At 63.8% G+C, this 443,911-nt stretch carries 435 protein-coding genes, 6 tRNA genes and 1 riboswitch (2 of these 442 running past the window's edge); of the genes, 203 read left to right on the plus strand and 238 right to left on the minus strand.

The genetic code is table 11. From position 1 onward, the window contains the following. Together FIU91_RS08760 and FIU91_RS08765 are read left to right on the plus strand one after the other, a co-directional pair. A protein-coding gene (locus tag FIU91_RS08760) for a disulfide bond formation protein B (RefSeq protein ID WP_092813080.1) crosses the window boundary here: on the plus strand, positions 1-451 show its 3' portion. 35 nt of this gene lie to the left of the window's left edge; 451 of the gene's 486 nt are visible here — the last part of the coding sequence; its start codon lies beyond the left edge, outside the window; the stop codon is at positions 449-451. 38 nt (positions 452-489) lie between these two features. Further along, positions 490-1,155, plus strand: coding sequence for a L,D-transpeptidase (locus FIU91_RS08765; RefSeq protein WP_092813083.1), 666 nt, complete (start codon positions 490-492; stop codon positions 1,153-1,155). Positions 1,156-1,231: 76 nt separating this feature from the next. Here the strand turns inward: FIU91_RS08765 and FIU91_RS08770 are convergent, their stop codons facing one another. After that, positions 1,232-1,843 carry a hypothetical protein gene (locus tag FIU91_RS08770; protein WP_152463696.1) on the minus strand — a complete coding sequence of 204 codons (612 nt, stop codon included), beginning with the start codon at positions 1,841-1,843 and terminating at the stop codon, positions 1,232-1,234. 343 nt (positions 1,844-2,186) lie between these two features. On the opposite strand from FIU91_RS08770, the gene FIU91_RS08775 reads away from it, so the two are divergent. From FIU91_RS08775 to FIU91_RS08795, 5 genes are all read left to right on the plus strand, one after another. Beyond that, positions 2,187-2,795 (plus strand): EF-hand domain-containing protein, encoded by a 609-nt coding sequence (locus FIU91_RS08775; protein WP_244889225.1) that lies wholly within the window; start codon positions 2,187-2,189, stop codon positions 2,793-2,795. A gap of 140 nt (positions 2,796-2,935) precedes the next feature. Then, entirely contained in the window at positions 2,936-3,322 is a 387-nt protein-coding gene (locus FIU91_RS08780) for a DUF302 domain-containing protein (RefSeq protein ID WP_007803435.1), read from the plus strand. Between the two features lie 105 nt (positions 3,323-3,427). Beyond that, entirely contained in the window at positions 3,428-4,348 is a 921-nt protein-coding gene (gene lgt, locus FIU91_RS08785) for a prolipoprotein diacylglyceryl transferase (protein WP_027238585.1), read from the plus strand. A gap of 135 nt (positions 4,349-4,483) precedes the next feature. Continuing rightward, entirely contained in the window at positions 4,484-6,772 is a 2,289-nt protein-coding gene (locus tag FIU91_RS08790) for a copper-translocating P-type ATPase (protein WP_371418285.1), read from the plus strand. Positions 6,773-6,820: 48 nt separating this feature from the next. After that, a complete protein-coding gene (locus tag FIU91_RS08795; RefSeq protein WP_092813092.1) occupies positions 6,821-8,152 on the plus strand; it encodes an APC family permease in 1,332 nt (443 codons plus the stop codon). 7 nt (positions 8,153-8,159) lie between these two features. Here FIU91_RS08795 and FIU91_RS08800 read toward each other — a convergent pair whose 3' ends face one another. The 4 genes from FIU91_RS08800 to FIU91_RS08815 all read right to left on the minus strand — a co-directional run bounded on the left by FIU91_RS08800 (position 8,160) and on the right by FIU91_RS08815 (position 10,880). Beyond that, the gene (locus FIU91_RS08800; RefSeq protein ID WP_092813095.1) at positions 8,160-8,804 is read right to left on the minus strand and encodes a hypothetical protein; all 645 of its coding nucleotides are present in this window, start codon (positions 8,802-8,804) and stop codon (positions 8,160-8,162) included. A gap of 104 nt (positions 8,805-8,908) precedes the next feature. Then, complete coding sequence (locus tag FIU91_RS19670) at positions 8,909-9,178, minus strand: hypothetical protein (RefSeq protein WP_058123685.1); 270 nt, start codon at positions 9,176-9,178, stop codon at positions 8,909-8,911. Between the two features lie 113 nt (positions 9,179-9,291). Further along, a complete protein-coding gene (locus FIU91_RS08810; protein WP_152462196.1) occupies positions 9,292-10,611 on the minus strand; it encodes an MFS transporter in 1,320 nt (439 codons plus the stop codon). Positions 10,612-10,619: 8 nt separating this feature from the next. Continuing rightward, positions 10,620-10,880 (minus strand): metal-sensing transcriptional repressor, encoded by a 261-nt coding sequence (locus FIU91_RS08815; protein ID WP_152462197.1) that lies wholly within the window; start codon positions 10,878-10,880, stop codon positions 10,620-10,622. Positions 10,881-10,916: 36 nt separating this feature from the next. On the opposite strand from FIU91_RS08815, the gene FIU91_RS08820 reads away from it, so the two are divergent. The 3 genes from FIU91_RS08820 to FIU91_RS08830 are packed head-to-tail and all read left to right on the plus strand — an operon-like array spanning position 10,917 to position 12,751. Beyond that, positions 10,917-11,321: a hypothetical protein gene (locus FIU91_RS08820; protein ID WP_233501480.1), complete on the plus strand. Its 405-nt coding sequence runs from the start codon at positions 10,917-10,919 to the stop codon at positions 11,319-11,321. 60 nt (positions 11,322-11,381) lie between these two features. Then, entirely contained in the window at positions 11,382-12,110 is a 729-nt protein-coding gene (locus FIU91_RS08825) for a HupE/UreJ family protein (protein ID WP_106165405.1), read from the plus strand. A gap of 17 nt (positions 12,111-12,127) precedes the next feature. Next, positions 12,128-12,751: a transmembrane anchor protein gene (locus tag FIU91_RS08830; protein ID WP_106165406.1), complete on the plus strand. Its 624-nt coding sequence runs from the start codon at positions 12,128-12,130 to the stop codon at positions 12,749-12,751. 426 nt (positions 12,752-13,177) lie between these two features. Here FIU91_RS08830 and FIU91_RS08835 read toward each other — a convergent pair whose 3' ends face one another. The 12 genes from FIU91_RS08835 to FIU91_RS08890 form a co-directional block, all read right to left on the minus strand. After that, entirely contained in the window at positions 13,178-13,450 is a 273-nt protein-coding gene (locus FIU91_RS08835) for a DUF2274 domain-containing protein (RefSeq protein ID WP_092813113.1), read from the minus strand. Next, entirely contained in the window at positions 13,447-14,646 is a 1,200-nt protein-coding gene (locus FIU91_RS08840) for a TrbI/VirB10 family protein (protein WP_254702079.1), read from the minus strand. Before FIU91_RS08840 ends, FIU91_RS08835 begins: the two co-directional genes overlap by 4 nt. Continuing rightward, entirely contained in the window at positions 14,643-15,623 is a 981-nt protein-coding gene (gene trbG, locus FIU91_RS08845; protein ID WP_152462198.1) for a P-type conjugative transfer protein TrbG, read from the minus strand. The genes FIU91_RS08840 and trbG overlap by 4 nt, the downstream gene beginning before the upstream one ends. After that, positions 15,620-16,303 (minus strand): conjugal transfer protein TrbF, encoded by a 684-nt coding sequence (gene trbF, locus FIU91_RS08850; RefSeq protein ID WP_152449583.1) that lies wholly within the window; start codon positions 16,301-16,303, stop codon positions 15,620-15,622. Before trbF ends, trbG begins: the two co-directional genes overlap by 4 nt. Beyond that, complete coding sequence (gene trbL / locus FIU91_RS08855) at positions 16,303-17,589, minus strand: P-type conjugative transfer protein TrbL (RefSeq protein ID WP_092813128.1); 1,287 nt, start codon at positions 17,587-17,589, stop codon at positions 16,303-16,305. The genes trbF and trbL overlap by 1 nt, the downstream gene beginning before the upstream one ends. A 4-nt stretch (positions 17,590-17,593) precedes the next feature. Further along, positions 17,594-17,863, minus strand: coding sequence for a putative entry exclusion protein TrbK-alt (trbK-alt, locus tag FIU91_RS08860; RefSeq protein WP_092813131.1), 270 nt, complete (start codon positions 17,861-17,863; stop codon positions 17,594-17,596). A gap of 4 nt (positions 17,864-17,867) precedes the next feature. Next, positions 17,868-18,650: a P-type conjugative transfer protein TrbJ gene (trbJ, locus tag FIU91_RS08865; RefSeq protein ID WP_092813134.1), complete on the minus strand. Its 783-nt coding sequence runs from the start codon at positions 18,648-18,650 to the stop codon at positions 17,868-17,870. Continuing rightward, the gene (gene trbE, locus FIU91_RS08870; protein WP_152455343.1) at positions 18,634-21,114 is read right to left on the minus strand and encodes a conjugal transfer protein TrbE; all 2,481 of its coding nucleotides are present in this window, start codon (positions 21,112-21,114) and stop codon (positions 18,634-18,636) included. The genes trbJ and trbE overlap by 17 nt, the downstream gene beginning before the upstream one ends. A gap of 4 nt (positions 21,115-21,118) precedes the next feature. Beyond that, a complete protein-coding gene (locus FIU91_RS08875) occupies positions 21,119-21,388 on the minus strand; it encodes a VirB3 family type IV secretion system protein (RefSeq protein WP_092813140.1) in 270 nt (89 codons plus the stop codon). After that, a complete protein-coding gene (locus FIU91_RS08880) occupies positions 21,388-21,714 on the minus strand; it encodes a TrbC/VirB2 family protein (protein ID WP_092813143.1) in 327 nt (108 codons plus the stop codon). Before FIU91_RS08880 ends, FIU91_RS08875 begins: the two co-directional genes overlap by 1 nt. Beyond that, the gene (gene trbB / locus FIU91_RS08885) at positions 21,711-22,646 is read right to left on the minus strand and encodes a P-type conjugative transfer ATPase TrbB (protein WP_254702080.1); all 936 of its coding nucleotides are present in this window, start codon (positions 22,644-22,646) and stop codon (positions 21,711-21,713) included. Before trbB ends, FIU91_RS08880 begins: the two co-directional genes overlap by 4 nt. Before the next feature lie 449 nt (positions 22,647-23,095). Continuing rightward, entirely contained in the window at positions 23,096-24,031 is a 936-nt protein-coding gene (locus tag FIU91_RS08890; RefSeq protein ID WP_152449586.1) for a cation diffusion facilitator family transporter, read from the minus strand. 74 nt (positions 24,032-24,105) lie between these two features. Here FIU91_RS08890 and FIU91_RS08895 point away from each other — a divergent pair, with 74 nt between their 5' ends. After that, complete coding sequence (locus tag FIU91_RS08895; RefSeq protein WP_152462199.1) at positions 24,106-24,561, plus strand: helix-turn-helix domain-containing protein; 456 nt, start codon at positions 24,106-24,108, stop codon at positions 24,559-24,561. Between the two features lie 246 nt (positions 24,562-24,807). Beyond that, a complete protein-coding gene (locus tag FIU91_RS08900) occupies positions 24,808-25,278 on the plus strand; it encodes a DUF411 domain-containing protein (RefSeq protein ID WP_152452473.1) in 471 nt (156 codons plus the stop codon). Between the two features lie 336 nt (positions 25,279-25,614). Here FIU91_RS08900 and FIU91_RS08905 read toward each other — a convergent pair whose 3' ends face one another. Continuing rightward, the gene (locus tag FIU91_RS08905; RefSeq protein ID WP_152449588.1) at positions 25,615-25,959 is read right to left on the minus strand and encodes a helix-turn-helix transcriptional regulator; all 345 of its coding nucleotides are present in this window, start codon (positions 25,957-25,959) and stop codon (positions 25,615-25,617) included. A 56-nt stretch (positions 25,960-26,015) separates the two neighbouring features. Between FIU91_RS08905 and FIU91_RS08910 the strand changes: the two genes are divergently transcribed. Genes FIU91_RS08910 through FIU91_RS08925 form a run of 4 tightly spaced genes read left to right on the plus strand, consistent with a single transcriptional unit; the run spans position 26,016 to position 29,292 of the window. Continuing rightward, on the plus strand, positions 26,016-26,864 hold the full coding sequence (locus tag FIU91_RS08910) for a cation transporter (RefSeq protein WP_152449589.1): 849 nt from the start codon (positions 26,016-26,018) through the stop codon (positions 26,862-26,864). Further along, positions 26,861-27,370, plus strand: coding sequence for a signal peptidase II (gene lspA / locus FIU91_RS08915; protein ID WP_005613347.1), 510 nt, complete (start codon positions 26,861-26,863; stop codon positions 27,368-27,370). Before FIU91_RS08910 ends, lspA begins: the two co-directional genes overlap by 4 nt. 37 nt (positions 27,371-27,407) lie before the next feature. Beyond that, positions 27,408-27,929: a TRAP transporter small permease subunit gene (locus FIU91_RS08920; RefSeq protein ID WP_254702081.1), complete on the plus strand. Its 522-nt coding sequence runs from the start codon at positions 27,408-27,410 to the stop codon at positions 27,927-27,929. Next, on the plus strand, positions 27,919-29,292 hold the full coding sequence (locus tag FIU91_RS08925) for a TRAP transporter large permease subunit (RefSeq protein WP_254702082.1): 1,374 nt from the start codon (positions 27,919-27,921) through the stop codon (positions 29,290-29,292). Before FIU91_RS08920 ends, FIU91_RS08925 begins: the two co-directional genes overlap by 11 nt. 328 nt (positions 29,293-29,620) lie before the next feature. Here FIU91_RS08925 and FIU91_RS08930 read toward each other — a convergent pair whose 3' ends face one another. The 10 genes from FIU91_RS08930 to FIU91_RS08970 form a co-directional block, all read right to left on the minus strand. Beyond that, a complete protein-coding gene (locus tag FIU91_RS08930; RefSeq protein WP_092811254.1) occupies positions 29,621-30,037 on the minus strand; it encodes a ribbon-helix-helix protein, CopG family in 417 nt (138 codons plus the stop codon). A 9-nt stretch (positions 30,038-30,046) separates the two neighbouring features. Next, positions 30,047-32,041 carry a conjugal transfer protein TraG gene (locus tag FIU91_RS08935; protein WP_152462200.1) on the minus strand — a complete coding sequence of 665 codons (1,995 nt, stop codon included), beginning with the start codon at positions 32,039-32,041 and terminating at the stop codon, positions 30,047-30,049. A gap of 17 nt (positions 32,042-32,058) precedes the next feature. Continuing rightward, on the minus strand, positions 32,059-33,816 hold the full coding sequence (locus tag FIU91_RS08940) for a DUF3363 domain-containing protein (protein WP_092811250.1): 1,758 nt from the start codon (positions 33,814-33,816) through the stop codon (positions 32,059-32,061). 247 nt (positions 33,817-34,063) lie between these two features. Continuing rightward, a complete protein-coding gene (locus FIU91_RS08945; RefSeq protein WP_172974974.1) occupies positions 34,064-34,768 on the minus strand; it encodes a lytic transglycosylase domain-containing protein in 705 nt (234 codons plus the stop codon). Then, a complete protein-coding gene (locus tag FIU91_RS08950; protein WP_092811246.1) occupies positions 34,755-35,282 on the minus strand; it encodes a S26 family signal peptidase in 528 nt (175 codons plus the stop codon). Before FIU91_RS08950 ends, FIU91_RS08945 begins: the two co-directional genes overlap by 14 nt. Further along, a complete protein-coding gene (locus tag FIU91_RS08955; protein WP_152455350.1) occupies positions 35,279-35,737 on the minus strand; it encodes a DUF2840 domain-containing protein in 459 nt (152 codons plus the stop codon). The genes FIU91_RS08950 and FIU91_RS08955 overlap by 4 nt, the downstream gene beginning before the upstream one ends. Before the next feature lie 4 nt (positions 35,738-35,741). Continuing rightward, positions 35,742-36,023 (minus strand): AlpA family transcriptional regulator, encoded by a 282-nt coding sequence (locus FIU91_RS08960; RefSeq protein WP_021100692.1) that lies wholly within the window; start codon positions 36,021-36,023, stop codon positions 35,742-35,744. 176 nt (positions 36,024-36,199) lie between these two features. Next, the gene (locus tag FIU91_RS08965; RefSeq protein ID WP_152455351.1) at positions 36,200-36,745 is read right to left on the minus strand and encodes a DUF2285 domain-containing protein; all 546 of its coding nucleotides are present in this window, start codon (positions 36,743-36,745) and stop codon (positions 36,200-36,202) included. A 28-nt stretch (positions 36,746-36,773) separates the two neighbouring features. Further along, positions 36,774-36,944, minus strand: coding sequence for a transcriptional regulator domain-containing protein (locus FIU91_RS19400; RefSeq protein WP_172974975.1), 171 nt, complete (start codon positions 36,942-36,944; stop codon positions 36,774-36,776). Between the two features lie 131 nt (positions 36,945-37,075). Continuing rightward, a complete protein-coding gene (locus tag FIU91_RS08970; protein WP_092811240.1) occupies positions 37,076-37,348 on the minus strand; it encodes a DNA -binding domain-containing protein in 273 nt (90 codons plus the stop codon). Between the two features lie 140 nt (positions 37,349-37,488). Here FIU91_RS08970 and FIU91_RS08975 point away from each other — a divergent pair, with 140 nt between their 5' ends. Continuing rightward, positions 37,489-37,710 carry a helix-turn-helix domain-containing protein gene (locus FIU91_RS08975; protein WP_092811238.1) on the plus strand — a complete coding sequence of 74 codons (222 nt, stop codon included), beginning with the start codon at positions 37,489-37,491 and terminating at the stop codon, positions 37,708-37,710. A gap of 416 nt (positions 37,711-38,126) precedes the next feature. On the opposite strand, the gene FIU91_RS08985 is transcribed toward FIU91_RS08975, so the two are convergent. Both FIU91_RS08985 and FIU91_RS08990 read right to left on the minus strand, forming a co-directional pair. Then, positions 38,127-38,396, minus strand: a complete 270-nt coding sequence (locus tag FIU91_RS08985) for a hypothetical protein (protein WP_092811236.1) — start codon at positions 38,394-38,396, stop codon at positions 38,127-38,129. A gap of 309 nt (positions 38,397-38,705) precedes the next feature. Then, positions 38,706-39,859, minus strand: a protein-coding gene (locus tag FIU91_RS08990) for an IS3 family transposase (protein WP_371418279.1) whose coding sequence is annotated in 2 segments (ribosomal slippage) — positions 38,706-39,607 and positions 39,607-39,859 — 1,155 coding nt in all. Because the reading frame shifts where the segments join, the coding sequence is not laid out codon by codon here. 158 nt (positions 39,860-40,017) lie between these two features. On the opposite strand from FIU91_RS08990, the gene FIU91_RS19795 reads away from it, so the two are divergent. The 3 genes from FIU91_RS19795 to FIU91_RS09005 all read left to right on the plus strand — a co-directional run bounded on the left by FIU91_RS19795 (position 40,018) and on the right by FIU91_RS09005 (position 41,555). Next, a complete protein-coding gene (locus FIU91_RS19795; protein WP_371418286.1) occupies positions 40,018-40,338 on the plus strand; it encodes a DEAD/DEAH box helicase in 321 nt (106 codons plus the stop codon). A 47-nt stretch (positions 40,339-40,385) separates the two neighbouring features. Beyond that, a protein-coding gene (locus tag FIU91_RS09000; RefSeq protein WP_152463698.1) for an IS5 family transposase occupies positions 40,386-41,143 on the plus strand; the annotation gives its coding sequence in 2 pieces (ribosomal slippage) (positions 40,386-40,710 and positions 40,710-41,143; 759 coding nt in all). A gap of 121 nt (positions 41,144-41,264) precedes the next feature. Next, a complete protein-coding gene (locus FIU91_RS09005) occupies positions 41,265-41,555 on the plus strand; it encodes a DCL family protein (protein WP_092811230.1) in 291 nt (96 codons plus the stop codon). Between the two features lie 155 nt (positions 41,556-41,710). Here the strand turns inward: FIU91_RS09005 and FIU91_RS09010 are convergent, their stop codons facing one another. From FIU91_RS09010 to FIU91_RS09030, 5 genes are all read right to left on the minus strand, one after another. Beyond that, complete coding sequence (locus tag FIU91_RS09010) at positions 41,711-42,049, minus strand: DUF736 domain-containing protein (protein ID WP_092811228.1); 339 nt, start codon at positions 42,047-42,049, stop codon at positions 41,711-41,713. Between the two features lie 656 nt (positions 42,050-42,705). Then, entirely contained in the window at positions 42,706-43,158 is a 453-nt protein-coding gene (locus FIU91_RS09015) for a hypothetical protein (protein ID WP_175471140.1), read from the minus strand. A 118-nt stretch (positions 43,159-43,276) separates the two neighbouring features. Then, positions 43,277-44,203 carry a DUF2493 domain-containing protein gene (locus FIU91_RS09020; RefSeq protein WP_092811226.1) on the minus strand — a complete coding sequence of 309 codons (927 nt, stop codon included), beginning with the start codon at positions 44,201-44,203 and terminating at the stop codon, positions 43,277-43,279. 227 nt (positions 44,204-44,430) lie between these two features. Then, positions 44,431-45,474 carry a toprim domain-containing protein gene (locus FIU91_RS09025; RefSeq protein ID WP_152462203.1) on the minus strand — a complete coding sequence of 348 codons (1,044 nt, stop codon included), beginning with the start codon at positions 45,472-45,474 and terminating at the stop codon, positions 44,431-44,433. A 100-nt stretch (positions 45,475-45,574) separates the two neighbouring features. Next, entirely contained in the window at positions 45,575-47,704 is a 2,130-nt protein-coding gene (locus FIU91_RS09030) for a ParB N-terminal domain-containing protein (protein ID WP_092811222.1), read from the minus strand. A gap of 170 nt (positions 47,705-47,874) precedes the next feature. Here FIU91_RS09030 and FIU91_RS09035 point away from each other — a divergent pair, with 170 nt between their 5' ends. Next, positions 47,875-48,264 carry an antitoxin Xre-like helix-turn-helix domain-containing protein gene (locus FIU91_RS09035; RefSeq protein ID WP_092811220.1) on the plus strand — a complete coding sequence of 130 codons (390 nt, stop codon included), beginning with the start codon at positions 47,875-47,877 and terminating at the stop codon, positions 48,262-48,264. Further along, entirely contained in the window at positions 48,261-48,950 is a 690-nt protein-coding gene (locus FIU91_RS09040) for an RES family NAD+ phosphorylase (RefSeq protein WP_092811218.1), read from the plus strand. The genes FIU91_RS09035 and FIU91_RS09040 overlap by 4 nt, the downstream gene beginning before the upstream one ends. A 67-nt stretch (positions 48,951-49,017) precedes the next feature. Here FIU91_RS09040 and FIU91_RS09045 read toward each other — a convergent pair whose 3' ends face one another. Together FIU91_RS09045 and FIU91_RS09050 are read right to left on the minus strand one after the other, a co-directional pair. Next, positions 49,018-50,208: a DUF932 domain-containing protein gene (locus tag FIU91_RS09045; RefSeq protein WP_092811216.1), complete on the minus strand. Its 1,191-nt coding sequence runs from the start codon at positions 50,206-50,208 to the stop codon at positions 49,018-49,020. Between the two features lie 89 nt (positions 50,209-50,297). Then, on the minus strand, positions 50,298-51,386 hold the full coding sequence (locus FIU91_RS09050) for a site-specific integrase (protein WP_092811214.1): 1,089 nt from the start codon (positions 51,384-51,386) through the stop codon (positions 50,298-50,300). Between the two features lie 113 nt (positions 51,387-51,499). On the opposite strand from FIU91_RS09050, the gene dusA reads away from it, so the two are divergent. Genes dusA through FIU91_RS09060 form a run of 3 tightly spaced genes read left to right on the plus strand, consistent with a single transcriptional unit; the run spans position 51,500 to position 53,639 of the window. Further along, positions 51,500-52,495, plus strand: coding sequence for a tRNA dihydrouridine(20/20a) synthase DusA (gene dusA / locus FIU91_RS09055; RefSeq protein WP_152462204.1), 996 nt, complete (start codon positions 51,500-51,502; stop codon positions 52,493-52,495). 23 nt (positions 52,496-52,518) lie between these two features. Next, a complete protein-coding gene (locus tag FIU91_RS19730) occupies positions 52,519-52,650 on the plus strand; it encodes a hypothetical protein (protein ID WP_256371898.1) in 132 nt (43 codons plus the stop codon). Further along, the gene (locus tag FIU91_RS09060) at positions 52,650-53,639 is read left to right on the plus strand and encodes a calcium-binding protein (RefSeq protein WP_152462205.1); all 990 of its coding nucleotides are present in this window, start codon (positions 52,650-52,652) and stop codon (positions 53,637-53,639) included. Before FIU91_RS19730 ends, FIU91_RS09060 begins: the two co-directional genes overlap by 1 nt. A 6-nt stretch (positions 53,640-53,645) precedes the next feature. Here the strand turns inward: FIU91_RS09060 and FIU91_RS09065 are convergent, their stop codons facing one another. The 3 genes from FIU91_RS09065 to ccmI are packed head-to-tail and all read right to left on the minus strand — an operon-like array spanning position 53,646 to position 55,658. Beyond that, on the minus strand, positions 53,646-53,894 hold the full coding sequence (locus FIU91_RS09065) for a DUF1289 domain-containing protein (protein ID WP_093014410.1): 249 nt from the start codon (positions 53,892-53,894) through the stop codon (positions 53,646-53,648). A 22-nt stretch (positions 53,895-53,916) separates the two neighbouring features. Further along, complete coding sequence (ruvX, locus tag FIU91_RS09070) at positions 53,917-54,390, minus strand: Holliday junction resolvase RuvX (RefSeq protein WP_152462206.1); 474 nt, start codon at positions 54,388-54,390, stop codon at positions 53,917-53,919. Then, the gene (ccmI, locus tag FIU91_RS09075; RefSeq protein WP_254702084.1) at positions 54,387-55,658 is read right to left on the minus strand and encodes a c-type cytochrome biogenesis protein CcmI; all 1,272 of its coding nucleotides are present in this window, start codon (positions 55,656-55,658) and stop codon (positions 54,387-54,389) included. Before ccmI ends, ruvX begins: the two co-directional genes overlap by 4 nt. 146 nt (positions 55,659-55,804) lie before the next feature. Between ccmI and FIU91_RS09080 the strand changes: the two genes are divergently transcribed. The 8 genes from FIU91_RS09080 to rarD all read left to right on the plus strand — a co-directional run bounded on the left by FIU91_RS09080 (position 55,805) and on the right by rarD (position 63,552). Further along, entirely contained in the window at positions 55,805-57,049 is a 1,245-nt protein-coding gene (locus tag FIU91_RS09080) for a sarcosine oxidase subunit beta family protein (RefSeq protein WP_152462207.1), read from the plus strand. Between the two features lie 13 nt (positions 57,050-57,062). Then, positions 57,063-57,392 (plus strand): sarcosine oxidase subunit delta, encoded by a 330-nt coding sequence (locus tag FIU91_RS09085; RefSeq protein WP_152462208.1) that lies wholly within the window; start codon positions 57,063-57,065, stop codon positions 57,390-57,392. Beyond that, a complete protein-coding gene (locus FIU91_RS09090) occupies positions 57,389-60,403 on the plus strand; it encodes a sarcosine oxidase subunit alpha family protein (protein WP_152462209.1) in 3,015 nt (1,004 codons plus the stop codon). The genes FIU91_RS09085 and FIU91_RS09090 overlap by 4 nt, the downstream gene beginning before the upstream one ends. Continuing rightward, a complete protein-coding gene (locus FIU91_RS09095; protein WP_172974976.1) occupies positions 60,396-60,959 on the plus strand; it encodes a sarcosine oxidase subunit gamma in 564 nt (187 codons plus the stop codon). Before FIU91_RS09090 ends, FIU91_RS09095 begins: the two co-directional genes overlap by 8 nt. A 161-nt stretch (positions 60,960-61,120) precedes the next feature. Next, positions 61,121-61,729 carry a superoxide dismutase gene (locus FIU91_RS09100; RefSeq protein WP_152462211.1) on the plus strand — a complete coding sequence of 203 codons (609 nt, stop codon included), beginning with the start codon at positions 61,121-61,123 and terminating at the stop codon, positions 61,727-61,729. A gap of 128 nt (positions 61,730-61,857) precedes the next feature. Continuing rightward, positions 61,858-62,088, plus strand: coding sequence for a hypothetical protein (locus FIU91_RS09105; protein WP_093014431.1), 231 nt, complete (start codon positions 61,858-61,860; stop codon positions 62,086-62,088). Continuing rightward, complete coding sequence (locus tag FIU91_RS09110; protein ID WP_152462212.1) at positions 62,088-62,543, plus strand: host attachment family protein; 456 nt, start codon at positions 62,088-62,090, stop codon at positions 62,541-62,543. Before FIU91_RS09105 ends, FIU91_RS09110 begins: the two co-directional genes overlap by 1 nt. 91 nt (positions 62,544-62,634) lie before the next feature. After that, complete coding sequence (gene rarD, locus FIU91_RS09115) at positions 62,635-63,552, plus strand: EamA family transporter RarD (RefSeq protein WP_152462213.1); 918 nt, start codon at positions 62,635-62,637, stop codon at positions 63,550-63,552. Here rarD and FIU91_RS09120 read toward each other — a convergent pair. Then, positions 63,474-64,046 (minus strand): TIGR00730 family Rossman fold protein, encoded by a 573-nt coding sequence (locus FIU91_RS09120; protein WP_152462214.1) that lies wholly within the window; start codon positions 64,044-64,046, stop codon positions 63,474-63,476. The two genes, rarD and FIU91_RS09120, sit on opposite strands and share 79 nt — an antisense overlap. Before the next feature lie 122 nt (positions 64,047-64,168). Between FIU91_RS09120 and FIU91_RS09125 the strand changes: the two genes are divergently transcribed. After that, positions 64,169-65,698: a LysM peptidoglycan-binding domain-containing protein gene (locus tag FIU91_RS09125; protein WP_152462215.1), complete on the plus strand. Its 1,530-nt coding sequence runs from the start codon at positions 64,169-64,171 to the stop codon at positions 65,696-65,698. Between the two features lie 3 nt (positions 65,699-65,701). Here the strand turns inward: FIU91_RS09125 and FIU91_RS09130 are convergent, their stop codons facing one another. Continuing rightward, positions 65,702-66,619, minus strand: coding sequence for a LysR substrate-binding domain-containing protein (locus FIU91_RS09130; RefSeq protein WP_152462216.1), 918 nt, complete (start codon positions 66,617-66,619; stop codon positions 65,702-65,704). 87 nt (positions 66,620-66,706) lie between these two features. Here FIU91_RS09130 and FIU91_RS09135 point away from each other — a divergent pair, with 87 nt between their 5' ends. From FIU91_RS09135 to FIU91_RS09145, 3 genes are all read left to right on the plus strand, one after another. Then, positions 66,707-67,936: an acyl-CoA dehydrogenase gene (locus FIU91_RS09135; RefSeq protein WP_152462217.1), complete on the plus strand. Its 1,230-nt coding sequence runs from the start codon at positions 66,707-66,709 to the stop codon at positions 67,934-67,936. Positions 67,937-68,041: 105 nt separating this feature from the next. Further along, on the plus strand, positions 68,042-70,198 hold the full coding sequence (locus FIU91_RS09140) for a thiamine pyrophosphate-dependent enzyme (protein ID WP_152462218.1): 2,157 nt from the start codon (positions 68,042-68,044) through the stop codon (positions 70,196-70,198). Positions 70,199-70,342: 144 nt separating this feature from the next. Continuing rightward, positions 70,343-71,137: a LuxR family transcriptional regulator gene (locus FIU91_RS09145; RefSeq protein ID WP_152462219.1), complete on the plus strand. Its 795-nt coding sequence runs from the start codon at positions 70,343-70,345 to the stop codon at positions 71,135-71,137. Positions 71,138-71,478: 341 nt separating this feature from the next. Here the strand turns inward: FIU91_RS09145 and tsf are convergent, their stop codons facing one another. The 3 genes from tsf to FIU91_RS09160 all read right to left on the minus strand — a co-directional run bounded on the left by tsf (position 71,479) and on the right by FIU91_RS09160 (position 74,276). Continuing rightward, positions 71,479-72,357 carry a translation elongation factor Ts gene (tsf, locus tag FIU91_RS09150; protein ID WP_152462220.1) on the minus strand — a complete coding sequence of 293 codons (879 nt, stop codon included), beginning with the start codon at positions 72,355-72,357 and terminating at the stop codon, positions 71,479-71,481. Positions 72,358-72,470: 113 nt separating this feature from the next. Continuing rightward, complete coding sequence (rpsB, locus tag FIU91_RS09155) at positions 72,471-73,268, minus strand: 30S ribosomal protein S2 (protein WP_152462221.1); 798 nt, start codon at positions 73,266-73,268, stop codon at positions 72,471-72,473. A gap of 225 nt (positions 73,269-73,493) precedes the next feature. Beyond that, positions 73,494-74,276, minus strand: a complete 783-nt coding sequence (locus FIU91_RS09160) for a HupE/UreJ family protein (protein WP_254702085.1) — start codon at positions 74,274-74,276, stop codon at positions 73,494-73,496. 205 nt (positions 74,277-74,481) lie between these two features. On the opposite strand from FIU91_RS09160, the gene FIU91_RS09165 reads away from it, so the two are divergent. From FIU91_RS09165 to FIU91_RS09180, 4 genes are all read left to right on the plus strand, one after another. Continuing rightward, positions 74,482-75,375, plus strand: coding sequence for a PfkB family carbohydrate kinase (locus FIU91_RS09165; protein ID WP_152462223.1), 894 nt, complete (start codon positions 74,482-74,484; stop codon positions 75,373-75,375). Further along, positions 75,372-76,286, plus strand: a complete 915-nt coding sequence (locus FIU91_RS09170; RefSeq protein WP_152462224.1) for a pseudouridine-5'-phosphate glycosidase — start codon at positions 75,372-75,374, stop codon at positions 76,284-76,286. Before FIU91_RS09165 ends, FIU91_RS09170 begins: the two co-directional genes overlap by 4 nt. Before the next feature lie 80 nt (positions 76,287-76,366). Then, complete coding sequence (locus FIU91_RS09175; protein ID WP_093014475.1) at positions 76,367-77,062, plus strand: DUF502 domain-containing protein; 696 nt, start codon at positions 76,367-76,369, stop codon at positions 77,060-77,062. A gap of 94 nt (positions 77,063-77,156) precedes the next feature. Beyond that, a complete protein-coding gene (locus FIU91_RS09180; protein WP_152462225.1) occupies positions 77,157-78,065 on the plus strand; it encodes a calcium/sodium antiporter in 909 nt (302 codons plus the stop codon). On the opposite strand, the gene FIU91_RS09185 is transcribed toward FIU91_RS09180, so the two are convergent. The 7 genes from FIU91_RS09185 to FIU91_RS09215 all read right to left on the minus strand — a co-directional run bounded on the left by FIU91_RS09185 (position 78,058) and on the right by FIU91_RS09215 (position 85,343). Next, entirely contained in the window at positions 78,058-79,092 is a 1,035-nt protein-coding gene (locus tag FIU91_RS09185) for a patatin-like phospholipase family protein (RefSeq protein WP_152462226.1), read from the minus strand. The two genes, FIU91_RS09180 and FIU91_RS09185, sit on opposite strands and share 8 nt — an antisense overlap. Positions 79,093-79,164: 72 nt before the next feature. Beyond that, positions 79,165-79,854: a phosphate regulon transcriptional regulator PhoB gene (gene phoB / locus FIU91_RS09190; RefSeq protein ID WP_093014484.1), complete on the minus strand. Its 690-nt coding sequence runs from the start codon at positions 79,852-79,854 to the stop codon at positions 79,165-79,167. Positions 79,855-79,860: 6 nt separating this feature from the next. After that, entirely contained in the window at positions 79,861-80,595 is a 735-nt protein-coding gene (gene phoU / locus FIU91_RS09195) for a phosphate signaling complex protein PhoU (RefSeq protein ID WP_152462227.1), read from the minus strand. Between the two features lie 4 nt (positions 80,596-80,599). Beyond that, positions 80,600-81,400 carry a phosphate ABC transporter ATP-binding protein PstB gene (pstB, locus tag FIU91_RS09200; protein ID WP_093014490.1) on the minus strand — a complete coding sequence of 267 codons (801 nt, stop codon included), beginning with the start codon at positions 81,398-81,400 and terminating at the stop codon, positions 80,600-80,602. A gap of 15 nt (positions 81,401-81,415) precedes the next feature. Then, positions 81,416-82,759 carry a phosphate ABC transporter permease PstA gene (gene pstA / locus FIU91_RS09205; RefSeq protein WP_152462228.1) on the minus strand — a complete coding sequence of 448 codons (1,344 nt, stop codon included), beginning with the start codon at positions 82,757-82,759 and terminating at the stop codon, positions 81,416-81,418. Next, positions 82,756-84,219 (minus strand): phosphate ABC transporter permease subunit PstC, encoded by a 1,464-nt coding sequence (gene pstC / locus FIU91_RS09210; protein WP_093014496.1) that lies wholly within the window; start codon positions 84,217-84,219, stop codon positions 82,756-82,758. The genes pstA and pstC overlap by 4 nt, the downstream gene beginning before the upstream one ends. Before the next feature lie 86 nt (positions 84,220-84,305). Further along, positions 84,306-85,343, minus strand: coding sequence for a PstS family phosphate ABC transporter substrate-binding protein (locus tag FIU91_RS09215; RefSeq protein WP_093014499.1), 1,038 nt, complete (start codon positions 85,341-85,343; stop codon positions 84,306-84,308). Between the two features lie 276 nt (positions 85,344-85,619). Here FIU91_RS09215 and FIU91_RS09220 point away from each other — a divergent pair, with 276 nt between their 5' ends. Further along, the gene (locus FIU91_RS09220; RefSeq protein WP_152462229.1) at positions 85,620-86,303 is read left to right on the plus strand and encodes a hemolysin III family protein; all 684 of its coding nucleotides are present in this window, start codon (positions 85,620-85,622) and stop codon (positions 86,301-86,303) included. A 4-nt stretch (positions 86,304-86,307) separates the two neighbouring features. Here FIU91_RS09220 and FIU91_RS09225 read toward each other — a convergent pair whose 3' ends face one another. From FIU91_RS09225 to FIU91_RS09250, 6 genes are all read right to left on the minus strand, one after another. Beyond that, on the minus strand, positions 86,308-86,796 hold the full coding sequence (locus FIU91_RS09225; RefSeq protein WP_152462230.1) for a histidine phosphatase family protein: 489 nt from the start codon (positions 86,794-86,796) through the stop codon (positions 86,308-86,310). Positions 86,797-86,868: 72 nt separating this feature from the next. After that, entirely contained in the window at positions 86,869-87,885 is a 1,017-nt protein-coding gene (locus FIU91_RS09230) for a cell wall metabolism sensor histidine kinase WalK (protein WP_152462231.1), read from the minus strand. After that, positions 87,882-89,060, minus strand: a complete 1,179-nt coding sequence (locus tag FIU91_RS09235) for a PLP-dependent aspartate aminotransferase family protein (protein ID WP_152462232.1) — start codon at positions 89,058-89,060, stop codon at positions 87,882-87,884. Before FIU91_RS09235 ends, FIU91_RS09230 begins: the two co-directional genes overlap by 4 nt. Before the next feature lie 67 nt (positions 89,061-89,127). Further along, on the minus strand, positions 89,128-89,649 hold the full coding sequence (locus tag FIU91_RS09240; protein WP_152462233.1) for a gamma carbonic anhydrase family protein: 522 nt from the start codon (positions 89,647-89,649) through the stop codon (positions 89,128-89,130). Continuing rightward, entirely contained in the window at positions 89,646-90,293 is a 648-nt protein-coding gene (gmk, locus tag FIU91_RS09245; protein ID WP_152462234.1) for a guanylate kinase, read from the minus strand. The genes FIU91_RS09240 and gmk overlap by 4 nt, the downstream gene beginning before the upstream one ends. Before the next feature lie 5 nt (positions 90,294-90,298). Further along, a complete protein-coding gene (locus tag FIU91_RS09250; RefSeq protein ID WP_152462235.1) occupies positions 90,299-91,189 on the minus strand; it encodes a YicC/YloC family endoribonuclease in 891 nt (296 codons plus the stop codon). 195 nt (positions 91,190-91,384) lie between these two features. Here FIU91_RS09250 and FIU91_RS09255 point away from each other — a divergent pair, with 195 nt between their 5' ends. Continuing rightward, on the plus strand, positions 91,385-92,035 hold the full coding sequence (locus FIU91_RS09255) for a PAS domain-containing protein (protein ID WP_152462236.1): 651 nt from the start codon (positions 91,385-91,387) through the stop codon (positions 92,033-92,035). Positions 92,036-92,065: 30 nt separating this feature from the next. Here FIU91_RS09255 and FIU91_RS09260 read toward each other — a convergent pair whose 3' ends face one another. Beyond that, the gene (locus tag FIU91_RS09260) at positions 92,066-92,977 is read right to left on the minus strand and encodes a UTP--glucose-1-phosphate uridylyltransferase (RefSeq protein WP_152462237.1); all 912 of its coding nucleotides are present in this window, start codon (positions 92,975-92,977) and stop codon (positions 92,066-92,068) included. 423 nt (positions 92,978-93,400) lie between these two features. On the opposite strand from FIU91_RS09260, the gene FIU91_RS09265 reads away from it, so the two are divergent. Genes FIU91_RS09265 through ggpS form a run of 3 tightly spaced genes read left to right on the plus strand, consistent with a single transcriptional unit; the run spans position 93,401 to position 96,813 of the window. Continuing rightward, entirely contained in the window at positions 93,401-94,540 is a 1,140-nt protein-coding gene (locus tag FIU91_RS09265) for an NAD(P)H-dependent glycerol-3-phosphate dehydrogenase (RefSeq protein ID WP_152462238.1), read from the plus strand. Next, a complete protein-coding gene (locus tag FIU91_RS09270; RefSeq protein ID WP_093014528.1) occupies positions 94,537-95,313 on the plus strand; it encodes an HAD-IIB family hydrolase in 777 nt (258 codons plus the stop codon). Before FIU91_RS09265 ends, FIU91_RS09270 begins: the two co-directional genes overlap by 4 nt. Next, positions 95,314-96,813, plus strand: a complete 1,500-nt coding sequence (gene ggpS / locus FIU91_RS09275; protein WP_093014531.1) for a glucosylglycerol-phosphate synthase — start codon at positions 95,314-95,316, stop codon at positions 96,811-96,813. Positions 96,814-96,858: 45 nt separating this feature from the next. Here the strand turns inward: ggpS and FIU91_RS09280 are convergent, their stop codons facing one another. Beyond that, a complete protein-coding gene (locus tag FIU91_RS09280) occupies positions 96,859-98,226 on the minus strand; it encodes a class II 3-deoxy-7-phosphoheptulonate synthase (RefSeq protein WP_093014534.1) in 1,368 nt (455 codons plus the stop codon). 168 nt (positions 98,227-98,394) lie between these two features. Between FIU91_RS09280 and FIU91_RS09285 the strand changes: the two genes are divergently transcribed. From FIU91_RS09285 to FIU91_RS09330, 10 genes are all read left to right on the plus strand, one after another. Beyond that, entirely contained in the window at positions 98,395-99,396 is a 1,002-nt protein-coding gene (locus FIU91_RS09285; protein WP_152462239.1) for a GlxA family transcriptional regulator, read from the plus strand. Beyond that, positions 99,393-99,896, plus strand: coding sequence for a GNAT family N-acetyltransferase (locus FIU91_RS09290; protein ID WP_254702086.1), 504 nt, complete (start codon positions 99,393-99,395; stop codon positions 99,894-99,896). The genes FIU91_RS09285 and FIU91_RS09290 overlap by 4 nt, the downstream gene beginning before the upstream one ends. 90 nt (positions 99,897-99,986) lie before the next feature. Continuing rightward, positions 99,987-101,180 carry an ABC transporter substrate-binding protein gene (locus tag FIU91_RS09295; RefSeq protein WP_093014542.1) on the plus strand — a complete coding sequence of 398 codons (1,194 nt, stop codon included), beginning with the start codon at positions 99,987-99,989 and terminating at the stop codon, positions 101,178-101,180. 109 nt (positions 101,181-101,289) lie between these two features. Continuing rightward, positions 101,290-102,069 (plus strand): ABC transporter ATP-binding protein, encoded by a 780-nt coding sequence (locus tag FIU91_RS09300; protein WP_152462241.1) that lies wholly within the window; start codon positions 101,290-101,292, stop codon positions 102,067-102,069. Continuing rightward, positions 102,066-102,887: an ABC transporter ATP-binding protein gene (locus FIU91_RS09305; RefSeq protein ID WP_152462242.1), complete on the plus strand. Its 822-nt coding sequence runs from the start codon at positions 102,066-102,068 to the stop codon at positions 102,885-102,887. The genes FIU91_RS09300 and FIU91_RS09305 overlap by 4 nt, the downstream gene beginning before the upstream one ends. A 5-nt stretch (positions 102,888-102,892) precedes the next feature. After that, the gene (locus FIU91_RS09310; RefSeq protein ID WP_152462243.1) at positions 102,893-103,903 is read left to right on the plus strand and encodes a branched-chain amino acid ABC transporter permease; all 1,011 of its coding nucleotides are present in this window, start codon (positions 102,893-102,895) and stop codon (positions 103,901-103,903) included. Beyond that, positions 103,900-105,198 (plus strand): branched-chain amino acid ABC transporter permease, encoded by a 1,299-nt coding sequence (locus FIU91_RS09315; RefSeq protein WP_152462244.1) that lies wholly within the window; start codon positions 103,900-103,902, stop codon positions 105,196-105,198. The genes FIU91_RS09310 and FIU91_RS09315 overlap by 4 nt, the downstream gene beginning before the upstream one ends. Before the next feature lie 80 nt (positions 105,199-105,278). Continuing rightward, positions 105,279-105,980 carry a response regulator transcription factor gene (locus tag FIU91_RS09320; RefSeq protein WP_093014557.1) on the plus strand — a complete coding sequence of 234 codons (702 nt, stop codon included), beginning with the start codon at positions 105,279-105,281 and terminating at the stop codon, positions 105,978-105,980. A gap of 26 nt (positions 105,981-106,006) precedes the next feature. Then, complete coding sequence (locus FIU91_RS09325) at positions 106,007-107,185, plus strand: FIST N-terminal domain-containing protein (RefSeq protein ID WP_254702087.1); 1,179 nt, start codon at positions 106,007-106,009, stop codon at positions 107,183-107,185. Next, positions 107,182-109,395, plus strand: coding sequence for a PAS-domain containing protein (locus FIU91_RS09330; RefSeq protein WP_254702088.1), 2,214 nt, complete (start codon positions 107,182-107,184; stop codon positions 109,393-109,395). The genes FIU91_RS09325 and FIU91_RS09330 overlap by 4 nt, the downstream gene beginning before the upstream one ends. A 3-nt stretch (positions 109,396-109,398) precedes the next feature. Here the strand turns inward: FIU91_RS09330 and FIU91_RS09335 are convergent, their stop codons facing one another. Together FIU91_RS09335 and FIU91_RS09340 are read right to left on the minus strand one after the other, a co-directional pair. After that, on the minus strand, positions 109,399-109,665 hold the full coding sequence (locus tag FIU91_RS09335; RefSeq protein ID WP_152462245.1) for a hypothetical protein: 267 nt from the start codon (positions 109,663-109,665) through the stop codon (positions 109,399-109,401). Between the two features lie 105 nt (positions 109,666-109,770). Next, positions 109,771-111,057, minus strand: coding sequence for an ATP-binding protein (locus tag FIU91_RS09340; RefSeq protein ID WP_152462246.1), 1,287 nt, complete (start codon positions 111,055-111,057; stop codon positions 109,771-109,773). Between the two features lie 162 nt (positions 111,058-111,219). Here FIU91_RS09340 and FIU91_RS09345 point away from each other — a divergent pair, with 162 nt between their 5' ends. From FIU91_RS09345 to FIU91_RS09355, 3 genes are all read left to right on the plus strand, one after another. Then, on the plus strand, positions 111,220-111,885 hold the full coding sequence (locus FIU91_RS09345) for a DUF1007 family protein (RefSeq protein ID WP_152462247.1): 666 nt from the start codon (positions 111,220-111,222) through the stop codon (positions 111,883-111,885). Further along, entirely contained in the window at positions 111,867-112,763 is an 897-nt protein-coding gene (locus FIU91_RS09350; protein ID WP_152462248.1) for a nickel/cobalt transporter, read from the plus strand. Before FIU91_RS09345 ends, FIU91_RS09350 begins: the two co-directional genes overlap by 19 nt. Positions 112,764-112,835: 72 nt before the next feature. Further along, positions 112,836-113,069, plus strand: coding sequence for a hypothetical protein (locus FIU91_RS09355; protein WP_152462249.1), 234 nt, complete (start codon positions 112,836-112,838; stop codon positions 113,067-113,069). 305 nt (positions 113,070-113,374) lie between these two features. Here FIU91_RS09355 and FIU91_RS09360 read toward each other — a convergent pair whose 3' ends face one another. The 5 genes from FIU91_RS09360 to FIU91_RS19405 are packed head-to-tail and all read right to left on the minus strand — an operon-like array spanning position 113,375 to position 117,591. Continuing rightward, on the minus strand, positions 113,375-114,124 hold the full coding sequence (locus FIU91_RS09360) for a gamma-glutamyl-gamma-aminobutyrate hydrolase family protein (RefSeq protein WP_152462250.1): 750 nt from the start codon (positions 114,122-114,124) through the stop codon (positions 113,375-113,377). Continuing rightward, a complete protein-coding gene (locus FIU91_RS09365) occupies positions 114,121-115,062 on the minus strand; it encodes an amidoligase family protein (RefSeq protein ID WP_152462251.1) in 942 nt (313 codons plus the stop codon). Before FIU91_RS09365 ends, FIU91_RS09360 begins: the two co-directional genes overlap by 4 nt. After that, complete coding sequence (locus tag FIU91_RS09370; protein WP_152462252.1) at positions 115,062-116,798, minus strand: sensor histidine kinase; 1,737 nt, start codon at positions 116,796-116,798, stop codon at positions 115,062-115,064. The genes FIU91_RS09365 and FIU91_RS09370 overlap by 1 nt, the downstream gene beginning before the upstream one ends. A gap of 2 nt (positions 116,799-116,800) precedes the next feature. After that, entirely contained in the window at positions 116,801-117,358 is a 558-nt protein-coding gene (locus FIU91_RS09375) for an RNA polymerase sigma factor (protein WP_093014583.1), read from the minus strand. After that, positions 117,355-117,591: a NepR family anti-sigma factor gene (locus FIU91_RS19405; protein ID WP_139218720.1), complete on the minus strand. Its 237-nt coding sequence runs from the start codon at positions 117,589-117,591 to the stop codon at positions 117,355-117,357. Before FIU91_RS19405 ends, FIU91_RS09375 begins: the two co-directional genes overlap by 4 nt. A 48-nt stretch (positions 117,592-117,639) precedes the next feature. Between FIU91_RS19405 and FIU91_RS09380 the strand changes: the two genes are divergently transcribed. Then, a complete protein-coding gene (locus tag FIU91_RS09380; protein ID WP_152462253.1) occupies positions 117,640-118,440 on the plus strand; it encodes a response regulator in 801 nt (266 codons plus the stop codon). Positions 118,441-118,502: 62 nt separating this feature from the next. Here the strand turns inward: FIU91_RS09380 and FIU91_RS09385 are convergent, their stop codons facing one another. After that, positions 118,503-118,667, minus strand: coding sequence for a DUF1328 domain-containing protein (locus tag FIU91_RS09385; RefSeq protein ID WP_093014589.1), 165 nt, complete (start codon positions 118,665-118,667; stop codon positions 118,503-118,505). Positions 118,668-119,131: 464 nt separating this feature from the next. Between FIU91_RS09385 and acs the strand changes: the two genes are divergently transcribed. The 7 genes from acs to FIU91_RS09420 all read left to right on the plus strand — a co-directional run bounded on the left by acs (position 119,132) and on the right by FIU91_RS09420 (position 127,754). Next, on the plus strand, positions 119,132-121,090 hold the full coding sequence (acs, locus tag FIU91_RS09390) for an acetate--CoA ligase (RefSeq protein WP_152462254.1): 1,959 nt from the start codon (positions 119,132-119,134) through the stop codon (positions 121,088-121,090). Further along, complete coding sequence (locus FIU91_RS09395) at positions 121,090-121,776, plus strand: adenylate kinase (protein WP_152463702.1); 687 nt, start codon at positions 121,090-121,092, stop codon at positions 121,774-121,776. Before acs ends, FIU91_RS09395 begins: the two co-directional genes overlap by 1 nt. A 40-nt stretch (positions 121,777-121,816) precedes the next feature. Beyond that, positions 121,817-122,098, plus strand: a complete 282-nt coding sequence (locus FIU91_RS09400) for a DUF4212 domain-containing protein (RefSeq protein ID WP_152462255.1) — start codon at positions 121,817-121,819, stop codon at positions 122,096-122,098. Between the two features lie 5 nt (positions 122,099-122,103). Continuing rightward, the gene (locus FIU91_RS09405) at positions 122,104-123,888 is read left to right on the plus strand and encodes a sodium:solute symporter family protein (RefSeq protein WP_093012954.1); all 1,785 of its coding nucleotides are present in this window, start codon (positions 122,104-122,106) and stop codon (positions 123,886-123,888) included. Positions 123,889-124,013: 125 nt separating this feature from the next. Continuing rightward, positions 124,014-125,837, plus strand: a complete 1,824-nt coding sequence (locus FIU91_RS09410) for a DUF294 nucleotidyltransferase-like domain-containing protein (RefSeq protein WP_152462256.1) — start codon at positions 124,014-124,016, stop codon at positions 125,835-125,837. Between the two features lie 32 nt (positions 125,838-125,869). After that, on the plus strand, positions 125,870-126,367 hold the full coding sequence (locus FIU91_RS09415) for a hypothetical protein (RefSeq protein WP_093012960.1): 498 nt from the start codon (positions 125,870-125,872) through the stop codon (positions 126,365-126,367). Positions 126,368-126,371: 4 nt separating this feature from the next. Continuing rightward, positions 126,372-127,754, plus strand: a complete 1,383-nt coding sequence (locus FIU91_RS09420; RefSeq protein WP_152462257.1) for an exonuclease domain-containing protein — start codon at positions 126,372-126,374, stop codon at positions 127,752-127,754. A 7-nt stretch (positions 127,755-127,761) separates the two neighbouring features. Here the strand turns inward: FIU91_RS09420 and uvrA are convergent, their stop codons facing one another. The 6 genes from uvrA to FIU91_RS09450 all read right to left on the minus strand — a co-directional run bounded on the left by uvrA (position 127,762) and on the right by FIU91_RS09450 (position 137,297). Next, on the minus strand, positions 127,762-130,626 hold the full coding sequence (uvrA, locus tag FIU91_RS09425; RefSeq protein WP_152462258.1) for an excinuclease ABC subunit UvrA: 2,865 nt from the start codon (positions 130,624-130,626) through the stop codon (positions 127,762-127,764). Between the two features lie 173 nt (positions 130,627-130,799). Beyond that, a complete protein-coding gene (locus FIU91_RS09430; RefSeq protein WP_152462259.1) occupies positions 130,800-131,885 on the minus strand; it encodes an ABC transporter ATP-binding protein in 1,086 nt (361 codons plus the stop codon). Positions 131,886-131,896: 11 nt separating this feature from the next. Beyond that, entirely contained in the window at positions 131,897-133,558 is a 1,662-nt protein-coding gene (locus FIU91_RS09435; protein WP_093012972.1) for an alpha-amylase family glycosyl hydrolase, read from the minus strand. Between the two features lie 11 nt (positions 133,559-133,569). Next, positions 133,570-134,844: a carbohydrate ABC transporter permease gene (locus FIU91_RS09440; protein ID WP_093012975.1), complete on the minus strand. Its 1,275-nt coding sequence runs from the start codon at positions 134,842-134,844 to the stop codon at positions 133,570-133,572. Positions 134,845-134,858: 14 nt separating this feature from the next. Beyond that, a complete protein-coding gene (locus tag FIU91_RS09445) occupies positions 134,859-135,836 on the minus strand; it encodes a carbohydrate ABC transporter permease (RefSeq protein ID WP_093012978.1) in 978 nt (325 codons plus the stop codon). A gap of 108 nt (positions 135,837-135,944) precedes the next feature. Further along, complete coding sequence (locus tag FIU91_RS09450) at positions 135,945-137,297, minus strand: ABC transporter substrate-binding protein (protein ID WP_152462260.1); 1,353 nt, start codon at positions 137,295-137,297, stop codon at positions 135,945-135,947. Positions 137,298-137,554: 257 nt separating this feature from the next. Between FIU91_RS09450 and FIU91_RS09455 the strand changes: the two genes are divergently transcribed. From FIU91_RS09455 to glgB, 5 genes are all read left to right on the plus strand, one after another. After that, positions 137,555-138,589, plus strand: a complete 1,035-nt coding sequence (locus FIU91_RS09455) for a LacI family DNA-binding transcriptional regulator (protein ID WP_152462261.1) — start codon at positions 137,555-137,557, stop codon at positions 138,587-138,589. Next, positions 138,589-139,905: a GH1 family beta-glucosidase gene (locus FIU91_RS09460; RefSeq protein ID WP_152462262.1), complete on the plus strand. Its 1,317-nt coding sequence runs from the start codon at positions 138,589-138,591 to the stop codon at positions 139,903-139,905. Before FIU91_RS09455 ends, FIU91_RS09460 begins: the two co-directional genes overlap by 1 nt. Positions 139,906-139,911: 6 nt before the next feature. Beyond that, entirely contained in the window at positions 139,912-140,886 is a 975-nt protein-coding gene (locus FIU91_RS09465; RefSeq protein WP_152462263.1) for an ROK family protein, read from the plus strand. A gap of 119 nt (positions 140,887-141,005) precedes the next feature. After that, a complete protein-coding gene (locus tag FIU91_RS19560) occupies positions 141,006-143,408 on the plus strand; it encodes a glycogen/starch/alpha-glucan phosphorylase (protein ID WP_152462264.1) in 2,403 nt (800 codons plus the stop codon). A gap of 49 nt (positions 143,409-143,457) precedes the next feature. Next, complete coding sequence (gene glgB / locus FIU91_RS09475) at positions 143,458-145,641, plus strand: 1,4-alpha-glucan branching protein GlgB (RefSeq protein ID WP_152462265.1); 2,184 nt, start codon at positions 143,458-143,460, stop codon at positions 145,639-145,641. Positions 145,642-145,745: 104 nt separating this feature from the next. Here glgB and FIU91_RS09480 read toward each other — a convergent pair whose 3' ends face one another. Then, complete coding sequence (locus FIU91_RS09480) at positions 145,746-147,848, minus strand: methyl-accepting chemotaxis protein (protein ID WP_172974978.1); 2,103 nt, start codon at positions 147,846-147,848, stop codon at positions 145,746-145,748. 241 nt (positions 147,849-148,089) lie between these two features. Between FIU91_RS09480 and glgC the strand changes: the two genes are divergently transcribed. From glgC to gghA, 5 genes are all read left to right on the plus strand, one after another. After that, the gene (gene glgC, locus FIU91_RS09485) at positions 148,090-149,319 is read left to right on the plus strand and encodes a glucose-1-phosphate adenylyltransferase (RefSeq protein ID WP_254702108.1); all 1,230 of its coding nucleotides are present in this window, start codon (positions 148,090-148,092) and stop codon (positions 149,317-149,319) included. After that, positions 149,316-150,722 carry a glycogen synthase GlgA gene (gene glgA, locus FIU91_RS09490; protein ID WP_152462268.1) on the plus strand — a complete coding sequence of 469 codons (1,407 nt, stop codon included), beginning with the start codon at positions 149,316-149,318 and terminating at the stop codon, positions 150,720-150,722. Before glgC ends, glgA begins: the two co-directional genes overlap by 4 nt. Next, a complete protein-coding gene (glgX, locus tag FIU91_RS09495; protein ID WP_152462269.1) occupies positions 150,719-152,803 on the plus strand; it encodes a glycogen debranching protein GlgX in 2,085 nt (694 codons plus the stop codon). Before glgA ends, glgX begins: the two co-directional genes overlap by 4 nt. A gap of 91 nt (positions 152,804-152,894) precedes the next feature. Beyond that, on the plus strand, positions 152,895-154,526 hold the full coding sequence (locus FIU91_RS09500) for an alpha-D-glucose phosphate-specific phosphoglucomutase (RefSeq protein ID WP_152462270.1): 1,632 nt from the start codon (positions 152,895-152,897) through the stop codon (positions 154,524-154,526). Positions 154,527-154,545: 19 nt separating this feature from the next. Then, entirely contained in the window at positions 154,546-156,915 is a 2,370-nt protein-coding gene (gene gghA / locus FIU91_RS09505) for a glucosylglycerol hydrolase (protein ID WP_152462271.1), read from the plus strand. An 81-nt stretch (positions 156,916-156,996) separates the two neighbouring features. On the opposite strand, the gene FIU91_RS09510 is transcribed toward gghA, so the two are convergent. Together FIU91_RS09510 and FIU91_RS19410 are read right to left on the minus strand one after the other, a co-directional pair. Further along, on the minus strand, positions 156,997-157,836 hold the full coding sequence (locus FIU91_RS09510; RefSeq protein WP_152462272.1) for an SMP-30/gluconolactonase/LRE family protein: 840 nt from the start codon (positions 157,834-157,836) through the stop codon (positions 156,997-156,999). A 114-nt stretch (positions 157,837-157,950) separates the two neighbouring features. Further along, complete coding sequence (locus FIU91_RS19410; RefSeq protein WP_172974979.1) at positions 157,951-158,115, minus strand: hypothetical protein; 165 nt, start codon at positions 158,113-158,115, stop codon at positions 157,951-157,953. 173 nt (positions 158,116-158,288) lie between these two features. Between FIU91_RS19410 and FIU91_RS09515 the strand changes: the two genes are divergently transcribed. Beyond that, a tRNA-Gly gene (locus FIU91_RS09515) sits at positions 158,289-158,362 on the plus strand. 10 nt (positions 158,363-158,372) lie between these two features. Here FIU91_RS09515 and FIU91_RS09520 read toward each other — a convergent pair. Further along, positions 158,373-159,473, minus strand: coding sequence for an acetoin utilization protein AcuC (locus tag FIU91_RS09520; RefSeq protein ID WP_152462273.1), 1,101 nt, complete (start codon positions 159,471-159,473; stop codon positions 158,373-158,375). 84 nt (positions 159,474-159,557) lie between these two features. Between FIU91_RS09520 and FIU91_RS09525 the strand changes: the two genes are divergently transcribed. Beyond that, positions 159,558-160,640 carry an AbrB family transcriptional regulator gene (locus tag FIU91_RS09525; RefSeq protein ID WP_152462274.1) on the plus strand — a complete coding sequence of 361 codons (1,083 nt, stop codon included), beginning with the start codon at positions 159,558-159,560 and terminating at the stop codon, positions 160,638-160,640. On the opposite strand, the gene FIU91_RS09530 is transcribed toward FIU91_RS09525, so the two are convergent. The 3 genes from FIU91_RS09530 to FIU91_RS09540 are packed head-to-tail and all read right to left on the minus strand — an operon-like array spanning position 160,637 to position 163,767. Continuing rightward, complete coding sequence (locus tag FIU91_RS09530; protein WP_152462275.1) at positions 160,637-162,445, minus strand: ABC-F family ATP-binding cassette domain-containing protein; 1,809 nt, start codon at positions 162,443-162,445, stop codon at positions 160,637-160,639. The two genes, FIU91_RS09525 and FIU91_RS09530, sit on opposite strands and share 4 nt — an antisense overlap. A 49-nt stretch (positions 162,446-162,494) precedes the next feature. Continuing rightward, the gene (locus FIU91_RS09535) at positions 162,495-163,295 is read right to left on the minus strand and encodes a GNAT family N-acetyltransferase (RefSeq protein ID WP_152462276.1); all 801 of its coding nucleotides are present in this window, start codon (positions 163,293-163,295) and stop codon (positions 162,495-162,497) included. A gap of 4 nt (positions 163,296-163,299) precedes the next feature. Next, positions 163,300-163,767, minus strand: coding sequence for an outer membrane protein assembly factor BamE (locus FIU91_RS09540; RefSeq protein WP_093013036.1), 468 nt, complete (start codon positions 163,765-163,767; stop codon positions 163,300-163,302). Positions 163,768-163,878: 111 nt separating this feature from the next. On the opposite strand from FIU91_RS09540, the gene FIU91_RS09545 reads away from it, so the two are divergent. The 9 genes from FIU91_RS09545 to FIU91_RS09585 all read left to right on the plus strand — a co-directional run bounded on the left by FIU91_RS09545 (position 163,879) and on the right by FIU91_RS09585 (position 170,321). After that, a complete protein-coding gene (locus FIU91_RS09545; protein ID WP_152462277.1) occupies positions 163,879-164,442 on the plus strand; it encodes a DUF177 domain-containing protein in 564 nt (187 codons plus the stop codon). 159 nt (positions 164,443-164,601) lie between these two features. Beyond that, on the plus strand, positions 164,602-164,808 hold the full coding sequence (gene rpmF, locus FIU91_RS09550; RefSeq protein ID WP_093013042.1) for a 50S ribosomal protein L32: 207 nt from the start codon (positions 164,602-164,604) through the stop codon (positions 164,806-164,808). Positions 164,809-164,839: 31 nt separating this feature from the next. Further along, positions 164,840-165,946: a phosphate acyltransferase PlsX gene (gene plsX, locus FIU91_RS09555; RefSeq protein WP_152462278.1), complete on the plus strand. Its 1,107-nt coding sequence runs from the start codon at positions 164,840-164,842 to the stop codon at positions 165,944-165,946. Next, on the plus strand, positions 165,943-166,914 hold the full coding sequence (locus FIU91_RS09560; protein WP_152462279.1) for a beta-ketoacyl-ACP synthase III: 972 nt from the start codon (positions 165,943-165,945) through the stop codon (positions 166,912-166,914). Before plsX ends, FIU91_RS09560 begins: the two co-directional genes overlap by 4 nt. A 91-nt stretch (positions 166,915-167,005) precedes the next feature. Next, positions 167,006-167,308 carry an integration host factor subunit alpha gene (gene ihfA, locus FIU91_RS09565; protein ID WP_093013051.1) on the plus strand — a complete coding sequence of 101 codons (303 nt, stop codon included), beginning with the start codon at positions 167,006-167,008 and terminating at the stop codon, positions 167,306-167,308. 8 nt (positions 167,309-167,316) lie between these two features. Continuing rightward, on the plus strand, positions 167,317-168,321 hold the full coding sequence (locus FIU91_RS19675; RefSeq protein ID WP_254701938.1) for a MerR family transcriptional regulator: 1,005 nt from the start codon (positions 167,317-167,319) through the stop codon (positions 168,319-168,321). Positions 168,322-168,383: 62 nt separating this feature from the next. Beyond that, positions 168,384-168,460: transfer RNA gene (locus FIU91_RS09575), tRNA-Pro, on the plus strand. Positions 168,461-168,555: 95 nt separating this feature from the next. Continuing rightward, positions 168,556-169,635: a 2'-deoxycytidine 5'-triphosphate deaminase gene (locus FIU91_RS09580; RefSeq protein ID WP_152462280.1), complete on the plus strand. Its 1,080-nt coding sequence runs from the start codon at positions 168,556-168,558 to the stop codon at positions 169,633-169,635. A 140-nt stretch (positions 169,636-169,775) separates the two neighbouring features. Next, positions 169,776-170,321, plus strand: coding sequence for a DUF1236 domain-containing protein (locus tag FIU91_RS09585; protein WP_152462281.1), 546 nt, complete (start codon positions 169,776-169,778; stop codon positions 170,319-170,321). 63 nt (positions 170,322-170,384) lie between these two features. Here the strand turns inward: FIU91_RS09585 and FIU91_RS09590 are convergent, their stop codons facing one another. From FIU91_RS09590 to FIU91_RS09625, 8 genes are all read right to left on the minus strand, one after another. Next, complete coding sequence (locus tag FIU91_RS09590; protein ID WP_093013060.1) at positions 170,385-170,600, minus strand: hypothetical protein; 216 nt, start codon at positions 170,598-170,600, stop codon at positions 170,385-170,387. A 102-nt stretch (positions 170,601-170,702) separates the two neighbouring features. After that, positions 170,703-171,377, minus strand: a complete 675-nt coding sequence (gene scpB, locus FIU91_RS09595) for an SMC-Scp complex subunit ScpB (protein ID WP_152462282.1) — start codon at positions 171,375-171,377, stop codon at positions 170,703-170,705. Beyond that, on the minus strand, positions 171,374-172,168 hold the full coding sequence (locus tag FIU91_RS09600; protein WP_152462283.1) for a ScpA family protein: 795 nt from the start codon (positions 172,166-172,168) through the stop codon (positions 171,374-171,376). The genes scpB and FIU91_RS09600 overlap by 4 nt, the downstream gene beginning before the upstream one ends. Then, complete coding sequence (locus tag FIU91_RS09605) at positions 172,165-173,169, minus strand: glycoside hydrolase family 3 N-terminal domain-containing protein (RefSeq protein ID WP_152462284.1); 1,005 nt, start codon at positions 173,167-173,169, stop codon at positions 172,165-172,167. Before FIU91_RS09605 ends, FIU91_RS09600 begins: the two co-directional genes overlap by 4 nt. Continuing rightward, positions 173,166-174,176 (minus strand): SPOR domain-containing protein, encoded by a 1,011-nt coding sequence (locus FIU91_RS09610; protein ID WP_152462285.1) that lies wholly within the window; start codon positions 174,174-174,176, stop codon positions 173,166-173,168. The genes FIU91_RS09605 and FIU91_RS09610 overlap by 4 nt, the downstream gene beginning before the upstream one ends. A 72-nt stretch (positions 174,177-174,248) precedes the next feature. Continuing rightward, positions 174,249-175,994 (minus strand): arginine--tRNA ligase, encoded by a 1,746-nt coding sequence (gene argS, locus FIU91_RS09615; RefSeq protein ID WP_152462286.1) that lies wholly within the window; start codon positions 175,992-175,994, stop codon positions 174,249-174,251. Positions 175,995-176,088: 94 nt separating this feature from the next. Beyond that, on the minus strand, positions 176,089-177,906 hold the full coding sequence (locus FIU91_RS09620; protein WP_152462287.1) for a sodium:proton antiporter: 1,818 nt from the start codon (positions 177,904-177,906) through the stop codon (positions 176,089-176,091). Between the two features lie 70 nt (positions 177,907-177,976). Continuing rightward, positions 177,977-179,137 carry a deoxyguanosinetriphosphate triphosphohydrolase gene (locus FIU91_RS09625; protein WP_152462288.1) on the minus strand — a complete coding sequence of 387 codons (1,161 nt, stop codon included), beginning with the start codon at positions 179,135-179,137 and terminating at the stop codon, positions 177,977-177,979. A 104-nt stretch (positions 179,138-179,241) separates the two neighbouring features. Here FIU91_RS09625 and FIU91_RS09630 point away from each other — a divergent pair, with 104 nt between their 5' ends. Beyond that, positions 179,242-179,565 (plus strand): iron-sulfur cluster assembly accessory protein, encoded by a 324-nt coding sequence (locus FIU91_RS09630; protein WP_093013085.1) that lies wholly within the window; start codon positions 179,242-179,244, stop codon positions 179,563-179,565. On the opposite strand, the gene FIU91_RS09635 is transcribed toward FIU91_RS09630, so the two are convergent. Genes FIU91_RS09635 through FIU91_RS09645 form a run of 3 tightly spaced genes read right to left on the minus strand, consistent with a single transcriptional unit; the run spans position 179,558 to position 181,862 of the window. Further along, complete coding sequence (locus FIU91_RS09635; protein ID WP_152462289.1) at positions 179,558-180,442, minus strand: DMT family transporter; 885 nt, start codon at positions 180,440-180,442, stop codon at positions 179,558-179,560. The two genes, FIU91_RS09630 and FIU91_RS09635, sit on opposite strands and share 8 nt — an antisense overlap. Then, positions 180,439-181,530, minus strand: a complete 1,092-nt coding sequence (locus tag FIU91_RS09640) for a hypothetical protein (protein ID WP_152462290.1) — start codon at positions 181,528-181,530, stop codon at positions 180,439-180,441. Before FIU91_RS09640 ends, FIU91_RS09635 begins: the two co-directional genes overlap by 4 nt. Positions 181,531-181,577: 47 nt before the next feature. Further along, a complete protein-coding gene (locus FIU91_RS09645; protein ID WP_152462291.1) occupies positions 181,578-181,862 on the minus strand; it encodes a DUF6749 family protein in 285 nt (94 codons plus the stop codon). Between the two features lie 342 nt (positions 181,863-182,204). On the opposite strand from FIU91_RS09645, the gene xth reads away from it, so the two are divergent. From xth to grxD, 4 genes are all read left to right on the plus strand, one after another. Continuing rightward, a complete protein-coding gene (gene xth, locus FIU91_RS09650; RefSeq protein ID WP_093013097.1) occupies positions 182,205-182,987 on the plus strand; it encodes an exodeoxyribonuclease III in 783 nt (260 codons plus the stop codon). A 66-nt stretch (positions 182,988-183,053) separates the two neighbouring features. Continuing rightward, positions 183,054-183,296 (plus strand): BolA/IbaG family iron-sulfur metabolism protein, encoded by a 243-nt coding sequence (locus FIU91_RS09655; protein ID WP_093013100.1) that lies wholly within the window; start codon positions 183,054-183,056, stop codon positions 183,294-183,296. Between the two features lie 5 nt (positions 183,297-183,301). Next, positions 183,302-183,448 (plus strand): hypothetical protein, encoded by a 147-nt coding sequence (locus FIU91_RS19415; protein WP_172974980.1) that lies wholly within the window; start codon positions 183,302-183,304, stop codon positions 183,446-183,448. After that, positions 183,441-183,803 (plus strand): Grx4 family monothiol glutaredoxin, encoded by a 363-nt coding sequence (gene grxD / locus FIU91_RS09660; protein WP_152462292.1) that lies wholly within the window; start codon positions 183,441-183,443, stop codon positions 183,801-183,803. Before FIU91_RS19415 ends, grxD begins: the two co-directional genes overlap by 8 nt. Positions 183,804-183,824: 21 nt before the next feature. On the opposite strand, the gene FIU91_RS09665 is transcribed toward grxD, so the two are convergent. Next, complete coding sequence (locus FIU91_RS09665; protein WP_093013105.1) at positions 183,825-184,220, minus strand: cell division protein ZapA; 396 nt, start codon at positions 184,218-184,220, stop codon at positions 183,825-183,827. Then, positions 184,220-184,750, minus strand: a complete 531-nt coding sequence (locus tag FIU91_RS09670) for a hypothetical protein (RefSeq protein ID WP_152462293.1) — start codon at positions 184,748-184,750, stop codon at positions 184,220-184,222. Before FIU91_RS09670 ends, FIU91_RS09665 begins: the two co-directional genes overlap by 1 nt. A gap of 198 nt (positions 184,751-184,948) precedes the next feature. Between FIU91_RS09670 and tkt the strand changes: the two genes are divergently transcribed. Then, positions 184,949-186,964, plus strand: coding sequence for a transketolase (gene tkt / locus FIU91_RS09675; RefSeq protein ID WP_152462294.1), 2,016 nt, complete (start codon positions 184,949-184,951; stop codon positions 186,962-186,964). A gap of 155 nt (positions 186,965-187,119) precedes the next feature. Continuing rightward, entirely contained in the window at positions 187,120-188,328 is a 1,209-nt protein-coding gene (locus FIU91_RS09680; protein ID WP_152462295.1) for a PQQ-dependent sugar dehydrogenase, read from the plus strand. 53 nt (positions 188,329-188,381) lie between these two features. On the opposite strand, the gene FIU91_RS09685 is transcribed toward FIU91_RS09680, so the two are convergent. Both FIU91_RS09685 and FIU91_RS09690 read right to left on the minus strand, forming a co-directional pair. After that, the gene (locus FIU91_RS09685) at positions 188,382-189,362 is read right to left on the minus strand and encodes a DUF808 domain-containing protein (protein ID WP_152462296.1); all 981 of its coding nucleotides are present in this window, start codon (positions 189,360-189,362) and stop codon (positions 188,382-188,384) included. Positions 189,363-189,406: 44 nt separating this feature from the next. Beyond that, the gene (locus FIU91_RS09690) at positions 189,407-189,775 is read right to left on the minus strand and encodes a DoxX family protein (protein WP_152462297.1); all 369 of its coding nucleotides are present in this window, start codon (positions 189,773-189,775) and stop codon (positions 189,407-189,409) included. A 179-nt stretch (positions 189,776-189,954) separates the two neighbouring features. Between FIU91_RS09690 and gap (FIU91_RS09695) the strand changes: the two genes are divergently transcribed. From gap (FIU91_RS09695) to FIU91_RS19425, 4 genes are all read left to right on the plus strand, one after another. Then, positions 189,955-190,959 carry a type I glyceraldehyde-3-phosphate dehydrogenase gene (gap, locus tag FIU91_RS09695; protein ID WP_152462298.1) on the plus strand — a complete coding sequence of 335 codons (1,005 nt, stop codon included), beginning with the start codon at positions 189,955-189,957 and terminating at the stop codon, positions 190,957-190,959. Positions 190,960-191,083: 124 nt separating this feature from the next. Next, positions 191,084-191,227, plus strand: coding sequence for a hypothetical protein (locus FIU91_RS19420; protein WP_172974981.1), 144 nt, complete (start codon positions 191,084-191,086; stop codon positions 191,225-191,227). 133 nt (positions 191,228-191,360) lie between these two features. Further along, complete coding sequence (gap, locus tag FIU91_RS09700) at positions 191,361-192,365, plus strand: type I glyceraldehyde-3-phosphate dehydrogenase (RefSeq protein WP_093013126.1); 1,005 nt, start codon at positions 191,361-191,363, stop codon at positions 192,363-192,365. 433 nt (positions 192,366-192,798) lie between these two features. Continuing rightward, entirely contained in the window at positions 192,799-192,954 is a 156-nt protein-coding gene (locus FIU91_RS19425; RefSeq protein ID WP_172974982.1) for a hypothetical protein, read from the plus strand. Here FIU91_RS19425 and coaD read toward each other — a convergent pair. The 3 genes from coaD to FIU91_RS09715 all read right to left on the minus strand — a co-directional run bounded on the left by coaD (position 192,945) and on the right by FIU91_RS09715 (position 194,929). After that, positions 192,945-193,448 carry a pantetheine-phosphate adenylyltransferase gene (gene coaD / locus FIU91_RS09705; protein WP_152463703.1) on the minus strand — a complete coding sequence of 168 codons (504 nt, stop codon included), beginning with the start codon at positions 193,446-193,448 and terminating at the stop codon, positions 192,945-192,947. The two genes, FIU91_RS19425 and coaD, sit on opposite strands and share 10 nt — an antisense overlap. An 88-nt stretch (positions 193,449-193,536) precedes the next feature. After that, positions 193,537-193,971: a CBS domain-containing protein gene (locus FIU91_RS09710; protein WP_093013132.1), complete on the minus strand. Its 435-nt coding sequence runs from the start codon at positions 193,969-193,971 to the stop codon at positions 193,537-193,539. Between the two features lie 61 nt (positions 193,972-194,032). After that, a complete protein-coding gene (locus FIU91_RS09715) occupies positions 194,033-194,929 on the minus strand; it encodes a LysR family transcriptional regulator (RefSeq protein ID WP_152462299.1) in 897 nt (298 codons plus the stop codon). A gap of 105 nt (positions 194,930-195,034) precedes the next feature. On the opposite strand from FIU91_RS09715, the gene FIU91_RS09720 reads away from it, so the two are divergent. The 6 genes from FIU91_RS09720 (at position 195,035) to FIU91_RS09745 (ending at position 201,234) form a co-directional block, all read left to right on the plus strand. Continuing rightward, positions 195,035-196,537: a CoA-acylating methylmalonate-semialdehyde dehydrogenase gene (locus tag FIU91_RS09720; RefSeq protein WP_093013138.1), complete on the plus strand. Its 1,503-nt coding sequence runs from the start codon at positions 195,035-195,037 to the stop codon at positions 196,535-196,537. A gap of 181 nt (positions 196,538-196,718) precedes the next feature. Beyond that, positions 196,719-197,864, plus strand: coding sequence for an acyl-CoA dehydrogenase family protein (locus FIU91_RS09725; RefSeq protein ID WP_152462300.1), 1,146 nt, complete (start codon positions 196,719-196,721; stop codon positions 197,862-197,864). Beyond that, entirely contained in the window at positions 197,861-198,925 is a 1,065-nt protein-coding gene (locus tag FIU91_RS09730) for an enoyl-CoA hydratase/isomerase family protein (protein ID WP_152462301.1), read from the plus strand. Before FIU91_RS09725 ends, FIU91_RS09730 begins: the two co-directional genes overlap by 4 nt. Then, positions 198,922-199,797 carry a 3-hydroxyisobutyrate dehydrogenase gene (gene mmsB, locus FIU91_RS09735; RefSeq protein ID WP_152462302.1) on the plus strand — a complete coding sequence of 292 codons (876 nt, stop codon included), beginning with the start codon at positions 198,922-198,924 and terminating at the stop codon, positions 199,795-199,797. Before FIU91_RS09730 ends, mmsB begins: the two co-directional genes overlap by 4 nt. Before the next feature lie 88 nt (positions 199,798-199,885). Then, the gene (locus FIU91_RS09740; protein ID WP_152462303.1) at positions 199,886-200,338 is read left to right on the plus strand and encodes a cytochrome c; all 453 of its coding nucleotides are present in this window, start codon (positions 199,886-199,888) and stop codon (positions 200,336-200,338) included. A gap of 8 nt (positions 200,339-200,346) precedes the next feature. After that, on the plus strand, positions 200,347-201,234 hold the full coding sequence (locus tag FIU91_RS09745; protein ID WP_152462304.1) for a cytochrome c: 888 nt from the start codon (positions 200,347-200,349) through the stop codon (positions 201,232-201,234). A gap of 71 nt (positions 201,235-201,305) precedes the next feature. On the opposite strand, the gene lipA is transcribed toward FIU91_RS09745, so the two are convergent. From lipA to FIU91_RS09760, 3 genes are all read right to left on the minus strand, one after another. After that, entirely contained in the window at positions 201,306-202,256 is a 951-nt protein-coding gene (gene lipA, locus FIU91_RS09750; RefSeq protein WP_152462305.1) for a lipoyl synthase, read from the minus strand. A gap of 130 nt (positions 202,257-202,386) precedes the next feature. Further along, positions 202,387-203,403, minus strand: coding sequence for a DUF6456 domain-containing protein (locus FIU91_RS09755; protein ID WP_152462306.1), 1,017 nt, complete (start codon positions 203,401-203,403; stop codon positions 202,387-202,389). A gap of 325 nt (positions 203,404-203,728) precedes the next feature. Beyond that, positions 203,729-205,276, minus strand: a complete 1,548-nt coding sequence (locus tag FIU91_RS09760) for a trimethylamine methyltransferase family protein (RefSeq protein ID WP_152462307.1) — start codon at positions 205,274-205,276, stop codon at positions 203,729-203,731. A gap of 201 nt (positions 205,277-205,477) precedes the next feature. On the opposite strand from FIU91_RS09760, the gene guaA reads away from it, so the two are divergent. From guaA to FIU91_RS09810, 10 genes are all read left to right on the plus strand, one after another. Beyond that, the gene (gene guaA / locus FIU91_RS09765; RefSeq protein WP_152462308.1) at positions 205,478-207,052 is read left to right on the plus strand and encodes a glutamine-hydrolyzing GMP synthase; all 1,575 of its coding nucleotides are present in this window, start codon (positions 205,478-205,480) and stop codon (positions 207,050-207,052) included. A gap of 7 nt (positions 207,053-207,059) precedes the next feature. Beyond that, complete coding sequence (locus FIU91_RS09770) at positions 207,060-207,719, plus strand: YrbL family protein (RefSeq protein WP_152462309.1); 660 nt, start codon at positions 207,060-207,062, stop codon at positions 207,717-207,719. Between the two features lie 22 nt (positions 207,720-207,741). After that, positions 207,742-208,617: a DMT family transporter gene (locus FIU91_RS09775; RefSeq protein ID WP_152463704.1), complete on the plus strand. Its 876-nt coding sequence runs from the start codon at positions 207,742-207,744 to the stop codon at positions 208,615-208,617. A 117-nt stretch (positions 208,618-208,734) separates the two neighbouring features. Further along, a complete protein-coding gene (locus FIU91_RS09780) occupies positions 208,735-209,988 on the plus strand; it encodes an outer membrane protein transport protein (protein ID WP_172974983.1) in 1,254 nt (417 codons plus the stop codon). A 106-nt stretch (positions 209,989-210,094) separates the two neighbouring features. Further along, the gene (locus FIU91_RS09785) at positions 210,095-211,018 is read left to right on the plus strand and encodes a DMT family transporter (RefSeq protein WP_152462311.1); all 924 of its coding nucleotides are present in this window, start codon (positions 210,095-210,097) and stop codon (positions 211,016-211,018) included. A 61-nt stretch (positions 211,019-211,079) separates the two neighbouring features. Continuing rightward, the gene (locus FIU91_RS09790; protein ID WP_152462312.1) at positions 211,080-211,958 is read left to right on the plus strand and encodes an ATPase; all 879 of its coding nucleotides are present in this window, start codon (positions 211,080-211,082) and stop codon (positions 211,956-211,958) included. A gap of 31 nt (positions 211,959-211,989) precedes the next feature. After that, positions 211,990-212,931 carry a homoserine O-succinyltransferase gene (gene metA, locus FIU91_RS09795; RefSeq protein WP_152462313.1) on the plus strand — a complete coding sequence of 314 codons (942 nt, stop codon included), beginning with the start codon at positions 211,990-211,992 and terminating at the stop codon, positions 212,929-212,931. 49 nt (positions 212,932-212,980) lie between these two features. Then, on the plus strand, positions 212,981-213,922 hold the full coding sequence (locus FIU91_RS09800; protein ID WP_152463705.1) for an alpha/beta fold hydrolase: 942 nt from the start codon (positions 212,981-212,983) through the stop codon (positions 213,920-213,922). A 65-nt stretch (positions 213,923-213,987) separates the two neighbouring features. Beyond that, complete coding sequence (ppk2, locus tag FIU91_RS09805; protein ID WP_152462314.1) at positions 213,988-214,857, plus strand: polyphosphate kinase 2; 870 nt, start codon at positions 213,988-213,990, stop codon at positions 214,855-214,857. Next, a complete protein-coding gene (locus tag FIU91_RS09810) occupies positions 214,850-215,467 on the plus strand; it encodes a TetR/AcrR family transcriptional regulator (RefSeq protein ID WP_093013186.1) in 618 nt (205 codons plus the stop codon). Before ppk2 ends, FIU91_RS09810 begins: the two co-directional genes overlap by 8 nt. 53 nt (positions 215,468-215,520) lie before the next feature. Here the strand turns inward: FIU91_RS09810 and der are convergent, their stop codons facing one another. From der to FIU91_RS09825, 3 genes are all read right to left on the minus strand, one after another. After that, the gene (gene der, locus FIU91_RS09815) at positions 215,521-216,981 is read right to left on the minus strand and encodes a ribosome biogenesis GTPase Der (protein ID WP_152462315.1); all 1,461 of its coding nucleotides are present in this window, start codon (positions 216,979-216,981) and stop codon (positions 215,521-215,523) included. Positions 216,982-217,053: 72 nt separating this feature from the next. Beyond that, positions 217,054-218,391 carry a PQQ-like beta-propeller repeat protein gene (locus FIU91_RS09820; protein ID WP_152462316.1) on the minus strand — a complete coding sequence of 446 codons (1,338 nt, stop codon included), beginning with the start codon at positions 218,389-218,391 and terminating at the stop codon, positions 217,054-217,056. A 47-nt stretch (positions 218,392-218,438) separates the two neighbouring features. After that, positions 218,439-219,095 carry a tetratricopeptide repeat protein gene (locus FIU91_RS09825; protein ID WP_093013195.1) on the minus strand — a complete coding sequence of 219 codons (657 nt, stop codon included), beginning with the start codon at positions 219,093-219,095 and terminating at the stop codon, positions 218,439-218,441. A gap of 276 nt (positions 219,096-219,371) precedes the next feature. Here FIU91_RS09825 and FIU91_RS09830 point away from each other — a divergent pair, with 276 nt between their 5' ends. The 4 genes from FIU91_RS09830 (at position 219,372) to FIU91_RS09845 (ending at position 226,650) form a co-directional block, all read left to right on the plus strand. Then, positions 219,372-220,691, plus strand: coding sequence for an efflux RND transporter periplasmic adaptor subunit (locus tag FIU91_RS09830; RefSeq protein ID WP_152462317.1), 1,320 nt, complete (start codon positions 219,372-219,374; stop codon positions 220,689-220,691). Continuing rightward, positions 220,688-224,407: an efflux RND transporter permease subunit gene (locus FIU91_RS09835; protein WP_152462318.1), complete on the plus strand. Its 3,720-nt coding sequence runs from the start codon at positions 220,688-220,690 to the stop codon at positions 224,405-224,407. The genes FIU91_RS09830 and FIU91_RS09835 overlap by 4 nt, the downstream gene beginning before the upstream one ends. Positions 224,408-224,470: 63 nt before the next feature. Further along, positions 224,471-226,312, plus strand: coding sequence for an ABC transporter ATP-binding protein/permease (locus FIU91_RS09840; RefSeq protein ID WP_152462319.1), 1,842 nt, complete (start codon positions 224,471-224,473; stop codon positions 226,310-226,312). Further along, on the plus strand, positions 226,312-226,650 hold the full coding sequence (locus FIU91_RS09845; protein ID WP_152462320.1) for a hypothetical protein: 339 nt from the start codon (positions 226,312-226,314) through the stop codon (positions 226,648-226,650). The genes FIU91_RS09840 and FIU91_RS09845 overlap by 1 nt, the downstream gene beginning before the upstream one ends. A gap of 54 nt (positions 226,651-226,704) precedes the next feature. Here FIU91_RS09845 and FIU91_RS09850 read toward each other — a convergent pair whose 3' ends face one another. Then, the gene (locus tag FIU91_RS09850) at positions 226,705-227,478 is read right to left on the minus strand and encodes a 3-hydroxybutyrate dehydrogenase (RefSeq protein WP_152462321.1); all 774 of its coding nucleotides are present in this window, start codon (positions 227,476-227,478) and stop codon (positions 226,705-226,707) included. 302 nt (positions 227,479-227,780) lie between these two features. Here FIU91_RS09850 and FIU91_RS09855 point away from each other — a divergent pair, with 302 nt between their 5' ends. Beyond that, positions 227,781-229,601, plus strand: coding sequence for an extracellular solute-binding protein (locus tag FIU91_RS09855; RefSeq protein ID WP_152462322.1), 1,821 nt, complete (start codon positions 227,781-227,783; stop codon positions 229,599-229,601). 96 nt (positions 229,602-229,697) lie between these two features. Here FIU91_RS09855 and FIU91_RS09860 read toward each other — a convergent pair whose 3' ends face one another. Continuing rightward, positions 229,698-230,321: a helix-turn-helix domain-containing protein gene (locus FIU91_RS09860; RefSeq protein ID WP_152462323.1), complete on the minus strand. Its 624-nt coding sequence runs from the start codon at positions 230,319-230,321 to the stop codon at positions 229,698-229,700. Positions 230,322-230,387: 66 nt separating this feature from the next. Between FIU91_RS09860 and FIU91_RS09865 the strand changes: the two genes are divergently transcribed. The 4 genes from FIU91_RS09865 (at position 230,388) to FIU91_RS09880 (ending at position 234,632) form a co-directional block, all read left to right on the plus strand. Further along, a complete protein-coding gene (locus tag FIU91_RS09865) occupies positions 230,388-231,899 on the plus strand; it encodes a class I adenylate-forming enzyme family protein (protein WP_152462324.1) in 1,512 nt (503 codons plus the stop codon). A gap of 31 nt (positions 231,900-231,930) precedes the next feature. Next, positions 231,931-232,578, plus strand: a complete 648-nt coding sequence (locus tag FIU91_RS09870) for a DsbA family protein (protein WP_152462325.1) — start codon at positions 231,931-231,933, stop codon at positions 232,576-232,578. A gap of 108 nt (positions 232,579-232,686) precedes the next feature. Beyond that, complete coding sequence (locus tag FIU91_RS09875) at positions 232,687-233,901, plus strand: NADP-dependent isocitrate dehydrogenase (protein ID WP_152462326.1); 1,215 nt, start codon at positions 232,687-232,689, stop codon at positions 233,899-233,901. 110 nt (positions 233,902-234,011) lie between these two features. Continuing rightward, a complete protein-coding gene (locus tag FIU91_RS09880) occupies positions 234,012-234,632 on the plus strand; it encodes a YitT family protein (RefSeq protein ID WP_093013227.1) in 621 nt (206 codons plus the stop codon). Here the strand turns inward: FIU91_RS09880 and ccoS are convergent. The 9 genes from ccoS to fnrL all read right to left on the minus strand — a co-directional run bounded on the left by ccoS (position 234,629) and on the right by fnrL (position 243,651). After that, a complete protein-coding gene (gene ccoS / locus FIU91_RS09885; protein WP_093013229.1) occupies positions 234,629-234,787 on the minus strand; it encodes a cbb3-type cytochrome oxidase assembly protein CcoS in 159 nt (52 codons plus the stop codon). The two genes, FIU91_RS09880 and ccoS, sit on opposite strands and share 4 nt — an antisense overlap. Further along, positions 234,784-236,919: a cation-translocating P-type ATPase gene (locus FIU91_RS09890; RefSeq protein WP_254701941.1), complete on the minus strand. Its 2,136-nt coding sequence runs from the start codon at positions 236,917-236,919 to the stop codon at positions 234,784-234,786. The genes ccoS and FIU91_RS09890 overlap by 4 nt, the downstream gene beginning before the upstream one ends. After that, a complete protein-coding gene (locus tag FIU91_RS09895) occupies positions 236,916-237,374 on the minus strand; it encodes a FixH family protein (protein WP_152462328.1) in 459 nt (152 codons plus the stop codon). Before FIU91_RS09895 ends, FIU91_RS09890 begins: the two co-directional genes overlap by 4 nt. Continuing rightward, positions 237,371-238,924: a cytochrome c oxidase accessory protein CcoG gene (gene ccoG, locus FIU91_RS09900; RefSeq protein ID WP_254701942.1), complete on the minus strand. Its 1,554-nt coding sequence runs from the start codon at positions 238,922-238,924 to the stop codon at positions 237,371-237,373. Before ccoG ends, FIU91_RS09895 begins: the two co-directional genes overlap by 4 nt. Before the next feature lie 254 nt (positions 238,925-239,178). Further along, a complete protein-coding gene (gene ccoP / locus FIU91_RS09905) occupies positions 239,179-240,057 on the minus strand; it encodes a cytochrome-c oxidase, cbb3-type subunit III (protein ID WP_152462329.1) in 879 nt (292 codons plus the stop codon). Further along, positions 240,054-240,284, minus strand: coding sequence for a cbb3-type cytochrome c oxidase subunit 3 (locus tag FIU91_RS09910; RefSeq protein ID WP_152462330.1), 231 nt, complete (start codon positions 240,282-240,284; stop codon positions 240,054-240,056). Before FIU91_RS09910 ends, ccoP begins: the two co-directional genes overlap by 4 nt. 9 nt (positions 240,285-240,293) lie before the next feature. Then, positions 240,294-241,115, minus strand: coding sequence for a cytochrome-c oxidase, cbb3-type subunit II (gene ccoO, locus FIU91_RS09915; protein WP_152462331.1), 822 nt, complete (start codon positions 241,113-241,115; stop codon positions 240,294-240,296). A 6-nt stretch (positions 241,116-241,121) separates the two neighbouring features. Next, on the minus strand, positions 241,122-242,720 hold the full coding sequence (gene ccoN, locus FIU91_RS09920) for a cytochrome-c oxidase, cbb3-type subunit I (RefSeq protein WP_093013244.1): 1,599 nt from the start codon (positions 242,718-242,720) through the stop codon (positions 241,122-241,124). Between the two features lie 193 nt (positions 242,721-242,913). Then, positions 242,914-243,651 (minus strand): transcriptional regulator FnrL, encoded by a 738-nt coding sequence (fnrL, locus tag FIU91_RS09925; RefSeq protein WP_093013247.1) that lies wholly within the window; start codon positions 243,649-243,651, stop codon positions 242,914-242,916. A gap of 70 nt (positions 243,652-243,721) precedes the next feature. Here fnrL and hemN point away from each other — a divergent pair, with 70 nt between their 5' ends. Continuing rightward, on the plus strand, positions 243,722-245,068 hold the full coding sequence (hemN, locus tag FIU91_RS09930; protein ID WP_172974984.1) for an oxygen-independent coproporphyrinogen III oxidase: 1,347 nt from the start codon (positions 243,722-243,724) through the stop codon (positions 245,066-245,068). A 31-nt stretch (positions 245,069-245,099) separates the two neighbouring features. Here the strand turns inward: hemN and FIU91_RS09935 are convergent, their stop codons facing one another. The 15 genes from FIU91_RS09935 to pdxH all read right to left on the minus strand — a co-directional run bounded on the left by FIU91_RS09935 (position 245,100) and on the right by pdxH (position 260,014). Continuing rightward, the gene (locus tag FIU91_RS09935) at positions 245,100-245,435 is read right to left on the minus strand and encodes a hypothetical protein (protein WP_216651605.1); all 336 of its coding nucleotides are present in this window, start codon (positions 245,433-245,435) and stop codon (positions 245,100-245,102) included. A 47-nt stretch (positions 245,436-245,482) separates the two neighbouring features. Continuing rightward, the gene (locus FIU91_RS09940; protein ID WP_093013256.1) at positions 245,483-245,869 is read right to left on the minus strand and encodes a response regulator; all 387 of its coding nucleotides are present in this window, start codon (positions 245,867-245,869) and stop codon (positions 245,483-245,485) included. Between the two features lie 2 nt (positions 245,870-245,871). Continuing rightward, the gene (locus FIU91_RS09945; RefSeq protein ID WP_254702110.1) at positions 245,872-246,744 is read right to left on the minus strand and encodes a protein-glutamate O-methyltransferase CheR; all 873 of its coding nucleotides are present in this window, start codon (positions 246,742-246,744) and stop codon (positions 245,872-245,874) included. Then, the gene (locus FIU91_RS09950) at positions 246,741-247,232 is read right to left on the minus strand and encodes a chemotaxis protein CheW (RefSeq protein WP_152462335.1); all 492 of its coding nucleotides are present in this window, start codon (positions 247,230-247,232) and stop codon (positions 246,741-246,743) included. Before FIU91_RS09950 ends, FIU91_RS09945 begins: the two co-directional genes overlap by 4 nt. Positions 247,233-247,235: 3 nt before the next feature. After that, positions 247,236-249,398 carry a chemotaxis protein CheA gene (locus FIU91_RS09955; protein ID WP_152462336.1) on the minus strand — a complete coding sequence of 721 codons (2,163 nt, stop codon included), beginning with the start codon at positions 249,396-249,398 and terminating at the stop codon, positions 247,236-247,238. Further along, the gene (locus FIU91_RS09960; protein WP_093013268.1) at positions 249,395-249,772 is read right to left on the minus strand and encodes a response regulator; all 378 of its coding nucleotides are present in this window, start codon (positions 249,770-249,772) and stop codon (positions 249,395-249,397) included. Before FIU91_RS09960 ends, FIU91_RS09955 begins: the two co-directional genes overlap by 4 nt. Next, complete coding sequence (locus FIU91_RS09965; protein ID WP_152462337.1) at positions 249,769-250,059, minus strand: STAS domain-containing protein; 291 nt, start codon at positions 250,057-250,059, stop codon at positions 249,769-249,771. The genes FIU91_RS09960 and FIU91_RS09965 overlap by 4 nt, the downstream gene beginning before the upstream one ends. A 7-nt stretch (positions 250,060-250,066) precedes the next feature. Beyond that, complete coding sequence (locus tag FIU91_RS09970; RefSeq protein WP_254701943.1) at positions 250,067-250,450, minus strand: chemotaxis protein CheD; 384 nt, start codon at positions 250,448-250,450, stop codon at positions 250,067-250,069. 205 nt (positions 250,451-250,655) lie between these two features. Beyond that, positions 250,656-253,175, minus strand: a complete 2,520-nt coding sequence (locus tag FIU91_RS09975; protein ID WP_172974985.1) for a methyl-accepting chemotaxis protein — start codon at positions 253,173-253,175, stop codon at positions 250,656-250,658. Between the two features lie 23 nt (positions 253,176-253,198). Continuing rightward, complete coding sequence (locus FIU91_RS09980) at positions 253,199-253,789, minus strand: hypothetical protein (RefSeq protein ID WP_152462339.1); 591 nt, start codon at positions 253,787-253,789, stop codon at positions 253,199-253,201. 277 nt (positions 253,790-254,066) lie between these two features. Further along, positions 254,067-257,723: a vitamin B12-dependent ribonucleotide reductase gene (locus tag FIU91_RS09985; RefSeq protein WP_093013283.1), complete on the minus strand. Its 3,657-nt coding sequence runs from the start codon at positions 257,721-257,723 to the stop codon at positions 254,067-254,069. Positions 257,724-258,195: 472 nt separating this feature from the next. Beyond that, positions 258,196-258,272, minus strand: a tRNA-Pro gene (locus FIU91_RS09990). Positions 258,273-258,316: 44 nt separating this feature from the next. Further along, on the minus strand, positions 258,317-258,793 hold the full coding sequence (locus tag FIU91_RS09995) for a DUF192 domain-containing protein (protein WP_371418150.1): 477 nt from the start codon (positions 258,791-258,793) through the stop codon (positions 258,317-258,319). Beyond that, entirely contained in the window at positions 258,769-259,293 is a 525-nt protein-coding gene (locus tag FIU91_RS10000) for a cold-shock protein (RefSeq protein WP_093013286.1), read from the minus strand. The genes FIU91_RS09995 and FIU91_RS10000 overlap by 25 nt, the downstream gene beginning before the upstream one ends. A 115-nt stretch (positions 259,294-259,408) precedes the next feature. Then, positions 259,409-260,014: a pyridoxamine 5'-phosphate oxidase gene (pdxH, locus tag FIU91_RS10005; protein ID WP_093013339.1), complete on the minus strand. Its 606-nt coding sequence runs from the start codon at positions 260,012-260,014 to the stop codon at positions 259,409-259,411. 125 nt (positions 260,015-260,139) lie between these two features. Here pdxH and fabI point away from each other — a divergent pair, with 125 nt between their 5' ends. From fabI to trpE, 4 genes are all read left to right on the plus strand, one after another. Beyond that, positions 260,140-260,946, plus strand: a complete 807-nt coding sequence (fabI, locus tag FIU91_RS10010) for an enoyl-ACP reductase FabI (protein ID WP_093013289.1) — start codon at positions 260,140-260,142, stop codon at positions 260,944-260,946. 37 nt (positions 260,947-260,983) lie between these two features. Beyond that, complete coding sequence (gene gpt / locus FIU91_RS10015) at positions 260,984-261,487, plus strand: xanthine phosphoribosyltransferase (protein ID WP_093013292.1); 504 nt, start codon at positions 260,984-260,986, stop codon at positions 261,485-261,487. Between the two features lie 80 nt (positions 261,488-261,567). Further along, positions 261,568-263,415 carry a peptidylprolyl isomerase gene (locus FIU91_RS10020; protein WP_152462340.1) on the plus strand — a complete coding sequence of 616 codons (1,848 nt, stop codon included), beginning with the start codon at positions 261,568-261,570 and terminating at the stop codon, positions 263,413-263,415. A 7-nt stretch (positions 263,416-263,422) separates the two neighbouring features. Further along, positions 263,423-264,937, plus strand: coding sequence for an anthranilate synthase component I (trpE, locus tag FIU91_RS10025; RefSeq protein WP_152462341.1), 1,515 nt, complete (start codon positions 263,423-263,425; stop codon positions 264,935-264,937). A gap of 3 nt (positions 264,938-264,940) precedes the next feature. Here the strand turns inward: trpE and FIU91_RS10030 are convergent, their stop codons facing one another. Continuing rightward, positions 264,941-265,351: a SufE family protein gene (locus tag FIU91_RS10030; protein WP_152462342.1), complete on the minus strand. Its 411-nt coding sequence runs from the start codon at positions 265,349-265,351 to the stop codon at positions 264,941-264,943. A 140-nt stretch (positions 265,352-265,491) separates the two neighbouring features. Between FIU91_RS10030 and FIU91_RS10035 the strand changes: the two genes are divergently transcribed. Beyond that, positions 265,492-265,992: a hypothetical protein gene (locus FIU91_RS10035; protein WP_093013305.1), complete on the plus strand. Its 501-nt coding sequence runs from the start codon at positions 265,492-265,494 to the stop codon at positions 265,990-265,992. Here FIU91_RS10035 and rnd read toward each other — a convergent pair. From rnd to purM, 3 genes are all read right to left on the minus strand, one after another. Continuing rightward, positions 265,979-267,145: a ribonuclease D gene (gene rnd, locus FIU91_RS10040; RefSeq protein WP_152462343.1), complete on the minus strand. Its 1,167-nt coding sequence runs from the start codon at positions 267,143-267,145 to the stop codon at positions 265,979-265,981. The two genes, FIU91_RS10035 and rnd, sit on opposite strands and share 14 nt — an antisense overlap. Before the next feature lie 67 nt (positions 267,146-267,212). After that, positions 267,213-267,800 carry a phosphoribosylglycinamide formyltransferase gene (purN, locus tag FIU91_RS10045; RefSeq protein ID WP_152462344.1) on the minus strand — a complete coding sequence of 196 codons (588 nt, stop codon included), beginning with the start codon at positions 267,798-267,800 and terminating at the stop codon, positions 267,213-267,215. Then, entirely contained in the window at positions 267,797-268,843 is a 1,047-nt protein-coding gene (gene purM, locus FIU91_RS10050; protein WP_152462345.1) for a phosphoribosylformylglycinamidine cyclo-ligase, read from the minus strand. The genes purN and purM overlap by 4 nt, the downstream gene beginning before the upstream one ends. Before the next feature lie 114 nt (positions 268,844-268,957). On the opposite strand from purM, the gene FIU91_RS10055 reads away from it, so the two are divergent. Then, positions 268,958-269,034, plus strand: a tRNA-Ile gene (locus tag FIU91_RS10055). Positions 269,035-269,484: 450 nt separating this feature from the next. On the opposite strand, the gene FIU91_RS10060 is transcribed toward FIU91_RS10055, so the two are convergent. The 5 genes from FIU91_RS10060 to FIU91_RS10080 are packed head-to-tail and all read right to left on the minus strand — an operon-like array spanning position 269,485 to position 276,953. After that, positions 269,485-272,304, minus strand: a complete 2,820-nt coding sequence (locus FIU91_RS10060; RefSeq protein WP_152462346.1) for an Ig-like domain-containing protein — start codon at positions 272,302-272,304, stop codon at positions 269,485-269,487. Further along, the gene (locus tag FIU91_RS10065) at positions 272,301-272,981 is read right to left on the minus strand and encodes a hypothetical protein (RefSeq protein WP_152462347.1); all 681 of its coding nucleotides are present in this window, start codon (positions 272,979-272,981) and stop codon (positions 272,301-272,303) included. Before FIU91_RS10065 ends, FIU91_RS10060 begins: the two co-directional genes overlap by 4 nt. Continuing rightward, positions 272,978-273,595: a hypothetical protein gene (locus tag FIU91_RS10070; protein WP_152462348.1), complete on the minus strand. Its 618-nt coding sequence runs from the start codon at positions 273,593-273,595 to the stop codon at positions 272,978-272,980. The genes FIU91_RS10065 and FIU91_RS10070 overlap by 4 nt, the downstream gene beginning before the upstream one ends. Beyond that, a complete protein-coding gene (locus FIU91_RS10075) occupies positions 273,592-275,649 on the minus strand; it encodes a WG repeat-containing protein (protein WP_152462349.1) in 2,058 nt (685 codons plus the stop codon). Before FIU91_RS10075 ends, FIU91_RS10070 begins: the two co-directional genes overlap by 4 nt. Next, on the minus strand, positions 275,649-276,953 hold the full coding sequence (locus tag FIU91_RS10080; protein ID WP_172974986.1) for a VWA domain-containing protein: 1,305 nt from the start codon (positions 276,951-276,953) through the stop codon (positions 275,649-275,651). The genes FIU91_RS10075 and FIU91_RS10080 overlap by 1 nt, the downstream gene beginning before the upstream one ends. A 100-nt stretch (positions 276,954-277,053) precedes the next feature. Between FIU91_RS10080 and FIU91_RS10085 the strand changes: the two genes are divergently transcribed. Beyond that, positions 277,054-278,001, plus strand: a complete 948-nt coding sequence (locus FIU91_RS10085) for a helix-turn-helix transcriptional regulator (protein WP_152462351.1) — start codon at positions 277,054-277,056, stop codon at positions 277,999-278,001. A gap of 380 nt (positions 278,002-278,381) precedes the next feature. Here the strand turns inward: FIU91_RS10085 and FIU91_RS10090 are convergent, their stop codons facing one another. Together FIU91_RS10090 and FIU91_RS10095 are read right to left on the minus strand one after the other, a co-directional pair. After that, positions 278,382-279,677, minus strand: coding sequence for a sorbosone dehydrogenase family protein (locus tag FIU91_RS10090; protein WP_152462352.1), 1,296 nt, complete (start codon positions 279,675-279,677; stop codon positions 278,382-278,384). A gap of 131 nt (positions 279,678-279,808) precedes the next feature. Then, positions 279,809-280,156 carry a c-type cytochrome gene (locus tag FIU91_RS10095; RefSeq protein WP_152462353.1) on the minus strand — a complete coding sequence of 116 codons (348 nt, stop codon included), beginning with the start codon at positions 280,154-280,156 and terminating at the stop codon, positions 279,809-279,811. Positions 280,157-280,411: 255 nt separating this feature from the next. Between FIU91_RS10095 and FIU91_RS10100 the strand changes: the two genes are divergently transcribed. Both FIU91_RS10100 and FIU91_RS10105 read left to right on the plus strand, forming a co-directional pair. Continuing rightward, positions 280,412-281,170 carry a PRC-barrel domain-containing protein gene (locus FIU91_RS10100; RefSeq protein WP_152462354.1) on the plus strand — a complete coding sequence of 253 codons (759 nt, stop codon included), beginning with the start codon at positions 280,412-280,414 and terminating at the stop codon, positions 281,168-281,170. Positions 281,171-281,380: 210 nt separating this feature from the next. Further along, complete coding sequence (locus FIU91_RS10105) at positions 281,381-282,148, plus strand: PRC-barrel domain-containing protein (protein WP_152462355.1); 768 nt, start codon at positions 281,381-281,383, stop codon at positions 282,146-282,148. 118 nt (positions 282,149-282,266) lie between these two features. Here the strand turns inward: FIU91_RS10105 and FIU91_RS10110 are convergent, their stop codons facing one another. The 5 genes from FIU91_RS10110 to FIU91_RS10130 form a co-directional block, all read right to left on the minus strand. Beyond that, on the minus strand, positions 282,267-284,123 hold the full coding sequence (locus FIU91_RS10110) for an acetyl-CoA hydrolase/transferase C-terminal domain-containing protein (RefSeq protein WP_216651606.1): 1,857 nt from the start codon (positions 284,121-284,123) through the stop codon (positions 282,267-282,269). Beyond that, complete coding sequence (locus FIU91_RS10115; RefSeq protein WP_152462356.1) at positions 284,116-286,191, minus strand: 3-hydroxyacyl-CoA dehydrogenase NAD-binding domain-containing protein; 2,076 nt, start codon at positions 286,189-286,191, stop codon at positions 284,116-284,118. Before FIU91_RS10115 ends, FIU91_RS10110 begins: the two co-directional genes overlap by 8 nt. Next, complete coding sequence (locus tag FIU91_RS10120; protein WP_152462357.1) at positions 286,188-287,474, minus strand: acetyl-CoA C-acetyltransferase; 1,287 nt, start codon at positions 287,472-287,474, stop codon at positions 286,188-286,190. The genes FIU91_RS10115 and FIU91_RS10120 overlap by 4 nt, the downstream gene beginning before the upstream one ends. Then, the gene (locus tag FIU91_RS10125) at positions 287,471-289,720 is read right to left on the minus strand and encodes an acyl-CoA dehydrogenase (RefSeq protein ID WP_152462358.1); all 2,250 of its coding nucleotides are present in this window, start codon (positions 289,718-289,720) and stop codon (positions 287,471-287,473) included. Before FIU91_RS10125 ends, FIU91_RS10120 begins: the two co-directional genes overlap by 4 nt. Before the next feature lie 182 nt (positions 289,721-289,902). Next, positions 289,903-290,184 carry a hypothetical protein gene (locus FIU91_RS10130; protein WP_152462359.1) on the minus strand — a complete coding sequence of 94 codons (282 nt, stop codon included), beginning with the start codon at positions 290,182-290,184 and terminating at the stop codon, positions 289,903-289,905. A gap of 202 nt (positions 290,185-290,386) precedes the next feature. Here FIU91_RS10130 and FIU91_RS10135 point away from each other — a divergent pair, with 202 nt between their 5' ends. Further along, positions 290,387-290,590, plus strand: coding sequence for a dodecin family protein (locus tag FIU91_RS10135; RefSeq protein WP_152462360.1), 204 nt, complete (start codon positions 290,387-290,389; stop codon positions 290,588-290,590). Between the two features lie 1,157 nt (positions 290,591-291,747). Here the strand turns inward: FIU91_RS10135 and FIU91_RS10145 are convergent. From FIU91_RS10145 to FIU91_RS10170, 6 genes are all read right to left on the minus strand, one after another. After that, positions 291,748-293,229: an inorganic phosphate transporter gene (locus FIU91_RS10145; RefSeq protein WP_093009738.1), complete on the minus strand. Its 1,482-nt coding sequence runs from the start codon at positions 293,227-293,229 to the stop codon at positions 291,748-291,750. A gap of 26 nt (positions 293,230-293,255) precedes the next feature. After that, on the minus strand, positions 293,256-293,732 hold the full coding sequence (locus tag FIU91_RS10150) for an NUDIX hydrolase (RefSeq protein WP_152462362.1): 477 nt from the start codon (positions 293,730-293,732) through the stop codon (positions 293,256-293,258). A gap of 333 nt (positions 293,733-294,065) precedes the next feature. Then, entirely contained in the window at positions 294,066-295,385 is a 1,320-nt protein-coding gene (locus FIU91_RS10155; RefSeq protein WP_152462363.1) for a TRAP transporter large permease subunit, read from the minus strand. A 2-nt stretch (positions 295,386-295,387) separates the two neighbouring features. Beyond that, complete coding sequence (locus tag FIU91_RS10160) at positions 295,388-295,960, minus strand: TRAP transporter small permease subunit (protein ID WP_152462364.1); 573 nt, start codon at positions 295,958-295,960, stop codon at positions 295,388-295,390. A 68-nt stretch (positions 295,961-296,028) separates the two neighbouring features. Beyond that, a complete protein-coding gene (locus FIU91_RS10165) occupies positions 296,029-297,033 on the minus strand; it encodes a TRAP transporter substrate-binding protein (protein ID WP_152462365.1) in 1,005 nt (334 codons plus the stop codon). 38 nt (positions 297,034-297,071) lie between these two features. Then, the gene (locus FIU91_RS10170; protein ID WP_254701944.1) at positions 297,072-297,572 is read right to left on the minus strand and encodes a gluconokinase; all 501 of its coding nucleotides are present in this window, start codon (positions 297,570-297,572) and stop codon (positions 297,072-297,074) included. Positions 297,573-297,672: 100 nt separating this feature from the next. Between FIU91_RS10170 and FIU91_RS10175 the strand changes: the two genes are divergently transcribed. After that, positions 297,673-298,701, plus strand: coding sequence for a LacI family DNA-binding transcriptional regulator (locus tag FIU91_RS10175; RefSeq protein WP_093009744.1), 1,029 nt, complete (start codon positions 297,673-297,675; stop codon positions 298,699-298,701). 152 nt (positions 298,702-298,853) lie between these two features. On the opposite strand, the gene FIU91_RS10180 is transcribed toward FIU91_RS10175, so the two are convergent. From FIU91_RS10180 to FIU91_RS10200, 5 genes are all read right to left on the minus strand, one after another. Next, on the minus strand, positions 298,854-299,435 hold the full coding sequence (locus FIU91_RS10180) for a hypothetical protein (RefSeq protein WP_152462366.1): 582 nt from the start codon (positions 299,433-299,435) through the stop codon (positions 298,854-298,856). A 57-nt stretch (positions 299,436-299,492) separates the two neighbouring features. Next, the gene (locus FIU91_RS10185) at positions 299,493-300,575 is read right to left on the minus strand and encodes a cache domain-containing protein (protein WP_172974987.1); all 1,083 of its coding nucleotides are present in this window, start codon (positions 300,573-300,575) and stop codon (positions 299,493-299,495) included. 307 nt (positions 300,576-300,882) lie between these two features. Beyond that, on the minus strand, positions 300,883-302,052 hold the full coding sequence (locus FIU91_RS10190) for an HlyD family secretion protein (RefSeq protein ID WP_152462368.1): 1,170 nt from the start codon (positions 302,050-302,052) through the stop codon (positions 300,883-300,885). Between the two features lie 90 nt (positions 302,053-302,142). After that, positions 302,143-303,174, minus strand: a complete 1,032-nt coding sequence (locus FIU91_RS10195; protein WP_172974988.1) for a glycosyl hydrolase family 8 — start codon at positions 303,172-303,174, stop codon at positions 302,143-302,145. A 13-nt stretch (positions 303,175-303,187) separates the two neighbouring features. Beyond that, positions 303,188-305,158, minus strand: coding sequence for a glycosyltransferase (locus tag FIU91_RS10200; protein WP_152462370.1), 1,971 nt, complete (start codon positions 305,156-305,158; stop codon positions 303,188-303,190). Positions 305,159-305,490: 332 nt separating this feature from the next. Here FIU91_RS10200 and FIU91_RS10205 point away from each other — a divergent pair, with 332 nt between their 5' ends. The 6 genes from FIU91_RS10205 to thiD all read left to right on the plus strand — a co-directional run bounded on the left by FIU91_RS10205 (position 305,491) and on the right by thiD (position 310,782). After that, positions 305,491-306,705, plus strand: a complete 1,215-nt coding sequence (locus tag FIU91_RS10205; protein WP_152462371.1) for a CaiB/BaiF CoA-transferase family protein — start codon at positions 305,491-305,493, stop codon at positions 306,703-306,705. Further along, complete coding sequence (locus FIU91_RS10210; protein WP_152462372.1) at positions 306,702-307,436, plus strand: glutathione S-transferase N-terminal domain-containing protein; 735 nt, start codon at positions 306,702-306,704, stop codon at positions 307,434-307,436. Before FIU91_RS10205 ends, FIU91_RS10210 begins: the two co-directional genes overlap by 4 nt. Positions 307,437-307,575: 139 nt before the next feature. Beyond that, entirely contained in the window at positions 307,576-308,325 is a 750-nt protein-coding gene (map, locus tag FIU91_RS10215) for a type I methionyl aminopeptidase (RefSeq protein WP_152462373.1), read from the plus strand. A 114-nt stretch (positions 308,326-308,439) separates the two neighbouring features. Beyond that, a riboswitch (TPP riboswitch) is annotated at positions 308,440-308,535 on the plus strand. Positions 308,536-308,582: 47 nt separating this feature from the next. Further along, the gene (gene thiM / locus FIU91_RS10220; RefSeq protein WP_152462374.1) at positions 308,583-309,374 is read left to right on the plus strand and encodes a hydroxyethylthiazole kinase; all 792 of its coding nucleotides are present in this window, start codon (positions 308,583-308,585) and stop codon (positions 309,372-309,374) included. Next, the gene (gene thiE / locus FIU91_RS10225; protein WP_152462375.1) at positions 309,371-309,979 is read left to right on the plus strand and encodes a thiamine phosphate synthase; all 609 of its coding nucleotides are present in this window, start codon (positions 309,371-309,373) and stop codon (positions 309,977-309,979) included. Before thiM ends, thiE begins: the two co-directional genes overlap by 4 nt. After that, complete coding sequence (gene thiD, locus FIU91_RS10230) at positions 309,976-310,782, plus strand: bifunctional hydroxymethylpyrimidine kinase/phosphomethylpyrimidine kinase (RefSeq protein WP_152462376.1); 807 nt, start codon at positions 309,976-309,978, stop codon at positions 310,780-310,782. Before thiE ends, thiD begins: the two co-directional genes overlap by 4 nt. 126 nt (positions 310,783-310,908) lie before the next feature. Here thiD and FIU91_RS10235 read toward each other — a convergent pair whose 3' ends face one another. The 5 genes from FIU91_RS10235 to FIU91_RS10255 form a co-directional block, all read right to left on the minus strand. After that, positions 310,909-311,583 carry a fumarylacetoacetate hydrolase family protein gene (locus tag FIU91_RS10235; RefSeq protein WP_152462377.1) on the minus strand — a complete coding sequence of 225 codons (675 nt, stop codon included), beginning with the start codon at positions 311,581-311,583 and terminating at the stop codon, positions 310,909-310,911. A 102-nt stretch (positions 311,584-311,685) separates the two neighbouring features. Then, a complete protein-coding gene (locus tag FIU91_RS10240; protein WP_152462378.1) occupies positions 311,686-312,480 on the minus strand; it encodes a xanthine dehydrogenase family protein subunit M in 795 nt (264 codons plus the stop codon). A gap of 95 nt (positions 312,481-312,575) precedes the next feature. Then, positions 312,576-314,942 (minus strand): xanthine dehydrogenase family protein molybdopterin-binding subunit, encoded by a 2,367-nt coding sequence (locus FIU91_RS10245; RefSeq protein ID WP_152462379.1) that lies wholly within the window; start codon positions 314,940-314,942, stop codon positions 312,576-312,578. Positions 314,943-315,027: 85 nt separating this feature from the next. Next, a complete protein-coding gene (locus FIU91_RS10250; protein ID WP_093009758.1) occupies positions 315,028-315,513 on the minus strand; it encodes a (2Fe-2S)-binding protein in 486 nt (161 codons plus the stop codon). A gap of 76 nt (positions 315,514-315,589) precedes the next feature. Beyond that, on the minus strand, positions 315,590-316,111 hold the full coding sequence (locus FIU91_RS10255) for a CoxG family protein (protein ID WP_152462380.1): 522 nt from the start codon (positions 316,109-316,111) through the stop codon (positions 315,590-315,592). A gap of 146 nt (positions 316,112-316,257) precedes the next feature. Here FIU91_RS10255 and FIU91_RS10260 point away from each other — a divergent pair, with 146 nt between their 5' ends. After that, a complete protein-coding gene (locus FIU91_RS10260) occupies positions 316,258-316,989 on the plus strand; it encodes an ABC transporter ATP-binding protein (protein WP_093009760.1) in 732 nt (243 codons plus the stop codon). Next, positions 316,986-317,777: an ABC transporter permease gene (locus FIU91_RS10265; RefSeq protein WP_152462381.1), complete on the plus strand. Its 792-nt coding sequence runs from the start codon at positions 316,986-316,988 to the stop codon at positions 317,775-317,777. Before FIU91_RS10260 ends, FIU91_RS10265 begins: the two co-directional genes overlap by 4 nt. A gap of 9 nt (positions 317,778-317,786) precedes the next feature. Here FIU91_RS10265 and FIU91_RS10270 read toward each other — a convergent pair whose 3' ends face one another. The 3 genes from FIU91_RS10270 to FIU91_RS10280 all read right to left on the minus strand — a co-directional run bounded on the left by FIU91_RS10270 (position 317,787) and on the right by FIU91_RS10280 (position 319,904). Beyond that, on the minus strand, positions 317,787-318,911 hold the full coding sequence (locus tag FIU91_RS10270; RefSeq protein ID WP_152462382.1) for an aminotransferase class V-fold PLP-dependent enzyme: 1,125 nt from the start codon (positions 318,909-318,911) through the stop codon (positions 317,787-317,789). Positions 318,912-318,993: 82 nt separating this feature from the next. Beyond that, positions 318,994-319,452, minus strand: a complete 459-nt coding sequence (locus FIU91_RS10275) for an Lrp/AsnC family transcriptional regulator (RefSeq protein WP_093009763.1) — start codon at positions 319,450-319,452, stop codon at positions 318,994-318,996. Continuing rightward, positions 319,449-319,904: an Lrp/AsnC family transcriptional regulator gene (locus FIU91_RS10280; protein ID WP_093009764.1), complete on the minus strand. Its 456-nt coding sequence runs from the start codon at positions 319,902-319,904 to the stop codon at positions 319,449-319,451. Before FIU91_RS10280 ends, FIU91_RS10275 begins: the two co-directional genes overlap by 4 nt. Positions 319,905-320,039: 135 nt before the next feature. Between FIU91_RS10280 and ilvC the strand changes: the two genes are divergently transcribed. Continuing rightward, positions 320,040-321,062, plus strand: coding sequence for a ketol-acid reductoisomerase (gene ilvC, locus FIU91_RS10285; protein ID WP_093009765.1), 1,023 nt, complete (start codon positions 320,040-320,042; stop codon positions 321,060-321,062). 59 nt (positions 321,063-321,121) lie between these two features. Here the strand turns inward: ilvC and FIU91_RS10290 are convergent. From FIU91_RS10290 to FIU91_RS10360, 15 genes are all read right to left on the minus strand, one after another. Then, a tRNA-Arg gene (locus tag FIU91_RS10290) sits at positions 321,122-321,198 on the minus strand. A 66-nt stretch (positions 321,199-321,264) separates the two neighbouring features. Further along, positions 321,265-322,290 (minus strand): methyltransferase, encoded by a 1,026-nt coding sequence (locus FIU91_RS10295; protein ID WP_152462383.1) that lies wholly within the window; start codon positions 322,288-322,290, stop codon positions 321,265-321,267. 65 nt (positions 322,291-322,355) lie between these two features. Beyond that, entirely contained in the window at positions 322,356-323,576 is a 1,221-nt protein-coding gene (locus tag FIU91_RS10300) for a cysteine desulfurase (protein WP_093009767.1), read from the minus strand. Continuing rightward, positions 323,569-324,159: a YIP1 family protein gene (locus tag FIU91_RS10305; RefSeq protein ID WP_093009768.1), complete on the minus strand. Its 591-nt coding sequence runs from the start codon at positions 324,157-324,159 to the stop codon at positions 323,569-323,571. Before FIU91_RS10305 ends, FIU91_RS10300 begins: the two co-directional genes overlap by 8 nt. After that, the gene (locus tag FIU91_RS10310; RefSeq protein ID WP_152462384.1) at positions 324,156-324,644 is read right to left on the minus strand and encodes a YIP1 family protein; all 489 of its coding nucleotides are present in this window, start codon (positions 324,642-324,644) and stop codon (positions 324,156-324,158) included. Before FIU91_RS10310 ends, FIU91_RS10305 begins: the two co-directional genes overlap by 4 nt. Positions 324,645-324,648: 4 nt before the next feature. Beyond that, positions 324,649-325,932, minus strand: coding sequence for a Fe-S cluster assembly protein SufD (sufD, locus tag FIU91_RS10315; protein WP_152462385.1), 1,284 nt, complete (start codon positions 325,930-325,932; stop codon positions 324,649-324,651). After that, positions 325,932-326,687, minus strand: coding sequence for a Fe-S cluster assembly ATPase SufC (gene sufC / locus FIU91_RS10320; RefSeq protein WP_152462386.1), 756 nt, complete (start codon positions 326,685-326,687; stop codon positions 325,932-325,934). Before sufC ends, sufD begins: the two co-directional genes overlap by 1 nt. A gap of 33 nt (positions 326,688-326,720) precedes the next feature. After that, positions 326,721-327,323 carry a hypothetical protein gene (locus FIU91_RS10325; RefSeq protein WP_152462387.1) on the minus strand — a complete coding sequence of 201 codons (603 nt, stop codon included), beginning with the start codon at positions 327,321-327,323 and terminating at the stop codon, positions 326,721-326,723. Continuing rightward, the gene (locus tag FIU91_RS10330; protein WP_152462388.1) at positions 327,320-328,213 is read right to left on the minus strand and encodes an FkbM family methyltransferase; all 894 of its coding nucleotides are present in this window, start codon (positions 328,211-328,213) and stop codon (positions 327,320-327,322) included. The genes FIU91_RS10325 and FIU91_RS10330 overlap by 4 nt, the downstream gene beginning before the upstream one ends. Continuing rightward, positions 328,213-328,527 (minus strand): heavy metal-binding domain-containing protein, encoded by a 315-nt coding sequence (locus FIU91_RS10335; RefSeq protein ID WP_093009774.1) that lies wholly within the window; start codon positions 328,525-328,527, stop codon positions 328,213-328,215. The genes FIU91_RS10330 and FIU91_RS10335 overlap by 1 nt, the downstream gene beginning before the upstream one ends. Next, positions 328,524-328,736 carry a hypothetical protein gene (locus FIU91_RS10340; protein ID WP_093009775.1) on the minus strand — a complete coding sequence of 71 codons (213 nt, stop codon included), beginning with the start codon at positions 328,734-328,736 and terminating at the stop codon, positions 328,524-328,526. The genes FIU91_RS10335 and FIU91_RS10340 overlap by 4 nt, the downstream gene beginning before the upstream one ends. Further along, positions 328,733-328,912 (minus strand): hypothetical protein, encoded by a 180-nt coding sequence (locus tag FIU91_RS10345; RefSeq protein ID WP_093009776.1) that lies wholly within the window; start codon positions 328,910-328,912, stop codon positions 328,733-328,735. Before FIU91_RS10345 ends, FIU91_RS10340 begins: the two co-directional genes overlap by 4 nt. A gap of 28 nt (positions 328,913-328,940) precedes the next feature. Further along, complete coding sequence (gene sufB / locus FIU91_RS10350) at positions 328,941-330,485, minus strand: Fe-S cluster assembly protein SufB (RefSeq protein WP_152462389.1); 1,545 nt, start codon at positions 330,483-330,485, stop codon at positions 328,941-328,943. Positions 330,486-330,532: 47 nt separating this feature from the next. Continuing rightward, on the minus strand, positions 330,533-331,576 hold the full coding sequence (locus tag FIU91_RS10355; RefSeq protein WP_152462390.1) for a cysteine desulfurase family protein: 1,044 nt from the start codon (positions 331,574-331,576) through the stop codon (positions 330,533-330,535). A gap of 106 nt (positions 331,577-331,682) precedes the next feature. Continuing rightward, a complete protein-coding gene (locus FIU91_RS10360) occupies positions 331,683-332,147 on the minus strand; it encodes an Rrf2 family transcriptional regulator (protein ID WP_093009779.1) in 465 nt (154 codons plus the stop codon). Between the two features lie 167 nt (positions 332,148-332,314). Between FIU91_RS10360 and FIU91_RS10365 the strand changes: the two genes are divergently transcribed. Beyond that, positions 332,315-332,968 carry an alpha/beta hydrolase gene (locus FIU91_RS10365; RefSeq protein WP_093009780.1) on the plus strand — a complete coding sequence of 218 codons (654 nt, stop codon included), beginning with the start codon at positions 332,315-332,317 and terminating at the stop codon, positions 332,966-332,968. A 2-nt stretch (positions 332,969-332,970) separates the two neighbouring features. Further along, positions 332,971-333,228 carry a hypothetical protein gene (locus FIU91_RS10370; protein ID WP_245760189.1) on the plus strand — a complete coding sequence of 86 codons (258 nt, stop codon included), beginning with the start codon at positions 332,971-332,973 and terminating at the stop codon, positions 333,226-333,228. 16 nt (positions 333,229-333,244) lie between these two features. On the opposite strand, the gene FIU91_RS10375 is transcribed toward FIU91_RS10370, so the two are convergent. The 4 genes from FIU91_RS10375 to FIU91_RS10390 form a co-directional block, all read right to left on the minus strand. Then, positions 333,245-333,829, minus strand: a complete 585-nt coding sequence (locus FIU91_RS10375; RefSeq protein ID WP_152463711.1) for a DUF924 family protein — start codon at positions 333,827-333,829, stop codon at positions 333,245-333,247. 85 nt (positions 333,830-333,914) lie between these two features. Continuing rightward, positions 333,915-335,204: an MFS transporter gene (locus tag FIU91_RS10380; RefSeq protein ID WP_093010099.1), complete on the minus strand. Its 1,290-nt coding sequence runs from the start codon at positions 335,202-335,204 to the stop codon at positions 333,915-333,917. Positions 335,205-335,261: 57 nt separating this feature from the next. After that, a complete protein-coding gene (gene queA / locus FIU91_RS10385; RefSeq protein ID WP_152462391.1) occupies positions 335,262-336,353 on the minus strand; it encodes a tRNA preQ1(34) S-adenosylmethionine ribosyltransferase-isomerase QueA in 1,092 nt (363 codons plus the stop codon). 25 nt (positions 336,354-336,378) lie between these two features. Further along, positions 336,379-339,660 (minus strand): DUF3971 domain-containing protein, encoded by a 3,282-nt coding sequence (locus tag FIU91_RS10390; RefSeq protein ID WP_152462392.1) that lies wholly within the window; start codon positions 339,658-339,660, stop codon positions 336,379-336,381. A gap of 107 nt (positions 339,661-339,767) precedes the next feature. On the opposite strand from FIU91_RS10390, the gene FIU91_RS10395 reads away from it, so the two are divergent. From FIU91_RS10395 to FIU91_RS10415, 5 genes are all read left to right on the plus strand, one after another. After that, entirely contained in the window at positions 339,768-340,229 is a 462-nt protein-coding gene (locus FIU91_RS10395; protein ID WP_093009783.1) for a peroxiredoxin, read from the plus strand. 36 nt (positions 340,230-340,265) lie between these two features. Continuing rightward, on the plus strand, positions 340,266-341,072 hold the full coding sequence (locus FIU91_RS10400; RefSeq protein ID WP_152462393.1) for a ferritin-like domain-containing protein: 807 nt from the start codon (positions 340,266-340,268) through the stop codon (positions 341,070-341,072). A 207-nt stretch (positions 341,073-341,279) separates the two neighbouring features. Then, positions 341,280-342,590: a M23 family metallopeptidase gene (locus FIU91_RS10405; RefSeq protein WP_093009785.1), complete on the plus strand. Its 1,311-nt coding sequence runs from the start codon at positions 341,280-341,282 to the stop codon at positions 342,588-342,590. After that, positions 342,580-343,131 carry a polymer-forming cytoskeletal protein gene (locus FIU91_RS10410; RefSeq protein ID WP_093009786.1) on the plus strand — a complete coding sequence of 184 codons (552 nt, stop codon included), beginning with the start codon at positions 342,580-342,582 and terminating at the stop codon, positions 343,129-343,131. The genes FIU91_RS10405 and FIU91_RS10410 overlap by 11 nt, the downstream gene beginning before the upstream one ends. A 10-nt stretch (positions 343,132-343,141) precedes the next feature. Further along, positions 343,142-344,638 carry an MFS transporter gene (locus FIU91_RS10415; protein WP_152462394.1) on the plus strand — a complete coding sequence of 499 codons (1,497 nt, stop codon included), beginning with the start codon at positions 343,142-343,144 and terminating at the stop codon, positions 344,636-344,638. Here the strand turns inward: FIU91_RS10415 and FIU91_RS10420 are convergent. The 4 genes from FIU91_RS10420 to FIU91_RS10435 all read right to left on the minus strand — a co-directional run bounded on the left by FIU91_RS10420 (position 344,611) and on the right by FIU91_RS10435 (position 347,306). Next, positions 344,611-345,198 carry an HNH endonuclease gene (locus FIU91_RS10420; RefSeq protein WP_152462395.1) on the minus strand — a complete coding sequence of 196 codons (588 nt, stop codon included), beginning with the start codon at positions 345,196-345,198 and terminating at the stop codon, positions 344,611-344,613. The two genes, FIU91_RS10415 and FIU91_RS10420, sit on opposite strands and share 28 nt — an antisense overlap. A gap of 184 nt (positions 345,199-345,382) precedes the next feature. Next, a complete protein-coding gene (locus tag FIU91_RS10425) occupies positions 345,383-346,048 on the minus strand; it encodes an alpha/beta hydrolase (protein WP_152462396.1) in 666 nt (221 codons plus the stop codon). Then, the gene (locus FIU91_RS10430; protein ID WP_152462397.1) at positions 346,045-346,680 is read right to left on the minus strand and encodes a DNA-3-methyladenine glycosylase; all 636 of its coding nucleotides are present in this window, start codon (positions 346,678-346,680) and stop codon (positions 346,045-346,047) included. Before FIU91_RS10430 ends, FIU91_RS10425 begins: the two co-directional genes overlap by 4 nt. Then, a complete protein-coding gene (locus tag FIU91_RS10435) occupies positions 346,656-347,306 on the minus strand; it encodes a precorrin-6A/cobalt-precorrin-6A reductase (protein WP_152462398.1) in 651 nt (216 codons plus the stop codon). Before FIU91_RS10435 ends, FIU91_RS10430 begins: the two co-directional genes overlap by 25 nt. 75 nt (positions 347,307-347,381) lie before the next feature. Between FIU91_RS10435 and FIU91_RS10440 the strand changes: the two genes are divergently transcribed. After that, positions 347,382-348,587, plus strand: coding sequence for an MFS transporter (locus FIU91_RS10440; protein WP_093009792.1), 1,206 nt, complete (start codon positions 347,382-347,384; stop codon positions 348,585-348,587). A 1-nt stretch (position 348,588) separates the two neighbouring features. Here FIU91_RS10440 and FIU91_RS10445 read toward each other — a convergent pair whose 3' ends face one another. The 3 genes from FIU91_RS10445 to cysS are packed head-to-tail and all read right to left on the minus strand — an operon-like array spanning position 348,589 to position 352,368. Further along, positions 348,589-349,359 carry a squalene/phytoene synthase family protein gene (locus FIU91_RS10445; RefSeq protein WP_152462399.1) on the minus strand — a complete coding sequence of 257 codons (771 nt, stop codon included), beginning with the start codon at positions 349,357-349,359 and terminating at the stop codon, positions 348,589-348,591. A gap of 10 nt (positions 349,360-349,369) precedes the next feature. Beyond that, positions 349,370-351,010, minus strand: a complete 1,641-nt coding sequence (gene cimA / locus FIU91_RS10450; RefSeq protein WP_152462400.1) for a citramalate synthase — start codon at positions 351,008-351,010, stop codon at positions 349,370-349,372. Continuing rightward, positions 351,007-352,368: a cysteine--tRNA ligase gene (gene cysS / locus FIU91_RS10455; RefSeq protein ID WP_152462401.1), complete on the minus strand. Its 1,362-nt coding sequence runs from the start codon at positions 352,366-352,368 to the stop codon at positions 351,007-351,009. Before cysS ends, cimA begins: the two co-directional genes overlap by 4 nt. Before the next feature lie 231 nt (positions 352,369-352,599). On the opposite strand from cysS, the gene FIU91_RS10460 reads away from it, so the two are divergent. The 3 genes from FIU91_RS10460 (at position 352,600) to FIU91_RS10470 (ending at position 353,555) form a co-directional block, all read left to right on the plus strand. Next, complete coding sequence (locus FIU91_RS10460; protein ID WP_152462402.1) at positions 352,600-352,944, plus strand: TfoX/Sxy family protein; 345 nt, start codon at positions 352,600-352,602, stop codon at positions 352,942-352,944. A 63-nt stretch (positions 352,945-353,007) separates the two neighbouring features. Further along, on the plus strand, positions 353,008-353,181 hold the full coding sequence (locus tag FIU91_RS10465; protein ID WP_152462403.1) for a YqaE/Pmp3 family membrane protein: 174 nt from the start codon (positions 353,008-353,010) through the stop codon (positions 353,179-353,181). Then, positions 353,178-353,555, plus strand: a complete 378-nt coding sequence (locus FIU91_RS10470; protein ID WP_152462404.1) for a DUF4112 domain-containing protein — start codon at positions 353,178-353,180, stop codon at positions 353,553-353,555. Before FIU91_RS10465 ends, FIU91_RS10470 begins: the two co-directional genes overlap by 4 nt. A gap of 77 nt (positions 353,556-353,632) precedes the next feature. Here FIU91_RS10470 and ndk read toward each other — a convergent pair whose 3' ends face one another. Then, positions 353,633-354,055 carry a nucleoside-diphosphate kinase gene (ndk, locus tag FIU91_RS10475; protein ID WP_093009799.1) on the minus strand — a complete coding sequence of 141 codons (423 nt, stop codon included), beginning with the start codon at positions 354,053-354,055 and terminating at the stop codon, positions 353,633-353,635. Positions 354,056-354,203: 148 nt separating this feature from the next. Between ndk and FIU91_RS10480 the strand changes: the two genes are divergently transcribed. From FIU91_RS10480 to FIU91_RS10490, 3 genes are read left to right on the plus strand one after another with little or no spacing between them, the layout of a single operon-like run. Next, entirely contained in the window at positions 354,204-356,060 is a 1,857-nt protein-coding gene (locus FIU91_RS10480) for an ABC-F family ATP-binding cassette domain-containing protein (RefSeq protein ID WP_152462405.1), read from the plus strand. 45 nt (positions 356,061-356,105) lie between these two features. Next, positions 356,106-356,738, plus strand: coding sequence for a MarC family protein (locus FIU91_RS10485; RefSeq protein WP_093009801.1), 633 nt, complete (start codon positions 356,106-356,108; stop codon positions 356,736-356,738). 37 nt (positions 356,739-356,775) lie between these two features. Then, positions 356,776-357,357, plus strand: coding sequence for a TIGR02281 family clan AA aspartic protease (locus tag FIU91_RS10490; RefSeq protein WP_152462406.1), 582 nt, complete (start codon positions 356,776-356,778; stop codon positions 357,355-357,357). A 68-nt stretch (positions 357,358-357,425) separates the two neighbouring features. Here FIU91_RS10490 and FIU91_RS10495 read toward each other — a convergent pair whose 3' ends face one another. After that, a complete protein-coding gene (locus FIU91_RS10495) occupies positions 357,426-357,884 on the minus strand; it encodes a DNA polymerase III subunit chi (RefSeq protein ID WP_152462407.1) in 459 nt (152 codons plus the stop codon). 5 nt (positions 357,885-357,889) lie between these two features. Further along, on the minus strand, positions 357,890-359,356 hold the full coding sequence (locus FIU91_RS10500) for a leucyl aminopeptidase (RefSeq protein ID WP_152462408.1): 1,467 nt from the start codon (positions 359,354-359,356) through the stop codon (positions 357,890-357,892). Between the two features lie 129 nt (positions 359,357-359,485). On the opposite strand from FIU91_RS10500, the gene lptF reads away from it, so the two are divergent. Genes lptF through rsmA form a run of 6 tightly spaced genes read left to right on the plus strand, consistent with a single transcriptional unit; the run spans position 359,486 to position 366,881 of the window. Beyond that, complete coding sequence (gene lptF, locus FIU91_RS10505; protein ID WP_152462409.1) at positions 359,486-360,616, plus strand: LPS export ABC transporter permease LptF; 1,131 nt, start codon at positions 359,486-359,488, stop codon at positions 360,614-360,616. Beyond that, positions 360,613-361,710, plus strand: a complete 1,098-nt coding sequence (gene lptG / locus FIU91_RS10510; RefSeq protein ID WP_152462410.1) for an LPS export ABC transporter permease LptG — start codon at positions 360,613-360,615, stop codon at positions 361,708-361,710. Before lptF ends, lptG begins: the two co-directional genes overlap by 4 nt. Next, positions 361,710-363,851, plus strand: a complete 2,142-nt coding sequence (locus FIU91_RS10515) for an LPS-assembly protein LptD (protein ID WP_172974989.1) — start codon at positions 361,710-361,712, stop codon at positions 363,849-363,851. The genes lptG and FIU91_RS10515 overlap by 1 nt, the downstream gene beginning before the upstream one ends. After that, on the plus strand, positions 363,836-365,068 hold the full coding sequence (locus tag FIU91_RS10520) for a peptidylprolyl isomerase (protein ID WP_152462412.1): 1,233 nt from the start codon (positions 363,836-363,838) through the stop codon (positions 365,066-365,068). Before FIU91_RS10515 ends, FIU91_RS10520 begins: the two co-directional genes overlap by 16 nt. Then, complete coding sequence (pdxA, locus tag FIU91_RS10525) at positions 365,065-366,036, plus strand: 4-hydroxythreonine-4-phosphate dehydrogenase PdxA (RefSeq protein ID WP_152462413.1); 972 nt, start codon at positions 365,065-365,067, stop codon at positions 366,034-366,036. Before FIU91_RS10520 ends, pdxA begins: the two co-directional genes overlap by 4 nt. After that, positions 366,033-366,881 (plus strand): 16S rRNA (adenine(1518)-N(6)/adenine(1519)-N(6))-dimethyltransferase RsmA, encoded by an 849-nt coding sequence (gene rsmA / locus FIU91_RS10530; RefSeq protein WP_152462414.1) that lies wholly within the window; start codon positions 366,033-366,035, stop codon positions 366,879-366,881. Before pdxA ends, rsmA begins: the two co-directional genes overlap by 4 nt. A gap of 51 nt (positions 366,882-366,932) precedes the next feature. Here rsmA and FIU91_RS10535 read toward each other — a convergent pair whose 3' ends face one another. From FIU91_RS10535 to prfA, 3 genes are all read right to left on the minus strand, one after another. After that, positions 366,933-367,649, minus strand: coding sequence for a DUF4167 domain-containing protein (locus FIU91_RS10535; protein ID WP_152462415.1), 717 nt, complete (start codon positions 367,647-367,649; stop codon positions 366,933-366,935). A gap of 255 nt (positions 367,650-367,904) precedes the next feature. Continuing rightward, entirely contained in the window at positions 367,905-368,738 is an 834-nt protein-coding gene (gene prmC, locus FIU91_RS10540) for a peptide chain release factor N(5)-glutamine methyltransferase (RefSeq protein WP_152462416.1), read from the minus strand. Then, a complete protein-coding gene (prfA, locus tag FIU91_RS10545) occupies positions 368,735-369,784 on the minus strand; it encodes a peptide chain release factor 1 (RefSeq protein WP_152462417.1) in 1,050 nt (349 codons plus the stop codon). The genes prmC and prfA overlap by 4 nt, the downstream gene beginning before the upstream one ends. A gap of 96 nt (positions 369,785-369,880) precedes the next feature. Between prfA and FIU91_RS10550 the strand changes: the two genes are divergently transcribed. Next, positions 369,881-370,207 (plus strand): hypothetical protein, encoded by a 327-nt coding sequence (locus FIU91_RS10550; RefSeq protein ID WP_371418155.1) that lies wholly within the window; start codon positions 369,881-369,883, stop codon positions 370,205-370,207. Here FIU91_RS10550 and FIU91_RS10555 read toward each other — a convergent pair. Genes FIU91_RS10555 through FIU91_RS10565 form a run of 3 tightly spaced genes read right to left on the minus strand, consistent with a single transcriptional unit; the run spans position 370,142 to position 372,760 of the window. Further along, the gene (locus FIU91_RS10555) at positions 370,142-370,552 is read right to left on the minus strand and encodes a DUF1499 domain-containing protein (protein WP_172975059.1); all 411 of its coding nucleotides are present in this window, start codon (positions 370,550-370,552) and stop codon (positions 370,142-370,144) included. The two genes, FIU91_RS10550 and FIU91_RS10555, sit on opposite strands and share 66 nt — an antisense overlap. Positions 370,553-370,592: 40 nt before the next feature. Beyond that, positions 370,593-371,561 carry an agmatinase gene (gene speB, locus FIU91_RS10560; RefSeq protein WP_152462418.1) on the minus strand — a complete coding sequence of 323 codons (969 nt, stop codon included), beginning with the start codon at positions 371,559-371,561 and terminating at the stop codon, positions 370,593-370,595. Positions 371,562-371,593: 32 nt separating this feature from the next. Then, entirely contained in the window at positions 371,594-372,760 is a 1,167-nt protein-coding gene (locus tag FIU91_RS10565) for an amidohydrolase (protein ID WP_152462419.1), read from the minus strand. Positions 372,761-372,824: 64 nt separating this feature from the next. Between FIU91_RS10565 and mazG the strand changes: the two genes are divergently transcribed. The 3 genes from mazG to FIU91_RS10580 all read left to right on the plus strand — a co-directional run bounded on the left by mazG (position 372,825) and on the right by FIU91_RS10580 (position 375,270). Further along, the gene (gene mazG / locus FIU91_RS10570; protein ID WP_152462420.1) at positions 372,825-373,649 is read left to right on the plus strand and encodes a nucleoside triphosphate pyrophosphohydrolase; all 825 of its coding nucleotides are present in this window, start codon (positions 372,825-372,827) and stop codon (positions 373,647-373,649) included. 201 nt (positions 373,650-373,850) lie between these two features. Further along, complete coding sequence (locus FIU91_RS10575; RefSeq protein ID WP_152462421.1) at positions 373,851-374,822, plus strand: YihY/virulence factor BrkB family protein; 972 nt, start codon at positions 373,851-373,853, stop codon at positions 374,820-374,822. Between the two features lie 4 nt (positions 374,823-374,826). Then, a complete protein-coding gene (locus tag FIU91_RS10580) occupies positions 374,827-375,270 on the plus strand; it encodes a GNAT family N-acetyltransferase (protein ID WP_172974990.1) in 444 nt (147 codons plus the stop codon). Positions 375,271-375,336: 66 nt separating this feature from the next. Here the strand turns inward: FIU91_RS10580 and FIU91_RS10585 are convergent, their stop codons facing one another. The 3 genes from FIU91_RS10585 to fabD all read right to left on the minus strand — a co-directional run bounded on the left by FIU91_RS10585 (position 375,337) and on the right by fabD (position 377,462). Beyond that, positions 375,337-375,570, minus strand: coding sequence for an acyl carrier protein (locus tag FIU91_RS10585; RefSeq protein WP_093009818.1), 234 nt, complete (start codon positions 375,568-375,570; stop codon positions 375,337-375,339). A 195-nt stretch (positions 375,571-375,765) separates the two neighbouring features. Then, complete coding sequence (gene fabG / locus FIU91_RS10590; RefSeq protein WP_152462423.1) at positions 375,766-376,503, minus strand: 3-oxoacyl-ACP reductase FabG; 738 nt, start codon at positions 376,501-376,503, stop codon at positions 375,766-375,768. 29 nt (positions 376,504-376,532) lie between these two features. After that, positions 376,533-377,462, minus strand: a complete 930-nt coding sequence (gene fabD, locus FIU91_RS10595) for an ACP S-malonyltransferase (RefSeq protein WP_152462424.1) — start codon at positions 377,460-377,462, stop codon at positions 376,533-376,535. A gap of 182 nt (positions 377,463-377,644) precedes the next feature. Between fabD and FIU91_RS10600 the strand changes: the two genes are divergently transcribed. Beyond that, positions 377,645-378,850, plus strand: a complete 1,206-nt coding sequence (locus tag FIU91_RS10600) for a cytochrome b/b6 domain-containing protein (protein ID WP_152462425.1) — start codon at positions 377,645-377,647, stop codon at positions 378,848-378,850. Positions 378,851-378,854: 4 nt separating this feature from the next. Here FIU91_RS10600 and FIU91_RS10605 read toward each other — a convergent pair whose 3' ends face one another. The 3 genes from FIU91_RS10605 to FIU91_RS10615 all read right to left on the minus strand — a co-directional run bounded on the left by FIU91_RS10605 (position 378,855) and on the right by FIU91_RS10615 (position 380,278). After that, a complete protein-coding gene (locus tag FIU91_RS10605) occupies positions 378,855-379,217 on the minus strand; it encodes a VOC family protein (protein ID WP_152462426.1) in 363 nt (120 codons plus the stop codon). A gap of 114 nt (positions 379,218-379,331) precedes the next feature. After that, positions 379,332-379,925, minus strand: a complete 594-nt coding sequence (locus FIU91_RS10610; RefSeq protein WP_093009823.1) for a YceI family protein — start codon at positions 379,923-379,925, stop codon at positions 379,332-379,334. 98 nt (positions 379,926-380,023) lie between these two features. Beyond that, positions 380,024-380,278 (minus strand): hypothetical protein, encoded by a 255-nt coding sequence (locus FIU91_RS10615; protein WP_152462427.1) that lies wholly within the window; start codon positions 380,276-380,278, stop codon positions 380,024-380,026. 245 nt (positions 380,279-380,523) lie between these two features. Between FIU91_RS10615 and rpsF the strand changes: the two genes are divergently transcribed. From rpsF to rplI, 3 genes are read left to right on the plus strand one after another with little or no spacing between them, the layout of a single operon-like run. Continuing rightward, a complete protein-coding gene (gene rpsF, locus FIU91_RS10620) occupies positions 380,524-380,883 on the plus strand; it encodes a 30S ribosomal protein S6 (RefSeq protein ID WP_093009825.1) in 360 nt (119 codons plus the stop codon). Between the two features lie 25 nt (positions 380,884-380,908). After that, on the plus strand, positions 380,909-381,136 hold the full coding sequence (gene rpsR / locus FIU91_RS10625) for a 30S ribosomal protein S18 (RefSeq protein ID WP_093009826.1): 228 nt from the start codon (positions 380,909-380,911) through the stop codon (positions 381,134-381,136). Positions 381,137-381,148: 12 nt separating this feature from the next. Further along, the gene (gene rplI / locus FIU91_RS10630; protein ID WP_093009827.1) at positions 381,149-381,805 is read left to right on the plus strand and encodes a 50S ribosomal protein L9; all 657 of its coding nucleotides are present in this window, start codon (positions 381,149-381,151) and stop codon (positions 381,803-381,805) included. Positions 381,806-381,872: 67 nt separating this feature from the next. Here the strand turns inward: rplI and FIU91_RS10635 are convergent, their stop codons facing one another. From FIU91_RS10635 to FIU91_RS10645, 3 genes are all read right to left on the minus strand, one after another. Next, the gene (locus FIU91_RS10635) at positions 381,873-383,846 is read right to left on the minus strand and encodes a bifunctional 2',3'-cyclic-nucleotide 2'-phosphodiesterase/3'-nucleotidase (protein ID WP_152462428.1); all 1,974 of its coding nucleotides are present in this window, start codon (positions 383,844-383,846) and stop codon (positions 381,873-381,875) included. 173 nt (positions 383,847-384,019) lie between these two features. Continuing rightward, positions 384,020-385,351 carry a trigger factor gene (tig, locus tag FIU91_RS10640; RefSeq protein WP_093009829.1) on the minus strand — a complete coding sequence of 444 codons (1,332 nt, stop codon included), beginning with the start codon at positions 385,349-385,351 and terminating at the stop codon, positions 384,020-384,022. A gap of 24 nt (positions 385,352-385,375) precedes the next feature. Then, positions 385,376-385,460, minus strand: a tRNA-Leu gene (locus FIU91_RS10645). Between the two features lie 169 nt (positions 385,461-385,629). Between FIU91_RS10645 and FIU91_RS10650 the strand changes: the two genes are divergently transcribed. Further along, positions 385,630-386,136, plus strand: a complete 507-nt coding sequence (locus tag FIU91_RS10650; RefSeq protein ID WP_093009830.1) for a Hint domain-containing protein — start codon at positions 385,630-385,632, stop codon at positions 386,134-386,136. Here FIU91_RS10650 and FIU91_RS10655 read toward each other — a convergent pair. Further along, positions 386,133-387,737 carry an NAD(P)H-hydrate dehydratase gene (locus FIU91_RS10655; RefSeq protein WP_371418157.1) on the minus strand — a complete coding sequence of 535 codons (1,605 nt, stop codon included), beginning with the start codon at positions 387,735-387,737 and terminating at the stop codon, positions 386,133-386,135. The genes FIU91_RS10650 and FIU91_RS10655 overlap by 4 nt on opposite strands. 120 nt (positions 387,738-387,857) lie before the next feature. Between FIU91_RS10655 and FIU91_RS10660 the strand changes: the two genes are divergently transcribed. The 5 genes from FIU91_RS10660 (at position 387,858) to FIU91_RS10680 (ending at position 392,618) form a co-directional block, all read left to right on the plus strand. Further along, positions 387,858-388,196 (plus strand): P-II family nitrogen regulator, encoded by a 339-nt coding sequence (locus FIU91_RS10660; RefSeq protein WP_093009831.1) that lies wholly within the window; start codon positions 387,858-387,860, stop codon positions 388,194-388,196. Positions 388,197-388,243: 47 nt separating this feature from the next. Continuing rightward, complete coding sequence (gene glnA, locus FIU91_RS10665; RefSeq protein WP_093009832.1) at positions 388,244-389,650, plus strand: type I glutamate--ammonia ligase; 1,407 nt, start codon at positions 388,244-388,246, stop codon at positions 389,648-389,650. Positions 389,651-389,960: 310 nt separating this feature from the next. Further along, positions 389,961-390,740: a hypothetical protein gene (locus tag FIU91_RS10670; protein WP_152462429.1), complete on the plus strand. Its 780-nt coding sequence runs from the start codon at positions 389,961-389,963 to the stop codon at positions 390,738-390,740. Positions 390,741-390,825: 85 nt separating this feature from the next. Then, positions 390,826-391,647: a lytic transglycosylase domain-containing protein gene (locus FIU91_RS10675; protein WP_152462430.1), complete on the plus strand. Its 822-nt coding sequence runs from the start codon at positions 390,826-390,828 to the stop codon at positions 391,645-391,647. A 137-nt stretch (positions 391,648-391,784) separates the two neighbouring features. Then, positions 391,785-392,618, plus strand: a complete 834-nt coding sequence (locus FIU91_RS10680; RefSeq protein ID WP_152462431.1) for a hypothetical protein — start codon at positions 391,785-391,787, stop codon at positions 392,616-392,618. Here the strand turns inward: FIU91_RS10680 and FIU91_RS10685 are convergent. From FIU91_RS10685 to FIU91_RS10695, 3 genes are all read right to left on the minus strand, one after another. Next, positions 392,615-393,409: a DUF3445 domain-containing protein gene (locus FIU91_RS10685; RefSeq protein WP_152462432.1), complete on the minus strand. Its 795-nt coding sequence runs from the start codon at positions 393,407-393,409 to the stop codon at positions 392,615-392,617. The genes FIU91_RS10680 and FIU91_RS10685 overlap by 4 nt on opposite strands. Before the next feature lie 11 nt (positions 393,410-393,420). Further along, on the minus strand, positions 393,421-394,026 hold the full coding sequence (locus tag FIU91_RS10690; protein ID WP_093009836.1) for a biotin transporter BioY: 606 nt from the start codon (positions 394,024-394,026) through the stop codon (positions 393,421-393,423). 74 nt (positions 394,027-394,100) lie between these two features. Continuing rightward, positions 394,101-394,565 carry a DUF6314 family protein gene (locus FIU91_RS10695; RefSeq protein WP_254701945.1) on the minus strand — a complete coding sequence of 155 codons (465 nt, stop codon included), beginning with the start codon at positions 394,563-394,565 and terminating at the stop codon, positions 394,101-394,103. Positions 394,566-394,650: 85 nt separating this feature from the next. Here FIU91_RS10695 and purB point away from each other — a divergent pair, with 85 nt between their 5' ends. From purB to FIU91_RS10715, 4 genes are all read left to right on the plus strand, one after another. Beyond that, complete coding sequence (purB, locus tag FIU91_RS10700) at positions 394,651-395,958, plus strand: adenylosuccinate lyase (protein WP_152462433.1); 1,308 nt, start codon at positions 394,651-394,653, stop codon at positions 395,956-395,958. Between the two features lie 72 nt (positions 395,959-396,030). Further along, on the plus strand, positions 396,031-396,183 hold the full coding sequence (locus FIU91_RS10705) for an adenylosuccinate lyase (RefSeq protein WP_152462434.1): 153 nt from the start codon (positions 396,031-396,033) through the stop codon (positions 396,181-396,183). 143 nt (positions 396,184-396,326) lie between these two features. After that, positions 396,327-397,397, plus strand: coding sequence for a flagellar motor switch protein FliG (locus tag FIU91_RS10710; RefSeq protein WP_254701946.1), 1,071 nt, complete (start codon positions 396,327-396,329; stop codon positions 397,395-397,397). 58 nt (positions 397,398-397,455) lie between these two features. Then, positions 397,456-398,421, plus strand: a complete 966-nt coding sequence (locus FIU91_RS10715; RefSeq protein ID WP_152462435.1) for a lysophospholipid acyltransferase family protein — start codon at positions 397,456-397,458, stop codon at positions 398,419-398,421. A 19-nt stretch (positions 398,422-398,440) separates the two neighbouring features. Here FIU91_RS10715 and FIU91_RS10720 read toward each other — a convergent pair whose 3' ends face one another. After that, positions 398,441-399,061 carry a thioredoxin family protein gene (locus FIU91_RS10720; protein WP_254701947.1) on the minus strand — a complete coding sequence of 207 codons (621 nt, stop codon included), beginning with the start codon at positions 399,059-399,061 and terminating at the stop codon, positions 398,441-398,443. Positions 399,062-399,365: 304 nt separating this feature from the next. Between FIU91_RS10720 and acnA the strand changes: the two genes are divergently transcribed. Both acnA and FIU91_RS19430 read left to right on the plus strand, forming a co-directional pair. After that, entirely contained in the window at positions 399,366-402,155 is a 2,790-nt protein-coding gene (gene acnA, locus FIU91_RS10725) for an aconitate hydratase AcnA (protein ID WP_152462437.1), read from the plus strand. A 192-nt stretch (positions 402,156-402,347) separates the two neighbouring features. Beyond that, a complete protein-coding gene (locus FIU91_RS19430) occupies positions 402,348-402,518 on the plus strand; it encodes a hypothetical protein (RefSeq protein WP_172974991.1) in 171 nt (56 codons plus the stop codon). 30 nt (positions 402,519-402,548) lie between these two features. Here FIU91_RS19430 and FIU91_RS10730 read toward each other — a convergent pair whose 3' ends face one another. The 9 genes from FIU91_RS10730 to yajC form a co-directional block, all read right to left on the minus strand. Continuing rightward, entirely contained in the window at positions 402,549-403,070 is a 522-nt protein-coding gene (locus FIU91_RS10730; RefSeq protein WP_152462438.1) for a DsbE family thiol:disulfide interchange protein, read from the minus strand. A 13-nt stretch (positions 403,071-403,083) separates the two neighbouring features. After that, positions 403,084-403,230, minus strand: coding sequence for a heme exporter protein CcmD (gene ccmD, locus FIU91_RS10735; RefSeq protein WP_093009843.1), 147 nt, complete (start codon positions 403,228-403,230; stop codon positions 403,084-403,086). Beyond that, positions 403,230-403,958: a heme ABC transporter permease gene (locus FIU91_RS10740; RefSeq protein ID WP_093009844.1), complete on the minus strand. Its 729-nt coding sequence runs from the start codon at positions 403,956-403,958 to the stop codon at positions 403,230-403,232. The genes ccmD and FIU91_RS10740 overlap by 1 nt, the downstream gene beginning before the upstream one ends. A 65-nt stretch (positions 403,959-404,023) precedes the next feature. Continuing rightward, complete coding sequence (gene ccmB / locus FIU91_RS10745) at positions 404,024-404,680, minus strand: heme exporter protein CcmB (RefSeq protein WP_093009845.1); 657 nt, start codon at positions 404,678-404,680, stop codon at positions 404,024-404,026. Next, positions 404,677-405,285 (minus strand): heme ABC exporter ATP-binding protein CcmA, encoded by a 609-nt coding sequence (ccmA, locus tag FIU91_RS10750; RefSeq protein WP_152462439.1) that lies wholly within the window; start codon positions 405,283-405,285, stop codon positions 404,677-404,679. The genes ccmB and ccmA overlap by 4 nt, the downstream gene beginning before the upstream one ends. A 136-nt stretch (positions 405,286-405,421) precedes the next feature. After that, the gene (locus FIU91_RS10755) at positions 405,422-405,775 is read right to left on the minus strand and encodes an Mth938-like domain-containing protein (protein WP_152462440.1); all 354 of its coding nucleotides are present in this window, start codon (positions 405,773-405,775) and stop codon (positions 405,422-405,424) included. Between the two features lie 86 nt (positions 405,776-405,861). Then, the gene (gene secF / locus FIU91_RS10760) at positions 405,862-406,833 is read right to left on the minus strand and encodes a protein translocase subunit SecF (protein WP_152462441.1); all 972 of its coding nucleotides are present in this window, start codon (positions 406,831-406,833) and stop codon (positions 405,862-405,864) included. 13 nt (positions 406,834-406,846) lie between these two features. Next, positions 406,847-408,508 (minus strand): protein translocase subunit SecD, encoded by a 1,662-nt coding sequence (gene secD, locus FIU91_RS10765; RefSeq protein ID WP_152462442.1) that lies wholly within the window; start codon positions 408,506-408,508, stop codon positions 406,847-406,849. 43 nt (positions 408,509-408,551) lie between these two features. After that, the gene (gene yajC, locus FIU91_RS10770) at positions 408,552-408,839 is read right to left on the minus strand and encodes a preprotein translocase subunit YajC (protein ID WP_093009850.1); all 288 of its coding nucleotides are present in this window, start codon (positions 408,837-408,839) and stop codon (positions 408,552-408,554) included. Between the two features lie 225 nt (positions 408,840-409,064). Between yajC and FIU91_RS10775 the strand changes: the two genes are divergently transcribed. The 4 genes from FIU91_RS10775 to FIU91_RS10790 all read left to right on the plus strand — a co-directional run bounded on the left by FIU91_RS10775 (position 409,065) and on the right by FIU91_RS10790 (position 412,650). After that, positions 409,065-409,709, plus strand: a complete 645-nt coding sequence (locus FIU91_RS10775; RefSeq protein WP_172974992.1) for a serine protease — start codon at positions 409,065-409,067, stop codon at positions 409,707-409,709. Positions 409,710-409,781: 72 nt separating this feature from the next. Next, positions 409,782-411,074: a serine--tRNA ligase gene (gene serS, locus FIU91_RS10780; protein ID WP_152462444.1), complete on the plus strand. Its 1,293-nt coding sequence runs from the start codon at positions 409,782-409,784 to the stop codon at positions 411,072-411,074. Then, positions 411,071-411,787 carry a hypothetical protein gene (locus FIU91_RS10785; protein ID WP_254701948.1) on the plus strand — a complete coding sequence of 239 codons (717 nt, stop codon included), beginning with the start codon at positions 411,071-411,073 and terminating at the stop codon, positions 411,785-411,787. The genes serS and FIU91_RS10785 overlap by 4 nt, the downstream gene beginning before the upstream one ends. A 2-nt stretch (positions 411,788-411,789) precedes the next feature. Then, a complete protein-coding gene (locus FIU91_RS10790; protein ID WP_152462445.1) occupies positions 411,790-412,650 on the plus strand; it encodes a hypothetical protein in 861 nt (286 codons plus the stop codon). Here FIU91_RS10790 and FIU91_RS10795 read toward each other — a convergent pair. The 4 genes from FIU91_RS10795 to FIU91_RS10810 form a co-directional block, all read right to left on the minus strand. Then, a complete protein-coding gene (locus tag FIU91_RS10795; protein ID WP_152462446.1) occupies positions 412,637-413,659 on the minus strand; it encodes a glycosyltransferase family 2 protein in 1,023 nt (340 codons plus the stop codon). The two genes, FIU91_RS10790 and FIU91_RS10795, sit on opposite strands and share 14 nt — an antisense overlap. Before the next feature lie 82 nt (positions 413,660-413,741). Continuing rightward, positions 413,742-414,239, minus strand: coding sequence for a 30S ribosomal protein S9 (gene rpsI, locus FIU91_RS10800; RefSeq protein ID WP_152462447.1), 498 nt, complete (start codon positions 414,237-414,239; stop codon positions 413,742-413,744). After that, a complete protein-coding gene (rplM, locus tag FIU91_RS10805) occupies positions 414,239-414,703 on the minus strand; it encodes a 50S ribosomal protein L13 (protein ID WP_093009857.1) in 465 nt (154 codons plus the stop codon). Before rplM ends, rpsI begins: the two co-directional genes overlap by 1 nt. Positions 414,704-414,879: 176 nt before the next feature. Then, positions 414,880-416,292 (minus strand): PLP-dependent aminotransferase family protein, encoded by a 1,413-nt coding sequence (locus tag FIU91_RS10810; RefSeq protein ID WP_152462448.1) that lies wholly within the window; start codon positions 416,290-416,292, stop codon positions 414,880-414,882. A 111-nt stretch (positions 416,293-416,403) separates the two neighbouring features. Between FIU91_RS10810 and FIU91_RS10815 the strand changes: the two genes are divergently transcribed. The 3 genes from FIU91_RS10815 (at position 416,404) to purL (ending at position 419,584) form a co-directional block, all read left to right on the plus strand. Continuing rightward, entirely contained in the window at positions 416,404-416,634 is a 231-nt protein-coding gene (locus FIU91_RS10815) for a DUF1127 domain-containing protein (protein WP_093009859.1), read from the plus strand. Positions 416,635-416,780: 146 nt separating this feature from the next. Further along, a complete protein-coding gene (locus FIU91_RS10820) occupies positions 416,781-417,344 on the plus strand; it encodes a DUF6151 family protein (RefSeq protein WP_152462449.1) in 564 nt (187 codons plus the stop codon). 80 nt (positions 417,345-417,424) lie between these two features. Then, positions 417,425-419,584, plus strand: coding sequence for a phosphoribosylformylglycinamidine synthase subunit PurL (purL, locus tag FIU91_RS10825; protein ID WP_152462450.1), 2,160 nt, complete (start codon positions 417,425-417,427; stop codon positions 419,582-419,584). Here purL and FIU91_RS10830 read toward each other — a convergent pair. After that, a complete protein-coding gene (locus FIU91_RS10830) occupies positions 419,581-420,006 on the minus strand; it encodes a DUF4174 domain-containing protein (protein WP_152462451.1) in 426 nt (141 codons plus the stop codon). The two genes, purL and FIU91_RS10830, sit on opposite strands and share 4 nt — an antisense overlap. Positions 420,007-420,126: 120 nt before the next feature. Between FIU91_RS10830 and speB (FIU91_RS10835) the strand changes: the two genes are divergently transcribed. The 3 genes from speB (FIU91_RS10835) to FIU91_RS10845 all read left to right on the plus strand — a co-directional run bounded on the left by speB (FIU91_RS10835) (position 420,127) and on the right by FIU91_RS10845 (position 424,453). Beyond that, the gene (speB, locus tag FIU91_RS10835) at positions 420,127-421,086 is read left to right on the plus strand and encodes an agmatinase (RefSeq protein ID WP_152462452.1); all 960 of its coding nucleotides are present in this window, start codon (positions 420,127-420,129) and stop codon (positions 421,084-421,086) included. Positions 421,087-421,185: 99 nt separating this feature from the next. Beyond that, a complete protein-coding gene (locus tag FIU91_RS10840; protein WP_152462453.1) occupies positions 421,186-422,334 on the plus strand; it encodes a CaiB/BaiF CoA-transferase family protein in 1,149 nt (382 codons plus the stop codon). An 82-nt stretch (positions 422,335-422,416) separates the two neighbouring features. After that, on the plus strand, positions 422,417-424,453 hold the full coding sequence (locus FIU91_RS10845; RefSeq protein ID WP_152462454.1) for an ASKHA domain-containing protein: 2,037 nt from the start codon (positions 422,417-422,419) through the stop codon (positions 424,451-424,453). Between the two features lie 86 nt (positions 424,454-424,539). Here the strand turns inward: FIU91_RS10845 and FIU91_RS10850 are convergent, their stop codons facing one another. Further along, entirely contained in the window at positions 424,540-425,508 is a 969-nt protein-coding gene (locus FIU91_RS10850) for a serine hydrolase (protein ID WP_254701949.1), read from the minus strand. Between the two features lie 387 nt (positions 425,509-425,895). On the opposite strand from FIU91_RS10850, the gene FIU91_RS10855 reads away from it, so the two are divergent. Both FIU91_RS10855 and ilvN read left to right on the plus strand, forming a co-directional pair. Then, the gene (locus FIU91_RS10855) at positions 425,896-427,650 is read left to right on the plus strand and encodes an acetolactate synthase 3 large subunit (protein ID WP_152462455.1); all 1,755 of its coding nucleotides are present in this window, start codon (positions 425,896-425,898) and stop codon (positions 427,648-427,650) included. A 70-nt stretch (positions 427,651-427,720) separates the two neighbouring features. Beyond that, positions 427,721-428,281 (plus strand): acetolactate synthase small subunit, encoded by a 561-nt coding sequence (gene ilvN, locus FIU91_RS10860; protein ID WP_093009866.1) that lies wholly within the window; start codon positions 427,721-427,723, stop codon positions 428,279-428,281. Positions 428,282-428,293: 12 nt separating this feature from the next. Here the strand turns inward: ilvN and FIU91_RS10865 are convergent, their stop codons facing one another. Beyond that, a complete protein-coding gene (locus FIU91_RS10865; protein WP_152462456.1) occupies positions 428,294-428,608 on the minus strand; it encodes a hypothetical protein in 315 nt (104 codons plus the stop codon). Positions 428,609-428,794: 186 nt separating this feature from the next. Between FIU91_RS10865 and FIU91_RS10870 the strand changes: the two genes are divergently transcribed. Continuing rightward, complete coding sequence (locus tag FIU91_RS10870) at positions 428,795-429,625, plus strand: helix-turn-helix domain-containing protein (protein ID WP_152462457.1); 831 nt, start codon at positions 428,795-428,797, stop codon at positions 429,623-429,625. Between the two features lie 9 nt (positions 429,626-429,634). Here the strand turns inward: FIU91_RS10870 and prfB are convergent, their stop codons facing one another. The 4 genes from prfB to FIU91_RS10890 all read right to left on the minus strand — a co-directional run bounded on the left by prfB (position 429,635) and on the right by FIU91_RS10890 (position 435,979). Then, positions 429,635-430,753, minus strand: a complete 1,119-nt coding sequence (prfB, locus tag FIU91_RS10875) for a peptide chain release factor 2 (RefSeq protein ID WP_152462458.1) — start codon at positions 430,751-430,753, stop codon at positions 429,635-429,637. Between the two features lie 145 nt (positions 430,754-430,898). Beyond that, entirely contained in the window at positions 430,899-433,406 is a 2,508-nt protein-coding gene (locus FIU91_RS10880) for a penicillin-binding protein 1A (RefSeq protein ID WP_152462459.1), read from the minus strand. Between the two features lie 100 nt (positions 433,407-433,506). Then, on the minus strand, positions 433,507-434,745 hold the full coding sequence (locus FIU91_RS10885) for an N-acetylmuramoyl-L-alanine amidase (RefSeq protein WP_152462460.1): 1,239 nt from the start codon (positions 434,743-434,745) through the stop codon (positions 433,507-433,509). Between the two features lie 85 nt (positions 434,746-434,830). Then, the gene (locus tag FIU91_RS10890) at positions 434,831-435,979 is read right to left on the minus strand and encodes a pyridoxal phosphate-dependent aminotransferase (RefSeq protein WP_152462461.1); all 1,149 of its coding nucleotides are present in this window, start codon (positions 435,977-435,979) and stop codon (positions 434,831-434,833) included. Between the two features lie 53 nt (positions 435,980-436,032). On the opposite strand from FIU91_RS10890, the gene FIU91_RS10895 reads away from it, so the two are divergent. From FIU91_RS10895 to FIU91_RS10910, 4 genes are read left to right on the plus strand one after another with little or no spacing between them, the layout of a single operon-like run. Further along, positions 436,033-437,349, plus strand: coding sequence for a M48 family metalloprotease (locus FIU91_RS10895; RefSeq protein WP_152462462.1), 1,317 nt, complete (start codon positions 436,033-436,035; stop codon positions 437,347-437,349). A 25-nt stretch (positions 437,350-437,374) separates the two neighbouring features. After that, positions 437,375-438,127, plus strand: a complete 753-nt coding sequence (locus tag FIU91_RS10900) for a DsbA family protein (RefSeq protein ID WP_093009874.1) — start codon at positions 437,375-437,377, stop codon at positions 438,125-438,127. After that, positions 438,127-438,648, plus strand: coding sequence for a hypothetical protein (locus tag FIU91_RS10905; RefSeq protein ID WP_152462463.1), 522 nt, complete (start codon positions 438,127-438,129; stop codon positions 438,646-438,648). Before FIU91_RS10900 ends, FIU91_RS10905 begins: the two co-directional genes overlap by 1 nt. A 47-nt stretch (positions 438,649-438,695) precedes the next feature. Next, positions 438,696-439,469, plus strand: a complete 774-nt coding sequence (locus FIU91_RS10910) for a transglutaminase family protein (RefSeq protein WP_152462464.1) — start codon at positions 438,696-438,698, stop codon at positions 439,467-439,469. Positions 439,470-439,472: 3 nt separating this feature from the next. Here the strand turns inward: FIU91_RS10910 and ispG are convergent, their stop codons facing one another. The 3 genes from ispG to hemA all read right to left on the minus strand — a co-directional run bounded on the left by ispG (position 439,473) and on the right by hemA (position 443,368). Next, a complete protein-coding gene (gene ispG / locus FIU91_RS10915; RefSeq protein ID WP_152462465.1) occupies positions 439,473-440,615 on the minus strand; it encodes a flavodoxin-dependent (E)-4-hydroxy-3-methylbut-2-enyl-diphosphate synthase in 1,143 nt (380 codons plus the stop codon). A 98-nt stretch (positions 440,616-440,713) separates the two neighbouring features. Further along, positions 440,714-442,018: a helix-turn-helix domain-containing protein gene (locus tag FIU91_RS10920; protein WP_152462466.1), complete on the minus strand. Its 1,305-nt coding sequence runs from the start codon at positions 442,016-442,018 to the stop codon at positions 440,714-440,716. Positions 442,019-442,144: 126 nt separating this feature from the next. Further along, entirely contained in the window at positions 442,145-443,368 is a 1,224-nt protein-coding gene (hemA, locus tag FIU91_RS10925; RefSeq protein ID WP_152462467.1) for a 5-aminolevulinate synthase, read from the minus strand. A gap of 353 nt (positions 443,369-443,721) precedes the next feature. Here hemA and FIU91_RS10930 point away from each other — a divergent pair, with 353 nt between their 5' ends. Continuing rightward, positions 443,722-443,911, plus strand: the beginning of a protein-coding gene (locus tag FIU91_RS10930) for a dipeptidase (protein ID WP_152462468.1). 1,196 nt of this gene lie beyond the right edge of the window; the window shows 190 of its 1,386 coding nt (coding positions 1-190); the start codon lies at positions 443,722-443,724; its stop codon lies off the right edge, out of view.

Below are 443,911 nucleotides of genomic sequence, written 5' to 3' on the forward strand. Positions count from 1 at the left end.
TGGGGCCCTCGTTTTCCAGGCTCTTGGCTACGCGCCGTGCGCAATGTGCATCTGGCAACGCTACCCACACGCAATCGCCATTGGAATGGGCGCTATGTTGCTCTTTGCTCTGCCGATCCTGCCAATCCTGATAATCGGTGCCCTGTCGGCACTCAGCACATCCGCGTTGGGAGTGTTTCATACCGGTGTCGAGCGCGGCTGGTGGGAGGGACCGACTTCTTGCACAGGATCCGGCCTCGATATCTCCCAAATGTCGGTATCGGAATTACTGCCCTCTGCCAGCTCAAGTGCTTCGACTCTTGTTCTGTGCGATGAGGTTGTCTGGGAATTACTGACGTTGTCCATGGCCAGTTGGAACGCAATCCTAAGCGGTGTCCTTGCTTGCCTTTGGTTGGTCGCAATCGCAAAAAGTCTTAAGGTTCGATGGCGTGGGGTCGCGGACGTTTTTTGAATCGCCTCACACTCAATAAAAACAGAAGGCTCCGCTTCATGGTTACAAGACGACACTTCCTTGCACTCTCCGGTTCGCTGTTTTCAGCGTCTCTGAGTTTCCCTGTGTTCGCAAAGACCTGGCCGACGAAAGCCGAAAAAGCGGCGTGGGATGCGCAGGTCACGCCCGCCAACTATGACCCAGCAACAACCAACCCATGGGGGCTGCATCCCAGGCTGCTGCCGCAACGCGTGTTGGCGAATGAAGGTTTGCGCCCGGGTGACATTCACGTCGATGCGATCGCGCGCTATCTGTACCATATCGAGGAAGGTGGCACTGCGATGCGCTACGGGGTCGCGATTGCCAAGGGCGATCTCTACGAGCCCGGCACCTACACGATCCGCCGAAAGGTCGAATGGCCGCACTGGACGCCAACGCAGTCAATGATCGAACGCGATCCGGAGGCTTACGAGCGGTTTGCCGACGGTATGGAGCCCGGCCCCAACAATGCCTTGGGCAGCAGGGCTTTGTATCTATTCGTCGGAGAGCGGGATACGTACCTTCGAATTCACGGAACGCCGAGCCCTCGCAGCATTGGCGGCCGGGCCAGTTCGGGATGCGTGCGCATGGTGATGGCCCACATCAATGATCTCTATCCGAATGTCGCTGTCGGATCGACGGCGTTCCTTTACTCGGCCGAAGACAGCGTTACCGCTCGAAGCTAACCTATTGCATCTTTGGCTCACACGCCGAGGACTGCGTCGTGCAGGGACATCTTCCAATGAATTGTTGGACGAACACTCACGGCTGTGTCGCAAGTGAACTATCGAACTGTGCGATCGCTACGGATTTGTCGTCCTCATCGTTCTCGAACAGCTTTGTGGTTCGCACGCCCGGCAACTTGCCAAAATCCGCCATCAGGCGCTTTGGAAAAAATGTGCGTCCGATGGATTCAAATCCTGGTAATTGTCTGAGTACCGCGGAGGTACTGGCACTACAAAAACCGGAAGCGGCTGGGCCGCTGGCAATTGCAAGCCGCAAGGCCTGCTCCGCGACTTCGGGGGACACATCGATCTCTTGTATGACGACGTGGTAGGTCTCCCGTGCATGAGCCCGTGCGTAAAAATCGGCCACTTGTGGAGTAATGCCATAAAGCACATCTCCCCGTTCCGGTACCGCGCTCAGCCGGACCGTTCCTGCCGGATCGAAGATAACGCGCTGCGACCCATTGATCATGACGCTGCTATGCGCACCCGCCCCGGATCTGTTGCTGATCATGGTGTACAGCGTCAGCGCAGCCGGTCCGTCGTGACGGTAGGATGCACTACTGATGACTTCGGCTGAAGCATCAGGGCGCATGTCGTTTCCTGCACCGCACCCCGCCAAAATCACCACGGTTAGAACTGAGAAAATGCGATTGGAAAAGCGCACCTTGCAGCCTCCTGCCATGAGTTGAATGACTGAATTTTCGGGATATTCAGGGCCTCTAGCAATCTCGACATCAACTCTTCCGGATTTCACCTCTACCGAAACATGGGTTCGGTTTCGGTTGGTATACGGATCCTCGACACATTTTTTTCTGGATATCGCATGTTTCAGATGAAGAGGAGCGTTCGCCCCGAATTGATTTGTCGCAATTTGTAACAGACCCCGCCTTTGTGACCTCGCGATACAAAACACCGGCTCGCGTGGCATTCCGCATCTGCAGGTGCCCCCCATATGCTGGGTATCGCAACACTGACACGAGGTGATCGAAATGAAACGCAACACTTTACTCGCTGCAATGACCCTGGCTGCAACCGCCCTTGGCGGTGCCGCATTCGCGGACGCCAACCACGGGCGTGGGGGACAATTTGGCGCCCAGAGCGGACCAGGCATGATGCAGAACGGTGGTCCCGGTATGATGGGGAACATGGGCGGAATGATGGACATGATGAAGCGCATGCACGGAAACATGATGGGCGCAGGCATGATGGGCGCAGGCATGGGCAGTGGTATGATGAGCCCAGGCATGGCTGGCGGCATGATGCAAATGTTCGACACTGATGGAGACGGCACAACGACGCCGGAAGAAATGCGCACGCTGCTGGAGGCCAAGCTTTCCGAGTTTGACAGCGACGGGGATGGAAGCCTCTCGATTACTGAATTTGAAGCTCTCCACAGCGCGATGATCCGCGAAATGATGGTGGATCGCTTCCAACACCTCGATGCCGATGGCGACGGCGCGGTGACGCCGGAAGAGATGGCCGCTCCTGCCGATAGGATGGAGCGGATGCAGATGATGCGGTCGAATATGGCAGATGCGCCTGCGCGGCCTGGCAACGGTCAGGGCATGGGCAACGGCTCCATGATGCAGGACAACTGAGCCAATGGGTGCCGGTTTTTTTCCGGCACCCGTCCTCACAACCCCAAAACCATTCGCGGTCGGGACATTGAACCGAACCGCGACCTGAACCGTTTAGCCTCGGTATGCCAACAAATAGAGACACGGAAAGGAAAATTCCCATGGCCTATACCTATGATCGCGTCCTGAAAGACACCAAAATCGATGACGCAGAGATGCGTGTTCGGGATGCTTTGGCAGACAAGGGCTTCGGCGTTCTGACTGAGATTGACGTCAAAGCGACGATGAAAAAGAAACTTGATGCGGACATGCCGCCTTACCGCATCTTGGGGGCCTGTAATCCGGGCATGGCGCACAAAGCCATCGAGATAGAGCCTCGCATCGGTGCGATGCTTCCCTGCAATGTTATCCTGCGGCAACTGGACGGCGACACCGAGGTCAGCGCGGTCGATCCTGTCGCTTCGATGCAGGCGGTGCAGAACCAAGACCTGGACGCGGTCGCCGGCGAAGTCCGCGATCTCCTTCGGGACGCCCTCGACACCGCGTGATGGCGGGATGGGCGTTGGATGCCCTGTCGCAGATCGAGCGCCTTTAGCGGTGCTCGATCAATGCCATCTAATCCCCACGTAAATTCCTGATGAGGAACTCAACCAGTGCTGCCAGCGGGATTGCCATTTCCGGATATTGGAACCGACCTCTTCTCCTTCGACATCGGGGGGGTCACATTCGCACTCCGCTGGTACGCGCTAGCCTATATCTTCGGTATCCTGATTGGCTGGCGCATTTGTTCGAGTGCCATAAGCCGTCCCGCGCTCTGGACGTCAGCTGGACCGCCGCTTGACCGAACGCAGATCGAAGATCTTCTGACGTGGATCATCATCGGCGTGATTGCTGGTGGTCGCCTGGGCTTTGTACTGTTCTACCAGCCCGCATATTATCTCGCCAATCCCTTGGAAATTCTGATGGTCTGGCAAGGCGGCATGTCTTTCCACGGGGGGTTCGCGGGAGTTGTCATCGCGGCCTTGCTGTTCTGCCTTAGACAGAACGCGTCATTGCTCAGCACTGGCGACTTGCTGGCTTTGGCAACACCACCAGGCTTGTTTCTTGGAAGGCTGGCGAACTTCACCAACAATGAGTTGTGGGGGCGTCCAACGGACGTTCCCTGGGCGGTGATCTTTCCCGGCGAAGTCGCGCAGGCCTGCCCAGGGGTTAGCGGCCTCTGCGCCCGACACCCGTCCCAGCTGTACGAGGCGGTATTGGAGGGGCTCATTCTTGGAATACTGCTCATTTATCTCGCTTGGGGCCGGGGCTGGCTGAAAATGCCCGGTGCCTTGGCTGGCGTGTTTCTGACCGGCTATGGTCTTGCCCGAAATTTCGTCGAGATGTTCCGGCAACCGGACCAGCAGTTCGTGACGGAAGATAACCCAATTGGCCATGCGCTCCACTTTGGTGAGTGGGGTTTGACCATGGGCCAGTTGCTCTCCATGCCAATGGTGCTGGTCGGGCTGGCGTTGATCGTGTTCGCCCGGCGGGAACGGGGCCGGACAGCGCCACCCCGCAGAGCCGCAATGTAATCGCCGTACTGATCTCTCTTGACCCTCCTGTGGATGGAAGCCCCAAGCAAGAGAAGCATTCTCGGAAAGGACCGCAAAATGAGCACCCCCGACAGTTCTGAAACCACAGCAGCTTCCTCGGTATTCGTTTGCCCCATGCACCCTGAGGTGCGGCAGTTTGAGCCCGGCAAATGTCCGAAATGCGGGATGCACCTCGTGCCGGAATCGGAGCTCGAGGTCCATTCAGCACATGATCATCAAGAACACCACGCGGGTGCCACGCCGGCCGATGGCCGATATGATCTGGTTCCTACAGGACATGATGGTCCCATTTTCACCTGCCCGATGCACCCTCAGGTGCGGCAGCCTGATCCGGGCGCGTGTCCGATCTGTGGTATGGGATTGGAACTGGAATCCGGTGTGCCGGGCGATGAAGGTCCAAATCCCGAACTGGTGGATTTCACACGGCGGTTCTGGGTCGGCACAGTCCTGACGATCCCGCTCCTTGTCCTCACGATGGGGCCATTCGTCGGTTTCCCCGCAGTCCGGACTTTTTTTGGCGAAAGCACCACACAATGGATCGAATTAATCCTGGCAACGCCAGTGGTCTTGTGGTGCGGCTGGCCGTTTCTGGAACGCGGATGGATTTCGTTCCGCACATTGAACCTCAACATGTTCTCCCTGATCGGCATGGGCGTTCTTGCCGCCTGGCTCTTCAGCGTCGTTGCCGTTCTCGCACCGGACATATTCCCGGATGGGTTCCGAGACTCCGAAGGCCATGTCGGCGTCTATTTCGAGGCGGCGGCGGTGATCGTGACGCTGGTGCTGCTCGGCCAGGTGATGGAACTACGCGCCCGCGAGGGGACCGGCAAGGCGATCCGCGCGCTTCTCGACATGGCGGCAAAGACCGCGCGGGTCATCCGGGACGACGGATCCGAGGAGGAAATCCCGCTGGAGGACGTGCAAGTCGGGGACCGGCTGCGCGTGCGGCCCGGTGACAAGGTGCCGGTCGATGGCGTGGTTCTGGACGGCCGGTCCTCGGTCGACGAAAGCATGATCTCCGGTGAACCCGTGCCGGTCGAGAAGACCGAGGGCGACCCGCTGACCGGCGCGACGATCAATGGCACCGGCAGTCTGGTGATGGAGGCGACGCGTGTCGGGTCCGACACGATGCTGGCTCAAATTGTCGAGATGGTGTCGAACGCGCAGCGCTCGCGCGCCCCGATCCAGAAATACGCCGACAAGGTGGCGGGATATTTCGTTCCGGCCGTCATCGGTATCGCGGTCCTGTCCTTCATCGCCTGGGCGATCTGGGGGCCCGCGCCTGCGCTTTCCTACGCATTGATTTCGGCGGTGGCGGTTCTGATCATCGCCTGTCCTTGTGCGCTTGGCCTGGCGACACCGATGTCGATCATGACAGCGACAGGACGGGGCGCTCAGGCAGGGGTGCTGATCAAGAACGCCGAGGCGCTGGAGCGGTTCGAGAAAGTCGATACCCTGATCGTCGACAAGACCGGCACGTTGACCGAAGGCAAGCCGCGGCTTGTCGACGTACTCCCGCAACCCGGCCACGACGAAGCCGAGGTCTTGCGTCTCGCCGCATCGCTTGAGCGCGGATCGGAGCACCCCTTGGCCGAAGCGATCGTCAGGGGTGCGGAGGAGCGAGATGTCAAAATGGACGAGGCACGGGACTTCGAGGCGGTCACTGGCAAGGGCGTCAAGGGGGTCGTTGACGGCAAAGCGGTCGCGCTCGGCAATTTGGCGATGATCCGCGAATTGGGGCTCGAGGCGGGCGCGTTGACCGCCAAGGCCAATGCCCGCCGCGACGAAGGCGAGACGGTCATGTTCGTTGTGCTGGATGGCGAGATCGCCGGTCTAGTTGCTGTCGCCGACCCAGTGAAGGAGACCACGCCAGAAGCCATCGAGGATCTGCATGAACTGGGGTTCCGCGTCATCATGGCGACCGGCGACAACGAACGCACGGCCAAGGCCATCGGCACGCGGCTCGGAATCGATGAGATCCGGGCCGACGTACTGCCGGAGGACAAGGCGCGGATCATCCTTGAGTTGCAAGAGGCGGGCCACAAGGTCGCCATGGCCGGGGATGGCGTCAACGACGCCCCCGCGCTCGCGCAGGCCGATGTCGGCATCGCCATGGGCACCGGCGCCGATGTGGCCATCGAAAGCGCGGGCGTCACGCTGGTCAAGGGCAACCTTGATGGTATCGTGCGTGCGCGGCGGCTCGCCCGGGCCACGATGCGCAACATCCGCCAGAACCTGTTCTTCGCGCTGATCTACAACGCCTCCGGCGTGCCGGTCGCGGCGGGAGTTCTGTTTCCCTTCTTTGGCATCCTCATCAGTCCGATGTTTGCTGCCTTCGCCATGAGCGCGTCGTCAATCTCGGTGGTGCTCAATTCGCTGCGCCTTCGCGGCGTTCGTATCTAGAAGCGCGCAACAGCGTTCGGACGAACCAAAATTAAAAGGGGGCCATTTATGCAGAGCGAAAAAGAAACGTACCGCGAAAATTCCATCAGTCTGGGCGGAGCCGTTGCGATGGGGACAGGCGTGATGATCGGCGCTGGAATCTTTGCGTTGACGGGGCAAATCGCGCAGCTCGCCGGCCCGCTTTTCCCGCTTGCATTCATCGCCGGCGCGGTCGTCACAAGCTTCAGCGCCTACAGCTACATCAGGATGTCGAACAAATGGCCGTCCTCGGGTGGCATCGCCATGATCCTGCAGAAATGCTATGGCCCCGGAGCCATCGCGGGCGGGGCCGCACTGCTGATGGCGCTCAGCATGGTGATCGCGGAAAGCCTCGTCGCCCGGACCTTCGCCACCTATGTCTTGCGCCCTTTCGATATCGAAGGTGGCCCATTGGTCCCCGCTCTGGCCGTGGCCGTAATCGTTTTCGCCTTTCTGGTGAACATGGCCGGAAACCGCTCGGTCGGGCTGTTTTCATTGATTATGGCAGCAATCAAGATCGGTGGCATAGCTCTGTTCGGCATCGCTGCTTTGTGGTCTAGTGGTTTTGCGTTCGCTGCGGCTTCCGAGACGCCTCAATCCTATGGCATCACGGGTTTCATAGCATCCACGGCGCTGGCTATCCTCGCCTTCAAAGGGTTCACGACGATCACCAACAGCGGGGCCGAGATCACCGAACCAAACCGCAACGTTGGCCGAGCGATCATGTTCTCGATCGGGATCTGCGTCGTCGCCTACCTGTTGGTCGCCTTCGGGGTTGGTTCGAGTCTGACGATCGAGGAGATCATCTCAGCGCGTGACTATTCTCTTGCACAAGCGGCGCAGCCCGCCCTTGGACAAACCGGCTTCATATTGACGGTGATCCTGGCCGCTGTCGCAACCGCATCGGGCGTTCTGGCCAGCGTCTTCGCGGTGTCGCGTATGCTGGCGATGCTGACCGACATGGAAATGATCCCGCACAGCCATTTCGGTATGTCCGGCCCTATCCAACGCCACACACTGGTCTATACCGTTGTCATCGCCGCGACGTTGGCCGTGCTTTTCGATCTTGGCCGGATCGCATCCCTCGGTGCTTTCTTCTACCTTGTCATGGACATGATCATACATTGGGGCGTGTTCCACTATCGTCGAGCAGACGTCGGCGCCTCAGGTATCGTGCTTTTGACTGCCCTGGCGCTCGATGTAGTTGTACTGGCAGCTTTCACCGTGATGAAGCTTCAAAGCGACCCGATGATTGTTCTCTACGCGGCTGCTGGGATGATCGCTGTGTTCGCCTTCCAGCGCGTTTACTTGTCGCAATGGGTGGCACCGCAAGTCGCCCCCGCCCACGCCCACGGTGATTAGCCTGCCATCACCTGGCCTGAAGAGATGCGATGCCTTGTGCGCCGATCGTGATCAGCCCGACCGACAAGGCAAACGCAGCCAGGGCAAGCAGCATCACGCTTGTGTTCATGGGCAAGCGACGAACAATCGGTCCAAGAAATTCCGACCGCCCGAGAGCCGAAACGTAGAGCGGCAACGCGCTTATCATGGTCGCATAGAGGTAAACGCCGGAGATGTTCTCGAAAAACGCTGAGCGCGCAAGAGTCGGGGACACAACCGCCAAGGCGGTTGAACGATTGCCGCCGAATGACCCGAACCAGTCGGCAGATAGAACGTATATAAGCGCGTGTAGACCTGGAAAGAGAAGGGCTCTGAGCAACACATCGACCAGCACGAAAAACGCCGTGTCTCTTGAGCCCGCCTTTGGTTGCTTTGTCATAGCGAAAAGGAAAAAACTGACATAGTTGACGGCAAAAACCACGGGCAAACCGTTGGTCGCAACCTGCCTTAGAAAGCGCATGAGTGCCGGTCCGCCGGCAGCAAGAGCCGGAGCAAAGCCCGGAGCCAGTAAGACGTAGAACAACAGGACCGGCAGTAATGCAGCGAAGCTGAACAGCAGGACATTTCTAACAAACTGAGCCGCGGGCATACTGATAGAGAAAAATCTATCCATTGAAATAGCCTGCCATGTGGGCACCACTAGGTCGATGATACGTTATCGATCCCTCCCAAGCGGACGGAAGCGACAAGCCGGTTGCGGGCATTCCCAGAGATCGCTTACTCGGCCCGTTTGACGCAAATCGGGTTTCCCTCGATCGTCCTGAGCGGCAATCGCGTTGTTTCAACCGGACTCGCGTGCATGTACCAGTAGCAGTTGTCCTCGGGCCGCAGATAGGCGGTCGCGAGGTCTTGGTTCGGTGCTGCCAGTTCCAGGATATTTTCCGGTAACGGCGGGCGTGACGACGCGTTTTGTGAATTCGAGAAAGACTCCGAGCAAGCCCCAAGGGCCAAGACGGTTGTGAGAAGAAGTGCGCTTCGTGTGTACATAAATTGATGATCCTTCTGGCTGGTTTGTTTTGGCCGCTCTGGTATCGGCTTCCCTCTTTCACAGGTTTGCGAACCATCTTGATTAGACAGTCCCTCCGTCAAATCGCTAACGCTCAGCAATGTGTGGCCCAGCGAGGATGGCTTTCGTCGATCACCAGAGCATGGCTGTGCCTGCGATGCCCCTTCAAGTGCGGATGATCAAGTGGCAGGTTGTCGTGCGTGTGTTCAAGCTCCACGGGATCGCTCGCTGGCCAGAGTTTCAGAGCGGCGAGCATGCCAGTGGCCGCGAGAAGCGCCAGACCGATCAGCGCAGGAACGACACCGTAGACCGTCAGCAGCCAGCCCGACAGTGGATAGGTCGCCAGCCAGCAAGCGTGCGACAGCGCGAATTGCGCCGCAAACAGAGCGGGGCGATCCCCGGCATGGGCGGACCGGCGCAGTAACCGGCCAGACGGGGTGAGAACGGCGGAATATCCCAGACCTACCAGCAGCCAGGCCCCCAATAGGATGAACCAACCAAGGCCGGCGGTCAGGACTGTTCCCCCCGACCCCAACAATGTCGCCACCATCAGGGCAGCACCGCCGAACATTACGGGCCGGTCTGGCAGCGCATCCAGTACGCGCGGAAGGAGCAGTGCGGCCGTCATGGAGCCAGCGCCGAAGGCGAACATCGTCCAGGCCAGCGCGCTTTCCGACAGGCCGAGCGATCCGCGTACCAAAACGACGGTATTGACCAGAACCATTGCCCCGGCCGCCGCTGCCGCAAGGTTCAGCGCCAGCAACCCGCGCAGGCGGGGCGTGGCCAGATAGATGCGGATACCGCGTGTCGTCCGATCATAGATGCCGCGCGGCTCGGACGATTTCGGGTTTGGCAGGAGGACAGAGACCACGAGCAGCGCCGAGCCGGCGAAACCCGCAACCGTGCCAACGAAGAGCGAATTGTAGGACATCACCGAGAGCAGAAGGGCCGCTAGCGTTGGGCTGACGATGTTTTCCAGATCGTAGGCCAGCCGCGACAGCGACAATGCACGGGTATAGCGCGCCTCTTCGGGCAGAACGTCCGGGATCGTCGCCTGAAAGGTCGGCGTGAAGGCGGCGGAGGCCGATTGCAGTAGGAAGATCAGAACATAGACCTGCCAGACCTCAGTCACGAAAGGCAGTGCCAGCGCAACGCCTGCGCGCACGAGATCGAGCGTCACCAGAAGCGCGCGGCGCGGCAGGCGGTCCGCGAAGGCCCCGGCAATGGGAGCGATGCCCACATAGGCCACCATCTTGATGGTGAATACCGTGCCCAACACCAGCGCCGCCCCGTCCCCTGAAAGGTCGAAGGCAAGCAGGCCGAGTGCGACCGTCGCGAGGCCGGTTCCCAGAAGCGCCACGACCTGCGCCAGAAACAGATGGCGGTAAGTGCGGTCGGAGAGGATGTCGAGCATGGCGGACCTCAGAGGTAACGCGCGATCGTTCGCAGCTCGGCACGATCTGTCTCCGAGCCTTCGGCGTCGAGGCAATTGTCCATGTGGTCGTGGATCAGCGCCCGCTTGGCATTCGTGATCGCCTTTTCGACCGCCTGCATCTGTTGTGCGATCTCAAGGCACGGCTTGCCCGCCTCGATCATCTCGATCACGGCGCGCAGGTGGCCGTCAGCGCGTTTCAGCCGTGTGACGAGAGCAGGATGACTTGCATGGACATGGTGAGTTGTCATAATAACGGCTTATCCTCCCCAGGGGGATAGAACAAGATGGCGCCGCGACGCGCCACGCGAGAAACGAGCGAGCAGGCAGATTTGATGACAACCTTACGGACAATCGGAAAGGCCACGTTCGCGACGCTTCTCTGCGCGGCCGTGCTTGTCTGGTCGGTTATGCCTACAACCTCGCACGCGCCTGCGATCCTTGACGTGCTTCAGGAGCACGCGGAGATGCTCGCCGAGCACGGGCACTCGCATGGTCTGGAAGAAGATTTGGCGTGGGCTATGCATGGACACAGCCACGACAGCATTGACCACGATCATAGCCAGGCGGTCGTGCCTGGTCCCGATCTGTCGTCGCAGCCGCTCGACATCTACGCAGCCGCTTGGCACCTGAGTTCAGCCACCTCGAACCCTTTACGGATATATCTGATCGAACGACCTCCGCGCGTCTGATCGACCGCGCGCCATTGGCGCGCTGCGACGATTATCAGATACACATACGGAGTTCGATCGATGACTACAGTCCATCGGGGCTGGGCCGATCCCGGCATACGCCGGATCGCAATCCTGTCCTCAATTACGCTGGCGGCACTCGTCCTGAGTGCAGGCCATGCGCTCGCCCACAATGTTACCGAAGGCGACGCAGGCTACATCCAGGAAATCTGGGGGGTGAACATCATGCCCTTCATGTATCTTGGCGCCAAACACATGGTGACGGGCTACGACCACATCCTGTTCCTGCTCGGCGTCGTCTTCTTCCTTTACAAGATGAAGGATGTCGGCATCTACGTCAGCCTCTTCGCCCTCGGTCACTCGACCACAATGCTCGCGGGCGTCTGGTTTGGCTGGGGCATCAATGCCTACATTATCGACGCCATCATCGGCCTCTCGGTCGTCTACAAGGCGCTCGACAATCTCGGCGCCTACCAGCGCTGGTTCGGAGTCCAGCCGAACACCAAGGCCGCAACGCTGATCTTCGGCTTCTTTCACGGCACGGGCCTGGCCACCAAGATCCTCGACTACGAGATCGCGTCGGACGGGCTGCTGGCCAATCTTCTGGCGTTCAACTTGGGCGTCGAGCTGGGCCAATTGATAGCGCTCGCCGTGATCCTCATCGCGATGGGTTACTGGCGGAAATCCCCCAATTTCTTCCGCCAGGCCTACACCGCCAACGTCGTCATGATGTCCATGGGGTTCATCCTCATGGGCCTGCAAATCACCGGCTACTTCGTAGCTGCCTGAGAATTTAGGAGACCCAAATGTTCAACGCAGAAAAACCAAGCCTCGATGAACTGCCGAGTTCCGCGCAGCTTATCCGCTCCACCGCCATCGCTGCGGCCAGTGCGGTTGCGATCCTTGTGACCGTCGTGCTTCCCGCCGAATACAACATCGACCCGACAGGGATCGGCGGCGTTCTCGGACTTGCCGAAATGGGTGAAATCAAAACCCAGCTGGCAGAGGAAGCCGAGGCTGACAGGCTGATGGAGCTCGAAGCGCAGGAAGAGTCCAGCCTGTTGAACGATATCTTCGGGCTCTTCGTCGGCGCTGCACACGCGCAGGAAGCCGAAGTCTGGCGCGACGAAACCACCTTCACGCTGGCACCCGGCGACTCGGCTGAGTGGAAGCTGGTCATGGAAGATGGCCAAACGGCGGAATACCGGATGCTGGTCGAAGGCGGTCGGGTGAATTTCGACCTTCACGGTCATGGCGGCGGCAAGTCGGTGACCTATGAAAAGGGCCGCGGATCGACGGGCGAAGAAGGCGAGATCGTTGCTGCATTCGAGGGCGAGCACGGCTGGTTCTGGCGTAATCGCGATAGTTCAGATGTCACCGTGACCGTGCAGGTGCGCGGCGAATACGCCGAGTTCAAGGACGCCAGTTGACAACTTGATAACGGAGCCCATTAAGGGTTCCGTTATCTTCCCTTCAACCAGGGAAGGACCCTACAATGATTAGAAAACTGGCACTTGCGGAGGCCACGTAGGCGGCTCCTCGCAGCCGCTAGAAACGCCATAGATCATCTTACCCGCACGCCCTAACCCTTGTGGATAATTATCAACATAAACTTCATTACCCGCAGCCAATAAACTTGACATAAGATCGAATCCGCTTGGTTTGGGCTTAGACTATCTTTCCATCCAATTGGCTTGAAGCCAGCAAATTTCGCAAAAATGCATTGGAAGCCTCAAACTTTGTCTTAACGATGGAGGATGGGCTCAACTCCGTCGCAACTTCAGGCGGGTAGGGGGTGCCTATGTGCGATCCGTGTGCAATGCGGTTCGCCAAGAGACTTTCGATTTCACAGATACTTAGCCCTGATCAGTATCCAGTGGCTTCGATGGGTCTGCTTTCTTGCGGTTCGCCTTTGAGCCCGTCTTGCGCGCTGCGGCGAACCCGCGGTCCGTGGCCATGAAGCGGTCGAGCATGGGTGCGACGAGGCGGGCGGGCTCAAGATCCTGGCCGGTCTGGTGGCCCAGGACAGCCGCGTAGTCGCAAAGGTCGCGGTGCACATCGGCGGGAAGTTCCACGGTCAGCTTGACCGGTTTGTCGTCATGGATCGGACCAAGCTTCAGCTTCGTCATCGCACTTCTCCCAGAGGCTCGAGGATCAGGTCGCGGGTGACCATGACGCGGACGGGGAAGCCCGGGCGGATGGTCAGTGTCGGCGGGACGGCGAGCTGCTGGCGGACGATCTCGTCCCCGGTCCGTCCGATCGTGTCCTGCGCGGCCTCGCGGATGGCACGGGCGACATCGTCTTCGGTTTCTGCGCCACTTTCCAGGCCGAGGTTCAGGATCGTGGCGAGGCCAGCGGCCAGGAAGACGCGACCCCAATGGTAGTTGACCCGGTCCTGCAGGCCGGACGCGCCTGTTCCGTCAGTGCCGGGCGCGCGTTCCAGCACAATGGAGCGACCATCCGGAAGGATGAGGCGGGTCCAAACCAGAAGAATACGGCTTTGGCCAAAGGCGATGCGGCTGTCATATTCTCCCAGCAGGCGCGCGCCTTGCGGGATCAGCAGGTATCGCCCGGACGGGCTGTCGTAGACATTCGAGGTCACCTGGGCCGAGATCTGACCGGGTAGATCGGAGCGCAGGCCGGTGATCAGGGCGGCTGGGATCACCGTTCCGGCCTGCAGGATGTAGGGGCTGGGCGGCGGAACCATGCGCTGCGCACTGACGGTGTCTGTGTTTCCGGGACGGGTGAGGAACGCCTCCCGGTTTGAGACCGGATCGTTTGCCGTCGGGCTGCCCAAAGTGGAGGGGAAGAGCGCGCCGGTCGCGGGGGGCGTCGGTGTGGCCTGTGCTCCGCCGCGCGGCACGGTTTGCGCCTCGGCAAAAAGGGCGCTCAGCCGGGCGGCGTCGAGTTCCTGAAGGCGGCGTTGTTCCTCCGGATCGACTGTGGGGGCCAATGGACCGGAAAGGGGCGGTGCCGGGACCGGCTGGCCCCGATCTTGCGCCCCAAGGATGGCGCGGCCCAACTCACCGGGCAAGGGTGGGCCGAGACGCGGGACATCGGCGTAATCCCGAGGCAATGTGGACAGCCCTTCAGCCGCCTGAATGCGTTCGGTGGAAAAGAGCTCGGTCTGGCTGCCCTCCTGCCGGTTGTTCTGCAGCGCCACGATGAGGATCGCGCCAAGGCCAAGTCCGCCGATTGCGGTGGCAAGGGCGATGGCCCGGCGGGACAGGCGCATGACACGGGGCGGATCGGGCCTGAGGCGAAGCTCCTGGGCGATGTTTTCCTCGGTCCGTGGTGGCTCCGGCATGTCAGGGGCTTGTGTCATCGCTCCGCCTCCGGCTGGGGCGCGCGCGGCGGGCGCTGATCGCCATCTGTCCGTATGATCCGCACGACCTGCTGTTGTCTTTCGCCGAGACGCAGTTTCGCGGCCCCGAACAGGCGGTCCACGATCAGCACGTTGCCGAGAACGCGGGTGTTGACGATCTGGCCGCGTCCATCCGCGCCGATCACGAAGAGCGGGGGCATTTCGCCCTGGGCGATGCCGGGGGGGAAGACGAGATAGACACGCCGTCCATCGTCGAAGACGGAGACCGGCCGCCAGGGTGGGGCATCGCCCTGCAGGCCATAGCGATAGTGCCGCTCGCCCTCGGGCGGGATCGCCGGACGGCGAATTGTCGGGGTGCGGGGCGTGGATCGCACCTCTGGATAGGCCCATGCAACGCTGGGCATCCAAGTCTCCTCGTCGGCGTGCAACTCGATGTGATAGGTGCGCCGGTCGGTGTTGACGACGAGATTGGTGGAGATGTCGGGGCGGGTGGGTTTCACGAGGATATGGACGCGCTCGGTGCGACCCGCGCCGCTGGTGGTGTCGCCGATGATCCAGCGCGCGGTGTCGCCCGCCGCGATCGGGCCGGGGCCGGTCAGGCGTTCGCCAGGTTCGAGCGCAATATTCGTGATCTGCCCGGGTGCAGCATAGACCTGGTAGAGCGCGCCTTCGCTCCACGGAAAAACCTGCATGGCGTTGTAATAGCCCTGCTGGCGGGGTTCGACCCGGGCGACGGCATTGGCGGCGATGATGCGCGCTTCCGGCGTATCCGCTTCCGGATCGCCGCCACGGGAGGGCGTCCACGCTGGCGGCGTGTGAACCGGGCGGGGCGGCCCCTCGGCCGGGGGAGGTGCCGGCGGCGGAGCGAGGGCCGGAACCTGGTCGTCATAGGCGATTTCGGGTGGGCGCTGCCCCGTGCAGGCGGTCAGCGCCGTGGCCGCGAGAAGAAGAACGGGGATGGGGCGAAGTCGTCTCATTGGGCATTCTCCCTCGACCAGTTGATGGCATGGACATAGACGCCAAGCGGGTTTGACCGCAGGCGCTCCGCATCGCGCGGCGGCTGGATCACGACGGTCAGGATGGCGGTCCAGCGTTCGGTTGTGGCGAGCTGACCGTTTTCGTAGCGGCGCTCGATCCAGGCGACGCGGAAGCTTGTGTCCGAGGCGCGAATGACACTCGAGACCTCGATGGAAATCTGCGTGTCGCCGACCTGCGCGAAGGGATCGTTCACCCGGGCATGGTCATTCAGCGCGACAGCGCCGCGATCCGTGGCGAAATCGTAGGCGCGTAGCCAGTTCTGGCGCAGCACGATCGGATCGGCCGGGACCTGCCGGACATGCTCGACGAAGCGGGCAAGATGCCAGGCGATCTGCGGATCGGTCGGACGATATTCGGCGAGCGCCGGGGCGACAGCTTGGGCCGCACCGAGGTTGTCGACCTCGACCACGTAAGGAACGACGCTGCTGCGCGTCGATTGCCAGGCGAGGGCCGCGCTGAGCCCGGCGGACAGGGCGAGGCAGCCCATTGCCATGAGGCGCCAGTTGCGGGCCTGGACGCGGGCGGAGCCGATGCGCTCGTCCCAGACCTGGGCTGCCTTCTGGTAGGGGGTGACGGGCTCGGGCGTGGTGCCGTATCGGACGCTGGGTCGTCGGAACATCAGGAGGACCTTTCGGAGAGACTCACGACCGTGCCGCCACCGCCATGATCGCCGGAGCGGAGCGCATGGGCAGCCGTCGACAGGCCGTGCTGGAGCGATTGCTGGCGCTTCATCCGCCGCGCCCAGTCGGGCGGGCCATCATTCGCCGGGGCGGGCATGGTGCTCCCCGCAAATCGACCGCCTGTGGCTGCATAGGCGGTGCGGGCGCCGGTCCCAGCGCCGTCCGAGATCGCGCGCCGGAGCGGGCTGAACGCGGCGACGGCACCGGTCTTGCCGACAGCGGCTACGCCGCCAACAGACTTGCCCAGTGCCGTGCTGCGCGATGCGGCGCCAAGCTGATAGGCAGTGGCGGTTCCGCTGCCAACCGCACTGGCACCACGCAAGGCCGCGCCACCGGTGCCAAGGGCAATCCGGGTTCCTGCGACACCGGCGACTGCAGCCCCGCCCACGGCGATACCGGTGCCGACCGCGGCGCCTGCGCCAAGTTGCGGCCCGCCAGAGACGATACCATTGGCGATGCCCGGTCCGAAGATGCCAAGAGCGAGGAGCGCCAGTGCGCCAAGAACCACCGACATGGCGTCGTTGATCGTGGGTTCACCCGCGAATCCGGCGGTGAATTCGCTGAAGATGGTGGAGCCGATGCCGACGATCACGGCCAGCACCAGCACCTTGACACCGGAGGAAATGACGAGGCCCAGCACGCGTTCGGCCATGAAGGCGGTCTTGTTGAAGAGGCCGAAGGGCACGAGGATGAAGCCTGCCAGCGTGGCCAGCTTGAATTCGATCAGGGTGACGAAGAGCTGGATTGCGAGGATGAAGAACGAGAGCAGAACCACAAGCCATGCAAAGAACAGGATCCCGATCTGGATGAAGTTCTCGAAGACGGCGACGAACCCGGAGAGGTCGGCGATGGAGGCGAGGATCGGCTGCCCGGCCTCAAGCCCGACCTGCGCGATGCGCCCGGGCTGCAGCAGCTCGCTGGCGGAGATCGTGCCGCCGGTGGCGACCAGGCCAAGGCCCGCGAAACTGTCGAACACAATCCGGGCCAGCGCGTTCCAGTTGCCGATGATATAGGCGAAGACCCCGACAAAAAGGGTCTTCTTCACCAGCCGGGCAATGATGTCGTCATCCGTACCCCAGGCCCAGAAGAGGGCCGCCAGCGTGATGTCGATGACGATCAGCGTGGTGGCGAGGAAGACGACGTCGCCACCCAGAAGGCCGAAGCCGGAATCGATGTAGGAGGCGAAGACCTCGAGAAACCGGTCGATGACACTGACGCCGCCCATTCCCTCACTCCGTCCCGGCCGGCTCTGGAGCCAGATCGAAGAAGCGCTGCCGGGCCGCCTCCCAGGCGGCGCGGCATTCGGTGTTGGTGGCGTAGTCTTCGGGCGTCAGGTCACGGCAACGCGCGAGGGTGCCGCGCAAGGCGTCATCCCTGACCACATGCCCGGTGTCGGTGGGCAGGACGGTGTGTGTCAGTTCGAGCGCAGCGGCGAGGGCGGCAAGGCCGCCGATACCGAAGGCGACAAGGCGCAGAGTTCGCGGTGTGTCGAGTGCCATGTGCTCACTCCTCGAAGAAGCGCACGGTGCCGGGCGTGTAGCCGCCGCCGTAATCGAGGAACTGGGCGAGGTTCTCGCGGCCCTGCGCCTCGGCGGAGGCGATCCGGGCGGCTTCAAGCGCTTCGGCGCGGTTCTGCGCGGCGATGGCAGCGGTCAGATCGGCGATCTGCGTGGATTGAAGCGCCAGAAGTTGGTTTCCGGCTTGTGCCACCTGCAGGGCGCCGACGGCCCCTTGGCTTTCGCGAATGAGCGCGTCCATCTGGGTGCGCGCGCCGTCGATATTGCCCACGACCCCGGCCTGCACGCGCAACGCGTCCTCGAAGCCCGCGACGGAGGTCTCCCACCGCTCGCGCGCACCGGCGATCATCGCGTCGAAATCACCTTGCGCTGCGGCAGAACCGTAGTCCTGCGCGAATGCCTGTTCGATGGTGGCTACGTCGAAGGCAAGGCTCTGGGCATCGGCCAGGAGTCGCTGGGTTTCGCCGATGGCGTCCTGCAGCTGCGCCAGCGAGGAATGCGGCAGGTTCGCAAGGTTCAGCGCGTCGTTCATCAGCATCTGCGCCTGGTTCTGGAGCTGCGCGATCTGGTTGTTGATCTGCTCCAGCGCGCGGGCGGCCGAGAGGATGTTTTCGGCGTGGTTGCGCGGGTCGTAGACGATCCGCCCGCCGCCCCCGAAAAAGAAGGCTTGGGCCGGTGTCGATAGAACCGGTGTTAGGACGAGGGCGCTGGCCATCAATGCGGCGGCGAGTTTGTGGAACCGGGCAGGGCGCTCAGGATTGCGGGTCATGTTCTGTCTCCTTTTGGTCAGGGTGAGGGGGTGTCGGATCGGCTGTTGCGATGTCGGGCCCGAGCAGGTCGATGGCCCAATCAAGACCGTGATGGCGCAGCCAGCCGGCGGCAAAGCCGTCCCGGTCATGGATGGCGAGCAACTCGGTGATGGCGGTCTGGTCGGCCTTGGAGGAAGCGGCGGTGAAGGCCAGCGCCACCTCACCGAGCCCCAGCGAGAAGAGCCGGTTGCCGCGCCGCGACTGGCAGTAGTAGTCCTGCTTCGGCGTCGCGCGGGCGACGATGTCGATCTGGCGGTCGTTCAGCCCGAAGTTCCGGTAGATCCGTGAGATCTGCGGCTCAAAGGCCCGTTCGTTGGGTAGGAAGATGCGCGTAGGACAGCTCTCGACGATGGCAGGCGCGATGAGGGACCCGTCGATATCGGCCAGCGACTGAGTCGCGAAGATCACTGAGGCGTTCTTCTTTCTGAGCGTCTTCAGCCATTCGCGCAGCTGTCCGCCGAAATTGGCGTCATCGAGCGCAAGCCAGCCCTCGTCGATCAGGATCATCGTGGGCCTCCCGTCGAGCCGGGCCTCGATCCGGTGGAAGAGATAGGCCAGCACGGCGGGTGCCGCTGCTGAGCCGATCAGCCCTTCGGTCTCAAACGCGAGCACGTCCGCGCTGCCCAGGTCCTCGGCCTCAGCATCGAGAAGCCGTCCGAAAGGCCCGCCGAGGCAGAAGGGCTTGAGCGCGCGTTTGAGGTCGGTCGACTGCAGCAGGACCGAGAGACCGGTCAGCGTGCGTTCCCCGCGCGGGGCCGAGGCGAGCGAGGTCAAAGCCGACCAGAGGTGATCGCGCGCGACGGGTTCGATCGTCGCGCCTTCACGTGCGAGGATCCCGGCGAGCCAGTCCTGCGCCCAGGCGCGTTCCAAGGCCTCATCGATCCCGGCGAGCGGTTGGAGCTGCACGGCGGGGTCCTCGTCGACCAGCGCATCGCCGAGGTTTTCCCAATCGCCGCCCATGGCCAGCGTGGCGCAGCGGATCGAGCCGCCGAAGTCGAAGGAGAAGACCTGCGCGCCCGGGTAGCGGCGGAACTGCAGCGCCATGAGCGCGAGCAGCACGGATTTGCCCGCCCCGGTCGGGCCGACGATCAAGGTATGGCCGACATCGCCCACATGTGTGGAGAAGCGAAACGGAGTCGTGCCGTCGGTTTCGGCGTGGAACAGTGGCGGGCCGTCCAGATGGTCGTTCCGGTCCGGCCCCGCCCAGACCGCCGAGATCGGGATCATATGGGCGAGGTTCAACGTCGAGATGGGTGGCTGACGGACATTGGCATAGAGATGGCCGGGCAGGGAGCCGAGCCAGGCCTCGAGCGCGTTCAATGTTTCCGGGATGCAGGTAAAATCGCGCCCCTGCACGATCTTCTCCGCGGCCTTGAGCTTCGCTTCGGCGGTAAGGGCATCTTCGTCCCAGACGGTAATCGTCGCGGTGACGTAGGCCGCGCCCGCTACATCGGCACCAAGTTCCTGCAGCGCCTCGTCCGCGTCGGCCGCCTTGTTGGCCGCGTCACTGTCGAGCAGGGTCGAGGCTTCGTTGGTCATCACCTCCTTGAGGATCGCAGCCACCGACTTGCGCTTAGCGAACCACTGTCGGCGGATACGGGTGAACACCCGGGCGGCATCCGTCTTGTCGAGGCAGATTGCCCGTGTGCACCAGCGATACTCGAAACCCTGGGCGTTCAACTCGTCGAGCAGTCCGGGCCAGGTGGCGCTTGGTAGCCCGACGATGGTCAGGGTCTTGAGATGAGCGGCTCCGAGTCGAGGTGTCAGTCCACCCACAAGAGGATCATCGGCGAGCACCGCGTCCAGGTGCATCGGCACCTCCGGCACGCGGACGCGCTGTCGCCGGGTCGAAACGGTCGAATGCAGGTAGGTCAGGGTCTCTTCATCGGAGAGCCAGGTGATCTCCGGCATGAAACCGTCCAGCAGATCGGTCAGCCGGTCGGCCCGGCTGACAAAGCTGGAGACCAAGTCCTGTGGTCTCGTGCGGCGATCTGGGGCGTTCTCCAGCAGCCAGCCTTCGGCGCGGCTCGCGTCATCCGCGGGCGGCATCCAGACCAGCGTCAGGAAATACGCGCTCTCGAAATGCGCCCCTGCTTCTTCGAACTGCGCGCACCGTTCGGCATCGACGAGGGCGGAGACAGGATCGGGAAACTTGGAGGCGGGGTAGTCCTGCGCGGGGTTCCGTTGCGCTTCCACGAAGACGGCCCAGCCGGAACCCAGCCGTCGCAGCGCGCTGTTGAGCCGGGCCGAAGTGGCGACCAGTTCGGCGGGCGTGGCTGAATCCAGATCCGGTCCCCGAAACCGCGCTGTGCGTTGCAGGCTGCCGTCTTTGTTCAGGATGACGCCGGGTGCGACCAGCGCCGCCCAGGGCAGGAAATCGGCCAGTAGGGCGGATTTGGAGCGGTATTCGGCCAGACGCATCATCGGCTCAGACCCCGAACCAGGAGGGGTAACGGAGATGCCGCCGCGCCACTTCAGCGATCTGTGCGTCTCGCTTCGCGGCCCAGACTGCGAGGAGGTGGCCAACCAACCAAAATGCGAGGCCTACGAGCCAGAGCCGCAGGCCCAGCCCGATGGCGGCCGCCAGGGTGCCATTGGCAATGGCGATGGTGCGGGGAGCACCGGCCAAAAGGATCGGATCGATCAGGGCGCGGTGTACCGGCGCGAAATAGCCGGGGATGTCGGTGTGGTTTTCCATCAGATCAGTGCTCCGCCGCCGAAGGAGAAGAAGGAAAGAAAGAAACTCGAGGCCGCGAAAGCGATGGAAAGGCCGAAAACGATCTGCACCAGCCGCCGGAACCCGCCCGAACTGTCGCCAAAAGCCAGCGTCAGGCCCGTGACAATGATGATGATCACGGCGACGATCTTGGCGACCGGGCCTTCGATCGACTCAAGGACGGATTGCAAGGGGGCTTCCCACGGCATGCCGGACCCGGCGGCGAGCGCCGGCTCAGGCAGGGCGAAGACGAGGAGGCCGAGGGCGGTTGCGCCAAGGGCTGTGCGAAAAGATGGCAGAAGGGTCATGGATGGCTTCCTTGTCTTGGTGTGAAAAGGGGGGTGAGGGCGTAATCGCCCGCGGCGGTCAGGCCGGTGACACGAGCAAGTTCGGACAGGCGACGCTCGGCGCCCCGTCCGGACAGAACGGCAATCAGGTCGATGGTCTCTGCGATCAGCGCGCGGGGAACGGTGACCACTGCTTCCTGAATCAGCTGCTCGAGACGCCGAAGAGCGCCGATTGCGGTCCCGGCATGGATCGTGCCGATCCCGCCCGGATGGCCGGTGCCCCAGGCCTTGAGCAGATCGAGCGCTTCCGGCCCGCGCACCTCGCCGATGGGGATGCGATCAGGCCGCAGCCGCAGCGATGCGCGCACGAGATCGGACAGGCTCGCAACCCCGTCCTTGGTGCGAAGCGCCACGAGGTTCGGCGTCAGGCATTGCAGCTCACGCGTGTCCTCGATCAGGACCACGCGGTCTGAGGTCTTGGCGACCTCCGCCAAGAGCGCATTGGTCAGGGTTGTCTTGCCGGTGGAGGTCCCGCCCGCGACAAGAATATTGGCCCGGCTGGTGACCGCGTCGCTCAGGTGACTAGCGGCGGCGGCGGAGAGGATGCCGCCGGAAACATAATCGTCGAGGGTGAACACCGCGACAGCAGGCTTGCGAATGGCAAAGGTGGGCGCGGAAACCACTGGGGGCAGCAAACCCTCGAAGCGCTCGCCGGTGTCTGGCAATTCAGCCGAAACACGCGGGGCCGCGGGATGGACCTCCGCCCCGACGTGATGCGCGACAAGTCGGATGATGCGCTCGCCATCGGCGGGAGACAGCACCGCGCCTGTGTCGCTCAGCCCCCCTGCCAGCCGGTCAACCCAGAGCCGCCCGTCAGGGTTCAGCATCACCTCGACGACGCCCGCATCCTCGAGACAGGCCGCGATGCCAGGCCCAAGGGCGGTGCGCAACATGCGTGCGCCGCGGGAAGACGTCTCGGTTTTGAAAGACGTAACGGTCATGGTTGGCCTCGCGATGGATCACGAGGCCGATCAAGAAGACCGTTATTGGCCTACGGGCAACAGCTGTGAAGGCGTAGTAGGGGTGTGGTGCGTAAAGGCAGGGGGAGTGCGGGCGCAACCTTCGAGACGTCAAACCGCATTATAGCGGCCGTTCAGTTCTATCGCGGCGAATGCCGGCACAGAGCCCCCTTGGTTGCTTTCTGCGACGCAGCGAACGGCGGTTTTGCTGGGTGGCTGAAACCGTGCCAAATCTCATCAAATTTTGCACGGGTTTTGTGGAACAACTAAGCCATTGATATTTGGTGAGGCAACGCGGGCGTCCGAAAACGACCACTTTGGGCGAATAGGTTCTGGCAAGAAGTCTTTGCCCGCATCGCGCGAGCGCTACACGCAGTAGTCGATCATCTGTTCCGTTCTTCACTACGCCCGCGCCCGCCGAACGCGGGCGGGTCGTCACAGGCATGGCGTGCGCATTCCAGCTCCAACGTGGTGTGCTCGATGTCGAAACGGTCCGCCAGTGCGGCCTTGATCCGGTCCTTGACCGCATCGGCGTCATTCCAGCGGCCCTCGGCGATGACGACATGCGCGTCCAGCGCCGCACGGTGTTCGTCCATTTGCCAGAAATGCGCGTGGTGGATGCCTGTCACACCGTCGATCCCGCGCACTGCTTCGAGAACGGCGTCCGTCTCGATCTCGTGTGGGGAGCCAAGCATCAGGATACGGATCACCGGGCCGATCTCGCGAAACGATTGCCAAATGATGTAGCCCGCGATCAGCACCGTCACGAGCGGGTCGATCAGCCGCCAGTCGTAGAGCAGGATTAGCGTCCCCGCGATGATCACCGCGACAGAGCCGAGCGCATCGGCGACGTTGTGTAGAAAGGCAGCGCGGATGTTCACGCTGGATTTGGACATGGCGTAGGTCAGCGCGGCTGTCACAGCGTCCACGATCAGTGCAATACCGGCGATGATAACAATCAGCCAGCCCTCAACAGGCTGCGGATCGGCAAAGCGCATCGCGGCCTCGTAGAGCAAGTAGAGGCCGATCACGATTAGTGTGGTGTAGTTGATGAGCGCCGCGACGACCTCGACCCGCCCATAGCCGAAGGTCATCTCCGCGTCCCGTGGCCGTCGCGCGATCTTGCGCGCGCCGAAAGCGATGATGAGCGAGATCGCATCGGAAAAGTTGTGCAACGCGTCCGCGATCAGCGCGAGCGAGCCGGAGATGACGCCACCGACAATTTGCGCGACCGTCAGACCCATGTTGACCGCGATGGCGGCGAAGACCCGGCGGTCGCCCGCCTCGGGATCGACGTGATGATTATGGCCGTGCCCCATGCCTGCGGCTCCTTTCGATTCGTATCGTTTCAGTGTAGATGCGATCTACAGCGACTGTAGGTTCAAGGGGCGGCATGAAGGAATATTCCATCGGGCAGATGTCGCGCCAGACGGGCGTGAAGGTGACGACGATCCGCTACTACGAGAGCCGGGGCCTGATCCCGTCTCCGGCTCGCACCGAAGGCGGACAAAGGCGCTACGATGAAGCGGCGCTCGAACGGCTCGCCTTCCTGCGCCACTCACGGGAACTGGGCTTCGGTCTAGATGACATCGCCGATCTGATGGCCTTGGCCGAAGCCCCATCCGAGGACTGCGCACCTGCCCATGAGATCGCGCGCAAGCAGCTCGCAGCGGTGGACCCGCGCATGACCATTCTCGCGCAGCTTCGGGAAGAACTTGTGCGGATGGCCCATGTGGAGGATCCGGGTCATGCCGGGGAGTGCCGCGTGATCGAAGTGCTAGGAAATCACCGGCTCTGTATGGGAACGCATGACCTGTCGGACGCCAGCGCAAATTTATCCGACAACTAAGCGAAGTTCAGCGATAGGGATTCGCCAAAACCCAACCGTGTCTGTCACCGGCGATATCGACCATTTTTGACAACGACCACACAAAACGGGTTGATTGGGCTTGGGCGAAAGATTTTGAAACCCCTTGAAGCTCTAATGGCTAGAGGCCCTATGTTGCGCGTAGATGAGGAGAAAGCGACATTAGCGACCGCAGCATCTTATGCGGGCGGATCAAAGCTGTCGGATAATCAAATCGGAGAAAACACTATGCCACACCTCAACCGTCGCACCCTGCTTTTGGGCGCTTCCAGCATGGCGGCCCTTACCCCGCTTCCGGGCCTCGCCCAAGGCGTCCCTGCCATCCACGTCCTGAGGGACCGGAACTGTGGCTGCTGCGAAGCCTGGGTTAGCATCCTGCAGGCCGATGGCTTTGCGGTTACGACCGAAGCCAGCTATGGCACGCTGCTGATCCGGCACAAACTTGACAATGGCATCCCTCAAGAGATGATCTCCTGCCACACCGGAGAAACTGACGGATATTTCATCGAAGGCCACGTCCCGCCCGCCGACATCCGAAGGCTACTGCTTGAACGCCCCGATGCAGTTGGCCTCGCCGTACCCGGCATGCCGTATGGTTCACCCGGTATGGGACCAGAAGACAACCGCGAGGCCTACGAAGTTTTCCTGATCCGCCGCGATGGTAGCACAGAGATTTTTAATAGCTACGAAGCCGCCTGACTCGCTCTGTTCGTTGACACGAGACGAAGGAGACGGCCGGATACTATTGAATGATCAGGGCGCGACAACCGGGAACACGGGGGGTTATCTTCACCGTACAAGGTTGGGTGCCCCGAGTGATGTGTGCTTCAGGCAGGGAGCACTGAACGTCAGTCCGATATGTCCAAGTCTTTCAGGTGGGAGCAACATGCAGCGAAAGTACGCTTTGGATGATGCCTCCGAAAAAGTCGGCATGTGCTGCAAACCGGACACCGAGAAGCGCCAATCCCGTCTTCTTGGCACTGCAGTGCAATTCAGCCCTGGCGAAAACAGTCTAAGCTGACTGATAACGACGGCTTATGTCCCGTGATAATTGTCGCATGCCTCAACACCCTCTGCGACCACATCGAGTAGTGCGTCTACATCACTCAAAAGGGCTTTTATGCGTGGACTGCTGATACGGTAGCGGATGAAGCGTCCATCACGGTCACCGTTGACTAGACCGCACTCCTGGAGGCATCGCAAATGGTTGGATACGTTTGGTTGTGACAGTTTTGTGCGCTCGACGAGTTCGTGAACGACCAGCGGCCCCTCGCACAGAGTACCGAGAATGGCCAAGCGGCTTGGGTCGGCAAAGCCGCGCAACAGTTTTGCGCGTTGTTCGATGGTACTGGCCTTGTGGTCAGCAACGAGTTGCGTCATATCATTACTCACTGATATATTTTGCTTTGTTCAACTTTAGCAGGAGAACCGCGACAATGGCCAACGCAGAAAGCGCAATCTCAGATGCCCCATCCTTTCGATACCGGGTTTCCGGCATGGATTGCGCCAAGGATGCGGCCCAGATCGAACGGGCTGCGCAGTCTGCCGGGGTCGCGCCCGACGCGGTGAAAGTGTCGGCGGCGACCCATATCATGACACTGAAGGCTCCCGAAGCGCGCTTGCCGGAGATCGAAAAAGCCGTCGAAACGACCGGCTATGGCTTTGATCGGATTGAAAGCGACGAAGACATGCGGCAGAGCGCAGCTCACCAGGACCCGGGCTATCGCCGCGCGCTCTGGATCGTCGTGATCTTGAACGTGGGTTACGGCGTTCTTGAAATGATTGGAGGCTTCATTGCCGGATCACAGGCCGTAAAGGCCGACGCGCTGGATTTTATTGGTGATGGCGCGATCACCTTCCTCGGCCTGCTGGCCATCGGTTGGAGTCTTCTCTGGCGGGCGCGGTCGGCCCTGATCCAAGGCATCTTCCTTGCCCTGCTCGGTCTTGGCGTCTTTGGGACAACCATCATGCGGGCATTCGAGCCGACAACCCCAGACGCCACGCTGATGGGGCTTCTGGGCCTGATTGCTCTTGTGATCAATGTCATCTCCGTGCTGCCGTTGCTGCATTACCGGAAGGGGGACGCGAACATGCGTGCCGTCTGGCTGTTCTCGCGCAACGACGCCATTGGCAATGCGGCAGTCGTTGTCGCGGCCGGTCTGGTGGTTTGGCTGGGTAGCGCGTGGCCCGACCTCATTGTCGCCTTCGGCATCGCCGGGTTATTCCTGCATTCTTCCTGGTCGATCATCCGCGACGCGCGGTCCGATCTGAAGGCGGCGGCATGAACAACCGCGTTCTGGGTGGGCTCTGTGCGATTGCAGCTTTCGGTTTCGATCAGGGCACCAAGGCGCTTGCCCTGAACACCCCGGCGCTTGAGAACGGGGTCGAGGTTCTGCCCTTTCTCAACCTCGTGCGGGTTTTGAACGATGGGGTCAGCTTCGGTATGCTCGGCGGGGTCGTACCCTGGTGGGGTCTGGTCGCACTTGCTGCCGTGGTCGTGGCATGGCTGCTGATCTGGCTATGGAAGGCTCCGGACGGGCTGACAGGTGCGGCGCTCGGTCTGATCATCGGAGGCGCGCTTGGCAATATCCTTGACCGTCTGCGCTATCAGGCCGTCCCTGACTTTCTCGACTTCCATTACGGGTCATACCACTGGCCGTCCTTCAACTTGGCTGACGTGGCGATCTTTTGTGGGGCAGCATTGCTGTTCTGGGACAGCTTTCGCACCTCGAAAGTCAGGCCGGAAAATCGGGAACAAGACAATCGCAAGGGAGATGTCACGGGGGGATAACAGCTAACAGGCAAAGAACTTTGGGAGGGAATTCGGCTTGAGATTTTTGGATTGGATTGACCGTGGCATTCGCGGCATCGGCGTCGTGACTGCGTGGCTGACAGTTGTTTCGATTGCTGCTTATGGCGCGCTTCAGATGCTGGATCGCAAGCTACAACTTGGCGTGTCGAGCTATTTGCCGGACCTGTCCACGTCACTGCTGTTCATCCTAATTTTCTTGACCTTTGGGTATACCTATCTGCGCGACGGTCACGTGCGCGTTGATGTTCTTCGCAGGCATTGGTCCCCGCGCCGCATTGCGTGGATCGAACTGATAGGTGGCCTATTTGTCCTTCTGCCGCTCGCCGCCATCCTAACCTACTACGGGTGGGACGGTTTAATGCGCACCACGAGATATGCGGAAACCCAATTGTGGGCACAACGCATTGCCGGGGTCATCGGCCCTATCCTACTGGCTCTTGCAGGGGTGATCGTAGCCCTGCGCAACATCGCCTTTTTAGCAGGGAAACGCGCGCAGGGCGCACCGGAACAATCGAGCGGATTGCACAGTGGCGAGTGAAGTCCTCACCGTCGCCATGCTAGTCGTGATGGCCATCGGGGTCTTCAGCGGCTTTCCGGTGGCTCTGGTCCTCGCAGGGACAGGCTTTTTGGGATTTGTGGCTGCGGTCTGGGTGGGGATCACTGATTTCCAGCACCTTGGATTGATCTACCTGCGGGCCCGTGGCGTACTCACCAATGAAGCCGTCCAGTTTACCAGCGTTCCGATGCTGATTTTTCTTGGCTTGGTTTTGAACGCCAGCGGGATTGCCGAAACCATGTTCCGCTTGCTGGGGCGCCTTCTGACAGCGGTTCCGGGCCGCTTTGCTATTGCGACCCTGCTTATCGGCCTCGTACTCGCGCCAGCCGCCGGGGTGATCGGCGCATCCGTAATCACCGTGGCTCTGGTGGCCTATACGCCGATGATGGCCTCCGGCTACGCCCCGCGAACTGCGGGTGCAGCGGTCGCGGCTTCGGGCGCACTGGGCGTCGTGTTTCCGCCAGCCGTGATGCTGTTCTTCATTTCGAACGTGTTCTACCTGCGCATTGGATTGATGTACGTCGCTCTCATCGTGCCCGTTCTTCTGATGGTCATGGCCTTCGCGATTTACTTTGCTGTCACCTTGCGAAAAACCGTCGAAATCCCATTGGACGCACCAAAAACAAATCTTGGGTCAGACCTCTTGTTCGTGTTCGCTTCTGTAGCTGTTATCGCATCCATTCCGCTCAGCATTATTCTGGGTCTTGCGACACTCTCAGAGGCCGCTGGCGTAGGGGTGTTTGGCGCGCTGTTGGTTGCGCTGGTGCGAAAGCGTTTGTCTTTCTCATCATTGAACTCTGTCACGGTGCAGACAAGTACGATGACATCCATGGTCTTCTTCATTGTCCTCGGCGCATCGGTATTCTCGCTGAGTTTCCACCTAGTTGGTGGACCAGATGTCATCTTCGACTGGATATCCGCTTTCGATCTCACTCGGTGGGAACTGCTAGCGATGCTCCTTGGCGTGATCATCATACTTGGGTTTGTCTTTGACTGGATCGAGGTGCTACTGGTCTTTGTACCCGTGCTGATGCCGATCTTTTCAGAGCTCGATTTCGCGGATCACGTCGGCTCTGCCTACTTTGCGCAAATCTGGATCGCTGGCCTTATTGCCTTGGCCCTGCAGACGTCTTTTCTGACGCCACCCTTCGGCTACGCCCTTTTCTTTGCCAAGATGGCGGCACCGAAGGGTATCAACCTTTCCGATATCTATCGCGGCGCGGTCCCTCTTGCAGCCATTGAGATTGTATTGATCTCAGCGCTGATCTCGTTCCCTCAGCTTATCACCTGGCTGCCTGAAATGTCCCTTGGGTCTGAAGATGTGCCGCAGCTGATCGAACGGTGATAGATGTTGCCTGCAGCGGGGGCGGACATTGCTCCAAACCTACCAGATTGCCACATCAGCGCGAACGTCCGTTCCTTCACGAAGCTCCATTTTCGTATGCTGTCTCGATGCGCCGTTCCTCAAACGCCAGCCGAACGTAGGGGTGGCTCGAAGATCGCAACGATGGACATAACACCCATTCTTGGAAATTGCCCCCCCAATGGGGCCATTGGCGCGCTTGCAGCGAAAGCACACTTTGTCCGCACAAGCGACGTTGGTAACCGACGCTAGGAACAACCGCTTTGCTCTGTCGAGAGGCGCGAAAGATCGCTTGTGTCTCGGTTGCCCCCTAGTCCGCAGAGGCTGATAGGTCGCGTGAAAGCTCCTTGGTCAGGGTCGATCCCTTGGCCAAACGACGCGAGAGCGTTTGAACGAAACCACCATACCGCTCCTTGCCCTTCGCCTTGGCGGCCGCGTAGGTGTCATCCGGCAAGGGTGGAGTCGTCGTCAGCCAGAAGCGGACGAACAGAGCCAGCGCCTCGGTCGTGATCTCCTGATCGCGTTCCAGCCTTTCAAGCGAACGAGTCAGGCGGTCCAGCCTGCGGACGATCGCGGCTTCGTTCTGTTCTGCGCTGTCGGGTGACAGGAACGACGCCAATGCTGCCTCGATGATCTGGGTTTTGGGAACGCGCCGCCGCGTCGCCAGTGCGTCGATTTCGTCGAAGAGGGCTGCGTCGACATAGGCGGTGATCTTGGCTTTCTTCATGTCGTCACCTCACAGTTCGATGCCGTCGTCCGGATCGAGGGCCGCTTGATGCGCGACGGAGCGGAAGCGGGTTTGCATGGCGCGGGCGCGTTGGGTCTCGTCGTCAGGTTCGTCTTCGAGGGCCGCGAATTCCTCGCGCGGGAACGGCAGTTCGGGCGCCACATCCTCATGTTCTGGGATTTCAGGCTCTCGTCGGATGCCGCCTTCCGCCTCGTCAGCCGGCTTGTTCGTATCAGCTTCCTGAGGCGGTGTGATCGGTTGAAGACTGCTCCAATCATCGGATCCCGCAGGGCTGAAAGGTACAAATACTTCTACGATAGGCGGCTTTTGGATTCTCGCCTTCAGCTGCGCGTCGCGGAAGTAGCGGACTTTCTGCGCCCGGATCGGGGATGCACCTGATACGAGGATGATTTCGTCATCGGGTGGAAGCTGCATGATCTCACCGGGGGTAAGCAAGGCCCGGGCGGTTTCCTGGCGCGAGACCATCAGATGCCCGAGCCAGGGCGACAGGCGGTGCCCGGCATAGTTCTTCATCGCGCGCAGTTCGGTCGTGGTGCCGAGGGCGTCGGACAGGCGCTTCGCCGTGCGCTCGTCATTGGTCGCGAAAGCGACGCGGACATGGCAGTTGTCCAGGATGGCGTTGTTCTGGCCATAGGCCTTTTCGATCTGGTTCAGCGACTGGGCGATCAGGAAGGCCTTGAGACCGTAGCCCGCCATGAAGGCGAGCTGGGATTCGAAGAAGTCGAGACGGCCGAGGGCGGGGAACTCGTCGAGCATGAACAGAAGGCGGTGCTTGCGGTTGGTGTTGTGCAACTCTTCCGTCAGGCGGCGGCCGATCTGGTTGAGGATCAGCCGGACCAGCGGTTTCGTGCGGGAAATGTCCGATGGCGGCACCACGAGGTAGAGGGTGAGCGGCCGCGCATCTGAGACCAGATCGTCGATCCGCCAGTCGCAGCGCCGGGTCACGGCGGCGATCACGGGGTCGCGGTAGAGACTGAGGAAGGACATGGCGGTGGAGAGAACACCGGAGCGTTCGTTCTCGGACTTGTTCAGCAGCTCGCGCGCGGCTTGGGCAACAACAGGATGCGGGCGATCTCCGAGATGGGCAGTCCGCATCATTGCAGTCAGTGTGGCGGCGATGGGACGCCGAGGATCTGACAGGAAGGCGGCGACGCCTGCCAGTGTCTTGTCCTTCTCGGCATAGAGGACATGCAGGATCGCGCCGACCAGAAGGGAGTGGCTGGTCTTCTCCCAATGGTTCCGCCGCTCGAGCTGGCCTTCGGGATCGACGAGGATGTCGGCGATGTTTTGCACGTCCCGCACCTCGCGCTCCCCGCGGCGAACCTCGAGCAGCGGATTGTAGGCTGCGCTGGCTGCATTGGTCGGGTCGAAGAGCAGGACACGCCCGAACCGCGCCCGCCATCCGGACGTCAGCTGCCAGTTTTCGCCCTTGATGTCGTGGACAATCGCGGAGCCGGGCCAGGTCAGCAGGCTTGGGATCACCAGGCCAACGCCCTTGCCGGAGCGGGTGGGCGCGAAGCACAACACATGTTCCGGTCCGTCATGCCGGAGGTAGCGCTTGTCGAGACGGCCCAGCACGACCCCGTCGTCTGCGAACAGCCCAGCGGCGGTGATATCCTTGGGGCTTGCCCATCTGGCAGAGCCATAGGTTGTCACGTCGCTCGCCTCGCGCGCCCGCAGGATCGACAGCAAGATGGCGACGGCAATCGCGGCAATTCCGCCTGCGCCCGCGATTGCGGCCCCTTCCATGAAGACGCGCGGCGCGTAGGCGTCGTACCAGTACCACCAGGTGAAGACCTGCCACGGGCGATAGATCGGCAGGCCGAACAGGGTGGTGAGAGGCGCGCCAAGCTGGGGCTGGAACCCCAGACGAAACGCGACCCATTGTGTCGCCGCCCAAACGAAGAGCAGCGCCACGATGCTGACGATGATGATCTGGCCCCAGAGGATCTTGGTGGCCGATGACGTGTCCTGACGGCTCATGGTGATGTCCTTTCTGCTCAGAGGCTCAGCCCGCGCTTGCGCCCGAGGCTCCAGTCGATCCCGCCGCCGGGCGTCATCGTGCCTGTGACGGTCTGGCCGAGATGGCGTTCGAGTTGCGGGGTCCAGGGGACGAGCGAGAAGCCGAGACCATCGTCGATCATGGCGAAGCGGCCCGAGGCGAGATCGAGGCGTTGGCGGAATGTCCCTGCGACGGGTTTGCCCTCGGTCGGCTTGTGGTGGGGAAGTCCGGTTTGTGTGCTCAGGTCTTGAGCGATGGCGTCCAGTTCGCGGTTGCGCAGGGTGGCCAGCAGATCGCGGGCAAAGGTCACCCGCTGACCTTGCCGTCGGGCGAGACCTTCGGCGACGAGTTGATCCGAGCGGCGCTCCAATGCCTGGCGAACCTCTGCGCCAAATCCGGCACCGCTCAGCGGTGCGCGGTCCCGGGCAAGATGCAGGCGGTCGAGCCAGGTGGCGCCATCCGCCTCGATCTGGGCGGCAATCGACAGATCGGATCGTCCGACAAGAGACAGTTGCGGTATCCCGTCTGTCTTCCTTGTCCAGAGCCGGGTTTCGACAATGCCACCTTGCGGCGTGTCGCCGGTCGCATCGAGATCCCGGAAGCGCAGGTGATGGACACGACCGTCAACACCGTCGATGATCGCGTAGCCGGTGCCGGCGTGGTCATCATGAAAGCCGCGTTCCACCAGCCGCCCGAGGATCGGGGCGGTGGGCGTGCCTTCGATGGCGAAATCACCCGCCGCGCGGTTGCGGTCGGCGCCTATGGCCCGGTGCATCCGTTTGATGATATCGCCGCGCATCCCGAGCTCGCGCAGAGTGTCTTCGGCAGTCGGTTTCAACTCCCAGACGGCAGGGGCGATTTGTTCGGCCAGTCCGAGCCTCTCCAGTGTCTGGGCACGCCCGATCATCAAGCGGCGCAGCTCCGGATCGCGGGGCTCCAGCGTGCCGCGCCGCAGGTCGGCGATGCCGGCATGATCGTCCGCCAGGGATCGCAGGCCGCGGTCGAGATCGGTCCAACGCTCCGCCGTGACCTGCGTTTCGAGCGCTTGAGAAATCTCCCGCTCGCTGCGGGGTCCCAGTTCCAGTTGTACGAGGTCTTCCGCGCGCGCTCGAACCCCCCGGCAGATGTAGTCACGCGAGATGACGAGATCGCGGCCGTCGTCGGCCTTTCCGCGCACCAGAATGTGGACATGTGGGTTGTCGGTGTTCCAGTGATCGACGGCGACCCAGTCCAATCTCGTGCCGAGATCCCGTTCGGCTCGGGCCATCAGATCCCGGGTGAAGGCACGCAGATCTTCGAGATCGCCCGCGTCCTCCGGCGAGACGATGAACCGGAAATGATGCCGGTCGTTTTCGCAGCGCGCCGCAAATCCGCCCCGGTCGAGATCATCGCGTTCCGACCCGAACAAGTCGGCGTCTCGTCCATCCTGGCCGACGCCGTCGCGCTGCAGGTAGCCGAGATGCTTGGCCATGGGCGCGGAGCGAAAACGCTTGCCCTGGTGGCGCACGACGCGGGCCTTCGCGACGACGCGTCGGGACGTGCGGGTCAGACCTTTGGTGGTTCGGGCAAACCGTCCGCGTCCAAAAGAGGTGTTGCCGGAGCGCGTGCTGCCCGCGCCGATGCGATAGCCGGTATTTCCGGATTTCCGCGCAGCTCGCATGACCTCGTTGACGAAACGTGTGGGTTGCTTCGAGGTCCTGCCGCCGTCGCGGATACGCCCGGGGCGGATGCGCAGGTCATTGTCGCGCCGGGTCATGGCTGCACTCGCTTCCACGAGCAGCTGCCGCTTGAAAAACTCCAATAAATCAGCGCTCTAGGTGAAGTCCTGCGGCATGCAGCTTGGATGTGCGGCGCAAATCCTCGCAGAGAAACAACAGCTTGAGGTCCGCTTGCGGCACCTCTTTTATCTCGCGCTCTTTCTGTTGAGACCCTGCGCGTCGGCCCTCTTCGGCACATTTCTGCGACGGGGCATTCCCGACCTCGCCATGGTGCGATTCCGCGGATCATGGCGTTTTCCCCCGGCTGAGAGGCACGAATATCCCGTTTCGAGACGCGTCAGACGCAATCCGTTGAGTGTCATCACCCGGGGTTTGACCCTCCTCAGCCATTGCCGCGAACAACGGGGCGTCGCGCCAGTCCAGAGTCGTCTGCGGGCGGCTGACTGCCCGCGCGACGTCGGTTCCATCGGCGATGAGTGGCGCGAGGATGGCGAGGTAATTGCGGGTTTCACGCGGCAAGGCGCGGCCGGTATCAAGGTGCTCTTGGTAGCGCGCAGGCCCGGCATTGTAGGCCGCGAGTAAGCCGGGCGACCCGAACCGGTCGTACATTTGCCGCAGATAGGCGGTACCGGCCAGGATGTTGTCGCGTGGATCGAAAGGGTCATTGCCAAGCCGGTGGGCTGCGCGCAATTCGGCCCAGGTGCCGGGCATGATCTGCATAAGCCCCATCGCCCCCGCGTGGCTCACCGCGCGCGGATTGCCCGCGCTCTCGACCTCCATGACGGCGCGGATCCAGGGCTGCGGGATGCCGAACCTGCGGGCGGCTTCTGCGATATGGATGTCGGTGGGTTGCTGCTCAGATGCTGGAACACTGCGGTCCTGAGCGATCACGGCGAACGGTGCCACGGTGATCGGCATGCAGAGGATCAGTACAAGCGCGGTCGTGACGCCCGCGTGCCGACGGCTGTGCCCGGGTTCAAGAACTCGCATCTTCCGCCCCTCCAAATGTCCAAAGAGGGATGGCACGCCCGAGGACCGTATCCGCTGACAAGGGCCCGAAATAGCGTCCATCGAGGCTGTCTGCGACACCGGCGACGAGCAAGAAAACCTCGTCCGAGGCGAGCGTGGCACATCCCGTCCAACGGGGAAGCGGGCGGCTCTGTTGGTCAGCCGATGCTGCCTGGGCAACAACGGTGCCACCGATGGCGACATCGAGACCATCGCGACAGACGGTCATGCCGGAGACGGCCGCGATGCGTTTCAACAGCAAGGTATCCGCACCGACATAGCCGCGCTCAACCACCCAGGATGACAGGTCTTCCGGCAGGCGCACGGCAACGAGATCGCCCAGCGATGGCGGGTTTGACGCTCGAACAATGTAAAGTCCGACCGGCACGCTTGCTGAGGCATTCCAGATCAGACGCGGTGCGCGGTCGATCTGTTCTGCAGCGAGCAAGCCGAGGGACAAACCGGCCGCGAGGAGGGGAGGGGCCGCCGCGTTCATATCGTCACCATGCGACGCTTGAGCCAAGCCGCATGCCGGGCAGGAGTGTAGGGACGGGGCTCCATTGCCGCGGTCAGGCGGTTGTGGACGTGCCGCCAATGATCGGGGCAGACATCTTCCGTCGCGATGCCATAACTTTCCACGATATCGATGGACCGAAGCGCCGCCTCGACCTTGGGCCAACCGGAGAGGCGCAGCAAAAGCTCGCCGCCCGGTGTCACACAGGGCACCGTCGAGCAGGGCTCGCCTGCACCGACGGCGCGCAGAATATCGATCCGGCTTTCAACAGTGCCGTGGTCGTTCGACGACCAGCGGACGAGCGCGAAGATTGCGCCGGGGGCGAAGGCCACGCGCTTTTCCGTGCGCGTCAGGATGGTTTCCTCGGCCATCCGACCGAAACGGATCCAGCGCTCGATGCGCCCTTCGATCCAGGTGAGGTGGACAAGTGTCTGCATCGGCTCAGCGCCCACGCCGCAGATAGGCCGGCGAAACGGCGGCATGGCGTTTGGCGGGTAGAACGCGGTCTTCGGTCTCGTCCGAGGTCGAGGTTTTCTCGCCCCTCGTGACCCAGGCTTGCAGATCGTCGACCGCGTAGACGACACGCCCGCCGATTTTCGAATAACGCGGGCCGGTCCCGTAAGTCCTGTGTTTTTCCAGCGTGCGGCCAGATAGGCCGAGAAATCGGGCGGCTTCCGGCGTTCTGAGGTAGCGGGGCGGTAGTCCTTCGTTGGGGTCGGGCATTTGAGCATCTCCGGTGGCTAGGCCGCGCGACGGCGCGTCGCGGGCTGTCGGAGGTCATCAAAACGGAAGAGCGCGGTGGGGAGGGATGACGAAGATCGTGGCGCGAAAACGTCACCCCCAAAGGCCAACAGGATCAGGGACTGATGAGGGTTCGATTTTCGGAGATCGCGCGGTGATCACTTGCGCGGCTTGGAGCGCCCCGTGGGTCCTTTGCCGAGAAGGAGAAAGCGATAGCCTTTGGTGGTCAGATGCGTGCCATGGGCGGACAGTCGGGTGATCTGGGCCTTGAGGGAGCTGGTTTTCCAATGTTCGCGGGACACAGCCTCTGCGCCGAACAAATGCCCCGCGATTGTCTGATAGCTGGCACGATCCCGGCGCGCGTCGAGCGTGCGCAATGCAAGCTGGATGCGCCGTCGCTGCTGCGACGTCAGGGGCGGAGGGGATCGTTTGCGGTACAACAGCTGCGCGCGAAGCGACTCGAGAGAATTGATTCGTGCCGCCCAATGTTCGTCCAACGGCACCAGAATCCCAATCGGGCATTGGAGGCTTTTGGCATCTAGCATGAGCAATGCGCCTGTTGCGAGGCGCACATATATCAAGCCGTCCTGCGTTCCGATGACGGTCAGATCATCTGCATCGATGTGCGGCGCGGCGGTGTCGCCGCCGGGGACCGGCACAGCATACCCGACCGCTGCCGGGGCGATTGAAGGCGTCCAGAACACGGGTGCTTTGGGTGCGTCGATGTCCGGATCAACCGGGAAATCGTAACCCCCATGCAGCCGGTGATTTCAATCCATCCCGCATTCGCGGGTAATTGGCGCGATAGTCGGAATTGCGGCGCAAGCATTCCCAGGCCAGCCCGGACAGGTCGAGTCTGTCGAAATGCTTGTAAGCCGCTTCGTCTTGCCAATCTTTGGTCATGGCGAAGCTCCGCGTCAGCTGTTTCGATGGACAATGAGTATAGCTTGGTGACGCGTCAAAACGACGGCAAGAACGGTTGCCCTGCGCAACCTGCGCGGGTGTTCGCCGATGTCTTACGGATAAGGCGAAGTTCAGCCGTTACCGCCCTCAAGCAGCTTGCGATAGCCGTGCTCCGTCATCCAACGAGCGCGGGCGAGGTGGCTGTCGTACATCTTTTTGGCACGCTCTGGTTCTTCGGCGACATCTATACCGAAAAGAATCTCACTGACTTCATGCAGGCTGGCACCGCTTTCAGCGGCATCAAACAGGCGCAAGTACAGCGTCATATGCGCGTGGTCGTAATCGGTCAGCTCATCGCTTTGTGGTGCGAGATCAGCGATCGGCGTGGTGCCGGTGGCAGACATGATTCCCCCTCGCCGTTGGGCGTTAAGGCTCATAACAGCACATCAGATTGCATGTGCAAGGTCGGATTGCGGTCATTCAAACTGCAGATGAGCATTATAATACGTCGCACCAAAATACGCGATAGGTTCTTTACTCGCGGATGGACATCCGCGTTGTTTTTGCAAGGAATCTCAAGCACTACCGCCAAGTTTGCGGGCTTACGCAGGCCGCTTTGGCGGCGGCGATGGAAGTCGACCGTGCCCATGTCAGCGCCATGGAGCGCGGCCAGCAGAACGTGACCTTGCAAACATTACAGCGGGTCGCGGAGCATCTGGATGTGGCGCCCGCCAAGCTAATCGAAGAACACTCGGAACTCGACTAGGGTATCCGGATCACGAAATCCCTATCTGGTTTCGGAGGCCGGATTGGATGGAGGCGCTGGACCGCTTGGAGGCTCGGGTTTCGTTGGCTGCCCGAGGTGTGCATTTTCACCCGCGTGCTTTTCTGCGCCTTATCCAGTCGGGCCCGGCATAGGTCACGGCGTGGATATGGACCTCGCGTGCATCATCGTCGATAGTGAAGGCGATCACGGCCTTCCGGCCTGCAGGAATGCCGCGCAGCCCGAGCGTAATCCCATCCCGAAGGCTGCCCTTTTGGGCAGTTCGGTAAGGCTAGCGATAGCTGCTTCGATCTCGTCCAACCTGCGCGCTGCCTATTGTGGGCCGGCATAATCGTTCAGCCAGCGAATGATCGCGTCTAGATCCTCCGAAACCGCCGGATGGAACCGGATGCGATGGCTCACGCCTCGCGCTCGGTCTGAAGGCTGGCCCGGGCGGCGGCAAAGGCTTTTTCCGCCGAGATATAGTCGGCGCGCGGCCGGTCGAGCCGCGCCCGAATTTCTTCGGCCATCGCGCCAAGGGCCAGCTCGCGTTCCTCTTCATCGCGCATCATCTGCTCCAGAGCCGCTGCCACAGCCGCGCTTTGCGAGGCGAAGGCGCCTTGGCCCACCTTGTCGGTCAGGAACCGATGGTGGCGGTCGGTGAAGCTGATGGTTGTCTTGACGGTCATGCTGAGCTCCGAGATATGACTTAGCCATATAGGCAAAGGCTTGAACACCAACAAACTCTTCGAGGGGCGGGAAGCGGAAGTTCGCTGCGCTCGGACACTTAGTTGCGACAGACGGCTGTTTTCCCCGTTCCCATCCACCGCAAAGTCTGCACCTACGGGTTTACAAAAGGACCAGCAGCAAAGGCAAAACACTAGTGACAGACTAAGCAGATTCCGCTTCTGGTAGAGGGCATTCACTGCTAAGTTGTCTACACCTTGTGGTACGAGTAGTGAGCTACTCCCCATCTCTTGGACAGGATCTGGCGTGATTTAAGCTACTCGTTGCACCTGCTGATCGGGTTGGTTGATATCATTTCTTTGCCAGTAGGCCAGAGCCGGAGGCTGGCCGCCCAGGGCTGAATGCGGGCGCTGGTGGTTGTAGAAGCTCATCCATTTCCGGATGGCCTCTTTCGTCTCCGATCCGGTCTCCCAGGCATGCAGGTAGACGCACTCGTATTTCAGGGTGCGCCACAGCCTCTCGATGAAGATGTTGTCGAGGAACCGGCCTTTCCCATCCATCGAGATGCGCACGCCGGACCGGCGGAGCCGGTCGGTCCAGGCAAAGGACGTGAACTGGGATCCTTGATCGGTATTCATGATCTCGGGCGATCCGAACTTGTGGATGGCCTCGGTCAGCGCCTCGACGCAGAAGTCGGCCTCCAGCGTGTTCGAGATCCGCCAGGACAGGACCTTGCGGGTGTGCCAGTCCATGATCGCCACGAGGTATAGGAACCCGCGCCTCATAGGCAGATAGGTGATATCCGAGCACCAGACCTGGTTTGGGCGTTCTACCCGCAGCCCTCTGAGCAGGTAGGGATAGGTCTTGTGCCCCTTCGCCGGCCTGCTTGTGTTGGGTTTCTGATAGATGGGCATCAACCCCATCAGGCGCATCAGCCGGCGTATCCGCTTCTCGTTCACGAGATGCCCGTCATTGCGCAGGTGCCAGGTCATTTGCCGGACGCCGAAGAAGGGCGTCTCCAGGAACTGCTCGTCAATCTGCCGCATCAGGCCGAGGTTCTGTTCGGTCTCTCCCTTCGGCTCGTAGTAATAGGACGAGCGCGCGATCGACAGCAGCTTGCACTGCTGACCGATGGACAGCTGAGGATGGTCAGGCTCGATCATGCCGCGCCTCACTTCCCGCCCCAAGGCTTCAGCTTTCGTTCCAAAAAAGAGTTGGCCACCGCCAGCTCCCCGATCTTGGCGTGGAGCTCCTTCACCTGCTCCTCGTCCATCTCGGGTTTCTTACGGCTCCCGCGCTCGAACACGCCGGACGCGCCTTCGAGCAGGGCTCGCTTCCATTGATGGATCATCGTCGGATGCACCCCGAAGCGGCTCGCCAGCTCGGCCGCCGTCTCTTCACCCTTCAGGGCTTCCAGCGCGACCTTCGCCTTGAACTCAGGCGCGTGCTGCTTGCGTTTCGACATCTCTGATCTCCTTCTCGTCGAAGATCAGCAGACTGCAAATCGTAGCTTATGTCAGTGTCCGAATTTCAGGGGGTAGCTCACTCTCAAACCACAGAGCAGTCACACTCGCTGAGGAAAAGGGGTTCTTGAAGCCAGAACTAGACGACCGTCTTGGCACGATGGAAGCCCTGTTACAGACACGTCGAAGGCTACGGTCTGAGATTATTCTCAACGATGCAAAGTCCATCTTGGCAAACAGGTTTCAATCAGACCTATGGTCATCACTCTCTGAGGCTCAATGGGTTTCTGCGACTGCGCCCACTGCAGCCGGCAAAACTTTTGCTGTGCTGAATTGGCTTCTTCGGCAACATGCGACAGGAAAGTCGAACAGTTCTGTCTTCGTAGCCCCAACCCGAGCGCTCGTCTCCGAAGTCGAGCGACAATTGAATGACTTGAAGCTCGTTCACGGCCTGAACGATCTTAGGCTCAGGACCCATTGATCATTACGGCGCTGCGTGATTCAGCCTTCGCCAGAAGGAGGCTGACGATGAGCGATCTTTACTGGCTGAGCGACGCGCAGATGGAGCGGCTGCGGCCCTACTTTCCGAAGTCGCATGGCAAGCCGCGGGTCGATGACAAGCGTGTTCTGAGCGGGATTATATTCATCAATCGCAACGGCTTGAGGTGGCGGGATGCGCCGCGTGAATACGGCCCGCACAAGACGCTCTACAATCGCTGGATCAGATGGAGCCGCATGGGCGTGTTCGCCCGGATCATGGAGGGGCTCGCCGCCGAGCAGGCCGATTGCCGGACGATCATGATCGACGCGACCTATCTGAAGGCGCACCGCACGGCCTCGAGCCTGCAGGCTCAAAAGGGGGGCGTGGCCGCCTGATCGGCAGGACCAAAGGCGGCATGAACACCAAGCTCCATGCCGTCACCGACCGGGAGGGCCGACCTGTCCGCCTCTTTGTGACCGCCGGCCAAGTCAGCGATTACAAGGGCGCGCTCGCGCTCCAGAGCGGCTTTCCGCAAGCTGACTGGCTTCTCGCCGACCGCGGCTACGACGCCGACTGGTTCCGTAACTCTCTGTCGGAAAGCAAAATTCGGGCCTGCATTCCACCGCGCAAGTCGCGCACGATCCCGATCAAATACGACAAACGCAGATACCGCAGGCGCCACCGAATCGAGATCATGTTCGGACGCATCAAAGATTGGCGACGTGTCGCCACCCGTTACGATCGGTGTCCGAAGGTCTTCCTCTCGGCCATCGCACTCGCCGCGACCGTCATCTATTGGCTATGAGTCCTGAGCCTAGAGAGTGGGAAGCGCTAGACCTTCCAGTTTTGGTAAAGCGAGAGATCAGCCGAGTGATTGAGCAAAAGCGCCTTGAGGCTTCAGGTGCAGCAGGCATCGAGGAAGCGTGATGGCCAGAGCGCAACCAGTTAATATCGGCGGCATTGATTTTCCCAAGAAATCAGCTGCTCTTGCGCACTTGCGTGGCATTTTGTACCGCTTCGAGTTCGAAGAGCGGATTTCCGGAGCGGACGAAGAGTTTCTCAAAGCCGCTATCGAGCGGCATCCCGATTATCTGGAAAAGACCGGCGTTGGCATCGAACAATTCTTCGTAGGAAGAGGGGACTTTGGAACCCGATGCTTCTGGGTTCGAAGGATTGACGGGACTGAGGTTCGTTTTTCCTTTAAGAGCTGCGTTTAGTATTGGTCGAGCTGCGTCGCAGCGACAGATGCTAGTGTGAATGTCCGCTTTGGACCGGACCCGTTGCGGTCAAGTATAACCGCGAGTCGCTCGCGGTCAGCACAAGATGAGTAGAGGTCACCCCGCCCGGTGATCCCAGGCGGGATCGTCTGCTGTCAGTCGCCGTTGCGGCGGGTGTTGGGGCGCGACCAGATGAGGCTGAAGGTTTCTTCGCCACCTTCGATCACCGTGTCGTCGAAGAGGTTGGCGTAGATCGGTTGGGTGAAGCTCGGATCGTCGAGCTTGAGGCTCAGGTAGTCGCGGCCCTCGGCCGAGCGCTTGGACCAGGCGGCGCCGATCTCGGCACGACCAACGAAGACGCGGTGGGAGGGGGCGTTGTCGTTCGGGGTGCTGTCCTCGGGGACGATGCGGACGGCTTTCGCCTGAACGCTGAGGGTGACGATTTCGCCGACGTATTCGCTGCCGGTCTTCTTGAAGTTTCCGATGGTGGCCATGTCATATCTCCTTTTGGCTTGTCCGAGCCCGCGCCCTTCGCGGCCTCGATGGCGATCGTCAGGACCGGGGCGATCCGCCGACGCAGCCCCTGTGGCCCGCAGCGCCAGCGGAGGACGGCAAGGCCGGTCTTTCTTGTTCCGCGAGGAATGGCGGACCCGATATTGTTCGGGTTGCCAGGGGAAGAAAGTCCGGACGCGCTGTTGCGTTTAAGGAGGTCGAGGCGTCAGCCGATCCCGGTCAGATCAGCCGTTGAGAGGCCCGCAAGGGACGCGTGGCGTCATGGCATGGAAAAGGGGATGACAGGCTACCTCTGGACCGCGCAAGACCCCGGCAGCAGACGTCGTGCAAAGACAGGTTTTGGCGTGCAGGCGGAAACGGTGCATGTCCCGGACGTGCCTCGCTACCCAGGGATTGCTCCCTCTCGCCGTGTCTGTGTTTGTCTGCCGTGATATTCGGTCTGCCAGCGATCCAAGTGCATGTGCGACCAAGGTCATGCGCCACAAAGTGGGTCTCGGCGATCTGGTTTGCTCAGCCTGTCCTGACCAACCGCAACGCTGCGGTGACGGCGAGGATCGAGACCTGTTGCAGCAATCGGTTGCGGCGCACTCTGGCGATGTGGCGGACGGCACGCACCGGCGCAAGCTTCACAGGGCGTTCAGTGTTCACCGAAAGACGTGTGCGGATGCGAGTCTGACATGGCGTTGACCTCGGACCAGCCCGACACCCGCGCCCAAGCTGTACCGCCGATAATGAGCGCGCCCAGCCAAGACAAGAAGGTGATGGCGGTGTCGCTTGCGCTGCCAAACTCGGCAAGACCCTTTGCCGCGTGAAACCCGGCTATCCCGGCGGGGACCGCGTAGATCAGACCGATGGCGAGTTTGAGCGGAGCCCAACGGATGCGGTCAAAGGCGAATTCACCCAGAGCCGCGACGAAGCCGCCGATGAAGAGGCCCGCAATGATCGACAGAAAAACGCCTTGGCCCGTTTCATACAGATACATACCGGACGTCAGCCCGATGGCGAAGGGCAGGGCGTAGACGGCCAGGTTGAACAGGATCCAGCAGAGGGCACCAAGGCCGAACAGAGTGAAGAGGGTGGAGAAAAACATGAGGCACTCCTTTCGAGAACAAGGATCGCGCCGCCACCTCCTCCATTGGCACGGGCAGATCATAGCAGAAAACGGCCCACCCCGGGAGGGTCCGGGGCGGGCGTCGGCGAAAATCCGGTCATGCCGGTGTGGCGGCTTTCGGCCGGAAGTCGAAGAGGGGAATGCGCATCGCGCGGGCTTTGTCGGCGAGATTTTCGGTGATGCCCGAGCCCGGGAAGACGATGAGGCCGATGGGGAGGGTGTCGAGTAAATGGTCGTTGCGCTTGAAGGGGGCCGATTTGCCGTGCCGCGTCCAGTCGGGCTTGAAGACGATCTGTGTCACGCCGCGTTTGTCGGCCCAGGCGGCGGCAATCCGTTCGGCCCCGCGTGGCGCGCCGCCGTGCAACAGGACCATGTCGGCATGTTTCGTGTGGACGCGGTCGAGGGCCGCCCAGATGGCCGTGTGATCGTTGCAGTCGAGCCCGCCGCTGAAGGCGATCTTCGTGCCTTGCGGCAGCAGCGGTTCCAGATCGGCCCGGCGCTTCGCAGTGAGATGATCGCGGCTGTCAATCAGGGACGCAGTTAAGGTACGCCGGTTCACGTGGCTGCCCGTGCGCGGGTGCCAGGTCTGGCCTAGATGCGCCTCGAAGCCCTCGGCGGCGAGATCGCGCATAGCCTCAAACGCATTGCGCCGCTCGATGAGCGTGATGCCCTCCGCGATCAGGGTTTCCAGTTCGACCGAGCGGACCTCGGATCCGTCCTGTTCGCGCTGTGCGCGTTTTTGTGCCTGTTCGTTGCTGTCGAGATCCCGGCTAGTCCGCGTCGCCATGCGGTGAAACATGTTCGTGGTGGACCAGAGCAGGTCTTCGAGGTCGGGCTCCAACCGCGTGTCGGACAGCGTCGAGACGAGCGCGTCGAAAATGTCGGCGATGGCGGTGCGAATGGCGTCGGGCTCCGGCAAGGGGCGGGGATCGGGTTCGTCGGTGAAGGGGCGCCAGCCGTAGAGCTGCAGTTCCTCGAGTACGACGGCGGTGGAGGATCGGGTTTGAAGATGTGTCTCGGTCATAGTGTAGTCTCCGTTTTTCGAAGACCGCGCCTCTCGCGGCCTTCCCGGGCGACGAAAAAGCGGGGGCCGGGCGGGTCTGCACCGCCGCGCCTGCGGCGGCCGAAGCGAAGCGGAGGACGGCTTGCCGTTGCGGGACCGGCCGGGCTCTGCTCCGTCTCGACCGCTCTCGGAAGGACGGAAGGCGTGGCTCTGATCGCGGAGGCGCTGGCCGACTGCACCGATCCCGATCAGTCGATGGCGTGGTCGAGGAAGGTCACGGCATCCTCGGGCGCCAGTTGCGGACGCAGATGCGCGCGCAACGCGTCGCGGCCATTGGCCCGCAGATCGTCATTGAAATCGCCGAGACAGGGGGAGAGGTGGATCGCGTCGATCCCGGCCTGTCTGGCCCGATGCGACAGATGGTCCGCGGCGGACAGGCCTGCCGGGTCGGCATCGACGGCGATGTAGAGGCTGCGAAGATCGGCGGGCAGCTGCAGGGCTGCGAGATGATTGGCGGACAGAGCCGCCACCGCAGGCAACTCCGGCAGGGCCAGATGCAGGGAGAGCATGGTCTCCAGCCCTTCGCCTGCGGCCAGCACGCTGACCGGTTTGCCGATGCGAACACCATGGCCGAGGAGATTGCCCATGGCCTTGCGCGGTGGAATGACCGGGGCCTTGTCCGCAGTGGCGGGGTCAAGCCATGTGCGGTGCAGGCCCGTGAACCGCCCTTCGAGGTCCGTCACCTTGGCGAGCAGGGCGGGCCAGATCTCGGGCGGGTCTGTCAGTGCGTGATCCTCGCGCCAGTAGAAGCAGTTCGGGTGAAACCGAAGACTATCGAGTTGGCCCAGCCCGGTGAGGCCGCGCCTTGCGAGATAGCGTTCTGCCAAGGTGCCAGAAATCGGCTGGCCCATGGCCCAGAGCCGCCGCGCGGCCTCGGGTGAGCCGCGAGAGGCTGGCGAATTGGTGGCGCGATGCCTGTCCATCTGCGGCAAACTGAGAAACCTGCGCGCTTCGTCCAGCGCGTCCCTCAGGGTGGTGATACCCATGTTCAGGGCGATCAGATCCAGAAGGTCCCCGTGCTGCCCGGTGGCAGAATCGGTCCACTTGCCAGCCGCGCCGGGTCCAGAGGTCGGTCCCGATAGCCGAATATAGAGACTGCGGCCTCGCGTGTTCTGCACGTCGCCTACGATCCAATAGCGGCCTTGCTTGCGTCCGTTTGGAAGGTACTGTCGGCAGACGGCCTCGGCATCCTGGGCAAGGCGGCGGGCGATGTCGGCGGCGGGGCTGTGCATGGTTAGTGCCTCCTGTCGTGGATAGAAAAAGGGGCCCGCCATTTCTGGCGGACCCCGGCTGCCGGAACTCTGGGGGAAAGAGCTCCGACCTGCTCGAAGGTCACTCGGCGGCTGTCCGGGCGAAGGCGTCACCGGCGACGGGATCATCTTCCCCCGAGTGTTCGGAATCTCCGATAGCCGGTTCGCCGCCGTCTTCCGCCGATTGCGCTTCGCCAGTCTCGGGATCGTCGTCCGAAGGTCCTCCATCGGCGGTGTCGGTGTCGTCGACCAACTCGATCGCCGGTGCGTCCTCTTCCGGCAGCGGCGGCGTGCGCAGCGGGTCGGGCAGCCAGCCGGTGCCCACAAGCAGGTCCTCTGCGGCGGTCACCATTTCCGCCTTCTTCAGCCCGGCGATCCGGTCAGCGGCGTCCTCACCCTTCGACTCGCGCACGGCTTCGAGGATGCACGCCTTGGTCACGCGGCCGAGGTAGCTGTCGCCTGTCACCGTCCAGCCCGCCTTGGCCATGTCGAGCCCGACGGTCCCGGCCAGCACATCCGCATGCGCGATGGCGCGCGGACGGCGCTGGTAGGGATCGTGGACGGCATTCACGCTCATCGCCACGCAATGGGCGAAGAGCGTCTCGCGGCTGCAGCTGTCGAACTCGGTCAGCGCCTCCCAGAGGTCCTCGGATGCCTTCGGCAGGTTGCGCGCCCAGGTCTCGTGACGCTGGTCGATGGCCTGCGCGTAGGCCGTGTCGCCGAGGCCCGGCACCTGCGATCCGAACCCCGCATTGCGCGGTTCGATCTCGACGCAGCTGTCGATGGCGTAGCGATAGAAGAGCCGCAAGGCCATCGCGTGCAGGGCCGCGAGGAAGGCGACCTGCGGGTCCTGGGCCAGCGCATTGCGCAGCGCCAGCGTGCGATGGGCCGTCAGTTCCATGACGAGGCGGTCGGAAAGCGGTTTGAGGCCGTCATCCTCTTCCTCCTCGTCCGCCGTAGACACGGCGGTGTCATCAATGTCATCGTTCGGCGCCGCTTGCGGTGCGACCTCACCGGCGTCCTCCACCTCCTCGACCGGCTCATCTTCGGGCCGCACGTAGCCGCGCTCGACCCGCAGCCGGCCGGAACTGTCGATGCTGACGAAGGCTCCTGCCAGCGCGAGGTCTTCCGCCTCGTACCGGATCGGACGCGCCTCGAGGGCCTCCATCGCCTCCTCGATCTCGCCCAACCGGGCATCGACATCGTCGGGCAACTCGTCGGCCTCTGCATGCTCGGCCTCGAGCGCGTCGTATTCCGCCTTCAGCGCCTGGTAGCGGGCCTCCTCCTCGTCGGTCATCGGCACCGCTTCGCCATGAACCCGGCGCATCTCGAAGGTGTGGCCATAGGGGAACTCGGTGTCGACCTCGACCCATTTCCAGCCCTCGGCGCGCACCGCCTCGGCCTCCTCGGCAAGCTTCTCGCGCACCATGACGTCGAGCAGCGCGGCATCCTGCAGCCAGCCGCCGTCGTCCTGCTGGAACAGGTCGCGCAGGATCTCGCCCCCGGCCTCGACGTAGTCGTCAAGCCCGACGAATTGCGCCCGCTTGTCCGACGCCCGCACCGCACCGTCGGTCAGCATGCGGCGGATCTCGTAGGGCTGCCGCGAATAGTGTCGCTGCAGCGCCTCCCAGACCTGCTCCTGCCGCGCATGATCGGGATTGACCGTGAAGGCCATGAGCTGGTCGAGCGTAATCTCCTCCTCGGCATAGGCGTCGTGCAGCGATGGTGCCACGGCGGCAAGCTTCAGCCGCTGCTTGACCACGCTGGCCGGGACGAAGAACGCCGCGGCGATCTCCTCCTCTGTGCGGCCTTTCTCGCGCATCGCCTGGAAGGCGCGGAACTGGTCGAGCGGATGCAGCGGCGCGCGTTGGACGTTTTCGGCGAGACTGTCCTCCTCGGCGAGCCCATCGGTGCGGATGATGCAGGGCACCAGCGCGGTCTTGTTCATGCGCTTCTGTTTGACGAGCAGCTCGAGCGCCCGAAACCGCCTCCCGCCGGCGGGGATCGTGTACATGCCGGTCTCGGCGCCGCTATCATCCAGCACGGGCCGCACGGTGATGGAGCTGAGCAGCGTCCGCCGCGCGATGTCCTCGGCCAGTTCCTCGATCGACACGCCGGCCTTCACGTGGCGCACGTTCGACTGGCTGAGCATCAGCTTGTTGAAGGGAATGTCGCGCGAGGCGCTGAGGGTGATTTTCTGTTGCTTGGTCATCGGGATATCTCCGCGACGGGCCAGCCGGGAGCCTCTCTCCCGACCTCCAAACCCGTCACGGAAAACCCGGCACCCCTCTTACTCTTGGAGCACCAGTCGGGTCATGTGGACTTGCAACGCAATCCATATGGACGTATGTTGTCAGTCAAGCTAGGAAGGAGCGCGAACAAATGGAAAACGTAGTTCTGGAGCGACCTGCACCGGACCGGCAGGGTGTTGCTCTCAAGGCCTTCGCTCGGATCGCGGACGCCTGGTCGCTCACCCTGCGGGAAGCTGCGGCACTGGCGGACATGTCGGAGTCGACCTGGAAGCGGGCGAAGAAGCCCGATTTTGCGGGGGATTTGACGCGGGACCAGATGCTGCGATTGAGCGCGCTGATCGGTCTCTACAAGTCGCTCGAACTCTATTTCAACGAGCCGATCTCGCGGAACTGGGCGAAGCTGCCGAACCGGGGTCCGGAGTTCGACGGCGCGCGGCCCGTGGACGCGATGATCGCGGGCGGGTTGCCCAAGATCCTGCGCGTGCGGGGCTATGTCGATGCGCTGCGGGGCGGGGTTTGAGGATCACGTCGGTCAATGACCGTGCTCTTGTCAGGCTGATCTCCGAGACCCATCACAAGCCCCCAGTGCTGCGGGGGCTGGTCGACAGCGACGAGGAGGCCGCGGTTCTCGCCGAGATCGAAGGCGAGACCAGTGCCCGCCTGATCGCGGAAGCGCAGGGCAGCCCCGCACTCGACCGTCGCGAACTGGCCTTCGCGCGGCGGTCTCATGACCTGACTCTTTACGGTCAGAGCCATATCAATGCGGCCTTCACCTACACGCGACCCTCGGGCAACCGGTTCAACACCGGTGAGCGCGGCGCGTGGTATTGCGCCTGGGACATGCTGACGAGCGCGCAGGAGGTTGGGTTTCACCGGACCCGTGAATTGGGCTTCATCGGCCGCTACGAGGACGAGGCCCGCTACGTGGAACTGCTGGCGGATTTCATCGGGGATTTCCCGGATCTGCACGGGGAGGAGCATCCGGCGCTCGATCCGGTCCCCGAGCGGGGCTACGCGGCCGGGCAGCGCCTTGCAGGGGATCTGAGATCAGAGGGGCATCGTGGACTGATCTACCCATCCGTGCGCGACCCGGGCGGGCGGTGCTTCGTCGCCTTCGATCCCGGTATCATCCAGAATGTCCGTCCGGGCGCGAGCTGGAAGCTTGTCTGGCAAGGCGCGCCGGAATTTACGATCGAGGGGCTGTAACGCCCCTCGATATCCTCATGCGACACTTCAGATCTTGGTGCTAAGGTGCTGAAAAAAATCCCATCTGTCAGGCCTTCTCCAACAACGCCTTCGCCTTTCCCTCCATCACCAACCGCGCATCCTGCTGCGGCTTCGACCGGGCGACTGCGGTGATGCCCTGCACGAAGTCGAAGACGCTCTCGGGCGGGCGGCCTTCCTCGGCCAGAACGGTCTCGACGATCCGCCCCGTCTCCGCCTTCGAGAACCCGCGCTTGCGCAGGAAGTCCTGCCGGTCCTCGTCCGACCGCGCGACGATCTTCTCCCGCGCCGCCCGGATACCGTCGATGAAAGGCGCGGGCGAGGACTCGGCGAAGCGGCTGAGCGCAGGCGCGGCCTCGTGGGCGAAGCGGGAGGCGGCGTATTTTGAGTGCCGGATCGTGATCTCCTGGAAGTCCTCGACGCCCCAGAGGTTGCGGTTCTGGCACACGGCGCGGAGGTAGAAACTGGCGATGCCAAGCGTCTTGGCGCCAACCTCCGAATTCCAGCAATAAAACCCCCGGAAGTAGAGGTCGGGTGAGCCATCGGGCAGCAGCCCCGCCTCGATCGGGTTGAGGTCATCGACGAGGAACAGGAACACGTCGCGGTCGGAGGCGTAGAGCGTCGTCGTCTCCTTCGTGATGTCCACGCGCGGGTTGTAGATGCCGGTCGACCAGTCGAGCACGCCCGGCACCTTCCAGCGCGTGTCGCCCGTGCCGTTCCCTGCGATGCGCTGCACGGCGGAGACCAGTTCATGGTCGTAGATGCGGCCGTAGTCGGGGCCCGTCACGGCGCGCAGTTCGGTACGGCCATTCGCGACCTCCATGGTCTTGATCTGCTCGGCCCGGTGATTGGTCAGCCCGTATTGCAGGTTGATCCCCGCCAGCGGTGCGGGCAGTTGGCGCAGATAGGCGGCGGGCGCACCGACGAGGCTCGAGAGCTGGCCAAAGGACCAATGCGTCGGTGCGATGGGTTCATCCGCACCGGGCAGGACCAGCCCCAGCTTTTCCGGGTCGTCCCGATGCGCCTCGACCCGGATCGCGGCGCGCTCGACCGTCTGCGTCCGGCTCCGCTCCGCCCGGCCCTTGACCGAGGCGAACAGATCGTCGAGCGACAGATACCGCTCGTCATCCGGCCGCGAGAACCACTCGGACGACACGCGGTCCACGTTCGAACCGCGCGACACATCCACCTTGTAGCCGCCGCTCATGTCACGCCCGGCATCGATGATTTCGGTACTCATGGGTTTTCTCCCGCGACGGGCGGCCGAAAGCCTCTCTCTCGACCTCCAAACCCGTCACGGGCCGGGACGGCACCCCTCTGACTCTCCGGTCACTCGGCTGCGCGGGTCTCGAGCGTGGAAGTGGCGCGCGACGCGGCAAGCCGGTGCAGCGTTTCCGGGCGGATATGCGTGTATCGGCGCAGCATTTTCCAATCCTTGTGGCCAGTGACCAGCGAGACCTGTTCAATGGCGAAGCCGGCCTCGAACAGGCGGCTTGTGCCCTCATGGCGTAGATCGTGGAAATGCAGGTCCTTCACGCTGACCTCGACGCAGGCGCGCCGGAAGGCCGTTCCGACCGATTTCGAGTTGTAGGGAAAGATCCGGCCCCTTGCGTGCCCGAGTTCCTTGGCCTGTTCGGTGACCAATGCCCAGGCATCGAACCCCGTGGCGGCGAAGAGTGGGATCCGCTGGTCGTTCCCGGTCTTGTTGCGCGGGTCCTTCCTATCGCGGATCATGAGCATCCGGCGGTCGACGTCGAGATCGGTCCATGCGACGCGGCAGATCTCGTCGAGCCGCATGGCCGTGGCCACCGCGAACTTGACGATCCGCGTCATCGGCAGGGTCAGGCGTTCGTTGTCATCGAAGCAACGGAAGAGGCGGTTCAACTCATCGATGGTAGGGCGACGATCCCGCTCTGTGCCTTTGCCGATCAGCCCGAGACGCTTGAGCGCTACGCGCGCCAGATCAACGGGTTCCGGAGAAATGTCGAGCCCGTGCACGGCTGCCGCGTGGGTGATGATCATCTTGATCACCCCGATATCGATCCCGAGCGTCACCGGGCCCGCACCTTGCTCCGCCCGCATCTTGCCGTAGTCGATCAGCTTCTGCCGGTCGAGGTGCCCGATCTTCTCTTTGCCCAGATCGCGCTTGAGCGTCGTGAGCGTGGCGGCCTTGCTGCGACGCGGCGGTTTCCCTACCTCGCACATATCGGTTATATGAAGATCGATGAGGTCGCCAAAGGTCTGGAGGCGGGAAACGGACGACTTGTTCGGCGCCAGCCCCTGATCGACCCGGGTCTCCGCTTGGCGGGCCCAACGATGGGCGTCGTCGCGGCGGAGGAACGTCTCGCTCGCGTAGCGGCCCTTTCGTCTGATCTGGACCCGGTATGCACCGGAGGGGAGCTTGGTGATGGAGGCCATTTTCGTGTGCGCTGTGTGTGCAATGAGTCGTCGTAGAGGGGCAAATTCGGGGATATTGGGGCGTATTCCAGCGTAGCAGCATCCGCCGCCAACAGTTTGAAGATACACAAAAAATGCTAATAAATCAACACGCTAGATTGTCTACGGCCCCTATGATGGACTGGACCGATCGGCATTGCCGGTATTTCCATCGGCTGCTGTCCCGGCAGGCGCTGCTCTATACCGAGATGGTGACGGCGCCGGCCTTGGTGCGCGGCGGGGCTTTGCATCTTCTGGATCATGCGCCCGAAGAGCATCCTGTCGCCCTGCAGCTCGGCGGAAGCGATCCGGACGAGCTTGCCGAGGCGGCACGGCTGGGGCAGGCGGCCGGGTACGACGAGATCAATCTCAATGTCGGCTGTCCGTCGGATCGCGTGCAGTCGGGCACGTTCGGCGCGGTCCTGATGAAGGATCCCGCGCTCGTCGCCCGCGCCGTGGCTGCCATGCGGGCGGAAGTCGATGTGGAGGTCACGGTGAAGTGCCGTCTCGGTGTCGACGAACAGGAGCCCGAAGAGGTGCTTCCCGCATTCATCGAGGCTGTTGCCGGCGCCGGCTGCGAGCGTGTCATCATCCACGCGCGGAAGGCCTGGCTGCAGGGGCTGAGCCCGAAGGAAAACCGGGATGTCCCGCCGCTCGATTACGGGCTGGTGCACCGCATGAAGACGCGGTTTCCGCAGATGCATGTCTCGGTGAATGGCGGCATTGCTGATCTCGAAACCGCGCGGAAGTTTCTCGATGCCGGGCTCGACGGGGTCATGATCGGACGGGCAGCCTATCACGCGCCTTGGGACGTGCTGGCCGATGCGGATCGCTTGATCTTCGCGACCGGGCGCCCGGCGCCCGAGGCGCGCGACATCGCGCTCGAGATGATCCCCTACATCGACGGTCATATCGCGGCGGGCGGAAGGCTGCACCAGGTCACGCGCCACATGCTGGGGCTTTTCGCGGGGCGTCCCGGTGCGCGGGTCTGGCGGCGCGTCTTGTCCGAGAACGCCACCAAGAGCGGCGCGGATTCGTCGCTGATCCTGCATGCGCTCGACGAGATGGATGCAGCACAGCGCGCCGCCTGAGGGATCGCAAATAAGGCGCAAACATGGCGCAATCGGGTGGCTCGGGCGTCATTGTTTCCCATCCTGCAGCAATCGCTGAAATTCCTTCCTATTCGACCGAATATCGGCAAACCTTCATGCCGGGGATTTCTGTGTTTCTGCCTGGGGGATTGTGATGATCTGGCTCCTGACGCTGCTGCCTTTCCTGGCCCTGTCGGCCTTTGTCGACTTTGGTGATGACGACGACGATGATGACGACAACGACACCGCGCCGACGGATGGATCGGATAGCGGCGACAAGGGTGATGACGGGGACGACGGCGATGACGGCGAAGAGCCGCCGCTCAGTTCCGGCGAAGACGAAGACATAACGCTTACCGAAGGGGATGACCGGTTCGACGGCTCCACTGGCAACGACACACTGCGTGGGCTCGGGGGCGACGATTTCCTGGAAGGCAGCTCGGGTGACGACTCGCTCGAGGGCGGGCCCGGCGATGACACGCTGGTCGGTCAGGGCGGTCAGGACACCGCGATTGGGGGCACGGGCGACGATTCCATAGAAGGCGGCGACGGCGACGACTTTGCCAAGGGCAATGACGGCAACGACACGATCCGTGGCAATGACGGGAACGACACCTTGCTCGGCGGCCTTGGCGAAGATTCCCTGCGCGGCGGCGACGGCGACGATTACGTCGAGGGCGGTGCCAATGATGACCAGGTGCTCGGCAATGACGGCGACGACACGCTTCTCGGACTCGACGGCAACGACACGCTGGACGGTGGCGAGGGCGAGGACAGTCTGAACGGCGGTCCGGGCATGAACGTGCTGACCGGCGGCGCAGGCGCTGACAGCTTCACCATCGACCTGACGCGCGAAGACGGCGAAGACATTCCGGCGATGTCGGCAACGATCACCGATTTCGCGGTCGAGGGCGAGGAGGAGGATGTGCTTCTCCTGATGCTCGACGATCAGGATGATGGCCTTGCTGTCGGTGTCACCGAGGACGGGGACGATGCGCTTCTGACGCTCGGAGAGGGTGAGGATGCGGTCACGCTGGCGCGGATCATCGACGGTGCCCTGAACGGGTTCAGCCTCGAGAACGTGGTAACGGTCGCGGGCGATGATGGCTCGCCGGATACGATGGAGCCGCCCGTCGCGGCTTGATCGACACTAGCTTTTTGCGGCCAACTTGCTGGCCCTGCCGCCGCGCCTCTTCTTGAGGCGCGGTGCGCGTTCGGGAAGGGTCTCCATGATCTCTGCGCGTTCCTCGGATGTCATGCGGGACCAGCGCGTGATCTCGTCGATGGAGCGGTAGCAGCCGACGCAGATGCGTTCTTCGGGATGCACGACGCATAGCTGCACGCAGGGGCTTTCGATCCCCGCGCTCCGTGCGCGTTGCTGTCCTGACTTGTCCGCCATGCTGCTCGTTTGCCTCTTGGCCTTACCCTTGGCGAATATGCCTAATCCGGTCGAGAGCACCCTGCAAGATGTAGGATGCAGCGACGTTGTCGATGCGCTCCGCGCGCCGCATGCGCGATGTATCGGCTTCGAGTAGCGCACGTTCCGCGGCCACGGTGGACAGCCGCTCGTCCCAGAAGGTGATCGCCCCGTCCCAAAGCCGTGAGAAATTGCGGGCGAAGGCCCTCGTCGATTGGCAGCGTGCGCCTTCGCTGCCATCCATGTTGCGCGGCAGGCCGAGTACGACGCCGCCGATCTCGCGCCCGTTCAGGATCTCGATCAGACGCGCGGCATCCTGCGTGAACTTCTTGCGCCGGATCGTCTCGAGCGGCGTCGCAACGGACAACAGCCTGTCGGACACCGCCACACCGATCGTCTTGTCGCCAAGATCGAGCCCCGCAATGGCTCTCATCGGGGGCAGGGCCGGCAGCGCCTCGTCGAGAGTTTCGTGGATCATTCCTCAACCCCGGCGGATCGAGCCGCCTCGCGCACCGTTGTCAGCGCCGCCTCGTCGCCGAGAAAAACCTCTTCGGCGTTCTGCAGGATCGCGCGGGCCTGGTCGAGATTTCCCAGAACGCCATAGGCCGAGATCAGCCGCGCCCATTCCTCGGGGCTGCCGCCTTGCGTCGCGAGCCGGTCAGAAAGCCGCGCGACCATGCCTTCGATCATGCCTTGACGGTCTTCTTCGCTAAGCTCGCCCGCAGCCTCGAGCTCGTCCGCGGTCGGGCCGGGCAGGGCGGTCTGCGGTACGGGCGGGCTGTAATCATTGACGCCGGCGCGCCAGGCCATGTCCTCGATCTGACTCATGATCGGCGCGACCCAGGCATCCTCCGCTGTCGAGCGGCGCAGAAGATTGTCCCAGATGCGGAAGGCGCGATCCGGCCGGCCCGTTTGTGCCATGCTCAGCCCGGCATAATAGGAGGCGACACCGTTCTCGGGATCGCGGTTCAGCGCTCTCTCGACTGCGGCCTCGGCTTCGGGCGAGACGTATCCGCCTGCGGCGAGCACCATCATGTCGGCGAGATCGGCGTAATCCTCCGCCGTCGCCTCCTCGCCCTTGAGCTCGATGATCCGTTCCTGGGCACGATAGGCGGCGCGATAATTGCCCAGCGCTGCCTCGGAGCGCGCAAGAAGCTGGAAGCCTTGCACATCGTTCTGCCGCTCTGCGACGGTGGCGCGCAGACGCTCGACCAGCGCTTGGTATTCGGGGTTCGGAGCCTCGGCCGGGGCAGAAGCCGCATCGCTTTCGGCCTCGCTTTGCGCGGGGCGGTTCTGCCGGGCCTCCTCGGCCCGCGCGATGCGGTCGGACAGGCCGAGATCGCCGTAGCCCGGCGCACCAAGGCTTGCATAAAGGTAGATCGACCCCGACACGAGGAAGAGCGCGATGAGAAGCGCCGCGACGCGCGAGACCGGCTTCGGCTCCGATCCGGCGGCGGTTTCGGACGCGTCCTTGGCATCGGCCGCCAGTAGACGGCGCGACACCTCGGTCCGCAGCCGCTGGGCTTCTTCGGGGCCGACCGTGCCACGCTCTTCATCGCGGTCGATCTCGCGCAGCTGGTCGCGATAGACACCGATATCGGAAGCCACCGCGTCCTGCGCCGAGCGCCGCCCGCGCAGCAGCGCCAAGACGATCACCGCGCCGACCAGCAACGCCATCGCGGCACTCAAGATCCAGAAGGCGATCATGCCGTCTCCCATCCATTCATCCCGTGCAGACATATCCATCCCGGCCCCTGACAAAAAGGCAAAAAACCCGGTGGCGCGAGCATGTCGCAACTGCGCGGTAATGTGACGGGTCTCGGCATGGCGGGCGATGCCCGCCCGTGCGACGAGGGCCGGACAGGGACGCTTATTCGGGAATCGCCGCCGATATGAAACGCTACTCCGCCTTCGCACTCGCTAGGGAAGCATTTCGCAACCACCAGGGGTGGGAGCGTGCCTGGCGCGATGCCCAGCCGAAAAAGCATTACGATGCGATCATCGTCGGTGCCGGAGGGCATGGTCTTGCAACCGCGTATTACCTCGGCAAGAACCACGGCATCCGCAACGTCGCGATCATCGAGAAGGGCTGGCTCGGCGGCGGGAACACGGGTCGGAACACGACGATCATCCGCTCGAACTACCTGCAGGATCCCTCTGCCGCGATATACGAGAAGTCCCGCTCGCTTTACGAGACGCTGAGCCAGGATCTCAACTACAACATCATGTATTCGCCGCGCGGCGTGATGATGCTGGCGCAGACGGAGCACGAGGTGCGCGGCTACCGGCGCACGGCACATGCCAATGCGCTGCAAGGCGTCGACACCACCTTCATCAGCCCAAAGAAGGTCAAGGAGCTGGTGCCGATCATCGAACTCAAGGGCCCGCGCTATCCCGTCCTCGGCGCGCTCTGGCAGGAGCGCGCAGGGACCGCCCGTCACGACGCCGTTGCCTGGGGCTATGCACGGGCGTGCTCCGACATGGGCATGGACGTGATCCAGAAATGCGAGGTGACCGGCATCCAGCGCGAGGGCGGTCGCGTCACGGGCGTGTCGACCACGAAAGGCGATATCGGCTGCAACAAGCTCGGCATCGTTGTCGCGGGTCATTCGGGGCATCTTGCCGAGATGGCCGGCTTCCGGCTGCCGATCGAGAGCGTCGCGCTGCAGGCGCTCGTCTCCGAGCCGATCAAGCCCTGCATGGACGTCGTCGTCATGGCCAACACCGTGCACGGCTACATGAGCCAGTCCGACAAGGGCGAGATGGTGATCGGCGGCGGCGCGGACGGCTACAACAACTACACCCAGCGCGGCTCTTTCCACCATATCGAGGAGACGGTGCGCGCGCTTTGCGAGACCTTCCCGATGATCTCGCGCCTCAAGATGCTGCGGCAATGGGGCGGCATCGTGGACATGACCGGCGACCGCTCGCCGATCCTGTCGAAGACGCCGGTCGAGAACGTGTTCATCAATTGCGGCTGGGGCACCGGCGGATTCAAGGCGATCCCGGGCTCGGGCTGGGGGTTTGCCGAACTGATGGCCAAGGGGCATTCGCCGCTTACCGAGGCCTTCGGCATGGAGCGCTTCCGCGAGGGCCGTTTTGTCGACGAGTCGGTCGCCGCCGGCGTGGCACATTAAGGAGATACGGGACATGCTGATCCTTGAATGCCCCTATTGCGGCGTCAAAGCCGACGAGACCGAACTGCATCCCGGCGGCGAGGCGCACCTGACGCGCTTCGGGCCTGGATCGTCCGATGACGCGTTCGAAAGCTACCTCTTCATGCGCGCGAACCCCAAGGGCGTGCATTTCGAGCGCTGGCGGCACTCGCATGGCTGCGGCAAGTGGTTTCACGCCGCGCGCTGCACCGTGACGCTCGAGGTCTTCGGCACCTATTCGGCTCAGACCACGGAGCCCCCGTCCGACATTATCGAGAAGATCGCGGCCCGCCGTCCCGGCTGGGCGAAGGAGAGCCAGGCATGAGCACGCGCCTTGCGAAGGGCGGTCGCCTGATCGACCGCGCCACCACGCACCGTTTCACGTTCAACGGCCGCCAGATGAAGGGCTATTCGGGCGACACGCTGGCCTCTGCCTTGCTGGCGGGCGACCAGATGTTGGTCGGTCGGTCCTTCAAGTATCACCGCCCGCGCGGCATCGTGGCGAGCGGTGCCGAAGAGCCCAATGCCCTCGTCGGCCTCGGCTCAGGCAACACGTTCGAGCCGAACCAGCGCGTCACCGTGACCGAGCTGTTCGACGGGCTCGAAGCGCAGTCGCAGAACCACTGGCCGAGCCTCGAGTTCGACGTCGGCGCGATCAACGCGAAGCTGTCGCGCTTCCTGCCGGCAGGCTTCTACTACAAGACGTTTATTCATCCCCGTCCGTTCTGGAAACACGTCTACGAGCCCTTCATCCGCAAGTCGGCAGGTCTCGGCAAGGCGCCGGACAAAGAGGCGCGCGACCCCGACACCTACGAGCATTTCTACGCTCATGTAGACGTTCTGGTGATCGGCGGCGGAGTGGCGGGACTTCAGGCGGCCAAGGTCGCGGCGCAGTCGGGCGGCAAAGTCCTGCTGATCGAGCAGAACGCTCATTGGGGCGGCCGCGCGCCAGTGGATGGCGGCACTGTCGACGGAGCAGAGGCGGATGCCTGGGTCTCGGCCACGCTTAAAGAGCTCGAAGGCATGGCCAATGTCACGATGCGGACGCGGACGATGGGCGCGGGTCTATACGATCACGGCTATGCCACGGCCTATGAGCGCGTCTCGGATCACGCGCCGGGCTCCGATGCGCCGCGTCATCGTCTCTGGCGGATCCGGGCAGGGCAGATCGTGACCGCGACCGGCGCGATAGAGCGTCCGCTCTCTTTTGCGGGCAACGACATTCCGGGCGTCATGTTGGCCTCCGCGGCGCGAGACTTCGCGGTGAACTACGCGGTCTCGCCGGGTGACCGGACGGTCGTCGTGACCAACAACGACGATGCTTACCGCACGGCGCTCGCGCTCAAGTCGGTGGGTCTCTCTGTCCCGGCGGTGATTGACGCGCGGGCGAATGGCGGGGGCGCGCTGATGGCCGAGGCCGAGGCGCAGGGCATCCGCGTTCTCAAGGGCAAGGGCATCGCCAAGGTCCAGGGCGGCGCGCGCGTCACCGGTGTCGAGATCTGCCCCCAGGCGGGCGAGGGCGCGACACAGGAAACCATTGCCTGTGACGCCGTCGCCATGTCGGGTGGCTGGTCCCCGGTCGTGCATCTCTGGTCGCATATCGGCGGCAAGCTGACATGGGACGAGACCGAGAACTTCTTCCGCCCCGATCCCGAGCGCGCGCCGATCACCCATGACGGCTCCGCCATCGTGACCGCGGTTGGCGCGGCGAACGGGCATCTGGGTCTGTCGGAGATCGTCAGCGACGCAACGAGCGGCACAACCTCCGCGCTCAAGCGGATCGGCCTGTCGGTCGATGCGGCCGCGCCCGAGGCCAGCCCACGCGACGAAGCACCGATGGAGCCGGTCTGGCTGATGCCGCAGGGCGCCAAGCGCGCGCTCCGGGCGAAAGCCTGGCTCGACTTCCAGAACGATGTGAAGGTGACCGACGTTCAACTTGCCGCACAGGAAGGCTATGTCTCGGTCGAACATACCAAGCGCTACACCACGCTCGGCATGGCGACGGACCAGGGAAAACTGAGCAACATCAACGGCCTTGCGATCCTGTCTCAAGCACTGGGTGAAGGCATTCCGCAGGTTGGGACAACGACGTTCCGCCCGCCCTACACACCGATTTCGCTGGCCTCCATCGCCGGAGAGGCAAAGGGCGAGCTGTTCCAGCCGATCCGCCGCACCGCTCTGCATTCCTGGCACGAGGAAAACGGCGCGGAATGGGAGCCGGTCGGCCATTGGCGGCGCCCCTTCGCCTACAGGAAGCCGGGCGAGAGCACCCATGACGCGGTGACGCGCGAATGCGTCGCAACACGGGAGAGCCTTGGCCTGCTCGACGCCTCGACGTTGGGCAAGATCCTCGTCAAAGGGCCTGATGCCGGGCGCTTCATGGACATGCTCTACACCAACATGATGTCATCGCTGAAGCCGGGCTTCTGCCGCTACGGGCTCATGTGTTCCGAAAACGGCTTCCTCATGGATGACGGTGTCGTGGCGCGGATCGATGAGGACACGTTCCTGTGCCACACGACCACCGGCGGCGCGGAGCGCATCCACGCTCATATGGAGGAATGGCTCCAGACCGAATGGTGGGACTGGAAGGTCTGGGTTCTGAACGTGACCGAGCAGTACACCCAGATCGGCGTTGTCGGCCCCAAGTCCCGCGCGGTGCTGGAAAAGCTTGGAACCGAGGGCATCGGCAAAGACGAGCTGCCGTTCATGCGCTGGATCGATGGCAATGTCGGGGGCATCCCCGCGCGGATCTTCCGGATCTCCTTCTCGGGTGAATTGTCCTTCGAGATCGCGGTCGCGGCAAACCGGGGCCGGGAGCTCTGGGACAAACTGATCGAGGCGGGCCAGGAGTTCAACGTCACCCCCTATGGCACTGAAGCGATGCACGTTTTGCGCGCCGAGAAGGGCTTCATCATGATCGGGGAGGAGACCGACGGGACGATCATTCCGCAGGATCTCGGACTCCACTGGGCGATCTCGAAGAAGAAGGAAGACTACATTGGTAAGCGCGCGCAGGAGCGGTCCTTCATGGACAATCCCGAGCGCTGGCAACTTGTTGGCCTGGAGACGACGGATGGCTCCAAGCTGCCCGACGGGGCCTATGCGGTCGCGCCGGGCAATAACGCCAATGGCCAGGTGAACACGCAAGGGCGAGTGACGTCGAGCTATCATTCCGCCGCGCTTGGCCGTCCGATCGCGATGGGCCTTGTCCATAACGGACCCGACCGGATGGGTGAAGTGATCGAGTTCGCCATGACCGATGGGAGCCGTGTCCCGGCCAAGATCACCGGCACCATTTTCTTCGATCCCGAGGGGGAAAAGCAGAATGTCTGACATTGCACGCGATGGCGCACGCGCCGCTGGGTCGGTGACCGTCGACTCCCTCGGCCCGCAAGGCATGATCTCGGTTCGCGCGAAGATGGATGATCCGGCACTGGCCTCGGCCCTGACGGAGCTTGGCGGCCTGTCGGTGCCCGGACCACTTTCCATGTCGCGCAGCGGCGAGATGGCCGTGCTTTGGATGGGCCCGGACGAGGTGATGGTGCTCTGCGCCTATACCGCCGCCCAGCTTCTGTCCGAAAAGCTGGCTGCGTCGCTGTCGGGCGCTCATGCGCTTGTCGCGAATGTCTCGGACGCACGCGCGATGTTCCGCCTGACCGGTCCGGAGAACGAGGTCCGCGAGGCGCTGGCAAAGCTCACGCCGGCCGATTGCGCGCCCGATGCGCTGCCCGAGGGCCGGGTGCGCCGCACGCGGCTGGCCCAGGTCGCGGGAGCCATCTGGATCGAAGAGGGCGCGGCGAATGTCATCGCGTTCAGATCAGGTGCGGATTACGTCTTCGGTCTTCTGAAGACGGCTGCAGCGGACAGCGCAAAAGTCGGCTATTTCTAAGGCTCTGTCACGGGGCGGTTTCTTTCGCGGATCGCGGAACCCTCACCGCTCCGTGACGTTGATTTCGAGATTGCGCCCGTTGCGCTCTTGACGCTTGCGGCTTGTCAGCGCACCAACGGCGCTATGTCGCAGATTATACTCTGAATAGAACGAGGACCGTCATGGCATTTGAACTTCCCGACCTTCCGTATCCCCACGACGCGCTCGCCTCGAAGGGCATGTCGCAGGAAACGCTCGAGTTCCACCACGACATTCACCACAAGGCCTATGTCGACAACGGCAACAAGGCGATCTCGGGCACCGAGTGGGAAAACAAGTCCGTCGAAGAGATCATCAAGGGCACGTACGATCCGAACGCGGTCGCGCAGTCCGGTATCTTCAACAACGCGTCGCAGTACTGGAACCACAACCAGTTCTGGGAAATGATGACGCCGGAAAACAAGGGCATCCCGGGCGAGCTTGAAGCTGCGCTGACCGAGAGCTTCGGCTCCGTCGACAAGTTCAAGGACGAGTTCGCTGCGGCCGGCGCAGGTCAGTTCGGCTCCGGCTGGGCATGGCTCGTGAAGGACACCGATGGCGGTCTCAAGGTCACCAAGACCGAGAACGGCGTCAATCCGCTTTGCTTCGATCAGACCGCGCTTCTTGGCGTCGATGTGTGGGAACACTCCTACTACATCGATTTCCGCAACAAGCGTCCGGCCTATCTGTCGAACTTCCTCGAGAACCTTGTGAATTGGGAAAACGTTGCCGAGCGCCTGTCGAAGGCATAAGCTTCGCCTCCCAAGCGATTGAAATTGAACGCCTCGACCCATCCGGTCGGGGCGTTTTTCTTTGCCCTGAGGAACGCCCGACCGGGCAGCGCGTTCGTCCTGTGAAAGGCAACAAGCGGAGGCATCTTATGGCCGAGCGTAAGAGATCGAACGATGGGCATCGCGAGACCGAAGAGGTTCTCGGCGAGAAGCCCGAGAACCTTCCCGAGAGCCCTGACCATGCCGGCAGTGCCGGCGGCGAGTTGAACCGCAAGGTCGGCAAGCGCGACGAGGAAAAGCAGGTCGACGACACGTCCGCCGGAAACACACGGCCCAAGGCGCAGGACACCGACGATAGCGGCGACAAGGAGAAGGTGTGATGGCCGAACTCACTCACGGAACTTGGGTGCTCATCGCTGACGGTGAGAAGGCGCTGTTTCTTCGCAATGATCTGGACGAGCACAGTCCGGATCTGAACGTCGTGCGCGAAGAGGAGCAGGACAACCCGTCCGACTACGACCAGTCTGCCAACAAGCCTGGCCGCAAGGGCGATACAGGCATCGGCCAAAGCTCCGCGATGGATGATACGGACTGGCATGAGCTGGCGAAGGAACGTTTCGCCGACGATCTTGCGGACCTGCTTTACAAGCAGGCGCATAAGCACAAGTTCGAGCGGATCGTGATCGTCGCGCCACCGCAAATCCTGGGTGAGCTTCGAAAGCAGATCCACAAGGAGGTGGCTTCAAAGGTCATCGCCGAGATCCCCAAGACGCTGACCAACCATCCGCTGGACAAGGTTGAAGAGATGCTGCGCGACGAGCTCGCAGAGGCATAAGATAGCGAGGCCCGGGGTTTGTGCCCGGGCCTCATTGCGCCGGCCCTCACGCTCTGGCAAAGCTCTGTTGGCAAGGGCAGGGGGACCGCAAATGCAGGAGCAACGGATCGGCGTTCTCGCCATGATCGGCGCTTGCTCCATCTGGGGATTGTCCCCGCTTTACTACAAATTGCTCGCCGATGTTCCGCCGCTCGAGGTGCTGGCCCATCGCACGCTCTGGTCGATGTTGTTCTTCGCCGGGGTGCTTCTGGTCCAGGGCCGGCTTGGTGCATTGCGAGATGCGTTGTCGACGCCGCGCAGGATCGCCGCCATCGGCTTCGCCGCGATCATGATATCCTGCAACTGGTTCCTGTTCATCCTTTCCATCCAGATTGAAAGAGCGACGGAAGCCAGCCTTGGCTATTACATCTTCCCACTGGTAGCGGTTCTGTTGGGCGTTCTGTTCTTTCGCGAACGATTGGGGCGCGCGCAGATGGTGGCCGTGGGATTGGCGACGATCGCAGTTCTCATCCTGTCGGTGCAACTTGGTCATCCGCCTTGGGTGTCTCTCATCATCAGCCTGACCTTCGGCCTTTACGGCGTTGCCAAGAAACGACTTTCTGTCGGACCGGTGGTCTCTGTCACGGGCGAGGTGTTGCTGCTGACGCCATTGGCGCTCGGCTGGCTCTGGCATCTGCACGGTGTCCGCGGCACGGGACTCTTCGGTCAGGATGGAGGTGTGTCGGCACTCTTGATCGTGTCTGGCCCGCTTACCGCTTTGCCGCTCATCTTGTTCAGCTTTGCAGCCCAGCGCGTCAACCTATCAAGCATCGGGCTCATCCAGTACTTGAACCCTACACTGCAATTCCTTGTCGCAACGCTGGTTTTCCGCGAACCCTTCGGCACGGTCCAGGCCGTGGCCTTTGCGCTGATCTGGACAGCTTTGGCGATCTATTCGACGGCGACGCTTCGGGCCGAAAGCGCGCGGCGCAAAGCCGCGATCGTACCCGGCGCATCCGGCGAGACCTGAACGTTCTCGACAATGTCGCTTCCGGCGAAGCCTTGATCGACGACGTGATGCATCAGCGCGATCAGCGGATCCCAGTAGCCTTCGACGTTCATCAGCACGATGGGTTTGTCATGCAGGCCGAGCTGCCGCCAGGTCAGCACCTCGAAGAATTCGTCGAGCGAGCCCGCACCGCCCGGAAGAACGGCGATGGCATCGGCGTTCATCAGCATGACTTTCTTGCGCTCGTGCATGGTGTCCGTGACGACGAAGGTCGTCAGATCGCGTTTCCCAACTTCCCATTTCACAAGGTGATCCGGGATCACGCCGAAGGTCTGGGCACCCGCGTTCTGGGCAGACCGGGCCACGCGGCCCATCAGACCCACGTCGCCCGCACCGTAAACGAGCCGCCAGCCGGCCGCGCCGATTTCCCAGCCAAGCGCTTCGGCCGCCGCCGCGTAGGCTGGGTCGGAGCCATCGCGCGCCCCGCAATACACGCAGATCGAGATTTGTTGCATCGCGACAACTCCATGCTTGCGCGGCTTTGACCGGTGTTAGCGCTGTTGATATACGTTCTCAACCGGCTGCGGCGCGTAAAGATCTGCCTGTGCGCACGCAGCCTTATGGGGATGAACCAGAGATGACGACCAAATCCTCCATGTCCGGGCCGATCGGGGCGGTCCTGGGCGTGACCGCGCTGCTTGGCGCGGCATTGGCCGGGCTTTATGCCACGGGCCAGTTGGACGATGTTCTCGCCCGCGGCGACGACGCGCCCGAGGCTGTCGAGGACGCAGCGGCTCTGCCGCAGCCTGCGCCGAGTACGGATACCATTCCCGAGCCGCAACGCGATATGACAGCGCCTGAGACGGCGACCACAGGGTCGGAGCCTGTTCTCGCGGCCCGCACGCCCGATGCTCCGGAGGTTGCGACAGAGCCCGCAGCGCCGCTTGAAACCGCTGAGGAGGCCGGTCGCGCCGAGGCCGAGAGCGTAGCAACCGCGCCCGACGCGTTGGACGCTGACACCGAAGAAGATACCACGCCCGAAACCGCGCCCAGTTTCGACCTCGTTCGGGTTTCGCCCGACGGTAGCGCGGTGATCGCCGGGCGCGGGACACCGGGTGCGAGGGTCCGCGTTCTTCTCGACGATGCCGAGGTCGCGGAAACCGAGATCGACGCGAGCGGCAGCTTCGTCCTTCTTCAGCCGCTCGGGACAAGCGCCTCGCCGCGCGTCATCACGCTTGCCGAGCGGATGGGGGACGCAGAGCGGATCGGCGCGGAAGAGATCATCCTCGCCCCGTCGCCAGAGTCTCCCGAGGCCCAAGTGACCGCCTCTGCGGAAAATAGCGAGGAGATTGCGGCTCGTCCCGTCGATGCTGACGACGCAGGCGACGCTCCGACCGAAACCGCGGCCATGGAAACTGACGCGGCACCGGAAACCCCGCCAAGCGAGGCTCCGAGCCAAAAAGCGGCACTCCCTGACGCAGAGGAACCCGGTATCGAGCCAAATCGTGAGCTCAGCGAACCGACCGCCGCGAGTGACGCACCGAGTGAGACCGCCGCGCTCGATCCTGCCACCGGCGGCGCGGTACCGGACCTGCCGGACCTCGCTCCGCCGGAAGCGGCTCCGCAACCGACCGCTGTGCTCCTGTCCGGCCCCGAAGGCGTCGATGTCGTCCAGCCCGCGACCGAGCCTGCAGATCTGCCGGACGGCGATTTCGTGGCGCTCGACGCGATCAGTTACGACGACGGGGGGGACGTCTCGCTTTCCGGGCGCGCGACTCCCGGCGGATCGGTCCGCATTTACGTCGACAATTCCGAAGTGACGCTGACCGATGTCTCCGAAGGAGGCCGCTGGCGCACAGGCCTGCCGGGCACGGAGCCGGGCACCTACACGCTCCGCCTAGACCGGGTCGATGCCGAAGGGCGCGTTCTGGCGCGGATCGAAAGCCCGTTCCGCCGGGAAAGCCGCGCCGCGATCGAGGCGGCGGCGCCTGAAACCGGCGGGCCGGTCTACGCGGTCACGGTCCAGCCCGGCAATACGCTGTGGGGAATTTCGCGCGAACGCTATGGCGAGGGGCTGCTTTACGTGAAGGTGTTCGAGGCCAATCAAGACCTCATTCGCGATCCCGACCTTATCTATCCCGGCCAGGTCTTCGCGCTCCCCGATTGAGGCTCAGCGCGGCAGCGGATCGTCCTCGCCCTGCGCCTCGCCAGCCAGCCAGTCCCGGAATTCTGAAAGGGCCGGGGTCACCGGACGATCGGTGGGCCAGGCCAGGTGATAGGCGCCAAGACTCGTCGGCTCGGCGTCATGCGCGACGACAAGACGTTTTCGTGCGAGCGCTTCTTCGGTCAGGTAGTCAGGCAGCAAGGCCACGCCAAGCCCGTGAAGCGCGGCCTCGAGGATCGTCGTGAACTGATCGAAGGATGTACCGGGCAGGGGGCCTGTCTCGCGACCCTGGGCCGCGAACCAATCCTCCCAGGCCGTGGGCCGCGTGTCGATGTGGAGAAGCGGCAGTTGCGCCAGTGTCTTGAGCCCGACAGGTCCATCCTTGAGCACGCTGGGTGCGGCAACGGGCAAAACCCGTTCGGGACGCAGGAGCAACCGGTTCGTGCCGGGCCGCGCTGCCATACCAAATTCGATGGCCGCATCGAAGGCTTCGGCCGCGAAATCGGGCGGCCTGAGGCGCGTCGTGAAGTTGATCGTCACTTCAGGGTGGCGCCGGGTGAAATCCGGAAGGCGCGGCACGAGCCAGCGCATCCCGAAGGACGGCAGCACCGACAGCGACAGGGAGCCCGCGCGCGACGGCATCCTGAGGCTCAGCGAGGCTTGCGCGATGCGGTTGAGTGCGGCGCGGACCTCGGCGGCATAGGCGCGCGCCTCGGGTGTGAGGCTGAGGGCGCGGGACTCGCGGCTCGCGAGCGTCACCCCAAGCTGATCCTCGAGCGTGCGGATCTGACGGCTGATCGCGGATTGGCTGAGATCGAGCTCTCTCGCGACCGCCGCCGCGGTGCCGAGCCGATCCAGCGCCTCGAGCGCGCGCAAGGCGGGCAGGGGCGGCAGAAGGCGCCGCGATAAGGGGGATGCTTGCATTTCTTGCATGGATTCTTGCGGTATTGTCGCTGTTCGATGACGTTGGCGCAAGTTATCTTCTAGCCAAGCGAATTTGGAGGACACGTCATGAAAGATCTCGATGACAAGCCTGTACTGAAAGCAAAAGACGCGCCCAACCTGGGATCGTTTGACTGGGAAGACGCTTTCCGCCTGACGGACCAGCTCGAAGAAGATGAGCGCATGATCGCCGAAAGCGCGCGCACCTTCGCGCAAGAGAGCCTGCAGACCCGGGTGACTCAGGCATTCGAAGAGGAAACTGTCGAGCCCGAGATTTTCCGGGAAATGGGCGAGATGGGGCTTCTTGGCGTCACCGTGCCCGAAGAATATGGCGGGCTCGGCTCGTCCTACGTGGCCTACGGGCTCGTCGCGCGCGAGATCGAGCGCGTGGATTCCGGCTATCGCTCGATGATGTCGGTGCAATCGAGCCTCGTTATGTATCCGATCTACGCTTACGGCACCGAGGAGCAGCGCAAGAAATACCTGCCGAAGCTCGCCTCCGGTGAATGGATCGGCTGTTTCGGCCTGACAGAGCCCGATGCGGGCTCCGACCCGGCGGGCATGAAAACGCGCGCCGAGAAAATCGACGGCGGCTATCGTATCTCGGGTTCCAAGATGTGGATCTCGAACTCGCCCATCGCGGATGTATTCGTGGTCTGGGCCAAGTCCGACGCGCATGACGGCAAGATCCGCGGCTTCGTGCTTGAGAAAGGCATGAAAGGTCTGTCGGCGCCGAAAGTCGGCAACAAGCTGTCGCTTCGCGCCTCGGTGACAGGCGAGATCGTCATGGACGGCGTCGAGGTCGGTGAGGATGCGTTGTTGCCGCATGTCGAGGGCCTGAAAGGTCCGTTCGGCTGTCTCAACCGCGCGCGCTACGGCATTGCCTGGGGCGTCATGGGCGCGGCCGAGTTCTGCTGGCACGGCGCGCGGGCTTACGGTCTCGACCGCAAGCAGTTCGGCAAGCCGATCGCGCAGACGCAGCTTTTCCAGAAGAAGCTCGCTGACATGCAGACCGAGATATCGCTGGGTCTTCAGGCGTGCCTGCGGGTCGGTCGCCTCATGGACGAGGCCAAGGCCGCGCCCGAGATGATCTCGCTCATCAAGCGCAACAATTGCGGTAAAGCCCTTGATATCGCTCGCATGTCCCGCGACATGCATGGCGGAAACGGCATTTCTGCGGAGTTCCAGGTGATCCGCCACATGGTGAACCTCGAAACGGTGAACACCTATGAAGGCACGCATGACATTCATGCGCTGATCCTTGGGCGTGCGCAGACCGGCTTGCAGGCATTCTTCTGATACGAGGCGCTTGGGGCTCTTGCGGCCCCTTTTCGCGAAGGCCAAGGTCACGCAAAGGCGCGGGATCCATCCGATCTCGCGCCTGCCGTCGAGCGGGAGAGCGACATGGACGCAAGCCAACGGGTGCACGAGACGTTTCTGGAGCGGGTGAAGGCCGGCGATCTGCCGAGCCTCGATCCGTTGGAGATCGACCAGGACCTTCTTCGGCAGCTGTGGCGCGCGCAGCTCATCTCGCGGCACATGGACCGGGCAGGGCGCTGGCTGCAATCCCAGGGGCAGGGCTTTTACACGATCGGCTCCTCGGGGCATGAAGGTATGGCAGGCGTCGCGCTGGCGCTCTCCGTCAAGGATCCGGCCTTTCTGCATTACCGCGACGGCGCGTTTCAGGCGGCGCGGGCGCTGCAGGCCGGTCAGGATCCGATCATGGACTTCGCGCTGTCCTTCGCCGCCTCGTCCGACGATCCGATCTCGGGCGGCCGACACAAGGTTTTGGGCTCCAAGGATCTGAGCATCCCGCCGCAAACCTCTACGATTGCGAGCCATTTGCCGAAATCCGTGGGTACCGCCTTCGCCCTTGGCCTCAACAAGCGGCGCGGTCTGACAGAAGAGCGGCTGGCGCTCTGTTCCTTTGGCGACGCCTCGCTCAACCATTCCACAGCGCAAGGCGCGCTCAATACCGCCGGATGGACCGCCTGGCAGGGCGCGCCTCTGCCGCTGATGTTCGTCTGCGAGGACAACGGTATCGGCATTTCAGTGAAATCACCCGAAGGCTGGGTGCGCGCTGTGCTGCAATCGCGGCCCGGTCTCGACTATGCCGAGGCCGATGGCTGTGATGTCGTGGCGGCTTATCGCGCGGCTCGCGATATGGCAGAGCGCATCCGCAAGACACGTCGGCCCGGACTTCTGCACCTCACTTGCGTCCGGCTCTACGGCCATGCCGGCGCGGACGTTGAAAGCACGTATCGTCCCGAGGCCGAGATCGCTGCGGCGGAAGCGCGCGACCCGCTGCTCTACACGGCGCGCCGTTTGCTTGATGCAGGACATGAAGAAGTCGATATTATCGAGCAATATGAGAGCGTTGAGGCGGAATGTTATCGTGCCGCAGAGCAAGCGATGGCGCGCCCGCGGCTTAGCTCCGCCGCAGAGGTCGCAGCCTCGATCCTGCCGCCGAAAGCCAAGGCTCCGATCCCAAATGCGCCAGACCCCGAGGCGCGCGAGGCGGCGTTCGGGCCGGCCGATCTGCGCGCGCTGAAAGAGCCGCAAGCAATGAACAAGCTCATCAATCTGGGGCTGACGGACCTCATGCTGAGCTATGACAACATCGTGCTCGCAGGCGAGGATATCGGCCGTAAAGGCGGCGTTTACGGTATCACCAAGGGTCTCCAGAACCGGTTCGGAGCGACCCGTGTCACGGACACGCTGCTGGACGAGCAGTCGATCCTCGGGCTCGCGATCGGGCTTGGACAACAAGGATATATTCCGATCCCGGAAATCCAGTTCCTGGCCTATCTGCACAACGCCGAAGACCAGATCCGGGGCGAAGCCGCGACACTGCCGTTCTTCTCGAATAGGCAATATGCCAACCCGATGATCGTGCGGATCGCGGGGCTTGGCTATCAGAAAGGCTTCGGCGGCCATTTCCACAACGACAATTCGCTGGCCGTCCTGCGGGATATCCCGGGCATCGTGATCGGCTGTCCGTCAGATGGCGCAGAGGCCGTGAGGATGTACCGCGAAGCCGTGCGGCTTGTGCGGGAGGAAGGACGTGTCGTCGTCATGGTCGAGCCGATCGCGCTCTATCCCATGCGCGACCTCATGGAGCCGGGCGACGGGCTATGGACGCGCCGTTATCCCGAGCCTGGCGAGACAGCGCCGCTCTCGAGTCTCAGAACGCTGGGCGAGGGAACCGATCTTGCGATTCTGACCTATGGCAACGGTGTCTATCTGTCGGAACAAGCGCGGCATGACTTAAGCGCGTCTGGCATTGCGGCGCGCGTGATCGACCTGCGCTGGCTCGCACCGCTTGATGAAGCCGCGATCCTCAAGGCCGTTGGTACATGCGAGAAGGTTCTGGTCGTCGATGAATGCCGTCGCACAGGCTCGCAATCCGAAGCCTTGTGCACGCTGCTTGCCGAAAGATCGGACCGCCCATTCGCGCGCGTGACAGCCGAGGATTGCTTCATCGCGACCGGACCGGCTTACGCAGCCACATTGCCATCGCGGGAGGGGATCGTGGCAGCGGCGAAGGACTTGATGGCCTGAGCGCCGGGGCGCCTAATGGCGCCTGTCCGATAATCGCATAATCAGTATTATGTTAAAAACGGTCACGGTGAGATCTGTAATTATGGACAGAGCTTAGCGCGATCTCGTAATCTGCCGCCGCTGTATCTTGGGGTTCCCGCATCCATGTCGTCCGATCCGAACACCAACGCCGTTTCGGAGGCGCTTGAAGGCCGGCTTCTGCGGCTGACCCTGTGCGATACGATCGAGGAAGCCTGGTCCACGCATTGCGCTACGATGGCGGAATACGGGTTCACGCGGCTCCTCTATGGCTTCACACGGTTCTGGTCCGGTGCATCGCTTGGCGATCCCGAGGACTTCCTCGTTCTGACGAACCTCGAAAAGAAGTACACCGACCGTTTCATCGGGGACGCCATGTATCGGGACGCACCGATGGTCCGCTGGTCTTTGGAGAACGAAGGCGTCGTGTCGTGGCGGATCCTTGGCCAGATGCAGGCATCGGGCGTTCTCACTGAAGCGGAGCGCAAGGTTGTCGCGTTCAATCGCTCGCAAGATGTGACCGCCGGATATTCGATCTCGTTCCGTTCCGTGTCGCGACGGGCCAAGGGCGCGATCGCTCTCATGGCGCGTTCGGGTCTTGAACAGGACGAGGTGGACGAGATCTGGAACCGGCATGGAGCTGCGATCGAGCTGTTCAACAACATCCTGCATCTCAAGATCCTCACCCTGCCCTATACGCCGCAGAACCAGAGCCTGACACCGCGCCAACGCGAAGCGCTCGAATGGGTCGGAGATGGCAAGACAACGGCCGATATCGCGGCCCTCATGGGATTGACCGCGGCGACGGTCGAAAAGCATCTCAGGCTTGCGCGCGCCGCGCTCAATGTCGAAACCACGGCGCAGGCGGTGTTGAAGGCCGCGTTTCAGAACCAGATGTTCGTTCTGGATTTTCGGGACTGATCGGAGCGACGGTCAGGAATTCCGGACTTACCTAACGCAAGGTAAACTGTCAGCTTGAGCACGTTCCACGCGTGTTGGCTTTCAGAAGCCCGGAACGTCGATGATGCCGTATCCCCCTGATATTGCAGGGCTCTGCGGCATAGTTGAGTGCGAGTATCGGTGCAGACTCCAAATTTTCGGAGTGTGTATTCGAAAGGCCCGGCAGGCCCCAACTCTCATCCCCAAATGTCTTGGGGGCAATGCCGGGTCTCATTTAATGAAGGTTTGATTTCAACAGCTTGTTTTAGAACGAAAAAGGCCGCCCCTAGAGGCGGCCTAATTCATTCCCGATCCGAAGAGGTTCAGCCGCTCTGTGCTGCTTTCGCGACTTCGGCTGCGAAGTCCTCTTCTTTCTTCTCGATGCCTTCGCCGACCTGCATGCGCACATAGCCGGTGATCTCGACGCCTGCATCAGCGGCGGCCTGCGCCACGGTCTTGTCCGGGTCGATGACGAAGGCCTGACCGAGCAGCGTGATCTCGGCGAGGTACTTCTTCATGCGGCCTTCGATCATCTTCTCGATGACCTGCTCGGGCTTGCCCGACTGGCGCGCGATGTCGATCTGGACCTGGCGCTCTTTCTCGACGATCGAGGGCTCGAGGTCGTTCTCGCTGAGCGACGCGGGGTTCGCCGCGGCGATGTGCATCGCCACCTGACGGCCGAACGCTTCGTCATCGCCGGTGATCGCAACGAGCACGCCGATATTGCCCATGCCGTCGCCAGCCGCGTTGTGGACGTAGGACACGACCTTGCCGCCTTCGATCTTCTGCATCCGGCGCAGGGTCATGTTCTCGCCGATCTTGGCGATCTTGTCGGTCAGGACGTCCTTGACCTTCTTGCCCTGGATCTCGGCTTCAGCCAGCGCGGCAACGTCGGATTCTTTCAACGCGGCTTTCGAGATATCGCCAACCATTTCCTGGAACTCGGCGTTCTTGGCGACGAAGTCGGTCTCGGCATTCACCTCGACGGCAACGCCCGTGCCGCCTTCGACAGCCACGGCCACGAGGCCCTCGGCCGCGGTCCGGCCGGATTTCTTCGCAGCTTTCGCAAGGCCCTTGGTGCGCAGCCAGTCGGCGGCGGCATCCATGTCGCCCTCGGCCTCGGTCAGCGCCTTTTTCGCATCCATCATGCCTGCGCCAGTCATTTCGCGCAGTTCTTTCACCTGTGCAGCAGTGATCGCCATGTCGGCTCTCCTCAATGTCGGATCAAACTCCGGGCCGCCCCGATATGGGGCGTCGCCCGGTCAATGCAACCATCGCGTGACAGCGCCATTACAGCGCTGCCCGCTGGGGCCAATCAGGACTGGGCCGCTTCCGCGTCGCCCTGCCCTTCGGCGGCGTCCTCGGCCACGGCGGCCTCGGTCGGCGTTTCCTCGAGCGCGCCGAGGTCGACACCAGCCGCTTCCATCTGGCCGGACATGCCGTCGAGCGCGGCGCGCGAGGCGAGATCGCAATAGAGCGAGATCGCGCGGGCCGCGTCGTCGTTGCCCGGGATGATGTAGTCGACGCCGTCAGGCGAGCAGTTGGTGTCGACAACGGCGACGACCGGGATGCCCAGCTTGTTGGCTTCGGCGACGGCGAGCTGTTCTTTCTTGACGTCGATGACGAAAAGCAGGTCAGGCAGGCCGCCCATCTCGCGGATGCCGCCGAGGGACGCGGTCAGCTTCTCCTGTTCGCGCTCCATGCCGAGGCGTTCTTTCTTGGTCAGGCCTTCCGCGCCGGCATCCATCTGCTCGTCGATGTTCTTGAGGCGCTGGATCGACTTGGAGACGGTCTGCCAGTTGGTGAGCGTGCCGCCAAGCCAGCGGTGGTTCATGTAGAACTGCGCGCATTTCTCTGCGGCTTCCGCGATCGGCATCTGCGCCTGGCGCTTGGTGCCGACAAAGAGGACCGAGCCGCCCTTGGCAACGGTTTCGCGAATGACGTTCAGCGCCGCGTCCAGCATCGGGACGGTCTGCGTCAGGTCCATGATGTGGATGCCGTTGCGCTCGCCGTAGATGAACTCGCCCATGCGGGGGTTCCAGCGCTGCGTCTGGTGGCCGAAGTGAACGCCAGCCTCGAGGAGCTGACGCATGGAGAACTCGGGAAGAGCCATGCCTTTTCCTTTCCGGTTTACGCCTTGGCGGGGGTGAGGGCGCGGATTGCGCCAACCGGTGGACGTCTGGGGATGTCTCCCCCAAAGGCCCGACCCCGCCTGCGGGATTTCAGTGAGCGCGCGTATAGAGCGGGTGCTCGCCAAGCGCAAGCCCCCTGCCCTTTGGGTTGGTCCAAATACCGCGGGGAGCGAGAGGGGCTGGCCCCTCGCCGCCCATCCTCGCCTTCAGAGAAACACCCGTTCCAAGAACCAGTAGGCTCCCACGAGCCCGATCGCAGCAGAGGCCGGGATCGCGACATAGGTCCGGTATGCGCCGAGCTTGTCGACATTCGTCGCCGCCAGAAGACACAGCAGCGACAATCCGGCGAGTGGCAGCAGGAACAGCGGCGCGGAGACCTCGAAGCCCGCCAGTGCGTTGCCCTCGAGGGCGAGGAAACTGAGCGCCACCAGGGCCAGCGCCAGGACGCCGTAGAACACCTGCCCGGTCCGCTCGCTATAATCGAGCGCGTCGACCCGAAGTGCGACCCACACCACGAGAAACATCGCGGCGATGATCGCAATCTGACCGATCTCGACGCCGACATTGAAACCGACAAGCGCCGCACCGAACTGTCCATCAGGCAAGCCGAACTCGTTCAGCACGCTGGCGAAGCCGAGCCCGTGCAAGAGGCCGAACAGGAAGATGACCCCGATCCGCCAGCCTGTCACGCGGCGCGCGAACATGTTCTCGGCAGCCACGAAAACGATGGAGGCGGCGATGATCGGCTCGACGATGCTGCCGGGTATGCTGACGATCCCGAATGCGCCGAGCGCCAGCGTGACCGAATGGGCCAACGTGAAGATCGTGATCTGAAGGATCAGCGGACCGACATTCGGTGTCATGAAAAACAGCGCGAGCACGAACAGGATGTGATCGAGGCCAAGCGGCAGGATATGCGCGAAGCCGACCGGCACATAGGCGAGTGCCGTGCTGAGCCAGCCCGTTCCCGCCGCTTCGGAAACGGCCATTTCAGGCTCCGCCGCAAGAAGCGCGGAGGCTGGGAGGACACAACAGAAAACCAGGAAGACACGTAACATAAAGCAATCCCTCGGCGGCGGCATAAGCTCTGTCAGCACGTGGGGCGGCGTCCTGAATGTCAAGGGTCGCGGGCGTGGCCTTTCGCTTGACGGCATCTCGCTTGCGGATGGCCGCGCTGCGCGCCAAAAGGAGCGCATGACCGACACGCCCGACATCCTCTGCATCGGCTCCGTCCTATGGGACGTGATCGGCCGCGCGCCGTCGCACATGGAAAAGGGCGCAGATGTGCCGGGTCGGATCATCCGCTTGCCGGGCGGGGTCGCGCTCAATATCGCGATGACGCTCGCGCGCTTCGGGATGCGCCCGGCGCTTCTGAGCGCGGTCGGCCGCGACCCCGAGGGCGAGGAGCTCCTGGCGCAATGCCGTGGGTTCGGCCTCGAGACGGTGCATGTCTACCGCTCCGAGGATCTGCCGACCGACCGCTACATGGCCGTGGAAGGCGCGAACGGGCTGATCGCGGCCATCGCCGACGCGCATTCGCTGGAAGCCGCCGGCGCGAAGATCCTGCGCCCCCTGCGCTCCGGCGCGCTCGGGGAAAAGGATGCGCCCTATGCCGGGCCCATCGCCATCGATGGCAACCTGACCGAACGGCTTCTCGAAGAGATCGCGCATGATCCGTCGCTCGCCGCGGCCGATCTGCGGATCGCGCCCGCCTCTCCCGGCAAGGCTGAGCGCCTCTTGCCGTTCCTTCGCGCCGGGCGCGGCACGCTCTACGTCAATCTCGAGGAGGCTGGGATCCTTTGCCAGACCCGGTTCGACCGGGCCGAGGACGCGGCCCGGATGCTCTGCGAGCGCGGCGCGGCACGCGCTCTTGTCACGGACGGCTCGAACATGGCCGCAGATGCAACCTCCGAGGAGTGCATCACCGCCGATCCGCCGCGCGTCCTCGTCACGCGCGTAACCGGCGCGGGCGACACGTTCATGGCCGCCCATATCGCAACTGAAGCCCGCGGCGCCGCGCGCGCCGACGCACTGACCCGCGCGCTTGCTGCCGCGGCGCAATACGTCTCAGGAGAAACCCCATCATGAGCCTTGTGACCCTGTCCCGCGCGGTTTCCGATGCCCTCGATAAATGCCGGCCCGTTGTCGCGCTCGAATCGACGATCATCACGCATGGTCTGCCGCAGCCGCAGAACCTCGAGGTGGCGCGCCGCATCGAGGCAACGATCCGCGAGAACGGCGCGGAGCCTGCGACGATCGCTGTGATCGAGGGCGTGCTCTGCGTCGGGCTTGAGGACGCGCAGCTCGAATATCTGGCCGCCGCCGAGCGTGTCGCCAAGCTGTCGCGCGCCGACATGGCGGTCTGCATGGCCGAGGGCCGGACCGGTGCGACCACGGTTGCCGCCACGATGATCGCCGCGCGGATGGCCGGCATCGAGGTCTTCGCGACGGGCGGCATTGGCGGCGTGCATCGCGGCGCGGAGACGAGCTTCGACGTCTCCGCCGACCTTCAGGAACTCGCACGCTCTCCCGTCACGGTGGTCGCGGCCGGGGCCAAGGCGATCCTCGATCTGCCGAAGACACTCGAAGTCCTGGAGACGCTTGGCGTGCCGGTCATTGCCCACGGACAGGACATGCTGCCCGCCTTCTGGTCGCGCTCCGCAGGCCTTCGGGCACCCTTGCGGATGGACGATCCCGCCGCGATGGCCCGCGCGCACCGGATGCGCCGACAGATGGGGCTCGATGGCGGCCAGCTCGTCGCGAACCCGATCCCTGAAGAGGCCGAGATCCCCCGCACCGAGATGACGCCGATCATCGGCCGCGCCATGCAGGACGCCGCCGGCCACGGAATTTTCGGCAAGGATGTCACGCCCTATCTTCTCCAGCGCATCTACGAGCTGACGGCGGGCCGGTCGCTCGAGGCGAACGTCGCTCTGGTTCTCAACAATGCCGTTCTCGCGGCCCGGATTGCATCGGAATTGGTCGAACTGCCCGCCTGACGGACAGAAACCCGGCGAAACCCGTTGTAGTTGCCGCTTGCGCGTCATAGCACTTGAACACGACAGACCGCGTGGCAGCCATGAGCGAACCTTTCGATCCAAAACCGCCGAAACCCGGCCTTTTTTCCGCGTTCCGGACCTCGTTCCTGACCGGGATCGTGGTGATCGCACCGGTCGGACTGACGATCTGGCTGATCTGGACAGTCATCGGATGGATCGACGCCTTCGTGCTGCCGCTGGTGCCGTCGCGCTTCAACCCCGAGGAATATATCGGGATCAACCTGCGCGGCATTGGCGTCATCTTCCTTTTGCTCTTCACGGTCTTCGTGGGCTGGGTCGCCAAGGGCCTGATCGGGCGCTCGCTCATCCGCTGGGGGGAGAGTGTCGTTCTCAGGATGCCCATCGTGCGCTCGGTTTATTCCGGAGTGAAGCAGATCGCTGAGACCGTTTTCGTCCAGTCCGAGCGCAGCTTCGAGAAAGCCTGCCTCATCGAATACCCGCGCAAGGGCATCTGGGCGATCGGCTTCATCTCGACCGACACGAAGGGCGAGGTATCGCGCAAGGCGGTGACATCGGGCGGGCTCGTTTCGGTCTTCGTGCCGACAACGCCGAACCCGACTTCGGGCTTCCTTCTGTTCTTCCCCGAGGAAGACGTGATCGAGCTTGAGATGTCGCTAGAGGATGCCGCGAAACTGGTGATTTCGGCGGGCCTCGTCTATCCCAACCCGAAAGACCCGTCCCAGCCTTTGGCCGAGCCAGCGCGGGCTGCGGAATAATTCTCGCGCCGCACTTGCGGCGGATCTGGCGGCGCACGATCTGACACGAACGACAGGACGCGCGGCATCGGGCTGCGCGTCACAAGGACACTTCATGGATCTTCTTCTCGCAGCGGCAGGACTTGCCGCCTTGTTCTTCGGCGGCGATCGTTTCGTCGGCGGCTCGGTCGCCATCGCGCGCCGGTTCAATGTCTCCCCGATGGTGATCGGCCTCACCCTGGTCGGTTTCGGCACCTCGCTGCCCGAACTCGTGACCTCGCTCCGCGCCGCCGAGCAGGGCGTGCCGGGCATCGCCCTTGGCAATGTCGTTGGCTCGAACATCGCCAATATCCTTCTGATCCTGGGCCTCGCCGCCCTCCTGTCGCCGATCGCGGTCGACCGGATCGGGTTCCGGCGTGACGGCGCGTGGCTGATGGCGGCGACGCTATCCGCGCTCTTCCTCGCCTTCGTGCCGGTGATGGGGCGCGGTTTGGGGCTGGCCTTCGTCGCGGGACTTGCCGCGTTCCTGATCGCGTCCTTCCGCAGCGGTGCAGCGCCCGAGGAGGCGCCGGAGACCGACGCCAAATTGCCCCGCGCCGCCTTCGATACCGCGCTCGGGCTCGGGCTTACCATCGCGGGCGCCGTGATGCTGGTTCAGGGCGCGACGGGCATCGCGCGCGGGCTCGGCGTCCCTGAGACGGTGATCGGCCTTACGCTCGTCGCGGTGGGCACCTCCCTGCCCGAACTCGTGACCTCCGTGGTGGCCGCGCGCAAAGGTCAGGCAGAGATCGCGTTTGGCAACGTCATCGGCTCCAACATCTTCAACCTCTTCGGTATCCTTGGCGCGACGGCGCTCTACAAGCCGCTGCCCATAGATCCGGGCATTGCGTCCCGCGATATCTGGGTGATGCTGGCGGCGACCGTCGCGCTCGTGGCTGTGGCCTTCGCCGCCGGACGCATCGGGCGGATCGCCGGCGGCGCGGCGCTTGTTGTCTATGTCGGATATTGTGCCGCGATCAGTTGAACATCGACACGAGATCTGCCGTCTGACGCAGGTTGAGGTCTTCCTTGTGTCCGGCAAGGAAGGCCTCGGCCGTGTCGCGCCCGGCTTGTTTGAGCTGGGCGATGATGGACGGCACCGGCACCATCTTTGTCGCGACCGAGAGATCGTTCATCAGATCGTCATCCGCGATCATGTGCACCAGCACGTTCTTCATGTGCCCAGGCGTGACGGCACCGTCCCGGATGAGACGCTGCACGAACTCGATCGCGCGCAGCTCTTTCAGGAGCGCCGAATTGAAGCTGATCTCGTTGATCCGGTTCTGGATCTCGGGCGCGGTCTGCGGCACCTCTTCGCGGATCAGCGGATTGATGTTCACGATCACCACGTCATCCGGCAGATCCTTGGCATAGAGCGGGAACAGCGGCGGATTGCCGGAATACCCGCCGTCCCAGCAGGACACGCGGTCTCCGGTCAGCGGGCAGTCCACCTCGACGGCTTGAAAGAGAGTCGGAAGGCACGCCGAGGCCATGATCGCTTCGGAGGTGATGTTCTCGCCAGAGAAAACCCGGATCTTGCCGTCACTCACCGCCGTCGCCCCCACGAAGAGACGCGGCCCCCCTGCCCCGCAGACCGCGTCGAAATCGAGCGCGGCGACGATCGGCTCGAGCGGATTGCGGTAGACCGGCCCCCAGGCATAGGGCGAGACCACGCGGCTCGTCGTGTCCGCGATTGCGAATGCGGGCGAATAGGACATCGCGAGCGAGGTGAGGCCCGGATGCGGCAACCATGCGTTCATCCAGTCCGGCAAGGCCAGAGATTTGACCTGCGCCACCTCGTGCCAAAGCCAGTCGAGCGCGGCCCGCGCGCCCTCGCGACCGCACTTCTGCCAGCCTGACTTGATCGCCGCGCCGTTGAGCGCCCCGGCCGACGTGCCCGAGATCGCCGCGATCTCGATCTCCTCGTCCTCGAGCAGCCGGTCGACCACACCCCAGGTGAACGCCCCATGCGCGCCGCCGCCTTGCAGGGCCAGGTTTATGCGTTTGGTCAAAGTCAAAGCTCCGTCACACCGTGTCCGGTGCAGAGCCTAATGCTGCGACGCAGCATTGCAAGCCCGCCTTCGTCAGCCGAGCGCGTAGCCTGCGCCGCGGACCGTCCGCAGCACGTCGGTGCCACCGTGCTGCGACAGCGCTTTCCGAAGGCGCCCCACATGGACATCGACTGTCCGGGTGTCGACATAGACGTCGCGGCCCCAGACCCGGTCGAGCAGTTGCTCGCGGCTCCAGACGCGGCCCGGCTTTTCCATGAAGGTCGAGAGCAGTCGGAATTCGGTCGGTCCGAGCTTCAGCGGCTTGCCTTCGCGCGTCACCCGATGCGTCTCGGAGTCGAGCAGGATGCCCTCGAACTCGAGCTGCTGTCCCGCCGAAGCCGGCCGGGTCCGCCGCAGCTGCGCGCGCACACGCGCCATGAGCTCGATCACCGAATACGGCTTCACCACGTAGTCGTCCGCGCCCGTCTCGAGCCCCCGCACCCGGTCCACCTCTTCGGAGCGGGCCGAGAGCATGATGACGGGCACGCCCCGGCTTTCCGGTCGGATCTTGATCTGGCGGCAAACCTCGATGCCCGAAAGCTTGGGCAGCATCCAGTCGAGGATCACGAGATCGGGTCGCTCTTCCTCGAAGAGCATGATCGCCTCTTCCCCGTCCTCTGCGCGCGCGACGTGAAATCCTTCCGCTTCGAGATTGTAGCTCAGGACTTCGCGTTGCGCGGCCTCATCCTCGACAACGAGCACCGTGGGTCTTGCGCCGGTCATCCGTTCTTACTCCTCGGAATCCTGAACCGAGTATTTCGGATCGAAGGATGTGCGGTCTGCCTTCTCGCGCGGCAGATCATCGGCTGTGCCCGTCACCACGAAGATCACCTGCTCGGCGATCGAGGTGACGTGGTCGCCCATCCGCTCGATGTTCTTGGCGATGAAATGCAGATGCATACAGGCCGTGATGTTGCGCGGATCTTCGAGCATGAAGGTCAGGATCTCGCGGAAGAGCGTGTTGTACATCCGGTCGATCTCGGAGTCGCGCGCGATCACGTCACGCGCCAGCTCCGCATCGCGCTGGATATAGGCGTCGAGCGAGTCCTTCAGCATCAGCTCCACGTCGCGGGCCATGCGCCGCAGCGAGGAGGCCGAGCCGTTCACCGGCTGAAGCTGCGACAAGACGCTCGTGCGCTTGGCCATGTTTTTTGCCAGATCGCCGATCCGTTCGAGGTTCGCCGACATCCGCATGACCGAGAGAACCACGCGCAGGTCGGAGGCAGCGGGGGCGCGCAGCGCGATGACGCGGGCCGCTTCCTCGTTGAGGCTGTCCTCGAGCGCGTCGACCGCCTTGTCGCCCTGGCGGACCTGCTCGGCCAGCTCCTCGTCGCGCGTCTCAAGGCTCTTCGCGCCGTCGCGGATCTGGGTTTCCACCAGACCGCCCATTTTCATGATCATCGCCTGGATGCCTTCGAGATCGCGGTCGAAGGCCGAGAGGATGTGCCGGTTCATGTCGCTCATAATATCATCCGATCCGGCCGGTAATGTAGCTTTCTGTCCGGCTGTCCTGTGGGTTTGTGAAAATCTTGTCGGTATCACCGTACTCGACGAGGTTGCCGAGGTGGAAAAATGCCGTTTTCTGGCTGACCCGGGCCGCCTGCTGCATCGAGTGCGTGACGATCACCACCGAGTAATCCTGGCGCAGCTCGTCGATCAGTTCCTCGACCTGGCCCGTCGCGATCGGGTCGAGCGCGGAGCACGGCTCATCCATCAGGAGAACCTCGGGCTCGGTCGCGACCGCGCGCGCGATACACAGGCGCTGCTGCTGACCGCCAGACAGGCCCGTTCCGGGCGCATCGAGGCGATCCTTCACCTCGTCCCAGATCGCGCCGCGTCGCAGAGCCTTCTCGACGATCTCGTCAAGCTCGGCCTTGTTCTTGGCGAGTCCGTGGATTTTCGGGCCGTAGGCGACATTGTCGTAGATCGACTTCGGGAACGGGTTCGGCTTCTGGAACACCATGCCGACCTTTGCACGCAGCTGCACCGGATCGACGCGGCGGTCATAGATGTCTTCGCCGTCGATCTCGATCAGGCCCTCGATGCGTGCGATGTCGATGGTGTCGTTCATCCGGTTGATACACCGCAGGAACGTGGACTTGCCGCAGCCCGACGGGCCGATGAACGCGGTCACGGTCTTGTCGAGGATATCGACCGACACGTCTTTGATCGCATGGGTGTCGCCGTAATAGACCTGCACCTCGCGGGCGGCGATCTTTGTATCTTTTGCGCTCACATCTCTCTCCGCACGGAATGGGGTATCGTACATTTTTTTCTAACCTCCTTACCAGCGACGCTCAAACCGGCGGCGCAGGAGAATGGCGATCGCGTTCATCGCGAACAGGAAGACAAGCAGGATGATGATCCCGCCCCAGGCTCGCTCGTAATAGGCCGGGTCGGCGCGCTTGGCCCATTCGTAGATCTGGGCGGGCATCGCCGAGTTGGGGTCGAGGAAGCCCGACGCGACGCCATCTGGATAGTTCGTCGCGATATAGCCGACCATGCCGATCAGCAGCAGCGGCGCGGTTTCGCCGAGCGCCTGCGCCAGGCCGATGATCGTGCCCGTGAGAATGCCCGGCAGGGCCAGGGGCAGCACGTGGTGGAAGACCGACTGCATCTTCGAGGCACCGACGCCGAGCGCCGCCGCCCGGATCGAGGGCGGCACCGATTGCAGCGAGGCACGGGTCGAGATGATGATCGTCGGCAGCGTCATCAGCGTCAGCACGAGCCCGCCCACGAGCGGGGCCGATTGCGGCAGGTGCATGAACTGGATGAACACGGCAAGGCCGAGGATACCGAAGACGATAGACGGCACCGCCGCAAGGTTCGAGATATTCACCTCGATGAGGTCGGTGAACTTGTTCTTGGGAGCGAATTCCTCAAGGTAGATCGAGGTCGCAACGCCGATGGGCAGCGACAGACCGAGCACCACCAGCATCATGAAGAAGGAGCCCAGCATCGCAACGCCGATGCCGGCCTGCTCGGCACGGCTTTCGGACGCGTCCGTGCCGGTGATGAAGTCCCAGTTGAAGACCTTCCGGATCGAGCCGTTTTCCTGCATCGCATCCACGAGCTCGAGATGCGCGACATCGATATTGCGGTCGCGGGACGCGGAGTCGCGGTCGACGCGTCCTTTCAGGTAGCCGTCCACACGGCTGCCGGCGAGGATACGCACGTCGATCGTCTCGCCGATGAGGTCGGGATTGGCGATCACGCGGTCGCGGATGATCGCGGCGGCGGAGGCCGAGATCAGCGGCGACATGCCCCCCTCGTCTTCGAACTCGTCACCGAAGCCGAGCTCCTGCGCGCGCTCCCAAACGGCCTCCGCGATGAGCGGATTATAGGTGAAGGTCGTGGCCGAGCTCGGGTTCTCGCGGTCAAGCCGCTCGGGATCGAGGTAGACCGGGACTTCGAGATAGGTCTGCTGGAAGGCACTGACGCCGTTCCAGAGGATCGAGCCCAGGAGCACGACCAGGAAGAAGACGCCCGTCGCGATGGCGGCGATACCGTAATACTTGAACCGCTTCTCGGACGCGTTGCGCTTCTTGGTGCGCGCATCGACCGTGTGGATCGACCGGGCGCCGTTGTTCGAAGCGGCGGGGCTGGCCGGATTTGCTGCGTCGCTCATTCGTACTGCTCCCGGTACTTGCGGACGATGTAGAGGGCGAAGACGTTCAGCCCCAATGTGATGACGAAGAGCGTCATGCCGAGGGCGAAGGCGACCAGCGCTTCGGGGCTCTGGAAGTCGGCATCGCCCGTCAACTGGCTGACGATCTTGGCGGTGACGGTGGTCATGGCCTCGAAGGGGTTGCCGGAGATCCGCGCGGCCGCGCCCGCCCCGAGAACCACGATCATCGTCTCGCCGATGGCGCGCGAGGCCGCGAGCAGGATCGCGCCCACGATGCCCGGCAGCGCCGCCGGCAGGATGACCTGCTTGATCGTCTCGGACTTCGTTGCGCCAAGTCCGTAGGAGCCGTCACGCATCGATTGCGGCACCGCGTTGATGATGTCGTCGGACAGCGAGGAGACGAAGGGGATAAGCATGATCCCCATCACGAGCCCCGCGGTCATGACCGCCGTACCTGCACGCATCCAGCCAAGCCCGCCATCGCCGAAGACGCTGAGGAGCAGCGGGCCGACTGTCAGAAGGGCGAAGAGGCCGTAAACGATGGTCGGGATACCCGCGAGGATCTCGATCGCGGGCTTGGCAACGCCGCGCACCTTCTTGGAGGCGTATTCCGACAGGTATACCGCCGCGAAAAGGCCAATGGGCACGGCGACCAGAAGCGCGATCAGGGAGATGTAGAACGTGCCCCAAAGGAGCGGGAGGATGCCGAGCTCCGAGCCGCCGCCGAAGGAGGGCGACCAGGTCGTCGAGAAGAAGAACTCGGTGGCGGGATAGACCCGGAAGAATTCAATCGTGTTGAAGACGAGGCTCAGAATGATGCCGATGGTCGTCAGGATCGCGATGCAGGCGGCGGTGATAAGCAGGTAACGGACGCCCGTCTCGACGGTGTTCCGCGCCCTGAAATCCGGCGTCGATTCCCGCAGGGCGTAGAGGAAACCTCCAACAGCGAGCAAGAGAACAAAGCTGGTGCGCGCGATGTCACCGATCGCCGAGAAGCCCCGGTAGCGTTGCGCCGCCTCCAGAACGTTGGAATTGACCGCCGAGCCGAGGGCAACGCCCGCTTCCGCGAGACGCTCGCGGACATCGGTAAACTCGGTGCGCATGTTCGCGGCGCGTTCGCGGGTGATGACGCCGCGCTCGATGGCGGTGTCGAGACCGTTCGCGACACGGCGCACGTCCGACATCACGAGGCTGATCGGACGTTCGGAGCGTTCTGCCTCTTCCGCAAGATCGGCGCGGATCGTCGTCTCGACCGCGAGGGGCTGAAGGATCAGCCAGGCTGCGAGCGCGATGAGCGCCGGGACGGCCACCTTCATCGCGACGTTGGAGCCGTAATAGGAGGGCAGAGAATGAAGCTTGCGGTTGTCGCCCCCTGCCCCGGAAAGCGCTCGCTGCCGGCCGAGGACGTAGCCTACCGCAGCAAGTGCCAGGACGATGAGGACCAGCCAGGACGTGGGCATGATCGGATCCGTTCGGATTGGAGGGAGAGAAAAAGGGCGGCGATAACACGGCCGCCCTTTTCCGTCAGGTCAGAGGCGAGGGCGGCTTACGAGCCAGCGCCCATGGTCTCTTCGTTCTCGATCTTGGACTGGGTCGCGGCCAGTTCCGGATCGGGCACGAGGCCGTAATTGGCGAGCGGGCCGCCCGGGCCTGCGATCTCGTCGGAGACGAAGAAGGATGCGTATTCCTTCAGGCCGGGGATGACGCCGATATGTGCCTTCTTGATGTAGAAGAACAGCGGGCGGGAGACCGGGTACTCACCCGATGCGATGGTCTCGGTGGAAGGCTCGACGCCGCCCATCGTGGCCACTTTGAGCGTGTCGGTGTTGTTCTCGTAGAACGCCAGGCCGAAGACGCCGATGCCGTCGGGGTTGCTGTCGATACGCGCGAGCGTCTCGGTGTAGTCGCCGTCGATGTCGACGGATGCGCCGTCGGTGCGGACTGCCATGCACGCCGCTTCCGCGTCGTCCTCGGACATGCCCATTTCCATCATGGCTTCCATTGCGCCGGTGTCTTCGCAGCCCTGCAGAAGGACGTTCTCTTCGAAGACTTCACGGGTGCCGTGCTTGGTGCCGGGGATGAACGCAGCGATGTCGACGGAGGGCAGATCGCCGTTCACGTCAGCCCAGGTCTGGTTCGGGTTGGCGACCATCTCGCCGTCCTGCGGGATCTCGGCGGCCAGGGCGCTGTACCAGTCGGAGGGTTCGAACGCGGTAAACTCGGGACCGTCGATCTGGCTTGCGAAGACGATGCCGTCATAGCCGATGCGAACCTCGATGATCTCTTCCACGCCGTTCGCGGCGCAGGTCTCGATCTCGCCTTCACGGATCGCGCGCGATGCGTTCGCGATGTCGATCGAGTTCTCGCCGACGCCTTCGCAGAAGCGCTTGAGGCCAGCAGAGGAACCGCCCGATTCCACGACCGGGGTCGGGAAGTCGAAGTTTTCGCCGAACGCTTCGGCGACGATCGACGCGTAGGGCAGCACGGTCGAGGAGCCGGCAACCTGCACGTTGTCACGGGACTGTGCGAAGGCCGGAGCCGCAACGGCAAGCGCCAGCGCGGAAACGGTAAGTGTCTTGGTCATGGATCACTCCATTCGAGTGTATGGGTTCAGTTCGTCCGAGCGCCCCCGGAGGAGCGAACTCGGGGGCAGGCCTAATGACAGGGCACAAAGCTTTTGTGACGGCTACGTAACGGTTTTATGACAACCGAAGCTCACTTGGCGTCAAGCCGCGCTCACGATCCCGGCAGGCCTCTTCCGCCGCCCGCTGGAGACGTTAAGTGTTTTCAGGAACACATGCCGCAATCTTGACCCTCGGAGCCCGGAATTCCGCCCGGTTTCTTTGCTAGGATACATTTCATGTTCCGCGATCTGACATATTGGGGTGCCGCCCTTCACGGCGGCGAACCTCTGAGCTTCCGGGCCTGGGCGGCGGATGCGCTGGTCAATATCGCAGGGCTGATTCTCGCTCTTGTCGGCGCCGGACTGCTTCTGGCGCAGGGAATCAGCGCCGGAAGCTCGGTCCTGACGATCCTCGCGCTATCGCTCTACTCGGCGGCGATGGTCGCGAGCTTCCTCGCCTCGCTCGTCTACAACTCAGGACCGTGGCACGAGGCGCGTCCGCTTCTGCGGCGGCTCGATCACGCGGCGATCTATATCAAGATCGCAGGGACCGGCACGCCCTTCGCGGCAATGATCGCAACGCCTTTCGCGCTCTCGATGCTGTCGGTCGTCTGGATCCTCGCGCTCTACGGCGCCTCGCGGAAACTTCTCTTCTGGTATGCGCCGGGCCGTTACGATCCGCTGCTGTATCTTGCGCTTGCGTGGTTTTCCGCCGTGCCCATCATTGCCCTGCCCGGCGTCGCGCCGATGGCTGTCATCTGGCTGATGCTCGCGGGCGGGCTCGTCTATACGGGCGGCGTTGCGATCTATGTCCGGCACGACTGGCCCTATGCACGCGCCACCTGGCACGCTTTCGTCATCATCGCGGCGGGATGCTTCTATGCGGCGCTGCGCGTCGGTGCTCCGGGAACGCTCTACTAGGGCGTTACGAACCGAAACGCGTCATCGCGACGCTGATACGTCCGGTCTCGTCTGCGCGCACGAAGGCCAGATCGCCGTAGGCAAGCGGTGCATCCCCAGTGAGGCCAAGCACGTCCCACATCGGGGCGATATTGCCCTTGTTGCCGACCCATAGGATTGTGCGACCGGCATTCCCGGCAAGGATCTTCGGCGTCACGTCAAAGTCTGGCACCGTCTCTATGCTGAGCCCGTGAGCTTCGGCGAGCGGCTCGGCTGTCGCGATGTTCCTGTGATAGCTTGTGGAGTAGATCCGGTCGATGTCAGTGTCCGCGAGAGCCGATGCCAGCGCCTCGGCCCGCGCAACGCCCGCCGAGGTGAGCGCATCGCCATCCTTCTCGCCGTGGCGGACAACGATCAGTGTGGTGCCCGGCGAAAGCGTGACGGACTGCGTTCTTGGGGTGCAAGCCATCAGGCAGACTAGCCCCAGCCCTGTCAGAAATTGCCGACGCTCCATTTCCTGCCCCCCTGATCCTCCCGAAGCTTACGCTGCTTTTCCGCAAGAGCGCAATTGCGCGTATCGGCAGGCTCAGCGTGGAAGGATAACGGTTACTTCCGTGCCCTCGCCCGGCGTCGAATCAACGCGGATGCGTCCGCGATGGCGGTTGACGATATGCTTGACGATCGCGAGGCCGAGCCCCGTTCCGCCCTTCTCGCGCGAGCGGTCGGAATCGACGCGGTAGAAGCGCTCGGTCAGGCGCGGCAGGTGAACGGGATCGATGCCCGCGCCGGTATCCGACACGACGATCCGCACGCCCTCGTCGCGCACGGGGGCCTCGTAGCCGGGATGCGTGACGGTGATGGTCACCCTTGCGCCCTTCCCGGCATACTTGATGGCGTTCTCCGTGAGGTTGACCAGCACTTGGCGAAGCTGATCGGAATCGCCGCGGATCTCCACTTCGGGCGGCGTATCGGTGGCGATCTCGACCCCCGCATCCTCGGCGATGCGCGAAAGGCCAAGTGCGACCGACTTGACCAGCGAGGCCAGATCGAGCCGGGCGGTCGGACGCACCCGCTCTTCTGCTTCGACCCGGCTCAGCGACAGAAGATCCGCGATGAGGCGGTTCATCCGCTCGGCCTCAGCTCCCATCACGTTCAGAAAGCGATCCCGCGCCGCCGCATCGTCGCGTGCAGGGCCCCGCAATGTCTCGATGAACGAGATCAGCGCGGTCAGAGGTGTCTTCAGCTCGTGACTGACATTGGCGACGAAATCCCGCCGCATCTGCATCGCCCGCTCGAGCGTGGTCTCGTCCTCGAAGCTCACGAGGATGCCGCTGCCAGGGACAGCGCGGACGCTCACGCGGAACGTCGTGTCCTGCTGTCCGTCATTCGTAAGATAGCGGGCATCCTTGGGCTTGCCGTCGCGCATCACCGACTCGACCGCGTCGAGCACCGTGGGCTGGCGCAAGGCCGTGATGAAGTGCCGACCCATGAGACCCTTGCCCAGGAGGTTCTGGGCCAGCGCGTTAGCCGCCTCGATCCGCTCGTCCCGGCGGATCAGAAGCGCCGCGATGGGCAGAGCCTCAAGAAAGCCCGTGGGCGTCATGCACGTGCAGCCACAAGCCCGGCATCGAAGGCCGCGATCAGCGCGTCGGGATCTTCGAGGCCGACGGAGACGCGGAAAAAGCCTTCGGACATTCCGAGCACCGCTCGCCGCTCCGCCGAGAGCGCGCGGTGCGAGGAGGATGCCGGATGCGACAGCGTGGTGCCGACGTCCCCCAGCGTCGGGGCGAAGGCGATATCGGCAGCCCCTTGAGTGAAGGCATTTGCCGCCTTTCGCCCGCCTTCGATCTCGAAACTCACCATGTTGCAGCCCTGCCCCCGCAAAAGCCCCTGCGCGCGGGCGCGGTCGGGGTGATCGTCCCGCGTCGGATAGAGAACCTTTGTAACACCTTTCTGACGGGCCAGATGAGCGGCGAGCCGCTCCGCCGTCTCCTGTGCGCGGGCAAAGCGCAAGGGGAAGGTCATCATGCCCCGTTCGGCCAGCCAGCAATCGAAGGGCGACGGCGTCATGCCGGTCGTGACCGCGAAATCATAGATCGCCTTGCGCTGCACGGGATCTTTCGCGCCAACCCAGCCGAGCGTCACGTCTGAATGGCCGGCCAGGAGCTTGGTGACAGAGTGCAGCACGATGTCCGCGCCATGCTCTATCGGCTTGATCGCGGCGGGCGTCGTGAAGGTGTTGTCGACGACGAGTATCACGCCCCTCTCGCGGCACGCCTCGGCGATGCCGTCGAGATCGGCCATCCTGAGCGTCGGGTTCGAAACCACCTCGATCAGCGCGAGCTTCGTCTCGGGGCGGATCGCGGCGGCGAAGCCCGCGGCATCGGTCGGATCGGCCAGTGAGGTCTCGATCCCGAGCCGCGGCAGATCCTCCGACATCAGGCGCAGCGACCGCCCGTAGAGCTGATCGCCGCCGAGGACGTGATCCCCGGCTTTGGTCAGCCCCAGAAGCACCGCCGTCACCGCCGCCATGCCCGAGCCGATGGTCAGGCCGGCTTCCATCCCCTCCATCCGCGCAACGGCGCTGGCGACGAGATCAGCATTGGGGTGACCTTCGCGGGCATAGGTGTGGCCCTGCGCCCTGCCCTCGTATTGATCGTCGAGCGCATCGGGTGTCTCCGAGGCATAGACGACAGACGGCTGAATGCCGTTCACCACCGGTTTCGATGCGCCAACCGACAGGACATCGGGGCGTTGCAAGGTCTTCTTGGTGCTCATGGTGTTCCTCTTCGGACCGGGCTGCGAAAGCCCCTGCCACTCTCTATGCCAGCGTTGCGCGACTGTTTCAGACCGGTTTCAGCCCGTCACGGAAGCGCGCCGCGTTTTCCTGGTATTTCAGGGCCGAGGCCTGAAGCATCTGGATCGCCTGCGCGTCAAGCTCGCGCACGATTTTTCCCGGCATGCCCATGACAAGACTGCCATCGGGGATTTCCTTGTCTTCGGTCACGAGCGCCCCCGCGCCGATCAGGCAATTCTTTCCGATCTTCGCCCCGTTGAGGATCGTCGCACCCATGCCGATCAAGGTGTTCTCCCCGATGATGCAGCCGTGCAGCATGACCTTGTGACCGATGGTGCACCCGGCCCCGATCGTCAGTGGACAGCCGGGATCGGTATGGCAAACGACATTTTCCTGGATGTTTGTACCGTCGCCCACCGTGATCGGCTCGTTGTCGCCGCGCAGCGTCGCGCCGAACCAGACGGAAGCTTTCGCGCCGAGGATGACCTGGCCGATCACGTTGGCATCGTGCGCGACCCAGGCGCTTTCCTCGATGGTCGGTTTAACGTCGTCCAAAGCAAACAGCGTCATATCATTCCCTCCTCGAATTCCGATTGCAGCTTGCGAACGTGGTCCGTGAGGCCAGGCTGCTGCGAGCGCCGAAGCCGTGTCGCGGTCACGATGGATTTGAGCCGCTCCTCGGTCTCGTCGAGATCATTGTTGATAAGGACGAAATCATAGCCGTCCCAATGGCTGATCTCGTCCCAGCTTTTCTGCATACGCTTCTCGATAACATCCGGGCCGTCCTGTCCTCGCGTCTCGAGCCGTCGCTTCAACTCCCGGATGGAGGGCGGTAGCAGGAAGATCGAAAGCGTGTGCATACCGAGCGCGGAATTGCGGATCTGCTGCGCGCCCTGCCAGTCGATATCGAAAAGCACGTCCTGACCGTTGTCGATGGCGTTCGACACTGGCCCTTTGGGCGAGCCGTAGAAATTCCCGAAGACATGGGCATGTTCCAGCATCTCGCCATTGCCAACCTGCCGCTTGAAATCGGTGTCGGAGAGAAAGCGGTAATCCTGTCCGTCGACCTCTCCAGGGCGCGGCGCGCGGGTGGTGGCCGAGACCGAGAAGACGATGCGGTCGTCCCAGCTCCGCAAGCGGCGCGCCAAGGTCGATTTCCCGGCGCCCGAGGGAGAGGACAGGATGATGAGAAGGCCTCTGCGGTCGGTTTCCATGTGCCTCACTCCACGTTCTGAACCTGTTCGCGCATCTGATCGATGAGCGTCTTCAACTCGAGCCCGACCTCCGTCAGCGGCGCGGAGCCGGCCTTGGAGCAAAGCGTGTTGGCCTCGCGGTTGAACTCCTGGCAGAGGAAGTCGAGCTTGCGCCCGATGGGCCCGGTCTCGGCGAGCATTGCGCGAGCCGAGGCCACATGCGCGCGCAGCCGGTCGATTTCCTCGGTGATGTCGGACTTCACCGCGATCAGCGCGAGTTCCTGCGCGATCCGCGCTTCGTCGACCCCGTCGGTATTCTGGATGACGCGGGAAAGCTGCGTGCGGAGACGGCTCGCCTGCTCCTCCCGCCTTGCATCGGCGCGCGTTTCCGCCTCCGCGACAAGTGCCTCGATTGCGTCGAGCTGACGCTCGATCACCTCACCGAGCGCCTGTCCCTCCGATGCGCGGGCGGAGATGAAGGTGGTCAGAAGCGCGTCGAAATCGTGCACCAGGCGCGCCCGAAGGGCCTCGACGTCAGGTGCAGATTGCACCTCTTCCATGATTCCGCGGACCGACAGAAGCTCGGCGGCGCTCGGCGTTGTGAGGCTGACACCCTCCGCCTGAGCGGCGGCTTCGATACGGGCGACGGCGGCAAGCACGTCAGAAAGCGCGGTCTCGTTGATCGTCATCCGCGCGCCGGTATCCTCGGCGATGACCTTGAGGGAGACGGAGATCGACCCGCGCGCGAGCCGTGCCTGCGCGGCGCTCCTAAGGCTTGCCTCGAGACCCGAGATCCAGTCCGGCACGCGGAAGCGCAGATCGAGCCCCTTGCCGTTCACGCCCCGCATGTCCAACGACCAGGAGAGCCCCTCGCCCGCGCCGTCCGCAGAAGCGAACCCTGTCATCGATTGGCGCATTCGCCCCCCGTCTCACCTGCCTCTCAGCCTTCGGGTTACGGCACGGGATGGCGCAAGGCAAGCGATGCGGATGTTAACCAGCGGTCGCGAAATATGGCGCAATTTGGGCAAAAGTGGCGTAATTAAGACTTCGGTAAGCATAGTGGCCCAAGCCTTTCAAAGGCTCGCCGCCTCGAAGGAACAGAGGACAGAGAGATGACAGGCGATTGGCATGGCGGAACCGGCTACGTCTCCCTTTGCGAGCGGAGCCGCGAACGCCAGCGGCGCGCCTTGCGCCTGATCGAGACCTACTGGCAAGATCTGTCGCGCGATGCTTGCGGCATACCGGAGCGCGCCGCCGTAGATCCGCGCAGGATCGAAGACGGGTTGGAATACGCCTTTCTTCTGCAACGTATCGCGCCCGGACAAGCGCGGCTGAGGATCGCCGGCGCGCATCTCAACGACCTGACAGGGATGGAGGTCGCAGGCCTCCCGCTTTCCGCGCTGATCCTGCCCGATCACCGTGCCCGACTTGCGAAGGCGCTCGAAGCTATGTTCTGCGATGGGGGCATTCTGCGCGCGGAGATGTCGGCGCAAACCGGCTTTGGCCGACCCGAGCTGCGTGCGGAGATGACGGTCCTGCCGCTCAGGTCGGAAAGCGGTCAGGTCGACCGCGCCATCGGCGGGCTCATCACGATTGGCAAGATCGGAAGAACGCCGCGAAGGTTCGAGTTGGGCGCACTCAAGGTGCAGAAGGTCGGTGCGCCCTCTCGCGAGATGCCGGTCACCGGGTTTGCCGAAGCGCCAACGCCCTTCGCGCCGGCCCGGTTACAGCCGCATCTGCGACTTGTCGTCTGCAACGATTGAAGCGCGGACCCGCGAGCCCGCGCCAGACCTTTATTCCGCAGCCGTTGCGAGTGTGGGCTGCGTTCCTGACAGAACCGACGCGTAACTCGCATCCCCTGCCGCATAGGCCATCGTCGCGGCCAGCATTCCCTGTTTGGAGCCGCAATCGTAGCGCGTGCCCGAGAAGCGGAAGCCGCAGAGCCCGATGCTATCGGCACCGGCGGCAATCGCGTCCGTCAGCTGGATCTCTCCGCCAGCTCCCGGCGGCAGACCGTCAAGCGCGTCAAAAATGGATGCGTCGAGCACGTAGCGCCCGACGACCGCATGGCGCGACGGCGCATCGGCGGGCTCCGGTTTCTCGACCATGCCCTTGGCGAGGATCAGCGGACCGTCCGTGCCAGTGACATCGAGAACGCCGTAAGATTTCACTTCGTCCTCGTCGACCTCCATCGTCGCCACCATATGCCCCGCTTTTGACGGACCGTAGGCGTCGATCATCTCTTGAACGCAGCCTGGCTCCCCGAGGATCAAATCGTCCGGCAGGATGATAGCGACAGGTCCGGGCAATACCTCGTCCTTCGCGCAAAGAACCGCATGGCCGAGGCCGAGAGGCTCCGGCTGCATCACGAAGCGCACCTGCATCTCGGTCTCGCACAGCGCGTTCTCGTGCAACATGTCGGCAAGACGTGCCTTGCCACGTTCGCGGAGCGTGGTCTCGAGCTCCTCGTCTTCGCGGACATAGCGTTCGATCGCGTCCTTGGAGGGATGGCTCACGAAGACCATGCGCTCGATCCCGGCGGCTCGCGCCTCGTCTATGGCAAACTGGATCAGCGGAGTGTCGAGCACCGGCAGAAGCTCCTTCGGCGTCGCCTTGGTGGCGGGAAGAAACCGGGTCCCGAGCCCCGCCACCGGGAAGATCGCAGTCCTGACCGGATTGGAACTGACGGTTGCTTTGAGGTCCATATCTGCGTGCTCCTTGCGGTTTCTTAGGATTCTGCGCCTGCCCCGTCGCGCTTGTTTGGACGGTTAGAGTACGGGCTCGCCCACCCAAGTCAAAAATCGGTCGTGAAGTTCCCGCCTGTGTCCTCGGGGATCTCAGAGGTGCCAGATAAGTCCTTGATATCCTGCGAACTCGACGTTTCAGCGTTCGCAGGGAGGTTGCCGACTTTTCCGGCAAAACCAGCCCATTCAAGGCCAGATCGGCCGGAATCCGACGCAGGCTTGCGGAATAAGTAGGCAGGCAAGCGCGATCATGCTTAAAAGGACAGCAGATGTGAGCGCCACAGCGCCGCATGCGGTGAATCTAGGGCCACCACTGGACACTGGACCCGCGCTGCCTAGCCTATAGGTCATTAAATAAGCAGTCAGTGGCCTTGGGCCCAGAGCATGGACGGACAGATCCTGAACCTTCGCAGAGATACCGACACCCGGATGCGCCACTCGGCGCGGCCCTATAGCCGTATCGCCGTGATCGGCATGGGAAGCTGGGGCACGGCCCTGGCGGCGGTCGCAGCTTCGGCGGGCCGGGACGTTCGCATCTGGGGTCGCAGGCCGAAACTGGCCGATGACATCAATGCAAAGCGCATCAACACGAGATACCTGCCCGAAGCGCAGCTTCCCGAGGGCATCCACGCCACCACGGATCTTGCCGAAGCGCTGGACGGCGCGGAGATCGTGCTTCTGGTCACGCCGTCGCGGACACTGAGAGAGGTCTGCGCCGAGCTCAAACCGCACCTGCCGAAGGGCGTGCCGCTCGTACTGTGTTGCAAGGGCATCGAACAGGGCACTGGCTATCTCTTGTCCTACCTCGTCGCCGAAGAGCTGCCCGGACACCCAGTCGGCGCGCTGTCCGGTCCGACCTTCGCCAAGGAGACCGTGCTCGGCCATCCGACCGCCGCGACCATCGCTTTCGACTTTCGCTATGTCGACCGGCTCGACCCGCATGAAAGCCCGGCTGCGCGGCTGGCGGTCTCCATGTCCTCCAGCGTCTTTCGCCCTTACATTTCGGATGACCTTGTCGGCGTGGAAATCGGTGGTGCGGTCAAGAACGTGATCGCGATCGCCTGCGGTATGATGACGGGTGCGGGCTTTGCCGAGAACACCCGCGCCGCATTGATCGCTCGTGGCATGGACGAGATGAAGTTCCTCGCCGAAGCCCTTGGCGGCAGGAGAGAAACTGTGACCGGCCTTTCCGGGGCGGGCGATCTGACACTGACCTGTTCCTCCATGACGTCGCGCAACATGTCGCTGGGCGTGCAGCTCGGCGAAGGCAAGCGCCGCGACGAGTGTTTCGACGGCAAGCCCGTTGTCGTCGAGGGAGAGGTCAATGCCGTCTCCGTCGTCGATCTGGCCAGGCGGCTTGGCGTGCACATGCCGATTTCGGAAGCGGTGCACGCGATCCTGCATGAAGGCGCCGATCTTTCGCAGACCTTCACGGAGCTCTGGGCGCGTCCCATCGAATCCGAGCCGCGCGCCCTGTCGATCCGCATCGCCCATCCTTCCGCAGTTGACCAGGACCGTAAATGACCCAGCCTCCCCGGATCTCAACTCCGCTCGCCGAGCGCCGCTTCGTATTGGCAACCGATCTCGACGGCACATTCCTAGGCGGCAGCCAAGAGGATCGGCGACGGCTTTATGACTGGGTCGAGGCCAATCGGGAGACCATCGGCCTCGTCTTCGTAACGGGCCGCGATCCTGCCTTCATCAAGTCGCTCTGTGCCGGCGGCGTGCCTTGGCCCGAATACGTGATCGGGGATGTCGGAACGACGATCGCCAAGGTCGAGCATGAGGAAGTCAAACCGATTGAAGAACTTGAAGAAGAGATTGCAAGCCTTTGGGATGACGCAGGTTCTCGGGTTCGTGCGGCGCTTGATGACCATCCCGGTCTGAGCTTGCAGCCAACCGATTTTCGATACCGGGTCAGTTTCGATCTCGATCCGGACGCCTTCGATCCGACCGCCAAGGAGAAGGTTGACGAGATGGGTCTCGACTGGCTCATCTCCGACGACAAGTTTTTCGATGTTCTGCCGAAGGGTGTTTCCAAAGGGCCCTCCCTGAAGCGCTTCGCACGGCACATGGACCTCGCGGAGCCGCGCGTTCTGGCGGCGGGTGACACGCTCAACGATCTGTCGATGCTGGAATGCGGCCTGCCGGCGGTGGCCGTGGGCGGGTCCGAGGAAGCGCTTCTGGCACGCGTGCGTCCTCTCGCGCATGTCTACAAGGCCAGCGCAATCGGCGCTGGCGGTATCTTGGAAGCGGTCGGCGCGATGGACCTCCATCCCGTCCCCGAAGGAGTTTGAATGGGCAGCGATCTTGTCATCGTCTATCACCGGCAACCCTATGAAGAGGTTGTCGAAAACGGAAAAACCGTCTTTCGCGAGAACAAGAGTCCGAACGGGATCGTCCCGACGCTGAAAAGCTTCTTCGGCAAGGTCGAGAATGCCGCTTGGGTTGCCTGGAAGGAGGCGGAGGACGTCACCGATCCGGGCTTCGAGAGGGTCATCCAGATCGAGGACAGCTTCGGCAGCTACACGGTCTCTCGACTGCCGCTGACGGCCGCCGACGTGCAAAGCTTCTACCACGTGACGTCGAAGGAAGCTTTCTGGCCGATCCTCCACGGCTTCAAGGAAAAGTACAATTATGACCCGGTGGATTGGGGCACGTTCCGAAAGGTGAACCAGGCCTTCGCGGAGGCCGCCGCAGCCGAGGCCGCCAAGAATGCCGCCGTCTGGGTGCATGACTACAATCTTTGGCTCGTTCCGGGATATTTGCGCCAGATGCGGCCCGATCTGCGGATCTCGTTTTTTCATCACACCCCCTTCCCGGCGGCGGACATCTTCAATGTCCTGCCCTGGCGCGGCGAGATCGTGGATTCGCTGCTGGCTTGCGATGTCGTGGGCTTCCATATCCCGCGCTACGCATCGAATTTCGTGTCGGTCGTGCGCTCGCAGCGCGACGTGGGCGAAGTGCCGCGTGTGCTCGTCACGGAAGACTTCGTCTCGGAAGGATCGGCGCTTTCGGATCGCACCCAGCCCGTGAAAATCCGCACCGAGGATCGCGACGTGAAGCTCGGTGTGACGCCGGTGGGTGTCGATACCGACTACATCGCGGAGGTCACGGCGCGTGAAGAGACAAAAGCGCGGGCCGAAAAGATAAAGGAGGAGCTGGGCGGCTCCAAGCTCATACTGTCGGTCGGCCGGACCGACTACACCAAGGGCGGCGCGGAGCAACTTCTGACCTTCGAGCGGCTTCTGGAGAAGCGCGAAGATCTGCGCGGTGATGTGCGGCTCCTGCACGTCTCGGTTCCGGCGAACCGGAACATGACCGTTTACGCGGAGATCCAGCAGGAGATCGAACAGATTGCAGGCCGGATCAATGGGCGCTTCGGCACATTCACATCGACCCCTGTCTCCCTGATTTCACGTGCAATTCCCTTCGAGGAGCTCGTCGCATACTACCGTGTCGCGGATGTCGCCTGGATTACGCCGCTCGCAGACGGGATGAACCTCGTCTGCAAAGAATACGCGGCCTCGAGGGATGATTGCGACGGCGTGTTGATCCTGTCGGAATTCGCAGGTGCGGCGATCGAGCTTGGCGCGGCGATCCTGACCAATCCGTATTCGCACAAGAACATGGACCACGCCATCGAGACCGCACTCAACATGAGCGAGGAAAATCGCAGGAGCCGGATGGAAGGTCTTCGGCGCAAGGTCGAGACCTACAACACGGCCCGCTGGGCGCAGGACCAGCTGGCGCTTCTGTCGCCCGAGGATTTCGCCGAGGAAAACAGCCCGGCCTGAGCCAGGCAGATAGCGGGCGGACCACATGGTCCGCCCTGCCCGTCTTCAGCCGTTCGCGGCTGCGAGCGCCTCGCGATGCGAGGTCAGCTCTTCGGCCACGAGGAACGCGAGTTCCAGCGATTGCGACGCGTTGAGGCGCGGATCGCACGCGGTGTGGTAGCGATCCGAAAGGTTCTCGTCCGAGACCGCGTAGACGCCGCCGGTGCATTCGGTCACGTCCTGACCGGTCATCTCGAAATGGACCCCTCCCGGGACGGTGCCTTCCGCCTTGTGCACCGCGAAGAAGTCGCGCACCTCGCGCAGAACCGCATCGAACGGCCGGGTCTTGTAGCCGGAGGCGGACTTGATCGTGTTGCCGTGCATCGGATCGCAGACCCAGGTGACATTCGCACCGGCCTCGCGCACCGCCTGGATGAGACGCGGCAGGTTCTCGCCCACCTTGCCCGCACCGAAACGCGCGATGAGGGTCAGCTTGCCCTCTTCGTTCGTCGGGTTCAGCTTTTCCATCAGGATCTTGAGATCCTCGGCGGTGGTGCTCGGCCCGCATTTCAGTCCGATCGGGTTCAGAACGCCGCGCGCGAATTCCACATGCGCGCCGTCCGGCTGACGCGTGCGATCGCCGATCCAGATCATGTGGCCCGAGCCCGCAAGCCACTTGCCGGACGTCGAGTCGAGGCGGCACAGCGCCTCTTCATACTCGAGAAGAAGCGACTCGTGGCTGGTGTAGAAATCCACCGTCGAAAGGTTGTGGTTCGACGCGCTCTCGAGCCCGGCGGCCTTCATGAAATCGAGCGTATCCGAAATCCGGCCCGCCATCTCGCGGTATTGCGCGGCCTTCTCGCTTTCGGTGAAGCCGAGCGTCCATTGGTGGACCTGGTGGATATCCGCATAGCCCCCCGTCGAGAACGCGCGCAAAAGGTTCAGCGTCGCGGCGGCCTGGGTGTAGGCCTGAAGCATCTTCTGCGGGTTGGGAATACGGGCTTCCGGCGTGAAAGCCAGCTCGTTGATGATATCGCCCCGGTAGGACGGCAGCTCCAGATCGCCCTGGGTCTCGGTCGGAGCCGAGCGCGGCTTGGCGAATTGCCCGGCCATGCGGCCGACCTTCACCACCGGCACCTTCGCGCCGTAGGTCAGCACCATCGCCATCTGCAGCATGACCTTGAACGTGTCGCGGATCGCATCGGCCGAGAACTGGTCGAACGCCTCGGCGCAATCGCCGCCCTGGAGGAGGAACGCCTCGCCGCGCCCGGCGGCGCCGAGCTGACGCTTGAGAGCACGCGCCTCACCGGCGAAAACCAGCGGCGGATACTGGGAGAGCTGTGCCTCGACAGCGCCAAGGGCCGCCTCGTCGGTATATTCCGGCATCTGAACCCTGGGTTTCTGCCGCCAGCTCGTTTTCTGCCATTCGCTCATGCTATCTCTCCGATGTCGCGGATCCGTCTGCTCCGTTTCGGGGGCCGGGTTTAGACCATAGAGCTCCGGGTGACCATACAGCATTTCACCTGCGCTTCTTGACGCCGGGGGCCGCTTGATGACTCTGGGTCAATTCCGTCGAACTGAGTCGGACCAGGAGATGTGCCAATGCTGAGTGACGACAATGTCGTGGAGCTCGAAGGCGAAGCCCGGCTTCAGCGGTACGTGTTCGTCCTGCTCGACAATTTCACACTGATCTCCTTCGCGTCAGCCGTGGAAACCCTGCGCCTTGCCAACCGCATGGCGGGCCAGACGATCTACACTTGGACGCTATTGGGAGAGAATGGCGAGACCGCGACCTGCTCTGCCGGAACGACCTTCCATCTCGACGGCGGGCTCGGCTCGCTCGGGCGGGACGACACGGTCGTCGTGTGCGGCGGCATCGACGTCCAGTCGACCACGACCAAGACCCTGCTCAACTGGCTTCGCCGCGAGGCGCGCAACGGGCACCGGATCGGCGGCCTGTGCACCGCGGCGCATGTGCTGGCGAAGGCCGGCCTTCTCGACGGCAAGCGCGCCACGATCCATTGGGAGAACCAGGACAGCTTTCTTGAGGATTTCGACGAGGTCGAACTGACCAAGTCCGTGTTCTGCGTCGATGGCAACCGGTTTACCACCGCAGGCGGCACAGCCTCGCTCGACCTGATGCTCCGCCTTGTGGCACGCGATCACGGCGAGGCGCTTGCGAACGCGGTGGCCGACCAGCTCATCTATTCCTCGATCCGAACCGATCAGGACGTGCAGCGCCTGTCTGTGCCGACGCGCATCGGCGTGCGTCATCCAAAGCTCGCCGAGGTCATCCAGAAGATGGAGGCCAATATCGAGGAACCGATCAGCCCCGCGCGTCTCGCCAAGGAAGTCGGCATGTCGACGAGGCAGCTCGAGCGGCTGTTCCGGCGCTATCTCAACCGCAGCCCCAAGCGGTACTACATGGAGCTGCGTTTGCAGAAGGCGCGCAACCTTCTGATGCAGACCGACATGACGGTGATAAACGTGGCGCTGGCCTGCGGCTTCACCTCACCTTCGCATTTCTCCAAATGCTACCGGTCGCATTACAAGACGACGCCGTACCGCGAGCGCGGCTCTCACGGCGAGGACCGGGTGAGGTGATCCGAACGGAGCGTCTGCTGCTCCGGCCGGCGCGCAACGACGATCTGGAGGACTTGCACGCGATCTTTTCGGACCCGCGCGCCATGCGCTACTGGGATCGTCCCGCCTACGAGGACATCGAGACCACACGCGCCTTCCTGCGCTGGTTCATGACCCCGGATCAAGAGCGCCGCGAGGAGTACATCATCGAGTTGGACGAACGGGCCATCGGCAAGGCGGGTATGTGGGCCAAGCCCGAAGTGGGCTTCATTCTGCATCCCGATGTCTGGGGCCAAGGCTATGCCTTCGAGGCGATGAATGCGGTGATCCCGCGCGCTTTCGCGGCGCATCCGAAGCTGCCTGCCCTGACCGCCGAGATCGATCCGCGCAACCGCGCTTCCGAAGCTCTCCTGACGAAACTCGGCTTCGAGCGGACTGGCTTTGCGGAGAAGAACTTCCTCTATGGCAGGGAGGAATGGTGCGATACCTCCTATTACGCGCTGGAGCGGCCGAAAAGATGACCTAGCGGTAGGCAAGCTCGCCCTTTTCTTTTCAAAATCGCCCGCCTAACGTCGGGTTCAGGACCAAGATCCTAATTCAGGGAGACAGACATGAAAAAGCTGCTGATGGCGACCGCCGCCACCGCATTGACCGCAGGGACCGCCTATGCCCAAGACGCCGAGAGCGTTCCGCTCGGCATCCTTCTGAGCTTCACCGGCCCGATCGAAAGCCTGACGCCCGCGATGGGCTCCGGCGCCGAGATGGCGATCTCCGAAGTCTCGGAGAACGAGAATTTCCTCGGCGGCGCGGCCGTAACGCCCGTGCGCGGCGACGCGACCTGCGTGGACGCCGCCGCTGCGACCGCGGCAGCCGAGCGGATGATCACCTCCGAAGGCGTTGTCGGCATCATGGGCGCCGACTGCTCGGGCGTGACGACCGCGGTTCTGGCAAACGTCGCCGTGCCGAACGGCGTTGCGATGATCTCGCCGGCGGCAACCTCTCCGGCCCTGTCGAGCGCCGAAGACAATGGCCTGTTCTTCCGCACCGCGCCCTCCGATGCGCGTCAGGGTCAGGTTCTGGCCAGCATCCTCAATGAAAAGGGCGTCGGCTCGGTCGCCGTGACCTACACCAACAACGATTACGGCAAGGGTTTTGCCGACGCGTTCCAGGCCGCCTTCGAGGAAATGGGCGGCGAGGTCACGCTGTCTGCCGCGCATGAGGACGGCAAGGCGGACTATTCCGCCGAAGTCGGCGCGCTGGCCTCCGCGGGCGGCGACGCACTCGTCGTGCTCGGCTACGTGGACCAGGGCGGCGCAGGCGTCATCCAGGCAGCGCTCGACACCGGCGCATTCGACACCTTCGCCTTCGGTGACGGCATGATCGGCGATGCGCTGACCGCAGCCTTCGGCTCCGACCTCGACGGCTCCATCGGCACCGCGCCGGGCAGCGAGAACGAGGGCGGCGCGATCTTCGCCGAGATGGCGTCCGAAGCCGGAATCGACGGCACGTCGGTCTATGCAGGCGAAAGCTACGACGCGGCGGCGCTCCTCCTGCTCGCGATGGCCGCGACGGGCTCCACCGATGCGACCGAGTATTCGGGCGCGATCATGGATATCGCCAACGCGCCCGGCGAGCCGATCCTGCCGGGCCAGCTTGGCGACGCGCTGCAGATCCTCGCCGATGGCGGGGAGATCGACTATCAGGGCGCATCGGGCGTGGAACTCGTGGGATCGGGCGAAGCCGCCGGCTCCTATGCCGAGTACACGATCGAGGATGGCGCGCTGAGCGTTGTCGGCTACCGCTGAGTCACATTAGATCAAATGACGCTGCGGCCCGGGGTTTCATCCCGGGCCGTTTGCGATAAGAGACGTGGCCAAACCGGCCCGAGAGCCGGGGCTTTGAAGGGATATTCCAGTGATCCGGGTCGATACCCTCCACCGCCATTTCGGCGGATTCCGGGCCGTTGACGGGGCCAGCCTAGAGATTGCCACGGGGTCGATCACCGGCCTTGTGGGGCCGAATGGCGCGGGCAAGTCGACATTGTTCAACGTGATCGCGGGCGCGCTGCCGCCGACAAGCGGTCATGTGTACATGGACGGCGAGGATATCACCGGCCTGCCGCCGCACGAGCTGTTTCACAAAGGCCTTCTGCGAACCTTCCAGATCGCGCATGAGTTTTCCTCGATGTCGTGCCGCGAGAACCTGATGATGGTGCCGGGCAGCCAGTCCGGAGAGACGCTCTGGAACGCCTGGTTCGGCCGCGGCCGGATCGCCGAGGAAGAAGCCTCGCTTCTCAGGAAGGCGGATGAAGTCCTTGATTTTTTGACGATATCGCATCTGAAAGACGAAAAGGCCGGCAACCTCTCAGGCGGACAGAAGAAGCTCCTGGAGCTTGGCCGCACGATGATGGTCGAGGCCAAAATCGTCTTTCTCGACGAGGTCGGAGCCGGTGTGAACCGTACGCTTCTCAATACGATCGGGGACGCGATCAAGCGGCTCAACGAAGAGCGCGGCTACACCTTCTGCATGATCGAGCATGACATGGATTTCATCGGCCGGCTCTGCGATCCGGTCATCGTCATGGCCGAGGGACGGGTTCTCGCCAAGGGCACGATCGACGAGATCAAGTCGAACGAAGAGGTGATCGAGGCCTATCTCGGCACCGGCCTCAAGAACAAGGAAGCGACGTCATGAGCGACGCCTATTCCGGTCGCGGCAACAAGGACCGCTCGCTCGGGCGCGAGCCGGGCGTCAGCCAGGGCGATCCGGTCGCCAAGGGCGGTGCGGCGCGCCCTGCCCCGGATGGTCCCTTCCTGATCGGCGATGCGATGACGGGCGGCTATGGCAAGGGCGCGGACATCCTGCATTCCTGCACCATCGCGGTAGAGCGCGGCGAGATCGCCGTCATCGTCGGCCCCAACGGCGCAGGCAAGTCGACCGCGATGAAAGCGGTCTTCGGGATGCTGCACCTGCGCGAGGGCGCGGTCCGGCTCGATGGCGAAGAGATTACCGAGCTGTCGCCTCAGGACCGCGTGAAAAAGGGCATGGGCTTCGTGCCCCAAACCTCCAACATCTTCACTTCGCTGACCGTCGAGGAAAACCTCGAAATGGGCGCGTTCATCCGCGAAGACGACATCTCGGAAACGATGGCGCAGGTCTACGACCTGTTCCCGATCCTGAAGGAAAAGCGGCGCCAGCCTGCGGGCGAATTGTCAGGCGGGCAGCGCCAGCAGGTCGCCGTCGGCCGCGCGCTGATGACGAAACCCAAGGTTCTGATGCTCGACGAACCGACGGCGGGCGTCAGCCCCATCGTCATGGACGAGCTTTTCGACCGGATCATCGAGGTTGCCCGCACCGGCATTCCGATCCTGATGGTCGAGCAGAACGCGCGCCAGGCACTCGAGATCGCGGATAAGGGCTACGTCCTCGTCCAGGGCCGCAACGCGCATACCGGCACCGGGAAAGAGCTTCTGGCCGATCCCGATGTGCGCCGGTCGTTCCTGGGGGGCTGATTCCGATGGATCTTCTCAACGCCTTCATCGTTCTGTCGAACTTCGTGCTTGTCCCGGCGATCGCCTATGGCGCGCAGCTTGCCATCGGCGCGCTTGGCGTGACGATGGTTTACGGGATCTTGCGGTTCTCGAACTTCGCGCATGGCGACACGATGGCCTTCGGAACGATGGCGACGATCATCGCGACCTGGGGGCTGCAAGCGGCGGGTATCACGTTCGGCCCGCTGCCGACCGCGCTTCTGGCGATCCCCGTCGGCATCGCCGCGTGCGCCGCGCTCGTGCTGGCGACCGACCGTGTCGTCTATCGCTTCTACCGCGCCCAGAAAGTGGTGCCGGTCATCATGGTGATCGTCTCCATCGGCGTGATGTTCATCTATAACGGTATCACGCGGATCATCCTGGGGCCGGACGACCAGCGCTTCGCCGATGGCGAGCGGTTCATCATCTCGGCGCGCGATTTTCAGGACATGACGGGCCTCGAGGAAGGTCTCGCGATCCGCACCACGCAAGGCATCACGCTCGGTGTCGCCATCATCGTCGTCGTCGCGCTTTTCTGGTTTCTGAACCGCACCCGCACGGGCAAGTCCATGCGGGCCTATTCGGATAACGAGGATCTGGCGCTTCTGTCGGGGATCGACCCCGAGCGTGTGGTTCGGGTGACCTGGCTCATCGTGGCGGCGCTGGCGACCATCGCGGGCGTGCTTTATGGGCTCGACAAGAGCTACAAGCCCTTCACCTATTTCCAACTGCTCCTCCCGATCTTCGCGGCGGCCATCGTCGGCGGGCTCGGCTCGCCGATCGGAGCCATCGCGGGCGGGTTCGTGATCGCCTTCTCAGAAGTCGCGATCACCTATGCCTGGAAACGGGTGCTGGAATACACCCTGCCCGAGACCCTCGCGCCAGACAGCCTCGTGCAGCTTCTGTCCACGGATTACAAATTCGCCGTGAGCTTCGTGATCCTCGTCATTGTTCTTCTCTTCCGGCCGACCGGATTGTTCAGGGGGAAATCGGTATGAACGACCGTCTCCGCGCCGTTCTGCTCTTCGGCCTTGTTGCCCTGATGATCGTGGGCACGGGCTTCGTGCAAAGCTGGAACTCGGCGCTCATCATTCTGAACATGGGTCTCGTTTCGGCGCTGATGGCCTTGGGCGTGAACCTGCAATGGGGGTTTGCCGGGCTCTTCAACGTGGGCGTCATGGGCTTCGTCGCGCTTGGCGGGCTTGCGGTCGTGCTGACCTCGATGCCCCCCGTGGGCGCGGCCTGGAGCACGGGCGGACTGCGGATCCTTGCAGGTCTCGCCCTCGGGGCGGCGTCAATCGTCGCTGCGATCCTCGTCTGGAAGAAGACTTCGGGCCGGGTTCGCGGCTGGGCCGTCGCGGCGGTGCTCCTCGTCGGGTTCTTCGCCTTCCGGACCGTCTTCGATGCCGGCGTGGAAGCGGTGGAGGCGGTCGATGCCGCGACATCGGGATATCTTGGCGGGCTGGGTCTGCCGGTCCTTCTGGCCTGGCCCGTCGGCGGGCTTCTGGCTGCGGGCGCGGCCTGGATCATCGGCAAGACGGCGCTTGGCCTTCGGTCCGACTACCTCGCCATCGCAACGCTCGGCATCGCAGAGATCGTCATCGCGATCCTGAAGAACGAGGATTGGATGTCCCGCGGCGTCAAGAACGTCAACGGCCTGCCGCGTCCGGTCCCCTACGAGGTCGACCTGCAGGCGGATCCCGGTTTCGTCGAGCGCGCGGGCAGCATCGGGCTCGACCCGACAACCGCGTCGACGCTCTGGGTCAAGCTCGGCTATTCGGTGCTCTTTACGGTCGTTCTCATGATCGTCCTCGTCCTGGCGCAACTCGCCCTCCGGAGTCCCTGGGGCCGAATGATGCGCGCGATCCGCGACAACGAAACCGCCGCGCGCGCGATGGGCAAGGACGTGACCGGCCGGCATTTGCAGGTCTTCATCCTCGGTTCGGCAATCTGCGGCATCGCGGGCGCGATGATGACGACCCTCGACGGGCAGCTGACGCCGACCTCCTACCAGCCCCTGCGCTATACGTTCCTTATCTGGGTGATGGTGATCGTCGGCGGGTCCGGCAACAATCTCGGCGCGGTGCTCGGCGGGTTCTTCATCTGGTTCGCCTGGGTGCAGGTCGAACCCCTGGGCCAGGCGGTCATGGGCATCGTGACCTCGGGCATGGAAGATGGCGGCTTGAAGCGTCACCTTATTGACAGCGTGCAGCACATGCGCCTTCTGACGATGGGGGTGATCCTGCTCCTGGTGCTGCGTTTCTCGCCGAGGGGCCTTCTGCCCGAGCGATGACTTTAAGACCTTTAGGCAAGTGACACCTGCAATCGCAGCGGCGTAGGCTCTAAGTGACACCTAGAGCAAAGACATTCGCGATGAGCCCAGCCTTGCGCCAAGCCGAGCCGACACAGTTCACCAAAGCGCTGGTGGTCGACGATCACCCGCTGTTTTGCGATGCGCTGACCCTCACGCTGACCTCGATCGGCGAATTCGACAGCGTGGCCACCGCTGGCACCTTGCAGGAAGCCCTCGACCGGGTCGAAACCCATGGTGCCGATTTCATCGTCCTCGATCTCAACCTGCCGGATGTGAATGGTCTCGACGGCCTGGTGCGGCTCCGTAAGGCGGTGCCCGACGCGGCAATCCTGATCGCCTCATCGATGGCGGATAACCGGATGATCTCACATGCGCTGAAAGCCGGCGCGAACGGGTTCGTGCCGAAGCATTCTCAACGCGCCGTCTTCTCTCGCGCCTATGGCGCAATGGCTGGCGGCGAGACATTCCTGCCCGAAGGCTATATCGATCCCGAAGGCGGCCCATCCGATGCCGGACCGCTCGATGCGGTCGAGCGGCTGGCGACGCTGACCAATCAGCAATCGCGCATCTTGTCACTCATCTGCGAAGGTAAGCTCAACAAGCAGATCGCCTATGAACTCTCCATCGCCGAGACGACGGTGAAAGCGCATGTGACCGCCATCATGCGAAAGCTCGGTGTCCATAGCCGAACCCAAGCGGTTCTGATCGCGCAGAAAGCCAGCTTCAGTCAGGTCTTGCCAACCGGCGAGGAAGCCCAATAACCTCCCGCCGGGAGGACATCACGCCAGTGGACGGAGCACTCGACAGCCCGGCCCGCACCGCGCGCGCGGCAGGGCGTATCTTGCGAACAGCCCAGGTCAACGGACGCGATCCGGATGCCGCCTCGCAGATCCGCGACGCGCTCGGGGCCGAACCGATGGCGCTTCTTGCACTCTTTGTCACGCCCGACGCGGATTTCGATACGCTTCTGGCAGGGGTCGCATCGGCATGGCCGGATACGCCCCTCATCGCTTGCACGACCGCCGGGGAACTCGGGCGCAACGGCTACGAGACCGGCGAGATCGTGGCGGTCGCCTTTCCCGCGGCCGATTTTTATATCGAGACGCTGGAAATCCCGGATCTGGCGCAGATCGAGGACCAGGTTCTGATCGACGCCGTGATCCAGACGCGGACAACGCTGTCCGAGCGCGCGCCCGAGGCATGGTCCGAATTCGCCTTTCTGATGGTCGATGGTTTGTCGCTGGCCGAGGAACGCCTGACGACGCTTCTGGCGACCGGGCTCGGTTCCATGCCCTTGTTCGGAGGGTCGTCCGGCGACGGAACCCGCTTTGCCGAGACCCAGATCCACTTCGGCGGCGCGGCGCGTCGGAACGCGGCGGTTGTCGCGCTCGTGCGCTCGCGTGCGCCGGTCAAGGTCTTCACGCTCGATCATCTCGAACCGACCGAGACGCGGATGGTCGTGACCGGCGCCCGTCCCGAGGAACGGATCGTTACAGAGATCAACGCCGAGCCCGCCGCCGCCGAATATGCCCGGCTTCTTGGCAAGGATCCTCACCAGCTCGATCCCTTCATCTTCGCGGCACATCCCGTCGTCGTTCGCCTGGGCGATGTCCACCACGTCCGTGCGATTCAGCGCGTGAACGACGCCGGCGAGCTTGTCTTCTTCTCCGCGATCAACGAAGGCATGGTGCTGACCCTCGCCGATCACGCCGATATCGCCGAACATCTCGAGGATCGGCTCGGTGCGATGCAGGAGGACGGCGCGCCCGTGGAGATCCTCGCCTGCGACTGCATCCTGCGGCGCATCGAAGCCGAGCAAAGCCAGAAGGCACGTGCCATTTCCGAGATCCTGCGCCGCCACAACGTGACCGGGTTCTCGACCTATGGTGAGCAGATCGGCGCGCTGCACGTCAACCAGACCCTGACAGGCGTCGCCTTCTTCCGCCCGGAGGACGACACGAATTGACCTCGACCTCGCTCATCAATCCGTCCGACACGATAGAGCGTCAGAACGAAAAGCTTTTGCAGATCACTGACGCGCTCATGCGGCGGATCGAGAACCAGACATCGCAATCGGGCGTGGCCTTCGCGCAATTCGAGCGAGCCGCGCTTCTGGAAAAACAGGTCCGCCAGCGCACCTCCGAGCTCGAGCGGACGCTCGACCTTCTCCAGGATTCCAATGCGCGTCTCGCGAGCGCCAGCGCGGAGGCACAGGATGCCCGCCGCGACCTTGCCGATGCGATCGAGACCGTCAAGGAAGGCTTTGCGCTCTTCGATCCAAATGACCGGCTGGTGATGTTCAACTCGCGCTTCTGCCGCGATTTCCGCGATGTGGCTCCGAAACTGACCGCCGGGATGAGTTTCAACGAATATATCGACCGGATCGCGTCCAGCCGCTACCTCGCCCTGCCCGACGCGGATACCCCCGCAGGCTGGCGCGTGCGCCGTCTGGAGCGGCATCAGGACCGCAACGTGATGTTCAACGTCGAGCTGACGCAGGACCGCTGGCTGCAGGTCTCCGAGCAGCGCACGGGCAAGGGCGGCACCGTTGTTTTGCAGACCGACGTGACCGACCTCATCCGCATCGAACGCCAGGAACGTGCACGGCTCGAGAGCGCGCAGGCCCGGCTTATCCAGGCGACCCTCGACCATCTCAACCAGGGCGTTGCCATCTTCGACGAAGACGGTCTGCTTTTGGGCTGGAACAGGCGCATCGGCACGCTTCTCGCGGTGCCCGCGCATTTGATCCAGCTCGGCATCGCCTTCGAGGCGCTGGTCGACCAGCTTGGCCGTGACCTGGATTTCCTTGGCGATGTGGACCGCGCGGCCTTCCGCGCCTGGGCGTCTCGCCAGGGCCGCGGAGAGCCCATCTCGTTCGAGGTGCGGCACGGACGGCGGGACGTTTTGCATGTCTTCGGCAGCGGCCTGCCCGATGGCGGCTTCCTCGTTTCGGTGACGGACGTGACCGCCGAACGCGAAGCGGCGCAGCGGCTTTTCGAGATCAACGAGATGCTCGAACAGCGTGTCATGGAACGCACGCTTGAACTTGAGGATGCCCTCGGCGCGGCGGAGCGCGCCAATGCCTCCAAGAACCGCTTCGTCGCCGCGGCCTCGCACGACCTGCTTCAACCGCTGTCGGCGGCCGAGCTCTTCATCTCTTCGCTCGCGGGCCGGCTCGAGAACGACGCGGACCGGCAAGTTGCGGCCAAAGCCGGCTCCGCGATCAAGAGCGCGGTCAGCCTGATCGACGCGCTTCTCGACATCTCCAAGCTCGACAGCGACAGGCAGCGTTTCGACATCCGGCCGGTCGCGCTGAGCGAGATTTTTCTGCCGCTCCGGGACGAGATGGAAGTTCTCGCCACCGACAAGGGTCTCGGCTTTTCCATCGTCGACAGCGCCCTCACCGTGGAAAGCGACCCCGCCTATCTGCGCCGCGTCATCCAGAACCTTGCCGCCAATGCGATCCGCTACACGGAGACGGGACGCGTCCTCATCGGCGTACGGCGCCAGGGCAATTCGGCCCGGATCGAGGTCTGGGACAGCGGTCCCGGCATCGCCGAAGAGGACCAGGACCGCATCTTCGAGGAATTCCAGCGTCTCGATTCAAAGGCGAGCCGCAACGACGGGCTTGGCCTCGGCCTTGCCATCGTGGAGCGCGCCTGTGCGCGGCTCGGTCATCCGCTGGGCCTCTGGTCGGAGCCGGGACGCGGCTCCTGCTTTCAGGTCAGCGTGCCGCTCGCGGGCCGCGCGCAGCCGCGCGTCATCTCGGCCCAGGCACCGAGAAAGATCGACCTCGGGCGCACGGGACTCATCGTCCTTTTGGTGGAGAACGAGCCGGAACTCCGCCGCGCGATGCAGCTTCTGATGGAAAGCTGGGGCGCGGACGTGATCGAGGCTGGAGATGGTGAAGCCGCGATCGACCTCATCGCCGATCTTGAGCTGATGCCCGACGCGATGATCCTCGATCAGCAGCTCGGACCCGGGTTGAGCGGCACCGACCTGCTGGTGGAACTCACCCGGCGGTTCGGTCCGCGCCCTGCCCTGATCCTGACCGCCGATCGCTCCGAGGAGGTCCGGCGCACGTGCGAAAGTCTGGGCGTCGAGCGGATGCTGAAACCGCTCGACCGGACGCGTCTCGGACAATTCCTGACCGAGGCCGCGCGCGCCGTGCCTTGAGGCTCAGAGCATCGCCTTGCAGCCGCGATGCGCGTTCGGCCGGCCAATATGACGCGGGTTTTTCACGATGATCCACCGCGGCTCTGCGCCGGGCGGGCCGACACGGCTGTAGGTGCAGCCATCGGGCGTGGTGAACCATTGGCCGGTATCAGCCCCCTGCGGTGCGGGCTGTGCCGGACCGGGCCGGATCTCGATCTCGACGCTCCGGGTTTGGGCCTGTGCCGTGAGCGGAAGCAGCGAAAGACTGGCGGCGATGATGACCTTGTGCATGGCGGACCTCGTTCCGTGGATTGAGAGTCGCTGATGCCGCCAGTCACCGCCGTGACCGGGGCCCCAATATGGCGAGGACGCGAAGTTTCGGTCGAATTTTTGGGATCACCGTCCGATCACGATATCGGCGCGAAGCCCGCCGAGTGTCTCGCTCGCGCCGAGGCGAAGCACACCGCCATGCGCACGCGCGATATCGGCGGCAATGGCGAGCCCGAGCCCGACGCCAGAGCCACGGTTCTGGTTGCGCGATGGATCTAGGCGGACGAAGGGGCGCACGGCCTCCTCGCGATCCTCGGGCCGGATGCCGGGACCGTCATCTTCCACGCGAATCCTGAGCGCGTTCGGCGTGATCCTGAGGCTTACCTCGCAGCGCGAGCCATAGCGCACCGCGTTGCCGATCAGGTTCTCGACCGCGCGGCGGATCGACACCGACCGGAGCGGAACATCGCCCTGCCCCTCGACCTCAGCAAGCTGAACATCGCGGCCCGCGCGGACCTGATCGTCGACAATGGCCCGAACCAGCGCGGCGGGGTCCGTCGGTTCCGCCGTTCCTGCCTCGGCATCGCCCCGCGCGAAATCGAGGAAAGCGTCGATCAGCCGCTCCATCTCGGTGACATCGCCCTCGAGCGCGGAGCGTTCCTCCTCGCTCAGCATGGAAAGTTCCAGCTTCATCCGCGTGAGCGGCGTTCGCAGATCGTGGCTCACCCCTGACAGCATCATCGTGCGCTGTTCGATCTGCCGCTCGATCCGGGCGCGCATGTCGAGAAAGGCATGACCCGCGATGCGGACCTCGCGCGCGCCCGCCGGGGTATAGGCAACGTGCCGGCCGCGTCCGAACGCTTCGGCGGCATCCGCAAGCCGCGTGATAGGTCGCAGCTGGTTCCGCAGGTAGAGATAGGCGATCGTCGTCATCAAGACGCCGAAAAAGATCATGTTCACAAGAAGCTGGTGCGGGTTCGATGCCGACGCACGGTTCCGTCCGAACCGCACGCGGTAGAGCTCGCCATCTCTCTCGAGAAAGACGAAAACATCTGCGTCGTTCGGGGTCACGACCTGCCGGATGCCGCGCACGCGACTCATCAGCTCGTCGATCACCACCAGCGCGGAGAAGTCATACCAGCGCCGATCCGATCCAGCCGGAATGCCGTCTTCCGAGACGCCGATTACCTCGAAATCGAGGGACAACGGCCGAATCTGGTCGTCAGGCTGCATCGCGACATTGAGCGAGCGCGCGATTTCCGAGGTCATCTGGCGGGTCACGCCCTCGAAATGGCGCTGGATGAAGACCACCGAGACCACGAGCTGCAGCGTGACCACCGGCAGGATCAGGATGAGAAAAGCCCGCCCGTAAAGGCCGCGGGGCATGGTGCGTTTCAGCCAGTCGAAGCTCATGGCACAGTGCTAGCGCAGCCTCATGGCCCGCGCCATCAGTAATGCGAGGCACAAGATCTGGCTTCGGCGGAAACCCGACAATCGGACCGCTCCCTACCCTTGGAACGCCCCGCGCGACCGGATACACGTCGCAAACCGAATGTTCAGCAAGGCCGCCCTGCCATGCCTCGCGTTGCCACCGCTCTTGCGCTCTGCCTGTCTGCCGCCGCGACGGCGGTATCGGCGCATCCGCATATCTTCATCGACACCACGTTCGACCTGCGCTTTGACGAGGAGGGTCAGCTGGTCGCTGTCGAAGTGGAATGGAGCTACGATGCCTTCTACTCGATGCTCACCGTCGAGGAGGCGGGTCTCGATGCGGATGGGGACGGCGTGCCTGAGCAAGAGCGTCTCGATGCCTTTGCCGGCACCGATGTCGATTGGGCTGGCGGCTTTCCGGGCGATTTCGATGTCCAGCTCGGGGGGACGCCTCTCGCGCTCGAAACCGCCGAAGCGCATGAGGCGAGCTATCAGGATGGCAGTCTCGTGACCCGCCACGTCCGCCCGCTTGAAGAGCCCGTCTTGCCGGGAGGTGAGGCAATCATCGCGCGCGCTTATGATCCGACCTATTTCGTCGCGTATGACGTTCCGACAACGCCCGAAGCGACGGGGCCTGTGTCCTGCACCGTCGAACGCACCGAGGCCGATACCGAGGCAGCGCAGGACAAGTACGGCGAGCTTCTTGCCGAGATCGACGAGACCGAGGATCCTTTCGAAACGGTGGATCTGCCCGATATCGGCATCCTCTTTGCTGACAGGTTTGTGTTCTCATGCGCGCAGACAGGCTGATCCCCGCCGCCCTCGTGCTCGCCCTGGGCCTTGCCGCGCTCCTGATCGGCACGGCAGACGATGTCGCGGCCTGGGCGGCGAGTTGGCAACGCGAGTTCCAGAACGGGCTTGCGGGGGCGCTCCGGGCGTTGCAGGCGGGTGATCCAGGCGCGACGCTGACGGTTCTCTCGCTCTGTTTCGCCTACGGGTTCGTCCACGCGGCAGGTCCGGGGCACGGCAAGTTTCTCATCGGCGGTTACGGGGTCGGGAGCGCGGTGAAGCTTCGCACCCTTGCGCTCGTCGCGCTCGCCTCGTCCCTCGGGCAGGCCATGACCGCCGTCGGGCTCGTGGCGCTCGGCTTCGGGCTGCTCGGCATCTCCCGCGAGGCGCTGACGGATATGGCCGACGGACATCTGGCCGTCATCAGTTTCGGCGCAATTGGCGCGATCGGTTTGTGGCTGATCATCCGCGGAATGCGGCATCTGCGGCGGCAAACGCCGGCCGCGCATCATCACGATCACGCGCATCACGAGGCCTGCGGCTGCGGGCATGCACATGCCCCCTCGCCCGACGACCTGGCGCGGGCTGGCGGCGCACGAGACATCGCCGCGCTGATCGGTGCTATTGCGATCCGGCCGTGCACCGGCGCGCTGTTTCTTCTGGTGATCGCCTGGTATATCGACCTGCCTTGGATCGGGATCGCGGGCGCGTTCGCGATGGGCTTAGGCACGGCGGCCGTTACGATCCTCGTCGCGATCCTGGCCACCTCCTCGCGCCAGGCCATTCTGACAGGGCTCAGTGACAATCCGCGGCTGGCAAGACTGGGGCCAATCCTGGAGATCTGTGCCGGTGCTGCCGTGATCCTAATCGCGGCTCAGGCAATCGCCCTGCAGATATAGCTGCCGTGGCGGGAACCATTCGCGCCCCCGCGCGTTGGCAAGATGTCTTAACTGTAGACTGCGGTATCCAGAATGTCCGACATTCCTCGCCCCCTCCCCGTCACGGACGGGATCGTGCTTGACGATCAGGAAGCGCTTGCCCCGGGCTTCAGCCCGGCAGACGCGGCGCGGCTCGTGCAGGAATTCGATACCGACATCGCGCCTCCCTACCGCGTCGCGACTGCGCCTGCATCCGAGCTGGAGGAAGGCACTCCGCCGGCCTTCGTCGACATGGCCGAGGTCGACAGGGACTTCGACGCTTACTGAAAACGTCCGATATGAACGCGAAAAGGGGTGGCCGTCGGGCCACCCCTTTCCTCGTGTGAGAACCGAACTGATGTCTTGGTCAGCGGCTGCGTTGGTCGTAATCCCTGTCGCGCTTTCTACCCGTCAGCGCGTAGATGATTGCGGTGACGAAGGAGAGCGCGACGAGACCTAGGATGAAAGTCTGTGTCATTTTCTGCGCGTCCTTCTGCTCTTTATTTGGCAAACAAACTGCGCCCCACTTCCTAAAGTTCCGTCACCGTCACGGTCTTGTAAGATTACCGGCAGATTTCGTGACAATATCGCCACTAGAGCGGCAGATTGGCACGCTGCTGTTCGGCCTGAGCCGCTTCTTCATGGGCTGCGGCAAGCTGGCCCCGCGAGGCCATCCGGGCCAGCGCTGCTTCTATCAACGCCTTGAAAAGACGGCGATGTGCGCGGCGGTAGAAGATGTGCTCGGGATGCCATTGAACGCCGATCGCCATCGGATCGCGGATGCGCTCGATCGCCTGGATCATGCCGCCCTCGTCGCGGGCCGCCACCCGAAGCCCGCGCCCGAGCTTGTGTACGGCTTGCGAGTGCAATGCATTGACCTTGAGGCAGTCCTTCCCGGTCACGCGGGACAGAAGGCTGCCCTCTTCCACGTCGACGCGCTTTTTCGGCAGGATCGTCCGATAGTAGCGCGAATCGTAGACGTCGTAGGCGTCCTGGTGCAGGTCACCTCCCAGCACAACGTTGAGCATCTGCGAGCCGCGGCAGATCCCGAGGATCGGAAGGTTCCGCTCGAAAGCTTCCTTCAGGACGGAGCTTTCCAGCTCGTCGCGGTCGGGATCGAGACGAACGCCTACGCGCAACTCTCCCCCGTAAAGCGTCGGTGCGATATCGTCACCGCCGCCGATGACCACGCCATCGACCGCGTCGAGATCGATCTCCCGGTCACTTTGCCAGCGGATCGCACGCCCGCCGGCCAGCCAGATATTGAGCGCCATGATGGGGAAGATGCGCCAGCCCGAACGGCGCGAGACCGTCACGCCGATCACCGGATGTCGGGTGCTCATGCGAAGCCTCCGACGATCTCGGCGGACCGTTTAGTCCAATCGCCGCGCGTCGTGGTGAGGCGTCCGCGGTGGTCGCGCCAGGCGTTGCAGAGCTCTGCGACAAGATCCGCGTCCTGCGCCACTTCCTCGACGCGCACCCAGCGGTTCCATTCAAGGCCGAGCGACCAACCGTCCTCGTCGATCCGGGCGTCGGGCAGCCGGAAATGGTAGGTCGGTCGCGCGGAGACAAGGTTCAGGTCCATCGCCTTCGCAACGCGGTCCCGGTCGATCTCGGCGAAGAGGCACAGCATGTCGAGCCCATGGTTCCGCGACGGCGCACGGTCGAGATAGATGTCGATGAGATGCTCGAGGCTTTCGACCTCTCCGGCCAGCGCATCGAGAAGCGGACGTGGATAGGGATCGACGAAAGGCAGCATGCGCCGTGCCAAGTCGATGCCCATCGCATCGCGAAACGCATCCTCAAGGAAGGCATAGCTTCGCAGCACGGGAAGGATATTGTCGAGAGAGAGGTCGACAACCTCGGGATTGAAATGCACGCCGAAGCCGAGGAATATCCCCGAGGCGGTCCCCGTGGCTCCCGCTCCGGCCAGCGCATCGCACAACTCGTCGATCCGGGCGATGTCAGCGGGCTCGATCGGAGCGGTCACGATCTCCACCGGAACGACCATGCGCGCCAGATCATGGACGCGCTGCTCCAAGGCAGTCTCCGCCCGCTTGAGGTATTGCGTGTCGAGATAGACCTCCACGGGGCCTATCTCGGTGTCTTCGATCACGTAGCCCTTCTCGCCGCGCTCAGATCGCGTGCCGCCGAGCACGTCCTCGACGATTCCGGTCACCCGCTCTTCCGCAAGCGCGCCGAACTCGATCTCCACGCCCACCTTGCGGGGCGCGCCATCGGCATTCCTCGGGACTGGCAGGGCTTTCGGCGTCTCGGACATCAATAATCCACCACTTCGGGTTTGAAATCGGAAATCCGGAAATCGACCCGCACACAGAAGCGTTCGCCCTCCATGCCGTGCGAAAGCTCGCCTCCGAGCTGGGTCGCGAAAGCCTGAATAAGCCGCAATCCAAGCCCGCCCATCGGATCGATCTCGGGGGGATGTTCGGGATCGGAGGAATTGACGACTTCCAGCGTCACGTCCCGGTCGGATGTGGTCTTCAGGCGGACGGAAATCTGCTGCGAGCCGGTGCTGTCGGCTTGTGCGTATTTCTCCGCATTGGCCAAAGCTTCCGCCGTCAGAAGCGACAGCGGCATCGCCTGATCGGGATAGACATCGACCTGATCGAGATCGCGTGTGATCTTGATATTCCGATTGCCATGCTCGGCGGCGACGGCCACCTGATCGATAAGCTCGTTGAGAAGCTCGCGCACATCCACATGGCCCAGATCCGCCGTGCGGTAAAGTTGGCGGTGGATTGCCGCAAGACCTCGGATGCGGTCTTGCAGCCGTCGCAGGACGCGCTTGGTTTCATCCGTCTCGCTCTGACGGATTTGCATGTTCATGATCGAAGAGATGAGCTGCAGGTTGTTTTTGACCCTGTGGTGCACCTCTTTGAGAAGGATGGTTTTTTCCCGCAGCGTATTCTCGAGCTGCGCTTCGTCCTGGAGGATCGAGTCGGACATCTGAAGGAAGTCGTTCTCCATGTCCCGAAGCTCGAGCGCCATGTCCGATCCACTCGACTGTGCCGGCAGCCTGCGGTCGCGCGCGAAGCTCCGCATCTGGTAGCGCAAGGTGCGGATGTGCCGGATCACGAGACGATTGACCGCGAGATAGGCCACGATCACGCTGGCCGCCCACATCACGAGCGGCAGCATCTTTGCAAAAGCCCCGGTCTGAAGCGCAGTGGCGTTCGGACTTTCGGGATCCCAGACGGTCAGGGCATAGGCGAGGTCGGGCACGACGCTCGCCACTGCGTAGATATAGCTCTCGCCCGAACCAGAGCGCCCGAGGAAGCTGTATTGATCCCCCTCGGTCAGCGTCTCGATATTGAGATCCCCGGGCAGCAGGTCTCCGAGGCGATTGTATTCGCCAAGCGATTTCAGGATCTCGCCTGTGTCGTTGATGAGCACGACATCGATGTATCCGGGATTGGCCGCCTCTTCGCGGTTCTCTATGGCGCTCATGATACGGACCGGGACAGAGATGATGATGTGCCCCAGATGTGCCCCGTCGCGCAAAACCGGCCGGTATATCGATACCACCGACTCGCCGCTGACCGGAGCGAAGTCAAAGCGAAGGATCTTCGGTCGTGGCTGACCGAGTGCCTCGATCGCGCCGGGATACTGACTGAGATCGATCGTTTGATCGGTGGTCGAGCAGAAGACCGATCCGTCTACACCGAGAAAACCCACGAAGCTGACATAGCCATTGAGCTCCTGATACTCGCGCATCGCAAGCTCGCAGCTCTCATCGGTTCCGACGGTTTCGCGCGCTATCGCTCCCAGAGCTTCGGCCGCCCCGAATGCACGGGTCAGGAGAGCCCGCTCCGGTGCCATCGCCGCCTCGGTCAAGTCGGCGAGACTGAGCTGCGTTCGGGCGCGCGTTTCCTGGTCGAGCTGAGCGGTTTGCAAATACGCGACAAGGCCAAGCGGGATCAGCGCAATCGACAGGAACGCAATGATCCGTGCCCCCAATCCGCTCGGGATCGGACGTGGGCCTGGCGCGCCAATCATGCTTACCTCGCTGTGGCGGGTTTGTTGCCGGAGACGACTGCCATTGTGGCTTGATCGGTCAGCTCGAAGGCTTCTTCATCGCTCAGCGACAGAAGCTCCGTCAGACGCGCGCGGGCCCGGTTGGTGCGGCTCTTGATCGTGCCGACGGCAACGCCGCACATCTCGGCGGCCTCCTCGTAAGAAAACCCTGACGCTCCGACCAGGATCAGCGCTTCACGCTGCTCGTCGTTGAGCGTCTGGAAGGCGCGCATGAAGTCGGCCATCTGCAAGCGCCCGTCATGGGCCGGCTTTTCAGAGAGTGTCTCCGTCAAGAGGCCGTCTGCATCGCCAACCTCGCGGCCGGCCTTGCGCCGGTTCGAGTAATAGGTGTTCCGCAGGATCGTAAAGAGCCAGGCGCGCATGTTCGTTCCGGGCTCGAACGTATGGATCTTGGTCCACGCCTTTACAAGCGCGTCCTGAACCATGTCATCGGCAAGTGATCCATTACGCGTCAGCGACAGAGCGAAGGCGCGCAGTGCTGGCAGATGCTCGACCAGCTCGTCGCGGGGATCTGCACTCATTCGTCATTCTCGCCCGAATTGCTTACCTTGGCCTCGTCTTGCTCTTTCAGCTGGGACAAAAGGTCGAGAAAACGGTCGGGTACATCCTGCTCAAGCATGTCCCGATACACTTTTTTCAGATTCTCGTCGATCACATCGTCTCGCTTTGTACTAGGTTGATCGTGAGCCATCATTTCCCTTGCACTTGGATTGCGCGCCCATTTTCCGGCCCTTAATTCGGGAACAAACAGCAAGTGTCGACGTTAGGTTCCAGAAAAAGTTACGACGAAGGATAGAATTTTATGCCACAGGCAGACCTCAGCAGCGAGATCGGTACCGCTCTTCCCTATCTGCGCCGATATGCACGCGCTCTTACGGGGTCGCAGACATCCGGCGACAAATATGCCGCCGCGACCCTTGAGGCCGTTCTCGCAGACCGCGAGATGATTGCAAACGCGTCATCGGCCAAGGTCGGTCTTTTCGGGATGTTTCATGGTATCTGGGTGACAACAGGCGCGCCGGTCACCGAAGAGGACGACGGCCCGCTCAAGGCCGCGCAAGGCCATTTGTCGCGTCTGACGACCAACAGCCGCGAGGCGCTGCTTCTGCATACGATCGAGGAGTTCCCAGTCTCGCAGGTGGCTGAGGTCATGAACATCTCTGCCGAAGAGGCGGAAACGCTCATCGAAACGGCGCGGCAGGAAATGGCAGACGGCATGTCGGGCCGGGTCCTCATCATCGAGGACGAGGCGATCATCGCGATGGATCTCGAAAGCATCGTCGCCGATCTCGGCCACCGCGTGACCGGCGTCGCCCGCACCCGGGACGGCGCGCGTCAGCTCGGCTCGAAGGAAACGCCGGATCTCATCCTCGCCGACATCCAGCTTGCCGACAATTCCTCCGGCGTCGATGCGGTGAACGATCTCTTGAAGGATCTTGGCGAGCGGCCGGTGATCTTCATCACGGCCTTCCCAGAGCGGCTCCTGACGGGCGACAAACCGGAGCCGGCGTTTCTGATCTCCAAGCCCTATTCCGAAGAGCAAGTCCGCTCCGCGATCAGCCAAGCCATGTTCTTCTCCTCGACGGAGACGCTGCGGGCCTGATGTGACGCCATCTGTTTTAGGAAGCGCCGGGACATCGCTGTCCCGGCGCTTTTTCGTGCGCGCTATACCTTGCGAACCACTCGCATGACGATGGCGGCGATGAACAGCACGAGGAAGATGAAAAACAGGATCTGCGCGATCCCGGCGGATGCCGATGCGATACCGCCAAAGCCGAAAACCGCGGCGATGATCGCTATGACGAGAAACGTAAGTGCCCAACCAAGCATGATCGTCCTTTCCCCCGGGTTTCTCCCGGGACAAATGCACCGGCCGGAAGCGCCGGATATGGTGCATCTGAAACGCCTGTAAATGGCACTCGGTTCCCTTGCGTTAGATCGGACACGTCAACCTGAAGAAGACGGCTCCGCACGTGGAGAGAAGACAAGTCTTGCGATGACGTGATGGTCCGCTGCCTCGACGGGCCACTGCGTTGCAGGCGCGTTGTGGCCGGACAGCGTGTATCTCCTGCGCCAATCTGACAGCCGCTAACATCGCTGCGCTTGCGGTATTTATACGCAAAGAGTGAACTATGTTTACAACTACATTCGCTCTTGGAAAATATATTTACAAAAACCTTTCGCGTTTTGAGGTACTTGTTTCCTTGTTTTCACAGCTGCCGTATCGTCAGGCGCAAATTCCATGGTCGCGACGGGGGAGTCGCATGGCCATGCGATGTTCAGGAGGAGGCGATATGAGTGATGTGAAGATCTACGCGCCGAGCGACGAGATGGTGTCGAAGGCGCATGTGGATGCGGCGCGGTACCGGGAGATGTATGCGCGCTCGATCGAGGATCCCGAGGGGTTCTGGGGCGAGCAGGCAAAGCGGCTCGACTGGGCCAAGGCGCCGACGAAGATCAAGGATGTGAATTTCGACTACGGCTCGGTCTCGATCAAGTGGTACGAGGACGGCAAGCTGAACGTCGCCGAGAACTGCATCGACCGGCATCTGGAGACCCGCGGCGACCGGACCGCGATCATCTGGGAGCCGGACGAGCCCGGCGAGGACGCCCAGCACATCACCTACCGCCAGCTCCACGAGCAGGTCTGCCGCATGGCGAACGTGCTCAAGGACCAGGGCGTCGGGCGCGGCGACCGGGTGGTGCTCTACCTGCCGATGATCCCCGAGGCGGCCTACGCGATGCTCGCCTGCGCGCGGATCGGCGCGATCCATTCGGTGGTCTTCGCGGGCTTCTCGCCCGATGCGCTCGGCCAGCGGGTCAATGGCTGCGATGCCAAGGTGGTGATCACCGCCGACGAGGCCCCGCGCGGCGGACGCAAGACCGCGCTCAAGTCGAACGCGGACAAGGCGCTTCTGCATTGCAAGGACAGCGTCAAATGCCTCGTCGTGAAGCGCACCGGCGGGCAGACCACCTGGACCGAGGGGCGCGATGTCGACCTCAGCGCGGCGATGGCCGAGGCGGGCACCGACTGCCCGGCCGAAGAGATGGGGGCCGAGGATCCGCTCTTCATCCTCTACACGAGCGGCTCGACCGGCCAGCCCAAGGGCGTCGTGCACACCACCGGCGGCTATCTCGTCTTCGCCAGCCTCACCCACGAGGTCACCTTCGACTACCATGACGGCGACATCTACTGGTGCACCGCCGATGTCGGCTGGGTGACGGGGCACAGCTACATCGTCTACGGGCCCCTCGCCAACGGCGCGACGACGCTGATGTTCGAGGGCGTGCCGACCTATCCCGATGCGGGCCGCTTCTGGCAGGTCTGCGAGAAGCACGGGGTGAACCAGTTCTACACCGCGCCGACGGCGATCCGCGCGCTGATGGGCCAGGGCGAGGAGCACGTGACGGGCTCGGACCTGTCGTCCCTGCGCATCCTCGGCACGGTCGGCGAGCCGATCAACCCCGAGGCCTGGGACTGGTATCACCGCGTCGTCGGCCAGGAGCGCTGCCCGATCGTCGACACCTGGTGGCAGACCGAGACGGGCGGCCACCTGATGACCCCCCTGCCCGGCGCCCATGCGACCAAGCCCGGCGCGGCGATGAAGCCGTTCTTCGGCGTGAAGCCCGTCGTGCTCGAGACCGAATCGGGCAAGGTGATCGAGGACAGCCCCGCCGAGGGAGTTCTGGCCATCGCGGATAGCTGGCCCGGCCAGATGCGCACGGTCTGGGGCGATCACGAGCGCTTCGAGAATACCTATTTCCAGCAATACAAGGGCTATTACTTCTCGGGCGACGGCTGCCGGCGCGACGCGGACGGCGATTACTGGATCACCGGCCGGGTCGACGACGTGATCAACGTCTCCGGTCACCGGATGGGCACGGCAGAGGTCGAGTCGGCGCTCGTCGCGCACGAGAAGGTCGCCGAGGCCGCGGTCGTCGGCTACCCCCACGACGTCAAGGGCCAGGGCATCTACTGCTACGTGACGCTGATGAAGGGCCAGGAGCCCTCGGACGATCTCAAGAAGGAGCTCAGGAACTGGGTCCGCCAGGAGATCGGCCCCATCGCCTCGCCGGACCTCATCCAATGGGCCCCCGGCCTGCCCAAGACCCGCTCGGGCAAGATCATGCGCCGCATCCTGCGCAAGATCGCAGAGAACGACTACGGATCCCTCGGCGACACCTCCACCCTCGCCGAACCCGAAGTCGTCGACGACCTCATCGAGAACAGGATGAATCGGGGAGCTGAATGATGGACGGTCAGGATGCCTCGCAAGCGGCCCCGGTCTTCATCCTTCTCGGCCCTCCGGGCGCCGGGAAAGGCACGCAGGCACGGCGGCTCGAAAGCGCGTTCGGACTGGTGCAGCTCTCGACCGGAGACATGCTGCGCGCGGCCGTGAAATCAGGCACCGACGCCGGCCGGCAGGCGAAGGCCGTGATGGAAGCGGGCGATCTTGTCTCGGACGAGATCGTCACGCGTATCCTCGCCGACCGGCTCGCCGAGCCCGACACGGCGCGCGGCGTGATCCTCGACGGCTTCCCCCGCACCGCGGCGCAGGCCGAAGCGCTCGATGCGCTTCTCAGGGAGCGCGGGCAGCGGATCAACGCCGCGATCAGCCTCGAGGTGGACGACGTCGAGATGGTGACGCGCATCTCCGGGCGCTACACCTGCGCCGCCTGCGGCGAGGGCTATCATGACAGCTTCAAGACCCCCGAGATGGACGGTGTCTGCGACAATTGCGGCGGCACGGAGATGACCCGGCGCGCCGACGATTCCGCGGAGACGGTCGGTGCGCGGCTCGAGGCGTATCACGCCCAGACCGCGCCCCTCATCGCGCATTACGACGCCCAGGGCGCGCTGACCCGCGTGCCGGCAATGGGCGCAATCGACGATATCGCCCGAGATCTCGGTGCGATCGTAACCCGGACGCGCGGCTGAACCCCGCGCGCTTCGTTTTCAAGGAGGAGGACCCGCAACCATGGCGGACACACGAACGACCTCTCAGGTCACATCGGACGGAAAGGCCTACTGGAAGGCCAATATCCGTCTCATCTTCATCAGCCTGATCATCTGGGCATTGGTGAGCTTCGGCTTCGGCATCCTGCTGCGCCCGGCGCTTTCCGGCATTTCCGTGGGCGGCACGGATCTTGGCTTCTGGTTCGCCCAGCAAGGCTCGATCCTCGTCTTCCTGGTGCTGATCTTTTTCTATGCCTGGCGGATGAACAAGCTCGACCGTCAGTTCGGCGTGGACGAGGAGTAAGCGTCATGGATCAGACAACGATCAATATCATCTTCGTGGGCGCATCCTTCGCGCTTTATATCGGCATCGCCATCTGGGCGCGCGCAGGTTCCACGTCGGATTTCTATGCCGCAGGCCGCGGTGTACACCCGGTGACGAACGGCATGGCGACGGCGGCGGACTGGATGTCGGCAGCCTCCTTCATCTCGATGGCGGGCCTCATCGCCTTCACCGGTTACGACAACTCGACCTACCTCATGGGCTGGACCGGCGGCTACGTGCTGCTCGCGCTTCTGCTCGCGCCGTACCTGCGCAAGTTCGGCAAGTTCACCGTCTCCGAGTTCATCGGCGACCGGTTCTACAGCCCGACCGCGCGGCTTGTCGCGGTGATCTGCCTGATCGTCGCCTCGGTGACCTACGTGATCGGCCAGATGACCGGCGTCGGCGTGGCCTTCGGCCGCTTCCTCGAGGTCGACAATACGACCGGCCTTCTGATCGGCGCGGTCGTCGTCTTCGCCTACGCAGTATTTGGCGGCATGAAGGGCGTGACCTACACGCAGGTGGCGCAATATTGCGTGCTGATCATGGCCTATACGATCCCGGCCATCTTCATCTCGCTGCAGCTGACCGGCAACCCGGTTCCCGCGCTCGGCCTCTTTGGCGAGCACCAGGCCTCGGGACAGCCGCTTCTCGAGCGTCTCGACCAGATCGTGACCGAGCTTGGCTTCAACGAGTACACCGCGCATAACGGCGATACGTTCAACATGCTCTTGTTCACGCTGTCGCTGATGATCGGCACGGCGGGTCTGCCGCACGTTATCATGCGCTTCTTCACCGTCCCCCGCGTCGCAGATGCACGCTGGTCGGCGGGCTGGGCGCTGGTCTTCATCGCGCTTCTCTACCTCACCGCCCCGGCGGTCGGCGCGATGGCGCGGCTCAACATCACCGAGCTCTTCTGGCCGGAAGGCACGGACGCGCAGGCGGTGACGGTCGAACAGATCGAGACCGACCCTGCCTACGATTGGATGGCGACCTGGCAGCAGACCGGCCTCCTGGGCTGGGAGGACAAGAACGGCGATGGCCGCATCCAGTACTACAACGATAGCGATCCCGACATGCAGGCGCGGGCCGAGGAAGACGGTTGGGACGGCAACGAGCTGACCAACTTCAACAACGACATCCTCGTGCTCGCCAACCCCGAGATCGCGAACCTTCCCGGCTGGGTCATCGGCCTTGTCGCGGCGGGCGGTCTGGCGGCCGCGCTGTCGACGGCTGCGGGTCTGTTGCTCGCGATCTCGTCGGCGGTGTCGCACGATCTCATCAAGGGGCGGTTCGCGCCGAACATCTCGGAGAAGGGCGAGCTTTTGTCAGCCCGGATCGCGATGGCGGTGTCCATCGTCGTCGCCACCTGGCTGGGTCTGAACCCGCCGGGCTTCGCGGCACAGACCGTGGCGCTGGCCTTCGGCCTGGCGGCGGCGTCGATCTTTCCGGCGCTGATGATGGGTATCTTCTCGACCAAGATCAACAATCGCGGTGCGGTGGCGGGCATGCTCGCCGGTCTTATCGTGACGCTGGTCTATATCTTCCTGCACAAGGGCTGGTTCTTCATCCCGGGCACCAACAGCTTTACCGACGCAGATCCCCTGCTCGGCACGATCAAGTCGACCTCGTTCGGTGCGGTCGGGGCTCTGGTGAACTTCGTCACGGCCTACATCGTGGCCTCCATGACGAAGCCGGTTCCGGAAGACATCAAGGAGCTGGTCGAGAGCGTGCGCGTGCCGCGTGGCGCGAGCGCCGCGCAGGATCACTGATCCTCGTGCAACTAGACTGACACGAACCCGGGCCGGATCATCGGCCCGGGTTTTTCATTTCCGCCTTTCGCTTGTCCCGACAAGCGCCTAGCGTTTGCCAAAGAACGAACCCGACCAAGTCAGCCATGCCCGACAATATCGACGCTTTTCTCGACCGGCTGCACCCTTACTGCGACCTTCTGCCCGAGGACCGGGCGGCTCTGGCCGCGCGGATGGAGACGCGGCGCTTCGCGGCCGGTGAGACGATCTATCGCCTCGGCGATCCGCTCGAAGGGCTGTTCATCGTCCGGCGCGGCGATATCGAGGTGAGGGACAGCCACGACGAGACCGTCTCGCTTCTGGGGCCGCGCAACACGTTCGGTGAGCGCGGTCTTGCAAGGGATGGCCGCGCCGTGACGACCGCCTTCGCGCGATCCCCCACCGACCTTCTGATTTTGCCTGCCGCGGACTTTCATTCCGCCCGCAAGGCTCACCCTGCCATTGCACGGTTCTTCGACCGGAGCGCGGCGGCGCGCCCTGCCCGCGCACCGCTCAGCGATCTTGCAACGAGCCAGGTCTCGAACCTTATGGCGACCCAGCCGCTGGTCGCCACTCCCGACACCTCCGCACGAGATGCCGCCCGCCAGATGCGGGAGGCGCGGGTCTCCTCGCTGTGCGTCTGCGAGGAAGAACGGCTGGTCGGCATCGTCACGATCCGGGATCTCTCGGCGCGCATCGTGGCCGAAGCCGCGCCGCACGATACGCCCCTGTCCGAGATCATGACCCGCGACCCGGTCACCCTGGCGCCGGAGGCTTTGGGCTCGGACGTCTTGCACACCATGCTCGAGCGACGGATCGGGCATATCCCGATCACCATCGGCGCGCGGCTCGTCGGGATTGTCACGCAGACCGATCTGACACGGTTCCAGGCCATCTCCTCGGCAGAGCTTGTCTCGGGTATCGCAACCGCATCCACCGTCGCAGAGATGGCGGAGGCCACGGCACGGATTCCGCGCCTGCTGACGCAACTCGTCTCGGCGCATCACCCCCACGAGGTGGTCACGCGGCTCATCACCGATATTGCGGATGCGGTCACGCGGCGGCTCTTGCGTCTTGCGGAAGACAAGCTGGGCCCGCCGCCGGTGCCCTATTTGTGGCTCGCCTGCGGAAGCCAGGGACGGCAGGAACAGACCGGCGTCTCCGACCAGGACAATTGCCTGATCCTGTCGGACGATGCCGCGCCGGAGCACGACGCGTATTTCGAGACGCTTGCGCGCTTCGTCTCCGATGGTTTGCACGAATGCGGCTACGTCTATTGTCCCGGCGACATGATGGCGACGAACCCCAAGTGGCGGCAGCCCCTCGCGACCTGGCGCCGCTATTTCGAAAGCTGGATCGCCAAGCCGGTTCCCGAAGCCCAGATGCTCGCCTCGGTGATGTTCGACCTGCGCCCTATCGGCGGAGACGTGGCGCTCTTTGCGGATCTGCAGGAGCGCACGCTCGAAGCCGCCGCGAAGAACTCCATTTTCGTGGCGCACATGATCGCCAATTCGCTGAAGCATCAGCCGCCGCTCGGCCTCATCCGGGGCTTCGCGACAATCCGCAAGGGAGAGCACAAGGACGCGCTCGACCTGAAGCACTCGGGCGTGGTGCCGGTGACCGATCTTGCGCGGGTCTATGCCTTGCGCGGGCAGCTCGGCCCGGTGAACACGCGCGCCCGCATCGTCGAGGCGCGGCGCGAGGGCATCCTGTCCAAAAGCGGCGGGCAGGATCTGCTCGATGCCTACGATCTCATCGCGTTGACGCGGCTCGAGCACCAGTGCAGACGCATTCGCGAGGGTGAGCCGCCGGACAATTATCTGAGCCCCGCGACGCTGTCCGATTTCGAACGCTCACATCTGCGGGACGCGTTCGTTGTGGTCAAGGCGCTGCAATCGGCTCTGGGGCACGGACGGGGTATGCTGGGCTGAAAAGGCGCAGCCGAGGGAGGGAGTGAGAGAAGATGTTCTTCGAGCTGATCGCGGTTTTCGTGGCCGGGTTCGCCGGCGCGGGCGTGATGCTGGCGCTCACGAAGGTGCTGCCGAGCCTTCCGCGCTGGTTGGTGCCGATCGGAGCGGGCGTCGCGATGCTCGCGACGGCAATATCCTCGGAATACAGCTGGTACGACCGCACCGTCGACGGCCTTCCTGATGGTCTGGTCGTCGCCGACAGTATCTCCGAGGCGACGTTCTGGCGTCCCTGGACCTATGCGCTTCCCATGCGCGCGCGCTTCGTCGCGGTCGATATCGACAAGGTGCAGCGCAATCAGGATCGTCCTTCGATCTACCTCGCGGACCTGTATTTCTTCGGCCGCTGGCAGCCGGTGCAATCGGTGGAAATCATGGTTGATTGCGAAAACGGCCGCCGCGCCGATCCTGCCCTCGGCGATGGCAGCGAGCCGGTCTGGCGCGACGCCGGACCGAACGATCCGGTCGTCAGCACGATCTGCCAGCGGGTCTGACCGGATGCGCGGCTCGCTCAGGATACGTCTGATCGCCGCGTCGCTCCTGGCGCTGCTTGCGAGCCTGAGCGTGGGCTTCTTCGCTCTCGGCATGGCGCGGTCAGACCCCGGCGCGGCGATGGCAACGGGCGGATTCCTGTTCTTGGGGATCTTCGCCGGTTTCTGGTTCTACCTCGATCAGGCGCTGGCACGGCCCGTGGACAAGATCGCCTCAGAGTTACGCATCCGAGCCCATGCAGAGACCGGCGTGCCAGCGTTCGTGCCGTCACGCGGCGCTGAACACCTCGGAGATCTCGGCCCTGCAGCCGCTTCCGTTCTCTCCGCCCTCGAGGCAGCGCGCACAGCCCGTGACGAGGCGGTGAGCGCGGCGACGCGGCACCTTGACGAGGAGCGCGTGCGCCTGACCGCGCTTCTGTCGGAAATCCCGGTCGCGACGATCCTGCTCAATCGTGACGGCCTGATCGTGCTTTATGACGGACAGGCCGCAGAAGTTCTCGCGCAGATCGGAACCCCGAGGCTTCACGCCGCTTTGTCGGAATATTTTGACGAGGAGAGCCTTCGTGCAGCGCTCGACCGAATCCACAAGACAGGCCTTGGCACGACCGCGACGCTGCAAGGACGGCGCGGCGCCGTAACCTTCACCGCCACGCTCAAACCAATGGCGGAAGGTGGCACACTGATGATCATCGACAGCGAGATAAGTCGGATCGCGCCCGACGCGGACCGGCCTCTCGTCTACGATTTCGCACTGCTCGGCCAGCGCCGCGACGCCGCTTTGGAGGACAGGCGCCTGTCGGACCTGACCTTCTGCGTCTTCGATCTGGAGACCACCGGTCTCTTGCCTCACCGGGACGAAATCATCCAGATCGGTGCCGTCCGGGTGATCGGAGGACGTATCGTTCCCGGAGAGGCGTTCGAGACATTGGTGGATCCAGGCCGGCCGATCCCTGACGCCTCAAGCCGCGTTCACCACATCACCGATGCCATGGTGCGCGGGCATCCATCCATCAGTTCGGCCGCCCCGCGCTTTTATGACTTTGCGACAGGATCGGCGCTGGTCGCGCATAACGCACCGTTCGATCTTGCGTTTCTCCGCGCCAAGCGCGCCGAGACTGAGCTAAACTGGACGCATCCCGTGGTTGATACCGTGCTCGTGTCGGCGATCCTCTTCGGCACGACCGAGACGCATACGCTCGATGCGGTCTGTCAGCGGCTCGGCATCGAGATCGCGCCGCATCTGCGTCACACGGCGCTCGGCGATGCACATGCCACGGCTGAGGCGCTCTGCCGGATGCTGCCGATGCTCGAAGGGCGCGGAATCGACACGTTCGGCGCGCTCCTGGCCGAAACGCGCAAGCACGGGCGTCTGATCGAGGACATGAACTAGGACCGGCTCACTCCGCCGCGACCTTGCGCGGCTTCAGCATGTGCTTGAGATACCGGCCCGTATGGCTTTCTGCGACTTCGGCGACCTCCTCGGGCGTGCCGGTTGCCACGATCCGTCCGCCGCCATCGCCACCTTCGGGGCCGATGTCGATCAGGTGATCGGCTGTCTTGATGACGTCGAGGTTATGCTCGATGACGATGACCGTGTTGCCAACTTCCACAAGCGAATGAAGCACTTCCAGGAGCTTCTTCACGTCCTCGAAATGCAGGCCGGTTGTCGGCTCATCCAGGATGTAGAGCGTCTTGCCGGTGGAGCGTTTCGCCAGTTCCTTGGACAGCTTGACCCGCTGCGCTTCGCCGCCCGAAAGCGTCGTCGCCTGCTGACCGACCTTGATGTACCCCAGTCCGACCTGCACGAGCGCATCCATCTTCTCGCGGATCGAGGGCACGGCGGCGAAGAAGTCCTGTGCATCTTCTACAGTCATATCAAGGACATCCGCGATGCTCTTGCCCTTGAACTTGATCTCCAGCGTCTCACGGTTGTAGCGCGCGCCGTTGCAGGTCTCGCAGGTCACATAGACATCCGGCAGGAAGTGCATCTCGATCTTGATGACACCGTCACCCTGGCAGGCCTCGCAGCGCCCGCCCTTCACGTTGAAGCTGAAGCGTCCGGGCTTGTAACCACGTGCCTTGGCTTCCGGCAGTCCTGCGAACCAGTCGCGGATCGGAGTGAAGGCTCCCGTGTAAGTGGCTGGATTCGAACGCGGTGTGCGTCCGATGGGGCGCTGGTCGATGTCGATGACCTTGTCGAGATGATGCAGACCCTTGATCGTCTCGCAAGGTGCCGGCGTCTGCCGTGCACCGTTGAGCCGCATCGAGGCGGCCTTGAACAGCGTCTCGATCGTGAGTGTCGACTTGCCACCCCCAGAGACGCCGGTGACGCAGACGAACTTGCCCAGAGGGAAGTCGGCGGTGACATCCTGAAGGTTGTTGCCATTGGCCTTGACCACGGTCAGCGACTTCTTGTTGCCTTTGCGGCGCGTTGCCGGAACCGGGATTTCACGCGTCCCTGCAAGATACTGACCCGTCACGGAATTCTGGTCGGCGGCGATCTCTGCAGGAGTGCCCTGACTGACGATGGAGCCACCATGCACGCCTGCACCGGGACCGATATCCAGCACGAAATCGGCCTCGCGGATCGCCTCCTCGTCGTGCTCCACGACAATCACGGTATTGCCCTGGTCGCGCAGGTTCTTCAGCGTCCCCAGCAGACGGTCGTTGTCGCGCTGGTGCAGCCCGATGGACGGCTCGTCCAGGACATACAATACGCCCGTCAGCCCGGAGCCGATCTGGCTCGCGAGCCGGATGCGCTGGCTTTCGCCGCCTGACAGCGTGCCCGCCGCGCGGCTGAGCGTGAGGTATTCCAGTCCGACATTGTTCAGGAATCCAAGGCGTTCGCGGATCTCCTTAAGAATCGCGCGCGCAATCTCGTTCTTCTGGTTCGAGAGGCTCTCCGGTGCCGTCTCGATCCACTCATGCGCCTCGCGGATAGACTTCTGGACCACCTCGCCCACATGCTGCCCGGCGATCTTGACCGCCAGCGCCTCTTCGCGGAGGCGATAGCCGTTGCAGGCCGAACAAGGCTTGTTGTTCTGGTAGCGCTCGAATTCCTCGCGAATCCAGCTGGAATCCGTCTCGCGGTAGCGGCGTTCCATGTTCGGGATGACGCCTTCGAAAGTGCGGGTCACGTTGTAGACGCGGCCGCCCTCATCGTAGCGAAACGGAATTTCCTCCTCGCCCGAGCCGAACAGGATCACCTGCTGCACATGCGCGGGAAGGTCCTTCCACTTGGTTGAGGCATCGAATTCATAATGCTTTGCAATGGCCTGGATTGTCTGGAGAAAATACGGAGACTTCCCCTTGCGCCAGGGCGCGATCGCGCCGTCGTAGAGCGTCAGATTCTGGTCCGGCACCATGAGCCGCTCGTCGAAGAACAGCTCAACCCCGAGGCCGTCGCATTCCGGGCAGGCCCCGAACGGTGCGTTGAACGAGAAGAGCCTCGGCTCGATCTCGGGGATCGTGAAGCCGGAGACGGGACAGGCAAAGTTCTCGGAAAACGTGATGCGCTCGGGCTCGCCCTCATCCTCGCGCGGTGCGGTCTCGAGAACCGCGATCCCGTCCGCAAGATCAAGCGCCGTGCGGAAGGAATCCGCAAGCCGCGTCTCCATGCCTTCGCGCACGACGATCCGGTCGACAACGACATCGATGTCATGGCGGAATTTCTTGTCGAGCGTCGGCGGCTCGTCGAGCTCATAAAAGGTTCCGTCCACCTTCACGCGCTGGAAGCCCTGCTTGCGAAGTTCGAGAAACTCCTTGCGGTACTCGCCTTTGCGGTCACGCACGATGGGCGCGAGAAGATAGCCGCGCGTGCCCTCCTCCATCTTCATGACCGCATCGACCATGTCCTGCACTTGCTGCGCCTCGATGGGCAGACCGGTCGCCGGGCTGTAGGGGGTGCCCGCACGGGCAAAGAGCAGACGCAGATAATCGTAGATCTCGGTCACGGTACCCACGGTCGAGCGCGGGTTCTTCGACGTGGTCTTCTGCTCGATCGAGATCGCGGGGCTGAGGCCCGCGATATGATCCACGTCCGGCTTTTCCATCATGTCGAGGAATTGCCGCGCATAGGCCGAAAGGCTTTCGACGTAACGGCGCTGCCCTTCGGCATAGATCGTATCGAAAGCGAGCGAGGACTTGCCCGACCCCGAAAGGCCGGTGATCACCACGAGCTGGTCGCGGGGAATATCGACGTCGATCCCCTTGAGATTGTGCTCGCGCGCGCCGCGCACCTCGATGTGCTTGAGCTCAGGCATGTGCCCCCCGTTAACAGATCCTCAACAGATAGGAGATCCCATCTGTTTCGCCAACGGGAAAATGAGAACGAAATGGGAACTTGGGCTAAGCGCGTTCAAGAGCTCGCCAAAATGCCGGGAAACGGTGCTGCGCTGTCCCAAAAGTCGCGGAACAAGGCCGCAGGCCGCCCAGATCACCGATACAGCAGCGATGTCCCGTCATGGAACAGATGCACCCGGCCCGGATCGGCGGTCATCTTGACCTTGTTGCCCCGCAAGCCCTGGTGGATGCCTTGCAGCTTGCCGATCACCGGATCGCCGTCATGCGCCTCGAAGTAGAGCAATGTCACCTCGCCAAGCGCCTCGGTGATGTCCACCGTGCCTTCGTAGATATAGTCGCCATCGCTCTCGACGAAATCCTCGGGCCGCACGCCGACATTCACCTTGATCCCTTTGTCCTCGGGCCTGGTCGCGATGTTGGCTCGCGCCGTGCCGCCGCCATCCATCTTCACCACCGTCGTCTCGCCCGTCTCGACGATCTCACCGGGCAGGAGGTTCATCGAGGGCGAGCCGATGAACTGCGCGACGAACTCGCTGTTCGGCGTCTCGTAGAGCTCGAGCGGCGAGCCGACCTGTGCGATGCCCTTGTTGGCGAGCACCACGATCCGGGTCGCCAGCGTCATCGCTTCGACCTGGTCGTGGGTCACGTAGATCATTGTCGAGTCGGGCATCGACTCCTTGAGCTGCGCGATCTCGATCCGGGTCGCAACGCGCAGGGCGGCATCGAGGTTCGAGAGCGGCTCATCGAAGAGGTAGACCTTGGGGTCGCGCACGATTGAGCGCCCGATCGCCACCCGCTGCCGCTGACCGCCAGAAAGCGCCTTGGGCAGACGGTCGAGATAGGGTTCGAGTTGCAGCATCTTCGCTGCGCGGTTTACCGAGTCCTCGATCTCTTGCTTGGACTTCTTCGCGATCTTGAGCGCGAAGGACATGTTGTCCCGCACGGTCATGTGCGGATAGAGCGCGTAGCTCTGGAACACCATCGCGATGCCGCGCTGCGCGGGTGGCACGTCGTTGACCATCTGCCCGTCGATCTCGAGCGTGCCGCCAGTGATCTTCTCGAGCCCCGCGATCATCCGCAGAAGCGTGGACTTGCCGCAGCCGGACGGCCCGACGAAGACGATCAGCTCGCCCTTCTTGATGTCGAGGTTGATGTCTCGCAGCACCTGCACGGTGCCGCCATAGGTCTTCTCGACATCGGTCAGCTTCAGATTGGCCATGTCGCCCTCCCTTATTCGTTATCCTCGACACGCATCAGAAGCGCCGGTTGCCAGGGGCCGAGATGCAGACGCCCGTCTGGTGCCGGCCCCGCGGAGCCCAGTTCGATCCCGATCTGCCGCCACTTGCCCTCGGGCAGATCCGTGACGGCGGGCTCGAAGCTGAGATTGAACGCGCAGAACAATGTCTCCTCCTCGTTCGCGCGCTGGAAGCGTAGCACGGTGCCATCCGCGCTCATGTCGGTCTGTGCGCCTTTGCGAAGCGCTTCGTGCGAGTGGCGGAAGGCAATCGCCCGGCGGTAATGGTGCAGGATCGCCGCGGGATCCTGTTCCTGGTTGGTGACCGCCCGGTTGAGGTGTTCATGGCTCACGGGCAGCCAAGGGCTACCGGACGAGAACCCGCCATTCTGGTTGGACGGCTCCCAGACCATCGGCGTCCGGCATCCGTCGCGTCCCTTGAAGGCCGGCCAGAAGCGCTTGCCGTAAGGATCCTGCAGATCCTCGAAGGCGACATCCGCCTCGGGCAGGCCAAGCTCTTCGCCCTGGTAGAGGCAGGTCGAGCCGCGCAGGCATTGCATCAGCGTCGCAAAGCAGCGCGTGCCCGCATCGGAAAGCTGCCAGCGCGAGGCATGACGCGGCACATCGTGGTTGGAGAATGCCCAGCAGGCCCAGCCCTGGGCGGCCACGGCCTCCACCTTTTCGAAGACATCCGCGATGTAGGAAGCGGTCGGCATATGCCCCGAGAGAAGCTCGAAGGCATAGCTCATATGGATGAGGTCGTCGCCGCCCGTGTATTGCCCAAGGATCTCGAGCCCGCGCTGGTCGTCGCCGACCTCTCCAACGGCCGCGGCGTTGTAGTCGTTCATCAGCGTGCGGAGCTTTCGCAGGAAATCGAGGTTCTCGGGCTGCGTCTTGTCGTAGAGATGGTTCTGCCAGGTATAGGGGTTCACCGCCGGCGCGGTGATCGGGTTGCGCTCTTCCTCGGGCAGAGGCGGGTTATCGCGCAGTTGCTTGTCGTGAACGTAGAAGTTGATCGTGTCGAGGCGGAAGCCGTCGACGCCCCGGTCAAGCCAGAACTGCGCCACCTCGAGGAGCGCGGTCTGCACGTCCGGCTCGTGGAAGTTCAGGTCCGGCTGTTCCTGGAGGAAATTGTGCAGGTAATACTGGCAGCGCGTCGAGTCCCATTGCCAGGCCGAGCCGCCGAAGATCGACAACCAGTTGTTGGGCGGCGTGCCATCGGGCTTGGCATCCGCCCAGACATACCAGTTCGCCCGGCGGTTATCCCGCGAGGCGCGGCTTTCCTTGAACCAGGAATGCTCTTCCGAGGTATGACTCAAGACGAGGTCGATCAGGACCTTGATCCCCAGCCGGTGCGCCGAGGCGATCAGCACATCGAAATCCGCGAGGCTGCCGAACATCGGGTCGACGTCGCAGTAATCGCTCACATCGTAGCCGAAATCCTTCATCGGCGAGGTGAAAAACGGGGAGATCCAGACCGCGTCGACCCCGAGCGAGGCGATATGCGGCATCCTCTGGGCGATCCCCAGAAGATCGCCGATCCCGTCTCCATTCGTGTCCTGGAAGCTGCGCGGATAGACCTGGTAGATCACGGCGCCGCGCCACCAATCGGTATCTGTCTTCATCCGCATTTCGCTGAGGTCCGCCGGTTTGTTCATATTACCTCTGTTTACTTGACCGAGCCGGCCAGAAGGCCGCGCACGAGATATTTCTGCATCGCGAAGAACACAAAGAGGGGCACCGCGATAGAGACGAAGGCTGCCGCCGCGAGAATTCCCCAATCGCCCCCGCGGGAGCCAAGAAGGTCGTCGGCGATCTTCACCGTCATCACCCAGCTATCGGCATTGGACGGCAGGAAGACTTTGGCCACGAGAAGATCGTTCCATGTCCACAGGAACTGGAAGATCGCGAAACTCGCCAAGGCCGGGAAGGACAACGGCAGCACGATCTTGGTGAAGACCTGGAAATCGGTCGCTCCGTCGACTTTCGCACTTTCGATGATGTCCCTTGGCAACCCGATCATGTAGTTCCGTAAGAGATAGATCGCGAGTGGCATCCCGAAGGCCGTATGGGCGAGCCACACCCCCAGGAAGCTCTGTCCGATCCCGATTTCCTGGTGCAGCGTCAAAAGTGGGACAAGCGCGATCTGCAATGGCACGACCAAGAGGCCCACGACCATCGCGATCAGGAAGCCGCGCGCGCCGAAATCCATCCAGGCCAGCGCATAGGCCGCGAAGGCCGCCACCACGATGGGGATGACCGTCGCCGGGATCGAGACCGTCAGCGTGTTGATGAAGGCCCTGTCCATCCCGTCCGAGGTCAGGATCTGGTCGTAATTGTCGAGCGTGAATTCGGGTGGCTGCGCCGCGGTGATGTAGACAGACGGGCCGCGGTCGATCTCATCGGCGTCGCGGTAGACGAAATCGCCATTTTGCATCACCTGCAAGGATCGATCGAAGATCGGTGGGATGTCCTGGACGACGGTGTTGCCGTCCTCGTCCACGTCCGGGAAGACGGGCTCCTCTCCCTCCGCGTAAGCGATCTCGATATTCGTGTCATCCTGCTCACCATCGGGCTCGATCACCTGCACCTCGTAGCGGGCATAGATCATGCCCGGCTCGGCTGCGCCTGGCGCACGTGAGGTGATGCCGAACCCTGAGACGGTGCCCTGCCCCGACGCGTCTTCTGAGCTGTCGAAGAGATTGCCCTCGAGCACCCATTGGTCGCCGTCCTGGTAGGCGCCTTCCGGATCTGGCGAGATGCGATAGGCCTGCTCGACCGAGAACGGCGCGCGCCACCAGCCGGTTTCCGAGATTTGCGCCCGTTCCCGGAAGGACGAGACGGCAAGCCCGATAGTCGGGATGAGCCAGATCAGCACCAGGGCGATGACGCTGAGATTGGTCGCGATGGAAAGGCCGGATTTCTGTCCTGCGATATTGTCCATTCTATCCGCCCTCCTCAGCGCATTTCCCGGCGGGCCTGGACGATATTCCAGACCATGACCGGCGTGACGATGATCATGATGACGAAGGCGACCGCCGTCGCGCGCCCGTCATCGCGGAACATGTAATCCATCATGTAGGACGGCAGGATCTCTGTATCGAAATTGCCTCCCGTCATCGCGTAGACGATGTCGAAGACCTTCAGCACCAGGATCGTGATCGTCGTCCAGACCACGACGATGGTTGGCGCGATCTGCGGGATCTTGATCTTGAAGAAGATCTGGAACGGGTTCGCGCCGTCGATGATCGCCGCCTCGATCGTCTCTTCGGGAATGCCGCGCAGCGCCGCCGAGAGGATCACCATCGCAAAGCCCGTCTGGATCCAGACGAGGATGAACATGATGAAGAAGTTGTTCCAGAACGGGATCTGAAGCACATCGATCGGGTTCAGCCCGAAGAAGTCGCGCACCGCATTGATGATGCCGATATCGGGATTGTTGGCGTAAACGAATTTCCAGATCAGCGAGGCACCGACGAAGGAGATCGCCATCGGCATGAAGATCAGCGATTTCGCGATGTTGCCCCATTTCAACCGGTCGGTGAGCTGCGCCACCAGAAGCCCTAGGAACGTGGCGCTCGCCGGCACGAAAATCACCCAGAGGATGTTGTTGAAGAGCGCGACCCGGAAGCCCTCCTCGGAGAACATCTGCGTGTAATTGCCGAGCCCGATGAACGTGTTGCCCGACCGGTTATAGAGCGAGCGGAAGAACGAGCCCACCACCGGATAGACGAGGTAGAGTCCCAGAAAGAAAATGGCCGGGGCCACGAAAAGCCAGGGCCGGACGATATTGGCGCGGTTGATGTTGCGTCCGTGATCGTCATTGCGCGGAGGGAAGATGACCTTATCGAGGACGAGGTTCGAGGCGTAGAAATAGGCCGCGCACCCTCCGACACCGAGAATGATGGTGATGATACCCTGAACGACCGGTGACATCGTCTTCTCCTCCCAAGGCTACGTTCGCCGTGCCGGTGGACCGGGTTTGGCGCGAAGATGGCGCGGCGCCCCGAACGGCCGGGGCGCCGCGCCTTGTGGTCTCAGAGCTTACTGGATGCTGTCCCAGCGCGACTGGATGTCGGCCGCGACCGCTTCGGCATCCGCGCCGGTCACGTAATCGACCATGCCCGTCCAGAACGCACCCGCACCGATCTCCGACGGCATCAGGTCGGACGCGTCGAAGCGGAACGTGGTTGCATCGCGCAGGATCTCGCCTTGGGCCCGCAGGCTGTCATCGGAATAAAGATCGAGGTTCACGCCGCCATGCGCGGTCAGGAACCCGCCCTGCGCCATCCACAGCTCGTGCGCCACGGGCAGCTTGAGGAATTCGATCATCGCCTGCGCGCCTTCGGAATCGTTGGTGATCGCGAAGAGCGTGCCTGCGCCAAGCACCGGCGTGCCGAGATCGTTCTCTTCGATAGCCGGGAAGTAGAAGAAATCGACGTTCTCGCCCTGCTCCGCGTCATCCGGGAAGAAGGCCGGGATGAAGGAGGCCTGACGATGCATGTAGCATTCCGGCGGGATCGAGAAGAGACCGGCGGGGCTGTCGCGGAAGTCGGTCGTCGCGACCGCCTCGGTACCGCCCTCGACGTAATCGTCGTTGCGCGCGAACCAGCCGAATTCCTCGATCGCACCGACCACGGCCGGATCGTCGAAGGGGATCTCGTTCGTGACCCACTGATCGTAGACCGAGGGGTCTTGCGTGCGGAGCATGAGGTCTTCGACCCAATCGGTCGCCGGCCAGCCCGTCGCAGCGCCGGAGCCGAGACCGATGCACCACGGCGTGCCGCCGTCGTCGACGATTTCCTCGGTGAGCTCTTTCAGCTCTTCCATCGTTTCGGGAATGTCGTACCCCGCCTCGTCGAAGGCGATCGGGTTGTACCAGACCAGCGATTTCACATCGACGCGGTAGAACAGCCCGTAAAGGTCCTCCTCGCCGTCCGGCCCGGCATAGGTGCCAAGGTCAACCCAGCTTTCCCCTGCGGCAAAATTCTCGGCGACCCACTCGCTGGTGCCATCGGCGAGCGGCGTCAGAAGACCCTGGCTCGCCATGTCGGCGGCAAGGCCGGGCTGCGGGAAGACCGCGAGGTTCGGTGCCGTGCCAGCGCGCGTCGAGATCACGATGTCCTGCTCGAAGCTGTCCGAGCCGGAATAGTTCACGGACGCACCCGTGGCTTCGGCGAAATAGGCAAAGACCGCGTCGACCTTCTCTTTCTCGTTGCCGGTCCAGGGGCCGGTAATCTCCACGGTCTCGCCCGACAGGTCATACTGGTCCGCGAAATCGTTGTAGCTGTCCCAGGCGAAATCGCCCTCGCCGATGGCGAATGGCAAATCCTGGGCCTGCGCGCTGGCGGCAGCGAGCGCTAACACCGCGGCGCTGGCGTAAAGCGAAGTTCTCATGTCTTGGTTCCTCCCTAGGGTGAGTGAGCAGGCTCATGGTCTGTCGCGCAAGAAAAAAGTTTTCAAAGCGCTTTGGCTCGATCAAACTCGCGCAGCGCTTCCGACCTGTCAATGCTGCGGTCCGAAAGAAACCGTTATATTTACATTGGTTTGCGCTGCGGCGCAGCGTTAATTCTGCGTTTGCACGGTCTTTTCAATCCCTCATCGTGCTGGCTATTCTACCCAGGATATTCAAAGCGCTTTGAGACCCGCCTGACATGAACCTCAAGCAGTTGTCCGACATTCTGAACCTGTCTCAGACCACGGTAAGCCGGGCGCTGAACGGGTATCCCGAGGTGCGCGAAGCCACGCGGCGACGCGTCATGGAAGCGGCGCGCCGGTACAATTACACGCCCAATACGCGCGCCAAGGGGCTCGCGACGGGACGCGCGATGTCCATCGGCCACGTGATTCCCCTCTCTCGCAAGCACGAGATCCTCAATCCCGTCTTCGGCGATTTCATCACCGGCGCGTCCGAAGCTTATGTCGCAACAGGCTACGACCTCGTGCTGAGCCTCGTGCCGGACGACGTGCAGGCGGAGCATTACCGCAATCTCGGGGCAAAGGGGAATGTCGACGGGATCATCCTGCACGGCCCTCTCGTCAGCGATTCCCGCATCGCGCTTCTGCGCGAGATCGGCCTGCCCTTTCTCGTGCATGGCCGTTCCTCGGGGATCGAGGAGACCTATCCCTATCTCGACATGAACAACCGTCGCGCCTTCGCGCGCGCGACGCGGCACCTGATCGAGCTGGGACATCGCCGCATCGCGCTTCTCAATGGCGACGAGAGCATGGATTTCGCCGCGCGTCGCCGCGCCGGATACGAAGATGCATTGCGCGAGGCCGGCATCCGCATCGATCCGTCGCTCATCGTCAGCGGCGAGATGACCGAGAGCCTCGGCTTGCAAGTTGCCGGCGAGATGCTGGACCGGCCGGAAGCGCCCACGGCGTTCCTGACCTCCTCCATCGTCATCGCGCTCGGCGTCGAGCGGGCTGGCTTCAGGCGCGGTCTCGCCATCGGGCGGGATCTGTCGATCATTACCCATGACGATGCGCTGAGCTACCTGCCGAACGGCAGCGACGAGCCGCTCTTTACCGCGACGCGTTCCTCGGTCAGGGAGGCCGGACGGCGCTGCGCCGAATTGCTGCTCGCCAGCATCGCCAACCCGCACGCTCCGCCACCGCAGGAACTGCTCGAGGCAGACCTCATCATCGGCCGGTCGACGGGACCGGCCCCGAGAAAGGACATCTGATGGATTTCACCCGCAAGGATTACCCCGAAGGCTTTCTCTTCGGGGCATCGACATCGAGCTATCAGATCGAAGGGCACGATTTCGGCGGCGCGGGTCCGACCCATTGGGATACCTTCGCGGCCACGCCCGGCAACGTCGTGAGGGCCGAGCATGGGGGCATTGCCTGCGATCACTACCACCGCTTCGAGGCCGATCTCGACCTGGTGGCGGATGCAGGCTTCGACGTCTATCGCTTCTCGACCTCCTGGGCGCGGGTCATGCCCGACGGCATCGGCCAGCCGAACGAAGAGGGTCTCGATTTCTACGACCGGCTGGTCGACGCCATGCTGGAGCGGGATCTGAAACCCGCAGCGACGCTCTATCACTGGGAGATGCCCTCGGCGCTGGCCGACAAGGGCGGATGGACCAATCGCGATGTGGCGTCCTGGTTCGCGGAGTTCACCGAGATCGTCTCGCGCCGCCTCGGCGACCGGCTCTGGTCTGTCGCGCCGATCAACGAGCCCTGGTGCGTCGGGTGGATGGGCCATTTCCTCGGCCTTCACGCGCCGGGCTTGCGCGACATCCGCGCCACAGCCCGCGCGATGCACCATGTCCTGCTGGCACACGGCCGATCCATCGAGGTGATGCGGAGCCTCGGCCAGGACAAGCTCGGGGCGGTTTTCAATTTCGAATGGGCTGAGCCCGCCGACGATAGCCCCGAGGCGCAGCGCGCGGCCGAAACTTTCGACGGCTATCTCAACCGCTTCTTCGTGGAGGGCGTCTTCCGCGGCCGCTATCCCGAGACGGTTCTCGAAGGCTTCGCGCCGCACCTGCCCGAAGGGTATCAGGATGATTTCCCCCTGATCACGCAGAAGCTCGATTGGTGCGGGCTCAATTACTACACCCGCAAGCTCTGCGCGCCGACGGATGGCCCCTGGCCGCACCAGACCGAGGTCGAGGGGCCCCTGCCCAAGACCCTGATGGGATGGGAGATCTATCCAGACGGTCTCTATTACTCGCTAAAACGGCTGCACGAATATGCCGGCGACATGCCGCTTTATGTGACCGAGAACGGTCTCGCCTCTCCCGACGTGATCGAGGGCGGCAAGGTCGATGACCAGCCGCGCATCGATTACCTCAACCAGCATTTCGCCGCCGCGCGCCGGGCGATGGAGGACGGCGTTCCGCTCAACGGCTACTTCGTCTGGTCGCTCATGGACAATTACGAATGGGCGCTCGGCTACGAGAAGCGCTTCGGTCTTGTCCACGTCGATTTCGACAGTCTTGAACGCACGCCGAAAGCCTCTTACCACGCGCTGAAACGCGCTTTGAGCTGAGGTCCCATGTCCGTATCCGCATCCGAACTGGCCGTCGTCGCGGATATCGGCGGCACCAATACGCGCGTCGCGCTGGCCGAAGGCGGCCGGGTGCGGGACGGCTCTATCCGCCGCTATCGCAATGCCGAGGTGGCTGATCTGACCGAAGTCCTGACGCATTATCTCGGGCAGGCGGAGGCCCGTCCCGCCGCCGCCTGCGTCGCGATGGCGGGGCCGGTGCGGGACGGGATCGGCAAACTCACGAATCTCGACTGGGCAATCGACAAGGCGTCCGTGGGCGCGGCGACGGGCGCGGCCACCGTGGCGGTCCTGAACGATTTGCAGGCGCAGGGTCATGCGCTCGACGCGCTTGGTCCGGACAAGCTCACGCCGATCATGCCCGGTCAGGCAGCAAGCCGCCTCGCCGCGAAACTCGTGGTCGGCGTCGGCACCGGTCTCAATGCGGCGCCGGTCTACAGGCTCGGCGCGCAAACGCTGGTTCCGCCTTCCGAGACCGGCCACGTCACGCTGCGCGGCACGAATGACGAAGAACTGCGCCTGCGCGACTGGGTCGCGCGCAAGCATGAGATGCCGGGCTTCGAAGACGTGCTGTCGGGCCGCGGCTTCGAACGGATCTACGCGTTTCTCTGTGAGGAGGATGGCGCGGGCGAGCTCCTTTCGGCCAATGAGATCATGGCCGCGCTAGAGGCGGGCGAGTCGCGGGCTGAGCGCGCTGTGCGCCTCTTTTGCCGTTTGCTCGGCGCATATGTGGGCGATCTGTCTCTCATCACCCTGCCCTTCGGCGGCGTGTATCTCTGCGGCGGCGTCACCCAGCACTTCGCGCGACATCTCGCCGGGCCCGACTTCGCCGGAGCATTCTGCGACAAGGGGCGCTTCTCGGAGTTCATGCGGCAATTCCCGGTGCATATCGTGACAGACGACTACGCCGCGCTGACGGGCTGCGCCTGCCATCTTGCGGAGATCTCCAAGCTCGGTCATTGAGCGGCGCGATTTTTTGCAATCTGTCGACGCGTTGTGAAATTTCGCGTCGGGGGACTTGCCAATCCACCCCGAAGGCGCTTCTTCCGACCGTGTGAGCGGTGACAAAAAGGCTCTGAGCGATGAACATTGCGACCCCGCCCCAGGTGAGCACCAACACCTTGCGCGACGCGATCGTGCGGCATCTTTGTTATTCCTTCGGACGCGAGCCCGATTTCGCGGGGCTCGAGGATTGGCGCATGGCGCTGTCCTACGCGATCCGCGACCACATCGCGGATAGCTGGTTCCGTGCCGCCGGGACTGCCCGCCGGGAAGGCGCGAAACGGGTCTATTACCTTTCGATGGAATTTCTGATCGGGCGACTGCTCGAAGACGGCATCGTCAATCTCGGTCTGGTGGACCAGGCCCGTGAGGCGCTCGCCGCGCTCGGGCAGGATTACGACACCGTTCTTGCGGACGAGCCCGACGCCGCGCTCGGCAATGGGGGTCTCGGGCGGCTCGCGGCCTGTTTCCTCGAAAGCCTCTCGACACTCGGCTGCCCGGCCTATGGCTACGGCATCCGTTACGAACATGGCCTCTTCCGGCAAAGCTTCCAGGGCGGGCGCCAGATCGAAGCGCCGGAGACCTGGCTCTTGCAACGCCATGCCTGGGAATTCGAGCGTCCCGAAGCGCTTTTCCGTATCGGCTTCGGTGGCGAAATCGAGGAAACGGGTGGCAAGGTCCTCTGGCATCCTGCCGAACACGTCGATGCCGAGGCGTATGACACGCCGATCGTCGGCTGGCAGGGCAAATGGGCCAACACTCTGCGGCTCTGGTCGGCCAAGGCGTCCGACCCGTTCGACCTTCCGGCCTTCAACCGCGGCGATTTCGCGGCTGCCGCGCAGCCCGAGGCGCTTGCCCGCACGATCAGCCGGGTTCTCTACCCCGACGATACGACCGAGCAAGGTCGCGAGCTGCGCCTCAAGCAGGAATTCTTCCTTGTGGCAGCCGCCTTGCGCGACATCCTCGCGCGGTTCGACAAGGAACATTCGGACATCAGGAAGCTGCCGGAAAAGGTTGCGATCCAGCTTAACGACACCCACCCGGCCGTCGCCGGGCCAGAGCTCGTGCGAATCCTGCACGACGAGCGCAGCTTGCCCTTCGAAGAGGCGATGGAGATCGCGCGTGGCTGCCTGTCTTATACGAACCACACGCTCCTGCCCGAAGCGCTCGAAAGCTGGGGCGAAGACCTCTTCGGCCGCCTCTTGCCGCGTCATCTGCAGATCGCGGATCTCATCGACAACGCCCATTACGAGGCGAACCCGTCGCGCACGCAATCCATGCGGGCCGATCACCAGGTGAAGATGGGACAGCTCTCCTTCGTGATGGCGCACAAGGTGAACGGCGTCTCGGCGCTGCATACCGAGCTGATGAAGGAAACCGTCTTCTCGGAGCTGCACCGCCTGCATCCAGAGCGCATCGTCAACCAGACGAACGGTGTCACTCCGCGCCGCTGGCTTCTGGCCTGCAACCCGCGTCTTTCGGAACTCATCACCGAGACGATCGGCGATGGCTGGGTGGCTGATCTCGAACGCCTGCGCGAGCTGGAGCCCGCCATCGAGGATGCCGCTTGGCGCGAGCGCTTCGACGCGGCGAAGCGCGCGAACAAGGTGGACCTGTCGAACTGGATGGCCGAAGCGCAGGGCGTCAGCGTCAACCCCGACGCGATGTTCGACGTGCAGATCAAGCGGATGCACGAGTACAAGCGCCAGCATCTTAACATTCTCGAGACCATCGCTCTGTGGCAGGAGATGAAGGACGCCCCGAACGCCGACTGGACCCCGCGTGTCGTTCTCTTTGCCGGCAAGGCCGCGCCAGGCTACGCATTTGCGAAGGATATTATCCGCCTTATCAATGATGTGGCCGCCGTTCTTAACGCGGATCCCGAGACCGGCGGCAAACTGCAAGTCCTCTTCCTGCCCAATTACAACGTCACGCTGGCCGAGCGGCTCATTCCGGCGGCCGACCTCTCCGAACAGATTTCGACCGCGGGCAAGGAAGCCTCGGGCACGGGCAACATGAAGTTCGCGCTGAACGGGGCGATGACCATCGGCACGCTCGACGGCGCGAACGTTGAAATCCGAGAGCATGTGGGGGCCGAGAACTTCTTTCTTTTCGGCATGACCGCCTCGGACGTCACGGAGCGCCGAAAGATCGAGTCCCATGCGGCAAAGGCGATCGAGGCAGACCCGCGGCTCGCCCGAGCCCTGCAGGCCGTGCGTGGGGGCGCCTTCTCTCCCGACGAGGTGGACCGCTACACGCATGTGGCAGACAACATCGCGGGTGCCGATTACTTCCTCGTTGCGTCGGACTTCACCGAATACTGGCGCGCAAGCCGCGAGGCGGACGCTGCCTTCCGCGATCCGGCGACCTGGATCCGCAAAGCCGCCCTCAACACGGCGCGTTCAGGCTGGTTCTCGTCCGACCGGACGATCCGCGGGTATATGCAAGATATCTGGGCAGCGCGGTCGTATCTCTCCGATTGATCGGCCCGCGCGCGTTGAAGCCGCGGGGCAAGAGGCTAAACTGGCAAGTATGGCTAGTGAAACCGACCTGCCCCGCGACGCCCTCGCCCGCATCCTGAACGGGACGAGCTCAGATCCTTACTCCGTGATGGGTCCGCATGAGCGGAATGGCACCCGCCATGTGACCGCGTTCGATCCCGGCGCTGCGCGACTTGCCGCGGTGATCGGCAAGTCCGAGTATCCGCTGGAACCGCTTCCGGATATGCCCGGCCTCTTCTCGGGTCCGGTGCCGGGCGATGCGCCTTATGGTCTGCGTGGCTGGGATGCCAAGAACCGAAGCTGGGACATGGAAGATCCCTACCGCTTCGGTCCGGTTCTGGGAGAGATCGACGAATACCTGCTGGGTGAAGGCACCCATCACGCGCTCTGGAACGCGCTCGGAGCACATACGCTGACCCATGACGGTGTCCATGGCACGCATTTCGCCGTCTGGGCACCGAATGCACAACGCGTCTCGGTCGTCGGGCCGTTCAACGACTGGGACGGCCGGCGCAACCTTATGCGCTATCGTGGCGGCACCGGAGTCTGGGAGACCTTCGTTCCCGGCATCGGCGAAGGCACATCATACAAATACGAAATCCTGGGCCATGACGGTCAGGTTCAGCCGCTGAAGGCCGACCCGGTGGGTTTCGGATCGGAACATCCGCCGAAGAATGCCAGCGTCGTGCGCGACATCAACGGATACGGCTGGTCGGATGACGAGTGGATGCGGATCCGCGCCGAGCGCAATGCGCGCACCGCGCCGATCTCGGTCTACGAGGTGCATCTCGGCTCTTGGAAGCGCAAGGCGGACAACCGGCGCATATCCTACGTCGAGGCCGCGACGGAGCTGGTCGATTACGTGACCGAGATGGGCTTCACCCATATCGAGCTGATGCCGATCTCGGAATATCCGTTCGACGGCTCCTGGGGCTATCAGCCTGTCGGCCTCTTCGCGCCGACCGTGCGCCACGGACCGCCGCATGAATTCCGCGACCTCGTGAATGCCGCGCATAAAGCGGGTGTCGGCATAATCATCGATTGGGTGCCCGGTCACTTCCCGACCGACCCGCATGGGCTCGGCCGGTTCGACGGCACCGCGCTTTATGAACACGCCGATCCGCGCGAGGGCTTCCACCAGGACTGGAACACATACATCTACAATTACGGGCGGCGCGAGGTGAAGAATTTCCTGACCTCGAACGCCCTTTACTGGCTCAAGGAATATCATGCTGACGGGCTGCGCGTAGATGCCGTCGCCTCGATGCTCTACCGCGACTATTCGCGCAAAGACGGCGAATGGGTCCCGAACAAGGATGGCGGCCGCGAGAATTACGAGGCGATCGACGTCCTGCGCGCCATGAACGAGCTGACCTACGGCGAATGCGAAGGGATCATGACGGTGGCCGAGGAATCGACCTCTTATCCCAAGGTGTCGCGGCCGGTCCATGATGGCGGCCTCGGTTTCGGCTACAAATGGAACATGGGCTGGATGAACGACAGCCTCGAATACATGAAAAAGGATCCGCTCTACCGGAAGCATCATCACGGGCAGCTTACCTTCGGGCTGACCTATGCCTTCTCCGAGAATTTCATCCTGCCGATCAGCCATGACGAGGTGGTGCACGGCAAGGGCTCGATGCTCGACCGCATGCCCGGCTCGCGGGCCGAGAAATTCGCCAATTTGCGCGCGTTCTACGGTTACATGTGGGGGCACCCGGGCAAGAAACTTCTGTTCATGGGGCAAGAATTCGCGCAGGCCTCCGAGTGGAACCACGACACGGAGCTGGACTGGTCCGCGCTCGAGCGGCCCGATCACAAGGGAATTCAGCGACTTGTCGCGGATCTGAACCGCCTCTACGCGGAAACACCGGCGCTTTATCGGCGCGACTGCGACCCGGACGGATTTCAGTGGATCGAGGCGGATGATGCGGACAATTCCGTCCTGGCCTGGCTCCGGCGCGGCGAGGCAGGAGACAAGGAGGTCGTGGTGCTCGTGAATTTCACGCCGCAGGAGCAGCGCGCCTACCGGATCGGCCTGCCCTTCGCCGGCACGTGGCGCGAGGCACTCAATACCGATGCGTCGCTCTACGGGGGCGGCGACAGGGGAAACATGGGATCGGTCGAAGCCGAGGCTCGGCCAAGCCACGGGCAGGCGGCATCGGCCGAAGTGGTGATACCGCCCTTGTCGGCGGTCTACCTCGTACAGGACTGATCCGCGCACACGAAGGCAAAGAGGCAACATCTGCCGCACCCGGCATGTTGTCGGGCGGCGGGCGACCACGCGCCCGACCTCCGACATGCACATAACGCTTCGCTCTATCTCTGCGCGGCCATTCCCGGGAATGGAGCGTCGCTCCTGCCCGGCAACGACCGCCGCGGCAGGTTCGGAGTTGTCACATCGACGACGTCGAAATACGCAAGTTCCCGGTGAACATCCGTGACAAGCCGGGCAAGGGTCTCGATCCCGGCAGATGTCTCCTCGGCCATCGCGGCGTTCTGCTGCGTTGCGCGGTCGAGCGTGCCTATCGCGGCGTTCATGTCACGGATCTGGCCTGACTGATCCTGCGCCGTGGACGTGATCCTTTCGATGCTCTCGTGAATTTCCTTCACGCGCGCATCGATCTTCTTGAGCGCGCTGTCCGTTTCGCCCACCAGGCTGACGCCGGACTTCACCTGATCGGTCGATCTCGTGATGAGATCCGCAATTTCTCGCGCCGCGTCCGAGGATCGCTGGGCCAGTGCACGCACTTCGGAGGCAACCACCGCGAAGCCGCGCCCGGCATCGCCAGCGCGCGCCGCTTCGACCCCGGCATTGAGCGCCAGAAGGTTTGTCTGGAAGGCGATGTCGTCGATCACCGAGGTGATCGAGGAAATCTTGATGGACGAGCCGGAAATCTCGCCCATGGCGTTCATCGCACGTTCAACGATATCGCGGGACCGGCCCGTTTCCTCGATCGAAGCGGTGGCCTGTTCGCGGGCCTGCACCGCCGAATCGGCGGTGTTCTGGACCGACGTCGTCAGCTCCTGCAGGGCGGCCGCGCTTTCCTCGAGCGTCGCCGCCTGGTGCTGACTGCGCTGGGCGAGCTGGTGCGTGGCGGCGGTGATGGCGCCCGCCTCTGACGTGACGTCCGACGATTGCAGCGCGACCTGCTGGATCACGTCACGGATCTTTTCAACGGCGGCATTGAAGTTGACGCGGATCTCGTCGAGATCGCCAAGATTTTCAGTCAACTCGACGCTGAGCCGTCCGCTGGCCAACTCGGCCAGCCCGGCGCGCATCGTTTCGGCCGTTCGCTGGAAGATCGTGGTTTCGATGGCGAATTTCACCACCTTCGTGACGCGGCCCGACGCATCGAAGATGGGGTTGTAGCTCGCACGGATATGCACTTTGCGGCCGCCTTTGCCGACCCGTGTGAAATCGCCGCTCTTCTCTTTCCCGGCGGCGAGGTCACGCCAGAAACGCGCATAGGCCGCGCTTCGGGCCTCCTCGGCGGGCAGGAACATGCTGTGATGCCGGCCGACGACGTCGCGCTCGGAATAGCCCACGGCACGGCAGAACAGCTCGTTCGCACGCTGAATGGTGCCATCCGGCGCGAACTCGATGACAGCCTGCACTTTCTGGATGGCGTCGATCTGGCTGCGGGCATCGGTCGCCGCGTTCTTGGCGTTGGTGATATCGAAGGCGTATTTCACAACCTTGAACGGCCGTCCGTCGCCATCGCTCATCGTCTCGTAAGTCGCCTCGAGCCAAAGCGGCTCTCCGGTCTTCGTGATCCGGCAGACTTCCCCGCTGAAAGAGCCGCCCTCGGCGAGCGCCTTCCAGAAGCTGCGATAGGCATCGGTATCGGCTTCGGCGGCCGGCATGAAGATCCTGTGATGGCGCCCGACGATCTCGGCGCGGGCATATCCTGTCGAGCGGCAGAAATTCTCGTTCGCGTCCAGCACCGTGCCATCGAGGCCGAACTCGACCACCGCCATGCTGCGCTTTGCGGCATGCGCATGGCCGCGGTTGTCGCGTGAACGCAGATGGGTTTCGGTCACGTCGCGACCGACGAGAAGGCTGTGGAGCGTGCCGTCATCGAAGGCGCTTACGCGGCAATAGCTGATGGAGAGCCACCGCTCCTCTCCGCCGGAGGTGACGAGCGGCGTCACGCGATGCGCGTCCTGACCCCGACGGATGGGGCTCATGATCTCGTCAAGCCAAGGAGCCTGACGGTCTGCCGCCCGCAACAGGTCTCCGAAAGGCCGGCCCGGCAGCGACCCGTCGTCATAGCCGAGCGCCGCGTGGGCCGCAGCATTCGCCGAGACGATTGTGCCTTCGCCGTCCAGCCGCATCATCAGATGTGTCCGGTCGATCGCCTCGAACTCTGCGGCGTGCCCGTCGGGCGCGTGCTGTGCGGTGCGCCAGAATTTACTCATGTCCGGTCTCCGTCGTTGCCCCTGAAGGCTTCCGACATTCCCTTCGCATGCCATGACTTAATTTTTCGTCTAGCGCCGACGTTTCCGGAACGCATCGGTGCCGCATGTGCCGTTCAACGCCAAACCGGACGGCACCCCTAGCCGGCGGGTGCTGCGCCTGCCAGACTGAGGTTCAAGGGTCGCGAAGACCCAAGGGGAGGACGACATGACGAATTCCGATAGCCGGCTGATGAACCGGACAATGGCTTTCGTGCTGGCAGGCGGACGCGGCTCACGCCTGAAAGAGCTGACGGATCGCCGCGTGAAACCGGCTGTCTATTTCGGAGGCAAGACGCGGATCGTAGATTTCGCGCTGTCGAACGCGCTGAATTCGGGCATCCGCAAGATGGCCATCGCCACGCAATATAAAGCGCATTCGCTGATCCGGCATTGTCAGCGCGGATGGTCGTTCTTTCGGGCCGAGCGCAACGAGTTCCTCGATATCCTGCCTGCCTCGCAGCGCATGGACGAGGCGATGTGGTATCGCGGCACGGCCGACGCGGTCACGCAGAATATCGACATCGTGGACAGTTACGACGTGGACTACGTCGTGATCCTCGCCGGCGACCACATCTACAAGATGGACTACGAAAAGATGGTCCGTCACCACGTCGAGGCGGGCGCGGATGTCACCATCGGCTGCTTGACCGTCCCGAGAGAGGAGGCGTCAGCCTTTGGCGTCATGGCGATCGACGAGAACGACGTCATCACCTCCTTCCTCGAAAAGCCCAAGGATCCGCCGGGCACGCCCGATAATCCCGATGTCACGCTGGCCTCGATGGGCATCTATGTATTCCGCTGGGATTTCCTGCGCGATCTTTTGACCCGCGATGCCGAAGACAGCAATTCGAGCCACGATTTCGGCAACGATCTGATCCCGGACATCGTCAAGAACGGCAAGGCGCAGGCGCACCGCTTCGAGAAGAGCTGCGTGCGCGCCGGCCCCGACAAGCCCGCCTATTGGCGCGATGTCGGCACGGTGGATGCGTTCTGGAAAGCGAACCTTGACCTGACCAACTTCTCGCCCGACCTCGATCTTTGGGATACCGACTGGCCGATCTGGACCTATTCGGAAAGCGTGCCGCCCGCGAAGTTCATCCATGACGAGGAAAAGCGCCGCGGCAGCGCGGTCTCGAGCCTCGTCTCGGGCGGGTGCATCATTTCCGGTACGGAGATCCGGGAATCGCTCCTTTTCACGCAGGTGCACACGAACTCCTTCTCGAGTCTCGATCGCGCGGTCGTGCTGCCCTATGCCTATATCGCTCGCCACGCCCGGCTGAGCCGGGTGGTGATCGATCGGGGCGTGCACATTCCCGAAGGCCTCGTCGTCGGCGAAGATCCCGAAGAGGATGCCAAGTGGTTCCGCGTCAGCGAAGGCGGCGTCACGCTCATCACCCAGGCGATGCTCGACCGGAGGGCGGCCGAGGCATGATCCGGGTTCTCTCCACCGCCTCGGAATGCGTGCCGCTCGTCAAGACGGGCGGGCTCGCGGATGTGGCCGGTGCCCTGCCTGCCGCGCTCGCACCCGAAGGCGTGGAGATGCGGACCCTCATTCCTGCCTACAGGCCGGTGAAAGCGGCGTTGACGGGCGGCAAGGTCCACGACCTCGGCGAGGTGATGGGCGGATCGGCGCATCTGCTCGAGGCCCGGCTCGGGGAGGCTGTGCTCTACGCACTCGATGCGCCGCACCTCTTCGACCGCGAGGGCGGACCTTATCTCGACGCGTCGGGCCGGGATTTTGACGACAATCCCGAACGCTTCGCCGCGCTTTCGCAGGTTGCGGCGCGGCTCGCCGCCGAGGGCATCGAGGGCTGGCACCCCGATATCCTGCATGTCCACGACTGGCAGACTGCCCTAGCGCCGCTTTACCTCGCCGAGCGGAAGCCGACGCGACACCCTGGGACGGTCCTGACGATCCACAACATCGCTTTCCAAGGCATGATCCCGGCTGACCGCCGCACGCGCCTCGATTTGCCCGAAGCCGGGTTCACCTCGGACGGCTACGAGTTCTGGGGTCAGATCAGCGCGCTCAAGGCCGGACTGGTCTGGGCCGACCGGATCACCACGGTCAGCCCGACCTATGCCGAAGAGCTTTTGACACCCCAGTTCGGGATGGGCATGGAGGGCGTTCTGACCGCGCGGCGCAGCGATCTTTCGGGCATTCTCAACGGGATCGACCGCGCGGCCTGGACCCCGCCATACAAATCTCCGCGCGGCAAAGCCAAGCATCGCGCGGCGCTCCGGCGCGAGTTTGAGCTGCCGGAGGCGGATGGGCCTTTGTGCATCGTGATCTCGCGGCTCAGCCACCAGAAAGGGTTGGACGTGTTGCTCGATGCCCTGCCCGCGCTCATCGATCACGGCGGGCAGCTCGCGCTTCTGGGCTCCGGCGATCCGGCGCTTGAAGCTGCGTTTCGCCAAGCGGCGCAGCACCGGAACGTCGCCGTGCGGATTGGCTATGACGAGGCGCTGTCGCACCGCATGATGGTCGGAGCGGACGCGATCCTCGTGCCCTCGCGGTTCGAACCTTGCGGTCTCACCCAGCTTTACGGGCTGTCCCACGGCACCCTGCCGGTAGTCGCACGGACGGGCGGGCTCAATGATACGGTGATCGACGCGAACCCGATGGCGCTGCAATCGGGCGTCGCGACCGGGCTGCAATTCCACCCGGTGACGGCTTCGGCCCTGGCGGGAACCTTCGCGCGGCTTCATGCGCTCTGGTCAGAGCCCGCGCAATGGCAGAAGATGATGAAGAACGCGATGGCGCAGGATGTGGGCTGGGATGTCTCGGCCCGCGCCTATGCCGCGCTCTACCAGGACCTGACACCCGAAACATGACCGACACGTTCCCGCCCGCTCCGGGCCGCGCCGCGCCCCTCGGGGCGACCTTTGACGGCGACGGCACCAATTTCGCCGTCTTTTCCCAGAACGCTACCGCGCTCTATGTCTGCCTCTTCTCCGAGGACGGAAGAACCGAGACGGCCCGCATTCGTCTGGCCGAGCGCGATGGCGATGTCTGGCATGGATACCTGCCGGGCATCCGGCCGGGCCAGCTTTACGGGCTGCGCGCGGACGGGTCATACGCTCCGGAAGAAGGCCACCGCTTCAACGTCCACAAGCTCCTTGTTGACCCTTACGCCAAACGCCTGACCGGCCATCCCGAGTGGGATGACGCGGTGTATGGTTTCGAGGTCGGGCACGCGGATGAAGATCTTTCAATCGACACCCGCGACAGCGCGCCCTTCATGCCGAAATGCGTCGTGACCGATCCGAGTTTCGCCTGGGGCGAGGATGCATCTCCCGAGATCCCGTTCGAAGAGACGATCATCTACGAGGCGCACCTGAAAGGCTTGACGCAGACCCTTGAGGGCGCCGAGCTGAAGGGCGGCTTCCTCGCCCTCGCCTCGGATGCGATGATCGGTCACCTCACGGATTTGGGCGTCACCGCGGTCGAGCTGTTGCCGGTACATGCGTTCATCAACGACCGTTTCCTCGTCGACAAGGGCCTTACCAATTACTGGGGCTACCAGAGTATCGGGTTTTTCGCCCCGGATCCGCGTTACCTTGGCGAGACCGGGATCGCGGAGGCGCAACACGCGGTCGCGCGACTTCACGCGGCGGGAATCGAGGTCTTCCTCGATGTCGTCTACAACCATTCGGGCGAAGGCGATCACACCGGCCCGACCCTCGCGTTCCGGGGCCTCGACAATGCCGCCTATTACCGGCTCGCCGAGGATCGACGCTACTACATCAACGATACCGGCACCGGGAATACGCTGAACATCGAGCATCCGATGGTCATGAGGATGGTGATGGACAGCCTGCGCTACTGGGTCGAGACCTTCCATGTCGATGGCTTCCGCTTCGATCTCTGCGCGACTCTCGGGCGGACGGAGACCGGATTCGACCCTCATGCCGCCTTTTTCGATGCGGTGCGCCAGGATCCGGTTCTCTCGACCGTCAAACTGATCGCGGAGCCTTGGGATATCGGCCCGGGCGGCTACCAGCTCGGCGCGTTTCCCCCGCCCTTCGCCGAATGGAACGACAGGTACCGCGATGGCGTGCGGCGGTTCTGGCGCGGGGATGCGGGCATGGCGGCGGATATCGCGGGCCGTATACTCGGCTCGGCAGACGAGTTCGATCATTCGGGCCGGCCCGCAACCGCAAGCGTCAACCTGTTGACCGCCCATGACGGCTACACGCTCGCCGATGTTACCTCTTACGTGAAGCGCCACAACCATGCCAATGGCGAGAACAATCGCGATGGTCACGGGGAGAATTACTCGGACAATTTCGGCACGGAGGGTCCGTCGGACGATCCCGAAATCAATGCCGCCCGCGCGCTCCGCCGCCGCAACATGCTGGCGACGCTCTTTCTGAGCCAAGGCACGCCGATGCTGCTGGCGGGCGACGAGTTCGGAAATTCGCAAGACGGCAACAACAACGCGTACGCGCAGGACAACGAGATCGGCTGGCTGAACTGGGCCACGGCGGATGCTGACCTGCACGCCTTCGCGAAAAAGCTGATCGCCTTTCGCAAGGCGCACCCGATCTTGCGTCAGAAGCGGTTTTTGCACTCGCGCGAACGCCTGACCGACGGTCTGCCGGACCTTTTCTGGTGGCGCGAGGATGGCGAAGAAATGAGCCCCGAGGATTGGGAGGCGCCCGAGCGCAAGACATTGTCGGCGGAATTGCGTATGGCCTCGGGCACGCCGCCCTACGCCCAGCGGGAGGAAGCTCTCTATCTTTGCCTTCACGCCGGAGAAGAGACCGAGATCACCCTGCCGGGCCCGCCAGAGGGCTGGCGCTGGGTCCGCCATATCGACACGCGCGCGCCTTTGGCCGAACCTGCGCCACAGGAGGGCGCCTGTCGTTTGAGCGGGCCGGGAGTATTGGTATTCGTCCTCGAATCGCTCTGACGACCGGCCTTTTCGGTCCAGCCCCTTGCCATTCCGTGCCACCGCGACATGCTTTGGGGCAGCGGACGCCATAACAATAAAGGAGGCCGAGATGGATATCCTGACGGTCGATACGCGACCCATCGACGGACAGAAGCCCGGCACGTCGGGCCTTCGCAAGAAGACCCCCGTCTTCATGGAGCGCCATTATCTCGAGAATTTCATCCAATCGATCTGGGACGGGATCGGCGGCGTCGACGGCAAGACGCTCGTTCTCGGCGGAGATGGCCGCTACTTCAACGATCGCGCCGCGCAGGTCGTGTTGCGGATGGCGGCCGCGTCGGGCGCTGCGAAGGTCATCGTCGGGCGCGACGCGCTTCTGTCGACCCCGGCGGCCTCCAATCTCATCCGTCAGCGGCAGGCCGATGGCGGGATCATCCTGTCGGCCAGCCACAATCCCGGAGGCCCCGAAGAGGATTTCGGCGTCAAGTTCAACACTGCCAACGGCGGCCCCGCCCCGGAAAGCGTGACTTCCAAAATTTTCGAGGCGACAAAGTCTTGCGTTCGCTACTTCATCCTCGAAAGCCAGGATATCGACCTCTCCGCGCCGGGTGAAACGCGCCTGCACGAGACCGTGGTCGAGGTGGTCGATCCGGTCGAAGAATACCGCGCGATGATGGAACGGATCTTCGATTTCGGTGCGATCCGCGCGCTTTTCGAGAGCGGCTTCACCATGCGCTTCGACGCAATGCATGCTGTGACGGGCCCCTATGCAAAGGCGATCTTCGAAGATGCGCTCGGGGCGGCAGCCGGCAGCGTCGTCAACGCAGAGCCGAAACCCGATTTCGGTGGCGGCCATCCCGATCCGAATCCGATCTGGGCCAAGGCCCTCATGGACGAGATGCACGGACCCGATGCACCGGATTTCGGTGCGGCCTCCGATGGTGACGGTGACCGCAACATGATCGTCGGGCGGAATTGCTACGTCACACCTTCGGACAGCGTCGCAGTTCTGGCAGCCAATGCCACGCTCATCCCGGCCTACAAGAACGGACTGAAGGGCGTTGCCCGCTCCATGCCGACCTCCCGCGCGCTCGACCGGGTGGCGCTCCGCACCGATCTCACCTGCTATGAGACGCCGACCGGCTGGAAATATTTCGGCAATCTCCTCGACGATGGTCGCGTCACGATCTGCGGCGAGGAAAGCGCCGGCACGGGCTCGGACCATGTGCGCGAAAAGGACGGGCTCTGGGCCGTGCTCTTCTGGCTCAACATCCTGGCCCCAACGCGCAAATCGGTGGCCGAGACGATGCGCGATCACTGGTATGAATACGGGCGCAACTACTATTCCCGACACGACTATGAAGGCGTGGATAGCGCCGCCGCCGAAGGGCTGATGAACGATCTGCGTGCCAAGCTGCCGGAGCTTCGGAACAGCGATGCGGGTGGCCTGATGATCGAGAAGGCCGACGAGTTTTCGTATCACGACCCCGTCGATGGAAGCACTGCCGAGGGTCAGGGCATTCGTTTGACGCTTGCCGAGCAGGGCCGCATCGTCTTCCGCCTGTCGGGCACCGGCACCTCGGGCGCGACCTTGCGCGTCTATCTCGAGCGGGCGGAGACCGATCCCGAACGGCTTGATCTCGCCCCCGAAGAGGCACTCGCCCCGGTCATCGCCGCCGCCGAGGCGGTTGCCGGGATCAAGGACCGCACGGGTCGCGACGCCCCGGACGTGACCACCTGACAGACAAAAGGAGCCGCGCATGGCGCTTGCAGACGAGATCACATTCGACGAAGCCCTGTCAGAGGAGATGGCCGCTGCCGCGGATCAGGCCTTGATGACGGCGGAGACGCGCTTTGCCGGAGAACAGATCGTCGCCCGCAGTCTCGGCGCGCATGTGGACGAGGCTCGCATCGCGCGGTTCGGCTTCTGGGTTCCCGAACTGCAGGATGCGCGCGTGCCCTCGGGCGACATCTTCCTCGAAGTGCTGCGCCCCACCGAGCCGCTCGATCTCACCCGCTCGCATCAGGACGTCACCTTCGAGCGCATCTATATCCCAGTGATCCGCACCGAGGTGCATTGCTTCGTTGCGGTCCGGGGCATGCGCGCCGGCACCCGAGACGCGATCGGCGATTTCTACGCGCTCTGCTGGCGCGACGCGGAGGATGGCTGGCACCGCATCCTCGACCCGCTCGCCATGTCCTTGCCCTTTGGCGCGATGGCACCGGCGGAGCTTTACGACGTCGATGCGATGCTCGGCGCGCGGGGCGATGCCGAATATTGGCAGGCGCTCGCCGGTGAGACGCCGCACAAATTCGGCCCGGTGACGAACATCCTGCAGATCCATGTGCCCACCGCGACAGGCGGCGGCACGCTTGCCTCGCTCACGCGCCAGTTCGAACGCCTGGCCGCACGGATCGAAGCGGACCTGCCGCTCGAGCCCTCCGATATGCTCTTTGCAGGCTATGAGGGCGTGCAGCTCCTGCCCGTGGAGCCGACCACCGTCTACGAGACCGGCCCGGATTTCTGGGAGGAGAGCGACGGCGATGACACGAGCGTCACAGTCTCGCTCCTCCGGCCCAACACGACCAACTGGGGATACGACAACGTCATCGCGGGGATGGCGACGGTGAACCCGGTGCTGCTCGAGACGGGACGCCCCGATGAGCTTGTCGATCTCGCCGCTGTTTTGCACAATTTCCCGGGCGGGCCGAAGCGGCTCGTCTTCGACGTGGTCTACGGCCATTCGGACAATCAGGGCCTGCGCGTCCTCAGCGGACATTTTTTCGCCGGGCCGAACATGTACGGCCAGAACCTCGACTACCAGAACCCCGCCGTGCGAGCGATCCTGCTGGAGATGCAGCGGCGCAAGGTCAATTTCGGCGCCGATGGCGTCCGCGTCGATGGCGCGCAGGACTTCAAATACTGGGATGCGACCGCGCAGGTGCTGCGCCATGACGACGAGTACCTGCAAAGCATGGCCGACATCGTGCAGGACGTTGCGGGCACGTCCTACCGTCCGTGGTTCATCTTCGAGGATGGCCGGCCCTGGCCGGAAGAGGACTGGGAGCTGTCCTCGACCTACCGCTCGGTGATCGAGAGCCAGCGCGACGACGACGTCTTCCAGTGGGGCCCCCTGACCTTCGCCCACAATACCCCGTTCCTCTACACGTTCTGGCTCGGGAAATACTGGCGGATCCGGGAGTGCCTGAACGTCGGTTCGAACTGGATCTCGGGCTGCTCGAACCACGACACGCTTCGCCGGGGCACGCAGGTGAGCCCGAAGCTCAACGTGAACACCCGCCTCGGCAACACGCGCATGGAGATCCTCGACAAAGCCTATGACAACCCCGCGGCGCATACACTGACCTATGTCGCACTGCCGGGCGTGCCGATGGATTTCCTCAATGCGATGGCGCGGGCCTCTTGGGGCTTTGTACGCAACCAGGACGACAAATACGGCGTCAAGGTGGTGGCCGAAGAGGCGATCTCGCTTCGCTGGCAGGTCGATGAATATTCCTACTCGATCCCCGGCAACTTCACCCGTCTGAAAGCGCTTGGCTATGAGACGCGCGAAGACCTGTCGCGCTTCCTGACCTTCCTGCCCGCGCTGGTCGAGGTGACCGATTACGACCTTGAGGACATCGCCCGGCTTCTCAACACGACCGAGCCCAAGCTCGCCGGGCCGCAGTATACCGTGGACAGCCTCAAGGAGATCGCGCGCGCCTGGATGGATGACATGCACGAATACTGCAACATCACCCATTCGCTCGGCGGCCTCGATCCGGTGCAATGCAATTTCACGCATGATCTGCGTCGGTTCCGCGCCGCCCGGCCGTGGCTCAGTGACAATTACGGACGGAAGGATCACTTCTCCTATCTGGAGCCGCTCGACGGGAGGACGATTTTCACCTCGCTCCGGCATGGCCCCGATGGTGAGCAGGTCTATTCGGTGATCCACATGGAAGGGAAGGAGACCGGCGATCTCGATCCGCTGCGCCTTGGCGTGCCCGGCACAGAAGGGTTCGGCTGGGAGCTTGCCCTTGCCTCTCCGGGGATCGGCAAGGATTACATCTCGGGCCCGCTGATCTTGAAGGATTCGATGGCGCTCGTCTTCACGCGTAAAGACTGAGCGCGCTCTTCCCATGATCTGGCCGGAAATACTCCGGAGAGCGCGAGAGGCAGCGCCTCTCGCCCGCCCCTCGGGGCGGCCTCAGAGCGCCACCCGGTGGGCCTCCTGGCCTTTGAAGCCGGTCGGCACCGCGAAGGTGACACCCGCGAGCTGGTCGTCCTCCGGCGCGTTCTTCGCAGCCGAGGTGACATAGAGCGTCGCGAAATCGGGTCCGCCGAACGCGGGGCACGAAACTTGTCCCGCCGCGAGGCCGATCGCCGTCATGAATTGCCCGTCGGGATTGTAGCAGGCGACGCGGCCTGCCCCCCATTGCGCGTTCCAGAGATTACCTTGCCGGTCCACGACGGACCCGTCGGGGTTGAGGCTCTCCTGGCTCAGGTCGACGAAGACATCCGGCTCGTCCGCCGGCCAGCCGTCTTCGTCGAGTGTTACACGCATAATCTTCCGTGTCGGGGTGTCCGCGAAATAGGCGTAGGCCCCGCCCGGCGCGAAGGAGATCGAGTTCGGGATCGACAGATCTTCGTAGAGCGCGCGCAATTCGCCCTTGTAGAAACGATAGATCGCGCCGCCCGCGCCGTCCTCGTTCTTGCGCATGGTCGAACACCAGAACCCGCCCCAAGGATCGGCGCGCCCGTCATTGGACCGGAACGCATCGCGATCCGACTCAAGCGCAATGACATCCTCTTCTTCCTCGCGCGCCGTATCGAAAACGAAGAGCCTCGTCTCAGAGGCGATGAGCAGTCGCCCCCGGTCGATCCAGCCCGCCGCCGAGACCATCTCGTCGAACCTCCAGTCGCGCTGACGACTCCCGTCATGGCGAAAGAGTCGCTTGCCGAGGATGTCGAACCAGTAAAGCGCGCCCTCCTCCGGGTGCCAGAGCGCCCCCTCGCCCAATTGGCAGACGGTATCGCTGAAGATCATGATGCGCTCCTCTCCTAGCCTCGGAGCGCAGCTTGGGGGAAAGCGCGGGGCGATGCCACCCCTGGTGCGCGTCAGGTCATGATTGGCAGGTCGAGCGCGGCCCGATCAGGCGCCTCAGGTGAGCGCCGTCTCGATACGTGCCACGTCACCATCGGCAGCCGCTTCTATATGGCCCGCCATGAAGCCAAGGCCGATCAGCGCGGCAAGGAGCGTTGCCTTGCAGAGTGTGAAATCACGCCGCGGAAAGGCGAGAGATTTGCGAGTAGCCTTGATCGACATGGCGCATCTCCTTTCAGGTATCGCGCGAAACTAAACCGAACAGTTCAAAGGATGCCGCGCAATCCTGTTTCACGCAAGTCACGTTGTCTCGTCTGGCTGCAACATCGGCGCACATCTGCCGTGCGATCGCGCTTGATCCTATCCGGGACGCGGTGCTAGATGGCGTTCGCGTTGCGGGTGTAGCTCAATGGTAGAGCAGCAGCTTCCCAAGCTGACGACGAGGGTTCGATTCCCTTCACCCGCTCCAAGCCTCCCCTTCAGATCCGACGTCGCAATGCCGCAACGCGCTCGCGCACCTCTTGGCTTGCGGGACCATAGCGTGGCACGTCCCGCATGGTCGACAGCAGCGCCTCGCTCGGCTTGCCCGTGCGCGACCATGACAGCCCTTCAAGCACCGCGCGCGCCTCGGCAGGCAGGTGATCGGGGATCTCGCGGCCCGACAGCGTTGCCCAGATTCCCGTCCAGAGCCGCGCGACCGTCCAGGGATTGTAGCCGCCGCCGCCCGAGACGATGAGGCGCGGGCTGAGCGGACGCAGCGCGGCGGCAGCACGGAAATGCGCGTTGTTCGACATCGCAAGGCGCGAGAGAGGATCTTCGAGCACCGCATCCGCGCCGCATTGCAGGAAGATCGCCTCGGGCCGGAAGGCGTCCGCGAGAGGCAGGATCAGCTCTTCGAGCGCGTGCTCGAAATCGCCGTCATGCGCCCCGCGCGGCAGCGGCAGGTTGAGCGCCGCCCCCTGCCCGTCCTCTTCGAGTTTGCCGGTAAACGGCCAGCGGTTCTCTTCGTGGAGCGAGATCATACGAACCATCTCCGAGCCCGCGAACGCCGCCTCCACGCCATCGCCGTGATGCGCGTCGATATCGACGTAAAGAATGCGTGTCAGACCCATCGCGAGGAGCCGCCGGATCGTCAGGACCGGCTCGTTGAGATAGCAAAAGCCCGCAGCGCGGCCCGGAAATCCGTGATGCGTGCCGCCGCCCGGATTATGCACGACACCGCCCTGCGCCACGAGTTCGGCAGCCAGGAGCCCGCCGCCCGCGGCCGTTGCCGGGCGGCGATACATCTCATGAAAGACCGGGTTCGACAGGGTGCCGAGACCGTAAGTTTGCCGCTCCTCTGGCGGCACCGACTGCCGCGCCTCCGCACGCATCAGCGCATCGACGTAGTCGGGCGTGTGAAACGCCGTCAGCGCGGCGGGCTTGGCGCGCGGGCTCGTGCGGTACTGGCTCTCCGGCAACCAGCCGAGGGCGCGTCCGAGATCGATCACTGCCGGTACCCGCTCGATCGACAAAGGATGCAGCCGCCCGTAGCGCGAGCCACGATAGATGTTCGATCCTATGAAATACGTCTTCCCCATGCCGCCCTGCAGTTAAGCCGGCTTTGCAAAGCGCCAAGGGCGGGATGGATTGCAGGCCTCGCAAATTGCGCCTAAGCCCCGCTCATGCCCGCCTTCCCGGACACTCGCACCCTGCTTCTGACCGCCGCGCTCATCGCGTTCGGTGCGCTTGGTGGCGCGATGGCGGCCTGGGCGCATCTGCCGATGCCCTGGATGCTGGGCGCGCTCGGGGCCTCGGCACTGGCGGTCATCGCCTTCCAGGACGGACCGCTTCAGGGCTACCACTTTCCCAATCCTCTCAGGATCACCTTCATCGCGCTCATCGGCGTGATGATCGGCACGCAGGCCAGCCCCGAGCTTCTGCGCGATCTTGCCGCGCTGCCGGTGGCCCTCGCCGGTATCCTCGTTTTCATTCTCGTCGCGCATGGCGGCAACACGCTGATATTCCACAAGCTCGGCGGCTATGACCGGGCGACGGCGTTTTTCTCGGGCACGCCAGGCGGGCTGCTCGAATCCATCGCGCTTGGCGAGGAGGCAGGCGCCGATGTCCGCATCCTCACGCTTCAGCAATTCCTGCGGATCATCTTCGTGGTGACCCTGGTGCCGACCGCCCTGTCGATCTGGATTGGCGCGCCGGTCGGCAGCGCGGCAGGTGTCGCGCCCAATGGCGGCATTCCGCCTGAGACGAAGGATTTCGTGCTGATGGCAATTGCGGCGGCGGCAGGACTCGCAATGGCGCGCGTCATTCACATGCCTGCGGGCCATATCATCGGGCCCTTGCTCATCACCGCCGGTTTCAGTCTGGCCGGGGTTATCGAGTTGCACCTGCCGTTCTGGCCCATCGCCGTGGCGCAGGTCGTCGTGGGCACGAGCCTTGGACTGAGGTTTCTCGGGATCACCGCATCGCATATCCGGCGCGGCGTCGTGTTGTCGGCCCTGTCCGTGGCCTTCATGTTGATCATCGGCGCGCTCTTGTCGCTTGCCTTGGCGCGGCTGACAGGCATGGAATTGATGCAGCTTCTTCTCAGCTTCGCGCCGGGCGGCGTGACGGAGATGTCGCTGATCGCGCTGTCGCTCGCGGTAAACCCCGCGCTCGTCAGCCTCTTTCACGTTTTGCGAATTCTCATGACGGTCGGAACGCTCGCGCTGACTGCCCGCTGGTTCGGGCTTGCGGGTCCGCGCGGCTAGCCGCCAGCCTTTTCCTCAAGCACGAGCCATTCCTCCTCCGCCGCTGACAGCTTGTCCTGCCGTTCGGACAGCGCTTCGGTGGCCTTGCGGAACTTGACGGGCTCTCGCTCGTAAAGGCCGGGATCGGTCAGGAGCTGGTTAAGCTTGCCGATCTCCGCTTCGAGCCGTTCAATGACGCCCGGCAATTCCTCGAGCCGGTGCTTCTCGGAGAAACTCAGTCCTGACTTGCCGGGTTTCGGCTTCGGCTCTGCCTTCTTCGCAGGCTGCGCTTTCGGGGCCTCCGGCGCGGCTGTGGTCTCGCCGCGCTGGCTGCGGTAATCCGACCAGCCGCCCGCATAGACCGTGGCGCGCCCGTCCCCTTCCATCGCGACGGTGGTCGTCGCGACGCGATCAAGAAAATCGCGGTCGTGGCTGACCAGAAGGACCGTGCCGTCGTAATCGCCCAAGAGATCCTGCAAGAGGTCCAGCGTCTCGATGTCGAGATCGTTCGTCGGCTCGTCGAGCACCAGCAGGTTCGATTCCCGCGCCATGATCTTGGCGAGGAGCAGCCGGGCCTTTTCGCCGCCCGACAGAGAGCGCACGGGCGCGCGCACGCGCCGCTCATCGAAAAGGAACTCCTTGAGGTAGCCGACGACGTGTTTCGGCTCGCCGCGCACGAGGATCTGATCGGCTTTGCCGGAGACGCGCATTTCGGGATCGCCGGTAAGGTTCTCCCAAAGGCTCATCTCCCCATCGAGCCGCGACCGCGACTGATCGAAGATCGCCGGCACGAGGTTGGTGCCGAGTTTCACCTCGCCGGCATCTGGCGTCTCTTCCCCGGTCAGCATCTTTATGAGGGTCGTCTTCCCGACGCCGTTGGGGCCGACGAAGGCTACCCGGTCGCCGCGCTGGATGCGGATCGAGAAGTCCTTGAGGATCGTCTTGTCTTCGAAGGACTTGGCGATACCCTCGGCCTCGATCACCTTCTTGCCGGAGCTCGGCCCCGAGGCGAGATCCATCGCCGCCGTGCCCTGCCGCCGGATCATCGCCGCACGTTCGGCGCGCAGATCCTGCAGCGCGCGGACCCTGCCCTGATTGCGCTTGCGCCGGGCGGAGATTCCTTCGACGGCCCAACGGGCTTCGGCCTTGATCTTGCGGTCCATCTTGTGGCGCTGCTGGTCTTCTTCTTCCCAAACCTTGTCGCGCCAGGCCTCGAAATGCTCGAAGCCCTGCTCGGCCCGCCGCACCGCGCCCCGGTCGATCCAGAGCGTCGCGCGCGTCAGCTCGGACAGGAAACGTCGGTCGTGCGAGATGAGAACGAAGGCCTTGCGCGTCGATTTCAGCTCGCGTTCGAGCCAGCCGATCGCCTCGATATCGAGGTGGTTCGTGGGCTCGTCGAGCAGCAGCAGCTCGGGATCCTCGGCCATGAGCTTGGCGAGCGCGGCGCGGCGGCGCTCGCCGCCCGACGCCGTCTCTACCGGGCGCGCGGGGTCGAATTTCAGCCCTTCCGACGCGGCCTCGACGCGGTACATCTCGGAGGCGTCCAGTTCGGAGACCGCAAAATCGCCAAGCGTCGCGAAGCCGGTCAGATCAGGTTCCTGCTCCATGTAGCCGACGGAGATGCCGGGCGGGACGACGCGCGTGCCGTCGTCGGCCTCCACGAGACCGGCCATCACTTTCATCAGCGTCGATTTGCCGGACCCGTTCCGCCCCACGAGCGCAACGCGGTCGCCCGGCTGCACGACGAGACCGAGATCCGAGAAGACGGGCTCACCTCCGAAGGTGAGCGAGATGCCCGAGAGCTGAAGAAGCGGTGCCTGTGCCATGATGGGCGCGATATGGCAGCCGCGGCGCGGCCCCGCAAGGGCGAAGACGTCAGCCTGCCGCGGCCCTCAGCGCCCGCTTGCGCGCAGGCGGGATGCGCCCGATCTCGACGCCGGTGAAGACGTGCAGCGTGTTCATCTCCTCGTCGATCACCGCATGGTCGCTGACCCATCCGCCCATCGCCAGATACGTTTTCAGCAGGGGCGGCATCCGGCGCATCGCCTCGCGCATGTCGGGCACGCGGGCCAGCTTGCGGGCGAAGGGAAAGATTTTCGGGGCCTTGATCCGCGGAAGCCATCGAGGCGGTGCGAGATGCCGTGCCTTGAGCGCCGCGAATGCGTCGAGGTAGGCGGTCTCGTCGGTGCCGGCGAATGAAGCACAGCCGAACAGAAGCTCGATTCCCGCCTCGTCCACATAAGCCGTCAGCGCCCCCCACGCGACGCGCTGGATGTCCGGGTCGCGCGCCTCGGGCGCGATGCAGAACCGGCCCATCTCGACGAGCGGGCCATTGAAATCTGCCAGCGCCGACAATTCGTAGAATTGCGCCGAATAGGACCGGTCGATCTGATCGCCGCGAGCCAGCGGCAGAAGCCGGAAGCAGGCGACAAGTGCGCCGGTCTCTCGGGTCTCGATCAGGATGTGCAGGCACCGCGCGTCATAGGCATCGGCGTCGATGCCTTCGGTCCCGCCCTTGAACGCGCGATGGCGCATGCGCTGCGCCGCCTCGACATCCGCCGGGGTGACCGCCTGACGCGCACGGTAGCGGCCCTTCTCGAGGTGTATTCCAGCCGTAGAGATGGGCCGATCGTCCGCTCCGACCTTGCCTTCGACGAGATCGGGCGAGCGGGACATGGCCTTATTCTCCGATAAGCCCTGCCGGGTTGAGCGAGCCGATATTGCCGAAGAGCTTGCGGATGAAGCCGATATCCCCGCCGGCCGTATCGGTGACGCGCCGCGAGATCGGCACGACGCGGCCGGCTTCGAGGCCGTAGCGTTCGATGTTGGAGACGACGCCATCCTGCGTGAAGGAGATCGCGACGACCTCGCGCTCGACGACTTCGGGCTTTTGCCAGGCGAAGTGGCGCATGGTCGAGCCGACCCAGTAATAGGCACTGTCCGACAGAACGCCTGATGCAGTCGGCACGCCCACCGTCTCTTCGACCGTCGCGCGCGTGTCGATCCCGGGCACGATAGCCTGAAGATCCTCTTCTGGCGGAACATAGCCATGATTGCGGAAATCGGCGGTGCAGGCCGCAAGCCACGTTGCCGCTCCTGCGCACAAAAGGAAGGCGGTGCGCCGTGCCCGCGATTGGCTACCCGTCATTGCGTCCCTCTTGCCTTGGCCCCTTTGCGCCTTCTATCCCGCTTACATAAGGTCGCTCCGGCAATCAAGCCGGTGCAACCCAACACGAATCCGATCAGGAGCTTGCACGCCATGCCAGATCCCGAAGCCGCGCCGGGCCCATTCCGGGTCGCAGCGCTCGCCACCCGCGCGCCGACCTCCTTCGCACTCTCTCCGGGTGCCGAGGAACGGGCCGGCATTGCCGAGACGCTTGGCTTTCTCGCCCTACGGAAGCTCGTCTTCACCGGAGAGATCAAGCCGCTCGGGAAGCATGGCTGGCGGCTCGAGGGTCAGCTTGGCGCGACGGTGCAGCAATCCTGTGTCGTCACGCTCGCTCCCGTTACGACCCGGATCGACACGCATGTGGAGCGGACCTTTCGGCCCGAGACGATGATGGACACGCCCGATCCCGGTACGGAAGTCGAGATGCCCGAGGACGAGACCGTCGAGCCGCTCGGAGAGGTGATCGACCCCGCCAGCGTGATGATCGAGGCACTCTCGCTCGCCGCACCGGATTATCCGCGCATCGAGGATGCCCCCGAGGCGAGCGCCGAGGCGCGGCCCGATGGCGCTGAGCCGATCCGCGAGGAAGATACCAAACCCTTTGCCGGTCTGGCCGATCTCAAGCGGAAACTCTCCGAAGGCGACGCGGATTAGGCCCAGATTTCCCTTGCGTTCGCAGTGTTCCTGACTATGTTCGCGCCTTCTTGCGAATTCCGGGTTGCCAGCGGGCGGTGATAGGGACTATCAGCCCGCCAGAATTCCCGACACCACGCCGGGCACAGATCTGCCCGCATACAATATTGAGGTTGAGACATGGCCGTCCAACAGAACAAGGTTTCCAAGTCGCGCCGCAACAAACGCCGCGCTCACGATTCCCTGAACCCGGCAAATCCGAACGAATGCGACAATTGCGGTGAGCTCAAGCGCCCGCATCACGTCTGCCCCGCCTGCGGCCACTACGCAGAGCGTGAAGTCGTCTCCGTCGCTGACGAGATCGATCTGGACGAAGACGCAGCCTGAGCGCATCTGAACCGGCGAAAGGCCCCACTCCATGACCTCCCAGCAGGATCAGCGGATGACGGGCACTTCCGGGGTGGTGCTTTCCATCGACGCGATGGGCGGAGATCAGGGACCGGCGGCAGTTGTCGCCGGTATCGCTGCGTCTGCCGAGAAGAACCCCGAGGTCCGCTTTATCCTGCATGGCGATTCCGCTGTGCTCGACAAGCTTGTCGCGAAATCGAAGCCCCTCGCCGGGCGCTGCGAGATCCGCCATGCGGATGGGGTCGTCTCGATGGACGACAAACCGAGCCAGGTCATGCGGCACGGCAAGGGCACGTCGATGTGGTCAGCGCTGGAATCGGTGCGTGACGGCGAAGCGACGGTTGCGGTGTCCTGCGGCAACACAGGCGCGCTGATGGCGCTGTCGATGGTGCGGCTGCGCAAACTTCCCGGCGTCAGCCGTCCGGCCATCGCGATCCTCTGGCCCTCACGCTCGCCGCAAGGCTTCAACGTCATGCTGGACGTGGGCGCGGATATCCGCGCGGACGCCAAGGATCTTCTGCAATATGCGCTGATGGGCGTGTCCTACGCGCGCAACGGGCTCGCGCTCGAGCGGCCGCGCGTCGGGCTTCTGAATGTCGGCACCGAAGAGCACAAGGGCCGGTCGGAGCTTCACGACGCGCATCAGCTCATCGGCCAGACCGCCGAAGATGCCGAGTTCGATTTCGTGGGTTTCGTCGAAGGCGGCGACATTCCGGGCAATGCCGCGGACGTGATCGTGACGGACGGCTTCACCGGCAACGTCGCGCTCAAGACCGGCGAAGGCACGGCGAGCCTCATTCGCGATCTGCTGCGCGAGGCCTTCGCCTATTCCCCCCTGTCGCGCATCGCCTCGCTTCTGGCCTTTACATCGCTCAAGCGCCTGTCCAAGCGGATCGACCCGCGCCGCGTCAATGGCGGCGTATTCCTCGGCCTCAACGGCACGGTGGTCAAATCTCACGGCGCGGCTGACGCGACCGGCATCTCGGCGGCGGTGAAACTGGCATTCCGACTGGCCGAATCGGGCTTCACGGATCGTTTGAAAGCGCGGGTTGCATCCGCGGCGGAGCTCGCAGAGGATGCCGTGCAATCTGCCGATGAGGACGGGACCCATACATGACGCTGCGCGCCGTGGTGGCCGGATGCGGCCACTATCTCCCTGAACGTGTTGTTGAAAATTCCGAGTTCGAGAAAACTCTCGAGACGTCTGACGAATGGATCCGCTCGCGCTCCGGCATCGAGCGGCGGCACTTCGCAGCCGCGGGCGAGACGACCTCGATGATGTCCGAACACGCAGCGCGCGCGGCGCTGAGCGATGCGGGCCTCGTACCGGAAGATCTCGATGCGTTGATCGTCGCGACCTCGACGCCAGACCTCACCTTCCCCTCTTCCGCCACTATGGTGCAATCGGCGCTTGGCATGACGCGGGGCTTCGCCTTCGATGTCCAGGCCGTCTGTGCGGGCTTCATCTATGCGCTCGCCAATGCCAATGCGCTTATCCTTTCGGGCCAGGCCGAGCGGGTGATGGTGATCGGCGCAGAGACGTTCTCGAAGATCCTCGACTGGTCCGATCGCTCTACTTGCGTTCTCTTTGGCGATGGCGCGGGAGCTGTGATCCTCGAGGCCAAGACAGGAACGGGCAACGTCCAGGATCGCGGCATCCTCGCGACCGATCTCAATTCGGACGGCCGCTTCAAGGATATCCTGTACGTCGATGGCGGCGTCTCGACCAACACGACCGGCCATTTGCGGATGGAGGGCAAGGAAGTCTTCCGCCACGCTGTCGAGAAGCTCGCCCAGACCGCGACGACCTCGCTCGCCAAGGTCGGGCTGACGGGTTCGGATGTCGATTGGGTCGTGCCGCACCAGGCCAATATCCGCATCATCACCGGCACGGCGAAAAAGCTCGGACTGCCGATGGAAAACGTCATCGTCACCGTGCAGGATCACGGCAATACCTCTGCCGCCTCGATCCCGCTGGCGCTTTCGGTTGGCAAGGCGCGTGGGCAGCTCAAAGCCGGCGATCTGATCGTCACCGAAGCCATCGGCGGCGGCCTCGCGTGGGGCTCCGTTGTTCTGCGCTGGTAGCCGCTTGAAATCCCGCGCCCAACCCCTTGATATTGACTCGGAAATTGAGGCGCGCCTAAACTCCGCGAAAATGTTAACCTGGGGAATGCGCATGGGCGAGAAAACTCTGACCCGCATGGATCTGAGCGAAGCGGTGTTTCGCGAGGTGGGCCTGTCGCGCAACGAAAGCGCCGATCTGGTCGAAGCGGTGCTGCAATACATGTCCGATTCCCTCGTCGCCGGCGAGCAGGTGAAGATCTCGTCCTTCGGAACCTTCTCCGTGCGGGACAAGGCGGCCCGGGTCGGCCGGAACCCCAAGACCGGCGAGGAAGTGCCGATCCAGCCCCGCCGGGTTCTTACCTTCCGCCCCTCGCACCTGATGAAAGAGCGGGTCGCCGCGGGCAACAAGGGCTGACGCGAGACATGAGCAAATCCCCCGACGCCTTTCGCACCATCAGCGAGGTGGCGGAGTGGCTAGAAACCCCCGCCCATGTCCTCCGCTTCTGGGAAAGCAAGTTCACGCAGGTGAAGCCCGTGAAGCGCGCGGGCGGGCGGCGCTATTATCGTCCAGCGGACATGATGCTGCTCGGCGGGATCAAGAAGCTCCTGCACGACGATGGCATGACGATCAAAGGCGTTCAGAAAATGCTGTCTGAACAAGGCATTCGCGCTGTTTCCGGTTTGTCGGCCACCCTGCCCGGCGAAAGCGAAGACGATTGGACGCTGGACGACTCCGCGTACGAGGACGCCGAAGAGACGGGCGCGGAGCAGATCGAGGAAGCGCCGTTCGTCGAGGCGGAAGCGCCTGCGTCAACTGTGGTACCCTTTACGGGCTCCCTTCAAGAGACGCCCTCCGAGGCGGATGCCGCGCCAGAGACCCCGCCGCAACATCCGCTGCCGCCGGAAGACACGGCACCCGCGCCTGAACCCGAGGAGGCGTCTGCAGATATCCCGGAAGCCGATCTGCCCGATCCCGACCGTGTGGAGACCGCCGAGGCGCTCGACAAGATCGCCGCAGAAACGGAAGACGGCGTGCCGGATGAGACGGTGAACCCGGCCCCGACAGACGGCCCCCTCTTCGAGACGCCTTCAGCGCTCGGGGATGGTTTCGTCTCCGAGGAGACGCTCTCCGACACGTCCGATGCACCCGACCCTGCTCCGACCGATATGCCCGCAGACACGCATGTGGCGGAGCGCTCGGAGGAAGATACGCTTCTCGGCGACACGCCGGAATTCCTTGCCAAGCCCTTGGCCGAGCGCGGCGAAAGCGATGCGCCGGCAGTCGAGGACCAACCGACAGAGCCCGCGGAACCCGAAGCCGGCCCCCTCGCCTATATTGGCGCCTTGGGTTCGCTGACCGCGGCAGAGGCCGCGTCCATTGCGCCGCTCGTCGAGAAATTGCGCGCCCTCGGCACCGCTGCCAGATAAAGAAAAATCGCGCCGTAAGGGGTTGCGACGGCGAACAGATAGAGTATGACAGCGCGACAAGTCGGGCTATGGCGCAGCCTGGTAGCGCGTCCGTCTGGGGGACGGAAGGTCGCAGGTTCGAGTCCTGCTAGCCCGACCAGTTTTCACACAAAATCATGCAGTAACGCCGCTTAGGCGTTCCCTTCCTCGGCCTGTCATTGCTAGACAGGACCGAACGCGCGAGGGGACGAGCCGATGACGGGTGTGCTGGCCAGCCAACAGATCGAAGCGATGATCGCGAAAGGTGCGATCACGCCCGGTGCGCCCTTGGCCGAAGGTCAGGTTCAGCCGGCCAGTCTCGATCTGCGTCTCGGACATGAGGCCATCCGCGTGCGCGCCTCGTTTCTCGCGGGGGCGGGCCGCAGCGTCGCAAGCCGCCTCGAGGAATTCGAGATGCACCGCGTCGATCTGTCGGGCGGCGCCGTTCTGGAAAAAGGCTGCGTCTATCTCGTGCCGCTTCTGGAACGACTCGATCTGCCGGACGGCATTGCTGCGATCGCCAATGCCAAAAGCTCGACCGGGCGGCTCGATCTTTTGACCCGCACGATCACCGACGAGGGTATTGAGTTTGACCGCATCGCGCCGGGTTATTCCGGTCCGCTTTACGCAGAGATCTGCCCGCGCTCGTTTTCCGTTCTCGCGCGGACGGGCATGCGGCTGAACCAGATCCGCTTCCGAAACGGACGGTCTGTGCTGGACGATGACGAATTGCGGGCGTTGCACGAAGCGGAAACGCTCGTGAATGGCGGGCCCGCCCTCATTCGCGACGGGCTTGGCTTCTCGGTCGATCTGCGCCCCGGCGAAGACGATGACCTCGTCGGTTACCGGGCGAAGCCGCATACCGGCGTGATCGATCTGGATCGCCTCGGACATTACGATCCGGCGGAATACTGGGAAGAGATCCGCACGCGCGAGGGCCGGATCATTCTCGATCCCGACGCCTTCTATATTCTCGTGAGCCGCGAAGCGGTCCACATCCCCCCTGCCTATGCTGCCGAGATGGCGCCCTATCTTGCGATGGTCGGCGAGTTTCGGGTGCATTATGCCGGTTTCTTCGATCCCGGTTTCGGCCATGCGGGCGCGGGTGGTACAGGATCGCGCGGCGTTCTTGAAGTGCGCTGCCACGAAGCGCCCTTCGTGCTGGAGCATGGGCAGATCGTCGGGCGGCTCGTTTACGAGCGGATGGACGAGGCTCCGGCACAGCTTTACGGCGCGGGAATCGCTTCGAACTACCAGGGCCAGGGCCTCAAGCTATCGAAACATTTCCGAGCTTGAGCGGGAACCGGCGCAGCGCGCTGGCTTGAAACCGCCCATTTTCCGCCGATCTCACCGGGATTGCGGAACGAAAACCCGCATTTGCAGCTTGTCTGTCCATCGCGGCCGCCACGGCCGATTTGCAGAATGGGAGCAAGCAAATGCTGACCAAGACCAAGACACTCTTCGCCGGATCCGCGCTTTGCGCCGTGATGGCTGTGCCCGCATATTCCCAGGTCATCACGTCCGAAGACGCAACGCTCGACCTCATGCTGACGCCTGACAGCACCAGCGATATCGTCGCAACCGTACCTGCGGATACCGAGTTTTCCGTGAATGTGTGCCTCGAAGCGGTCGATTGGTGCCGCGTCGATCTTGCCGGCACGGCGGGCTGGGTGCAGAAAGCCGCGCTCGATGTCGATTTCGACCGGATACCCGTCATGACATATGATTGGGACCGCTCGGAAGTCGTGGCGGTGGTCCGAACCGATGTCGACCCGACTTACGAGACGGTCATCGTCTACGCCGATGCCAATCCTGTGCAGACCGTCACGTTCGCCGAGCCGGTCGCTGTGGGCACGGTCGTGCCGCAGGACGTCACGCTCTACAATGTGCCCGATGCGTCCTACAGCTATGTCACGCTGAACGAACGGGTGGCGGTCGTCGATGTGGATACGCGGGAAATCGTCTACGTCCCGTCCAACTAAACACCCAAGCATGACAGAAAGAGGCCGGGCGCGATCTGCGTCCGGCCCTTTTCTTAGACTTGGTCAGAAGCGGCCAATACGCCGGGCGGCGCGCATCGCCTTTCCGGCCTGACGCGTCTGCTGCTTTGCGCCCTTGGCGCGGCGGCGCTCTTCGGGGGTCATCTCGTCATGCGATTTGCCCTTGCCGAAGGCGCGGTCGATCCCGGCATTCACACCTTTGCCGACCAGCTTACGCATCACCATGCGCATCACCATGTTCATGATCCCGTTCGCGTTCATCGTAGCCTCGTTGCTCTCATGGCATTTTCGTCAAGTTAGCATCGGATTGTGCCATTTTATGGGCCGCTGCGTTTCCACAGGTGAAAATATGCGTGATCGCGCTCAATCCTCGAACAACTCGCTCTGGCCCTCATCGGTCTCTTCCTCTGCATCGGGATCACCCTCGCCAGAACCGGGCATCGTGCCGGGCGGTGGCCGGCTTTCCAGAAGCCCCGCAGAGCGCAGCTCCTTCAGGCCCGGAAGATCGCGCGCGCTTTCGAGGCCGAAATGGTCAAGGAAATCTTGCGTCACCACGAAGGTCACGGGCCGGCCCGGTGTCATGCGGCGGCGGCCGAAGCGAATCCATTCCATCTCGAGAAGCTGATCCACCGTCCCCCGACTGACAGACACGCCGCGGATCTCCTCGATCTCGGCGCGGGTGACCGGCTGATGGTAAGCAATGATCGCAAGCGTCTCGATCGCCGCGCGGCTGAGCTTCTTGGTCTCGACCGTTTCCTTCTGCATCAGGAAGCCGAGATCTGGCGCGGTGCGGATCGCCCAGGCGTCACCCACGCGCACGACGCGAACCCCGCGGCCTTCGTAGCGCTTTTCAAGGTGCACGAGCGCCTCGGCGGCATCGGCCCCGTGCGGCATCCGGTTGTTGAGATCGCGCACCGTCACGGGTTCCGCCGAAGCAAAGAGGATCGCTTCGACCATCCGTTCCTGCTCGCCCATCGGCGGCGCTTCGAAGAGCGTCTCGGCGGGCGCGTCTTCACGGGCCTCAGTCTCGTCGCTCATTCGCGGCCCTCCCTCCGGCGCAGCTCGATCGGGGCAAAGAGTTCGGATTGACGCAGTTCGGCCTTGCCTTCCTTCACGAGCTCCAGCGAGGCCGCGAAAGTCGAGGCCGTCGCCGACCGCATCCGGACCGGATCGCTGTCCCATCCCTCGGGCATGTAGGCAGAGATATCCGTCCAGGTCCCCGCGAACCCGATCATCCCGCGCATCCGCTCGAGCGCCATTTCCATTGTGAAGACGCGGTCTCGATCCATGACGAAGGGGCGGAATTCGTCACGCGTTCGAATGCGCGCATAGGCTTGCATGAGATCGAGAATAGTCGCGGTATACTTGATGCGCCGCACATGCTCCATCTTCTCGGGCACGCCGCGCTTGAAGAAGTCGCGGCCGAGTTGATCGCGCCCCATGAGCCGGGCGGCCACGTCCCGCATCGCCTGGAGTCGTTCAAGTTGAAAGGCCAGATGCTCGGCGAGTTCCTCGCCCGACGGGCCCTCCTCGGTTGGATCGGGCGGCAGGAGCAGACGCGATTTCAGGAAGGCGAGCCACGCGGCCATGACGAGGTAATCCGCGGCAAGCTCGATCCTGAGCTCCTTCGCCTTCTCGACGAACGCGAGGTATTGCCGCGCCAGCGCCAAAACGGAAATGCGCCGCAGGTCGACCTTCTGCGTTCGGGACAATGTGAGAAGCAGATCGAGCGGACCTTCGAACCCGTCCACATCGACGATCAGCGCCTCCGCCTCGAGGCGATCGGCTACGGATATCGGTTGGATGTCGAACTCTGTCTCTTCGGTCATCCCGCGCGCTCAGATGGAAGCGCATCAAGCTTGGCGGAGAGTTCCGCGATGTCAACCTCGCCCGGATCGCGCCGGGCGGTCAGCGCCGCGACCGCGCGCACATGGGATTCGGCGCTCATCTTGCCCACCCGCTCCATCAGCGGCGCCATCTCGTCCATCTCGCCGTTGCAATGCAGGACGCAATCGCAGCCCGCCGCGATGGCTGCCGCGCCGCGTTCCGGCACGGTTCCGGACAGCGCTTCCATCGAGATATCGTCGGTCATCAGGAAGCCGCGGAAACCCAGTTCCTGCCGAATGAGCGCGATCATCCGGTTCGAGATCGTGGCGGGCTGCCGGTCGAAGGCTTCGAAGACAAGGTGCGCGGTCATGCCGAGCGGCAAATCCGCGAAGGCGCGGAACACGGCGAAATCGGCCTGCATCAGATCGTCGGGCGCGGCATCGATCCGCGGCAGGGCGAGATGGCTGTCGAGCTTGGCGAGCCCGTGCCCCGGCATGTGCTTCATCACCGGCAGAACGCCGCCGTCGAAATGCGCCTGCGCCGCCGCGCGGCCCCGCTCGGTCACGGCCCGGACCGATGTGCCGAGGCAGCGATTGTGCAAAACCGAATGTGTCTCATCGCGCGCGATATCGAGGGTCGGCGCGCAATTGCCATCGATGCCGTAGCTTCTGAGTTCGGCAGCGATGATACGATAGCGCAGGTAGAATGCCCGCGCCGCATTGTCCCCGTAGCGGGCCGCAAATTCGAGCGGTGCATCCCAGCTTCGCGCCAGGGGCGGGCGAAGACGCTGCACACGTCCGCCTTCCTGATCGATGAAGATCGGAGCGTCCCGGCCCACCGCGTCGCGCAAGTCCGCCGTCAGCGCGCTGATCTGGTCGGGGTTCTCGAGATTGCGAGAGAAGAGAATGAAGCCGAACGGGTTCGTCTCGGCAAAGAGGCGGCGCTCGCTTGCCCCGAGGGTCGTGCCCCCGGGCGCAAGGATGGCCGCCCCGAACCGGCTCATCGTGCGACGACCGGGATGCAATCGGTGCCTTCGGCGACGAGCGCCGCACAGAACCGCCGTGCATCAGACAGATCGCTGAAGCCATGCGCGCGGAGGCGGTAGAAGGTCTTTCCGCCCGATTGAGCCTTCTGGATCACGCGTGTCTTGGGGCCGAGGTAATCCTCGAACCGGGCGGCGAGCTTGCCCCATTCCGCACGGGCGACCTCTTCGCTGTCGAAGGCGCCAAGCTGGACAAGCCGTGTTCCGGCTTCGATCGCGCCGGCGTCGAGCTCGCGGGCCGCATCGGCCTCGGCGGCCGTGAGCGGCGAAAGCGAGGCGGTCCGTAGACCGTCAGGACGACGCTTAGGCTTCAGCGATTTCGCGACACCGCTCTCACCAGACAGAGCCAGCGCGATGGTCGCGTCGATTGCGGCCTTCTCCATCTCGTCGCCATCCTCGGGGACCGGGGCTTCGGACACGCTTTCGGTCGCGTCACGCGCCTCGTTTTCGGATGCGGCCTCTTGCGGCGCGGGCGCAGAAAGCGGCTCGGCCCCGGCGGTCACCTCTTCGACAAGCGCCGCGAGCGTCAGCTCTTCCGGCGTATCCTCAGAGGCGTTCGGCTTTGCGATGGCAGCGGCGCGCGCGGCGTTCTTGGCCTTCTGCGCTTCCGCCGCGAAGAGCCGGGCCGCGGCCACATCCTCGGCTGTCAGGTAGGCATCTTTCGGAGCGAGCGTCAGTTGCTCGGGCGGCGGCGGTGCCGTGCCCTGCCCTGCAACGTCGTTGACGGCGAGGCCCTGGTGGCTCGCTGCCTGGCCGCCCGGATTCTCCGGCTGCATACGCATCGGACCCTCCTGTGCCTTGACCACCGGGATGCCCGAGACATCCCGCATCACGAGCTTCGTGCCCCAGACGCCGACACCGACAATAAGGGCCAGCGACAAGGCCGCGCCTGTCAGATGTGTGATTTTCGTCAGAGTCCCGAAGGACGCCTCCCCCTCATCGGGGCCGGAGCGATACGTATCCGCCATGCCTGCCTCTCGTTCCAGCGGCGTGTCGCGCTGGTTTCACTGCTCTGCCAGACCGGCGTGGCGCTTGTTTCGTCAGCGCATTTCTTCTGCCGGTTCGACCCCAAGGATACCCAAACCCGATGCCAAGACAACCGCCACCGAACGGGCCAGCGCGATTTTCGACTGGCTTGTTGCGGGATCGCCCTCCTGCAGGAAGCGCAGCTCGGGAACATCGTTGCCCTTGTTCCAGAGCGCGTGCAGCTCGGAGGCCAGTTCATACAGATAAAACGCCACCCGGTGCGGCTCGTGCCCGCGCGCCGCGATCTCGACGAGACGCGGCCATTCGGCGAGCTTCTTCGCAACGGCGAGTTCCGAGGGATGGGTCATGCCCGAAAGATCAGCCTCGGCGAGCGCGGCATCCGAGACGTCGATCCCCGCGGCGTCCGCCTTGCGCAGCACCGACGAGATCCGGGCATGGGCGTATTGCACGTAGAAGACCGGATTGTCCTTGGATTGCTCCAGCACCTTGTCGAAATCGAAATCGAGCGGCGCATCGTTCTTGCGCGTCAGCATCACGAAGCGGGTCACGTCCGGGCCGACCTCGTCGATCACGTCGCGCATGGTGACGAACGTGCCTGCCCGTTTGGACATCTTGAACGGCTCGCCATTCTTGAAGAGCTTCACGAGCTGGGTGAGCTTGATGTCGAGCGGCGTCTTCTCGTCGGACAGCGCCGCAACGGCTGCTTTCATCCGTTTAACGTATCCGCCGTGATCGGCGCCGAAGACGTCGATGAGCTGATCGAAGCCGCGGCTCACCTTGTCGTAGTGATACGCGATATCGGGTGCGAAATAGGTCCAGGCCCCATCCGACTTCATGATCGGCCGGTCGACATCGTCGCCATATTCGGTCGACTTGAAGAGTGTCTGCTCGCGCGGCTCCCAATCCTCGGGCGTCTTGCCTTTCGGCGGCTCGAGAACACCCTTGTAGATTAGGCCCTTGTCGCGCAGATCCTCGATCGCAGCCTCGATCCGGCCGGTGCCATAGAGCGACTTTTCGGAATAGAAGACATCCATCTCGATGCCGAGGCGCTTCAGATCCTCGCGGATGAGATTCAGCATGGCATCCGTGGCAAACTCGCGCACGTCGTCGAGCCAGACTTCTTCGCCGGCATCGACATAGGCGTCGCCGACCTTGTCCCTGAGCGCCTGGCCGACCTCGATCAGGTAATCGCCGGGATAGGTGCCGTCGGCAAACTCCACCTCGTGCCCGTGCGCCTCAAGGTAGCGCAGGTAGACGGACCGGGCGAGCACATCGACCTGCGCGCCGCCGTCATTGATGTAGTATTCCCGCGTCACGGAATAGCCGGCGTAATCGAGAAGCGCCGCCAGCGCATCGCCGAACACAGCGCCCCGCGTATGGCCGACATGGAGCGGCCCGGTCGGGTTTGCCGAGACATACTCGACGTTCACGCTCTGGCCCGCGCCCATACCCGAACGGCCGAAACGCTCTCCAGAGCTCAGAACCGTGCGCGGCATGGCCTGCCAGACGCTGTCGGCAAGACGCATGTTGATGAAGCCCGGACCCGCGACGCTCGCCTCGGCGATCTTCGGATCGGCGGTCAGGTGCGGCACCAGCGCTTCGGCGATGTCGCGCGGCTTTTTCCCCGCGGGCTTTGCGAGAACCATCGCGGCATTCGTCGCCATGTCGCCATGCGCGGGATCGCGCGGCGGCTCGACCGTCACGGGCGCAAGGTTCAGATCCTCCGGCAGCGCGCCTTCGGATTGAAGCGCGGCGATGGCCTGGGTGACAAGGGTTCCGATCTCGGAAAAGAGGTTCATCTCGGCGTGCTCCTGGGCTGCGCCGCTTCCTCTACCATGCGCGGGTGCGGCGTCAATGCGGGCGGGGCTGACGCGAGCCCGTCACCGCACCCGATCATGCCTCCTTGCGCTCCTCCCGCTTGGGCGCCAGCACCAGGATCTGCACATCGTTCTGATCACGCGGCTCGGCCTCGGGACCAAGGAAACGCAGCGAGCCGTCAGGCCCGAAATCCGCCACGATGAACGCCTTGGGGTTCTTCTCGCGCCATTGGCTCAAGGTGAACTCCTTCGACAGTTTCGTTGCGCGGAATTCCCAGCCATCGCGAATGCGGGCATTGGCCTCGAGATAGGTCTCGTTCGGCCCGATGGGCCGTCCGCCAAGGGTCGCGGGCAGAGCGTGACGCGCGGAGCTGTCCTTGGATCTTTTGAGCTGGAAGACCTTCTCCCGCCCGAATTCTGGCCCGAGATCGGTCGTCACGAGCGTATTGTAAGCGTCGTTATCCGTTGCCGCGATGACCTGCTCGTAGCGCACGAGGTCGAGCCGATGCTCGGCGTCTTCGGAAAGAAGATCACCGAAATAGGTCTCGATCTCGGCCTCGCGAGCGGCCCGCAGATGCATGTAGTTCGGATCGACGATGATGACCGGCAAGCCGATGCCCTTGAGCGCACGGGCCAGCGCCACCGACCAGGGCGAGCCGCCGACGATCATGACGCCGGGCCGGTCGGCCGCCGTCAGACCGAGCGCGCGGGCGAGCGGCGACAGCGTGAAGCCGTGCAGGACCACGGTCGCCGCGACAAGCGCGAAGGCCAAAGGCGCCATCTGTGCGCCATCCTCGATACCGATATCCGCAAGCCGCTCCCCGAAAAGGCCCGCGACGGCCACCAGGACGACACCGCGCGGGCCGGTGAGCGCGATCAGCATCCGCTCGGCGCGCGGCACGCCCGAAAACGCAAGCGAGAGCAGCACCGCGGCCGGACGCGCCACGAAGATCACGGCCAGGACAAAGAGAAGCGCCCTGAGATCGAGCGCCATCAGCGTTTCGCGATCCATGTTCGCGGCCAGAAGGATGAAGACGCCCGAGACCAGCATCACCGTCGCCTGCTCCTTGAAGCGGCGCAGCTCGGTGTAGGACGGCAGCTCCACGTTGGCGATGAGAATGCCCATCAGCGTGACCGCCAGAAGCCCCGCCTCGTGCAGCACCCAATCGGACACGCCGAAGACGCCAAGGACCAGCACGAAAAGGACCGGGACTTTCATGTATTCGGGTACCATGCCCCGCCCGAAGGCGCGCGCGGTACCCCATCCCGCCGCAAGACCGAGCAGCGTCGCGACGGCGATGCCGATCACGAGGTCCGCGACGGCCTGCCCCGCCCCGGTCGCAGTCTGCACCACGATGACGATCTCGAAGGCGAGGACGGCGGCCAGCGCGCCCACCGGGTCGTTGACGATCGCTTCCCATTGCAAGAGCGCCGCCGGCCGGCGCCTCAGCCGGGCCTGACGCAGCAAGGGCGCGATCACGGTGGGGCCGGTCACGATCATGATGCCGCCAAAGACCGCCGAGGTCGCCCAGGACAAGCCCGCCACGTAATGCAGCGTCCCCGCCGAGAAGGCCCAGCCGAGCGGCGCGCCGAGCACGACGAGCCGCTTCACCCCGGTCGCGGCATCGCGCAGCCCGGCGAAATGAAGCGTGAGGCCGCCTTCGAAGAGGATGATCGCCACCGCGATCGCGATCATCGGCTGCAGCAGGTTTCCGAAATCACGGGATGGATCGAGAAGGCCGAGGCCAGGCCCCACGACAAGGCCCGCGACAAGCATCAGCACGATCGCGGGCATCCTCAGCCGCCATGCCAGCCATTGCGAGCCGACGCCAAGTGCCCCCACGAGGGCAAATCCCATCACCGGGTCGAGACCCGCCGTTTCCGCAACCGCCATACTCCGCCTCTTAAATACCGCTCGATACCATACCGCTGCAAATGCACGGCAATGGCAAGTGGTTGCGGTGTCAGGTCAAATCTTCCAGCACATGCTCACCCGTGAGGCGTGCATGTTCCTGAAGCGCGAAGCGGTCGGTCATGCCGGCGATGTAATCTGCAACGAGCCGCGCGAGCGCGGTCTCGTCCCGCGCCGCCTCGATATCGCGCTGCCAACGGCGCGGCAGAAGCTGCGGATCGCCGAGATAGATCGGGAACAGCGCATTGACCGCCCGTGTCACCTTTTCGCGCTGGGCCATGACCGATGGCGCGCGGTACATGCGCGAGAAAAGAAAGGCGCGGATCTCTTTCAGATCGCGCCAGAGCGCGGGCGAGAAGGCGATGACCGGATACCCCAAGTCGCGGATCTCTTGCGGGCCACGCGCGCCGCTCGTCTCCAGAAGCTCGCGGGACGTATCGATAAGATCGCCGACCATGTAGCCGAAGACCCGCCGCAAGGCCTCGTGGCGGCGGCGATAGGGATCGAGACCGGGATAGCGGGCATCCACCTCGGCGTAAGCTTGCCTCACAAGAGGCAGCGCCGTGATTTCCTCTTCGGTGAAGAGTCCCGCGCGCAAGCCATCATGCAGATCATGGTTGTTGTACGCGATGTCATCCGAGAGCGCCGCGACCTGCGCCTCGGCGCTGGCATGGGTGTGAAGCTCGAGATCATGCTGGGCATTGTATTCCGAGAGCGCTACCGGGATGTCGCCCGTTACCGGCCCGTTATGCTTGGCGATCCCCTCGAGCGTATCCCAGGTCAGGTTCAGCCCGTCGAACTCCGCGTAGTGGCGTTCGAGCGAGGTCACGATTCGCAGCGTCTGCGCGTTGTGATCGAACCCGCCATAGGGCTGCATCAGTGCATCGAGCGCGTCTTCCCCGGTATGGCCGAAGGGCGTGTGGCCCAGATCATGCGCCAGCGCGACCGCTTCGGTCAGATCGAGGTTCAGCCCAAGCGCGCTCGCGATGGTCCGGGCAACCTGCGCGACCTCGATCGAGTGCGTCAGGCGCGTGCGGTAGAAATCCCCCTCATGCTCCACGAAGACTTGCGTCTTGTGCTTGAGGCGCCGGAATGCGGAGGCATGGATGATGCGGTCTCGGTCGCGTTGGAAACAAGACCGGAAGGCGCTTTCCTCCTCCGGATGGAGCCGTCCGCGCGAGGCGTCAGGCGTCGAGGCGTATGGCGCAGTCATGGCGGCGCTGTCCTTGTCGTCTGTCCCGAGGCCTCATATATTCGGCAATGTCGAAGATTGAAACGGCGTCGAGACGCCAAACTCCCTGATTTGCGAGGAAAACCATGCAGCTGCCCCCGAAAGTGACCGAGCGCGCCTTCGCCCGCCTGGCCGAAATCGGTGCATCGGATCAGGGACAGGCCCTTCGCGTCGCCGTCGAGGGCGGCGGCTGTTCGGGGTTCCAATACGAGATCAAGCTCGATGCCCCCGAGGACGATGACCTCGTGCTGGAAGGTCAGGGCCAGAAAGTCGTGGTCGATCAGGTGTCGCTGCCGTTTCTGGCGGATGCCGTCATAGACTTCTCCGACGAGCTGATCGGCGCGCGTTTCGTGATCGAGAATCCGAACGTTGCCAGTTCCTGCGGCTGCGGCACCAGCTTCTCTATGTAGTCGCGGCCTTCCCGGGCAACATCTCGTCCCGCACGAGCCAGAGGCTCGAGCAGATGACGAGCAGGACGCCAATAACCGTCCCGGCCTCTGGCACTTCGCCGAACGCGACGAAACCAATGGCGACCATCCAGACGAATTGCAGGTTCATCAGGGGCGTCGCGACGTAGGCTGGCAACAATCCGAAGGCCAGCACGATGATCCAGCGCCCGGCGAAGGCGAGGAACGAGTAGAGCAGGATCCAGCCCAAGTCGCTCGCCTGCATCGGCACCCAGACGAGCGGCAGGAAACAAGCCATCGCCACGAAGAGCACGGCGTTCGGGAAGAACACCTGCGCCAGCGAATTTTTCTCGCGTCGGCTGATATAGCGGGCCGAGACCAACGACGCGGTGCCCGACAGCACGGCAATGGCAGCCCAGAGATGGCCTGCCGTGATGCTCGATACTCCGCCGGGGAAGAGGCACAGCATTCCGCCAACGCCGATCAGAAGCGCGGTCCAGGCGGCGGGGCGGACCGTCTCTCCGAGGCCGGGGCCGCTCATCACCGCCGCGATGACGGGCACCATTGCGAGGAACAGGAAGATCTCGGCCATCGGCAGGACACGGAAGGCCTGAAAAAATGCGACCGAGGCGAGAACGGTCAGCAGCGATCTCAGGGCCATCGCCCACCGGCAGGTGGTCGTCACGGCAGTGCGGATCTCGCCCTTGCGCCATTTCTCGACGGCGAGAGACAGGGCCAGCACGATCAGGGCAGAGATCGCGAAGAGCTGCGGCGCCTCGTATCGGCCGGCGATGAACTTGGTGATCCCGTCGCCGCCCGCCATCATCAGCGTGTAGATGACGATCAAGATTGCGCCTGCTGCCGGTCCAGCGAGTGTCATGCGAAAACCTCCACCGATGCGCCAGCGGACTCGCCACGTGCGAAAAGATCGAAAAATCGGCCAAACCGCGTCGGGAGGGCGGCTTCGAGTTTCTCCAGCCGATCTTTCGCATGAAAGCTAAGCGTCTCGGTCAGTCGCCGATGCCGCGACGCCTTCGTTCCGCGCGCATTTGCATCCATCAGGAACAGCACTTCGGAGATTTCGCGGAGCGGCGATACCGCGCCGGAGCGGCGTTTTTCGAAGCGGTTCGGAAGGTGTGGCATCGCGCTGTCAAAGAGCGCCTGGCCGGACAAGGCGGCCTCCCACTGGCACACGAGGTAGTCGTGATAGCTGTCCTGGGCAAAGCGTCCCTGCCCTTCGGAAATATGGAACTCGTGACGCGACACAGTCAAAAACTCAACCCAAGGCTGCGGACAGGCTACACCGGAATATCTTAAAGCGATAGAAACTTCTGCGAGCAGGTCGGAATTGCCCTCGAGATAGGCCACCGCCCCGGCGAAATGCAGACTGTCGATGGCGGCGGCGTCGAGGTTCGGATCGCGGGTTCCGTAGTCGCTGAGATAGAAGGCGATATGGGTCAGCTCATACGCGGCTTTCTTGTTGGGTACGGCGAATGTCTCTGGACGGCGCATGAAGGCGCGCAGACGGTCGTCGAGACCGGCATCCACATCGTCTGCGAAGCGCCGCTGGGACAAAAGCCGCCGCGCCTCGGCGCGTTGCAGATCCGAGAGCTCCGCTTGCGCGAGGCCTGAGCGCGCGGCCATCGCGCAAAGCTCTTCCGCGACCCTGCCGCGCCAGCCCAACGTCTCCATATCGAGGGCGATGGAGAGGATGAACCGATAATATTGGGGAAAGAAGGCGAGCCGTTCAGCCGCATTCTCATAGAACCCGGCAAGAGGTTCGAGCGCCTCCGGCGCAACCTCGCGTCCGGTCACCGCCAAAAGGTTGAGCAACTCCGCGTTCTCTTTCAGCCAGAACACGTCATCGATGGCGCGCCGCGATTGGGCAAAGGCGCCGAGAAGCGCAGGGATGCACGCTTCCCGGCTCCTGGCACGGGGCGCGACGGCGAATTGAACGACATTCGACATGAAAATCTCCTGTGGTTGGCTTCGGATCGCGCCCCGGGCGCTGGTGCTCAGGACCAGGAAATGCACAATCCGGTGCTGTCGCCGTCGCGCGCTTCGCTGGCCTCGGGGCCGGACCAGGAGATGAATGCCCCGGTCGCATCACCGAGCGACGTTTCCGTGCCGGCAGGGCCGGACCAGGAGATGAAAGTCTCGACACCATCGCCGAGCGCCGCATCGTTCCCGGCCGGGCCCGACCAGGAGATGAAGGTCTCAACGCCTTCGCCGGTTATGGCATCGAACTGGGCATCGGTGCGGATTGCTTCACGAGTTTCGATCTTCTTCAGTGCAGACATATTGGCCTCCGTTGGTTGGAACGTGAGGTCATGGTTTCAGCTTTTAATTGATTGAAAAGGCTTTTCTTCAACTCTAGGGTCAGCAATCCGGGCGGACTCGCCTTATCCACATTCATGCCGTCCGGTAAGCGATCGGGTTCGGTGCCCTCATTGGCTTCGTCCCCAACTCCACATTTCTTGTGGACAAGTTCCGCGCAACGGTCGCTAGGGCAGTGATTTGACTAAGATTTGCCGAAACCTGGCCGGCGAATCATCACACCGCCCCGCCAACTGGCCGCTTGCATTGCCCTCGCCCCTGCCCCAGAACGACAGGCGTTCCGGCGGCAAGGAGCGGCAGACGCCATGAAGATCGCGACCTTCAACATCAACGGCATCAAGGCGCGCGCGACGGCGCTTTCGGACTGGCTTTCGGAAGCAGCGCCGGACGTGGCGCTTCTGCAGGAGATCAAGTCGCAGGACGAGGCCTTCCCTCGCGAGATGTTCGAAGATCTCGGCTACAACGTGGAAACTCACGGCCAGAAAAGCTTCAATGGCGTCGCGATCCTCTCGAAACTGCCGCTCGAGGATGTCACGCGGGGTCTGCCCGGAGACGACGAGGACGAACAGGCGCGCTGGATCGAGGCGACCGTGGTCGGCGACAGCCACGCGGTGCGGCTGTGCGGGCTCTACCTGCCGAACGGCAATCCCGCGCCGGGCCCGAAATACGACTACAAGCTTGCGTGGATGGAGCGGCTGCGCGCCCGCGCCGCAGACCTCATCGCGTCCGAAGAGGTCGCGCTCATGGCGGGCGATTACAACATCATCCCAAATGCCGAGGATGCTGCGAAACCCGACAGCTGGCGCGACGATGCACTGTTCATGCCGGAAAGCCGAGCGGCCTATCGCCGTATCCTGAACCTCGGCTTCACCGAGGCGTTCCGCACGCAGCACCCCGCGCCGGGACAATATTCATTCTGGGACTACCAGGCGGGCGCCTGGCAGAAGAACAACGGTATCCGTATCGACCACGTCCTCTTGACGCCGCAATGTGCGGATCTGTTGCAAGCCAGCGGGATCGACAAGGACGTGCGCGACCGCGAGAAACCCTCCGATCATGTGCCGGTCTGGGTCGAGCTTGCCGCCTGAGGCTGCTTGCACGGGCCGCCGCACCCTCTTACATCTGAACGCATAACGAAGACGGAGCCCCACGCGATGGCAATGCAGGCCCACGAGATCGAGGCGCTGATCCGCGCCGAATTCCCGGATGCGAAGATCACGATCACCGACCTGGCCGGAGACGGCAATCACTATGCCGCCGAGGTCATCGACGAGAGTTTTCGTGGCAAGAACCGCGTCCAGCAACAGCGTGCGGTCTATTCCGCGCTGAAGGGCAAGATGGACGGCGCGCAGGGCGAGTTGCACGCACTCGCGCTGACGACCAAGACACCCGACTGACGAACGTGTCGGGCACGGGAAGCTTCATTGCCAATACCTGGCCGATCCTGGGCGCGCTCGCCCTTGTCGGCCTCATCACCTACGGAGCGCTCAGGCCTTACATCAAGGCTGAACGGAAACGCCGCGAAGAAACGGAGAGCAAGGATGACTGACGCAAAGACCCAGATCGACGAAACGGTCAAATCGAACGACGTCGTGCTCTACATGAAGGGCACGAAATCCATGCCGCAATGCGGCTTCTCGAGCCGCGTCGCAGGGGTTCTGAATTATATGGGCGTCGAATATGCCGACGTAAATGTCCTCGCCGACGAGAACATTCGCCAGGGCATCAAGGATTATTCCGACTGGCCGACGATTCCGCAGCTTTACGTAAAGGGAGAGTTCGTGGGTGGCTGCGACATCATCACCGAGATGACCCTGTCGGGCGAGCTCGACCAGCTGTTCGAGCAGAACGGCGTCTCCTACGACAAGGACGCCGCTGCGAAAATCCGCGAAGCCAACGGCTAAGAGCGTACGTGGCCGCGCGCTTCAGGCGCGCGCCTTTTCCTCAACCTCGTCGGCGACGGCTTCCGCACGCGCGGCAAGCTCGGCCATCGTCTCCATCACGCCCTCGGGCATGACCGCGACCTCGACGCGTTCCGGCTCGGGGGCAGGCTTGGAGGCGTCCGCCTTGATCCGGCCTTCAAGCTCGGCAACGCGCGCTTCGGCCGCAGCCAGCTTGTCCTCAAGCCCGGCGGTCTTGTCCGCCAGCATCAGCCCCGCCATCAGAAGCATCCGGTTCTCCGGCAAACGACCGATCTGGGAGATCAGCGTCTGCGCTTCGGCGTCGAGCATTTCGGCCGCGGTGACGAGATATTGTTCCTCGCCTTCCTGGCAGGCGACGGCGAAGTTGCGCGTGCCAATGGTGATGTCGAGTTCGGGCATCAGGTGGCCTCCTGCTCTGTCGTGGCGCGCGCTTCGGCTTCTGCAAGCAACGGCGTGAGCGCACCCAGAACCGCGCGGCTTTCGGCGGCATCGGCGGCGCGCGCGGCGCGCAGGGATTCAAGCTCGGCCAGCATGGCCTTGTTGATGAGATGCGGCTCTCCGACATTCTCTTCGAGGGCGCGGCGCATCTCCTCGTTGGTTGCGGTCAGCATGTCGTTGGCGTGCCGCAGCCGCTGCAAATCGCTGTCGAGGCCAGCCAGCGCGGCACGGGCCTCTTCCGCCTCGGCACGCAGCTTGGCGACCTCGCTGTCCTGCTTCTCGCGGATCGCCCGCACCCGCTCTTCAAGCTGGGCATTTGCGATGCGTTCATCCTCGAGCGCGGCCTGAAGCGCGGTCAGCTCCTCGCTGGCGGCCGCTTCCGGCGCCGCTGACACCTCGCCATCCCCAGCCGCGCCGAGACCTTCGACGCCCCTGGCGATCCGGTCGAGTGCGGAGGCGATACGCCGCTCCAGCTCTGCAATGTCGTTCATCCGATCTGCCCTCTGCCCGTCTGCATCATTGCCGCGCCACGCCGAATCGTGGCCGAAGCGCGGATTGCAAGGAAGTTAGCAAGACGAAAAGGAAAGTGCGCGTCTTTATATGTCAAGGTCTTGGCTCCCGTGCTTGATCTTGTGCGAGGCGCTGAGTAGACGCGACGCAGACCCTTTGCCATCAAGGATACCAGACCCGTGGATATCGACGCGCTCAAGGCGAAACACCCCGATCACTGGCGCCGCGCGACGGCGATCCGAGCCCTGGCACTGGATGCCGTGGCCCAAGCCAATTCCGGCCATTCGGGCATGCCGATCGGCATGGCAGATGTCGCGACCGTGCTGTGGAGCCGCCATCTGAAATACGATGCGGCGCATCCTGACTGGGCTGACCGGGACCGCTTCATCCTGTCCGCAGGGCATGGCTCGATGCTGCTCTACTCCCTCCTCTATCTTGCTGGCGATCCCGAAATTACGCTCGAGGAGATCCGCAACTTCCGCCAGCTCGGCGCGCGCACGGCGGGCCATCCCGAGAACTTCCTCGCCCGCGGCATCGAGACGACGACCGGTCCGCTTGGCCAGGGGCTTGCGATGTCGGTCGGTTTCGCCATCGCCGAGGAATCCCTGCGGGCCCGCTTCAGCGAGAAGCTGGTCGACCACAAAACCTACGTGATCGCCGGCGACGGCTGCCTGATGGAAGGCGTAAGCCAAGAGGCGATTGCGCTCGCCGGTCGCCAGAAGCTCAGCAATCTCATCGTTTTCTGGGACAACAACAACATTACCATCGATGGCGAGGTCTCCATCGCCGATGCGACCGACCAGCCGACGCGCTTCGCCGCCTCGGGCTGGCACGTGCAGGAAATTGACGGGCATGATCCCGAGGCCATCGACGCGGCCATCTCAGCCGCCAAGGCGGACGACCGTCCGTCGATGATAGCGTGCAAGACGCATATCGCGCTCGGCCACGCGGCGCAGGATACATCCAAGGGTCATGGCGCGCTGACCGACGACGATCAGAACCGGACGGCGAAATCCGGCTGGGGCTGGGAAGGCGCGCCTTTCGAGATTCCCGAAGAGATCAAGTCCTGGTGGGAAGAGGCCGGTCGCCGGGGCGCTCCGGACCGCGAAGCCTGGGAAGCACGCGCGGCGAAGCTGTCCGACGCCAAGCGTCGCGAATTCGAGCGCACGCTCTCGGGCGAGGCCCCGAAGAAGCTGTCGGCCACGATCAAGGCGCTGAAAAAGCAGCTGGTCGAGAGCAAGCCCAAGGTCGCGACCCGCAAGAGCTCGGAGATGGTGCTCGAGGTGGTGAACCCGATCTGCCCCGAGACGCTGGGCGGTTCCGCCGACCTTACCGGCTCGAACAACACCAAGACGTCCGATCTCGGCGTCTTCGATATCGAGAATCGCGCGGGGCGCTATGTCTATTACGGCATCCGCGAACACGGCATGGCGGCGGCGATGAACGGCATGGCGCTGCATGGCGGCATCCGTCCCTATGGCGGGACGTTCTTCTGCTTCACCGATTACGCCCGGCCCGCCATGCGCCTCGCGGCGCTGCAGCAGATCCCGACGGTCTTCGTGATGACGCACGATTCCATCGGGCTCGGTGAGGATGGCCCGACGCACCAGCCGGTCGAGCATCTCGCGATCTGCCGTGCGACTCCGAACACCCTCACCTTCCGCCCTGCCGATACGACAGAAGCGGCGGAGGCGTGGGAGCTGGCGCTGACGCAGACCTCGCGTCCCTCGGTCATGGTCCTGTCGCGTCAAGGCGTGCCTGCCGTCCGTCACGAGATGAAGGCCAAGAACCTCGTCAGCCAAGGGGCCTACGTTCTCGCCGAGGCGGAGGGCAAGCGCCAGGCGATCCTTCTGGCCACAGGCACCGAAGTGTCCGTCGCGCTGGCAGCCCGCGAGGCGCTGCAAGCCGAAGGGATCGGCACGCGCGTCGTCTCCATGCCGTCCTGGGAGCTTTTCGCCGAGCAGGACGAAGCTTATCGCAAGCGCGTCCTTCCCGGCGGGCCGGTTCGCGTTGCCGTCGAAGCGGGGGTCGGCCTCGGCTGGGATCGCTGGCTCGTCGGCGAGCGCGGGCGCGAGAAGAAGGCCGGTTTCGTCGGCATGTCGGGCTTCGGCGCATCGGCCCCTGCCGAGGAGCTCTACGCGCATTTCGGCATCACTGCCGAGGCTGTCGCGGAAAAGGTCAAATCGCTGCTCTGAGTTGCCCCTATCGTGACGTCGCAAGCGCCCCGCCCGATCCGGCGGGGCGTTTTGCATTTCAGCGGCACGGCAAGGACGCGAATTTGACGAAGGGGTGATGCAACCGTTCGGGCCTATCTCGCGTATCCTGTGGGAGAACTATCAAGGAGCTCTCCATGATCTACCAGACACGCAGCACACTCATCGCCACGGCCCTAGGCGGACTGGTCGCCGTGCCCGCCTGCGCGCAGACCTTCGAGCGCGCTGAGCGAAACGCCGATTTCGAGCCGGCCTTCGAGGAACAATTCCGGGCCGAGCTGGTCGACAGCGGCGTCGAGCTGTCCACCGAAACGGTCGCGAGCGGCCTGGTCCACCCCTGGGGCATCGCGATCCTTCCGGGCGAGGACGGCTACATCGTGACCGAACGGCCCGGCCAGCTACGCCACGTGTCCGAGGACGGCACGATCTCGGAGCCGATCAGCGGCGTGCCAGAGGTCATGAACGAGCGCCAGGGCGGGCTTCTCGACGTGAAGCTCGCGCCCGATTTCGCAGAGAACCGCCGCATCTACATGACCTATGCCAAGCCTCTGCGTGGTGGGCGGAACGCCACGGCAGCAGCCTTCGGAACGCTGTCGGAGGACATGAGCGCGCTCGAGGACGTGAACGAGTTCTTCGTCCAGGAGCCCGGATCCTATTCGCCGATGCATTTCGGCAGCCGTGTGGTCTTCGACGAAGACGGGCATGTCTTTGTCACCACAGGCGAGCACTTCGGAGAGGACGAGCGCGTCTTCGCGCAGGACCTCGACAAGACCTACGGCAAGACGGTGCGCTTCAATCTCGATGGCACGATCCCGGACGACAATCCTTTCGTCGATAACGGTGATGCGATCCCTTCGATCTGGTCCTACGGGCACCGGAACGTGCAAGGTGCGCTCGTGATGGACGGCACGCTCTGGGCGATCGAACATGGCCCCGCGGGCGGTGACGAGCTCAACGTGATCGAAGCCGGCGCGAATTACGGCTGGCCGGTCGTCAGCTACGGCCAGAACTACGATGGCACGCCCGTAGGCTCCGGCGAGCCGCGCCAAGAGGGCATGGAAGAACCTGTCTACTTCTGGGACCCGGTGATCGCGCCCGGCGACATGATCGCCTATGACGGCGAGATGTTCGGCGACTGGCAGGGCGATCTGCTGATCGGCTCGCTGAACCCCGGCGGCATCGCGCGCCTGTCGCTATCGGATGGACGGGTTCAGGAAGAGGAACGGATCCTGATGGATCTCGGCCGCGTCCGGGACGTGACGGTCGACGAGGACGGCTCGATCCTGGCAATCACCGATTTCGAGAACGGCGAGATCATCAGGATCACCCCGGCCGGCTCCAGCTGATACGGGCCCAATGAGAATGAAGGCCGGCGCTTTAGGGCGCCGGCCTTTTCATGTCAGGCGGTTTTCTTTTCGGAGCCGAGTGTCGCGCGCCAGATCGGCGCGATGAAGCGTGTCCCGATCGGGATGAGGGCGAGACCAAGCGCCAGGCCGAGGACGCCGTCGCAGGCCGCCGTGACGATCCATTCGCCCGCGCCGCGCAGGTTTTCGGGCAAGCCGCCCGCCACTGCCACGGCGATCGAGTGGATCATGTCTTCGGGCGCGTGCCAGCCCATCTGCGCCAGCCCATGGACGATGATCGACCCGCCGACCCAAAGCATCGCGGCCGTCCCGACGATGGAGAGGGTCTTCATCAGATACGGCATGGCCTTTACGATGCCACGGCCAAACCCGCGCGTTGCGGCGAGCCGGCCGGCCTGGCTCAGCCAGAGGCCGATATCGTCCATCTTCACGATAAGCGCGACGGAGCCATAGACCGCGACGGTGATCATCACGGCGACCGTCGCAAGCGTCGCGGCCTCCATCCAGAAGCTCGATGTCGGGATCGCGGCAAGCGCGATGGTCATGATTTCGGCCGACAGGATGAAATCGGTCTTGATCGCGCCTTCGACCTTTTTCTCCTCGAGGCGCATCGGATCTTCGATGTCGTGCGATCCGTCCGGTCCGCCCGAATGATCGTCATGGGGCAGGATCACATGCGCGATCTTCTCGGCCCCTTCGAAGCAGAGATAGGCCCCGCCCAGCATCAGAAGCGGCGGGATCATCCAGGGCGCGAAGGCCGAGAGAGCGAGGCCCGCAGGCAGCAGGAAGACCAGCTTGTTGAAGATCGAGCCCCGCGCGATCTTCCAGATGATCGGCAATTCCCGCGCCGGCTCGAAACCTTGCACGTACTTGGGTGTTACCGCCGCATCGTCGATAACAGCGCCGGCGGCCTTGGAGCCGGCCTTGGCCGCCTGCCCCGCGATATCGTCAACCGAAGCCGCTGCGACCTTGGCGATACCGGCCACGTCGTCGAGAAGCGCAAGCAAACCGCTCATGAAGATCCCCTTGAAACGTTCGGAAAGAGTAAGACGCGCGCCGCTCAGCGCAAGGGCATGCGCGCGAAACGGCCCGGACCGGCGGCAGAGAGCGCGAGGCATCCGCCCGCGATGGCCCAGTTCTTCACGAAGATGGACATCTGCCAGGGATCGTCGGGCTTCAGGTGAAAGAGGCTGGTCGCGATGCAGTAAACCGCGAGCGAGGCCGCGACCGGACGGGTCCAGAGACCGAGGATCAGCGCGAGCGCCGCTGCGCCATTGTAGAGCGTCGCCGGCCAGATCAGCGCGGTCGGCAAAGCGCGCTCTTCGAGAAGCATCATCGCAGCACCGGGATCGGCGATCTTCTGAACGAAGCCTGCAAGGAAAAGCGCCGCGATCAGGCAGCGGCCAATCAGAAGAGCAAGATCGGGCATGTCGTCGGGGCCTTTCAAGTGGCAGCCGGCGCCAGGTTCGGCACGGCTCGCAGCGGTTAGCGCAATCAGTGGCAGATGGCCACAGGTTATCGCTAACATATTCACAATTCTCGATTTTTTCATTGCCCGGCCTGCAGAGCGGTGGCTATAGGACACCAAATTGCGACGAGGAGCGAAAGATGACGGTCACGGTAGGCATCAACGGGTTCGGGCGGATCGGACGCTGCACCCTCGCTCATATCGCGGAGAGCGCCCGGAACGACGTGCAGGTCGTGAAGATCAACGCCACGGGCCCTATCGAGACCTCCGCGCATCTTCTGCGCTACGACAGCGTGCATGGCCGCTTCCCCGGAGAGGTGCGCGTCTCGGGCGATACGATGGATCTCGGTCGCGGACCGATGCAGATGTTCTCGACATACGATCCGGCGGAACTCGACTGGGATGGCTGCGACGTCGTGCTGGAATGCACCGGCCAGTTCAATGACGGCGAGAAGGCCGGCGTTCACATGAGCCGCGGCGCGAAATCGGTGTTGATCTCGGCGCCCGCGAAGAACGTGCAGCGCACCGTGGTCTACGGCGTCAATCACCGCGAGCTGGAGGCCGGCGAGACGATGGTCTCGAACGGGTCCTGCACGACCAATTGCCTCGCTCCGCTCGCCAAGGTTCTCGACGAGGCGATCGGCATCGAGTCGGGCATCATGACCACGATCCATTCCTATACTGGCGATCAGCCAACGCTGGACCGCCGGCACAGTGACCTCTACCGCGCGCGGGCCGCGGCGATGGCGATGATCCCAACGTCAACAGGGGCGGCGAAGGCGCTTGGTGAAGTTCTTCCGAACCTCAAGGGACGCCTCGACGGCTCCGCGATCCGTGTGCCGACACCGAACGTCTCTGCCGTGGATCTGACCTTCGTGGCTAGCCGCGATGTCACCGCCGAGGATGTGAACGAAGTGGTGGCTGAAGCCGCGTCGGGCCGCATGGGCTCCGTCCTCGCCTACGATCCCGAGCCCAAGGTCTCGGTCGATTTCAACCACACGACGCAAAGCTCCATCTTCGCGCCGGACCAGACCAAGGTCACGGGCAAGCGCCTCGTCCGTGTTCTTGCCTGGTACGACAACGAATGGGGCTTCTCTGCGCGTATGGCCGATGTCGCCGCCGCGATGGGGCGTCTGCTGCACTGAGGCCCTGCCCCAGGAAGCTCGCGCGCAACAGGTCCGCCGGCCCCTCCGGCTGCTGGCGTGACAGCGCCGCTGCCCTCTGGCACATAGGAAGCCGAGCATCGCCGCACGGGAGCGCGCCGCCGACATGACCAATACGCTGGCTTTCGTCCTCGGCGGATTTCTGATCGCCGCGATCGCGATCGACATCGTCATGTTCGGCGATACGCACATGATCTTCCTCGGAAAGAAGTTCTTCGAACTGCTCGAATGGGTCGCCTTCTGGCGCTGAATTCCCTCCCGTCTTGACCGCTGCGCCGGGTGCGTCACCTTGACACTCGAGAGAGGCTTTGCTTGTTAGCGGTAACGGCAAGCACCGCTTTGCCTCGGCACCGCAAGAGACACGTTCCGCAAAGGAGATTTCCATGGCAGTCAAAGTCGCGATCAACGGCTTCGGACGGATCGGCCGCAACGTGCTGCGCGCGATCATCGAACAGAACCGCACGGAGATCGAGGTCGTCGCGATCAACGATCTCGGCCCGGTGGAGACCAACGCGCACCTGTTTCAGTACGACAGCGTGCATGGCCGGTTTCCCGGCGAGGTCAAAAGCGGGGATGACTGGATCGATGTGGGGCGTGGCCAGATCAAGGTCACCGCGATCCGCGACCCCAAGGAGCTGCCCTGGTCGGATGTCGACGTCGTGCTTGAATGCACGGGCATCTTCACGAGCCGTGAGAAAGCCGCGCAACACCTCGAGAACGGCGCGAGCCGCGTTCTCGTCTCCGCCCCCTGCTCGGAGGCGCACAAGACCATCGTCTATGGCGTGAACCACGCTTCGCTGACAGCGGACGATCTTGTCGTGTCGAACGCGTCCTGCACGACGAACTGCCTCTCGCCCGTTGCCAAGGTGCTGCACGAGGAGATCGGCATCACGCGCGGTTTCATGACGACGATCCACTCCTATACGGGCGATCAGCCGACGCTCGATACGATGCACAAGGATCTCTACCGGGCCCGCGCCGCGGCGCTCAACATGATCCCGACCTCAACCGGCGCGGCCAAGGCCGTCGGACTCGTCCTGCCGGATCTCAATGGCAAGCTCGACGGTGTGGCGATTCGCGTTCCGACGCCGAACGTCTCGGTCGTGGACCTGACCTTCGAGGCGGCGCGGGACACCAGCGTCGAAGAGATCAACGCGGCCATCACCAAGGCTGCTGGATCCGGCCCGCTCAAGGGCATCCTCGGGGTGACGGACCACAAGCTCGTCAGCCAGGACTTCAACCACGATTCGCATTCGTCGATCTTCGCGACGGACCAGACCAAGGTGATGGACGGCAATTTCGTCCGCGTCTTGAGCTGGTACGACAACGAATGGGGCTTCTCGAGCCGCATGGTCGACACCGCTATCGCGATGGGCAAGCTGATCTGAGACGCGCCGCGTCAAACGCATGAAGGGGCCGGTCCTGCGACAACGCGGGTCCGGTCTTTTTATTTCGGCCGGGTCGCGGCCAAGGCCGCCTCGTAGCCAAAATGCGCCGCCGGCAAAGCATGCGCGGTCACTTTGGGCGGTGCAGCGAAGGGAACCGCCGGCGTTTGAGGCGCGGGCGCGCTGGCCGCTGGCATGCGGGGGCTGCTCGGATTCACCGATTTCTGGGGCAAGGCCGCCGATTGAATGTTCATGAGGGTTCTCCTGGTTGCGTCGGCTTTGGATCATCCGCGCGCAAGGTGAAGAATTCCTCAATTTCACGCTTTTCATGCCATGCACTGCCTGCATGGCGGCTTGAGAATGCCCGAAGTTGTGCTGCGGCGCGGCATGACTAGGTTAGCGCCAACAGCAACGATCAAGCCGAAAGGAGCGCATCATGGCCTTCTTCAACACGCTCAACACCCGTTTTCGCCAGCACGCCGCCTACCGCCGGACGCGCCACGAACTCGAGTCCCTGCCCTTCGACGTCAAGGTCGATCTCGACCTCAATGGTCGCGAGCGCGATGTCGCGAAAGCCGCGATCTACGGCTGAGCCGAGCCGTATTTCTCCAACAGAGCCGCGCGCACATCGGGCGTGACGAATTTCGTGACGTCCCCGCCAAGCCGGGCGATCTCTTTCACGAGTTTGGACGCGATCGCCTGGTGCCGCGCCTCGGCCATCAGGAACACTGTCTCGACGCTCGAATCCAGGGCGCGGTTCATGCCGACCATCTGGAACTCGTACTCGAAATCCGCGACGGCCCTGAGCCCGCGCACGATAAGCTGCGCGCCGACATCACGGGCGCAATCGATCAGCAGGTTCTCGAAGGGATGAACGCAGATTTCGGTGCCCGTCTCTTCGGCCAGTGGCGCACAGGCGCGCTCGATCATGGCGACGCGTTCATCGAGATCGAAAAGCGGTCCCTTCCCGGAATTGATGGCGACCCCGATGACCAGCTTGTCGCAGAGCCGCGCTGCACGCAGAATGATATCGATATGGCCCAGGGTGACGGGGTCGAATGTCCCGGGATAAAGGGCTGTCCGCATCGGCATGTCGCCACCTCGCGCCTGACTTCGTTCCGCGCACGCAACAATATTGCGCCCGGCTTTGCAAGCAGGTCGCGGGGCGGCCCCTTCAGTAGCCCATGATCATGCCTTCGAGCGCATCCTTCTCCATCTCCACTTCCGAAAGGAGCGCCTTGACCGTATCGCCAAGGGTGATGACGCCGACGAGCTTGCCCTCCTCGACGACGGGCATGTGACGGAAGTGACCCGCGGTCATCCGGCCCAGAACGTCGCGCGCGCTGTCCGCTCGGGTGCAGGTCACGAGGTTCGTGGTCATGAAATCCGCGACCTTGCCGCCCATCGAGCCTGCGCCGCTCTTGCCGAGGACGCGCACGATGTCGCGTTCGGACAGGATGCCCTCCGCGCTGGTGCCGTCGCTGGAGACGATGACCGTACCGATGCCGCGCTCGGAGAGGATTTTCGCGGCCTCATCGAGCCGCGCCTCCGGGCTGATCGTCGTGACGCTGTCGTCCGACTTCGATTTCAGGATGTGCATCACCTGCATGAATGGTCCTCCTCAAGACACCCAGCCTATGTCCAAGCGTCGGAGAGCGTGACCGCTTCTGTCAAGCAAGACCTTCCAGCCGCTGCACTTCTTCGCGCATTCCCGACAGAAGCGCGACGGCGAACCGGTTAAGCCGTTCGAGCCTCCGGTCGTCCGCGTGCCGCACCAGGTAGAAGGACCGGACGAGCGATATCTCCTCGGTCAGAAGCCGCACCATGCGGGCGCCGGCTGCCGGCAAGGCGAAGTCGTGCAGGATGCCGATGCCGCTGCCGGAAGCGACCCAGCGGACCTGCACGGACGCCGAGTTGGAGGCAAGCTTCACCCGTTCGACGCCAAGCGCATCGAGATAGTCGAGTTCCTTGTCGAAGATCATGTCGGGAATGTAGCCGACGAGCGGATGCCCGGCGATATCGGCAAGGCTCGAAATGCCCGGACGCGAGCGCAGGTATGGACGCGAGGCGGCAAGATGGAGGCGATAATCGCAGATCTTCTGCACGGTCAGGCGACCCGCGCTTGGCGGCGAAACCGTGATCGCCATGTCCGCCTCGCGTTTCGAGAGGTTCACGACGCGCGGCAGCGCGACGATCTGCACCTCGAGGTCGGGATTGGCCTCGCAGATTCGACCGCAGACCTGCGGCAGCAGGTAATTCGCGCAGCCATCGGGCGCGCCGATCCGAATCTGGCCAGACAGCCCTTCTGTCCGCCCCGCCACGGTCTCGGACGCCGCCTGCATCGCCTGCTCGGCTTCCTCTGCATGCGACATGAGCCGTGTGCCTGCTTCGGTGAGCGCGTAGCCTTGCGGGCTTTTTGCGAAAAGCGGCGTGCCGAAATCCTCCTCGAGACGTGCGATGCGGCGCCCCACCGTGGCCGGGTCCATCCGGAGCTGACGTCCCGCTGCCGAAAGGCTCTCCCCACGCGCCGTCGCGATAAAGATCCGCATGTCATCCCAACTCTTCATTCGGACGCCCCTTCATGCCTGCAAAACCTTTTTGGACATCTGCCCCTGTCAGATGAAATTTTGCAAGGCTAAGGTAGGAGCAGCCAAGTTTCCGGAGAGTGAACAATGACCCAAGAGCTGACGCATTACATCGATGGCGCGCAGGTAAAGGGCGGCTCTGGCCGCTTCGCCGACGTCCTGAACCCCGCGACCGGCGAAGTCACGGGACGCGTGCCGCTGGCCACCAAGGCAGAGCTCGACGACGCCGTCGCCCGCGCCGCCGAAGCGCAGAAGGCCTGGGGCGCGACCAACCCGCAGCGCCGCGCGCGGGTGATGATGAAGTTCGGCCAGCTCATCAACGAGCATATGGACGAGCTGGCCGAGCTCGTCTCCCGCGAACACGGAAAGACCCTGCCCGACGGGCGCGGCGACGTGCAGCGCGGGCTTGAGGTCGTCGAGGTCTGCATGGGCGCGCCCTCGATGCTGAAGGGCGAATTCACCGATGATGGCGGACCGGGCATCGACCTTTATTCCATGCGCCAGCCGCTTGGCGTCGTCGCAGGCATCACGCCGTTCAACTTCCCGGCGATGATCCCGCTCTGGAAGATGGCCCCGGCGCTCGCCTGCGGCAATGCGATGATCCTCAAACCGTCCGAGCGCTGTCCGTCGACCTCGCTGCGCCTCGCGGAACTTCTGAAGGAAGCGGGCCTGCCGGATGGCGTCCTCCAGGTCGTCAACGGCGACAAGGACGTGGTGGACGCGATCCTCGACAACGAGACGGTCCAGGCTGTGGGCTTCGTCGGCTCCACGCCGATCGCGCAGTACATCTATGGCCGCGCGGCCAATAACGGCAAGCGCGCGCAATGCTTCGGCGGCGCGAAGAACCACATGATCATCATGCCCGATGCGGATATCGACAAGGCCGCCGATGCGCTTGTGGGCGCGGGCTTCGGCGCGGCGGGCGAGCGGTGCATGGCGATCTCGGTCGCGGTTCCCGTGGGCGAAGAGACCGCCGAGGCGCTGCGCGAGAAGCTGGTCCCGCGCATCGAGAAGCTGCGCGTCGGCCCCTACACATCCGGCGATGAGGTCGATTACGGCCCGGTCATCACCGCCGCGTCGAAAGAGCGGATTGAGAAGCTGATCGGCTCCGGCGTCGATCAGGGCGCGGAGCTTGTCGTCGACGGACGCGGCTTCCAGCTTCAGGGCTACGAGAACGGCTTCTTCGTCGGCCCGTCCTACTTCGACCATGTCAGCCCCGACATGGAGATCTACAAGGAAGAGATCTTCGGCCCCGTGCTGAGCCAGGTTCGCGCCGGCTCTTACGAAGAGGCGCTGAAGATCACGATGGACAATCCCTACGGCAACGGCACGGCGATCTTCACCGCCGATGGCGACACGGCGCGCGACTTCGCGCATCGCGTCAACGTGGGCATGGTCGGCATCAACTTCCCGATCCCGGTGCCCCTCAGCTACCACACGTTCGGCGGCTGGAAGAAATCGGCCTTCGGCGATCTCAACCAATACGGTCCCGACGCCTTCCGCTTCTACACCAAGACCAAGACCGTCACGGCGCGCTGGTTCTCGGGCATCAAGGAAGGCGGCGAGTTCAACTTCAAGGCCATGGACTGATCTTGTGCGTGGGGGCGGCACCTGGCGCGCCGCCCCCTCCTTTGGATTGGTGAAAATACCGCGGGGAGCGCGAGGGGCCGGCCCCTCGCTCCTCCGGCACCCACGCGCTATCTCTTGCGGCATGGGCACGCCTCTGCCACAGTAATTGAATAGGCGTTCATTTCCCGGAGGGAGGACCGGCATGGACTTCGCGCTCACCGAAGAGCAATCGGCGATCTTCGACATGGCCAAAGGCTTCGGCACAGACCGGATCGCCCCAAATGCCGCGCAATGGGAAAAGGACGGCACGATCCCGCGGGATCTTTGGCCGGAGGTCGGAGAGCTTGGCTTCGGCGGCATCTACGTCTCCGAAGAGGCGGGCGGCGCAGGGCTCTCGCGGCTCGACGGCACGCTGATCTTCGAGGCGCTGAGCCAGTCCTGCGCTTCCGTCGCAGCGTTCCTGTCGATCCACAACATGTGCTGCGCGATGATCGACAAGTTCGGCTCGGACGAGATGAAGGACCGCGTTCTCCCCGGCGCCCTGCCCATGCAGACGATCCTGTCCTATTGCCTGACCGAACCCGGATCGGGCTCGGACGCTGCCGCACTCAAGACCAAGGCCGATCGCACGAATGAAGGCTTCTCGCTCACGGGTACCAAGGCCTTCATCTCGGGTGGCGGCTATTCGGACGCTTACATCGTCATGGCGCGCACCGGCGATGGCGGCCCGCGCGGCATCTCCGCGATCCTCGTCGAGGATGGAACCGAGGGGCTGAGCTTCGGCGGGCTCGAGGACAAGATGGGCTGGCGCTCTCAGCCGACGCGGCAAGTGCAGATGGACGAGTGCCGCGTGCCAGCGGCGAATCTTCTGGGCGAAGAGGGCCACGGATTCAAATATGCGATGGCCGGGCTCGACGGCGGGCGGCTCAATATCGCGGCCTGCTCACTCGGTGCCGCGCAGGCGGCGCTCAATGCGACGCTCGCCTATATGGGCGAGCGCAAGGCGTTCGGACAAAGCATCGACCAGTTCCAGGCGCTTCAGTTCCGCATCGCGGATATGGAGATCGAGCTTGAGGCGGCGCGGACCTTCCTGCGTCAGGCCGCATGGGCGCTCGATGAAGGCCAGGCCGATGCGACCAAGCGCTGCGCGATGGCGAAGAAATTCGTCACCGAAGCGGGCAGCCGCATCGCCGATCAATGCCTGCAACTACATGGCGGCTACGGCTATCTTGCCGATTACGGGATCGAGAAGATCGTGCGCGACCTTCGGGTCCACCAGATCCTGGAAGGCACGAACGAGATCATGCGCCTCATCGTCGCGCGCAAGATGCTCGAGGCGCGGGCATGAGCGATATCCATATCCGCAAGGAAGGCCGCGCAGGCCGGATCACTCTGACCCGCCCGCAAGCGCTGAACGCGCTGAGCCACGCGATGTGCCTCGAAATCGAGCGCGCGCTTCTCGAGTGGCTCTCGGACGACGACGTCGCGCTCGTCCTGATCGACGCGGAGGGTGAGAAAGCCTTCTGCGCGGGCGGCGACATCGCCGCCATGTATCACGAGGGCCGCGCCGGTGAATACGAGGGCGCGCAGAAGTTCTGGCGTGACGAATACCGCCTGAACGCGATGCTCGCCGAATATCCCAAGCCGATCGTCTCGCTGGCGCAAGGCTTCGTGATGGGCGGCGGCGTCGGGCTTTCGGCGCATGTCTCGCACCGCGTCGTCGGAGAGACGACGCAGATCGCCATGCCCGAATGCGGTATTGGCCTTGTCCCTGATGTCGGCGGCTCGCTTCTCCTCGCGCAGGCGCCGGGCCGGCTTGGCGAATATCTCGGGCTCACGGGCGCACGTATGAAGGCGGGCGATGCGATCTATTGCGGGTTCGCGGATCACTTCGTGCCTGAGGCGAACTGGGACGCGCTCTCCGCACAACTCATCGCGACAGGCGACGCCGAGGCGGTCAAGAGCGCTGCCCAGCCTGCCCCGGACAGCCCGCTTGCCGCTGCTCAAGTCGACATCGACACGCTCTTTGCCGGCGAGAGCCTGGCTGAGATTCTGCGCCTCGTGCGCGAGAGTGATAGCGAGATTGCAGTGAGCGCAGGCAAAGTGTTGATGCGCGGTGCGCCGCTCTCCCTGGCGGTTACGCTGGAGCTTGTGCGAACCCAGAGGCAAGGCGCGGCCGATATTCGCCGCGCGCTGGGTCTCGAATACCGCGCGACGCATCGCTCGCTTGAATTCGGCGACTTTCTCGAAGGTGCGCGCGCGCAGGTCATCGACAAGGATCGCACGCCGCTCTGGCAGCATGCGCCGGGCAACGTTCCGGCCGAAGCGGTGACGCGGATGCTGCAACCGGTTCCGGGCATTGCCCTCGACTTCCACGACCTGACCCGCAAGGAGGAGACATCGTCATGAAGATCGGTTTCATCGGCCTGGGCAATATGGGCGCGCCCATGGCACAGAACCTGGCCCGCGGCGGCCATTCCGTGACGGGCTACGACACGGCGACGATCTCGCTGCAGGGCGTGGGCTCTGCCAGTAGCGCGACAGAAGCCGTAGACGGTGCCGAGGTCGTCGTCACCATGCTGCCCAACGGCGACATCCTCCGCCGCGTCGCTGCCGAAATCATCCCCGCGATGCAGAAAGGCGCGGTCTTCCTCGACTGCTCGACCGTCGATGTGGACAGCGCCCGCGCAGTGGCGGAGATGGCGCGCGACGCCGGACTTTTGCCGCTCGACGCGCCGGTATCGGGCGGGGTTGGCGGCGCCCAAGGCGGCACGCTGACCTTCATGGTCGGCGGCGACGAGGACGGGTTCGAGAAGGCCAAGCCCCTTTTCGACATCATGGGTCAGAAGGCGGTCCATTGCGGTGCGTCCGGCAACGGCCAGGCGGCAAAGATCTGCAACAACATGATCCTAGGGATCACCATGATCGGTACGTGCGAGGCCTTCGCTCTGGCCGACAAGCTCGGGCTCGACCGTCAGGCGATGTTCGACGTGGTCTCGACCTCGTCCGGTTCCAGCTGGTCGATGAACACCTATTGCCCCGCCCCCGGTGTCGGCCCCAAATCCCCCGCGGACAATGACTACAAGCCCGGCTTCGCGGCCGATCTCATGCTGAAGGATCTGCGCCTCTCCCAGGCCGCGGCAGAGACAGCGGATGCGGACACCCCGCTCGGCGCTGCCGCGATGGCGCTCTACGCGGCATTCGTGGAGGAGGAAGACGGCGCCGGGCGCGATTTCTCCGCCATGCTGCCTCGCTTTTCCGGACGCGGCCGCGGAAGCTGACCCCGCGTCATCACGAAAGCTTTTCTTCCCTGACACATTGGTGCTTCATACGCTCGACGGAATGCCTCGTTCAGTTCAGGAGTTTCCGATGAAGACCTTTGTAGTTGCCGCAGCCATTGCCGCCCTCGCGGTTCCGGCCGTCGCCCAGGAGTTCGACGGCCAGTTGAAAGCCCGCCAGGGCCAGTTCCGAATTCTCGCGATCAATCTTGGCATTCTCGGCGACATGGCCAAGGGAGAGACCGAATACGACGCGGAAGCGGCTCAAGCCTCGGCCGACTCGATTCACGCGGTCTCGATGATCAACCAGGGACCGCTCTGGCCCGAAGGCTCCAGCGAAGCCGACCTCGACGGCACCCGCGCCAAGGTCGAAATCTGGGAGAACTTCGACGATTTCGCCTCGAAATGGAGTGATCTCGCCGCGCCAGCGACGAACCTGCAGGAAGTCGCGGCAACGGGGCAAGAGGCACTCGGACCCGCGCTTGGCCAGCTCGGCAATGCCTGCTCGGCTTGCCACGATGAATATCGCGCCTCGGCGAACTGATCTCGGACATGCTCCGCAAAGCTCTTGCTCCGCTCGCGATCCTTCTTCTGATCGCGGGCGGAGCGCTCTGGCTCACACAGCCCGCCACGGTCGATGCTGCCGAGTACGACGATCTGACCGGTGATCCCGAGCGGGGCGAAACCGTATTCATCGCCGCCGGCTGCGCGTCGTGCCACTATGCGCCGGGCGCAGAAGACGAGGCGCGCCTGATCCTCTCGGGCGGTCAGTCCTTCGAGACCGAGTTCGGGACCTTCCGCGCGCCCAACATCTCGCCCTCACCGGAAGCTGGCATCGGTGACTGGACCCTGACGGAGTTCGCAAGCGCTGTAACGCTCGGCACCGCGCCAGACGGGAGCCATTACTATCCCGCTTTTCCATACACGGCCTATACGCGACTGGCCCCGCAGGACGTGGCCGATCTTTGGACGCACATGCAGACGCTACCCGCCAGCGACGCCGCGTCGGAGCCCCACGATCTGAGGTTTCCCTACTCGATCCGCGCCAGCCTCGGTGGCTGGAAAGCGCTCTACCTCAACGATGACTGGGTGATGCAAGACCCGGAGGACGAGACGCTCGAACGCGGACGTGAACTCGTCGAAGCGCTGGCCCATTGCGGTGAATGCCACACGCCGCGGGATGCGCTGGGCGGTCTCGATACGTCACGCTGGCTCTCCGGTGCGCCCAATCCGTCGGGCGACGGACAGATCCCCGGCATCTCACCTTCGGAGCTCGACTGGTCGGAAACCGATATCGCCTATTATCTCGAGACCGGGTTCACTCCAGATTACGACAGCGTCGGCGGACACATGGTGCCCGTGGTGAACAATTTTGCTCAACTGCCGGAAAGCGATCGTCAGGCCGTAGCGGCCTATCTCAAGGCGCTGCCTGCAAACTGACCTTGTCTCTTCGCGTTGGCCCGAATTCCTGAAAGAACGCGCGAGGGGCGACAAGCCCCTCGCTTTTGGCCTCAAGCGCGCGCCAGGCTCTTCTCGCGCGCGTCACGCAGCCGCGCGAAATCCTCGCCCGCATGGTAGGACGACCGGGTGAGCGGCGTCGCAGAGACCATCAGGAAACCCTTGCCCCAGGCCGCCTTCTCGTAGCTTTTGAACTCATCGGGCGTCACGAAGCGGTCGACCGCATGGTGCTTCGGCGTCGGCTGGAGATACTGGCCAATCGTGAGGAAATCGATATTGGCCGAGCGCATGTCGTCCATGACCTGGTGGACCTCCGCGCGGCCCTCGCCGAGTCCGACCATGATGCCAGACTTGGTAAAGATCGACGGGTCGATCTCCTTTACCCGCTGCAGGAGCCGCAGCGAATGGAAGTAGCGCGCGCCGGGACGGACCGAGGGATAAAGCGCCGGCACCGTCTCGAGATTGTGGTTGAAGACATCGGGTTTCGCCGCAACCACCGTTTCCAGCGCTTCGGGACCGCATTTCAGGAAGTCGGGCGTGAGTATCTCGATCGTCGTGTCCGGCGCGCGGTGACGCAGCGCACGGATCGTCTGGGCGAAATGTTCCGCGCCGCCATCGTCGAGATCGTCACGGTCGACGGAGGTAATGACCACGTGATTTAGACCGAGCTTCTGCACCGCGTCGGCGACGCGGCCCGGCTCGAACACGTCGAGCGCATCGGGGCGGCCCGTCGCGACGTTGCAGAAGGTGCATCCGCGCGTGCACACCTCGCCCATGATCATCATGGTCGCGTGCCCCGCCGACCAGCACTCGCCTACATTCGGGCAGCCGGCTTCTTCGCAGACGGTGGTCAGGTTGTTGTCGCGCATGATCCGGCGGGTCTCCGCGTAGCCTTGCCCACCGGGCGCGCGGACGCGGATCCAGTCGGGTTTCTTCGGCTGCGGATTGTCTGGCCGATGAGCCTTCTCGGGGTGACGCTCGCCAGGAATTTTCAGATCGCGCATCGGGGATGCCCCACAATTTCTTAAAGATTTGAGGGCAAACTATGCCTTGGCGGGCCGTTTTGCCAGTACCCCGTGCCACATAGCGGCCATGCGGCGCACCAGTTGCGTAACAAGTTCGGCCCGCAGCCCGTCAGCCGATGATCTTTGCATCCCGCCCCTCGCCCGTTGAGTAAAAGCTGTGGAGCCGTGCCAGTGCAATTCGCAGGACGACCTTGCCCGACCGCGCCGACCAACCGAGATGTTTCTCGATCGTTTCGATCCCTTCCAGCAGGCAGCAGCACCTGAGCGCCGCATCGCCGAGCCCCGGACCGAGGTAATGCAACGACGAGACGAGCCGTCGCCGGGCTGCCGCATGCCCTGCCCGACCGAGCTCCGGCGCTGCGGTCTCTTCGTCCTCTTCCAGAACTCGGAGCGCCGCGCGTGGCGAAAGCCCCGACAGTTCAAAATCCTCACGCATCCATATGCCTGCGCGCACCTGGTCCGGCGACAGGAAAAAGCTGCCATCCGGCATCCGCCGCCGGGCCAAAAGCGTGAGCGGACTTTCCGAGGAGGAAAAGCGGCGGCGTTGCCCGGATGCATCGGCGACGAAGGGCGAGGCGGCGGTCGACGCGAACCGCTCCCGCGCCGAGCCGGCGGCCTGCGCCAGAACCTGCCGTCCGGTGCTGGTGATCCGATAACGCGACACGCGCCCCGGCGCATTGCAGGAAATCCAGTTTCGCAGCGCCATCGCCTCGGCCATCACCGCATCGACAATCGCCGTGCGCGCACTGCCCCCGTCCGGCGTCTCCCGGACGACAACCGCCTTCTCCATGTCCTCTGCGACCGCGAGCACAGCGCCGGTCTCACCAAGTCGAGAAAGGATCTCGATCATGCGCTCTTCGGAGGTCGGGCCTGACCTGTCGGTCGCGCTCTTCGTTTCGAGATCCGGCATGGCCCCGAGACGGCGCAGCGCGGCATCGACCAGAGGATCGTCCCGTCGCGTCTCGACGCCCCGGACCTGGCGCAGGACCGTCGATGGATGCACGCCCGCCCTGCGCGCCAGCGCCCGAAGCGAAATGCCGCCCTCGGTATGGTCCAGATAATGCAGGGCGGCCTGTGGCACCCCTCCCGGAAAGCGGTAATTGGAGTCCGTCGCACTTGCACCCATATCGTGTTCCCCGATCTGCTGAGCTCGACGGCTGGCGATGCAACCCGTGCGAGCATGTTAACGAAACGTTAACATTGTAGTCACCGGACTGATTTTTGTTTCTTATTTGTAAACAATCGGAAACGGATCGCGCGGTACTCCATGCCTCAGCGCAACACCCGCTAGGGTTGTGTATGTACGCGAGATTTAATGAAGCGCGGACGAATCACCGCGTCCGTCGAAAGCTCGGACGAGAAAGCGCCGCGCGGGATCTCGGTCCCGCGCGGCGCTCTCATATCGATGTTGGCTCGATCACGGGCGTGAATGCGCCCGAAGGTAGGTTACCTCAGGAAAAGGCGTCGGACATCTCGCTCTTGCGCTTGCACACGAACTCATTGATCGCCTCGGACACAGCAACATCCATCGCAGGCGGCACGTAGCTGTCGAGTTTCCGGCGGACTTTCTCCGATGCGAGCGTCGCACTGTCACGCGCGCCCTCTTCATACCATGTCTCGAACGGCTTGTAGTCGAGCACTTCAGAGCGCCAGAACGACGTCTTGAAGTTCCGCTGGGTATGTCCGCAGCCGAGATAATGCCCACCCGGCCCAACTTCGCGGATCGCGTCCATCGCCTGGTGCTCGGCGTCGATGGACACTCCGCGCGCAAGCTGATGCAGCGCCCCGAGCTGATCCGCGTCGAGCACGAATTTCTCGTAAGAAGACACCAGCCCGCCTTCGAGCCAGCCGCAGGAATGCAGCATGAAGTTCACGCCGGACAGAAGGCCCATATTGAGCGAGTTCGCCGTCTCGTAGGCCGCCTGCGCGTCGGGCAGTTTCGAGCCGCAGAACGAGCCGGCCGAGCGGTAGGGCAACCCGAGACGCCGCGCGAGCTGCCCCGCGCCATAGGTGATTTGCGACGCTTCCGGTGTACCGAAGGTCGGTGCACCCGAGTTCATGTCGATCGAGGTCACGAAGGCCCCGAAGATCACCGGCGCGCCTTTGCGGACGAGCTGGGAATAGGCAACGCCCGCCAGAACCTCGGCCAGCACCTGCGTCAGCGTGCCGGCAACCGAAACCGGAGCCATCGCACCGCCCACGATGAACGGCGAGATGATCGCCGCTTGATTGTTGGCCGCGTAGACCTCCAGAGCGCCCATCATCACGTCGTCGAAGGTGAGCGGCGAGTTGATGTTGATGAGCGAGGTCATCACCGTGTTCTGATCGACAAAATCCGCACCGAAGAGTAGCTTGCACATCTCGACCGAGTCGACAGCGCGCGACGGATCGGTGACCGACCCCATGAACGGCTTGTCGGTCAGCGTCATATGCGCCTGGAGCATGTCGAGGTGACGCTTATTCACCGGGATGTCGGTCGGCTCGCAAACCGTGCCGCCCGAATGGTGCAGCCATTTGGACATATGGCCGAGCTTCACGAAATTGCGAAAGTCGTCCATTGTCGCGTAGCGGCGCCCCTTTTCCATGTCATGCACGAAGGGCGGGCCGTAGACCGGGGCCAGAACGAGGTTCTTCCCGCCGATTTCAACGCTCTTGTCGGGATTGCGTGCATGCTGGGTGAATTGCGACGGCGCGGTCTTGATGAGTTCGCGCGCAAGGCCGCGTGGAATGCGAACGCGCTCGCCCTGCACGTCCGCACCGGCGTCGCGCCAGCGCTGGAGGGCGGCCTCGTTGTTCACGAAGTTGACGCCGATTTCCTCGAGAACCGTCTCGGCATTGGTCTCGATAATGTCGAGCGCCTCGGCGTTCAGGATCTCGAGATTGGGGATGTTGCGTTCGATGAAGCGCGCCGTCTCGATGCTCACGGTCGATCGCTCCGCGCGCCGCGCGGCACCACCGCCTCCGGTCCGTCCACGCCTGCGGGTCGCTGCTTCGCTCATATCCCTTTTCTCCGATCTGATGCCGGTGCGGCCCTCGGGCCGCGTTCCTCGTGTTCTGGCTCACTACCGCAGCCAGCCCCCTGCGCCCTGTCCCGTTTCCGCCGCTACACACCCGAAAGCGACATGTTCGGAGCTGAATGCGCAGCTTCGGCCAGGCTCTCGGCCCTTGCGGAGACATGAGACGCGGCTTAATCGGTCCAAATGGAAGAACATGCCCGCCACCACGAGCGCCTGCTCATCATAGATTTCGGCAGCCAGGTTACGCAGCTTATCGCGCGTCGCCTGCGCGAGCTGAGCGTTTACTGTGAAATCCACCCATATCAGAACGTCACGGACGCTTTCCTCGACGAGTTTTCGCCGAAAGCGGTGATCTTTTCGGGCGGCCCGGATTCGGTGACGCGCGAAGGCTCGCCGCGCCCGCCGCGCAAGGTCTACGATCTCGGCGTGCCGATCCTCGGCATCTGCTACGGACAGCAGGTTATGATGCAGGATCTCGGCGGACGTGTCGTCGGCGGCGAAGGCACCTCGGAATTCGGTCGCGCCTGGGTCGAGCCCGCGCCGGACCGCATCGACCTGCTCAAGGGCTGGTTCATGGACGGTGCGGGCCGCGAGCAAGTCTGGATGAGCCACGGCGATCATGTCGCCGAGCTGGCCCCGGGGTTCGCCGTCTACGGCACCTCGCCCGGCGCGCCATTCGCGATCACCGCCGACCTCGAACGCCGGTTCTACGCGGTGCAGTTCCACCCAGAGGTGCACCACACCCCCAATGGCAAAACGCTCTACGCGAACTTCGTACGTGACGCCGGGTTTGCGGGCGACTGGACGATGGGTGCCTATCGCGAGGAAGCGGTTCAGAAGATTCGCGACCAGGTCGGCGACCGCAAGGTGATCTGCGCGCTTTCGGGCGGCGTCGACAGCTCCGTCGCCGCGGCCCTCCTGCACGAGGCCATCGGCGACCAGCTCACCTGCGTCTTCGTAGATCACGGCCTCCTGCGTCTCAACGAGGCCGAGGAAGTCGTCGGCATGTTCCGCGACCACATGAACCTCCAGGTGATCCACGCGCAGGAGCAGGATCTCTTCCTCGGAGAACTCGAGGGCGTCTCCGACCCCGAGCAGAAGCGCAAGATCATCGGGCGTCTCTTCATCGACGTCTTCCAGAAGCACGCCAACGACATCGAGGGCGCCGAGTTCCTGGCCCAGGGCACGCTCTACCCCGATGTGATCGAGAGCGTGAGTTTCTCGGGCGGCCCCTCGGTCACGATCAAATCGCACCACAATGTCGGCGGTTTGCCCGAAAAAATGGGTCTGAAACTGGTCGAGCCGCTGCGCGAGCTCTTCAAGGACGAGGTACGTGCCCTTGGCCGCGAGCTCGGCTTGCCCGACAGCTTCATCGGCCGTCATCCCTTCCCCGGCCCCGGTCTCGCGATCCGCTGCCCCGGCGAGATCACCGCCGACAAGCTCGAGATCCTGCGCAAGGCTGATGCGGTCTATATCGACCAGATCCGCAAGCACGCGCTCTACGACGAGATCTGGCAAGCCTTCGTCGCGATCCTGCCTGTCCGCACGGTGGGCGTCATGGGCGACGGGCGAACCTACGATTATGCCTGCGCGCTCCGCGCCGTGACGAGCGTCGACGGCATGACGGCGGATTATTATCCGTTCAGTCACGACTTCCTGGGCGAGACCGCCACGCGCATCATCAACGAGGTCAAGGGTATCAACCGGGTCACCTACGATGTGACCTCGAAACCGCCCGGAACCATCGAGTGGGAGTGAGGCCGCCATGCCGAACTCCCCGTTGCGCCAACTGAAAGAGACCGATTTCCTTGCCAAGGGATCGGAGCGTCACGTATTTGCGCTCGACGACAGCGGCCGGGTTCTGGTGAAGGTCATGCGGTCGAAATACCTGCGGAAAATCCGCATGGTCGACGACCGGTCCTTCTTCGGATGGCTCAAGATCCGCCGCGCCTACGCGCTGTTTCGCCGGGAACAGAAAGCGTTGAGTGACGTGATGCTGCGCGCCGCGATCCGAGAGGATATGCCGCCGGTTCTGTCCTTTCGGGGATATATCCTGACCGAGAAAGGCCTGGGTCAGGTCGTCGAGACGATCCGGGACGCCGAGGGCAAAGTCGCGCCCAGTCTTTACGGACAGCTTCAGGCGGGCCCCTTGTTCCCTGCGCAGATCGACGCTCTCAACGAGTTTGCCGCGCGTATCTACGATTGGCACGTCGTTGCTCACGATCTCGGGCCAAAAAACATTGTCTGGAATGCCGAGGACGGACGCTACGTCCTCGTCGACGGCTTCGGCGACCGCTCGATCATTCCGCTCAAGACGTGGAACCGGCGGTTGAACAATCGCCGGCTCGACCGGGCGTTTCGGGAAATGGCGGAGACCTCCGGGCTGGACTGGGATCGCGCCGAACGGAGGTTCCGGCATGGCTGAGAATGCGCCCGCCGCACCCATGATGAACGACACCCTCCGCGCCACGCTCTGGATGACGGGCGCGATCGCCTCGTTCATCTCGATGGCGATTGCCGGACGGGAAGTCAGCTTCGAACTCGACACGTTCGAAATCATGCTCTTCCGGTCGCTGATCGGGATCGGCATCGTCTTGGCGCTGTCGTCGCTGACCGGGCGCCGCCGCGAGATCCGCGCGCAACGGATGGGGCTGCATCTTATCCGCAATATCAGTCACTTCACGGGCCAAAACCTGTGGTTCTATGCGATCACGGTGATCCCGCTCGCCCAGGTCTTCGCGCTGGAATTCACCTCGCCGATCTGGGTGATGTTGCTCTCGCCGCTTGTGCTCGGAGAGAAGTTGACGAAAACCCGCGGCATCGCGGCTCTGGCGGGTTTCCTCGGCGTCCTGATCGTCACGCGTCCCTCTCCAGAAACCTTCGATTGGGGGCTTGTGGCCGCGGCGGGCGCGGCAGCCGGATTCGCAGGCTCCGCTGTTTTCACGCGTCGCCTGACGCGCACCGAGAGTATCGTGTCGATCCTTTTCTGGCTGACGGTCATGCAGGCAGCCCTTGGCGTTCTCTGCGCCGGTTTCGATGGTGACATCGCCCTACCCTCTGCGGAAAGCTGGCCCTGGGTGGCGCTGATCGCGATGGCGGGCCTCGTTGCGCATTACTGCCTGACGACCGCGCTGAGCCTCGCCCCGGCCACCGTCGTCATGCCGATCGACTTCACGCGCCTGCCGCTCATCGCGCTGGTGGGCTGGCTTCTTTACTCCGAAGTCCTCGATCCGTTCGTGCTCGCGGGTGCCGCCGTGATCTTCGCGGCGAATTACTACAACATCTGGTCCGAGACCCGCCGAAAGCCCGTTCCCGCCCTGTGACAGAATAGTGACGTTACGGCGCTCTGCGTCAGCCTGACGCGGGGTCAGATTTGCCGCGATTCCCTCCCGGGTTGTAGCGTGAGCACAGGAGGAGTCTCCGAAGGGATGAGGAACACCATGAAATATGCACTTTTGAGCGCGTCCGCGCTGGCCATTTCGGCAGCGTCGGCACATGCCGCGGGGCTCGACCGCTCGGGTCAGTCGATCGCACCGATTTTTGCAACTGACAACACGGCCAGCCTGAGCTTCGGCTACGTGATGCCGAGCCTGACGGGTGAAGATATCGGTGGCCCCGGCGATTATGATGACAGCGTCGGCGAGAACTATTCGGTAATCGGTTTGAGCTATACCAATGCGGTGAACTCGGCCTTCAACTACTCGGTCATTCTCGATCAGCCTTACGGCGTCGATATCGATTACGGCGCTGATCCGACTGCGTCGAACCTCGGCGGGACCGCCGCCGATCTCGACAGCAACGCGGTCACGTTTGTCGGTCGGTATCGGTTTAACGAGAACTTCAGTGTGTTCGCAGGTATCAAGGCGCAGCGGGTTGAGGCTGACGTCGATCTGAACGGTATTGCTTATCGAAATGCGCTTTCAGTGGCGGCGGTTGCTGAAGGTGCCGGCGTTTCGTCTGAAACGCTCGGCGCAGCGCTCCAGGGCGACCCGGCATCGGTGGCAGAGCTCGGTGGTCTCACAACGGTGCAAGCGCTCGGGGCGCAAGTTAGCACCCAGTCCGCCAACTTCGCGATCAATGACGGCTACAAATTCCGCATGGATCAGGACACGCAGCCCGGCTACCTGATCGGTGCCGCCTATGAACGTCCGGATATCGCCCTGCGTATTGCCGGCACATATCATTTCGAAATCGAGCATGAGGCTGATATTACCGAAGAGGTTTTCGGCGCAAGCTTCGACAGCGATATTGACTATGTCACGCCGGCATCATTCAATTTGGAGTTCCAAACCGGTATCGCACCGGGCACGCTTCTCCTCGGAAGCTATCGTTGGACTCAGTTTTCCGAAGTTGACTTGGTTCCAGAAGAACTCGGCCGCGACCTCGTGAACCTCGAAGATGGTCACCGCTACACGCTCGGCCTTGGCCGCGCCTTCTCCGAAGAGCTCTCGGGCTCGGCGACGATCATCTATGAGCCGAAGGGCGACGATCTCGTCTCGCCGCTCGGGCCGACGAACGGTCTTTGGGGGCTCTCCGTCGGTGGACGCTACACCAACGGCAACATGAACATCTCCGGCGGTCTGAACTACTCCTGGGTCGGCGATGCGGACGCGGAAGTGGGCGGCAACGCTGTTGCGAGCTTCGAAGACAACCACGCCGTCGGCATCGGCCTGCGCGCAGAAGTGACCTTCTAAGCGCGGCTCGCTTGAGAGACTTGACGCCCGGCCAGACACGGCCGGGCGTTTTTCTTTGCGCAGGTTTCGGATCGCGGCAGCCTCGCACCGCGCCTAGACATGCCTCATGACACCGCAGACCGACATATCCGCGCGCGCCTGGGCCGAGCTTCTTCTTCTCGCGCTGATCTGGGGCGGCTCGTTCCTTGCGATCCGCACCGCGCTCGACGAAATCGGGCCGCTGACCTCGGTCTTCTTCCGTGTGAGCCTTGCCGCGCTTGCGCTCTGGGTCTGGATCTGGGCGCGCGGGCTGGCGCTGCCGCGCGGCGCAGCGCTCTGGCGGGCGGGGCTGGTCATGGGGCTGCTCAACAACGTGCTGCCTTTCTCGCTCATGGCCTGGGGGCAACTCCATATCCCCACCGGGCTGACCTCGATCCTGAATGCCACGACCGCCGTCTGGGGGGCGCTGATCGCGGCGCTGGTCTTTGCCGACGAACGCCTGACACCGCGCAAGATCGCTGGCGTGAGCCTCGGCTTTGCGGGCGTTATCCTGGCCATCGGCCCTGATGTGCTCGACGGGATCTCCGTCGCCGATCTTGGCCAGATCGCCGTGGTAGCGGGCACGCTGTCTTACGCGCTTGCCAGTGTCTGGGGACGTCGGCACCTGAGCGGCGTGTCGCCCGAGGTGGCCGCGGCGCTGATGCTCACGGGGGCGAGCGCGGTCATGACACCGCTGATGCTCTCGACCGAAGGCGTGCCGCAGCTCGCGATGGCCCCGAGAACCATCGTGTCGGTGCTGTATTACGCGCTCGTCGCGACGGCCTTTGCGTACTTGCTCTATTACCGCATCCTGAAAATGGCCGGTGCCTCCAACCTGATGCTCGTCACGCTGCTGATCCCGCCGGTTGCCATCACGCTCGGCGCCTGGGTGCGCGACGAACGGCTGGAGCCGACCGCCTTCTCTGGCTTCGCGCTTCTTGGCCTGGGGCTCCTGGTGCTCGACGGTCGCGCAGCGCGGTGGCTGCGAGCACGCCATGCGGGAAAGATTTGACGCCTCACGCGCCGCTCTTTACCCATCGCCGAACGATGAGCACGACACGAGGCACCGCGAAATGGCGCTACTCTACGAGACTGCGGATGATTGGCGCGGAGCGGCCGAAAAGCACGTCCTCCTTTTCGCGATGTCCGGGCTCGGCAAGACGCATGTCGCCAACATCCTGCGCGGCGAAGGCGACTGGTTTCATTACTCGATCGATTACCGCATCGGCACCCGCTACATGGGCGAATACATCGCCGACAATGCCAAGCGCGAGGCGATGAAGAACCCGTTCCTGAAAGAACTTCTGCTCTCGGATTCGATCTATATCGGCTCCAACATCACCTTCGACAATCTCGCGCCCGTCTCCACCTATCTCGGCAAGCCTGGCGATCCGGCGCTCGGGGGCATGGATATCGACACCTACCGCCTCCGGCAGGAGCAGTTCCGCCGCGCAGAGATGCAAGCGCTGCTCGATACCGGCTATTTCATCGATCGGGCGCGGGATCTGTATGGGTATCCGCATTTCGTCTGCGATACCGGCGGGTCGATCTGCGAGTGGGTCGATCCGGCCGATCCCAGGGATCCGATCCTGTCGGAGCTTTCCAAACGCTGTCTGATCGTTTGGATCGAAGGCTCTGATGCCCATACTGAAGAGCTCATCCGCCGTTTCGACCGCGCGCCGAAGCCGATGGCCTATCAGCCGGAGTTTCTTGAACGGGCCTGGTCCGATTACCTGATGCAGATGCAGGTTGCATCCGACAAGGTCGATCCGGACGCCTTCATTCGCTGGACCTACGCGCAGGCCCTGGCTCATCGGCAGCCGCTCTATGCCGAGATGGCACGAAACTGGGGCGTGACGGTCCGGGCGGAAGACATGGCCGAGGTGCGCTCGGAGGCGGGGTTTGTCGACGTCATCGCCCGCGCTCTTGAGGATCGGGCGAAAGGCGCTTAACTCCGGTCTCTCCACAGACCCCGAGGTTCCCATGCCCATCAAGCTGCCCCGCACCCTGCCCGCCTATGACGTTCTCGGCCGCGAGGGTGTCATGGTCATGGGCGAGGATGCAGCGGACCAGCAGGACATCCGGCCTTTGCGGATCGGGCTTCTGAACCTCATGCCCAAGAAGATCCAGACGGAGACGCAATTCGCCCGCCTGATCGGTGCGACGCCGCTTCAGATCGAGCTGTCACTCATCCGCATGACGAGCCACGAGACGCGCAACACCGCCGCCGATCACATGGAAAGCTTCTACCGGCCCTTCGAAGAGGTCGCCGCAACGGACGAGAAATTTGACGGGCTCATCATCACCGGCGCACCGATCGAGCATCTCGATTACGGCGACGTCACCTATTGGGAGGAGCTCACCCGCGTCTTCGACTGGACGCAGACCAACGTGCACGCGACGATGGGTGTCTGCTGGGGCGGGATGGCGATGATCAATCATTTCCACGGCGTGCCGAAGCACATGCTCGAGGCCAAGGCCTTCGGCTGTATCCGCCATTCCAACAAGGCCCCGGCTTCGCCCTATCTGCGCGGTTTCTCGGACGATATGGTGATGCCTGTCTCACGCTGGACCGAAATCCGCCGCGAGGATATCGCGGCCGCCGGTCTCGATATTCTGATCGACAGTGAGGAGACCGGCCCCTGCCTGGTGGAAGACCTGGAGCATCACGCGCTCTATATCTTCAATCATCTCGAATACGATTCCGGCACGCTCAAGGAGGAGTACGACCGCGACGTGAGCCAGGGCAAAGCGATCAATGTCCCGGCGAATTACTATCCGGGCGACGATCCGACCAGGACGCCGCAAAACCGCTGGCGCAGTCACGCGCATCTTCTTTATGGAAACTGGATTTCCGAGATTTACCTGACCACTCCATACGACATGTCCGAGATCGGCAGCTCCGTCACCGACCTGAGAAAGTAGGCGTAACCCATTGTCTTTGTTTTCCAAGTTCCTCACCGGGGCCGCGCTGATGACGCTCGCGGCCTGCGCCGCGGTCGGCACAACGGCATCCTCGCGCAACGACGAGACAACCGAGACATGGCCGCCCATCGGAGAGTTCGTCACGCTTGAGAATGGCCGCCGCGTTCACGCCTTCCAGACAGGTTCCGGCCCGGATCTCGTGCTGATCCACGGTGCGAGCGGCAATGTGCGGGACTTTACCTTCTCATTCGCCGACCGCGTGAAGGATCGCTACCGCGTCACCGTCTTCGACCGCCCCGGTCTCGGCTATACGGACCGCGCCAATGCGCGCGTCGAGGGGGCGTTCAACAGCGATGCAGAAACGCCCTACGAACAGGCGCTGATGCTCAAGCAAGCGGCCGAGAAACTGGGTGTTGAGCGGCCCATCGTGCTCGGTCATTCCTATGGCGGCGCGGTGGCGATGGCCTGGGGTCTCGAATACGAGCCCGCCGCGCTGGTGGTCGTCTCCGGCGCGACGATCCCCTGGTCGGGCGGGCTTGGCGCGCAATACAGGCTTCTCGGATCGTCGCTCGGCGGCGCGATCATCGCGCCGATCGCCACCGCCTTCGCGACGCGGAGCCGCATCGACACTGTCACCGAGGCGATTTTCGAGCCGCAGCCCGTGCCCGAGGGGTATCTCGACTATGTGGGGCCAGGCCTTACGCTGAAACAGACCGCGATCCGCGCCAATGCGCGTCAGGTCAATAACCTGCACGAACAGGTCAGCGAGATGGCCCCCCGCTACGAGACGGTCACCGTGCCGGTTGAGATCGTGCATGGTGCTGCCGATGAGGTGGTGCCGCCCCAGGTTCATGCGGAGCCGCTGCACAACCTCCTTCCAAACAGTAATCTCACGCTTCTCGAGGGGATCGGACACATGCCGCATCACTGGGCCCCCGAAGCGGTGGAAGCGGCCATCGACCGCGTAGCGGCGCGCGCAGGTCTGCGCTAGACGTTTGCGTTAAACCTTTTCACATTCCATAGTCGCCAGACCCGAGCGACTTGCGGAGGCCACACATGTCCACACCCTTCGACGGTGCGATCAGCGCGTTTCACGAACAGGACGCGCCCGATGATCTGCGCCGCGCCCTCGATGGAGCCAAGAAGGACGACATGCTCGATCCCTCTTATCCCTATGACGAGCGGATGGATAAGGACGCGTACGAGGAGGCGCTCGAGGCACTGCAGATCGAGCTTGTGAAAATGCAGGCCTGGGTCAAGGCGACCGGCCAGCGCATCGCCATCGTCTTCGAAGGACGGGATGCTGCCGGAAAAGGCGGCACGATCAAGCGCTTCCGCGAGAACCTTAATCCGCGTGGCGCGCGTATCGTGGCGCTGTCCAAGCCATCCGATACCGAGGCGAGCCAGTGGTACTTCCAGCGCTACGTAGAGCACCTGCCCGCCGCCGGAGAGATCGTGTTCTTCGACCGCTCCTGGTATAACCGCGGCGTCGTGGAGCATGTCTTCGGGTTCTGCACGCCCGAGGAGCGCGAGCTTTTCTTCCGGCAAGTCCCCGATTTCGAACGGATGCTCGTCAATGACGGGATTCGTCTTACCAAGCTTTGGCTCAATGTCGGACGCGGCGAACAGCTCCGCCGCTTTCTCGAACGTGAGAATGATCCGCTAAAACACTGGAAACTCTCCTGGATCGATGTCGAAGGGCTGAAAAAATGGGACGCCTACAGCGACGCGATCCGCGAAACGCTGGAGCGCACGGACACGCCTCACGCGCCTTGGACGGTGATCCGCACAGACGACAAGCGCCGTGCGCGGATCAACGCGATCCGGCACGTTCTGTCGGGCCTCGACTACGATCAGAAGGACGAAAAGGCCCTTGGCGTCGTCGATGCCAAGATCTGCGGTGGGCGTGACATCTGGAATGACTAAGCGCGGCTATCATCATGGCAATCTCAAACAGGCGCTTGTCGAAGCGGCACTCGGGCTCATCGAGGAGCGCGGACCGACCGGCTTCACCCTCAGCGAGGCGGCAAAGCGCGCGGGTGTCACGCCAGCCGCGGTGTACCGCCATTTCGATGGGCGCGAGGCGCTGATCGCGGAAGCGGCCCGGCAAGGCTACGAGATCTTCGTGGACGTGATGGAATACGCCTACAATTCCCGCCAACCCTCGGCGCTGGCCGCTTTCGAAGCCACCGGCGAGGCGTATCTCGCTTTCGCGCGGCGCTATCCAGGCCACTACATCGCGATGTTCGAATCCGGCGTCTCCGTGAACCAGTCTCCCGCGCTCGCGCAGGTTGCCAATCGCGCCTGGGGCGTGCTCGAACGCGCCGCTGCGGATCTTTCGCAGCACATTCCTGCAGACAGGCGTCCTCCGGCCCAGATGTTCTCGGCGCATATCTGGGCCATGTGCCACGGGGTGGTGGAGCTGTTCGCGCGAAACTCTCCGGGCAACAAGTCGCCGTTTCCCGCGGACCAGCTTCTGGAAACCGGGATCGGGGTTTATCTGCGCGGCCTCGGGCTCATTCCGCCCGACAATTGATGCGAAACATGAGCCGCATACGCCAAGATATTATTATCCAATAATATCTTGGCTCACCCCTTGTTCTTTCCCAGGTGCTTCTTGAGTGCGCCAGCGTTCTTCACCTTGCGCCCTTTATAGGGGTTCCGGTCACCCTGACCGCGCATGACAAGTCGAATGGGTGTGCCCGGCATGTCAAAGTCGATGCGTAACCCGTTGACGAGATAGCGTGAATAGCTGTCCGGGATCTTGTCCGGGTGAGAGCACATCACCACGAAATGCGGCGGGCGCGTCTTCGCTTGCGTCATGTAGCGCAGCTTGATCCTGCGGCCCTGCGGTGCCGGGGGCGGATGCGCCTCGACCATCGCACCGAGCCAGCGGTTCAGCCGCGCCGTGGAGATACGCCGGTTCCAGACGTCATGCGCCTTCATCACCGCTGCATGCAGCCGGTCGAGCCCGCGCCCCGTCTTGGCCGACACCGTGACGAGCGGCGCGCCGCGCAGCTGTGGCAGAAGCCGTTCGAAGGCTTCCTTCATCGCGGCGAGCTTCTCGTTCTTTTCGTCCTCGAGATCCCACTTGTTGACCGCGACAACGACCGCGCGGCCTTCTCGCTCGGCGAGGTCCGCAATCCGAAGATCCTGCTGCTCGAACGGGATCGCGGCATCGAGAACGACGATCACGACCTCGGCGAACTTTACCGCGCGCAGACCATCCGAGACCGAGAGCTTCTCGAGCTTGTCCTGCACCTTGGCCTTCTTGCGCATCCCCGCCGTATCGAAGATCCGCGTCGGCGTGCCCTGCCAGTCGAGCTGCAGAGAGATGGCATCGCGGGTGATCCCCGCTTCGGGGCCGGTCAGAAGGCGGTCCTCGCCCAAGAGCTTGTTGATAAGGGTCGACTTGCCCGCATTGGGCCGGCCTACCACCGCGACCTGCAACGGCTTTTCATCCGTCGGGACCGGCACGGCTTCGTCGGCCTCTTCGGAGACCGGCAGGCTCACCTCCGGCTCGGCGGCCTCTGCGGCGCTCAGCGCGGTCTCGAAACGCTCAGAGATCGGCAGGAGCGCGGAATAGAGATCCGGCATCCCCTCCCCGTGCTCGCTTGAAATCGCCAGCGGCTCGCCAAGACCGAGGTTCCAGGCCTCGAGCACACCCGCCTCGGCGGCGCGCCCTTCGGCCTTGTTCGCCACGAGAATGACCTGATCCGCACGTTTACGCAGGATGTCCGCGAAGATCTCGTCGACGGGCGTGATGCCGGTGCGCGCATCGATCATGAAGAGGCACACATCGGCATCCTCGACCGCGCGTTCGGTCAGCCGCCGCATCCGGCCTTCGAGCGAGTCGTCGGTCGCATCTTCAAGCCCCGCAGTATCGACCGCGATGAAGTTGATGTCACCCAGCCGCGCTTCGCCTTCGCGCAGATCGCGCGTCACACCGGGCTGGTCGTCCACCAGCGCAAGGCGCTTGCCCACAAGCCGGTTGAACAGCGTGGATTTGCCCACATTGGGGCGGCCAACGATGGCGAGTTTGAAGGACATGGGCGGGCAGCCTCGAAAAGGTCGCGTCAGGAGATGCGCGACCTAATCCATTTCAGCGCGCGGGGAAAGGGGTCAGCGGAAGGCGTGCAGCGTACCCTTGCGCGAGACGACATACATCGTGCCGCCCGCCACGATAGGCCGCGTGGTGGCACCGCCGGGGATTTCGGTCGATCCCGCAAGCGCGCCGTCCGACGGCCGGAAGTACCGGATCAGACCGTCCGATGAGGCAACGGCGAGATGACCACCGACGAGGATCGGTCCGTGATTGGCGTAAGACTTGTCGCGCCGGCTCATGGGGCGTCGGGTCGGCACCCAACCCGGCAGATCGACTGCCCAGACCCGTTCGCCGGTCGCCGCATCCACGCGGACAAGCTCGTTGAGATCCGAGACGAAGTAGACGGAGTCCCCGGCTGCCCAAGGCATGTCCAGAGCGCCTTCCTGGATGGTCCAGCGACGCTCGCCCGAGAAGAGATCGAAGGCCGCGAACCGCCCCGAATGGCTGCCGGCATAGACCGTGTCGCCCGCAATCAGCGGATCGCCCGAGATATCGTCGACCGAGGAGATCGCCCGCCCGGTGCGCCGTCCGGCCAGATCGGCGGACCAAAGCGACAGACCGCCCTGCTGGAAGGTCGATTGCATCGTGCCCGACCCGAAGGAGAAGACGACGCGATCCCCGCCGAGCGCCGGGGCCGGTGCGCCGGCAACGTTGTTGATGTCGCCCGAAAGACCTTCGAATTCCCAGCGGACGCGGCCATCATCCGCCTCGATCGCCCAGGCGTTGTTGTCGCCCGAGGTGACGTAGACAAGCCCGTTCGACACAGTCGGCGCGCCCGTCGCGGTCGCGTTCAGGTCCTGCTCCCAGATCTGTCCACCCGAGCCCGCATCGAGCGCAGTCAGGGTGCCAAAGCCCGTGGAGACGTAAAGGACGCCGTTTGCAACGGCGAGACCGCCGCCCTGCGCCTGGCTTTCCCGGTCGCGTGGCGGCACCAGGGAGCGGGACCAGACCGTCGCTCCGTTATTTGCCGTCGCCATCACGGTGAAATCGGAGGACATCGTGTAGATGCGCGCACCATCCGTGACCGGATCGACGTTGAGCCGCACCTTCCGGCCGTCGCCTGCGCCGATATTATTCGACCAGACCGGCGAGAGCGGCAGGGAGAGCTGTGCATGCGTGGTGCGGAACGCAGGCGATACGGCGCTTTGCGACCAGGCGGCATTCACTTGTGCGGCAGGCAGGCTCGCGGCCCGGCTCGAATTGGCCGGTGGCTCGTAACGGTAAGGATCCGCAGCGCCCGTCGTCAGCACCTCGCGCAAGCCCAGGCGTTCGCCGGGAAGGATCGCTTCCCGCTCGGTGCAGGCCGCAAGGAATGTCAGGCCCGCAAGCCCCGCAAGTATCGTCGTTTTCCGCACGCCTCAGCCCTCGTTCGTCGTCTTGTTCGTTCCCGCGAGACGGGATCCTAGCCGGTGCCGAGCTCGCCCCCGAGCGCAACAATCAACTGAGACGCCCGCTGGCGCAAGCCCTGCGTCACCTCGGAATCGGTGAGGATCGCGTTCAACCGCTCGAGCGCCGCCTCGCGGTTACCCGTCTCGATCTCGATCAGCGCCAATTGCTCGGCAGCCAGAAGGCGCAAGGGATTGCCCCCCTGGGCCAAGGCCTCGAAGCCTTGGCGGCGCTCGGCCGCATCCATTGTCGCGGCGCCTTCGGTCAGGGCCTTGAAGCTCGCGATATTGCGGTAGATCTCGGCGGCATCGCTGTTGGTCGCGACCGCCTCGAGGGCCTCGATGGCGGCTTCGGTCTGGCCTGCCTCGGCGCTTTGCCCGGCCTCGATCATGTTGAGCATCGCCTCTGCGCCGGCATTCGGCGCCTCGATCTCTGCCAGTGCTGCCGCTCGCTCTTCGGCATTCTCTGTCTCGAGCGCCCGCAGGATCGACGAGCCGAAGGCCTGCGCCTGCGCCTGCCTTTGCGCGCCCGACCATTCGCGCCAAGCCGCGCCGCCGACGATCAGCACAACGACAAGGATCGCGATCCAGCCATAACGGCGCATGTAGGAGTAGAGCCGTTCGCGCCGGACCTCTTCGGTCACTTCATCGATGAAGCTGTCGTTATTGCTCACGGCCTGCGGCCTCCCTGCTCTCTGTGGCATTTGCGGTGCGTGCATACACGCCGCGCCCGAACCTCACAAGCACGCCGTCCGGGCGTGGTTTTCTTGCGACAAATGAGAGCAATCGCGGTCCTTTTCGCCTCACGCACGCGTGAAAACAGACCCGGATCTTGAAGCAAGGTTGCGGCGCCACTAATCTAAACTCATCAGTTCAGCGTATTTGCGCAAGAGCGACTTTGATGATTTACGCCCGATAGGGCCGCTGCCACTTTCAGGACGACGATACTCATGCGACTTCTTCCCATCCTGACCGCGCTGGTGGTCGCTGCCATTCTTTACGGCGTGGTCATCGAACGCGACCGGCTTTTGGAATTCGCGCGGCAGGCCGCACCGGGTGCCGAAGAGGCACCCACCGCCGGCGCCGTGGACACAGAAGAGGCGGCGACAGAAGTTGACGTGCCGGCCAATGAGGCACCCGATGGCGCGATCAAGGTTATGGCGCGCACCAGCCAGGCGCAGGAAATCGACGCGCAGGTGCTCGTCCGCGGTGAGACCGAAGCCGCGCGCATGGTCGACGTGATGTCCGAGACGACGGGCCGTGTCGTTTCGGAACCCTTGCGGAAGGGGGCTTTCGTCGAAGAGGGCGAAGTGCTTTGCCGTCTCGATCCAGGCACGCGCGAAGTCAGTCTTGCCGAAGCCGAAGCGGCGCTTGCCGACGCCAGGGCGCGCGTCCCCGAGGCCGAATCCCGCATTCCCGAAGCCGAGGCGCGCGTCGCCGAAGCCGAAGCGGCACTCAACGAGGCCAATATCAACGCCAACGCGGCGAACAGGCTGTCCGAGAGCGGCTTCGCATCGGAGACCCGCGTGGCCTCGACCACGGCAGGCGTCCGGTCGGCCGAAGCGGCCCTATCGAGCGCCCGCGCCGGGCTCGAGGCGGCCCGCTCCGGTCTTGAAAGCAGCAAGGCCTCCATCGAAAGCGCCGAGGCCGCGGTGGCCCGCGCCGAGGACGAGCTTGAGAAAACCACGATAAAGGCCCCCTTCGCGGGGCTGCTGGAAAGCGACACCGCGGAGCTTGGCGCGCTCATGCAATCGGGCGGTATGGGAGGCGCACCCTGCGCCACGATCCTGCAGCTCGACCCGATCAAGCTCGTCGGCTTCGTGCCCGAGACCGAAGTCGGACGGATAGAGGTCGGCGCCCGCGCCGGTGCCCGGCTCACCGAGGGCGGCGATATCGAGGGGCGCGTGACCTTCGTCTCGCGCTCCGCCGATCCGCTGACCCGCACGTTCCGTGTCGAGGTGACCGCGCCCAATGAAGGGCTCGGCATTTCCGCCGGACAGACCGCCGAGATCGTGATCGAGGCCGAGGGCGAGCTCGCGCATCTGTTGCCGCAATCGGCGATGACGCTGAACGATGACGGCCAGATCGGCGTGCGTACCGTCTCGGAGGAGGACACGGCCCTCTTCATGCCGGTCGAGATCCTACGCGACACCGCGCGCGGCATCTATGTGGGCGGCCTGCCCGAGACGGTGGACGTGATCCTCCTCGGCCAGGAATACGTGACCGACGGCGTCGCCGTCGCGCCCTCCTACGAGGAGATCATCCAGTGACCGGCATCGTCGACTGGGCCGCGTCCCGAGCGCGGATGGTCCTGGCCTTCATCGCGCTGTCGCTGATCGCCGGGGCCTTCGCCTACGTCACCCTGCCGAAAGAAGGCGAGCCCGATATCGAGATTCCGGCTCTCTTCGTGTCGGTGCCCTTCCCCGGCATCTCGGCGGAGGACAGCGAGACGCTGCTCGTCAAGCCGATGGAGACGGAGCTTGTCGATCTGGACGGGCTCGACCGGATGTCCTCGACCGCCGCCGAAGGCTATGCGGGCGTCGCGCTCGAATTCGAGTTCGGCTGGGACAAGACGAAGATCATGGCCGATGTCCGCGATGCGATGTCGAACGCCGAAGCCCAGTTCCCGAGCGGCGCGGAGCAATATTCGATCAACGAGATCAATTTCTCCGAATTTCCCATCGTCATCGTCAACCTGACAGGCCAGGTGCCAGAGCGCACCATCGTGCAGGTCGCGCGCGATCTGCAGGATCGGCTCGAAGGGCTCGACCCGATCCTAGAGGCGGCCATCGCCGGGGACCGCGACGAGATGCTGGAAGTCGTGATCGATCCGCTCCGGCTCGAAAGCTACAACGTCACCGCGAGCGATCTCATCAACGCGGTCCAGAACAACAACCAGCTTATCGCCGCAGGCGAGGTCGAGACCGAGAACGGCGCGTTCTCCGTCAAGATCCCGTCGAGCTTCTCCGATGCCCGGGATGTCTACGATCTGCCGGTCAAGACGAATGGCGACCGGGTCGTGACGCTCGGCGATATCGCGCGGATCAACCTGACCTTCGAGGACCGCACCTCGACTGCCCGGTTCGACGGCGAGAATTCGGTGGCTCTGCAAGTCGTCAAACGCAAGGGTTTCAACATCATCGACACGGTGGACGAGGTAGAGGCGACCATTGCCGAGGCCCGCGCCAACTGGCCTGCCGAACTCAGCGCGTCCGTCGATATGGGCATCTCGAACGACCAGTCGCGGCAGGTCGCCTCGATGGTCAGCCAGCTCGAGGGCTCGGTCCTGACCGCGATCGCGCTGGTGATGATCGTGGTTCTCGCGGCGCTCGGCACGCGGCCCGCCTTCCTTGTCGGTTTCGCGATCCCGACTTCGTTCCTGCTTTGCTTCGTGCTCCTCGCGATCATGGGCGTCGCGGTCTCCAACATCGTCATGTTCGGACTGATCCTCGCCGTCGGGATGCTGGTCGATGGCGCGATCGTGGTCGTCGAATATGCCGACAAGCGCATCTCGGAAGGCTCCGGTCCAATGAGCGCCTATGTCGAGGCGGCCAAGCGCATGTTCTGGCCCGTCGTCTCCTCTACCGCGACCACGCTCTGCGCCTTCCTGCCCATGCTGTTCTGGCCCGGCGTGCCGGGCGAGTTCATGGGCATGCTGCCGGTCACGCTGATCTTCGTTCTGTCGGCGAGCCTCGTTGTCGCGCTCGTTTACCTGCCGGTCATGGGCGGCGTGACGGGCCGCTTCTCGCGGACGCTGAACAATGCCACCGAAGCCCTGCGCCGCACCCTGCCCTGGATCGTGCGCGCGCTTCTCGTCCCGGTCGTTCTGTTCGGCCTGTTCGTCGGCGCAATGATGGTGCTGAACCCCGCCTACCTGTTTCCGCCGGTGGCAGAGGGCTGGGCGGGCCGGATGCCGGGCGTCGTGCTGTTCCTTATCTTCTCGGTTCTCGCCTCGATCGTGATGGACGCCGCCGCGATCCGCCGTCAGGAAAAGCGGATTCGCGCGGGCTATCGCCGCTCGCCCTTTGGCTGGTTCATCACCGCGATCGTCGCGAACCCGGTCGGCCCCATTGTCTCCATCGTCGCGGTCGGAGCCTTCGTCGTGACGACCTTCAGCTATTTCGGCGAGAACAATAACGGCGTCGAGTTCTTCGTGGAAAGCGAGCCGGAGCAGGCGCTCCTCTATGTGCGGGCGCGCGGCAATCTCAGCCTCGCGGAGAAGGATGCCCTCGTGGCCCGCGCCGAGGAAATCGTGATGGCGCATCCCGGCACGCGCAACGCCTTCGCATTCGCGGGCGATGGCGGGCTCTCGTCCAACACGGGCGGAGCGGAAGCGCCGAAAGACACGATCGGCCAGGTCCAGTTCGAAACGATTCCCTGGGAAGACCGCAAGGACGACCCGGCGCTCGACGGCGACCGCGTGATCGAGGAACTCTCCGAACAGCTCGCCGCGATCCCCGGCATTCAGACCGAGGTGATGAACCTCGCGATGGGCCCGGCCTCGGCAAAGCCGGTGCATCTCCGGATCAAGGGCGACGACTGGTCCGCACTCCTCGATGCCACGACCCGTGCCCGCGAGGAATTCGACCGCACGCCGGGCTTGACCCTCATCGAGGACAGCCGCCCCCTGCCCGGCATCGACTGGCAGATCGATGTCGACGTTGAAAAGGCCGGCCGCTACGGCGCGGATGTCGCGACCGTCGGCGCAATGGTGCAGCTCGTGACGCGCGGACTTCTGCTCGACACGATGCGCGTGGACAGCTCCGACGAGGAAATCGACATCCGTGTGCGCCTGCCCGAGGAGAACCGCGTCCTTTCCACGCTCGACACGCTCAAGGTCCGCACGGCGGACGGGCTCGTGCCGCTGTCGAATTTCATCACCCGCGAGCCCGTCGCCAAGCTCGCCGAAATCAGCCGCGTCGATCAGAAGCGCTATTTCGATGTGAAGGCGGATGTCGCGCCGAACCTCTTCAAGGCGGTCACAACCGGGGACGACCCGGAAACGCTGGCGACCCTGAGGGGGCTTGAGGAAGGCAGCCCAGATGGCGGCACGCGTATTACCGGAGCGAACGGCGCCGACTTCGAGATTGTCGCGCTTGGCGACGGAGTGGAAGCCTCGGAGGTCGAGAGCGGGCTGCAAGGCGCATCGCTGACGCTGGTGCCGATCACGCCAAACGAACGCATCGCTGCCCTTACCGAGTGGCTCGAGGCGAATCCGCTCGGTCAGGGGCTCGACTGGGAATGGACCGGCGACCAGGAGGACCAGGCGGAGAGCCAGGCCTTCCTCGGCCAGGCCTTCCTTGCCGCCCTCGGGCTGATGTTCATCATCCTGCTGGCTCAGTTCAATTCCTTCTATAACGCAGTGCTCGTGCTCCTGGCGGTCGTTCTGTCGACCACTGGCGTCCTGATCGGGATGCTGGTGATGGACCAGACCTTCTCGATCATCATGACCGGCACCGGGATCGTCGCACTCGCCGGGATCGTGGTGAACAACAACATCGTTCTGATCGACACCTACCAGGAATACGAGCGGTACATGCCGCGCATCCAGGCGATCATCCGCACCGCGGAAGACCGCATCCGCCCGGTGCTGCTCACCACGATCACCACGATGGCGGGCCTTGCGCCGATGATGTTCGGGCTCAGTCTCGACTTTTTTGCGGGCGGCTATTCCATCGACAGCCCGACCGCGCTGTGGTGGAAGCAGCTCGCCACGGCTGTCGTCTTCGGGCTTGGCATTGCGACCTTCCTGACGTTGCTCTTCACGCCCTCGATGCTGGCGCTCCGGGTATGGGTCACGACCTATGCGCGCTGGATCGCTCGGCTTCTCGCACGGCTGTCGATGGGGCGGTCGAGCCAGGCGGCGCGGGACTGGGCGCTCAACCGCGAGGCGCGGCGCGTCAAGTCGCCGACGATCCTCTGGGAAGAGGCCCCGGACCAGGTTGGCGACGCCCCCCGCGATCTGCCGCTGCGCGCCGCCGAGTAGAGCCGCTGGCCCTCTCCGTCCCGGCGCGGTAGGAGGGCCGACGAGCGACAATCAGGAGAGAGAATGCCACCCGACACGCCCGGCGCACACAGCCGCGACGCGGCCGATATCGCCCGCGAGGAGCGCCGCTCCGGCCTCCGCACGATCCGCAAGGCCGCGCCGCATCTCTGGCCCGACGACAAGCCCTGGGTGAAGCGCCGCGTCGTGATCGCCCTGTCCCTGCTTGTCGTCGCCAAGATCATCGCCGTCATCACGCCCTTCTTCTACAAGGCGGCCGTGGACGCGCTCTCGGGCGACACGCCGACGCCGGAATGGGCGCTCGGTGCTGGCGCCGTGGCACTGACGGTGGCCTATGGCATGTCGCGCCTGATGAATACGGGCTTCCAGCAACTCCGCGACGCGGTCTTCGCCAAGGTCGGCCAGAACGCGCTCCGAAAGCTGGCGCTCGACACGTTTCGCCACATCCACGCGCTGTCGCTCCGCTATCATCTCACGCGGCGCACGGGCGGACTTAGCCGGATCATCGAGCGGGGCGTGAAGGGCGTCGACTTCCTCCTGCGCTTTCTCGTCTTCTCTATCGGGCCGCTCATTCTCGAGCTGACGCTGGTCGGGCTCGTGCTGCTGTTCCTTTTCGATGTCTGGTACCTTGTCGTCGTCGCCGCAACGATCGGCGGCTATGTCTGGTTCACCTTCAAGGTCACCGAATGGCGCGTGAAGCTGCGCCGGCGAATGAACGATCAGGACACCGACGCCAACCAGAAGGCCATCGACTCGCTCCTGAACTACGAGACGGTGAAGTATTTCGGTGCCGAGGACCGCGAGGCACGCCGCTATGACAGCGCGATGGAAGGCTATGAGCGCGCGGCGGTGAAGACCGCGACCTCGCTCGCCTTCCTCAATTTCGGCCAGGCGCTCATCATCACCACCGGTCTTGTCCTGGTCATGGTCATGGCCGCGCGCGGCGTGGCGGCGGGCACGATGACCGTAGGCGATTTCGTCATGGTCAACGCCTACATGATCCAGATCATCACGCCGCTCAATTTCCTCGGCACGGTCTACCGGGAGATTCGTCAGGCGCTCGTCGATATGGGCGAGATGTTCGACCTGCTCGAGCAACCGGCGGATGTGAAGGAAAAGCCGGACGCCGCGCCGCTCGAGATCTCGGGCGGACGCGTCTCGTTCGACGATGTACGCTTCTCCTACGATGCCGATCGCGACATCCTCAAGCGCGTTTCCATCGAGATCGGTCCCGGCGAGAGCGTGGCACTCGTCGGCCCGTCCGGGTCCGGCAAGTCCACAATCGGACGGCTTCTCTTCCGCTTCTACGACGTCACCGGCGGTGCGATCCGAATCGACGGGCAGGACATCCGCGATGTGACACTTGAGAGCCTTCATTCGGCCATCGGCGTCGTGCCGCAGGACACCGTGCTCTTCAACGACACGATCCGATACAACATCGCTTATGGCCGCGAGAATGCGAGCCAGGCCGAGATCGAAGAGGCCGCCCGCGCCGCGCAGATCCATGACTTCGTGCTGTCCCTGCCCGACGGCTACGAGACCCAGGTCGGAGAACGCGGCCTGAAACTGTCGGGCGGCGAAAAGCAGCGCGTCGGCATCGCCCGGACACTGCTGAAGAACCCCGCGATCCTACTTCTGGACGAGGCGACATCGGCGCTCGACACCGATACCGAGGCCGGTATTCAGGATGCACTCGCGCGTGCCGGTGAAGGCCGCACCGTGCTGACCATCGCGCACCGGCTCTCGACCATCGCCGATGCGGACCGGATTGTCGTTCTGCAGGAAGGGCGCGTGATCGAGGAAGGCACCCATGCCGCCCTTCTGGAGCGCGCGGGCCGCTACGCGCAGCTCTGGGCCCGCCAGCAGGCCGAGGATGACGCCGCCTGATGGCACGGAACGACTATCCCGAAACACCGGACGGGCGGTATTTCGTCGCCAAGGCGCGACTTTGGCGAAAGACGGACCCGTCGCTGTCCGACAGCGCGCGCCGCGCGACCGTCAAACGGCTCATGCAGGCACGCCGCGCCGTGGGCCAAGCCGACACCGAGGCCGAGGAGAGAGCTGCACGCGACGCGGTGGACACGGCAAAGCGCGAACTTGGTGAACGCGGACCGGTTTGGTGGAACGATGGCGCACCGGATGAGGGCGGCAAACACCCGAAGAACTCGTCCTACGCCGATTGCTGGGGCGGGCTATCGCCCGAAGAGCGCCAGAAGGGGGAATAACGGCCTCTTTGGAAGCTGCCGCGCACAGCTATCTGCGCGCGGCGCTTCGTCGGGTCAAAGCGCGGTCCAGCCGCCGTCGATCGAGATCGTCGTGCCGGTGATCTGCGCGGCCTCCGCCGAGCACAGGAACACCGCCGTGCCGCCGATCTGCTCCACCGTCGCGAATTCCTTGGAGGGCTGGCGTTCGAGAATGACCTTCTCGATCACCTCCTCCTCGCTCATGTCGTACTTCTTGGCCGTATCGGGGATCTGGGCCTCGACGAGCGGGGTCTTCACGTAACCCGGACAGATCGCGTTAACGGTGATGTCCTCTTTTGCGGTCTCGAGCGCGACGGTCTTGGTCATGCCGACAACGCCATGCTTCGCCGTCACGTAGGCCGACTTGTAGGGTGATGCGGTCAGCCCGTGCGCCGAGGCGATGTTCACGACGCGGCCCCAGCCGGCCTTGCGCATCATCGGCAGCGCGGCGGCGGTGCAATGGAACGCCGACGACATGTTGATCGCGATGATGGCGTCCCACTTGTCGGCCGGAAACTCGTCAATCGGTGCGACATGCTGGATGCCGGCATTGTTCACGAGGATGTCGCAGGCGCCTGCCTCCTCGATGAGCTTGCGGCATTCCTCGCCTTTCGACATGTCCGCCTTGATGTAGCGCGCGGTGACGTTGTGCGCCTTGGCGATCTCGTCGGCCAGCGCGTGATCCTCGTCAGTGTCGGTGAAGGAATTGAGAATGACATTCGCCCCGGCCCCCGCGAGCGCCCGCGCGACGCCGAGGCCGATGCCCGAATTGGATCCAGTGATGATGGCGGTCTTGCCAGAAAGGCTCATGGCGAAATGCTCCCGGTATCGTGACGGCCCGCGCTTCGGCGCGGACATGCTGCAACTGCAAAACTATCGCGCGCGAGAAGCCGGGGTTCCAGATCGCAGAGAGGCTCAAGATAAAAAAAACGCCGGCACAAGGCCGGCGTTCAGTTATTGAGGCAGGTTTCATACAGGCAAGAAACCTATCGAGCAGTGCCCCTTTGATAAGCGAGATTACCCCGACTGCCAAGCTAAAAGTTTGATAACCCCTGAATCCCCCGTTACTTTTGACGCCAACAGAACAAGGGCAGACAGGGATTGTCCCCGATATGGGCACGCATTTTTTCCGAAGAATTACCGCCATCTCCAGCATGATCGGCGCGATCGGGCTTGGCACTGCCACGCTGGCCGAGCCGCAGCATGGCATCGCTATGTATGGTGAACCGGCACTTCCACCGGATTTTGTGGCCCTGCCCTACACCAACCCGGACGCCCCGAAAGGCGGCCGTATCGTGACCGCTGAGGTCGGCAGCTTCGACAGCCTCAACCCCCATATTCTCAAAGGCTCCAGCCCATGGGCGCTGCGCTTTACGGCCTATGAGAGCCTCATGGGCCGCAATTGGGACGAGCCCTTCACGCTTTACGGGCTTCTCGCCGAATCAATCGAGGTGCCGGAGGACCGCTCCTGGGTCGAGTTCACCCTGCGCGAGGAGGCGGAGTTCTCCGATGGCACTCCGGTGACGATCGAGGATGTGATGTGGTCCTACGAGACCCTCGGCACCGAGGGCCATCCGCGCTACCGCGGAGGCTGGGACAAGGTCGCGAGCATGGAACAGACCGGGCCCCGCTCCGTCCGCTTCGACTTCAATGTCGAGGATCGCGAATTGCCGCTGATCCTCGGTCTGCGTCCGATCCTGAAGAAGGCGCAATGGGAAGACGAGGACTTCACCGAATCGGGCCTCGACACAATCCCGATCGGCACAGCGCCCTACGTGGTCGAGGATTTCGAGGCCGGCCGCTACGTCTCGCTCCGTCGAAATCCGGATTATTGGGGCCGCGATCTGCCCTTCATGCAGGGCCAGGCGAACCTCGACGAGATCCGGATGGAGTTCTTCGGCGATGCCCAGGCGATGTTTGAGGCGCTGAAGGGCGGCATCATCAACTCTCACCGCGAGACGAATGCCGACAAGTGGGAGACACAATACGATTTCCCCGCAGTTGAGCGCGGCGATATCGTGAAGTCCGTGATCCCGCACCAGCGCCCCTCGGGCATGATCGGCTTCGTGATGAACACCCGCCGCGACGCCTTTGCGGATTGGCGGGTGCGCGATGCCATGATTCACGCCTTCAACTTCGAGTTCATCAACGACGCAATGACCGGCGGCCAACAGGAGCGGATCACCTCCTACTTCTCCAATTCCGTCCTCGGAATGCAGCCGGGCCCCGCCTCGGGTCGCGTCGCCGAATATCTCGAGCCTTACAAGGACGAGCTTCTGCCCGGCGCGATGGAAGGCTACGAGCTGCCCGCCGGCGACGGCTCGGCGCGGAACCGCGGCAACGTGCGCCGCGCCATCTCGCTTCTGGAAGAGGCCGGCTACACGATCGAAGACGGTGTCATGACCGCCCCGGACGGTGAGCCTTTCACCTTCGAGATCCTGCTCGCCCAAGGCAGTCAGGAAAACCAGGCGATCATCGACCTGTACACGCAGGCGCTGGAGCGGCTGGGCATCGCGGCGCAGGTCACGGTGATCGACCCTGCCCAGCATACCGAGCGGATCAACAATTTCGACTTCGACATGGCCTATTACCAGCGCGGTCTGTCGCTCTCGCCCGGCAACGAGCAGAAGCTCTATTTCGGCGCGGAGGCCGCCGACCAGCCTGGCTCGCGCAACCTCATGGGCGTGAAAAGCACGGCAGTGGACGGGCTCATCGACGCTATGCTGAACGCCGGCAGCACCGAGGATTTCACCGCCGCGACCCGTGCGCTCGACCGGGTTCTGACCTCCGGCCGCTACGTGATCCCGGTCTACCAGTGGAACGTGAGCCGTATCGCCCATGCCAAGGAACTGACCTATCCCGAGACGATCCCGATCTACGGCGACTGGTTCACCTGGCAGACAGACGTCTGGTGGTGGGAAGAGGCGGAGTGAAGCGGCACGGGCCATCCCTCATTGGGTTGGCCTGAATGCCCGGGCGCTTACAGGGCGACACTGCCCCCAAGCGGCTCAGCGGCCCTTTCCGGGGTCTCACACCAGCGACGTTACCCAAAGGATCGTGGCATCGTCCTCGCTGACCGAGACGACATTGTGCCCCATCGTCGCGTCGTAATAGGCGCTGTCGCCGCGACGCATCTCGATGGGTTCGTAGAACTCGGTATAAAGCCGAACGACGCCCGTGAGCACGTAGAGGAATTCCTCTCCGTCGTGGCGCACCCAGCCGTCAAATTCCTCCATTCGCCGCGCCCGGATGCGTGCACGATAGGGCAGCATCGCCTTCTTGGTCAGTGTCTCGGCCAGAAGCTCATGCTCGTAGGTTACGGTTGCCTGAGGCGCGCCCTGCCCGGCCTTCGTTATCGCGAGCCGTCCGTTCACCTGGCCGCGCTTGGGCGGAGTGAAAAGCTGCGGGACGGATATCTCGAGCCCGGTCGCCAGCTTCTTCAGCGCATCATAGGTGGGCGACATCTGCCCGTTCTCGATCTTGGAGAGGGTCGACCGCGCCAGCCCCGCTTGCCGCGCCGCCTGTTCCAGCGTCCAGTTCCGCGCCTTGCGAAGATCGCGCACGCGCTCGCCGAGGTTCAAGGGCTCGCCGAAGGCGTCTTCGCCGGTCTCGCGGGCGATCCGGATGAGGTTTCGCGGGTCATTGTCGGACATGACGGAGTATCTATGGCGCAGCCCTCAGGCTTGCAAGCGCGGCGCAATCTGCCATAGGCGACCGCTATGGAAGCGATTTTCGACATGGGTCCGGCCGAGCCCTGCCCCGCGCCGTTCAACCTCGCCGAGCACGTGCTGGGTCACGGCCATGCGCCCGAGGACAAGATCGCGCTCGCGGTGGTCGGTCCCTCGCGGGCGGAGCGCTGGTCTTACGCGCGCCTGATGGCCGCGGTGCGCGGCGTCGGCACCGGGCTTCTGGAGCAGGGATTTGTTCCGGGCGATATCGTCCTTATGCGGATCGGCAATCAGCCCGAATTTCCGATCGCCTATCTCGGGGCGATTGCGGCGGGGCTCGTGCCCGTTCCGACATCGCCGCAACTGACCGAAAGCGAGGTCGTCGCGATGATCGCCGATCTCGCACCGGCGGCGATCCTGCACGCGCCGGACGTGCCGTGCGCCGATGCCGCATGTTCCGTAATCGAGACCCAGACCATGCGCGGCTGGTATGCATTGCCGCCGGTCGACTGGCATCGCGGCGATCCGAACCGGCTTGCCTACATCGTCTATACCTCGGGCACGTCAGGGACGCCCCGCGCGGTCGCGCATGCCCATCGCGCGATCTGGGCGCGGCGGATGATGGTGACCGGCTGGTATGGTCTCGGCCCGGATGACCGGCTTCTCCATGCAGGCGCGTTCAATTGGACCTTCACGCTCGGCACGGGTCTACTCGATCCCTGGAGCGTTGGCGCAACCGCATTGATACCGGCGGCGGGGGTCGAACATGCGCAAATCCCGTTGCTGCTGCGTCGCCATGAAGCGAGTCTTTTCGCTGCAGCACCAGGGGTTTACCGCAGCATCCTCAAGCATCACGACAAGCTCGATCTGCCTCGGCTCCGCCACGGGCTTGCCGCCGGCGAGAAGCTCGCCGGGCCGATCCGCGAGGCTTGGCGCCAGGCGACAGGCACCGAGGTCTACGAGGCGTTCGGCATGTCCGAATGCTCGACCTTTATTTCGAGCGCGCCGGACAGTCCTGCCGATCGCGATGCGCTTGGCCGTCCGCAACCCGGTCGGCGTGTTGCCATACTGGGTGAAAATAGGCCGGTAGGCATCGGAGAAGAGGGTGAAATTGCCATAGACCGCTCCGATCCCGGTCTCATGCTCGGCTATCTTGGCGCAGAGCAAGAGACCGCCGCGCGCTTTCGCGGCGATTGGTTCGTGACCGGCGACAAGGGCCGTATGGACGCCGAGTTCCAGGTCTTCTACCTCGGCCGCGCCGACGACATGATGAACGCCGGCGGCTACCGCGTCTCGCCCATCGAAGTGGAAGCAGCGCTTCTGGCGCATCCCGGTATCGACGAAGCCGGCGTCACCGACGTGGACATCAAGCCTGGCGTGAGCATCATCGCGGCTTTCTGGGCAGGCCCCGAAGCGCTGTCCGACACGGATCTTGCCGCCTGGTGCGAAACGCGGCTTGCCCGCTACAAGCAGCCGCGTCACTTCCAACGACTCGAAGCGCTGCCCAAGAACGCGAATGGAAAACTTGTACGGAAGGAGCTGAAAGCGCAGATTTCCCTCTGAAATCGCGTGACAGCGAGCGAAAGGAGGCCCCGTGGCCAAACTCGATATCTTCTCGGACCCGATTTGCCCCTGGTGCTATATCGGCAAAGCCTATCTCGACCGCGCGCTCGAGGCGCATCCCGATCACCCCTTCGAGATCGCCTGGCACCCCTTCCAGCTCAACCCGGACATGCCGGCGGACGGCATGGACCGGCGCGCGTATCTCGAAGGCAAGTTCGGCGGCAAGGACGGCGCGGTTCAGGCCTATATGCCGGTTCTCCAGCAGGCCAAGGATGCCGGGCTCGAGATCGACTTCGAGGGGATCGAGCGCACACCCAACACGCTCGATGCTCATCGCCTGATCCATTGGGCCGGGATCGAGGGACGACAGACCGCCGCGGTCTCGGCGCTGTTCCGCGCCTATTTCAAGGAAGGCCGGGATATCGGCGATCATGACGTCTTGGCGGACATTGCCGATCGGATCGAGCTCGATGCGAGCGTGATCCACCGCCTGCTCGCCTCCGAGGCCGACCGCGAAGAAATCGCAAACCGGGATGCGGCGGCGCGCGAGATGGGGCTGACCTCGGTGCCGACCTTCATCGTTGCAGGCCGCCACGCGGTGCCGGGTGCCCAGCCGCCCGACCTATGGAAAAAAGTGATCGAAGAGATCAAATCGGGTGCACTCGACGAGGACGGTTAGGAATTCTTCAGGAATATTCGGTATGCAATCGCATACGATCTTTCGCCTGTCACATCACGGGCGTAAGAGGAGGCGAGAGAAGAGTCATACCTGACGGAGAGTGCCCCGATGTCCAAGATCAAGGTGGAAAACCCCATCGTCGAGATGGATGGCGACGAGATGACCCGCATCATGTGGGATTTCATCAAGCAGAAACTGATCCTGCCCTATCTCGATCTCGACCTTCTATATTACGATCTCGGCATCGAGGAGCGTGACCGCACAGAAGACCAGATCACGATCGACGCAGCCGAGAAGACCAAGGACGTGGGCGTCGCGGTCAAATGCGCGACCATCACGCCCGACGAGGGCCGGGTCGAGGAATTCGGCCTCAAGAAAATGTGGCGTAGCCCAAACGGAACGATCCGCAACATCCTTGGCGGCGTCGTCTTCCGCGCGCCGATCATCTGCAAGAACGTGCCGCGTCTCGTCCCGGGATGGACGAAGCCCATCGTCATCGGACGTCACGCCTTCGGCGATCAGTACCGCGCCACGGACTTCCGCTTCCCCGGCAAGGGCAAGCTGTCGATGAAGTTCGTTGGCGAGGACGGCACAGTGATCGAGAAAGAGGTTTATGACGCGCCGTCCTCGGGTGTCTACATGGGCATGTACAACCTTGACGACTCGATCCATGATTTCGCCCGCGCCTCGCTCAATTACGGTCTGAACCTCGGCTGGCCGGTCTACCTGTCGACCAAGAACACGATTCTCAAAGCCTATGACGGCCGGTTCATGGAGATCTTCCAGAAGGTCTACGACGAGGAATTCCGCGAGGCATTCGAGGCTAAGGGCATCGAGTACCAGCACCGCCTGATCGACGACATGGTCGCCTGTGCGATGAAGTGGAACGGCGGTTTCGTCTGGGCGACGAAGAACTACGACGGCGACGTGCAGTCGGATACGGTCGCACAGGGCTTCGGCTCGCTCGGCCTGATGACCTCGCAGTTGATGACGCCCGATGGCAAGATCGTCGAGGCCGAGGCCGCGCACGGCACCGTGACGCGCCACTTCCGGCAGCACCAGAAGGGTGAGGCAACCTCGACGAATTCGGTCGCGTCGATCTATGCGTGGACCGGCGGGCTCAAGCACCGCGCCAAGCTCGACGACAATGCCGCGCTCAAGACCTTCGCTGAAACGCTCGAGCGCGTTGTCGTCGAGACGGTAGAATCCGGATACATGACCAAGGATCTCGCGCTTCTCGTGGGCCCGGATCAAAGCTGGCTGACGACGATGGGCTTTCTCGAGAAGATCGACGAGAACCTGAACAAAGCGCTCAGTCTCTGAAGGCGCGCTGCCCGCTTTTTGGGCACTCCTTTGCGAGATATACCTGTTTGAGGGGCGCGATCCGGTCGCGCCCCTTGTCATTCCCGCCGCGCAGCCCATGAAAGCCAAGCATGATCCTGCTCGAGAACCCGCCCGCCGACCGGCATACGCTGGCCGAAGATTTTCAAGGGATGCTGATCGGCTGCACCCTCGTTGCACTGTCGATCCAGTTCCTGCGCGCCTCGGAACTCATCACAGGCCAGATCGCGGGTCTCGCGCTCGTCGTCGCCTACCCGACCGGTTGGAGCTTCGGCGCGATCTTCTTTGTTTTGAACCTGCCGTTTTACTGGCTGGCGATCCGGCAGATGGGCTGGCGCTTTACCGTGAAAAACTTCGTCGCTGTTACCACCATGTCGATCATGGCGGACCTCATGCCCTTCGTTCTCGAAGTGCAACCGCTGCACCCGGCTGTCGGGGCGGCGCTTTTCGGTCTATGCGCGGGAATGGGTCTTTTGGGTCTGTTCCGGCATGGGGCCACCCTGGGCGGTGTCGGGATCGTGGCGCTTTGGCTTCAGGACACGCGCGGCATCAAGGCGGGCAATACGCAGCTCGCCTTCGATCTGTGTGTCTTCGCCATCGCGCTCTTCCTGTTTCCCTGGGACCGCGTGCTATGGTCGCTCTTGGGCGCGGTGATCCTCAATCTCATCATCACGATCAACCACCGCCGCGACCGGTATATCGCGCGCTCCTAGCGCTTCGGCGCATCGTCGTATCGCCCGTCGAGCGGCCGCTGACGCGCGCCCTCGGGGTCGTCATATTGCCCCCGCGCGATGGTCCAGACGAAGGCACCGAGACCGAGAAGGCCAAGGCCCACCGATACCGGGATGAGAAAGACCAGAACGTTCATTCGCGCCCCCTTGCTGCATTGAGCGAGACAGTGACAGACGATGTGGACATCGCAATGGCCGCGATGAAGGGCGTTGCCAGACCCGCGAATGCGATCGGGATCGAGACGAGGTTATAAAGCACCGCGAGGCCGATATTCTCTTTCATGCGTGTCTTCGCCTGCCGCGCCGCCGCGATCGCATCCGCAACCGGCCCGAGCTTGTCCGACAGAAGCACGAGATCCGCCGCATTTCGCGCCGCGTCGAGAGCCGAAGACGGCGCGATGGAGGCATGTGCCAGCGCAAGGCTTCCCGTGTCATTGAGACCGTCGCCCACCATGAGCGGGCGTGCGCCCCTCGCTGTCGCCTCCTCGATCCAGCGCGCCTTCTCTTCGGGGCTCATCCGCGCATGGGCGTCCTCGATACCGAGCGTCTCGGCGAGCCGCGCGACCGCCTCGGGCGCGTCGCCCGACAAAAGAACGACCGGCAAACCCGCGGCACGCAGGCGCGCAACCATGTCTTCCGCATCCGAGCGCAAGTCTTCGCCGAGCGTGATCGCGACATGACTTCCATCCGCGCGCTGAAGGGCCGTTGCGCCGGTCGCGCCGATCCAGTCGGCACGGCCAAGACGGATCTCGCGCCCGCCCTGGTTTGCACAAACGCCCTTGCCGGGGATTTCGCGGATATCCGAAAGCTCAAGCGGCGCAATGCCCCGAGCCGCCGCAGCATCGCAGATCGCCCGCGAGACCGGATGAGCCGAGCCCGTCGCAAGCCCCGCCGCCAAGGCGAGATCCGTGTCTCCCAGCTCCGTTTCAAGACGCATCCGCCCGGTGGTCAGCGTCCCGGTCTTGTCGAAGACGACCATGTCCACCTCGGCGAGACGCTCCAGCGCGGTGCTTGATTTCACCAACAGCCCCTTGCGGAAAAGCCGCGATGTCGTGACCGTCGAGACGGCGGGCACGGCAAGACCAAGCGCGCAGGGGCACGTGATGACAAGCACGGAGATCGCCACGTCGAGCGACCGCCAGCCATCCCCCGCCGTCAGGTACATCCAGAGGACGAAGGCCGCGGCGCCCAGAATGTGAACAACCGGCGCATAGATTTTCGCCGCGCGATCGGCGAGCCCGGCATAACGGCTTTTCTGCGTCTCCGCTGCCGCGACGAGCTCAGCAAGGCGGCGCAGGCTGGTATCGGCGCCCGCGCGGATGGTGCGGATGAGCAGCGGGCCGGTCAGCGTCACCTCGCCCGCCGCGACGGTATCCCCGGCGGAGGCGGCTTCGGGCTGGCTCTCACCCGTGAGGGCAGAGCGATCGAGATCGGTCGCCCCTTCGAGGATGATGCCATCGACGGGCAGTCTGTCGCCGGGCCGGACACGAATGATGTCGCCCGGCAAAAGGTCGGCGGCGCGCACGATGACATCGCCGCCCTCCTCCACCCTGAGAGCTTGCGGCGCCTCGAGCGCGGCCAGCTCCGCCGCGGCGGAGCGCGCGGAGGTGCGTCCGCGATGATCGAGATATCGGCCGATCAGAAGGAAAAAGGTCAACGCCAGTGCGGCATCAAACCATCCCGCACGATCATGTCCGAGGAACGCGCCGGCCACGGACACGCCAAGCGCCAGGACGATGGCCAGCGAAATCGGCACATCCATGTTGAGCCGCCGAGCCGACAGCGCGCCAAGCGCCGAGGCGAAGAAAGGCCGCCCGGAATACGCGACGGCCGGAACCGCTATCATCGCCGCGATCAGGTGAAACAGATGCGCAGTTGTCGCTGCCGCGCCGGACCAGACCGCAACGGACAGAAGCATCACGTTCATCATCGCGAAGCCCGACACGCCGATCCTGAGCAGCAGGTCACGATCCGAGGAATCCTGACCACCCAGAAGCGCCGGGTCGAAACGCTGCGCGCGGTGCCCGGCGCGTGCGAGAGCGTCGATCATGACATCGGCGTCGATGCCGCCACTCGAGACGAAGGCGCGCTTGAGCGTCAGGTTGACGCGCGCCTCGCGCACGCCTGGCAACGCGTTCAGCGTCTCTTCAACACCTGCGATACAGGCCGCGCAGTGGATGTCGGGCAGATGCAACACGAGGTCGGCTGCGACCCGCCCGCCTCGGGCAGGCTCGGGCAGCGCGACGCAGGCAGGGCACGCGGCGTTCATGCGCGCACCCATAGAAGAATGCGCTTCTCCACGGGCGTGCCGTCCGGCGCGGTCGCGCTCACGTCGATGCGCCAGCGGCCGGGCTCAAGGTGAACGGGCATGGCGTGACCGACGGCGGCGCGGCCATCGAGATCCTGCGCTTCCATCGTCGGCCGTCCGACCCGCACGGCCAGATCTTCTGGCGCGAGCGGGTTGCCGGCCATGTCGGTCATGTCGATCCGGAGTGCGGTGCCGTCATAGCGCGCCTCGATGGTCCAGCCGAGCGCCTCTTGCGCCGCGCGTTTTTCGTCGAAGGCCTGGCTCGCGACGTAGGAATTGTCGACTTCGAGCCCAGGGAAGGTCCGCACGGCGTTCACGGCCAGCGCGATATTGACGCTGATGATGATGGAGAAGCCCGCAGCGAACATGGCGAAGACCTTGCGGCCGGACATCGTATGCGTGGTGGCGGCGGTCATTGCGATCCCCTCCCGGTGAATGTGGTTTCGGAATAGGCGCGTTCGCCTGACATGAGATCCTCTACCCAGAGGCGGATCTCGGTGCGGTCGCCCTCGGCGATCTCGTTCTCCGGCCCGGCCATGACATAGACGCGTGTCAGGGCCTGGGTGTCGGCGGGCACGGAAACGGTGTTGCCGCTTCGGCCTTCGATTTCGAGCGCCAGATCCTGGCCGAAGCCGGGCGCGACCAGGAAGACGCGCTCCTCTCCGTGCTTGTTGAGGATGCGCACGTCGTAGGCATTGCGGACCGTACCGTCGGACATCGTCACGAAGGTCGGATTGCGCACGGGCGCGACGGTCAGTTCGATTTCGGGCCGGATGAAGAGAAGGAAGACGAGGCCGAACCCGATCCCGGCCCAAAGCACCGTATAAAGGATGTTCCGGGCGCGCAGGATATGGACCCAGAGCGAGCGTGGCTTCTCACCGCCGCGTTCGCGCGGCGCATCGGACAGGGCGATATAATCGATCAGCCCGCGATCCTTGCCGACTTTCTCCATCACTTCGTCGCAAGCATCTATGCAGAGCGCACAGGTGATGCAGGCCATCTGCTGGCCGTCGCGGATGTCGATCCCCATCGGGCACACGTTGACGCAGGCATTGCAATCGATGCAGTCGCCCGGGCCATCCAGGGGCAGCGTGCCGCCAGCCGTGTCCGGAATGCCCGGCATCTTCAGCGCGGGCGAGCGACCGCCGATCTGCGGACCGGCCGCACGGGTCACCGTTGTCTCGGAGGTCGCGCTGGCCGCTTCCTTGCGCCGGCGCAGGCCCTTGCCGCGCGGCTCGCCCCGCCATTCGCGATAGGCGACGGTGAGCGTGTCCTCGTCCATCATGGCGCCCTGGATGCGCGGCCAGGGACACATGTAGATGCAGACCTGCTCGCGCATGAAGCCGCCGAAGACCACGGTCGTGAAGGTCAGGATCGCGATCGAGAAATAGGCCACCGGCGGAGCCGCGAACGTCGCGAGATCGCGCGCGAGCGTGGGCGCGTCGGCGAAGTAGAAAACCCACGCCCCGCCCGTAGCGATGCCGATGAGGACCCAGAGCGTCCATTTCGTCAGGCGCAAGCGCGCCTTCATCGCCGACCACGGCTGTTTGTGCAGACGCAGGCGCGCATTGCGGTCGCCTTCCACCCAGCGTTCGACCAGGAGGAAGAGGTCGGTCCAGACCGTCTGCGGGCAGGCATAGCCACACCAGACGCGGCCCAAGGCGGCGGTAAAGAGAAAGAGCCCCAGCCCCGCCATCACGAGAAGCCCCGCGACGAAGTAAAATTCGTGCGGCCAGATCTCGATCCAGAAGAAGTAGAAGCGCCGGTTCGCAAGATCCACGAGCACCGCCTGGTCGGGCAGGTTCGGGCCGCGATCCCAACGGATCCAGGGCGTGAGGTAGTAGATCGCGAGCGTGACGCCCATGATCCACCATTTGAGCCTGCGGAACGTGCCCGAGACCCGCCGCGGGAAGATCGGCTCCCGCGCGGCATAAAGCGAGGTGTTCATCGAATCGTTGGTCGACATGGAAGGATGTCCTTGGCCGGTTTAACGGTGTCCTCGCATGCCGGGCCCGGTGCCTTCCTTGACGCAGATCAAACCGCATGGAGCGTGAGTTTTTGCTCACCGATGCGTGAGGAAGCGGCGGGCGCGAAAACGCGCCACCATGCAAAAAGGGGCAGCCCCGGCCAGGACTGCCCCGATCCCGGCCTGCCACCTTTCGGTCAGCAGGACCGGACCCTCGCTCCGCGATCTCCCTTCCAGACCGCGAAGGGGGTATCCTATTCGGCCGGAGCCGATGCCTCGCCGCCGCCCAGCTGGTGGACATAGGCGGCAACGGCCTTCACTTCGTCTTCGCTGAGACGCGGCGGGCCCCAGGCGGGCATCACCCCGAAGCGGGCATTGGCGATGGTCGTCGTCAGATCCGCATCGCTGTCGCCGTAGAGCCAGATCGCGTCCGTAAGGTTCGGCGCGCCGAGTTCACGCATGCCCTTGGCGTCCTCGCCGTGGCAGGATGCACAATTTTCGGCGTAAAGCTGACCGCCCTCACCCGCCAGTGGATCGGCGCCTTCGTCCAGTGTCTGGACATGGGCGACGAGCGTGGCGATCTCTTCCTCGGCCAAGATGTCGCCGAAGGCCGGCATCTGCGAATAGCGCGCGTCCGGGTCGTCCTCGTTACGGATGCCGTGGCGCACCGTGTAGGCGATGTCCTCGATCGTGCCGCCCCAGAGCCAGGCATCGTCCAGAAGGTTGGGGTAGCCCTTTGCACCCTGGGCACCCTGCCCGTGACATTGCGAGCAATTGGTGCGGAAGACGGCCGCGCCGGCATTGATCGCGTAGTTCTGCAGCGCGTCATCCTCGGAGATCGCGGCAAGCTCGGTCGATATGAGCTCTGCGCGGATGTCCGCATTGGCCGCCTCGGCCTCGGCGATCTGTTCAGCCACTTCGGCCCGAGTGGACCATCCCAGAACCCCGGCGGAGGCCGTCGAGACGAGCGGCCATGCGGGATAGAGGATCGTGTAGATCACGCCCCACACGATCGTCGCGTAGAAGGTCCAGAGCCACCAGCGCGGCAGCGGCGTGTTGAGCTCGGTGATCCCGTCCCAGTCATGTCCGGTCGTTTCCGTGCCGGTCACGTCGTCCTTTTTCTTAACGCTCATCTTGCGTCTCCGATCTTGTCGTCAGCGGCAGCGCAGGCGCATGTCGCGCAGCTACCGTGGCAGGCACGGGGCGCGTCTTCGGACCCGAAGATCGACTGCGCCGCGTCGTCATGCAGCGGGCGGGAGCCGGGCCGGAACGCCCAGCCGATCACGCCGAGGAAGAAGAGAAACAGCATGAGCAGCACCCAGCTGTCTGCCAGTTGTCTCAGGAAGGAATAGGTATCCATCGGCCCCTCCTATCGGCTTGCATCGGCCGAGAAGGTCGAGAAATCGACCAGCGTGCCAAGCATTTGCAGATAAGCGATCAGCGCATCCATCTCGGTCAGCGCCTCCTGCCCGTCGAAATTACGCACCTGCGCGCCAGGATAGCGTTCGAGGAGACCGTCGTAGTCGCCGAACGGATCCACCTGGACCCGGAAATCGGTGACGGCGGCGTCGATCATCTCGTCCGTATAGGGCACGCCTACAAGCTTGTGCGTCACCATGAGGTCGCGAATATGATCCGGCTCGATCTCGGCGCGGGCGAGGTAGTCGTATTTCGGCATGACCGATTCCGGCACGACCGCCTGCGGATTGGCGAAGTGATCGACATGCCACGCGTCCGAGTAGCGACCGCCCACACGCGCAAGGTCCGGCCCCGTGCGCTTGGAGCCCCACTGGAACGGATGGTCGTACATCGATTCCGCGGCAAGGCTGTAGTGGCCGTAGCGTTCGACCTCGTCGCGCATCGGGCGGATCATCTGGCTGTGGCAGACGTAGCAGCCTTCACGCACGTAGATATCGCGGCCCGTCAGCTCGAGCGGGGAATAGGGGCGCACGCCCTCCACTTCCTCGATCGTGTTTTCCAGCCAGAAGAGCGGTGCGATCTCGACGATGCCCCCGATCGTCACCACCAGGAAGGACGAGACCAGAAGCAGGGTCGCGTTCTTTTCAAGGATGGCGTGCTTGTCGATGAACTTCGAATGATGCGGAAGCTCGTTCGGGATGCCGCCGTCGCCCGGCTGGACGACCTTGGGGTCGTCCTTGGGGTTCGTGATCTTTTCGTTATCCTTGGTCATGTCACGTCACTCCGCGGGAATGGCTTGGGTCTGGGATGCGCTTTGCGGTGCGCGTCTCACGGTCATGATGAGGTTCCAGCACATCAGAAGCGCACCGGAGAGGTAGAGAAGACCGCCGGTCATCCGCACCACGTACATCGGGAACTTGGCCGAGACGGTGTCCGCGAAGGAATTCACGAGGAAGCCCTGCGCGTCGACTTCGCGCCACATCAGTCCTTCCATGATCCCCGTCACCCACATCGAGGCGGCGTAGAGAACGATGCCGATCGTCGCGAGCCAGAAGTGCCAGTTGACGGCGCGCAGCGAGTAGAGGCTCGCCCGGTTCCAGAGCTTCGGCGTCAGGTAGTAAAGGCAGCCGAAGGTGATGAGCCCGTTCCAGCCGAGTGCACCCGAATGCACGTGGCCGATGGTCCAGTCGGTGTAGTGGCTCAGCGAGTTGACCGCGCGGATCGACATCATCGGACCCTCGAAGGTCGACATGCCGTAGAAGGCGAGAGAGGCGACGAACATCCGGATGATCGGGTCCGTGCGGATCTTGTCCCAGGCGCCTTCCAGCGTCATCAGGCCGTTGATCATGCCGCCCCAGCTCGGCATCCAGAGGATGATCGAGAACACCATGCCGAGCGTCGAGGCCCAGTCGGGAAGCGCGGTATAATGCAGGTGGTGCGGACCGGCCCAGATGTAGAGGAAGATCAACGCCCAGAAGTGGATGATCGACAGCTTGTAGCTGTAGACCGGGCGGCCGGCCTGCTTCGGCACGAAGTAGTACATCATGCCGAGGAAGCCTGCGGTCAGGAAAAAGCCCACCGCGTTATGGCCGTACCACCATTGGGTCATCGCATCCTGGACGCCGGCGAAGACCTGCACCGATTTGGACCCCCAGATCGAGACCGGGATCGAGAGGTTGTTCACGACGTGCAGCATCGCGACTGTCACGATGAAGGCGAGGAAGAACCAGTTGGCCACGTAAATATGCGGCTCACGGCGCTTCATGATCGTGCCGAGGAAAACCGCAAGGTAGCCCAGCCAGACAAGCGTCAGCCAGATATCGACGTACCATTCGGGCTCTGCATATTCCTTGGACTGGGTCGAGCCGAGAATGTAGCCGGTCGCCGCCAGAACGATGAAAAGCTGATATCCCCAGAAGACGAACCACGCGAGATTGCCGCCCCAGAGCCGCGCCGCGGAGGTCCGCTGGACGACGTAGAAGGAGGTCGCGATCAGCGCGTTGCCGCCGAAAGCGAAGATCACCGCCGATGTGTGCAGGGGCCGCAGCCGTCCGAAATTCGCATAGCCCTCGGACCAGTCGAAGTTCAGCGCAGGCCAGGCGAGCTGCGCGGCGATGAAGACGCCGACGAGGAAGCCCGCGATGCCCCAGAAGGCAGTTGCGACAACGCCCGCACGGATCGGCCCATCCATGTACGAGGCGTGGTCGACCACCGCGCGCGGCTCTTCCACGCGGCGCAGTTCCCACAGAAAAAGTCCGCCCGCGACGACCATGATGATCGCAGCGTGGACGGAATAGGCGAGGTCGCGGCCCCAATTCGCGGCAATCGCCGCAAAGAGTGCCACAAGGCCCAGAAGGGCTAGCCTTGCATAAACCATGTCATCGTTCCCTTGGCTTTATCACCCTCCGCGCGGAATCGCTCGAAGGGCCTTATGCCGGGGGAAGTGCCACGGGCGGCGCCGACCTCGCTTTGACATGGATCAACGAGGGCGGATCAGGCTGAATTTTCATTCGGAAAGGCCCGCGCGCAGTCTCGTGTCGCGCGCTGCGGGATGTGCGATGCGTCTCGGCTCAGGCGATCAGGCCGCCATCCTCGTCCTCGCCAGCCTCGATCGCGAGCCGGTCGAAATCGGGGATATGCACGTCGCGGTTCGAAGGAAGCTCGATCAGCCCATCCTTTCGAAGCGCGGTGAACTGGCGGCTCGTCGTCTCGATGGTGAGGCCAAGATAATCGGCCAGTTCCTCGCGCGAGAGCGGCAGGTGCAGGGTCAGCGCATCTTCGGGCGCATCCTGCCCCATTTGCGCGGCGTTGCGCCGTGCCAGCCGCACAAGAAAAGACAGGACTTTCTCGCGCGCAGACATCCGGCCCAAGACAACGGCCCATTCGCGGGCCGAATCAAGCTCATCCAGCGCCATCGTCATCAGGCGCGTTGCGATATGAGGTGTGCTGCGGACGAGATCTTCGAAGGCCTTGCGCTCGAACCGGCAGAGCGTGACCTCGCTGATCGCCTCAACGTCATAGGGAGACGATGCACGCCCGGGCCGGCCGATGAAGTTCGACGGCAAGAGAAGGCCTACCGTCTGACGCCGCCCATCCTCGAGCGTACGGGACATGGTCGCGCAGCCCGAAATGATCGAGGACAGGAACTCCATCTCGCGCCCGGCCTCGGCCAGATGCGCGCCCGCGGGAACCGTCTTGTAAGACTTAATGCGTTCCAAAACCTTCAACTCGTCCGCATCGCACTCGGCGCAGACGGCACTGTGCCGGATCGGACAATCATGACAGGCATTCACGGGTTTCAATTCCATGTCAGGTTTTTAGCAAGAAGGTTGATTTGCATCAATGTGCGACCGCGCGAAACGCGGCAAATCCTGCGCCATGACACAGTCCATCCTTCGCAAGGCGCTCCTCGAAGCGCGCGTTCCGAGATATACCTCCTATCCGCCCGCCACCCGCTTCTCCCAGGCGGTCGGTGCGGATCAACATGCCGCGTGGCTTTCCACCCTGCCCGCGACAGAACCGGTCTCGCTATACGCCCATATCCCATTTTGCCGCAGGCTCTGCTGGTTCTGCGCGTGCCGGACGCAAGGCACATCGAACGCGGCGCCGCTCACGCGGTTCCTCCAGACGTTGAACGCCGAGATGCGGCTTGTCGAGACGGCCATCGGCAGGCGGCAGACGGTCTCCGCGCTCCATCTGGGCGGAGGCACGCCGACGCTGATGGAAGCTTTCCAGATCAAGGCGCTGTCAGACGCGTTCCGGGCCCATTTCGATCTTTCGCAGGATCCGGAAATCTCGGTCGAGATCGATCCGACCGAACTCGACGAGACGCGGCTCGACGCGCTCGTGGACTTCGGCCTCAACCGCGCCTCCATCGGAGTGCAGGACTTCGATCCAAAGGTGCAGGAGGCGATCGGCCGTCTACAGAGCGCTGAGATCACCGCCGAGGCTGTGACCGGGCTGCGCGTCCGCGGTGTCAAATCGGTAAATTTCGATCTGCTCTACGGGCTTCCCTACCAGACGCCAGAGCGTCTTTCCGCGACACTGGCCAAGGTACTGGATCACAAGCCCGATCGTCTCGCGCTTTACGGCTACGCGCATGTTCCATGGGTCGCCAAGCGCCAGAAGCTGATCCCCGAGGAGGCCCTGCCCGATCCCTCCGCGCGGCGCGAGCTGGCCGAGCTCGCCCAGGCAACACTCGTGGCGGCGGGCTACGTTCCCATCGGCATCGATCATTATGCGCTGCCCAAGGACAGCATGGCCCGATCCGCCGAGGCCGGAACGCTGCGGCGGAACTTCCAGGGCTATACGACCGACACCGCGTCTGCGCTGATTTCCATGGGCCCCTCCGCCATCTCGCGGTTCGAGGGCGGCTACAGCCAGAACGCCTCGGCGACGCGCGACTGGACGCGGGCAGTCGAAACCGGCCTTTTCGCGACCTCGCGCGGTTTCACGCTGAGCCGTGAGGACATCATGGTCGCAGACGCGATCGAGCGGCTCATGTGCGACGGGCGTATCGATTTCGCCCGTATGGCCGAGCGTCACGGTCTGCGCGCACAGGCGCTTCGCGACCGCGCCGAAGCGGCCCTCGCCGATCTTCCGGAAATCGGCACGCTGTCGGGCGACCGGCTGGCGATCAACGAGATGGCCTATGCGCGCCTTTTGGCGGCCCGGCTCGACCCCGAGCTCGAGAGTTCGGACGGGCGCTTCAGCCTCGCCAGCTGATCTCTTCTTTCGACCGCACGAAACGCCGCGCTCAAAAGAAATCGACCGCGCCGTCCGCAGCGGGAACATCCGTTTCTCGGCCGGCGAGCATATCCGACAGCCGGCCAAGCCGGATCCCGGAGGTTGCGTCGTGCAGATCAAGGCTTATCGCGGGCGCGGTGCCAGCCAGATGATCCAGGAAACAACGCAACTCGCTCAAGGTCTGCACCAACCGGTCGAGCGTCTGGATCGACGCACTTTCCTGCGCCGCTCGATCGCCGTCCGGTCTCTGCCCATCGAGAAACCCGGCCAAAACGCTCTCGACCCGTAGGCTTTCCGTCTCGAGGGCGCCCATCTCGCGCGAGAGCCGAGCGAAGAGTTCTGCCAACGCAACCTCGTTGCTGGGCACGGCGCGCGGCGGGGGCTGCTCTGTGATCACAGCGGCCCGACGACGGCCTGAAGGCAAGCCTTCATCTGCGCCGTATCGAACGGTTTTTGAAGCACGTTGTTCAGACCGAGCTGCTTGCCCGTCGTCACGATCTGATCATCGAGCCGCCCACTGATCAGCACGAAGCCGATTTTCTGCGTTCGGGCATTCTGTCGAAGCGCCTGCAAAAGCTGAAGGCCGTTCACTTCGGGCATGTTGTAGTCGGAAATGACGATGTGGCGCGGGTGCGCATTGAGCTTTTCGAGTGCCGTCCGCCCATCGGCACAGAAATCGACCTGTTTGATCCCGATCTCGTCAAGCGCCATCAGGATGAGACCGCGACTTGTGCTCATATCGTCGACAACCAGGACGCTCAGCTTGTCTCTCAATGCCATGTTCAGCTTCCTTGCAGGGTGCCGCCGCGCCGGTTTGCCGGGCGACGAAAGGAGGTTTTGCCGCAAAGCTCGAGCGCGTGTTCGAAGCCGGGCCCGAGCCGCTCCGAATGTCCGAGAAAGAGGTAGCCGCCCTCGCCCAATACTCGTTCGAGACCGCACCAGAGCGCGCGCTGCGTTGCCTCGTCCATGTAGATCGCGACGTTACGGCAGAGGATCGCGTCGAAGGGGCCCTGTACGGGCCAGGGCTCCACGAAGTTCATGTAGCGAAATGTCACGAGCGCGCGCAAAGCTGGCCGTATAGACAAGAATCCGGGTCGATCCGGCGCAGGCTCGAACATGACCGAGCGGCGCGCAGGCGGAATCATCGAGGCCGCGTCTTCCGGGTAGATCCCCGTCTCGGCGCGTTCCAGTACCTCGCGGTCGATATCGGTCGCGAGTATCCTGAGACCGCACTTGGCCGCGTTCGAAAACCCCTCGAGAACCACTGCCGCCAGGCTCCATGCTTCTTCCCCGGACGAACACCCAGCAGACCAAAGCCGGGCTTGATGCCCCGAGGCCGCCCGCACCGCGAGGACAGGCAAAAGCTCCGCCGCAAGGATTTCGAAATGCTCCGGCTCGCGGAAAAAGCGAGTTGTATTGGTCGTCAAGGCAAGCACCATCCTGTAACGCTCCTCGCGCTGGCCGGGGTCGGTGACGAGCCGGACATATTCCGCGAAGCCATTCAGCCCCAGTTCTCTGAGCCGCCGGGACAGGCGAGAGACCACAAGCCGACCATTCCCTTCGTTGAGGCGGATTCCCGAGCATTCGTGAAGAACCGACGCGATCGTCGCGAACTCGGCCGGCTCCAGCGTCGCCTCGTCGCGCGCGATGATCACGCTGGACAAAGCTCGTCCTCCTCGGCCCGCGTGTTGGGCAGCGCTGCGCTGACATCAAGGATGCGGAGCAGTCGCGGACCCTTGGAGATCACCCCGGCCAAACAGGACGCGCTGGCTTCGCCGATATTGGGCACCGGCTGAACCTCGTCCTCCGTGACGTTCAAAATGTCGGATACGGAAGAGACCAGGAGACCCGAAAGGCACTGCTCGATCAGGACGATCACGATCACGTGGCGCGGGCCTGGCTCGAGCGGTGCGAGCCCGAGACGCGAGGACAGATCGATGATGGGAACGACAGCGCCGCGCAAATTGATCACGCCCAGAACGTAATCCGGTGCACGCGGCAGTACCGTCGCTTCAGTCCAGCCGCGAATTTCGCGCACAGTCATGATGTCCATGCAGAAATCCTGCTCGCCGATACAGAATGTCACCATTTCGCGGCTGTCTTTCCGGACCACCGGGCCGCGGTCCTCGTGGGCTGCTCTCATCGGTCAAACTCCAAGGAGGTGATGAATGGGTCGGGCTGTTCCGGCAGCGTTCGACGCGCCGGGCAGTATCGTGTCCGCGGCACTGCGAACGATGTCTTCGGGATCCACGATCAACGCGATCTTGCCGTCCCCGAGGATTGTCGCCGCGGCAATACCGATGACGCGGCCGTAATTCTGCTCGAGGCTCTTGATTACCACCTGGCGTTGATCGCGGATCTCATCGACGGCCAAGGCCCAGCGTTTTTCCTGCTCGGTCTCGATCAAGAGCAGCACGTGCTCCGCCCGCTTCTCATGCGGACTTCGGTAGCCAAGTACGCGCCCGACATCGACAATGGGTATCAGCTCCTCGCGAACGCGGACCACGTCGCACCCGGGCGATACGGATTCGATCTCCACCCCGACAGGCTTCAGCGTCTCGATGATGGCGGTAATGGGCACGACCATGGTATGACCTGCAACGGTCACGATCATGCCCTCGAGCACCGCGAGCGTCAGGGGCAGCGATATGGAGAAGGTCGTGCCTTTGCCAGGCACAGACTGGATGTTGATCCGCCCCCCAAGCTTCTGAATGGCGCTGCGGACCACATCCATTCCGACCCCCCGCCCCGACAAATCGGTGACCTGCTCCGCGGTCGAGAACCCGGGCAGGAACAGCAGCCGATCGACGTCGGACGCGGCCGGTTGAGCATCATCGGGAACAAGGCCCTTTGCCTTGGCGATCTGGAGCACTTTCGGTCGATTGATCCCGGCACCGTCATCCGAAATCTCGATCAGAACACGGCCCGAACGATGCTCCGCAGACAGGCGCACGATGCCTTCGGCGGGCTTCCCAGCACCGAGACGCGCGGCGGTCGGCTCGAGTCCATGGTCGACCGCGTTCCGCAGAATATGAGTGAGCGGATCGATCAGGCGTTCGATCACCGTAGTGTCGACCTCGGTCGTCTCGCCGCTCGTCTCGAAGCGAACGATCTTGCCGGAGACGGCTGCCGCTACCCGAACGATCCGCGCCATACGCTGAAAGAGCGGCTTCACCGGTTGCGCGCGGATCGACATGACGCCTTCCTGGATCTGGCCTGCGAGTGTCTTGAATTCGTCGAGCCCGGCAGTGATCTGCGTCTCGTGAGCCAAACCTGCATCGGAGATGCTTTGGCTGAGAAAGGACTGGTTTATGACCAGCTCGCCCACGACATTGATCAAGTCGTCCACGAGATCGAGATCGACCCGCACCGTCGCTTTCGACGGCGACACGCTTTTCGCGATGCGCGGCTCGGGGGACGAGGATGTCGGGATGACATGCAGATCGGGTTCCTTCGACCCAGACCCGTCCTGGGGCGCCTGCTCGGCCGGGGCCGGACTGGCTGCGGGCACCAGACCATCGTCGTCGAGCTCCTTGATCGACAGTTCGGCAAGATGCGCCACGAACTCGAAGATATCCTCTATTTCAGCGCGTTGGGCTGTGCCTCTCAGGGTCAGGGTCCAGGCCAGATACGGTGCGTGGGCATCCAGCTCGGTCAGGCCCGGCAGGCCGGAGATGTCCACAGAAACGGACATGTCGCCAAGCGTTTCGAGTTCGCGGAAAAGATGCACGGGGTCATGCCCGTTCTCGAAAAGCGCGTACCTTGGGCGAAATCCGATCTCGAAGCGAGTTTCATTGAGGCCGCCAAGCTCAAAATCGAGCGTCATGGGCGCGAACGCGTTTGGCTGCGGTGTCGCCAGTGTTTCCCGAGACGGCATCGCGGGCGGCATGACACGTTCCAGCTCTCTGCCAGCGCCGCCCGTGATCTTGTCAATTTCCGCAAGTATGTCGTGGCTGCGCCCCTCGTCGACCTCCCTGCCCTCGCGAGCCGCGCTTACCAGGTCGGTCAGGTGATCCCCTGCGCGGCGCAGGACGACCCAATCAGATTGCTGCGGCACGAAACGCCCCGCGCGCATCTCATCAAGGGCAGTCTCGAACCCGTGCGCGAAATGAACGAGCGTATCGAGAGCGAAGGATGCCGCCCCGCCCTTGATCGAATGAACGGACCGGAACACCGCATTGACCACCTCGATATCGATCCCGGCGTCAGGGTCGGCGTCAGCAAGGATGTCAAAACCATCGTCGAGCGCCTCGAGCAATTCGCTGCATTCCAGGAAGAAGGTCTGGCGCAGCGCGTCAAGCCCGCTCATCTCCGCCTCACGCTGGCAATGCGCCGAATGGCCGAGACGAGTTTTTCGTCGTCGAACGGCTTAACGATCCAGCCGGTCGCTCCCGACTTGCGAGCCCGATCCTTCAGCTCTGCAGCGCTTTCCGTCGTCAGCACCAAAATCGGCACACTTGGGTGCACCTCGCCATTCCGGATCTCGGAGATCACTCCGAAGCCGTCGAGCCGCGGCATGTTGATATCGGTGATCACGACATCCGGTGCGATCTCGGCAAGACTGTCGACGCCGATGCGTCCGTCTTCGGCCACTGCCACATCGAAACCGTTTTGGGTCAGGCTGAACCGCAGCATCTCCCGGATGGTGCGGGAATCGTCGATCGCGAGTACCTTGATTGTCATGCGCGTTCTCCCGGAACGGTCGTAAGTGACGCATCCAAAAGACCGCTCGCGCCCATCGTTTCGATGTCGAGAGCCAGCTCCTTGGATGCTTGCAATGTGAAGGCGTGGCCCTCAGCGCGCACACGGAATTGCGCGGCAAGAAGGAGTTGAAGGCCAAGCGCCCCGAGCATCTTGACCCGTCGGCCATCGAGCGACAGCGGACCGGCCGGCGTCTTCATCAACACTTCGCGGAGCCCGGATGCCGCGGCAGTGTCAAGTTTCTCGGGCAATATGATGGGTTGTCTCATGCACACCTCAAAAAAGCGTCACATCGTTTCTGAGAGCATCGACCGGGAGCAGCGGCTTCGGCGTCTCGACCATGTCTTCCACGAAGAGAAGGCTGGCCTGACCAGTTGTCGGCACGAACTTGACGCGCCGCGCCCGGCTTCCACCAAGGCTGCTCGAGATAACGTTGATGCCTTCCGTCCGTAGGAATCCGAGCGCGAACTCGCTATTGGCCTGACCGATCCGCGCCATTTTGCCGGACATCATCGCTCCGCCGAACAGTTTGGCCTGCAACCTGTTTTTCGACCCACCGAGCTTGAGGAGCGCGTTGATCAATACCTCCATCGCGTAAAGTCCGTAGCGTTGGTTGCGGCTCTCTTCCGCCGCGCCCGTCGCCACGAGGAAATGGTTCATGCCTCCAATCTTCGCGACAGGGTCGTGCAGGCAGGTCGTGACGCAAGAGCCGAGCAATGTTGAAAGGACGCAATCGGGGTCGGCAGAGACACGGTGCTCGCCCTGGATGACAGGCGTCGTGTGTCCGGGTCGCATGACTGGGGTAAGAGCGCTGTTCATTGAGACCGCCGCGCATGGCGATTTGACACCTCGTCAACGCCTGAGCTCAGAAATCCAGCCATTTCGCGCCCTCCTCGCTGACGAACTCGCGAGCAGGCGCGTTGACAACGGCTCTCGCAGGTGGCGCGGGCGAAGCCTCCGCCGACGGTATTCGGACAGACGCGCCGGTTTTGAACCGGGACACCGTCTCTACCAGCGTAACCGCATCATTGCGCAGAGCCTCGCTGGCGGCTGTCGTCTCCTCGAGCCGCGCTGCGTTCTGCTGGGTGGATTGATCAAGTTGGGTCACCGAGGCGTTGATCTCCTCCAGGCTCAGGCTCTGCGTACGGGAAGATTCGGCGATTTCGGAGACGAGACCCGCGATTTCAGTCACGGAGAACGCAATCTGCCGCAAGGCACCGCCCGTCTGGCCGACCAGATCGACGCCCTTCTTCACCTGCCCCGCCGAATCCGCGATCAGACTGTTGATCTCTCGGGCCGCGTCGGAAGAGCGTTGCGCCAATGCGCGCACTTCAGAAGCGACAACGGCGAATCCCCGCCCGGCTTCTCCGGCGCGCGCGGCCTCGACGCCGGCATTGAGGGCCAGAAGGTTCGTCTGAAAGGCGATGTCGTCAATCACGCGAATGATCGAGGTGATCTGTTCGGAGGACCGGGAGATCTCGTCCATCGCGGAGACGGTTTCGACCACGACGGCACCGGACGCCTCGGCGCTGCGATGCGCCTCGCCGACAACGTCGTTGGCGCGGGAGGCGCCGTCCGCCGCGGCTTTCAAGGCCGAAGTGAGCTCGTCGAGCGCTGCTGCGGTTTGCTCCAGGGTTGCAGCGGTGCTTTCGGTTCGGCGCGACAGCGCGTCGGCGGTAGTCGTGATGTCGCTGGTCTCGTTGCGGATATTCTCCGCGTTTTCCGAGATTTCCCGCAGCGCGGATGCGAGCTTCTCCGACGCGCCGTTGAAATCGGTTCGCAGTTGCTCGTAGCGGCCCGGGAAGACTTGCGCGATCTTGGCGGTCAGATCCCCGTCAGCGAGCGCCCTGAGGCCGACACCCAAGGCCTGAACGACTTCGGTTTTTTCGGCTTCAGAGGCTTCGCGCTCCTGATCTGCGATCCGCAGCTTGTGCTCTTTTTCAGTGATATCCGTACCAAGGAGAAGGTAGCTCAGGCCGTGGCCATCCTTGTCCCGGATGCAGGAGAGCGAGCCATCCACGATGCGGTCTCCGTCGGCGCCGGAAAGCTTGAGCTGGCCGATAATCGGAGATCCGTTCTTCAGGCCGTGGATGACTGCCTCTGTCGTCTTGTCCGCCTCGGCAGCGATCCGTCCGATCAGCGTCTGAAGGGACGGCCGGTCCGTGCGGCCAGAGCAGATCGAGACGGCAAAACGCTCATTCGCGTCGACGCAGATACCGTCCATATCGAACTCGGCCTTCATCTGGATCGCGTCGATTGCGGCCAGCAGCGCTTCGTTGCGCCACATCGGGGTCACGTCCCGCCACTCGACGATATAGCCGAGGATTTTCCGGTTTTCGGAATAGATCGTCCGGGTCGCGATGGAGAGCCGCTTGCTGTTCATCCGGATAATGCCTTCGATCACGCCGTCGCCGAGCGTACGAAGCTGGTCAGCGATATTTCCGGTCGGATGGAAGTCCGCGATGCTCATTCCGACAACGCGTGCCGGGTCGAAATTCATGCGCATCTTGCGCAGGCCATCTTTGTAGATCTCGAAGAACGCCGTGAGATTCCGGCTGACTTGCGTGATCTTCAGATCTTCATCGAGCAGCATCACCGCAGCGGACGAGTTATCGAGCGCCGCGCTCTTGATATAACTCTCGCGGTGGCTCCGTTCGCTTGCCATGAGCTCATGGCGCAAGGCATCGGTTGCCCGTGCCAGGTGTCCGTATTCGTCGCGGCGCGACGTCCCTGAAGGAGGCGTCTCGAAGTCCTTCGCCTCAAGGCGTGCAATATCCGCTTGCGCGGCTTGAAGCGGTCTGCGGGCAAGCCGGGAGATTGCGATATAGGCGAGTGCGACGGAGAAAAGACAAAGGATCGCGGCAGCCATGCGGGCTTGGGTGACAGTCTCCTGCGTCAGCGCCTGCAGATGGGCAGTCGACCATTGCGTAACGAGCGAGCCGACAATGGCGCGGTCCTGCCCGAAACGAAGCGGGATGGCGACCATCAAGGCGTCCGGATCGAGGACCACCCGGCCGGTATCCAGCGCTTCTTCGACAAGTGCGCGGGTTGCGGCGGGCATGCTTGCGCCCCATTGGGAAAAGCTCGACAGGCCCGAGCCGAAGACCTCGAGAGAGACGAGGGCCCCGTTCGTGCCTTCGGTGAAATCCTCGATCTGGCGTGTCATCAGCTCGGCATCCTCGAACCGCACCGAGCCAGCGATCGCATCCGCGAAGAGTTCCGTTTCTGACCTGGCACTGTCGAAGACCGATTGGCTGATCACGGTCTCGAAACCGCGCGTTGTCAAAATCTCGAAGACGAGGACAACCCCGATCAGCGCCGCGACGATCACGGCGATGAGTTTGAGGAAGACCGAGTGGATATTCAAAGAAGGTCGGAACGCCATCATCGGCTCCTTGCAGCAAGGGTTCAGAACATGTCCGCGTTGAGACCGAAGGTGACCGCGCCGACGGGTGTATCGGTTGCCGGCTCGTTCAGCGGGGCAGAGACTTGGATTTGAAATCTCTGTGTCGAGTCGTCGAATGCCACCTCACCGATATGAAGCGCGCCAGACGGACGACCGAAGGTCTGTGCATGCTTGGCTTCATCGCCTTGCCAGAAATCCGAAGTCACGGCGCTGATCGCAACGTTGAGACCGACCGCATCCGTGACGATGATCTCCGTCACGCGGCCTTTCGCAGTCTCGAGCATGTCGCGCACCACCTGCGAGGCGGCGTGATCGTAGATGCCCGAGATGAGTGGGCGATCGGACAGGGCCACCTCTTGGCGCCACGTCTCATCGAGCGCGAGGATCTCGTCCTCGGACAAGCCTGCATGCGCCGCGCTGGAGAGGCGCAGCGCGCGCCAAATCTCCGGCTCGTCGGCCAGCACGCTCTGCAAATGGGCGACGTAGGCCGCCATGTTGCCGTTGAAGACATCGTTTGCAGCGACGGGCGCCGCGAAAATCGAGAAGGCAGAAGCAAGGCCCAAGGGCACAAGTTGCGAGAGAGTCCTGAACATCGTCGGTCCTCAGAATGCTGCGCCGGTCCCTTCCGGCAAGAACAGCCCATGTTCTGGACATCGACATTTAAGATCCGCTGAACGCCTGCCCCTCGCCCGCCGGCAGATTGCTAAAACTTTATCGGGCCGCGCGCCGGAGCCGGGGCCACGCGAGAAAAGGGCCCCCGAAGGGACCCTTAGTCTTGCCGATCCGGCTCATCGTTTACCGCCCGTTGTGTTCTGCCTGCGGCCAGACCGGCACCGAGGCGAGCGCACCCGCCTCGTGACCCGAGATCTCTCAGCTACAGCCGGACGTGCCGCCGCAGGTGTTGCACTTCATGCAGGTGCCGTTCCGCACCAGCGTGTAGTTGCCGCATTCGCCGCAGGCCTCGCCCTCGAAGCCCTGCATCTTCGCCTTGGTCGACGCGGTCATCGCCACCGAAGAGGTCTCGGAGCGTGTCGCAACCGGGCTTGCAGCCTCGGGCACAAGCGTGGCCAGCGCCGCGGAGGGATCAGATGGCCTTGCAAAGCCCATCGCCTGCCCGCCCTGCAGCACCACCAGTTCCTGCGGAACCCGCTTTCGCAGATAGCCCGAGGAGCTGATCTGCTTGAGCACTTCGAGCGATTTCGACGCAGCGCTCTCGGAGATCTCCTTGACGTTGGAGACGCCCTCTTCCTCGCCGCGGCCGATATCGTCGAAGGTCGCGCCTTCCGGCTTCACATGCGCGAGGTCCGTGCGGTCGAGATAGGACACCGCCAGTTCGCGGAAGATGTAGTCGAGGATCGAGGTCGCGTTCTTGATCGAGTCGTTGCCCTGCACCATGCCCGCGGGCTCGAACTTGGTGAAGGTGAAGGCATCGACGAATTCCTCGAGCGGCACGCCGTATTGCAGACCGACGGAAACCGCGATGGCGAAGTTGTTCATCATCGCCCGGAAGCCCGCGCCCTCCTTGTGCATGTCGATGAAGATCTCGCCAAGGCTGCCGTCGGAATATTCGCCCGTCCGCAGGTAGACCTTGTGACCGCCGACGATGGCTTTCTGGGTGTAGCCCTTGCGTCGCTCGGGCATCTTCTCGCGCGCCGTGGCCTTCTCGACCTCCTTGATGACGATCTTCTCGACCACCTTCTCGGCGAGGACCGCGGCCTTCTCCTGCATGGAGCCGGTCTCGAGGATCTCTGCAGCCTCGTCGTCATCCTCGACCAGCGCGGATGCGAGCGGCTGGCTGAGCTTGGAGCCGTCGCGATACAGCGCGTTGGCCTTCACGCCAAGCGACCAGGACAGCTCGTAGGCGCGCTGGCAATCCTCGATCGTCGCATCGTTTGGCATATTGATCGTCTTCGAGATCGCGCCCGAGATGAAGCTTTGCGCGGCGGCCATCATCTTGATGTGGCTGTCGACACCGAGGAAGCGCTTGCCCTTCTTGCCGCAAGGATTGGCGCAGTCGAAGATCGAGTAATGCTCGGCCTTCAGGTGCGGCGCGCCTTCCAGCGTCATCGTCCCGCAGACGTGATCGTTCGCGGCGTCGATATCGGCCTTCGAGAACCCGAGATGGCGCAGAAGATCGAAGCTCGGATCGTTCAGCTTCTCGGCGGGAATGCCCAGCACTTCGCGGCAGAATTCCTCGCCAAGCGTCCACTGATTGAACACGAAGCGAATATCGAAGGCAGAAGCGAGCGCGCCATCCACTTTTTCAAGCTGCGCCGGGCCGAAGCCGTGGCCGATGAGCGAGGTGTGGTTGATCGCGGGCGCGTTGCCGATGGAGCCGTGGCCCACCGCGTAGGAGACGATCTCCTCGATCTGCGAGGAGCTGTAGCCGAGCCGTTCGAGCGCACCCGGAACCGAGCGGTTGATGATCTTGAAGTAGCCGCCGCCTGCGAGCTTCTTGAACTTCACCAGCGCGAAATCCGGCTCGATCCCCGTTGTGTCGCAATCCATCACGAGGCCGATCGTGCCGGTGGGCGCGATCACGGTGGCCTGTGCGTTGCGGTAGCCGTGCTTCTCACCGAGGCGCAGCGCTTCGTCCCAGGTGGACATCGCAAGATCGACGAGCATCGCGTCGGGGCAATTGGTCTGATCGAGCGGGACCGGCTTCACAGCGAGGTCCTCGTACCCGGTGGTTGCCCCGTATGCGGCGTTGCGGTGGTTGCGGATGACGCGGAGCATGTGCTCACGATTGCGCTCAAAGCCCGAGAACGCGCCGAGCTCACCGGCGATCTCCGCCGAGGTCGCATAGGCGACACCGGTCATGATCGCGGTCAGCGCGCCGCAGAGCGCCCGGCCCTCGTCGCTGTCATAGGAGTAGCCCATCGTCATCAGGAGCCCGCCGATATTGGCATAGCCCAGGCCGAGCGTCCGGAAATCGTAGGACAGCTGCGCGATTTCCTTGGAGGGGAACTGCGCCATCGTGACGGAGATCTCGAGCGTCAGAGTCCAGAGACGCGTGGCGTGCATGTAATCTTCCGCGGCGAACTTGCCGTCATGCAGGAAGGTCAGAAGGTTCATCGACGCAAGGTTGCAGGCGGTATCGTCGAGGAACATGTACTCCGAGCAGGGGTTCGAGCCGCGGATCTGGCCGTCCTCCGGGCACGTGTGCCAGGCATTGACCGTGTCGTGGAACTGGATGCCCGGATCGGCACAGGCCCAGGCTGCGTGACCCACCTGCTCCCACAGCTCGCGCGCGGAGATGGTCTTGGCGACGGAGCCGTCCGTGCGGCTCAGAAGCTCCCAGGGCTTGTCCTCACGCACCGCCTCGAGGAAGGCATCGGTCACGCGGATCGAGTTGTTGGAGTTCTGGCCCGACACGGACGCGTAGGCCTCGCTGTCCCAATCGGTGTCGTAGGTCGGGAACTCGATCGAGCTGTAACCTTGCTTGGCGTAGTCGAGGACACGCTTCACATAGGTCTCGGGGATCTGCGCGCGCTTGGCGGCGCGGACGGCCGCCTTCAGCCCTTCGTTCACCTTGGGATCGTAGGCGCCTTCTTCGGAGCCGTCGAAGGCGCGGATCGCCGCGAAGATGCCGTTCAGCATCTGCTCGTGCATCTTGGAGCCGGCAACGATGGAGGCGACTTTCTGCTCCTCCTTCACCTTCCAATTGATGAACTCTTCGATATCGGGGTGATCCGCGTCGCAGATCACCATCTTGGCGGCGCGCCGGGTCGTTCCGCCCGACTTGATTGCGCCCGCCGCACGGTCGCCGATCTTCAGGAAGCCCATCAGACCCGACGACTTGCCCCCGCCCGACAGGGGTTCGCCTTCAGCCCGGAGGCTGGAGAAGTTGGTGCCGGTGCCCGAGCCGTACTTGAAAAGCCGCGCCTCGCGGACCCAGAGGTCCATGATGCCACCTTCGTTCACGAGGTCGTCCGAGACGGACTGGATGAAGCAGGCATGGGGCTGCGGATGCTCGTAGGCGGTCTTCGACTTGGTGAGCTTGCCGGTCTTGTAGTCCACGTAGAAATGGCCCTGGCTCGGCCCGTCGATGCCGTAGGCCCAGTGCAGGCCAGTGTTGAACCATTGCGGCGAATTGGGTGCGGCGGTCTGGGTCGCGAGCATGTGGCGCATCTCGTCATAATAGGCGCGCGCATCCTCTTCGGTGGTGAAATAGCCACCCTTCCAGCCCCAGTACGCCCAGGCACCCGCGAGACGGTCGAAGACCTGCTTCGAGGAGGTCTCGCCGGTCTTCGCGGTTGTTTTGCTCGCAGGCTCGGAGCGCCACAGGAACTCGGGCACGCCCTCCTCTTCGACGCGCTTCAGCTCGAGCGGCACACCAGCCTTGCGGAAGTATTTCTGAGCGATCACGTCCGAGGCGACCTGGCTCCAGGAAGCCGGCACTTCGACCTCGTCGAGGCGGAAGACGATCTTGCCGTCGGGATTGCGGATTTCCGATGCCGTGGTGACAAAGTCGATACCCGCATAGGCATCTTTTCCGGCTGTGGTGTAACGGCGTTCGATCTTCATTTCCTGCCTCGTCTCGCTTTGCGCCCCTGTCTCGTCCGGCCCGCGCGGGCGCGGAGAGGCACGTCATCCGGTCGCGCTGCCTGTGCCGCGCGCTCTGCGAAACTGTGTTCCGCCTGGATGTAAGACTGTGTCCCTCTCGGCCCGACCACTAAATATTGTGGGTCGCGTTCCGGTGAAAGCTACACTCATGCGGGAGGCCGATTCCGTCAACGACTTTTTCACCAAGATGGCGCTATATTTTGTGTTGACCAGAGCGAACCACCACATCCTGTGGCCGCCCTTCGCGATTCATCCACAATACCAAGCGCAAGAATTACAAGGCGGACATGCGTTATCCCGAGTTTATCCACCACATCTGGTGGAAACTGAGGCATGCAACCGAGCACGGCGCATGTGTGCGCCAAAGCCACAATCGCCGATGGCAAGCCAAGCGAAACAGGCACGACGTCAAAATGCCAGGGGATGTGAGGAATGGTCGGGGCGGCGAGATTCGAACTCACGACCTTCTGTACCCAAAACAGACGCGCTACCAGGCTGCGCTACGCCCCGACACGTGCCGCCTTAGCGGCAGGCACGAGATTTGAAAAGACCGATTATGCGCCGCGACAGGCCCAGGCCGCCTCTGCGATGGCGGGATGCCGCATCTCGGTACCGGGCGCAATGCCGAGCGTCTCGGCGAGACCGCCGTTGATCTCGAGCACGTATTTCGTGTCCGGCGCCCCTGGAATCGGCGTCTCGTCATGGGGGATCGCGTTGCTGTGCACCTTGCGGACGACGCCTTGGGCATCGGCAAAGATCATGTCGAGCGGGATAAGCGTGTTCCGCATCCAGAACGCGACCTGCTGCGGGCGCTCGTAGACGAAGAGCATGCCCTCGAAGCGATCCATCTCGGCGACATTCATCAGACCCTGGGCGCGTTCCTGGGCATCATCGGCGACCTCGATCCGGAAACTGGCGGAGCCGAACTCGCCCCGAAGAGAGATCCTGTCTTCTCTGCATTCCTGCGCGAAAGCCGTGCCCGCCAGCATCGACGCGGCGACAAAACTCAGGACGAAACGGCACTTTCCCACGCGACGATCTCCGCTGCCATGCGTCCGCGCTTGCCGTCGACAACCCGCAGACCGATTGCTTCACCGGGCTGCAGATCGGCCAGACCGGAGCGGCGCAGCACTTCGATGTGGATGAACACATCCTCTGCACGGCCGAACACGTTCGCGAACCCGAAGCCCTTGTTCTTATCGAACCACTTCACACGCCCGGGCTCAAGTTCTGCGGCATGCAAAACCTCGGGATCCATCTCTTCGATATCGGCAAGGGGCACGGCAGAGGTATCCTTGGGAGGCTCGATCGCGTGGACCGTGACGGCCTGATACCCGCGCGGCGTCTTCTGGATCGAAATATCGACCGTCGCGCCATCGGCGACCGAGCTCTGACCGTAATTCCGCAGCACGTTTGCATGGAGCAGGATGTCGCGCTCTTCACATTCAACCACGACAAAGCCGAACCCCTTACCGGGATCAAACCACTTGACCTTGCCTCGGACCCTTCGATCCGTCTCTTCCGTCGACATTCTGTCTCTCTATATGACGCGGGCGCTGTAGCGCCCCTCACTACTGATATAATGCCCCCGCTAATCGAACTTCTAACGCACCACAATCTTTCACGTAACGTGAATTGCGCATGCCTCAAGGTGACAGGCGGGTAACATCCCAAGACGCATCAAGAGTTTTTCGTTGCCATACAAAGCGATCGTGAAGACGGAATGCACCGTCCGCCCAAAATTCGATCTCCAAGGGCTGTATCCTGAAACCGCCCCAATGCGGCGGACGCGGCGGATTGTTGCCGAAACGGGTCGTCACCTTCGCGACCTGCGCCATCAGAGCCGCGCGGCTGGAAAGAGGCCGGGACTGTTCCGAGGCCCACGCGCCAAGCCGGCTCTTGAGAGAGCGCGACTCGAAATAGGCATCCGCTTGCGGGCCGTCCTCGCGCTCGGTCACGCCGCGCACGCGGATCTGCCGACGCAGCGATTTCCAGTGCATCACGAACGCGGCCTTTCCTTGAGCCTCGATCTCGCGGCCCTTCTGGCTTTCGTAATTCGTATAGAAGACGAAGGCCGATGCCTCGATCTCCTTCAGAAGGACCATCCGCGCATTCGGCATCCCGTCCGCATCCACGGTGGACAACGCGATCGCGTTGGGATCGTTGATCTCGGTCTCGCTCGCTTCGGCAAGCCAGTTGCGCGCGATCTCGAAAGGATCCTCGCCTGCGAATATCCCGGTCCGCTCGGTCATCATGAATTCTCCCGGCTCTGAAGCGAACACGCCACGCGAAAGGGTTCGCGGAGCGCGCCGCTCTTGATGGCGCCTGCCCCTTCACCTAAAGGACAGCGAAACAGATGTCGGGTTGGAGACGGGTAATGTCAAACGGACTGATGGCAGGAAAACGCGGCCTCATCATGGGGCTCGCCAATGACAAATCCATCGCCTGGGGCATTGCCAAGGCCTGTGCCGATGCCGGCGCGGAGCTTGCCTTTTCCTACCAGGGCGACGCGCTGCTGAAGCGGGTCGGACCTCTGGCCGAAAGCCTCGGCTCGGACATCGTTCTGCCCTGCGACGTCGGTGACGAGGAATCGATCGACGCGCTCTTCACCGGTCTTGCCGAGAAGTGGGACCAGCTCGATTTCATCGTTCACGCGATCGGTTATTCCGACAAGACCCAGCTGCGCGGCCGCTACCTCGACACCACGCGCACCAATTTCGCCATGACGATGGACATCTCGGTATATTCCTTCACCTCAGTCATGCAGCGCGCGGAAAAGATGATGAAAAACGGCGGCTCTGCCGTGACGCTCACCTATTACGGTGCCGAGCGGATCATGCCCCATTACAATGTGATGGGGGTCGCGAAGGCCGCGCTGGAAGCCTCCGTGCGCTACCTCGCCGAGGATCTCGGCAAGGATGGCATCCGCGTCAACGCGCTCTCGGCCGGCCCGATCCGGACGCTCGCCGCGTCGGGAATCGGGGACTTCCGCTACATCATGAAGTGGAACGAGCTGAATTCGCCTCTGCGCCGGAACGTGACCATTCAGGATGTCGGCAATTCCGCCCTGTATCTTCTGTCCGATCTCGGAAGCGGCGTGACCGGCGAGACGCACCACGTCGATGCGGGCTATCACATCGTCGGCATGAAGGCCGAGGACGCGCCCGATATCGACAAGACCTGAGCGCGCCCGCCTGCCCCTCACACCTAGGAGACACGCCATGAGCGACCGCCTGCCGCACGAAAAAGGCTTCCACGTCAGCTGGGACCAGCTGCATCGCGACGCGCGGGCCCTGGCCTGGCGTCTGCAGGGCCACGGCCCGGAAGGTGGCTGGCGCGCGGTCGTGGCGATCACTCGCGGCGGAATGGCACCCGCGATGATCGTGAGCCGCGAGCTCGACATCCGCACCGTCGATACGATCAGCGTGAAAAGCTACAACCACCAGACGCAGGCCGAGCCCGTGATCATCAAGCATCCCGACGCGGATGTGGTCGGCGACGGCACCGGCGTCCTGATCGTCGATGATCTGGTCGATACCGGCCGCACGCTCGAAGTGGTGCGCGCCGCGATGCCGAAGGCGCATGTGGCAACCGTCTACGCCAAGCCGAAGGGCCGGCCGATGGTCGACACCTTCATCACCGAGGTCAGCCAGGACACCTGGATCTTCTTCCCGTGGGATATGGCGCTGCAATACGTCAAACCCTATCACGGCACGGACGACTGACGCCCTGCGCCCCTTGCGGGGCCGCGGCCCCTCGCCTAGACATCCGCGACATCTGTTGAAACGACCAACCGGAGGGCCCGATGGCACTCAAGGCCGGCCGCCTGTCTAAAGTGTTTCTGTGGATCCTGATGGGCCTGTTGCTGATCGGCCTTGCCGGGTTCGGTGCGACCAACCTGTCGGGCACTGCCCGCACGGTCGCCTCCGTCGGCGACAAGGACATCACCGTGAACGCCTATTCCCGTGCCGTTCAGCAAGAGTTGCGCGCGCTTCAGGCCGAACGCGGCGAAGCGGTGAGCTTCGCCGAGGCGCGCCAGGCAGGGCTCGACACGCAGGTGCTTTCGCAGCTGGTCATCGCGCGGGCCCTCGACTGGGAAGCGGACCGCGTCGGGATCTCGGTCAACGACGATCTCGTCGCGAACGAGTTGTCGCAGGTCTCGAGCTTCCAGGGCCCGGACGGCAATTTCGACCGGCAGGCCTACAGCTTCGCGCTCGACAATATCGGCCTTTCGGAAGGTGAGTTCGAGGAGGACCTGCGGAACGAGATCGCGCGCACCGTTTTGCAGGCGGGCGTCTTCGCCGGCCTCAACATGCCGGACACTTATGCGGACACGATCATTTCCTTCGCCGGAGAGCGGCGCGATCTGACCTACGCGGTGCTCAGCGCCTCCGACCTCGAGACCGGCATCACCGAGCCGACCGAAGAGGAATTGCGCGCCTTCTACGACGAGAACATCGTGGATTATACGCGCCCGGAGACCAAGCGCATCACCTATGCTTGGGTTACGCCCGAGATGCTTCTCGACAGCGTCGAGGTGCCCGAGGAAAACCTGCGCGAAGCGTATGAGGAGCAGTCCGACCGCTTCAACATGCCCGAGCGCCGACTGGTCGAGCGGCTGGTTTACCCTACCGAAGAGGCAGCGCAGGCAGCGGCGGATCGCGTCGCCGCTGGCGAGGCGGATTTCAAGACCCTTGTCGAAGAGCGCGGCTTGCGGCTCGCCGATACGGATATGGGCGAAGTGACCCGCTCCGATCTTGGCGGCGCCGCGGATGCCGTGTTCGATGCCGAGACGGGGAATGTCATCGGCCCCGCTCCTTCGAATCTCGGCCCCGCGCTCTACCGCGTGAACGCGGAACTGGCCGCGGTCGAGACGCCCTTCGAGGAAGCCGTGCCGATGCTGCGCGACACGCTCGTTCTCGATCGGGCGCGGCGCACGATCGAGGCGCAGGCAGAAAGCTATGACAACGAATTGGCAGGCGGTGCGACGCTTGAAGATCTGACAAGCTCGACCGACATGGAGCTTGGCGAGATCGCCTGGACCGGATCGTCGGATGAAGACATCGCCGCCTATCCTGCCTTCAACGAGATCGCCCGCACGGCGGAGCCCGGCGATTATCCCGAGATCCTGGAGCTGGGCGACGGCGGTGTCTTCGCGCTGCGCGTCGACGGCATTGACGAGCCCGCCCCCATCCCCTTCGAAGAGGTCCGAAACGCCGTGGAGACCGGCTGGGAACAGCAAGAGGTGACCGAGGCGCTGCAGGAACAGGCCACCGCCCATGCAGAGGCGATCTCGGGCGGGGCGAGTTTCGAGGAACGTGGCCTCTCACCCGCCACGCTCGAAGGTGTTCAGCGCACGGCAAGCCGGGACGTTCTGCCGCGCGGTGCGATCGCCGAGGCTTTCGACGTCGCCGAAGGCGCGGCGACCACAGCCTCCGAGCCGGGCCGCGTCGCCATCCTGCGGACAGACAACGTGATCCCGGCCGATATGGCAGGCGATGACGCAGAGCAGCTCCGGCAGCGACTGCGCCAGCAAGCCGAGGGCGCGCTGTCCGAAGACCTCTTCCGCGCACTGGCCGCCGACATCCAGTCGCGTGCCGGTGTGACCGTGAACAGCGAGACGCTGAACGCGGTCAATTCGCAGCTTCAGTAGAGCCAAGATGGCAGAGCTTACGCCCGCCTTCGAGAGTTTCGAGGCCGCCTATTCCGAGGGCCGGAACCAGGTCGTCTATGCCCGGCTCGCCGCCGATCTCGACACGCCCGTTTCGCTGATGCTGAAGCTCACGGGCGCCGCGCGCGATGCCTTCATGCTGGAATCGGTGACGGGCGGCGAAGTGCGCGGTCGTTACTCGATCATCGGTATGAAGCCCGACCTCGTCTGGCGCTGCAACGGCAGCCAATCCGAGATCAATCGGCAGGCGCGGTTCGATGCGGATGCGTTCGAGCCGATGCAGGACGACCCGCTGACCGCCCTCAGGAGCGTGCTCGAGGAGAGCCGGATCGACCTGCCGGACGGCCTGCCGCAATCCTCCGCGGGCCTATTCGGCTATCTGGGCTACGACATGATCCGGCTCGTCGAGAACCTGCCCGACGTGAACCCCGATCCGGTCGGCCTGCCGGACGCGACGCTGATCCGCCCTTCCGTCATCGCCGTGCTCGACGGCGTGAAAGGCGACGTGATCATCGTCTCGCCTGCCTGGGTCTCCTCGGGCCAGTCGGCGCGCGCGGCCTATGCACAGGCCGCCGAGCGGGTGATGGACGCGGTGCGCGATCTCGAACGCGCCCTGCCCCGCGATGCGCGCGATCTGGGCGACGCGGCGGATCTCGGAGAGCCGGTCTCGAACTTCAGCCATGACGGCTACAAGGCCGCAGTGGAGCGGGCCAAGGAATACATCCGGGCGGGCGACATCTTCCAGGTCGTACCGTCGCAGCGCTGGACGCAGGACTTCCCGCTGCCGCCATTTGCCCTCTATCGATCGCTGCGGCGCACGAACCCCTCGCCCTTCATGTTCTATTTCAACTTCGGAGGTTTCCAGGTCATCGGCGCCAGCCCGGAGATCCTGGTGCGGGTCTTCGGCCGCGAGGTTACGATTCGTCCCATCGCCGGCACGCGCCCTCGCGGAGCGACGCCAGCCGAGGACCAGGCGCTGGAGGCTGATCTTCTGGCCGATCAGAAGGAGCTCGCAGAGCATCTCATGCTGCTCGATCTCGGGCGCAACGACACAGGCCGCGTCTCCAAGATCGGCACGGTCCGCCCGACCGAGCAATTCGTGATCGAGCGTTACAGCCACGTCATGCATATCGTCTCGAACGTCGTGGGCGAGCTTGATCCGCAGCATGACGCGCTTTCGGCACTGCTTGCCGGTCTGCCGGCGGGCACGGTCTCGGGCGCGCCCAAGGTGCGCGCGATGGAAATCATCGACGAGCTCGAGCCTGAAAAACGCGGCGTTTACGGCGGCGGTGTGGGATACTTCTCCGCAGGCGGCGACATGGACATGTGCATCGCGCTTCGCACGGCGGTCATCAAGGATCAGAAGCTCTACATCCAGGCGGGTGGCGGCGTCGTATATGACAGCGACCCAGAGGCCGAATACCAGGAAACCGTGCACAAATCGAATGCGATCCGCCGGGCCGCGGCCGATGCCGCGCGGTTCACCGGCGACGGCAACCGCTAGGGATCAGGACGCCGCGGCCGCCTCGGTTCTGATGCGTTCGATCATTGCCCGCAATCCATTCGAGCGCTGTGCCGAAAGGTGATCGTTGAGGCCCAGACGCCCGAGTTCCGCCTTTGCGTCGACACCCGGCACCTCGGTGACCGGCAGCCCGTTATAGAGACGGTGCAGCACGGCGATCAGACCGCGTACGATCATCGCGTCGCTGTCGCCGTCGAAATGAAACGACCCATCCTCGATCCGGCTGTGCAGCCAGACCTGGCTCGCGCAGCCGTCGACCTTGGTGGCGGGCACTTTCAGCGCATCGTCGAGCGGGTCCATGTCGCGGCCCATCTCGATCACCAAGCGGTAGCGATCTTCCCAATCCTCGAGGAACTCGAAATCCTCGACCACGTTTTCGAAGGCCTGTTGTGCCATGCGCGCCCCGATCTCTTTGAATTCCCTTGTTGCACCGGAGACCTATGCTCAGCCGCAGGTCTCGTCCAGCCCCGCCTTCCGGCTTTTCACCGGCGCGCCGATAGGCTAGTCCACGAAGGAAAGGGATCGAGGGACCGATCATGCGTTTCAGAACTCCGGTGCTCATCTGCCTCGTCGCGGGCCTCACGCTTTCGGCCTGTGGCAGCCGCCTCAATCCGTTCACGTGGTTCGGCCAGTCCCGATCCGTGCCCGTCAGCGAAAGCACCGCAGCCAACCCCCTGATCCCCGCGCGCCGCGTCTCGATCCTGCGTTCCAACGACGAAGAGGTTTATCGCGGCCAGCCCATTCGCCAGGTCGAAAGCCTCGTGATCGAGCGGCGCCCCGGCGGCGGCATTATCAAGGCAACCGGCCTGGCCCGCGTGCCGGGACGCTACGAGGCGCGGCTGACACCTGTAGAGCTTGAAAGCACCGGCGGGCGGCTCGTCTACTCTCTCGATGTGCGGCTCTTCCGCAGCGCGCCCAATACCGGGGCCGACGCGCGCCGCGTGACCGTGGCGACATTCCTGACGGATCAGGAACTCTCCACGATCAGCCAGATCGAGGTGCGCGGCGCAGAGAACGCGCTCGTCACTCGCCGCTAAGCTCGATCACGTCGATCTTGTTGCCTTTCGCGGCCAGGGCAATCCGCCCGTCGCAAAGGCGCAAGGCATCCTCACCGAAGACCTCGCGCCGCCATCCCGAAAGCGCCGCGACGTCGCGGGCACCGCTGGCGATCGCGTCGAGATCCGCCGAGGGTGCGACGAGCTTGGCCGCAACGCCTGAGCTTTCCGTTCGCGCCTTGAGCAGGACGCGCAAGAGATCCGCCAGCGCCGGGTTCACCTGGCCTTTATCGCGCGGATCTTCGACGCGGGGCAGCTCGTCCTTGTCGAGCGCCTCGCCAGCGGCCACGGCTGCAAGAATGCCGTCGGCCACGTCGCCCTTGCGCCCCTCGCGCAAGAGAAGCCGCGACCGGCCGAGATCCGCGTGGCTCTTGGGCTTTGTCGATGCAAGTTCCACCAGCGCATCGTCCTTGAAGACCCGGCTGCGCGGCACGTTCTTTTCCTGGGCATAGGCTTCGCGGAAGCGTGCGAGTTCCCGCACGATGCCCAGGAAACGGGGCGAGGTGTTGCGCGTCTTGACGCGCTTCCACGCATCCTCGGGCCGCGAGATATAGGTCTCCGGATCGGCGAGCTGCGCGAGCTCTTCCTCCACCCAGCGGTGCCGCCCGGTATCTCGCAGCTTCTTCTCGAGAAACTCGTAGATCTTCCGCAGATGCGTGACATCGGCGAGCGCATAGGTCTTCTGGGCGTCTGTCAGCGGACGACGCGACCAGTCGGTAAACCGCGAGGACTTGTCGAGATTTGCCCGCGCGATCCGTTTGACCAGCGTCTCGTAGCCCACCTGCTCACCGAAGCCGCAGACCATTGCCGCGACCTGCGTGTCGAACAGCGGCTCGGGAATCACGCCGTAATCCACATAGAAGATCTCGAGATCCTGGCGCGCAGCGTGAAAGACCTTCACGACCGAGGTGTCGCGGAACAGCTCGACCAGCGGCTCGAGCGACAGATCGCCCTCGAGCGGGTCGACCAGAACCGCGTCCTCGTCTCCCTCGCCGGGCAGGGCGAGTTGCACGAGGCAGAGCTTGGAATAGAAGGTGCGCTCCCGCAGAAATTCCGTATCGACGGTGACATAGGGAGCCTCATGCGCCCGCGCGCAGAATGCCGCGAGATCTTCGGTCCGGGTGATCGTTTTCATTCTGACCTTTCTGACGAGTCCGTGACGCGACCCTAACCGAACCGTGCGCGGGCGCAATGAGGCATGCTCAGAGGTCGATCCGCGTCTTGTCGCCCGACGCGACGCGCCGAAGCACGGCCGGGTAAAGGCGGTGCTCCTGCTCAAGCACGCGGGCGGCCAATGTGCCCGGCGTATCGCCCGGCAGGACCGGCACCCGCGCCTGCCCAAGGATCGGCCCGTCATCGAGTGCGGGCGTTACCTCATGGACCGTGCATCCATGCTCGCTCTCGCCGGCTTCGATGGCGCGAGCGTGCGTGTGGAGCCCGCGATACTTCGGCAGAAGCGAGGGGTGGATGTTCAGCATGCGGCCCTGCCAGCGTGACACGAAGCCCTCAGTCAAAACCCGCATGAAACCGGCCAGGCAGATGAGATCCGGCGCAGATGCCACGATCCTGTCGTGCAGCGCGTCCTCGAAGGCGGCGCGGTCGCCTTTGTAGGGACGGTGATCGACCACCGCGGTCTCGATCCCCATGTCTTCGGCGCGGGCAAGCCCACCGGCATCGTCAGTGTTCGACAGAACCAGAACGGCCCGCCCAGGGTGATCGCCGGTCATGCTGCGCGCGAGCGCGACCATGTTCGATCCGCCGCCCGAGATCAGGATCGCAACGCGCATCAGGCCAGCGTGCCGCTGTAGCGGATGCCCTGCCCCTCGCTGACCCGGCCGATCTCATGGACGCGTTCACCTGCGCTCTCCAGCATCGCGGTCAATGCTTCTGCCTCGGCCGCATCGACAACGAGGACCATGCCGATCCCGCAATTGAACGTCTTGAGCATCTCGGCGGCATCCATACCGCCCTCCTCGCGCAGCCATCCGAAGACCTGCGGCAGCGACCAGGCGGTCAGGTCGATCTCTGCGCCGAGTGTCTCGGGCAGAACGCGCGGCAGGTTCTCGGTGAGACCGCCCCCGGTGATATGGGCCAGCGCGTGCACGCCGCCGGCGCGGATCGCCTGAAGCGCGGGTGTCACGTAAAGCCGCGTCGGCGCCAGTAGCTGTGCACCGAGCGTCCCCTCGCCCCAGGGACAGGCGTCTGACCAGCCGAGGCCCGACATCTCGACGATCCGGCGCACAAGGCTGTAGCCGTTGGAATGCACGCCATTCGAGGCCAACCCGAGAAGAACGTCGCCAGCGCCGACGCCATCAGGTAAAGCCGCGCCCCGCTCCATCGCGCCGACGGCGAAGCCCGCAAGGTCGAAATCGCCCGGCGGATACATGCCCGGCATCTCGGCCGTCTCGCCGCCGATGAGCGCGGTATTGGCCGCTTCGCAGCCCTCCGCGATGCCTTCGATCACTTCTGCCGCGGCATCGAGCTCGAGCTTGCCGGTGGCGAAATAATCAAGGAAGAACAATGGCTCCGCGCCCTGGCACACCAGGTCGTTCACGCACATCGCCACCAGGTCGATCCCGACACCACCATAAAAGCCCGTGTCGATCGCGATCCGCAGCTTGGTGCCGACCCCATCCGTTGCCGCGACGAGAACCGGATCCTCGTACCCTGCAGCCTTCAGGTCGAAGAGCGCGCCGAAGCCGCCGAGCCCTGCCATCGTGCCGGGCCGGTCCGTGCGCTTGGCTGCCGGCTTGATCCGCTCGACGAGTGCGTTGCCCGCGTCGATGTCGACACCCGCATCGGCATAGGTGATGCTGTTCTTGCCTTGGCTCATGTCCCGCCTTGCCTCTCGCTTCGCGCTCTTGCCGCAGGCGATAGCCGATCACCCCGGCCCCTGCAACGATCCGCTTGACCGGCGCGGCGCGTCTGCTAAGCGAGACCTTGCTGGGGGCCTGTAGCTCAATTGGTTAGAGCAGAGCGCTCATAACGCTTTGGTTGCGGGTTCAAGTCCTGCCGGGCCTACCAGCTTTCATGGGCAATCAAGAGCCCAGAAGACTTTTTTGGTTTGCTCTTAAGTTCAGTGAACCTGAGACTCTGCGCAGCAAGGAAAAGTGGCTACTTTGGCAAGAACGGCGCGGCTCACTACGCATCGTGCGTAAGGGCACATGAACGGCCCAAAGCCGATCTTCGGTGGCTGAACGTCCGACATCCGCTTTGAGCCTACTCAGTCCATACCCTGACTTGGCTGACGGAGAATTTCCCGCCTTCAGAGCGACAGTTCAATCAATTCAAACGCTTCGATCAGCGATTGATAATGGCTCTGCGTGATGAATTGGCGAGCCTGTCGGCGCCCTCACGGGTGAAGGAGCGGGACAAGTTCTTTCGGAGGCTGCGGTTTTCACCGTGAAACGACATGTCCCGCACCGCCATGCCATCGTACGACAGGTGCATGCCCTCGATCCCGCGCAGGCAAGCCTATGGCGAGAGCGCCCCAAACTCCTTTTTCAGATTTTTCAGCAGAAGAAGGTAGTGATCCCGTGTAATGAACTGGTTCTCTTTTGGCTGCGTTCTTGGGTACATCAAGGTCAGCAGTTCCTCCTTCGTTTCGGCATTTCCGTCTTCGAAAGACTTGATTTTCCCCGAGCGACCGTCGGGCGCGATCCGAATGCCTTCGATCCCTGGAAAACGCGTGCCTTCATGTCGATCCGCTATGGTCTTTTTCGAGATTTGAGGCGGCACGCTTGGCACATGGTTGAGCCCGAAAGCGTGCCCCACTTCGTGCGTGATGGCGCCGTTATTCGCGATGCGCTTCACGCCTGTGAGGCTCTTTGTCAGACTCATGCCGATAAAGGGCTGAACGGCCGTCTTGGTGGGATTATCCATTTGGTCCGCTGCCGGACTATGCGTGACGCCGAGAAGCTGGATCCATTCATAGGGCATGAAGATCACAACCAGATCGTACCGGTCGTAGCTGTTGTTGGCGATGAGATGGTCCTGGACCGCATTCAAGAGATGCGAACGGACGTTCGCGCGTTTGCTCAGTTTTTCGGCCAATGCGGGGGGCGTCGCAAGGTATTCGTTGAAGGCACGCAACGTGTCCATCGTGTCGTCGGAAAACGTCTCGGCCAGCAGTTCGAACTGGTAGATCTTTTCGATGGCGGAGACGAGCGTTTCGTTGAGATCAGGATCGGGCGGCGGCGCTGGCGCTTCGGAAAATCGCACAGACTGCACCGGGAAAAGCTGCTCGATATATGTCTCCGAGCGCCGCACCGTCAGTGCGGCCTCGTATAGAACATCCTGCGGCACGAAATCGTACCACGGCCCGACGCGTGCGAAGACATAGCCGATTTCGAGATCCCGCTCGAGCGGATCCCATTCCAGCGGCTCCACCCCGGAGAAGACCCGGGGAGACTCCTGGCACTCGCGCACCGGTTCTATCTCCGTACGCAGTGCGGTGATCTCCTCGAACTCGGGTGTCCAGCCGAAGAGCATCACGCTGTTCTCTCCTTTGCGGCGTTCCTCATCAGAGAAGAGATCCGGGCGGCGGATCTGTACGCCTTCTCGTTCGGGAACCAGCAGGGGGGCCTCTGGATCGAAGGCCGGACGAGCGCGGATATCTGCCTTGAAATCGGTCACCTGCCAGCCCGGAGCGATCTGCGGATCTGCGCGCCACTTGGGGTAGACACGGATCGCGGCCGGTTTGCCGCGAACCAACGGCGCGTTCGTCACCACTTGTATAGTGTCGCTCTCCACACCCTCGCGCCAGGCGAGATGTTGTGCGAGCCCGGCCTGCATGAACTCGTCGTCACTCAAATCGACCATCGTGTCGAATCCCCAGACCTGATCGACGGCCATCTCTTCGCCTCCGGCGCCGCGAATGCCGGTTGCACCTGCGCGAACCGTCAGGCGGTAGCGCACTCCGTCTCGCATCGGGTCTTGCGGTGTGACGATAACGGTATCGCTGCCCGACAGGCGCGGGCGGGTCTTGATCGGGGCCATGACGGTGCCGCCCGTGCCGTTGGCCAAGCCGAATTCCAGCCTAATGGCCGCTGGCGTGACCGACGCAGGGTCGAGCGGACGGTCGAAGATGAGGCGGATGCCCGGGTCATCCCATGGCAGGTTTTTTGCGTCGCGCGCGGGCCGATGCGCGATCAGGAGCAGCTCGTCGGTGGGCGCGCTGCCATCGGTGGGTGCCTGCGCGACCTCCAGCGGTCCCATCGCATAGCCCATGTTGCGCATGTTCGGCGCGGCGAAGCGACCCGAGACCTGAAGCGGCTTTTCGCCCTCGTCGCTGTCGATCAAGACGTGATTGCGCGCGCGGGGGTTCCAAGTGCGACGCTCCCGCTCGACCCTTGCGGTACCGGACAGCTCAAAACGACCGATCACCTTGGTGTCGGTGATCCGCTCGATATGCACCCTGCCCGAAAGACTGCCAGTCGGAACGAGCGTGCGGGTGCCGGCCTGGCTGACCCCATCCATGTCGCAGTTCAAATCCCTGACTTGTCGGCCGATCGTGGCATCCTGCGGGATCGTCGACAGCTCGAGCGTCTTGAGCGCGCCTTGCCGGACGGCGCGGCACATGCGCTTCGCGAATTCCTGTTCGCGCCTTTGGTTTTCCGTCTTCGGCGGCAGGTAGGGGCGCGGACGGATTTCACCGGTCCAAGACGAAAAGACTGTGGACGGGTCACCATCGCCGCCACTGCTCACGGCGCGCGCGGGATAGCTCTGACCCGCGCGCAAATCGCCAGGTCCGGCATCCGTCAGCGCAATGACAAGGTGCGCGCCGCTGTTGATGGGCCAGCCGCCCAAGCCGCCATGTTTGAATCCCAAGGGTCTGCCCAGGCTGCCGCCCTGAAACGAAAAGAGGTTCGGGCTGAAGACCTCGAACACCGCACGACGGGTGCCCCCGCTGGCTGTCGGCACGTCGAGTGTCTCTCCCGACATGTCCTCGACGAAGTCGATCGTGCCTTGGTCCAGTCCGGGTACGCCCTCGGTCCCGCCAATGCGTTTCGCCGAGAGATGACGCGCGCAGGCCGCACCGCCAGCACTTACCCCGCCGGCAATCGACAGACTGGCCTGACCGGGCATCAAATCGGCATTCGCGCCGCCCGCGAATGCGGACGGATTGAGATTGCCCAGCAGATCGAAAGCCTGTGGCGGGTTTACGGCTTCAAGCATGCCGCCGACGGAGCAGAGCGGCACTGGCGGCGCATCCTTTGGGTCGCAGGTGTCTTGCGCGCGCAGCGGCAAAGCCACAAGACACAGGATTGCAGCAAGACCGGCAAAGCGGTTCATTGGTTGCCCATGTTCGTTATACCGCCAAGGTCCATCGGGTCCGCCGGCAACTCGAAATCGCCCGCCGGGCCCGCGTCGCCGCCGACCTCGGTCACCTTGAAGCGATCCCCGAAGCTCAGGGCGGCAAGACCGCGATCGTCAAGTTCGACCAGAAGCGGGTTCGGTGCCTCGCCGCTGATGGCCTCGATCAGCTGCATCTTGAGGGATTGATGCTCCAACAGGCGCGGATCGTCGGTCAGCACGGCAGTATCGGTCCGGACGTCGCCTGCGGCGTCGCGCCATTCGATGTCGTGGACTTCCCCCTCCACGCCGGCAATTTCACGTGTTTCACCGAGAGCATTCAGAGATGCGATCTCGTCGGGAAAGACGACGCCCGCCTCACTCTGTGACGGTGACCGAGAGGCCGAAGCTCCGGGCATGTCCTTCAACTGGCCGAGGTCCATAACCGTGATCTGACCAGCCATCGAAATGATGGAATAAACGCTGTCGTCTCGCAAAAGCATGTAGGCATCCATCCCTTCGATATCAGTCCGAAGCGCGTTGCCGGTCCAGCGTTCGGTCATGGTCATCTGGCCCGCATCGCCGGCATCGGCCGTGAATGTGACACGGCCGTCGGCGAGAAGCGGCGTTGCGGTGATGAGCGCTGTCAGCATGCCGTTGATGAAGGGGTGGATCATGGGTGATCTCCTTTGGCTGTCTCGTGATGTGGAGGGACGCGCCGTGGCAGAGGCGTTTCAAGGCCGACATAACCAAAGGCGCGCGGCTGCGCGTTGCCGCAGACAAAGCCCGGAGCAAAGCGGTCGGCTACCGCACGCGCCAATTCATTGGCGTCGGGCGTCTTGGTGGTGTCGATGACTCCGACCATGCAGCTTTCCGTATCGGGCGCGGTGGCGACTGTACTGATGACCAGTATCTCGCGGTCATCATGGCTGGGTCCAACATCCCAGCGGTGAATGGTGGCGAAGGCTTGCATCTTCTCATTGAGCCTCTGACGCCGCCATTCGACCGTGTCGTGTACGGTGTTGAACGGCGTGAAGCTTTCCCAAGGACCGAAGCGTTGCGTGGTGGCGTAATCCGTTGAAATCCGTGCATCGCCCTCGGCCAGCATCAGGTAAAAGCCGTCCGGGCCGGGACACACCATCCGAAAGCTCATCGCCGCCTCATCGGCAGGTAGGTTATCTTCCAGCGTCCGGCAGTCAGTGTCCCAATTGTAGGTCGTATAGACGCTGTCGATCTGTTGGGCGGCTGCCGCACCTGGAATGACGAGCACCGCAAGAGCCTGGCGGATCATTCGTCACTCTCCACCGGGATTTCGGCAAATCGCACCGTGACGCTGCCCGCGCCGTCGACCTGCTCATGTGCGCCGAGCTTTGCGGTCACATCGCCGGACAGGCGACCGTCAGACCGCTCAAGCTGACCTTCCGCTGTGACCGGCATGCCTGCGAAGGTGATCGACACATCGGCGTCTGGCCCTGCCGTGAAGGCTCCATCATATTCAGCGGGCAAGTCCAACTCCAGCTTGGGGCCATACTCGCCCAGCGACAGCACAAGTCTGTCCTCGCTCTCTACAGCTTTGGCCGGAGTGAAGAAATTGATCAGCGGATCGTCTGGCATGGACTCGTCAAGCGCGGTCACCGCGCCGGTCGTCTCGACCACGGAGACTTCCGGCCCGGCCTCATAAGGGATTTCGTTGAACCGGGCCGAAAGGATGATTTCATCCGAAGGTGCGTCCCGGGACGCAAACGTGATCTCGACCGTGCCGGTGATTGCCGTCTGGTTGCGTTGGGACAGGGTCAGCGTGCCGCTTTGGGAGGTATAGGTTGCCGGGCGCGGCGCGTTCGGCCCGGCATCGCGGCGGCTCATCCACAGGTAGGCCGAGGGAAGGTTTTCCTCGCTGGTGGCACCGATCTCCTTCGTGCCTTCCTCGATCCCCTCGGGCAGGCCCAGGCTGAGCATCGCGGCCACGGGCTTCCCCTGCCATTCCGCATCGCCCGCAAGCGACAGCACCCACGGCCCGGCGGCATTCGTGGCCTCGTTGCCGTCCATCGTAAACTCCGAACGGTTGCACGGCGCGTCCGCACGGCGTGGCGCAACGTCGCCGGTCGCTGTGCCTGAAAGCGTCATGCGATAGGCGCCCGGCGCAAGGTCCCCGGTGTCTGTTGCGGCTTTGAGGGCCGCGACCCCCGGCGCGCGACGGCAGGCTGCTTGATCGATCACCTTGGCGCCAGTTTTGTCCAGCCAGACAAGTTTGTCGCGGCCCCATGGCAGATGCCATAGCATCGTCTCCGGGCCAGATCGCGGATCGCCTGGGCCTTCATACCGGATATCGGGTGTGTTTCCGCAGATATTCGTGCCATGTCCCACGACGAGAGGCAGCAGACCACCTGTATAGGCAGGCAAGCGCGTGTCGCTGCAGATTGTCAGGCGAGCCCCCTCCTGCGGGTCGACGGCTACTTTTCCTTGCGTATTTATCCAGACGGGGCCCGCGGCCATCCCGGCGGGTCTAACGGCTGCGCGGCCATCCGAGAACGGGGTGGCGATGTCGATCTCACGCATGTCGCCATCGGGATGTTCGATCTCTCGTATGGCCCAGTCATCGCGGCCCATGTAGCCGGCTTCGTCGTTCAGGCGCACCGGGGCAAGGCCATCCGCATAGCGCCCGGCCTCTTGCAGGATGAACTTACGGGGAAAGACCAGCTCCCCGGACGTGTCGATATAGCCGCGGTTCTCGGTATTGACGGCAGCCGGCGCGCGGCCGTTCACGAAGTCGCCTCCGTCGATGAAGTCAGGCGCGATTGCCAGTTCACCAGCTGTGTCGATCCAGCCCACTCGACCCTCTGCAAAGCGCACCCAGGCAAGGCCTTCGGAGAAGCTGCCGATATCCTGCACATCGCGATCCGCAAATGCGGGCGGTGTCCACGTGTCCCCGTCCGAGGTGACATAGTATGGCGTCCCATCCATCGGAGTAGCGGCGCTGCATCCGTCCGACATCGGCTTGAACGGCGAGAGCGCAAAGGTCTCTCCGGCGATGATCACACGGTCGGCGTCCTGCGCGCCCGGATCGACGATAAATGTGCCGTCGCTGTCTATGAGGCCCCATCCTGCATCGGTTTCGGCGGCTGCGACGCCTTCGGAGAAGGGTCGTACCTGCCGCCATTGCGGCGCGAGACGCCACTCGCCGTCGCTCCCAACGAAGCCCCATGAGCCGTCCTGCGGAAGCGGGTAGAGCGGCGGTGCGTCGCTCTGAGTGGACGTCCCGCAGGGCTGGGCTTCAGCGCCTGTGGCGAGGGCGAACAACGCCGCCCCCGCACATCCCAGAGCGGTGTAGGAGGTCCGGATCGGCATCACTTCACCTCCGTGATCTCGATGCGGTCGAACTCCGCCACGGTCTGCTCCGAGCCGAGCGTCCCAGCGAAAAGCGCCGGATCGCCGGTCGTGCGAAGTATCTGAATCGGATCGGTCTCGATGACCTCCGGGCCGCCCTCCTCCATGGACCAGCCGTTCATGCTCAGCCGGCCGACATAGTCGCGGCCCCGCTTCGAGATGGTCAGGCGGGCGCCCTTTTCCTCGAAATCCCGCAGGATCTGCGCCAGGTCGTAGCCTCTGACGTCGCCCGCGATTTCCACCTCCGCGCGGGTTTCCGTGCCCCCGGACATGGCACGAAGTCGCAGCCACAGGTCGTCGTTGGAATTGCCCTGTCGATAAACATAGGCGGAGATCGTGTTGTCGACATCTGCGTAGCGCCCGACCTGGACGATTGCCCGGCGCCCGCCCAGGCTCTGAACCTCACCCAGGCGCGCGGTGAAATCAGCGCTCAGATCCCAATCGCCGTCCGGGAATTCGGCCGCCGTCCAGCGAAAGATGTTGGCCTGATCGGGCGCATCGCCCATATAGCCCGGCTCCACGGTCATCGTGATCAGTGTCCCGTCGTCGAGGATGAAGCCGGACGGATCAGGGTTGTCCACGGTCCAGTCCGGGCCAAGCTCGGCGCGCTCGAACTCGTCGACGAAAAGCGGCCCGGTTGGTTCCGGCTCAGGCTCGGTCGTGCTTACCTGCTGGAGCGCGCCGATCAGCGAGTCCGCGTCTGCGGCGGGGATATACTGCCCGCCTGTGGCCTCGGCGAGGCAGGCCAGCTGACCACCCGCATCCGCAACGTCAAAGCCGATCAGATGGGCGGTAAAGCCTGCGTCGGAGGCTTCCAATTCGTCCCCGAGCGCGCAGAGATCGGCACCGCAATTCTCCAGACCGTCGGTGACAACAATAACCGATCCGTCCTGTCCAACTGCTTCGGCAGCGGCGCGCACCGAGGCGCCCACAGGCGTCTTGCCGCGCGGCGTGACGCCGTCGAGCGCGGCCTTGACGGCGCTTCGGTCGAGCGGGCCTGGCGTCAGAAGCGTTTCGATATCGCCGCAATCGCCCTCGCGCCGGTGGCCGTACGCCATCACGCCCAATGGCCGGTCCTGGGGCCAGTCTGCCGTCAAACGACCAATGGCATCGCGAGCAATTTCAATCTTGGCGGTCCCGCCGATTTGTCCCCACATGCTGCCGGATCCATCGAGAACGATCATCGTGCCGCCCTCATCCTGCGCTGCAGCGGCGCCTGCCATGGCGACGAGGCCGATCAGTCCCGTCATCATACGAATTTTCAAAATGTCTCCCTCCCGAGTCCTTTTTCGGTAACGGTGACAGCATGAAATCGGACAGGCATGGGGCATTTGCCCTATCTTGCGAAGGTGATAAGTGCAGATCATGGAGATTGACCTGCACACCGCGCTAAAGGTCGCTGACATTCAAAAGCGCTTGCTCGAGCTCGAACTGCAGCCAGACGTTGTCGAGGGCATTCTGCAGGACACGGCAAGTCTGGTTGAGGCGGATGCGGCTATGGCCGCCTGGCTGAACGAGGGCACGCCGTTATTGACCACATGGAATACCGGCCCGCAGATCGAGGAATACTTCTTTCGGACATTTGCCGGAGTGGACCGGGACGGAAACATCCGGTCGACTGACCCCGATCTGGACAACATCAATCTGACAAGACGCCAAATTGGAAGCGGTGTTTATCGTGAAAGCGCGTTTGCCAGCCGCGAGATCATCGAACATGCCGCCTTTCACCGCGAGGCGTTTTATCCTGCGGGCATGAACTACGTGGTCGGCATGACAAAACGCCTCGCCGTCGGCGAGGCGGTGTTTGCCATGGGCTATTCCAGCGACAAAGCGCTGGCGGTTACCGGGGAAAAGACTGAAATCGTACTTAACCTGCTGCTGCCAGCCTTCGCGAGTGCTTTTGCGTCCCTTGACCAGCAGGCGCGCACCCAGGAGCGACTTCAACGCGCTATTGCCGAGAGCGACATGGATGTTCGCCTCAATGATAGCGAACCCGGACCCTCAGAGGCGAGCCGAGCATTTCTCAACCTGCCTCTTCCGGATCCGGATGCGGGATATATCAGTATATCGCCGCCAGATGCAGCGAGCCTGGCAAAGCGGCTTGCGGACACGTTCGGCCTGACAAAACGTCAGGAAGACATGGCGCGCTGTTTGCTTGATGGCCTATCAACGAAGGAGGCCGCAGCCCGCATGACGATCAGCGTCAATACCGCCCGGCGCCACTGTGAAGCCGTGCTGACCCGAACCGGTGCCAGAAGACGTAGTGCGCTGAACAAGCTTGCGCGCTCGATCACCTCAAGTTTGCCGAAGTAAGTTTCTCGGAAATGATGGGTTTGAAGGCTCTTGAGGTCTTTACTGCAAAAAAAGTCATTTGTGACCAAAACTGCCGTTTGATGGATGGGTTTCTTCCACCAAGGAGACATCCATGCATGCTGCAGCGAACTTCCGCTCCCGCCCTGTCTCCCGAAGACCTTCGCGCGCGCGGTTAGACCCGAGCACAGGCGACGAACGGCATGAACGTCCGCGAAGCTTTCGAACGCGGATTTGGCGAGCCTCCTGCTTTCTCTCTTGGATAAGGGGAAAACTTTTGAGGATGTGCGCCCACACCGCACGAGTTGCGCTTCATACTGTAGATCCAAAATAAAAAATCGCGCCGCCCGCAGGCGACGCGACAAGCTTTTCACGACGTAATCTTACTGACCGGGCGTGAGCTTATGGATCGAGCCCTCGTCAACCGCCGTGTAGAGGCTGCCGTCGGGGCCAAGCACGACGGACCGGAAGCGTGCCGAGTCCATCGGAAGGGTCATCTCAGTGACATCCTCCACTTCCGTACCTTCATCATTGAACTCGATCACGTCGATGCGCTGACCGATGGGCGTTCCGCCAAAGCCGATGCCCATGATGCCGACAACCATTGCGCCGTCCCAGCTGCCCCACTGCTCACCTTCAAGGAAAGCAGCCGAAGACGTTCCTTGCGACCAACCATTATTGGTCCAGATCGGGGGCATCGCATCCGGATAGGTTTCGAAGTCTGTCATCGGCATGAAGGCGGCGCGCTCGTAGCGGTTCATGCCCTCGCCCTGGTTCGGCATGTACCCACAATACCCATCCGGACAGTCTCCGCGTCCGGCCATGTTGTCGCGAGGATCCCAGCCGGCATTGCCGCCATTTTCGAGGATTGTGATCTCGTCTGAATGCCAGGGCCCGTGTTCCGCCGTGATCGCCGCACCGGTTTCCGGATGAAAAGCGATCCCTTGGACATTGCGGTGGCCATAGGTGTAGGTCCGCGGGTCAAAGCCTTCCGGCGGATTGTTGTCGGGATGTGCGTTACCGTCCATATCCATCCGCAAAACCTTCGACCCCATCACCGTCGGACTCTGAGGGATTTCCGGATTGTGATTGTCGCCCGTAGTCAGCCACAGGGCCCCGTCGGGACCGAAGCGAACCCGCCCTCCGTTGTGTGCTCCAGGACCGCCGAACGGGTGGTCGGACGCCTCCATCTTGTAGGGAACATCGTCCACGATGTCTGTGCGATTGGAGACTGATGTGAAGTCTTCTGACACCTCGAACCGCATGAGCCGGTTGGTATGAGGTTCGGACATGTCGGACGTTGAATAGACATAGATCCGCCGGTTCTCACCAAAGTCGGGATCGAACGCCACTCCCATCATCCCGCCTTGACCTTCGCAGAACAGATCGCTGCCATTTGCGGGATAACCTTCTGTATCTCCCACGCCGTAAAGCGCGTTGACCGTCCCGTCTGGCATGCGCACCGAAAGCCCTTCGCATTTCTCGGTGAACAACATCGTGCCGTCATCGAGGAAAGCCATATCCCAAGGGCCATCAAGATCCGACAGCACGACCTCGTGCTGCAGCGCGGTGGTATTCATCCCGGTTTGTGCGAGCGTCGCCGAAGCTCCGAACACCGTCGTCAGCGCGAGCGGCAGTGCCGCCGCGGCGCGCGTACTGAAGTTGGTAGATTTAAGCATGATCTCCTCCCAAAGCATTGCTTCCATTGGAGACGTCTATTGGAAAGTGACCTCTCCATTTCTGAAGACGTAACATTACAGAACTGTCAGTCAAACCCAGTTCCTTTTGCCGGCCTAATCGTCCAGATCTCTCAATCCGACAAGGTCGTGATATAGGTCGAAATATTCAGAATATCGTCGTCGGACAGGTCTTTTGCATGCGGGATCATCAATAGAGAATTTGGCCCGACCTTCTCGCCAGATCGGTACACCTCCAAACGCTCGACAAGGTATTCCTTATCTTTATCGGCAAGCCCCGGATAGCTCGCCACGCCCTGTGCATTGGGTCCATGGCAATTTTTGCATACGCTTTGATAGGCATCTTCACCGGCGGCAAAGTCGGCCACGCCGACATCTTCTTCAACTGTGCCGTCCGAGGCATAGGCAATGCCGGCAACGAAGCATGAAGCAAAAGCGGCGCGTAAAGTCATCTTAATCATCTTATTCCTCCTTCCGCGAACCTTAATTGAATAGCGGAACTGTATCAAAGAAAAGATTGCAGAAAAACTTACCTCCAACGCGCTTCGCCTTGCTTTGTCTTCAGGCAAACTATTCAGGATGTGCAGATATTTATCAGATGGGCTGCTCAGTTTCTGAAACAGCTGATCGATCTTATGAGTTTTGTAACTAGGATTGCCGCACCCGTGGTGATCACCGGTGCTCCACGGCGGTCCTGAGCCCACGAGGAGCAGACCATGAAAATGCGAGCAATCACAGTCATAACCGCCGGATGCGCAGTCTCCGCAAATATTGCGATGGCGCAAGACGTTCTCGAAGCTGGAGAGGTACAGTTCAACGAGAACGAGATCACCGAGCTCTACGACGGCAGCGCGTGGAGCGTACAGAATGCCTACGGTCTCGAAGTCGAAGGAGCAAATGGTGAAATTGTCGGAACGGTTGAAGACTTTGTCTTATCGACGCAAGGCAACCTCATCGCTCTGATTGCTGAAGTCGGCGGCTTCTGGGACTTGGGAGACACTCACGTGAGCATCCCATGGGAGGAGGTTGAGTTCGAGGCTTCGGGCCCAGTTGCCGTACCTCTTACTGAAGAAAACGTCGAAAACTATGACTTGTTCACTTCGGCAGGATTATCCGGGACAGAGGTCGAAACCGAAGTTGCACCGGGCACCGACGCCGCAGAACTCGGAGGTGAGTACTGGCGAGCGTCAGAAGTCGTGGATACCTATGCGCGCGTACGCAGCGATGGTGAAACTTGGGCAAATTTTGGCTTCGTCAGGGATATTCTGATCGATGAGCAGCGAATAAAGGCAACTGTGGTCAATACCACAGCCGCCCACGGACCTTCGATCTATGCCTATAGATATGAAGATACGCAAAATCGCGGGGAACAAGCCTGGTGGCAACCTGGTGATCGCACATATGACATTCCCGTTCTTGTCGAGGATACAACGGATCAGGCCGAATTCGAGCCAAATCGCATGAACCGCGAATAGCAGGTTTCGTGCCCCTCAATCGCGTGGGGTTCAGAGACTGGAAGCGACGTTTTAATAAACAATAATTGTCGATCTGACCCCAAACTCCCGCACGCCTGTATCGGAATGAAGCGAGAAGCTTTTACAAGAAAACTTCTTGAAAAGTGACTTGGCACGAAGACTTCCGCTCATTCCAGATTTTTCCGACATGACCAACCCAAGGAGGAGAAAATGTTTATTTTATATAAAGATATCAAAAACTTTGAAATTGAAGCGAGTAACGGCTCAAAAGGTCGCGTCAGGGATTTTTACTTCGATGACAAGACCTGGGAGATCCGATATCTGGTCGTCAAGTCAGGCTTCCTGTTCAATACGAGCGAAAGCCTGATTACAACTGCCCACCTCCGGACACCTGATCTCAAGGAGAATAAGCTAACGCTTACCCTCACCAAAGAGCAGATCGAGGACGCAGCAAATCCAGAAGAAGACCCACCGGTAAGTACTCAACACGAACGCGCGGTCGCAAAGCTTCAAGCCGAGGCTATACCGCCAGTAGCTATAGGACTTCCTGGTGTTGCCTACACACCCGCTCTCGCAGAGCGAGAGCTTTTTGGAGAGGATGGAGAGGATCGGATCGACGATGATGTCACGCATACGACATCAGATCCGCACCTACGAAGTATGGACGAGATCTCCGGGTATTCACTTGCAGCACGCGACGACAACATCGGTGCCATTTCTGACTTCATCTTGAACCCGGATACATGGCAGGTTCGATATGTGGTTGCCGACACAGGTAATTGGCTCCCAGGACGACAGGTCGCGATAAAGCCTGAATGGATCAACGAAATCCGATGGGACGACCAGCGAATATTGGTCGATGTCACCAAAGAGACAGTCGAAACGGCACCTGAGCTGTCGGACCTTCAAGAGCTTGAGCGTAGTGCGGCTGACCTCGTAGTTTCCCATTACGGCGCTTACGGGGCTGTGCCGATGTAGAGGTCGCTGCCAACCCGAACGTCGTGTGGATCGGTCACTTGGTAGGCTGGTGACCACAAGGCATTTGAGAGCAAAAGCGATGATCGAGGCTTGACGGCAGCCAAGCTTGTCGCCTCGGTTATCGTTTGCGCATGTTCGAAGCGTTGTGCGGATCGCCTGGTTCTAAGGCTCCGACCAGTATCGCCGCTTTAAATAAGGACTGGGGACTACGCGGGTCAGACAAGCCCATTCGGTCGAGTATCGACGCATGATCTGCGCGCCTAGCCCACCCTCTCATCGCAAGCCGAAAGAGAGCACGACGAGAGGAAGCGGCCGCCTTGAGCCTGCGGAGTGCCGGCAGGATCTCCCGCTCGATCTCGTCAAAGTCGCTACCGAAGGGAAAGTCCGGAAAATCCTCCTCGCGGAAAGCATTCAGCCAGCCCGAGATGGCTTGAGGCGTATTATTGCGCCGGTCAGGATCCACCTCGTGCGACGCGGGTACCTTTCCGGCGGCCTTCGCCTCCTTAAGCAGCCTTGACTGGAAACGGCTGTCAGCAATCTCGATAAGCGACGCGATCGCTTCTGCGTCGGATTTGCCCCAAAGATCGGCGATGCCATACTCGGTCACGACGATGTCTCGCATGTGGCGAGGGATCGTCTCGTTCGCTTGAGACCAGACGATATTGCTTTCGATCCCTGAGCTGCCCTGCCGCGTTGAGGGCAGCGTGATGATCGAACGACCGTCCAAAAGCGCATGGGCCTGTGCGGCGAAGTCATGCTGTCCGCCGACGCCGCTCACCACCTGGCCGTCGGGCCTCGTGTCGGATATCGCGGCACCAAGCAAGGTGACCTTCATTGCCGAGTTGACGAACCGCGCTTCGGTGCGCGCCGCGCGTTTTCCGGGCTCGTCCCCGAATAGGGTATTTGTGTAGCTGATCGGCGACATCGCGATTTTCGAACGCATTTTCGGATTCATGTTGCGAAGCTGAGAATAAAAATCCCGGCTTTCGACAAAGAACCCGGCATGAATGGCCGCCCCATCCACTTCGCGACGGATGATCCCAGCCTTGAAAAGCTGAAGGAGACCGTCGACGAGCATTTCTGTCACCGCGTAGAGCCCGGTTTCGAACGGCGTCTCTTCGGCGAAGCCGTCCCCGGGGAAGGGCCGCGCCGCATGTATCGCAGAGATCTTGCCGGCATCGCGCAAGATGAGCGCCTGGGCCACCGCATCTCCGATCGCTCCGATGCCGATCTGCAGAGTGCCTCCGTCGACGATAAGCCGCGAGACATGCAGGCCGATAGCCTTCGCCGCATCATCGACCGGCTGCTTGACCGCCGAGAACAGCTCGAATGGCACCTTCGGCTCAAAGAGGATATCCGCTTCCGAGATCGGGAACGCCGCAGCTCCCTCCATGAAGGGAAGTTCGGGATTGGTCTCTCCGGCGAAAAGAGCGTCGAGACGGCCGTCGCGGCGCAACTCCATCAGGTCAGCGGTAATGTCAGGATTGCAGGAGACGCTCAGACGATCCTCACTCCATGCGACGAGATGCAGGATCAGGTTCGGCTTCTGCGCCAACAATACGTCGCGTGCATCGCTGTAATTCACGGAGACATAGTCCTGCTGCGCGGGAGCGACCCCGAGCCAGCGACCGGCGGGAAAAAAGAACTCGCGCACGTTGATGTTGTCCGGCAGCGTTCCGTCGCGGAGCATGGCTGCGTAGTCGAGCCCCGGATAGCGGCCGAAGAGCCTGTCCATCGCCGGTTCGAGAAAACGACGCTCCATGTCCGAAGAGGGGTTCGGCCTCTCGAGCGTGAGCGCGGTGAAGATCGAAAGACGGATACTGGGATCGTCTTTTGCGATCCGTGTCAGCGCATTGATCAGCGTCACCGGTTTGCCGAGCCCGAGCGGCAGCCCGACGCGGATTTCATTGCCGAGCCGCGCCACGATTTCGCGGGCAGCCGCCTCCACATCGTCGAAATGAGTCGGACTACGCAAACCTGGACCAACCCTCGTCTGGAGCGAAGCGCGGACCATGATCCTCTGCCATCGCATCAAGCTGGTCCCGGATTTCGTTTGGACCACGCGCACTGGCGTAATGCATCGGCCCGCCCCGGAAAGGCGCGAAGCCGGTCGCGAAGATCATGGCGCCGTCGATCTGAGCCTCGTCCTGGGCAACGCCCTTTCTCAGGCATTCGACACAGGCGTCGAGCATGGGCAGGATCAGGCGATCTGAGATCATTGTGTCAGTGTGGTCTTCGCCGCTCTCCGGCCCACCGTCCGGCCAATGATAGAAGCCCTTGCCCGCCTTCTTGCCGGTCTCGCCTCGCTGCACCTTCTCGCGCAGCCAATCGGGAACGGGGGCCATCGGCTTGTCGAGTTCAGAGGCAAGGCTGTCTGCCACGTGCAGGCAGATATCAAGGCCGACCTGATCCGCGAGCGTCACCGGCCCCATCGGCATGCCGAAGCGCATGGCAGCGCGGTCTACATCCTCTTTCGCCGTGCCTTCGTCAATCAGCGCCATCGCTTCGAGAAGGTAGGGCGTCAGGGCTCGGTTCACGAGAAACCCGGGCGCGTCCGCAACGCGCGCCGGCAAGCGTCCGAGTTCCCCGCATAAGGCGGCCAGCCTGTCGGTCGTGTCTTGCACGGTGGTTTTGTGCGCGACAACCTCGACGAGCTGCATCTTGGCAACGGGGTTGAAGAAGTGCAGCCCCCCGAACCGGCTCGCATCAGGCGCGACCTCGGCCAACGCCGCGAGACGCAGGCTCGACGTGTTGGTGGCAAGAATAGCATCGTCTTTCATCCGCGTGCCGAGATCGGAATAGATGTTCGCTTTCGCCTCAAAGTCTTCCGGGCCTGCTTCGACAACCAGATCCGCTTTCGCGAGCCCATAGCCATTGGGGTCAGGCATGAGCCGGTCAAGCGCATCACGCGTCTCGGCCGAGGAGAGATGCGCGGCTTCGCAGATCTCTTTTGCACGTCGCACCGCGGCACCGAGCGGCGCAGCGTCAATGTCGCCAAGCGTCACCATCTTGCCCTTCAACGCGGCCCAGGCGGCGATGTCCGCGCCCATCGCGCCAGCGCCGATGACGTGCACGCGGGCAATGCCGCTTTCTCCGCGCCCACTCTCTCGCAGCGATTGGCGCAGGAAGAACGCGCGCATCAGGCTCTTGGCAGTATCGGTCTCGAGAAGACGCGCGAAGCTTTCGATCTCGGCTTTCTGCATGGCTGCGGAGTCGCCGCCATACGCCTCCCAGATGTCGATCAGCGCGTATGGCGCTGGGTAGTGATCCTGCGCCGCTTTCTTGGCAGTTTCCGTGCGCATCTTTCGCGCGGCGATCTGGCGCGCAGGCTTCAGCCCAAAGGCGCGAGCTTTCACGCCGGGTTGCCTGTCCTGCGCGTCGCCTGCGGCGAAGGCCTGCACAGCGGCCGCGACGTGTCGCTCCTGCGTGACAGTATCTGCGATCCCGAGTTTCCGAGCCTTACGCGTATGCACGGTCTTGCCGGTGAGCATGAGCGTCATCGCCTCGTCCGGATCGATAAGCGCAGGCAAACGGAATGTCCCCCCAAGCCCCGGATGCAAGCCGAGCTGTACCTCGGGAAAACCGAAAGAGCCCCCGTCGATCAGGATCCGGTGGTCGCAGGCCAGCGCCAGCTCGAAGCCCGCACCAAGCGCCGCGCCGTGCACCACCGCGACAGTCGGGCACTCGAGCCGCGCGAGCCGGTCGAGCACGTCATGTCCCTGCCGGATGAGATCAGCCGCCCCGCTCTCGGCCATATCTGAAAAGCCGGAAATGTCGGCCCCTGCCGCGAAACCGGAGAGCTTGCCGGAGCGGATTACGACGGCCTTAGGGCGCTCGCGCTCGAGCCACTGAATGAGATCGGACAGCTCCCGGATCACCGCCTCCGAGATCGTGTTGGTCCCGCTGTCGGCGACGTCCAGCACCAGCCAGGCGACGCCGTCCTTGTCCGCGCCCGCGCGCCAATTTCGATGGGCGGCGACATCATTGGCCGCGCCAAGCTCGAGTTTCGTCTCTCCGAGATGTGTCAGAACAGGTCCCGTCATGCGGCCTCCAACAGCATGGCGCCGCCTTGCCCGCCGCCGATACATTCGGTGGCGATGCCGCGGCGCGCGCCTTGCCTTTTCATGGCGTTCGCGAGGTGCAGCACGATGCGGTTGCCGCTTGTCCCGACCGGATGTCCGAGCGAGATAGCGCCGCCATCGATATTGAGGCAGTCCCGGTCGATCCGGCCGAAGGCCTCATCCATTCCGAGGATCTCGCGGCAGAACGCCTCGTCGTCCCAGGCGGACAGACACGACAGAACTTGCGCCGCGAAGGCCTCGTTGATCTCCCAAAGATCGATGTCGGCAGCGCCGAGCCCGTTGCGTCGCGCGATCGGGGTTGCCGACAGAACGGGTCCGAGGCCCATAACCGAGGGATCGAGCGCGGCCCAGTCGCTGTCGGCGATCCGCGCAATGGGCGTCAGACCATGTTCCTCGACCGCCTCCTCAGAGGCGAGCAAGGTCCAGGACGCGCCGTCGGTGATCTGCGAGGCGTTGCCCGCCGTCACCTTGCCGTAGGGCTTTTCGAACACCGGTTTCAGCTTTGCGAGTGAGGCGGCGTCGCTCTCCGGGCGCACACCGTCATCGCTTTCATGAACTCCCCCGTCACGGTCGAACGCCGGCTCGACCTCACCGCGCAAAAGGCCCTCCCTCTGCGCGCGTGCAAGGCGGTGATGGCTTTCGACCGCGTAGGCGTCGGCCTCCTCGCGCGTGATCTCGAAGCGATGCGCCAGAACCTCGGCGGTCTGCCCCATGTCGAGTTCGGTGATCGGATCGGTCAGACCGCGTTCGAGTCCGATGACCGGTTTGAAGAAATCAGCGCGTAGCCCTTTCATATGCTTCGCGATCTCCACAGGGCCCTTTGCATTCGAGAGCCCTGCATACCATTCGACTGCCGTCTCGCGCAGCACGAGCGGCGAATGGCTGAGCGACTCCGTGCCGCCTGCGAGGATCATATCGTGTGATCCGTCCCGGATATAGCGATAGGCGGTGTCGATGGACTGCATCCCCGACCCGCAATTGATCTGCATGGTGAAGGCCACGGTATCGACCGGCATCCCGAGGCGAAGCGCAGCCACGCGCGCGGGATTCATCTCGTCCGCGACGACGTTCACGCAGCCGAGGACGACGAGGTCGATCGCTGTCTCCGGGATTGGTTGCCGCGCGAGCAGTGGCCGGCCGCACTGTACCGCGAGATCCACGGGCGTGAACGGACCCGGTTGGCCGCGTGCCTTGAGGAACGGCGTGCGGGCACCATCGACAAGATAGACGCAACGTCCAGTCATTCCGCGGCCTCGGGTGTCCGGTGGCTCCGGCGCTCGTAGTCGGGAAAATAGCCGGCAAGGTCTTTGGGCACGAAATCATCGACCGCGATGACCCGCGCAACGGCCGCCTGCATCGCCTCGAGCTCGGCCTTCTCCTCGGCGGTGATGAGCCCGTCCTCCAGCGCTGTTTCCGGTGTTGTATCCGCATCGCGCACGCGCTTTCGGATTGGCTCAGCGGCGATGACACGTTCAAAGGCGTCGTCGAGCTGGCGCAAGCCGTCTCGTTCGCACCCACCGAACATGCGTCCGATGATCCTCTCGCGCGTCTCGGACGGCGTCATCAGAAGCTGCGCGCAAGCCCGCGTCAGGCGATCGTCGGGCCCTCGCGCCGTGCCTCCGGTCAGTGTCACCACCCGCAAGAGCATCGCCGCCCAGCGAACAGGGAAGTTTGCAAGGACTTCGTCCATTGTCCGGCGGATACGAGCTAGCGCGCTGTGAGCGGCATGCTCGAGAAGCGGAAGATCCGCCTTCTGGCGTCCGTCGTCCTGCCACCGCTTCAACGCTGCGGTCAGGATGTAGAGATCGGAGAGCACATCCCCCATGCGGGCCGAGATCATTTCCTTGCGCTTCAGATTTCCGCCGAGCGTGAGGAACGCCATGTCGGCCGTCAATGCATAGGCCGCCGACCAGCGCGACACTTGTCCATAGATCCAGGTTGCGTCCCCCGCCGCGGGCGTGGGCGCGGCCCTGCCCCCGGTCCAGGCGCGGCCGAGCGCTCGGAAGAATGTCCGTACCGAGTGGCCTACATGTTTCCAGAAATGCGTGTCGAACGCTTCGAGCGAGGCGGCGTCGCCTTCCTTCTCCAGCGCCTGCATTTCGTCCAGAAGGTGAGGATGCGCACGCACGGCCCCCTGACCAAACACGATCAGATTACGGGTCACGATATTCGCACCTTCCACCGTAATGCCGATCGGCACAGCCTTGTAGAGAGGTGCGAGGTAATTCGACGGCCCGTCGATGACCGCCTTCCCGGAATGGATGTCCATCGCATGGTTCAACGCCTCGCGCATCCGTGTCGTGCCGTGCAGCTTCATGATCGCCGAGATCACGGCCAGGGACCGCCCCTCGTCGAGACCGGCGCAGGTGAGGCGCCGCGCTGCATCGAGTTCGTATGCTCCGGCTGCGAGACTCCCGAGCGGGGCCTGAATGCCTTCGAACTTGCCGATCGGAAGGCCGAACTGTTCCCGCACCCGTGCATATGCACCCGAGCTATGGGCCGACAGCGCGACGGCCGCTGCGGATAGGGACGGCAGCGAGATGCCGCGACCGGCGGCAAGGGCGCTCATCAGCATCATCCAACCCCGCCCGGCATACTCCTCACCGCCGATGACGTGATCGAGCGGGATGAACACGTCGTGACCTTGGGTCGGCCCGTTCTGGAACATCGTCGATGCCGGGATGTGTCGGCGGCCGGTTTCCACCCCCGGCAGATGCGTCGGCACGAGCGCGCAGGTGATGCCGACATCCTCCTCGTCACCCAGCAAACCGTCAGGGTCGCGCAGTTTGAACGCGAGTCCCAGAACTGTGCAGACCGGCGACAGCGTGATGTAGCGCTTTGCCCAGTTGAGCCGGATGCCGAGCACCTCCTCACCGTTCCATGTGCCCCGGCAGACGACACCCGTGTCGGTCATGGCAGAGGCGTCCGAGCCGGCCTCCGCGCTCGTCAAGGCAAAGGCGGGCAGTTCGCGACCATCGGCGAGGCGCGGCAACCAGTGTCGCTTTTGCTCCTCCGTGCCGAACTGCATCAAAAGCTCGCCCGGTCCGAGCGAGTTCGGAACCATGACGGTCACGGCGGCCGCGACCGAGCGCGTCGAGATATAGCGAACGACCTCGGAATGCGCGAAAGCGGAAAACCCGAGGCCACCATGGCTCTTGGGAATGATCATCCCGAAAAAGCCCTTGTCGCGCAGGAATTGCCAGACCTCTTCGGACAGGTCCGCTCGCTCGTGGTTGATCGACCAATCGTCGATCATCTCGCAAAGCTGGGTGCATGGGCCCTCGAGGAACGCCTGCTCTTCGTCCGACAGGTCGGACGCAGCGACAGCGGATAGCTTCGACCAGTCCGGGTTACCGGAGAACAGTTCCGCGTCCCACCAGACCTCTCCTGCGCTCAGCGCTTCGGCTTCCGTTGCCGAAAGCTTCGGCATCGCGCCGCGTGCCCAGCGGTGTATCGGCTTGGTGATAACGTTTTGACGAAAGCGGCTCATGGCACGATCCTTTGCGAATAAACACGTTGGCGTTCTGCCAACGGGAATGATGCAGGCGTATTCGGAAGCGTAGTTTCCGACATCGCGTTGGTGAATATTCTATCGCTCGCCCCGCGCCCGGAATGCGGGAGCGTTTGATCGTGGCGAAACGGAACCCATCAAGGTCGGCGCTGCGACAAGCTTCAGTATTTTGCGGTCGCATCGCTTGCAGGAAACGTCTGGTCGAGTTCATCGTCACGACGGCTCCATGCATTTTGCTCATCGCGCATCGCCGCGACATCGGCATCGCGGATCGGCTGTGCCTGACCAATCGGCCCGCCATCATCGAACCGGCGGAATGCGGTGCGTCCATAAGGCTCCGCGCGCCTTTTCTTCCGGCCGAGAATATATCCGAAGCCAAACAGCGCCGCGGCGGAGACAATCATGTTGCGCATGGCAAACACCTCCAAATTACGGCTATCCACTCAACGCACTCTGTGGTTCCCCGGTTCCTTGCGCTGACATGCTCCTAATCGCTGAAACCGGTCCGGTCCGAACATGAGTTTTGGGGGATACATGGTATTGCTCCCGTCTCTTGTCGGGGCGCATGAGGCGTCCGACAGACCCTTGGAACGACGTCGATCATGAGAACGTTGAACTGTCAGGCAACCGAAAAAGGAGGCCAAAATGTCAGTCGCAACAGTGACGGAAATTTCTGCAACTTCCAGCGATAGCTTTGACGATGCTGTGCAACAGGGCATAGCTCGCGCCAGTAAAACTCTGCGCAACATTCAAGGCGCATGGGTCAAGGAAAGCAAGGTAAGTGTCGCGGACGGTCGGGTGACCGAGTACAGGGTCAACATGCAAGTGACTTTCGAGCTCGACACCTGAGCACGAGAGAAATCATTCAGAAGGCCGGACACCAGTCCGGCCTTATTAAATTGAGCGGGTTGTCTCCGAAGGGTCCGAGACCGTCGTCTTTACGGCATGACGCTTCAAGCGTGGATTGATGTTCTTCAAATAGCCCCGACATCGAATTGGCCTTTCAGACACTGATACGATGAACTGCCCGCAAGTTGGGATTTTAAGACCGTGGATTTAATCTGACTTAGGCACGCAATCACTCAAGAGTGCCACCAGCGGATTGAGAGGCACACTATGACAACTGGAAATTGGGAATTGCTTCAACGACAGGGTTCTCGCGAGGTTTGGGTAAAACGCTGCAAAGAATCCGATGGCACAGAAACATCGCATTATAAAGGCGAGGAATACAGCGAACTTCGAGGTGAGCGTCAGAAAGTTGAGGAGTTGGAGTATTTTGAAACCGAAACACAGGCGCTCGCATGGCTTAATGCAGGGGTTAGTTAGACTTCCTCAGAAACCATAAGCGACCACATGATCGTCGCGAAACTCATTCAAACCAACGTTTTGGCGTCAAACGGTAGGTTTGTGGCAACAGCTATGCGCTCGATTGGCGCTAAGCACCTCGTATATAATGCGAACGACGGTGCCCGAGCGTCCATCGCTTTAGGTTTGGTCCTTGAACCCGCTTGGATGTCCGCTCGTATGATGCGCTTACGGTCGTTGAGCGCGTGCCGCGTAAGCCCGCAATCTGCCCTCTCTCACCGACAGCGGTTCGCAGATGTCAGCTACAAGCTGAGCGGCTGCTTATGGTGTTGCCGGTGCGGCATGCGAGGTCCCAGAAACTAACAGACGCTATCGAGCTCCGACTTCCAAGTAAGAGATGACACACTCTTGCAGGGCCATCGCTGAATATTCTCTGAGCGTCCCATCCGACGGTTTTGGCTTCAAAAGAGCGTGGTCCACATTCTTATTGTTTTCATTCCATTTATTGGGCTCTCAGGTACGCCTCCCGGGCCTACCAGCTTTCATGGGCGTTCTGGGCTGGATTGGCCCATCTTCTGCGCGGATCAGTCTCGCCGCCACAAGTTTCCGAGCGAAACATCTCGGAAGCCCTGATGCCGCCGCGAGAGCCGGATCGTCGGACAGCGGCCTCACTGTTCGGTTCGAACGTGACGACGGGCGTGTCAGATCGACACGAAGGATAGGGCCAGGAAGCAAATCGCAGACAGCCCGGCAGCTGCAGGGACGGTGATGACCCAGGCTGCGGCAATCGTCAGGAAATGCGAGCGCCGCACCAGCTTGCGACGCCGACGCTCCTCGCTGGGAACGCGTCGCGCCGCCGGGCGCGTGTCCTGGATCATGCGGGCGCGGCGCTCGGCATGCCATTCGCGGAAGAACCCGACACCGAAAACCCCGCCGACCGCGATATGCGTCGAGCTGACGGGAAGGCCAAGCCATGAGGCCGCGATCACCGTGACGGCCGCCGACAGCGCCACGCAATAGGCGCGCATCGGGTTCAGCTTGGTGATCTGGTTACCGACCATCTGGATCAGCTTCGGGCCGAACAGCATCAGTCCGAACGAGATGCCGATTGCCCCGATCAGCATGACCCAGACGGGGATCGCAACCTCGGCGGCCGCTCCACCTGTCTCCTGCGCGTAGACGATGGCAGCGAGCGGGCCGACCGCATTCGCGACGTCGTTTGCGCCATGCGCGAAAGACAGAAGAGCGGCCGATATGATCAACGGCATCCGGAACAGCACCTTGAGAGAGCGGTTCCGGTTCTCGAGCCCGTTCGACTGGTGGCGGATCAGGGGCACGGACGCGCTGGCGCAGAGCGTGCCGATGGCGGCTCCGATCATCAGGGCCGTCGGCATGTCGATCGACATGACGTGCTTCAGGCCCTTCAGCGCAAGATAGCTGGCGAACGCTGCCGCCATCAGTCCGATCAGGACCGGCACCCAGATGCGGGCCGCGGCGATCTTGTCCTCGACATAGATCACCTTCCACTTGATGAAGGCGAGCATGGCTGCCGCGATGATGCCGCCGAGCGCAGGCGAGATGACCCAGCTGGCCGCGATCGCGCTCATCGTGGTCCAACTGACCGCGCCGAGCCCGGCCGCCGCGATACCCGCTCCCATGACGCCGCCGACGACCGAATGGGTGGTCGAGACCGGTGCGCCGATGAAGGTCGCAAGGTTCACCCAGAGCGCGGCTGACAGCAGCGCTGCCATCATAGCGGTGACGAACACCCGGCTATCGGCGAGGCTTTCAGGCGCGACGATCCCCTTGGAAATCGTGTCCACGACGTCACCGCCCGCCAGCAGCGCACCCGCGCTCTCGCAAATGGCCGCAATCGCGATGGCGCCAGCCATGGACAGCGCCCGCGCCCCGACCGCCGGACCCATGTTGTTGGCAACGTCATTCGCGCCGATGTTGAGCGCCATGTAGGCACCGAACGCTGCCGCCACCACGACGAAGATCGCGCCCGGCGTCTGCCCGACGATCAGGCCGGCGGCGATCGCGGCGACACCGACGAACAGCAGCGACAACCCCGCTCCGATAAGCGGCCGCGACGCATACATGGTCGCGGCCTCGAGCCGCGACAGACGGTTGAGGTCGCGGTCGAGGGTTTGCCAGCTATAGGAGCCGTCCTGCTCGCTCATGTGTTTTCTCTCTCAGGGGGCAAGGCTTATCGCGAAGGACCGGACAGCAGGGCCTCGGCATCGGACAGGAGCCTTTTCAGCTCTGGTTCCTCGACCGCGTCCGCAGCATCGCACGGAGTCATCCAGCGGCGCTCGCGTTTTCCGGCTTCCGGATACACGTCGTAGAGCAACTCGGTTTCGATCGAATAGACGTCGACATTGGTCGGAACCGGAATACCGCCCCGAAGGCGCTTGTCGTAGCGATATTGTCCGATCCAGCCCGGTTTTCCGCTGCGCGGCTTCACGCCAGCCTCTTCCCATGCTTCCTCCAGCGCGACGCCTCCCGCATCGAAGCCGGTCTTGGGCCAGCCCTTGGGCAGGATCCAGCGGCGCGTCTCGAGCGAGGTCACGAGCAGGATTTCAAGCTTGTCCCGGTCCCGCCGAAAGCACAGCGCAGCGACCTGATACCGCGACGGGCGCCTCAGGATCGGCTGGATGAACTGGGACCATATCGTGTTGAACATCGGCATTCCTCGGATTCGATCAGCCGGTATCATCTGTGGCGTTCGGAATTCAACTTGGTGCGGCGACCTTGCGGTCAGGCGCATGATCTCGGCCGGCAAACCGTCTTGCGCGCTCCGAGCGCGATGACGCGCGGAAACAGCGCGCGCCTGCCGAAAGGCGCAAGGCGCGGCTCGACCGTCGAACGGGTGTCCTGCCCCTGCGGCGCGCCGCAACGCCACCGAAGCCGGGACTTGCCGACAGGCCAAGCGGACCGACCGCCGAGCGCTTGGGGAAAGCAGGCGCTACCACATAGGGCGAGCACGTCAGGCCGACCCGGCCGGCGGCCCTGCCCGTCAGCGCCCGGTTATCCCCGGGAAGGCGATGAGGACGGCAAGCGCGAGGATCTGCAACGCGATGAAGGGCAGCAGCGACCGGAAGATCTCACCGAGGCTGATATCTGGCGGGGCCACGGATTTCAGGTAGAACGCGGCCGGACCGAAGGGCGGCGAGAGGAAGCTCACCTGCATGTTCATGCAGAACAGAACCCCGAACCACACAGGGTCATATCCAAGATCTGTGATGATCGGCACGAAGACCGGCATCGCCAGCAGCGCGATGCCCACCCAGTCTAGGAACATGCCCAGAAGGAACAGGATCCCCATCATGAACAAGAGCACGACCAGCCGGTTGTCCGAGATATTGGCAACCAGCGATTGGATGAATTCAAGCCCGCCCATCAGGTTGAAGACACCCACGAGCGCCGAGGCGCCGATCCCGATCCAGACAATCATGCCAACGGTCTGAAGCGTTTGCAGCGCCGCGCCTTTCATCAGCGTGAGCGTGAATTCGCCGCGCAGCATGGTCGAGATCATGACGCCCAGAACGCCAACCGCGGAGGCTTCGGTCACGCTGGCGATCCCGCCGTAGATCGAGCCCAGAACGCCGATCACCACGAGAATAGGCAGGATCAGGCCCCGCAGAAGCTTGAGCTTTTCCGAAAGCGGCGTCTCGTCGTCAGGTGGCATTGCGGGAGCGATGGCTGGGTTCATGTAGGCGCGGATCAGCACGTAGGTGACGTAAAAACCGGCCAGCATCAGCCCCGGCAGGAAGGATGCGGTGAAGAGATCCCCGATGGAGACGTTCGCGGTCAGCCCGTAGATGATAAGGACGATAGACGGCGGGACCATCGTGCCGAGCGCCCCGCCCGCGCATACGACGCCGATGGCAAGACCACGGTCGTAGCCGAGGCGCAGCATCTGCGGCAGCGCGATGAGACCCAGGAGCACGATCTCGCCGCCGATGATGCCGGACATCGCCGCGAGGATCACCGCGACGATGATCGTCTGGATGGCGACGCCGCCGCGCAGCCGTCCGCCCACGAGCTTCATCGCGTCGAAAAGATCGCGCGCGATGCCGGAGCGGTCGAGGATGGCGGCCATCAGGACGAACATCGGCACGGACACGAAGACGAAGCTCGTGACGAAGGAATAGACCCGGCTCGTGATAAGCGGCACCGCCATCGGTCCGAACCAGCCCAGAGCGAAGATCAGCGCGACGAGCAGCGTCACGAAGGCCAGCGGAATGCCGGTGACGAGCAGCAGCAGGAGCATGCTGAACATCATGTAGGTGGCGGTCTCGACGCCGAGCCCCTGAAGCGATCCGAAAAGTTCCATCGTTACCGTTTCCCGCGTGCGTAATTCACGGTGAGCACAAGGAACTGCACCGCCATGACGGTCAGGACCGCCAGAAGGAAGACTTTCATGAGGCCGGGATAGACCGGATCCCAGGCGCTGCCCGAGCGTTCCAGCCGGAATTCGCCCGACGGCGTGAAGGCGGCACGGCCGACCATGATCCAGGCGGCATAGGTGAACATCGCCGACGAGAGCGCGCAAACCGCCGAGATGACCACGTCGAAGACGCGCCGCACCTTTGGCGACACCGCATCATAGATCAATACGACGCGGATATGGCTGTTGCGCGCCACGCAATAGAGCCCGCCATAGACGAAGGCGATGCCGGACAGGAAGATCGTGGTCTCGTGCGCCCAGGTGGTGGGATTGTTGAAGAAGTAGCGCAGGACCACTTCCTGGATGAGGATCAGCATCGCCAAGACGATACCGATGGCGAAGACGATCCCGCCTCGGGAGATGAGCCGCCCGAGCAGTCCGGCCTCGGGGATCGGCCCGCCCTCGTCTCTTGGCGGCTCTTCGCTGCTGCCGTGCTGGATATCGTCCCGTGCCGTGGTCATCGGCTGCCCTCCTCAAGACCGGGGCCGGCCTCGTGACAAGGCCGGCCCCACTTACCTTCGAGAGATCCTTACATCAGGCCCTGCTCGTTGAGATACGCGGTCAGCGCATCGTAGACCTTCTGCGCATTGTCCGAACGCTCGGCGACCTTTTCCCATTCGCCTTGGGCGATCTGGCGGAACTTGGCGCGCTCCTCGTCGGACCAGTCATGCACGGTCACCTCGCCCGAGGCTTTCGCCTCTTCGACGGCCTCCTGGTCGGCCTCGTTCAGCGTTTCGATCTGCATCTGCGCGAAGTCCTGGACAGACGTTTCGAGCATGGTCTGCTGCTCTTCGCTCAAGCTGTCCCACTTGGACTTGTTCATCGAGATCTCGACGAGCGGCATGGAGTGGAAACCGGGATAGACCGGGTGCGGGGCGACGTCGTGCATGCCCTGCGCCTGGTTTGTCGAGAAGACGGTGTAATCCGCCGCGTCGATCACGCCCTTGTCGAGCGAGGTGAAGACCTCGGAGCCGGGCAGGTTCACAGGAGCCGCACCGGCCGCCGCGAAGACCTGCTGCACGAGGCCTTCGGGCGCGCGCACCTTCAGGCCCTCCAGATCGTCGACACCTTCAAGCGGCACCTTGGAGACGAACGCCTCGAGGCCCGGCGTGGTCGCGCCGATGAATTGCAGGCCATAGGGGTTCACGAGCTCGTTCATCAGCTCCTTGCCGCCGCCTTGATACATGAAGTCGAGCATTTCCTGCGGGTCGCCATAAGCGCCAACGGGGTTCGCGATCAGGCCGAAGGCCGGATCCTTGCCCGCGAAATACGAGGTATCGGTCACGTGACCGTCGAGAATGCCCGCCGCGATGGCGTCCTGTGTCTCGTTATGGGCGACGATGGACTCGACCGGCAGAAGCTCGATCTCGATCGCGCCGTCGCTCATCTCGGAGACGCTCTCGGCCCATTGCTGCTGAAGCTGGAAATTCGGGTTGCCCGCCGGATCGGACGACTGGAAGCGCAGGGTCATGTCCTGCGCGAAGGCCGGGCCAGCAACGCTGGCCATGAGGGCTGCTATGGTCAGATGTTTCATGATTTGGGTCCTCTTCCCTTGGTGAAATCAATGCCGGGTCAGGCTGTGGGCCTGACGTGGCTCGCGAAGGCCTCTGCGGCATCCACGATGTCGGTGACAGGCCGAACGATATCGATGGTCAGAACGTCCGGCCCGTCCGGCGCTTCGAGAAGCGCGAACTGGCTGTCGATCAGGCTGGCGGGCATGAAGTGGTCGCTACGCCCGGCCATACGTTCGGCGACGAGAGACCGTGACCCCGACAGGTGCACGATCCGCAGGTCGCTGAGCGCCGATGCCAGCCGGTCCCGATAGGAGCGCTTCAAGGCGGAACACGCGATGACGGTGTCCTTCCCCGAGTTCAGCGCCGCCTCTGCGATCCGGTCAAGCCAGCTCCAGCGATCCTCGTCAGTCAGCGGATCGCCACGGCTCATCCGGGCGACTGCCGATTCCGAATGGTAGCTGTCGGCCTCGATGAACTGCGTGCCAAGACGGTCGGCCAGCCTGCTGGCGACGGACGACTTGCCCGTTCCGCACACCCCCATGACCAGCACGTGTGTCACGCAAATTCCTCCCAAAATGCAGCTTCCCGCCGAATGACAGCGCTATCATTAGTTGACAGCGCTGTCATTGGTCAAGGATAGACTCAGCAAGGAGCAAAGAATGACGCAAGCGCCAAGAAAAAGCCCGCCACGCGTGACCTTGGAGGATGTGGCACGCCGCGCGCAGACCTCGACGATCACCGTCAGCCGGGCATTACGCCGCCCCGGAATGGTGTCGGAGAAGCTGCGCGAGCGAATCGCGAAAGCGGTGACCGAACTCGGTTACGTTCCCGATCCCGCGGCGAGCGCGCTTGCCTCGCGCCGCTCGAACGTCATCGGTGTTCTGATCCCGTCCGTCACCAATTCCGTCTTCGCGGAGGTTCTGTCGGGGCTCTACGACACGATCGCGGGCAAGCCGTTCAACGCCCAGCTCGGCAACACGCGCTATGCGCCCGAGACCGAGGACGAGCTTATCCGCGTCTTCCTCAGCCAGCGGCCCGCAGGGCTCGTCGTGACGGGAATTGACCAGTCGCCCGTCTCTCGCGCCCTGCTCGCTGCCGCGGATTGCCCCGTCGTGCAAATCATGGAACTCGGCGAGACGCCCACCGACATGATGGTCGGCTTCTCGCACAGGGATGCCGCACGAACGGCAACGGACCATCTGATAGAACGCGGCTACAAATTCCCCGCCTTTATCGGGGCCCGCATGGACCCTCGGTCGGAGCGACGATTGCAAGGCTTCCGCGACGCCATCGCGGCCGCAGATATTGCAGAGGGGGATCGCGTCGTGACCACGCCTACCCCGTCGAGCGTCACGCTCGGCGAGACCCTGCTGGCTGAGCTTCTGGCGCAAGCGCCCGAGACCGATGCGATCCTTTGCAACAACGACGACCTTGCCCTCGGCGTGCAGTTCGCCGCCCATCGCAGGGGCATCGCTATCGGTCCTGAACTTGGCCTCTGCGGGTTCAACGACATCGAGGTCATGGAAGCCGCACATCCGTCCATCACCAGCGTGCGGACTTTCCGGCGCGAGATGGGCCGGCTGGCCATTGATATGCTGATGGCGCGTATCGAAGGCAAAGACGTGGACGAGAACGTGCGCGACCTCGGCTACGCACTGATGCCGCGGGACAGCACGATGAGAGAATGAGGATCGGTCACGCCAGGCGAAGAGCGCCGGACAAGCGCGACGTTTGGCTATGCGCGCCCTCCCGTGCCTGAGAGATCGTCATCCAATGCCTGCGAGGACATCCTGACCGGTTCCGCATTGGAACCCTCTTCCGACGCATCCGGTTTTGATGCTCAGAACGTATTGAATGACACGCCCACGAAGACATCTTCTGACAGGAACCGACACCCTGCCCTCAAGCTCAGGCGCGTGTCCGGAATACGTTTCGAAACGGCCAAGGCGGCGTCGTCATATGTGTCGCTTCCCCCCCGGCTGACCTCGATCGCGAGCCCGGCGGAGGAGATGTTGGCCTGCGCCAGCACGAACCACGCCGAGTCGATCGTGTCATATTCAACCTGCCCGTAGAGCCCGCCGAAACCCGTGGCCCTGTAGTGATCCGCGACAAGCTTGAGCCCAATCTCGCCGTTGTCGAACCCATCCCCTGCCTCGTGTTCGATCTTGGCAGACGGTCCGATCTTGAGGCTTGTGCCGTCGGCCGAGTACAGGGTGTAGCCAGTCGAAACGGCAAGCTGCGCCTCGTCGCCGGAAGACGAGAGAACTGAGCCGAAGGTCAGCCGATCCCGCGTCACTGACCCCACCGCCACCGCCGTCTCGGTCGAGAAATCCGCTTGCAGGAAGGTGCCGTCCGCTTTGGCGGCTGGGGCCACGATTGTCGCCAAAAGGGCTCCGGTCGCGATAGCTCCGTTTATACGCATTGCGATCCTCGTTATTGCATTGGAATTGCGGGCGCAGGGCGTCGCAGAATTGATCGCCTAGTCACGCGAGAAGTAGCCGGCAGATTGCAGACGCGTCTGCAGCTTAGCCAATGTCGACGACAAGCTCGCAGCTTCGGCTGAGGAAGCATTCTCGCGCGGATAGACTTCCTCGCCGTTCGCAATGCCTTCGGCCACCCGGACAAGCTCTGCAATGGGGCGCAGCACGAGCCCGCTGATGAGCGCATAGACAAGGGAGAGTGCCGCGATCAGAAGCCCCATACCCCAGGTCGAACGCAGCTCGTCGAGGAAGCCCGGGGTATCTGGGTCGCTGGCAGGCACGCGCACGATAAGGTTCCAGCCGAGGTCGGGCACGACGAGACCGCCGACATTGCTCGCGAAAGCGGAGACGAACTCTGTCGACGAGGTATCGGTGAGCACACTGGCGGGATGGCGCGGTCCGGTTGCCTGGTTCCGCTCCTCCTCCAGCAATTCATTGCCGAACAGGTTCGTGTCGCTGGCAACGACGCGGCCGTTGCGATCGACAATGAAGGCGTCGAGCCCGAACGTGTCGGCAACGTTTTGAACGTAGCCGCGCACCCATCCGAGGCTCACCCTGTAGACGACCACCGCTTGCGGCAGCCCGTCCGGCCCCAGAACGGGTCGCGAGAAATTCAGGAACGTCTGGTCGAGTTCGTCGCTCTGGTCCGATGCGAAGACATCACCGACGCTTTTCCCGCGCAATCCATCGCGGAACCACTCAGCGTTGGAGACATCCTCCCCGACGCGCCAGTCTCTCGAGCCCGCGATGATCGTGCCTCCCGGATCCGCGATACCGGCCCAGGTGACCGCGTAGCTTGCATCGGCCGCGGCGTTGACGAATTGATCGCGCGTGTCGGCTTGCGAGATGTCGACGTTGCGGACGACAGCCCCGAGGCTGTTCCATTCCCGCTCGATCGCCTCTGTGAACGTGGTGCGCATCGCTTCAGCCCCACGCAGGGCACTCGCTCTTTGTGCATCGGTTTTCACTTCCTGCGTCTGGAGAAACAGCCACAGGATGGAACAGGCGAAAATCAGGATCGCGAAAAGGATATTCCCGCCGATCACGACGACCGCGAGCCTTGGTGCAGTCATGTCTTTCATTTTCAGCTTCTCAAACAATCTTGTTTCAGGCGTCACGCTTTGTGACCGTTGGACAGCCTCATTTTGGAGCCGCAATCCGGCTGAACTTGGGCCCGAGCGACATGCGGGCATCACGAGTATATTATCTGCTTACCACACCGCAAAATATTGAAACGTCTTGGAAAATCAGGACATCGGGTGACCGCTGGACGAGCCCTGCACCCGTGGGTTAACCAATGCGACCTCGAGATGTCGGCATGGCTCTCTCTCGCCGCGCTTTGATCGCACGCGGTCGCCGTGGAGCAGGTCTTCCAAGCGCAGCTTGGCGTTAGCCAAAGACGCTTCGCACCCAATCGAGTGGACGGCGCTCGAAAAAAGCACGGCCCGTTCGCCCTACCACGCAGCCCAATTCCGAATCCTGGTTCAAGGCCGGGACGCGCAGCGTGACATCGAACCGCTCGAGGTGTTGCTGGGACGGCGCGACGGCGAGATTGCCGTAAATCCTCTCGGCGCCACTTCCCGCAAGACGGGTCACCGTCGCATCGTAGATGTCGGACTGTCCCGACATCCTGAATTCGGCGGATTGTCCGAGTGTGAGGTCGTTGTAAATCCGCTCGGTTACCGACAGCGTCACGATCAAGGACTCGCAATCGAGGATCCGCAACAGCGGATCGCCGCGCTGGACGTTGACGCCGTCGGCCTGAAGCACCTCCCAGAAAAGGCCCGAGACCGGGGAAGAGAGCTGCCCCCCGCCTGCCAGTGTGGCACGCACGCGCGATTGATCGACGCGAGCTGACACAGCGTCCAAGCGCTCCTGTGCCCGCACCAGATCGGCTTCGAGCGCGGCGATGTCCGTTTCGAGCTGCATCGACAGCTGCTCCGAGACCGGCGCATCGTTGTAGCCATCTCCGAGATACACACCGGCACGCGCCGCCGCGAGTTCGATCTCCAGAACGGCCACCCGTTCCCGTGCCGAGGTGAGCGTCAAGCCTCCTTCGTCCGCGCTTTGCGTATCAGATCCGTCCTCCGCCGGTGATCCGCCGGTTTCTGTATCCGCTTCGACCGTCACGTTCCCCGCTTCGAGACGCTCGACGCGCTCGCGGGCGAATTCGAGGCGGGTGGCAAGCTCCTCCACTCGCCTGTCCTGGTAGGATGCACTCCGTTCAGCAAGACGGTCGCGAGCCTGTTTCGCGGCCTCCAGGCGCTCGGTGGCATGGGTCAGTTCGGTCTCGGCGAAAGATTGCTCCATCTGCAAATCGGACAGCCGGACGTTGTCGACGAGGCGATCCTCAACCCGCGCCAGCACTTCACCTTGTTCGACACGCGCGCCGAGAACACGGTCTTCAACGGTGAGATCGCCTGCCACCGGCGCACGCAGCGTGACGACTTCCGCATTCACGACCGCGTTCGCGCTCGCGCCCGACATCTGCTCGCCAATGATGACCCACAACGCGGCAACAACGATCAAACCGCCGATAACAAGACGCAAATACCTCAAGGTCTGCCCTCTCTTCTTCATCCACGCCCAGAGACAAAGGCGCGGCGTTTACCAAGATCACCCCACGCAAATCGAAGAAACTTGGCAACCTTATGGCGGTGAGCACGCCTCACCTTCCCGCTTAGCAAGATCAACAAACATGTGAAGCGTGCTCGGGAAATATGCCTCGGAGAGCGCATGTGCAGGATTGCGTGGTTCGGCAACGCACTGCGTCAAACGGGCCATCGCGAGATATCCCGGCAGGTCGCTGGTCTGAATCGGCCTGCCATTCTCGTCTCGCGCCACGATCACGCGGCCCGTCTCGGGCGGTCCGAAAAAGTCCTGCATACGCGACAGGGCCGGATGGTCCGAGACGCCGGACCACCGCAGGAACAGGCCCGCCCGCATGGCATCATAGCTCGCGGCAGTTACGCGATCCGCAGGAACGGCATACCCCTGCGATGTGACGTCGATCCAATCCGGCACGAAACCGCGGATCGCAAGTTCCGCAAGACAGGTTTGCCCATGATCGGCTGCCTGAATCAAACGCGGCCGGGACGCGGCCTCGCCCAGTTCGCGCAATGCGCGGGGCATGATATAGGACGGGTTGAACAGAACCCTGCGGTCCGTGACGCGCGATTCCGCCGACGGTTTCAGCAGCGGCTCACTCGGGGCACGCGGATCATTGGCGAGGCAGAGATCCTCAATCGCTCCGCAGATCTCTTGCCAGGATCCCGCGTCGATCGGCCATCCTGAGTCGCGGGACGCCCGCAGCAAGGCCCAGGCGCGAAACAGATCGCCATCGGTGGCCGTGATCCAGTCTTCGCCGGCAATGCCCGCATCCGGCGTCCAACGCCATGCCATGAGCGGATCCTGCCGCACCAGCAAATGCCGGATTGTCCACCGCTCGATGCTCTCGAACGCGACGCGATCGCCGGCGGCCTGCGCGAGGAGCAAACCATATCCCTGCCCTTCGGAGTGGGAGATGCCACCCTGCTCCGGATCACTCACTCGCCCATCGTCCCTCAGGAACCGGGATTTCCAGGCATCCCAGCGCCCCGCAAACGCGCCCGCGGCCCGCACCGGCCGGGAGGCGAGGCAGGCAAGCGCTCCAGCCACGAAACTGCGGCGATTCACGGGCATGGGGCGATGTTCCTCAGCTTCTGAATTGCAAGCGGCGGGCCACGTCTCCGAGTATCGCGGTGATCCGCACGTTCGACACACCCGGTGCCGTGCCATCGGCATAAAAACGCAGAAAAAGAGCTTCGCGTTGCTCAGGCGTCGGGGACAATTGCACGCGTGCACCGTCGCGTGTGGGCGCGATCACGTAGCTCTCGACATCACCGACCCCTTCGATCCGCAGCATGCCTCGGTCGTCAGGAGCGAAGGCATGCCCGCGGATCCGCGCGGTGTCGCTCGTCAGGGAGACGAGCCAGACGCTGTGTGCCGCCGCCCCGCTCTGGAAGACTGCGCGTTCCGGCGCATCGGCGACGTGCCGCTCCCGGCGCGGCAGCTCCACGCAAGCAAGGCAGGTGATGCTGAGAACGACAAGGTTGTAGACCGTCCAGAACAGAACCACCCATTTGCCGTCACCGGCGTCGTTATAGGCGTAGCCGTCGAAGAAAATGCCGAGGCAAAGCCCGATAAAGGTCAGTGCAAGCAGGATCGCGAAAGGCGCCATGATCCGCCACTGGATCACGATGCGCGACCGATCCCCGCCCTTGGCCGTGACGGAAAACGGATGCCCTTTGGGTTTCAACAGACCCACGATCGCGGCTCGGCTGATCGGGATCGCGGCGATCAGCTGGCTCACATCATGAAGCAGCGGCAACACCATCCTCGGTGCCAGGAGGTTCATCGCGAACTGCACCCAGATGTAGAAAACGCCGAAGTAGATGAGGACATCCTCAAGGCGGGCATCGACGACGATGATGTTGAAATACCAATAGAGCAGCGGAAAGGTGATCGCGGCGATGCGGAAGACGAAGCTCGGCAACCAGTAGAAGACCGAGTCGATCACGCTCCACCGGTCGCGCAGACGCAGGTTGTTCTTTGCGAAAGGACCGACCGAGGATCGGGCGATCTGCATGAGCCCCAGGCACCACCTTGCCCGCTGGGTGACGTATTCCTTGAGCCCTTCCGGCGCGAGTCCTTCGGTCAACGGCTCGTTCAGGTAGACCGTCTTGTAACCTTTCTCCTGCATCTTGAGCGACAGGAGAAAGTCCTCGGTCACGCTTTCGGTCGGCATCTTGCCGATCTTCATCAAGGCGTCGTAGCGCGCGATCGACGAGGTGCCGCAGCAGATCGTGATGCCCCACGCATCGCGCGAGGATTGCATGTAGTCGAAGAAGAAACGCTGCTCGTCGGGATAGGACCGCGAGATGTTGAGATTGTGCTGGATCGGATCGGCATTGAAGAAATGCTGCGGCGTCTGCACAACGCCCACATCCGGATCGTGGAACAATGCCAGCGAGCGCGAGACAAAGCCCCGGTGCGGCACGAAATCGGCGTCGAGGACGGCTACGAATTCGGGCGGCTCGGCATCCTCGGCGAGCCGGTCGAGCGCATGGTTGATATTGCCGGCCTTGGAACCCTTATTGTCCGGTCGGCGCATGTAGCGCACACCTTGGCCCGCGCAATACTCCTGCAACCAGTCGCGGCGACCGTCATCGAGGACAAGGATTTCCTTGTTCTGGTAGCGCAGCGATTTCGCGCCGACGATGGTGCGTTCCAGCACCTCGAGTTCCTCGTTATAGGTCGCGATAAGGATCGCGACCCGCGGCGCTTCGTTTCCCCACCATCCCGCGTGCTGATCGGCCTCGGTGCTGCGGTCGCGATACCGCGACAGGATGACGAAGGCGGAAAGCGAGCCGACGAGTGCGCTCAGCTCGAGCGCCAAGAGCGCGCTGCTGGCGGCGAAATCCAGCGTCAGCCCGACCGGCGCCAGCGTCTCGGTCGCCCTCCACCACGCGTATCGCAGGGCCAGCAAGAACGCGATGCCGAACAGAAAGCTGCGATGCCACACGTTCTTTCGGTCGACAAACGCGCTCAAGACGAGGCCGAGCCCCACGACCAGCATCATCTGCATGAATGCCGATCCAAGCGATCCCAGTTGCGGGAAGTACATGACGTCGTGTTCCTTCGCGTTTCAGGTCCGGCTCTTGGCGCCCTGCCCTCGTTTTCGGTTGCGATACCGGCCTGACCAGAAGACCTGCAACCGTTGGGCATAGCTCATCCCATAGCCAACCGAAGGAATTCGTTGATTTTGTGACGGACGAAGGCTTACGCGCCGTAGCTGACCTTGATGATCCGCGACAGGCAAACGTCGCTGCCATCGCGGTTGAGGGTTTCGCGAGCAACGCAGGCTCCCGATGCGAAATTGAGGCGAAACGTTCGGCGCGCTCTACGTCTCGGTCCGATGCGCTCGTTGCGCAAACTGTTCCAAACTGGAGGCCCGCCATGCCCGGACCGCTTGAGGGATTTCGGATCATCGATCTGACCACGATGATCTCGGGCCCCCTCGCCACGATGACGCTCGCCGACCAAGGCGCGGAGGTCATCAAGATCGAGCACCCGAACGGAGGTGATCACAGCCGGCAGGTGACCGGCCGGCGCGGTGGGATGTCTGCATCCTTCCTCAACAACAACCGGGGCAAGAAATCGGTCACGTTGAACCTCAAGGACCCGCGCGGGATCGAGGCTGCGCTGAAGCTTTGCGAGACCGCCGATGTCGTCGTGCAGAACTTCAGACCAGGCGTGATCGATCGCATCGGGCTCGGGGAAGAGGCGGTACGCGCCGTGCGGCCCGATGTGATCTACACCTCCATCGCCGGTTTCGGCTTCACCGGAGACTGGGCGCGCCGTCCTGTCTATGACCCGCTCATCCAGGCCCTTTCAGGGCTGGCGAGCGTGCAAGGCGGCGCCGATGCCGCGCGGCCCAGGCTCGTCCGCACGATTCTCCCCGACAAGCTGACCGCGATCCAGACGGCGCAGGCCATCACTGCCGCGCTCCTGGCGCGTAGCCGCACCGGCAAGGGCAGCCACGTCCAGATTTCCATGCTCGACACGGTGTTGGCGTTTCTCTGGAGCTCGGACATGTCAGGCTACACCTTCGTCGGGGACGAGCTGGAGCCTGCGGCGGACGCGGATGCCCAGACTTTCGTGGAACTCATCTACCGGACGGCGGATGGATGGATGGCGGTCTCGGCGCATACCGACAGCACGTGGAAGGGGCTGTCCGCCGCCGTCGGCCGACCTGACTGGCTCGAAGATCCGCGATTTGCCAGCGTCGCCGCCCGAGAGGAAAACAAGCCTGCCCGGCTCGAGCTGACACAAGAGGCCTTGCTCGAGGACACGACGGAGAACTGGATGCGCCGCCTGACCGAGCATGATGCGCCCTGCGCGCCGGTGCTCACCCGCGCCGAGGTTTGGTCGCATCCGCAGGTGGAAGCGAACGGCGCGATCCTCGAACAGGATCACCCGCAGGCGGGCCGTATACGACAAGCCAGGAGCCCGGCCCGGTTCTCAGGCACTCCGCCCGGAGACCCGGCGCCGGCGCATCTGCTTGGGCAGGACACGCGCTCAGTGCTCGAAGACGCCGGCTACGATCCGGCTACGATCGACGAGATGATTGCGAGCGGCATCGCGACGGAAAAACAGGAGAGCAATCCGTGATCGATCTCTACTTCGCGCCAACACCCAATGGATGGAAGGCGGCCATCATGCTCGAGGAGACGGGGCTCGACTATCGTCTCAATCTCATGCGCCTCGCCGAGGGCGACCAGTTTGCGCCCGAGTTCCTCAAGATCAGTCCCAACGCGAAGATGCCCGCCATCGTCGATCACGCCCCTGCTTCGGCTTGGGGCGAAAGTCCGGTTTCCGTTTTCGAGTCGGGCGCGATCCTCCTTTATCTCGCGGACAAGACGGGCGTGTTCGCACCGCCGCCGGAAGATCTGCGCGCGCGCAAGGAACTGATGGAATGGCTGTTTTGGCAGGTTGGCAACCAGGGACCAATGGGCGGCCAGCTCAGTCATTTTCGCAATTACGCGCCCGAAGACGACCGCGCCTATGGCTTCAAGCGGTATCTTGGCGAATACGACCGGAACCTCGGCGTTCTCGAGAACCGTCTCGATGGGCGCGACTACCTTCTCGGGGCGTATTCCATAGCGGATATGCTGGCATTCCCTTGGGCCTTCATCGCCAAGCCTCTTGGCGCTTCGCTCGAAGACTTCCCGCGCGTGGCCGAGTGGCGCCGCCGGATCAAGGAACGCCCGGCCGTGCAGCGTGCAATCGACCTGCACAAGTCGGACCAGAACCGCGGACGGCACAGGGCCGACAACAACAGGGTGTTGTTCAATCAATCCGCCAGCTCGCTTCGTCAGAACTCAGCGCCAGGCAAAGAATGACCGGCGCTTTGACTGCCCCATACAGATTGAGGGCATCCGTTGACCGGCAGGCGCCATCATCGGAGAACCGCAGGCCGGCAGAGCGTTACAACCCCGTCTTGCGTGGATAACGTCGCCTCGATGGCAAAAAGGGACGATCATGACGATCACGAACCAGGCCGAATTGGACGGCATGAAGGCTATCGGGCGGATCGTCGCGAATACCTTGCGCGACATGGCGGCAGCGATGGAGCCCGGCATGACCACTCGGGAGCTAGACGAGATCGGGCGAGATCTCCTAGCGCAGGAAGGCGCAGTTTCCGCACCCAAAGCGACCTACCGTTTCCCCGGCACGACCTGCATCAGCGTGAACGAGGAAATCGCTCACGGGATACCGGGCGAACGCGTGATCGCGCGCGGGGATCTCGTGAATATCGACGTCTCGGCGTCGAAGAACGGGTATTTCGCGGATACCGGCGCGACCTGCATCGTGCCCCCGCCCGATCCCGCGAAAGCGCGTCTCTGCCGCGACGGTCGACGCGCCATGGAGATCGGGATCGCAAAGGTCGGCGCCGGCAAGCCCCTCGCCGGGATCGGCCAGGCAATCGGGCGGTTCGCATCGGCACGGGGCTACACGCTCATTCGGAACCTCGCGAGCCACGGCGTCGGTCGGTCCCTTCACGAATATCCGGGCGAGATCGCCACTTGGCCGGACCGCCGGGAGCGCCGCCGAATGACGACAGGGCTCGTCTTCACGATTGAGCCGTTTCTTTCCACCGGCGGCATGATGGCGACGGACGGGAAGGACGGCTGGACATTGTACTGCGAACCGAGAGCGCCAGTCGTGCAGTACGAACACACCGTGATCGCGACGAGACGCGGTGCGATGGTCGTGACCGTCCCGAGTTGAAGGCCACCCGGTGCTTGCACCCCCGAGGGGTGCGACCGGACCCGGCCAGTCAGAGCCTGTCAGGCAGGACACGTCCGCGACTCTTGTGCTTCTTTGATTGCTGTGACAGCCTCAATCTCGCAACAGGGGCGTCCGCCATGCGCGGGCTGAGAAGCACCCTTCGAACCTGAACCGGATCATGCCGGCGGAGGAAGTTGCGGAGATGGCCCCGAAAGGTGAATGCCGTCTGCCGTGCCTCCGCCCGACAAGGAGGCACCATGCACACCCCCGGAACAACCCTGAGCGCCATGCGCGCCTCGGCTCCTCTCGTTCACAACATAACCAATTTCGTCGCCATGAACGTCATGGCGAATGTCCTTCTGGCCATAGGCGCGTCGCCCGCGATGGTCCATGCGCGCGAGGAAGCGGCGGAATTCGCCGGATTGGCACAGGCACTCACCGTGAATATCGGCACGGCGGATCCCGCATGGGGCACCGCGATGCAGGAGGCCGCGGCCGTCATGTCCGAGGCCAACCGCCCCTGGGTCTTCGATCCGGTCGGCGTGGCCGCCACGCGGTTTAGGCAGGACCTGTCCGATCGGCTACTCGATTTGAAACCGACAGTGGTGCGCGGCAATGCCTCCGAGATCCTCACCTTGGCGGGTCTTGGCGGCTCTGCACGCGGCGTGGATGCCGGTGACAGCGTCGCCTCGGCCGAGGATGCGGCGCGCGCCCTGGCCCAACGAACCGGCGGTGTGGTCGCCGTTTCCGGCCCGGTCGACTACATCACGGACGGTGCCCGCGTCGCGCGCGTCTCCAACGGTCACCCGATGATGGCGCGGATCACGGTCATGGGCTGCTCGCTCAACGGGGTGATCGCGGCTTTTTGTGCCGATCATCCGACGTTCGATGCGACTGTCGCGGCGCTTGCGGCCTATGGTGCCGCCGGCGAAATGGCGGGCGCGGCGGCGCAGGGACCGGGCAGCTTCCAGGTGGCGTTTCTCGATGCGCTCCATGCCCTCACACCCGAGGCACTGAACGCCGCCGCGCAGATCGAGCTCGCGACATGATCGGGCCGGTCTACGTCGTGACGGACCCGGGCGCACCTATCCCAGTGGCCGATCAGGCGATGGCCGCCGCCCGCGGCGGGGCCTGGGCGGTGCAGATCCGCGACAAGACCATGCCCGACACGGACCTTGCACGCCTGACCGAAGCACTGATGGAGGCGCTCGCCCCGATGGACGTACGCGTCTTCGTCAATGACCGGATCGAGGTGGCACGCAGCACGGGCGCCGACCTCCATATCGGCCAGGGCGATGGCGAGCCGGAGCGCGCCCGCGCGCGGATCGCGCCAGGCGCTCTGCTCGGCCTGTCGATCGAGACGATAGCGCAATGCAGGCGCATTCCATCGGGCGTCGACTATATCGGCGCCGGTCCCTTTCGCGCCACACCGACCAAGCCCGACGCGGCAGAGCCCATCGGGAGCGAAGGGCTGGCCCGCATCGTCCGAGCCGCGCCGGTGCCGACCATCGCGATCGGCGGGCTGACCGCGCGGGACATCCCCACCCTGAAACACGCGGGGGCGTCCGGAATGGCCGTCGTTTCGGCCGTCACACGCGCCGCGGACCCCGAAGGGGCAACCCGCGCCCTCGTCGATACTTGGAGACAGGTATGATACCGAACATCCTCTCTATCGCCGGATCAGACCCGTCGGGAGGCGCCGGCATCCAGGCAGACCTCAAGGCGATCTCGGCCAATGGCGGCTATGGCATGGCCGTGATCACGGCGCTGACAGCACAGAACACACATGCCGTGCGTGCGGTGCTGCTGACCGAACCGGGCATGGTCACCGAGCAGATCGCAGCCATCCGCGAGGATATCCGCATCGATGCCGTGAAGATCGGCATGCTGGGCAGCGCGGCTATCATCGAGGCCGTGGCCGCCGCGCTTTCGGACCTTGCCGCGCCTGTGGTGCTGGACCCGGTCATGGTGGCCAAGGGCGGCGACCGCTTGTTGGCGGAAGAGGCCGTGAGCGCTCTTCGCGACCGGCTCCTGCCGATTGCCACGGTTATCACGCCGAACCTGCCCGAGGCCGCTGACCTCTTGGGCGAGGACGCGGCAACGAACCGGCCCGGCATGGAGGCACAGGCAAAGGCCTTGCTGGCCCTCGGGCCATCAGCGATCCTGATGAAGGGTGGACACCTCTCCGGAGACCAGAGCCCCGACCTTCTGCGAACTCGGGATGAGAGCCTCTGGCTCGAAGGCATTCGTCATGTCACGCGCAACACCCATGGAACGGGCTGCACGCTGTCTTCGGCGCTCGCCGCGCATCTTGGCCACGGCCTCGCTTTGCCGGAGGCGGTGGCGCGAGCGAAGTCCTACACCGCCGCTGCGATCGCGCAGGCAGACGAGCTCGCTGTCGGCTCCGGTCACGGTCCGGTTCATCATTTTCATTCGATAATCCCGGAAGCCGTTTGACCACGCCTGGCATGCTGGACCAGTCCACCATCCCGACCAATCTCAAGGGACTTTCCTGGCCTGCGAAAGGAGGGTCGTGGCCGTGCTCACGCCCGGCTTTCTTCTCATACCGGGCCTGCCGGCGGATCAGGTCAGCGTCAGCCGAACCGGCTCCAGCCCTTCGCAAGTGCCAACAAGAACGTCACCGCGCGCGACAGCCCCGACGCCAGAGGGCGTGCCGGTCATCACGATATCCCCGGCTCCGAGCGCGTAGAGCGTGTTGAGGTCGTTCAGAATTTCGGGCACCGACCAGACCATGTCCGCAAGCGCACCCTCCTGCCGGAGCGTGTCGTTGACCGTAAGCGAGAGCACCTGTGCGCCGATCCCGCCGAATTCGGAAGCCGCTGTCAGAGGGCCGATGACGGCGCTCGCCTCGACGTCCTTGGCGGTCGACCACGGCCGGCCTTTCGCTTTCGAGGCCGCTTGCAGATCGCGCCGCGTCATGTCGAGCCCGACCGCATAGCCGAAGACCGCGCTCATCGGATCTGCCGCATCGACCGGCCCGTGAAGCGCAACCACGAATTCGACCTCGTGGTGATAATCCTCCGTGCGTGGCGGCATCGGATGGCTGCCAGACCCCACGGCGTGATGCGGGGACTTGGTGAAATAGAACGGCGCTTCGCGGTCGACCTCGTTGCCCATCTCGGCGGCGTGGGCAGCGTAATTTCGTCCGACGCAGAAGATCCGGCGCAGCGGAAAGCGCGCCGCCTCCCCGTGGATCTCGAGGCTCGGTTGGCGTTCGGGGTCGAAAATGTAGGACATGAGGCGCCTCAGATTGATTTTTCGCGACATTGCCACGCGGCCCCGCAAAGAGAAACCCCGGCGCCTTGCGGCACCGGGGGTCACTTGCACACAGGTGGGCTATCAGCTCGCCGCTGCGACGGCCCGTTTGGTCATCACCTTCACGATATGCGCGCGGTAATCGCCGGAGCCGTGAAGGTCCGAGATCATGTTCGAGCCATCCGGAGCCGACAGGCTCTCGATCGCATCAGCCGAGAAGTTCGACGAGAGCGCGCTCTCGGCCTCGCTCCAGCGGAACACGCCTTCGTTCGAAGCGCCGGTGACCGCCACGCGGACACCATCGGCGTATTTCGCCACGAAGACACCGACAAGCGCGAAGCGCGAGGCCTGCTGCTCGAACTTCTGGTAGTTCGATTTCTCCGGGATCGGGAAGCGGACCTCGGTGATGATCTCCGCCTCTTCGAGCGCGGTTGCGAACATGCCCTGGAAGTAATCGTCCGCGGCGATCTCGCGCTTGTTGGTCTTGATCGTCGCGCCCGTGCCGAGCGCTGCGGCCGGGTAGCAGGCCGAGGGGTCGTTGTTGGCCAGGCTGCCGCCGATGGTGCCACGGTTACGCACCGCGGGATCACCGACATTGGCGGCGAGGTTGGCGAGGCCCGGGAAATCCGCCATCGCCTCTTTCGCGACCGTGCCATGCGTCGTACCGCCGCCGATGGCGAGCTGGCCGTCATCGGTCTTGCAGACACCCTTGATTTCCGCGATGCCCGTGAGGCTCACGAGCTTTGTCGGCATGGCAAGGCGCTGCTTCAGCGTCGGAATGAGAGTCTGACCGCCTGCGAGCGGCTGCGCGTCCTCCTCGCCGAGGGCTTTGACCGCCTCGTCGATGGATGTGGGCCGCACCAGATCGAAATTGTACATCTTGTCCTCCTTCTGGCCGCGTCTGGGGCTCTGCCCTCACGATCCGGCCGAAAATAGATGGGTGGGTCCGGGAGGCCGCGCCCCCCGGACTGGCCTCACTTCTGCATCGCAGCCCAGACGCGCGCCGGTGTCGCGGGCATGTTGATGTGCTCGACATGGGTGTGGCCACCCGAATGCAGCGCATCGATCACGGCGTTGATGACCGCGGGCGGCGAACCGATGGCTCCGGCCTCCCCGCAGCCCTTCACCCCGAGCGGGTTGTGGGTGCAGGGCGTCTGGCAGGAATGGTCCACCTGGTAGAACGGCACATCATCGGCGCGCGGCATGGCGTAATCCATGTAGGACGCGCTCAGAAGCTGGCCGTTCTCGTCATAGGCGCAATTTTCCAGAAGCGCTTGGCCGACACCTTGGGCGATCCCGCCATGAACCTGGCCGGAGACGATCATCGGATTGATGATGTTGCCGAAATCATCGGCGGCCGCGAACCGCTCCACCGTGACCTTGCCGGTCTCGGGGTCCACCTCGACCTCGCAGGCATAAGCGCCAGAGGGATAGGTGAAGTTCGCCGGATCGTAGAAGGCCGTCTCCTCGAGCCCCGGCTCGATATCCTCGAGCGGATAGTTGTGCGGCACGTAAGCTGCCAGCGTCACATCTCCCCAGGCGACCGACTTGTCAGTGCCCGCGACGGTGAACTGGCCGTCCTTCAGCTCGATATCGGCCTCGGAGGCTTCGAGAAGGTGTGAGGCGATCTTCTTGGCCTTGTTGATGATCTTTTCGGTCGCCCGGACCATGGCCGAGCCGCCCACCGCAATGGAGCGCGAGCCGTAGGTGCCCATGCCCATCGGCGTGTTTGCAGTGTCGCCATGGACGATCTCGACCATCGAGGCATCGATGCCCAGCATCTCGGCCACAACCTGCGGGAAGGAGGTCTCGTGCCCCTGCCCGTGGCTGTGGCTGCCGGTCATCACCGTGATGCCGCCCGTGGCGTTCACACGCACCGTCGCGCTTTCATAAAGACCCGCACGTGCACCAAGCTGTCCGACAAGGTTCGACGGCGCGATGCCGCAGGCCTCGATATAGCAGTTGATGCCGAGCCCGCGCAGCTTGCCGCGCTTCTCGCTTTCCTTGCGACGTGCCTCGAAGCCCGCGAAATCAGCGATCTCCTGCAGCTTGTCCATCGTCGCATCGTAATCGCCCGTGTCGTATTCTACGGCAACCGGAGTTGCATAGGGGAACTCGGTGATGAAGTTCTGCCGGCGCAATGCGACCGGATCGACGCCAAGCTCGCGCGCCGCCTTGTCCACGACCCGCTCGAGCTGGAACGTCGCCTCGGGACGACCCGCCCCGCGATAGGCATCGACCGGGACGGTGTTGGTGAAGACCGCCTTCACGTTCACGTAGATGAGCGGCGTCTTGTAATTGCCCGCCATCAGCGTGCCGTGCAGCCAGGTCGGCACGGAGGGTGCGAAAGTGGACAGATACGCGCCCATGTTGGCGTAAGTCTCGGTCCGGATCGCCGTGAAGTTGTTGTCCTTGTCGAGCGCGAGCTCGATCTTGGTGACGTGGTCCCGGCCATGTGCGTCCGACATGAAGGCTTCGGAGCGCGAGGAGGTCCACTTCACGGCCCGCTTCAGCTGGCGCGCGGCAAAGGTGCAGAACGCCTCTTCGGCATAATGGAAGATCTTCGTGCCGAAGCCGCCGCCCACATCGGGCGCGACGACACGCAGCTTGTGCTCGGGGATGCCGAGAACGAAGGCGCCCATCAGAAGCCGGATCACGTGGGGGTTCTGAGAGGTGGTGTAGAGCGTCGACATATCGTCGGCGCGGTTGTAATCGCCGACGGCAACGCGCGGCTCCATCGGGTTGGCGACGAGACGGTTGTTCACCAGCTCGAGCGTGGTGACATGCGCCGCTTCCTTGATCGCCTTGTCGACCGCCTCGCGGTTCTCCTCGACGAAGCCCCAGTCGTAGCAGAGGTTGTTGTCGAGATCGTCGTGCACCTTCGTGGCCCCGTCCGCGACGGCGGCCTTCATGTCCACGACCGCGGGCAGTTCCTCGATGTCGAGCTCGATCGCCTCGGCGGCGTCGCGCGCCTCTTCGAGCGTCTCGGCGACGATGGCCGCGATCGGATCGCCCACATGGCGGACCTTGCCTTGCGCGAGGACAGGATGCGCGGGCTCCTGCATCGGGTTGCCGTGCCGGTCCGTGACCTGCCAGCCGCAGGGAATGCCGCCGACGCCTTCGAAATCAGCGCCGGTGAAGATGCGGACGACGCCCGGCATACCGGATGCGGCGCTGGTGTCGATGTTCTTGATCCGGCCATGCGCCACATCCGAGCGCAGGAAATGCACATAGGCCTGACCATAGATGTTCACGTCGTCGGTATAGTTTCCGACGCCAGTCAGAAAGCGGACGTCCTCGCGCCGCTTGGTGCTGGCTCCGATGCCTGTGTCCTTCGGCATGTCTTATCCTCCCTTGGGTCGATGCGGGTCATGCCGCATCTGGAATGCTCACAGGGTGCGCCCGAAGGCACACCGCCCGTTCAGATCATTCGGCCGCGATCTGTTCGACGTCCTGTCCGGATGCCGCCATGATCGCCTTGATGATGTTGTGGTAGCCCGTGCAGCGGCAGATATTGCCTTGCAGGTAGGAGCGGATCTCGTGCTCGCTGGGCTTGGGGTTTTCCTTCAACAGCGCCGCCGCCGACATCACCATGCCCGGCGTGCAGAAGCCGCATTGGAGGCCGTGATGGTCCTGGAATGCCTGCTGGATCGCGTTGAGCGAGCCGTCGGGATTGGCCGCGCCCTCGATGGTCGACACCTCGGCCCCGTCCGCCTCGGCGGCGAACATCGTGCATGCCTTCACCGCCTCGCCGTTCACATGCACGACGCAGGCACCGCATTGCGACGTGTCGCAGCCGACATGGGTGCCGGTCAGGCGCAGATCATTGCGCAGAAAATTGACGAGGAGCGTGCGCCCCTCGACCTCACCGGAAACGGACTTGCCGTTCACCGTCATCGAAACCTTGGTCATAAAATCCTCCCTTGGATCTTTGTCTCTTGTGCCTTGTCCGGTCGCGCCCTTCCGCGACCGGTCTGTCCCGCCCCGGTCAGGAGACGAGACGCTTGAACCAACCTTTTTTCTTGTCGCCCGGCGTCTCTTCGGCCTCTGGGGCCTCCTCGGGATCGGCCGGGCCTTCGATCGCCTCTTGCAGGCGGGTGAAGAACTGGTCCGCCATCTTCTTGGCGAACCCGTCGATCACGCGGCTGCCAAGCTGCGCGAGCTTGCCGCCGACATTGGCGTCCACGTCGTATTTCAGAAGCGTGCCTTCGCCGTTCTCCTCGAGGTGCACCGTGGCGCTGCCCTTGGCGAAGCCCGCGGCGCCGCCCTTGCCCTCGCCCGAAAGCTTCAGCGAATTGGGCTCGTCGCGCTCCGATACGTTGACCTGTCCCTTGAACGTCGCCTTCACCGGGCCGACCTTCTGAACGACCGTGGCCTCGAACCCGTCTTCGGCGTTGCCGGTCATCTCGGTACAACCTGGCACGCATTCCTTCAGAACGTCGGGATTCAGGATCGCCGCCCAGACCACCTCTCGGGGGGCGGCCACTTCGCGGGAATCGCTCATCTGCATGGAATGTCCTCTCCTTTTGCGGCGAGGTTAGGGATCAACCTTTCGCCGGGGTATTAGACCTTTTGCCGAGTGGCCCGGTCGCTGCCGGCCTTTCGCCGCCGCCCCGCCCCGGCTAGGTTTTCCAGGATCGGAAGGGGAGCCGCGGAATGCGAGCCGGTATCGCAACAGAGGGTGTAAGCTTTCGCTACGGACGTAAAGAGGTGCTGAACGATGTCGGCTTCTCCGTGGAGCGCGGACGCTTCGCCGCGCTTCTGGGTCCGAACGGCGCGGGCAAGTCGACGCTCTTCGGCCTGCTCACCCGTCTGTTCACCACGCCCGAAGGCCGGATCGAGATCGCCGGGCAAGACATGCGCAAAACGCCCCGCGCGGCGCTGGCGCGGATGGGTGTGGTCTTCCAGTCGACGACGCTCGATCTCGACCTGACGATCCGCCAGAACCTGCGCTATTTCGCGGCGCTGCACGGGCTTTCTGGCCGCGCGGCCGAAGCCCGGATCGACGCCGCGCTGGAGAGGCTGGCCATTGCCGATCGTGCAGGAGAGAGAGCGCGCGGTCTCAATGGCGGACACAGGCGGCGGACGGAAATCGCCCGCGCCCTCATCCACGATCCCGAGGTGCTGCTGCTCGACGAGCCGACCGTCGGCCTCGATGCCGCCGCGCGGGCGGGGATCACCGACCATGTGCACCGCCTCTGCGCTGACGAGGGTCTGACCGTTCTCTGGGCGACGCACCTGACCGACGAGGTTGCCGATACCGACCGGCTCATCGTCCTGCATGAAGGGCGCATCCATGCCGATGGCGAAGCGCGCGAGATCCGGGGCGCGCAGGATCTGAGAACCTGCTTTCTAAAGATGACCGGCGCCGACGAGGCCAGCGCATGAGCGGCTACTGGACGGCCCTGCGCGCCATCGTCCTGCGCGAGGCGCTGCGCTTCGTCCATCAGCGCGAGCGGTTCCTCGCCGCCCTGGTGCGCCCGCTCGTCTGGCTTCTGGTCTTTGCGGCGGGCTTCCGGGCGGCGCTTGGCCTCTCGATCATCCCGCCCTACCAGACCTACATCACCTATGAGACGTATATCGTGCCCGGCCTCTGCGGCATGATCCTGCTGTTCAACGGGATGCAAAGCTCGCTCAGCCTCGTCTATGACCGCGAGACCGGCTCCATGCGGCTTCTGCTGACCGCGCCCCTGCCCCGCTCGTGGCTCTTGTTCTGCAAACTTCTCGGCGCGACGCTGGTCGGCATTTTGCAGGTTTACGCCTTCCTCGCCATTTCCTGGGCTTTCGACATCACGATGCCGCCGGCGGGCTATCTTGCCGTCCTGCCCGCGCTGTTGATCGCAGGGCTGATGCTCGGCGCGCTGGGGCTCGCGCTCTCCTCGCTCATCAAGCAGCTGGAGAATTTCGCGGGCGTGATGAACTTCGTGATCTTCCCGATGTTCTTCCTGTCGACCGCGCTTTATCCGCTCTGGAAGATGGCCGAGAGTTCCACGCTGTTGCGCGACATCTGCGCGGCGAACCCCTTCACCCATGCGGTCGAACTGATCCGCTTCGCGCTTTACGTCGAGGCGAACCTGCCCGCGCTCGGCTGGACCGGGCTGGCCTTCGCGGCCTTCTGGGGCCTTGCCCTCTGGGGCTACGATCCGGCGCGCGGGTTGGTCCGCCGGAAGGGCTGAACCCGCACGTCACAAAGCCCGGTCGAGCGCCGCGTCGAGACGGGCAACGGTTGCGTCCACGTCCTTGAGCTTGTCGAGCCCGAAAAGACCCAGCCGAAAGGTCGAAAACCCCTCGGGCTCGTCGCAGGCCAGAGGCACGCCTGCCGCGATCTGCACGCCGTTTTTCGCGAAAGCCCGGCCGGACTGGACCTCGGGATCGCTCGTGTAACTCACGACGACGCCCGGCGCGCCATAGCCTTCCGCGGCGACGGACCGGATGCCTCGCGCGGCGAGGCTCTCCCGCACCCGCGCGCCCAGCTCGAACTGCGCCGCGCGCATCGCGTCGAACCCCTCGCTCTGCGTCTCGCGCATCGCATCGCGGAACGCGCGCAGCGCGTCCGTCGGCATCGTCGCGTGATAGGCATGACCGCCATTCTCGTAGGCCGCCATGATCGCGCGCCATTTCTTGAGATCGGCGGCAAAACTGTCCGACGTCGTCTCTTCCATCCGCTGCGCCGCGCGCTCGGACAGCATCACGAGCCCCGCTGAAGGGGTCGCAGACCAGCCCTTCTGCGGAGCGGAGATCAGCACGTCGACGCCAGTCGCCTCCATATCGACCCAGGCGCAGCCCGACGCGATACAATCGAGGACCATGAGCGCGCCGACCTCGTGGGCAGCCTCGCTCAGCCCCTCGAGGTAGTCATCGGGAAGGATGAGTCCCGCCGAGGTCTCCACATGCGGGGCGAAGACGATGTCGGGCCGTGTCTCACGGATCTTGGCCTGAACCTCCTCGATCGGCGCAGGTGCGAAGGGCGCGTCGATCTCGTTGCCATTGCGGCGCGCTTTCACGACATGAGCCTCTCCGCCGAAGCCGCCCGCTTCGAAGATCTGACTCCAGCGATAGGAGAACCAGCCGTTGCGGACAATCACTGCCTCGGCCTCCTGACCGAATTGCCGCGCGACCGCCTCCATCGCGAAGGTGCCGCCGCCGGGAACGATGGCGACCGCATGGGCCTTGTAGACCTCGCACAGCATCTCCGAGATGTCCCGCATCACGTCTTGGAAGTTCTGGCTCATGTGATTGAGCGAGCGGTCGGTGAAGACGACCGAGAATTCCTCGAGCCCGCCGGCGTCGATATCCTGATTGAGTGCCATTCTGCGGTCTCCTTCCCGTCACCTGTCGATGTGCTACGCCGTCCCGGCGCGGCTGGCAAAGCCTATCTCGGCATACCGGGGCTCACCCGATCGGGCCCGGCCGCCGCTCCTCGGACAGAAGCACATTGGCATCGAGGCTCGCCACGCCCGGTAGCGTCATGATCCTCCGCCGAAGCACGCGCTCGAAATCGGGCAGATCGCGCGCCACGACTCGCAGGCGGTAATCGTACATCCCGAGAATATGCTCGACCGTCTGCACCTCGGGTATCGCCGAAACGGCCCGCTCGAAATCTCCAAGGCTCGCCTGCCCCTTGGTGCCGAGCTTCACGCCAAGAAAGACGGTCACGCCGAAGCCGAGCTTTTCCGCGTCGAGATCGAGCCGCGTGCCGCGAATGACGCCCGCCTCGCGAAGCCGCCTGATCCGCCGCCACGCGGCCGGCTGCGAGAGCCCGAGCGCGCGGCCGATCTCGCCTGCCGAGGCATCCGCATTGTCCACGAGCGCCCTCAGGATCGCGCGATCGGTCTCGTCGGTCTCGATCATAGCGGTAGAGTCTCGTCATGTTTGACCCGGGCGATATGCATGAGCGCCTCGAGATCGGTAATATGCGGCAGAGCCAGCAGCTTTTCCCGGTAGAGGGTCTGATAATGCGCCAGATCGCGCGCGATGACGGAAAGCCGCACATCGACCTGACCAAGGAAGGTCTGGATCTCGATCACTTCGGGCACGCGCCGCGCCTCTGCCGCGAATTCTTCAAATGCGTTGCTTTGCGACTTGTCGAGCGTCACGCGCAGGGAGACCTCGACCGCATAGCCGAGCGCTGCCCAATCGATAATGGCGCGGGCACCGCGCAGGATGCCCGCGCTTCGCATCTTCCCGAGCCGCCGCGTCAACGTCGTCGCGGTGACGCCTGCTCGCTCGGCCAGTTCCTGACCCGAAAGATCGGGTGCGGCCTGAAACTGGCGAAGGATGCGTCGGTCCGTATCGTCGAGCATGAATTCTCCGACAAATCGCATATAGTCGAATTAGAATTTCGCTCTTTGCACAGAACGCCCGAATATCGCAACAACATTCATCCCTGTCGCGCCTATCTTGCCCGTCGGAACAAGAACCAGCCGAAGGAGGCATCCATGCGCGTGTATTATGACCGCGATTGCGACATCAATCTTATCAAGGACAAGAAGGTGGCCATCCTGGGCTATGGCAGCCAGGGCCATGCCCATGCGCTCAACCTGCGCGACTCCGGTGCCAAGAACGTGGTCGTTGCGCTGCGCGAGGGCTCCGCATCGGCGAAAAAAGCCGAAGGCGAAGGCCTGAAGGTCATGGAGATCGCCGAGGCCGCCGCGTGGTGCGACCTGATCATGTTCACCATGCCCGACGAGCTGCAGGCAGAGACCTACAAGAAATACGTGCATGACAACCTCAAGGAAGGCGCGGCCATCGCCTTCGCCCACGGCCTCAACGTGCATTTCGGCCTGATCGAGCCGAAGCCCGGTGTCGACGTCATCATGATGGCCCCCAAGGGCCCCGGCCACACGGTGCGCGGCGAATACACCAAGGGCGGCGGCGTGCCCTGCCTCGTCGCGGTCGACAACGACGCGACCGGCAAGGCCCTTGAGCTGGGCCTTTCCTACTGCGCGGCGATCGGCGGCGGCCGCTCGGGCATCATCGAGACGAACTTCCGCGAAGAATGCGAAACCGACCTCTTCGGTGAGCAGGCGGTTCTCTGTGGCGGCCTCGTCGAACTGATCCGCATGGGCTTCGAGACGCTGGTCGAAGCGGGATACGCGCCCGAGATGGCCTATTTCGAGTGCCTGCACGAGGTGAAGCTGATCGTGGACCTGATCTACGAAGGCGGCATCGCCAACATGAACTACTCGATCTCGAACACCGCCGAATACGGCGAGTACGTCTCCGGCCCCCGCATCCTGCCCTACGACGAGACCAAGGCGCGAATGAAGGCGGTTCTGAACGACATCCAGTCGGGTGCCTTCGTGCGCGACTTCATGTCCGAGAACCAGGTCGGTCAGCCGTTCTTCAAGGGCACGCGCCGCCTCAACGACGCGCACCAGATCGAGGAAGTCGGCGAGAAGCTGCGAGGCATGATGCCGTGGATCTCGGCCGGCAAGATGGTCGACCGCGCCAAGAACTGATCGAAGATCCGGGGCGGCGTTCGCGCCGTCCCGCCCCATGGGCGCCATGTTTTGGAGAGTGGCGCACCCGAAAGGATTCGAACCTTTGGCCTCTGCCTTCGGAGGGCAGCGCTCTATCCAGCTGAGCTACGGGTGCCTGATCGCGTTGCTAACCGCTCCGCCTCTCGGACGCAAGCAGGCTCGAAAGCCTCCCGGCAAAATCCTATCGCTCCGGTTTCCGCGCAGTCGCGAGCATCGTCATCTCGGGGATCATCGTGTCGATCTCGGTATCGGCGAACCCGGCTTCTGCCAAAAGCGCCGCGAGGCTCGTCGTATCGTTGGACCGTGCCTCGGGCGTGAAGGCCGTGTGCTGCAATTGCCAGAGCGCCGCGAGGCGCGGGCCATCGCGGCTGTCGCTCACGATGAAGTCGTGGATCATGACGCAGCCGCCGGGGCGCAGCACATGCATCGCTTTTTCCAGAAGTCCCGGCTGCGCGTCACCCGGCACGCCTGAGAAGAGATAAGACATCAGCACAGCATCGACGCCGTCCGGCCAGTCCGCCTCGATGGCATTGCCCTCGGCATAAGTGATGCGGTCCGAGAGTCCCGCCTCCTCCACGTAAGACCGCCCAAGCGTTGCGACGTTCGGGAAATCGAGGATCGTGACCTTAAGCTCGGGATAGGCTTTGCAAAGCCCAATGGCGAAAGCGCCGGTGCCGCCGCCGACATCCAGCACGTGCCGCGCATCGGCGAGGTCGACCTTCTTGGCCAATTGCCGCGCCGGTCCGGACGATCCGGCATGCTGGCTTTCGGAATAAAGCCGCGCCTCCTCAGCATCGCTGAACCAAGTCTCGTAACTGTCGGTGGCGCCAGGCGGCAATTCGCCCGTCAGTGCGGGGCCGAGCTGGTCGAGCAAGCGGTACATCTGCTTGCCGACCTGCAGCCGCAGGTAATCACCGAAATCGTACTTTGCGCCTTTCACGAGGAAAGCTTCCGCCGCGGGCGAATTCGAAAAACGCCCCTCCTCGACCGTCACGAGGCCAAGTCCCGCAAGCGCCGTCAGCAGGGTCGCTGCACGGTCGCCATGGACACCTGCCGCCTGCCCGATCTCCTCAGCGGTCTTCGCGCCACCTTGAAGGGTCGAGAACACCCCCAAATCAAGCGCCACGAACAGCGCTTTCGAGCCCATGAAGCCGAACGCGATGTCTGAGATCTGGTCGGCATCTTTCAACGGCTCGGGTGTCGGCATGAGGTGTCCTCGGTTGGTTGCGGAGTGGCACCCATCCTACGGCCTCCCCCCCGAGGCGCAACCGGCTAGCCGAAAAGGTCGTGGGCGAGCTCGAGCGCATCGATCAGCGTATCGACTTCGGCCTCGGTGTTGTAGAGCCCGAAAGAGGCGCGACAGGTGCCGGTGACGCCCAGGAAATCCATGAGCGGGCCCGCGCAATGGTGACCGGCCCGGACCGCGACACCCTTCTTGTCAAGAATGGTAGAAATATCATGGGCATGCGCCGCGGAGTTCATCGTGAACGAGAAGATCGCGGCCTTGTCCTCGGTCGTGCCCTGCACGCTCAGCCAATTGAGCCCGTCGAGCCGCTCGCGGGCGTAGTCGCGCAGCCGCGCCTCGTGCGCCGCGACATTCTCCATGCCGAGATCCATGAGGTATTCGAGCGCGACGCCGAGCCCGATCGTCTGCACGATGCCCGGCGTGCCCGCCTCGAACTTCATCGGCGGGTCGGCATAGGTCACCTCGTCCTTGTGAACCTCGCGGATCATGTCGCCGCCGCCGATGAACGGTCGCATCTCGGCCAACCGATCCTTCTTGATGAAGATCGCGCCAGAGCCGCTCGGGCCGTAAAGCTTGTGCCCGGTGATGGCGTAGAAATCCGCGCCAAGCGCGTCGAGGTTGACCGGCATGTGCACCGCCGATTGCGAGCCGTCAACGAGGACGGCCACCCCTTTTTCATGTGCCGCGTCGATGATCGTCTTTACGTCAACGACAGTTCCCAAAACATTGGAAAGATGCGTGATTGCGACAAGCTTGGTCTTCGGTCCGATGGCGTCGATGACCGCTTGCGGATCGAGTGCGCCGCGACTGTCGATATCCACCCATTTCAGTTGCACACCCTGCCGCTCGCGCAGGAAATGCCAAGGGACGATATTGGCGTGATGCTCCATCACCGACAGCACGATCTCGTCGCCAGCCTCCATACGCGGCATGGCCCAGCCATAGGCGACGGTGTTGATGCCCTCGGTCGTGCCGGAATTCAGCACGATCTGTTCCTCGTCGGCGACGCCGAGAAACCGCGCGATAATCCCACGCACGCCTTCGTACTTCTCGGTCGCGAGATTAGACAAGTAGTGCAAGCCACGGTGAACGTTGGCATATTCCTCGGCGTAGCCACGCGTGACCGCGTCGATCACGGCCTGCGGCTTTTGCGCCGAGGCGCCGTTATCGAGATAGACCAGCGGCTTGCCGTTCACTTCACGACTGAGAATTGGAAAGTCCTTCCGGACTTCTGTGACGTCATACATTCGCGTTCATCCCGGATGCTGTCGCTCCGATGAGCGTGAGAAAGAAGGAAAGCCCCACCGCCATCCCTGCCAAAGCCAGAAGCAGCACGAAGGCCGCCTTGCCGAGAGATGGAAAATCATGGGCTTCCGCGAGGAAGTTAATGAGGATCCAGAGCCCGACAAGCGAGGCTCCGAATGACAATAGCAAGGCCAATGCCGGTGCGATCGGCGTGATCAGCAGCATCGCGGCCTGCACCAGCGCCCGCAGGGCCTGCAGCCAGATCAGCGTGAGCGCGATATCCTCGAGCCGGCCCGTTCCGCCGACCGCACGTCCCGACCAGGTCAGAACGAAGGCCGCAAGGACCAGCGTTCCGGCAAGACCGGCGAAGAAGAGGACCGGCTGCTCGACGAATGGCGCGATGCTCGGATCCGGCGGCGTGAGAATGGCCGAGGCGCGCACGAACGCGGTGTTCAACACAAGCACAAGTGCCGCCGAGAGGAGCAGCGCCTCGCGCCCGAGCCCCAAGGACAAAAGAAGGCGAGCGACCTCCCTGGGGGCCGTCACGCTCTGCCAGGCGAGGCTCAGGAAAGCGGCTGGGGTCATCGAACGGCCTCGTATTCGGCGACCTTGAGGCCGGAGATCCAGAACCAGGTAAAAGCCGCGAACCAGGCCGCGCCGACGATCGTCAACTCGATCCCCGCCCCAATGAAGCCCGCGACAAGCCCGTTCAGCAGCAAGAGAGGGCTGGAAGCGAGCAGCGCCCAGAAGAGCGCAAGCCGCGCGCCGTACCAGTCCCCTTTTCCGCCGAGCGCCTTCAGAACGATGTGGCTGAGACCGGCAAGCGCGTAAAAAAACAGCGGCGCGACGAAAATCCAGCCGAACAGCGCACCGGCCATCAACTGGTCGAGCGGTTCGTCCTGCAGGTGCGACTGCCGTGCGAGGGCCGGCAGACGCGAGACGAAAAACAACACGCACGCGCCCATCAGCATCGCCAACGCGCGATCTTCACGGCGGCCCGCAGACAGGAGGCGGCGGATCACCGCCCCCGGTCCGCGATAGCTCGCCAGGATGTCCGTCGAAACCGCCACGAGTTCAGGCGGTCCGGCGTCTCATCAGCCAGGCTTCGATCCGGCTGTTGATCTCGTCTTGAAGCGCCTGATCTTCGACTTCGAGCACTGCCTCGGCAAGGAAGGCGAGCGTCAGAAGGTCTTCGGCATGGCCCTGCGGCACCCCGCGCGAACGCAGGTAAAAGAGCGCCTCCTCGTCGATCGCGCCCGAGGTGGAGCCGTGCGAACAGGCCACGTCATCGGCGTAGATCTCAAGCTCCGGTTTGGCGTCGAACTCGCTGCTGCCGTCCAGAAGGAGCGACTGGCTGATCTGGTAGCCGTCGGTCTTCTGCGCGCCTTTCTTCACCAGGATCTTACCCTGGAAGACACCGCGCGCACCGTTCCGCAGAACCTTCTTGAAGACTTGCCTGCTTTCGCAATTCACCGCGTCATGCGTCACGAACACCGTATCGTCGTGGTGGAAATCGCCGTCGCCCATACAGGCCCCGGCCACATGCGCGACGGCGTTGTCGCCGGTCAGCTCCACGATGACCTCGTTGCGGGTCAGCATCCCGTTCGCGGTCAGGGTGAAGGACTTGAAGACCGATTCCTCGCCAAGCCGCGCAAAGATATGCGTCGCCGCGCGACGTTCGTGATCGCGCCCTTGCATACGGATATGATGGAAGGTCGCACCATCGGCGACATCCACCTCCATAACCTTATTGAACCGCGCAGCCGCCGGCCCGTTTTCGAGCACGGTCAGCTCCGCGCCCTTCTCCACCTTGACGCAGTGATGGAGCATCACATCGGATGCCTCTGATTTATGATGATAAATCAGGCTCACAGGCTTCGAGGCCTTGCCGGTGACACGGATCAGGACACCGTCGGTCGCGAACGCCGTGTTGAGCGCCGCGAGAGGCCGCTCCACGGGGGTCTGCCCTGCAATCTCAAGCTGGCCGTAGATGTCCTTGGCCCAATGGATGTCGGCACTGCTTTCGGACAGCCGTTCGATCTCGATCCCTTCGAGGGCAAGATCGTCCGAGGCGTCTGCATCGAAGACACCGTCGACGAAGACGACCTTCAAGCGGTCGACATCTTCGAAAATCGGCGTCTCACCCGCATCGAACAGCGCCGCTTTGGGTGGCTCGGGCTGAACCAGGCTCTCAGGCCGCGTGTATTTCCAGTACTCGTCGCGTGCATGCGGCAGGCCCATCGCCCGGACCCGCGCAAGCGCGTCGCGGCGCGCGGAGGCGGACCAGCCGCCCTCGGGCAGGCTGAGCGTCGCCAGCCGCTCTTCGGTTGCGTCAAACTTGATCTGCGGTGCAGCCATTACGCGTTCTCCGCCAGAATGTCGCCGTAGCCGTTCTCTTCGACCTCGAGCGCCAGCTCGGGGCCGCCGGTCTTCACGATCCGGCCGTCGGACATGATGTGCACGACATCGGGCTGGATGTGGTTCAGAAGACGCTGATAGTGCGTGATGACGAGGAAGCCGCGATCGGGCGCGCGCAGCTTGTTCACGCCGTCCGCCACGAGCTTCATCGCGTCCACGTCGAGGCCGGAATCCGTCTCGTCGAGGATGCAGAGCTTAGGCTCGAGCATCGCCATCTGCAGGATCTCGTTGCGCTTCTTCTCACCGCCCGAGAAACCGACATTGACCGGACGCTTCAGCATCTCGGCGTCGATGTCGAGTTCCTTCGCCTTGGCGCGGATCTCTTTCAGGAAATCGGTAGAAGACATCTCCTCCTCCCCGCGTGCGACGCGCTGCGCGTTCACGGCGGTACGAAGGAAGGTCATGTTGCCGACGCCCGGGATCTCGACCGGGTACTGGAACGCCAGGAACATGCCGGCCGCGGCACGCTCTTCGGGCTCCATATCGAGGATGTCCTCCCCCAGAAGATGCGCCGAGCCACCGGTAACCTCGTAGCCGTCGCGGCCCGACAGCACGTAGGACAGGGTCGATTTGCCCGACCCGTTCGGCCCCATGATCGCATGCACCTTGCCGGCCTCGACCTCGAGGTCGACACCCTTGAGGATCTGCTTGTCCTCTTCCTCGAGCTTCACCTGAAGGTTTTCGATTTTCAGCATGTTGTCATCCTTTCCTGTCTCGTCTCGATGCGTTCAGGGACGCATCATGAATTGCATGATCCGAAGCAGGCGATCCGGCGGGATCGGCTCCGGCGTGATGTCGAACCGGGCCATGCGCCCGGTGATTTCGGGACGGCCGAGGTAGTCCTCGACCTTGTGGTAATGCTCACGCTGCACGTAATCATCAAAGAGCAGTGTGACAGGCCCCTTGGAGAGGTATTTCGCCGCAAGCGCGCAGCCTTGGCGGAAGCGACCATCGACCAGCACCACGTCGGGCTGGCGAAACTCGCTGAGGCCCCAGACCTCGAGCGGGTAGCGGGGATAGCGTTTCCATTCACTGTCATCTGTCGGATGGCCCCACTCTTTCGTCGGGCCGATATCGGACCAGATCACGTCGACCTCGGTGGATTTCGCGGGCGGATTTGCCGCGAGCCATCCCCGCATCATCTCCGCCCAGTCCTTGTCGGATTCGACCGAGAAGACCTGCTTGCCCGGCATCTCGGACGCCATCACGGTCGAACCGCCCGAGCCATATTCGAGGATCACGGACGCGCGCGCGTATTCCGCACGCACCAGCGCCGCCTCGGCTTCGGGGAGCGTCAGCTCCGGACGCGATATGACGGTGCCATCCCTCACGTGGCGCGCGCTCCTAGCGTCTCGCAATAGGCGGCGAACGCGCTTTCCGGCAGCACGTCGCGGCGGATCAGTTCCTTCAGGCAGCGCGCGACCAGATCCGGCAGGCGAAGCGCTCCGGACGCAATCAGCGCGTAATGCTTAAGTGCTTCGTCGGAGAAGCCGTCCATCCGCCGTGGATCGCGCAGGAAGACGGCATCGCCATCGATGAGTTGCTGCGTCATCACCCGTCGATTCAGCGGCAGCTCGCCAGCCTCCCGAAGCGTGGCTCCGACAAGCGTTTGGAAGCTGTGCAGCAAGAACCCTTGATCCCTGAGCTCGCGGATCTGATCCTCGGCGAGAGGCTGGTCTTCGTAGATCGGCATGAAGGCGACTTCCGAGATCACCACCAGCGCCTCGGAGAGCTTGTTCCGCCCGTTCTGAAAAACGGCAAGCTCGCCGCCCTGGATATCGATCTTGAGCAAATCGAGTGCTTCGATTTCCGTCATGTCGTCGAGACGCTTGGTGTCGAGTGGGATCTCGTCGACGATCTTTGTCATTCGCTGCCAGCGCGGTTTGAAAAGGTAGCTCCGCGCCACCGGATCCGGTTTGTAAAGTGACGTGAAGCCACCGGAGAAGCAGATGTTCAGCGTTCCAGTCGTCCCATCGCCGACACCATAGGGCAAATAGCGCTCGTGCGCGGCATCGCGATTCGAAAGCGCTTCGAAGGCTGAAGGCTGCGGCTCGAACCCGGTGACCCGAGCAACCTTCGCGTCCAGCAGCGGCTGATACACCGGCGCCTCGGTTGGATTCGCGCCGACATCCACGATTTCCGTGAGGCGCGCAGGCTCCAGAAGCTCGCGCAGCCGAAGCAGCGCGGGGTCGAGGTCAGCGCCCTGTTCGTCCTTCGCCATCACTCGATCACCACCGCTGTTCCAGACACCGACACCATCAACATCGACTCGCCCACGACTTCGTAGTCGATATCCACACCGACCACCGCGTTGCCGCCGAGCTGTCGCGCCCGCGCCTCGAGCTCGCGCATCGCGGTCTCCCGCGCATCTGCGAGCTTGGTCTCGTAAGCCCCCGAGCGGCCACCGACGATGTCGGTGATCTGGGCAAAGAAGTCCCGAAAGACATTCGCACCCATGATCGCCTCGCCGACGACGATGCCCCGGTATTCGGTGATCCGGTGGCCCTCGAGCGTGTTCGTGGTCGAGACGATCATGCGACAAGCCTCACATAGTTGAAGACCATCATGGCCAAGAGCGCGACGCCGCCGACGATCATCGAGGTCAGCGTCACCGACCCGCGGATCAGCCCTTGGGTGTTGCCGTTCCGCGCCCGCACCACGAGACCGATGAAGGCCCCGATCGCGACACCGATGCCGGCCCCTGCGCTTTTCACCAATAGAAATGCCAAAAGCTCTGCGCTCATCGCCGGCCCCTGCCCGTCACTGCCTGCGCGAAAAGGTTTCCCGAAACTCCCGAGGCGAAAGAGACGCCTGGAAAGACGATCATGTCCCGAGCGCGCGCGACAGCACTGACCACAACGGAGAAGAGACCACGGAACGCGCCCGTCAGAACCGCCGGGAATAGGGCCAGCTTGATCATGACGCGCGCGCTCCGTCTTAGTCGCCCGTTAGCCTACCGAGCCTTCGAGCGAGATCGCCACGAGCTGTTGCGCTTCCATCGCGAATTCCATCGGCAGCGCCTGCAGCACTTCCTTGGCAAACCCGTTCACGATGAGCGCGACCGCCTCTTCCTCGTCCATGCCGCGCTGGCGGCAATAGAACATCTGGTCGTCATCGACCTTGGACGTCGTCGCCTCGTGCTCCACCCGGCTCGAATTGTTCTTCACCTCGATATACGGAACCGTGTGAGCGCCGCACTTGTCGCCGATCAGAAGGCTGTCGCACTGGGTGTAGTTGCGCGAGTTGGTCGCCTTGGGATGCATCGAGACGAGGCCGCGATAGGTGTTCTGCGCCTGCCCGGCCGAGATCCCCTTGGAGACGATTCGGCTCCGGGTGTTCTTGCCCAGATGCACCATCTTCGTGCCGGTATCGGCCTGCTGGTGATTATTGGTGATCGCGATCGAGTAGAACTCGCCCTGGCTTTCATTGCCGCGCAGGATGCAGGACGGATACTTCCACGTCACCGCAGAGCCAGTCTCGACCTGCGTCCACATCACCTTGGAGCGGTCGCCCCGGCAATCGGCGCGCTTGGTGACGAAGTTGTAGATGCCGCCCTTGCCGTTCTCGTCGCCCGGGAACCAGTTCTGGACGGTGGAATACTTCACCTCGGCATCTTCCTCGGCGATGATTTCCACGACAGCCGCGTGGAGCTGCGCCTGGTCGCGCTGGGGCGCGGTGCAGCCTTCGAGGTAGCTTACATAAGAGCCCTTGTCGGCGATGATCAGCGTCCGCTCGAACTGGCCGGTATTCTCGGCGTTGATGCGGAAATAGGTCGAGAGTTCCATCGGGCAGCGCACGCCCGGCGGCACGTAGACAAACGAGCCGTCCGAGAAGACCGCCGAGTTCAACGTCGAATAGAAATTATCGGAGATCGGCACGACCGAACCCAGATATTTCTGCACAAGCTCGGGATGCTCGCGGATCGCCTCGGAGATGGAACAGAAGATAACGCCGGCCTTCTTCAGCTCCGCCTGGAATGTGGTGCCGACCGAGACGGAATCGAACACCGCGTCGACCGCGACGCGCCGTTCTTCCCCGCCGCCGACGCGGCCCTCTGCAGGCGCTTCGTCCGCGCCTTCGACACCGGCGAGGATCATCTGCTCTTTCAGCGGAATACCCAGCTTCTCATAGGTCTCAAGGAGCTTGGGATCGACCTCGTCGAGCGATTTCGGCTTCTCGGCCATGCTCTTGGGTCGGGCGTAGTAATACTGCTGCTGGAAGTCGATATTGGGATACTCGACCATCGCCCAGTTCGGCTCCTCGAGGCCAACCCAGCGATCATACGCCTTCATCCGCCACTCGGTCATCCATTCGGGCTCTTCGTTCTTCTCGGAGATGAGACGCACGATATCGGGCGTCAGGCCCTTCGGCGCGTATTCCATCTCGATGTCGGTTTCCCAGCCGTACTTGTAGGTGCCACCGAGATTGCGGACCTTGTCCACCGTTTCCTGGTCGACGCCGTCCTTCACTTCGGGAGTGTCGAGAGCTGTCATTGTCCGACCTTTCCTTGTCCTGTCTGCATCCTCGCGCGGGTTCAGCCTCAGGCGGCCTTCGCGCGGTGTCGTTCAAGATGGCGCAGCCACGTTTCGGCAAAGCGCATCACATCGTCTTCCGTCGTCTCGAGACCAAGGCTCACCCGGATCGCGCCCGAGGCCACCTCGCCCGTCTCGCCCATGGCGCGCAAGACGCGGCTCTCGCGGACCTTGCCCGATGAACAGGCCGAGCCTGCGCTGATCGCAAAACCGGCAAGGTCCATCTGCATGACCTGCGTCTCGCCTTTCCAGCCCGGCACAGCGAAACACGACGTGTTCGGCAGCCGCCGCACGGCCTTGCCCATGAATTTAGTCTCTGGCGCGGCCTGTGCAACGGCATTCTCTAGAACGTTTCTAAGTTTTTCCACCCCGTTCCAGAGCCCGGCATCGAGATCGCGCATCGCAGCCTCTGCCGCGGCGCCGAAGCCCGCGATGCCGATCACGTTCTCCGTGCCCGAGCGGCGGCCCATTTCCTGCCCGCCGCCGCGGATCTGCGCGGCAAGGTCCGTGCCGCGCCGCATCACCAGCGCGCCGACCCCCTTGGGCCCGCCAAGCTTGTGCGCCGAGACGATCGCCATCTCCGCACCGCTCCAGTTGAAGGCGAAGGGCAGCTTGCCGAACACCTGCGTCGCATCGGTCAGTGCAAGGCCTTGCGGCAGATCCTGCACGATCCCCGTCTCGCTATTGGCCGCCTGCAGGACGCTCTCGCCCGGCACATCCACCGCGACCTTGCCATCGCGGTCCACCGGCAGATCCGCATCGATCCAGGCCGCAACCGCGTCATGCTCTATGTCGCCGCCGCGCAGGCCCCGCCCCGCAAGCGCCAAAGCTGCCGCCTCGGTCGCGCCGGAGACGAAAACCACGTCCGCGCCATTGGCGCCAAGGGCGGTGGCCACTTGCCGCCGCGCCTTCTCGACGAGCCCCTTGGCCGTGCGCCCCTCGCCATGCACCGAGGACGGATTGCCCGCGACATCCATCGCGGCGATCATGGCCTCGCGCGCCTCGGCCCTCAGCGGCGCCGTCGCGTTATGATCGAGATATACCCGTCTCATGCGCGCCCGCGCCCGCTTTTTGGGTTGGCGAAAATACCGCGGGGGTCCGGGGGCAGCGCCCCCGGCCGGCATCCGCTTGCGCGCCGCGTGGAGTGCATTCCTGGCCTCATGACGCGTCGTCGACCACGTCGAAGAGCGACGGGACGGCCGGGCACGGGACAAGCCCGTTGCCGGCCACATCCGACAGCCGCGTCTGGTGCAGGAAGACATAGACATGCGCCGAGAGGCCCTGCCAGAGCCGGTTGGTCATCGATTGCGCCTTGGATCCGGACAATCCGCCCGAGGCCCCGGCTCCGGTATGCATGGCCGACACGGTCTCATCGACGGCTGAGAGCACATCGACCACGCGAATTTCCGTGGCCGGCCGCGCCAGCTTGTATCCGCCGCCCGGCCCCCGCACGGACGCCACGAGATCCGCCCGCCGCAGCTTCACGAAAAGCTGCTCGAGATACGCCAAGGATATATCCTGCCGCTTGGAGATCCCGGCCAAGGTGACCAGGTCGCCGTCGGGCTGCATCGCGAGATCCACAAGCGCAACCATGGCGTAGCGGCCTTTCGTGCTGAGTTTCATCGCGTCCTCCCGGCGTCATCCGAGCCTGTGGCGATTGACCTCGTCTCAGGCTTTGCATATTTGCGACCAAGCCCGATAGGACCGTTCTCGCTGATTAGAATAGTTCTAAATTGCTTGAGGAAAGTCGTCAAGATTTTCCGCCACCCGTTAAGGAGCCCTGTCGCCCCATGCCCGAGGTGATTTTCCCCGGACCCGAAGGCCGCCTCGAAGGCCGCTATCATCCGCAGAAGGATCGCGACGCGCCGATCGCGATCGTCTTGCATCCGCACCCGCAATTCGGCGGGACCATGAACAACAAGGTCGTCTACAACCTGCATTATGCCTTCTACAACATGGGCTTCACCGTGATGCGGTTCAACTTCCGCGGCGTCGGCCGGAGCCAGGGCGAATACGACCAGGGCGTCGGCGAATTGTCCGATGCGGCCTCGGCCCTCGACTACCTGCAATCGCTGAATTCCAATTCCAAGCATTGCTGGGTCGCGGGCTTCTCGTTCGGCGCGTGGATCGGGATGCAGCTGCTGATGCGGCGACCGGAAATCACCGGCTTCATCTCGGCATCGCCGCCGGCGAACATGTACGACTTTTCCTTCCTCGCGCCCTGCCCTTCCTCGGGCCTCGTCATCAACGGCACCGCCGACCGGGTGGCACCGCCTGCGGACACGCGTTCGCTGGTGGGCAAGCTGAAGGACCAGAAGGGCATCACCATCACCCACGAAGAGATCGAGGGCGCCGGGCACTTCTTCGAGGAGCCGCACATGGACACGATGATCGGCACCGTCACCGATTACGTGAAGCGCCGCCTCACCGAGACGACGCGCTGATCATGGCCGGGTTCGCAACCGACATCGCTGACCGCCTCGCGCAAGACACGATGGAGGTCATGGATGCGAGCGGCGAGGATCGTCTCTATGTCGAGGTCGCGGCGGTTTTGGCCGCAGCCTCGACCACGCTCGAGGAAGAATATCTGACCTGTATCCGCGTGCGCCTCGCCGAACGGCGCGCCCGCGAATTCCTGAAGATGAAGACCGGTGCCATGGCGACCGATCCCGCACAAGCGGCCCGGCAGACACCCGACAGCTGATCCGGAGGGCGGCCTGTCAGGCCGCCTTCGACGCCTCCTGGAAGTCGCGCAGGATCGCACCGTAACCGCCGTTATCCGCAAATTCCCGCTCCTGGTCCGTCGACCGACGGCCAAGCGCCTCGTTGCGATAGGGAAACCGTCCGAAGCGGCGGATGACCTCGCGATGCACGCGGGCATGCAGGAGATTGTCTTGCCCGCCCGGCAGACGCTCCTTCATCAGCCGCACGCATTGCTCCTGGTCGCACAGGTTCTCCGCATGCATCATCGGCAGGTAGAAAAACTGTCGCGCCGGGGCGTCGATCTTCTGGTCCCACCCGCGATGGACGGCCTGTTTGGCCGCGGCAAGCGCCACCTTGTCGGAGGCGAACGCCTTCGCCTCTCCCCGGAACATGTTCCGCGAGAATTGGTCGAGAAGGATCACGTAGGCCAGAACGCCCGAGGGATAGGTGAGCCACAGCGCGAACTGCCCATCCATTGCGGCCTCGTAGGTCGGCAGGAACCGCTCGCGGATGTCCGCGTCGAGCGCCTCGTCCTGTTTGTACCAGCCTTCGGCACCAACCTCGTCGAGCCAAAAGCTCAGGATCTCTTCCGGTGTCTTCAGCACGGCCTCACTCCCTTCAGACCAATCCACTCACCCGAGTTCAGGGTAAACATGCGGCTTTTCGCACGAAAAATCACCTTTTATGTCAGGAAGGTGACAAAGCGCTTTCGTTCTCACGCGCCTCCTCCTCCTGGGCATTGTCCGCTTCCGCGGTCTCGATCGCCCAGTCCTGAGCCGCGCCGACCGCGACAACGGAAGCGTTGGGCATGACCGGAATGTAATCGTAGGTGTCGTCCGAGGCCGGCCGTCGCGTCGAGCGATAGAGTGCGTAAGCCGTCAGCAGCAGCATCGGAATCGCGATCAGCACGAAGAACGCATAGGCCCCGACCTCGGTCATCAGGTAGCCCGTCAGGATCGGGCCCGCGACCGCGAAGATGCCGTTGAGGAACTGCAGCCCCGCCGAGGCCGCGGCCATGTCGTCATAGTCGAGAAAGTCGTTCGTGTGGGCGATGAGCAGGGAATACAGCGGGTTGGCCGCCCCGCCGATCAGCACGGCGGAGATCGTGAGGATCGTGAAATTGTCGCTCATCACGGCGGCCAGCACCGCCGCGCCGCCGCCCATCGCCGCCACGAGCGAGATCAGGAGCCGGCGGTCCATACGGTCCGAGATCCAGCCGAGTGGATACTGGAAAAGCACTGCGCCTACGTAGAAGGCCGCAACGAAGATCGACGTCTGCGCCAGCGTCAGCCCCGCCTCCACCGCGAAGACCGCCGCCATGCCGTATTGCGCGGCGTAGACCGTGCCCATGAGCGCCATGCCCACGCAGCCGAGGGGCGATGACTTGAAAAGCGTCTTCAAAGTCATCCGCTTGGTCGTCTCGAAAGCAGGTGTCGGCGAGACCGTCAGAAGGATCGGAGCGAAGGCGAGCGAAACCAGCACCGAGGGGATCACGAAAAGCAGGAACCCGGTCGCATCGGGCAGGTTCAGAATCGCCTGCGCGGCGATGATCCCGGCCATCTGCACGATCATGTAAAGCGAGAGCGCCTGCCCCCGCGTCTCGTTCGTCGCTGAATTGTTGAGCCAGCTCTCCGCCGTCACGTAGAGGCTGCAGAACGCGAAACCGAGCACGATCCGGCCCGCGATCCAGAACGGCGCATAGGGCAGCGCCGGGAACAGGATCAGCACCGCGGAGATGATCGAGCCGAGCGCGGCGAAGACCCGCACATGACCCACCCTTTGGATCATGCGCGGCGCGGTTTGCGAGGCGATGATGAAGCCGAGGAAATAGGCCGCCATGATGATCGACATCATGAAGGGCGAGAACCCTTCGGCCGCGCCGCGCACACCCAGAAGCGAGCCCTGAAGGCCGTTGCCGACCATCACGAGCGTCATGCCCAGAAGAAGCGCCCAGGACGAATTCAGAACCTGGATCATCGCGATCATCCCAGTATCGGAGTTATGCCGCGCCTTACCGTGATTCTGCCGGGCGGCTCAACGCGATAGGCGTCCATCCGTGGTCGCATTGCGACCCTGCATGTCGGGAATGAGCAGCGACGCGTCTCCGTAGGAAAAGAATCGATACCCCTCCGCGATGGCGTGATCGTAGATCCGCAGGATCCGCTCGCGTCCCATAAGCGCCGCGACCAGCATCATCAGCGTCGATTTCGGCAGGTGGAAATTCGTCATCAAAGCGTCGGTGACGCAGAACTCGAAGCCGGGGTAGATGAAGATGTCGGTATCCCCTGTGAACGGCGCGATCGCTCCGCCCTGCGCGGCGGTTTCGATCAGCCGCAAGGCCGTGGTGCCGACAGGGATGATACGGCCGCCCGCCGCTTTGGTCGCTGCGATCTCTGCGGCGGCCTCGGCACTGACCTCTCCCCATTCGGCGTGCATCCGGTGCGTGGTCACATCCTCGACTTTCACGGGAAGGAAAGTGCCCGCCCCGACATGCAAGGTGACATGGGTGAACGTGACGCCCCGCGCTCTGAGCGCCTCGAGAAGTGGCGCATCGAAATGCAGCGAGGCCGTAGGGGCCGCGACCGCGCCCGATCGCGCGGCCCAGATCGTCTGGTAATCGTCCTTGTCCTGCGTATCGGCGGCGCGGCGCGCGGCGATGTAGGGTGGCAGCGGCATCGCGCCCGCCTCGATAAGCGCTGCGTCGAACGCCTCGCCCGCGAGATTGAACCTCAGCCGCCCCTGTCCGTCCGCTTTCGCTTCGAGAACGGCCGAAAGATCGGACGAGAAGACGACCGTTTCGCCTTCGCGCAGCTTCTTCAGCGGCTTGACGAGCGCCGACCACGTCCCGTCCGCTTGCGGCTCGAGGAGCGTCGCCTCGATCCGCGCGCTGCTCTCGCCCTCCGCGCCCATGCGCCGCCGCTCCCCCGACAGGCGCGCCGGGATAACCTTGGTATCGTTCAGCACAAGCCGATCGCCGGGCCGAAGCCAGTCCGGCAGGTCCGAAACGACGGAATCGCTGATCCGGTCGCCCTCGGCCACAAGAAGCTTTGCCGACGAGCGCGGGCGCGCCGGCCGCGTCGCGATCCGGTCTTCGGGCAGGTCGAAATCGAAATCGGACAGTTTCATTGCGGCGGTCGCATCCCGGCGAAGATCAATTGCCCGCGGAGGCGTTCGGCGGCGGGCGCCGGAAGATCTCGCGGAACATGCCGGGTGTGAACACCGAAAGCGGATTGACCGCAACCCGAGGCTGCGCCGCGCTGCCCGTGACGTTGAAGTTGAACCCGAAGAGCCCCTCGCCCCGGCGCGTCAGCACTTCTCCAACGCCGTTCAGGAAGTAGATCGGCGAGAACACGCCCTGCAGATCGAGCCGCCGGTTCGCAAGCCCGATATAGCCGTCGACCGAGATTCCCATGGAGGGGCCGACAGCCGACGCGCGCTCAACCACAACCTGCGAGGGTGTGAGGCGAAATGCCGAGGAAATGTCCGAGAAATAGATCCCGGGCCCTTCGAGCTGGTCGAGAATCCCGACTATGGACACCGCGTCGAGAAGCGCGCCGAGGGCGGGCGCGTTCCTCAGGCGCGCATCGGTCACGCTCAACCGTCCGTCGTATGTGCCCGCGGCCCCGCGCACCGGCACCAGCGTCAGGTCGAGCGCGCCATCGTCGATCTGTCCGAAGAGGCCCGTCGCCTCGAGAACGGCCCCTGCATTGTCCGATTGCAGGCGGATCGCCGTGCCGCCGTTCCGGGGCACCGCCGCGCCAGAGAGCCGTACGCCATCGCCGACAAGTCCCGAGGTGAAGGAGCCGTTGAGCCCGCCCGCCGCTTGAAACTCGCCGCGCAGATCGCTGAGGACGATTCCCTCGGTCACGGTCAGCCGATCGAGCGCCACCGAAAGCGGAACCCCCGCGCCTCCTCCGCCGCCGCCAGCGCCGCCGAAGGTCGCGCGGCGCAGATCGAGCGAGCCGCCCCTTATTGCGATCGCAGGCGGCCGTCCGGCCCCGCGATTGGTCACCGCGACATTGCCCGAGAACCATCCTCCGACCGAAACCTGTGGCAGATCGAGCCGCTCGAAACCGCCAGACGGTGCAAGCGCGACGGCACCTTCTGCAGAGAGCCCCGCCCCCGAAAGCGCCACCCGGTCGATGCTGATCTGGTCGCCAAGACGCCCAGACAGCGCAAACCGTCCTTGCTGACCTGTCCCGAGCGACCAGCCGATTGCCGGGATGGACAAGCCCACGCCCGCGAGGTTCGAGGTCAAGTCGAAGGACGGGGCCACGCCGTCCGACAGCGTCAGCTCGAACCGGCCCGGTCCTTCGCCTTGCAGAAATCCCTCTGGCAAGGTCACGCCGAACGCGCGCGCTGCACTGTCCGACAAGCGCAGATCCGCAGTCACGGTGGCGGGCTGACCGGCCTCCGCGCCAAACGGCAGGCGGAACGTCCCTGAAAGCGGCACGCCCGACAGCGTCGCCTGCCCAGACACGGTGAGCCCCGTCTCCGTCACCGCGACGTCGAGGCGCTCCGACGCCAGTATCCGGTTCGGCACGACAAGTCCGCTCTCGGCATTGGCGACGCTGCCTGCAAGATCGATGTCCATATCGGGCAGCCGGATGCCATCCCGGAGCGGCAGGCGCAGGGTGCCCGAGGCTGTCATGTCCCCTTCAACGAGCGCGACGGGACGGTTCGCACGTTGCATGACGCGCAAGGGGTTGGCATCGAGAAAAGAGAGAAGAGCGGTTACGGATGAGGATGCGTTCAAGCGGACTTCCCCGGTCGCGGGCTTCTGCGACGCGTCGGCAATCACGAATTCGGTCCCGGCAAGGTCGATCCGCCCGCCCTGTTCGGGATTGGCGACGCCCTTCACCACGCTGACCGCGAGACGGTCGTCATGGATCACGAGTTGTCCGGTCGCGTCTTCCACCGGCGGCAGCGTGTCGGCAAACCGCACCCGCGCCTCTTCGAAACGCAGATCGAAATACCGCATCGGTGCGTCCATGCCGGGTGTGAAGCGCAGCGCCACCCTGGCGTCGCGCAACACCCCGTCCTCGACGTTCTGCGACACCCAGTTCCGTGTGCCCGGCGCGATCCGTCCGGGCCAATAGGTAATGATCTTGTCTGGCCGCGCATTGTCGAGCTGGGCATCGAGCGCAACCTCCCAGCCGTTGCCGCCGGCGCTGGCGCGCCCCGACGCTCGCAGCGGCATGTCCTCGTCGAAGACACGCAAACGCCCAAGGTCAAGCCGGAACGGATCGACGGACAGCCGCAGGTCCGCTTCCGCGCGCCCGACCTCGAGGGGCGCCTCGAACACGCCGTCGGGGTTGGTGACAAGATCGCTCAGTTCGAACTGTCCGACGAAGTCGCCTTCCTCTGCAATGGTGACGCGGCCCTCCGCCTCGGCCCTGCCGAAGGCGCTATCGACGGCGATCTCGGTAAAACGCAGGCTGCGGGTCTGCGGGATATATCCGAAGGCCGTCCGCGCGCCGGAGAAGCGGACGGGCTTGGCGCCGGGTGTCGGCTGGAGCGCGCCCTCACCCATTGCCAGCGCGACGTCGAGACCACCGAGCGCTCCGGTCTCGGTCAGGTAGCCGCGCAGATCGCCGGTGATCGGCGCGCGGATCGCATCGAGCCACGCGAGCGCGGGACTTTGCGTCGCGATATCGCCCGAGGCGAGGTTGTCGAGCGCCAGGCCGAAGCTCAGATCGCGGTCGCCGATGCCGCTTTCGGCGCTGATCTCGACCTGCCCGAGGCCGGTCTCACCGCCAAGAAGCGTCACGTCGCCGTCAATCCGAAGGGTTCCCAGGCTGCGCTCGGCGACCAGCGCGCCGCCATCGGCGGTCCAGGTCCGTCCGGCGCGCGCATCGCTGTAAGACAACGTGATCGCATCGATCTCGACCCGGTCCAGCCCGGAAAGTAGCGGCGTGCCGAGCGCCTCGTCGATCCGGCCGATCACGGTGGGCAGGTCCGGACGCTCTTCCCCCGGCGTGATCCCGAAGCCGAGCGAGAACGCCCCGCCCGTATCCCGCTCGAGCGTCAGAAGAAGCCCCGAGGCATCCGCCTCGCGCAGCGCCAGCCGCCGCTGCAGAAGATCCGGAACCGAGAGGCCCGCCCGAAGCGATCCGAGGCTGGCGATTTCCTGCCCCGTTCCCGGGTCGCTGAGACGCGCATTTATGAGGCCCACCCGCAACAGCCCGTCGCTCAGCACCTGCAGGCGCAGATCGCTGAAGTCGAGGTCGATGCCCGGCAGCGCCGCTTCGGCGCGCGTCTCTATCTCTTCGCGCAGCCAGCCCGGCGCATCGATCGGCTTGCCCAGAAGCATCCAGCCGATCAGCAAAAGCATCGCGGCGAAAGACATCAACAGCCCGAGCGTCCATCCGCCGACACGGCGTGCACGCGACAGGATCGCGCGGGATCTGGGAGGATTTTGCGTCTCGCTCACTGGAAGGGTTGCCCCGGCGCCTTATTCTGCCTCACCTGTCAGGATAGAGCCCGTCGGCCCCGTTTGGAAACGGGGCATGGCGATCACAAGTTACAGGAGTAGATAAAATGCCAGAGATCGGCGACACGGCCCCCGACTTCACGCTCCCCGTCACCGGCGGCGGAGAGACGACGCTCTCGGATCTCAAGGGCGCGCCGGTGGTATTGTTTTTCTACCCACGCGACGACACGTCGGGCTGCACCAAGGAGAACGAGGACTTCACGCGCCTGATGCCCGAATTCGAGGCGGCGGGCGTCAAGGTCTTCGGCATATCGAAGGACAGTATCGCGAGCCACGACAAGTTCATGGAGAAGAAATCGCTCGGCGTCCCGCTTCTGTCGGACGAGAATTCGGATGTCTGCGAAAGCTATGATGTCTGGAAGGAAAAGAAGATGTACGGCAAGACCTTCATGGGGATCGAACGGTCGACCTTCCTCATCGATGCCGAAGGCCGCATCGCCGAGATCTGGCCCAAGGTGAAGGTGCCCGGCCATGCCGAAGCGGTGCTGGAGCGCATCCAGACGCTCTGATAGGCGCGCGCCCGGCACGACAAGGGGACCGATCACATGGCGCTGACGCTTTCTGAAATGGCGGTGGATGTTCTGACCACCGCAGACGGACGCGAGAAGACCGCGAAATCTCGTAGTTACGCAGCCAGATGGTTCACGGCCCGTGCCGAGGGGGCGGAGATTCCCGTCGGCACGGCCGATCCGCCTCTGCGCCCCTCGCGTCCGTCCCGGCCGGAACTTCTCGATCCGCGCGATGTGCCCAAGCGCAAGCCTGGCAGCCCCGCGGGTCGGATCGCGCTTCTGCATGCGGTGGCGCATATCGAGCTGAACGCGGTCGATCTGCATTGGGACATCATTCCGCGCTTCGCAGGCACCGTTATGCCGCCGGGCTTCTACGATGACTGGGTCAAGGCTGCGGACGAGGAATCAAAGCATTTCAAGCTGATGTGCGATTGCCTCGAAGCCGAGGGGAGCCATTATGGCGCCCTGCCCGCTCACGCGGGGATGTGGCGCGCAGCCGAGGATACGGCGGAGGATCTCTTCGGTCGTCTCGCGGTCGTTCCGATGGTGCTGGAGGCGCGCGGACTCGACGTCACGCCGGGCATGATCGAGATCTTTCGGAAAGCTGGCGCGCAGGATGCTGTTTCCGCGCTCGAGACGATCTACGCCGAGGAAGTCAGCCATGTCGCCTACGGCTCGAAGTGGTTTCACTATCTCTGCGGACGGCAGGAACTCGATCCGACGCCTCAATTCCACAGCCTTGTGCGGCGCTACTTCAAAGGCGCGCTGAAGCCTCCATTCAACGAGGAAAAGCGCGCTGAAGCGGGCCTGGCCCCCGACTTCTACTGGCCGCTTGCGCAGTAATTCGGCAGCGCTTTTCGACCTAAGTCTTAGGCCAAGCCTCGGAGGAATCGGCGGATTTTTGCCATTATGGCGCATTTCCGCCCGTTCTGGGGCGGCGAGCGCCCGAAAAAGTTGCGCCGTCGGGAATGTGTGGGTAACCCCCTTTTCCAAGGTGCCGAGTTTGGGGAAACGAGCACTGCGATTGGGACGGGATAAGGACACGGACACGTGCGAACGAAGCTCGCGATCAAGCTCCACTCACTTCTGGAGCGTCATTTGCCGGAGCGTCGGCTCTTCCTGAAATCAGAAACGGATACGCGTTTCATCCGGTTACGCCCCGAGACGCAGGCCATTGCCGCGCTTGGAGGCACCGCCATCGTCGCCTGGACGATCATCGCCACCGCAGTTCTTCTGATGGACTCAATCGGCGCCGGAAGTTTCCGTGACCAGGCCCTCCGCGATCAGGTTACCTACCAGCAGCGCCTCAATGCTCTCTCCGACGAGCGCGACGCCCGCGCCGCCGAGGCCGTTGCGGCACAAGAGCGCTTCAATGCCGCGCTTGAACAGGTCTCTATCATGCAATCGGACCTGCTGGAGGCCCAGAACCGGGTCCGCGAGCTCGAAACCGGGCTCGATATCGTGCAGGCAACGCTCGGCAAGACGATGAAAGAGCGCGAAGCCGCACGCCAACAATATGCCGCTCTGAAAAGCGATCTCGACGACGATGGCGTCGCCACAGGCGGCGGCTCGGGCGAGAACGAGACCGTCGCGCTTCTGACCGACGCTCTGTCCCGCACCGCCGCCGAGCGCGATCAGGTCGTCGCCGATGCCGAGGACGCGCTCGTGCGCGCCGACGAGATGGCGACCGAAATCCGCCTCATGGAAGAAAAGAACGACATGATCTTCCGCCAGCTCGAAGAGGCGATGTCGGTATCCGTGAAGCCGCTCGACAAGATGTTCGAAGCGGCCGGCATGGACCCCGACACGATCATCGGGCAGGTCCGCCGAGGATATTCCGGCCAAGGCGGCCCGCTGACGCCGCTCTCCTTCTCGACCCGTGGCGATGACCTCGGCGCGGACGCAGAGCGCGCAAACCGCATCCTCAACCAGATGGACCGGCTGAACCTCTACCGGATCGCGGCCCAGAAAGCCCCCTTCGCCTCGCCGCTCAAGGATCCGTTCCGCTTTACGTCCGGTTTCGGCCGCCGTTGGGGACGCCTCCATGCCGGCACGGATTTCGCCGCACCGCACGGAACCGCGATCTACGCCACCGCCGACGGCGTCGTCATCCACGCTGGCTGGCAGTCCGGCTATGGCCAACTGGTGAAGATCAAGCACGAGTTCGGCATCGAGACGCGCTACGCCCACAACTCGAAACTGTTCGTGTCCGAAGGCCAAAGGGTCTCGCGCGGGCAGAAGATTGCTGCTATGGGGAACACTGGACGGTCGACCGGTACCCACCTGCACTACGAAGTGCGCGTTGGCGGAACCCCCGTGAACCCCATGACCTACATCAAGGCTGCGAACGATGTTTTCTAAGAGCAAGATCAACGACCCGGCACCGAAGTCGGACGACCAGCGGTCGCCCGCGCAGGCCGAGACACCGAAACCCGCCGCGCCCGACTACAAGTCGGACTTCAAACCCTCCACCACGCCCAAGGCGAAGCCGCCCGCATCGGTCCTGTCCTCGGATCTGCACGTCCAGGGCAACCTCAAGACCTCTGGCGACATCCAGGTCGAGGGGACGGTCGAGGGCGACATCCGTGCGCATCTTCTGACCATCGGCGAGAGCGCCACGATCAAGGGTGAGGTCATCGCCGACGACGTGGTCATCAACGGCCGCATCGTGGGCCGTGTGCGCGGCCTCAAGGTCCGCCTGACCGCCACCGCGCGCGTCGAGGGCGACATCATCCACAAGACGATCGCGATCGAATCCGGCGCCCATTTCGAAGGCTCGGTCCAGCGCCAGGACGACCCGCTCTCGACCAAGGGCAAGTCGGGCGGCGCAGGTGCCGCGCCTGCGCAATCCGCACCTCAGCAGCCCGCCGCCGCCTCGAAGGCAGAGCAGCAGCCCAGCTGAGCCAATCGACATGACCGATCAAACGGCCCCTTCGCAGCCCGAAGGGGCCGTTTTCGATTCCACCCTCTGTACCGCACGCTCCCGCAAATACCTGCTTGTTGCAGCGATCCTTGCCTCGGCGCTCGGCTTCATCGACGGGTCGGTCGTGACCATCGCCCTGCCTGCCATGCGCGAGACCCTGTCCGCCTCGCTGAGCCAGGCGCAATGGATGGCGAACGCATATCTTCTGACGCTGTCTTCGCTGATCCTCGTCGGTGGGGCGCTTGGCGACCGCTTCGGTATCGCGCGAATCTTCGGCGGCGGCATCGCGCTCTTCGTGCTGGCCTCGATCGTCTGCGCTCTTGCGCCGAGCCCTGCCGCGCTGATCGGCGCGCGGGCGGTTCAAGGGATAGGCGCGGCCCTTATGGTGCCGGGCTCGCTCGCGCTAATTTCCGCGGCCTACCCCGCCGAGGACCGGGGCCGCGCCATCGGCATCTGGGCGGCGGCCTCGGCGCTGACAACGGCACTTGGGCCGGCGATCGGCGGCGCGGTGTTGAGCGCGTTCGGCGAGACCGCATGGAGGCTGATCTTCGCGGTGAACCTGCCGCTCGGCGGCGTCGCGCTTTGGCTTTTGTGGCGTCATGCGAGCGAAGGCCGGACGGAAGAAGGCAAACGGATCGACTGGCTCGGCGCGGGTCTCGCGACGTCGGGGCTATTCCTTCTGGCCTGGGGACTTTCTGGCGCAGAAGAACAGACCGGCGGCACGATCCGCTGGCCTCTCGCGGGTCTCGGACTTCTCGTGTTTGCAGGTTTCATTCTGTCCCAACGGGTCATTCGACAGCCGATGGTGCCGCTCGGCCTCTTTCACAATCGGATCTTCGCGGCGGCGAACCTTCTGTCCTTTTTTCTCTACTTCTCACTGACGGCGATGCTCTTCTTCCTGCCGATGGTGATGATCGGCGTTTGGGGCGTCACCGAAGTATTGGCCGCGCTCGCCTTCGTGCCCCTATCGATCTTCATCTCGACCTTGTCGCCGTACATGGGCCGACTTGCGGGTCAGATCGGCCCCAGGTGGCCCATTGCGATAGGCTCGGCACTTGTCGCGCTGGCCTATGGCGGCCTCGCCCTCACAGCACCGCTCCAGGCATTCTGGTCGGCGGTGATCCCGGCGATGGCGCTCGCCGGTCTCGGAATGGCTTGCGTCGTCGCGCCCCTGTCGACGGCAGTGATGGGGGCGGTTCCGGGAGATCAGACAGGTACGGCCTCTGGGATCAACAACGCCGTGACACGCGTCGCGGGCCTCGTCGCAGTGGCGCTCTCCGGCGCGGTCGCGGCCACGGTTTACAAGGGCACAGGCGGCGCGTTCAGCTTCGCGGAAGCGTCAGAGGCCGGCGATCCAGCCCATGTCGCCGCATCGAATGCCGGCTTTCAGGCGGTCGCGGGCTCGGCGGCGCTCCTTGCGCTCGCCAGCGCCGTCGTCGCCTGGTTCGGGCTGGAAGATCAGGCCTCGAGCTCCGCGTCCCAGTAGAGGAAATCGAGCCAGCTGTCATGCAGATGGTTCGGCGGAAACTTCCTCCGACCCATGTTCCGCAGCTCCTCCGCGCCCGGCTGGCGGGGCGGCTTCTGCAACGACAGGCCCGAACGGTGCAGGCTTTTGGAGCCCTTCCGCAGGTTGCAGGGCGCGCAGGCGGCGACCACGTTCTCCCAGCTCGTGATACCGCCCGAGGCGCGCGGCACGACGTGATCGAAGGTCAGCTCGCCCTTCGATCCGCAATACTGGCAGCGGAATTCATCCCTCAGAAAAAGATTGAAGCGCGTGAAGGCCACGCGCTTCTGAGGTTTGACGAAATCTTTCAGGACCACGACGCTCGGTATCCTGAGACTCATCGAGGGGCTTCGCACCACCTCGTCATATTCCGCGATGATATCGACCCTGTCGAGGAAGGCTGCCTTCACCGCCTCCTGCCAGGGCCAGAGGCTCAGCGGATAATAGGAAAGCGGCCTGTAATCCGCGTTCAGCACAAGCGCGGGATGCTGCCTGAGGCTACCCGGCTCGCGCACGAAATGTGTTCTGAAATCGCCATCCATCGGAGGACTCGTCCTTCGCCCTGTCTGCTCGTCTCAAGCACCAGAGCGGGGAGCCCCGCCCCAGCCACATCATCACTATATATCGCGGGTCGCCTCTGGCAAGCCTCGCTAGATACAGTGTTACTGCGGAGAACTAAGGCGATTCCGTAACGCCTCTGTAACAGGCAAGGACCGCGCGCGCTGTTCAGAAGTTGCACTTGTCCCGCAGGAAGGCCAGCGCGACGCCGAGGCCTTCGGGGTCGATGCCATGCGCGGTGCCCTTCATGACGTGACCGTAGACCTCGCTCCAGCCTGCGCTTTGCAGCGCCTCGGCGGCTTCGGGCATGGATTGCGGCGGCACGACATCGTCCTGATCGCCGTGGACGAGCAGGACCGGCGGGCACGAGACGGCTTCGTCGGCCAGAAGATCGGGCTCGAGCAGACGGCCCGAGAAGCCGACGATCCCGGCGACCGCGTCTTCTCGGCGCGGCGCGACCTGAAGCGCCATCATCGTGCCCTGGCTGAAGCCGAAGAGCGCGACCTGTTCGGGCATCACGTCCTCGTCGACCATCAGGGAATCGAGGAACGCATCGAGGTCTGCAGCCGCGGCGCGCATACCGGCCTCGCTGTCTTCCTGGCTCGATCCATCGATCCACGGGATCGGGAACCACTGGAAGCCGAACGGCGCGCCGGCGCAGGCTTCGGGTGCATCGGGCGCAAGGAACAGCGTGTCCGGCAGATGCTCGGCCAGGGGATCGGCCAAACCCAGCAGGTCCGCACCATTTGCGCCATAGCCATGCAGGAACACGACGACCGACCGTGTTTCCCCAGAGGCTGGCTCTTTCCGTCCGGCTTGCAGAACCCGTGTCATGCGATGCCCTCTCTATCCTTTGCAACATGGTAGTAGGCCCAGAGCGCGCGGGCCGCAACCGATCGCCAGGGCGACCAGGCCTCGGCCATCTGCCGCAAGTCCTTCTCGCGCGGCCGGGTCTCGAGCCCGAATAGAACGCGCGCGGCTTCCTGAAGCGCAAGATCACCGGGCGCAAAGACATCCGCGCGCCCGAGCGAAAACATCGCGTAGATCTCGGCGGTCCAGACGCCGATCCCTTTCACTTCGGTCAGCGTCGCGACCACCTCGTCGTCGGGCGCCGTGCGGAGGGAGGCGTAGTCGATCCGCGCATCGGCCAGCGCCTTGGCGTAGCGCGCCTTCTGCCGCGACAGACCAATCGCGCGCAGGTCGTCCTCGCTTGCAGCGCGGATCCGGGCCTCATCTGCGAAGCCCGCCTCCTCGACCCGGCCCCGGATCGCGCGTGCGGACGCGACAGAGACCTGCTGACTGATGATCGCGTTCAAGAGCTGGTCGAACCCGTCCGGGTTGCGGCGAAGCGGCAACGGACCCGTCGCCTCGAGCGCCTCGGCGAAGCGTGGCTCGTTCGCGGCAAGCCAGTCCGCGCCTTCCGCGACGCAGGCGTCGGTTTCTATGATCCGGCCGATACGAGCCATGAGGCGGCCTCCTGGACTGTTCGCACGCGCCTTCCCGGCGGTGCCGGAGCGCGCGAAATCAGGATGACGGGAATGTTGAGGCGGCGCGCGGCTGCGAGCTTTGGATACGACCCTTCACCACCAGCATCGCGGGTGATGAGCAGATCGATCCCGAGCCGCCGCATCAGCGCCATCTCGGAGCCTATGGTGAACGGCCCTTCCCCGGGCAGCATCACCGCGCCTTGCACCGGAGGGCGGGCGCGTCCGCTGCGCCGACGAATGAAGAGCCGCGCATGGGCGAAGCGGCTGAGCGCGGCGTAATCCTCGCCACCGGTCGTCGCCAAGACGCGCGCGCCGCGCGGAACCAATGCCGACGCCGCACGCAGATGGTGCAGGCGGATCCACCGATCTCCGGGCCGTGGCGCGTAGCCGGGCCGTTCGAGGCGCACACAGGGCAGCCCGCGCGCGTTCGCCGCCCGCCAACTCCGCCAGTGCCCGGCACGGTCCATCGGATGGCGGGCATCGACAAGCGCGCGGATACCCTGCGGCACGGCCTCCTCGGGATAAAGCCGTACCGCGTCCGGGCAAAGGCGCAGCAGCGCCTTTCCCTCGGCACTTCCGACAATGATCGCGGCAGGATCGTTCATGCCGCAGATCTATCGCGGCACGGATCGGAACGCCATGACTTGCCGCCGCTCGCACGGAGGTCTAGCAACAGGGCCATGAGTGAAACCCGCGCCAAGAGAAACGTCGCTGTCCTCGTCGCTGCACAGGCGATCCTCGGGGCGCAGATGCCGATGATCTTCATCGTCGGCGGCCTGGCGGGCCAGTCGCTCGCCTCGAATGTCTGTTTCGCGACGCTGCCGATTTCTCTCATCATCGTGGGCTCGATGGTCTCGGCCTCGCCCCTGGCAAGCTTCATGCAGGTCTTCGGCCGCCGCGCAGGCTTTTTCGTCGGCGCCGCAGGCGGCGCGCTTGGCGGCGCGATCGGAGCGCTCGGCCTCTGGCTTGCCTCCTTTCCGATCTTCCTCGCGGGCTCCTTCCTGACGGGCGTCTATTTCGCGGCGCATAACTTCTATCGCTTCGCCGCCGCCGACACGGCCTCCGAGGCGTTCCGGCCCAAGGCAATCTCCTACGTGCTCGCAGGCGGTCTGATCTCGGCTCTGATCGGCCCTCAGATCGTGAAACTGACCTCCGAAGCCTATGTCATCCCGTTCCTCGGCACCTATGCGGCGGTGATCGCGGTGAACGTGCTGGGCTCGGGATTGTTCTTCTTTCTCGATATCCCGAAACCCGCGAAACCCGCCGAGGATGCACCGGTCGGCCGGACGCGGCGCGAGCTGGTGCAAAGCCCCCGCATCGCGGTTGCGATGATCTGCGCGATGGTGTCTTACGCGCTGATGAACCTCGTGATGACGTCGACCCCGCTTGCGGTCGTGGGGTGCGGCTTCGCGCAGGCGGATGCCGCGAACATCGTCTCGGCACACGTGCTGGCCATGTACGTGCCGTCCTTCTTCACCGGTCATGTCATCGCGCGGCTCGGTGTCGAGAAGGTCATGGGCCTCGGCCTTGCAATCCTCGCGGCGGCGGGCGTCGTGGCGCTCTCGGGCGTCGAGCTTGCGAATTTCTACGTAGCGCTGATCCTGCTTGGGATCGGCTGGAATTTCGGCTTCATCGGCGCAACGACGATGCTCTCGGGCGCGCATCGCCCCGAAGAGCGCGGCCGCGTGCAGGGCCTCAACGACGTCGTGGTCTTCGGCGGCGTAACGGTGGCGTCTCTCGCCTCGGGCGGCTTGATGAATTGTTCGGGCGGCACGGCAGAGGCCGGATGGGCAGCGGTCAATATCGCGATGCTGCCGCTTCTGACGCTGGCCGGTGCGGCGCTCATCTGGCTCGCGCTCCGTCCGCGCCGCCAGCCCGCCGAATAGGCTAGAACCGTCCCGTTGCCTTCATCAGCGCGAGCCGCGCCGCGCTTTTCGCAGGGCCGGGCGTGAGCGTGCCGTCCTTGACGCGCTCCGGCGCACGGGCCGCGGCTTTCAAGACGGGCTCTGCCTCCCATGTCGCGAGAAAGGCAGGCCGCGCCTCTTTCGAGATGCGGCCATGCCGTGCCTGGCGCAACCGCTCCAGCCCGCCTCTGGCCAGGGCCGCGACGGCTTCGGGGCGGCCGTCCACCATCGGTTGGCGCCCCTTCGATTCGAGCTCGGGGATTGCACGGAAGAAGGCCGCGAGGCCCGCCGCATAACCCGCATCGAGGGCAGCGGCCTCGTCCACCGGCCCGAGACTCGACGCGGCAGCCAGCAGGAGGAGCCCACCCGTCTCCTCGATATAGCGATGGAAATGAGCGTCGTCCTCGAAGGGCTCCGGGTAGAGATCCCAGCGCCGGGCACCGACGAGGCGATCGAGACGCACCGCCATACCCGGGGCGAGCGACAGTGCCAGCGGCGTGACGACGTCGTGCCGCCGGACCATGCCGCCCTCGGCAATCTCGGCCAGCGCATCGCGCCACCATTGCAGGCGCATTTCGCCGATCATCGCCTCGGAGGTGACCCAGGGCGCGCGCGCGACCTCGAGGTTGAAGGCATAGATCGGGAACAGCACGGCCCGGGCGGCGACCGGCGCGGCCATGACCGCGCGGAAACGGCCGGGATCGCCACGCTCCACCGCGGCGGCGCAGGATGTCAGATCGTCATCGAAGTCCATGAGGGCTCAGCTAGGCCCGCACGGCGCTCTGGGAAGGCGCGTCAACGACATCGCGGCAGAGCTTCCAGTTCACCGCGTCGATCAGCGCCGAAAACGAGGCGTCCACGATATTGGCCGAGACGCCCACGGTCGACCAGCGCCGCCCCGCACCGTCCTCGCTGTCGATGATGACGCGGGTCACGGCCTCGGTGCCGCCTTGAGTGATCCGCACCTTGAAGTCGACGAGGCGCATATCCTCGATCATCTCCTGATACGGGCCCAGATCCTTGGCCAGCGCCTTGGCGAGCGCGTTCACCGGCCCGCGATCGCCGCCGGTCTCGTCCATCGACTCGCTGACCGAAAGTTTCTTCTCGCCGTCGATCTTCACGACGACCACGGCCTCCGAAAGCGAGACCATCTTGTTGTACTTGTTCTTCCGCCGCTCGACCGAGACACGGTAACGCTTGACCTCGAAGAAGTCCGGCACGAGGCCCAGCTCTTCGCGCGCCAGCATCTCGAAGGAGGCTTGCGCCGTGTCATAGGCATAGCCCTCGTCCTCGCGCGCCTTGACCGTCTCGAGGATGCGGCCAAGCGCCGGATCGTCCTCGGAGACCGCGATCCCCGCCTCGGCCAACCGCCGCTTGAGGTTCGACCGCCCCGCCTGGTTCGACATCGGCACGACGCGGGCATTGCCGACGCTTTCGGGCGGGACGTGTTCGTAAAGGTCGGGTGCCTTCACGACGGCGGATGCATGCAGCCCCGCCTTGTGCGCGAAGGCAGAGGCCCCGACGTAAGGAAGCTGTTTCATCGGCACGCGGTTCAGCACGTCGTCGAGCATCCGGCTCACCCGCGTCAGCCCCGCGAGCGCCTCGCGGGTGACACCGGTCTCGAAACGGCTGGCATAAGGTTCTTTCAACAGCAGCGTCGGCAGAAGCGAGACGAGATTGGCATTGCCGCAGCGCTCCCCGAGCCCGTTGAGCGTCCCTTGGATCTGCCGCGCGCCTGCATCAATGGCGGCGAGCGATCCCGCGACCGCCATCTCGGTGTCGTTGTGGGTGTGGATGCCGAGACGATCCCCCGGAAGACCGGTCGCGACGAGATCGGAGACGACCTCCCCGATCCGCACCGGCAGCGTGCCGCCATTGGTGTCGCATAGAACAACCCAACGCGCTCCGCCTTCGAGCGCCGCCTCTAGGCAGGCCCGCGCATAACCGGGATCGGCGGCATATCCGTCGAAGAAATGCTCCGCGTCGAACAGCGCCTCGCGCCCCTCGGCCACGCAATGGGCGATGGAGGCGCGAATATTCTCGAGGTTTTCCTCGCGGGTGATCCCGAGCGCGGCCTCGACATGGTAGGGATGCGACTTGCCGACAAGGCAGACGGCGGGCGTGCGCGCGTTCAGGACAGCGGCGAGCACGTCGTCATTCGCCGCCGACCGCCCGGCCCGCTTGGTCATCCCGAAAGCGGTCATGGTGGCGCGCTCGGTGCGCGCCGTCTCGAAGAAGGCGCTGTCCGTGGGGTTCGCACCGGGCCAGCCGCCTTCGATATAGTCGAGCCCCAGCCCGTCGAGCGCGGCGGCGATCTTGAGCTTTTCGGGGGTGGAGAATTGCACCCCTTGCGTCTGCTGCCCGTCGCGGAGCGTGGTGTCGAAGAGGGAGAGGCGTTCGGTCATTGGAGAGCCTCCAGCTTGGCCGGGTCGAAGTCCGGGCCGGGCACGAGTTCAACGCCTTCTTTCGACATGCGGACCTCGAGGCCGGCGTCGATGAGCATCGCTTTCAGGCGGTCGACCTCGGTGAAGTCCTTGCTCTGCATCGCAGAGGCGCGCGCTTCGAACAATGCGGTCTCAAGAGCTGATAAGTCGGCATCGATTGCGTCCCAACCACCAAGCTCGTCGGACAGCAATCCAAGCATTTGCGCACCGGCTTTCAAAGCAGCTGCGTTCTTGTCGTTTGCCAGGCCGTGCAAAACGGTGAGCGCTCCAGCCGAATTGAGATCATCGGCCAACGCGGCCACGACCGCCTCAGGCACGCCGTCAGCCTCCACATCAGCGACGATCGAACGCCACTTCCGAAGCGTCGCCTCCGCCTCGCGCCGCTTCTCCGCCGTCCAATCCATCGGCTTGCGATAATGCGTCGAGAGGAACACGAAGCGGATCACCTCGCCCGGCACGCCCTGATCGAGCAGATCCCGCACCGTGAAGAAATTGCCCAAGGACTTGGACATCTTCTTGCCCTCGACCTGCAGCATCTCGTTGTGCAGCCAGAAATTCGCAAAATGGCCCTCGGGATGCGCGCAGGAGCTTTGCGCGATCTCGTTCTCGTGGTGGGGGAACATCAGATCGTTGCCGCCGCCGTGAATGTCGAAGCTTTTTCCAAGGAGCGCATCGGCCATCGCGGAGCACTCGATATGCCAGCCTGGCCGGCCCCGACCCCAAGGGCTCTCCCATCCGGGCGTGCCCTCTTCAGCGGGCTTCCAGAGGACAAAATCCATCGGGTTCTCTTTGTAGGGCGCCACCTCGACCCGCGCGCCCGCGATCATGTCGTCGATGCTGCGGCCCGAGAGCTTTCCGTAAGCCTCGTAGCTTTCCACCTTGAACAGCACGTGCCCCTCGGCGGCGTAGGCATGACCTTTCGCGATCAGATCCTCGATCATCGCGATCATCTCGCCGATATAGCGTGTCGCGCGCGGCGCGTGGGTCGGCTCGAGCGCGCCGAGTGCGCCCATATCCTCGAGGAACCAGCCGATCGTCTCTTCGGTGATCTCCCCGATCTCGCGGCCGGTCGCGGCGGCCCGCGCGTTGATCTTGTCGTCGACATCGGTGAAATTTCGCACGTAGGTCACGTGCTCTTCCCCGTAGACATGCCGCAAGAGCCGGTAGAGCACGTCGAACACCACGACGGGGCGCGCATTGCCCAAATGGGCACGGTCGTAAACCGTCGGCCCGCAGACATACATTCGCACGTTCTCGGGGTCGATCGGCTCGAACCGCTCTTTCCGGCGCGTCTTGGTGTTGTGAAATGTCAGGTCCATGCGAGCCTCAAACCTCGGGCGTCCTCTCGGAGGCGGGCTCTAGCAGCTTCGTTTTGGAAGTCGAACGAAAGACGGCCCGCCGGTGGATCAGCGGATAATGCAACAGATGATGGTGATGCGCGCCGTGTTCATGGGGCGGGCTTAGCGCTCGCGAAGGAGTGAGGCAAGGGAATTGTCGCGGGCACTGCGCCGGGGCAAGATCATTGGACGACACGCGAGGGCAGCTGCGCCATGACCACCATTTCCTCCATCCGCAATCTCGGCCCCGCCGTCGAGCGGGACTGCGCCCGCGCGGGCATCCATGATGCGGAATCCTTGCGGGCAATCGGGGCGCATGAAGCTTACGGCCGGATGATCGAGGCCGGGATTCGCCCGCATTTCATCGGATACTACGTGCTCGTTATGGCGCTGCAGGGACGGCCCTGGAATGATTGCAAAGGGGCGGAGAAAGAGGCGCTTCGGATAGAGTTCAACAGGCTCAAGGCCGAGCGGCGCGGCAGCGGCTCGGGACTGCCCGACGCGCTGGCAGAGGCGCTCGACCGGATCGGTGTGCGGCCCACGCGAACGCAGCGGTAGCGCGGAACTGGCGCTGTGCAAGCGACGTTAAATCCCAAACGTAGCCATTATCCGGAGTTCGACATGGACCTTGTCCGCATCATTCTCGCAATCATCCTCCCGCCGCTCGGCGTCTTCCTGCAGGTGGGCATCGGCAAACACTTCTGGATCAATATTCTTTTGACGCTTCTGGGCTACATCCCCGGCATCGTGCACGCCGTCTGGATCATCGCACGGACGGGCCCCCGCTCCGTATGAGCCGAGAGAGTGACTTCCGCGCGCTGGAGAAGGTGGAACGTTGGGCCAACCGAATGGACCGAGCCTTCCGCCTTCCCGGCACGCGCATCAGGTTCGGCTGGGATTCGATCGTCGGTCTGATCCCGGGTCTCGGCGACACAGCAGCGGTCGCGCCTGCCGCGTACATTATCTCGACTGCACACCGTGTCGGTGCGCCATCGCACCTACTCGTGCGCATGGGCGCGAATGTCGGCGTCGACTGGCTTGTCGGGCTTGTGCCGCTGGCAGGTGACATCCTCGACGTCGGCTACAAGTCCAACACCCGCAATGCACGGCTTTTGCGCGCCCATCTCGAAGAGCGGCACGGACCTGCAGGCATGAAAACGGTCAACTGACCGGCGCAGCCACGACAAAGAGAAAGGGGCGCCCCGCAAGGCGCCCCTTTCCCACTTCCTGTCCCTCGGAAGCTTGTTCAGCCGACGATCTCGAGACCCGAGAAGAAGAAGCTGATTTCTTCTTTCGCCGTATCGGGCGCGTCCGAGCCGTGGACGGAGTTTTCACCGACGCTCTCTGCGAATTCTGCGCGGATCGTGCCGGCATCGGCGTCGGCCGGGTTGGTCGCACCCATCACTTCGCGGTTCTTCGCGATGGCATTATCGCCTTCGAGCACCTGCACCACGACCGGCGCGGAGGCCATGAATTCGCACAGCTCGTCGTAGAAGGGGCGCTCCTTGTGGACGGCATAGAAGGCACCGGCCTGCGCCTTGGAAAGCTGGATACGCTTCTGCGCGACGATGCGCAGGCCCGCTTCCTCGAACTTGGCATTGATCTTGCCGGTAAGGTTCCGCTTGGTCGCGTCGGGTTTGATGATCGACAGGGTGCGTTCGGTTGCCATCTTGGCCTCTCTTGGTTCTGTCCGGAGGGCCGCATGCCTTCCGGGATTCTGTGGTCGCGCTGCGCATACCATGCAGGGAAGTGGTTGCAAACCTCACTCGCGCGAAGCCGTCTTTCGGTGCCGCGCCCCCTCTGCTAGAGCGCAGCTCATGTTGACGATCTCGAACCTCTCCTTCTCGATGGAAGGCCGCCCGCTATTCGAAGGCGCGACCGCGACGATCCCCGCCGGGCACAAGGTGGGCCTGGTCGGTGCGAACGGTACCGGCAAGACGACCCTGTTCCGGCTCATCCGCGGCGAACTCGCGCTCGATGGCGGCGAGATCGAACTGCCGCGCGGTGCCCGGATCGGCGGCGTCGCGCAGGAAGCGCCTGCGAGCGAGGCCTCGCTCATCGAGACCGTCCTTGCCGCCGATGCCGAACGCGCCTCGCTGATGGCAGAGGCCGAGACGGCAACCGACGGGACGCGCATCGCCGAGGTGCAGACGCGCCTTGCCGATATCGACGCCTGGTCCGCCGAGGCGCGGGCCGCGACGATCCTCAAGGGGCTCGGCTTCGACGAAGAGGCGCAGGCGATGCCGTGCCGGGCTTTCTCGGGCGGCTGGAGGATGCGCGTGGCGCTCGCGGGAGTTCTGTTTTCCGCGCCCGATCTTCTGCTTCTCGACGAGCCGACGAACTATCTAGACCTCGAGGGCGCGCTCTGGCTCGAAAGCTACCTTGCGCGCTATCCGCACACGGTCATCATCATCAGCCACGACCGGGGGCTCTTGAACCGCGCGGTCGGGAGCATCCTGCATCTGTCAGAGAAGACGCTCACCTTCTACCAGGGGCCCTATGACCAGTTCGCGCGCCAGCGCGCCGAGAAACGCGCGCATCTTGCCGCTGCCGCGAAAAAGCAGGAGGCGCGGCGCGCGCATCTGCAATCCTACGTGGACCGTTTCCGCTACAAGGCCGACAAGGCGCGGCAGGCGCAGTCGCGCATCAAGATGATCGAGAAAATGGAATCGATCAGCCTTCCCGAGGATGCCGAGCGGCGCGTCTTTTCCTTCCCCGAGCCCGAGGAGCTTTCCCCGCCGATCATCAACATGGAAGGCGGCTCGACCGGCTATGGCGAGACGACGATCCTGTCCCGGCTCGATCTCAGGATCGACCAGGACGACCGGATCGCGCTTCTGGGGCGGAACGGCGAAGGCAAATCGACCCTGTCGAAACTTCTGTCGGATCGCCTGCCGCTTTTCAGCGGCAAGATGACCCGCGCCTCGAAGCTGCGGGTCGGCTATTTCGCGCAGCATCAGGTCGACGAGCTGCACCTCGATGAGACGCCGCTGGCGCATCTGGCGCGCGAGAGACCCGCCGAGGCCCCGGCCAAGCTGCGCGCGCGCCTCGCGGGCTTCGGTCTGCAGGCGGCGCAGGCCGACACCGAGGTCGGACGGCTGTCAGGCGGGCAGAAAGCACGGCTTTCTCTCTTGCTGGCGACGCTCGATGCACCGCATATGCTGATCCTCGACGAGCCGACGAACCACCTCGACATCGAGAGCCGTGAAGCGCTGATCGAGGCGCTCAACGCTTATACCGGCGCAGTGATCCTCGTGAGCCACGACATGCACCTCCTGGGTCTGGTCGCGGATCGGCTCTGGCTCGTCGGAGGCGGCACCGTGAAACCTTATGACGGCGATCTCGAGAGCTATCGCAAGATGCTTCTTGGGCAGGACAAGCCGGCCGAGAAGACGGCGGCCAAGGCAAAGCCCGTGGCTGCCAAACCTTCGCGCGACGAGATCCTGGCGCTCCGCTCCGAAGTGCGAAAATGCGAGGCGCGCGTCGAGAAGATCGAGGAGATGCGCGAGAAACTCGCCGCGAAACTCGCCGATCCCGATCTCTACGAGAGTGCCCGCGCGGGCGAACTCGCGACGTGGAATCGCAAATACGCCGAGGTGATGGATGGCTTGAGCCGCGCCGAAGCGCTGTGGGTCGCGGCACAGGAAAAGCTCGACAGCGCGCAAAACGTCTGACGGCGCGGCCTTGCCTGACAGGCGTTGCAGGCTTATGCGGCGAGCATGGATCTCGCGCTCGCCCTCTCAGCCTTCACGACGCTGTTCGTCGTCATCGACCCGATCGGAACGACCCCCGTCTTCATCGCCGTCACGCGCGGTATGAGCCGGAAGACTCGCCGCGCGGTCGCCATTCGATCCTGCCTGATCGCCGCGTCGATCTTGTGTCTCTTCGCCTTCGCGGGCGAGGCTGTTCTGAGCTTTGTCGGCATCACCATGCCCGCCTTCCGCATCGCGGGCGGGCTGCTGCTGTTCCTGACCGCCCTCGACATGCTGTTCGAACGCCGCACCAAACGCCGCGACGCTACCGCCGAGGAAGCCGAGGACGATGTGCCCGATCCCTCGGTCTTCCCGATGGCGATCCCGCTGCTGGCCGGTCCCGGCGCGATCACCTCGGTCATTCTGCTGGTCAGCCGGGCGGGCGATACGACCGAGCTCGTCACGGTGCTTGGCGTGATGTTCGGGGTTCTTGCCATCGCGCTTGTTCTGCTGTTGTTGTCGGGCGTGATCGAGCGGGCGCTCGGCAAGATCGGCATCACCGTGGTGACGCGGCTTCTTGGCCTGCTCCTTGCCGCGCTCTCCGTCCAATTCGTCGCGGACGGTTTGCTGGCCTTCGGGTTCGGAACACCGCCGGTCTGATCTTTTCGCAAGCCGGGCGAACGCCTATCTCAGCCTCATGGACTCGATGGATTACGGACAATTCGCCTATCTGGCGCTTCTCGGCGCGGTGCTCGTCTTCTGGTTTTTCGTGCAGGACCGCGCGAATCTCGGCCAGAAAGTGAAGGCGCTCGCGGCCTGGGTTTTCATTTTCCTGGGCGTCATCGCCGTGGTGGGCCTTTGGGACGACATTCGCGGCACGGTCGCGCCTCAACAGCAGGTCATGTCCGAGAGCGGGCGGATCGTCCTGCCACGGCAGGCGGACGGCCATTACCACGCTCGGCTCGACGTGAATGGCGTGCCGGTGTCCTTCCTCGTGGATACCGGAGCGACCGGCACGGTTCTGAGCCAGCGCGATGCGGAACGCGTGGGCCTGGAGGCGGCCGATCTGCAATTCACGCAGAGTGCGGAGACCGCGAATGGCACGGTACGTACGGCGCCGGTGACGCTGGACCGCGTGGCATTGGGCCCATTCGAGGATCGCGGCGTTCGGGCTTATGTGAACGAGGGGGCGCTTAACCAGTCGTTATTGGGCATGAGCTACCTTCAGCGCTTCGGCCGGATCGAGATTGCCGGTGATGAGTTGGTGCTCGAAAGGTAGGTCTAGATCCACATTCTTAATTAAGAATGTGGATTCCAGAAATAATAATAGTTAAAATTCTCGGCATTCTACCGCTCGGCCTTCTTTTCCCAGCGGCCCGATTCCTCGGACCAGTACTGCGCCGCACAGCCCTTGTCAGTGAGCGCTTTCCACTGCACCCGTGCCGTCTGCACCGCCGCGGGATCGTTACCGTCGAAAAGGACACACGTCCGCTCCAGCGCGGCAACTTCCTCCGCCGACACCTCCGCACCGTCGATCGTCATCACGCAGGCCGGATCGTTCGCCGCCTGCTGCCCGGTCGTGAGAAGAACGGGCTGGCGCGCATCATGTGCGCCCCCTGCCCGCCCATGCGGCAGAAACCCATCCTCGGGGCCCAGCCACAATTTCTGATCGAGCCAGTCCAGGCGTGCGCTGTCCCGGCCGCGCACGGCCACGCGCCAGCCCGCCTGACGCGCCTTGCCGATCAGCATCGGCAAGGTCTCCTCCAGCGGTCGCCGGGTCAGGTGATAGAAATAGGCCGCGCCCAACGCTCTCAGCTCTCGTAGCGGTCCGCGACAAGCCGGTTGAGCGCCATCACGCCCCAACCGGTGGCACCTTTCGGTGCCAGCGTCGTCTCGGACGACACGCGCGCGACGCCCGCGATATCGATATGGATCCAGGGCATTTCGTCCTTGACGAACACCTTGAGGAACTCCGCCGCGGTGATCGTGCCTGCGGGCCGCCCGCCGGTATTCTTGATATCCGCAAGGGGCGTCTCGATCTGCTTGGCATACCCTGCGCCGAAGGGTAGCGGCCAGACACCCTCTCCTTCCGTCTTCGCTGCCTTCGCGAAATCCGCGCCGAACGCATCGTCGGTCGAGAAATATGCCGCGTTCTCATGGCCGAGCGCGATGATGCAGGCCCCGGTCAGCGTGGCGAGATCCACCATCGCCGCGGGGTTTTCGTGCTCCTGCGCGTACCAGAGCACATCCGCCAGCACGAGCCGGCCTTCCGCATCGGTATTGATGATCTCTATCGTGTCGCCCTTCATCGACTTCACGATGTCACCGGGGCGCGATGCGCGACCGTCGGGCATGTTCTCGACAATTCCGACGAGCCCTGTGACATTCGCCTTGGCCTTCCGTAGCGCGAGCGCCTTCATCACGCCCGCGACGACACCGGCGCCGCCCATGTCCATCGTCATCTCTTCCATGCCCGCGGCCGGCTTGAGGGAAATGCCGCCCGTATCAAAGACCACGCCCTTGCCGACGAGGGCGAGCGGGGCGTCACCCTCGGCGCCGCCTTTCCAGCGCATGACAACGAGCTTGGCGGGGCTTTCGGAGCCCTGGCTCACGGACAGATATGCGCCCATGCCAAGCTCGTGCATGCGATCTTCCTCGATGACCTCCACCTCGAGCCCGAGATCGCGCAGCGCCTCGAGCCGCGCGGCGAATTCCGTTGTCGTCAGCACGTTGGCGGGCTCGGAGACCAGATCGCGGGTGAAGACGACGCCCTCGGCCACGGCGCGCGCGGTCTCGAGGCGCGGGCGCACCTCATCCGGTTTGGAGACCATCACGGTCACGTCGCCGAACGCGTCGCCTTTGTCGGATTTGTGGTCGGTGAAGGCATAGGAGCGTAACGCCACGCCAAGCGCGACGTCTTCCGCACGGGCGGTGCCTTCCGCCAGAAGGAGCATCGCGGTCCGGCCCGCCTTGGCAAGCCCAGCGCCTGCCTTGCGCGCTTCCTCGATGGTGGGCTTGCGGGCCAGCTTGACGATGTCGACGGCCTCGGCCGTGAGGCCCGCCGGCCAGGCAAGCGTCATCAGGCCCGACACCTTGACCTTTTCGAACGCCGCGCTCTCGACGGCCCGCGCGATCGCTCCCTTGGTCAGGCGATTGAGACGCCGCGCGCCCTGGCTCATCTTGCCCTCGGGGGTCACGAAAACCGCGATGCGCCCCTCCGCCTCCTTCAGTGCCTCAAGGTCGGTATCGCGTACGGTGATCGCGCGCAGATCGGTCATGCTCGGCTCCTGTCTTTCAGCTTTCGCCCAGAGGTAGCGAGCGGGGCCCGACTTGACCAGAGGCACCTTTCCCGCCCCGAACCAATCGGCTAGGGTCGCGCGAAACCAAGAGACGGTCTGGGGGGATCGGTGGCGAGATTCGACAGATACATCCTGTCTCGATTGATGGTACTGTTCGGCTTTTTCGCGCTGGTCCTGGTTTCGGTCTATTGGGTCAACCAGGCGGTCATCCTGTTCGAGCAACTCGTTTCCGAGGGCCATAGCGCCAACGTCGTTCTCGAATTCACCGCCCTCTCCCTGCCATCGACGATTGTGCGCGTTCTGCCGCTCGCCGCCTTCGTCGCAGCACTCTACCTCACACAGCGCCTGATCTCGGACTCGGAGATGACCGTCGTGCAGTCGATGGGCTATTCGCCATGGCGGCTGGCCAGGCCGGTCGCCGTCTTCGGCTGCCTCGTCGCCTTCATGATGTTGATCCTCACCCATGTCCTCGTGCCGCAAAGCCTCGAGCAGCTGCGCCTCCGCGAAGCGGAGATTTCCAACGCGGCCTCGGCGCGGCTCTTGCGGGAGGGCGTGTTCCTGAGCCCCGCCTCGGGCGTGACGTTCTATATCCGGGAGATCACCGCGGACGGAGAGCTGCGCGATGTGTTCCTGTCCGACCGCCGCCAAGCCGGCCGCGAAGTCACCTACACCGCCGATCGTGCCTTCGTGATCGGAAATGGCAATGAGCCGGCCAATCTCGTCATGGTGAGCGGCCTTGCCCAGACGCTCGATCTCGATACCGACACGCTTTCTACCACGACCTTCGCCGATCTGACCTATTCCGTCTCCAGTCTCATCGAGGAATCGGGGCTCGGCCGGCAGCGGCTCGAATCCACATCGTCCTGGGCGATGCTCAGCAATTTCTCAGGCGTCATGGAGCGCACTGGCGAACGGCCCGCCGAAGTTCTCGTTGCGCTCTACCAGCGCGTCCAGCAACCGCTTCTCGCGATGGTCGGCGCACTGCTCGGCTTCTCAGCGCTCCTGACCGGCGAATTCTCGCGCTTCGGGGTCGCGCGGCAGATGTTCCTGGCGGTCGGGCTGGTGGTCGTCGTCTATTTCTTCGAAAGCGCGGTCGCCGGAGGCGCCGAGGCGAGCGTCGGCGCTGCGACGACGATCTTCGTGCCGAGCCTCGTCGGCTTCGGGATGATCGCATACCTTTTGCACAAAGCCTCGCGCACACGAAAACCGAGGCACAGGCGCGCGGAGGCCCCGGCATGAAGCTGCATGTCTATTTCGCGCGGCGCTTTCTCGTCACCTTCCTGTCGATCCTCGGCGGTGTCGCGGCCTTTGTATACGTGCTCGATTTCGTCGAGCAGATCCGCCGCTTCGACGACGAGGATGTCTCTTTCGGAGGGCTCGCGCATCTGACCCTCCTGAACGCGCCAGCCTCGCTCTACGAAATGCTGCCGCTTGTGATGATCCTCTCCTCGGTGGCGCTGTTCCTGGCGCTCGCCCGATCCTCGGAACTCGTTGTGACGCGCGCATCGGGGCGTTCGGGGCTCGTTGCGCTTGCCGGGCCGATCCTCGTTGCTCTCGTGGTGGGGCTCATCTCGGTCGCCGTCCTCAATCCGATCGTCGCGGCGACGTCCCAGCGCTTCAGCGAGTTGCGCGAACTCTACGAGGACGGCCAGCAGAACGTGATCTCGATCGGCGCCGAGGGGCTCTGGCTCAGGCAGGGCGACGCCCGTGGCCAGACTGTCATCCGCGCGGCACGATCCAACGCCGATGCGACCGTTCTCTATGACGTCTCCTTCCTGCGCTATCAGAACGAGGTCGGCCCGACGCGCCGACTGCTCGCGCAGGAGGCCGAACTGACCGACGGCGCATGGCATCTACGCGATATCAAGGCATGGCCGCTTGGCCGCGAGATCAATTCCGAAGCCAATTCCGAAATGCTGTCGGAGCTGGAAATCTCGTCGAGCCTCACCCGCGAGCGCATCCGCGACCGGTTCGGCCAACCCTCGGCGATCTCCATCTGGGCGCTGCCGGCCTTTATCTCCGACCTTGACCGCGCCGGGTTCTCGGCGCGCCGGCATGTCGTCTGGCTGCAGATGGAGCTCGCCCGCCCCCTCTTCCTTGTCGCCCTCGTTCTCGTGGGTGCGGCTTTCACGATGGAACATGCGCGGCTCGCGCGGACAGGTATCGCGGTGATGTCGGCGGTCCTGATCGGTTTCGGCCTCTTCTACATCCGTAATTTCGCGCAAATCCTCGGAGAGAGCGGTCAGCTTTCTCCGCTGGTCGCGGCATGGGTGCCACCAGCCGCATCGCTCATATTGGCGATGGGGCTCTTGTTGCAGCGGGAGGACGGATGATGCGCTGGCTGATAGGCATGCTGGCCTTGCTCTGGCCCGTCTCTGCGACAGCGCAGGGCGTCGACCCGGCGCTCCTTGTCGCGGACATGGTCTATGTCGAAAGCGAAGACGTGCTCGTCGCGCAAGGCAATGTCGAGGCAATCTATGACGGGCGCCGTCTGAACGCCTCCCGCGTCGTCTATGACGACGCCAATGGCACGCTGTCTATCGAAGGACCGATTCGGATCACCGAGCCCAATGGCGATGTCCTGACCGCGACGTCGGCAACGCTGGATGAAGGCTTCGAGAACGGCATCCTCGCAGGGGCGCGGATCGTGCTAGACGAACAGCTTCAGCTGGCCGCCGTGGAGGCACGCAGGCTGGGCGGACGCTATACCCAGCTGAGCCGCGTCGCGGTGACCTCGTGCCAGATCTGCGGGCGCAACCAGGCGCCGCTCTGGTCCATCCGCGCGGACCGCGTTGTCCATGACGAGGAGGAGCGGCAAATCTATTTCGACAACGCGGTGTTCCGCGTGCTCGACGTGCCGGTCTTCTACTTCCCGCGCCTTCGCATCCCCGATCCGACGCTCGACCGCGCGCGCGGCTTCCTGCCGCCCGAGGTCCGCACGTCCTCGCTTCTGGGGTTCGGGGCGAAACTGCCGTATTTCATTCCCATCGGAGCCCATCAGGACGTCACCGTCTCGCCGTACCTGACGACCGAGAGCCGCACGCTCGAGCTGCGCTATCGGCGGGCCTTCACCTATGGCGATATCGTGGTGAATACAGCCGTCAGCCGGGACAGCCTGATCGACGATCTACGCAGCTATGTGTTTGTCGAAGGCTCGTTCGACCTGCCGCGCAATTTCAAGCTCGACTTCGGCCTCCAGAGCGTGAGCGACGATGCCTATCTCGACGTCTACGGCTATTCCTCCGCAGACCGTCTCAAGAACTTCGCCGAGATCAGCCGATATGACCGGAACACGGCGTTCTCCGCCTCGACCAGCGTCTACGAGACGCTGCGGGACGAAGACACGACCGAGACGCGCCCCTCGACGATCCTCGACATGACCTACGAGCAGCGCATCTTCCTGCCCCGCGTGCCGGGCGAGTTCCGGCTCAACGCCGATGCTCACGGTCATTACCGGCCCTCTGATCTCGACATCGATGGGCCTGACGAGGACAACGTCGTGGACGGACGCGATGTCGCCCAGTTCTCGGTGACCGCGTCCTGGCGCGATCGCTATACCCTTCCCGGCGGCATACGGGCCGGCCTTCTGGGTCAGGTCTCCGGCGATGCGATCCGGATCGCGCAGGACGCGACCTCGGAGCCGCAGGCTGACGTCCTGACACCCGCTGCCGCGCTCGAGTTGCGCTGGCCCTTCATCCGGCGTGGCCGGGGCGGCGCCCGAACCCTGATCGAACCTCTCGCGCAAATTGCCTGGTCCGGCGGCGAGCGTCCGACGACCGCAGCCGATGAAAGCACACGGCAGGAATTCGACGAGGGCAACCTTCTGTCGATCTCGCGCTTTCCCTCGACGGACCGGCGCGAGCGGGGCCGCGTCACCGCGCTCGGTGTGCGCTGGCATCATCAAGATCCCATCGGCTGGGATGCGGGCCTCACGCTCGGCCAGGTCTGGCGCGATGACGCCGATCCGGCCTTCACAAAGTCCTCTGGCCTGAGCGAGGCGGAATCCGATCTCTTGATCGCGACGCATTTCGCGACGGCGGGCGGCTTTCGTATCTCGGGGCGCGGGCTTCTCGATTTCGATGCCGCGGATTTCTCCAAAGCCGAGGCGCGGATCGACTGGGAGACGCGTCGGCTCGAGCTTGGGGCGTCCTATCTCCTGCTCAAAGCCGATGCCGCCGAGAACCGGGACGACCCCCAGTCCGAATGGACCCTCGATGCGGCCTACGATTTCACGCGCGCCTGGTCCGCAGATGGCTACTGGCGCTACGATCTCAGCGACAACCGGTCGGATCGCGCGGGTCTTGGCGTCACCTGGCAGAACGAATGCGTCTCGGCGGAGCTTTCGGTCTCGCGCCGCTTCGCTTCATCCACTAACCTTGAACCGTCCACAGATTTCGGCCTTGTCGTCTCGCTGAAGGGTTTCAGCACTGGCGGCAGCGCCAAGGAGTACCGTCGCACATGCTCGACCTTCTGAAGTCCGCCCTGAAACCCATGCTGGGGGCCACCCTTCTGGCCGCGACGGTCGCCTTCTCGGCGGCCCCGGCGGCGGCGCAGAACCTCTTTGCCCCGGCGATCCGGGTGAACGACGCGGTCATCACCAATTACGAGATCCAGCAACGCGCCCGGATGCTGGAGGTTCTGAACGCCCCCGGCAACACCGAGGAACAGGCGCGCGAGGCCCTGATCGACGACCGCCTGCGCCTGCAGGCCGCTGCTCGTGCCGGTGTCACCCCCTCAGAGGAGGACGTGCTCGAAGGCATGTCCGAATTTGCCGGTCGCGCCAATCTCAGCCGCGAGGAATTCATCCAGGCCCTCGCCCAGGCCGGTGTCGAGGAAGAGACTTTCCGCGACTTCGTCCGTGCGGGGCTGTCCTGGCGGACCCTCGTGCAGCAGCGCTTTGCCGGGCAGTCCAACGTGTCCGAGGACGATCTTGACCGCGCCTCATCAAGCGGCGCGGACGGATCAAACGTGCGTGTGCTCCTGTCGGAGATCATCATTCCCGCACCGCCGGGACAGGAACAGGCCGTCCGTGCGCGCGCAGCGCGCATCGCGCAGTCGCAATCCGAAGGCGAATTCTCCTCGTTCGCGCGGCAGTTTTCCGCCACGCCCACGCGCCAGAACGGCGGCCGCCTGCCCTGGCAGAACCTCTCGGAGCTGCCGCCGCAGCTGCGCTCCATCGTGCTCGGTCTCGCGCCCGGCGAGGTGTCGGACCCGCTGCCCATCCCCAACGCCATCGCGCTCTTCCAGCTGCGCGGTATCGAGGAGACGGGCTATACCGCACCGGACTATGCCGCCGTTGAATATGCAGCCTATTACCTGCCCGGCGGCCGGACGCCAGAGAACCTGGCCCGCGCGCGGGTGATCGACGCGGAGACCGATCGCTGTGACGATCTCTACGGTATCGCCAAGGGACAGCCCGCCTCGCGGCTCCAGCGCGAGAGCCTGCCGCCCTCCGAGCTGCCGACCGATATCGCCTTCGAACTTTCCAAGCTCGACCGGGGCGAAGTGTCGACCGCGCTGACGCGCTCAGGCAACCTCATGGTGCTGATGCTCTGCGGGCGCACCCGCGCGGTGAACGAGGATAGCGACCGCGAGCAGCTCGTGCTCGGCCTTCGCAACCGCCGCCTCAACGCGCTGGCCGAAGGCTATCTCGCGCAGCTCAGGGCCGACGCCTACATCGTCCAGCAATGAGCCTGCCCCCGATTGCGCTGACCTGCGGCGAGCCCGCGGGAATCGGCCCCGAACTTGCCGTCGCAGCCTGGGAAGTCCTGGGCAGCGACGTGCCGTTCTTCCTGATCGGCGCCCCGCACCACCTTCCCGAGGGCACGCCCTTCGTCGAAATCGCGCAGCCGCGGGATGCGGCCGAGGCGGCGCGGACGGGTCTGCCGGTCCTGCCACTCGACATGGACGGGCCGCGCGTGCCGGGCACGCCGCAAGCGGCACAGGCCAAGGGTGTGGTCGCCGCCATCGAACGCGGCGTCTCGCTCGTTGCCAGCGGCAAGGCCTCCGCGCTTTGCACGCTGCCGATCCACAAACAGGCTTTGTCGGATGGCGCAGGCTTCGCCTTTCCCGGTCACACGGAGTTTCTGGGCCATCTCTCGGACAGCCCCGAGGTCGTGATGATGCTCGCCTCGGACCAGCTGCGCGTCGTCCCGGCGACGATCCACATTCCCCTGGCGGAGGTGCCGGCGGCTCTGACGCCAGAGCTGCTCGACACGCGTATCCGCATCACACATGCCGGCCTTGTCCGCGATTTCGGCATTTCCGCGCCGCGCCTCGCCGTCGCGGGTCTCAACCCGCATGCGGGCGAAGGCGGCAAGATGGGACGGGAGGAGATCGAGGTAATCGCCCCGGTTCTGGACCGTTTGCGCGCCGAAGGACTGGATATCGCGGGGCCGCTTTCAGCCGACACGATGTTCCACGCCGCTGCGCGCGCGCGCTACGACGCCGCGATCGCGATGTATCACGACCAGGCGCTCATCCCGATCAAGACGCTGGATTTCGACCGGGGCGTGAACGTCACCCTTGGCCTGCCCTTCGTCCGCACATCACCCGATCACGGCACCGCGCTCGACATCGCCGGAAAAGGCGTCGCCAATCCCAGCTCGACGATCGAAGCGCTGCGGCTTGCCTGGCGCATGGCGCAGGCGCGGGGATGAGCGGCATCGACGATCTGCCACCCTTGCGGGACGTGATCGCGGCGCACGATCTGCGCGCACGCAAATCGCTTGGTCAGAACTTTCTGCTGGATCTCAACCTGACCGCCCGGATCGCGCGGGCGGCCGGCCCGCTGCCGGAGATGGACATCCTAGAGATCGGACCCGGCCCCGGCGGTCTGACGCGCGGTCTTCTGGCAGAAGGCGCGCGCCGGGTACTCGCCATCGAGAAGGATCGGCGCTGCATTCCGGCTCTGGAGGAGGTCGCCGCCGCCTATCCCGGCCGCCTGAGCGTCATCGAGGGCGATGCACTGGAGGTCGATCCGCTGGAGCATCTGACCCCGCCCGTCGCGGTTGCTGCGAATCTGCCCTACAATGTAGGCACCGAGCTTCTGGTTCGCTGGCTGACGCCGCAAGCCTGGCCGCCCTTCTGGCAAAGCCTCACGCTGATGTTCCAGAAGGAAGTGGCCGAGCGGATCGTCGCCGCGCCCGGCTCCAAGACCTACGGGCGGCTGGCGATCCTGGCGCAGTGGCGCGCCGAGGCGCGGATCGTGATGACCTTGCCGCCGGGAGCGTTCACACCGCCGCCGAAAGTCTCTTCCGCCGTGGTGCACCTGACCGCCCTGCCCGAGCCGCGCTTTCCAGCCGATCCAAAGATCCTCGAAGAGGTGGTCGCGCGGGCCTTCAACCAACGGCGCAAGATGCTGCGGGCGAGCCTCAAGGGACTGCATCCTGATATCGAGACGCTCCTCGAAGAGGCTGGAATCGCCCCGACCGACCGGGCCGAGCAGATTTCGCTCGAAGCGTTCTGCGCTCTCGCCCGCAGCGTTCAGGCGGCTCGACAATAAAAAAGACCGGGCCTTCCGAGCCCGGTCCTCCTGTCAAACCATCCGCCGGGCTTACCCGTTGTCGGCAGTGTCCGATGCAGGTTGCTCTTCGGCGCTGACAGTATCGGCTTCAGCCGCTTTCTTGCGCGGCTTGGAGGCGCGGCGCGCCTTGGGCTTCTCCGCGCTTTCCGGCGTCTCTACGAGGTGCGAATCGTCATTTCCTCCGCCGAAATCCACGGCTTCGGAGAACCCGTCGCTGTCGCTCGATTGCGGAGCCTGGCTGTCCTGGCCCTGATCGGTTTTCTGGTTCTGAGGCTTGCCGCGCTTCTTGCGGGGCGGGTCATTGCGGGGCTGATCGTTCTGGCCGGACTGATTGTCCTGCGCCCCGTCTTCGCTCTTGCCGCGCTGATCGCCGTCCTGCTGATCGCCGCCGTCCTGACCCGAATTCTGGTCGTCGCCATCACGCTCGTTCCGCTCGCGGTCCCGCTGGGACTGGCGTTCGCGGTTCTCGCGTTCCTGCTGCTCGCGCTTTTGCTCCTGCTCGCGCTGCGCCTCGCTCAGCATTCGCTGGTAATGCTCAGCGTGCTGCTGGAAGTTCTCGAAGGCGACGCGGTCATTGCCGAGCTGCGCGTCGCGCGCAAGCTGGGTGTACTTGTCGATGATCTGCTGGGGGGTGCCACGCACCTTGCCGTCCGGACCGCTCGAGTCAAAGACGCGGTTGACGACGTTCCCCATCGAGTTCCGGTTGCGATTGTTCTTCGACCGGGACCGTGATTTCGATGATCTCATAACTCAGGTCAGTCCTGTATCCGACTGTGGTTCGTGATCCTCCGGCGTCTTGGACGCCTGCCTGGCTGGATCACCTTTTTGTCTGGCTTAATCGTCGGGCGCGACGGAAAATCCGTCAAAGCCGATGCCCGACTGATGAATGAGTAAACATGTGACCTGCGCTTTAACAAGGGGAGATTGCCAAAAAATGCCGGTTCTCACCCGAAAAAGCGCCTTTCAGCCACATTCCCTTGTGGAAAACGCAGTTTCCCGCCGTCAAAGGCGCGCGGCGACGACCCGGTCGCGCCCATCGAGATCGGGCAAAACCTCTATGCCCGAGAGGCCGGCGTCGTGCAGAAGCGCGCGCACGGCATCGCCCTGCGACCAGCCGATTTCCAGAAGAAGCCGACCGCCCGGCACAAGATGCCGCGCCGCGCCGCTTGCAATCGCGCGGTAAGCCGTGAGCCCGTCGCCGTCATCGCTGAGCGCCATGCGCGGCTCGTGATCCCGCACATCCGGCGCGAGCCCCGCCATCTCGGCCGCGGAGATGTAAGGCGGGTTGGACACGATGAGATCGAAGCGCTGATCTGCTGCGAGCGGCGCGAACCAGGAGCCTTCCAGAAAAGCGACCCGATCCGTCAGCCCCAAGGCGTTGCGGTTCCAGAACGCCACCTCGATCGCATCGCGCGAGAGGTCCGTGGCGATTCCCGTCGCCTCGGGCACCTCGGCGGCAAGGCTCAGCGCAATGCAGCCCGAGCCCGTGCCGAGGTCGAGAAAGCGCGTGACCGGCCCGCCAAGCGCTGCCTCCACGAGGATTTCCGTTTCGGGGCGCGGGTCGAGCACATCGCGCGTGACAAGGAATTCCCGCCCGTAGAACATCCGCCGTCCGGTCAGTTGCGAGATCGGAACGTTTTCGCAGCGCCGCTCCACCATGACCCTGTAGATGACCGTCAGTTCGGGATCGACCGGTTCAGGCAGAAACAGCGTCAGCCGGACGGGCGGCACCTTCAGAACATGCGCCAGAAGCCGCCGCGCATCGCGGCCGGGATCGGGAATCTCCGCAGCACTGAGCGCGCGCGTCGCCTCTGCCAGAAGCTCCGCCCCGGTCATGCGCCCATCTCCGCCAGAAGCGTCGCCTGCGCGTCCTGGATGAGCGCATCCGTCACCTCGTCTAGATCTCCGGCCATGACCTGATCGAGCTTGTAGAGCGTGAGGTTGATCCGGTGGTCGGTCAGCCGTCCTTGCGGGAAATTGTAGGTGCGAATGCGTTCGGACCGATCGCCCGAGCCCACCTGCGCGCGCCGCAAGTCGGAGCGTTCCGACGCCGCCTTCTGCCGCTCGGCATCGAAGAGCCGCGTGCGAAGGACCTGCATGGCGATCTCGCGGTTGCGGTGCTGGGATTTCTCGGACGAGGTCACCACGATCCCGGTCGGGATATGCGTGATCCTGACGGCGCTGTCGGTGGTGTTGACGTGCTGCCCCCCTGCCCCGGATGCGCGCATCGTGTCGATCCGGATCTCGTTCGGATCGATGGCAATATCCACGTCAGCCGCCTCGGGCAGAACCGCGACCGTGGCGGCGGAGGTATGGATCCGCCCGCCGCTCTCGGTCGCCGGCACGCGCTGCACGCGATGCACGCCGGATTCGAATTTGAGCCGCGCGAAGACATCCTGTCCTTCGATCCGGGCGACGACTTCCTTCACGCCGCCAAGCTCGGTCAATTGCTCCTCGATGGATTCGAACCGCCAGCCGCGCGCCTCGGCGTAGCGCTGATACATCCGCAAGAGATCACCGGCGAAGAGTGCCGCCTCCTCGCCTCCGGTGCCGGGCCGGATCTCGAGGATGGCGGGCCGCGCATCGGCGGCGTCCTTGGGCAGAAGCGCGATCTGCAAGGCCTCCTCAACGGCAGGCCTGCGCGCCTCGAGCTCGGTCAGCTCTGCCTCGGCAAGTTCAGCCATCTCGGCATCGTCGAGCATAGCGTGGGCTTCGGCGATCCCCGCCTCGAGCGCCCGCCATTGAGCGATGGCATCGACCACAGGCTTCAGCTCGGCATATTCACGCCCCAGCGCGGCGATGTCGCCACCTCCCTCGGCCATGCGCGCCTCGAGATATTCGAACCGGTCGGTGATCTGTCTGAGGCGGTCTTCGGGGATCATGCTTTGCGTGTTTGCGTATCGGCTCGGCAGGGTCAAGCCCGCCTGCGCTGAGGGCAGAGGCGTGTGCCCTGCCGAGAGGCAATAAATCTTGATCGAATGGCCGAAGCGCCGCATCCTGTTGAAATGATCCGCGCGGCGCTTTTTCTGGCCGCCCTCGGCGGCCCGGCTCTGGCCGATGTGACCGGACCTTCCGGGCGCACGATCCCCTGCTACTGCACGGACAGCGAAGGCGACCGGGTGGAGCTGGGCGAGGTGATCTGCCTCAGCGTGGACGGACGCGACTTCCTCGCGCAGTGCCAGATGTCGCTCAACAATCCAATGTGGCGCGAGATCCGCGAAGGGTGCCTGTCGAGCGGGTTATCCCTGCGGCCCGAGTTCGTTCAGCCAGCCTTCGACGCGCGCCTTGTTGACCCCCATATCTGACTGGCCGAAACGCAGCCGCGCATAGAGCTCGATCACGTCACCGTCTTGCTGGATCGTGGTGTAATCGGGGAAGCCCATCCACTTGGACCGCGTGATATAGGTGATCCGACCCTCCTCGACGCTGCCGGCCAGAAGCTCGGTCCGGGGCGTCGACAGGATGATCCTGTCAAGCTCGGCCATGCGCTCTTCGCCGCCCGGGATACGCCGGCGCACGCCCTGCGCCAGGTCCTGATCTGCGCTCACTTGCGGATCAACGTGCCAGACCTCGGGGTCGGACGGTGCGAACCGGATGAACACGGCCCCGCCGATTGCGGCGAGGATGAGAAGGATCAAGATATATTTCAGCACGAAAGGCCACTCCGTCTGTGTCTGGCCGGGGAACGCGCTATACGCCCCTGCGGGTCCACCCCCAGAGGCAAATGAGCTCCATCGCGACATGCGCGCCCGCGACCGCGGTTGATCCAGACGTATCGTAGGGTGGCGAGACCTCAACCACATCGCCGCCGATGACGTTCAAACCGGCAAGATCCCGCAGGCAGATCGCGGCCTGCCCGGAGCTGAGACCGCCCCAGACAGGCGTCCCGGTGCCGGGCGCAAAAGCCGGATCGAGGCAATCGATGTCGAAGGTCACGTAAGCGGGGCGGTCGCCGACCATTTCGCGGATCCGGGCAGCGGTCACTGCGGGCCCGTTCTCATGGACGAAGCGCGCATCGAGGATGTTGACGCCCATCGTGTCGGGATTGGTGGTGCGGATGCCCACGGCGACGGAATGGCCCGGATCGATCAGACCTTCCTTGACCGCCTTGTAGACGAAAGTGCCGTGATCGATGCGATCGGGATCATCATCGACCCAGCTGTCCGAATGCGCGTCGAACTGGATGAGAGAGACCGGCCCGTGCCGCGCCGCATGGGCGCGCAGGATCGGCAGCGTCACGAAATGATCGCCGCCCAGAGTGATCGCCGCGACGCCTTCGCCAAGGATGGCGCCGATATGCGCCTCGATCGCGGCGGGCACGTCCTGCGTCTTGGCATAGTCGAACGGCATGTCTCCGTAGTCGGCAATGGCGAACTCCGTCAGCGGATCGAACCCGTCCCAGCCATAGGGCGGATCGAAGGGCTGCAGGCTCGAGGCCTCCCGGATCGCGCGCGGACCGAAGCGGCAGCCCGGCCGGTTGGTCACCGCCTGGTCGAAGGGGATGCCAGTCACCGCGATGTCGAAGCCCGTCAGATCCTTGGAGTAGAGCCGTCGCAGGAACGAGGGCGCGCCGCCGAAGGCATTCTCGTAGGTCAGCCCGCGCGGGTCCGTCCGCGTCACCGCGTGGTCGATCTGTGTCTTTGCGTCTTCAAGGGCCATGCCGTTCTCCTCTTTGGGCGTCTCGTCCTGCGTCAGGCCGCGCGGCCGTGACGGGCTTCAACGAGGCGCACGAAGAAGGATGCGCCCAGCGGCGCGACCGCATCGTTGAAATCGAATTTCGGGTGATGCACCCCATGACCGATCCCCTGCCCGAGCTTCACATAAGCCCCCGGCCGCGCCTCCAGCATGTAGGAAAAATCCTCTGCGCTCATCACCGGCGCGGTATTGTCGTCGACACCCGCCCCGCCGGCGATCTCGCGTGCCACGTTCACCGCGAAGGCGACCTGGTCGGCATGATTGACCGTCGGCGGATAGGACCGGTCGTAATCGATCTCGAGCGAGAGCTCCGATCCCATCGCCGCCGCTTCGGCAAGGGTGCGGATGCGCCGCTCGGCCATGTCGCGCACGGCGCTGTCGAAGGTGCGGACAGTGCCGCAGATCACCGCCTTCTCGGGGATCACGTTCATCGCCGAACCCGCATGGATCTGCGTGATCGAAACGACGATCTGAGCCATCGGATCGGTGTTGCGCGACGCGATCGTCTGCATCTGCAGACCGAGCCCCATCGCCGCCGGGATCGGATCGAGCGTGCCGTGCGGCCGCGCGGCGTGTCCGCCCTTGCCGGTCAGGGTGATCGTGAAATCGTCGACAGCCGCCATGATCGGGCCGGTCCGGGTCGAGAAACGACCCTCCGCGCTCGAGGGATCGGTATGGATCGCGTAGACCTCCTCGATGCCGAAGCGGTCCATGACGCCTTCCTCGACCATGACGCCGCCGCCACCGCCGCCCTCCTCGGCGGGCTGGAAGAGCAGGACGACACGGCCCGCGAAATTGCGTGTTTCGGCCAGATACCGAGCCGCTCCGAGAAGCATCGCCGTGTGCCCGTCATGGCCGCAGGCATGCATCTTGCCCGGCACGGTCGAGGCATGGGCGGCCCCGGTCTCTTCGGTCATGGGCAGCGCGTCCATATCGGCCCGCAGCCCCGTGACCGGCCCCGGCCCCGTCCCTTCGATCACGGCGACGACGCCCGTTTTCGCGATGCCCTCATGGATCTCGTCGACGCCGAATTCGCGCAGGCGCGCGGCGACGAAAGCGGCGGTCTCGAAGCAGTCGAAGGACAGTTCGGGATACGCATGCAGGTGCTGCCTCCACGCGGCCATGTCGGGGGCAAATTCGGCGATACGGTTCACGGGGGGCATTGCTGGACTCCTTTGCGGGCTTCCGCCATCCAAAGGACAGAACCCCATCGCGAGGCCGAGAGCAATGGACGACCCACTGATCCGCGATCCGCACGGCGGAATGCCCCGCCTTCTGGCGATCATGCGCGCGCTGCGCGACCCCGAACATGGCTGCCCCTGGGACGTGGAGCAGACCTTCGCGACGATCGCGCCTTACACGATCGAGGAAGCCTACGAAGTGGCCGACGCCATCGAACGCGAAGCCTGGGACGAGCTGCGCGGCGAGCTGGGCGATCTGCTCTTCCAGTCGGTCTTTCACGCGCAGATCGCCTCGGAGCGGGGGTTGTTCGACTTCGACGACGTCGCCAACGCCATCGCCGACAAGATGCTCGCGCGTCATCCCCACGTCTTCGGCTCCGAATCGAACGCCAAGAGCGCGGAGCAACAGGTGCAGGACTGGGAAGCGGTGAAAGCGGCAGAACGCGCCAAGACGGCCGAGACCGGCGTTCTCGGCGGCGTCGCCAAGGGTCTGCCCGCGCTCACCCGCGCGGTGAAGCTTCAGAACCGCGCCGCGCGCGTGGGGTTCGACTGGCCGGCGACGGACGAGGTTATCGACAAGGTCGTGGAGGAGGCGCAGGAGCTTCGCGAGGCGACCGATCCCGCGCACCGGGCAGAGGAATTCGGCGACCTTCTTTTCGTTGTCGCCAATCTTGCCCGGCACCTTCAGATCGACCCCGAAGAGGCGCTCAGAGCGGCGAACGCGAAGTTCGAGCGGCGCTTCGGCTTTATCGAGGCAGGTCTCGAGGCGCGCGGCAAACGGCCCGAGGACAGCGACCTTGCGGAGATGGACGCGCTCTGGAACGCGGCGAAGGTTGCGGAAAAATCGGCACCCGATGAGAAAACAGATTGACCCGACAAAAATAGTCGGACATCAATCTCCACGTGGCTTCGGCCACGAGGATTTTCATTCGGCGTCTTCGGTTCCCTCCGACTCGTCGATCCCTGGGCCCCGGCGAGACGTGACGCCGGGGCCTTTTTCATTCTATCGGCGGAAACTGGCACAGCGTGGCATCGGGGCTATACTGTCCAAGCAAAGACAAGAGGTTGGACTATGGCGCATCATCCCGGCAAGGATGCCGAGACCCCGATTCAGATCCCGATGGGCGGGATCTGGCACATGCTAAAGCGCGTCTATACCGACGTGATCGACGACAATGTTCTCGTGATCGCGGCGGGCGTCGCGTTCTTCGGTCTGCTCGCGATCTTTCCTGCGGTCACGGCGCTGATCCTTATCGCCGGGTATGCCCTCAACCCGGAAGATGTCGCAGCAGAGCTCGATGAGCTCGCCGCGCTCCTGCCCGAAAACGCGGCGACGATCATTCAGGACCAGGTCGTGCAGGTTACGGGCGGCTCGGATGGCACGACGGGGCTTTTGTCGATCCTGTCGCTTCTTCTCGCGATCTATGGCGCCACGCGCGGTGTGAAGACCCTGATGGCCGGGATCAACGTCGCCTACGGAGAGAAGGAACGGCGCGGTTTCGTGCGTCTCAACCTCACCGCCTACGTTCTGACCGCCGTTCTGATCTTCGGCGTGCTCGTCTCGCTCGCGATGATGATCGGCACGCCTGCGGCGCTGGCGTTCGTCGGCGTCTCGCAGAACGTCGAATTTCTCGTCCTGGCCGCGCAGTTCATCCTCCTCGCCATCATGTCGGTTGGCGGGCTGTCGTTTCTCTACCGGTATGCGCCCTCTCGGCGCGCGGCGAAATGGCGGTGGATCCTTCCCGGCTCGGTGCTGGCAACGCTGCTCTGGATGCTGGGAACGATGGGCTTCTCGGTCTACGCGCAGAACTTCGCAACCTACAACGAAACCTATGGGGCGTTGGGCGGCGTCATCATCCTGCTGACATGGATGTGGCTTTCGGCCTTCATCATCCTTCTCGGCGCGGAGGTGAACGCCGAGCTTGAATTCCAGACCCGCCGAGATTCCACGGCTGGCAAGGATCGACCCGAAGGGCAACGCGGTGCCGCCAAGGCCGACCGCTACCCCGAGCGCTACAGCGCCACGGTCGACCTCGGAGAATAGCGCCGTGGCGCGTCTGCGGAGCGCTCGGATCAAAGATCTGGACAGGCTCGAGGAGGTCGTGCGCGCGGCCTTCGCGCCCTACACGGAGATCATCGGCAAGCGACCCGCGCCTATGGATGCGGAATATGCTACCGCGATCCGTGCGGGACGCGTCATCCTCGCCGAGAAGGCAGAGATCACCGGCGTTGCCGTCCTCGAAATACGGGGCCGCGAGATCTGGCTCGACACGCTGGCGGTCCTGCCCGGCGTGCAAGGCAGCGGCACCGGCACCCGGCTTGTCGCCGCCGCCGAGGATTGGGCGAGGCAGAACGGCGCGCGGGAGCTCAAGCTCTACACCAACGCCGCGATGACACGGAACCTCACGTATTACCCGCGCCTCGGCTTCGAAGAGACGCACCGCGCGAAGATGGACGGGTTCGACCGGGTGTTCTTCACCAAGAAGCTCTGAGCGCACAAAGAAAAACGGCGCCTCGATGAGACGCCGTTTCCCGAAATTCTGGCAAGGATCGCGCCGTCAGGCAGCTTCCTTGATGAACTTGACCGCATCGCCGAAGGTCTGGATCGTTTCGGCGGCGTCGTCCGGAATCTCGATGCCGAATTCTTCTTCGAAGGCCATGACCAGCTCGACCGTGTCGAGGCTGTCTGCGCCCAGATCGTCGATGAACGAGGCGTTCTCGGTCACTTTCTCTTCCTCGACGCCAAGATGCTCGACCACAATCTTGCGCACGCGATCTTCGATGTCGCTCATTGTCACTTCCTCATCGTTTTCCGGGCGACTTGGCCCAATAAGCTCGCGCGGTGTTCCGCGCGATGATTGCCCCTTGTCACGGGCGGTTCTGCGGGTCGTTCGGCCCTAGAGCCTGCCCCGGTTCCAAACTGCGTGCGCCTATAGCACAGCATACCGGCATGGCAAACGCTTTCGGCCCGGCGCGTCAAGCCTTGGCTAGAGCATGGCCATGCCGCCATTCACGTGCAGCGTCGTGCCGGTCACGTATCCAGCCTCGGGGCTCGCCAGGTACAGGACAGCCGCGGCGATCTCCTCGGGCGTGCCCATGCGGCCCATCGGGATCTGGCCCATGATCTGCGCCTTCTGATCGTCGTTCAGCTTGCCCGTCATCGCCGTCTCGATGAAGCCCGGCGCGATGGCGTTGACGGTGATCCCGCGGGTTGCGACCTCGTAGGCGAGGCTTTTGGACATGCCGACCATACCCGCTTTCGCGGCGGCATAGTTCGCCTGCCCCGGATTGCCGGTCGCGCCGACGATCGAGGAGATGTTCACGATCCGGCCCCAACGCGCCTTCATCATGCCCCGCATCACGCCTTTGCAAAGGCGGAACGTGGCGGTCAGGTTCACGTCGAGCACGTTTTGCCATTCCTCGTCCGACATCCGCATGAAGATGTTGTCGCGGGTGATGCCGGCATTGTTCACGAGGATATCGACCCCGCCCATCGCTTCGGCGGCCTGCTTCGGCAGCGCTGTCACGGCCTCGGCATCCGAAAGGTTGCAGGGCAGCACATGCGCGCGCTCGCCCAATTCCTCGGCGAGGCGCTGAAGCGGCTCTTCGCGGGTGCCGGACAGACCCACACTCGCACCCGCATTGTAGAGCGCGCGCGCGATCTCTCCGCCGATGCCGCCGGACGCGCCGGTGATGAGGGCGGTTTTTCCTGTCAGGTCGAACATGTCTCGCCTTTCCTTGATGATGTCTCGTCTCAGCCGAGCGCGGCGGCGACGTCGCCGGGCACGCCGATATTGCGGGTCTCGGCCTCCTTGGCAATGCGCCGAACCATACCGGAGAGCGCCTTGCCCGCGCCGATCTCCCAGAATTGGGTCACGCCCTTATCGGCCATGAAGGCGACGCTTTCGCGCCAGCGGACCGCGCCGGTGACCTGCTCCACGAGAAGCGCGCGGATCTCGTCAGGATCGCTGACGGCCTCGGCGCGCACATTGGCGACGAGCGGCACGGCGGGTGCCTGCATCGGCACTTCGGCGAGCGCGTCCCGCATGACCTGAGCCGCGGGCTGCATCAGCGCCGAATGGAACGGCGCGGAGACCGGCAGCATCAGCGCGCGTTTCGCGCCCTTTTCCTTGGCCAGGGCCGCCGCGCGCTCCACCGCGGCTTTCTCGCCCGAGATCACCACCTGCGCGGGATCGTTGTCATTTGCGGCCTGGCAGACCGCACCTTCTGCCGCCTCCGCCGCGAGCGCCTGCACCGCCTCGATGTCGAGCCCGAGGATGGCGGCCATTGCGCCCTGCCCGACCGGCACGGCGTCCTGCATGGCGCGGCCCCGGATCCGCAGGAGCCGCGCGCAATCGGCGATCCCGAGCGCCCCTGCCGCCGCGAGCGCGGAATATTCCCCAAGCGAGTGACCGGCGACGAAAGCGGCGTCTGTCACCGACGCGCCCTCTGCCTCGAGCACACGCATCGCCGCCAGCGACGTCGCCATCAGCGCGGGTTGGGCGTTCTCGGTCAGCGTGAGCGTCTCCGCATCGCCTTCCCAGATGAGGGCGGAAAGCTTCGCCCCGAGCGCGTCATCGACCTCGTCGAACACAGCGCGGGCGGCGGGATAGGCCTCCGCCAGCTCGCGACCCATGCCGATGGCCTGGCTGCCCTGCCCTGGAAAGATGAATGCTCGGCTCATGCGCTGCGGCCTCCCCTGATTGCCCACCGGCCGCTCCTCAGGGCCGGGATAAAGTGTCGCGGCGGTGTAGCTGGACGAGACAGCGGGCGCAACGTCGTGCGCATCTGATGTGCGTGGAGGCGCGATTGCTGTTCGCGAAACTTCCGCTAGCTCTGCGTTCGACAGGAACAGGATCCGAGACAATGCCCGCCACAAATACCGTCGCCCGCTATGGCTCCGTCGCCAAGTCGTTTCACTGGATCGTCGCCCTCGGCATGATCGCGAATATCGCGCTCGGTCTCTGGGGTGAGCGGTTGCCGCAATCGACCGAGGCCGAGATCGCGCTCAAGTCGACGATCTTCTCGATCCACAAGACGCTGGGGCTGACGGTGTTTGCGGTAGCGATTCTGCGGGTGATCTGGGCGCTGACGCAGCCGAAGCCCGCGCCCCTCCATCCCGAATGGCGGGCCGAGACCTTTGCCGCCGATGCCGCGCATTGGCTGCTCTATGGCTCGATCATCCTCATCCCGCTCACCGGCTGGGGCTATCACGCGGCGACGGAAGGCTTCGCGCCGATCTGGTGGCCGTTCGGACAGGATCTGCCCTTCATCCCGAACTCGCCAGAGGTCGCACGCATCTTCGGAACATTGCATTACCTCTTCAATATCGTGCTCTGGGTGACGCTGGCGCTGCACATCCTCGGCGCGCTCAAGCACCATTTCCTCGACCGCGACGCGACGCTCGCCCGCATGTTGCCCGGCAGGACCGAAGCGGCGGCTGAGGGGGAAGGTCACGGCCACGTCGCACCCGCCTTCGCGGCGCTCGCTGTCTGGGCCGTCGTTCTCGGCGGTGCAGGCGCGGCAGGCTGGTTCGCGCCCGAGGCCGAAGCGGGCGGCACCGAGCTTGAGGAGGTCGCATCGGACTGGACCGTGGAAGACGGCACGCTTGCGATCGTCGTCGTGCAGAACGGCTCCGAGGTCGAAGGGCAGTTCGCCGACTGGACCGCCGACATCACCTTCGAGCAGCAGGATGAGCCGGGCATTTGGGGCGATGTGCGCGTCGAGATTGCCGTCGGCTCCCTGACGCTCGGATCGGTCACGAGCCAGGCGAAAGGATCGGACTTCCTTGCTGCCGAAGAGCATCCGCGCGCGGTCTTCGAGGCCGATCTCGTCAAGGTCTCCGACGAATACGAGGCGCAAGGCACTCTGACGATCAAGGACCAGACGGTACCGGTGACTATGCCCTTTTCCTTGCGGATCGAGGACGATGTCGCGGATATGAGCGGGCGTCTGACGCTCGACCGGCGGAATTACGGCGTGGGTGAGAACATGCAGGACGAAAGCCAGCTTGCCTTCGACGTCGAGGTCCGCGTTCAGCTGACCGCGCGGCGCAGCCAAGAGGCGGAATAGCCGCTCACGGGCCGGCAAACGCCCTGCTGGACACCGAGACGGAATTGCCGGACGGATCCTTGATGTTGGCGAAGATGTAGCCGTCTGCCTGATGGAGGGTGCCAAACGTGTACCCTGCCTCCTTCGCCGTCGCGCAGAAGGCCGCCACATCCGCCACATCGAAGACCAGCTTGACCAACGCCTGCCCCTCCTTCTGCCCTTTGGACAATGGATGGAGTAGCAGGGCGGCCCCGTCCTCTCCGGGTCTGAGCTCGACGATCCGATCGCCGTCGGAACGGTGCACGGAAAACCCGAACAGACGGGTATAGAAGTCGATCATCGCCTCTTCTTTACGCGTGTAGATCACGAGGCGACCGAGGGGCGGCATGCGGCATCCTTTGAATGACCTGCGTAGCGTAACATGCCAAGGTCGGGGGCGCGGCAACGAAAAAGGCCGGTCGAAACATCGACCGGCCTTCGTCGGAAACTCGGGATCAGCGCCTTATTCGGCGGCTGCTGCGTCCTCGCCGGCCTTGGACGCCTCGAGCGAGATGAAGACCTCGACCTCATCGGAGACGTAGGGCGCGAACATGCCGACGTTAAAGTCAGAGCGCAGCAGCGTCGTCGTCGCGTTGAAGCCGACCCACGGCTCGCCCTCCATCGGGTGTTCCATCTGCTGCGTCAGCGTGGTGTCGAGCACGACTTCCTTCGTCACGCCGTTCATCGACAGATCGCCGGTGATATTCGCGGTGTTCTCGCCGGTCACTTCGATTCCGGTCGAGGTGAATGTCACCATGTCGCCCTCTTCGGCGCCGAAGAAGTCGTCAGACATGAAATGCTCGAAACGGGCTTCCCAGCCGGTCAGCATCGACCGCACGGGGAAAGACACTTCCACGGAAGAGTTCGCCGGATCCTCTTCATCGAACATGATCGTGCCGTCGAAGCCCGAGAACATGCCGTAGGTGGTCGAAAAGCCGAGGTGGTTGTAGTTGAACACGACCTGGCTGTGGCTCGGATCGAAGGTCCATTCCTCCGGGGCCGCGAATGCTGCGAGGGGAAGCGCCGCGAGGGCGGTTGCGAATGTCAGGGTCTTCATAAGTTCGTCTCCATCTCTCTGCCGGACTGGCATAGTCACGCGGGGCAAGATGGAGGGATTGCAGCGGAGAAAAACCTTCGCGGCCTCACAGCGTCTGTTCAGAATTCAACAGGTCGTCTTTTGAGGCTACGCGCCGCGCCGATTGACCAGCAGCCGATCAATCCAAGGAAGGTCGTAAGACCCAGTTTGAACAGGGTGGTCTCGGGCAGATCCGCGCCCGCCCCGCCGATCCAGAGGAAAAAGATCGCACCGAAGGCACCGAAGCCCAGGCATTTCAGCGGCCAGCGCAGCAAGATGAGCGCGCCGTCCGGGAGCGATGAGGAAGAGTTCGGAAGTTCGGTGGCAAGGCTCATGGTCGGGCATCCGTGACTGTTCACGAATATAGGTTAATCCTGGAAGTTGGGCGTGATTTTGTCGCAAATTCGGAATTGCGAAGATACAAGCTCCACCAGTCTGCGGGCCTTGCGTCACAGAGCGATCCGTGTATACGGGCGCTTCCTTCCGCTGGATCGTGAAACCGGCGCAGCCTCTCGTGGATGGGGGCGGAAGGATTGAGCCCCGTCCTATGAAATGCGCCCGAAAAAAGAACGGAGATCGCATGCCGCTTTACGAGCATGTTTTCATCGCGCGTCAGGATCTGTCCAACGCGCAGGCCGAAGGCCTCATCGAACACTTCTCGACCGTCCTCGGCGACAATGGCGGCAGCCTTGTCGAAAGCGAGTACTGGGGTGTGAAGACGATGGCCTACAAGATCAACAAGAACCGCAAGGGCCACTACGCCTTCCTAAAGACGGACGCGCCCGCGACCGCCGTGCAGGAAATGGAACGCCTGATGCGCCTGCATGACGACGTCATGCGCGTGATGACCATCAAGGTCGACGCGCACGAGGACGGCCCGTCCATCCAGATGCAGAAAAAAGACGAACGCGACGACCGCCGTCGCGAGCGCCGCAACTGATCGCCTGAGAAGAGGAGCATAAACCATGGCAGCAAAACCGTTTTTCCGCCGCCGCAAGGTCTGCCCGTTCTCCGGTGAGAACGCGCCCAAGATCGATTACAAGGACACCAAGCTGCTGCAGCGCTACGTGTCCGAGCGTGGCAAGATCGTGCCGTCGCGGATCACCGCCGTCAGCGCGAAGAAGCAGCGTGAACTGGCCCGCGCCATCAAGCGCGCGCGCTTCCTCGCGCTTCTGCCCTACGCCGTGAAGTAAGGAGAGCACCCCATGCAAGTCATTCTGCTGGAACGCGTGGCCAAGCTGGGCCAGATGGGCGACGTCGTCGACGTCAAGCCGGGCTTCGCGCGCAACTACCTCCTGCTTCAGGGCAAGGCCCTGACCGCAAGCCAGGAGAACATCGCCCGCTTCGAATCCGAGAAGCAGCATCTCGAAGCCAAGAACCTCGAGACCAAGAAAGAGGCCGAAGCCGTTGCCGAGAAACTCGGCGGCGAGCAGTTCGTCGTGATTCGTCAGGCATCGGACGGCGGCAACCTCTACGGCTCCGTCACCACCCGTGACGCCGCAGAGGTCTGCAAGGACGCCGGCTTCGACGTCGACCGCAAGCAGGTCATCATCCGCGAGCCGATCAAGGAGCTTGGTCTGCACGAGGTCGAACTGCACCTGCACCCCGAGGTTATCACGACGATCACGCTGAACGTCGCACGCTCGCCTGAAGAGGCCGAGCTTCAGGCCTCCGGCAAGACCATCCAGGATGCCGCGGCCGAAGAAGAGGCCCAGGCCGAGTTCGAGATTTCCGAGCTTTTCGAAGACCTCGGCGCGGCCGAGCTCGACGAGCTGGAAACCCGGGACGAGCAAGCTTCCGACGAGCCTGCCGTTCAGGAAAAGGAAGAGCTCGACGAAAAACTCGAGGACGACGACAAGTAAGTTGCTTCGACCCTCGAAGATCGAAGGCCGCGGGAGAGATCCCGCGGCCTTTTTACGCTAAGTCCCTTCAAAGCGAGATGCGGAACCGCTGGAAGCCGTCGATCATGTCGCTCGTCTCCTCGATGTCGACGCCTTTCACATCCGCGACGTATTGCGCGGCGTTCGGGCCCGTGTCGAAAAGAACGGTCGTGTTTTCCATCGGCGCGAAAGTCCAGTTGGCGTCGGCCGCAGGCGAAATCGTGCCCTGGTCGACGATGTAGCGCACGATCACGTCGCGGTTGGTGTCGGGCGCCTCGAAGACGGTTGTCTCGGGGGTTGCGCCAGGGAAGTTGCCGCCCCCGCCCGCGCGGTAATTGTTTGTCGCGACGATGAATTCTTGCGCGGGGTCGATCGGCGCGCCCTCGAACTCGAGATCCACGATCCGGTTTGCATCCGCGTTTACCACGTTCCCGTCATTGTCGAATCTGGGAGGCTGCGAAAGGTCGATCCGATAGGTCACCCCGTCGATCACGTCGAAGTTGTAGGACGGGAAGTCGGGGTTCAGCAGAGTCGCATCGGTCGCCCCCGGCTCGATCTGGTTGAACATGCCCGCGGAGCGTTCGAGCCAGTCCTTCACCTGCGCCCCGGTCACCCTCACCGCGCGAACCGTGTTGGGATAGAGATAGAGATCCGCGACATTCTTGATCGCGATATCGCCTGCAGGCACGTCGGTGTAATAGTCCGGCCCGCCGCGACCGCCCGCTTTGAACGGGGCGGCTGCGGACAGGATCGGCAGGCCCTCATGCGCCGTCCCGGCCAACATCTGCTCGATATACCAGCGCTGCGCGTTGGAAACGATCTGCACCGAGGGATCGTCGGCCACGAGCGCGAAATAGGAATAGAGCGGCGCTTCGGTCTGGCCGACCGCGCGTCGCACGTAGGCAAGCGTCGCCTCGTGTTCTTCGGCCACGCTTTCGAGAACCGCATCGACGCTCTCGACCGTTGGCGTCACCGAGCGGTCCTCGCCGCGCTCGTAGATCGGACGGGTCGTGCTTTCGGTGGAGACGACGCGCCAGTTCGACCCGTCACGCTCGAGCATGAGGTCGATCACGCCGAGATGGCTGCCCCAGAAGCCACCCATGACCGCCGGTTTTCCTTCGATCGTGCCCGCGGAGATGTCGGTGCCCGCGAACCCTTCGTAATCGGGCGATGGGAAGACGAGGTGCGAATGCCCGGTCATCAGCCCGTCGACGCCGCCGACGCGCGCCAGTGGCACCGAGGCATTCTCCATGCCCTCGTCATGCTCCTGTGCGCCGATCCCGGAATGGCTGAGCGCGATGACGATATCGGCCCCCTCCTCGCGCATCTGCGGCACGTAGGCCTCCGCCGCCTCGACGATGTCGCGCGTCTGGACGTTGCCCTCGAGGTGCTGGCGGTCCCAGTTCATGATCTGCGGCGGCACGAAGCCGATAATACCGACGCGGATCGGGTGCGTTTCCCCGGCGCCGTCCGTTACCTCGCGGTCGAGGATCACGTAGGGCTGCACGAGCGTCGTGTCGGCAGTGGGACTTCCGCCCATCTCCTTGACCACATTCGCCGAAACCACGGGGAAATCCGCCCCGGCAAGCGACTTCATCAGGAAGTCGAGCCCGTAGTTGAATTCGTGATTGCCGAGCGTCGAGGCATCGAAATTGAGCGTGTTCATCGCGGTGATGACCGGATGGGCATCGCCCTCCTTCATGCCGCGCTCATAGGCGATGTAATCCCCCATCGGATTGCCCTGCAGGAAATCGCCGTTATCGAGAAGAAGGCTGTTGGTCGCCTCGGCCCGGATCGCCTGCACGTGCGCGGCCGTGCGGGCAAGGCCCACAGTATCGACCTCCCGATCACCGTAATAATCGTAGGGGTAGACATGAACGTGCAGGTCTGTCGTCTCCATCAGCCGCAGATGCACCTGTCCGGCCTGAGCGCGCGCGGAATAGGGATGCAGGAGGGTCAGCGCGGCGGCGGACGTGCCGGTCGCAAGGAAAGCGCGGCGGCTGAGGGCAAGGCGCGAAAGCATGGAAGGACTCCCTGTCTGTTCTGTGTCTTTCAAGAAGCATGACAAACAGAGAGCGATGACGACAGGGTGACGATGCGCCGCCATCATCACGATTGGCCAAGATCCGCCAATCTGCACGAAAAATGCCGCGCACCCAGGGGCACGCGGCATCTGAATTCAGATCGAAGGTGGGATTACTCCTCGTCGAGCTTCTCGACTTCCTTCTGGAGCTCCTCCTTGGAGATCTCCTTCTCGGTCACGTCGGCCTGCTCGGCGATGTGATCGATGACCTTGTCCTCGAAGATCGGCGCGCGCATCTGCTGCTGCATCTGCTGGTTCTGACGCACGAAGTCGAAGAAGGCGCGCTCCTGACCGGGATATTGCCGCGCCTGGTTCATGATCGCCTGCGTCATCTCCGCATCGGTCACGGTCACTTCGGCCTTCTGGCCGATCTCGGCAAGTAGGAGCCCAAGGCGCACGCGGCGCTCTGCGAGCTTCATCTGCTCGTCGGTCGGCTCGATCTCTTCGTGGTCGTGGCCCTGAACCTCGGGATTCTCTTCGTGCCAGATCTGGTGGGCGATCTGCTTGGCCTCGGCGTCGACCAGGCTCGGCGGCAGGTCGAACTTGACCTTCTCGTCGAGCGCGTCGAGCACTTGGCGCTTCATGACCTGACGCGCCGCCCCCTGATACTCGGCCTCGAGCCGCTCACGGATCTGGCCTTTCAGAGCCTCGAGATCCTCGGCACCGTATTTCTGCGCCAGCTCGTCGTTGATCTCGGCGGGCACGGGCTTCTTGACGGCCTTGACGGTCACGTCGAAGACGGCGGCCTTACCGGCGAGGTTCTCTGCGCCGTATTCCTCGGGGAAGGAGACCTCGACGGCCTTCTCTTCACCTTCCTTCACGCCGACGAGCTGCTCTTCGAAGCCGGGGATGAAGGAGTTCGAGCCGAGCACCAGCGGGTAATCCTCCGCAGAACCACCGTCGAAGGCTTCGCCGTCGACCTTGCCGACGAAGTCGATCACGACCTGATCGCCGTCTTTGGCCTTGGTGCCCTTCTTGCGGTCCTCGAAGTTCTGCGCGTTCTCGGCGAGGTTGCTCAGCGCCTCGTCCACATCCGCGTCAGAGGCCTTCGCCACCAGCTTCTCGATCTTGATGTCCGACAGGTCCGCCTCGGGGATGTCGGGCAGCTTCTCGTATTTCATCTCGACCTGGACGTCGTCGCCCTCTTTCCAGTCCTCGTTGGTCATCTTGACCTCGGGCTGCATCGCGGGACGGTCGCCGGTCTCCTCGAAATGCTGGTTCATCGCGCCGTCGATGGCTTCCTGCATCGACTCGCCCAGGATCCGCTGGCCGAACTGCTTCTTCAGCAGCGCCATCGGGACCTTGCCCTTGCGGAAGCCCTTCATCTCGATCTCGGGCTGCGCCTCGGAGAGCTTCTCATTGACCTTAGCGTCGAGCTCGTCAGCCGTCACGGTAATCGCGTATTCGCGCTTCAGGCCTTCGTTCAGGGTCTCGGTGACCTGCATTTCGGTGTCCTTTTCCTCATCCTCTGGTGCGGGTGGAGGGACTTGAACCCCCACGCCTTGCGGCGCCAGAACCTAAATCTGGTGCGTCTACCAATTTCGCCACACCCGCAATACGAACATCGGGGCCGAGCAAGCGCAGGCCCCTGGTCGCGCGATCCTCTAGCAAAGGCGCAAAACGGATGCGAGAGGAAAAATCCGTCCAGAAAATGCGCGACATTAACGTCTTCTTGCCGTAATCTTCCGAACAATAAGAGGCAGTGAACAGCAGGATAGCGCCTATGGAACCGAAAACGGTCCGGCGCGCAGACGGGGGCTTTGCCCCTCCGCGCCCCAATTCCATCCATAATCTGGGCCACAATGCGCTCGTGGCCGGCACCAGCGTGCTGACGCTCGACGGCGATTTGCCGGTGGAGATGCTCTCTCCCGGCGACCGGATCATCACGCGGGATCGCGGTTTGGTCGTTCTCGACGATCTGCGTATTTTTCGCGGCGAGGCGCGCCTCGTGTCGGTCCGCGCCGGCACGCTGGGGCATTTACGCCCCGACACGGACATTCTTCTCCCGGCAACGCAAGAAGTGCTGATCCGCGACTGGCGGGCCGCAGCGCTCTACGGGCGTCCTCAGGCAATGGTCGCGGCGGAACGGCTCGTCGACGGGGAATTCGTCCGCGATCTGGGCGCGCGCGAGGTGACGCTCGCCGCGCTGATCTTCGAAGAGCCGCACGTGATCTATGCGGACGGGCTGGAACTCGCCTCGGCTGTGCGCGACCCGGCGCGGGTCGGCTAGAGGCCGATCTCACGAAAAAGCTTCGGCAATTCTTCGGGCAGGTCCTCGGCGATAAGTCCGGGGCCGAAACTGCGCGCGGCTTCCACATGCAGCCAAGCCGCCGCTTCCGCCGCGAGATGCGGCGCGATGCGACCCGACGCCAAGAGCCCGCCGATCATCCCGGCCAGCACGTCGCCCGCCCCCGCTGTCCCCAGCCAGGGCGCGGCGCGCTCATAAAGCGCGGCGTTGAGCGACACGGCACCTCCCGGGCTCGCGATCACCGTATCCGGCCCCTTAAGGAGTATCGTCGCGCCCGCCCGTTCTGCCGCGAGCGCAGCCGCCTCGACCTTCGAGACGTCCCGTTTGCCGTGCGCGAGATCGGGAAAGAGCCGCGCGAATTCGCCTTCGTGCGGGGTCAGCACAGCCCGATCATGCAGCGTCGCCGAAAGCGCGTCGGGATCGTCTTGGAACGACGACAGGGCGTCTGCGTCGAGGACGATGCGCCGGTTTGCGCCAAGCGCGGCGCGCACGAGCTGCCGCGTCTCTTCGCCCAAGCCAAGGCCCGGACCGAGGACAATCGCGGAGAGGCGCCCGTCTTCGAGCATGTCGGCGAGGCCCTCCGCCCCGCGCAGCGGCTTCAGCATGATCGCGTCGAGCCGCGCCGCGTTCTCCTGCAAAGCTGCGGGCGGCACACCGAGCGTCACGAGGCCCGCGCCGATCCGGAGGGCCGCCCGCGCCGCCATGCGCGCCGCCCCACCCTTGCCCGGCCCGCCGCCGAGAACGAGCGTGTGGCCGCGATCGTATTTATGGTGACCAGGGGCGACGGGCAAAATGTCTTTAAGCCAGCGCCGCGCTTCGACACGCCCTGGGTCCAGGAGCCGCAAATACCCCGGTCTCGGCATCGCGGTCAGCGAGGCGGGATGCGCCTCAAGACCGATATCCACCACCTTGAGCGCCGCGCTTGGCGGCGTCTTGAGGAAATGCCCGCGCTTCGCGGCATGATAGGTGACGGTCAAGTCGGCCGAGAGCGCATCCGCACCCTCCGGCACGAGCATCTGCCCATTATCGCAATCGAGGCCCGAGACGCAGTCGAGCGCGAGGCATCGCACCTGTCCGGTCACACCTGCCCGCGCTCGGACCGCATGCCATGCCGTCACGGCCTCCTGCGGGATTGAACGAGAAAGCCCCGTTCCAAAGAGAGCATCCACCAGCAGATCCGGTCGGTCGCACCGCCCTGCCTGCCGAAGATCCTGAACGGGTCCGGCCTCTTCCCAAAGCGCCCGCATTCGCCGCGCGTCGGGCGACGCCTTGGCAGGATCGCCCAACCCGAAGACCTCGACCCGCCAGCCCGCATCCAAAAGACGCCGCGCGACGACGTAGCCGTCCCCGCCATTATTGCCCGGCCCGCAAAGAACGACCGCGTGGTGCGGCCCCTCGGCAAGATCGGGCCAATGCGACAAGGCTGCGTCGACCGATCCGCGCCCTGCACGCTCCATCAATTGCAGTCCGCTGACCTTTCCGGCGGACATCGCGGCCTCCTCGGCGGCACGCATCTGGGCGGCGGTCAGAAGCTCCATCGCCAGCCCCGATTCAGTTTCGCTGATTTCTGTGGCGTGATGCACAATAATTAATCACTCCTCACTGCAGCCTTTCCGGCTTGCCGCTTTTCTCGGCACTTGCAATTGTCCCTCTTCGGGGGACGTGGTCTGCAGCGTTCCAAACGACATGTGAGGAGGCAAGGCATGAAAAAGATCGAAGCGATCATTAAGCCTTTCAAGCTCGACGAGGTGAAGGAAGCGCTCCAGGAAGCTGGCGTGCAGGGCCTTTCGGTTGTCGAGGTGAAGGGTTTCGGACGCCAGAAGGGCCATACGGAACTCTATCGCGGCGCTGAATATGTCGTCGACTTCCTGCCGAAGGTAAAAATCGAAGTTGTGCTCGACGACGACCAGGTCGACGGCGCGATCGAGGCGATCGTCGCAGCGGCCAAGACCGACAAGATCGGCGACGGCAAGATCTTCGTCAGCCCCGTCGAGCAGGCCATCCGTATCCGGACCGGAGAGACCGGCGCTGACGCGCTGTAATCCGTAACAGTCAAGACCAGACCCAGATCAGAAAGGGACATTCGGGAATGAGCAAAGACAGCGTTCTCAAGACGATGAAGGATGAGGATGTCGAGTACGTCGATATCCGCTTCACCGATCCGCGCGGCAAGCTGCAGCACGTCACAATCATGGCCGACCAGGTCGATGAGGACTTCCTCGAGGAAGGCTTCATGTTCGACGGCTCGTCCATCGCCGGCTGGAAGTCGATCGAAGCGTCCGACATGAAACTGATGCCCGATACCGCATCGGCCTATATCGATCCGTTCTACGCCGAAAAGACCCTGTGCATGCACTGCACCGTGGTCGAGCCCGACACCGGCGAACCTTACGACCGCGATCCGCGCGGCACCGCCGAGAAGGCCGAAGCCTACCTGAAGTCTTCCGGCATCGGCGATGTCTCCTACTGGGGCCCCGAGGCTGAATTCTTCATCTTCGACAACGTCCGCTACTCCAACTCGATCAACAAGGTGTCCTACGAGGTCGACGCGCTCGACGCGTCCTGGAACACCGACAGCGAATACGAGATGGGCAACATGGGCCACCGCCCCGGCGTCAAGGGCGGCTACTTCCCCGTGAACCCGATCGACCATGGCCAGGACATCCGCTCCGAGATGCTCTCGACCATGAAGCGCATGGGCATGAAGGTCGACAAGCACCACCACGAAGTGGCGTCCTGTCAGCACGAGCTCGGCCTCATCTTCGGCACGCTCACCGAGCAGGCCGACCACCTGCAGAAATACAAGTACGTCATCCACAACGTGGCGGACGCGTATGGCAAGTCGGCGACCTTCATGCCGAAGCCGATCTATGGCGACAACGGCACGGGCATGCACTGCAACATGTCGATCTGGAAGGACGGCAAGCCGCTCTTCGCAGGCGACAAATATGCGGACCTGTCGCAGGAAGCGCTCTGGTTCATCGGCGGCATCCTGAAGCACGCCAAGACGCTGAACGCCTTCACCAACCCGTCCACGAACTCCTACAAGCGCCTGATCCCCGGCTTCGAAGCCCCGGTCCTGCGCGCCTATTCGGCCCGCAACCGTTCGGGCTGCGTGCGGATCCCGTGGACGGAAAGCCCCAAGGCCAAGCGCGTCGAGGCCCGCTTCCCCGATCCGTCGGCAAACCCCTACCTGTGCTTTGCCGCACTCCTGATGGCCGGTCTCGACGGCATCAAGAACAAGATCGATCCGGGCGAGGCGATGGACAAGAACCTCTACGATCTGCCGGCCGAGGAGCTCGAGGGCATCCCGACTGTCTGCGGCAGCCTCCGCGAGGCGCTCGACTGCCTGAAGGCCGATCACGAGTTCCTGCTCGCAGGCGACGTGTTCACCAAGGACCAGATCGAAGGCTATATCGACCTGAAGATGGAAGAGCTCGAACTTTACGAGCACACCCCGCACCCGGTCGAATTCCAGCTCTACTACAGCTGCTGATCCGGCACAGCCGAACGATTGCGAAAGGGGCGCCTTCACGGCGCCCCTTTTCTTTTGGATCGCGAGTCGCCCGCCGCCTCAGGATCACCGCAATCTGAAAGTAAGCATGGCCGTGAGAACACCCTGTCGGTCCGTATTTCAGACCGGATTGTGGCAGGATGATCGACTGTGACGCGATCTTGGCGCGTCTGCTGCAGGCTTGCCGCAAATCGCCGAACGTGCCTTGAAAAGACCCGATAAGAACCAGATTTGGACCGCGATTGGCCCGTGGCTTTTGAGGAAAGAAAAAAGCCCACCTCGGAGTTAAGCCATGCTGTCCCGGTCCAAAATCGTCTACGCTCCTTCCGCCGCGCCATCGCTCGAGACGCTCGAAACCGTTTTGTCGATATTCGCAGCACAACAGGGGCTTGCGATGACGGGGGTCGAGCGCGACTCCGGTGGACTGACCTGCCAGGCGGGGAATTACACACTCTCCGTGAAGGTTCTGCGGACCGCAAACGAGACGCTTGTGGCGCTGAGCGCCGAGCGGGGCACCAAGGCGGCCAGACCCGTCCAGAAGCGTCTTGCGGCACTGACCGCAATCCTGTTGCACAACACGCACGCCGACGCCGTCATCTGGCTCGATACGGAGCTGCGGCTGCCCTGCGATGCGTTTCTCGACGCCGTTGCGCCTGCAACCCCAGCCCCGTCAGAATTCGCACCTCGACGCGTGGCGGCGCGGCGCCTCGCGACGCGGCCCCGCCCAAGCGCTTGCAACGCGGTGGACGCACCCGGCGTCACGCGCCTCGACGCGCATGTGCACGCATACGAGGCACATCTGCGGGCGCATCTGCGCGCCGATCCCACGAAGGAGGAGATGGAAGAACTCCGCATCGCGCGCCGTGCCGGCTCCACCGGAATGCGCGTGTCGACCTGGGCCATGTCCCTCGCCGTTGCCACGGTATCACTGCCGGTCGCGGCGCCGCTTATCGTCAGTAATGTCGTCCGCGGAGAAGATTTCCGCACGGCCTCCCTTGCGATGGGTCTGGCCGGTTTCTTTGTCGCCCTCGATACGACCGGCACGATGACGGAGATCGTGACCAACCTGTAATGCCGTCAAAAGGTAACTTTGCCCCCCGCCCTTTTCCCGCTACCGTCGCGCTTATGACCAAATCATTTCGAGCACGGGGGTTCTGATGCCGCGACGACTTTCAACTTACATACTGGCCTTGTCGCTGGGCCTGACTGCAACGGCTGGTTCGGCTGCAAGCTGCATCACCAGCCAGGGCCAGTTCGGCGCGTACAAGCAGGGCCTCGGCCAACAAGCGTCGGCGCAGGGCGTTGGGCAACGCGGCATGCAGGCGCTGCAATCGGCGCAGCTCTCGGGCATCACATGGCGCTTCGAGTCCAATCCCAGCAGCCAGAGCGGCGTCTCTTACGGCGATCCAGCGGAATTTCTCGCCAAGCGCTCGGGAAGCTCCGCGCAGGCATTCATCAACAGCGTCCAGAACCGCGTTGCGCGCAATGCCAACCTTTTTGCCTCGATCGAGCGCAGCTACGGCGTGCCTGGCAGCGTTCTCGCGACGATCTGGGGTCTCGAGACGAGCTTCGGCGGCTATCTCGGCGGAACCTCGATCGTCGACGGCGCGGTGACCCTCGCCTCCTATTGCCGACGCCATCCCCGCTTCGAGGACGATGCCATCGCGGCGCTTCAACTCGTTGATCGCGGCGTCATCACCTCCGGCACGCAAGGCGGCCCGTCGGGCGAACTCGGCCATATGCAATTCCTGGCCGGAAACTGGATGCGCTACGGCGTCGATGCCAATGGCGACGGTCGCGCGGATCCCTACAACGCGACCGACGCGCTGGCCTCCGCGGCGAACATGCTGCGCCAGAATGGCTGGCAGCCAGGCCAGCCCTTTGGTCAGGGCACGCGCAATTTCAGCGTCCTCTCGGCCTGGAACGACAGCGGCAATTACCAGCGCGCCATCGCCTATGCTTCCGAGCGTGTGAACTAAACCGCAAGGCACGAGGGTGGGCGCTGGCGCGGCCACCCTGCTCCAAAAAAGCCCAAAACTGCACGGGTCTCGCCCTAGTTTGACCCAACTGGCTTCGTATCCTTCGGGACATTCAGAAACACGAAGCTGGTCCGAGAATGAGCCTCCCCGTTCGTCCCTACGCCGCCCTGGCCCTTGCCCGCACGAATTCGCTCGAGGTCGAGCGGTTCCTGCGCGTCGTGGCCCAGAGCCTCAGCCGGTTCGATGCCGATGGCGGCGCCAAGCCGCGCGCGTCGATCAAGCACGGCGCGGTGGCGGGCGAGACGATTATCGTGAAGGTGACGACCGACGTGACGCCCAAGGAAGGCACGCGGGTCGTCTTCCGGATCGCGCCGCGGCCGAACACCAAGAAGATGTCGCTCGATCGGAACATCGAGGTGCTGTCCGACATCGTCATGCGCGCGCTGCAGCGGGTCGATGCGCGTCACGTCGAATGGCTGGACGAGCGCACCAAGCTCTCGCCCGAGGAATTCCAGGTCTCCTGCTCCTACGTCTCGCCCAAACGTGCTCGCCGCGAGATGGTGGAAGCGCCGATCACCGAACGCTCGGTCGAGGCGATCGAAGAGAGCCTGGCCAAGATGTTCAACGACATCCCCCCTGTGGACGAGCCGGGCCACGGAAAAGAGCGGGCCGAGCGGGTCGCCAGGGCCCGCGCAGAGGCGCAGAAGACGCTCGCCGCCCGAGTGCCGAAGGCTTACGCCGACTGGCAGAACGACGACGAGGATACAGGCACGGCATCGCGCACGGAGACCGCCGGGCAAGAGCCGGACGCCGCGACCGAACCGCCGTCCCGGCAAGCTGGTTTGGGCCGCCTCGTCCGCGCGTTGATGCCGCGCCGGACCACTGCACATGTCATCGCCTTGGGGGGCGTCGCGCTGGTCTTCTGGAAGCACGGCCTGTTCGATCCGATCCTGAGGATCGTCGGCAGCTAGGCACCGCGCGGCACGTCGGCCTCGCTCAGAACGTAGGTGTGGATCGAGAAGATGACCGCACGTGTCTCGGGCAAGCGCCGCATGACCTGCCTCTCGGTCCGAAAGTAAGGCGCACCCTCGGCCTCCCATTTGGGACGACTGTCGGGCACGAATGGCTGGTGCAGCCGCGGATCATGGTGCCAGAGCGTGTTGAAACGCCAGATGGGCCGCTCGACCTGCAATCCGTCGAAGAGGCGCTGCACCCGGCGCGCAACGTCGCCGTCGTATTCAGGCACAGGCTCATGGATCGCGATGAGCGGACGGAGGAACTTGTCGGCCAGCCGCCAGCGCGCCGGGAAACAGAGGCTCGCAGCCGACAGCACATGCTCCTCTCCCGATTTCTCAAGGATACAGAGGTCTTCCTGCACAAGCCGGCAAAGCGTGCCCATCGGATCGTGCGCCTCCACTCGGACGGCCACGCCATCGGGGCGCGTCACCACGTCCTCGGCGACGTCGAACCCCTCCGGCAATTCAGCGAGGACCGTGTTCAGCAGCTCTTCGGCGGCAGGGCGCGCGGTCTCATCCATCGCGATGACCGTATCGCGCCATTCGGAGGCAAGCCGGTCGCGAAGGGCCATCTGCGCGCCGTAAGCCTCGTCCGCGATGAGCCAGGGCGCATCGCCGAGGGGCCTTGTGCCCGGCAGTCGGTGCCCTGCCCCGGGATCGTAGGGCAGCCTGCGCTGAAGGATCGGGCCATCCTCCTCAATGAAAAACGGCGCACGGGTCTCCCCGCGCGCCGCGCCGTCGTTCATCGGTGTCTCGCTCACCCGCGCGCGCGGCCGACCGCTTTCCACGCGAGCGGAAGGACCACGGCCGCCAGTGCCAGCTTCAGGCCATCGCCGAGGAGGAACGGCCAGAGACCCCATGCGAGGATCGGCTCGTTCCAGCCATAGAGCACGCCGAGCCAGAGCAGGCCGGGGACGTAGATGATGACGTTGCCGAGCAACATCGCTCCGGCCATCTTGGGCGCGGTGCGGTCCCACCCGGCGCGGGCTGCGGCGCCCAGGAGAAGCGTCGCCAGAACGTAGCCGACCAGATAGCCGCCGGTGCTGCCGGTCATGTAGGCAAGCCCGTTGAGTTCGGCCGTCGAGCTCTGGAACACGTCGAAACCGAGCGCGCCGATCAGCATGTAGCCCATGATGGTCGTCAGCCCGAGACGCGGGCCGTAGGCGGCAGCGATCGAGAGAACCGCGAACGTGCCCATGTTGATCGCGACCGGCGATCCTGGCACGGGCACCTTGACCTTGGCGAGGATGGCGAAGGCGAGGATGCCGACAACGACAAGTGCCGCCTGCTTGACGCGCAGCGCTGCGCCCTCGGTGGCTCCGAACGTCTCGACCAGCACATTGCGGCTCAGCGTCTCATTCATCGGGGATCTCCCTTGTCCAGCGTATCTTTGAAAACTTCATGCCGTCTGCGCCGCTTGCGTGCAAGGGCTTAGCGTCACTCGCTGCCTTTCGCTCGCACGAAGAGCGTGTCCATACGGTAATCCTTGCGCGGTCCCCGCACCTCCCAGACCGCGCCCCAAACGGGCCAATCGGCAAGGTCGTAGATCACTTGGTAACGATCGGGCGCGCAATCGTGCAGATCCGACGGCTGCGGCTCGGACAGGTCCATCAGGTGAAACGGACGGCCGTCGTCGAAGAAAATCTCAACCCCGCGCGGATGCGCGGTCCAGAGATAGCGCCGTGTGCCCGTGATCGGCTTCTGACCTGGCAAAGACAGCGTGATTTCCTCGTCATAGATCAGTCGCTCGCCGTCTCGCACGAGGTTGACGCTGCCCTGCCCTTGGGAAAGCTGTCCCAGCGTGCGGTCGAGGATCTTGCGGCGGAACCGCCAGCATCCCTCGAAATCGAAGAGGTGCCGAGGCGGCCCGGCCGAAGGCCGAGGCGACGGGTTGGCGCGCAAACGGGCTCCCTTCCCTTGTCGATGCTGCACCTGCAGTCTATGACCGCTCGCGAGCCCGTTACAAGTCAGGAAAGGCTGACCTCCCATGATCCCTCGCTATTCCCGCCCCGACATGGTCGCGATTTGGGCACCCGAGACGAAATTCCGCATCTGGTACGAGATCGAGGCCCATGCCTGCGATGCGCAGGCGGAGCTCGGTGTGATCCCCAAGGCCAATGCCGAGGCCGTCTGGAAGGCGGATGGCGTGGCGTTCGACGTCGCCCGGATCGACGAGATCGAAGCGGTCACCAAGCATGACGTCATCGCGTTCCTGACGCACCTGTCGGAGATCGTCGGCGCCGACGAGGCACGCTTCGTGCACCAGGGCATGACCTCCTCGGACGTGCTGGATACCACGTTCAACATTCAGCTGGTTCGAGCCGCAGACATCCTCATTGCGGATCTCGAGAAGCTGCTCACCGCGCTCAAGACACGCGCCTTCGAGCACAAGGACACCGTCCGCATCGGCCGCTCCCACGGCATCCATGCGGAGCCGACCACGATGGGCCTTACCTTCGCACGGTTCTACGCCGAGATGGACCGCAACCTTGCCCGCATGAAGACCGCTCGCGAAGAGGTCGCCACGGGCGCGATCTCGGGCGCGGTCGGCACGTTCGCCAATATCGATCCCGCGGTCGAGGTGCATGTCTGCGAGAAACTGGGCCTCAAGCCCGAGCCGATCTCGACGCAGGTCATCCCGCGCGACCGCCACGCCGCCTTCTTCGCGGCGATGGGCGTTGTGGCCAGCTCCATCGAGAACGTCGCGACCGAAATCCGCCACATGCAGCGCACCGAGGTGCTGGAGGCCGAAGAATTCTTCTCGAAGGGGCAGAAAGGCTCCTCGGCGATGCCGCACAAGCGCAACCCGGTCCTGACCGAGAACCTCACCGGCCTCGCGCGGCTGGTGCGGATGGCTGTGATCCCTGCGATGGAGAACGTTGCGCTCTGGCACGAGCGCGACATTTCGCATTCCTCGGTGGAGCGGAATATCGGCCCCGATACGACCGTCACGCTTGATTTCGCGCTGGCCCGTCTGACCTCGGTTGTTGAAAATTTGGTCGTCTACCCAGAAACGATGCTCAGGAACCTGCACAAGTTCAAAGGGCTCGTCATGTCCCAGCGGGTGCTTCTGGCCTTGACCCAAGCCGGCGTCAGCCGCGAGGATTCCTATCGCCTCGTGCAGCGCAATGCCATGAAGGTATGGGAAGAAGGCGCTGATTTCAAAGAGGAACTCCTCAAGGACGACGAGGTGCGGGCGGCGCTGAGCGAGGCCGAGATCGAAGAGAAATTCGACCTTGGCTATCATACCAAGCATGTCGACACGATCTTCACCCGCGTCTTCGGCGAGGCCTGACCCCGCGCGCCTGTGACTTTGACGCAAGGTAAAGCCGTGCTAGCCTTCCTTCATCCAAAAGGAGGTTTGACGATGATCAAGACTGCTCTTGCCGCCGCGTTTCTCACGGTTGCGTCGACGCTTTCCGCTTTCGCGTCCTGCGGCTATAGCGACGCCCGCATGACCTGCGCTGACGGGATGATCTACGACTCCGAGACGGGCAGCTGTCAGGTCGTGACAGGCTGATCCTGATCCAACGATAGACATATGGGGGCGGCCCGTCAGGGGCCGCCTTTTTCTATTCGGGTCCGGGTGTTGGTCAGCCTTCCTTAACCGAGCGCGCGATAGTGAGGGTGGCACCGATATCCGCAAAGGATCCGCCTGCCCCGATGTCCCAGATCGCGCCCTTCACGCCTCAATCTGCTTTCGACGCTCCCGATCCCGGTGCCGCGCGGATGCCGGCGCGGCTCAGCCAGAAGGCCAAGGCCGCGATCATCGTGCAGTTCATCCTAAACGAAGGGACGGACATTCCGCTCTCCTCGCTGCCCGAAACGCTGCAATCGGAACTCACGCTGCAACTCGGCGCGATGCGCTACATCGATCGAACCACGCTCGATTCGGTCATCGCCGAATTCGCGGACGAGCTGGACGCGGTCGGCATGTCCTTTCCGGGAAACATGAGCCGTGCGCTGACCGCTCTCGACGGCCGCATTTCGTCCCGGACCGCCGCGCGCTTACGCAAGGAAAGCGGCGTGCGCCGTACCGGTGATCCGTGGGAGATCATCAGCGCGGAAAAAGCCGAGACGCTCGTTGAACTCGTCGAAACCGAAAGCATCGAGGTGGCGGCAGTGATGCTCAGCCGGATCGAGGTCGCCCGCGCCGCGGAGGTGCTAGCGCTCATTCCGGGTGCCCGCGCCCGCCGAATCACACATGCGGTGTCCAAGACAGCGGGCGTGACGCCCGACACGGTGGATCGGATCGGCCTCAGCCTCGCCGCGCAACTCGACGCCCGCCCGCCGCGCGCCTTCGACCGCAAACCCGAGGAGCGGCTGGGCAGCATCCTGAACTTCTCGCGCGCCGAAACCCGCAACGAAGTGCTGACAAATCTCGAGGAGGCGGACCAGGACTTTGCCGAACAGGTACGCCGCAAGATCTTCACGTTCGAGAACATCGCTGAACGTCTCGCCCCGGAGGATGCCCCCAAGATTACCCGCGATGTCGAGAACGATGTGCTTGCGCGCGCTTTCGGCGGCGCGATGGGCGAGGCGGAGAACCGGACGGTGGATTTCGTGCTCGCGAACCTCTCGACGCGCATGGCCGCCACGCTGCGCGAGGAAGCGGCCGAGGTTGCCTCCACGCCCCGCAACGAGGTCGAGGCCGCCCAGAACGCCGTGGTCGCCGCCATCCGGGAAATGGAGGCGTCGGGCGAGATCCGGCTTCGCGCACCCGGTCCGGGCTGACCTTGCCGCGCCGCCCCCGCGCCCCTAAGACGGGCGCGAGAGGCAGACAGGCGGATGGATGACGCGCAAAGAAGAGCCAAACGCGACCGAGGCCGAAGCCGAGGAGCTTGCGGGAAGCCGGATCGACTGGGTGACCGATATCGTCCTGCGCGCGCTGATCCGCCTCGCATTGACGCTTCCGCTACGGATGCGTCTGTCGATCATGGGCGGACTTATCTCTCGCGTGGTCGCGCCTTTGGCCGGATACCGAGCCCGCGCCGAGGCCAATCTTGCCTATATATGGCCCGACATGACCGAGGATCGACGCCGCGCCATAGCCCGCGCGGTCTCGGACAATGCCGGGCGCACGATGATCGAGAATTACGACGTTCTCGGCCTTCGCGACAGGATGGCCGGCAGCCCGCTTCTGGGTGAGGGCGTCACGGAATTGGAGGCGGCCCGCCAAGAGGGCCGACCGGTCCTGTTCGTCACCGGCCACTTCGGCAATTTCGAAGCCCCGCGGGCCGCGCTTGTCGCGCGGGGCTACCAGATCGGCGGGCTCTATCGTCCGATGTCGAATCCGTTCTTCAACGCGCACTACGCACAAAACATGCATGCGCTATCGGGGCCGGTCTTCGAACAGGGCCGGCGTGGCACGATGGGCCTTGTGAAGCACATCCGCCAAGGCGGCATGGGCGTCCTGCTCTTCGATGTCTACGACAGCTCCGGCGCGAAGATCGATTTCCTGGGAAAGCCCGCGCCGACCCTGACATCGGCGGCGGAAATCGCGCTTCGGACCAATGCGCTGCTCATGCCGTTCTTCGGCATTCGCCGCAACGACGGCGTCAGCTTCGATTGCATCTTCGAGCCGTCTATTCCGCACGGCGATCCGGTTGAGATGACGCGCGAGATGACGCGCCGCCTCGAGGCGCGGATCGAGAAGGATCCGGCGCAATGGTTCTGGATCCATCGCCGCTGGAAGCCAAGACGTCAGGAGAAGAAGGCCCGAAAGCGCGCTCGCGAGGCGGCTCAGAAAGCCGAGTGAGCCGCGCCGCCACGGACGTCTATTTCAGGCGCGCCGCTGACAAGATCGGACCGTAATCGGGCTCTTGGGCGAGGACAACGATCGGCAGATCGCCCGACACCGGAACCTCGGTCGTCAGGGGTGAATCGCCGTCCCACCGTGCAACCACGTCCCAATCGGTCACGATGTGCGAATAGTCGAGATCACGCCCGGCATTCTCACCGCGCTCGACCGAAACCGTGTCGCCGGCGCGGTAGCGCACGACATGGATATCGACCGGCCCGACCGGCGCGTCCGAGGAGAGCGCGATGCTGAGTGCGTCGCCGTTCCGAGCGAGGCGGATCGAGACCGGCGTCTCGATCCCCGCCTCGCGCGCCACGATGGCGGTCACGTCCTTGGCGCGATTGCCGACCACGTCGTGCGTGCCGTCGATGATCATCTGCGGCGTGTAGATCGATCGGCGCCCGGCGGCCTCGGCGTATCCCTTCTGGCGCGCGGTGAAGGCGGGATTGGCGAAGCTGTCCTTCCAGCCGATGTAATCCCAGTAATCGACATGCAGCGCGAGCGCGATGACGTTCTCATCCAGCGCCAGCTTGTTCAACAGCGCATCCGCCGGCGGACAGGAGGAACAGCCCTGCGAGGTATAGAGTTCTATCACCACGGGAGCATCCTCCGCGTGAGCCGCTCCGGCCCAGAGGCACGCTCCGGCAAGTGCAGACGCCCGAATGAGACCTGAAACAGCCATGGAACCCCGCTTGTCCAAACCTCGAAAGATGTAGCCGCCCGCCCCTGAAATGAACAATCAACGAATTGCGAGAGGCTGCGAGAGCGCGTCACCGATGTCACGGCGGAAATTTGTGCACCATTGTATACATAAAACCGTGTGACACTCTTGATCGGCTCGGCGTGTTGATGCAGATACCACCCAAGCCCTCTTCTTTCACGTCACGTCATGGAGGCTTTTCATGCCCATTACCGTCGGCCAAGACAGCAACAAGACCCGCCAGACCCTCAAGGTTGGCGACCGCACCATTGCCTATTATTCGATCGCTGCCGCCGAGAAGGCGGGCCTCGGCGACTTTTCCAAGCTGCCGAAGTCTCTCCGGGTCGTCCTGGAAAACATGCTGCGCTACGAGGATGGCGTCACCGTCGATACCGACGATATCAAGGCATTCTCGGCCTGGGCCGAAGCCGGCGGCAAGTCCAAGCGCGAGCTCGCCTACCGCCCGGCGCGCGTTCTGATGCAGGACTTTACCGGCGTTCCGGCGGTCGTGGACCTTGCGGCGATGCGCGACGGGATCAAGGCGCTCGGCGGCGATCCGCAGAAGATCAATCCGCTGAACCCGGTCGATCTCGTGATCGACCACTCGGTGATGATCGACGAGTTCGGCAATCCCCGCGCCTTCCAGATGAACGTCGACCGCGAATACGAGCGCAACATCGAGCGCTACGAGTTTCTCAAGTGGGGCCAAGGCGCCTTCGCGAACTTCCGCGTCGTGCCGCCGGGCACCGGCATCTGTCACCAGGTGAACCTCGAATACCTCGCGCAGACAATCTGGACCGATGCGGACCAGAACGGCGAGGACGTGGCTTATCCCGACACGCTTGTCGGCACCGACAGCCACACAACGATGGTAAACGGCGCGGCCGTCCTTGGCTGGGGCGTCGGCGGCATCGAGGCCGAGGCCGCGATGCTCGGGCAGCCGATCTCCATGCTGATCCCCGAAGTCGTGGGCTTCAAGCTCACCGGCGCGATGGTCGAAGGCACGACCGCGACCGACCTCGTGCTCAAGGTCTGCCAGATGCTCCGCGAGAAGGGCGTCGTCGGCAAATTCGTCGAATTCTACGGCGACGGGCTCGACAACGTGACGCTTGCCGACCGGGCGACCATCGGCAACATGTCCCCCGAATTCGGGGCGACCTGCGCCTTCTTCCCGATCGACGACGAGACCCTGCGCTACCTGCGCCAGACCGGCCGGGATGAGGATCGCATCGCGCTCGTCGAAGCCTATGCCAAGCAGCAGGGCATGTGGCGCGAGGCTGGCTCCGAGCCGATCTTCACCGATACGCTCGAACTCGACATGACCACCGTCAAGCCGGCGATCTCGGGCCCGAAGCGTCCGCAGGATCACGTCAATCTCGACGAGGCGGCAAAGACCTTCCACGACTACATCGCCGGTCAGCGGAACGGCAAGGATGCGAGCCCGCAGGAAGAAGTTCGCTGGGAAGGCGAAGGCGGCATGCCCGAACCGTCCGAGATTCCGGGCGATACAGGCAGCCACAAGCGCGGCTTCGTGAAGATGAAGGATATCGACGGCGAGGAGGTGGAATTCCAGCTCCATGACGGCTCTGTCGTCATTGCTTCGATCACGTCCTGCACCAACACGTCGAACCCCTACGTCATGATCGGCGCCGGTCTGGTCGCCAAGAAGGCGCGCGAACTCGGCCTCGACCGCAAGCCCTGGGTGAAGACCTCGCTGGCGCCGGGCAGCCAGGTCGTGTCCGCCTATCTCGAGGCATCGGGCCTGCAGGAGCATCTCGATGCAATCGGCTTCAACCTCGTCGGCTACGGCTGCACGACCTGCATCGGGAACTCCGGGCCGCTTGCACCGGAAATTTCCAAGTGCATCGCCGATAACGACCTGATCGCGACCAGCGTTCTGTCGGGCAACCGGAACTTCGAGGGCCGGATCAGCCCGGACGTGCGCGCCAACTACCTGGCCTCGCCGCCGCTCGTCGTCGCCTACGCGATCGCAGGCGACATGAATATCGACGTGGCGAACAGCCCGATCGGCCAGGACAAGGACGGCAACGACGTCTACCTCAAGGACATCTGGCCGAGCCAGGCGGAGATCGCCAAGCTCGTGGAAGAGACCGTCACGCGTGAGAGCTTCCAGGAGAAGTACGCGGACGTGTTCAAAGGCGACGAGAAGTGGCGCTCGGTCGAGACCACCGACGCGGAGACCTACGACTGGCCGTCCACGTCGACTTACGTGCAGAACCCGCCCTATTTCCAGGGCATGTCGAAAGAGCCGGGCGAGATCCACAATGTCGAAGGGGCGCGCGTTCTCGCGATCCTCGGCGACATGATCACCACCGACCACATCTCGCCTGCGGGCTCGTTCAAGGAAACGACCCCGGCTGGGCAATACCTCGTGGATCGTCAGGTCCCGCCGCGGGAGTTCAACTCCTACGGCTCGCGCCGCGGCAACCACGAAGTCATGATGCGCGGCACCTTCGCCAATATCCGCATCAAGAACGAGATGCTGGACGGCGTCGAGGGCGGCTACACGCTCGATCCCGACGGCAACCAGACCTCGATCTTCGACGCCGCGATGGCCTATCAGGATCAGGGCACGCCGCTCGTGATCTTCGGCGGTGAGCAATACGGTGCGGGCTCGTCGCGCGACTGGGCGGCCAAGGGCACGGCGCTTCTCGGTGTGAAAGCCGTGATCGCGGAAAGCTTCGAGCGGATTCACCGCTCCAACCTCGTCGGCTTCGGCGTGGTGCCTTTCGAGTTCACCGGCGGCGACACCCGCAGCTCGCTGGGCCTGACCGGCAAGGAAACGGTCTCGATCCACGGGCTCGAGGACGTGACGCCTGGCGCCGAGCTGCCCTGCAAGATCACGATGGAAGACGGCTCCGAGAAGGAGATCACCCTGAAGTGCCGGATCGATACAGCCATCGAGGTCGAGTATGTCCGTCACGGCGGCGTCCTGCACTATGTGCTGCGGAACCTCGCCAAGGCGGCCTAACGTCGTCCATCTGCCTGTAACCTGGAGAAAGCCCTGCATTTGCAGGGCTTTTTTCGTCGCTCAACCGCGACGCCGCCCGTGAGGTCGGGTCGCTGGCGGCTTTCCGCCCGTCGCGGTCTCGTGAGGCGCCAAATCCCCCCGCATGGGCTTACACCTTCCGCATCGTAACCCCGCATCAGAAGGGATCAGACGATGAAGGCAGGACGGACAGGCAGAACGGTCGTCACGATGATACAGGCCGCAGTGCTGGTGGCACTGACGGTCCTCGGGGCCTACGCGGCGAGCGACGGACACGCAGCGGCTTCGGACACGACATGCCTGCAGGACACGGAGGGGCGCTGCGCGCGCCCCTCCGACACCTGAAACCGCGACAGACCGGGACAAAGGACCGGACTATTCCTCGGCCAGCGCCGCCTCGAGTTCCGGCACGAACCGCTGCTCGTAATCCGATCCGACAAGAGGGCCAGTGAAGCGGAAGAGCACCTCGCCCTCTCCGCTGAGGATGAAGGTCTCGGGCGGCGCGGTGACGCCCCAGTCGATCGCGGTGCGCCCTTGAGGATCGTAGGCGACCGCCGCGAACGGATTCTCCTCGTCGGCGAGGTAGGTCAGTGCCGAATTGGCCTGATCCTTCATGTTGACGCCGATGATCGGCATCCCCTCGTCCTGCATCTCGAGGAGCATTGGATGCTCCACCCGGCAGGGCGGGCACCAGCTGGCCCAGAAGTTCACAAGCGTCACCTCGCCCGACCGCAGCATCTCCGGCGTGACGCCCGGCAGCTCGCCCAGCGTAGTCTCGGTGATGGCCGGCGCCTCTTGGCCGAGGCGCGTCGAGGGAAGAGAATCGGGATCGACCCGTTGCATGCCGACATAGGCGAGACCCGCGAACGCCGCGAAAATGACGGGCGGCAGGATCATCAAAGGCGAGATCCTAGCCACGGCGTCCCTCCACATCCGAAAGCTCGCGCCGCACCTTGCGGGCACGCATGACGCTGAACGCGACCAATGCCACGATCAAAACGAGGGAGACCGCGTAGGCCGACAGGACCGCATCTGCATATTTTCCAAGATCCGGCATCACGCCATCCGCTCCCGCGCCAGAAGCGCCCGCATCCGTCGCGCCCGGATCTCGGTCTGGGTCCGCAGGAAGACAAGGGCGATAAAAAGAAGGACAAACCCCGCGATGGAAACAAGCAGCGGGAAGTAGAACACATCCGCCACGTTCTTTTCCTTGTCGAGGGACAGCGACGCGCCCTGGTGCAGTCCCTGGTTCCAGAAGTTCACCGCGTAGCGCGACAGAAGCGCGAAGACCGATCCGACGAGACAGAGAATCGAGGTGAGATCCGCCGCCGTGTCGTCATTCTCGATCGCCGCCCAGAGCGCCATGTAGCCGAGGTAGAACAGGAACAGGATCAGGAAGGAGGTCAGGCGCGGATCCCACGCCCAGTAGGTGCCCCACATGGGCTGCCCCCAGATCGCGCCCGTGGCCAGGGCAATCACCGTCATCGTCGCGCCGACCGGGGCCGCGGCACGAGCGGCCAGCGCGGAGACGTGGTGCCGCCGCACGATCCAGATCAGCGACGCCACCAGCATCATCAGCCAGCCATTGATCGCCATCAGCGCCGAGGGCACGTGCAGATAGATGATTTTCACGGTGGAGCCCTGCCGGAAATCGTCAGGCGTGAAAAAGAATCCCCAGATCAGACCGACCGCAAGACAGACCGCCGAAAGCCATGCCAGCCACGGCAGGACGCGGTCCGTCGTGCGGATGAACTTGACCGGATTGGCATATTCCCAAAGCGACATGAGCGTTCCTTAAGGCCTCGGACAGGCAGGGACAATTCACATGTGCTCGCGGGCGCGCGCAAGCGCTATCGCAGATTCACCCGAAGGACGGCCGCCGAGGCGAAGGGCAAGAGCGCCAGCGTGCCGAAGGACAGCCCCGCCAGCATCAGGAGCGGCGTTTCCACCGCGAGTCCGTCGGCTCCGCGCCGCGCGACCTCGGCCCCGAAAATGAGCGTCGGCACGTAGAGCGGCAGCACCAGGAGCGACAAGAGAAGCCCGCCGCGCTTCAGGCCGACGGTCAAGGCTGCGCCGAACGTGCCGATCACCGACAAGGCGGGCGTGCCGATCAGAAGCGACAGGAACAGCCACAGATATCCCGGCGCGGGCAGGCTCAGGAGGAGCCCCAGCGCTGGCGCGGCCAGCACCAGCGGCAGACCGGTCGTCAGCCAATGGGCCAGCGCCTTGATCGTGACGATGCCTTCCATCGGAAGCGGCGCCGTCGCCAGAAGGTCGAGCGATCCGTCCTCCCAATCGAGTGCGAAGACCCGGTCCAGCGACAGAAGACAGGCCAGAAGCGCACCGATCCAGAGAATGCCCGGCGCGATCTCGGTCAGAAGCGTCGTCTCCGGCCCAACGCCGAACGGTATCAGCGTCACGACGATGAGGAAGAAGGCAAGGCCGAGACCGAACCCGCCTCCGGCCCTGACGGCCAGCGCCAGATCGCGTGCGATCAGCGCCCTCACAGGAACGCCTCGTCTGCGCCAAGCTCCTCGGGCCGCGCCTTGAACGGCGTCACGTCGAGGCTGCGCGCCTCCGGCAAACCCAGATCGATATGCGTCGCCATGAGAGCCGCGCCGCCGCCGGCAAGATGCGCCTTCACCGCCCCCGCGAACAACGCGACCGAGGCTGCATCGAGCGACACGGTCGGCTCGTCCAGCACCCAGACCGGCCGTCCAGTGACGAGAAGCCGGGCCAGGCCGAGCCGCCGCTTCTGACCCGCCGACAGGTTCCCGGCCAGCCGCGATTTGAGACCCAAGAGATCGAAGCCCTCGAGCGCGGCCTCGATCTTGACCGTCCCGAAGACCGACGCCCAGAAGCCGAGATTTTCCTCCACGCTGAGCGCGGTCTTGATCCCGTCCTGATGCCCGGCATAGGCGATGCGGTCGGTGCCCTCGATTGTCCCCGACAGCGGCGGCTGAAGCCCCGCGACCGAGCGCAGGAGCGTCGTCTTTCCCGAGCCGTTCGGCCCGCGCAGAATGAGTGCCTCACCCGCCTGCAGAGCAAAGCTCACGCCGCTCAGAACCGGCAGGCCCCCACGCGCAACGGAAAGATCGGACACTGTCAACATGGCCCAAGACCTAGCCTGCCCCGCGCGGGAACGGAACCGCTCTCGCGCGCGGCCCTCACTTTGGGTTGGCATAAATACCGGCGGGGGAGCGCGAGGGGGCAAAGGGCCCCCTCGCCCGCGCCACATCGCGCAAGGCTCAGACCGGAAGCACCGCCAGCGCCACGCGCCGGCCTTCGGAGAGAAGGACATTGTATGTCCGGCACGCGGACGGTGACGCCATCACCTCGACGCCCATACCGGCTTCCTCGAGGGCGTGTCGCAGGTCTTTCGGGATATGCGCCGTCTCGGGGCCCGTGCCGACGAAGAGAACGTCGATGTCGTCTGCCAGCGCCAGGAGTTGTGCGCGATCCTCGAAACCGCCCCAGGCCTCAGTGCCCTTGGGGCTGAGACAAAGTGCGCCTTCTATCGCCTCTCCGCCGATCCGGAAGAAGCCCGGCCCGTAGCCGTCCACCGGCTGGGCGTCCGTGAAGGTTACCTCGTTCAGGCGCATGGCACGTATCCCCCTCGTGTCACCGATCTACAATATGACCCGGCAGGGCGTTCCGGCAAGCCGGGGCCCCTGCGGCATCTCGCGTCTCAGGCATCCACATTGGCAAATTGCGTGCCCGCACCGCCGTCGGTGGGTTTCTCCCAGTCGCGTTTCACGCCGAGTCGGTGCAGGAGCGCGGTCGCGACGAAGATCGACGAATAGGTGCCGACCAGCACGCCCCAGATCATCGCGAAAACGAAGCCCCGGATCACGTCACCGCCCAGGATGAAGAGCGCGATCAGCGCAAGAAGCGTCGTGACCGAGGTCATCAAGGTCCGGCTCAGCGTCTCGTTGATCGAGATGTTGAGCACCTCCTTCAGCGGCCGCTTCTTGTACTTGACGAGATTCTCTCGCACGCGGTCAAAGACCACGACCGTGTCGTTCAGCGAATAGCCGACGATGGTGAGAAGCGCGGCGATGATCGCGAGGTCGAACTGGATCCGCAGCTCCGAGAAGATGCCGATGGTCAGCAGCACGTCATGGACGAGCGCCGCCACCGCGCCAAGGGCGAACTGCCATTCGAACCTCAGCCAGATATAGATCAGCACCGCCCCGATCGCGAGCAGCACCGCGATGATCGCGGTCTGGATGAGTTCTCCCGAGACCTTCGGCCCGACGCTCTCGACGGAGGTAAAGTTGATGTCGGGTGCCACGCTCTGGAGCGCGCTCTCGACCGCCTGGATCGTCTCGGGCGTCACCGATTCTGCATCACCCTGCGGCGCGATCCGCACCATCGCGACATTCTCGTCCGGCCCGAAGCTCGGATCGAACACTTCAGAGATAACGATATCGCCGAGCTCAAGCTCCTGCATCGCCGCGCGGTAAGCCGCAACGTCGATCGGCTCCGCGCTCTCGGTGCGGATCGTCGTGCCGCCGCGGAAGTCGATGCCGAAATTGAGGCCCTGCAGGGCGAAGGACACGAAGGCGATGACCATCATCAGCCCCGAGATCCCGAGCCACAGCTTGGAGCGCGAGAAGAAGTCGACGGAGGTCTCTTCGGGAACGAGTTTCAATCGCATCGGGCGGAACCTCTCAGACTGTGATGGTCTTCGGGCGCGTGCGCTCGAACCACATGGTGACGAAGAGCCGGGTCACGAAGATCGCCGTGAAAACCGAGGTGATGATGCCGAAACCGAGCGTCAGCGCGAAGCCCCGCACGGGCCCGGAGCCCATCGCGAAGAGGATGATCGCGGTGATGATCGTCGTGATATTGGCGTCGACGATGGCCGAGAGTGCCTTCTCATAGCCCCGTTCGATGGCGCGGGCCGGCCCACGCGCGGTCTTCAGCTCCTCGCGGATCCGCTCGAAGATCAGAACGTTCGCATCGACCGCCATACCGACTGTCAGCACGATCCCGGCAATACCCGGCAGGGTCAGCGTTGCCCCGATCACCGACAGGATGCCGAAAAGGAGCGCCACGTTGATGATAAGCGCGATATTCGCGAAGAGGCCGAAGAGCCCGTAGCAGGCGAACATGAAGACGAGGACCAGCGCGAAGGCCACCATCGTGGCGACCTGCCCGGCCTCGATCGAGTCCTGGCCGAGCTCGGGCCCGATGGTGCGCTCTTCCAGGAAGGTCAGCCCCGCCGGTAGAGCGCCCGCGCGCAACAGGACCGCAAGCTGCGTCGATTCCTCAACGGTGAACTGCCCTGTGATGATGCCCGAGCCCCCGGGGATGTGGCTCTGGATCACCGGCGCCGAGATCACCTCGTTGTCGAGAACGATGGCGAAGGGATTGCCGATATTCTCTGCGGTGTATTCGCCGAAGGCCCGCGCGCCTTGCGCGTTGAAGCGGAAATTGACCGCCGGGTTGCCGTTCTGGTCGAAGGCGGGCTGAGCATCCACAAGCTCTTCGCCGGTCACGACAGGCGCCCGTTCGAGCTCGTAGAAGACGCCCTCGTCGTCGAGCGCGGGTACGACCTCGTTGCCGATGCCGGGATCTGTGCTTTCGGCCACGCCGCGGCCGACGACCGGCTGGAAGGTCAGTTGCGCGGTTGTGCCGATGATGTCCTTAAGCTCCGCGGCGGAGCCGATGCCCGGCACCTGGATCAGGATGCGGTCTTCGCCCTGCCGCTGGATCGTGGGCTCGCGCGTGCCCACCTCGTCGATCCGTCGACGAATGATCTCGAGCGCCTGGCGCACGGTGCGATCATCCGTGGCGCGCTGCTCGGCCTCCGAGAGACGCACGACAAGCGTATCGCCCTCGCCCGAGACCTCGATGTCCGATGCACCTGCCGATGCGACCGAGGCCACCGGCTGTGCAAGCTCCCGCACCGCCGAGAGCGCTTGTCCCATGCCGTCCGGGTTGCCGAGCGTAACGCGCAATTCGCCCGGCGTGCCATCCTGCAGGCGGATCGTGCCGACGCTATCCCGCAGAGGCCGCAGCGTGTCGCGGACCTCGGGCCAGAGCGCCTCGAGCCGCGCGTCATACACGTCCTCGACCTGGACCTCGGCAAGAAGATGCGCGCCGCCTCTCAGGTCGAGCCCGAGATTGATGATCGTCGAAGGCAGCCAGCTCGGCCACGCCCCGAGCGCGGCGGTGCGCTCTTCGGTCTCGCCCTCCCGCTCGATGGCGGTGGCCGCGTCGTTGTGCCGCTCCACCCGATCATAGAAGAGGTTCGGCGCGGCGAAGACGATCCCGAAGGCCACGACGAGCCAGATGAGGACGCGCTTCCAGGTGTCGATCTGCAGCATGTAGAGGGCCTTTTCGGGGCTACGGACGCGATGCGTCCGGAGGTCAGCTGTTGGCGGGCTCGGTCTTGGAGAGAACCTGCGTGATCGTGTTCTGCACGACGCGAACCTTCACCCCGTCGGCGACCTCGACCTCGAGCTCGTTGCCTTCCTTGACCTTCACCACCTTACCGATGATGCCGCCCTGGGTGACGACCTGGTCGCCGCGGCGCAGGTTTTCGACCATCTTCTGATGCTCTTTCATCTTCTTCTGCTGGGGGCGGATCAGCAGGAAATACATGATCGCGAAGATGAGGATGAGAGGCACGAACTGCGCCAGCGCGTTTCCGTCCATGAGGGGCTCCTTTTCTCGGGGTCCGGCGCATGTATCGCCGTCGGGTCTGCAAAGTTGCGCGGAACCTATGGAAGGCCCGCAGGCGATGCAAGCGGACTTGGCGGGGGTTTGAACCTGCAAGTGGGATGCCGCGACTGGAGGCGCGCGCTCTGCCGACAAGGTTCCTGCACCCGTCAGACGGATCAGGCTCTAGACCGCGACGGCGTCTCCGCTAGCTTGCGCGGCATGCGCGCGATCCTTATTCTGGCCCTCACCCTCCTCGCGGCTCCGGCCCTCGCCATCGAACCAGCCGTCGGGCGACTTTTCGGCGGCGGATTCTCGGCGCTCAGGATCTGTTCGGGCACGCTGGTTGCCCCGGCGACCGTCCTGACGGCAGCGCATTGCGTGACCTTCTCGGACGGGCGGGTGCGCGGCACGCGGGGCCTCGGCTTCGTCGCGGGCTGGGAAGACGGGCGCCATGCGGGCGCGGCAAGCGTGGTGGAGATCGCCCTCCACCCCGATGCGGTCGATGCAGACGGCATCGTCGTGCATCGCGACATCGCCGTGCTGCGCCTCGACCGAGCCTTGCCGATGGAGCCTATCCCGGCGAGCCCGGCGGGCGTGTCCGGCAGCTTCACCCTCATCGGCTATGGCCGCGCCGACCCTGACCTTCAGCGCGCCCAGCAGAGCTGCGACGGCGAGCGGCGCGGGCGGCGCTGGTATCTCTCCTGCCCGGTAGAGCGCGGGATGTCGGGCGGGCCGGTCATCGCCGGTGAAAACGCGTCGCGCCGGATCGCCGGCGTGATCTCCGCGATCTCTGGCGAGGACGCGGTCGCCGCCGAGGTCGATACCTGGGTCCTTCAGGAACTCGCGCGCCCCTACACACCCTGAGCGCTTTGAGGCATAAGCATCGCGACTCGGGCGGCCGCCGCCCGCCCGCATAACCGCAAGGAGATCAGGGCGATGCACGACATTCGCTTCATTCGCGAGACCCCGGAGGCCTTCGATGCCGCCATGGCGCGGCGCGGGATCTCCGAGGCCTCGGCCCCGATCCTGAAGCTCGACGAGGAACGCCGGGCCGCGATCCACGCCGCGGAGACCGCGCAGGCCGAGCAGAAACGTGCCTCGAAGGAGGTCGGTCAGGCCAAGGCGCAAGGCAACGAAGTGGAGTTCGAGCGGCTTCGAGCCCTCGTTGGCGAGAAGAAGGACGAGGTCGCCGCCATGCAGGCCCGCGCCCGCGATCTTGATGCCGAGCTCACGAACCTCCTGATGGGATTGCCGAACCTCGTCCATGACGACGTGCCCGACGGCGAGGACGAAGAGGACAATGTCGAGATCAAGCGCTGGGGCGAGCCCCGCGCCTTCGATTTCCTCCCGCGCGAGCATTACGACCTGCCCGCCGTACAGGACGGCATGGATTTCGAGACGGCGGCCAAGCTCTCGGGGTCGCGCTTCGTCGTTCTGTCCGGCGCGGTCGCACGGCTGCACCGGGCGCTGGCGCAATTCATGATCGACACGCATGTGGATGAGAACGCCCTGTCCGAGACCTGGACGCCCGTTCTCGTGCGCGACGAGATGATGTTCGGCACCGGTCAATTGCCGAAATTCGGCGAGGACAGCTACCAGACCACGAACGGCTGGTGGCTCGTGCCCACCGCCGAGGTGACGCTTACCAATATCGTGAACGGCTTGACCGTGGATGAGGGCTACCTGCCTCGCCGCTACGTCGCGCATACCCAGTGTTTCCGCTCCGAGGCCGGCAGCGCCGGGCGCGATACGTCGGGCATGCTTCGCCAGCACCAGTTCGAGAAGGTGGAGATGGTCACGGTGAGCCATCCCGAGACGAGCGACGCGGAGCATCGCCGAATGACAGCTTGCGCGGAAGGCATACTCGAAAAGCTGGGCCTGCCCTACCGCACCGTGTCGCTCTGCACCGGGGATATCGGCTTCGGCGCGCGGCGTACCTTCGATATCGAGGTCTGGCTGCCGGGGCAGAACACCTATCGCGAGATCTCTTCGGTCTCGACCTGCGGCGCCTTCCAGGCCCGGCGCATGAACGCGCGGTTCAAGCCCGCCGGTGGCGGCAAGCCCGAGTTCCTTCACACGCTGAACGGATCGGGCCTTGCCGTCGGGCGCGCGCTGATCGCCGTTCTCGAGAACGGCCAAGAGGAAGACGGTTCGGTCACGCTGCCCGAGGTGCTGCATCGCTATCTCGGCGGCAAGACGCGGCTGACAGCCGAAGGCACTTTGGCATGAGCGCCGAGACACGCCAGACCCTCTGGGCAATGGCGGCCTTGATCGCCGCTCTCGCCTTCGCGGCCTCGCCGTTTCTCTCGAACGGATTCAACGGCTTCGAGCCGGGCCAGTTTCCCGTCCCGCAGGACGATCCGGCGGTACAGCCGGCGGGCTATGCCTTCTCGATCTGGGGTTTGATCTATCTCTGGCTCATCGCGGGCACTGCCTTCGGCCTTTGGCGCCGGCGCGATGAAGAAGATTGGGCACCCGCCCGCCCCTGGCTGACATTGAGTCTCTTGATCGGCGCGGCCTGGATTCCCGCTGCGAATGTCTCTGTTCCTTTGGCGACCGTGATGATCTGGGCGATGCTCGGCACCGCGCTGATGGCGCTCTTTCGTGTCGGCGACGAGGACCGCATCTGGCAGCTCTCGCCCGTGGCGATCTATGCGGGCTGGCTGACAGCGGCATCTTCGGTGTCCATCGGCCTGGTTCTTGGTGGCTATGGCCTGCTGCCAGAGACGCCCGCGGCCCTCGTCGCGCTCGTCATCGCGTTGGCCGTGGCGCTCACGGTTCAATACCGTCTCCACCGTGCGCCTGAATACGGGCTGACGGTGATCTGGGCGCTGGTCGCGGTGATCCTCTCGAACGCGCAGCCATTCAACATCGCCGTCGCGGGCCTCGCGGCCATCGGCATCGCCGCGATCCTCGCGCTGCGCGGCACGGATACGGAATAGGCTTGGCAGATCCGGTCTTCTTTCTCGGGCTCGGCGGGCAGAAATGCGGCTCGAGCTGGGTGCAGGCCTATCTCGACCGCGCGCCCGGCAGCGATTTCGGACGGCTCGGCGAATACCAGGTTTGGGAACATGCGCTCGGCGGCGTCTTCGCGCGCTACGCGGTGCCGCGTCCCCCCTTGGCGGAGCGTCTGCGCGCCCGCGCGAAAATAACGATCGGCGCCGACGAGCCTGCACAGCACCTCCGCTGGCGTCTGCAATCGGACCCCAACGCGTATTTTGATTACTTTCAAGGACTTCTGAACCAGCCCGGCATCGCGCGCACCGGTGATGTCACGCCGTCCTACGCTGCGTTGCCCGCCGACAGACTGGCGCAAATCCGCGACGAATTCGCCAGGCGCGGGATCGAGACGCGCGCCATTTTCGTCATGCGCGATCCGGTCGCGCGGCTTCATTCGCTGATGCGGATGGAAGTCGACAAGGGCCGGCTCGCGCCCGGCCGGGACGCTGAAGATGCGTTGCGCGCGTTCTACGTCAGCGACGAGGCAGAAGCGCGCAGCCGCTACGACCTGACCCTCGCCGCGATGGAGACCGCGTTTCCTCCCGAGGCGCGGTATGTCTGCCTCTTCGAAGAGCTCTTCACCGACGCGGGAATCGAATCCCTCTCGCGCTTTGCAGGCGTGCCCGTCGAGCCGGCAGCGGGAGCCCGGAAGGTCAATGCGCGCGCTGGCGGCGCGCCGGTCTCGGACGCTCTCTCGGCCGAGATTGCGGCGCATTACGAAGCCGTCTACCGCGCCGCTGCCGAAAGGCTACCGCAGATCCGCACGCTCTGGCCAAGCGCGAAATTCGTTCTCACCACACCATGAGCCCGGCGTCGCGAAGCTGCCACGGCCCTTCATAGCGCACCGAGCGCTCACTCAGAAAACTTCCGTCGCGCTCACGCATCACGTCAAGAAGCTCCGCGTAATGGTCGTATTTGCTGGCACTTTCCGTGTGAGCCCGCCATTCGCGCGCGCGGTCGATCTTGGCCGCGAACTCCGCGGTGAAGACGAAATGCGCGATCGTCAGCAGCTTGTCCGGCGCAGGCGCAACGCTCGCGTAGTGTGATCCGACCTGCCATGTCTCCGCATCGCGCCGAATGAAGGGTAGCTTGTGGCGCGGCGAGCGATTGAACCGTTTCTTGGGCCCGCGTCCCCGCAGGCGGCGCCAAAGGGATGCTTTCTCTCGTCCGATCTCGTGAATCTCGAAAAGCCGGTTCGTTTTCGAGATACCGAACGGGTCAGGCTGTTCCCCCTGCTTAAGCCGCACGAGCGCTTCGGGCTCGAAATAAGGATACGCGTCGAACAGACCGGCAGGCGTTCCCGGCATCGGCTTTTCGAGATCAGAGACAGTCTCGGGAAAGAACTCGACAACCGAAGCACAAATCACGGATTGGCTGCTTTCAGACATGTCTTCAATGATTTGACCGACATTCTTCATGTTGTCGGGCGGGATCAGAAACTCGTCAGCATCGAAATACGCCACGACCTCGCCGGGTGCTTCCACATGTGGCAGGGCGGCCTTCAGCCAGATACCGAACCTGTCCTTTCGTAACTCTCCATCCGGGTAAGCGATGGTGAGAGGCGTCGAATATCGTCGCTCGCTGCGATACAGAACAACATCCGGCTGCGCTTCCAGCAGTTCCGATGATCCGTCGATAGATCCATCATCGAAGATCAGAAACTGCTCGAACCCAAGCGTGCGGTAATGTTGCAGGAAAGCTGGCAGCAAGGCCATCTCGTCGCGCATGATCGCGAAGAGCTTCGGCACGCCCGGTACAGGCGCGCCTTTCACGCGCCGCACTTCGGACCAGAGATCGTCGAGACTAAGCTGCATGTCGCTTCCTAACCCATTGCACCGCCATGAAAAAGGCCGCCCCGAGGGACGGCCTTTTCCGACATTCGTACCAGCAAACGCCTCAGCGCTTGGAGAACTGGAAGCTGCGGCGGGCCTTGCGGCGGCCGTACTTCTTGCGCTCGACGACGCGGCTGTCGCGGGTCAGGAAGCCTGCCGCTTTCAGCGCGGGACGCAGGCTGGGATCGTAGAGCTGCAGCGCGCGGGAGACGCCGTGCTTGACCGCACCGGCCTGACCCGAAAGGCCGCCGCCCTTGACCGTGGCCATGACGTCGAACTGATCCTCGACACCGGCGACAGTGAAGGGCTGACGCAGGATCATCTGCAGAACCGGACGCGCGAAGTAGGCGTTCAGCTCTTTGCCGTTGACGGTGACCTTGCCGGAGCCCGGCTTGATCCAGACGCGCGCCGTGGCGTCCTTCCGGCGTCCGGTGGCATAGGCCCGACCGAATTCGTCACGGACAGGCTCGCGGTTGATTTCGGTCTCGGTGCCCTGAACGGCGCCGATATCTTCGGTGACCGCGTTGCCCAGTTCTTCGAGGGAATTGATTTGCTCAGCCATTACTTCGCCACCCGGGTGTTCTTGGAGTTGCGCGACTTGACGTCGATCACTTCAGGCGATTGCGCCTCGTGGGGATGCTCCGCGCCCGCATAGACGCGCAGGTTGGCGAGCTGCTTGCGGCCAAGGCGGTTCGCCGGGACCATGCGCTTGACGGCCTGGAAAACCACGCGCTCGGGATGCGCGCCCTCAAGGATCTGCTCTTTCGTGCGGGACTTGATGCCGCCCGGATAGCCGGTGTGCCAGTAGAAGTTTTCCTGGCGCTTCTTGCCGGTGAGCTGGACCTTGTCCGCGTTCACGATGATCACGTTGTCGCCCATATCCATGTGCGGCGTGAAGGACGGCTTGTGCTTGCCGCGCAGGCGCTGCGCGATGATCGAGGCGAGGCGGCCGAGAACGACGCCCTCGGCGTCGATCACGATCCACTTCTTCTCGATGTCGGCCGGTTTTGCCGAGAAGGTTTTCATGCGGGTCACCCCAATGTTTGCTGTCTTCGATGCCGGAGGCAGGCAAAGCCCGGTCCGGCGCGATCCGATGGGCGGGTTATAAGGATCGGGAAGATACAGTCAACACGCGCCTTATCGAATTAACTGAGTAATATCAGAGGCTTGAAAAATAGGTATCAATATACCCCACACAAAGCTCAGACGGCTATGCCCTCGGGCGGGTTTTCCAGAAGCCGGCGCACCCGCTCCATCGCCGCCTCGAAGGCAGCCAGGGACACCTGAGCGTTGATCGCGATTCGGATCGCGTGAGGGGCAAAGCCGTCCCGAAGCGCGAACTCGTCCGCCGCGCGCAATTGCACCCCCTCTTTCTCGGCCGCTTGCGCGAAGGCCGCCGCGCGCCAGCCGGACGGTAGATGCAGCCACAAAAACGGCACGTCGTCGCGCCAGGTCAGATCGAACCGGCCGAGGATATTGGCCGCTGCCCGGATGTAGCGGTTGTATTCGGCCCGCACCGCATCGAGCACGCCCGGCATCTCCGGCTGCGCGAGAAGATCCGTCAGAAGATCTGCCAGCGACAGGGACAGGCTGAAAAAGCCGTGATCGGCCACGCGCCGCATCTCCGCGCGCCAGGTTTGCGGCGCGACGCAAAAACCGATCCGCAATGCCGGCGTCACCGATTTCGAGATCGACCCGACATACCAGCCGAGATCCGGCAAAAGACCCCGATAGCTTGGACCGGAGCGCGGCGCGAGCCGGTAGCAATCATCCTCGAGCACGTGCAGACCGCGCCGCCTTGCGACCTCCGCGATGGCTTCGCGGCGATGGTCGGGCGTGCGTATCCCCGTCGGGTTATGGATCTCGGGCGAGGTGCAAAGAAGCTGCGCCGAATGTCGCCGCGCCAGGTCGTCGAGCGCCTCGGGACTGATCCCCTCGCCGTCCATCGGCACCGCGATGACCTCGGCACGCAGAAGTTCGGCGGCACGCCGGAAGCCGGGATAGGAGAGCTCCTCGACCAGCACGACCGGCTTCGCGCCGCGCAGGACGGTCTGCATGACAATGCCGATCCCATTCTGCCCGCCATGGGAAAAGACCAGGTCATCCTCCGAGACGGGTCCGAGCGGCGTGTCCGAGATATGCTCGAGGATCGCCTCGCGCGCAGGCCGGAAGGCCGCGCGGGACGGATAATTCAAAAGCCGCAGCGCGGGCTGATCGCCAAGCCGCGCGAAGGCCGCGCGGATCATGTCGACCTGACCGCAATCGGGCAGCTTCGGCGACACGAAGCTGACGAAGGCGCTTTCCGGCTCGGTTTCTTCGGTCGCAGGCCAAGGCGGATCGGGCATGAGCTTGGGCCGAACGGGCCGCGCCCCGTTCACGAACGTGCCCCGCCCCGCCTCGGCCCGCGCCGCGCCGCTATCGGTCAGGATCGTGTAGGCCCGCGCGACCGTGCCGGGCGTGATGCCGAGATCGTAGGCGAGATCGCGGACCGGCGGCAGCTTGTCGCCCGGCGCCAGACGGCCCGCCTCGATCGCAGAGCGAACGGCATCTGCGAGGCGGCGGTATTTCGGCCCTCCATCTCCGATCCCGGCATAGGCGGACAATATTGTATCCATGACAATGTTTCCCTCGACCATACCCAGACCCTATTGTACCACTTAATACATAGCAATAGCGCCATATTGTATCAACACAATCGGACGACGCATTTTCGAAGGAGATATCCCATGTCCGCCGCAGCACCTCACTCCGCCTCTCTCGCCATCCTAGCCGAAGCGCCGCGTCTTGCGCTGCCGGCGGTTGTCGCGCTCAAGGTGGCGGTGGTGCTGACCGTGTGGACCGAGCGCGCGCGCACGCGAAAGCACCTCTCGCGGCTCGACCCTCATCTTCTTCGCGACATCGGGATTGACACGCGCGCGGCGCGCCGCGAGGCCGCCCGCCCCTTCTGGCAAGGCTGAGCCCTGCCTCGGCCCGGCCTTTTGCATATCCCTGAGGGGCCGGACCTCTTCCCCTGGGCCGCCTTCGGGCGGCCCTTTTTTTCGCAGTATCGCTGGGCAAGCCATGCCGATCATGGCATCGTCGGAATCGCAGACCGGAGACACCGATGTCCGATCCAATTTCCTTGTCCTGCAGCTGCGGCAAGACCCGCTGGCAGATCGCTGCGGACGCGTCCGGCACCCAGCTTGCCTGCTATTGCATGGGTTGCCAAAGCTACATCCGGCACCTGGATCGATCCGAGACCTATCTCGGCCCGGAGGCCGGAACCCGATTGTACCAGACGCTGCCGCGGAATGTATCCTTCCTAGCCGGCGCGGAGAGCCTCGCCTGCCTGCGAATGACCTCGCGCGGCGCTCTGAGGTGGTATGCGTCCTGTTGCGGCACGCCGGTCGCGAACACTATCGGCACGCCCGCCCTGCCCTTCGCGGGCCTCGTTCTGCCGTGGGATGAGACGCGCCTCGGCCCCTGCCGAAACCATGTGAACACGAAGTCGGCCACAGGGCGTGTGCGCGAACGCGGCATGGCCAAGGTCGGCTGGGGTGTGATCGGACGCGGGCTCGCGGCCAGGCTGTCCGGCGACACGAAGACCCCGTTCTTCGCCAATGGCGCGCCGATCCGGACGCCCGAGATCCTCGATCGCGCGAAGCGTCGGGCCGCAGGCTGGTCATAACCGTCAAAGCGCCCCTTCACTCCGCTCAAGTCATGGCCTAAAGACCCGGCAAGCCAGACCCGAGGGGAGCGAGAGAGCCCATGCAAGAGCCGGCCATTACGTCCGATCTGATCGCCGCGCACGGTATCAAGCCCGACGAATACGAGCGCATCCTCGAGATCATCGGGCGCGAGCCAACCTTCACCGAGCTCGGCATCTTCTCGGCGATGTGGAACGAGCATTGCTCTTACAAGTCGTCGAAGAAATGGCTGCGAACCCTGCCGACCGCCGGTCCACAGGTGATCTGCGGGCCGGGCGAGAATGCGGGCGTCGTCGATATCGGCGACGGGCAGGCCGTCGTCTTCAAGATGGAGAGCCACAACCACCCCTCCTATATCGAGCCCTATCAGGGCGCGGCGACGGGCGTCGGCGGCATCCTGCGGGACGTCTTCACGATGGGGGCCCGGCCCGTCGCGGCGATGAACGCGCTCTCCTTCGGCGAGCCCTCCCATCCCAAGACAAGGCAACTCGTGCACGGTGTCGTCGAAGGTATCGGCGGCTATGGCAATGCCTTCGGCGTGCCGACCGTCGGCGGCGAGACCCGGTTCGATCCGGCCTATAACGGCAATTGCCTCGTCAACGCCTTCGCCGCGGGCCTCGCGGATGCCGACAAGATCTTCTACTCCGCCGCATCGGGCGTCGGCCGCCCCGTCGTCTATCTCGGCGCGAAGACCGGGCGCGACGGCGTTGGCGGCGCGACGATGGCTTCGGCGGAATTCGATGAGACCATCGAGGAGAAGCGCCCTACCGTTCAGGTCGGTGATCCCTTTACCGAGAAGCGCCTCATGGAAGCCTGTCTCGAGCTGATGCAAACGGGCGCGGTCGTCTCGATCCAGGACATGGGCGCCGCGGGCCTCACCTGCTCGGCCGTCGAGATGGGCGACAAGGGCGAGCTCGGCGTCAAGCTCGACCTCGACCGCGTGCCCTGCCGCGAGCCGGGCATGAGCGCCTACGAGATGATGCTCTCCGAGAGCCAGGAGCGGATGCTCATGGTGCTCGACCCCGCGAAAGAAGCCGAAGCCCGCGCGGTCTTCGAGAAATGGGATCTCGATTTCGCCATCGTCGGCGAGACCATCCCGGAGGACCGTTTCCTGATCCTGCACGGGGGCGAGGTGAAGGCCGATCTTCCCTTGCGCGCGCTGTCCGGCAACGCGCCCGAATACGACCGTCCGTGGGAGACCACACCGGCGGCAGAGCCGCTGTCGGACGTGCCGGGGATAAATCCGATCGACGGTCTGAAAGCGCTGATTGCCTGCCCGAACTACGCCGCGAAGAACTGGCTCTTCGAGCAGTATGACAGCCAGGTCATGGCCGACACGATCGAAGGGCCGGGCTATGGCGCGGGCGTGATCCGCGTTCACGGCACGGACAAGCACCTCGCCTTCACCTCCGACGTCACGCCCCGCTACGTGAAGGCGAACCCCGAAGAGGGCGGCAAGCAGGCCGTGGCCGAAGCCTTCCGCAATCTCGTCGCGGTCGGAGCGAAACCGCTCGCCACCACCGACAACATGAATTTCGGCAATCCCGAGAAGCCGGCGATCATGGGCCAGTTCGTCGGCGCGATAAAAGGCATCGGGCAGGCCTGCTCGGCGCTCGACATGCCGATCGTCTCGGGCAACGTGTCCCTTTACAACGAAACCGACGGCACCGGCATCCTGCCGACGCCGACCATCGGCGCGGTCGGGTTGATCGCCGCCGGTGAGGAGCCGATCCTCGGTCGTCCGCGCGACGGGCATGTCCTCCTGATGGTCGGCGCTGCCGGCTCTCATCTCGGTCAGTCGGCGCTGCTTGCCGAAGTGTTCAACCGGACCGATGGCGACGCGCCCCACGTTGATCTAGACGAAGAAGCGAAGAACGGCGCGTTCATCCTCGACAACCGCGACCTTGTCCGGGCCTGCACCGATATCTCGGATGGCGGGCTGGCGCTCGCGGCGTTCACGATGGCCGAGGCGGGCGATGTCGGGCTCATCCTCGACGATGACAGCACGCCCTTTCTCTTCGGTGAGGACCAGGCGCGCTATCTCGTTGCCTGCAACTTCGACCAGGCCGAGGAACTGATGACCCGTGCCAATACGGCCGATGTCGAGATCAGAAGCGTCGGCAAGTTCCAGGGCGACACGGTGAAGATCGGCGGCCAGTCCGCTCCGCTTGCGGAGCTGCGCGCGATCTATCGCGGGAAGTTCGCCAAGACCTTCGCTTAATCGTCCTCGCGCATCTCGCGCCGACGCATCGGCATCGCGTCGATGGTGGAATAGAGTGAATCAAGCGCAAGCGGCGCAGTCTCGCGCCGTTTCACGCCGCCATCCTTGCCGACAAGGACCACGGCGAACCCCTCCGCGTCGAACTCCCGCGAGAGAGCCGAGCGCCCCTCGGGATCAGTGAAGACGATCAGATCGCGATCCCTCAACCCGGACGGATCGGCCCTGAGCCTCTCTATCTGGTCATCGAAGGCGGCATCGTCCTGCCCGCCGCCGATGACGAAGAGGAGCCTGTTTTCCCATCGCCAGTTCGAGAGCTCCGCAGGATCGGGCATGGTACGGAACAGGTCGGACTGGGCCATGGCGGCACCTCCAAGGAGCGCGGCGATGAGGCTCGGAGCGAGCCATTTGGGCAGGCGACGCATAGGGGCCCCTCCTCCGGCTGGTGAACTCTTGACTGACAGATGGACCAAAAGACGGGCATGGCCACCCCGCCCCGGTCATTTCACTTGCCGAAATCATCTTGCCGCCTGAAACTCATCGACATGACACATGGCTACGCGACCGGCAGGCTCGACCTGCCCTTCACCGGCATCTGCACCTTCGCAAGAAAGCCCTACGAGCCCGATTGGTCGCGGCTCGACGCCGATGCGGCGATCCTTGGGGCACCCTTCGATGCGGGCACTCAATGGCGCGCGGGCGCGCGCTTCGGCCCGCGCGGGGTGCGCGAGGCCTCGACGCTGTTTTCCTTCGGTCATTCAGGCGCTTATGACCACGAAGACGACGTCACCTATCTTGGTCCCGACGTACAGATCGTGGATATGGGCGATGCCGACATCATCCACACGGACACGACGCAAAGCCACGCCAATATCGAGGCAGGCGTGCGCGCGGCCCTCGGCGCGGCGGCCCTGCCGGTGGTGATCGGCGGCGATCACTCGGTCAATATCCCCATCATCCGCGCTTTCGACGATCAGGGCGACATCCATATCCTCCAGATCGACGCGCATCTCGATTTCGTGGACGAGCGACACGGCGTCCGGCACGGCCACGGCAACCCGATGCGGCGCGCGGCCGAGCGGCCGTTCATCTCGGGTCTGACACAGGTCGGGATCCGCAATGTCTCCTCCACGGCGAAGGAAGGCTACGACGATGCCCGCGCGATGGGGGCCGATATCCTGTCGGTGCGGCAGTGCCGCGCCATCGGTCCGCGCGCGACCGCCGCGCGAATCCCGCCGGGCGCGCGGGTCTACATCACGCTCGACATCGACGCGTTCTGCCCCTCGATCGCGCCAGGCACGGGCACGCCGTCGCATGGCGGATTTCTCTATTACGAGGTGCTGGAGCTTTTGCAGGAGGTCGCACGCCACCACGAGGTCGTCGGCTTCGATCTCGTCGAGGTCGCGCCCGCCTACGATCCAGCCGGCGTCACCTCGATCCTGGCCGCACAGATCCTCATGAACGCCCTCGGATTCATCTTCCACGCACGCGCCGCCGGCGGCTGACCGCGACTTCTCGCCGATCGGCATTTGAGGACTTGTCACACTTCGGCGATAGGCGTTTCAACTGACGCCAACGAAGCTCTCAGCACAAAGTCGCTTACCATGCCGCAGCCCCTCGCAGGACTTGTCGTCCTCGATCTCACCCATGTCCTCGCCGGTCCCTTCGCCTCGATGACGCTTGCCGATCTCGGCGCACGGGTCATCAAGGTCGAGCGTCCGGGCACCGGCGACGACACCCGCACCTTTCCGCCCTTCAAGAGCGGCAAGAGCGCTTATTTCGCCGCGATCAACCACGGCAAGGCCTCCATCGCGCTCGACCTCAAGGCCGAGAACGACCGCGCGACATTCGAACGGCTCGTCGCGCGCGCCGATATCATCCTCGAGAATTACCGCCCCGGCGTGATGGAAAAGCTGGGCTATGGCTGGGACGATCTTTCGTCCCGTTTTCCCCGGCTCATCTACGGCGCGGTCTCGGGTTTCGGTCATACCGGGCCGGATGCGAAACGCCCGGCTTACGATATGGTCGTGCAGGCGCGAGGCGGCGTCATGTCCATCACCGGCGAGGCCGGTCGCGAGCCGGTGCGCGTCGGTGCCTCCATCGGCGACATCGTGGCGGGGATGTATCTCGCCCAAGGCGTGCTCGCGGCGCTCTATGACCGCGAGAGGACCGGGCGCGGCCGCAAGATCGACATCTCCATGCTCGACAGTCAGCTCGCCATCCTCGAGCACGCCGTGGCGATCACCTCCGTCACGGGCAAGCCGCCCGGACCCACCGGCGCACGGCATCCGTCCATCGCGCCGTTCGAGACCTTCCATGCCTCCGACGGACTCTTCGTCATCGCGGCGGGCAACGACAAGCTGTTCGAGAAGCTCTGTCTCGCGCTGATGCTGCCCATCGCCGACGATCCGCGCTTTGCAACAAATGCTGCCCGCTGCGAGAACGCCCGACTTCTGAAACGGCTCATCGAGGCGGTCACGCTGGAAAACACGCGCAGCTACTGGATCCAGAAGCTGACCGCCGCGGGCATCCCGAACGCGCCTATCCAGAATATCGACCAGGTGATGCATGACCCGCAGATCCTCGCGCGCAACATGGTGGTGGATGTCCTCGACCGGAACGGACGCAAAGCTTTCGTCGCCGCGGGCAATCCGATCAAGATAAGCGGCGTCGAGGATCGCTCCTCGCGCGGGCCCGCCCCCGATCTCGACGGCAACAGGGGCGAGATTCTGCGCTGGCTCGACGGAGAGTAACGAAAGCATGTCGCTCCGCGGCTTTCCCCTGCTCTAAATATGCATATGTTGCGCCGGCGAGGACATGCGCGCAGGAGCATCCATGAGCACCGATCACCTTGTCGTCTTCACCCCGTCGGGCAAACGCGGACGTTTTCCGACCGGAACCCCGGTTCTGAGCGCCGCGCGCAAACTGGGCGTGGATCTCGATTCGGTCTGCGGCGGGCGCGGCATCTGTTCCAAGTGCCAGGTGGCCCCGGCCTTCGGCGAATTCTCCAAGCACGGGGTCAGCTCACGCGAGGACGCGCTGTCGGACTGGAACAAGGTCGAGGCGCGCTATGACGAGAAACGCGGGCTGAAACCCGGCCGCCGTCTCGGTTGCCAGGCCGAGATCCGCGGCGACGTGGTGATCGACGTACCCGCCGAAAGCCAGGTGCACCGCCAGATCGTCCGCAAGGCCGCGAGCGCCCGCGTGATCGAGATGGACCCCGCGACCCGGCTCTACTTCGTCGAGGTCCAGGAGCCTGACATGCACGAGCCGTCAGGCGATTTCGAACGGCTCGCCGCCGCGCTGAAGCGCGAATGGGGGATCGAACGGCTCGAGGCCGACCTCTCGGTGATGGCCAGGCTGCAACCCATCCTGCGAAAGGGCAAGTGGCAGGTCACGGCCGCGCTGCACCGCGATCACGGCGGCGGCGCGCACAGGCTGACCGCGCTTTTCCCCGGGCTGCACGAGACCGGCATCTACGGGCTCGCCATCGATCTCGGCTCCACGACGATCGCGGCGCATCTGACCAATCTCGATACCGGTGAGGTCGTCGCCTCCTCGGGCATCATGAACCCGCAGATCCGCTTCGGCGAAGACCTGATGAGCCGGGTCTCCTATTCGATGATGAACGAAGGCGGCGCGGACGAGATGACCCGCGCCGTGCGTGAAGCCATCGACACGCTCGCGCTCGAGATCGCGAAGGAGGCCGGGATCGAAGCGGAGCTGATCGTCGAGACGGTCTTCGTCTGCAATCCGGTCATGCACCACCTGCTGCTCGGGATCGACCCCGTCGAGCTCGGGCAGGCCCCCTTCGCGCTCGCCACCTCCGATGCCATGCATCTGACCGCGCGGGAACTCGGTCTCGACGCGCTGCGGCCCACCGCGCAGATCTACGTCCTGCCTTGCATCGCCGGCCATGTCGGCGCGGATGCGGCGGCAGTCGCGTTGTCCGAAGAGCCCGGCAAGTCCGACGACCTCGTTCTCGTCGTCGACGTGGGCACCAATGCCGAGATCCTTCTGGGCGACCGCAGCCGCGTTCTGGCCTGCTCCTCTCCGACGGGCCCCGCCTTCGAGGGCGCGCAGATCTCCTCGGGTCAGCGCGCGGCGGCCGGCGCGATCGAGGCGATCCGCATCGACCCCGAGACCAAGGAGCCCCGCTTCCGCGTGATCGGCTGCGATCTCTGGTCGGACGAGCCGGGCTTTCACGACGCGGTCGGCGAGAACGGCATCACCGGCATCTGCGGCTCCGGCATCATCGAGGCGGTGGCCGAGCTTCGTATCGCGGGGCTCATGGATCCGTCAGGTCTCATTGGCTCGCCCGAGCAGACCGGAACGTCCCGCTCCGTCGCGGACGGTCGAACCTGGCAATACATGATCTGGGACGCTTCCGAGACCGGCGGGCCCCGCATTTCCGTGACGCAGGGCGACGTGCGCGCGATCCAGCTCGCGAAATCGGCGCTCTATGCCGGCGCGCGGCTTCTGATGGACGAGCGGGGCGTCGACAAGGTCGACCGGGTCGTGCTCGCGGGCGCGTTCGGCGCGCATATCTCGCCGAAACACGCGATGGTTCTCGGGATGATCCCGGATGTTCCGCTCGACAAGGTGACAAGCGCGGGCAACGCGGCCGGAACGGGCGCGCGAATCGCGCTGTGCAATATCAGCGCACGCGCCGAGATCGAGCGCGTCGTGCGCGAGATCACCAAGGTCGAAACCGCCATCGAGCCGCGGTTCCAAGAGCATTTCGTGGCTGCGAACGCGATACCGCACAAGACCGATCCCTTCCCCGAGCTGCGCGCGGTCGTTGACCTGCCGGAGACGGGCTTTGGTGCAAGCTCGGATCGACCCGCGGGCCGCCGGCGCCGCCGGGGCTGATTGTCCGCGGCACATCAGGACGCGAATTGGGGCAGGCTTGGAAAGCGCGTACGCTTTCCATGCGATCTTCTTTTGAAGATCGCGCCTCAGACCTCGCGCATAACCTCAGCCATCAACGATTTCAGCGCGCCGAAATAGCCCCCCGATCGCGCCGGAAGCGTCGGGTCCGACGTGATCGCGATCACGATCTCCCGCTCAGGCGCAACGGCGAGGATCTGCCCGCCATACCCGCGCCCGTAACGCACCGGCGTGCTTTCGATACGTGTCAGGAACCAGCCATATCCATATCCGTCGCCGGAGAACGGTGAGCGGGCGCGCCGTTCCCACGAGGTTTCGATCCAGCGCTCCGGCACCACCTCGTCCCCGTCCCATTGCCCGCCATCGAGAACCATTTGCCCGATCCGCGACAGGCCGCGCGGCGTCACCGCCATCTCGTTGCCGCCGAGGAACCGGCCTTGCGGATCCCGCGCCCAGGGTGGGAAGGAGATACCGAGTGGTCCGCCGAGCCTGTCCTGCGCCAGATCGCGAAGGCTGCGCCCAGTGACCTCGGACAGGACCGCGCCCAAGACGTGCCAGCCGCCGGTCGAATAGATGAACCGCCCGCCGGGCTCCGCCACCACATCCTGCGCGAGCGCGGCGCGGACCCAGTTGTCGCTCGCGATCCACGCGCCGTAATTGCCGCCCGAGGTGCTTTCGAGCCCGGTGCGCATCGACAGAAGATCGCCGACCGTGAGCGCGTTGATCGCGTCGTCGCGGTCCGGCAAACCCAGAAGCGGCAGCACGCGCGCCTCCGGCCCCTCGATCGCACCCTCGTCGATCACGATTCCGGTCAGGAGCGCGACCAGCGTTTTCGAGACGGATTTAATGTTGGCGATGCTGTCGAGGCCCGGCCCTCGAAACGCCTCGGCAAAGACCTCCTCGCCGCCTTGCCGAACGATGAGAGCGTGAAGCTGGTCCAGCCCGCCAGCCGTCTCGGCGTAGCCCGCGCTCTGCGCGCGCAGCATCGGCGCGGTCAGCGCGGCCGCCCCCGTCATCATGAATCCACGTCTGTGCATGTCGTCTCCGCGATGGCTCTTGCGAGTGCGATCTAGCCGCGCGGGGCCCGGCACCAAGCCGCAAGCCCCTCACTGTCGCGTGTTGCACGGCCAAAATCGCGAAAACGTCGCCGGAACGCCCACCAGCGCAATATTGCGAAAGAAGCGAACGCGCCTACGGTAATATTTTCGTCGCTTTTGCGGTTGACCCCGCTGGAGCGCCCGCCTAAACGTGATCCGCACGCGCGAAAGGAGCCACGGGATGACCCTCATCCTCGTAGACATCGTAGGGACATGGCGCATGGGCCGGTAACGGACACCCTGAACGGTACCCCATGCGCCCTCGGATCCCCCCGAGGGCTTTTTTATGCGCAGCACGAATGACGACGCCTGAGATGGAGTAGATCGATGACCAAGGCGATGACCGGAGCGAAAATGGTGGTTCAAGCCCTGCGGGATCAGGGTGTGGACACGGTATTCGGCTATCCTGGCGGTGCGGTGCTACCGATCTACGACGAGGTCTTTCAGCAGAACGACATTCGCCACATTCTCGTGCGTCACGAACAGGGCGCGGTCCACGCCGCCGAAGGCTATGCGCGCGCGACCGGCAAGCCCGGCGTGGCGCTCGTCACCTCGGGGCCCGGCGCGACCAATGCGGTGACCGGGCTCACCGATGCGCTGATGGACTCGATCCCGATCATCGTCCTCTCAGGCCAGGTGCCGACCTTCATGATCGGCTCGGACGCCTTTCAGGAGGCGGACACGGTCGGCATCACCCGTCCCTGCACGAAGCACAACTGGCTCGTGAAGGACACGACCAAGCTGTCGGCGACGATCCATGAGGCCTTCCACGTCGCGACCTCGGGCCGCCCCGGCCCCGTCCTCATCGACATCCCCAAGGACGTTCAGTTCGCGAGCGCCGAATATCAGCCCAAGGCCCAAGCCAACACGCAGCGCTACCAACCGCGCGTGAAGGGCGACATGGACATCATCACGCAGCTCGTCGAGGCCATCGAGACCGCCGAGCGCCCGGTCTTCTATACCGGCGGCGGCGTCATCAATTCGGGGCCGGCAGCGAGCCAGCTTCTGCGCGAGCTTGTCGAGGCGACGGGTTTTCCGATCACTTCCACCTTGATGGGCCTCGGCGCCTATCCCGCCTCGGGCCGTCACTGGCTCGGCATGCTGGGAATGCACGGGCTCTACGAGGCGAACCTCGCCATGCATGGCTGCGATCTGATGATCAATGTCGGCGCGCGTTTCGACGACCGGATCACCGGCCGGATCGATGCCTTCTCGCCCAATTCGCGCAAAGCCCATATCGATATCGACCCCTCGTCGATCAACAAGGTCGTGCAGACGGACATGCCGATCATCGGCGACGTGGCGCACGTCCTCGAGGATGTGCTGAAGGTCTGGAAATCGCGTGGCCGGAAGGTCAACCGCGAAGGCCTGCAGCGCTGGTGGGCCGAGATCGAGGAGTGGAAGAAGGTCAAATGCCTGACCTACAAAGCCTCCCAGAAGACGATCAAGCCGCAATACGCGCTGGAACGGCTCGAGGCGCTGACCAAGGACAAGGACCGCTATGTCTGCACCGAGGTCGGTCAGCACCAGATGTGGGCGGCGCAATACATGGGCTTCGAGGATCCCAACCGCTGGATGACGAGCGGCGGACTCGGCACGATGGGCTACGGCTTCCCGGCCTCCATCGGCGTGCAGATGGCCCATCCCGACGCGCTGGTCATCAACGTCGCCGGCGAGGCGTCCTGGCTGATGAACATGCAGGAGATGGGCACGGCGGTGCAGTTCCGCTTGCCGGTGAAGCAGTTCATCCTCAACAACGAACGGCTCGGCATGGTGCGCCAGTGGCAGGAACTTCTGCACGGCGAGCGCTACTCGCATAGCTGGTCCGAAGCCCTGCCCGATTTCGTCAAGCTCGCCGAGGCCTTCGGGGCCAAGGGCATTTATTGCGACGACCCCGCCGATCTCGACGAGGCGATCCGCGAGATGCTCGCCTATGACGGGCCGGTCATCTTCGACTGCGTGGTGGAGAAGCACGAAAATTGCTTCCCGATGATCCCGTCGGGCGAGCCGCACAACAAGATGCTGCTGGGCGAAGCCTCCACCAAGGACGCGATCAGCACTTCGGGCGCGGTGCTCGTCTGAGCCTGCCTTTCGTCGTCACATCGGTAAGCAAGGGGCGCGCCGCGCGCGCCCCATTTGAAAGGGAAGATCCATGTCCGCGCTGAAGATCAAGAAAGGCTCGACCAAGCACTCGGCCTACAACCTGCGCCCCTCCTTCTCGGAGACGATCGAAACTCACACGCTCGCGGTAATCGTGGACAATGAGCCGGGCGTGCTGGCACGGGTGATCGGGCTGTTCTCAGGTCGAGGCTACAACATCGACAGCCTGACCGTGGCGGAGGTCGATCACGAAGGCCACCAGTCGCGCATCACCATCGTCACCACCGGCACACCGCAGGTGATCGAACAGATCAAGGCGCAGCTCGGCCGGATCGTGCCCGTGCACGAGGTGCACGACCTCACCGTCGAGGGCATGTCCGTCGAACGCGAACTCGCGCTTCTGAAGGTCGCAGGGTCCGGCGACAAGCGGGTCGAGGCTCTCAGGCTTGCGGATATCTTCCGGGCCCAGGTCGTCGACTCGACGCTGGAAAGCTTCGTCTTCCAGATTACCGGAACGCCCGAAAAGGTCGACGCCTTCGCCGATCTCATGCGCCCCCTGGGTCTTGCGGAAATCGCCCGAACGGGTGTCGCGGCCCTCTCGCGCGGCTCCTGACCGCGCGAGCTTTCAGGCGACGCAAGTGAGCGTGTCGGTCGCGGGATCGCGCGCCTTGGCGTCTCCCGCGAGACGATGCGCGAGGATGGACGCAAGTGCGGACCGGCTGCCGCCTTCGCTGCCACGCAAGTTGCGCGCCCTGCGCACATCCGACGCGGAATCAAGGTCGAACGAGACCGCAGCGCCCACGACAAGGAGCGACCTGGTCTCTTCATCCTGACCGGGTTCGACATTAGCGAGCTCGCCCTGGTCGTCGCACCAGATCACTGCGGTGCCTTTGCTGCTATCAGCCCACATAACGACACCCTGCATATTCAAAGCCTTCACGCCTCGTCTCCTTATTGTCCTTGGAAATCAGCGTAAGTGTCTGCAGGAGCGAGAAAAGACTCTAGTTCGTAACCGGCGACTCGAATTAGTGTCAGTTCATGCTATAAATGACGCGAATTAGCGTCAGGTCAGCCTCCCGCAGATTTCAGACACGACAAAACCGGAAGAATGATAGCCTTGGATGCAATGACGGACTCTTCTCCTTCCACCGGGAAAAACCGATCGAAAACAAAGCCTTCCGAACTGCGCCTGCAGTTCGGGCAGAACCTGCGCAAGCTGAGCGCCAAGGCCGAGTCCATCTCTGGTCTGTGCCGCGAGCTTGGGATAAACCGCACCCAGTACAACCGGTATCTGAACGGCGAGAGCTTTCCGCGACCCGATGTGCTGCACCGTATCTGCAGCTACTTCGATCTCGATGCCCGGATCGTGCTGGAGCCCCTCGAAGAGGTCGAGGACGCGCGCAAGCGCCGCGTCGCGGGAGCGGAACTGTCGCAATTCATTGGCGGGATCGCCGCGATCAGTCCCTCGGAGACCGAGTTCCCGAACGGGTTCTTCCGGTATTCACGCCGGAGTTTCGTCTCCGACACCCGTTTCGTGACCGGCCTCGTCTTGGTTTACCGGGAATACGGCCAGGCCTTCATCCGCGGCTACGAGGATCGGCGCATGATGAAGAGCCAAGGCCTGTCGCTCAGCCGCTTCACGCGAGAATTCCGTGGCACGATCTTTCCGCAGGCGAACGGGATCGTCGCATTGGTCAGCCGACGCAACGCGCAGAACCTCAGCTTCAACTTCCTCACCCGCGTGCCGAGCTTTGCCAACAATTACTGGGTCGGGTTTTCCAACCGCTCCGTATCGGAGGCCGAGGCGGGACGGATCATGGAACGGGTCGTCTTCGAGCATCTGGGCACCCGGATCTCGGATGCCTTGAGGGTCGCGCGAAAGACGGGCCTGCACGACGCGGAAGGCCTACCGGAATACCACCGGGAACTTCTCAGGATCGGCGCGCCGATGGGCTGACCCGCAGCCTCAATCCTGAGCGTCGGAGCGGCTTTTCCCGGAGACCTTGAGCGCAAGCGTCGCGGCCATGAACGGATCGAGATGACCGTCGAGCACGCCTTGCGTGTCCGACGTCTCCACGTTCGTCCTGAGATCCTTCACCATCTGGTAAGGCTGCAGAACGTAGGAGCGGATCTGGTTGCCCCATCCCGCTTCGCCCTTGGCCTCGTGCTGGGCGTTGATCTCCGCGTGGCGGCGCTCGAGCTCCATCTGGTAGAGACGCGACTTCAGCGCTTTCATCGCGATATCGCGGTTCTGGTGCTGCGATTTCTCGGACGACGTCACGACGATGCCGGTCGGGTGGTGCGTGATCCGGACTGCGGAGTCGGTAGTGTTGACGTGCTGACCGCCGGCACCCGAGGAGCGATAGGTATCGACGCGGATATCGGCCGGATTGACCTCGACATCGATATTGTCGTCGACCACCGGATAGACCCAGACGCTTGCGAAGGACGTCTCGCGCGTGCCCTTGCCGAAGGGCGAGATGCGGACGAGCCGGTGCACGCCCGATTCCGTCTTGAGCCAGCCATAGGCATTGTGCCCGGAGATCTTGTAGGCCACCGATTTGATCCCGGCCTCCGAACCCGGCTCTTCGGATTGCAACTCGACGTCGTAGCCCTTGCTCTCCGCCCAGCGGACATACATGCGCTGCAGCATCTGCGCCCAGTCGCAGGCTTCCGTGCCACCGGCGCCCGCATTGATCTCCAGGAACGTGTCGTTGCCGTCCGCTTCTCCGTCAAGGAGCGCCTCGAGTTCCTTGGCCGCCGCGGTCTTGGCGATGGTTCGGAGCGCAGTCTCGGCCTCGGAGATGATCTCCTCGTCGCCCTCGGCCTCGCCCATCTCGATGAGTTCGACCTGGTCCTCCTTCTCCTGCTTCAGGCTGCGATAGGTGTCCATCGCATCCACGAGAAGCTGGCGGTCGCGCATGAGTTTCTGCGCCGCTTCGGGATCGTTCCAGAGATCGGGATCCTCGACCCGCGCGTTGAATTCCTCGAGCCGGTGCTCGGCAGTCTCCCAGTCGAGCCGCTGCGCGAGAAGCGCCAGGGATTTCTCGATCCGCTCGACATTCTGTTCGGCCTCGGCGCGCATGGAAACTCCGTCTTTCGGGCTGGTCTGGATTGGAGGGCGTGATACCGCAAGCCGCGCGGCCCCACAAGACAGGGGCGAGGCCACCAAAATCTTATATAAGATTTTGGGGGCCAAGGATTTTAGATAAAATCCTTGGCCGTAACTCTCAGTAGAGACCGCCCGACGACAACGTGCCGAAGCTTGCCTTGGGGCCGACCACGGCTTTCTTGCCGGTCGAGGTCGTGACCTCCCGGGCCTGACCGCCAGGCTGGATGATGTCGAAGCCGGAGCCCATCGCCCAGCCGCCGTCGAACTGGATGCCGAACATCGGCTCCATGCCTTCGCGGAAGCATTCCGAGACGACGTTCTCGCCACTCGCGCCATCGCCAAGACGCGCGCCTGTGAAGCGGTCGATATTGATGAACATGCATTCTTCGGGAACGGTGAAGTTCCCGCCGCCGAATTTCGAGACCGCCTCGGTCATGAATTGCTGGAAGACCGGGCCGCAGATCCCGCCGCCTGACGCACCGCTGCCGAGGCTGCGGGGCTGGTCGTGGCCGATATAGCAGCCCGCGACGATGTTCGAGGTGAAGCCCACGAACCACACGTCCTTGGCGTCGTTGGTCGTGCCGGTCTTGCCCGCTGTCGGCACCGGCAAGCTCACCGCGCCCGAGGCCGTGCCGCGCTCGACGACGCCGCGCATCATCGACGTCAACTGGTAGGCGGTGACCGGATCCATCACCCGCTCGCGGTTATTGGCGATCCGCGGCGCGGTGCCGGGCGCAAGGTTCGGATCGGTGCAGTTGACGCAGACGCGCTCGTTCCCGCGCTCCTTTTCGTGATTATAGACGGTCTCGCCGTAGCGGTTCTGCACCCGGTCGACGAGCGTCGGCTCCACCCGCTCGCCGCCATTGGCGAACATGGCGTAGGCCGCGACCATCTGGAACAGCGTCGTCTCCTCGGAGCCGAGCGCGTTCGCCAGAACCCGCTGCATGTCGTCGTAGACGCCGAACCGCTCGGCGTAGCGCGCGACCGTGTCCATGCCGATCTCCTGGGCGAGACGCACGGTCATGAGGTTCCGCGACCGCTCGATCCCGGTGCGCAGCGGCGTCGGGCCGTAGAACTGGTTCGAGGCGTTCTTCGGCCGCCATACACCTTGCGGCGTGTTGATCTCGATCGGGGCGTCCACGACGATCGTCGCCGGGCTGTATCCTGAATCGAGTGCTGCCGCGTAGACGAAGGGCTTGAAGGACGAGCCCGGCTGGCGCTTGGCCTGCGTTGCGCGGTTGAAGACCGAATGCTGGTAGGAAAAGCCGCCCTGCATGGCGATGACCCGGCCGGTATTGACGTCCATCGCCATGAATGCGCCTTCGACCTCGGGCACCTGGCGCAGCGTCCAGCGGATGAAGCTGCCATCGCTGTCGGCGGTCATGCGGCGCACATGCACGACGTCGCCGCGCTCGAACGTGTCGAGGAACGTGCCGCGCATCCACTGTATATCCTCGCGCGGCACTTCGCCTTCGCCCTGCCCTTCGATGCCGAGCGTCAGCGTGTTCTCCGCAACGTTCAGGACGACCGCGGGATACCATTCGTTCTCGAGGTCGATGTCTCTGGCGACCGACGCGTTCGCGAGCGCGCCCTCCCAATCGGCGAGTTCCTCCTCGGCGATGGTCTCGCCCGTGCCGCGCCAGACACCGCGATTGCGGTCATACTGCTCGAGCGCGCCGCGCAGCGCGCTGGCGGCCTCGGTCTGCATCTCGGGGTCGATCGTCGCGCGCACCGAGAAGCCGCCCGAGAAGAACTCGCCCTCGCCGAAATCGCGGCTGAGCTGGCGGCGGATCTCGTCGGTGAAATAATCGCGCGGCGGCAGCTGTTTCTGGAACGGCTCGAAATCGCCCGCCTGAACGGAGCGCAGAGGCTCCGCGAGCTCGGCCTCGTAGGTCGCCTTGTCGATATAGCCGTTCTCTTGCATCTCGCGCAGCACGTAATCGCGCCGGGCGAGGAGCCGGTCGGCATTGCGGACCGGATGGAAATCCGATGGCGCTTTCGGCATCGAGGCCAGGAAGGCCGCCTCATGGGGGGCAAGCTGCGAGAGCGTCTTGTTAAAATAGGTCTGCGCCGCGGCGGTCACGCCGTAGCTGTTCTGACCGAGGAAGATCTCGTTCAGATACAGCTCGAGGATCTTCTCCTTGGACAGAGTGCTTTCGAGCCGCGTTGCGAGAATGATCTCCTTGATCTTGCGCTCGGCCCGGCGATCCCCACCCAGAAGGAAGTTCTTCATCACCTGCTGGGTGATCGTCGAGGCGCCGCGCACGTCCTGACCGCGCGAGCGCACGGCATCGACAACAGCCGCCGCGATACCGCGCGGATCGTAGCCCTCATGGACGTAGAAATTCTTGTCCTCGGCCGAGATGAAGGCCTGCTTCACGAGGTCCGGGATCTCCTGCGCCGGGGTAAAAAGCCGCCGCTCCTGCGCGAACTCGTCGATGATGCGCCCCTCGGTCGAGTAGATCCGGCTGATCGTCGGCGGCGAATACTGCGCGAGGCTCTCATGGCTTGGCAGGTCGCGCCCGTAGATCCAGAAGATCGCACCGATCGAAATCGCCACGGCAAAGATGCCGAGCGTCAGGAGCGAGAAGATCGTTCCGAAGAAGGACAGAATGAAGCGCGTCATGGCAGTAATCCCCGATGAGGAAGTGCCACGCCTTATACGGAAAGGCGCGGATGGGTCAAAACACGATTATATGGGGCGGCGGCGTTGCGCCGCCCGCATATCACTGGCGGCGCAGGCCATCCAGTGCGGCATCTTCGACAAGCCAGGTCTGAAGCCCGTCGCGGATGCCGGCCGCCATGCCCGCGCGCCAGGCCGGATCACGCAGGTTCCTCAGCTCTTGCGGCGTCGACAGGTATCCGACCTCGATCAGCACGGACGGAATATCGGCGCTTTTCAGCACAGAGAAGCCCGCCGACCGCAAGGGCCGCTTGTGCACGTTGCCCGTCGCGTTCTCGATCCCGCCCACGAGCGCCCGGGCCAGCCCGGTGCTGCGCGGCGCCGTGTCGAGCCGCGCAAGATCCATCAGCACGCCCGCGACCCGATCGTCGGTACGCGCAAGATCGAGCCCGGCAAGGATGTCGTCGCGGTCATGCCGTTCGGCCAGTGCCGCCGATGCCGCGTCCGAAGCCTCTTCGGCCAGGGTATAGACCGTCGCGCCGCGCGCGATGCCCTCGGCCAATGCGTCGGCGTGCAGCGACAGGAAGACGTCGGCGTTCGCATCATGGGCTGCCTCGATCCGCCCTTCGAGCGAGACGAAAACGTCGTCATCGCGCGTCATCGACACTTCGAATCCGCCCGCGCGCAGAAGCACCTCCTTAAGCTCGCGCGCGAAGATCAGCATGAGGTTGGCCTCGGTTTCGCCGCCATAGACCGCACCCGGATCGATGCCGCCGTGACCGGGGTCCAGCATCACACGCAGGGGCAGTCCCTCGACACCGCCCCGCGCGGCGGCGCGCACAGGCGCGGGGTCGGGCAAGTCCCAGCGGGGATCGCGCGGCGCCCCGGCACGTGCGGCGAAGGTCTCGGCATCGGTCTCGGCAAGGCGCAGGCGCAGCTTGGCCGCCCCGGTCTCGGGGTCGAGAGACAGGCCCGCCTGTTCCACGGCCATCGGCGTCTCGAGAAGCGCGACCAGGCGCGACCAGCCCTCGCGATACGCGCCGGTATGCACCTCGGAGATCGCCTCGGATCGATCGAGCGTCGCGGGATCGACACCGCCCCAATCCACTTCGCGGAAGTCGAGCACGAGCCGCGCCGGATCGCTCAGCGTGAAGACGCGCCACGGCACGCCCTGGCTTAGCGCAAGCGTCACCTCTGTTCCGCGCCCCCAGGCCCGGTCGGTGATCGCGCTGTTCTCGGCGTCGAGCCGCGCAAGACCGCCCAAGGCGCGCTCCTGCGCTGTCAGGGGGCTGGCTGCCAATGCCGCCAGACATGCGATGATCGATAGAAACCGCCGGGTCATTCTCTGCTCGTCTTATTTGCAGCGAACATACCGCAGAAACGAGGGTATTGTCTGCCCCTCGATGCGCGACATTTCCGTGACCCGGTTACGCCCCGCGCGGCTCCATGTAGGCTTTGAGCCGCGCGAGACCTTCCTCGATATCGGCGGTGCTGCGCGCATAGGAAAACCGGAGCGTCCTGGCCCCGCGCTCGGGATCGAAATCGAGCCCCGGCGTCACCGCGACGCCTGCGTGCTCAAGGATGTCTGCCGCCAGCGCGCGACTGTCCTCGGTCAGGTGGGAGACATCGGCATAGACGTAGAAGGCCCCGTCGGGCGGCGCGATCCGATCAAAGCCCGCTTTCGGCAGCCCGTCGAGCATCAGCTGGCGATTGCGGCGATAGACCGCCATGTTCGCTTCCAGCTCGTCGTTCGCATCCATCGCGGCGAGGGCCGCAACCTGCGCAGCATGGGGCGCGCAGATGAAGAGGTTCTGGGCCAGCCGCTCCACTTGCCTCAGCTGCGCCTCGGGCACGACCATCCAGCCAACACGCCAGCCGGTCATTGAGAAGTATTTCGAGAAGGAATTGATGACGCAGACATCGTCCGAGATCTCGAGCGCGGAAACCGCGCGATCCTCGTATTCGATGCCGTGGTAAATTTCGTCCGAGATGAACGCCGCGCCGCGATCTTGCGCGCAGGATATCAGCGCGCCGAGCGCCTCCCGCCCGAGCATCGTGCCTGTCGGGTTCGCGGGCGAGGCCACCATCAGCCCTTGCCAGTCCAGCGCCTCGAGATCCGCGGGAACGGGCTGCAGGCGGTTCGCGTCCGAGGCTTCGACCTCCAAGGGTTCGAGATCGAGCGCGCGCAGGATCTGCCGGTAGGACGGGTATCCCGGCCGCCCGAGCGCCACCTTGTCGCCCGCATCGAAGAGCGCCGTGAAGGCGAGGATGAACGCGCCCGAGGAGCCGGGCGTGACGACAACCCGCGCGGGGTCCAGGTCGACGCCGTACCAATCCTTGTAGAGCCGCGCGATCCGCGCCCGGAGCGCAGGCATCCCGAGCGCCACCGTATAGCCGAGCGCATCAGCCTCCATCGTCTCGGCCAGGGCCCGCCGCGCAGCTTCCGGCGCGGCCGTGCCGGGCTGGCCGACTTCCATATGGATGATGTGGCGGCCCGCGTCCTCGGCGGCGCGCGCGGCCTCCATCACATCCATCACAATGAAGGGATCGACATCACCCCGTCTTGAGTTCCGCATCGCGCGCCTCCTAAAGTCCGCCCCATGTCTGAAAGGGACGGGGCGGACAGTCAATGCGGACCATGCGGGTCATCATCCTGAGCCTTTGCTTGGCGCTCGTCGCCGGCACCCCTGCCCGCGCGCTGACGCTGCTGCGCGATGCCGATATCGAATATGCGCTGTCCGAGCTCGCCCGTCCGATCTTCGCGGCCGCTGGGCTGAGCCCCACGAACACCAAGGTGCTTCTGGTCGACGATACCAGCCTCAACGCCTTCGTAGCGGACAATGCGCATATCCTCATCCATTCGGGCCTTCTGATGAAGCTCGAGACCGCGCGCTCGGTCCAGGCGGTTCTGGCGCATGAAGCCGCGCATATCGCCAATGGCCATATCTCGCGCCGCGCCGCGAACATGCGCTCCGCGCGTACGGCAGCGGGGCTCGGCCTCATCCTGTCGGGTCTCGCGGCGACGCAAAGCGCCGAGGCGGGGCTTGGCTTGGCGGTCGGCACGCAATCCTCGGTCCTGCGGAACTTCCTCGCCCATACCCGCGCCGAGGAGGCCGCCGCCGACCAGAGCGCCGTGCGCTACATGATCCGCGCCGGGATAGACCCGATGGGCGCCGTCGAGGTGATGCAGATCTTTCGCGGCCAGGAGGCGCTGACGATCTCCCGGCAGGACCCCTACATGCTCACGCATCCCTTGTCGCGCGACCGGCTTCGCACGCTCGAAGGGCTCGCCAACGCGTATGGCCGCGACATTCCCAAGGATCCCACGGCGGAATACTGGTTCCAGCGCGCCAAGGGCAAACTGACCGCGTTCGAGCGCAACCCCGGATGGACGCTGAAGCGCGCGGGCGAGAGCGCAACACCCGATATCCGCCATATGCGCGAGGCGGTCGCCCATCACCGCCGCGCCGATCTGGGCCGGGCCATCCAGTCGATCGACGCCGCGCTGGCACAGCGCCCGAATGATCCGTTCCTCCTCGATCTCAAGGGCCAGATCCTGCTCGAAAGCCGCCGCGCGCCCCAGGCCGTTGCGGCCTATGCCCAGGCGGCGCGCTTTGCCCCGAAATCGGCGCTGATCCTCGGCGGTCTCGGCCGGGCGCAGCTGGCCTCTGGCGACACGGGGGCGGCGCTTGCCACGCTCGAACGCGCCTATGCGCGCGATTCCCAGGATCCACGTCTTTTACGCGACCTCTCGGTGGCCTATGCACAGACCGGACAGAACGGCCTCGCCTCTGCGGCGACCGCCGAACGCTACGCGATACAGGGCCGCCTGAAGGATGCGGCCATCCATGCCGAGCGCGCGCTGCAGCTTCTGCCGCGCGGCTCACCGGCCTGGCGGCGCGCCGAGGACGTGGCCGTCGCCGCCCGCACCGCCGCCCGGCGCTGACAGACGAGACACCAAAGGAGTCCCCATGCTGAAACCGACCCTGACCGCCCTCGCCCTTCTGACCGGCACGACCGCGCTGGCGCAGAATATCGACGTCACCGACATGAGCGATGCAGAGCGCGACGCGTTCCGCGCCGAGGTGCGCTCCTACCTGATGGAGAACCCCGAGGTCATCATCGAGGCGGTCAACGCGCTCGAGGCGCGGCAGGCCCAGGCCGAGGCGCAGGCCGCCGAAGCCGCGGTCGGCGACAATACCGACGCGATCTTCAATGACGGCGTCTCCTGGGTCGGCGGCAACCCCGATGGCGACATCACCGTCGTCGAGTTCATGGATTACCGCTGCGGCTATTGCCGCCGGGCCAAGGCAGAGGTCGAGGAGCTGGTCGCCTCCGACGGCAATATCCGCTTCGTCCTCAAGGAATTCCCGATTCTCGGTGAAGCTTCGCTGACCATGTCGCGCTTCGCCATCGCGGCCAAGAACGTCGCGGGCGACGAGGCCTATAAGCAGGTCCACGACGCGATGATGGAGCTGACCGCCGATCCCACGGAAGACGCGCTGCGCGGCGTCGCGGAAGAGCTGTCGCTCGACGCCGACGCGATCATCGCCGAGATGGGCTCCGATGCCGTGAATTCCCAGATTGCCGAGACCCGTGCGCTCGCCGAAGAGCTGGCGATCCGGGGCACCCCGACCTTCGTGATGGGCGACGAGCTGGTGCGCGGCTATGTCAGCCTCGAGGAAATGCAGGAGATCGTCGCCGCCGAACGCCAGGAGGGCTGATGCCGGCACGCTATCTTGTGGCGGCCGGTCTCACGCTGGCCGCCACGCCCTTGGGCGCGGGCCCCTTCGAGACAGAGACCGCGCGCGCTGCCTTCGGCGCGGAGATCCGGGAGCTGATCCTCGACGAACCCGAACTCGTGGGCCGCGCGCTGAACCCGCCCGTCCCGGCCCCCTCCGACATCTACGCCGATGCGCGCGATGAGGATCTTGGCCGTCTCGAAGCCGAACGGGCCGCGCTTTTTGCCGAGACGCGTCCGCGCATCGGACCTGACGGCGCGCCCGTTGCCTTGGCCTTCCTGACTGGCCCCGATTGTGCGGACTGCGCCGCGGCGGAGGCCGAGCTTGCGGCGCTCATGGAGCGGCTTGGCCTCGCGGCGACGCGCCTCGATGCCTCCGACCCGGACGTCGCCCAGGCGATGGACCGCTTGACGCTCGACACGCTGCCGTCCTACGTGCTGCCGGACATGATGGTGCGGGGACAGATTCCCCCGTTCGTGCTCGAGCGCTACATCTCTCCGTGACCGCGCCGCATCATCCGCCCACACATCCCTAGCGCCCCGGAGGCCTGATGCCCCTGAAGATCGACGTTCTGCTCGATTACGCCCTTGATGCGCCCACGGACTGCCTCGTGCAGATCAACGCGGCCGCCCTGCCCGACCAGGCCATCCGCAACGAGACGCTGAACGCGCATGGCGCGGAGGCGCGGATCAACCCGGCCGAGGACGAGATCGGCCTGAGGCTGTGGTTTCACGAGGCCGAGGCGCTGACGCTGGAATACACGACCGAGGTCCGGATCGACCGCGAGGTGCGCGATATAGGCGCATTATCGATGGACAGCCCCGCCGATCTGCCGCGCGACGTCGTGAAATACCTTCTTCCTTCGCGCTTTTGCCCGTCCGACAAGTTCATGACCTACCTCTCGACCGCCTTTCCGGGGCTTACCGGCGGCGCGCTCGCCATCGAGCTGGAGGAGTTCGTGCGACGCAACTTCACCTATGTTCCGGGGGCCTCCGGCCCCGAGACCTCGGCGCTCGAAACCTTCGTCACGCGTCAGGGCGTCTGCCGGGATTTCGCGCATATGCTGGTGACGCTGGCCCGCGCCGGCACGATCCCCGCGAGGGTGGCGAGCGTTTACGGGCTGGGCGTCGTGCCTCAGGATTTCCACCTCGTCGCGGAACTCTGGCTCGACGGCGCGTGGCACATCATGGACCCGTCGGGGATGTGCGGCCCGCGCGACGTTGCCCGCATCTGCGTCGGCCGCGATGCCACCGACGTCGCGTTCCTGACAAGTTACGGCCGTGCGACGCTCATGCGTCAGAACGTGATGGTGACGGAAGTCTGAGCCCTATTCGGCGGGCTCAGCCTCTTCGGGGCGCTCGGCCTCGCCGGCCTCGATGGCTTCGGCGCGCTTCTCGACCTCCTCGACGATGTGGTCGATCATCTGGTCGTTGGACATCTTGTGGCTGGCTTTGCCCGCGAGATAGACCATGCCCGATCCCGCACCGCCGCCGGTGAAACCGACGTCGGTCATCAGCGCTTCGCCCGGCCCGTTCACCACGCAGCCGATGATCGAAAGCGACATCGGCGTCTTGATATGGGCGAGCCGGTCTTCAAGCGTCTCGACCGTCTTGATGACGTCGAAACCTTGCCGCGCACAGGACGGACAGGAAATGATGTTCACGCCGCGGTGGCGCAGCCCCAGCGACTTCAGGATCTCGTAGCCGACCTTCACTTCCTCGACCGGATCGGCCGAAAGGGAGACGCGGATCGTGTCGCCGATGCCCATCCACAGAAGATTGCCGAGGCCGATCGCGCTCTTGATCGTGCCGGACATGAGTCCGCCCGCCTCGGTGATCCCGAGATGGATGGGCTTGTCGGTCGCTTCTGCGAGCTGCTGATACGCGGCGGCGGCCATGAACACGTCGGACGCCTTGCAGGAGATCTTGAACTCGTGAAAGTCGTTGTCTTCCAGCACCTTGATATGTTCGAGCCCGGATTCCACCATCGCGTCCGGGCACGGCTCGCCGTATTTTTCGAGCAAGTGCTTCTCGAGCGATCCGGCATTGACGCCGATCCGCATCGAACAGCCGTGATCGCGGGCCGCCTGGATCACCTCTCGCACGCGATCCTTGGAGCCGATATTGCCCGGATTGATCCTGAGGCAGGCCGCGCCGTTCTCGGCGGCCTCGATCCCGCGGCGGTAGTGGAAGTGGATATCGGCGACGATCGGCACCGGGCTTTCGCGCGTGATCTCTTTCAGCGCTTTCGCGGAGGCCTCGTCCGGCACGGAGACGCGGACGATGTCGGCCCCCGCTTCGGCAGCGGCCATGACCTGCGCCAGAGTGCCTTTGACGTCAGTCGTCGCGGTGTTCGTCATCGTCTGCACGGAAATCGGCGCATCGCCCCCGACCGCTACATCGCCGACCATGATCTTGCGCGAGGTGCGGCGATAGATGTTGCGCCAGGGACGGACGTGGTTGAGGCTCATCGCCTGCTCCTTTCAGCCCTGCGCCGCACAGGAAAAGGGGCGGCGCGTCTCACCCTCCTAGCTAGTCGGAGGGCGCGCGCCTTGCAAGCCGCACAGGATCACTCGGAGGTGGGGAGATCCGGTGTTCCGGAGACGTTGAGCTCTGCCACGACGCGCGCGAGATCCGCATCCGCCTCGATCTGCGCGACCTCGTAGGTCTGCGACAGGTTGTCCACCGACAGGGCCAGGTTCGACGTGACCGAGCCGCGCGGGCCGACCGGTCCGTAGGTCTGACCGTTCATGGCGAAATAGACCGCGCCCGACTCGCCGATCCGCAAGGTCGGAGCCTCTTCTGTGCGCGGCACGTCGAACGTGTCGCCCGCATTCATGATCGCCTCGTAGATCACGGTGCCGTCGGCGGCGCGCACGCGCACCCAGGCCGGACGCACGGCGATCATGGTCACGCCCGGCCCGGTGGTTTCGAGAACCTGCGGGCCGCTGGCCACTTCGTTGGCCTGGCCAAGCGCCTCGGCAAGTGCGCCCTCGACGCCCGAGACCGCCGCGGTGGAGCTTTGCCCGTTCACGGCTGCGAACTGGGCCTCTGCATCCTGCGGCCCCTCGCGATGCGGCAAGGACCGCCGGTCGGCATCCGCGAAAGCGCCGACGCTGGCCGGATCGAGCGTGGAGATAGGCGCATCACGCGCGACGAGCACAGGCACATCCAGCGCCTGCGGGCGGTAAAGTCGGTCGAGCGCCTCGGAAGACGGCGGATTGAACACGCCCGATCCGTCGGCAGTCGTGTCGTCCTCGGTGGTTGCACTGGCGACGTCGACCGGGTCGAGGTCCGACAGCACGACTGGCGTCTGATCAACTGGCGCGAGGCGCACGCGCTGCACCTCCTGCAGGACCGTCCAGCCGCCATAGCCGATACCGGCAACGAGCAGGAACAGAACCAACGTCGATCCAATCGCGCTCGGCTCTACCCGGCTGAGAAAGGATTCGCCGGCGGGAGCGAAAGAGATGCGCGGCTCTGCGAGAGGATCGCGATCCGGTCGCGGAGCGACGATCGGCTCCTTGCGCTTTACCGAGGATGCCTCGTCAGACATGCCATGCGCGGTAGAGAAACCGCTTTCGGCGCAGAACTGCGAGAAGGCCTCATCGGGATCGAGCCCGAGATAGCGCGAATAGGACCGGACATAGCCCGCGATGAAGCCGGGCGTGTCGAAAGCGGTGGGGTCGGTGTTTTCAATCGCGGCGATGTAATTCGCCTTGATCCGAAGCTCGCGCTCAACGTCGAGGAGGGACTTGCCCATCGTGGCGCGCTCGCCGCGCATCACGTCGCCGAGCCGCACTTCGAAGTCGTCGTAACCTTGCGGTGCGACGATGTCGTCTTCGACTGATTTTCGGGATTTTCGCCCGATCATGACGTCTGCCCCACTCTTAGAAAAAACGCGCCAACCGTCCATGAAGCCGCGTGTCCCACGATTCGTGCGTGAGCTTATTTCCGCTAACGATAGCACATGGCAACGAAATTCTAAGCGTTTTAAGGCCTAGGCAGACAATTCGGCACGATTCAGCGCACAATGCGACCACAGCTCATCCATCGCGCGCACGAGCGTGTCGATTTCTTTCGGCCCGTGTACCGGCGACGGCGTGAAGCGCAAACGCTCCGTGCCCCGCGGGACCGTGGGGAAGTTGATCGGCTGCACGTAGATACCGTAGCCCTCGAGCAGCATGTCGGACAATTGCTTGGTGTGAACCGGATCGCCGACGATGACCGGCACGATATGGCTGCCGTGATCGATGATCGGCAGGCCCATCGCCTTGAGGCGGGTCTTGAGGATCTTCGCCTGCGTCTGGTGCAGGTCGCGCCGCGCCTGGTCACGCTTGAGATGCGCCACGGATGCGGCCGCCCCGGCCGCCACGGCGGGCGGCAGCGAGGTCGTGAAGATGAAGCCCGGCGCGTAGGATCGGATCGCGTCGCACATCTTGGCAGAGGCCGCGATATAGCCGCCCATCACGCCGAACGCCTTGGCGAGCGTGCCGTTGATGATGTCGAGCCGGTGCATCAGGCGGTCGCGCTCCGCGACGCCTGCGCCGCGCGGGCCATACATGCCGACCGCGTGCACTTCGTCGATATAGGTCAGCGCGCCGAACTCGTCGGCGAGATCGCAGATCGCTTCGATCGGACCGAAATCGCCATCCATCGAATAGACCGATTCAAACGCGATCAGCTTGGGCGCATCGGGATCGTCCGCTTCCATCAGCTCGCGCAGATGGTCGACGTCGTTGTGCCGGAAGATGCGCTTGGCCCCGCCATTGCGGCGCACGCCTTCGATCATGGAGGCGTGGTTCAGCGCGTCGGAATAGATGATGAGACCCGGAAAGAGCTTTGGCAGCGTCGAGAGCGTGGCATCGTTGGCGATATAGGCGGAGGTAAAGAGAAGCGCCGCTTCCTTACCGTGCAGATCCGCCAGCTCCGCCTCGAGCCGCTTGTGATAAACGGTCGTGCCCGAGATGTTGCGCGTGCCGCCGGAGCCTGCCCCGGTCGCGTCGATCGCCTCGTGCATCGCCTCGAGGACGACCGGATGCTGACCCATGCCGAGGTAATCGTTGCCGCACCAGACTGTGATCGGGGTCTCGCTGCCATCGGCGCGCGTCCAGGTGGCGTGGGGGAACTGTCCCTGACGGCGCTCGATATCGATGAAGGTCCGGTAGCGGCCTTCCTCGTGCAGACGCTCGATCGCCTGGTCCAGTTGTGCGTCGTAATCCACGCTTCGTCCTCCGTCGTCGTGAGTGCCGCGAGGAAAGCGGCGCCCGTCGCAAGGTGAGTATCGCTGCCGCCTTCGCAAGACAACCGCATAGGCCGGGACCGAGGGTCGCAGCTTTGATCTCGATCAACTGGGCCGCAACCTTTCCCGACGTTAAGCGCCCGGCGCTCATCTCGGCATCGATCCCCGCCATTGTGGGCGATATAGGACTAGCGCCCAAATTCTGAATATCCGATGTCGCATTCCCTTCGAAACCGCGACGAATTGGCTGGTTTTCCTGCCCCCTCGCCGGGCACTGGACACGGCGAGACGCCCTGATACCTATGGTTCAGCTTCTCTCGAAAGGTCACGTTCCCATGTCCCTCGACGCCGTTCTCTCCCGTATCGATGCAGATCTCGACCCCGCGCTGGAGCGTCTGTTCGACCTCCTTCGGATCCCGTCGATCTCCACCGATCCCGAATACCAGGCCGATTGCGACCGCGCGGCGGAATGGCTGGTCAAGGATCTGAACGCGATGGGCATCGCGGCCGAGCGGCGCGAAACAC

The sequence above is a fragment of the Roseivivax sp. THAF30 genome (assembly GCF_009363575.1).
Classification (GTDB): Bacteria; Pseudomonadota; Alphaproteobacteria; order Rhodobacterales; family Rhodobacteraceae; genus Roseivivax; species Roseivivax halotolerans.

What these genes read in the sequence shown, in the direction of transcription:
- FIU91_RS10380 (WP_093010099.1), bottom strand. Translation starts at nt 335,204, where the DNA reads ATGATCCAGGTTCTGAATTCGTCCTGGGCGCTTCTTCTGGGCATGACG.
- FIU91_RS09375 (WP_093014583.1), bottom strand. Translation starts at nt 117,358, where the DNA reads ATGAGTGCAGATCCCCGCGACGAGCTGGTCGAGCATCTGCCAGCACTG.
- FIU91_RS09785 (WP_152462311.1), top strand. Translation starts at nt 210,095, where the DNA reads ATGACACCGCAGACCGACATATCCGCGCGCGCCTGGGCCGAGCTTCTT.
- FIU91_RS10410 (WP_093009786.1), top strand. Translation starts at nt 342,580, where the DNA reads ATGTTTTCTAAGAGCAAGATCAACGACCCGGCACCGAAGTCGGACGAC.
- FIU91_RS09045 (WP_092811216.1), bottom strand. Translation starts at nt 50,208, where the DNA reads ATGAGTACCGAAATCATCGATGCCGGGCGTGACATGAGCGGCGGCTAC.
- FIU91_RS09640 (WP_152462290.1), bottom strand. Translation starts at nt 181,530, where the DNA reads ATGTCGAATGTCGTTCAATTCGCCGTCGCGCCCCGTGCCAGGAGCCGG.
- FIU91_RS09770 (WP_152462309.1), top strand. Translation starts at nt 207,060, where the DNA reads ATGCCGAACTCCCCGTTGCGCCAACTGAAAGAGACCGATTTCCTTGCC.
- FIU91_RS10785 (WP_254701948.1), top strand. Translation starts at nt 411,071, where the DNA reads ATGAGCGCCGAGACACGCCAGACCCTCTGGGCAATGGCGGCCTTGATC.
- FIU91_RS08960 (WP_021100692.1), bottom strand. Translation starts at nt 36,023, where the DNA reads ATGCCCGACCCCAACGAAGGACTACCGCCCCGCTACCTCAGAACGCCG.
- coaD (WP_152463703.1), bottom strand. Translation starts at nt 193,448, where the DNA reads ATGCGGACAGCCCTTTATCCCGGGACATTCGACCCCGTCACCCTGGGC.
- FIU91_RS09380 (WP_152462253.1), top strand. Translation starts at nt 117,640, where the DNA reads ATGCCACAGGCAGACCTCAGCAGCGAGATCGGTACCGCTCTTCCCTAT.
- ilvC (WP_093009765.1), top strand. Translation starts at nt 320,040, where the DNA reads ATGCGCGTGTATTATGACCGCGATTGCGACATCAATCTTATCAAGGAC.
- rarD (WP_152462213.1), top strand. Translation starts at nt 62,635, where the DNA reads ATGCAGGAGCAACGGATCGGCGTTCTCGCCATGATCGGCGCTTGCTCC.
- FIU91_RS09680 (WP_152462295.1), top strand. Translation starts at nt 187,120, where the DNA reads ATGATCTACCAGACACGCAGCACACTCATCGCCACGGCCCTAGGCGGA.
- FIU91_RS09295 (WP_093014542.1), top strand. Translation starts at nt 99,987, where the DNA reads ATGAAAAAGCTGCTGATGGCGACCGCCGCCACCGCATTGACCGCAGGG.
- FIU91_RS09100 (WP_152462211.1), top strand. Translation starts at nt 61,121, where the DNA reads ATGGCATTTGAACTTCCCGACCTTCCGTATCCCCACGACGCGCTCGCC.
- FIU91_RS08970 (WP_092811240.1), bottom strand. Translation starts at nt 37,348, where the DNA reads ATGTCTGCCACCGGCACCACGCCGATCGCTGATCTCGCACCACAAAGC.
- FIU91_RS09635 (WP_152462289.1), bottom strand. Translation starts at nt 180,442, where the DNA reads ATGACACTCGCTGGACCGGCAGCAGGCGCAATCTTGATCGTCATCTAC.
- prfA (WP_152462417.1), bottom strand. Translation starts at nt 369,784, where the DNA reads ATGATCCCCGAAGACCGCCTCAGACAGATCACCGACCGGTTCGAATAT.
- FIU91_RS10440 (WP_093009792.1), top strand. Translation starts at nt 347,382, where the DNA reads ATGAGTGAAACCCGCGCCAAGAGAAACGTCGCTGTCCTCGTCGCTGCA.
- FIU91_RS08945 (WP_172974974.1), bottom strand. Translation starts at nt 34,768, where the DNA reads ATGCGAGTTCTTGAACCCGGGCACAGCCGTCGGCACGCGGGCGTCACG.
- FIU91_RS09405 (WP_093012954.1), top strand. Translation starts at nt 122,104, where the DNA reads ATGGATCAGACAACGATCAATATCATCTTCGTGGGCGCATCCTTCGCG.
- FIU91_RS09740 (WP_152462303.1), top strand. Translation starts at nt 199,886, where the DNA reads ATGAAGACCTTTGTAGTTGCCGCAGCCATTGCCGCCCTCGCGGTTCCG.
- FIU91_RS10610 (WP_093009823.1), bottom strand. Translation starts at nt 379,925, where the DNA reads ATGAAGACCCTGACATTCGCAACCGCCCTCGCGGCGCTTCCCCTCGCA.
- FIU91_RS10340 (WP_093009775.1), bottom strand. Translation starts at nt 328,736, where the DNA reads ATGAGCGCAGAGCTTTTGGCATTTCTATTGGTGAAAAGCGCAGGGGCC.
- FIU91_RS09365 (WP_152462251.1), bottom strand. Translation starts at nt 115,062, where the DNA reads ATGTCCGAGACGCCGAAAGCCCTGCCAGTCCCGAGGAATGCCGATGGC.
- ccoO (WP_152462331.1), bottom strand. Translation starts at nt 241,115, where the DNA reads ATGACCAAGGATAACGAAAAGATCACGAACCCCAAGGACGACCCCAAG.
- FIU91_RS10305 (WP_093009768.1), bottom strand. Translation starts at nt 324,159, where the DNA reads ATGACCCCAGCCGCTTTCCTGAGCCTCGCCTGGCAGAGCGTGACGGCC.
- rpsF (WP_093009825.1), top strand. Translation starts at nt 380,524, where the DNA reads ATGCCGCTTTACGAGCATGTTTTCATCGCGCGTCAGGATCTGTCCAAC.
- FIU91_RS10635 (WP_152462428.1), bottom strand. Translation starts at nt 383,846, where the DNA reads ATGCTTTCGCGCCTTGCCCTCAGCCGCCGCGCTTTCCTTGCGACCGGC.
- acnA (WP_152462437.1), top strand. Translation starts at nt 399,366, where the DNA reads ATGCCCATTACCGTCGGCCAAGACAGCAACAAGACCCGCCAGACCCTC.
- rplI (WP_093009827.1), top strand. Translation starts at nt 381,149, where the DNA reads ATGCAAGTCATTCTGCTGGAACGCGTGGCCAAGCTGGGCCAGATGGGC.
- FIU91_RS09110 (WP_152462212.1), top strand. Translation starts at nt 62,088, where the DNA reads ATGGCCGAACTCACTCACGGAACTTGGGTGCTCATCGCTGACGGTGAG.
- pstC (WP_093014496.1), bottom strand. Translation starts at nt 84,219, where the DNA reads ATGCCCACGTCCTGGCTGGTCCTCATCGTCCTGGCACTTGCTGCGGTA.
- FIU91_RS09545 (WP_152462277.1), top strand. Translation starts at nt 163,879, where the DNA reads ATGCCAGATCCCGAAGCCGCGCCGGGCCCATTCCGGGTCGCAGCGCTC.
- FIU91_RS19795 (WP_371418286.1), top strand. Translation starts at nt 40,018, where the DNA reads ATGGAAGCCCTGTTACAGACACGTCGAAGGCTACGGTCTGAGATTATT.
- cimA (WP_152462400.1), bottom strand. Translation starts at nt 351,010, where the DNA reads ATGACCGAACGCCTCTCCCTCTTCGACACCACGCTCCGCGACGGGCAG.
- FIU91_RS10575 (WP_152462421.1), top strand. Translation starts at nt 373,851, where the DNA reads ATGGCGCATCATCCCGGCAAGGATGCCGAGACCCCGATTCAGATCCCG.
- FIU91_RS10515 (WP_172974989.1), top strand. Translation starts at nt 361,710, where the DNA reads ATGCGCTGGCTGATAGGCATGCTGGCCTTGCTCTGGCCCGTCTCTGCG.
- FIU91_RS19670 (WP_058123685.1), bottom strand. Translation starts at nt 9,178, where the DNA reads ATGTACACACGAAGCGCACTTCTTCTCACAACCGTCTTGGCCCTTGGG.
- serS (WP_152462444.1), top strand. Translation starts at nt 409,782, where the DNA reads ATGCACGACATTCGCTTCATTCGCGAGACCCCGGAGGCCTTCGATGCC.
- FIU91_RS09030 (WP_092811222.1), bottom strand. Translation starts at nt 47,704, where the DNA reads ATGACCAAGCAACAGAAAATCACCCTCAGCGCCTCGCGCGACATTCCC.
- FIU91_RS10480 (WP_152462405.1), top strand. Translation starts at nt 354,204, where the DNA reads ATGTTGACGATCTCGAACCTCTCCTTCTCGATGGAAGGCCGCCCGCTA.
- FIU91_RS09665 (WP_093013105.1), bottom strand. Translation starts at nt 184,220, where the DNA reads ATGCCCGAACTCGACATCACCATTGGCACGCGCAACTTCGCCGTCGCC.
- glgB (WP_152462265.1), top strand. Translation starts at nt 143,458, where the DNA reads ATGGCTAGTGAAACCGACCTGCCCCGCGACGCCCTCGCCCGCATCCTG.
- FIU91_RS08895 (WP_152462199.1), top strand. Translation starts at nt 24,106, where the DNA reads ATGAAGGAATATTCCATCGGGCAGATGTCGCGCCAGACGGGCGTGAAG.
- fabG (WP_152462423.1), bottom strand. Translation starts at nt 376,503, where the DNA reads ATGTTCGACCTGACAGGAAAAACCGCCCTCATCACCGGCGCGTCCGGC.
- FIU91_RS10185 (WP_172974987.1), bottom strand. Translation starts at nt 300,575, where the DNA reads ATGAAAGACATGACTGCACCAAGGCTCGCGGTCGTCGTGATCGGCGGG.
- FIU91_RS09025 (WP_152462203.1), bottom strand. Translation starts at nt 45,474, where the DNA reads ATGCACAGCCCCGCCGCCGACATCGCCCGCCGCCTTGCCCAGGATGCC.
- FIU91_RS09220 (WP_152462229.1), top strand. Translation starts at nt 85,620, where the DNA reads ATGTTCCGCGATCTGACATATTGGGGTGCCGCCCTTCACGGCGGCGAA.
- FIU91_RS10690 (WP_093009836.1), bottom strand. Translation starts at nt 394,026, where the DNA reads ATGAATGAGACGCTGAGCCGCAATGTGCTGGTCGAGACGTTCGGAGCC.
- FIU91_RS09500 (WP_152462270.1), top strand. Translation starts at nt 152,895, where the DNA reads ATGGATATCCTGACGGTCGATACGCGACCCATCGACGGACAGAAGCCC.
- FIU91_RS08790 (WP_371418285.1), top strand. Translation starts at nt 4,484, where the DNA reads ATGCACCCTGAGGTGCGGCAGTTTGAGCCCGGCAAATGTCCGAAATGC.
- FIU91_RS10065 (WP_152462347.1), bottom strand. Translation starts at nt 272,981, where the DNA reads ATGATCCACCCCTTCATCAACGGCATGCTGACAGCGCTCATCACCGCA.
- FIU91_RS09580 (WP_152462280.1), top strand. Translation starts at nt 168,556, where the DNA reads ATGACGGGTGTGCTGGCCAGCCAACAGATCGAAGCGATGATCGCGAAA.
- FIU91_RS10295 (WP_152462383.1), bottom strand. Translation starts at nt 322,290, where the DNA reads ATGCCGACACCCGAGCCGTTGAAAGATGCCGACCAGATCTCAGACATC.
- FIU91_RS10300 (WP_093009767.1), bottom strand. Translation starts at nt 323,576, where the DNA reads ATGTATGACGTCACAGAAGTCCGGAAGGACTTTCCAATTCTCAGTCGT.
- FIU91_RS10075 (WP_152462349.1), bottom strand. Translation starts at nt 275,649, where the DNA reads ATGCCGATCCGGACCTCCTACACCGCTCTGGGATGTGCGGGGGCGGCG.
- FIU91_RS10755 (WP_152462440.1), bottom strand. Translation starts at nt 405,775, where the DNA reads ATGCGCCTGAACGAGGTAACCTTCACGGACGCCCAGCCGGTGGACGGC.
- FIU91_RS09080 (WP_152462207.1), top strand. Translation starts at nt 55,805, where the DNA reads ATGAAACGCTACTCCGCCTTCGCACTCGCTAGGGAAGCATTTCGCAAC.
- FIU91_RS08875 (WP_092813140.1), bottom strand. Translation starts at nt 21,388, where the DNA reads ATGGAAAACCACACCGACATCCCCGGCTATTTCGCGCCGGTACACCGC.
- FIU91_RS09280 (WP_093014534.1), bottom strand. Translation starts at nt 98,226, where the DNA reads ATGAGCGAATGGCAGAAAACGAGCTGGCGGCAGAAACCCAGGGTTCAG.
- FIU91_RS10205 (WP_152462371.1), top strand. Translation starts at nt 305,491, where the DNA reads ATGCCCGGACCGCTTGAGGGATTTCGGATCATCGATCTGACCACGATG.
- ccmI (WP_254702084.1), bottom strand. Translation starts at nt 55,658, where the DNA reads ATGGATATGTCTGCACGGGATGAATGGATGGGAGACGGCATGATCGCC.
- FIU91_RS10435 (WP_152462398.1), bottom strand. Translation starts at nt 347,306, where the DNA reads ATGAACGATCCTGCCGCGATCATTGTCGGAAGTGCCGAGGGAAAGGCG.
- FIU91_RS09260 (WP_152462237.1), bottom strand. Translation starts at nt 92,977, where the DNA reads ATGGACCTCAAAGCAACCGTCAGTTCCAATCCGGTCAGGACTGCGATC.
- FIU91_RS09645 (WP_152462291.1), bottom strand. Translation starts at nt 181,862, where the DNA reads ATGTCTGCACTGAAGAAGATCGAAACTCGTGAAGCAATCCGCACCGAT.
- FIU91_RS09865 (WP_152462324.1), top strand. Translation starts at nt 230,388, where the DNA reads ATGGAAGCGATTTTCGACATGGGTCCGGCCGAGCCCTGCCCCGCGCCG.
- FIU91_RS10815 (WP_093009859.1), top strand. Translation starts at nt 416,404, where the DNA reads ATGTCCGCCGCAGCACCTCACTCCGCCTCTCTCGCCATCCTAGCCGAA.
- rplM (WP_093009857.1), bottom strand. Translation starts at nt 414,703, where the DNA reads ATGAAAACCTTCTCGGCAAAACCGGCCGACATCGAGAAGAAGTGGATC.
- rpsI (WP_152462447.1), bottom strand. Translation starts at nt 414,239, where the DNA reads ATGGCTGAGCAAATCAATTCCCTCGAAGAACTGGGCAACGCGGTCACC.
- FIU91_RS10730 (WP_152462438.1), bottom strand. Translation starts at nt 403,070, where the DNA reads ATGATCCTGCCGCCCGTCATTTTCGCGGCGTTCGCGGGTCTCGCCTAT.
- FIU91_RS10155 (WP_152462363.1), bottom strand. Translation starts at nt 295,385, where the DNA reads ATGGAACTTTTCGGATCGCTTCAGGGGCTCGGCGTCGAGACCGCCACC.
- FIU91_RS09895 (WP_152462328.1), bottom strand. Translation starts at nt 237,374, where the DNA reads ATGACCGCCGCCACCACGCATACGATGTCCGGCCGCAAGGTCTTCGCC.
- FIU91_RS09975 (WP_172974985.1), bottom strand. Translation starts at nt 253,175, where the DNA reads ATGGCGTTCCGACCTTCTTTGAATATCCACTCGGTCTTCCTCAAACTC.
- gmk (WP_152462234.1), bottom strand. Translation starts at nt 90,293, where the DNA reads ATGGAAACCGACCGCAGAGGCCTTCTCATCATCCTGTCCTCTCCCTCG.
- FIU91_RS09420 (WP_152462257.1), top strand. Translation starts at nt 126,372, where the DNA reads ATGCGCGGCTCGCTCAGGATACGTCTGATCGCCGCGTCGCTCCTGGCG.
- FIU91_RS09745 (WP_152462304.1), top strand. Translation starts at nt 200,347, where the DNA reads ATGCTCCGCAAAGCTCTTGCTCCGCTCGCGATCCTTCTTCTGATCGCG.
- dusA (WP_152462204.1), top strand. Translation starts at nt 51,500, where the DNA reads ATGCTAATAAATCAACACGCTAGATTGTCTACGGCCCCTATGATGGAC.
- FIU91_RS10445 (WP_152462399.1), bottom strand. Translation starts at nt 349,359, where the DNA reads ATGGACTTCGATGACGATCTGACATCCTGCGCCGCCGCGGTGGAGCGT.
- acs (WP_152462254.1), top strand. Translation starts at nt 119,132, where the DNA reads ATGAGTGATGTGAAGATCTACGCGCCGAGCGACGAGATGGTGTCGAAG.
- FIU91_RS10895 (WP_152462462.1), top strand. Translation starts at nt 436,033, where the DNA reads ATGCGGACCATGCGGGTCATCATCCTGAGCCTTTGCTTGGCGCTCGTC.
- FIU91_RS08900 (WP_152452473.1), top strand. Translation starts at nt 24,808, where the DNA reads ATGCCACACCTCAACCGTCGCACCCTGCTTTTGGGCGCTTCCAGCATG.
- FIU91_RS10370 (WP_245760189.1), top strand. Translation starts at nt 332,971, where the DNA reads ATGGCCGGGTTCGCAACCGACATCGCTGACCGCCTCGCGCAAGACACG.
- FIU91_RS10565 (WP_152462419.1), bottom strand. Translation starts at nt 372,760, where the DNA reads ATGCCCCCCGTGAACCGTATCGCCGAATTTGCCCCCGACATGGCCGCG.
- FIU91_RS09270 (WP_093014528.1), top strand. Translation starts at nt 94,537, where the DNA reads ATGACCCAGCCTCCCCGGATCTCAACTCCGCTCGCCGAGCGCCGCTTC.
- ndk (WP_093009799.1), bottom strand. Translation starts at nt 354,055, where the DNA reads ATGGCAACCGAACGCACCCTGTCGATCATCAAACCCGACGCGACCAAG.
- FIU91_RS10605 (WP_152462426.1), bottom strand. Translation starts at nt 379,217, where the DNA reads ATGCCGCCCCTCGGTCGCCTCGTGATCTACACGCGTAAAGAAGAGGCG.
- ppk2 (WP_152462314.1), top strand. Translation starts at nt 213,988, where the DNA reads ATGTCCACACCCTTCGACGGTGCGATCAGCGCGTTTCACGAACAGGAC.
- FIU91_RS09655 (WP_093013100.1), top strand. Translation starts at nt 183,054, where the DNA reads ATGGCAATGCAGGCCCACGAGATCGAGGCGCTGATCCGCGCCGAATTC.
- FIU91_RS08810 (WP_152462196.1), bottom strand. Translation starts at nt 10,611, where the DNA reads ATGCTCGACATCCTCTCCGACCGCACTTACCGCCATCTGTTTCTGGCG.
- FIU91_RS10710 (WP_254701946.1), top strand. Translation starts at nt 396,327, where the DNA reads ATGTCCCAGATCGCGCCCTTCACGCCTCAATCTGCTTTCGACGCTCCC.
- FIU91_RS10330 (WP_152462388.1), bottom strand. Translation starts at nt 328,213, where the DNA reads ATGGCGAAGGACGAACAGGGCGCTGACCTCGACCCCGCGCTGCTTCGG.
- FIU91_RS09005 (WP_092811230.1), top strand. Translation starts at nt 41,265, where the DNA reads ATGGCCAGAGCGCAACCAGTTAATATCGGCGGCATTGATTTTCCCAAG.
- FIU91_RS09710 (WP_093013132.1), bottom strand. Translation starts at nt 193,971, where the DNA reads ATGCAGGTGATGCACATCCTGAAATCGAAGTCGGACGACAGCGTCACG.
- FIU91_RS09085 (WP_152462208.1), top strand. Translation starts at nt 57,063, where the DNA reads ATGCTGATCCTTGAATGCCCCTATTGCGGCGTCAAAGCCGACGAGACC.
- FIU91_RS10060 (WP_152462346.1), bottom strand. Translation starts at nt 272,304, where the DNA reads ATGAACCGCTTTGCCGGTCTTGCTGCAATCCTGTGTCTTGTGGCTTTG.
- cysS (WP_152462401.1), bottom strand. Translation starts at nt 352,368, where the DNA reads ATGGACCTGACATTTCACAACACCAAGACGCGCCGGAAAGAGCGGTTC.
- FIU91_RS10920 (WP_152462466.1), bottom strand. Translation starts at nt 442,018, where the DNA reads ATGATCGGGCGAAAATCCCGAAAATCAGTCGAAGACGACATCGTCGCA.
- FIU91_RS08835 (WP_092813113.1), bottom strand. Translation starts at nt 13,450, where the DNA reads ATGACGAAGCTGAAGCTTGGTCCGATCCATGACGACAAACCGGTCAAG.
- FIU91_RS09960 (WP_093013268.1), bottom strand. Translation starts at nt 249,772, where the DNA reads ATGACAATCAAGGTACTCGCGATCGACGATTCCCGCACCATCCGGGAG.
- FIU91_RS09910 (WP_152462330.1), bottom strand. Translation starts at nt 240,284, where the DNA reads ATGGATACCTATTCCTTCCTGAGACAACTGGCAGACAGCTGGGTGCTG.
- FIU91_RS10425 (WP_152462396.1), bottom strand. Translation starts at nt 346,048, where the DNA reads ATGACACGGGTTCTGCAAGCCGGACGGAAAGAGCCAGCCTCTGGGGAA.
- FIU91_RS09355 (WP_152462249.1), top strand. Translation starts at nt 112,836, where the DNA reads ATGTCCGACATTCCTCGCCCCCTCCCCGTCACGGACGGGATCGTGCTT.
- FIU91_RS10775 (WP_172974992.1), top strand. Translation starts at nt 409,065, where the DNA reads ATGCGCGCGATCCTTATTCTGGCCCTCACCCTCCTCGCGGCTCCGGCC.
- speB (WP_152462418.1), bottom strand. Translation starts at nt 371,561, where the DNA reads ATGGCCCTTGAAGACGCAAAGACACAGATCGACCACGCGGTGACGCGG.
- FIU91_RS10100 (WP_152462354.1), top strand. Translation starts at nt 280,412, where the DNA reads ATGAAAATGCGAGCAATCACAGTCATAACCGCCGGATGCGCAGTCTCC.
- pdxA (WP_152462413.1), top strand. Translation starts at nt 365,065, where the DNA reads ATGAGCCTGCCCCCGATTGCGCTGACCTGCGGCGAGCCCGCGGGAATC.
- FIU91_RS09265 (WP_152462238.1), top strand. Translation starts at nt 93,401, where the DNA reads ATGGACGGACAGATCCTGAACCTTCGCAGAGATACCGACACCCGGATG.
- FIU91_RS10335 (WP_093009774.1), bottom strand. Translation starts at nt 328,527, where the DNA reads ATGATCGTCTCGACCACGAACACGCTCGAGGGCCACCGGATCACCGAA.
- FIU91_RS09285 (WP_152462239.1), top strand. Translation starts at nt 98,395, where the DNA reads ATGCTGAGTGACGACAATGTCGTGGAGCTCGAAGGCGAAGCCCGGCTT.
- FIU91_RS09860 (WP_152462323.1), bottom strand. Translation starts at nt 230,321, where the DNA reads ATGTCCGACAATGACCCGCGAAACCTCATCCGGATCGCCCGCGAGACC.
- FIU91_RS09135 (WP_152462217.1), top strand. Translation starts at nt 66,707, where the DNA reads ATGAAAGATCTCGATGACAAGCCTGTACTGAAAGCAAAAGACGCGCCC.
- FIU91_RS09540 (WP_093013036.1), bottom strand. Translation starts at nt 163,767, where the DNA reads ATGACGGGTAGCCAATCGCGGGCACGGCGCACCGCCTTCCTTTTGTGC.
- FIU91_RS09400 (WP_152462255.1), top strand. Translation starts at nt 121,817, where the DNA reads ATGGCGGACACACGAACGACCTCTCAGGTCACATCGGACGGAAAGGCC.
- trbB (WP_254702080.1), bottom strand. Translation starts at nt 22,646, where the DNA reads ATGTTGCGCACCGCCCTTGGGCCTGGCATCGCGGCCTGTCTCGAGGAT.
- FIU91_RS09605 (WP_152462284.1), bottom strand. Translation starts at nt 173,169, where the DNA reads ATGAGCCGGTTCGGGGCGGCCATCCTTGCGCCCGGGGGCACGACCCTC.
- xth (WP_093013097.1), top strand. Translation starts at nt 182,205, where the DNA reads ATGAAGATCGCGACCTTCAACATCAACGGCATCAAGGCGCGCGCGACG.
- FIU91_RS09370 (WP_152462252.1), bottom strand. Translation starts at nt 116,798, where the DNA reads ATGATTGGCGCGCCAGGCCCACGTCCGATCCCGAGCGGATTGGGGGCA.
- FIU91_RS09970 (WP_254701943.1), bottom strand. Translation starts at nt 250,450, where the DNA reads ATGAACCATTTCCTCGTGGCGACGGGCGCGGCGGAAGAGAGCCGCAAC.
- FIU91_RS10905 (WP_152462463.1), top strand. Translation starts at nt 438,127, where the DNA reads ATGCCGGCACGCTATCTTGTGGCGGCCGGTCTCACGCTGGCCGCCACG.
- FIU91_RS10840 (WP_152462453.1), top strand. Translation starts at nt 421,186, where the DNA reads ATGCCGCAGCCCCTCGCAGGACTTGTCGTCCTCGATCTCACCCATGTC.
- FIU91_RS10705 (WP_152462434.1), top strand. Translation starts at nt 396,031, where the DNA reads ATGATCAAGACTGCTCTTGCCGCCGCGTTTCTCACGGTTGCGTCGACG.
- rpmF (WP_093013042.1), top strand. Translation starts at nt 164,602, where the DNA reads ATGGCCGTCCAACAGAACAAGGTTTCCAAGTCGCGCCGCAACAAACGC.
- FIU91_RS08880 (WP_092813143.1), bottom strand. Translation starts at nt 21,714, where the DNA reads ATGACCCTTCTGCCATCTTTTCGCACAGCCCTTGGCGCAACCGCCCTC.
- FIU91_RS09240 (WP_152462233.1), bottom strand. Translation starts at nt 89,649, where the DNA reads ATGACGCTGTTTGCTTTGGACGACGTTAAACCGACCATCGAGGAAAGC.
- FIU91_RS19420 (WP_172974981.1), top strand. Translation starts at nt 191,084, where the DNA reads ATGACCAATACGCTGGCTTTCGTCCTCGGCGGATTTCTGATCGCCGCG.
- FIU91_RS19425 (WP_172974982.1), top strand. Translation starts at nt 192,799, where the DNA reads ATGGCCTTCTTCAACACGCTCAACACCCGTTTTCGCCAGCACGCCGCC.
- FIU91_RS10520 (WP_152462412.1), top strand. Translation starts at nt 363,836, where the DNA reads ATGCTCGACCTTCTGAAGTCCGCCCTGAAACCCATGCTGGGGGCCACC.
- FIU91_RS10195 (WP_172974988.1), bottom strand. Translation starts at nt 303,174, where the DNA reads ATGCCCGTGAATCGCCGCAGTTTCGTGGCTGGAGCGCTTGCCTGCCTC.
- sufB (WP_152462389.1), bottom strand. Translation starts at nt 330,485, where the DNA reads ATGACAGCTCTCGACACTCCCGAAGTGAAGGACGGCGTCGACCAGGAA.
- FIU91_RS10680 (WP_152462431.1), top strand. Translation starts at nt 391,785, where the DNA reads ATGAGCCTCCCCGTTCGTCCCTACGCCGCCCTGGCCCTTGCCCGCACG.
- FIU91_RS10135 (WP_152462360.1), top strand. Translation starts at nt 290,387, where the DNA reads ATGTCAGTCGCAACAGTGACGGAAATTTCTGCAACTTCCAGCGATAGC.
- FIU91_RS09780 (WP_172974983.1), top strand. Translation starts at nt 208,735, where the DNA reads ATGAAATATGCACTTTTGAGCGCGTCCGCGCTGGCCATTTCGGCAGCG.
- FIU91_RS08890 (WP_152449586.1), bottom strand. Translation starts at nt 24,031, where the DNA reads ATGGGGCACGGCCATAATCATCACGTCGATCCCGAGGCGGGCGACCGC.
- ispG (WP_152462465.1), bottom strand. Translation starts at nt 440,615, where the DNA reads ATGAGCCTCAACCACGTCCGTCCCTGGCGCAACATCTATCGCCGCACC.
- FIU91_RS09430 (WP_152462259.1), bottom strand. Translation starts at nt 131,885, where the DNA reads ATGGCCAATCTGAAGCTGACCGATGTCGAGAAGACCTATGGCGGCACC.
- FIU91_RS09440 (WP_093012975.1), bottom strand. Translation starts at nt 134,844, where the DNA reads ATGGACAATATCGCAGGACAGAAATCCGGCCTTTCCATCGCGACCAAT.
- mazG (WP_152462420.1), top strand. Translation starts at nt 372,825, where the DNA reads ATGGACGACCCACTGATCCGCGATCCGCACGGCGGAATGCCCCGCCTT.
- rpsR (WP_093009826.1), top strand. Translation starts at nt 380,909, where the DNA reads ATGGCAGCAAAACCGTTTTTCCGCCGCCGCAAGGTCTGCCCGTTCTCC.
- FIU91_RS10890 (WP_152462461.1), bottom strand. Translation starts at nt 435,979, where the DNA reads ATGCGGAACTCAAGACGGGGTGATGTCGATCCCTTCATTGTGATGGAT.
- FIU91_RS08765 (WP_092813083.1), top strand. Translation starts at nt 490, where the DNA reads ATGGTTACAAGACGACACTTCCTTGCACTCTCCGGTTCGCTGTTTTCA.
- FIU91_RS08935 (WP_152462200.1), bottom strand. Translation starts at nt 32,041, where the DNA reads ATGAGCCGTCAGGACACGTCATCGGCCACCAAGATCCTCTGGGGCCAG.
- FIU91_RS09350 (WP_152462248.1), top strand. Translation starts at nt 111,867, where the DNA reads ATGCGCGCAGACAGGCTGATCCCCGCCGCCCTCGTGCTCGCCCTGGGC.
- FIU91_RS19400 (WP_172974975.1), bottom strand. Translation starts at nt 36,944, where the DNA reads ATGACCAAAGATTGGCAAGACGAAGCGGCTTACAAGCATTTCGACAGA.
- FIU91_RS09120 (WP_152462214.1), bottom strand. Translation starts at nt 64,046, where the DNA reads ATGCAACAAATCTCGATCTGCGTGTATTGCGGGGCGCGCGATGGCTCC.
- FIU91_RS10115 (WP_152462356.1), bottom strand. Translation starts at nt 286,191, where the DNA reads ATGACGGGACCTGTTCTGACACATCTCGGAGAGACGAAACTCGAGCTT.
- phoU (WP_152462227.1), bottom strand. Translation starts at nt 80,595, where the DNA reads ATGAGCGACATGAACCGGCACATCCTCTCGGCCTTCGACCGCGATCTC.
- FIU91_RS08930 (WP_092811254.1), bottom strand. Translation starts at nt 30,037, where the DNA reads ATGAAGAAAGCCAAGATCACCGCCTATGTCGACGCAGCCCTCTTCGAC.
- FIU91_RS09685 (WP_152462296.1), bottom strand. Translation starts at nt 189,362, where the DNA reads ATGAGCGGTTTGCTTGCGCTTCTCGACGACGTGGCCGGTATCGCCAAG.
- FIU91_RS09560 (WP_152462279.1), top strand. Translation starts at nt 165,943, where the DNA reads ATGACGCTGCGCGCCGTGGTGGCCGGATGCGGCCACTATCTCCCTGAA.
- FIU91_RS10000 (WP_093013286.1), bottom strand. Translation starts at nt 259,293, where the DNA reads ATGTCGACGGAAGAGACGGATCGAAGGGTCCGAGGCAAGGTCAAGTGG.
- thiD (WP_152462376.1), top strand. Translation starts at nt 309,976, where the DNA reads ATGATACCGAACATCCTCTCTATCGCCGGATCAGACCCGTCGGGAGGC.
- FIU91_RS09095 (WP_172974976.1), top strand. Translation starts at nt 60,396, where the DNA reads ATGTCTGACATTGCACGCGATGGCGCACGCGCCGCTGGGTCGGTGACC.
- FIU91_RS09160 (WP_254702085.1), bottom strand. Translation starts at nt 74,276, where the DNA reads ATGGCCGTTTCCGAAGCGGCGGGAACGGGCTGGCTCAGCACGGCACTC.
- prmC (WP_152462416.1), bottom strand. Translation starts at nt 368,738, where the DNA reads ATGACCGGGGCGGAGCTTCTGGCAGAGGCGACGCGCGCGCTCAGTGCT.
- FIU91_RS09890 (WP_254701941.1), bottom strand. Translation starts at nt 236,919, where the DNA reads ATGAACGCCGCGTGCCCTGCCTGCGTCGCGCTGCCCGAGCCTGCCCGA.
- ccoG (WP_254701942.1), bottom strand. Translation starts at nt 238,924, where the DNA reads ATGTCGACCAACGATTCGATGAACACCTCGCTTTATGCCGCGCGGGAG.
- FIU91_RS08840 (WP_254702079.1), bottom strand. Translation starts at nt 14,646, where the DNA reads ATGACACAAGCCCCTGACATGCCGGAGCCACCACGGACCGAGGAAAAC.
- fabI (WP_093013289.1), top strand. Translation starts at nt 260,140, where the DNA reads ATGTCAAACGGACTGATGGCAGGAAAACGCGGCCTCATCATGGGGCTC.
- uvrA (WP_152462258.1), bottom strand. Translation starts at nt 130,626, where the DNA reads ATGCCTGAGCTCAAGCACATCGAGGTGCGCGGCGCGCGCGAGCACAAT.
- FIU91_RS10105 (WP_152462355.1), top strand. Translation starts at nt 281,381, where the DNA reads ATGTTTATTTTATATAAAGATATCAAAAACTTTGAAATTGAAGCGAGT.
- FIU91_RS09855 (WP_152462322.1), top strand. Translation starts at nt 227,781, where the DNA reads ATGGGCACGCATTTTTTCCGAAGAATTACCGCCATCTCCAGCATGATC.
- FIU91_RS10265 (WP_152462381.1), top strand. Translation starts at nt 316,986, where the DNA reads ATGAGCGGCTACTGGACGGCCCTGCGCGCCATCGTCCTGCGCGAGGCG.
- FIU91_RS09715 (WP_152462299.1), bottom strand. Translation starts at nt 194,929, where the DNA reads ATGAAGAGTTGGGATGACATGCGGATCTTTATCGCGACGGCGCGTGGG.
- FIU91_RS09630 (WP_093013085.1), top strand. Translation starts at nt 179,242, where the DNA reads ATGCAGCTGCCCCCGAAAGTGACCGAGCGCGCCTTCGCCCGCCTGGCC.
- FIU91_RS10200 (WP_152462370.1), bottom strand. Translation starts at nt 305,158, where the DNA reads ATGTACTTCCCGCAACTGGGATCGCTTGGATCGGCATTCATGCAGATG.
- FIU91_RS10160 (WP_152462364.1), bottom strand. Translation starts at nt 295,960, where the DNA reads ATGACCACGGCACGGGACGATATCCAGCACGGCAGCAGCGAAGAGCCG.
- FIU91_RS10145 (WP_093009738.1), bottom strand. Translation starts at nt 293,229, where the DNA reads ATGAGCGAGCAGGACGGCTCCTATAGCTGGCAAACCCTCGACCGCGAC.
- FIU91_RS09305 (WP_152462242.1), top strand. Translation starts at nt 102,066, where the DNA reads ATGAGCGACGCCTATTCCGGTCGCGGCAACAAGGACCGCTCGCTCGGG.
- FIU91_RS10715 (WP_152462435.1), top strand. Translation starts at nt 397,456, where the DNA reads ATGACGCGCAAAGAAGAGCCAAACGCGACCGAGGCCGAAGCCGAGGAG.
- FIU91_RS09810 (WP_093013186.1), top strand. Translation starts at nt 214,850, where the DNA reads ATGACTAAGCGCGGCTATCATCATGGCAATCTCAAACAGGCGCTTGTC.
- thiE (WP_152462375.1), top strand. Translation starts at nt 309,371, where the DNA reads ATGATCGGGCCGGTCTACGTCGTGACGGACCCGGGCGCACCTATCCCA.
- FIU91_RS10685 (WP_152462432.1), bottom strand. Translation starts at nt 393,409, where the DNA reads ATGAACGACGGCGCGGCGCGCGGGGAGACCCGTGCGCCGTTTTTCATT.
- secD (WP_152462442.1), bottom strand. Translation starts at nt 408,508, where the DNA reads ATGCTGCAGATCGACACCTGGAAGCGCGTCCTCATCTGGCTCGTCGTG.
- FIU91_RS09145 (WP_152462219.1), top strand. Translation starts at nt 70,343, where the DNA reads ATGTCGTCCGATCCGAACACCAACGCCGTTTCGGAGGCGCTTGAAGGC.
- FIU91_RS09395 (WP_152463702.1), top strand. Translation starts at nt 121,090, where the DNA reads ATGGACGGTCAGGATGCCTCGCAAGCGGCCCCGGTCTTCATCCTTCTC.
- FIU91_RS08830 (WP_106165406.1), top strand. Translation starts at nt 12,128, where the DNA reads ATGTTCAACGCAGAAAAACCAAGCCTCGATGAACTGCCGAGTTCCGCG.
- FIU91_RS09985 (WP_093013283.1), bottom strand. Translation starts at nt 257,723, where the DNA reads ATGAAGATCGAACGCCGTTACACCACAGCCGGAAAAGATGCCTATGCG.
- trbJ (WP_092813134.1), bottom strand. Translation starts at nt 18,650, where the DNA reads ATGACCCGCAATCCTGAGCGCCCTGCCCGGTTCCACAAACTCGCCGCC.
- FIU91_RS19675 (WP_254701938.1), top strand. Translation starts at nt 167,317, where the DNA reads ATGAGCAAATCCCCCGACGCCTTTCGCACCATCAGCGAGGTGGCGGAG.
- FIU91_RS08775 (WP_244889225.1), top strand. Translation starts at nt 2,187, where the DNA reads ATGAAACGCAACACTTTACTCGCTGCAATGACCCTGGCTGCAACCGCC.
- der (WP_152462315.1), bottom strand. Translation starts at nt 216,981, where the DNA reads ATGTCCTTCAAACTCGCCATCGTTGGCCGCCCCAATGTGGGCAAATCC.
- prfB (WP_152462458.1), bottom strand. Translation starts at nt 430,753, where the DNA reads ATGCGCGCCGAGGCCGAACAGAATGTCGAGCGGATCGAGAAATCCCTG.
- trbF (WP_152449583.1), bottom strand. Translation starts at nt 16,303, where the DNA reads ATGTTCCGACGACCCAGCGTCCGATACGGCACCACGCCCGAGCCCGTC.
- FIU91_RS09465 (WP_152462263.1), top strand. Translation starts at nt 139,912, where the DNA reads ATGTCCGTATCCGCATCCGAACTGGCCGTCGTCGCGGATATCGGCGGC.
- FIU91_RS08795 (WP_092813092.1), top strand. Translation starts at nt 6,821, where the DNA reads ATGCAGAGCGAAAAAGAAACGTACCGCGAAAATTCCATCAGTCTGGGC.
- FIU91_RS09590 (WP_093013060.1), bottom strand. Translation starts at nt 170,600, where the DNA reads ATGAACGCGAACGGGATCATGAACATGGTGATGCGCATGGTGATGCGT.
- guaA (WP_152462308.1), top strand. Translation starts at nt 205,478, where the DNA reads ATGGAAGAACATGCCCGCCACCACGAGCGCCTGCTCATCATAGATTTC.
- FIU91_RS10030 (WP_152462342.1), bottom strand. Translation starts at nt 265,351, where the DNA reads ATGGCACAACAGGCCTTCGAAAACGTGGTCGAGGATTTCGAGTTCCTC.
- pdxH (WP_093013339.1), bottom strand. Translation starts at nt 260,014, where the DNA reads ATGACCGAGCGGACCGGGATATTCGCAGGCGAGGATCCTTTCGAGATC.
- FIU91_RS10585 (WP_093009818.1), bottom strand. Translation starts at nt 375,570, where the DNA reads ATGAGCGACATCGAAGATCGCGTGCGCAAGATTGTGGTCGAGCATCTT.
- FIU91_RS09950 (WP_152462335.1), bottom strand. Translation starts at nt 247,232, where the DNA reads ATGAGAGCAGCCCACGAGGACCGCGGCCCGGTGGTCCGGAAAGACAGC.
- FIU91_RS09050 (WP_092811214.1), bottom strand. Translation starts at nt 51,386, where the DNA reads ATGGCCTCCATCACCAAGCTCCCCTCCGGTGCATACCGGGTCCAGATC.
- FIU91_RS09720 (WP_093013138.1), top strand. Translation starts at nt 195,035, where the DNA reads ATGACCCAAGAGCTGACGCATTACATCGATGGCGCGCAGGTAAAGGGC.
- FIU91_RS09980 (WP_152462339.1), bottom strand. Translation starts at nt 253,789, where the DNA reads ATGTTCAGGACTCTCTCGCAACTTGTGCCCTTGGGCCTTGCTTCTGCC.
- rnd (WP_152462343.1), bottom strand. Translation starts at nt 267,145, where the DNA reads ATGAAAACGATCACCCGGACCGAAGATCTCGCGGCATTCTGCGCGCGG.
- lptG (WP_152462410.1), top strand. Translation starts at nt 360,613, where the DNA reads ATGAAGCTGCATGTCTATTTCGCGCGGCGCTTTCTCGTCACCTTCCTG.
- ilvN (WP_093009866.1), top strand. Translation starts at nt 427,721, where the DNA reads ATGTCCGCGCTGAAGATCAAGAAAGGCTCGACCAAGCACTCGGCCTAC.
- FIU91_RS10125 (WP_152462358.1), bottom strand. Translation starts at nt 289,720, where the DNA reads ATGAGCCGCTTTCGTCAAAACGTTATCACCAAGCCGATACACCGCTGG.
- FIU91_RS09320 (WP_093014557.1), top strand. Translation starts at nt 105,279, where the DNA reads ATGAGCCCAGCCTTGCGCCAAGCCGAGCCGACACAGTTCACCAAAGCG.
- FIU91_RS19430 (WP_172974991.1), top strand. Translation starts at nt 402,348, where the DNA reads ATGAAGGCAGGACGGACAGGCAGAACGGTCGTCACGATGATACAGGCC.
- grxD (WP_152462292.1), top strand. Translation starts at nt 183,441, where the DNA reads ATGACTGACGCAAAGACCCAGATCGACGAAACGGTCAAATCGAACGAC.
- FIU91_RS10255 (WP_152462380.1), bottom strand. Translation starts at nt 316,111, where the DNA reads ATGCAGATGAGCGATTCCCGCGAAGTGGCCGCCCCCCGAGAGGTGGTC.
- mmsB (WP_152462302.1), top strand. Translation starts at nt 198,922, where the DNA reads ATGAAGATCGGTTTCATCGGCCTGGGCAATATGGGCGCGCCCATGGCA.
- FIU91_RS09010 (WP_092811228.1), bottom strand. Translation starts at nt 42,049, where the DNA reads ATGGCCACCATCGGAAACTTCAAGAAGACCGGCAGCGAATACGTCGGC.
- FIU91_RS09035 (WP_092811220.1), top strand. Translation starts at nt 47,875, where the DNA reads ATGGAAAACGTAGTTCTGGAGCGACCTGCACCGGACCGGCAGGGTGTT.
- FIU91_RS10430 (WP_152462397.1), bottom strand. Translation starts at nt 346,680, where the DNA reads ATGGCTCGTATCGGCCGGATCATAGAAACCGACGCCTGCGTCGCGGAA.
- FIU91_RS09215 (WP_093014499.1), bottom strand. Translation starts at nt 85,343, where the DNA reads ATGACCAAGACACTTACCGTTTCCGCGCTGGCGCTTGCCGTTGCGGCT.
- FIU91_RS10175 (WP_093009744.1), top strand. Translation starts at nt 297,673, where the DNA reads ATGACGCAAGCGCCAAGAAAAAGCCCGCCACGCGTGACCTTGGAGGAT.
- FIU91_RS09340 (WP_152462246.1), bottom strand. Translation starts at nt 111,057, where the DNA reads ATGAGCTTCGACTGGCTGAAACGCACCATGCCCCGCGGCCTTTACGGG.
- FIU91_RS10615 (WP_152462427.1), bottom strand. Translation starts at nt 380,278, where the DNA reads ATGAGCCTTGCCACCGAACTTCCGAACTCTTCCTCATCGCTCCCGGAC.
- FIU91_RS08825 (WP_106165405.1), top strand. Translation starts at nt 11,382, where the DNA reads ATGACTACAGTCCATCGGGGCTGGGCCGATCCCGGCATACGCCGGATC.
- FIU91_RS10245 (WP_152462379.1), bottom strand. Translation starts at nt 314,942, where the DNA reads ATGCCGAAGGACACAGGCATCGGAGCCAGCACCAAGCGGCGCGAGGAC.
- FIU91_RS09125 (WP_152462215.1), top strand. Translation starts at nt 64,169, where the DNA reads ATGACGACCAAATCCTCCATGTCCGGGCCGATCGGGGCGGTCCTGGGC.
- FIU91_RS09800 (WP_152463705.1), top strand. Translation starts at nt 212,981, where the DNA reads ATGACGCTCGCGGCCTGCGCCGCGGTCGGCACAACGGCATCCTCGCGC.
- pstB (WP_093014490.1), bottom strand. Translation starts at nt 81,400, where the DNA reads ATGTACGATACCCCATTCCGTGCGGAGAGAGATGTGAGCGCAAAAGAT.
- FIU91_RS09175 (WP_093014475.1), top strand. Translation starts at nt 76,367, where the DNA reads ATGAGCGAACCTTTCGATCCAAAACCGCCGAAACCCGGCCTTTTTTCC.
- FIU91_RS09455 (WP_152462261.1), top strand. Translation starts at nt 137,555, where the DNA reads ATGAACCTCAAGCAGTTGTCCGACATTCTGAACCTGTCTCAGACCACG.
- FIU91_RS10235 (WP_152462377.1), bottom strand. Translation starts at nt 311,583, where the DNA reads ATGTCCTACATTTTCGACCCCGAACGCCAACCGAGCCTCGAGATCCAC.
- FIU91_RS10820 (WP_152462449.1), top strand. Translation starts at nt 416,781, where the DNA reads ATGTCCGATCCAATTTCCTTGTCCTGCAGCTGCGGCAAGACCCGCTGG.
- purB (WP_152462433.1), top strand. Translation starts at nt 394,651, where the DNA reads ATGATCCCTCGCTATTCCCGCCCCGACATGGTCGCGATTTGGGCACCC.
- FIU91_RS09840 (WP_152462319.1), top strand. Translation starts at nt 224,471, where the DNA reads ATGCCACCCGACACGCCCGGCGCACACAGCCGCGACGCGGCCGATATC.
- FIU91_RS10850 (WP_254701949.1), bottom strand. Translation starts at nt 425,508, where the DNA reads ATGCACAGACGTGGATTCATGATGACGGGGGCGGCCGCGCTGACCGCG.
- phoB (WP_093014484.1), bottom strand. Translation starts at nt 79,854, where the DNA reads ATGACCGGCGCAAGACCCACGGTGCTCGTTGTCGAGGATGAGGCCGCG.
- FIU91_RS09170 (WP_152462224.1), top strand. Translation starts at nt 75,372, where the DNA reads ATGAGCCTTGTGACCCTGTCCCGCGCGGTTTCCGATGCCCTCGATAAA.
- FIU91_RS09140 (WP_152462218.1), top strand. Translation starts at nt 68,042, where the DNA reads ATGGACGCAAGCCAACGGGTGCACGAGACGTTTCTGGAGCGGGTGAAG.
- FIU91_RS09530 (WP_152462275.1), bottom strand. Translation starts at nt 162,445, where the DNA reads ATGGCACAGGCACCGCTTCTTCAGCTCTCGGGCATCTCGCTCACCTTC.
- FIU91_RS09965 (WP_152462337.1), bottom strand. Translation starts at nt 250,059, where the DNA reads ATGAGACAACCCATCATATTGCCCGAGAAACTTGACACTGCCGCGGCA.
- FIU91_RS10400 (WP_152462393.1), top strand. Translation starts at nt 340,266, where the DNA reads ATGGCGCTGACGCTTTCTGAAATGGCGGTGGATGTTCTGACCACCGCA.
- FIU91_RS10650 (WP_093009830.1), top strand. Translation starts at nt 385,630, where the DNA reads ATGGAACCGAAAACGGTCCGGCGCGCAGACGGGGGCTTTGCCCCTCCG.
- fabD (WP_152462424.1), bottom strand. Translation starts at nt 377,462, where the DNA reads ATGAGCCGAGCATTCATCTTTCCAGGGCAGGGCAGCCAGGCCATCGGC.
- FIU91_RS08905 (WP_152449588.1), bottom strand. Translation starts at nt 25,959, where the DNA reads ATGACGCAACTCGTTGCTGACCACAAGGCCAGTACCATCGAACAACGC.
- FIU91_RS09460 (WP_152462262.1), top strand. Translation starts at nt 138,589, where the DNA reads ATGGATTTCACCCGCAAGGATTACCCCGAAGGCTTTCTCTTCGGGGCA.
- FIU91_RS10535 (WP_152462415.1), bottom strand. Translation starts at nt 367,649, where the DNA reads ATGAGATCATCGAAATCACGGTCCCGGTCGAAGAACAATCGCAACCGG.
- rsmA (WP_152462414.1), top strand. Translation starts at nt 366,033, where the DNA reads ATGAGCGGCATCGACGATCTGCCACCCTTGCGGGACGTGATCGCGGCG.
- gpt (WP_093013292.1), top strand. Translation starts at nt 260,984, where the DNA reads ATGAGCGACCGCCTGCCGCACGAAAAAGGCTTCCACGTCAGCTGGGAC.
- FIU91_RS09850 (WP_152462321.1), bottom strand. Translation starts at nt 227,478, where the DNA reads ATGAGCCTTTCTGGCAAGACCGCCATCATCACTGGATCCAATTCGGGC.
- FIU91_RS10490 (WP_152462406.1), top strand. Translation starts at nt 356,776, where the DNA reads ATGGACTCGATGGATTACGGACAATTCGCCTATCTGGCGCTTCTCGGC.
- FIU91_RS09020 (WP_092811226.1), bottom strand. Translation starts at nt 44,203, where the DNA reads ATGACCGAGACACATCTTCAAACCCGATCCTCCACCGCCGTCGTACTC.
- FIU91_RS09130 (WP_152462216.1), bottom strand. Translation starts at nt 66,619, where the DNA reads ATGCAAGCATCCCCCTTATCGCGGCGCCTTCTGCCGCCCCTGCCCGCC.
- FIU91_RS09225 (WP_152462230.1), bottom strand. Translation starts at nt 86,796, where the DNA reads ATGGAGCGTCGGCAATTTCTGACAGGGCTGGGGCTAGTCTGCCTGATG.
- fnrL (WP_093013247.1), bottom strand. Translation starts at nt 243,651, where the DNA reads ATGGAATTGAAACCCGTGAATGCCTGTCATGATTGTCCGATCCGGCAC.
- pstA (WP_152462228.1), bottom strand. Translation starts at nt 82,759, where the DNA reads ATGAGCGACGCAGCAAATCCGGCCAGCCCCGCCGCTTCGAACAACGGC.
- FIU91_RS09775 (WP_152463704.1), top strand. Translation starts at nt 207,742, where the DNA reads ATGAACGACACCCTCCGCGCCACGCTCTGGATGACGGGCGCGATCGCC.
- sufD (WP_152462385.1), bottom strand. Translation starts at nt 325,932, where the DNA reads ATGGCTGCACCGCAGATCAAGTTTGACGCAACCGAAGAGCGGCTGGCG.
- FIU91_RS08955 (WP_152455350.1), bottom strand. Translation starts at nt 35,737, where the DNA reads ATGCAGACACTTGTCCACCTCACCTGGATCGAAGGGCGCATCGAGCGC.
- FIU91_RS09880 (WP_093013227.1), top strand. Translation starts at nt 234,012, where the DNA reads ATGATCCTGCTCGAGAACCCGCCCGCCGACCGGCATACGCTGGCCGAA.
- FIU91_RS08820 (WP_233501480.1), top strand. Translation starts at nt 10,917, where the DNA reads ATGGCGCCGCGACGCGCCACGCGAGAAACGAGCGAGCAGGCAGATTTG.
- FIU91_RS08940 (WP_092811250.1), bottom strand. Translation starts at nt 33,816, where the DNA reads ATGACCCGGCGCGACAATGACCTGCGCATCCGCCCCGGGCGTATCCGC.
- FIU91_RS09830 (WP_152462317.1), top strand. Translation starts at nt 219,372, where the DNA reads ATGCGACTTCTTCCCATCCTGACCGCGCTGGTGGTCGCTGCCATTCTT.
- purL (WP_152462450.1), top strand. Translation starts at nt 417,425, where the DNA reads ATGCAAGAGCCGGCCATTACGTCCGATCTGATCGCCGCGCACGGTATC.
- FIU91_RS10470 (WP_152462404.1), top strand. Translation starts at nt 353,178, where the DNA reads ATGAGCCGAGAGAGTGACTTCCGCGCGCTGGAGAAGGTGGAACGTTGG.
- FIU91_RS10345 (WP_093009776.1), bottom strand. Translation starts at nt 328,912, where the DNA reads ATGATCAAGCTGGCCCTATTCCCGGCGGTTCTGACGGGCGCGTTCCGT.
- FIU91_RS10090 (WP_152462352.1), bottom strand. Translation starts at nt 279,677, where the DNA reads ATGCTTAAATCTACCAACTTCAGTACGCGCGCCGCGGCGGCACTGCCG.
- FIU91_RS10500 (WP_152462408.1), bottom strand. Translation starts at nt 359,356, where the DNA reads ATGACCGATCTGCGCGCGATCACCGTACGCGATACCGACCTTGAGGCA.
- trbL (WP_092813128.1), bottom strand. Translation starts at nt 17,589, where the DNA reads ATGGGCGGCGTCAGTGTCATCGACCGGTTTCTCGAGGTCTTCGCCTCC.
- gghA (WP_152462271.1), top strand. Translation starts at nt 154,546, where the DNA reads ATGGCGCTTGCAGACGAGATCACATTCGACGAAGCCCTGTCAGAGGAG.
- FIU91_RS10150 (WP_152462362.1), bottom strand. Translation starts at nt 293,732, where the DNA reads ATGTTCAACACGATATGGTCCCAGTTCATCCAGCCGATCCTGAGGCGC.
- FIU91_RS10460 (WP_152462402.1), top strand. Translation starts at nt 352,600, where the DNA reads ATGACCACCATTTCCTCCATCCGCAATCTCGGCCCCGCCGTCGAGCGG.
- FIU91_RS10830 (WP_152462451.1), bottom strand. Translation starts at nt 420,006, where the DNA reads ATGCGTCGCCTGCCCAAATGGCTCGCTCCGAGCCTCATCGCCGCGCTC.
- glgC (WP_254702108.1), top strand. Translation starts at nt 148,090, where the DNA reads ATGGCTTTCGTGCTGGCAGGCGGACGCGGCTCACGCCTGAAAGAGCTG.
- metA (WP_152462313.1), top strand. Translation starts at nt 211,990, where the DNA reads ATGCCCATCAAGCTGCCCCGCACCCTGCCCGCCTATGACGTTCTCGGC.
- FIU91_RS10280 (WP_093009764.1), bottom strand. Translation starts at nt 319,904, where the DNA reads ATGCTCGACGATACGGACCGACGCATCCTTCGCCAGTTTCAGGCCGCA.
- FIU91_RS09535 (WP_152462276.1), bottom strand. Translation starts at nt 163,295, where the DNA reads ATGTCCCGCTCGCCCGATCTCGTCGAAGGCAAGGTCGGAGCGGACGAT.
- FIU91_RS10845 (WP_152462454.1), top strand. Translation starts at nt 422,417, where the DNA reads ATGAGCACCGATCACCTTGTCGTCTTCACCCCGTCGGGCAAACGCGGA.
- FIU91_RS09625 (WP_152462288.1), bottom strand. Translation starts at nt 179,137, where the DNA reads ATGACTGCGCCATACGCCTCGACGCCTGACGCCTCGCGCGGACGGCTC.
- rpsB (WP_152462221.1), bottom strand. Translation starts at nt 73,268, where the DNA reads ATGGCTCTTCCCGAGTTCTCCATGCGTCAGCTCCTCGAGGCTGGCGTT.
- FIU91_RS08950 (WP_092811246.1), bottom strand. Translation starts at nt 35,282, where the DNA reads ATGAACGCGGCGGCCCCTCCCCTCCTCGCGGCCGGTTTGTCCCTCGGC.
- FIU91_RS10855 (WP_152462455.1), top strand. Translation starts at nt 425,896, where the DNA reads ATGACCAAGGCGATGACCGGAGCGAAAATGGTGGTTCAAGCCCTGCGG.
- map (WP_152462373.1), top strand. Translation starts at nt 307,576, where the DNA reads ATGACGATCACGAACCAGGCCGAATTGGACGGCATGAAGGCTATCGGG.
- FIU91_RS10465 (WP_152462403.1), top strand. Translation starts at nt 353,008, where the DNA reads ATGGACCTTGTCCGCATCATTCTCGCAATCATCCTCCCGCCGCTCGGC.
- FIU91_RS10675 (WP_152462430.1), top strand. Translation starts at nt 390,826, where the DNA reads ATGCCGCGACGACTTTCAACTTACATACTGGCCTTGTCGCTGGGCCTG.
- ccmA (WP_152462439.1), bottom strand. Translation starts at nt 405,285, where the DNA reads ATGTTGACAGTGTCCGATCTTTCCGTTGCGCGTGGGGGCCTGCCGGTT.
- FIU91_RS09445 (WP_093012978.1), bottom strand. Translation starts at nt 135,836, where the DNA reads ATGTCACCGGTCGTTCAGGGTATCATCACCATCATTCTCGGTGTCGGA.
- FIU91_RS09065 (WP_093014410.1), bottom strand. Translation starts at nt 53,894, where the DNA reads ATGGCGGACAAGTCAGGACAGCAACGCGCACGGAGCGCGGGGATCGAA.
- tig (WP_093009829.1), bottom strand. Translation starts at nt 385,351, where the DNA reads ATGCAGGTCACCGAGACCCTGAACGAAGGCCTGAAGCGCGAATACGCG.
- FIU91_RS10810 (WP_152462448.1), bottom strand. Translation starts at nt 416,292, where the DNA reads ATGGATACAATATTGTCCGCCTATGCCGGGATCGGAGATGGAGGGCCG.
- FIU91_RS09250 (WP_152462235.1), bottom strand. Translation starts at nt 91,189, where the DNA reads ATGCGCCAATCGATGACAGGGTTCGCTTCTGCGGACGGCGCGGGCGAG.
- FIU91_RS09620 (WP_152462287.1), bottom strand. Translation starts at nt 177,906, where the DNA reads ATGGCGGTTGCGGAAACGGCGGGTCTCGACCCGGTGATGGGATTTGCC.
- tsf (WP_152462220.1), bottom strand. Translation starts at nt 72,357, where the DNA reads ATGGCGATCACTGCTGCACAGGTGAAAGAACTGCGCGAAATGACTGGC.
- FIU91_RS10550 (WP_371418155.1), top strand. Translation starts at nt 369,881, where the DNA reads ATGGCCGAAGCGCCGCATCCTGTTGAAATGATCCGCGCGGCGCTTTTT.
- FIU91_RS09725 (WP_152462300.1), top strand. Translation starts at nt 196,719, where the DNA reads ATGGACTTCGCGCTCACCGAAGAGCAATCGGCGATCTTCGACATGGCC.
- speB (WP_152462452.1), top strand. Translation starts at nt 420,127, where the DNA reads ATGACACATGGCTACGCGACCGGCAGGCTCGACCTGCCCTTCACCGGC.
- FIU91_RS10085 (WP_152462351.1), top strand. Translation starts at nt 277,054, where the DNA reads ATGGAGATTGACCTGCACACCGCGCTAAAGGTCGCTGACATTCAAAAG.
- trbG (WP_152462198.1), bottom strand. Translation starts at nt 15,623, where the DNA reads ATGAGACGACTTCGCCCCATCCCCGTTCTTCTTCTCGCGGCCACGGCG.
- FIU91_RS09690 (WP_152462297.1), bottom strand. Translation starts at nt 189,775, where the DNA reads ATGCCCGATCTTGCTCTTCTGATTGGCCGCTGCCTGATCGCGGCGCTT.
- FIU91_RS09760 (WP_152462307.1), bottom strand. Translation starts at nt 205,276, where the DNA reads ATGAGCGAAGCAGCGACCCGCAGGCGTGGACGGACCGGAGGCGGTGGT.
- FIU91_RS10900 (WP_093009874.1), top strand. Translation starts at nt 437,375, where the DNA reads ATGCTGAAACCGACCCTGACCGCCCTCGCCCTTCTGACCGGCACGACC.
- FIU91_RS10660 (WP_093009831.1), top strand. Translation starts at nt 387,858, where the DNA reads ATGAAAAAGATCGAAGCGATCATTAAGCCTTTCAAGCTCGACGAGGTG.
- ihfA (WP_093013051.1), top strand. Translation starts at nt 167,006, where the DNA reads ATGGGCGAGAAAACTCTGACCCGCATGGATCTGAGCGAAGCGGTGTTT.
- FIU91_RS09450 (WP_152462260.1), bottom strand. Translation starts at nt 137,297, where the DNA reads ATGAGAACTTCGCTTTACGCCAGCGCCGCGGTGTTAGCGCTCGCTGCC.
- FIU91_RS10415 (WP_152462394.1), top strand. Translation starts at nt 343,142, where the DNA reads ATGACCGATCAAACGGCCCCTTCGCAGCCCGAAGGGGCCGTTTTCGAT.
- yajC (WP_093009850.1), bottom strand. Translation starts at nt 408,839, where the DNA reads ATGGACGGAAACGCGCTGGCGCAGTTCGTGCCTCTCATCCTCATCTTC.
- FIU91_RS10120 (WP_152462357.1), bottom strand. Translation starts at nt 287,474, where the DNA reads ATGACTGGACGTTGCGTCTATCTTGTCGATGGTGCCCGCACGCCGTTC.
- FIU91_RS10485 (WP_093009801.1), top strand. Translation starts at nt 356,106, where the DNA reads ATGGATCTCGCGCTCGCCCTCTCAGCCTTCACGACGCTGTTCGTCGTC.
- FIU91_RS09360 (WP_152462250.1), bottom strand. Translation starts at nt 114,124, where the DNA reads ATGAGCACCCGACATCCGGTGATCGGCGTGACGGTCTCGCGCCGTTCG.
- FIU91_RS10910 (WP_152462464.1), top strand. Translation starts at nt 438,696, where the DNA reads ATGCCCCTGAAGATCGACGTTCTGCTCGATTACGCCCTTGATGCGCCC.
- FIU91_RS09845 (WP_152462320.1), top strand. Translation starts at nt 226,312, where the DNA reads ATGGCACGGAACGACTATCCCGAAACACCGGACGGGCGGTATTTCGTC.
- plsX (WP_152462278.1), top strand. Translation starts at nt 164,840, where the DNA reads ATGACCTCCCAGCAGGATCAGCGGATGACGGGCACTTCCGGGGTGGTG.
- ggpS (WP_093014531.1), top strand. Translation starts at nt 95,314, where the DNA reads ATGGGCAGCGATCTTGTCATCGTCTATCACCGGCAACCCTATGAAGAG.
- FIU91_RS09235 (WP_152462232.1), bottom strand. Translation starts at nt 89,060, where the DNA reads ATGAGCACCAAGAAGACCTTGCAACGCCCCGATGTCCTGTCGGTTGGC.
- FIU91_RS10795 (WP_152462446.1), bottom strand. Translation starts at nt 413,659, where the DNA reads ATGCAGCTTAGTCTCGACGATCTCTGGTCCGAAGTGCGGCGCGTGAAA.
- FIU91_RS09255 (WP_152462236.1), top strand. Translation starts at nt 91,385, where the DNA reads ATGACAGGCGATTGGCATGGCGGAACCGGCTACGTCTCCCTTTGCGAG.
- FIU91_RS10870 (WP_152462457.1), top strand. Translation starts at nt 428,795, where the DNA reads ATGACGGACTCTTCTCCTTCCACCGGGAAAAACCGATCGAAAACAAAG.
- FIU91_RS08815 (WP_152462197.1), bottom strand. Translation starts at nt 10,880, where the DNA reads ATGACAACTCACCATGTCCATGCAAGTCATCCTGCTCTCGTCACACGG.
- FIU91_RS09600 (WP_152462283.1), bottom strand. Translation starts at nt 172,168, where the DNA reads ATGACCGAAGAGACAGAGTTCGACATCCAACCGATATCCGTAGCCGAT.
- FIU91_RS19410 (WP_172974979.1), bottom strand. Translation starts at nt 158,115, where the DNA reads ATGTCGATCAAGGCTACTCGCAAATCTCTCGCCTTTCCGCGGCGTGAT.
- FIU91_RS10020 (WP_152462340.1), top strand. Translation starts at nt 261,568, where the DNA reads ATGGCACTCAAGGCCGGCCGCCTGTCTAAAGTGTTTCTGTGGATCCTG.
- FIU91_RS10740 (WP_093009844.1), bottom strand. Translation starts at nt 403,958, where the DNA reads ATGTCGCTTTGGGAATATGCCAATCCGGTCAAGTTCATCCGCACGACG.
- FIU91_RS09345 (WP_152462247.1), top strand. Translation starts at nt 111,220, where the DNA reads ATGCCTCGCGTTGCCACCGCTCTTGCGCTCTGCCTGTCTGCCGCCGCG.
- FIU91_RS09755 (WP_152462306.1), bottom strand. Translation starts at nt 203,403, where the DNA reads ATGGGTGCAAGTGCGACGGACTCCAATTACCGCTTTCCGGGAGGGGTG.
- gap (WP_152462298.1), top strand. Translation starts at nt 189,955, where the DNA reads ATGACGGTCACGGTAGGCATCAACGGGTTCGGGCGGATCGGACGCTGC.
- FIU91_RS09670 (WP_152462293.1), bottom strand. Translation starts at nt 184,750, where the DNA reads ATGAACGACATTGCAGAGCTGGAGCGGCGTATCGCCTCCGCACTCGAC.
- sufC (WP_152462386.1), bottom strand. Translation starts at nt 326,687, where the DNA reads ATGCTGAAAATCGAAAACCTTCAGGTGAAGCTCGAGGAAGAGGACAAG.
- secF (WP_152462441.1), bottom strand. Translation starts at nt 406,833, where the DNA reads ATGCGATTGAAACTCGTTCCCGAAGAGACCTCCGTCGACTTCTTCTCG.
- FIU91_RS08985 (WP_092811236.1), bottom strand. Translation starts at nt 38,396, where the DNA reads ATGACCGTCAAGACAACCATCAGCTTCACCGACCGCCACCATCGGTTC.
- FIU91_RS10250 (WP_093009758.1), bottom strand. Translation starts at nt 315,513, where the DNA reads ATGACCAAGGTTTCGATGACGGTGAACGGCAAGTCCGTTTCCGGTGAG.
- lipA (WP_152462305.1), bottom strand. Translation starts at nt 202,256, where the DNA reads ATGCGCGATCTGAAAATTCCTGGCGAGCGTCACCCCGAGAAGGCTCAT.
- FIU91_RS09090 (WP_152462209.1), top strand. Translation starts at nt 57,389, where the DNA reads ATGAGCACGCGCCTTGCGAAGGGCGGTCGCCTGATCGACCGCGCCACC.
- FIU91_RS10670 (WP_152462429.1), top strand. Translation starts at nt 389,961, where the DNA reads ATGCTGTCCCGGTCCAAAATCGTCTACGCTCCTTCCGCCGCGCCATCG.
- scpB (WP_152462282.1), bottom strand. Translation starts at nt 171,377, where the DNA reads ATGAGCGACGAGACTGAGGCCCGTGAAGACGCGCCCGCCGAGACGCTC.
- FIU91_RS09335 (WP_152462245.1), bottom strand. Translation starts at nt 109,665, where the DNA reads ATGCACAAGGTCATCATCGCCGCCAGTCTTTCGCTGCTTCCGCTCACG.
- FIU91_RS10360 (WP_093009779.1), bottom strand. Translation starts at nt 332,147, where the DNA reads ATGAAACTCAGCACGAAAGGCCGCTACGCCATGGTTGCGCTTGTGGAT.
- FIU91_RS09230 (WP_152462231.1), bottom strand. Translation starts at nt 87,885, where the DNA reads ATGACGCCCACGGGCTTTCTTGAGGCTCTGCCCATCGCGGCGCTTCTG.
- ccoN (WP_093013244.1), bottom strand. Translation starts at nt 242,720, where the DNA reads ATGGTTTATGCAAGGCTAGCCCTTCTGGGCCTTGTGGCACTCTTTGCG.
- FIU91_RS09940 (WP_093013256.1), bottom strand. Translation starts at nt 245,869, where the DNA reads ATGGCATTGAGAGACAAGCTGAGCGTCCTGGTTGTCGACGATATGAGC.
- FIU91_RS09415 (WP_093012960.1), top strand. Translation starts at nt 125,870, where the DNA reads ATGTTCTTCGAGCTGATCGCGGTTTTCGTGGCCGGGTTCGCCGGCGCG.
- thiM (WP_152462374.1), top strand. Translation starts at nt 308,583, where the DNA reads ATGCACACCCCCGGAACAACCCTGAGCGCCATGCGCGCCTCGGCTCCT.
- FIU91_RS10885 (WP_152462460.1), bottom strand. Translation starts at nt 434,745, where the DNA reads ATGACCCGGCGGTTTCTATCGATCATCGCATGTCTGGCGGCATTGGCA.
- FIU91_RS09165 (WP_152462223.1), top strand. Translation starts at nt 74,482, where the DNA reads ATGACCGACACGCCCGACATCCTCTGCATCGGCTCCGTCCTATGGGAC.
- glnA (WP_093009832.1), top strand. Translation starts at nt 388,244, where the DNA reads ATGAGCAAAGACAGCGTTCTCAAGACGATGAAGGATGAGGATGTCGAG.
- queA (WP_152462391.1), bottom strand. Translation starts at nt 336,353, where the DNA reads ATGAAACTGTCCGATTTCGATTTCGACCTGCCCGAAGACCGGATCGCG.
- FIU91_RS10395 (WP_093009783.1), top strand. Translation starts at nt 339,768, where the DNA reads ATGCCAGAGATCGGCGACACGGCCCCCGACTTCACGCTCCCCGTCACC.
- FIU91_RS09060 (WP_152462205.1), top strand. Translation starts at nt 52,650, where the DNA reads ATGATCTGGCTCCTGACGCTGCTGCCTTTCCTGGCCCTGTCGGCCTTT.
- ccoS (WP_093013229.1), bottom strand. Translation starts at nt 234,787, where the DNA reads ATGAACGTTCTGGTCTTTCTCATCCCGGTATCGGTGGGCCTTGGCCTT.
- FIU91_RS10270 (WP_152462382.1), bottom strand. Translation starts at nt 318,911, where the DNA reads ATGGCACTCAATCAGGATATCGACGCCGGCGGGCTCGAGGAATTCTCG.
- FIU91_RS09730 (WP_152462301.1), top strand. Translation starts at nt 197,861, where the DNA reads ATGAGCGATATCCATATCCGCAAGGAAGGCCGCGCAGGCCGGATCACT.
- glgA (WP_152462268.1), top strand. Translation starts at nt 149,316, where the DNA reads ATGATCCGGGTTCTCTCCACCGCCTCGGAATGCGTGCCGCTCGTCAAG.
- FIU91_RS09315 (WP_152462244.1), top strand. Translation starts at nt 103,900, where the DNA reads ATGAACGACCGTCTCCGCGCCGTTCTGCTCTTCGGCCTTGTTGCCCTG.
- FIU91_RS08910 (WP_152449589.1), top strand. Translation starts at nt 26,016, where the DNA reads ATGGCCAACGCAGAAAGCGCAATCTCAGATGCCCCATCCTTTCGATAC.
- trbK-alt (WP_092813131.1), bottom strand. Translation starts at nt 17,863, where the DNA reads ATGGCACTCGACACACCGCGAACTCTGCGCCTTGTCGCCTTCGGTATC.
- FIU91_RS10070 (WP_152462348.1), bottom strand. Translation starts at nt 273,595, where the DNA reads ATGATCCGCCAGGCTCTTGCGGTGCTCGTCATTCCAGGTGCGGCAGCC.
- FIU91_RS10035 (WP_093013305.1), top strand. Translation starts at nt 265,492, where the DNA reads ATGCGTTTCAGAACTCCGGTGCTCATCTGCCTCGTCGCGGGCCTCACG.
- FIU91_RS10355 (WP_152462390.1), bottom strand. Translation starts at nt 331,576, where the DNA reads ATGAGACGGGTATATCTCGATCATAACGCGACGGCGCCGCTGAGGGCC.
- FIU91_RS10880 (WP_152462459.1), bottom strand. Translation starts at nt 433,406, where the DNA reads ATGACGCGCTTCATTCTGTCCTTCTTCGGAACGATCTTCTCGCTCCTG.
- FIU91_RS10260 (WP_093009760.1), top strand. Translation starts at nt 316,258, where the DNA reads ATGCGAGCCGGTATCGCAACAGAGGGTGTAAGCTTTCGCTACGGACGT.
- glgX (WP_152462269.1), top strand. Translation starts at nt 150,719, where the DNA reads ATGACCGACACGTTCCCGCCCGCTCCGGGCCGCGCCGCGCCCCTCGGG.
- FIU91_RS08975 (WP_092811238.1), top strand. Translation starts at nt 37,489, where the DNA reads ATGGACATCCGCGTTGTTTTTGCAAGGAATCTCAAGCACTACCGCCAA.
- ccmD (WP_093009843.1), bottom strand. Translation starts at nt 403,230, where the DNA reads ATGCCGGATCTTGGAAAATATGCAGATGCGGTCCTGTCGGCCTACGCG.
- lspA (WP_005613347.1), top strand. Translation starts at nt 26,861, where the DNA reads ATGAACAACCGCGTTCTGGGTGGGCTCTGTGCGATTGCAGCTTTCGGT.
- FIU91_RS19730 (WP_256371898.1), top strand. Translation starts at nt 52,519, where the DNA reads ATGGCGCAATCGGGTGGCTCGGGCGTCATTGTTTCCCATCCTGCAGCA.
- FIU91_RS09525 (WP_152462274.1), top strand. Translation starts at nt 159,558, where the DNA reads ATGCCCGCCTTCCCGGACACTCGCACCCTGCTTCTGACCGCCGCGCTC.
- FIU91_RS09955 (WP_152462336.1), bottom strand. Translation starts at nt 249,398, where the DNA reads ATGAGCGGGCTTGACGCGCTGCGCCAGACCTTCTTCCTGGAATGCAGC.
- FIU91_RS09310 (WP_152462243.1), top strand. Translation starts at nt 102,893, where the DNA reads ATGGATCTTCTCAACGCCTTCATCGTTCTGTCGAACTTCGTGCTTGTC.
- FIU91_RS09385 (WP_093014589.1), bottom strand. Translation starts at nt 118,667, where the DNA reads ATGCTTGGTTGGGCACTTACGTTTCTCGTCATAGCGATCATCGCCGCG.
- FIU91_RS09015 (WP_175471140.1), bottom strand. Translation starts at nt 43,158, where the DNA reads ATGTTTTTCTCCACCCTCTTCACTCTGTTCGGCCTTGGTGCCCTCTGC.
- trpE (WP_152462341.1), top strand. Translation starts at nt 263,423, where the DNA reads ATGGCAGAGCTTACGCCCGCCTTCGAGAGTTTCGAGGCCGCCTATTCC.
- FIU91_RS09410 (WP_152462256.1), top strand. Translation starts at nt 124,014, where the DNA reads ATGCCCGACAATATCGACGCTTTTCTCGACCGGCTGCACCCTTACTGC.
- FIU91_RS08800 (WP_092813095.1), bottom strand. Translation starts at nt 8,804, where the DNA reads ATGGATAGATTTTTCTCTATCAGTATGCCCGCGGCTCAGTTTGTTAGA.
- FIU91_RS09480 (WP_172974978.1), bottom strand. Translation starts at nt 147,848, where the DNA reads ATGAGTAAATTCTGGCGCACCGCACAGCACGCGCCCGACGGGCACGCC.
- FIU91_RS09585 (WP_152462281.1), top strand. Translation starts at nt 169,776, where the DNA reads ATGCTGACCAAGACCAAGACACTCTTCGCCGGATCCGCGCTTTGCGCC.
- argS (WP_152462286.1), bottom strand. Translation starts at nt 175,994, where the DNA reads ATGAACCTCTTTTCCGAGATCGGAACCCTTGTCACCCAGGCCATCGCC.
- FIU91_RS09790 (WP_152462312.1), top strand. Translation starts at nt 211,080, where the DNA reads ATGGCGCTACTCTACGAGACTGCGGATGATTGGCGCGGAGCGGCCGAA.
- FIU91_RS10240 (WP_152462378.1), bottom strand. Translation starts at nt 312,480, where the DNA reads ATGTACAATTTCGATCTGGTGCGGCCCACATCCATCGACGAGGCGGTC.
- FIU91_RS09875 (WP_152462326.1), top strand. Translation starts at nt 232,687, where the DNA reads ATGTCCAAGATCAAGGTGGAAAACCCCATCGTCGAGATGGATGGCGAC.
- FIU91_RS09510 (WP_152462272.1), bottom strand. Translation starts at nt 157,836, where the DNA reads ATGATCTTCAGCGATACCGTCTGCCAATTGGGCGAGGGGGCGCTCTGG.
- ruvX (WP_152462206.1), bottom strand. Translation starts at nt 54,390, where the DNA reads ATGATCCACGAAACTCTCGACGAGGCGCTGCCGGCCCTGCCCCCGATG.
- FIU91_RS10275 (WP_093009763.1), bottom strand. Translation starts at nt 319,452, where the DNA reads ATGATCGAGACCGACGAGACCGATCGCGCGATCCTGAGGGCGCTCGTG.
- FIU91_RS10365 (WP_093009780.1), top strand. Translation starts at nt 332,315, where the DNA reads ATGCCCGAGGTGATTTTCCCCGGACCCGAAGGCCGCCTCGAAGGCCGC.
- FIU91_RS10420 (WP_152462395.1), bottom strand. Translation starts at nt 345,198, where the DNA reads ATGGATGGCGATTTCAGAACACATTTCGTGCGCGAGCCGGGTAGCCTC.
- FIU91_RS10165 (WP_152462365.1), bottom strand. Translation starts at nt 297,033, where the DNA reads ATGAAACATCTGACCATAGCAGCCCTCATGGCCAGCGTTGCTGGCCCG.
- FIU91_RS09435 (WP_093012972.1), bottom strand. Translation starts at nt 133,558, where the DNA reads ATGAACAAACCGGCGGACCTCAGCGAAATGCGGATGAAGACAGATACC.
- FIU91_RS09105 (WP_093014431.1), top strand. Translation starts at nt 61,858, where the DNA reads ATGGCCGAGCGTAAGAGATCGAACGATGGGCATCGCGAGACCGAAGAG.
- FIU91_RS10600 (WP_152462425.1), top strand. Translation starts at nt 377,645, where the DNA reads ATGCCCGCCACAAATACCGTCGCCCGCTATGGCTCCGTCGCCAAGTCG.
- FIU91_RS09610 (WP_152462285.1), bottom strand. Translation starts at nt 174,176, where the DNA reads ATGGCGGATACGTATCGCTCCGGCCCCGATGAGGGGGAGGCGTCCTTC.
- FIU91_RS09180 (WP_152462225.1), top strand. Translation starts at nt 77,157, where the DNA reads ATGGATCTTCTTCTCGCAGCGGCAGGACTTGCCGCCTTGTTCTTCGGC.
- FIU91_RS10180 (WP_152462366.1), bottom strand. Translation starts at nt 299,435, where the DNA reads ATGCGTATAAACGGAGCTATCGCGACCGGAGCCCTTTTGGCGACAATC.
- FIU91_RS19560 (WP_152462264.1), top strand. Translation starts at nt 141,006, where the DNA reads ATGAACATTGCGACCCCGCCCCAGGTGAGCACCAACACCTTGCGCGAC.
- FIU91_RS08780 (WP_007803435.1), top strand. Translation starts at nt 2,936, where the DNA reads ATGGCCTATACCTATGATCGCGTCCTGAAAGACACCAAAATCGATGAC.
- gap (WP_093013126.1), top strand. Translation starts at nt 191,361, where the DNA reads ATGGCAGTCAAAGTCGCGATCAACGGCTTCGGACGGATCGGCCGCAAC.
- purM (WP_152462345.1), bottom strand. Translation starts at nt 268,843, where the DNA reads ATGAGCCAAGGCAAGAACAGCATCACCTATGCCGATGCGGGTGTCGAC.
- FIU91_RS10095 (WP_152462353.1), bottom strand. Translation starts at nt 280,156, where the DNA reads ATGATTAAGATGACTTTACGCGCCGCTTTTGCTTCATGCTTCGTTGCC.
- FIU91_RS09520 (WP_152462273.1), bottom strand. Translation starts at nt 159,473, where the DNA reads ATGGGGAAGACGTATTTCATAGGATCGAACATCTATCGTGGCTCGCGC.
- hemN (WP_172974984.1), top strand. Translation starts at nt 243,722, where the DNA reads ATGACACAGTCCATCCTTCGCAAGGCGCTCCTCGAAGCGCGCGTTCCG.
- trbE (WP_152455343.1), bottom strand. Translation starts at nt 21,114, where the DNA reads ATGATGCGTCTGGCCGAATACCGCTCCAAATCCGCCCTACTGGCCGAT.
- ccoP (WP_152462329.1), bottom strand. Translation starts at nt 240,057, where the DNA reads ATGAGCGTTAAGAAAAAGGACGACGTGACCGGCACGGAAACGACCGGA.